Source organism: Stenotrophomonas sp. GD03930, assembly GCF_029839665.1.
Classification (GTDB): domain Bacteria; phylum Pseudomonadota; class Gammaproteobacteria; order Xanthomonadales; family Xanthomonadaceae; genus Stenotrophomonas; species Stenotrophomonas forensis.
The window spans coordinates 451,626-908,307 of sequence record NZ_JAOCAV010000002.1; the positions used below are offsets into that span (position 1 = coordinate 451,626).

Genomic DNA, 456,682 nt, shown 5'->3' on the forward strand with positions numbered 1-456,682 from the left:
AGGTTGTTCAGGTGCGTGTTGAGCTGCACGAAGCGGTTGGCCAGGGCCTTGCCGCCGTCGAGCATGTTCTGCCGGTCGGCGGTGCCGGAGGCGTTGGAGGACAGGCCGCTGACCGAGTCGAAGAAGTTCGACCAGACGCCGGCGATGTTGGTCGCGCCTTCCGAGAACAGCGAGTTGACCCGGTCGGCCATGCCGGAAAGCTGCTTCAGGCGTGCCAGCTCGCCGCTGCTGTCGAGCAGGCGCGAGATCGCCAGCTGGTCGGCGGTGCGGCGGATATCGGTGATGCGGGTGCCGTTGCCGACCGTGCCATAGCCGTAGTTCTGCGGATCAGCGGTAGCGAAGTTGACCTTCTGCCGGCTGTAACCCGGGGTATTGAGGTTGGCCACGTTGTGGCTGGTGGTCGCCAACGCACGCTGGAAGGCGAGCAGGGCACCGGTACCGGTGGAAAGTACGCTGGACATGGGGTTCCTCAACGACGAGTGATACCCAGCGCCGCGGTTGCGGTGCTGGCGAAGGTCTGGCCAAGGCGCGTGCCGGCGTCGGCCACGGCGCTGACGGCGCGCTCGATGGTCGGGCCGCCGGCGATCGCGGCGATCTTGGCGGCGTAGCGTGGGTCGGTGGCATAGCCGGCACGCTGCAGGCCACGCGCGAAGCCCTGCACGTCGGTGCCGGCCTGCAGGGCCTGCTGGTAGCGCGGGCTGGTCTTCAACAGGCGCACGTAGTCGGCGAAGCTTTCGGCCGGCGAACTGTAGGCACGGAAGCTGGCGGTCTCGTTGCGGCGCACGCCATCGACATATTCATGGGTGCCGGCCACGGCACGCTGGCCGCTCCAGCCATTGGCCTTGATGCCGAACAGGTTGTGCGAAGTGCTGCCGTCGGCATGCTTGATGTGACGCTTGCCCCAGCCGGTTTCCAGCGCTGCCTGGGCGACCAGCGCGCGGGCATCCACGCCGAGCTCCTTGGCTGCGCTCTGCGCGTGCTGCCAGATGCTGGCAACGAAGCCCTCCGGGGTATGCTCGCCGAGCTGGGCCACGGCGGTGCGGGTGGCCAGGGCATCGGCCGGACTGATCGCGGTGCCGCGATTGCTGGCGGTCGCCGCCCACTGGTCGCTGCCAGCCGCCCAGTCATCGCCCTGCAGGCTGCCGATGTAGGGATCGTCGGTGCCGAGTGAGCGGTGCATGCTGCTGCTCTCGCGGCCGGCAATCAGGTCCAGTGCCTGCTCCATCGGTGCCACCGCGGCCTGCGCGCCGGACTGTGCGCCGGCCGCCATCTGCTGCAGCAGGCGCACGGCCTGGCTGCCGTCTTCCAATGGCAGCGACGGTGCCGGCCTGGCCGGTGCGTTCAGCTGGTAGGCGCGGCTGGCCTTGGCCGGGTCCACGCGGGTATCCAGCGCCGGGCCGTCGGCGGCCTGGCCGGACAGCTGGCGGCTGATCATGCCCGACAGGCCCAGGCCCTTGCCGCGTGTCATCGCCTCGGCAATCTTCTGGTCGTACATGTCGCGGAACATCTTGTTCTCGCCGGGGAACAGCGAATCGCCGAAGCTGGCGTCACGCATGCTCTTGACCAGCATCTGCGCGAACTGGCCTTCCAGCTGGCGCGCGACCTTGTCGATCTTGGCCGGATCGTTCTGTTGCGCCGGGTGCAGATCGAATGCGGGATTGATGCGCATGTCAGATCACCTCGAGTTCGGCACTCAGTGCGCCGGCCTGCTTCAGGGCTTCCAGGATCGCGATGAGATCGCCCGGCGCCGCGCCCACGGCGTTCACCGCGTGCACGATTTCGTCAAGGGTAGTGCCGCCGCTGAACTTGAACATGCGGCTGCCGTCGTTGGTGGCGGTGATGGTCGACTGCGGGCTGGCCACGGTGCGACCGCCGGACAGGGCGTTGGGCTGGCTGACGTTGGTGTTTTCCTGGATCGTCACCGTCAGCGAACCATGCGAGATCGCGGCCGGGCCGACCCGTACCTGCTGGCCGATGACCACGGTGCCGGTGCGCGAATTGACCACCACCTTGGCCGGCGCGCTGCCCGGGGTCAGCTCCAGGTTCTCGATGCGTGCCAGCAGGCCGATGCGCGCGCCGGGATCGGTGGGTGCGGTGACCGCCACGGTTACACCATCGACGGCACGCGCCGCGCCCTCGCCGAAGGCGTTGTTGAGTGCAGCGACCATGCGCGAGACGGTGGTGAAATCGTTGTTGTGCAGGTTCAGGGTGATGTCGCCGCCATTGGCGAGCGGATCGGGCAGGGCACGTTCAACCGTGGCGCCGTTGGGAATGCGGCCGACGCTGGGCACGTTCACCGAGACGCGGGAACCGTCCTTGCCCTGCGCACCGAAGCCGCCGACGATCAGGTTGCCCTGGGCGATCGCGTAGATCTGGCCATCGGCACCGCGCAGCGGAGCCATCAGCAGCGAGCCGCCACGCAGGGACACCGCATTGCCGATCGAGGACACGGTGATGTCGATCGGCTGGCCCGGCTTGGCGAACGGCGGCAGTTCGGCATGGATCGCCACCGCCGCCACGTTCTTCAGCTGCGGGTTGACGTTCGGCGGCACATTGACGCCGAGCTCGCCGAGCAGGTTCTTCAGGCTCTGCACGGTGAACGGTGCCTGGCTGGTGCGGTCACCGCTGCCATCCAGGCCCACCACCAGGCCGTAGCCCACCAGCGCATTGCCGCGCACGCCACCGACCTGGGCCAGGTCCTTGATGCGCTCGGCGCTGGCCGGCGCAGCCATTGCCAGCAGGAGGAAGAATGATCCGTAGAGCGACGCGATGCGTCGCTGCCACGTAGAAGAGAAGAGAGCTTTCATGGCCATACTCAGAACGGCGTCAGGCCGGAGTTGAAGAAGCGGCTCAGCCAGCCCATCGCGTTGGACTGCGCGACCGGGCCGCGTCCGCCGTAGACGATGCGGGCTTCGGCCACGCGGCTGGAAGGAATGGTGTTGTCCTGGCTGATGTCACCGGGGCGCACGATGCCCTGCACCTGCACCAGTTCGTCGCCCTGGTTCAGCCGCAGGTTCTTCTGCCCCTGCACGACCAGGTTGCCGTTGGGCAGGCGCTGCACTACGGTGACCGTGACGCTGCCCTGCAGCCGGTTGCTCTGCGCGCTGTTGCCCTTGCCGGTGAAATCACGCTTGCCGGTCGCCGACGCGCTGAGGATGTCCTTGCCGCCCAGGGTGACCGGCGCACCGAGGATCGAGGGCGTCCCCAGGTTGAGGTTCGACTCCTTGTTGGTGGCGGTGTTGGAACTGGTCTGCGCAGTGGTGTTCTCCAGCAGGGTGATGGTCAGCAGGTCGCCGACATCGCGTGCGCGACGGTCCGAATACAGTTGCAGGGTCGGGCCGGCAGCGTAGATCGCACCGGCCGTCGGCGCGGCCTGCGGCGGCATGATCGGCTGGATCGGCGCCATCGCCGCGTAGGGGCGCACGTCGCCGGCGATCACGCAGCCACCGAGCAGGGCGGCCACGGCGCAGGCGAGGGCAGTGCGGGCGAAGGTGGAAATGGGCGACATGGCGGTTTCCCGGTTGGGCCGGTCAGAGCTTGTTGTTGAGATAGCCGAGCATCGAATCGGTGGTGGAGATCGCCTTGGCGTTCATTTCGTAGGCGCGCTGGGTTTCGATCATCGACACCAGCTCTTCCACCACGTTGACGTTGCTGCCTTCCAGCGCGCCCTGCACCACGGTGCCGAGGCCGTTGAGGCCAGGGTTGCCGTTCTGTGCCGGGCCGGAGGCGGTGGTCTCCAGGAACAGGTTCTCGCCGCGGGCCTGCAGGCCGGCCGGATTGACGAAGTCGGTAAGGGTCAACGCGCCCACTTCCACCGAGGCGGCGCCGTCGGCCATCTTCACGCTGATGGTGCCGTCGGTACCGATGGTCACCGACTGCGCGCCTTCGGGAATCTGGATGCCCGGCTGCACCGGATAGCCGCTGTTGGTGACCAGCTCGCTGTCCTGGTTGATCTTGAACGAGCCATCACGGGTGTAGGCCGAGCTGCCGTCGGGCATCTGCACCTCGAAGAAACCACGGCCGTTGACCATCACGTCCAGGGCGCGGCCGGTCTGCTGCTGGCCACCCTGTTCGAAGTTCTTGGCGGTGGCCACCACGCGCACGCCGGTACCCAGCTGCAGGCCGGTCGGCAGCTGCGTCTGCGCCGACGAGGAACCGCCGGGCTGGCGCACCTGCTGGTACAGCAGGTCCTCGAAGCTGGCACGGTCCTGCTTGAAGCCGGTGGTGTTGGTGTTGGCGAGGTTGTTGGAAACCACCGACATGCGCATCTGCTGCGCATCCAGTCCGGTTTTCGCGATCCACAATGCCTGGTTCATCTTCGGTGTCCTGTCTGGTGGAACCGGCCGCGCGATGCGGCCCTTGGTAGCGGGTGTGCAAGCGGTGTGCCAGCGCCGCGCTCGGGCGGCGCCGGAATTCCGTCAGCTGCCCAGGCGCAGCAGGCTGTTGGCGCTGCGCGCGTTGTCGTCGCCGTGCTTGATCACCTGCACCTGCATTTCGTACTGGCGCTGCAGCTGGATCATCTGCACCAGTGCACCGGCGGCATCGACGTTGCTGCCTTCCAGCTGGCCGCTGTGCACGGCGGTGCCCTGCGCGGGTGCGAACGGCTGTTGTGGGTCGGTGTTGCGGAACAGGCCATCGAGGCCGCGCTCGAGGCGCTCGTCCGGGGCCTGCACGACCTTGATCCGGCCGACCTGGGCCATGGTCTGCGGGCCTTCGCCCTGCGGGATGATCGAGATCGTGCCGTCGGCGCCGATCTCCATCGCCTGGTAGGGCGGAATGGCGATCGGATTGTTGTTGTCATCCAGCACCGGGCGGCCGCTGGAGGTCACCAGCTGGCCGTTCGGGGTGACCGACAATGCAGCGCCGCGCGTATAGGCTTCGCTGCCATCGCTGGACTGCACGGCCAGCCAGGTGCCGGTCTGCAGTGCAAGGTCCAGCGGCTTGCCGGTGATGTGCTGCGCGCCGGGCCGGCGGTTGAAGCCGGCGTCGACGTGCAGCGCATCCACCCGCGAGGCAAAGCCCGGGCCGCGGATCGGGAAGGCTTCGGTGTTGGCCAGCGCTTCCTTGAAGCCGGGGGTGTCCGAGTTGGCGAGGTTGTGGCTGAGCGTACCCTGCGCCTGCAGGGAGGCGCGGGCACCGGTCATCGCCACGTAAAGGGCTTTATCCATGCGGGGAGTTCCGTAGCAGGGTCAGCAGCTCATCAACGGATGTTGATGACGGTCTGGGTGATCTGGTCCTGGGTGGTGATCATCTGCGCGTTGGCCTGGAAGTTGCGCTGCGCGGTGATCATGTTGACCAGCTGCTCGGTGAGGTCGACGGTGGACGCTTCCAGCGAACCGGCCTGGATCTTGCCGAGGTTGGAGGTGTCCGGCATGCCGGTACGCGGCGTGCCCGAGCTGAAGGTATCCACCCACAGGTTGTTGCCCTTCGACTCCAGCCCTTGCGGGTTGTTGAAGGTGGTCAGCGCGACCTGGCCCAGCGGCTTGTCGGCACCGTTGGAGTAACGTGCGTAGACCACGCCGGTCTCCGACACGGTGATCTCGTTGAGCTTGCCGGCGGCATAGCCGTCCTGCTGGGTGTTGCGCAGGGCGAACTTCTCGCCGTACTGGGTCGAGCCGGTGATATCCAGCGTCATGTTCAACTGGCCGGCGCCGGTGTTGGGGGTGAAGGTGCCGAGGCTGACCTTGCCGTCCGCCGGTGCGGTCAGCTTGCCGCTGTTGTCGAAGGTGACCGGGGTCGGCGTGCCGGCCGGCTGGCCGTCCACGTAATTGCGCACGGTCCACTCATTGGGGTTGGCGCCCTTGACGAAGTACGAGACCTGGATGTGGCTCACGCCCAGCGAGTCGTACACGGTGATGCCGCCGCTGGAGTGGTTGTAGGTGTTGGAGTCGGTCGGGTCGAAGGTGGCGACGGTCGGCGGCTTGGCGTTGGCCGGCAGGGTGAAGCCGACCTTCACTTCGCTGGTCTGCTTCGGCGCGCTGTCGGTGGTCAGCAGCTGCAGGTCGACGATGCGGCCGGAATCGAAGTTGGTGCCGTCGGCATTCGGTGCGAACACCTGCAGGCGTGCGCCCTGCGGATTGACCACGAAGCCGGAGGCATCGGTCTGGAAGTTGCCGGCACGCGAATACACGCGGGTGCCGTTCATGTTCATGGTGAAGAAGCCCTCACCGGAAATGGCCATGTCCAAGCTGCGGCCGGTCTGTTCGTTTTGGCCCTGCTTGAACTGCTGGGCAACGTTGGAGACGCGCACGCCCGAACCCACTGCGTTCTTCGACAGGCCGTAGCCGGTGGCCGAGAACAGGTCGGCGAATTCGGCGCGCGACTCCTTGAAGCCGGTGGTGTTGACGTTGGCGACGTTGTTGGCGGTGACGCTCAGGTCGGAGTTGGCGGCATTGATGCCGGACAGCGAGACATTGAAGCCCATGGGATGCTCCTGGTAAGTGCGGGATGTGCGGCTCAGCTGACGCGGAGCACGTAGTCGATCGGGGCCGTGCCCAGGCCCTTGAGATTCAGGTACAGGCCGTCGGAGCCGACGGTCACGCTTTCCACCGGGGCCTGCACGTAGGTGGACAGCTTGGTGCTCTTGCCGGCGGTGTCGACGTGGTTGGCCACCACGCTGTACTTGCCGGGTTCCATGCGCTTGCCGTTGGCGTCCTTGCCGTCCCACTGGAAGGCGGTTTCGCCGGCAGCCTTGGCCTCCACGCTCAGCGAGGTGACCTTGGTGCCATTGGCATCGGTGATGTCCACGGTGATGATGCCGGCCGAGGGTGCGGCGACCGTGCCTTCAACACTGCCTTCCTTCTCCAGCACCAGCTTTTCCGACGGCACCAGCACCTGGTGGCCGACCAGCGCCGCACCACGCAGCACCTGGTCGCTGGCCATCGACTCCTGGAAGCCCTTCACCGTCTTGTTCAGATCGGTGATGCCCTGCACGGTCGACATCTGCGCCATCTGCGCGACCATCTGCGTGTTGTCCATCGGCTTCAGCGGATCCTGGTGTTGCAGCTGTTCGGTCATCAGCCGCAGGAAGTCCGCCTGGTCCAGCGTGTTCTTCTTTTTCGTGGCGTTGCTGTTCGGAGCGTTCAGGCCGAGCGCGGCGTAGACGTCCTGGTTGGTCTGGTTGTTGACGGAGGTGGTCATGGCGGTATCCGGTACTGCGGGCCTCAGCGGCCCATGGTCAGGGTGGCCAGCGCCAGTTCCTTGGCCGTGGTCAACATCTCAACGCCGGCCTGGTAATTGCGCGACGTCGAGATCAGGTTGACCATCTGCGCCACCGGATCGACATCAGGCTGGTAGATGTAGCCGTCGGCGTCGGCCAGCGGATGGCCGGGCTCGTAGCGCTTGATGGGCGCGGCCTCGCTCTGGGTGATCTCCTTCACCTTCACCGACGTGATGTTCGGATCGTTCTTGCTGGTGACGGCCTGGAAGATCGGCTCCAGCGGCTTGTACACAGCGTCGGCGGAACCGGCGACGGTGTCGGCGTTGGAGAGGTTGGAGGCGATGGTGCTCATGCGCACCGACTGCGCCTGCAGCGCGGAGCCGGCGATGTCGAAGATCGGCAGGTTGCTCATGGCTTATTGCCCCGTGATCGCGGTCAGCATGGAACGCACCTTGCTCTCGACGAAGCTGAGCGAGGCGCGGTACTCGAGCGCGGCACGGCCATAGGCGGCACGCTCGGCATCCGGGTCGACGGTGTTGCCGTCCAGGCTGGGCTGTACGCCCTCGCGCGCGATCTGGAACGGGTTCAGGCCACTACTGATCTCGTAGTGCTGTTCGTGGGTGGTGGCCATCAGGCCGTTGGCATCCTGCCCCTGGGCGTGGCGCAGGGCGGCGTCGAAGTCCAGGTCCTGGGCCTTGTAGCCGGGCGTATCGGCATTGCCGAGGTTGCTGGCGATCAGCTTCATCCGCTGTTCGCGCAACGGCATGGCCTGGGCATGGACGCCCAGGTAGTCGGTAATCAGGTTGCGCACGGTGCACTCCCACGGGAACGTTGCCCGGGAAGCTGCAAGCGGTGTGCCAAACAGGGGAGGGGAGTGCCGGCCGCTGGCCGGCTCCCCGGTGTCTCTGCGGTTGCCGGCCAGTGGCCGGCACTACCGGATCAGCAGACCGTCAGGCCGCCAGCGCGACCTTGCGCAGGCGGTCCAGCACGAAATCGGCCAACTCGTGCGGCGAGTACTTGGCGACGAAGGCGTTGGCGCCCACGCGCTCGACCATCGCATTGTTGAATACGCCCGACAGCGAGGTGTGCAGCAGCACGTACAGGCCGGCCAGGCCCGGGTGCCGCCGGATTTCCGTCGTCAGCGTGTAGCCGTCCATGGCCGGCATCTCGATGTCCGAGATCACCATCGCGTAGCGTTCGGCCGGGTTCTCGCCCGAGGCGTGGATCTGCAGCAGGTGGTCCAGCGCCTGCTTGCCATCGGACAGCAGGGTCGCCCCCACGCCCAGCTGGTCAAGCACGCTGCGGATCTGCTGGCGGGCCACGCGCGAGTCGTCCACCACCAGCACCTGCAGCTGCGGGCCATCGGCGGGCATCGCCATCGCCGGGTCGAGCACGGCTTCACCGCGGACCTGGGCAATGTCGGCCAGCACGCTTTCGACGTCGATCACCTGGATCAGCTCGCCCTGGAAGCGGGTCACGGCGGTCAGGTAGCTCGATTCAGCGCCCAGCTCCGGCGGTGGGTGGATGTCTTCCACCGCGATGTTGACGATGCGCTCCACGCCACTGACCAGGAAGCCCTGGATCGAGCGGTTGAATTCAGTGACGACCAGGTAGCCGGGCGAGGTGTCCGCATCGGGTTCACGCTCGGGGTGGCCGATCGCCAGGCCCAGGTCCAGCACCGGCACCGAGCGGCCCCGCACATCGGCCACGCCGGAGAACTGGCTGGGCAGCCCGGGCACCTGGAACAGCTCCGGGCGGCGCAGGACTTCCTGCACCTTGAAGACATTGACGCCAAAAAGCTGACGTCCGCCGAGACGGAACAGCAGCAGCGCCAGGCGGTTGTGGCCGGCCAGTCGGGTGCGCTGGTCGATCCGGTTGAGCAGGTCATGGGACATGGCTGCTGTATCGGCGCGGTCGGCGCCGAACTTGAGCGATTTCGTAGAGTCGAGCCATGCTCGGCCGAGTCTCTTGTAGAGTCGAGCCATGCTCGACTGGCTGTTCGGAGAAGAGCAGTCGAGCATGGCTCGACTCTACAGAAGGCGACCCCGTCGATCTGGCACATCCCTTGCACGCATCTGGGCCAGATCCCCTCGACAGGAGGCGCCATGCGCCGGGTCACATTTCTGTATGCCATCGCCCTGGCCCTGGCCACGCCCTGGGCGGGCGCCGCTGACTGGCAGCCCGTGGCCAGCATCCGCGCAGCAGCGCTGACGACGCTGCCGGCCGGCAGCGAAGGCGAGGCCCAGGTGGCCGACGCGCTGCGCCTGCCGAAGTGTGGTGGCGCGCTGCAGGTGCAGCCCACTGCCAACACCACGGTGGAGGTCAGCTGTCCCGATGCAGGCGGTTGGCGCCTGTTCGTGCCGGTGAAGGTACGGCGCAACCAGACCGTGCTGGTACTCAATCGTGGAATCGGCACTGGAGAAACCCTTACCGCCGCCGATATCACCACTGCCCAGCGTGATGCAGCCCGGATAGCCGGTGCGGTGCTGGCCGATCCCAACGCGGCCATCGGCCGCATCGCCCGCCGTCCGCTGCAGGCCGGGGCCCTGCTGTCGAACAACGACCTGGTGGTGCAGCGTCTCATCAGGCGAGGAGACAATGTGGCCCTGGTGTCGCGTCGCGGCTCGGTCGAGGTGCGCATTGCCGGCCGTGCGATGGGTGACGCGGGCGAGAATGAACGGGTCTCGGTGGAGAACCTGTCCTCGCGGAGGATCGTGCAGGGCACGGTCGATGCCGCAGGTGACGTAATCGTGGCGCGTTGAATTACCGCAGAATATCCCTAAAGATCACGGCCCAGCGGCCGTTATCCCTTGTGAACGGCAACTCCAGGACACCCCATGAGCCAGAAAATCGACGGCAACCTGCAGGTCCCCCAGGCACTGCGCAGCGTGACGACCCCGGCCAGCAAGCCCGGCGTCAGCAGCGATTCGCCGGCGCGCCCGGTCGAGGCCGCCGACAGCCTGCGCCTGACCGGCGAGGCCACCAATCTGCAGGCCATCGAGCGTGAGCTGACCACCGCCCCGGCGATCGACGCCCAGCGCGTGGCCGCCGTGCGCGAGTCGCTGCAGAACGGCACCTACAAGATCAATCCGGACGCGATCGCTTCGCGCATGCTCGATCTGGACCAGCAGCTGCAGGGATGACCGCAGCGATGAGCGAGCCGCTGCAGCGTCTCGCCCAGGCCCTGGACGTTGAGCGCCAGGCCCTGGTCGAGCACGACGTGCACGCCCTGATCCGTGCCACCGGCGCCAAGCTGGAAGCACTGCGTGCGCTGGAAGGCGCACCGCCGGTCGGCGAGGGCGAACAGCTGCAGGAACTGGCCGAACGCAACCGGGCCAATGGTGTGCTGCTGTCGCGCCGCCGCCGTGAGGTCAACTGGGCGCTGCGCCAGCTGGGCCGTACCGAAGACGCCTCGGCCTACGACGCCAAGGGTCAGTCGCACACGGTCACCGCCCGCCGCCCCCTCGCCGTCGCCTGACGCGACGGCGATCGCACACCCCCTCCCCGCGGGCTGAAGCCCGCCGCGCGACCGCGTATATTGGGCGCCTGTTCGAACGCCCCGAGTTGCCGTGTCCGCTGCCAACGCCCTGGTTACCGCCCCCCTTCCGCCGCAGCCGGTGCTGCAGGCGCTGCTTGAGCGCCTGCGCGAAGGCCTGCTGCTGTTCACCGAGGACGGGCAGGTGGCCCTGGCCAATCCGGCCGCGCAGAACCTGCTGGCCAACGGCGAGGACGGCGCATTGCCGCCGCCGCAGCGCCTGCGTGAACTGTTGCCGCCCGATGCGCTGGAGCAGGCGCGCCAGCATGGTCACTGGAACGGCAGCCTGCCGCTGGGCGAGGGCGTGGTCATCGCCCACCTGTACCACCACGGCCCGGTCGGCGGAGGGCACTTCCTGGCCCTGTTCCGCCACATCGAAGGGCAGGAAGACTACGAACGCGAGCTGCAGCAGCGCCACGCCGAACTGCGCCAGGCCTACCTGCGCCTCAACGGCACCCAGGAAAAGCTGCTGCAGTCGGAGAAGATGGCCTCGATCGGCCAGCTCGCCGCGGGTGTGGCGCACGAGATCAACAACCCGATCGGTTATGTGCACTCCAACCTGGGCAGCCTGCAGGAGTACCTGCGCAGCCTGTTCACCGTGATCGAGGCCTACGAGCGCGCCCTGCGTGCGCCGGACCCGAAGGCGTTGATTCCGGAGATCGACGATATCCGTGACCGCCTCGACATCGACTTCATCAGCCGCGACCTGCCGCAGCTGATGGCCGAGTCGCGCGAGGGCATCGAGCGGGTGACCCGCATCGTGCGCGACCTGAAGGACTTCTCGTATTCCGGTCGCGATGAGTCGTGGAAGCTGGTCGACCTGCACGCGGGCCTGGAATCGACCATCAACATCATCTGGAACGAGCTCAAGTACAAGGTCACCCTGGTGCGCGAGTTCGGCCAGCTGCCGCTGGTGGAGTGCCTGCCGTCGGAACTGAACCAGGTCTACATGAACCTGCTGCTCAACGCCGGCCACGCCATCGCCGAGCGCGGCACCATCACCGTGCGCACCGGCGTTGATGGCGATCATGTCTGGGTGGAGTTCGAAGACACCGGCGGCGGCATCTCGCCGGAACTGCGCCAGCGCATCTTCGATCCGTTCTTCACCACCAAGCCGGTGGGCAGCGGCACCGGGCTGGGCCTGTCGATCTCCTACAGCATCATCAACAAGCACCACGGCCGCATCGACCTGGACAGCACCCCGGGCGTCGGCTCGCGCTTCCGCGTGGTGCTGCCCGTGAAGCAGCCGCGCTGACGGCTTAGGGTAGTGCCGGCCGCTGGCCGGCAACCCCATGCAAGCAGGTACCGCGAGGTAGCCGGCCAGCGGCCGGCTCTACAACGCCGGTTACCGCTGCGGGCGATCCTCGCCACCTTCGCCGGTTTCAACCGGCGCTGGCCCGGCGTTGCTGCGGCGCTGTTCCTCGTAGGTGCGGAATGCCTGGTGGATGTGCTTGCGCAACTCGTCGTCGTTCCACGGCTTGGTCAGGAAACGGTAGATCGCGCCACGGTTGATCGCGTCGGTCACCGTGTTCAGATCGGTGTAGCCGGACAGCACCAGGCGGATCGTATCCGGGTACAGCATCTTCACCCGGCCGAGGAACTCGGTGCCGCTCATGTCGCTCATGCGCTGGTCGGACAGGATCACCTGCACGTCGTTGATCGCCAGCAGGTCGAACGCATCGCGCACGTTGCCGGCGGCGAGGATGCGGTAGCCGTCGCGGCGGAACAGCCGAACCAGCGAGCGCAGCACGTTCTCCTCGTCATCCAGCAGCAGCAGGGTGCGATCGGGACGGGTCTCGGCGAACGCCTCCGGGCGCAGGTAACGGCGGCGCAGGGTCATGCCGGCGGCATCGGCCGACATCGGTTCGCCGAACAGGTAGCCCTGGAACACATCGCAGTCGTTGCGGCGCAGGAAACCCAGCTGCGCCTGTGACTCGACGCCATTGGCGATCACGGTCATACCCAGCTGGTGGCCCATGGCGATGATCGCGCGGGCGATGGCGGCCTCGCGGTTGCCGGCCGGCGCGCTCTTGATGAAGCTGCGGTCGATCTTCAGCTTGTCCACCGGATAACGCACCAGCGCGCTCAGGCTGGAGTCACCGGTACCGAAGTTGTCCAGGCTCAGGCTGATGCCTTCATTGCGCAGGTTGGCCAGCGTCTCGTGCACGAAATTGACGTTGTTGGTCAGCGCGCTTTCGTTGATCTCCAGCGTCAGCATGTGCGCCGGAACACCGGCGGCCTGCATCAGCGACATCACCTCGGCGAAGAAGTTCGGCCGCAGCAGCTGCAGGGTGGAGACGTTCACCGCGATGGTGAAGTCATCGAAGCCCTGGTCGCGCCACATGCGCGCCTGCTTCAACGCGCCTTCCAGCACCCACGTGCCGATCTGCACGATGATCCCCAGCCGCTCGGCGGTACGCATGAAGCGCTCGGGTACCAGCATGCCCAGCGTGGGCGACTGCCAGCGCAGCAGCGCCTCCATGCCCACCACGTGGCCGTCGCGGGCGCTGACCAGCGGCTGGTAGCGCAGCTTCAGTTCGCCGTTGGGAATCGCATCGACAATCTGCCGCGCGATGATGCTCTCGCTGTGCGCGCTGGGCGGAGTATCCACCGCGTGGATGCGCACCGCGTTGCCGCCTTCGCGCGCGGCCTGGTACAGCGCGTCTTCGGCGTGGTCAAGCAGGCGCGAAGTGCTGCTGGCATGTTCGGGGCACAGGCTCACGCCCAGCTTGCCGGTCATGAACAGCGTGTACGGCAGCACCGACAGCGGCAGCTCCATCTGCTGCCGGATCTCCTCGGCGAAGTCTTCCGGCAGCGGCACGTCGGCGGTGCGCGGTACCGCGATCAGGAATTCGTCGCTGCCGTGGCGCCACAACTTGCCACGCCCGCGCAGGTAGGACTGCAGGCGCTGCGCCACCAGCACCAGGGCCTGGTCGCCCACTTCCGCGCTCATGTTCTCGTTCACCGAGGCGAAGTGGTCGATGTCCACATGCATCAGCATCAGCGCGGTACCGCCCGAAGCCGCGTCGGCGACCATCGCCTGCAGCTCGGGATTGCCGGCGCCAAGGCGGTCGGGTGCATCGTCGATGCTGACCGGGGGCAGGTTGGGATTCCACATAGGCTCAGTATTCCGGTGACTCAACGGTGGCCATGCCGGCCGCCTGGTAGGGGAGGTGGACGTCGACGAGGGTGCCTTCGCCATGCGCGGACTCGATCCGTACATGGCCACCGACACTCTGCGCGCGCTCGCGCATCACGATCAGGCCAAGCCCGCGCGGTCCATCCGGGTCGAAACCTTCGCCGTCATCGCGGATCTGCAGATGCAGCCCGCGTTGCCCGACGTCACGCAGCTGCAGCTGCACCTGGCTGGCGCGCGCATGGCGCAGCACGTTGGTCAGGCTCTCCTGCGCGATGCGGAAGCAGGCCTGTTCGATGCTGTTGTCCGGGCGATGCGGCAGCGGCTCGATCTCGGCCAGCAGTTCAACCGGCGAGGACCGGAACAGCACGCGTGCCTGCCAGCTCAGCGCGGCCTCCAGCCCCAGTGCGTCCAGCTGCGGCGGGCGCAGCAGGGTGGAGATATCGCGCAGCTTGGCCACGGTGGTGTCGGCCAGGCTGACGATCTGCGCCAGGTCCTCGGCGCGGCGCTGCGGGTCATCCTCGTCCTGCGCCGCATAGGCCGACAGCTTGATCGCGGTGATCGCCTGGCCGATGTCGTCGTGCAGGTCGCGGGAGATCGCGCGGCGCTCGTCCTCCTGCAGCGAGAACAGGCGGCCGGCCATCGCCTGCAGCTCGCGGTTGCTGGTTTCCAGTGCGCTGCGGGTGCGCTCGGAATCGCTGAGGTCGCGCACGATCAACAGCTTGCAGTCGCGGCCGCCATAGCGCACTTCACCCACCGCCAGCCCGGCATGGAAGCTGCGGCCGTCGGCGCGCTGCATCGCCACCACGCTGCTGTGCCCGGGGCCCAGGTGCGGCTGCCCGGCGCGCAGCTGGCTGCGCACCCGCGCCAGGTCACCTGCAGCGACCAGCGCTGACAGCGGCTCGCCCAGCAGGGTGTGGCTGCCATAGCCGAACAGGCTGGCAGCCCACGCATTGGCATACAGCACGTGTTCGTCGGAGAGAATCACCACGCCATCGGGCAGCACCCGCACCAGCTCGCGGAACTGTTCCTCGCGCTCGCGCAGCAGGCGCCGCGATTGTTCGCGCTCGGTCACGTCCTGCAGGGTGCCCAGCACGCGGCTGCGGCCGGACTCATCAATGCCACTGGCGGCGCGCAGGTGCACCATCAATGCACGGCCGTCCATCGACAGCAGCGGCAGCAGCACGTCCACCTGCACCGGGTCGCCGGAGCACAGCTCGGACAGCAGCTGTTCGGTCTGGGTGGCGGTGGCCGGGTCGGCCGGCACCAGCAGTTCGTCGAAACGGTGCCAGCGGCGCGCCTCGGGCGGGCGGCGGCCGAGCAGGCGATAGACCTGGTTGGAATAGCGGCCCAGGGCCGTGGATGGGTCCAGCTCCCATGCGCCGATGCGGGCCAGCTCGTGCGCCTCTTCCACCCGCGCCAGTGCCTGGTCACGGCGCAGCTGGGCCAGGTCCTCGGCGGTGCGGTCGATGGCGATCAGCAGGCGGGCATTGTGGCCGTCGTAGCTGATCGCATTGGAACGCAGTTCCATCTGCCGCAGGCTGCCGTCACGCAACTGCAGCTGCGTGCGCAGGATGCACAATTCTTCCGGCGCCTCGCGGATTGCTTCCAGCTTGGTCTGCAGGGCCTGGTCCTGGCCTGGCGGCCACAGCGCATCGATGGTCTGCTCCAGCAATTCGTCGCGTTCCCAGCCGAAGGTCGCGCAGGCGGCAGGGTTGGCATCGAGGATGGCCAGCGTATCCAGGTCGTAGACCAGGATCGGGCCGGGATTGCCCTCGAACATCTGCCGCAGCCGCAGTTCCGACGCCTGCTGCCGGGCATGGGTCTGCAGCACGTGCTCGGCCAGCGGGCGCAACAGCAGGTACAGCAGCCCGGCGCTGGCCAGGGCGAAGAATGCACCCTTCAGGCCCTGCCACAGCGCGGCCTGCTGCGGGTCGGGCACCAGTGCCTGCACCGCGCCATCGGTCGCGATCATCCAGGCCAGCGCCATCACCAGGTAGCTCAGCACCACCCGCCGCCGGTCGCGGCTCAGCGCCTGCGCCATCCGCGGGTCGGAAACAGGGGCCTTGCCGGTAGGGTCTGCGGGCATGGATGGGAGGGATGAAAGGGGCGCCGGCCATCTTACCGCGCGGGTGTGCCCTGACCACTCAATTATCCGCCGCAGGCGCCGTTAACCACTGCGTGCCCCGCTGACGGGCGTGTCATCCGGAGCAAGATCGCGTGGACCAAGGGATCATCGCCAGCCTGCTGCAGCACCCGCTTGCGTCGGCGCTGGTCATCGTCGACCGTACGGGACGCCCGTTGGCGGCCAATCCGGCTGCGCGCGAGCATGGCCTGCCGGCCACTGTGGCCGCCTATGCGCCGATGCTGGAAGATCTGCGCCTGATGGCCGCCGATGGCGGCATCGTGGCCTGTACGCTGCCCGGCGGCCCGCGCGGTCACTACGACGGCCACCTGCGCGCCGTGCACGATGGTGCCGGCAACCTGCTGGCGTTCACGCTGAGTGTTCCCGAGCCAACGCCGATCGATGGCGGCGGGCGCTGGGAGCTGGCGCTGGACAGTGCCGGCCACAGCCTGTGGGATTGGGATATTCCCAGTGACCGCGTGGCGCGAACCCCGGCGCTCGGCGATGAGACCGCCACCGAGATGTTGTCACGCGTCCACAGCGAGGACATCGGCCAGGTGCGTGCGGCACTGGACCAGCATCTGCGCGGGCAGAGCGAGCAGTACAGCGCGCAGTTCCGCTTCCGCCAGGCCGATGGCCAGTGGCGCTGGGTCCTGGATCGGGGTCGCGTGGTTGCACGTACGGCCGATGGCCAGCCGCTGCGCATGGTCGGCACGCATACCGATATCGAGCAGCAGAAGCAGCTGGAATCGCTGCTGCAGGAACAGCAGTTGCACCTGAGCGAGGCGCAGCGCATCGCCAGCATGGGCAGCTGGTCGTTTGATCCGACCACCGGTCATTTCTGGTGGTCGCCGGAACTGCGCTCGCTGCTGGCGCTGGAGCAGGGCGCCGTGCCCGGCCAGCGGCGCTGGCTCAAGCAGTTGCACCCGCGCTCGCGAGGCGCCCTGCGCGCGGCCTGGCGGCGGTTGTGGCGCGATGGTCGCGCCGCAAACCTGGAGCTGGAGCTGACCCGCGGCAACGAGCCCTCGCAGCACCTGCGGCTGTGGATGCAGCCGCTGATGGACATGGAGGGGCAGCCCAAGCGACTGCTTGGCCAGGTCCAGAACATCACCGAACAGCACCAGACCGATGCACTCATCCGTTGGCGCACCGAACTGCTGAACCGCGTTTCGGCGCTGGGCCGCATCGGCGGCTGCGAGATCGAGGTGCAGACCCGGCACATGCAGTGGACCGAGGAGTGCTATCGCATCCACGGTCTGCGCAAGGAGCCGATCACCCTCGACCAGGCGCTGGCGCTGTACACCGAGGATTCGCGCAGCGCCTTCGAAGCGGCGTTGTTGCGGATCGCCAATGGCGGGCTGCCCGAGCAGCTGGACCTGTGCTTCTACCGCCAGTCCGGCCTGCGGGTATGGGTGCAGGTGCTGGTCGAGCTGGACCGCCGTGATGGGCTGCCGCCGCGCTTCGTGGTGCTGTTCCGTGACATCACCCGCGAGCGCGAAGCCAACGAGCGCATCGAGCTGCTGGCGCATTACGACCTGCTCACCGGCCTTCCAAACCGTGTGCTGCTCGGCGAGCAGACCGCCGAAGCCATCGAGGAAGCGCGCGACCGCGGCACCTCGCTGGCAATGCTGTTCATCGACCTGGACGGCTTCAAGACCATCAACGACAGCTTCGGCCACGCCACCGGCGATGCGCTGCTGAAGGCGGCCGCAACCCGGCTGCACCAGAACCTGCGCAACAACGATCTGTTCGGTCGTTTCAGCGGCGATGAGTTCATCGTCGTACTGCGCGACCTGGCCGAGCCGGAAGACGCCGGCCACGTGGCACGCAAGCTGATCGCCTCGTTGGCCGAGCCGCTGCGCCGGGGCGAGACCACGTTGAAGGTGGGTGCCAGCGTCGGCATTGCGATGCTGGGTGATGCACAGACCGACTTCGATTCGCTGCTGCGCGCGGCCGACGCCGCGATGTACGCGGCCAAGGAAGCCGGGCGCAACACCTACCAGTACTACAGCCAGGACGCACTGGCCCGGATCCAGCGCAAGCTTGAACTGGAGCATGCGCTGCACGGCGCCATCGAGCGCGAGGAGTTCAGCCTGGCCTATCAGCCGCTGCTGCACGCGCACCAGGGCGAACCGCCGGCGATCGAGGCGCTGCTGCGCTGGCATCGTCCGGGCATCGGCTATTGCAGCCCGGCTGAATTCATTCCCATTGCCGAAAAGTGCGGCGAGATCGTGCGCATCGGCGACTGGGTGCTGAACGAAGCCTGCCGGCAGGCGACGGCCTGGGACCACGCTGGCCTGCGTTTCGATCGCATCGCAGTCAATGTATCGGCGGTGCAGCTGCGTGACCGTGGTTTCGCCGAGCGTGTGATCGAGATCTGTCACGCCCACGGCTGGCCGCCACAGCGGCTGGAGCTGGAACTGACCGAGTCGGCGCTGATCCGTGACACCGACATCCTGCGCCACTGCTTCGACGTGCTGGAACGGCATGGCGTGCCCCTGGCGGTGGACGACTTCGGCACCGGCTTCTCCAACCTCAACTACCTCAACCGTTTCCCGGTGGGGCGCCTGAAGATCGACCGAAGTTTCGTGCAGGGCATGCTGCACGATTCGGGTACAGCCGAGGTGACCCAGGCCATCGTGCATCTGGGCCACGCGCTGGGCATGAAGGTGGTGGCCGAAGGCGTGGAAACGCACCAGGAAGAAGACATGCTGCGCCGCCAGGGCTGCGATGAGATCCAGGGCTACCTGTACTCGCGCCCGCTCAGCCCGCGTGACCTGGCGCAGTGGCTGCGCCAGCAGCACCCGTCACCGATGCGCACCGACGCCAGCGGCGAAGTGGTGCTGGTGCGCTGACCGCATCTGGACCGGCTCTGGTGGGTGCCGACCTTCTCTGGTGGGTGCCGACCTTGGTCGGCACTGACGCCTGCATGCGCAATCATCCACACATCAGAATCCCGCTCTGGTGGGTGCCGACCTTGGGCGGCACGGATGCCTGCGCCCGCGAACATCCACACATCAGAATCCCGCTCTGGTGGGTGCCGACCTTGGGCGGCACGGATGCCTGCGCCCGCGAACATCCACACATCAGAATCCCGCTCTGGTGGGTGCCGACCTTGGTCGGCACGGATGCCTGCACGCGCGATCATCCACGCATCAGAATCCCGCTCTGATAGGTGCCGACCTTGGTCGGCACGGATGCCTGCGCCCGCGTTCATCCACGCATGGCGTGGATCTCTATCTCAAGGCTTCCCCATCCAGGCCCAGGTCCCACGCCAGGCCCAGCAGCTCGTTGTCCGCACGGGTCGGGGCAGGGCGCGCATCGGCCAGTTGCTGAAGCTCGCGTATCTCCTCGCGGGCGACGTCCTCCAGCTGTTGCAGCTGCTCACGCACGCTCGCGTTGCGCGGGCGCTCGGTGTCGGTGAGGGAGGGCAGGGCGCGGATCAGGGTCATGGTGCGCGTACAGGATGCATCCAACGGCGGGTCACAGGCAAAGGCCCCGGACGAACCGGGGCCTTTCGGGCTGCCGGTGGCGGCAGCGGACATCAGGATCAGAACAGCTCGACGGTACCGGCGCCCATGCTCTGCTGGGCAACCGGCTTGTGCGGCGGGCGCTCCCATTCGCTACGCAGTTCGCGCAGGCGGCTGCCAGTGCGCTGCAGGGCGGTGGCGATCTCTTCGTCGAACACGCCGCCATTGCGGTGCAGCAGCTCCTGCAGGGCCACCGCTTCGCGGTTGATCGCGGTCAGCCGGTCCAGGTGGGTGTGCACGCCGCCCAGCGCCTGGGTGGCGATGTCTTCGAACTGCAGGGCCCGCACGGCCTCGGCCACGCTGCCATCGATCGAACGGGCACACTCGGAGACTTCGCGCATGCCGTCGCCCAGCGAGGCGTTGATCTGAGCGACGTTGTCGAGCATGGCCGCCGCTTCCTGGCGCGCTTCACGGGAGCGGTCCATATCGCGCGAGGCCATGTGCGAGACCGTCTCGCGCACCTTGGCGATGGCGTCCTTGGAGCTGTGCGCCAGCTTGCGGATCTGCTCGTTGAACGTGGTTGAGCGCTCAGACAGGTTGCGCACTTCGTCGGCGACCACGGCGAAGCCACGACCGGCTTCACCGGCACGCGCGGCTTCAATGGCGGCGTTCAGGGCCAGCAGGTTGGTCTGGTCAGCAATCGACTTGACGTCTTCCAGCAGCGCGAAGATGCCATCCAGGTGCTGCGCCATCTGGTCGATGTGCTGCACGGTGGTGCTGCTCTGGCCGCTGACCTGCTCCAGCGCTTCCACCAGCTGTTCCATGCGATGGCTGGCGTGCTGGGCAAATCGGGCAACGTCGAGGCCGGCGCTGCCTTCATCACCGGCGCGGTCAACGATGCGCGACAGGGCCTGGCTCTGCTGGCGCGACTTGCGGTTCATCGCATCGAAGCTGCCGCCCAGGCTGGAAACGGCCTGGCGGATCAGGTCACGGGCACGCTCCACTTCGCCGCGCGAACCGTCGATCTCGTTGCCGACGAAGTTGCGCAGTTCGGTCAGCAGCTGGTCCTGCTCACGCAGCACACGGGCATGTTCCGGGGAACGGTGCGCCTGAGCGCGGGTGGTCCACCACGCAAAGCCGAGCCAGCTCAGCGTCATCGTGGTCAGGATCGCCCAGCGCAGGGCGGCCGGCCATTCGAAACCGATGGCGAAGGGGAGCAGCAGGGTCAGAGCCAGGGGGGCGGCCAGACGGATGAAAATGCGTGAGTACATGGACGTTCTCGGGAGGTGCACGGAGGATGTATCGGCCGTACCCCCTTTCTCTTTAACGTCGATGTGCCTTGAAGTGCATTCTGAATGCGCCGGTTTTCCGGCGCCTGGCGCGTCGTTGCGTGGCGCGCTCGCCGGGCGATGCCCGGCGAATGTGGGTGAAGGTCAGGCCAGCTGACGGTCCACGGCCTCGATCATCGCCTTGCGGCTGAACAGGAAGTCCCAGTAGCTGCCGCCCAGCTGCCGCCACAGCACCGCCGAGCGTACCGCGGCCAGCAGCAGGGCGCGGATCTCGGCGACCACGCCGGCCTGGCCCAGGTAGTGCGGGTTGCCCTGCACCATCACCCGCGGTTTCAGGTGGCTGATGGTGTCGGCATACAGGCCGCCCAGGTTGGCCAGCACGTCCGGGTGGCCGCTGTCGCCCAGTTCGGTGGCCTGGCGCTGGGCGCGTTCGATGCCCGAGGCAACCTTGTTCACGGTCGCCCCGTCCTGCACGAAGCGTCGCTCCAGCTGCAGCACCGACAGCGCCAGCTTGGGCAGGATCGGGTCCTGGCCCTGGCTGCGGAAGTAGTTGTGCAGCAGGCGCAGGCCCGCCTTCAGCGCGTCGCGGTCACCGAACACCTCCTGCGGCGAGGACGCGTCGACGCGGAACACGCTGTCCACGGCGGTGCGCACGGCGGCGGCGTCGGAATGGCCGGTATCGGCGATGCGGCGTACCTGCTGCAGGGCCTGCGCAATGCCGGCCAGGGCCAGGACGCGGTCGTCGACGGTGAAACTCATGCAGCGATTACCTCAAAAGGAGAAGGGGTGGTGCGCAGGCGCTGTTCCAGCGGTGCGTCGGTGGCGGCGATCACCGCGCCACCCAGGCACACATCACCGTCATACAGCACCAGCGACTGGCCGGGGGTGACGGCGCGTTGCGGGCGGGCGAAGCTGACCAGCACGCTGCCATCGTCCAGCACTTCGACCGTACACGGCTCGTCGGGTTGGCGGTAGCGGGTCTGTGCGGTGCATTCGAAGCGCCGCGCCGGCGGCGAGCCGGCAATCCAGTGCGCGGTCTCCGAGCGCAGGCGGTCAGACAACATCCAGCGGCTTTCGCGGTCCTGGTCCACGTACAGCACGTTGCTGGCCACGTCCTTGCCGACCACGTACCACGGCGCGGCCGGACGGCCGCGTACGCCGCCGATGTTCAGGCCTTCGCGCTGGCCCAGGGTGAAATAGAACACGCCGGGGTGTTCGGCGATCACGCTGCCGTCGGCCGGGTCGAGGATCTGGCCTGGCTTGGCCGGCAGGTAACGGCCAAGGAACTCGCGGAAGTCGCGCTCGCCGATGAAGCAGATGCCGGTGGAGTCCTTCTTGGCGTGGGTCGGCAGGCCGACGTCGCGCGCGATCCGGCGCAGGTCGCTCTTTTCAAGATCGCCGATCGGGAACAGCGTCGCCGCCAGCTGCTGCTGGCCGAGCTGGTGCAGGAAGTAGCTCTGGTCCTTGGAGCGGTCGGCGCCACGGAGCAGCAGCCACTGGCCGCCGCGCTGGGTCACCCGCGCGTAGTGGCCGGTGGCGATGCGCTCGGCACCCAGTTCGCGGGCCGCGTCCAGGAAGTGCTTGAACTTCACTTCGCGGTTGCACAGCACGTCCGGGTTCGGTGTGCGGCCGGCAGCGTACTCGGCCAGGAAGTGCTCGAACACGCCCTGCCAGTACTCGCTGGAGAAATCGCGGAAGTGGAACGGAATGCCGAGCAGGCCGCAGACCGCCACCGCATCGCGGCGGTCATCCTCGGCGCGGCAGTCGCCGCTGCCGTCGTCGGCCCAGTTCTGCATGAACAGGCCGGCTACGGCTTCGCCCTGTTGTACCAGGCGCCAGGCGGCGACCGAGGAATCGACGCCACCGGAGACGCCCACCATCACCCGCGGAGTGCTCATGCGACCTCCCTGACCAGCGAAAGGGGATGGCGCTGGCCACCCAGGAAATCAGCCACCACCTGCCAGACCAGCGGGCTGCGCAGGCGTTCGCCAGCGGACTGCAGCTCGGCCGGGGTCAGCCACAGCGCGCGGTCGATGCCGATGTCCAGCGGCTGCGCCGGGTCATGCGAGAGCGGGCGTGCCGCATAGCAGAAGCGCAGGAAGGTGGTGCCGTCGCCGGCGGTCCACTGGTAGCAGCCGATGAAGTAGGTCAGCTGCACCGCCCAGCCGGTTTCCTCGCGGGTCTCGCGCAGGGCCGCCTCGGCCAGGCTTTCGCCCGGCTCGAGGTGGCCGGCGGGCTGGTTCAGCACCTGCCGGCCCTCGATGGTCTCTTCGACCAGCAGCACGCGGCCGCCGTCGACCACGACGGTGGCGACGGTGGCGTGCGGTGCCCAGCGCGGGTCCGGCGTGGCGTTCACCTCAGAATTCGTCCTTCTTGGTCAGTTCCAGCTCCATCGCATCGGCAGTGCGGATGGCCGCATCGATCGCGTCGCTGAGCTGGTCGGCGCTGGCATCGGCGTCGATCTTCACCACGAACATGGCGGTGGTGTCCTGCTTCACCCAGCCGCCCATCTTGGCATCCTGCGAATCCTCCAGCAGGCGGTTGGCCACGGCCACCGGGAACTGCTTGGTCTTGGCGATGTAGGCCGGCGACCAGATCTCGCGGATGTTGTGGGTACCGAAATCTTCCACCGACGAACGCACATAGACCATCTGCGTGCGGTCACCCTCGACGTCGAAGACCATGCGGTAATCGCCGTCCTCGTCCACCTCATAGGTGTAACCCAGCTTGTCCAGGTGGCGGGCCACGGCCTTGTCGGCCTCGGTCGCGGCGGCGGCAGAGCCGGCGGCGGCCAGGCCGATCAGCAGGGCAGGCAGAAGGGTCCTTTTCATGAAGATCCTGTGAAGCAGATTTGAAAGAAGCTGCAATTGTGACGGTGGGCGTCCGTGCCGTCCAATCCGCGGCAGGCCGACGCAGGCCGGGCGCAACCTCTATAATGGGTGGATGCCCCATGAGTCTTCCCCCGATTCCCATCACGAGCACGGCGTTGCCGTGGAGCCCGCGCGCCCGGAAGTGGCGCCGCCGCCGTTCTACCAGGTGATGCTGCTCAACGACGACTACACCCCGATGGATTTCGTGGTGGACGTGCTGCAGCAGTTCTTCAGCATGGACCTGGACAAGGCCACGCAGGTGATGCTGCACGTGCATACCCGTGGCCGCGGCGTGTGCGGGGTGTTCACCCGCGAAGTGGCCGAGACCAAGGTCGCCCAGGTCAACGAGTACTCGCGGATGAACCAGCATCCGTTGCTGTGCACGATGGAAAAGGCCTGACCGGCTGCTGATTCTCGTCCGGGCACATTGATTCCGGACCCGTTGTGCCCACCAAGGTGGGCACCTACCAGGGCGCAGGCCTGTATCGATCCCGGACGGGGCGTGCCCACCAAGGTGGGCACCTGCCAGGGCACGGGCCTGTATCGATCCCGGATGGGGGGGCACCAGGGTGGGAACCTGCCAAGCGCGGTTCACCCTTCCGCCAGTGCCTCCAGCGCCATCCGCGCCACTGCCTCGTCCACGTCCGCGGGGTCGCCGTCATCGCGGAACCATACCGCCGACAGCCCCATGCTGGCTGCGATCCAGCGCAGCAGGCGCGCCCGTTCCAGGCCGGCCAGCGTGCTCACCTGTTCCAGCCGGGCGGCAAACCGCTCCGGGCGCGTGGCCACATGGATACCCGGGCCGCACAGGTCCGGGTTGCTGAACAGTGTCGTGTAATCAAAGGCACGGTCGCCCAACAGCCGCTTCGGGTCGATCGCCAGCCAGCCGCGCGGGCCGAAATCCAGCACGTTGTCGTGGTGCAGGTCACCGTGCAGGGGCCGGATCTCCTGTTCGTCCTGCAGCAGCTCCTCGGCCATTGACCTGCACTGTTCCAATAATGGCGGTAGCGCAGCCCTTGGCTGCAGCAGGTCGGCGAACCATGTACGCAGGCAGACCAGTTCCGCTGGCGGTGCGCTCCGTGGCCGGTGCAGCTGCTGCAGGACCTGGCACAGGATCGTGGTGCAGGCGTCATCGTTGCCGTCGATCGAGCGTTGCCGCAGCGAGTCGCCGCGTGCGCGTTCGATCAGGATCGCCGGCCCGTCGTGGGCCAGCAGGCGGGCGGCGCCGTCACCGTCCCACCAGCGCAGCAGGCGATGGCTGTTCTGCTCCTCGGTTTCGCTGCTGACCTTCAGCATCGCCGGCTCGCCGACGGCGGTCAGCACCGGCCAGAGCTGGGCATGGGGCGTCCTGATGGATGCGCCATCACGCCGCAATCGCCAGCGGCTCAGGTAGGGTTCGCTCATGCTGGGCGGGCTGTCCTGGAGTGAATGAAGATCAAGCAATCTCTACTGCTAACGCCATCTGAACGCAGCAATCCGCTAGGGTGATGGAAAACGCGTAGTCAGGCCGCATATTGTCCCCATCTGCCGCCGGAGTAATCCATGTTCAGCAAAGACCTCGAACACACCATCGGCCAGTGCTACAAGCGCGCCCGTGAGGCCCGGCATGAGTTCATGACGGTCGAACACCTGCTGTTGGCACTGCTCGACAACCCGTCCGCCCAGGCCGTTCTGAAGGCCTGTGGGGCCGACGCCGAACGCCTGCGCCAGGAACTGGAGCAGGCCATCGAGGCCTCTGTGTCGCGCCTGGCCGAAGATGACGGCCGCGACACCCAGCCGACCCTCGGCTTCCAGCGCGTGCTGCAGCGGGCCGTGTACCACGTGCAGTCCTCGGGCAAGAAGGAGGTCACCGGCGCCAACGTGCTGGTCGCCATCTTCGGCGAAAAGGACTCCCACGCCGTCTATTACCTCAACCAGCAGGACGTTACCCGGCTGGACGTGGTCAATTACCTGTCCCACGGCATCGCCAAGCTGGGTGAGGAGGGTGAGCAGCCGTCCTCGTCCTCCGAGGGCGAGGGCCGCATCGAGGGCGGGGAGGGTGAGCCGAAGGGCGACGCCCTGACCGAATTCGCCAGCAACCTCAACGAACAGGCCCGGGCCGGTCGCATCGACCCGCTGGTCGGCCGTGCCGACGAGATCGAGCGCACCATCCAGGTGCTGTGCCGCCGCCGCAAGAACAATCCGCTGTACGTAGGTGAGGCCGGCGTGGGCAAGACCGCGATTGCCGAGGGCCTGGCCCGCCGCATCGTCGAGGGCTCGGTGCCCGACGTGCTGGCCGATGCCGTGATCTACTCGCTCGACCTGGGCGCACTGGTGGCCGGCACCAAGTACCGGGGTGACTTCGAAAAGCGCCTGAAGAGCGTGCTGACCGCGTTGAAGAAGGTACCCAATGCGGTGCTGTTCATCGACGAGATCCACACCATCATCGGTGCCGGTTCGGCGTCGGGCGGCACCATGGATGCGTCCAACCTGATCAAGCCGGCGCTGGCCTCCGGCGAGCTGCGTTGCATCGGCTCGACCACCTTCCAGGAGTACCGTGGCATCTTCGAGAAGGATCGGGCGCTGGCCCGGCGCTTCCAGAAGATCGATATCGTCGAGCCGACCGTCGGCGAGACCTACGAGATCCTGCAGGGGCTGAAGTCCAAGTACGAGCTGCACCACGGCGTGACCTATTCCGACGAGGCATTGCAGGCTGCCGTGGACCTGTCGGTGAAGCACATCGGCGACCGCCTGCTGCCTGACAAGGCCATCGACGTGATCGACGAGGCCGGCGCCCGCCAGCGCCTGCTGCCGGAAGGCGAGCGCAAGGAGCTGATCGACGTCGAGGAAGTCGAGGCGATCGTCGCCAAGATGGCGCGCATCCCGACCAAGCAGGTCAGTGCCACCGACAAGGATGTGCTGCAGCACCTGGAGCGCAACCTGAAGATGGTGATCTTCGGTCAGGATCCGGCCATCGAGACGCTGTCTTCGGCGATCAAGCTGGCCCGCTCGGGCCTGGGCAACCCGGAAAAGCCGATCGGCAACTTCCTGTTCGCCGGCCCGACCGGTGTCGGCAAGACCGAGGTGACCAAGCAGCTGGCGCTGCAGCTGGGCATCGAGCTGGTCCGCTTCGACATGTCCGAGTACATGGAGCCGCATTCGATCAGCCGCCTGATCGGTGCGCCCCCGGGCTACGTCGGCTTCGACCAGGGTGGCCTGCTGACCGAAAAGATCGTCAAGACGCCGCACTGCGTGCTGCTGCTGGACGAAATCGAGAAGGCGCACCCGGACATCTTCAACATCCTGCTGCAGGTGATGGACCGCGGCGTGCTCACCGATACCAACGGTCGCGAGGCCAACTTCAAGAACGTGGTGCTGGTGATGACCACCAATGCCGGCGCGGCGCAGGCCTCGCGGCGTTCGATCGGTTTCACCAAGCAGGACCATGCCACCGACGCGATGGAGACCATTCGCCGCGCCTTCACCCCGGAATTCCGCAACCGCCTCGACGCGGTAGTGCAGTTCCAGGCACTGGGCTTCGAGCACATCCTGCGCGTGGTCGACAAGTTCCTGATCGAGCTGGAGATGTTGCTGCAGGACAAGCACGTCAGCCTGTCGGCTACCCCGACCGCGCGCGACTGGCTGGCCCACCACGGCTTCGACCCGCTGATGGGTGCCCGTCCGATGGCCCGCGTGATCCAGGACAAGATCAAGCGTCCGCTGGCCGACGAACTGCTGTTCGGCAAGCTGGTGAACGGTGGCAAGGTCAGCATCGACGTCCGCGACGACGAGCTGGTGGTCGAAACCCAGGCCGAACCGGAGCGTCTGTTGCCGGTGACGGTGGAGTAAAGCCGGCGCCGGGCGCAACCCGGCAACAAGCAGGGGCAAGGGCGGCTTCGGCCGCCCTTGTCGTGCCTGCGGTCAGCGGCTGCGACGGCGCACTTCGCGCTTGAACTGCCCGGCATCGATCGGTTCGATGCGCGACACGTCGCAGGTGGCATTGCCGGTGTCGAGCTGGCTGCGGCCTTCACCGCACAACTGATCCGCCTCCTTCCTGCCGTCGGTCCTGAAGCCGAGGCGGGTGGCCAGCACGGCCGAAGGACAGCTGCTGCGGAAGTGCACGATGTAGTGGTCGTCGCCGGTGCGCAGCAACACGTTCTTGTCTGCGCCGGCGCGCACGATCTGCTGCTCGCCGGCCAGCGGTACGCATTGGGTGGGGGTGGTGTCGGCGGCCTGGGCGGTCGGCGCCAGCAGGCCGGTCACGGCCAGGGCGAGGGCGGTGAGCAGGGAGGGCATCTTCATGGCGGTGCGAGGGGGTAGCGATCCGGACTGGACCGGATTGCAGATTGCCGTCGCCGTTGCACATGCGAATCTGCCGCAAGCGGGGCTGACCGACGTCACGGTGAGTTCGGTCACGATGACCTTCGGCAGGGCCGGATTACAGGCATGACAAAAGGCCAGCAACCAGGGCTGGCCTTGTCGGAGTGGCGCCAGGCGCCGACCGCTTACTTCATGCGGTAGGTGATACGACCCTTGGTCAGGTCGTACGGGGTCATTTCAACCTTGACCCGGTCACCGGTAAGGATGCGGATGTAGTTCTTACGCATGCGGCCGGAGATGTGGGCAATGATTTCGTGCCCATTTTCCAGACGAACGCGGAAAGTGGTGTTCGGCAGCGTCTCGCTGACGGTGCCCTCGAACTCGATGGAATCGTCTTTCGACATGTAGTCCTGTGCGGTTCAGAAAACGGCCACGCTGGGCCTAAGGCGCAGTATTTTACGCGTGACCGGACCAGCTTGCAAAGTTTGTGTTAACCCCCGGCCAAATCCCGTGCCGGCAGCCGTCCGACCGCCCTGGTCCACGGGCCTTCGCGCCCGTTGCCGCGCACGGCCTGTCGCACATGCGCCAGGAATTCGGCGCGCGGCAGGTGCTCGGCCCCCATCCGCAGCAGATGCGGATTCTCCACCTGCGCATCGATCAGCGCCCAGCCCCAGCCGCGCAGGGTAGCCGCCAGCGCCGCCAGTGCGATCTTGGAGCCGCCGCTGGCGCTGCTGAACATGCTTTCGCCGAAAAACATCGACCCGATCGCCACCCCGTAGATACCCCCGACCAGGGTCTGCCGGTCCCAGACCTCGAAGGAGTGGGCGAAACCGAGGTCGTGCAGTTGGCTGTAGGCCTCGATCATCGCCGGGCTGATCCAGGTGCCATCCTGGCCCGGGCGGGGCGCGGCGGCACAGGCCTGCATCACCCGGCTGAAGGCCGTGTCGGCGGTGACTTCCCACGTGCTGCCGCGCAGCTGGCGACGGAAGCGGCTGGACAGGTGCACACCCTCGGTGCGAAACACCATGCGCGGGTCCGGCGACCACCACAGGATCGGCTCGCCCTCGCTGAACCATGGAAAGATGCCGCCGGCATAGGCGTTCAGCAGTCGTACCGGGTGCAGGTCGCCGCCTACCGCGAGCAGGCCATCGGGCTGGCGCAGCGCGGTCTCGGCCGGCGGGAAGGGGGCGTCCGGCGCATCGGCCAGGCGCCAGGGGAGCGGGCGGGTCATGCAGGCAATTGTATTCGCGGTAGGCATGCGCGATGTCTGGCACCATCATCTTCCCGCGGCAAGGAGCCTATGCATGAGCGACCCGATCAGCGCCGTTCTCGATGTGCACGACAGCCCGCGCGCACGCAACGACAGCCTGGGCATGCTGCTGTCGCTGGCTGCTGAGCAGCCGCGCCAGCTGGGCGAGCTGATGCTGCAGGCCCTGGCGCGGCGCTCGCCGGGCTCGGCCTTCCTCGACATGGCACTGGACCTGATGCCGGATGAGGTGGTGCCCGCGGTTGCCGTCGACGCCTGGCGGCGCTATCGCGACGGCGAGCGCGGCGAACTGCTGGCCAACGTGATCGAGTTTGCCAGCTACCAAGCGCCGAGGGTGCTGCAGGACGATTGGGATGCGCTGCTGGCCTTGGCCATCGAAGATGGGGTGCAACTGGCCTCGCAGCTGTGGCGGGCGCTGCCGCCCGCGGTGGCTGCGGGCTGGGCGCAGGTCCTGGCCGAGGCCGATGATGATCGCGAAATGCCGCGGGCGCGGGCGCTGTTGTTGGCTGCGCAGCCCGCGACCTATGCCGCTGCGCGCGGCTATCTGGCCGGCTGGGGGCAGCTGGACGCCGAGGCCTGGGCACATTGGGCCGGCGTTGCCGACGGGCCGCATCCGCGGCGCCTGCATGGAGAGCGGCCGCTGCACATCCGTTTCGGCGGTACGCAGCATCGCGCCCAGCTGGCCGACGAGCCGGGCTGGCGCAAGCGCATCTGGCGCCTGCACCCCACCTGGAGCGGCGGGCAGGTTCATCACGCCGGCCATATGGGTGGGCGGCTGGAGGCGCTGTGCGGGAGCTGCCATGCACCACTGCAGCGCCTGCTGCAGACCGACGCCGCCGTGCTGCAGCCGGGCGCGGCAGGGGAGATCACACTTGCGGTCTGCCTGGACTGCTGTGGCTGGGAGGAGCCGCCGGTGCGCTTCTATCGCCATGATGGCGCAGGCCGGCCCAGCTGCCATCCCCGCCAGCACCGCGACGTGCCGAACACGCCCACCGACAGCGGCGATCTGATGCCGGCCGATGTGGGACTGGCACTCCTGGACAGCGCGCGCTGGCAGCAGCAGGACTGGGGCCAGTCCAATCATCGGCAGAATCTCTCGCGCGTGGGTGGCGCGCCCAGCTGGGTGCAGAGTGCCTGGTACCCGGCGTGCATCGATTGTGGCCAGGACATGCCGTTCGTGATGCAGCTGGATTCGACATTGCCGACCACGGGTGAGAGCACGCTGCTGTGGGGCAGCGGTGGCATGCTCTACACGTTCTGGTGCGCGAAGTGCCGGGTGAGCGGGCACTTCTGGCAGTGCACCTGAGCGCAGCATTCCCGCCAGCGCTTTGGCGGGTGGCAACCGTAGGCCTATTGATCTGGTAGGTGCCAACCTTGGTTGGCACGCTTTTCGGCATCGCCCAAGTCGAGCAAGCTCGACTCTACGGATGCGTGCGGCTGTCGCTATTGCCCTGGTGGGTGTCAACCTTGGTTGGCACGCTCGCGGAACGGCCCATGCCCCTGCAGTTCCTGCTGGTAACGCCGCACATCGCGACGCTCCTGTCGGCACCAGTCCTGCAGCGCATTGGCGAACTCCGCATCGGCCACCCAGTGCCGGCTGCGCACCCGCGTCGGCAGGAAGCCCCGCGCCAGTTTGTGCTCGCCCTGTGCGCCGGGCTCGAAACGCGCCAGCCCCTCGCGCAGGCAATACTCGATGCCTTGGTAGTAGCAGGCCTCGAAGTGCAGGCCGGGCAGGGTGGCGCCACCCCAGTAGCGGCCAAAGAGCGTGTCACCCCCGCGCAGGCACAGTGCGCCGGCAATCGGTTCGCCGTCCTGCTCGGCCAGGAACAACACCAGCCCGCGGCCAAGCGTAATGGCCAGATGGCGCAGGAAGGCTTCCGTCAGTGCCGGCGCATTTCCGTACTCCATGAAGGTCTGCAGGTAGAAGCGGTACATCGACTGCAGATCGGCGCGGCTGGCCTCGTCGCCGTGCACCACGCGGAAGGTGATGCCCTGGCGGGCGACCTTGGCGCGCTCCTGGCGGATGTTCTTGCGGTGCTTGTGGTCCATCGCGCCGAGGAACTGGTCGAATGTCGACCAGTCACCCGGGTTATGCCACTGGAACTGCACGTCTTCGCGCAGCAGCCAGTCGTCGCCGAACAATGCCTCGTCGCCAGCGCTGTGAAAGTTGATGTGGGCCGACGATACGTCCAGCGCGGGCAGTGCCTCGCGCAACGCCAACAGCAGCGCGGCGCGGCCTGAATCGTGACGGGCCAGCAACCGCGGGCCGGTGACCGGCGAATACGGCACCGCACCCAGCCACTTCGGGTAGTAGTCGCGACCATGCCGGGCATAGGCGTTGGCCCAGGCGTGGTCGAACACGAATTCACCGTGCGAGTTGGTCTTCAGGTAGCCCGGAATGGCGCCGACCAGGGTGTCGCCTTCCCACAGGGTGAAGTGCTGCGGCTGCCAGCCCCAGTCCTCGCGCAGGCAGCCGTGTTCTTCCAGTCCGGACAGGAACGCGTGGCTGACGAAGGGGTTGTGGCCATCGTGCAGGGCGTCCCAATCGGTGGCGCGAATAGCCTGCAGGGAGTCGAGGAAGCGGGTGGAGGGCATGAGGGGAAAGGATAGGCCAGACGGGGGCCGATTGCCGTAGACGGCTTTGAAGACGTTAAGAAAAAGACGAAATCACAGCAAAGGAGACCCTGTGCAGCGCCATTCGGTTTCACATGCGGATAGTGCCAGGGGCGACCCTTGGGTCGTCCAGCCATTACCGGATAGGAGAGCAACATGATTGCAACCGCGTTGACCGCAATGCTTGCGTTGACAGGCCAGGTCGAGGCCGAGCAGCCTGCGTTCCGGCGAGGTCCTGTTGATTCGGATTCCGCAATGAATGCCATCGTCACTCGCGCAAGCCAGGACGCACTTGATGCCTACCGTCTACAGAATCATGGGGAATCTCCGTTGGAAGCCGTTGCTGTGTACGACGTAGCGACCGGGCTGATCCGAATTGATCTAAGGGGAGGCGAGTTGCCTGGGGAGGGCGGCGCAGAATTGGAAGACCTGCAAGGATTCATTTCGAATGGCGCCCTTGAAGCCGCCAGACCCATTGTCCCAGCTACAGGAACGAAGTTCTTCTACAACGGTAGAGATTTCGATGAGCAGTATCCGGAGAGCTCCGCAGGCAACGGTGGCCAGGAACCCCTGCCGGAAAGGTTGGCTGGCCTATGAGAACGGAGGGGTATGAGGCGTTCGCGACGGCATGGCCTTCGCGAATGCCCTGAGTCGAGCATGGCTCGACGCTACTTGGCAGAAGCCGGGCAACTCGCTGGCCGCCTTCCGTGACTGCAAGCCGATGGTAGTCTCCCTGCGCGGCGATCTGCTGGCCCAGGAGCGCTCGGTCGGCCAGATCGACGGCTACACCACCTTCAGCACGTCGCAGCCGGGCATCGGCGTGCAGTACCGCATCCACGATAGCTTCGGCACCGCCCACGACATCAAGGGCAATGGCAAGTCGTTCGTGATCGCGATCGAGTCCAGCTACTACAGGAAGTGGAGCTCAGGAGTCGTACTCGAACACCCTTCGATGGACGTCGAGTACCGCTACATTGCACTGGCCGACCATTTGCCGGCGGTGGTGGCGCTGGAAGATCTGCCGCTGTTCGTGTACTCGACTGATGGCGGCCCGGCGGGCGAGGCTGTGTGCACCGCAAAGGTGGAGTACCTGGCGGCCGAGTAAGGGTTCAACCCTGCCTTCCGTAATGGAAAAGGCCGACGCACTGGTGTCGGCCTTTTGCCTGAGTCGAGCCTGGCTCGACGCTACAGAAGCGGGTTCGCCCCTCAGCTGGCCTTGCCCTGTGTGTCCAGGTAGCGCTCGGCATCCAGTGCGGCCATGCAGCCGAAGCCGGCCGAAGTGATTGCCTGGCGGTAGTGCTGGTCGGCCACGTCGCCGGCGGCGAACACGCCTTCCACCGAGGTCTGGGTGGCGTTGCCGCCCAGGCCCGAGCGGATTTCCAGGTAGCCGTTGTTCATCGCCAGCTGGCCGTCGAACAGGGTGGTGTTCGGGTGGTGGCCGATGGCCACGAAGAAGCCGTGGGCGTCGATGTCGCGGGTGCTGCCGTCCAGGGTGGACTTCACGCGCACGCCGGTCACGCCGGCATCGTTGCCCAGCACTTGCTCCACCTGGTGGTGCCAGACGGTCTCGATCTTGCCCTCGGCCACCTTCTTGAACAGCTTGTCCTGCATGATCTTTTCCGCCTTCAGGGTGTCGCGGCGGTGGACCAGGTAGACCTTGCGGGCGATGTTGGACAGGTACAGCGCCTCTTCCACGGCGGTATTGCCGCCGCCGACCACGACCACGTCCTGGTCGCGGTAGAAGAAACCGTCACAGGTGGCGCAGGCAGACACGCCGCGGCCCTTGAACTCGTCCTCGGTCGGGATGCCCAGGTACTTGGCGGTGGCGCCGGTGGCGATGATCAGGGCATCGCAGGTGTACTCGTGGCTGTCGCCGATCAGCTTGAACGGGCGCTGCGACACGTCGGCGGTATGGATGTGGTCGAAGATGACCTCGGTCTCGAAGCGCTCGGCATGGGCCTGCATGCGTGCCATCAGGTCCGGCCCCATCAGGCCGTGGGCGTCACCCGGCCAGTTGTCCACCTCGGTGGTGGTCATCAGCTGGCCGCCCTGCTGCAGGCCGGTGATGACGACCGGCTTCAGGTTGGCACGGGCGGCGTAGACGGCGGCGGTCCAGCCGGCCGGGCCGGAACCGAGGATGACGAGGCGCTGGTGGCGGGAGGGCAGGCTGGTGCTCATGTAGACTCGCGAAAAGGTAGATGGGACAAGGCGCTGGCGATGTTTGCGCAGCATCCGTGGCTGGTCATAGAGTGGCGGCTGGGGCAGGGCGATTCAAGCCGATGAACGGAACGCCGTCATCCGGCAGTGGTTGCGGCGCCCCGGATGCCCCGTGAAACGTCGCATAACTGAAAACTGACGCCGTCTCATTTATTATCAATCACTAACAGCGCATTCCAAAGGTATGGTCTAAGGTGGCGAAGCAGGTCCCCGAACGCTCCAAGTCCGACGACAGCAAGGCGTCACGTCGCACGGCCGCGGCGGCGACGACCGACAATCCACGCCGCCAACGCCTCTGGCGCGACCTTGGCCTGATCGCCATCGCGCCGGCGCTGCTGTACCTGGCGGCCAGTCTGTTCACCTATTCAGCGACCGATCCGGGCTGGTCGCACACCGGCAGCGTGGTCGCGCCGGTGCACAACCTCGGCGGTCGCGCCGGCGCCTGGATCGCCGACGTGCTGCTGCAGCTGTTCGGCTACGTCGCCTTCCTGCTGCCGGTGGTGCTGGGCGCACTGGCGTGGATAGCCATGTTCGGCCTCAAGCGCGAGAGCAAGGGCGAGAACGATCTGGACCCGGCGCTGCGCCTGGTCGGGCTGGTCGGCTTCCTGATCGCCGGCACCGGCTTCCTGCATGTGCGCCTGTTCAGTGGCGACGTGTCCAGCGCCGGCGGCATCCTCGGCAAGCTGGTCGGCAATTCGCTCACGGTGGGCTTCGGTGCGCTGGGTGCGAACCTGTTCGTGCTGGTGCTGCTGCTGGCCTCGATCACCCTGGCGACCGGACTGTCCTGGTTCACCGTGATGGAGAAGATCGGCCGCGGCGTGATGTCGCTGGCACCGTTGCTGGCGCGCAAGAAGGAAGAAGTCACCGAGTGGCAGCAGACCCGGGTGATGCGCGAAGAGCGCCAGGAAGTACGCAAGGCCGATGCCGAGGTGCGCGCCAAGCGCGAGCCGGTGAAGATCGAGCCGCGCCCCGAGCCGGTGATCGAGAAGAGTGACCGGGCCAAGCGCGACACGCAGATCCCGATGTTCCGTGGCGTCAATGGCGATGGCTCGGACCTGCCGCCGCTGGCCTTGCTGGACGATCCCAAGCCGCAGCCGGTGGGCTACGACAAGGAAACCCTGGACGCGCTGTCGCGGCAGATCGAGTTCAAGCTGAAGGATTTCCGCATCGACGCCCAGGTGGTCGGTGCCAACCCCGGCCCGGTCATCACCCGCTTCGAGATCGAGCCGGCGCCGGGCATCAAGGTCAGCCAGATCAGTTCGCTGGACAAGGACATCGCGCGCGGCCTGTCGGTGAAATCGGTGCGCGTGGTCGACGTGATTCCGGGCAAGTCGGTGATCGGCCTGGAAATCCCCAACGTCACCCGCGAGATGATCTACCTGTCCGAGCTGTTGCGCTCCAAGGAGTACGACAAGTCGGCCAGCGTGCTGACCCTGGCGCTGGGCAAGGACATCGCCGGCCGCTCCACCGTGGCCGACCTGGCGCGCATGCCGCACCTGCTGGTGGCCGGTACCACCGGTTCGGGCAAGTCGGTGGCGGTCAACGCGATGGTGCTGAGCCTGCTGTTCAAGGCCTCGCCGAAAGACCTGCGGATGCTGATGATCGACCCCAAGATGCTCGAACTGAGCGTCTACCAGGGCATCCCGCACCTGCTGGCGCCGGTGGTCACCGACATGAAGGAGGCCGCCAACGGCCTGCGCTGGTGCGTGGCCGAGATGGAGCGCCGCTACAAGCTGATGAGCGCGGTGGGCGTGCGCAACCTGGCCGGCTTCAACAAGAAGGTGAAGGAAGCGCAGGACGCCGGCCAGCCGTTGATGGACCCGCTGTTCAAGCCGAACCCGGAACTGGGCGAGGCGCCGCGCCCGCTGGAGACGCTGCCGTTCATCGTCATCTTCATCGACGAATTCGCCGACATGATGATGATCGTCGGCAAGAAGGTGGAAGAGCTGATCGCGCGCCTGGCACAGAAGGCGCGTGCGGCCGGCATCCACCTGATCCTGGCCACGCAGCGCCCGTCGGTGGACGTGATCACCGGCCTGATCAAGGCCAACATCCCGACCCGCATCGCCTTCCAGGTCAGCTCCAAGATCGACTCGCGCACCATCCTCGACCAGTCCGGTGCGGAGACCCTGCTGGGCCACGGCGACATGCTTTACCTGCCGCCGGGCACCGCCATGCCCGAGCGCGTGCACGGCGCGTTCGTCTCCGACGAGGAAGTGCACCGCGTGGTCGAACACCTCAAGGCGATGGGCCCGGCCGACTATGTCGACGGCGTGCTGGACGAAGTGCAGACGATGGGTGACGGCGTGGTCGTTGGCGCCACCGGCCTGCCCGAGAACAGCTCCGCCGGCGATGAGTCCGACCCGTTGTATGACGAAGCGCTGCGGGTGGTCACCGAGACCCGCCGCGCCTCGATTTCCGGCGTGCAGCGCCGGCTGAAGATCGGCTACAACCGTGCAGCACGACTGATTGAGGCCATGGAAGCGGCCGGCGTGGTCAGTGCGCCTGAACACAATGGCGACCGCACGGTGCTGGCACCGCCGCCGCCGAAGTAAGACCCGACGTATCCCCCACGACGTCCAAGGAACCGACGCATGCTTCACCCCGTACCCAGCGCGCTGGCACTGGCGCTGGCAGCCTTCCTGGCTGCCAGCCCGGCACTGGCAGACACCGCCACCTCCGCGCCCGCTACGGCGCCGCCTTCCACCAGCGGCGACACCGAAGCCAGCAACAATTTCAGCATTGTCCGTTACCGCGCCGACTACCAGGTGCGGCCCGATGCGGGCAATGTGCAGACCGAAACCTACGAAGTCCTGCTCAAGACCAAGGCCTCCGTCGAGCAGTTCAGCCAGGTGCGGCTGAGCTACAGCGAGAAGATGGAGACGCTGGAAGTGCTCGGCGCCTACACCATCACCGCCGACGGCCAGCGCCGCGACGTGCCGGCCGATCGCATCTACACCCAGGAAAGCTACTCCAGCGCCTCGGCGGCGATGTACGCCGACCGCAAGGTGCGGGTGATCGTGTTCCCGAACCTGGCCCCGGGCACGCGCCTGTACTACCAGGTGCGCCGGACCCAGACGACCCCGTACTTCCCGGGCTATTTCGGCCTGTGGGAAACCTTCAACGTGTTCACCGAATACGAGGACGCCGAAGTCACCCTCAGTGCGCCGGCCAACCTGCCGATGTTCGTCGACAGCCGTGGCGTGCAGGGCAGTGATCGCCCGACGGTGAAGAACGGCCAGGCGCAGTGGCGCTGGCGCTACCAGCGCCGCGAGGCGATGCCGGCGCAGAACTGGTCGGCGGCAGGTTGGGAGTTCGGCCCGAACATCATGGCCAGCACGTACCGTGACTGGTCGCAGATGGGGCGCGCCTACCAGCTCAAGGCGGGCCCGGCGGCGCAGGTCACCCCGGAGCTGCAGGCACTGGCCGACCAGGTGACCGCCGGCATCAGCGACCGCCGCGAGCAGGCCGATGCGCTGTACCGCTGGGTGGCGCAGAACATCCGCTATGTGGCGGTGTACCTGGGCAACGGTGGCCTGGAGCCGAACAGCGCGCAGAGCATCCTCGACAACCACTATGGCGACTGCAAGGACCACGTGACGATCCTGGAGGCGCTGCTGGCGGCAAAGGGCATCGACAGTTCGCCAGTGCTGATCGGAGCGGGCGGTGGCCCGACCCTGCCGAAGATTCCGGTACTGGGCCGCTTCAACCACGCCATCACCTACATTCCCGAGTTTGATCTGTACCTGGACTCGACCACCGCGTGGGCGCGCTTCGGCCAGCTGCCCGAAGGTGACCTTGGTGCTCCGGTGATGCGTACCCGCGATGCCACGCTGGCGCGTACCCCGGCCAACACACCGCAGCGCAATGCTACGTCGATGGAGGTGCGCTTCACCTTCGATGCCAATGGCAACCTGCGTGGCGAAACGATTCCGAAGCTGGGCGAGAACGCCGAAATCGGCATGCGTGCGCAGTTCGCCCAGCTCAACGCGCAGAACCGTGCGCGCGCTGAAGAGCAGATCATGGCCGCGTCCGGCTTCGATGGGCGAGGGCAGCTGCAGATCCAGGGCGTGCCGGTCGACCTGACCCGGCCATTCGGCTATCGCATGGCGTTCCAGGCCGAGGACTACGCCGATTTCAGCGTGGCCGGCGGCATGGCCGTGCCGGACCCGCCGGGTGGCGAATCGGTGCGCGGGCTGTACGCCACCGCATCGGCGCCGGCCAACGAGACCCCGTTCTACTGCAACGCCAGCCTGCGCGAGGAAACCTATCGCCTGCAGTTCCCGGCCAACGCACCGATCATCGCCATTCCGGCCAGCCAGCGTTTCAGCAACGCTGCGGGCGAGTACCGGGTGGACTGGAGCCGCGAGGGCCAGGACGTGGTCGTGCGGCACCGCCTGCAGCAGAACGCGGTGCGTGGCCCGGAGGCGCTGTGCCAGCCGCAGGACTACACCGCGTTCCGCGCGCTGTACCGCGAAGTGCGCCGTGGTTTCCGCGGGCAGGTGCTGTACGGCAAGCTGCCGGGGGCGGGCGGCTGAATCGCCGATGGACGTTCGGGGCGGCATAATGTCGCCCTGATCGCCCATTCATCTTTGCCCGGGCACACTGGCTACCACCTTTCCTGGCGCATGCGCCCACAGGATTCCTGCATGAACTTCCGCTTCCGTCGTTTCCTTGCCATCACCACCCTGGGCGTCGCCTGCGCCGCTGCCGGCAGCGCCTGGGCCGGTGCCCGCGATGACCTGAAGAGCTTCACCAGTGGCCTGAAGGGCCTGGATGGCCAGTTCAGCCAGCAGGTGTTCGACAGCCGCGGAAGGGTGAAGGAATCGACCAGTGGCCGTGTGGCGCTGTCGGCGCCGCGCCTGTTCCGCTGGGAGTACGTGCGCCCGCACGAACAGCTGATCGTGGCCGATGGCAAGAAGGTCTGGATGTACGAGCCGGACCTGGAACAGGCCACCGTGCGCGAGCAGGGCAAGGAAGAGCAGAACAGCCCGCTGACCGCGCTGATCAACCCGGCGCTGCTGGAGCAGCAGTACGACCTCAGTGAGGAAGCCGCGCAGCGCGACGGCCTGCAATGGTTGTCGCTGTCGCCGAAGCGCGACACCGAAGCCAGCTTCCAGTACGCCGCGCTGGGCTTCAACGCCCAGGGCCTGGCCAAGATGGAAATCACCGACGCGGTCGGCCAGCGCACCGTGATCACCTTCAGTGGCTGGAAGCGCAACCCGGGCTTCGCCGCCGGCACCTTCAGCTTCACCCCGCCGAAGGGCACCGACGTCATCGGTAACTGATCGGGGACGCCGGGCCCGGCCGGGCGCTACCTGCTCTGGTGGGTGCCAACCGTTGGTTGGCACGCTTTTGATCTGCCGGCCAGCGGCCGGCACTACCGATCATGGCCCGGCCGCCCTGGTGGGTGCCAACCTTGGTTGGCACGCTCTCGGTCGGCTCATTCGTTGTCCGGGTGAACGATCACCTGCCACGCGGTGCCATCAAATCGAATCAGATCCCAGGGCGTCAGCACCCACAACACGCCGTCGGCGGAACTGATGTCGTTAATTGCGGCATCCATCAGCTCTTCAGGAATGCCCGCCTCCAGGCGTTCAACCACTCCGGAGTTGGGACTGTAGAGATAAAGTCCATTCTCTGAGCCGATGTAGATGGCTTGCCCGTACATGCAAGCGCAGTAGAACGGGACTTCGGGGCTGATCTGATGCCGGATCGGCGTGAAACCCGTATTGATCTGCCCCATCAAGATTGTTGCCTCGGTACCGACCAGGAACAGTTCGCCCGAATCCGTTCTGGATGCATGCAGCAGTTCGGCGGAGGTGATCGGCTCCGGAACATTCCAGGTGGCCCCATCCCAGTGCGCAATCAGGCCGTCAGAACCGATCGCATAGAGATCGGTAAGGCCGGTTCCGCAGAGGTCATTCACGCTGGCCAGATCCAACTCAGCGAGTAGCTGCTTGACCACTTGATTCTTGCCGATTTGCGCCAGATCGGCGCGTGATTCTTCAAATCTTCGCCGAAGCTCTGCGTCGCGCTCTGCAGGGTCAGCGGGTAGTGGTGGCACACCGTCCAGTTCGAACAGATGGCCAACGCAGGCAAGCCAGTTGTCGAAATCAATCGACTCAAGATCGTCCTTGAGACTCCCGCGTTCGGGTGCGGGGAAGTGGGTGGGAAGCTGCTTCCAGCCAGTCTCGCTACGGTGACAGATCATCCCGTGCACGCCACAGCAGAACAGATCCTTGCCCAGTTGCCGAACTCGGGTCAGGCCCCCGCAGAAGTGATCACCTTCAGGTGGAATGAGCTCGCATTTCGTGCCTGATCGAGCGAGGTCTTCAAGGTGGCCGTAGAAGTCCAGGGCCAGTACACGGCGCTCCCGCCCGTCCTGTTGTTCAGGGATGAAGATGGCGGACTCGACCTGCCAGTCGGACAGGTCGTGATAGAACCATTTCTCATCCGTTTGATGTTGATAGAAGAACATCCGGGAGGGCGGGCCGGGATCAGGGTCATAGCATTCGTGCCCCGGGCCAATCCTTGCAGCCAGGTAGTAGATGTCCGCGTCGACGGCGCAGCCGGCAACGAACTCAAGGGCATTGGACTCGGGATCGCGCACGGGTGAGTCCTGAATGGTTGAGCTTCAAATTCTCGGTTAATGATGAGGATGCATGGGTCCCGCGAAAGCATGCTCCATGTGAATCAGCGGCTTACCGATGTATCGGTGGCACCCGCGCCGGCCCATTTCCGACAGATTGCGGGGTTGCCGGCCAGCGGCCGGCACTACCGATCATGGCCGGCCGCCGTGGTGGGTGCCAACCTTGGTTGGCACGCTCTCGCGGTACAATGGACGTGTGGCAAGACATCGTTCAACTTCCTTCCCCGGCCCCGATCTGCTGAGCGTTGATCGGGAACATCTGCGCCCGCTTGCCGAGCGCATGCGCCCGCGCACCCTGGACGAAATGGTCGGGCAGAAGCGCCTGCTGGCGCCGGACAGCGCGCTGCGCCGCGCGGTTGAATCCGGTCGCGTGCATTCGATGATCCTGTGGGGGCCGCCGGGCTGTGGCAAGACCACCCTGGCGCTGCTGCTGGCCGAGTATTCCGATGCCGAGTTCCGTGCCATCTCCGCCGTGCTGTCCGGCCTGCCGGAAGTGCGCCAGGTGCTGGCCGAGGCTGCGCAACGGTTCGCCGAAGGTCGCCGCACGGTGCTGTTCGTGGATGAGGTGCATCGCTTCAACAAGGCGCAGCAGGATGCGTTCCTACCGCACATCGAGCGGGGCACCATCCTGTTCGTTGGCGCCACCACCGAGAATCCGTCGTTCGAACTGAACTCGGCGTTGCTGTCGCGCTGCCGCGTGCATGTGCTGGAGGGCGTCTCGCCCACCGACATCGTCGAAGCGCTGGAGCGTGCGCTGGGTGACCGTGAGCGCGGCCTGGGCGACGAGGGTATCGAGGTCGCCCCCGAGCTGCTGCTGGAAATCGCCACCGCCGCTGACGGTGACGTGCGACGCGCGCTGACCCTGCTGGAAATCGCCGCCGAGCTGGCGGGCGGCGAGGGTGGCCGCATCACCCCGCAGACCCTTATCCAGGTGCTGGCAGATCGCACCCGGCGCTTCGACAAGGGCGGCGAGCAGTTCTACGACCAGATCTCGGCATTGCACAAGTCCGTGCGCAGCTCCAATCCCGATGCCGCGCTGTACTGGCTGACCCGCATGCTCGATGGCGGCTGCGATCCGTCCTACCTTGCGCGCCGGCTGACTCGCATGGCCATCGAGGACATCGGACTGGCCGATCCGCGCGCGCAGAGCATGGCGCTGGAGGCCTGGGACATCTACGAGCGTTTGGGCAGCCCGGAAGGCGAGCTTGCCTTTGCCCAGCTGGTGCTCTATCTGGCCAGCACCGCCAAGTCGAACGCCGGCTATGCGGCCTTCAATCAGGCCAAGGCCGACGTGCGCGAGAGTGGTACCGAGGAGGTGCCGCTGCACCTGCGCAACGCGCCGACCAAGCTGATGAAGGAGCTGGGCTACGGTGCGGAGTACCAGTACGACCACGACGCCGAAGGCGGCATCGCGCTGGATCAGACCGGTTTCCCGGATGCGATGGGTGAGCGCGTGTACTACAACCCGGTGCCGCGCGGCCTGGAAATCAAGCTGAAGGAAAAGCTGGATCGGCTGCGCGCCGAGCGCGAAGCGGCGCGCGCCGCAAAGGGCCGTTGATCCTGCTTGTGTAGAGTCGAGCCATGCTCGACTGCTTCGCGCGTATTGAGTCGAGCATGGCTCGACTCTACAGGGGCATGGCAGTCGGGCAGGGCACGACGCTGCATTGTCGCGTGCGCGTGCATTTGGCACACTGCGCGGCTTCTCTTTTCAAGGATCGATGCCGTGCAGGAAATGATTCTGCCGTTGAAGCGCTACGCCCAGTTCGAGGGCCGCGCCAACCGCCGCGAGTACTGGATGTACCAGCTGTTCCTGTTCCTGGTCGCAACAGCGGTGATGGTGCTGGCCGGCGTGCTGGCAATCCTCCTGCGCAACAGTGCCGATGCACTGGCCGGCATCCTGATCGGCATGGTGGTACTGCTGGGTGTGATGTGGCTGGCCACGATCGTGCCGTTGATTGCCGTGACCGTGCGCCGCCTGCATGACTGCAACCAGTCGGGCTGGCTGTTCCTGCTGGCGCTGGTGCCGGGCGGTGGCATCGTGATCATGATCTTCTCGCTGCTGCCGGGCACGCCGCAGGAGAATCCGTATGGCCCGGTGCCCACGGGGCCGTGATGCTGCACGAGTCGAGCATGGCTCGACGCTACAGAGGCAAAGAAAAGAAGCCGGCGTTTCGCCGGCTTCGTCTTTACTTGATGGTGCAATCGCCGAAGGACAGGTAGTCCGTGCCGGAGCTGAACTGCAGCGTGCAGCTGGCGCTGAAGACAGCGCCTTCTTCCAGTGCGCCCAGTTTGGCCGCCTGCTGATCATCGGAGGTGGTCAGCCGGGCCAGGACATTGCCCTGGTCATCGCCGGCCTCGATGAGCGGTTCGCCCGCCATGTTGCTGGAAACGCCCAGCGCCACGGCGGTGAAGGTCACCGTCTGGTTGAGTTCTTCCATGCTCAGCGTGGAATTGCCGGCTTCTTCAAAGGCCTGGTAGAGCGTCGGAAGATCCTGTGCGGCGTGGGCGGCCAGCGGCGCGAGCAGGCCGAGGGTGAGGGCGATCAGTGCGGTGTGCTTCAAGGGGTCTCACAATCATGGGATCCGATCCCATGGCGGTCGTGGCGCGGATGAACGCGGCCCGGACGGCGGCAGACTGTCCACCCTCCATGGCAGCGTTGGAAGCGGGGCGGTCCAATGCCCCGGTGGCCGGCAAAATAGGGGAAATTCCGCCCCCTGTGCAAGCGGGCATGCGCGCGCGTGATACACAGTGTGACGTGTGATCGATGTGATAATCATTCGCGTTTGAGGTAGACTGCGGTCCCTTGTGAACCGGCGGCCGTGGGCCGCTTCTGCCGCCGCTGATGAAGCATTTCGTCCTGCCTTTGCGCCGGGGCCCGCTGGCCCGCTGCCTGGCCGCCTTGATGATGGGTCTACTCCTGGCTACTCCGTACGCCCATGCACAGCAGCGCAACCCGCTGCAGAAAATCGGCCACACCGTGCTCGACGAGCCGGCGGCCAGCTATCGCTTCGAGCATTTCGTGGTGGACAGCCCCGACCAGCAACGCCGCTGGCGGGTGAACGTGGCGATTCCGGCAAAGGCTGGCAAGGCGCCGCTGCCGGTGTTGTACGCGCTGGACGGCAATGCCGTGGCCATGGTGCTGGACCAGCCGATTCTGGCCGAGTTGGCGGCACGCAAGGCACCACCGGTGCTGGTGCTGATCGGCTACGACAACGACCTGCGCATCGATTCGAAGGCGCGCACCCGCGACTACACCGCGTGGATCGATCGCGCGGACGACGAGAGCGGCACGACCCAGGCGGTAGGAGGAGGCGCTGCAGCGTTCCTTGATGTGATCGAGCGGCGGATCAAGCCTGAGGTCGAGCGCCGCGCACGCATCGATGCGCAGCAGCAAGCGCTGTGGGGCCACTCGCTGGGTGGCCTGTTCGTGCTCAATGCGCTGTACACCCGTCCGGCGGCGTTCCAGTCCTACCTGGCGGCCAGCCCGTCGCTGTGGTGGAGCCAGGGTGCGGCGCTGGGCGATCCGGAACAGCAGTTCGTGCAGAACGTGCACGGCCAGCGCGCAAAGCTCTGGTTGATGCTGGGCGGCGCGGAGCGCATTGGTGACCGCGGCAAGCGCGACATGAACAACCCGCGCGTGGTCGCGCACCTGCGCCGCATCGGTGGTGCCACCCCGGACGCAGCGATGCAGCTGTCCGAGCGGCTGGGCAAGGTCCCCGGACTGAGCGTGCAGTACCGCGAGTTCGACGGCCTCGGCCACGGTCCGATGCTGCCGGCCTCGTTCCACGCCGCGCTGCACGAGTTGTATGGCGTGACCGATCGCAGCGCCGGCGACGGTGCTGCCCTTGGCGGTGACAACGCCGCCGAATGAATTCCCTCGCACGCGATGCCGTGCGACCCCACTACCCAGGCGAGGCTGCCGACGTGCAGCGGCCCAGGCAACCGATGACTCCCGCGCCACGTGGCGCGGCCTACGTGTGCAAGGAGCCTTCCATGTCGTTCCGTCCGTCTTTCCGTCTCACTTCCCTGGCCGCCGGCATGCTGCTGGCGGTGACCGCCACCGCGCAGCCGGTATTCGACCAGCCGGCCAATGCCACCTTCAAGGGCCAGGTCGTCTCACGCGGTGAGAACGTGGTTCCCGGCAGCACCGCCGAGGTGGTCGGTCGCGGTTTCGTGCCGGGCCAGAAGGTCAGCCTGCTGCGCGGTGACGCTGTGCTCAACACGCAGCCGCTGGTGGTCGATGCCGATGGCAACTTCAAGACCCAGCTGAGCATTCCGGCCGATGCGGTGCCGGGCACCCACCCGGTGGTGGTGCGTGCCAGCCAGCCGGCCGCGGCCACGGTGCTGAAGCTGCGCGTCTCGCCGCAGCTGCCGCTGTCGGGCCAGGCGCAGTTCGCTACCCAGTCCAACAAGCTGGTGCCGGGCCTGTACCAGTCCGCCTACAGCGCCGCCAGCAACGCGGTGTTCGTGACCTCGGCGGTGGGCCGCCCGCCGGTGACCCAGTCGCAGCTGCTGAAGCTGGACCCGAAGACGCTGAAGGTGACCAAGGCGATCACCCCGGCGCAGGTGCCGGGCAGCACCAATGGTGCGGTGTATGCGGTCTACGGCGTCGGCGTGGATGACACCAACGGCAACGTCTGGGTCACCAATACCCGCCAGAACTCGATCGCGGTCTATCGCCAGAAGGATCTGTCACTGGTCCACCAGTTCCCGGTCGATGCGGTGCCGCACGCGCGCGACGTGGTGGTCGATGGTACCCGCGGCAAGGTGTTCGCCTCGGCTACGGGGGAGGACCACCTGTCGGTGTTCGACGCCAAGACGCTCAAGGAGCTGCCGGCGGTGACGCTGGAGTCCGGCGTCGATGACGGCAAGTTCACCCCGATGAGCCTGGTGCTGGACGAGAAGGGCGGCAAGCTGTTCACCGTCAGCATCGGTACGCCGGAAGCGGCGGTGATCGACGTTGCCAGCGGCAAGGTCGACAAGGTCATCGACCTGGGCAATTCGATCAGCGCCTCCGGCGTCGCCTTCGATGCGGCACGCAACCGCCTGTACGTGGCCTCGCAGGGCACCGACAACCTGTTGATCGTCGATGTGGCCGCCGGCAAGGTGCTGCACGACGTGCCGGTTGGTGCCGGTGCACTGAACGTCGCCTTCGACGATGCCTCCGGCCTGGCCTACGTCAGCAACCGCGGCGCCGGTACCGTCACCGTGGTCAACGGCGATGGCAAGGTGGTCGCCAACCTTGATGGCGGCACGCTGCCGAACCACGTCCGCGCCGATGGCAAGGGCAATGTGTTCGCGGTGAACAAGTCGCGCGGTGCCGAAGACCCGAAGGGTGACCGCATCACCCGCATCACCCCGAAGCAGTAAGCCACCGGGCCGGGCGATGCGCGCATCGCCCGGCCAGCAAGGAGAACCTCCATGAACATCGCGTCCCGTCTGCGCCTGTGTGCGCTTCCCCTGGCTGTCTCGCTGGCGCTGTCCGCCTGCGGTGGCGCGCCGGCCCCGTCCGAGGGCCAGAAGCCTGCCGAGGCGTCGGCCGCCACGGCGGCGGCTGAAGGTGCGTTGCCGGCAGGCTGGCAGCGCGTGGCCGGTGCCGAGATGCCGGCCGTGCACGACCAGAAGGCGGTGCTGCCGGCCAAGGTGCATTCCGATGACGGCGCTGATATCGAGGTGGCCGACACCAGCCGGATCATCGCCGGTGGCGACGATGTCATTGCGGTGATCGAGGTGCTGGGCCTTGGCAAGCAGGTCTTCGCCGCGCCGACCAACACCACCACCCAGGCGGGCCTGGCCGCGCCGCACCAGTTCCTGTTCAACCGCACCACCGGCGTAGAGGGCGTGCTGAGCCTGCAGGGCTCGCTGTTCCTGGGCAACAGCCTGCGTCGCCATACCGAGCTGGCAAAGAAGCTGCGCGAAGTGGGCGAGCCGGCGGTGGTCATCGACGATCTGCAGCCGGCACCTGACAAGGTGCGCAAGGTCGCCGCTGCACTCGGGCTGGCCGAGGCAGGGCAGGCGCTTGCCACGCAGGTGCAGCGCCAGCTGGACGAGGCTGCAGCGATTGGCAAGGGCCTGGGCCATGCACCACGGGTGATCCACGTTTCGGCAACCGGCGCCGGCGGCGCGCCGACCGTGGCTGGTGCCGACAGCGCCTCGGCGCAGCTGATCGCACTGGCCGGTGGCGTCAACATCGGTACCGAAGCGGGGGTGAAGAACTACTCGCAGCTGAGCAACGAGGGCGTGGTCGCGGCAGCACCGGAGGTGATCCTGGTGACCGAGCATGACCTGCAGCTGTTCGGCGGGGCCGAAGGCCTGTGGAAGTCCTATCCGACGCTGAAGCAGACCCCGGCCGGGCAGGCCAATCGGGTCTGGGTGATGCCGGACGTGCAGCTGAAGTACACCAGCGTCGGTTCCGGTGCCGGTGCGCTGGCGCTGGCCAAGGCCCTGGCGGCGTTGCCGAAGGCATGAGTCCGGCGGATCGGCGCCGCCGTCGCGGGCGGATGATGTTGATGGTGGCGTTGCTGGCACTGCTGGGGGCGGTGCTGGCGTCGTTTGCCGTGGGTCCGTTGCGGTTGCCGCCACTGGAAGTGCTGCAGGCGCTGGGCGTGAAGCTGGGTCTGCTTGATCCGCAGGCGGTCAGCAGTCGTGACCTGGCCGTGGTCTGGCAGCTGCGCATCCCGCGTGCGCTGCTGGGGGCGATGGTCGGCGCGTCGTTGGCGATGGCCGGGGCCAGCCTGCAGGGCCTGTTCGGCAATCCCCTGGCCGATCCGGGCATCGTTGGCGTCAGCCAGGGCGCGGCGCTGGGTGCGGTGGCCGCCATCGTGCTCGGCGCTGCCGGTGCGGCGGGTTGGCTGGTGCCGGTCGCCGCATTCGTTGGCGGCGCGCTGGCGATCGGCCTGACCTACGCGTTGGCGCGCCCGGGCAAGGGCAGTGGCAATGCCACGCTGCTGCTGGTCGGCATCGCAATGGCCGCGTTCTGCTCGGCGCTGATCGGCTTCCTGACCTACATTGCCAGCGAAAGCGAACTGCAGTCGCTGGTGTTCTGGCAGATGGGTTCGCTGGCACGCGCCAACTGGGCCGATGTGGCAGCGGTGGTGCCGTTGTTCGCGATCGGCGTGTTCGCGCTGCAACGGCTGGCCACGCCCCTCGACATGCTGGCGCTGGGCGAACGCCAGGCGCAGCACCTCGGCCTGGATGTGACCCGCACCCGTCGCCGCCTGGTCGCGTTCAGTGCGCTGCTGGTGGGCGCGGCGGTGGCCTTTGCCGGTTCGATCAGCTTCGTTGGCCTGGTGGTGCCGCACGTGGCGCGTCTGCTGGTTGGCCCCGGCCATCGCTGGCTGCTGCCGTTGTCCGGCCTGCTGGGCGCACTGCTGATTGTGGTGGCCGATACTGCGGCGCGCACGCTCGACCCGCCGGCAGAGATTCCGTTGGGCCTGTTCTCGGCCGCGCTGGGCGCGCCGTTCTTCCTCTGGCTGGTGCTGCAGCAGCGCCGCAAGGCCGCGCCATGAGCGTGCTGTTGAAACTGCACGAGGTGGTGGTGCGTCGCCAGCAGCGCGAGATCCTGCATGGCATTTCGCTGGCGTTCGAGCCGGGTACGGTGACCGCGCTGGTGGGCCCGAATGGCGCGGGAAAATCCACGTTGCTGGCGGTGGCGGCCGGTGATCTTCGCGCCGATGCGGGCGAGGTGAGCCTGCGCGGAAAACCCTTGGCAGGCTACAAGGCGGGGCCACTGGCACGCGAGCGCGCGGTGATGCCGCAGGAGCACGGCGTGCGTTTCGCCTTCAGCGTGGAAGAGGTAGTGGCGATGGGGCGCCTGCCGCACCCGCCGGATCCTGTGGCGGATGGCGCTCACGTTGAAGGTGCCATCGATGCTGCCGAACTGCAGGCGCTGCGCCTGCGCGAAGTGCAGCAGCTGTCCGGTGGCGAGTCCGCCCGCACCACGTTTGCGCGGGTACTGGCGCAGGACACGCCGCTGCTGCTGCTGGATGAGCCGACCGCCGCGCTGGACCTGCGTCACCAGGAGCGCACCCTGCGCAGCGTGCGTGCCTGTGCCGAAGCCGGGGCCTGCGTGATCGTAGTACTGCACGATCTGAATCTGGCCGCCGGCTATGCCGATCGCATCGTGCTGCTGGAGCAGGGCAGGGTGGCCGCCGACGGTACGCCGCTGCAGGTGCTGACCGAGGACAACCTGCAGCGGGTCTACCAGCAGGATGTGGTGGTGCTGCAGCATCCGCGACGTGGTGTGCCGCTGGTGGTGGTGACCTGAGACGGGGGCTACCGCGATCCCGTGAGACGCAGGTACATGCCGGCGGCAACTATTATGGCGAACGGAATCCACAGCAGGGCAAATGATGCATAAGCCCAGGCCCGGGATCTGCGTGCGGCCGCCAGGCTGAGTTCAGCCTGGCCCGCGAGATGAAGTGACGCGGCTTTGTTTGCGTAGACGATGGCAACGATTGCAGTCAGCCAGTTGCCCAGCAGAAGTGACGCCCATGCAAGCCGTGATGGGTCATTGGGGAACTTTTCTGTCGGTTTGCTCATGTGCGCCGCCTCGGGATAGGGTCGGCGCATGTTCACTTGCCGCTGTCATTGGCGGTATACAAGAAGTACGAAAATCGTACGATCAGGCGTCATCTCCATGCCGCCCGTGACGTAATTGATGGGCCTTCATCGAAAATTCGTAGAAGGTGTTGAACGTGGGCATGGTGATGGACAGGTTCTGGGGTAAGCGGCTGGCTGCGTTCTGTGTGGCTGTCGGCCTCTCATTCTCAGCCCAGGCGCAACAGGACACGTCATCGATTCTTTCCCGCTTGTTGCAGTGTCAGCTGGCTCACCGGGAGCTGGACGCTTTCACTGGCCGGATCGCAGCGGGCGACCTCGCCGATTTCACCCAGAGCGATGCGGGCGTTGGCGCGGCACTGATGCTCTGGAAAACCCGGACGTCCACGACGGCGTGGGGAGAGTCGTCGTCGCTAGTGCATGTGTCGGGTCGCCAGGAGATGCTTCTTGCCATACCGGTTCCGATCGGCGAGGAGATGGCACGGGGGATGTCCATTGCCAAGCGCATTGGAGGCATGTCGTCGCGCTGGAATGCCGAGGCCATGGAAAGAGAGCATGGCTGGAAAGGCCTCAATCTCTACAGAACGCTTCCGGACAATCGACACATACGGTTGATTGTCGATCTGTCCTATTCGCCGGGGTGGGTGACGGTAGGCTGTACCTATGGCGAGATGAGCTGATCCGGGGTTGGGATGGGGCTGTCGAGTCTCGTTGGCATATCATGGCGTGCTCGAATCCCTCAATGGACTGACCCCATGTTCCGTACCGCTCCGCGCGGCGTGCTGCTTGCCGCCCTGCTTGCTTCCGTGTGCGCCGCCAACGCGGCTGCCACCTCTCCGGTATCACTCACCGATGCAGCCGAGAACGCCTCGTTGATCGAAACGCGGCATTCAGAGGGTAAGGGTGGCGCCGTTACGTTGTTGAAGACGCAGTACTTCGCCAACGAGGAAATGTCGGTGAGCTGGGATGACCAGCAGGTCCTGGTGTTGTGCAAGGAAGCGGCCTATCTCAAGTTGCCTGCGGGCAAGGCGGATGTCGGTTCGCTGACGACCGAGCAGCGGCAGATGATTGTCTACCAGGCACTGATGTCGGGATTGGGTGCGGTGGCAGGAGTGATCGGGCCGGCAGGCGAGGTGGTGGCGGTCGCGGATGACGGCAGCGAAACCCGTGGCGTTGGCGAGAACACGTGGGCCTACGGCGTCGAACGCCATGAGGTTATGACCCAGCGCATGCCGGATGGCGCGCTGCGGGTCCGGGTGCGCAAGACCGAGACCGTGAACAACGCCAAGCCCGCGTCGCCGGACGACATGTTCAGCACCGAGGACGACCAGGCGGCGAGATTGTCCGAGCTGGTGCCGGTCGGCAGCTGGACCGAGGTGGTGATCCATGGCGGCCCGCGCCAGGCGCAGGTGGATCCGGGGATGTCGCTGAAAGGATGGGTCTCGATGGGGGATGACCGTGCAGCGACCGTGGCGGAGGCCCGCTCGCTGCATGGGTGCAAGTAAGGCGCCAGGGACCGATTGCAGCCACCCCATGGGTGGGTCTGTAGTGGTGCGCATCGTTCCATCAATGTATGCAATATTCACTTGCGCGCCAGATTGGCAGGTCTAGAATGCGCCCCATGAACCGGATGCCGCTCCTGAAGTTTTTCACCCTGACCCGCGCAAGCGCGGAACGGGCGTGTCTGCCTGGAGCCCCACGAGGCCGTTGAGACGGCCATCGCTGGACCTTCGACAGAGCGCCCTCCGGGGCGCTCTTTTCGTTTCCGCAGTTCCATTCCCCGTAACCCGATGTACCGCAAGGAGAACGTGCCATGCACCAGATCGCCGAGACCGAACGCTAGCCGCGCGCCCTGTCGCCAACCGGGGTGCGCGGCCCCCGAAGTTGGCTTTGCAGGAATCTCTTCATGAACACCCAGACCCTTTCCCGTCGCCGCAACCTCGGCATCATTGCCCACATCGACGCCGGCAAGACCACGCTGACCGAACGCCTGCTGTGGAAGAGCGGCGAGATCCATCGCGTCGGCGAAGTGCACGACGGCAATGCGACCACCGATTTCTCGGCGATCGAGCGCGAACGTGGCATCACCATCGGCGCCGCTGCCGTGCAGGCGCAATGGTCGCCGCGCGACCTGCCGTCGCATCGGCTGACCCTGATCGACACCCCCGGCCACATCGACTTCGCCATTGAAGTCGAGCGCTCGCTGCGCGTGCTCGACGGCGCCGTGGCCGTGTTCTCGGCGGTGGATGGCGTGCAGCCGCAGTCCGAGACCGTGTGGCGCCAGGCGCGACGCCACCGCGTGCCGCTGATTGCCTTCGTCAACAAGATGGATCGCGTCGGTGCTTCCTTCGAGCGCGTGCTGGAGCAGCTGCAGGACAAGCTGCGCGCGCGACCGTGGGCGCTGGGCGTGCCGCTGGGCAGCGAGAGCGACTTCAACGGCTGGGTCGATCTGGTCGATGAGCGGGTGCTGCAGTGGCACGACGGTGCTGCGGCGACGATCACCCCATGGGACGACGCAGCGCGCAGGCAGTGGCAGGCGCAACGCGATGCGCTGGTCGAGGCCGTGGCCGACCACGATGAAGCACTTGCCGATGCCTGGCTGGAAGGCCGCGTGATCGATGCGGAGCAGCTACGTGCAGCCATCCGGCGCGCAACGTTGGCCGGTGCCGGTGTGCCGGTACTGGCCGGCGCGGCGTTCAAGGACAAGGGCATCGAGACGTTGCTGGATGCGGTGGTCGATTACCTGCCATCGCCGCTGGATCGGCCTGCCGTGGTCGCTGAAAGCGAGGACGGCGAAGTGGTGCTGCCGCCGGATCCGGACGGTCCACTGGCCGGCCTGTTGTTCAAGATCACCCACCAGCAGCACGGTGCGCTGAGTTTCGTGCGGCTGTACTCGGGCACCTTGAAGGTCGGCGATGCGGTGGCCAGTTCGCAGCATCCGCAGGGACGGCGTGTGAGCCGCCTGGTGCGGGTGCAGGCCGACCAGACCCACGACATCGAACAGGCCGTGGCCGGTGACATCGTCGCGGTGCTGGGCTGGAAGGATGCGGTCAGTGGCGAAACGCTGAGCGGCCGTGCGCAGCCGTTGCGCCTGGAGAACATCCAGGCACAGGCGCCGGTGCTGGCATGGCGGTTGGAGCCGGCGCGTGCCGCCGACCTGATCCGGATGGCGCAGGGGCTGGCCAGCCTGGCCCAGGAGGACCCGTCGTTCGGCGTCGAAACCGATCGCGATACGGCCGAAACCCTGGTCTGGGGCATGGGCGAGCTGCACCTGGAGGTGATGGTCGAGCGCCTGCGCAGCGAATGGAAGGTCGAGGTGGGCGTGGGCGCGCCGCGCGTGGCCTACCAGGAGACGCCGATGCGTGCAGTGGCCGGCGTGGTCGGCCGGCTGGTCAAGCAGACCGGCGGCCAGGGGCAGTTCGCGCAGGTGGTGCTGGACGTGGCGCCGCGCGAGGACGGTGAGGTCGTGTTCAACGATCGCATCGTCGGTGGCGTGGTGCCGCGCAGCTTCATCGCGGCGGTGGAGAAGGGCGTGCGCGCTGCACTGTCGGAAGGCCCGCAGGGACATCCGGTGGTCGGCATCGAGGTCAGCCTGGTCGATGGACAGACCCATGCCAAGGATTCCTCGGAAATGGCGTTCCATCGCGCCGGCGCCGAGGCGATCAAGGCGGCACTGGCAGAAGGCGGCACGCAGCTGCTGGAGCCGGTGATGGCGGTGACGGTACATTCGCCCTCGGCGTCGGTGGGCGACGTGGTCGGCGACCTCAATCGCCGTCACGGCCGCATCGCCCGCATCGAGGACCAGGACGGTCGCGCCGAGGTCAGCGGATTCGCACCGTTGGCGCAGCTGGTGGGCTACACCACCTCGCTGCGTTCGCTCAGCCAGGGGCGGGCCAGCAGCGAGGCGCATCTGCACGGTTACGAGCCCGTACGCGCTGCATGAGGAAGGTGAAGGGAGCCCGTTCGCGGGCTCCCTTTTTTGCGTGGGCCACGGTGAGGCATCCACGCGTGGCGTGGTTCTGCTGCCGGAGGCGTGATGCATTTGCACTGCATTGCAACAAAACTGCAGAAAAAGCTGGATTAAAGTGATGCCTCACGATAAATTGCGCACCCCCCGTTGCTCGCCGCCGCCCGCACCCCGCCCATGCGTGATGACAAAGACCCCGGAACCCTGGAGCTGACCCTGCCGCGCAAGCGCGGTCGTCCGCCCAAGTTCGGGTACGCAATGAGTGATGCACAGCGGGCTGCGCGCTACCGTGCGCGCAGGGCAGGGCAGGCCAATCACGCCGATGTGCGCTCGTGCTCGGACATGGTGCTGCTGGACAAGATCCGCGCTGCGGTGAGCGCCCGTGATACCGAACTGGCCGGTTTTCTCGTCCACGTGCTGTGGCAGCGATACCCCCTGCAGCTGAAATAGGCCCTCGCCGGGGTGGCCCTTGTCATCGAGCTTGTTGATAATGCGGGATTCAGGTTGTTCCCGCTGGCGCGCCCGGGATGGCAGGCGCGCATGATCGAACGGTTCCCAAGATGACCACCACCAGCGACACCACCACCGAAGCGGCGCCGAGCGGCGCCCCCCTGTTCTACACCCGTCCGGTGCCGCTGCAGGCCGATGTGCACGCCGATCTGCGCGTCCTGCCGGGCAAGCTCGAATTCGCCGCCGGCAACAACGCCATTCCGCTGGTGCTGGGCGAATTTTCGCTGGCGCTGCACCACTTCCCGATCCTGTTCGCTGGCCCGACCGCGGTGCCGATGGCCGCCGTGGGTGTGTCGGAAGAAAACCTGTTCATCAAGGACGGCCTGTGGGAAGACGAGGCCTACATCCCGGCCTACCTGCGTCGCCATCCCTTCATCTTCATCGACACCGGTGCGGACAACGATTTCCTGCTGGGCATCGATGAAGAGAGCCCGCGCGTGGTCAAGGGCGGTGACGAAGGCCAGCCGCTGTTCGTCGACGGCAAGGCCACCGACATGGTGCAGCAGGCGCTGGAATTCTGCGGCCAGTTCACCCGTGAGCACGAGCAGACCCAGGCCTTCTCCAAGGCCCTGATCGACAACGGCCTGCTGGTCGAGCGCAACGCCACCGTGCGTACCCCGGATGGCCGCGAGTTCAACCTCAATGGTTTCCAGGTGGTCGACGTCGAAAAGTTCGTTGCGCTGCCGGAAGCGACCGTGGTCGAGTGGCACCGCAGCGGCTGGCTGGCGCTGATCCACCAGCACCTGATGTCGCTGGGTCGCTTCAATGACCTGACCCGTCGCCAGGTCCAGCGCCTGGCCGCCTGATCAGTTGGCAGGCATGGCTTCCGCAGTGCGGGAGCCATGCCAGTGCCACAGCTGCTGCAGCAGTCGCCGCGCGTCGATCCAATCCGTCGCGGCATCATGACCCAGTTCCCACAGATCGGCCGCGATGTCGGCCTGGGCAGCGGCGCCACAGATCTGAAGTGTCCCCTGCAGGCGGTGCGCATGATGGCGCATGGCCCTTGCATCGTGATCGGCCAGCGCCCGCTCGATGCCTTCCAGTTCGCCGCGGATATCGGCCAGATGGACGTGGTCCAGCACTGCCAGCGGCGTGCGGGCTGCAACGCCGGTGATGGGCGTCAGCTGCAGCGCCTGCAGCAGGTGCGCAACCTGCAGGGGTTTGGTCAGAACGGCGTCGAATCCGGCCTTGCGCGAGCGCGCCAGGTGCCTGCGCCCGGTACGGGCTGACAGCGCCACCAGCCGCAGCGGCCCACTGGCCTGGCTGCGCAGTTGCTGCGCCAGTGCGTAGCCATCCATGCCCTGCAGGCCGATATCCAGCAGTACGATCCGGCGCGGGCTGCGGCTCTGCTCGTCCAGCGCGCCTGCAGCGTCGGCAACGGCACGCACGCTCGCACCGAACCGACGCAACTGCTCGGCGATGATCTGCCGGTTCAATGCATGATCTTCAACCAGTAGAAGGTCGAGGCCGGCAAGTGGACGGCCGGCGGCAGGGTCTTCTGTGGGCGCAGCATTGTCGCTGGCGGACTGTACCGGCAGGCACAGGGTGAAGCGGCTGCCGCGTCCCACGACGCTGTGCACGGTGAGGTCGCCGCGCATGGCGCGGGCCAGTTCGCGGGCGATGGACAGGCCCAGGCCGCTGCCGCCGCGCATCTGGCCGTCCTCTCCCTGCTGGAAGGCGCGGAACAGCCGCCCGACGTGGCGGGCATCAATGCCGATGCCGCTGTCGATCACATCCAGCACCAGTGCCCGGGGCTGGACCGGCGGCATCAGTTGCACGCGCAGATCGATGCCGCCCACATCGGTGAACTTCACCGCGTTGCCAAGCAGGTTGTCGACAATCTGCCGCAGTGCTTCTGCATCGAGTGCGATCGTCGGCGCAGGGTCGGGGCTGCAGTCGAATCGAAGCTGCAATCCCTTCAGCCGGGCCTGTGGCCGGATCGCGTCCAGCGATTGCTGGCAGAGAGACGCCACATCGCAGGCGCCCACATGTGGCTTGAAGCCGCCGCCGGCCAGGCGCGAGAAATCCAGTGACCGGTTCAACAGGCTGCGCAGCGAGCGCCCGGCCGCCGTGGCGGCCGCCAGCAGTTCGCGCTGGCCGCTGGCCAGGGGAGACCGGCCCAGCAGGTCGATCGACATCAGCATCGCCTGCGCCGAATTGCGCATCTCATGGCTGACCATGCCTGCCGCGCGAGCATGGCGACGGCGTTCGCGCCTGGTGCGACGGGCCGCGACGTGCCACAGGATCGGCAGGCCGGCCAGTACTGCGATCAGGGCCAGAAGCCAGTGCGGCGGTGGCATGCGCATCTGATCGAACATGCGCTGGATCGAGGCGGGCAGTGCCTGCCGGGCCCAGAGCTGCAGCAGGCCGGCATGCTCTTCCAGCGTAATGTCCTGCAGTGCCTGGTCGATGCGCGCCAGCAGTTGGCGGTCAATGCTGCGCACCAGCAGGTACAGGTCGGTGGAGAACGCGCTTTCGAAGGGCTGCAGTTGCAGCGTGCCGCCGAAGTGTCGCCGGATCATCGGTTGCAGTGTCGATTCCAGGCCAATTGCGACATCGGCAGCGCCGGTTTCAACGGCCACCAGTGTTGCGTGCCGATCGGGCAGGTGCAGCAGGCTTAGGTGTGGATGATGCGCCTGCAGCCACTCGGCGTACGGCCCGCCATTGACGACGGCCAGTGTGCGTCCTTCCAGTTGTGCAACATCGTGCGGGAGGCGCCCTCCGTTCCGGCCGGCCAGGACGGTCCTGCCGCCGCGGAAGGGAGTGGAGGCAACAAGGTTGGCGCAGGGCTGGTGCAGTGGCCTGACCGCGCCGATGACCAGTACCAGGTCGGCATCGCCCCGGCATACCGCGACTACCGACGAGCCCGTGCTGGGGTAGGGGTGTTCGGTGAAGCGCAGCTGGGAATGGCGTGCCACAAGCGTGGCGTAGCCGTGGGCAAGGGTGGGCAGCGGCGCCGTATCAGCCAGCGCCGGTGGCAAGGGGCGCAGCGAGGGCGCGGTGGCCACGCGGACCTCGCGGCCCGCCGCCCATCGTTGCGACGGTGCATCCCCGGCCGAGACCGTCGGCAACAGGAGCAGGGCCAGCAGCAGGGCAGGGGCGAAGCGCAGGCGGTGGCGCCGGCTCACAGTGCCTCCAGCTGATGTCGCATGGCATAGATCTCTGCATCGTTGCGCAGGCCCAGCTTGCGTAACGCGGATTTCTTCTGTGTGCTGACCGTCTTGATGCTGCGATGGCGCAACTGGGCGATCTCCGAGACGGTAAGGCCGGCCAGCAGCAGGTGAAGCACTTCACGTTCGTTGCGGCTGAGATCTTCGCCGTCTGCCGGATGCCGGCAGTCGGGAGGCAGCCGGTCCAGCCCCAGCGACACGCGTACGATTGCCTCGGACAGCAGTGGCAGCGGCTCGGCCTTGCTGACCACGCCGCTGACGCCAGCGTCGATCAGGGGGCCGATGTGGATGCTGGGCGACAGGGTGGCGAAGGCCAGCAGGGGGATGGCGGGGAACGTCGCGCGCAGCAGCTCCACCAGCGCCATGCAGTCGCGGTCCCCGCGCGCCAGAGTGAGGTCGATGATGGCCACATCCACCGGCGTTGCATGCAGGTCCTGGATGAACGCGTCGCTGTGGCCGTGGCTGGCAACAATGCTGAAGCGGGCGTCCTGGGACAGGTGCAGTGCGGTACCGCGACGGACCACTTCGTGATCGTCCAATAGTGCCAGGCGCAACAGGCGCGGTGCAGGATATCCATTCATGCGCACAGAGGTGGTCAGCGCCCCGCGGGCGTGGCGATCATTCTGGCGCCGTTGTCATGCCGCACATTGAATTTGTCGGATTTTTGCGATTATTCCTAAGTTTCGATCGTCAATGAATATCGAACCAGGCAATGTTCATTGATGGTGGCGATGCATCGACGGTCAGGCCGAGGGTCCGCGCGGCCTGTGTGCGGCGGGCGCCATCAGTACGGTCAGCAGCAGGGGGTCGCCCTGCGTGCCGGCGTCGAGCGCGGTGGCCTCAAGCGCTTCGATCAATGCGTTGATGCGGGCGAGTTGCTCGTCATCGGCGCGGAAGGACAGGTGCCTGACCGCGCAGTTGCGCTGTGGCCCTTCAAAGCGGGCGGCGGCCTGGGTGGCGGCCGAGGCGAACGCGCGCAGGGTGGCGGCGACCACGCGTGTCGCCACGCGGACAAGGCTCCGCCGGCCGGATGGGGTGCGCACCGCGTCGCGGGAGGACAGCCGTGTTGAGGCCGCCGCGTAGACGGCTTCGGGGCGGCGGCCGGTGTCGCGATGTTCGGTGATGTGCACCAGGCCGTGCTTCTGCAGGTGCGCCAGGTGGTGGTAGAGCGCGGTGGCGGGGCGGCCCAGGCGCTCGGCCAGTTCGCGGATGCTGGCCGGACCCTCCGCGTCCAGGCGCTGCAGTATCGCCATCCGTGCGGGCGAGGCCATCGCGGCAAGCTGGGCGGGTGTCAGCTTGAGCGGTGCTGGGCTGGAGTGGCTTGCAGTGGCGGATTTCATAATTCAAACTATAGTTCAAATTTGAATAATAGGGGCGGGAATGCGCACGGCACGCTTTTGGATGGCCCTGGCGGGCCTGCTGCTGGTGACGATCGGCAGTGCCCGGCCCGCTGTTGCCACGGAAGGGCCGCGCGGCGATGCCGCGAGCAGGGCGAGCGCCCCACTGGATGCGGCCGCGATCCAGGGGATCGACCGCGGCGTCGGCCAGGTCATGCGCCGCTTCAGTGTTCCCGGTGCGGCGGTGATGGTGCTCCAGGACGGGCGCTTGATTCACGCCAAGGCCTATGGCCAGCGCGACCTGGCGCGGGACCTGGCGGTGCGCACCGACACGCCGTTCGAGATCGGCTCGATCACCAAGCAGTTCACCGCCGCTGCGGTCGTGCAGCTGCAGGAGGCCGGCAAACTCAGCCTGGATGATCCGCTGGCCAGGTACCTGCCGGACGCCCCGCACGCGCATGAGGTGACCCTGCGCCAGCTGCTGTCCCACACCAGCGGCCTGCACGACTATTTCGACGGGCCCGAACAGGAGGTCGATGCCCTGGTGACGCAGCCGATTGCGTTTGATCGGCTGATCGCGCGCATCCGCGATCGTCCTCTCGATTTCGCGCCGGGCAGCCGCTGGTCGTACTCCAATACCGGGTACATCCTGCTCGGCCGGGTGATCGAGGTGGTATCGGGCGAGCGTTACGTCGACTACGTGCGCCAGCATCTGCTGGAGCCGCTGGACATGCGGCACACCTTCACCCTCGCCGATACGGAGCGACTGCAGGACATGGCGGTGGGGTACCGGCACGAGGCGGGCGTCCTGCGCCGATCACCCTGTTTCCACCCGGACTGGAGTGGCGCTGCCGGCTTTCTGGTCAGTACGCTTGACGATCTCGCGCGCTGGGATCGTGGCCTGAGCGGGGGGCGGGTGGTCAGCCAGGCCGGCTACCGCGAAATGATCACGCCGGTTCACACCGCTGAGGGCGGTAGCGCCGACTATGGGCTCGGGTTGTTCGTCAATGCGGTCTACGGCCAGGCCAGGATCGGCCATACCGGCGGCTCGCAGGGGTTCACCACCGCCGACGAGTACTTCCCCGCGCTTGGGCTGCGCATCATTGCTTTCACCAATCTGGGGGACAAGACGCCGGAGGCCGGCATCACGCTGACCAATGCGGTCTTCAGTGCGCTTCATCCCGCCATCGTCGCTGCGTGGAGCCAGCCCGCGCCTGGCGAAGACGCTGCCGTGACGGCACGGGCACGGGCCACGTTTGAACAGTTGCAGGCCGGGCACGGTTATGCGGATTTCAGCGCGAACCTGCGTACAAGGCTGGAGGCGGGGCTGGGTGCCGGGTTGGCGAAGGCGGTCGGGCCCTATGGCAAGCCGGACGCCCTGGTCTTCAAGGGCACGCAGGCCAGCGAGAAGGGCACGATGTACCGCTACGTGGCGACGTTCGGCGCCGGCGTCTTCATGCCCTACATGATCCGCCCCGACGAAGAAGGCAGGGTTGCAGGGTTCGCGCTGGATTGAGTGCCGGGAGCGGCTGCCTCCTGTGGGTGCGCTGGATTGCGAGGGGCACCTTCCGGCCCCGGCGATGCAATGGCGGGGCTGCCGCTGATGGCTTGCTGCACGGCTCGCTGCAGCTTTTCGAGATGGAATGGCTTGGCAACGAACGGGGCGCCGCGATGCCTTGCCGGCACCAGCTGGTCATAGACCGCCGACACGAACAGATAGGGCACTCCGAGCGCGGCCAGGCGATCGGCGACCGGGAACACCACGCCGTCGCGCAGCTCGATATCCAGCACGGCGCCGTCGAACTGCCGGGTGTCGAGCAGGCCCAGTGCATCGAACACGCTGTAGGCATGCGTGACCTGGTCGCCCTCTTGCTGCAGCGCCTGCTCCATCAGTGTGGCCAGGTCGAACTGGTCCTCCACCAGCAGCAGGTTGCAGATGTGCGGGCGGGATTCGGGATGCATGCCGGTGGTGCCTGTTTCACATGGGGAACCGCAGTGTGCGACCTGCCGCATCAACAGCGTGGATGCGCAGTGTCAGCCTGGTGCGAAGTGCTGGGCGAGCGGCCACGCAGGGGCGTAGCAGGGGGTCATCGCACCGACTGCGGCACCCGTCGCAGCTTCCGCGTGTCATAGCCCATTGCCGCGATGCGTTGCACCGCCTGCTGGTAGTCGCTGTCCGAGACCTGTGGCGTGCGCGCCATGAACCACACATAGTCGCGCTTGCTGCGCGCCACGATGGTCTGGCGGTAGTCATCAGCCAGCCAGGCGATGATGTACTCAGCCTGGATCGGCCAGATGAACTGCATGCCCCAGACGGCGCCGTTTCCTTCCTTTTCGACCCGGCCGATGGGATGCATCGACTTCTGTGGCGCGTCAAAGCTGCCCTTGCGATAGGTGAAGGTGGTCTGGATGCGCCCATCGGGCCGCAGTGCGTAACTCTCGACCGCATCGAACGCCTCGCGCTCGGGACGCGAGGGAATGTGGGCGATCACGTACCAGTCGCCCATGAAGCGCGGCACGTCCACCGATGGCGGGCGCGGCAGGGGGCGTGTGTCATTGGAACTGCAACCGGTACCGAACAGTCCGACCGCCAGCAGCGGGAGCAACGGGAAAATGCGCATGCGACACCTCAGCGTGGACGGAACAGGTAATGGGCCACCAGCCACTGCTGGCCATCGTCGTAGCCGAACAGCTCGGCGCAGGCCATCCAGAACATGCGCCAGCGCTGCCACCAGATCCGTGCGGCCGCTTCGCCGTAGGTAGCAACCAGCACCGGCATCACGCGGTCGCAGGCCGCATCCTGGTTGGCCAGCCAATGATCGGCGGTGCGCTGGTAATGGGTGCCATCGATCAGCCAACGCTGCTCCAGCTGCAGGTCGCGCTGGAAGTGCAGCAGGGTATCGGCGGCAGGCATCAGCCCGCCGGTGAAGAAATGCCGGCCCATCCAGTTGTCGCCGCCGTCGGTCTCGAACGGATACATCAGCGTGCGGTGCGCGAAAATGTGCACGAAAAGCGCGCCGTCCGGCTTCAGCCACTGCGCGATGCGCGCGAGCAGGCGCTGGTAGTTGCGCACGTGTTCGAACATTTCCACCGAGACGCAGCGGTCGAACTGCGCGTGTGGCAGTTCCAGCTGGTTGACGTCGCGGGTGAGCACCTCGACGTTGTGCAGCCCTCGCGACGCGCACTGCGCCAGGATGTGCTGGCGCTGGCTGTTCGAGTTGGACACGGCGGTGATCCGGGCGAGCGGATAGCGCTCGGCCATCCACAGGGTCAGCGAGCCCCAGCCGCAACCCAGCTCCAGGATGTGCTGGCCATCGGCCAGCCCGGCACGTTCGCCGTACAGGGCCAGCATCGCGTCTTCGGCCTGGTCCAGCGTCTCGTTGCCGGTCGGGTAGTAGCAACTGCTGTACTTCAGCTGCCTGCCCAGGCAAGCCTGGAAGAAGGCGGCGGGCACCTCGTAGTGCTGGCGGTTGGCGGCATCGGTATGCAGCGCCAGTGGGCTGTCGGCCAATTCGGCGATGCGGCGGTTGAAGCGGGCCGACTGGCCCTCGATGCCGCCCTCGGCTTCCTCGTGCAGGCGCTGCGCGCACAGGCGCCGGATGCCGGCGCGCAAGGCTGCATCTGGAACCCAGCCGCGCTCGGCCCAGGCGATCAGCCCGCTCTCACCCGCTTCGGTGGGGTTCTGTGACGGGATCGCGTTCATGCGGAATGCTCCTTGGAAGGGCGTGGGAACCAGGGGAAGAACATCGGGGTCGTGCGCTGATACTCGCGGTAGTCGTCGCCGCGGCTGCGCAGGGCCTGCTTTTCGGTGAACGGAATACCGCTGAGGTAGCGCAGGAACACATACATCAGCAGCGGCCCAAGCCAGGCCATCCACCACAGTGGCGAACCCACGGCCAACAGCACGTAGGTGAACCAGTGCAGCCATTCGAAGAAATAGTTCGGGTGCCGCGAGTAGCGCCACAGGCCATCCCGGCAGGTGCGGCCCTTGTTGGCCGGGTTGGCGCGAAACCGGGCCAGCTGGCGGTCGGCCAGCGCTTCACCCCCCACGCTGAGCAGCCAGACCCCCGCAGCGGCCACGATCCAGATCGTCAGCCCCGGCCGTGGGTTGGCCGCGACCGCTACGAAGGGCGGGGCGAACAGGATGATCAGCAGGGCCTGGGCCATGAAGAAACCGAAGATCTTTCCCTGGTGGCCGTGCCAGTGCTCGCGCAGGTAGCGATAGCGTCCGTCCTCCGCTTCGTGACGGACCCGGTGCCACAGATGCAGGGCGAGGCGGCCGCCCCACATGCCGCCGAGCGCGCCCAGTGCCACCCGTGGCATCAGCGCGCCATCGCCGAGCAACGCAAGCAACAGTGCAGATGCACCGACGCCCTTGGCCCACAGCACATCGACTACACCGATGTTTGTGTGGCGGCGTTGCCAGGCCCAGCCCCAGCTCATTATCAGCACGGCGTACAACAGCACCCATAACAGGTCGATCATGACGGCGCTCCAGCGAGGGGTGGCTGTGGCGCGCCGCGCGATCCGAGCCGGGCACGGCTGCACAGCAGGGAAAGCGCGATGCTCCAGCCAATGCCGAGCACGAGCAGGCCGTGCCATGCCGGCGCTGCGAACCGCACTGCGTCAAAGCCGCGCGCAGCAGAGAGGTAGGCCAGTGGCGCCAGCAGCAGGCCGAACAGCATCGGCAGCGCGGCGTGCCGCTGCAGGAAGCGCATCGAAGTGGTCAGCGTCATCGCGAACGCCGCCCACAGCGCCATGATCCACGGCGGCGGCGCCCAACCGAACGCGGCGGCGGCATAGCGCACCGTGCCGCTGGCCGCTGCACTGGCGTCGACCAGCCAGGCGCAGGCCAGCGCCCATGCCAGCAGCCGGAGGTCCAGCCTCGGCTGCGGGGACGTGAGCAGCTGGCTGCCGACGTACAGCGACGCAGCCAGCAATGCGGGCCATTGCCAGCCGCGGCCAGCACCGGCCACGGCGCTCAGCCAGACCAGTTGGTTACCGAGCAGGTTGGCCCAGAAGCGACCCATCTCAGTGCCCGCCGTCCGCATCCGTGATCGGCCGATGGCCGGGGCGCGCCAGCAGCAGGTGCGAGACACCGATCGAGCGCTCGAGGAAGCCGCCCTCGCAGTACGCCAGGTAGAACTCCCACAGCCGGCAGAAGCGCGCGTCGAAGCCTTGTGCCTGCACCGCGGGCAACTGCGCCAGGAAGCGCTGGCGCCAGGCGCGCAGGGTCAGCGCATAGGAGTGCCCGAAATCCTGCTGGGCGATCAGTTGCAGGTCGCTGGCTCGGGTCTTGGCCGCCATGATCGCGTTGATCGATGGAATGAAACTACCCGGGAAGACGTAGCGTTTGATGTAGTCGACGCTGCGCCGGGCCTGCTCGTAGCGGTGATCCTCGATGGTGATCGCCTGCAGCAGGGCCACGCCGTCCGGCTTCAGCAGGCGCTGCAACGTGGCCATATAGGTGTCCAGATACTCGGCGCCGATGGCTTCGATCATCTCGATCGAGACCAGCTTGTCGAACTGGCCCTGCAGGTCGCGGTAGTCCTGCATCAGCAGGGTGACCCGGTCCTGCAAACCGGCGGCCTGCACGCGTTCTGCGGCCAGCGCATGCTGTTCGGCGGAAATGGTGGTGGTGGTGACGTGGCAGCCATAGTGCGTAGCGGCATGCACGGCGAAGCCGCCCCAGCCGGTGCCGATCTCCACCACGCGATCGCCAGGGCTGAGCCGCAGCTGCTGGCAGATGCGGTCCAGCTTGCGCCGCGAGGCCAATTCGAGCGATTCGCTTTCATCGGAGAACAGCGCCGAGGAGTACATCAGGTCCGGCGACAGGAACAGGGCGAAGAAGTCGTTGCCGAGATCGTAGTGCGCGGCGATGTTGCGGCGGCTGCCTTCACGGCTGTTGCGGCGCAGGCGGTTCCAGCCGCGCAGCAGCCAACCGCCGACGCGGGCCGGGCCGTGTTCCATGCTGTCGAGAAGATCGCGGTTGCGTACCAGCAGCCGTATCAGCGCGACCAGATCGTCGCAGCGCCATTCACCGTTGATGTAGCTCTCACCTGCGCCGACGCTGCCTTGCGCGGCGACCTTCCTGTAGAACGCCGGGTCGTCGATGGTGACGGTGACATGCAGTTCGCCCCGGGCATCGCCGAGCCAGACTTCGCCGAGCGCGTCACGCACACACAGCCGGCCCTCGCGCAGCGGGGCGAGCTGGGCCAGCAGGCGGCGGCGAAGAAAGGCATCCAGTGCGCCCGGGCGCGGCAGCGCGACCGAAGGAGTCATCGAGTTCATCGCGGTTTCCCGGCAAGGTTGGGGTGGTCGTGGACGGGGTTGCGCTTCAGCCACAGGCGCAAGGCCTGCCAGTGGATGGCGGCCACCACCTGCAGCGTCATCAGCGGATAGCAGGCAAGCACCCGGGCCAGGCCGGGGCCATCCAGTGCGCGGCGCTGCATGGCCTGGGTGGCATCGAACTGGCGGACACCGTCGCGCGAGACCTGCATGTGCACGCGCAGGTCCTCGCCGGGCACGTTGAAGCGCCAGTCATAGCGGCAGTCCATCGGCATGAAGGGCGAGACGTGGAAGCCCTTGTCGAACTGCCAGCGCAGCGAGGTACCTTCATGGGTGGCCGTGGAGACCGGCAGCACATAGGCATGCCGTTCCTTCCACGGGGTGTTGGTGATCTCGGCCACGATGCAGTCCAGGGTGCTTCCATCGGGCTGGTAGCAGTAATAGAAGCTGACCGGATTGAACACATGCCCGGCAAAGCGCAGGTGGGTAAGAAGGCGCACCGGGCCGGCAGGCCGGAAGCCGAGGGTGGCCGCGGCGTGGTCGCGGACTGCATCGGCCAGTGGCCGCGTGGAATCACCGAAGTAGTCGCTGCGGCGGAATTCGGCCAGGTTGCGCCGATTGATCGACCACAGCCAGCGGCCAGCGAACACCGTATCGAGCTCGTCCAGGTCGAGCAGCAGTTGCGCGATCGGGTAACGGAACGCATGCGGGTGCGGGTGATGCCGCCGGTGCATCACCTGCCCGAAATAGAGCGCGCTGGCGCTCATGCCGCGACCTCGCCGGCCGCCGGCAGCAGCCGGTGTGGCTCGCAGGCACGCAGCGCATCGACCACGCGCCGCGCACTGCGGATTCCATCCTCATGAAAGCCCCAGCCCCAGTACGCGCCTGCGAACCAGGTGTGGCGACGGCCCTGCAGCTCGGGCCAGCGCTGCTGGGCCCGGATGGCTGCGTGGTCGTGCACCGGGTGGGCGTAGTGCAGCGTGCGCAGGACCTTGCTCGGGTCGATCGCCTCGCTGCGGTTGAGCGTCACCACCAGCGGCGTGTCACCGGGCAGTCCCTGCAGCAGGTTCATGCAGTAACTGACCGTGCAGGGTGCAGACGGGTCACGCGGCACATGCGCGTTCCATGCGGCCCATGCCTTGCGATTGCGCGGCAGCAGCGTTGCGTCGGTGTGCAGCACCGCTTCGTTGGGCTGGTAGCGGATGGCAGCGAGCACCTCGCGCTCGACAGGGTCTGCGTCACCCAGCAGCGCCAGCGCCTGGTCGCTGTGACAGGCCAGGATCACCTCATCGAAACCCTCCACGCCGGCCGCACTATGCACGCGCGCACCCCACGGCATGCGCTCGACCGAATGCACCGGGCACTGCAGCCGCTCACGCACGCGCCAGCGGGCGCGCAAGGCATCGACATAGCGCGCCGAGCCGCCACTCACCACGCGCCAGGGCGAGCGCCCGGTCATCTGCAGCATCTGGTGGTTGGCCATGAACTGGGCCAGGTAGCGGGCCGGGAACTCCATCACCGAGCGGGTGGGGGACGACCACAGCGCCGATGCCATCGGCAGCAGGTGCTCTTCGATGAATGCCTGGCCGTAGCGCTGGGCATGCAGGTACTGGCCCAGGGTGGGGCCTTCATCCTCGCCCAGCAGCAGGGGCGCGTCCCGGTAGAACCGGCGCAGGTCGGCCAGCATGCCCCAGAACCGGGGTGACAGCAGGTTGCGGCGTTGGCAGAACAGCCCATCCAGCGAGGTGGCGTTGTACTCCACCCCGCTGCGCTCGCTGTGCAGGGAGAAGCTCATCGTCGTAGGTTGGGAGGCCACGCCCAGTTCGTCGAACAATGCCGTCAGCAGCGGGTAGTGCAACGGATTGAAGACGATGAAGCCGGTGTCCACCGCCATCTGCAGGCCATCGACCTGTACGTCGTGGGTATGGGTGTGGCCGCCCAGATAGTCGTTGGCCTCGAACAGCGTGACCTCGTGTTCGCCGTCCAGCCACCAGGCGCTGGCCAGGCCCGCAATACCGGAGCCGATGATCGCGATGCGCATGTCAGTACCTCGCCTTGGCCAGCACCCACTCGGGAATCGGCTTGAGGCCCTTTACCAGGCCGAGGGCCGCCATGACGCGCAGGCCGTACCAGGTCAGGTCCACCTCCCACCAGCGGAAGCCCTGGCGGACCGTTCCCGGGAAGAAGTGGTGGTTGTTGTGCCAGCCTTCGCCAAAGGTAAGCAGGGCCAGCCAGAGGTTGTTGCGGCTGTCATCGCGGGTCTCGAAGCGGCGGCGGCCGAATCGATGCGCCAGCGAGTTGATGGTCACGGTGGCATGGAACAGCACGACGGTGGAAATGAAGAAGCCCCAGACCAGCAACTGCGGTCCCGAGGTGTGCAGGCCCGGCGCCCAGCGCTCCAGCGCGGCGCCGAGGGCATACAGCGCCGCGGCGAGCAGTACGGGAACCGCGGTGTCGAAGCGATCCAGCCAACGCAGTTCAGGGAAGCGCGCCAGGTCGGGGATGCGCGAAAGGTCCGTGGCGAAGGCTTCGCGGGTCAGGAACCAGCCCATGTGGCTGCGCCAGAAGCCGCCTTCACGCGGCGAGTGCGGGTCCAGCGGCTGGTCGGCGTGGCGGTGATGGTGGCGATGGTGCGCGGCCCACCACAGCGGTCCGCGTTGCACGCTGGCGGCCCCGATGACAGCGAATACGAACTGCACCGCTCGCGACGCCTGGAAGGTGCGATGCGAAAAATAGCGGTGGTAGAACGCGGTGATCGCGAACATGCGCACGGCATAGAGCGCCGCCGCAACGATCACTGCGGTCCATGACACGCCCACCCAGATCACCGCCAGGCACGCCACATGCATCAAGGCGAAGGGGACCGCGCGCAGCCAGTCGATCCGCCCGGGGCGGTCGACGGCGCTGTCTGCAGCACTGCCGGTGTCGACCCAGCGCTGCACTGTGCGCAGCAGGCGCCAACGGCGACGGGGGAGGGGCGCTGCAGAGGCCATGAGGGGTCTCGAAGGGGGTCGTGTGTTCTCTATACGCACCACGATGCCCACTGGATGCGTGCTTCCGCTGTTAGTTTCGCTTCACCCGGACGTCACGCCGCAACCGGCAACGAGCGATTGCGCCCAGGCCTGCTGCCATTCGCTCGCGCTGCTCGCGCGCGCGGCAGCGGCGAATCGAACCACCACCTGCGGATAGTGGCCCCGTGCATCGCGCAGGTTGCTGGTGCCCTGGAACTCCAGCAGTCGTCGGTCGGCATCGGCATAGACCAGCTGCAGGCGCGGTGCGATGCCGCCATACCAGGTGTCGAGGCTGACCTCGATCTGCTGAGCGGCCACCCCCTGCCAGCGCAGCGGGGCAGAGCGGCGAATCTGTACAGGGAAATAGCGCTGCCGCCCCGGGACCAGGAAAGGCAGCGAGATGCGCTCGCCGCGCATCAGCGCCGGCCAATGCTGGCGCACGGCGGCGTCAAAGCCGACATCGATCACGGCATCAGCGGGCAGTTCCAGGCGGCGCTGGCGCGATGGCGCATCGGCATCCTCCTTCCAGTCGACCAGGACACTGCCGCCGGCCACCTCGATCTGCACCTTCTGGCCGCTGCGCAGGTCGTCCAGCGAGTAGCCGCGCGCCTGCGGGCGGGATGTCGCGGGCAGGTGCTTGCGGGCGAAGGGGCGCCCATCCGGGCACTGGTACAGCACCCAGCGTTCGGCGCCTTCGGTCGCGTCGCGCTGCCAGTGCACTTCGCGATAGGCGGCGGCGCCTTGCCCGGTGCTGGCAAGGCCTTCGGTCCGCAGCCAGGGGGCGGCCAGCGCGGCGTGGGGGAGGCACAACAGCAGCCAGGCGGTCCGCATGATCGTCATCCGCAGGGAGGGCCCCGGTCATACGTCAGGCGCGGCCGGATGGATGCGGTCCGTGGCCTGCATCCAATCGCCACCCACGCGCGTACAGAGGACAGACCTTCACCTGCCCGCCGCGAACGCAGATGTACCCTGACGCTGCCAGCACTCTCCTCACCTTCGATACCGCACGCATCGTGTCCAGTTCCCAGCAGCCGAGCAGCGAGCCGACGAACTGGGCCGGTGACATGGACAGGGTCGCCCGCCTGCGCGACCGCGACTGCTTCATGCGGATCTACGACCATTTCATGCCACGGCTGTGCGTCTATCTGCGCGGCCTCGGCGCACCTGACGCTGTGGCCGAAGAACTGGCGCAGGAATGCCTGCTGCGGTTGTGGCTGCGCGCGTCCGACTACGATGCCGCCCAAGGGGCGCTGAGTACCTGGCTGTACCGGATTGCCCGCAACCTGCATATTGATCGGGTGCGGCGCGAGCGCAGCTGGCTGCAGGTGCAGGCGGCGGTGGAGGACGCGGCAACCCTGGATATGGTCGAACGCAGCAGCGCCGAACAGTTCGCCGACCAGGCGCGGCTGCGCCAGCGCATCAACGAACTGCCTGCGGTGCAGGCGCGATTGGTGCGGATGTCCTATTTCGAAGCCAAGAGCCACAGCGAGATTGCCGAGGCGCTGGGCATGCCGCTGGGCACGGTCAAATCGCATCTGCGACGTGCGTTCCTGCAACTGCAGTCGAAAGTGGGAGGTGCGCTGTGAATCCGCACCACCACCTGCACGAATCCACGTTGATGAGCTATGCGGCCGGTGCGCTGCCCGCGCCGTTGAGCATCGTGGCCGGCGCCCATCTTGAACACTGCCCGCAGTGCCGCCAGCGCCTGCGCGACGCCGAGGCGATCGGGTCGGTGCTGCTGGAGCAGACGCAACCTGCGTCAGCCGAAGGTGACGCACGCCGGAGTGCGTTGCGCGAGGCGATGCTGGCGCAGCTTGCCAGCGAGTCGCCCGTCGGCCTGCCCATGGTGGCGAGCGTGCCGCAGCGGGAGCGCCCGGAGGCCGATCCTGATCACCTGCCTGTGTCGCTGCACCCGTACTTCGGTGCGTCGCTGGCAGCCCTGCGTTGGCGCTGGATGGCGCCGGGCGTGCACTGCATCCGCGCCGAACAGATGCCATCGCTGATCATGCTGAAGATCGCGCCGGGCAAGTGCCTGCCGATGCACAGCCACGGACGCAGTGAGCTGACCCAGATCCTTCGCGGTTCGTACAACGACGCGCTGGGCCTGTTCGCGCCGGGCGATGTGGCGGACCTGGATGAGGAGGTGGAGCACCAGCCCGTCACCGCACCGGGTGTGCCGTGCATCTGCGTGTCCGCGCTGGATGCGCCGCTGGTGTTCAGTGGCTGGCTGGCGCGGAAGATCCAGCGTTTCGTGAAGCTTTAGGGTGACCACAATGGCGGCTGCCGGTGCATTGCGGGTTCTGTTGACCGGCGCTACCGGGTTGGTGGGGCAGGGCGTGGCCCTGGCCTGCCAGCAGTCGAGGCAGGTGGCTGAGCTGACCGCGTTGGTCCGGCATTCGGGCAGCCTCCGCGGTGCGGGCAGCGAACTGATCGTGCCGGAGTTCCTGCACATCGAAGCGCGGCAGGATGAACTGGCAGGGTTCGATGCCTGCTTCTACTGTGCCGGTGCGCCACCGGTAGGCACCGCCGAGGCCGAGTACCGTCGCGTCACGCTGGACACCACGCTGGCCGTTGCCCGGGCGTGGGCAGCGGCCAATCCGCAGGGGTGCTTGCTGTATGTGTCCGGTGCAGGCGCAGATGCGGACAGCCGGCTGATGCCGCTGCGCATCAAGGGCGAAACCGAGCAGGCGCTGCAGGCATTGCCGGTTCGCACGGTGATGTTGCGCCCGGGTGGCGTGCGCCCGGTGGAAGGCACCGGCACCCGCCATGGCGTGCTGAAGCCGTTGTACTGGGGTGGCGCGCCGCTGATGAAACTGGCAGGCGCGATCGCGCCCTCGCTGGTGACCAGCAATCTGGCGTTGGGCCAGGCAATGATCGCGCTGGCCGGCCGGGAGCATCCGCCGGCCACGGTGGAGTGCGCGGACATCAACCGGATCGCAGCGGGAGTGCGCGATCCGGCGCCTTGACCTCAGTGCAGCGCGGCGTCCAACGCGGTGCGTACCGCCTGCGCCAGATCACTGCGGGTGAACGGCTTGGGCAGCAGCGCGGCCGCACGGCCCTGGCTGCCGACCGCATCGTGGTCACGCGGGTAGCCCGAGGTGAACAGCACCGCGACGTCCGGCCAGCGTTCGCGCACTTCGCGCACCAGTTCCCAGCCCGACATGCCAGGCATCACCACGTCGGAGAACAGCAGGTCCACCGTGGTGTCAGGGCGCTCCAGCAGGCGCAGGGCCGAAGGGCCGTCGTGTGCTTCCAGCACGCGGTAGCCCAGCATGCGCAGCGCGTCCACGGTATGGGCACGGACATCATCGTTGTCCTCGGCTACCAGGATGGTCTCTTCGCGCGGCGAATAGCCGGCCAGCCCGGTCTGCGGTGCCGTTCCCTCACAGGGCAGGGCCAGCGTCGAGCGCGGGAACATCATGGTGATGCTGGTGCCGCCGCCTTCCACCGAATCGATCAGCACATGCCCGCCGGACTGCTTGACGAAGCCGTGCACCATCGACAGGCCCAGGCCGGTTCCCCGGCCCACCTGCTTGGTGGTGAAGAAGGGCTCGAACACCCGCGCCAGCGTGGCCGCATCCATGCCGTGTCCATTGTCGCGGACCCGCAGCATCACGTACTCGCCCGGTGCTGCATCAGGGAACAGGGCAGCGTAATCGTGGTCGAGGTGGCTGTTGTCCACTTCGATGACCAGCCGACCGCCGTGCGGCATGGCATCGCGGGCATTGACGGCCAGATTGAGCACGGAGGCCTCCAGCTGGCTGACGTCGATCTCGATGCACCAGATGTCCTCGGCGACGCGGATGTCCAGCTGCACCAGTTCGCCCAGCGCACGCTGCAGCATGTCATGCATGTCCAGCAGGCGGTCGTTGAGGTTGGCGGCCTGGCTGTGCAATGGCTGGCGGCGGGCGAACGCCAGCAGGCGCTGGGTCAGGCTGGCGGCGCGGCCGACGCCCTTGAGGGCGTTGTCCAGTGCACGGCCGAGCATCGCCCCGGGCTCTCCGGCACGCTCGCTGAGCAGCATGGCGTGCTCGACGTTGCCGGAGATGACGGTGAGGATGTTGTTGAAATCGTGGGCGATGCCGCCGGTGAGCTGGCCCACCGCCTCGATCTTCTGCGCCTGCCGCAGCGCGTGCTCGGCCTGCAGCCGGGCGGTGGTTTCCACCGCCTCGGAAACCACGGCGGTGACCGCGCCCTCGGCATCCAGCAGCGGGCGGAACGAAAAATCGAAGCTGCGCCGGCCGGTCGGCAACTCCAGGTCGAGCGCATGCAGCGAACTGTGCCCCTTGGCGGCATCGACAATGGCGCGGTCAACGGCCGCGCCGACGTCATCGGTGCCGGCGAACCAGGGCGACTGACCGAAACGCAGGCCCATCACCTCGGGCTTGTCGGCCAGCACCGCAGCCAACGAGGCGATGTTGGCATCCACCACCTGGCCCGCGAGGTCCAGCAGCACCTGGTGCTGGAAACTGGATTCGAAGATCGCCTGTAGGCGTCGCTTGCTGGCCCGCAGCTCGGTGGTGCGCGCCTGCACCTGCCGTTCAAGCAGCTGGTTGTCCTCGCGCAGCGCTAGTTCGGCCTGCTTCAACCCGGAGACGTCGCTGCCCAGGCAGATGTAACCCACTACCTCGCCATCGGCGCCGCGTTCGGGCACGCAGTCCATCTGCACGAAGCGTGACTCGCCACTGCGGTGCGCCAGCTCCACCTGGAAGCTGCTGCGCTCGCCCCGCAGCACCTGTTGCAGGCTGGGCAGCGCATGCTCGAACGCGGAAATGCCGCTGACATCGCGCGCGCTACGGCCCAGCAGCTCGGTCAGGCTGATGCCGTGCCAGTCCAGGAATGCCTTGTTGGCAAAGCGGTAGCGGTGCTCCTTGTCGAGCTGGGCGATCAACGCCGGCACGGCATCGGTTACCTGCTGCAACTGGGCCTGGCTGTCGTTCAGCGCGGCCTGTGCATCGGCCAGCTGGGTGCGTTCGCGGGCCTCCTGCTGTGCCCGCCGGATGGCATCCGGCAAGCGCTGCAGCCGCTGCTTGACCACGTAGTCACGTGCGCCGCGGGTCAGCGCCTGCACTGCCAGTTCTTCGGTAAGCGTGCCGGAGACGAAGATGAAGGGGGTGTGCGGAATCCGCTCGCGTGCAAGCGCGAGGGCCGCGTCGCCATCGAAGCCTGGCAGCACGTGGTCGGCCAGGATCACGTCGAACCCGCGTTGGTCGATCGCCTCGATGAAGGTGTTGCGTGACCACACCCGCTCGACCTCGAAATCCAGGCCGGCCCGTTGCAGTTGTGCGGTGATCAGCTCCGCATCAAGCGCACTGTCCTCCAGCATGAGGATGCGCAGGCGCTCGCTGCGGCGCGATCCATCATGCATTGTGCTGCCCCGATCCATTGGGGCGATGGGGCGGCGGCTGGTTGGTGATGCCCCAGAACATGCCCAGCCCCTGGATGGCATCGAAGAATTCCTTGAAATCGACCGGCTTGACCACGAAAGCATTCACGCCCAGTTCGTAGCTGCGCACCAGATCCTGTTCCTCGCGGGAGGAAGTCAGCATCACCAGCGGGGTACTGCTCAGCTGCGGGTCGCCACGCACCTGCTCCAGAACCTCCAGGCCGTTCACCTTGGGCAGCTTCAGGTCCAGCAGCACCACCACCGGGCCACCGTGGTTGGCGCCGGCGAACTTGCCCTCGCAGCGCAGGTAGTCCAGCGCTTCGGCGCCGTCGCGTACATGGATGACATCGTTCAGCAGCTGGCAGCGCGACAGCGCGGCCAGTGTCAGCTCGGCATCCTTGGGGCTGTCCTCGACGAGGAGGATCGGCCGCAGGTCCCTCATGGGTGATCTCCTGTGGAACGGGGTAAGGTGAAGTGGATCGTGGCGCCCTTGCCGGGCTCACCCTCGGCCCAGGTCCTGCCGCCGTGGCGGCTGATGATACGGCGTACATTGGCCAGGCCGATGCCCGTGCCTTCGAATTCCTCGACGTGATGCAGGCGCTGGAACACGCCGAACAGCTTGTCGACATAGCGCATGTCGAAGCCGCAGCCGTTGTCGCGCACGAAGAAGTGATCCTCCTCGTCGCTGCGCTCATGGCCGACCTCGATCACCGCATGCTCGCGCTCGCGGGTGAACTTGACCGCGTTGGAGAGCAGGTTCTGCCAGACCAGGCGCATCATCGTCGGATCGGCCTGCACCTCCGGCAGCGGTGCCAGCGTCCATTGCACGTCGCGGTCGGCGTAGTCCAATGCCAGGCTCCTGCGCACGTCCTCGGCAAGCGCGGCCATGTCCAGCCGCACCCGGCCAAGGGTGGAACGGCCCATCTGCGAGAAGCTCAGCAGATCGTCCACCAGCGTACCGGCCGACTTGGCCGATTCCACGATGGTGTCGAGGAAGCGGCGTTCGGTATCGTTGAGGCGTTCACCGGCCGAGCTGCCCAGCAGCTCCGAATAGCCGACGATGTGGCGGAAGGGCGCGCGCAGGTCATGGCTGACCGAGTACGAGAAGGCTTCCAGCTCCTTGTTGCTGCGCATCAGCTGCTCGTTCAGCTCGGCCATTTCCTCGGCCTTGCGCAGCACGATGTCGACGATGGCGGTGCGCATCTCGTGCGCGGCATCGCGGTCGGCGTCATTCCATGGCAGGCTGCGCTGCTGCACGGTTTCCTTCCAGGCCTCGAAGGAGCTGCGCGGGGACAGCACCACGTCAGGTGCGGCGGTCTTGCGTGGGTCGCCGCCCCAGCGCACGGTGCGCACCACCTCGGGGCGGAACCACATCAGGTAGCTGTCATGCAGCTGCGAGATGGGCACCGCCAGCACGCCGCTGGCCACGTCGGCCAGGCGCACGCCAGGCGACCAGTCGCCGGCCAGATGGTCGGTGCAGTACGTTTCCTGCCCGGCCTGCTGTGCGGCCAGCCAATCGGCCAGGGCCAGCACGTCGGTCGCGGGCGGGCACACGCCCACGCGCATGCAGTCGCCCTTGTGCACGATGGCAGCGCCAGCGGCGCCGGTCAGCGACAGCAGGCTGGTTTCGTCGTGGCGCAGCGCGGCCATGAAGTCCTCGTCGCCGGCCATGCGGGCCAGCAGCTTGACCAGCACCGAGCGGCGCGCCACACGTTCTTCAATGGCCCGCGCACGTTCCTTCAGGGCAATCTGCAGCGACAGGATCTGGCCCATGAACTCGCACGCCGTGCGCACGTGGTAGGGCAGCCGGCGCGGATGCACCGTGTGGCACGACACCAGGCCCCACAGCTGGCCTTCGTGCACCAGCGACACCGACATCGATGCACCGGTGCCCATGTTGCGCATGTACTGCATGTGCACCGGCGAAACGCTGCGCAACACCGCCAGGCTGAGGTCGGTGGGCGGTGCGTCGCGATGGTCCTCGGCGCGCATCAGCGGGGCAGGGGTGTAGTTGTTGTCTGCGATCAGCCGTACCCGGTTGCGGCGATACAGTTCGCGGGCCTGGGCCGGAATGTCCGACTCGGGAAAACGCAGGTCCAGGTAGGACGGTAACAGGCCGTTGCCATCCTCGGCCACCACGATGCCGTTCCAGCCGGGGTCGAACTGATAGACTAGGGTGCGATCGAAGCCGGTGAGCCGGCGCATGTGTTCGGCGGCCAGCTGGTACAGGTCTTCCACCGTCGTGGCCGACTCGATGGCGGTCATCAGCTCGCGGATGGCCGGGTAGAGTTCCTCCAGCGAGCCCGGCTGGCCGGGAACGGGTGACTCCAGCTCGACCAGCAGGTCGGTGGCGGAGCGGTGCACCAGCAGTTGATGCCGGCCGTGGCCGTCCAGGTGCACGGCGCCGACGTGGGCGCTGCTGCCAACCGCGGCCTGCTGGAACAACGCTTCGAACGGCGCCAGCACGCCGCCCAGTACTTCGCTGACGTGCTGCATCAGCGGCTCGCCGAACTGCTGCAGCAGCCGGGGCTGGCTGATCGCGCGCTCGCGCACCCGCAGTGACTGCGGCTCCAGTACCAGAAGCACACCGTACGGCTGGATTGCGCCCGGCGTATGAATCGGTTCGCGTGCACAACGGGACAGCGCAACGTCGTGCTTGGACTCAACGGAAGGCATCAAAGGCGGCACTCATGATTCATGGATGACGGGAACATCCCAGACGGGGACAACCCAGCACTGCATCCGGTATCCGGTGATGGTGAAGCAAAAGCGTGCATTCGCATACCACTTCGTAAGCGTGAAGAGCCTTTCATTGAAAACTGAATTCTTCATTTTGCCGTGCGGCGGGCACTTTGGCGTTTCGCAGAAGGTACATGCGCGCTGCACGCTCGCTGCACACGGGGTTGCCTACCGTAGGCCAACCTCCTTGAGCCCCCACGACCGTGAACCTGCAGACCCTGCCTTCCATGCCGTATCGCATGCTGCCCGACAGCTGCCAGTTCGAACTGCTGGATGTGGACGCGCTGCAGGACCCGGCCAGCGGCCGCCTGCTGCACCTGTACTCGCTGGTCGCCCGCTGCCTGTCGTGCGAAACGGTGTTCAAGGCCGAGGAAGGGCAGGGACTGGTCAGCCACTCCGCATCGCGGGTGGTGCGTTGCCCTGCCGGCTGCGGCCAACAGGCATTCAAGCCGTCACTGTTGCGTGCCTGGAAGCCGCAGGTGGCCGCGCAGGCGTGAGGGCGTTGATGGGTGCTCACAGCACCCCGGGGTTGGCACGCCACACGGCGAAATTGAGTGCCGAGGCGAACGAGATCCAGGCAAGGTAGGGCAGTAACAGTACTGCGGCGCCACGCTGGATGCGCAGGAAGCCAAGGATCGTCGCGCACACCAGCACGATCAGGACAAGAATGTCAGCAAAGGCAAGCGCGCCCAGCTTCCAGCCGAAGAACAGCCAGCTCCACAAGGCGTTGACCGCGAGCTGCACTAGATAGAGTGTCAGCGCCGGACGCGCACCGCGCCAGCCGCGCTCCCGCCAGACCAGCCAGGCGGCAACCGCCATCATTGCGTAGAGCAGGGTCCAGACCGGCCCAAATACACCGGCAGGCGGTGCCCAGGCCGGCAGGGTGAGGCTGGCGTAGAAGCTGGCAGCGGACGTGGAGGCCCACGCGCCCAATGCGGCCGCCGCAAAGGTAGCCGCGAACCATCCCAGAAGACCCAGTGCCTGTGAACTCCGCTTCATTGCGTACAACTCCATGATGCCTATGCCCCCTCATACGAACGGAGGAGGCAAATGGATGCGGGCCGGCGTCGATCAGTCTGAAGTGCCCGCGGCGCTCCCGCCCTGGCTTGAAGGCAGCAGGGAAGGGCGCTGGTCGAACCACTCGCGCGCCTTGGCGAGGTGCCAATGGCGCTGGTCGCCATCCAGCTCGATCCCAGCACCCAGCAGCCCCCAGCGCAGATACAGGTCGCCACGCTTGCGCTGCTCCAGCAGATCCAGGCGTGCGCGCACCGAAAGGCGATCATTCTCGGCCTGCAGGCCGTCGATGATCAGGTGGCCCGGCCGCCAGCGCAGCCTGGCCTGCGCATCGACCTGCCCGGAATCCAGCAGCGACAGGGTCCAGCGCGGGTAGTCGGTGCGCGTGGCAAACACCGCCAGCAGGGGGCGGGCATCGCTCAGGGTCAGGTCGGTGGTAGCGTCCACCTGGAATGGGGATTGCGCGTCGATGCGGCCCCGCTTGAACGCAGCACGGCCTTTCCATGCTGCGCTGGACCCGGTACCGGCCACCTGCACATTGCGCAGTTCGACGGTGGTGCCGGACAGGTCGAAGTGGCGTTGGTTGAAGTCGCCGCGGCGCAGGGTTGCGTTCACGTCCACATCGCCGCCCATGTCCAGGCCTGCGACCTTGGCGCTGGCGTTGCGACCCAGCAGGCGCGCCGTGCCATGGCCAACGCGGCCATCGGTGTCGAGCGTGGCATCGCCACTGAGGCTGCCAGTGCCACGCAACAGCCGCAGCTGCGACGACCCCAGGTAGCGGTTGTAGGCGGCAAGGTCCGGTATGGTGGCTTCGCTGAAACGCAGCCGGGCGCGTACACCCTTGCGCAGTTCCTGCAGGCGGCCGTCGCCGGTCAAGTCCACGGCCAGGTCGCGACCATCGAACAGGCGCACTTCCTTGGCATCGCTGGGGCGTGCACTGAAACGGGGCAGCCGGATCGCCAGCTGTGCCTGATTGGGCGTGCCGGCCTTCAATTCGCCATGCGCGCTGGCCGTGCCGGCCAGGCGCACGCCGGCAACTTCGGCCACGGCGGCCGCTGAGGGAATGTCCACGGTGCTGCCTTCGATCAGCTCGCCATGGCGCAGGCGCAGGTCGGCCTTCAGTGTGCCGCCGCCATCCAGCTGCAGCCACGGCTTGCGCACGAACAGGGCAGGGATCCAGTTGAGCGAGGTAAAGGTCCATTCGCCGCGCACGGTGCCGGAACTGCGCTCCAGCAGCAGGGCCGGCGCCTGGAACGGGATGTCGCGCCCGGTGATGTGGATGTCCGCATCGACTTCGCTGCCCGAGCCCGGCCGAGGCGGCAGGCGCGCCTGCAGGCGCAGGTCGTTGGCCACGTTGAGCTGCAGCGCGAGCAGGCCACGATCGGGCGCGCCATCGCCCAGATAGAGCGGAACCTGCCAGAGCGCGCGATCGCCGGGCTGCAGCTGGCCGTCGATCAGGTGGGCCGCCAACTGCAGGCGGCCGGGCACCGGCGCGCTGGAAATGCGCGGCTGCTGCGCATCGGTATCCATGCGCAGGCCCTGGCTGCGTGCATCAACGTCCAGCTGGGCATGCAGGATCTTCAGCTTGGCCAGCCCGGGCGCCTGGTCGCGGTAGTGGCGTGGATAGCTGAAGCGCGCGGTCAGGTTCATGTCGCCCAGCAGCTGCACACCGTCGAAGCTGGTGTCCGCTTTACTGAACGAGACCTTCGAATCGAACAGTTCGGACGGGCCGCCGCGTAGCTGTTTGAGGAACCCGACCGTGCCCTGGCCCTTGCCGATGATCAACAACTTGCCGAACCGAGCGCTGCGGATGCTGTCGCTGTGGATGGCATCGAAGCGCAGGGTCCAGCCCTGGTCGCTGCGCGGCGGTGGCGGAATGGCGTCCTCGACCCGGCTGATCTCGGCGGAGACCCCGGTGGCCTGCAGCCGGGGCACCCGCACCTCCCGCTTGAACAGGGGAAATACCGCCAATCGGGCGCTGGCCCGCTCGGCGTGCAGCACGTAGACGGTGTGGTTCACGTGGCCGCGCATGTGCACGTTCCAGGCAATGACGTGGCCCGGCAGCAGCGTGATGGCCGGGCCGGTGGTCATCACGAACTTGTGCGGCTTGCGGTTGGTGACCTGGTCGAACAGTGGGGTGTTGAGGAAAACGTTGCCGGCCAGCAGGTAGAGCGCGTAGATGCCCAGCAGGACATAGCCCGCGACGCGCCATCGGCGAAAACGGTGCGGGATGCGCGCGGAAGTAGGGGGCATGTACTGCTCTGCAGGCCGGAATTTCGTCAACTATTGCGGAACCGATGGCGGCGGTACGTGAAGCAGCCGCGGCCGGGTGGTTGGTTTCTGCTAGTGTCCGCCTGGGCCACTACGCCGATCCGCGAGGAATCGCATGGAAATCCGAGCTGCCACCGCAGGTGACTTCGACGCCATGTGGGCCATCTTCAGGGTCGCCATTGCGACCGAGGATGCGCTACCGTTCGCCGACACCTTCGAGGCCAGCACCTTCCGGAGCCACTGGTTCGGGTCGCAGCCGGCTTATGTGGCGCTTCTGGAAGGCCGCGTAGCCGGAATGTACAAGATGGGCGCCAACTTCCCCGATCTGGGGGCGCACATGGCCAGCGCCACCTACGTGGTCGACCCGACAGTGCAGGGGCGCGGCATTGGCCGGGCGCTGGTGGAGCACAGCCTGGACCGGGCGAGGGCGGAAGGCTTCCTGGCCATGCAGTTCAATTACGTGGTCAGCACCAATGCGCCGGCCGTCGCGTTGTACCGGAAGCTGGGGTTTGCGGTGGTCGGAACGCTACCGGAGGCATTCCGGCATCGAACGCTGGGGCTGGTGGACGTGTTTGTGATGCACCGGTTTCTGTAGCGGCCTGGAGTAGAGCGAGCATGATCTTGCGAACATCCTGCGTCTTCGCACTCTGCACTTTCATGGGCGCCTGTGCCCTGCAGCCAAAGAGCATGCCACCGCAGGTCTCATCTTCGGCGTATCGGGTGAGGCGTGAAGCCTTGCTGCTGTCCCGCGATAGTTCGATCAAGGCAGGTGACGATGGTGGCAGCGCACTCGCTCTGCGCTGCATCGCGTTGCAGAAGGTGACAGCGCGGCCAGATTTCAATCGGGGCCCGAACGAATCGTGATGGGTCGTCCACTGCCCCGGCTGAAGGGCTTGGTAGAGCAGGGGGTTCATGGCGCGCGACCGGCACTGGTTCCACGTACAAACGCCGCCGCCAGCTGCACCGCATCGCTGCTGCCGCGATCGCCGCGAAGTGCATGGACCAGTCGGCCGGGCGTGACGCCGGTCCAGCGCAGCAGATCATGCGTGGCATGGGCCTGGTCGCTGTAACCATGTCGCGCGGCGGCCGAGGCGATGCTGGCCGCTTCGCCATCCAACGTGCGCAACAGCGCCTGCAGTCGGCGGACACGGGCATACTCTTTGGGTGTCATGCCCACAGCGGCCAGAAGGCGGGTCTGCAGGGTGCGCAACGAGACGCCAATCCGGCGAGCCAGTTCGGCGATGCGCAGGTCGCCATCGATGGCATCCAACGCCGCAACCGCCTGTTCAACGCGCTCATCCAGGGCAAAGCTGGCGCAGCGTTCGCGCAGGATCTGCCAGAGCGGCTCGGGCGAACCGCTTGCCGCACTGGCGCGGGCGGCCGTGCTGAACACTTCGGCAAAGGCAGCATCCAGTGTGTATAGGTCCGGCGCCTGGTCGCGAAGGCCGGGTAACCGAGGGCCTGCGACCAGCGCGCTCGCTGCCGGCTGCAGCCGCACGCCGATGCAGAGTACCGGGCCGACGGCCTGTAGACGAATCGGACCACATTGCTGAGCCGCAAAACAGAACGGCAGATCGGAACGGATCCGGCCATCGGCACCATGCAGATGCAGCGGCACGCCAAGCTCGGCAATCAGCTCGCAACGACCATCCGGGTAGATGACCTGTACGTCATTCCCGGGCGCCTCGTCCTGCAGCCACCACAGGCATTGGACATGCCGGCGCAGATCGCCGGGGGCAGGGTGCTCGAAGTATTCCATGCGGCATCGGACGCCATCCTGCGCGTTTTTACAAGCGGGCCGGGCGCCATGCCGCTAACCTGCGGCGAACTCAACCAGGAGCTGAGGGCATGTTGAGGTCGAAGATGGTGATGCTGGGCGCAGGACTGGCGCTGGCGAGCTGCGCGGCCAACGCGGCGCCGGCCGAGTTCGACTGGCTGGCCGGGCATTGGTGCGGTGGCACCGAAGAACGGCGGCTGGACGAGGTCTGGCTGCCGGAAGCTGGCGGCGCGTTGCTTGGGATGTCCCGCACGCTGAGCCGCGGCAGCATGGAGTCATTCGAGTACATGCGGTTCGTGCCGGCGGGCAAAGCGGCTGGTCTGCATGTGCAACCCAATGGCGTGGCGCCGACTACGTTCGTCATTGTCGGGCATGGCGAGAACTGGGTGGTGTTTGAGAATCCGCAGCATGATTTCCCGAATCGCATCGAGTACCGGCGTGATGGTGCTTCGTTGAAGGCAAGCATCTCGGGGCCGGGTGATGATGGGAAGGTTCTGCGGATTCCGTTTGACTATCGGCGGTGTGGGGAGTGATTGGGAGCGGTGACTGGGAGGGGTGGTTGGAAGACTTGGCTATGGGGAGGCTGTCCCTGGGCGTTAGCCACCCGGGCACGGATCCGGCGTGTAACATAATATACATTATGCGAAATGCTGTATCGGTCCGTCGTTGGCTTTGTCGGCTCCGCATGGCAATTGATTGACGTTGAACGGCCGCCCCTGACTGCCACAACGGAAACGCCCCAGATGACGAAGCAGGTAAATCTGTTACCAAGCGCCAAGTAAAAGTGTTACGTGTTCGAACACGGCGCCGTCGGAACGTGAGCCTTTGCTCATCATCCTACGATCCTATTCCGGCCTGGCATGCCGAGTGCTTCAATCCAAGATGCAGCCATGCTGCCCGCGCTTGGACGGGCTCAGGCTAAGGATTCTTTCGAAAGAACTTCAAATGCAGCCATCGCGCCCGCACTTGCACTCCGAAGCGTCAGGTACCATGGCATAGACGCTAAGGACTCCCTCAATGAACGACACTGATCGAGAGATCATGCTGGTTGCCATGGTAATCGTCGGATTTGCGGTCTCATTCGTCTGTTGGGCTGCCTGGCTAGCTCGCAGAACGCGACTTGCGCGGAGTCAGCGGACTGGCCTCCGGCGCAAATGAAGCCGGCCCTTTCTTTCGTGTGCCCTGGAAGTTGGCACCCGTGTCAGCTATTAGGAGCGCGGCACAGCGCTATTGTTTTGGGCGTCTGCGAGCCGCAGGCGGACGAACTTCTTTGGATCGCTTGAGCGCCACTTCCAGCTGAGCTGGCAAATCTCGAAGCCCTGAAAGTTGCCCCTCAAGCGCGTCACATTTGCCGCGCAGGATATCGGCAGACTGACTGGCCGTGGCGGCCGCTGATTGGGCGGCCTGGATGTCCTGACGCAGCTGCTTCTCAAGGGCCCTGTGTTGTTCGGATGCCTTGCTTTGCTGCACCTGGAGTTCCTTCACCTCCTGGCGGGCTCGATCCACATCGCTGAGCGCTCGATTCTCGACAGATCTGACGTACTCGGTCCAGTCCTCCCGCTCAGATTTCGCCGTCTCTCGGGCCTCGTGAAGCCGGACGTCGAGTTGCTGTCTCGCTGTCTCGGTTCGGTCGGCTCTTCGACGCTCGAGGTCGCGCTGCTCTGCAAGTTCAGAGATCTGTAGCTGAAGCTGGTCGACCAAGTGCTGCAGCTCTGAAGCTTGGGTCGTTGCAATTCTTTCCCCGGTGATTGCGACGTCACGCTCTGCACGCATTTGCGCCAGCTCTTCAGCCGCAAGTCGGGAACTGGCCTCCAGCGCATCACGCTCGGCAGCCAGGGCCCGCTCGGACGATGCAAGCTCTCGACGGGCGGCCTCCTGGGCATGCTTCAGCGCCAACTCCCACCATTGCCCGGCGAGTTCTACCAACACCGCTGGCGCATCTTCCAAGTCCGGACGCACTGGCTGCAGGCGCGTGCCAAGTCGGTTCCACCATGTTTCCAGCCAGCGGGTCACCGTGTTCGGCGAGCCTGTGCCCAGGTGAGCCCGGATCCGCTCTACGGTTGGGCGTTCGCCCTTGGCGACCAACTCGTCGGCGGCGGTATGGACGTCAGTTTCGGTGATGCCGCGGGCCATGCGAAGTCTCCTGTACTGGCACCCTACTCTGCTGATAACGTACTCACGATAAGTGATGATTATCGCTAGTAAGGCCCCTATTTCATAGCATACATTACATAGTATGAAGCGAAGTAACGCATTACCCACCACCTCCGCGACTGTCACCAGCTTGGTACTGCCCGAGCAATTGGCCCAGCAGGCCGCGGACGCGGTGCGGGAGCTGCTGGCCGAAGCCGCGGCCGCCAACACCACTCGCAGCTATGCCACCGCCCTGCGCTACTGGGCCGGCTGGCACCAAGGCCGTTACGGGGTCGAACTGGCATTGCCAGTCAGTGAGGCCGTGGTAATCCAGTTCCTGGTCGACCACATTCAGCGCAAGAGCAAGGCCACTCTAGTCAGCGAACTGCCACTGAGGCTGGATCAAGCCTTGGTGGCCGCTGGTCTCAAGGCCAAGGTCGGGCCGCTCAAGCTCTCGACTGTGGTCCAACGCGTGGCCGTTCTGTCCACAGCACACAAGCTCAAGCGCCTAGCCAACCCCTGTGAGCTGCCCAGTATCAGAACACTGCTCAGTCGGGCCCGGCGGGCTGCGGTCAAACGCGGCGAACGCCCCGCAAAGAAGACCGCCATCACCCGCGACGAACTGGAAGCCATGCTGGCCACCTGTGGCGACAGCCTCGAAGGCCTGCGTGACCGTGCCCTGCTCTGCTTTGGGTTCGCCAGCGGCGGACGCCGGCGCAGCGAGATCGCAGCGGCCGACATGCGCGACCTGCGCAAGGTTGGAGATGACGGCTACATCTATCGTCTGGAGTACTCGAAGACCCAGCAGGCTGGGGTGAAAGCAGATTCGACACCAGACAAGCCAATCTTGGGACGCAGTGCTGAAGCGCTGTTAGCGTGGCTCGAGGCCGCGGGGATTCGTGAGGGAGCGATCTTTCGGCGGATCTGGAAGGAGCGGGTCGGCCCTGCCCTGCTCCCGGGCTCGGTGGCCGCGATCGTGAAGCGCCGTGCCCGGTTGGCTGGGTTGGAGGGGGATTTTGGGGCGCACAGTCTCAGGTCGGGATTTGTCACCGAAGCTGGCAAGCAAGGCGTGCCTTTGCCGGCGGTGGTGGCCATGACAGAACATCGTTCTGTTGCGAGCGTGATTGGCTACTTCCAGGCCGGAGCTGCGGAAGATAACCCTGCCGCTCGCTTGCTGAAGTGATCTGATCTCGTCTGCAAACGGCCAGGCCCGAGATCAGCATTTGCATGGCCCGTCATCATCGAATGCTATAAAACGACCGAAAACTAACTTACAGGCTCAAGGCGCTAACTCGGGGCAAGGCAGCCTGCAGGGCGGCACTTCGAACTCTCAGGCGCAAAGGTCGCCGATCTCGCGTTCGACGAGCCGGAAACGCTCCTTGACCTCTTCACCCGCATAAAAAGCGAGCATGTCTTCCTTGGTGAGGGTCCCCTCGGCGAGGAACTTGATGAGGTAGCGCTGATTGAATTCGGCAAGAAGGATACCTTTCTCGATCTGCGCGAGGATCTGCTTCATATTGTCGATGTTGGCGGTGACGAGGTGCTTCACCAACGCCATGTCTCGCGCATCCTTAATCAGCCGGTTCACGATGATTTTGAGGACGTCGGTGTCGAGCTCGAGCGTCTTCGCATTGAGTGCGATGTCGCGCGCCAGCATGTAAGCGATGGCGAGATTGCGATAATCGCCCTTCTGGGAATCAATAATTGCGATCAGGCCGATACCGGGGAGGAACTTCAGGTCCTGGACGGCGGCGAGGATGCTGTTGTCGATGAGCGACGCGTCGAACACGATGATTCCGGCCTGGCCGTCGCGATTGGCCTGCGCTTCAAGCAGTTGGCTCCAGGCGGTATCCGCCTTTTTGGTGAATACGTCCTTGGTCTGGATGTCCCCCAGGCGGATGCTCTTGTCGAACTTGCACTCGATCGCGATCCGCTTGCCACTGTCGCCGGCTAGATGGCACACAATATCGCCTGTCTTGTTGCGGCGGATCGTACCGGCGCGATCGCCGGTCAGTTCGATCCTGTCGGGGATCTTCTGGCGATCGAAAAACTCCGACAGGAAGTCGGCGATATCGGCCTCAGCGAGCACGCCCTTCACCGCCGACCGATAGAAAAGTTCCTTCTTCATGTCGAAGATGAGCTTCAGGCTTTCGAGCTCGGTGCCGAGCTCGTTCGCGGTTCGCGAGAGGAAGCTCGAAAGCCGGTCCTCCATGAGCGCCAGAACGCCGATATAGAGGGCCTTGTGGAGCTGCTCATCGCGATCCGCGGCGGCGAGCTTGTTGAAGAATTCGAACAAGATTTTGTTGTCGACCTCGAATGCACCGAACTGAACGCGAATATTTTTCTGATCGAGGCTGACAAGTGGCATCTTAGACCCGGCTGTAACGATAATGACCCTTGATGGACGCCGCGAGGAACTCCCCCTTCGATACGGCCTGATCGAAGGCCTGAGCGATCTGCGGCGGAATCTCGTAATAATGATAGCGGCTGCCGTTGAGAAACTCGACCTCGAGCAGTAGCTGATCCTCTTCATAGCGGATTGCGGCGATGTTCGACGAAGTAAAGGGAGCGAATTCGTGCCAAGCCATGTGTGTCATTCCTTCTTGGGTGGAGTGTGGACCGGGTTCTGCTGGAGCCAAGTCTCGACAAAATAGCGATAGTCTGCGGGGACATGGGCCTTCAGATTCCAACCGCCCGGCGTCATCGATTCTTCGGGCGCGACCTCGTCGCAGATCAGTGGATCTTGGCTGTCGGGACGACGATCGCGGGGCGGTGCCTGGATCATGGTGCGCATCGGCAATCGAACCGCTTCACCTAAGATGATCGCCTCACCGGTGCGCAGCACTGGCAACATACTTGTCAGGCCCTCAAGATTGTCCGAGAGCGCGCTGGTCACATGCGAGCGATCGGTGGAATTGCTCAACCGCATCGCGAAGAAGGTCCCGCACTGCGACAGGATCGTCGGGTTGATCTCAGCCGGGCGTTGGCTGACGATCATCGCGCCAATCCCATATTTGCGACCTTCCTTGACGATACGCTGCGTCGCGATCGAGGCCGCGCTGCTCCCGTCGTCGCCAAGATAGCTGTGTGCTTCCTCCATCACGACCAGAAGCGGACGCTCGCGCCCACCTTCCGACAGGTTCCGGGCCCAAAAGAGGCCGTCGTAGAGAACGCGCAGGATATTGCCGATGATGTCGTTCGTCACGGTCGAGGGGATGCCCGACAGGTCGAGGATGGTGATTGGCTTGTCGCTGCCGAGCCATTGGCCGACCAGGTCGGCAAGGGTCTTGGTCGTCTTGCCGTCAAGGTCGGGATGCCAGTCACCCGCCTTCAGCAAGAAATCGTAACGGGCGACGCGGAGCCGAGCACCCAACGCCTCGAGCGGTCCCCGGATGTTGAGGACGTCCGGAAGCCAATTGATCTTCTCCGGGTCGTTCGCCACACTTTTGACCTTACGAAAACGTGGCGGAATGCCGGCCTGGGCATCGCCCACGATTTTCGCGTTGGAGGCGTCAAGCTCATAGGCCCAGTTGGATTGATCCGCTGGGCTCGCGCCACCAGCACTGAGATAGGTGCCGAATTCCCTGCAATAGAGTCCGTACCAAAGCTTGTTGAGCGAGAAGGGAACCGGGCTGTCGGCGGTGATGCTAGCAGGGTCCACGCCGGCGATGGGCTGGACTGCGAGGCTCGCGATCTTTGCCGCGAGGATCTCCTCAAGGATGATGTTGCGGGCCTTGCCATCGGGCGGGAGACTCCCAAACGTCACCCGCAACAACTCGTCGAAACTCAGCGCCCAGAAGGGAATGCACAGCCGGTGTTCGTTGGCGTAGCGGGCGTCGGGGCTGATCTTGAAAATGTTCGCGCGATCGCCGAGCGCCTTGCCATATTCGCCGTGGAGATCGAGCACGACGATCCGCGCCGACGGAAAGCGGCTTTCGTCTGACAAGACATTCAAGAGCCCCGCGACCGTCGTCGACTTGCCCGAACCGGTTGTCCCGACCACGGCGCTGTGACGGGTCACCAACTTGTTGACGTCGACCAGCGCGTCAATCGACTCGCTGCCCGCGACATGACCGACGCGGACGAGGTGGTTCTGCTTGTCCGACCGGCCATAGATCGCCTGAAGATCGGCTTCGGAGACGAGATGGACCTCGTCCTCGAAGGTTGGATATTGCGAGATACCGCGCTGAAACCGGCCCGTCCGATAGCCCTCGCCGATCAGTTGGATCGTCATCCAGCGTAGGCCATTGGGCATCGAGAGAGCCGCCTTCTCGGGGACCGCACTTGCTCCCACCTGCGAGACGATGCCGTATAGATCGACATAACCGACCGGGATTTTGACGAAACTACCGATCTGGCCGATCTTGTGTCCTTGGCCCTGGACGAAGCTCAGGCCCGAGAAGCGGTCCGACGTCAAAGTGACGCTGACCGACGTGCCGCTGACGTCCTGGACCGTGCCGATGACGGTCGCCCGGTCGGCAATGTCAGGCCGGATCATTGCTCACCCCATCACCCGAAAGGCCACGCAACAGCATGCCGAGCGCGGCGAAGTCTCCGAGCCGCAGGGTAACCTTGTCTCCATCCTTAACGAGGATGCTGGACGGCAGCGCGAGATCATCGGTCCCTTCGCCCGACCACTCACCAAGCGTACGGCCGACGATCGCCTTGTCGAACCCTAGAAGGCTCAGATTGGGCGTCGCCAGCGCGCACTGGCGTGCAAGCTTGTAATTCTCCCACTCAAGCTCACCAAACACGCAAGCGAAGACATGTGCGGTCGGATTGGCCTCGAGGCTACGGCAGATGACGTCGTTGATATGCTCGTCTGCGAACGAATAGCCGCAGATGAACAGCAGCGATGACGGCGCGAGCAAGAAGGCCTTCAGGCGATCGAGCATCGCGAGATACGGCATCTTGCGGCTCTGGTCATACTTGAGGTGCGATGGGTAGATCAGATAACTCTGTTTGTCGGTCTTCTCGTCGCTGCGCACGACATCGGTCTTGCCTTCAAGACGCCAGTTGAGCGAGCCGTGGATCTTCCAGAGTCGGGTCCAGCGCGGCGGTAGCAAGCCCTCATCCTCGACCGCGCCAAGGTCGAAGAAGGCTTTTCGCGCGCCAATGAAGCCATCGAAATAGGGTGCCGAGCTCTCCTCGAGGGCCTGCTCCATCAATAGGTCGTAGTTGGTCGTGAAGAGATGGACCGGCCGTTCGCGACGGATCGAACGACTCCAGATCGCAAGGTTATGATAGGGGCTATCCTTGGCCGGAAGCTCGCGCCGAACCTCTTTGGAGATCACGTCGCAGACATTCGTGTCGAGAGCGATGAGCTCGGCGGCGGTCAGCCCACGCACATCGCCGGCGCCGGCGACACTCGCAAACACGCGGATGCGGCTGAGCAGGAGCTCAATATTACTACCATCGCCGCCGTCATCGGTCACGATCTTGACGATCTTGTCCCAGGTCGACGGGTTGGCGACGTCCTTGCTGGACAGTTGCTCCGCGATCACCTTCGTCAACCCCGCCACGTCCCAGATCAGAGGGTCGGTTACGGTCTTTCCGCCCTCCTCCCGTTCATTGACGCGGATCGACAGCGGACACCCCGCGCCAAGGAAGAAGCCTATCGGTTTGCGGTTCTGCGACAGGGCTTGTTGAATGAAGCTGATCTGACGAGCCGGATCATGTTTATGCATCTCGCCCCCTAGTATGCATTATGAAACATCACCTTTTGTCGAGCAATATAAGACAAAACTAGTTGCATTGACACCTGACCTGACCCAACCTGATCAGGTCTTTACCGATCACGTATTAGCGAACGAGGTATTCCGTCAGCGCGTGTGGTCTGACGATCAATGCTGAGGTGCACGCATCGGGCCGGTGAGCGGTCGGGCCAGAAGAGCTACCCCGAAGGCGCCCGTCAAGGCAGCGTCCTGCCCGCGCTAGTGACCATGACCGACCATCGGGCCGTGGTCATCGTGGTGGGCTACTTCCAAGCCGGCGCTGTCACCACCAACACGGCCACACACCTGTTTGATGGCCGCGCTCCGGGCCTCGGTCCTCGATGACACTACGGCAGGGGCGCGCCATTCTCATTGGACGATCAGTTGCTCCACCGCGCGGCGGCTGCTTTCCAGGCTTGGAGATTCCTGCAAGTACAGGACCGCATTCTGTTCCCGCGCCACCTGCCGCAACAATTTGTCCATTTCCATCGATAGTCGCCTCAGTGCGGTGACTTTCTCGGGCGTGTCCAGAATGCGCCGCGAGCCATCGGGCGTCATCAGCGCTTGAGCTTCTGCGGGATGGTGATAGCACCAATCCAAGTGCCGTTGCGTCTCCGCCAGGATGCCCAGCTCCCATTGCGCACCGGCGCGCAGCGCGGTCAGGTCCGCGTGATAGAGCAAGCCGGCGATCTCAAAGCTGGATAAACCGATCACCGTGCCCTCCTCTTCTGAATCGGCTTTGACGTTCTTGCACAGCCGGATAGCTTTGCGAAGGCTGCCGAACGCAACAACGTCTCGGTCTGACACCCGCTTGATATGGAGAAATGGCAGATTATCGATCGTGACGTTGTCGAACTTGTGGTAGATCGAGACGCCGCGATCATGTTCCAGGCCACTTAGCTGGTACTGCACCGTATCCCACCAGACCGCCGGGACGACATCTACAGGACGAGCCAGCGAGCCGCCGCTGAGCTTGATGGCCTTGGCGTTGGTCGTGTCCACGTCGACCGCCGGGAAGGCGGCGCGCAAGGCTGGCTCACTCATGCGACGTAGATCGCACAGCAACACTAACGTGTCGCGCAGCGGAGGGGAGTAATCGCCGCGCTGGGCCCGCACACCGGCCGGTGCGTAATACAACGAGCCTAGCCCGATCGTCAGCAGATCCACATCGCTGACGCCCCGAATGTGAACATTCAACGGCACAGAACCCTGCAAGCGGTAGGTGGTATTGAGCCCTTCGGCCGCTAACCGCTGCCGCAGTTGGTTTTCGACACGGTTGGCGGTCTCGACGCTGATACGCGTGTAGTCGGGGTCGACCTCCTGCATGGCACCCAAGGCGTAGCGGGTGAAGGGTTTGCCCCCGGCCCGTCGCTCATAGGCCTCCCCCAACACCTGCTTGCGCAGGATCTCAATCTGCTGATCCGTGGCCACGGCGGCGGCGCGGTCAGCGCCCGATCTCCTGGCGCGTAGCTTCTGGAGCCGTTGATCGATCGTGGTCATGGCTGGCGCCTCCAGCGCATTCGACCGTAGGTCGCACGTCCCCGTCCATTGAAGTAGTCGCCTTCGGCCTGCTGCTGGTCCGCGCTCACAGTCATGTCGCAGAAGCCCACGTGGTTAGCAAGCTCAGGCTGATCGATGCGTGCATCATTGCGATAGTTGTAAAACAGCCGGTAGCCACCAGCCTCATCGTGCATCAGTGCTGCGACCACACTGTCGGACCCGGATTGCTCGGTGGTCAAGCGGATGCGTAATCGATCCCAGCTCTGGGCGATGGACACGGTACCGGTCCAGTCTCGGGCCGACGCATTGTCTGCCCCGCCATACGAAGTACCCTCGCACCGCCACTGCCCCTGCAGATCGGGGACTTTTAGCAAGCCTGCTAGCCAAGGTATGCGCCAGAGATGCCGGTCGAATAGCCAATAGAGGATCAGGTACACGGTACCCGCTCCGATGAGTGCCATCACCGAGGGCGTCAGATGCGCAGGTAGGCCGTACCTTCCAGCTAGATCGATCACCCGCAGGACTAAGTAAACAATGCCCGCTGAAATGGCCGCCGCCGCTGTCCCCAAGTAGCGGCCAATCTTCGCTCGGCTGATCCCGTCCAGCAGGACGTACTCATGACTCCTCATGCCCTCTACCCCGCTCCTTGAACCCTCAAAACACCGCGCCACATTGGGCGCGCCCCTAACGTGATTGAGCAACTGTAGCCGGGGCCAGTCGCACGGACTGAGACAGGTGCCAGGGCTGTGGGGCCGGCGTTGAACGGGTCTGGGCGAACCTGCGGACACAATTACGCTCTGGGTCGGGCGCTGCCATGCCCTACCCCCGATAAATCTTCCTAATCCACCGCCCCTCCGGCCGCCGCTACCGCCAGTAGCGGGTGTTCAACTCCGGATTGCGCCGACTTGCACAACGAGTCCGGCTTGACCAATCGCTAGACCTACATGCCATTGACGCCATTTCTCCAACTCACCTCAGCATAGTTCCAGTAACGGTACATCTCACTTTTCATTCGCTCGATTTTTTTTGAAGAGAATTCGCTGATGCGCCAAGGGTAATGGCGACGAATTTCCTCTATTCTTGAAACAATGGATTCAAAGGTGTTGTTAACTTTGTGTATTTCATCCAATTCATCGCCAGAAATTGCGAACACATCCGAAGCAACTTGTCTTTTGTAGATGGCCTCTGCCTCAGTGATCAAATCTAAAATATCTTTGAAGTGATCTGGTGATGCTAAAGAGGAAATCTTGCTCGTTGCTTCAGGTTTCAATTCATCCTCAGATAAATTGAATGTGATTTTTCTAGATGCCCCACCTGTCGCGTAGGCTTCTGTCGCGCTGATCGGCTTCCAGTACACTTTCTCGTTCTTAAGGTCGACGCAGACGATTATGGTTGGGACTGAGAATCGCTGCCAGTAGTCGATATCTGAATCATCAACGTAGACATCGTGACGCTGTGATCCTGACAACTCTTGAAAGGACTTTATTTGAAGTTTGACCACGTTTCCTGTCGCGGAGAATTGCTGGTCACAAATCTCCAATTCTGCGTCGATGCCTAAATCGACGCTTTGAAGTCGACAAGGCCACTTTAGGGTTTGTGTAAACTTGTACGCCGCGAAATGCTCGCCAGCGTCGCCACTGATTGACCTCTTTGGGTACTGCTTTGCCATGTGAGTAGACCTGACTACCTGATAGCCGGATGCTTGGGTCCGGTTATTCGATTCATCCATAGCTCACCGCATGGTGGGCCATCCCCTTAATACAGCTAGATCTTAGGGCTATCGGCCACGGCGTACAAGCCAGCGAACCAGCCAGGACAGAGATCTGCCATTACTGCAAGCTCTCCGCTCCGGTAGAGGTTCAGATGCGCGCGACGGGACGGCACGTGCCCTCCCCTGCCCCCGATAAACATCCCTAACCGCCAGCTCGATCCGACGCAAGCTTTCGGACAAAAGGGCCTCTCTCAATCCAGCCAAGTTCCCATCGAAATAGATCAATTTTCCCGCATGTGCTTGAGCTCGCGAAGTAATCTGTCTGGAATCGCCAGCTCGGGCAGATCTGCAGGCGCTCCTACAAAGCACGATAGTGTCACTACTGAGAGTACCAAGACCGTCTCGCTTCGAGTCGCCAAGTCATACACCATCAATGCTTTGTCAGAGCCATAACAATGCATGTCAGTGTCCCACCACACCCAGAGAATGCTTTTCGACGGTGGCGAAGTACCAGGAACCTAGCGTGATCTCACCATCGGCGCAATGAACTCCACCGCCTCGACCGCGAACCGACCCGCAAGCGCCTTGGCGTGGCCGTCCGGCGTGTAGCTTTTTCGAATGTCCCTCATGTCGGCTTCGTCGGCGAGCAGTAGCAGTCCTACCTGCCTGCCGGTGCTTACGTCGATCGCCTCGATCTCAAGGGAAAGCCGCCCCTTGCTCACCGGCCCTATCAGAACCGATGTGGCAATGTTCAGGCCAGCAGAGGCCTCCTTCACAGAGGTGATCCTTGCAATCAGCAACAGACCCGCTCCCGAATCTTGCGCCCCGCTCCGGCCCAGGCGCCTGTCGATCTGACGCTGCAGCTGACTGCTTACGGCAGCCTTGAGGCGCTCGCCGACACCCGGGCTCAGCGTTTCAGCGACCTCTGGCATCAGCAGGACTGGTGCTAGAGTCACCGTCTGAAAGTGCCCATGCGAGCTGCCCACTGGCACGATCTCCATCCGGCGCTCCCCGTGGATGGTAAGACCTGCATACGTCTTGGCCTGGTTTGACCTGACCACATGCACCGCGTTACACGCGGTCAGCAACATCATTAGGATGCCTGCGACGATCCTTGGGACCCACTGCCGCCAGCGGTCCACTGCGTCGGGCTTAGCCAGCGGCGCTTTTCCCAGAATGGCAGATCGATGGATACCTGACGCAGGATCTAGGCATCGGGGATTCGCAGGGTGCATTGCTTTCGGAGCTTGTGTGGAGAAGAGTTAATCGAGTTCGAGCTGGCTGTCTGCGAAGCGCGCCTCGGCCATTCCAGGATGTCGGACATGGCGAACGCCAGGTACTGGCAAGACTGCTGCAATCATCAATGCAGTACGTGCCTCGGATCGAACAGCACGCATGACGCTGCCATGATGATCACGACAAGCTTCGCGAAGTCTGTGGGAATCGCGCTTCTGAGGAATCTGATACGGATGTCGAAACGGACTGAATGCTGTCTACCTGGATTCCCGGAACTCGGTTGGCAGGCAACCTGCCCAGCGCTTGAATGCGCGCCGGAATGCACGGGCGTCGGAATATCCAACCGCTTCCGCAATCTCGGCGATGCTCAACTCAGAGTTCAGCAGGAGATCACGGGCGCGTTCATACCTCGCTTCGTCCCGAATCTCCCGATAGCTGGAATCCTGGCGGCTCAGCCGGCGGCGGAGCGTTCTTTCGCTGACATTGATCAGGCTCGCAAGTTCGCTCTGCTTGGTCGTTGATTCGATATCACATCGAAGATGGCTAGACAGGGATTCAACAATCTCATTGCGGCCCCCTCGCGTTGGAAGAAGTGAATCCAACTGCTCTCGGACAATTCTTGAATTGACCCGATCGAAACCGGGCAAGCGCGCGCTCAGCCAATGTGAGTCTATGATCAGGCGATTGATGCCAGCATCGAAGCGGACAGGGCACTGGAAGAATCGTCGATAGACTTCAGGATCAGAGGGTTTGGGGAGTGAGAAATCAACCCTGAGTGGCGCGAATGATGGCCCAATCACGTATCTGCTGACCGCAACGAATCCGGCGAACGCGTCCTCGACCAGCACCGACTCCAGTTGAATGTCGAATCGTTTGAACCTGACTTCCATTCTCACTTCCCTTCCCACCTCCTCCACCGTGTGGATCAGCATCGAGCCGATGGCCTGCTGATGGGTGAGGCCGTACGTCAGTGCATCGCCGTAGGTCTCGCACGTGAGCATTGCCAATCCGGGTACCCCCCAAGAAATGGGCGTCTGTCTGGCCCCCAGTGCCAGGCCCAGCGCAGGCTCGCCCAGCAAACGCTCAGCCCGCATGAACAACTGGCGCATCTGCCGGTAGGACAGCCTCACGTCCCTCATTGATAGATCGCGATAAGTGAAGCCGAGCCCGCGGCATAGCTCTTCCGGAGAGAACCCCCGGTCCTCGACCAGGCCGAGGATTGCCCTCGCCCCGGTGGGCACTATCTCGGCAATCTGCGATTCGCTTGCGGCGTTTGGATCTTCAGAAGCTTGGAGAGCGACAGCATCCAGCGCGGCATCCTCGCCTGCGACAGGCCAGTCCATGAACGCCGGCAGATTCTTGGGGATAGGGGCCATCACGAATTCGAAAGGTAGTGCGACGCCCACATAGTCGGGCCGCGAGGGGACCTGTTTCAACGTGGCGGACACATTCTGGCCTTTTGGGTCCCCTGCCCGTCCTCCAATGTCCCCTTGAGAGCGCCGACAGTAACAACGTCCTCATGTCGCTGACCAGATTCAGGCGGGGGCGTCTCATGCCACAAGGGATCACCAGGTGCGCCATCTGTCCCAGTTGACCTGTTTGAGCCCCTGCGTGTCCACAACTGTCCTGTTCGGGGTGCAGGTGTCCCCCTAAATTTACGCCGCCTGCAGACCCGACGGCACCGAGCCGGTCTGTGGAACCGACCACCCATACAAGGAACCGAACGTGAAGACCCATATGACTCGGTCGTTGGTGCCTCGTCTCAGCGCACTGGCCATTGCCCTGTCCGTGATGACGGGATGCTCCGACACCCCGGAAAGCGCCGCGCCCGAAGCACGTACCGCGTACGTCGCATCCGTTCGACAGGCCACTGGCGATCAGCGCGCTTACATCGGCACCGTACGTGCCACGCAGCGAGGACAGCTGTCCTTCCCGGTTTCCGGAAAGGTCTCTGCAGTACTCGTTGAACCTGGCGATGTCGTAAAGAAGGGGCAGGTGCTAGCCCGCCTGGATCCTGTCCCCTTTGCAGCGCAGGAGGCGTCCGCTGCCGGCGACGTCGCACGCGCGCAGGCCGCATTGGACGAGGTCCAGCGTCGCGTTGAGCGACTCGATGTTGCGCAGAAGGCTGATGCGCTCAGCCCGGCGGAGATGACCGCCGCGAAGGCCGAACTGGCGGCTGCGAATGCGGCCGTCCGCAATGCCCGCGCGCAGCACGAGCTCGCCGGCTGGTCACAAGGGGAAGCCACGTTGAGGGCAACGTTTGACGGAGTCGTGGCTGCCCGGACCGTTGAAGTTGGACAGTCCGTGGGCCCGGGCGCTGTTGCCATCCAGGTCGATGGTGCAGGCCGCGAGCTGTCTGTCGCGATTCCGGGCACTGCTCCCCTGGCTGTTGGGCAGGTGGTCAATCTGATCAGCGGCTCGGACACCGTGGCGAGCAAGGTGCTCCGTGTCGATGGCCGCGTTGATGCTGGCGGCGTGCGTACCGCATACATCGCAGTGCCCGAGGCGGCGACCGTGGGCTCGACCTGGTCGGTCCGGATTTCTGGAACGGATGCAGGCCCAGCCAGGCTTCAAGTGCCATTTCGTGCTGTTCTGCCGTCTGCCGTTGGCGGTAAGGGGCAGGTGCTTCGGCTGGCAAAGGATGGCAAGACGACCGAACTTGCCGAGGTAAGCCTGGGTCAGTACCACGGCGACTGGATCGAAGTGAGCGGCCAGATTTCTGCAGGTCAGCGCGTCGTCGTTGCTGGGGCCAAGGCCATCCGCCCGGGCACCCAGATCAAGCCTGTCGACATGAAGATGGGATCAGAACAATGAGCCTCTCCTCATTCTCATTGGCGCGTCCCCGCCTGACCCTGCTGGCGATTGTGGCGGTCGTCCTTACCGGCCTCATTCTCGCCTTGGACTTCCCGTCCACTGAAGAGCCCCCCATCACCATTCGCACGGCGACGGTACTCAGCTTCATGCCGGGCGCCGGCGTGGACCGGGTCGAGCAGCTGGTCGCTCGCCCGATCGAGGAGAGCATTCGTGGCATGCCAGAGGTCAAGCGGATCCGGACGACTGTCCGTCCAGGCTTTGCGTTCACCTACGTTGATCTCTATCCCACCGTGGAATCGGAGAAAATTCCCATTGTGTGGCAACGGTTGCGCTCACGCATGGGGGACATCCAGAGCCAGCTTCCCGAGGGAACAATTGGTCCCGTTGTGGACGACGAATTCGGTCGGGTTGCGGTGATGACCATGGGCCTGACCGGCGACGGCTATAACGCAGGCGAGCTTCGGGCAGAAGCCCGCCGCCTGCGCGATGAGCTGTTCCGGCTGCCCGGGGTGGAGCGTGTCTCGCTGCACGGCGTGAGGGACGAGCAGGTCCAGATCATCCTGGACGTGCCTTCCCTGGCTGCGCGTGGGCTCAACCCCAATGTGATTGCCGATGCGGTTTCCAAGCGCAATGTCATTGCGCCGGCGGGTTACGTCGAGATCGGTGGTTCGGAGATTGCGCTCAACGTGAGCGGTGACGCCGACAACCCCTCCCAGCTGAAGAGTACGCCGATTCCGCTGCCGAAGGGTGGCTCGGTGCCTCTGGGCGCCCTTGCGCGAGTGGAACGGGTGACCCAGGACCCGCCGATGACGGGTGCATTCGTCAATGGCACGCCGGCCGTGGTGATAGCGGTCTCCATGGCACCAGGACTCAACGTAGTGAGCTTCGCCGATCTGCTGCGAGGCGACGTTGAACGGCTTTCGGAAACGCTGCCGGCCGGCATGCAGCTTGTCCAGATCACGGATCAGGCCGAGGTTGTTTCCACCCAGCTGCTGCGTGTTGCCAAGGTTTTCCTGGAGACCCTCGTCATCGTCATGGCGGTCGTCGTGCTATTCCTTGGAATGAGGACCGGCCTGATCGTCAGCGCCATCGTGCCGACCACGGTACTGGGAACGATGGCGATCATGAAGATCCTGAACATCGATCTGCACATGATCTCGGTGGGTGCCATCATCATCGCCCTGGGACTGTTCGTCGATAACGCGATTGTCGTTGCTGAGGACATGGAGCGGCGGCTCTCGTTGGGTGAGTCGCCGGACCAGGCTGCCGCTCACGCCGGCAGCACGATGTTCGTGCCGCTTCTGGTTTCTTCGCTGGCGATCATCTTGGCGTTCATGCCGCTTGCCATCTCCAGCACGGAAACAGGCGAGTACCTGCGCAGTCTGGGCATCGTGATGGCTATCGCGCTGCTGTTGTCGCTGGTCATCGGTGTTACCCTGATTCCGCTGCTGTGCAAGTACTTTGCCCATCACCATGCCGAACTCAGCCGCACCGCACGCGCGGTCGAGCGGCTGACGGGCTGGTACCGCGGCAAGGTCCGCTGGATCCTGGGGCACAAGGCCATCTACATCGGCGTCATGGTTGCACTGCTGGCAACCTCCGGCTGGTTGTTCACCACCGTCCCCAACGAGCTGATGCCGCCGTCCGAGCGCCATCAGCTGCAGATGGCCATCGAGCTGTCCCCGGATTCCAGCCCGGCCAATACGATGGCGGTTGCTCAACAGATCAGCAAGGTACTGGCCGACGAGAAGCTCGTTCCGGAGATCTCCAGCCACGCCCTGTACATGGGTGATGGTGGCCCACGCTTCATCCTGGCACTGAACCCGCCTACTCCCGCAGGACACCGCGCGTATGCCGTGCTGTCCCTTGCGAAGGGCGTCAAGCACGAGGCGGCCATTGAGCGGCTGCGTTCTGTGATGGCAACACACTTCCCGGATGTGCGGGTGGAGCCCAAGCGGTTCTCGATGGGGTCTTCGGATGCCGGCGTAGCGACGTTCCGCATCTCCAGCAGCGACGGCGCACATCGGATTGCCGCCGAGAAGCTGCTGCGCACGCTGCAGGACACGCCGGGGATGGTGGATGTATCCAGCGATGCCGAACGCCAGGTCGTCCAGCTTGATGTGGACGTCGATCAGCCCAAGGCCCAGGCCGCAGGCATCAGCAGCGCGGACATCGCAAAGAGCATGGACATGCTGCTGACCGGCGCAACGATCTCCCGTTATCGTGAGGGCGACACCGTTCTCCCGGTCATCCTCCGCGGAGAGGCGGCACTGCGCACGGATATCGGCCAGCTTGAGGCACTCCCGATCCAGAAGGCGGATGGCAGCGGAAGCGTGCCTCTGGGCCAGGTGGCCAAGCTTCGGTTGGCGCCGCAGCTGTCTTCAATCCAGCGAGTGAACCAGACGCGCGCGGTCACCGTGCTTGCAAAGAGCTCCGAGCTGACGGCCCAGGGGATCGCGGACAAGGTGGAGCCACTTCTTTCCGAATTCCGCAAGCAGGGCGTGCGGGTTGAACTCGGTGGCGAGATCGAAGAAAGCAAGAGTGCCAACGAAGGCATCGAGAAGCTGCTCCCGCTCTGCCTTGCTGCCATGTTCCTGTTGTTCGTATGGCAGTTCGAGAGCATCCGCAAGAGCCTGATCGTCCTGGCGAGCATTCCGTTCGTGGTCATCGGCGCGACCTTGGCACTCAAGCTGAGTGGCACCAGCCTGACCTTCATCGGAACACTGGGGCTGCTCGCACTTGCCGGCATCATCGTCAACAACGCGATTCTGCTCATCGATGCGATCGACGAAGGTCAGCGCGATGGCTTGCCTCCTCTCCAGGCCATTGAAGAGGCTGCGGCCAAGCGCCTGCGCCCCATCGTCATGACCAAGATGGTCTGCATTCTCGGCCTTGTCCCGCTGCTGCTGTTTGGCGGCTCCATGTGGACCAGCATGTCGATCGTGATGATCGGCGGCCTCGCCCTTGGAACGCTGATCACGCTGGGCCTCATTCCAGCGCTGTATGCCGCGCTCTACCGCATTCACCCGACCGAGGAGGCATGATCATGTCTATTGGAAATCGAGTTGCCTGCCTGTCGATTGCTGTGCTTGTGGCCCTGTCTTCTGGCTGCGCCTCTGTGGCCCCCAGGACCGAGATCCCTGACGCCGCAGCCCGGCATCATGTGGGCCAGGCCCCCACGCCGGCGGCGCTGGATGCGGATGTCCTGCCCGGGACGCCCAACAGGCAATGGTGGAAGGACTTCTCCGACCCCAACCTGGATGCGCTGGTCAGCCTGGCCATGCGCGGGAATCATGACCTGAAGTCTGCCCTTGCCGCCGTGGTGGAAGCGCGCGCACTGGCAGGCGCAGCGCGCAAGGACTATCTGCCGAGCGGTGCGCTGCAGGTCAAGGCCGAAGCCATGCAGTCCGCCCAGATCGAAGCGGATCCCTATCGACAGGATCTTCCCCGCCCCCCTTCACAGAGGCTGCTGTCCGCCGGACAGATGTTTTCCTGGGAACTGGACCTGTTTGGGCGCATTGGCACCGCCGCAGCCATGGCCGATCGCAAGGCCGATGCTGCGGCGGCTGACGCGAGGTCGGCTGCCGCAGTGCTCCAGGCCGAGGTTGCGAAGAACTACTTCCTGCTCAGGATGGACCAGATCAGCCTGTCCTCTCTTGAGCGGGAGGTTGGCCTCAGCGAGGCCCGCGTGGCGCGCGTGAAGGCCCGGTATGCGGCAGGGCTGGTCGATCGCAGGGTGGCACTTGCGGTCGAATCCGAACATGCCGAGCTGGTGGCGCAGGAGGCGGCAACCGTTACCCGGCTGCAGGCGGACAGGGCCGCATTGGCGGTTCTTGCGGGCCGCTCGCCGACCGCGCAGGATGACGCCTGGGAGGCGTTGCTGGCCCCGGCTCCACTGCCGGCCCCGCCGGATCTTGCATCGCTTGCGCAGCCGACCGACCTCCTGGCGCGGCGGCCGGACGTCGCCAAGGCCGATGCACTACTGCGAGCAAGCCTTGGCAACGTCGTACTCGCCGAGCGCGCGCACCTTCCGCGCCTCACGCTGAATGTTTTCGGCGGCATCCTTGCACCGTTCGGTTCGCTGGGCGATTCCAGTGCAAAGCGCTTCTCGGCCGGCCCGGAGCTTCAGTGGGAGTGGCTGAGCTTTGGCCGGAAGAAGGCCAGGGAGGAAGCCGCTCGCGCCGGCAGTGATCAGAACTGGCATGCCTTCGAGCAGACCGTGCTGACGGCGCTGAAGGAGAGTGAGGACTCCCTGCATGCGTGGACGAGTTCCCAGGTCAGGATGCAGCAGGCGGTAAATGCCGAGGCACTCAGCAGCAGATCTTCGGCCTATGCCTCTTCCCGCGTGGACGCCGGAATCGAGCCGAAGGATGCCGGCCTGCAGCAGCAGGCGCTGCACGAAAAGGCGCGCAGAGAGCTTGCGGCGGCACAGGCCGGGCTGCTGATGGCCCACGTGCAGGTGCAGCTGGCGCTGGGGGCATGGCAGCCCGAAAAGGGGGACCCTGAGATTGAAATCGGCAGGCCCATCGCTTCCCGGAAGAGCGCCGAAAGCGAAGCAGCCACGGCGCATCACTGACTGGCTCGAACGGCAACCCGCCAGGCCGTACTGACCTGGCGGATCGTTCGTCGCCCGCTACATGAGGAAAACTCTCTTGAACGCTACCCACAGTTCGTCCGTGCGTGTGCCCGGCATACTCATCCGCGAAACGGCAGCGCTTATCGTCCGCAATGGTCGGTCTTCGGTGACCGTCAGTGAGATTCTCGAATGCTCGGGCGTCAGCCGTGGCGCGATGTTCCATCACTTCTACTGCAAGCAGGATCTCATCGACGCCACTTTCTCGTGCTGGCTGCAGAACTTCAATCATGATGTGGAACGGAGAATGCGTGCCAACGGGCTCCGCCCCGGCGCATTCACCAACGCCTACGTGGAATCGGTGGTCGAGGGCTGCAGGCGGCACGACGTTGCAATGCTCTCGGCCCTGATCATTCGCCTGGACCTGACCCAGGTATCCGCATCGCAGTGGATCGAGTGGATGAAGAAGAAGCTGGCCACCGAGCCGTCCGAGGCCGACGATCCCGCGCTGAAGTCTGCGCGTCTCGCCGCCGATGGTCTGTGGCTTGGCTCACTGTCCTGCCCTGCCCCAGCCAATGAATCGAAGATCGACATTCAAACGCCGCAGATCCCGGTGCAGCGCTGTGGCCACGGTCCGTCCCATCGCCTTGTCTAAGGACGATCAGGACGCGCGGTCGCGCGCTCATCGAACAGCAGGGATGCAACCGTGCCATGGCTAGAAGAACCAGAGAGGACGCACACGCCACGCGTGAGAGGATCCTCGATGCCGCACTGGTGTGCCTGCTGCGCCACGGGCCCGCGGGCGCCACGCTGGAGCTGATCGCCACCGAGTGCGGCTATTCGCGCGGCGCGATCTACTGGCACTTCGGGTCCCGCCAGAACCTGCTGGGTGAACTTTCCGCGCGAGGGCGGCCAGATGCACCCGAAGGACTGCGGGAAGCCGCCATCCGGCAGTGCAGTGACCCGTTCAAGCTTCTGTTTGCGGACCTGGTCAGGGTATTTGATCACACGCGCCGCACCCCACGCGTTCGCCGAACGGTTGAGCTTCTGCTGCGCTCTGGTGCATCACATGAGCTGGGCGGCATAGGCGATGTGCTCGCGGCGTGCGCGATGCCGGAGGTCCGCATGCTGGAGCTTGTATACCAGCGTGCAGGAGCACTGGGCCAGCTCCGTGAGGGCGTTGATACAGCAACTGCGGCGCGCAGCCTTCATGCGATCGCGGTCGGTGTTCTGCTGGGATCAATCCTGGAGCCCGGCATCCTCGACCTGGAGATGGGCGGGGCACGCACCGTGGAAGACCTGCTCAGCCTGCACATGGCTGTCCCTTCGCGGCCGCCGGAGTGTGGCTCAGCCCATGTGTGGGCTGAGCCGGTTCCTCATCGATCCACTTCGCCGAACACAATGTCGTAGGTGCCAATCATGGCGACGACATCCGCCAGCATGTGGCCCCTGACGATTTCATCCAGAGAAGAGAGATGAGCGAAGCCGGGAGCACGCAGGTGCACCCGGAACGGCTTGTTGGCGCCATCGGAGATCAGGTAGCAGCCGAACTCGCCCTTGGGCGCCTCGACCGCTGCGTAGGTCTCACCTGCCGGCACCTGGTAGCCTTCGCTGAAGAGCTTGAAGTGATGGATCAGCGCTTCCATGTCGGACTTCATCTCCTGCCGGGACGGCGGCGCCACCTTGAAGTTCTGGACCATCACCGGGCCGGGGTTGGCGCGAAGCCAGTCGACACATTGGCGGATGATGCGGTTGGACTGCCGCATCTCCGCGACGCGGCACAGGTAGCGGTCATAGCAGTCACCGGCGCTGCCGACCGGAATGTCGAAGTCAACGGCATCGTACTTCGCGTAGGGGCGCTTCTTCCTCAGGTCCCACGCCACGCCCGAGCCTCTCAGCATCACCCCGGTCATGCCCCAGTCCATGGCCTGCTGCGGGCTCACAACGCCAATGCCCACAGTGCGCTGCTTCCAGATTCTGTTGTCGGTGAGCAGGGTTTCGTACTCATCAATGCGGTTCGGGAACTCGCGGGTGAAATTCTCGATGAAATCGAGCAGGGACCCTTCTCTCGCGGCGTTCAATCGCCGCAGCTCCTTCCCCTTCTTCCAGCATGACTCCTTGTACTTCGGCATCTGGTCAGGCAGATCACGGTACACACCGCCGGGCCGGTAGTAGGTGGCATGCATTCGAGCGCCAGATACCGCCTCGTAGCAGTCCATCAGCTCTTCGCGTTCCCGGAATGCATAGAGCATCACGGCCATGGCACCCAGGTCCAGCGCGCCCGTTCCGATGTTCATGAGGTGATTGAGGATACGGGTGATCTCATCGAACATCGTGCGGATGTACTGTGCCCTGATGGGCGCCTCGATTCCCAGAAGGGTTTCAATCGCACGTACGTAGGCGTGTTCGTTGCACATCATGGATACGTAGTCCAGCCGATCCATGTAGCCGATGGACTGGTTGAAGGGCTTGGACTCCGCCAGCTTCTCGGTACCCCTGTGCAGCAGCCCCACATGTGGATCCGCGCGCACAACGGTCTCGCCATCCATCTCAAGCACAAGGCGCAGTACCCCATGTGCCGCAGGATGTTGGGGGCCGAGGTTCATCACGTAGTTCCGGATCTCGGTATCCCTTCGATCACCGCGCATGTGAGCGGGGCCGCCCGTCGTCGTCCTCTTGGTGTTCATCCAATTGCTTCCGTAGACCGTACGCATTCAGCGGAGGTGCTTAATGCTGTCGGCGTCGATGCTACTTCGACCCGCAAGGGGCGATATGGACCGCTTGGTCTGGAATCTGTGGACTTAGGTCCAGGGTCAGGCCATAGCACTTCGCGGTCGGCACGCGATCTGCCTCGACGATAAGGCAAGGACTGAATTCGGACCGTAGCGTAGAGCAAGCGTGGGAAATCAATTTCTCGGAGCTCCTGCCGCAGGAGTTGTACTCCGAGGTTGTTCCCGGCCAAGGGCGAACAGCCGCCCTGTCCCCATGCCAACAATCTCTTCCTGCTCAACCTCAGCTTTCGCCCCAAAAACGGCCACCACCCTATCCTCGACAACGCACCCTTATCGATGAGACAAGCAACAGATGGAGCCAGGGACGCTGCGGTCGATCATCTGTGCCATCGGGTGACGTCGGGCCATTCAGATTGGACAGTGCGCGATGTCGGCCGAGCATCCGTTGCTGCCGCGGGTTACCCTGCATGCCCTGGCCTACGACAGAGTTGAGCGCCATGTCCGAGTTTGGTGCTTCTTCCATCCTGACAGTCTCTCGACGTTGTCGTAATGCCGTGCAGAAACAGCGTCCGTCAAGGTAGCGGTTCATTATTCGGGTTATGGGTTGCGCAGCACTTTCAAAGCGGGATGTCGGGGGTAGCGGGACCGCGGCGTCGCCGTGGCTTAGCGAGCCTGGCAAGACTCCGCCGCCTGTCTTGCCCCATGGCTATGACCAGTTCGTGATCTTCCTTTTGAACGAGCCCCTTATCGCAGAGGCCAAGATCTTCCCAGTGGCCCAGACGCAGGTGTGTGGGGCAGCTCCAGGTCGCACCGGGCTGATGCAGTGCCCAGTGTGAGGAGTAACTGAAAGGGTCGCACAGCATAGGCTGTCGGTTGGAGCGATGAACCCGCGACTGTATCCGTGCAAGATTTGCCACCCATGCCTCAAAAGAGCTGATGAAACTAGCTGCCGCCGCGTGGAGGTCGGGCAGCCGCATAGGATTCTCAGAGCCTGGATACACCTTCATTACCACTGCTTGGGAGACAACTAGCAGCTCTTCGCGCCGCTGGAGCAGCCATAGTGCGTACGCCTGTCCAGCGCAGCACAAATGCGGTTTGAGTGTAACGGGAGACCAGGAGTTGATCCGGGTGCGCCCCCCACCCATAGACCTCATTGCATGAATGCGGCAGCGAGAGTGTCCCTTAAGATAGGTGCGCCTTATCTGACGTGCGACGCATCTGAGCAGGTCTTGGTAGGGCTTGATCGCCGCTTTACCGTCATTAGCTGGAAGTGCCTGCACTAGAGGGGTTGCCCGAAACGCCCTGAAGGAGGCAGGCGTCGGTGCCAGCGCGTTCCGCACTATGGACTTCGGGTGTTGAATAAGTGCGTACCAATACGTGCCAGCATGGCTATCGGCTTGATCGCCGTCCCAGCATATCGATGTGTGCCCGCTGCATGCTCGTTGGTATCTGAGGAGGGATGCATTGGCATCTTTTAGCCATTGATGCAGTTCATCGAGTGTGCGCGCATAGGAGACACTCGCGCTGGTCTTCAAGGATCCCGGTATAGGATACTTCAGCAGTGTCTCGCCACAGGCATCGCATGTGAATCCATGCACTAGAGATCCTTTTGTGTTCAGTGCCACTGAACAGTGAGGACAGCCCGTCTGCAAGCGCGCGAGATGCAGGACGCAACGCACAAATCTTTTATCCTGTTGGTACTGATAGTGGCGCCCAGATTGAACGCAGGCTGGGCAGTAACGAAGTTCTTCATCTTTCAACCATCGGCACCTTTCAGTCAGAGCTGACTGAACGGCAACAAGCTGCTCTGCCTCATCGACGAATTCACCGTCGTTTGCGTCGCGTTCTGCGAGATGTGCAATCGATCTCGCGAGCGCCACTCGCCAGTCTCGGCGCACTGGCATCCACTTCAGCTCAATGCAGTTGAACCACTCCAATGTTTGGATGATAGTCCAAGACGAACAGTAGGCATCGATCAGGCTTCGGCTCCATGCGATCATGGCGACCTCTGTGTGCGACGCCTCCCCATCGCTGTCGCGGCCAGCGCTGCAGGGGTCCTAGACCGGTAGCCGGAATCAAGGATCGCTCGCTCCCAGACTTCCTGCGGAATCGTCATCCCTTCAGTATCACTTTCCTCCCCGTCCTGGCCGACCAACATCAGTGCTTCGGCTACCCACTGCATGCTGACGCCCTCGCGATCAACCGCACCCTCAGACTGAGACCGAAATGCGTCGTACAGATCTGTAGCGCAATTGGCTAAGCGAAACCCAGCGGCATGGGCGTTTGGCCACAGGTACTGCGTATACGACCAGCCTGAACCGCGAGGGTACTCGGTCTCATCGTCACACGACTTGAGAACGACGCGCAGGTCGGCCGGATCTTGCAGGCTTCTGAACTCAACCAGCTCCGCCATGAACCTAATGGTCAGATCTGGCATCTCGGCCATGAACTGTTGGTGCATCGTGCAAAGCTGGCTTTGACCGAACAGGACAACCGTTACTTTGACCTCATGCGTGTTCAGCCAGTTGACTATACGCTTCAACCAGCCTAGATCCTTGGCGTGCAAGTTCTGCGCTTCGTCAACCACCAGGAAGAGGTGCCTTCCGGCAACTGAGAGTGCATAGAGAGCCCGCATCAGTTGGTCGCGCTTTCCTGCAAGGGAGCGAAGTACGCGGGGCTCGTAGTCGATCACGGAGAGAAGGTCTTCGATCAATGCGCCTTCCGCCGCCACGTCCTTTGAAGAGGGCTCATAGATAACGAACGCCGATCCTGGGTACTGGACAGGCGCCAGCATCTGCAGCGCGTAGATGCATGAAGACTTCCCGCACAAGGGATGCGCCCAGAACGCGATTGAGGAGCGAAATCGCTGTGCCCGGTCAAAGACCAGGCGGGCCGCCTCTTTGACTGGGGCGGTGGGAAGTACGGCCGACGCCATGAGCAATGGATGCCGGTCCCGTAAAGATGGGTAGGTCGCTTGGATTGCGGCAATGCTCTCGTGGATCTCCATTGTCGACCTCATCATTTTCCGATGATGGAAAAGTCAATGTTTCTAGACTTGCGAACACGGGATGCCAGTGTCTGCGTATCGATACGCTTCCCTGCGCTTCTAGATGACATCTCCGGCGCGTACCCCTTCCTCCCCTCCTCGGCCAAGACAGTTGCAGCGTGCGTGGTTCGTGGGGCTCTTGCGCAAGCATCCAAGGCTTTCTGAGCCAGTGCTTGAAGCTCCGAGCCAACGATGTCGCCAATGGGCTCGTCCCGAGTGCCTTCGATCTTGGATCTGAGCAGTCTTCGGATCTCCAGGGAGTGCTCATGCTGCCACCGCGAACTCACTGGTACGAGCTCACCAAGCTCCCTTCCATCGCGTGTGTATGCTTGAACGTGGGAGATGTCGTAGGGATCTGCATGGAGCGTGACCGACTGCCCGATCAGATCCCAGCGCGTGGCCAGAATCGGCGAGCCGTACTCCACGCTTGCGTAGCTAACGCGAGGGAGTCTGCCCTTCTTCTGAGACCCGCGAACGGGAGCGGGAGCCACCTCCACTCGAAGCGGAGGTGTCAGGGTGGGACGAGGGGGTCCTAGTGGAGCCAGACACCCGGAACCAGGTGAGTAGTACTCAAGTATTTGGTCAGTGGGACTGCTGCCGTAATTGGCTTCTGTAGGCGTTGAGTTCCAGCGGGCAACGGCCTTGGACGTCTCTTCCATCAGCTTTTCAAGGGTCACCTGATGCCTGACCGCTTGACGTTCCGGCTGGTTGCGCCTGGTGTCCGTCGGGCTGTTTCCCGTGGTCGATGGTGACTGATGAAAAACATTCCATGCCATCCAACCAAACACCCGCTCGACAAGCGATCGGCGTTTCGGTCGCCTAATCGCCCCGAAGGAGATTGCAGCGCCAGTCTCCGCCCTGACCCTGTCGGCTACCGTGTCTGATAGGTGCGCGAGCGCGTTGTCGACAAAGAGGCTGCCAAATCCAAGGCGCAATTCTGGAGCGTCGGCCTCTATTGAGAGAGTGGCTTCCAGTGCACGTTGCAGTTCGTTCGAGAGACACTGTCCAGCGGACGCATGATCGATGCACCTGAGGAAGTCGGAGCTAGAAATTGTCCGGCGGACAACGATGTCCCAGCCCAGAATGAAGCTGGTGAACCTATCAGCGATGACGATAAGCGTCATACGACGGCTGGGAACGTACTTGACTCCCTTTGGAGTACTCACGCCCACGGCAAAGATGATGTCGGCCGTATGCTCGTCAGCCTCTACTATCTCAAATGGGGCCAGGGCAATGGGCCCTTCGGATTTTCCGCCAGGCCTCCTTGAGCGCTGCCTGCACTCTTCGCCGTACTGCAGGGATGCAACCTTCTCGTGGTTCGCAATGAAGAATTGCTTCACGTATACCCGGATTGCCTCTCTGCCATACCGGCCGACACAGAACGGCCATTCATTCTTGCCCAGGCCGGTGCCACGACAGAGCTCAAGAAAGATCTGATGTGCCTCCTTGTAGCTGATACGCCCTCGCTTCGCCCCGCCTGGAGTGATGCCAGTGGCGAGGTATTTGTCCAAGGCGAGCTGCACATCGGGCTGCGAATCAAGCAATGCTGACAGAGCGCCCGTATATCCGCCGAATGACTGGCTTGGCATCGCGCTTACGGGCTTGAATCGCGTTGGCGCTCTCGTGCGAAATCCCTTGATGAGGCCTGCCCAACCCGCAATGCGGCCATCGCCCAAGACCGCGACGCATCGATTGAGGTACCGCAGGACCTCAGTACGCTCGATCCCGAACTGCGAGGCAATCTCGGCAGTTCGGAGGCCACCTAAGTATGCGACCAGGGCTTTCCGTCTTTGCTCAAATAGCGCCAGATCAGCTGAGTCCAACAGACTGGTTTCACAGGGCGGCCACTCATGATAGTTGGCAAGATCTGCCGGAAGTGTTCTCCGGTTGAACTTAATTTGAGCGGTCATGTTCACTCCTGAGCAACCTTGTGTGCACAGACCATGGATTTGCATCCATATCCGAGCCAATGGATCTAGCGCGCAGCGCAAGAACCGCAGCTCCTATCACCACCGCTGGGTGCACTTGGTTAAGGGCTCGTATGACCTCTCCTAAGGTCACCTTGCCGCATCGACGAACTACCGATTCAACCTCCTCTGCCAGGGAAGTAAGGTCCGAGCCGCGGCACCGGTGAAAAGCAGAGATTGCCGCTTGCCAGTTGCGGATCCTCATCTTCGCCTGACCCAATTCGCGCGTGCTGAAAGCGGAGACTGAATAGACACAATCCGCGCTCAGTGTTTCGATATCTCGCCTAGCCCTGTCCGATCCATCATCGATCATCCGCGCCTGAATAGAGCCATCCATCAGCGTAGTCAGCGCATCAAGGCAGATTGAGCCGCTGTCTAGATGTACCTGTATCAATGACTCGCGATACTCTGCGTCACGTACGCTTGCGTCGCCTTCGCAATAAAAGAAAAGCTTCATCCTCAGGTCACCACTCAGCGTCACCGGGCACTCAGCTGTAGGAGACTGCAGCGTCCAGAGGTTTGCCGAGTTGCTTGTCCGAGCTTGCCGCACACCTAGTCGGCGTTGCCTGGCCTTGGTCGTGACACTCATTCGTGCGCTCCAAATAGACCTATCCGCGCGGGCAGCGGTCTGGGCACCTGCAGAGATGCATTCGGGCTCGGTGGTGCGTTATGGTCAACATGAATCTGAGTCGCTGTCGAGAGCAGCGTCTGGGAACGTCGCTGACAGGCTCTGGACGCTACTCCCGAATGGCTGGGGGCGCAACCGATCCTCGAGCCCCGTCAGACTCCGCGCTGAACTAGTAACAGAAATACCTGTAGCCAGCGGAGAAGTAACACATATACCCTTAGGTGCCCGCCTATTCAGATTGTTAGGGATGGGAGATCTGCCCCTGTAGACTGTTGAAATGCAGAGACTTCGAGGTAACAGGAATACGTGCTCCATCACCAGATCCCACAGCTGTCCGCCCGTATTTCCCCACAAGGACGCCCGCGATTTCCAGATCTCCCCCAAAGATGCCCTTGATTCCTGGATCCGCACCTAAGACGCCCTCGATTTCTGGCTCCACATCCAGCTCGCCCTTGAGTTCCCAACTGCGCACCTGATCGGTCAGAGCTTGTCGCCTGCACTTCCCAGTTCCGCCAGTCGCGACATTGGTCGCAAGAACAATTAGACGAGATCTCGGGCCTGAACGTGCGAACAGTTCAGCGGGTTGAGCAGGACTACAACACCGCGACTTCCCTGGGTGACGCGCCACGCCCCGCTCCACCTGCTCAAGCGCGTCGCTCGCCCCCTGACCAAGCTTTGACCTTAACTGGGCGTCGGTGACTCCCTCCCGTTCTGGTCGGCATCTGGGCCTTGTAGCGGCTCAAGCGCTGAGCTATAACGCCTTAGCCAGTCGCTATAAAGCGCCGGTGTTGTGCCCGCATAGCCAATAGGCTCCGGGTGCCCGAGGTCCACCCAATGGGGGCACGGGAATCCTTCGATTCCGGAGCCATCCATGACCGCCAAACGCCGCAGATCCCTTCGCACTTCTGCCTTCTACGCCCAATCGGGCCGTTGCTTCTATTGCGGCCTGCCGATGTGGCTCACTGCACCCTCAGAGCTCGGGCTGAAGGCCAGTAAGGCCCGAGCCTTTCAATGCACCGCCGAGCACCTGGTGGCCCAACAGGACGGGGGCAGAGACGTGTCCGGGAACGTGGTGGCCGCGCATAGCCGGTGCAACCAGGGCAGGCACCAGCGGAAGGGACCAGCCCCTTCCGCTGAAGCGTTCCGGGCGCTGGTTCAGACGCGGCTGGCAATGGGGAGATGGTGGTCCCGACTGCCATCAGGGATTGCACGTGCTTCCGTATGGCCAATTGAATTGAATCTTTGCAAGGAATCGGCAGCTGCTTGCCTGATTCGCTAGTCCACACTAGTGGCGCCCGGTTGCGGTGCTAGAACGGCGAGTCTGCTGCGAAATGGTCGCGCATTGGGCCTAACAAGGTCTGCGACCCTGTCAACACGTCCGAGAATTCCACCTGTCGCCACCTTCTCGTTCCAATATCGTTCCATCCACTCGGCTTTATCCAGGATCTTACCCGGAGCGCCTAGCAGCCTCTTGGCGATGAAATGCCGGATGAGAGCGGCCTGGCTATCGAGAATCACGACGCCCGCCCTTGGATTAGAGTCATAAGCGCTGTACGAGATCAGATAGTGGACATAGTGGCGGTCTGGCTCTTCGTCATCCCACGTCAACAGGTTGCTTAACCCCGCAGCGCGAGCATCCGATCGCACCTCTTCGCTCACGAGCACCATGGGATTGCGTGCTTCCTTACATTCCATGCGATAGGCGTCCAGCATCGCCGGTCCGAAGATCATCTGAGAATCATGATGAATGCTTCCAACTGTGAGCCCTCCACGTATCAATATATCAACCACTAGCAGGTTCTCGGCCAACATTCTGATGCAGCTCAGGATGTCGGCAAGGCCAGCAGGAGAGCGGCTGCTTGATATGACGATGCAGTCGCTGAAGTAAGTGAACAAAAGTCCTGTTGCTGGGTTGCAGCACGCTGTGTTCTTTAGTCTGTCGATGGCCTCTGCTATTTCATCAAGCTTGCTCATGTCGGCTGCCGACTCTTGGACAAGTGCGGAGAACCCGAGCATGTCGATGAAGGCGACGTACTTATCTTGGTAGAGCATGAAGAACTCCTTAGATGGTCGTGCCCATGGTGCCGAGGGCGGTTCCATTTGACCAGCGGGTGCGGGGCACGTCATAGGCCATGGAGCAATGTCAGCGACCTGGCTCGCGCACTAGTCTCGCAGAGGCTTGTTACGGCGCATCTTCGCATCGGATAGAAGCGAGCGAACGAGAGAGTTGAAGTCCATCCTGGCCCTAAAAGTTTCCTTCACCCTTGGTTAAACGAATGTCCGCTTTCGGTCAGAAGCGGACCAAAGTAGCCGGTGCTCTTCGCAGCCCGTACGCGACTTGGAGTCATATCATCAATCTGTATCAGGGCTCAGACCTAAGTGCCTGATGGTCCAATTCAGCGACACTATCCAGCTTCGGCGTCATCGCACACTTCGGGATACAGCCAGCGCGATCCGCTTATGGAACCAAACCGCACTGTGCCTTACTCTTAAGGAACATTGCCAACGGCAACCTTCGGCAATTGAATTTAGAGAATCCGGGCGGTTCATCCCGCGCGGCCCGTTAATGTCTACAGCTGTGGAGTTGTGAATGGCAGAAGATCAAGGTGGTGAAGAGGTAATTAGGGAGATAGGGAAGGCGCTAGCCCTTGCGTCTGAGCTTGATCCACAAATTGTTAGATCGCTTCGCTCCGCGATTGTTCAGGCGATGTCTGATTACGAGGACGACACGAATGCACAAGCTGCAGCCGCACTTGCGGCGGTTCTCGATTTTAGACCTGTGACGACCCAAGACGCCCTCTCGCAAACCTTGGGTGAGATCGGGAAGCTGGTCCAAGGTCTCACCGGACTGGAGGACGTTCATTACACTGTTGAGACACCAGAAGGTCGCCGAGTTCGCTCAATCCGGTCACATCTACCAACTGTATCACCCCAGCGTTTGACGGATCACGAGCAGGCAGATCTTGAGGCCTATATCGCTCGATATCTGCCACCGGACGACCCTCGCGAGGAACACGCGCCACGAGGACCGCGACTGTGACGATCAGTAAGTTAGCAATCCTCAACGCTGTGAAAGCAGCCATTTCGCGTGCTAAGGCGAGCGGGTCTCCCTACGCGAAAGGAAAGGCTTACGAACTTCGGGTGCTGCTTAGGCTTCTGCGAATCATCGATAGTGCGGGCTACAAGCTCACGTGTACCCCCAAGATGGCAGGCGTCCTGACGTTTGGAGGATCTCCATGCAAAGCAAACCATCCGGATCACGATTACATCAGTGGATCTACGTCTACTGAGAAGCTCGAGATTAGGATTTCAGTGCAGGTCACCACACTAAGCCATAGCTGGAAAGGCACGACGGTGGTCAAAGCGGCTGACCGTCACGAGATTGACGTCGGTGTATATCGTCCGATTAAGACCCGTCGCTATCCCGCATTTACGGAGTTACTTCTTGGGGTCTCGTGCAAGACTGGCGGCTGGAACAAGGCGTACGTCCGCGAGGCGCTAGGTATGCGTAGGGAGCTAGGATTCCTCACATCACCTAGGACGAGCTTGACGAGCTCAGCTCCGTGGTTCATCGCAACAGTTCCCTGCGATCCTCCGGTTCCCTTTGCCTTGTACGCGACCAACGCTGGGTCCGCCGTGTATGCGTCGTTGGCAGCTTTGGGGCTCTACGTCGAGCACTACAAGGGGTAGCGGAAACAGGCTTTGGAGTACGGATCAACTCAGGTGTGTCGAGAACGATGCCCGCTTTGGGTCGAAGGCGGATGCCATCACCGGGCCGGTCGCCGCCCAATGTCCGCTTCCGGCCAGAAGCGGACATCCACCCTGCCCTCGATAAACATCCCAAATCCACGGACGACCTTGGTCTGCTTTGGCCTTCTGCCTTAGGGCCAGACCTGAACTTCGATTTCAGCCCCTAGCGTATTTGACTCCCGCGACCTAGATCTCTCCTAGATCCTTGAGCAGGGCTTGCCCCTTCTGCAGAAACCCAACTAGCAGTCGACCTCCTGCTACTTTCCGGCCCAATTGCCCATTGAGGTAGCTGACCTGGAGACGCGCATGGGCCAGCAGATCCACCTGGGCCATGCTAGGGGTCGCGGCCTGGAGCGGTTCGCCCGGCGACGCCATCTGCCCCCCGATCGGCTGGACAACGCAAGGGCGCCGGCTGTCACTCTTCGCATACGCCGTGGCCATCATCCGGCCGTTCTTCAACGACCATCCACCAAGCACCAACTCGGTCCCGAGTTGCTCGATCGGCAATCCCGCTTCGCTAACCGCTTTCTCAAAGTTCGGCCAGAGTTGGTCCACCACCAGCCCTAGCTCGGCAGATAGCTGTTCTATTGTGAAATCTGCGCGGAAGCTGGCCTGCAGTGCAAGCTCGTAGATGCGGAGGAAGGGGGAACCGCAGAATTCGGAAAAAATCGTACGCTAAGCTAACGGTGTTCTCGTGACAGCTCTTTGACTAGGCTTTCTAAGGGGTCGTCTCAGAAAACGGAAAATAAAGCACGCTAAGGCATAGCCGAACCTGCCAAGCTTGCTCCACCCTGTAGTGACGCGATCAGCGGGCAGGAAACGTTCCCCCTTCGCGCATGGCAGGCGCGCACCAACTCAGACAGCACGGCCTCCATGCGCGCCAGGTCAGCCATTTTCTCGCGCACGTCCTTGAGCTTGTGCTCGGCCAGACTGCTGGCTTCCTCGCAATGGGTGCCATCCTCCAGCCGCAGCAGCTCGGCGATCTCATCCAGGCTGAAGCCCAGCCGCTGGGCTGATTTCACGAAGCGCACCCGCGTTACATTCGCCTCGCCATAGCGGCGGATGCTGCCATAGGGCTTGTCAGGCTCCAGCAACAAGCCCTTGCGCTGATAGAAACGGATGGTCTCCACATTGACCCCGGCCGCCTTGGCGAAAACGCCAATGGTCAGGTTCTCCAAATTGTTTTCCATATCGCTTGACTCCGTACATGAGTACGGAAGTAAGGTTACGCTATCCAATTTCAATTCGAAAGGACAAGCGCATGTCTGAACCAAAAACCGGGCGCGGCGCGCTCTTCACTGGAGGGCTTGCCGCCATCCTCGCCTCGGCTTGCTGCCTCGGGCCGTTGGTTCTGATCGCCTTGGGGTTCAGCGGCGCTTGGATCGGCAACTTGGCGGTGTTGGAACCCTATCGCCCCATCTTTATCGGCGTGGCGCTGGTGGCGTTGTTCTTCGCCTGGCGGCGCATCTACCGGCAGGCAGCGGCCTGCAAACCGGGTGAGGTCTGCGCGATTCCCCAAGTGCGAGCTACTTACAAGCTCATTTTCTGGATCGTGGCCGCGCTGGTTCTGGTCGCGCTCGGATTTCCCTACGTCATGCCATTTTTCTACTGATCGGAGTTCACCATGAAGAAACTGTTTGCCTCCCTCGCCCTCGCCGCCGTTGTTGCCCCCGTCTGGGCCGCCACCCAGACCGTCACGCTGTCCGTACCGGGCATGACCTGCTCCGCCTGCCCGATCACTGTCAAGAAGGCGATTTCCAAGGTCGAAGGCGTCAGCAAAGTTGACGTGACTTTCGAGACACGCCAAGCGGTCGTCACCTTCGACGATGCCAAGACCAGCGTGCAGAAGCTGACCAAGGCAACCGCAGACGCGGGCTATCCGTCCAGCGTCAAGCAGTGAGTCACTGAAAACGGCACCGCAGCACAACGGACGTCATTGTCTGGCGCCACAAACGATAAAGGATCTGTTGCATGACCCATCTAAAAATCACCGGCATGACTTGCGACTCGTGCGCGGCGCACGTCAAGGAAGCGCTGGAAAAAGTGCCAGGCGTGCAGTCGGCGCTGGTGTCCTATCCGAAGGGCACAGCGCAACTCGCCATCGTGCCGGGCACATCGCCGGACGCGCTGACTGCCGCCGTGGCCGGACTGGGCTACAAGGCAACGCTAGCCGATGCGCCACTGGCGGACAACCGCGTCGGACTGCTCGACAAGGTGCGGGGATGGATGGCCGCCGCCGAAAAGCACAGTGGCAACGAGCCCCCGGTGCAGGTAGCGGTCATTGGCAGCGGTGGAGCCGCGATGGCGGCGGCGCTGAAGGCCGTCGAGCAAGGCGCGCAGGTCACGCTGATCGAGCGCGGCACCATCGGCGGCACCTGCGTCAATGTCGGCTGTGTGCCGTCCAAGATCATGATCCGCGCCGCCCACATCGCCCATCTGCGCCGGGAAAGCCCGTTCGATGGCGGTATTGCGGCAACTGTGCCTACGATTGACCGCAGTAAGCTGCTGGCCCAGCAGCAGGCCCGCGTCGACGAACTGCGGCACGCCAAGTACGAAGGCATCCTGGGCGGTAATCCGGCCATCACCGTTGTGCACGGTGAGGCGCGCTTCAAGGACGACCAGAGCCTTACCGTCCGTTTGAACGAGGGTGGCGAGCGCGTCGTGATGTTCGACCGCTGCCTGGTCGCCACGGGTGCCAGCCCGGCGGTCCCGCCGATTCCGGGCTTGAAAGAGTCACCCTACTGGACTTCCACCGAGGCCCTGGCGAGCGACACCATTCCCGAACGCCTTGCCGTAATCGGCTCGTCGGTGGTGGCGCTGGAGCTGGCGCAAGCCTTTGCCCGGCTGGGCAGCAAGGTCACGGTCCTGGCGCGCAATACCTTGTTCTTCCGTGAAGACCCGGCCATCGGCGAGGCGGTGACAGCCGCTTTCCGTGCCGAGGGCATCGAGGTGCTGGAGCACACGCAAGCCAGCCAGGTCGCCCATATGGACGGTGAATTCGTGCTGACCACCACGCACGGTGAATTGCGCGCCGACAAACTGCTGGTTGCCACCGGTCGGACACCGAACACGCGCAGCCTCGCGCTGGACGCAGCGGGGGTCACTGTCAATGCGCAAGGTGCCATCGTCATCGACCAAGGCATGCGCACGAGCAACCCGAACATCTACGCGGCCGGCGACTGCACCGACCAGCCGCAGTTCGTCTATGTGGCGGCAGCGGCCGGCACCCGTGCCGCGATCAACATGACCGGCGGCGATGCGGCGCTCGACCTGACCGCAATGCCGGCCGTGGTGTTCACCGATCCGCAAGTGGCGACCGTGGGCTACAGCGAGGCGGAAGCCCACCACGACGGGATCGAGACCGACAGCCGCACCTTGACCTTGGACAACGTGCCGCGTGCGCTCGCCAACTTCGACACACGCGGCTTCATCAAGTTGGTTATCGAGGAAGGCAGCCATCGGCTGATCGGCGTACAGGCGGTCGCGCCGGAAGCGGGTGAACTGATCCAGACGGCGGCTCTGGCCATTCGCAACCGCATGACGGTGCAGGAACTGGCCGACCAGTTGTTCCCCTACCTGACGATGGTCGAGGGGTTGAAGCTCGCGGCGCAGACCTTCAACAAGGATGTGAAGCAGCTTTCCTGCTGCGCCGGGTGAGAAAAAGGAGGTGTTCAATGAACGCCTACACGGTGTCCCGGCTGGCTCTTGATGCCGGGGTGAGCGTGCATATCGTGCGCGACTACCTGCTGCGCGGATTGCTGCGCCCGGTGGCGTGCACACCAGGCGGCTACGGCTTGTTCGATGACGCCGCCTTGCAACGGCTGTGCTTCGTGCGGGCGGCCTTCGAGGCGGGCATCGGCCTCGACGCGCTGGCGCGGCTGTGCCGGGCGCTGGATGCGGCGGACGGCGACGAAGCGGCCGCGCAGCTTGCCCTGCTGCGTCAGTTCGTCGAGCGTCGGCGCGAAGCGTTGGCCGATCTGGAAGTGCAGTTGGCCACCCTGCCGACCGAGCCGGCACAGCACGCGGAGAGTCTGCCATGAACAACCCCGAGCGCTTGCCGTCCGAGACGCACAAACCGATCACCGGCTACCTGTGGGGCGGACTGGCTGTGCTGACTTGCCCCTGCCACCTGCCCATCCTCGCTGTCGTGCTGGCCGGCACAACCGCCGGTGCTTTCCTCGGCGAGCATTGGGTCATCGCGGCGCTCGGTTTGACCGGCCTGTTCCTTCTGTCCCTGTCGCGGGCGTTGCGGGCATTCAGGGAAAGAGAATGAGCGCTTTCCGGCCGGATGGATGGACGACGCCGGAACTGGCCCAAGCGGTCGAGCGCGGGCAGCTTGAACTGCACTACCAGCCCGTCGTCGATCTGCGCAGTGGTGGGATTGTCGGCGCGGAAGCCCTGTTGCGCTGGCGTCATCCGACGCTTGGACTATTGCCACCGGGCCAGTTCCTGCCCGTGGTCGAATCGTCCGGCCTGATGCCTGAAATCGGCGCTTGGGTGCTGGGCGAAGCCTGCCGCCAGATGCGTGACTGGCGAATGCTGGCATGGCGACCGTTCCGGCTGGCCGTCAATGTTTCGGCGAGCCAAGTGGGACCGGACTTCGACGGGTGGGTAAAGGGCGTGCTGGCTGATGCCGAGTTGCCCGCCGAGTATCTCGAAATCGAGCTGACCGAATCGGTCGCGTTTGGTGATCCGGCGATCTTCCCCGCCCTGGACGCCTTGCGGCAGATCGGTGTGCGCTTCGCCGCCGATGACTTCGGGACGGGGTATTCCTGTCTGCAACATCTGAAGTGCTGCCCAATCAGCACGCTCAAGATCGACCAATCGTTTGTCGCCGGGCTCGCCAACGACCGCCGCGACCAAACCATCGTGCACACCGTGATTCAGCTTGCGCACGGGCTGGGCATGGATGTGGTGGCTGAAGGCGTGGAAACATCGGCGAGTCTTGATCTATTGCGACAAGCGGACTGCGACACAGGACAAGGCTTCCTGTTCGCGAAGCCAATGCCGGCGGCGGCATTCGCCGTCTTCGTCAGTCAATGGAGGGGTGCCACCATGAATGCAAGTGACTCGACCACCACCAGTTGCTGCGTGTGCTGCAAGGAAATCCCGCTCGATGCCGCCTTCACCCCGGAAGGCGCGGAATACGTCGAGCACTTCTGCGGGTTGGAGTGTTATCAACGCTTCGAAGCGCGTGCCAAGACAGGGAACGAAACCGATGCCGATCCGAACGCCTGCGACTCGCTACCGTCAGATTGAGGCATACCCTAACTGGATGTCAGGCAGGGCCGCGCCGCTTAGTCAGAATAGAGTCATCTTTCGCATTTTTTGACACATGCCTGCGAAGGTCATAGATTTCAGCCTGACAGAAACGGGGTTTGAGGCACAACGGAACAGAAGGAGCACTTAAGCCGCCTTCAACCAAGGAGACATCGTGCAGGGGCACCGCATCGGCTACGTCCGGGTCAGCAGCTTCGACCAGAACCCGGAACGCCAGCTGGAACAGACACAGGTGAGCAAGGTGTTCACCGACAAGGCATCGGGCAAGGACACCCAGCGCCCCCAGCTCGAAGCGCTGCTGAGCTTCGTCCGCGAAGGCGATACAGTGGTGGTGCACAGCATGGACCGGCTGGCCCGCAACCTCGATGACCTGCGTCGCTTGGTACAGAAGCTGACTCAACGCGGCGTGCGCATCGAGTTCCTGAAGGAGGGCCTGGTGTTCACTGGCGAGGACTCGCCGATGGCCAACCTGATGCTGTCGGTGATGGGGGCCTTCGCTGAGTTCGAGCGCGCCCTGATCCGCGAGCGGCAGCGTGAGGGCATCACCTTGGCCAAGCAGCGTGGCGCGTACCGGGGCCGCAAGAAAGCCCTGTCCGATGAGCAGGCTGCTACCCTGCGGCAGCGAGCGACGGCCGGCGAGCCCAAGGCGCAGCTTGCCCGCGAGTTCAACATCAGCCGGTGTCATTTTCAGAAGACGACTGCACCAATTGACGGGGCGTAACGCCAGATGTGCAGGCGACTCCTGACAACGCAATATCAGAAGTCATCTGCACCAATCTCGACTATGCTCAATACTCGTGTGCACCAAAGCGAGGTGTGAGCATGGCGTCAGACACATCATTGATTGCCGAGCAAGGCGTGGCCACCCTGCCCGATGCGGCTTGGGCGCAGGCCCGGCAACGGGCGGAAATCATCGGGCCGCTGGCAGCGCTTGATGTGGTCGGGCATGAAGCCGCCGATGCCGCTGCTCACGCGCTTGGCCTGTCCAGGCGGCAGGTGTATGTCCTAATCCGCCGTGCCCGGCAAGGTGCTGGGCTTGTGACGGACCTGGCTCGCAGCCGATCCGGCGGCGGAAAAGGCAAGGGACGCTTGCCGGAATCAGTTGAGCGCATCATCCGCGAGTTGCTGCAAAAGCGCTTCCTGACCAAGCAGAAGCGTAGCCTGGCAGCGTTCCACCGCGAGGTCGCGCAGGCTTGCAAAGCGCAAAAGCTGCGGGCGCCGGCGCGCAACACCGTGGCTCTGCGGATCGCCGGCCTCGATCCGCTCAAGGCCACTCGCCGCCGGGAAGGTCAGGATGCGTCCCGCAGCCTGCAAGGTGTCGGTGGTGAGCCTCCCGCCGTGACCGCGCCACTGGAACAAGTGCAGATTGATCACACGGTCATCGACCTGATCGTGGTGGACGAGCGCGACCGGCAACCGATTGGCCGTCCGTATCTGACCATCGCCATCGACGTGTTTACCCGCTGCGTGCTCGGCATGGTCGTCACGCTGGAAGCGCCGTCATCTGTTTCGGTCGGCCTGTGCCTTGTGCATGTCGCCTGCGACAAGCGTCCCTGGCTGGAGGGTCTGAACATAGAAATGGAGTGGCCGATGAGCGGCAAGCCCAGGCTGCTCTACCTGGACAACGCGGCCGAGTTCAAGAGCGAAGCGCTACGCCGAGGCTGCGAGCAGCATGGCATCCGGCTTGACTATCGCCCGCTCGGGCAGCCGCACTACGGCGGCATCGTGGAACGGATCATCGGCACGGCGATGCAGATGATCCACGACGAATTGCCAGGGACGACCTTCTCCAACCCTGACCAGCGCGGCGACTACGATTCCGAAAACAAGGCCGCCCTGACGCTGCGTGAGCTGGAGCGCTGGCTCACATTGGCGGTCGGCACCTACCACGGCTCCGTGCACAACGGCCTGCTCCAGCCGCCGGCAGCGCGCTGGGCCGAAGCTATCGCGCGGACCGGCGTGCCAACCGTCATCACTCGCACCACGGCTTTTCTGGTCGATTTTCTGCCCATCATCCGCCGCACGCTGACCCGCACCGGCTTCGTCATCGACCACATCCATTACTACGCCGATGCGCTCAAGCCGTGGATAGCTCGGCGCGACCGCTTGCCTGCGTTCCTGATCCGGCGCGACCCGCGCGACATCAGCCGCATTTGGGTGCTGGAGCCGGAGGGGCAGCACTATCTGGAAATTCCATACCGCACCTTGTCGCACCCGGCTGTCACCCTCTGGGAACAACGACAGGCGCTGGCGAAATTGCGGCAGCAAGGGCGCGAACAGGTGGATGAGTCGGCGCTGTTTCGCATGATCGGCCAGATGCGCGAAATCGTGTCCACCGCGCAGAAAGCTACGCGCAAGGCGCGGCGCGACGCGGATCGACGCCAGCATCTCAAGGCAACGGCAGTTCTTTTCAAAACCACGCCACCACCGGACGCGGACATGGCTGACCCGCAGGCAGACAACCAGCCACCTGCCAAACCGTTCGACCAGATTGAGGAGTGGTAGCCGTGGAAGAATATCCCATCATCGACTTGTCCCACCTGATGCCGGTGGCCCAGGGCTTGGCCCGTCTTCCGGCGGACGAACGCATCCATCGCCTTCGCGCTGACCGCTGGATCGGCTATCCGCGAGCAGTCGAGGCGCTGAATCGGCTGGAAGCCCTGTATGCGTGGCCGAACAAACAACGCATGCCCAACCTGCTGTTGGTCGGTCCAACCAACAACGGCAAGTCGATGATCGTCGAGAAATTCCGCCGCACCCACCCGGCCAGCTCCGACGCCGACCAGGAGCACATTCCGGTACTGGTCGTGCAGATGCCATCCGAACCGTCGGTAATCCGCTTCTACGTCGCGCTACTTGCCGCGATGGGCGCGCCATTGCGCCCGCGCCCACGGCTGCCGGAAATGGAGCAATTGGCGCTGGCACTGCTACGCAAGGTCGGCGTGCGCATGCTGGTGATCGACGAATTGCACAACGTCCTGGCCGGCAACAGCGTCAACCGCCGGGAATTCCTCAACCTGCTGCGTTTCCTCGGCAACGAGCTGCGCATCCCGCTGGTCGGGGTCGGCACACGCGATGCCTACTTGGCGATCCGCTCGGACGACCAGTTGGAAAACCGCTTCGAGCCGATGATGCTGCCGGTGTGGGAGGCCAACGACGATTGCTGCTCACTGCTGGCCAGCTTCGCGGCTTCGCTCCCGCTGCGGCGACCCTCGTCGATTGCCACGCTGGATATGGCCCGCTACCTGCTCACGCGCAGCGAGGGCACCATCGGCGAGCTGGCGCACCTGTTGATGGCGGCGGCCGTCGCTGCCGTGGAGAGCGGTGAGGAAGCGATCAACCATCGCACGCTCAGCATGGCCGATTACACCGGTCCCAGCGAGCGGCGGCGGCAATTCGAGCGGGAACTGATGTGAAGCCAGCGCCACACTGGCCACTGCATCCGGCTCCCAGGGAAGGCGAAGCCTTGTCTTCGTGGCTCAACCGCGTGGCCCTTTGCTATCACATGGAGGTGTCCGAGCTGCTGGAGCACGATCTTGGTCACGGCCAGGTTGATGACCTGGACACCGCGCCACCACTGGCGCTGCTGGCGATGCTCTCCCAGCGGAGCGGCATCGAGCCGGACCGGCTGCGTTGCATGAGTTTCGCCGGCTGGGTGCCTTGGCTACTGGACAGCCTTGATGATCAGATTCCAGATGCATTGGAAACCTATGCGTTCCAGCTCTCGGTGCTGCTGCCGAAACTCCGCCGTAGGACGCGATCCATCACGAGCTGGCGTGCCTGGCTGCCCAGCCAGCCGATACATCGCGCCTGCCCGCTCTGTCTGAACGATCCGGAGAACCAAGCCGTACTGCTCGCGTGGAAGCTGCCCCTGATGCTGAGCTGCCCACTGCATGGCTGCTGGCTGGAATCCTATTGGGGCGTGCCAGGGCGGTTTCTCGGCTGGGAGAACGCCGACGCCGAACCGCGCACTGCCAGCGACGCGATTGCGGCGATGGACCAGCGTACCTGGCAGGCACTGACGACCGGCCACGTGGAGTTGCCGCGCCGACGCATCCACGCCGGATTGTGGTTTAGGCTGCTACGCACGCTGCTCGATGAGCTGAACACCCCGCTTTCGACGTGCGGCACCTACGCGGGGTATCTCCGCCAAATCTGGGAATGCTGCGGGCATCCGCTGCGTGCTGGGCAAAGTCTGTGGCGACCGTATGAAACCCTGAACCCGGCAGTACGGTTGCAGATGCTGGAGGCGGCGGCAACGGCAATCAGCTTGATTGAGGTGAGGGATATAAGCCCGCCAGGCGAGCACGCAAAGCTATTCTGGTCCGAGCCCCAAACCGGGTTCACCAGTGGCCTGCCGGCGAAAGCGCCGAAGCCCGAACCCGTCGATCACTGGCAGCGTGCAATCCAGGCCATTGATGAGGCCATCATTGAAGCACGACACAACCCCGAGACGGCACGCTCGCTGTTCGCGTTGGCTTCCTATGGTCGGCGCGACCCCGCTTCCTTGGAACAGTTGCGCGCCACCTTCGCGAAGGAAGGCATCCCCCCGGAATTTCTGTCACATTATGAGCCTAGCCTACCCTTTGCATGCCTTAGACAGAATGACGGGTTAAGTGACAAATTTTGACGTGCAGAGCTTCCCGATGCAAACTGTCACATAATCGAACGTATATGTGACAGGTACAAGATGCTGATTGGCTACATGCGAGTATCGAAGGCGGATGGCTCCCAGGCGACGGACTTGCAGCGCGATGCGCTGGTCGCGGCCGGTGTTGATCCGGCGCATCTCTATGAAGACCAAGCGTCCGGAAAACGCGAGGATCGTCCCGGTCTGGCGAGCTGTCTGAAGGCACTACGGCCAGGCGACACGTTGGTCGTTTGGAAACTGGATCGGCTCGGGCGCGACCTGCGCCATCTGATCAATACCGTCCATGACCTGACCGGACGCGGCATCGGCCTCAAGGTGCTGACCGGGCACGGCGCGGCCATTGACACCACGACCGCCGCCGGCAAGCTGGTCTTCGGTATCTTCGCCGCGCTGGCCGAGTTCGAGCGCGAGTTGATCGCCGAGCGCACCGTGGCGGGCCTGGCCTCAGCACGGGCACGCGGCCGGAAAGGCGGCCGGCCGTTCAAGATGACCGCCGCCAAGCTGCGGCTGGCGATGGCGGCAATGGGGCAGTCAGAGACCAAGGTCGGCGACCTGTGCCAGGAACTTGGCATCACGCGGCAGACCCTGTATCGGCATATTTCACCCAAGGGCGAGCTACGTCCAGATGGCGAGAAGCTACTCAGCCGAATTTGATGCCGACATGAGGCGACGTAGCGAAAGCGTGGTTTGTCTCAATTTGACGGCGGCGAACCGCAAGCGTTCGGTTCGCCGCTCGTTTCGGTCGCAGTGCTGGCCCGCGCCTGGAAACGTTGATAACACTCCAGCCCGCAGAAGTGCTCGACGTACTCCGCGCCTTCCGGTGTGAAGGCGGCATCGAGCGGAATTTCCTTGCAGCACACGCAGCAACTGGTGGCGGTCGGATCATTTGCATTCATGGTGGCACCCCTCCATTGACTGACGAAGACGGCGAATGCCGCCGCCGGCATCGGCTTTGCGAACAGAAAGCCTTGCCCGCGCTCGAACGCTTGGGCCCTCCGCCGTAGTCCATCCATCCGGCCGGGAAGCGCTCATGATCTTTCCCTGAATGCCCGCAACGCCCGCGCCAGTGACAGAAGAAACAGGCCGGTCAAACCGAGCGCCGTGATGACCCAATACTCGACAAGGAATGCACCGGCGGTTGTGCCGGCCAGCACGGCAGCGAGGATGGACAGGTGGCAGGGGCAAGTCAGCACGGCCAGCGTGCCCCACAGGTAGCCGGTGAACGGTTTGTGCGTCTCGGCCGGCATGCGCTCGGGGCTGTTCATGGCAAACTCTCCGCATGCTGTGCCGGCGCGGTCGGCATGGCGGCCAACTGCACTTCCAGATTGGCCAACGCTTCGCGCCGGCGTTCGACGAACTGACGCAGCACAGCAAGCTGCGCGGCAGTTTCATCGCAGTTCGCCGCATCCAGCGCCCGGCACAGCCGCGCCAATGCGCCGAGGCCGATGCCCGCCTCGAAGGCGGCCCGCACGAAGCACAGTCGCTGCAAGGCGGCGTCATCGAACAGGCCGTAGCCACCCGTGGTGCAGGCGACTGGCCGCAGCAATCCGCGCAGCAGGTAGTCGCGCACGATATGCACGCTCACCCCGGCATCAAGGGCCAGCCGGGACACCGTGTAGGCGTTCATCGAACACCTCCTTTGGGTCGGTTCACGGCAATGCATATACCGTTTCGCCGAGTTCAATCCGCGCGCTGCGAATCCGATGCCGGTGCCGTAGAACATTGGGTCGATATCCGATCACGGTGTCCTAGATGACATGGTCTGCAACAGATGTCGATTAAACTCCTGGCCCAAGCCGAAAGCCTCGTGGACACTGACGATCGCCAATCCTTCCAATCCTTGATGCTTGGAGGCCCAGTCTTCCGCCGTCGGGACAGATGCAAAGAAATGTACATGGCAACAGAAGGACTGACGAACGTCGGCTGCTTCCTGCGGCAATACCAAGGACACCGCCATGCCGGCAGGTTCGACAGCCTGTATCTCGCTGGGTGAAACCGTAAGCGAAACGGGTGCTCCAGTTGCAGCGCAATGCGACGAGACGCGAGCTGTACGGCCGATTAACGCCGGGAGCATCAGGGTGTCCAGCGCGCACCAGGCATACAGCCGGCGGTTGTCAATTTCCAAGACATGCGACGTCTCGCGCAAGGTGAGGACATAGCCGATGATGTTCCCATCGTTGTCGTATTCGGTACTGGTGGCTTGTTCGAGCACAGCCGCCACTTGCTCAGCGGGCCAGCCAAGAGTCCTGGCAAGCGTAGTTCGCGAAATCGGGCGTCCCTTGGCAAGTTCACCCAGTAGCGCGACCAAGAACTCCGCAAAACCTTTGGGCCGGTTGGTCGGGGTGAGACGTTCTAAAATATATGGGGCGAGCTTCATGGTTCCATCTCCTATTTGAATTGGATAGCGTAACCTTACTTCCGTACTCATGTACGGAGTCAAGCGGTATGGAAAATAATTTGGAGAACCTGACCATTGGCGTTTTTGCCAAGGCAGCCGGCGTCAACGTGGAGACCATCCGGTTCTATCAGCGCAAGGGCTTGTTGCCCGAGCCGGACAAGCCCTATGGCAGCATTCGCCGCTATGGCGCGGCGGACGTGACACGGGTGCGATTCGTGAAATCGGCCCAGCGGTTGGGCTTCAGCCTGGATGAAATCGCCGAGTTGCTGCGGCTCGACGATGGCACCCACTGCGAGGAGGCCAGCAGCCTGGCCGAGCACAAGCTCCAAGACGTGCGCGAGAAGATGGCCGATTTGGCGCGCATGGAGGCTGTGCTGTCTGACCTGGTGTGCGCCTGCCATTCGCGGCAGGGGAATGTTTCGTGTCCGCTGATTGCGTCGTTGCAAGGTGGAACGAGCTTGGCAGGGGCTTCCACAGCTTAGCGTGCTTTATTTTCCGTTTTCTGAGGTGCCCCCTACCAGCAACGCACCGCCGAAGACCGGCAGCAGGAGCGCGAGCAATTCCAGATGGTTAACCGGGGCCTGAAAGACCAGATTCAAGACCTGCAAAACCGGCTCATCCAAGCCGAGTCAAGAGCGTCCGAGCTGATAGACACTAATGCGCAATTACAACGACAAACGCATGAGCTCGAACAGGCCAATGCGATGCACAAAAGCACCTTGGATAGGCAAGTGGCCGATATCCAGAACTTGGAGCATCAACTTAACGACGCCTCGGCAAAAAACCGGGAGCGGAAGCATGAAAGCAAACAATTGGCGGATAATATTGCCGCACTCGCAAGCCAGAAAGCAGATGCCGATAAGCAGGTGGCCGTACTATCCCAAGCATTAGAGGTCACCAAAACGGATCTGAAAGCCTCTCAGAATAGAGCGGAAGTTCTGTCCGATGAGAACAAGTTGATTCTTCAGGAAAAAGCGGTGATTCAGGGGCAGTTTAAGCAGCTTCAGGAGTCACTGTCGCGATAAAGGCTTTAGTCAAACATTCATCGAAAAAGCTATATTAATCAATATATTATATACGAAGTGGCTAATTCCAACGCTTTTACCGGCCGGACCTCAAGTAGCTGCACCGGCCGCCATTTCATTCAAAGAGGCCTCGACGACAGTCAAAACTGTTCGACGCACGTCGATCTTCCATCGCACGCGCTCGACGCATCGGTCCAGGCTTTCGCTATCGTCTGCGTCCAATGCTTTGCAAAGTCGCGCCAGTTCGTCGAGCCCAATTCCGGACTCGAAGGCTGCGCGGAGAAACCGCAGCCTTCCGAGTGTTTTGTCATCGAAAATGTTCTAGCCACTTTCGGTTCGCCGAGCAGGGTGCAACAAGCCGCGTATCATGTAGTCGCGCACGACATGCACGCTGACGCAAGCATCATCAGCCAGCTTCGATATCGAGTACGCATTCATACTGGGCTTTCCTCGCAGTCCTCTAGCAGCTTAAGCGCGACATCATGACCAAGGTCGAACGCACTCTCGACAGGCACGACCTCAATCCCTTGGTGGGTCGAAGCCCACGAATTTGCAATAGACGGAGACGCAAAGAAATGCACATGACAGCAAAACGAACAACGAATGTCGGGCGAAGTATCCGGAGTTCGCAGTGAAACCATTGCTTCTGCCGGTTCGACATGAAGCACTGCTTCTGGTGCAACGGTGAGAGTGATCGGCCTACCGGTGGCGGCGCAGCGGGAAGTGACACGGGCAATCTTGCCGGTCAAGGCGGGAAACATCAAGGTGTCCAGCGCACACCATGTGTACAAATGACGGCCATCCACCTCAAAAACGTGAGAGGTTTCACGTAGTGTCAGCCCCAGTCCAATGATATTGGCCTCGTCGTCATATTCCGTACCAGGTGCCTGCTCAAGTACCGTTGCAACTCTCGCTCCAGACCATCCGAGTGCGCCGGCGAGCTTTTCGCGTGATACAGGTCCCCCCATCGCTAGCTGTCGGAGCAGCGCGACAAAGAGCGTTGCGAACTCTTTAGGATGATTGCCAGATGAAAGGCTTTCGGCAATCTTTTTGGAATAAATAGTCTTGTCCATTTTCCACCTGTTATATCGGGCAGCGATCAACCGGGATAAACCTTACTCGGCGGTTACGTCCTGCGCTTAACAAAGACGAATTACTTTGTGCCTTGCCGGCGTTGCCATTCCTCGGCCAGCAGCTGGGCTTGCTGTAACTGTTCGGGCTTCATTTGAGCTGCATAGTCTGCAACGACTTTTGCTGCTGTCGGTTCTCCCGACGCTGCGGCCAGACTCATCCACTGGTATGCCTGCACCTGGTCGGGCGCGATGTCGGTAAGACCCTTTGCAAACAGCTGGGCCAGCCTGACTTGAGCCTGCGTGTGTCCCTGCTCGGCAGCGAGGCGGTACCACTTGAAAGCCTCTGCATCGTTGGCAGGAGCCGCACGCCCATTCTTATACATACCGTCGACTTCACTTCCGTAGAGGCGCCCGAGGTTGAACTGTGCATCGGCTTCACCCTGCTCGGCCGCCCTGCGGAACCACTGGATCGATGCCGCGTGGTTTTGCTTTACGCCCATACCGCATTTGTACGCAAGACCCATGATGTTCTGAGCCATGGCATCGCCAGCCCTGGCCTTCTTTTCCCAATCACTGACGGTCTCTGGCGACAATGTTTCAATCGCGGCGCCGAGCTTAGAAAAATCATAAGCCGCCAACGCTTGGTTTGGCATGCCTAACGTTGCGGTACTTGCCAGTACGATCGTCAAGCACGCGCGTACACGGCGTAATTTAAGTCTGATGTCACAAAACATAAAAACTCCTCTGTCCCTGTTTTGGTGCCCAAGGTTTAGCCGGCACAGCACGATAGCTGTGTCACATCCTTCGAAAAAGTCTGTGCCACCAGTTTGAGACCTTCAACCATGGTGAGGTAAGGGAAAAGCTGGTTAGCCAGATCCTGGACGGTCATGCGGGCCCGGATGGCAATCGCGGCAGTCTGGATGATTTCGCCTGCTTCCGGTGTCACAGCCTGGACTCCGAGAATGCGTCCGGACCCTGCCTCAGCAACAAGCTTGATAAAGCCGCGGGTATCGAAGTTGGCGAGTGCACGCGGCACATTGTCGAGCGTGAGCGTACGGCTTTCGGTTTGCAGACCAATGCGCTGGGCCTCTGCTTCACTGTAGCCTACCGTGGCAACTTGCGGATCGGTGAACACGACTGCCGGCATGGCGTCGAGATCGAGCTTTACGTCGCCGCCGGTCATATTAATGCCAGCCCGGGTACCAGCCGCGGCTGCAACGTAGACGTACTGAGGCTGGTCAGTGCAGTCGCCAGCTGCGTAAATGTTCGAAGCACTCGTGCGCATGCCTTGATCGATCAGGATGCGATGTTGCGAGTCAAACGTCACACCTGCGCGCTCGAGATTCAGGCTTGCGGTATTTGGCGTGCGGCCGGTGGCAACAAGCAATTGATCCACCTTTAACTCGCCCTGCGCGGTCGTCAGGATGAATTGGCGGTCGCAATAGGTCACGGCACTCGCCTGCGTCTGTGTCAGCACCGTGATGCCTTCCGCACGGAAAGCTGCAGTCACGGCCTCGCCAATGGCAGGGTCGTCACTGGCAAACAAGGTGCGCCGGGCCAGGACCGTCACCTCGCTGCCCAAGCGCGCAAACGCTTGTGCCAGTTCCAGTGCTACGACCGAGGCGCCAATTACTGCCAGCCGTTTAGGAATGGCTTCGCTAACCAGGGCTTCGGTGGACGTCCAATATGGCGTTCCTGCAAGACCAGGCAACGGCGGGATGGCAGCGCTTGCACCAGTGGCAATGAGACAGCGATCGAAGGCCACTTCGCGAGTGTCACCTTCTGCCGCTTCCACGATAAGCGTTTGGCCATCCTTGAATCGGGCGCTGCCTCGCACCAGATTGATCGACGGATTGCTTTCGAGGATGCTTTCATATTTAGCATGACGCAGCTCGTCCACACGGGCCTGCTGTTGCGCCAGCAGACGGTCACGCAGGACAACTGGGGGCGTTGCCGACAGTCCCACGTCAAAAGGACTTTCGCGTCGCAGATGAGCGATATGCGCTGCCCGAATCATGATCTTAGAAGGGACGCAGCCCACGTTGACGCAGGTGCCGCCGATAGTTCCCCGCTCGATCAGGGTGACACGGGCACCGTTTTCAGCTGCCTTCAGCGCTGCTGCCACAGCGGCGCCGCCAGTACCGATGATCGCCACATGCAGCTGACCTGCCGGTTTCTCCACCGCGCGCTCGCCGCTCAGCCACTGGGCGGCTTTGCCAAGGAGTCCTGGCTGTTCAACACTGCGCTCTTTGCTTTCAAATTCGTCTGTAGGCGTAGCACCGTAACCAAGGGCGCCCACTGCTGCTACGAGCGCGGACACGTCAAGCCTATTGCCTGTGACTTGCGCCTTGTTCGATGGATAATCGACAGCCGCTCGCGTTACGCCGGGGACCGCCAGCAGCGCGTCCTCAACGTGCCTTGTACAACTTGGGCAAGTCATTCCCGCCACGCTCAAACCAACTTCGTTTAACTCTTGCATTCCGCTCTCTCTTTTATCCGTTGTGCCCAAGCCAACTAGTACGACGCCTCGGTCACTGAATCGGTTGTGCGCTTCAGGGAACAGGCTCCGTGGGTCGTTTACAGGCTGCTCACGCGATGACGACCGGCAGAATCGCCTGAGCGGCATCTCTGCCGTGGTTCTAGCGATGCTGCCGTTATTTGTTGCCTTACTTCTTCAGCTCAGATGGGTAGCCTACATCCGTCGTCGCCTTGCTAAGCGCCTGGACGTTGGTCTTCGCATCGTCAAACGTTACGACGGCAAGCTTGGTTGAGAAGTCGACCTCGGTCTTGCTAACACCGTCGACCTTGCTCAAGGCCTTTTTAATGGTGATAGGACAAGTCGCGCAGGTCATGCCAGGAACGGCCAAGGTGACCGTCTGCGTGGCGGCCCACACCGGGGCAACAGCGGCGGCGAGGGCAAGGGAGGCAAACAGTTTCTTCATGATGAACTCCTGGTTAATAGAAAAATGGAACGACATAGGGAAATCCAAGCGCGACCAGGACCAGCACGGCCACGATCCAGAAAATCAGCTTGTAGGTGGCGCGCACCTGCGGAATCGCGCAGACCTCACCTGGCTTGCATGCCTGCACGGGCCGGTAAATCCGCTTCCAGGCGAAGAACAGCGCCACTAGCGCCGCGCCGATGAACAACGGTCGATAGGGTTCCAGCACCGTCAGGTTGCCGATCCAAGCACCGGAGAAGCCCAGGGCGACCAGTACTAGCGGCCCCAGGCAGCAGGTCGATGCAAGAATGGCGGCCAGCCCGCCGGCGAAGAGCGCACCGCGCCCGTTTTGTGGTTCAGACATACGTTGGCCCTTTTGAATTTGGATTGGATAGCGTAACCTTACTTCCGTACTCATGTACGGAGTCAAGCGATATGGAAAATAATTTGGAAAACCTGACCATTGGCGTTTTTGCCAAGGCGGCCGGGGTCAACGTGGAGACAATCCGCTTCTATCAGCGCAAGGGCCTGTTGCCGGAACCGGACAAGCCTTACGGCAGCATCCGCCGCTATGGGGAGGCGGACGTGGTTCGGGTGAAATTCGTGAAATCGGCACAGCGGCTGGGGTTCAGTCTGGACGAGATTGCCGAGCTGTTGCGGCTCGACGATGGCACCCACTGCGAGGAGGCCAGCAGCCTGGCCGAGCACAAGCTCCAAGACGTGCGCGAGAAGATGGCCGATTTGGCGCGCATGGAGGCTGTGCTGTCTGACCTGGTGTGCGCCTGCCATTCGCGGCAGGGGAATGTTTCGTGTCCGCTGATTGCGTCGTTGCAAGGTGGAACGAGCTTGGCAGGGGCTTCCACAGCTTAGCGTGCTTTATTTTCCGTTTTCTGAGACGACCACAGATCAGAAAAGACTGTGCAGCCGACTCTTGATATTCCGTGCAGTCACCTTCTGAAAATGACAGCCGGGAAACCCTCTACCAGTACCTCCGCACGGACGACTGACACATGCCGCGTCGCTTGATCCTCTCGGCCACGGAGCGGGGCACCCTGCTCGCGTTGCCAGAAAGCCAGGATGACCTGATCCGCTACTACACCTTCAACGACTCCGACCTGTCGCTGATCCGTCAGCGGCGCGGCGACGCCAACCGCCTCGGCTTCGCCGTGCAACTCTGCCTGCTGCGCTACCCCGGCTATGCGTTGGGCACTGACAGCGAGCTGCCCGAACCGGTCATCCTGTGGGTGGCCAAGCAAGTCCAGACCGATCCGGCGAGTTGGACGAAGTACGGCGAGCGCGATGTGACCCGTCGCGAGCACGCCCAGGAACTGCGCACCTACCTTCAACTGGCCCCGTTCGGCCTGTCCGACTTCCGCGCCCTGGTGCGCGAGCTGACCGAACTGGCCCAGCAGACCGACAAGGGCTTGCTGCTGGCCGGCCAGGCGCTGGAGAGCCTGCGGCAGAAGCGACGCATCCTGCCGGCGTTGAGCGTGATCGACCGGGCTTGCTCGGAGGCCATTGCACGGGCCAATCGGCGGGTCTACCGCGCCCTGGTTGAACCGCTCACGGACTCGCATCGGGCCAAGCTGGACGAGCTGTTGAAGCTCAAGGCCGGCAGCAGCATCACCTGGTTGACCTGGCTGCGCCAGGCACCGCTGAAACCCAACTCTCGGCACATGCTTGAGCACATCGAGCGGCTGAAGACATTTCAGCTGGTGGACTTGCCCGAAGTCCTGGGCCGGCACATCCACCAGAACCGCCTGCTCAAGCTGGCCCGCGAGGGTGGGCAGATGACGCCCAAAGACCTCGGCAAGTTCGAGCCGCAGCGGCGCTATGCGACCCTGGCCGCCGTGGTGCTGGAGAGCACTGCAACCGTGATTGATGAGCTGGTGGATCTGCACGACCGCATCCTAGTCAAGCTGTTCAGCGGCGCGAAGCACAAGCATCAGCAGCAGTTCCAGAAGCAGGGCAAGGCGATCAACGACAAGGTGCGCCTGTACTCCAAGATCGGCCAGGCGCTGCTGGAGGCCAAGGAAGCCGGCAGCGACCCCTATGCCGCCATCGAGGCGGTGATCCCCAGGGACGAGTTCACCGAGAGCGTCAGCGAAGCCGAGCTGCTGGCCCGGCCGGAGGGCTTCGACCACCTGCACCTGGTCGGCGAGAACTTCGCCACCCTGCGCCGCTACACGCCGGCTCTGCTGGAGGTATTGGAGCTGCGCGCCGCCCCGGCCGCGCAGGGCGTGCTGGCAGCCGTGCAGACGCTGCGCGAGATGAACGCCGACAACCTGCGCAAGGTGCCGGCCGATGCTCCCACCGCCTTCATCAAGCCGCGCTGGAAGCCACTGGTGATCACCCCGGAAGGCCTCGACCGGCGCTTCTACGAAATCTGCGCCCTGTCCGAGCTGAAGAACGCCCTGCGCTCCGGCGACATCTGGGTCAAGGGCTCGCGGCAGTTCCGCGACTTCGACGACTACCTGCTGCCGGCCGAGAAGTTCGCCGCGCTCAAGCGGGAACAGGCCCTGCCGCTGGCGATCAACCCGAACAGCGACCAGTATCTGGAAGAGCGCTTGCAGCTGCTGGACGAGCAGTTGGCCACTGTCGCCCGCCTGGCCAAGGACAACGAGCTGCCCGATGCCATCCTCACCGAGTCCGGGTTGAAGATCACCCCGCTGGATGCGGCGGTGCCGGATCGGGCGCAGGCGCTGATCGACCAGACCAGTCAGTTACTGCCGCGCATCAAGATCACCGAACTGCTGATGGACGTGGACGACTGGACGGGCTTCAGCCGCCACTTCACCCACCTGAAGGACGGGGCCGAGGCCAAAGACCGGACGTTGCTGCTGTCCGCGATCCTCGGTGATGCGATCAACCTCGGGCTGACCAAGATGGCCGAGTCGAGCCCCGGTCTGACCTACGCCAAGCTGTCCTGGCTGCAAGCCTGGCACATCCGCGACGAGACCTATTCGGCGGCCCTGGCCGAGCTGGTCAACCACCAGTACCAGCATGCCTTCGCCGCCCACTGGGGCGACGGCACCACCTCATCCTCCGATGGCCAGCGTTTCCGGGCTGGCGGCCGGGGCGAGAGCACCAGACACGTCAACCCGAAGTACGGCAGTGAGCCGGGACGGCTGTTCTACACCCATATCTCCGACCAGTACGCGCCGTTCAGCACCCGCGTGGTGAATGTCGGCGTGCGCGATTCCACCTATGTGCTCGACGGCCTGCTGTACCACGAGTCCGACCTGCGGATCGAGGAGCACTACACCGACACGGCCGGCTTCACCGATCACGTCTTCGCCCTGATGCACCTGCTGGGCTTCCGTTTCGCGCCGCGCATCCGCGACCTCGGCGAAACCAAGCTGTACGTGCCGCAGGGCGTGCAGACCTACCCGACGCTGCGGCCGCTGATCGGCGGCACCCTGAACATCAAGCACGTCCGCGCCCATTGGGACGACATCCTGCGCCTGGCCAGCTCGATCAAACAGGGCACCGTCACTGCCTCGCTGATGCTGCGCAAGCTCGGCAGCTATCCGCGCCAGAACGGCCTGGCCGTGGCCCTGCGCGAGCTGGGCCGGATCGAACGCACGCTGTTCATCCTAGACTGGCTGCAAAGTGTTGAGCTGCGCCGCCGCGTGCATGCCGGCCTGAACAAAGGTGAGGCGCGCAACTCGCTGGCCAGGGCGGTGTTCTTCAACCGCCTTGGGGAAATCAGGGATCGGAGCTTCGAGCAGCAGCGCTACCGGGCCAGCGGCCTCAACCTGGTGACGGCGGCTATCGTGCTGTGGAACACGGTGTACCTGGAGCGCGCCACCCAGGGGTTGGTCGAGGCCGGCAAGCCGGTGGACGGCGAGCTGCTGCAATTCCTGTCGCCGCTGGGCTGGGAGCACATCAACCTCACCGGCGATTACGTCTGGCGGCAGAGCCGCAGACTGGAAGACGGGAAGTTTCGGCCCCTACGGATGCCCGGAAAACCTTAGCGTACGATTTTTTCCGAATTCTGCGAGCCCCCCAGGAAGAATTGCGTAGACCCGCGCGCAGCAAGCACTACGTTGTGCTGAGGGATCAGCAGCAGCTTTGCCCCCGCGGAATACGCCCCTGTGAGAGCATCCTCTGCCAGGGTATCCGCTGCGACGACGAGGTGGTCACGAGTGAGGAGAACGTTGAGGATGCTCATTGCGGGATCGTCTAGACGTTTGCAGACTATCGCCTTCCCCTCCCCTCCTGTCCAGACTGCTATGGCCTCCGCGATCACACAAATTCTTGGTCGCCCCAATGCTTGCGAGAACGCACTTGAGATACGCCGCGGCTACCTCAAGGCGATGGAAGATGCGCTGCGGGTTTCGCTTCTGATCCACCAAGATCCAAGGCTTCTGTTCGACACGTGGGCCAGACTGCTCCCCTTGATCGCTCAAAGCCACGAGAGTGACGGCAGCCAGCCATTTGCGACCGGGATCGTCCGCTCGCGCGATCATGGATCCCGGCGGTTGGCTGGCTGAGCGTATGGTTGCAATATAGGAAGCAATCGCGCGCGGACCAGAACGCTGTTCATCGCAGACATTCTTAGGGTGCCATTGCAGAGATTTCAGCTTTTGAGGAATAAAATTTCAGTGCAAGACGGTCCATTGCAGAAAAATTTGACTTGCGACTGACGCAACGCAGAAATTGCTGATGCACGGATGATGCAATGCAGAGATTACCGGCTAACAGATGCTGCAGCCCAGCCGGCCAACTGAGGGCTTTGCCCGATGGACGAGCCGTTACTCTTGCCTGCAGATCACGATTCTAGGATGACTTGTGCCTCAATCGGCTGACCAGGATCGGGCGTCTGTGCTGGAGGGCTCCTTAGAGCTCTTGGGTGAAATTCGAGCCGCTTGGATGGAGATAGAGCATGGACGTGACCGAAGATCGACGGCGGTGGCGGCACTTTGCCAGATGTCCCTTGATCACGCCGTGGCAGTACAGTCCCTGATCGCTACTCTGCCCCAGTCAGCAATCTCGCTGGTCCGGCCCCAGTATGAGGCCCTCGTGCGTGCAACCTGGGCATGTTATGCAGCTACCGACACCGACATCGAGAAGCTTCTTGCGCCCCTGACTCTGGAGAGTCAGCAAGCGGCAAAGAGGCTCCCTGGCGTTCAGGACATGCTCGTAAAGCTTGAGTCCTCTGGGCCCCGAGGAGCATCACAGTTGTTGGGCAGAGCCAGACAATGCCTTTATGTCGGCTTGAACTCCTATCTCCATGCCGGGATTCACCCCTTGGCAAGGCAGTTAAATGGCTACCCGGGCGCGCTTCTGGCGGGGGTGGCCATGAACAGCAATGCGCTTGCCATGCTAACCCTTCTGAATCTGGCGCACCTGTGGCCAGGCGAACCAGTTCTGGCATGGATGAATGCACTGCATCATCAATTTGGGGGTGTTTTGCCAGAGTTGGAGCCATTGACCCCCCATCAGCCCTCGCCATAGAGCTGTCCCGGATCGCCTGCGCGTCTAGGGTGGGGTCTGTGGTGAGTGACTAGGCAGTTGGGCCTCGCCCCCCTCTGGGGGCACGGGGAGAACATCACGGGCGCATAAGCAGTTGCCCCGGATTTCTCGTTGGGGCAAGTCCTGGCAGTTGATCTGTGTCGGGGGCCTGTCGGGCGACTGTCATGTTTCCAAGTTCGGCACCCTCCTAATCTGGGCTCCCTACCCCTCCGGAGTTATCTTCTATGACCACCAAGACCCCGCCTCGCCTGCTTACCGCTGCTGAGGTTGGCGCCTGCATTCGCCAGTTCCGCCAGTTGCGTCATTGGTCGCAAGAACAATTGGCCGAGATCTCGGGCCTGAACGTGCGAACAGTTCAGCGGGTTGAGCAGGGTGACTCGGCCAGTTTCGACACCCGTCGCGCACTGGCGCGCGCCTTCGATTTCAATGACATCGATGCACTCAACAAGCCTTTCTCGCTGCCGACAGACGAGGAACTGCAGGCGGCGCAAGCGCAGTTTGAGCGCGACTACATCACCCTGGCGGTGTCCCCGCTTGCTGCTGGGCGCGAGCTGGCCAGCCTGATCGTTTCGTGCGACATGGATCTGTCCGAACCGGCTTTCGAGCTGTCGCGCGAGGCGGCGAGCGAGTTTGCTGCACTGGTCGACTACTACCGTGAGTATCGCGACTGCCAAGACCTGTATTCAGAAGTCGACAAGCTAGACATCTACGACGGGCTGCAGCAGCGCATTGAGGTCCTGCGGGAACTGGGAGTATCACTGTCGCACGGTCAGCGTAAGGTCGTCATTCGGATGGGCTCAGGTATGCCGATGGATGCCACGGTCCTGTACGTCGTGGCGTTTCGCCTCGGCCACGAGTGCAGTCAGATCGTAACTCCTAAGGCAGCACGCATCGGCTGAGTCAGCATTCATTAGATCGATAGTGGTGGCGATACATCTGACAGATGTCTATTGATCGCGCCGTCGCAGTACAGTCCCTGGAGGTTGCCCTGCCTTAGTCAGCGATAGCGCTGGTCCGGCCCCAGCACAAGACCCTGATTCGTGCGACAGCAAGGTTCTTAGCTTTCGAGGCAGCGAATTTTTGATGTGCCCTGAACCCTCGCGAAGATCCACTATGGAGACGCCGTCGATTTCTGGATCCAGACCTAAGAAGCCCTCGAGTTCTGGATCCACAGGCAACTCGTCCTTGAGTTCCTGACTGCGCACCTGAGTGGTCAAGCTCCGCCCGGGTGAAGGCTCTGCGCCCAGTACTCTAGGAACTCCTCTTGAGCAATCGTTTCGATTGCGCCTGGCCTGGCATGCCGCACCATGTGGATGGCATCCGATGCCCGCTTGGCCTCGCCAGACTGCAGCAAAAGCATGGCAGCGACCGTTCCCGCGCGTCCCAACCCCCCCTTGCAGTGGACCACGATCCTTTGACCGCTCAGCATGTCAGCGACGAGCTCAGCACTTAGCTGTAGCCAATCTTTGAGGAGTCTGTCGTCTGGTGCGGCTCCATCAGTGATTGGCAGTCCATGCCAAGAGATGCCCTTCCCCGCCACTATCGCCGGTAAGCTCTCGATTCGAAGGTCCTTGAGCTCCCAAGGCTCAAGCAAGGTGACTAGGTGAGTGGCACCCCAGTCCTGAATAGCCGAGACGTCCACATCTAGGTCTCTCGCCCATGCTCCAGTCATGGCGACTTCCTGGTACTTGCCTGGCGCAAATGTCACCCCTATGCCGCCTCCATGGGCTCCAACAGGCAACTCTGCAATCAGTAACGGGTGGCTAGCGCTGGTGCGCATCATTTCGGCTCTCCCAACATGCGGTAACGTTCTGCGTCGTGCGCCGGGGCGCTCCCCGCTCATTCGCTGCACGGCTAGGATATCGGATGTTCAGATATCGTTGAACTGGAGAGAACACCTAAGGGTCAATATCGGAAAGTCAGATAGACAGTCTGTGGGCAGGTTGATATCCTGACAACTGGTATCGCGATTTGAGGGCTGTGTGGCCTATGTCGTTAGCCAACCGACCCTCATCGCGCCCTGGCCAGAACTGGACAATTTCGTTCGTTCAATAGGTCCCTTTCTTGCGTGCGCGTGGTGCGCGCTAGAGCGCTCAAGAACGGCTAGTTCGCCGGTAGCTGCTGAGGGGTTGGCCTCGCAGGCACTTGACACGCTTGCGACGCTGCGCGTCCTCCATCGCGAACCAGTCGAATGTTCTCGGCTTGCCGCAAGATCTCTGTATGAGCCCCTGGCTTGGTCCTACAAATCTCCGTGGTCTCGCAGTGACTTGAACCTTGAGTCGGCATTGACCCGGTCGCTCACCCAGTGGGCGGCTGAGTGCACGCCCAGTGCGAGGCGGAATCTCGGAATTTCACTGGCATCCACCGAAGCTCGAGCGTACTTGGCAAACCTTCTGCGGAAGCATCGGTTGGACCCGAAGCTAGGCGACGGGCTTCAGTCGATTGGATCGCCTGAATGGAATGCGCTCAGCTTGGGGCGTAAGCGCTACGTGCTGTGGGCGAGCATGCGAAATTCTGCCTCGGAGTTCATACAAAGCGGTTTGGATGAGCATGCCGCGAGGCGAGCACTTGATCGCGAGATAAAACGCAGATGCATCTGGTTAGCTGGACGCGAGCAAGCTGGAACCCTCGCCCGGAAGGATTTTTGCTTCTTGCCTGGTCAGGGTTGGCGTCAGCCGTTGATCCTGGACGTTGCAATGGAGACTTTCCTGCCGCTGGGCATGGCGTACTGGCTGGAACCTAGCGGCAGTTGGCAGCTTTAGCTTCTAGTCTGAGTAGACCGACCAGCTGCCACGGGTCCATGAGATGGTTTGAGGGGGCTCAGGACTCTATCGCGGTAAACGCCCCCCCAGGTCTATATCGACGGTTCTCCAACGAAGCGCTGGACCTTGGTTGACCGGCGAGCCTGTGGCCCATTGGACGCTGGCCAAGAGATGGCCCTCTAGTACTCGTTCAGTCGCTTACGGATTGCCTCGATGGCATCGTCCAGTCCCGCGTCGTCCTCGGGGTAAGGAGAACAAAACAGTTGAACCGGGACCCAGCAATGTTCCTGTCCCGGTTGTACATAGGGGGCGTAATCATCTAGTAGCCATGCAGAGCCGATGGGCTGGGAAACGTTGGCAAGATCCTTCGTCGGCCCAGTCCAGTCTATGTATGGCAAGCGGGCAAACCAACCCGGGGCCGCTCCTTCGCAAGCCAATAGGTCGGCAATCTCGCGAAATCTAGGCTCCGGAACTGTGGTGAAGATGACTAGACCCTCAAAGAGCGACTTTGCCGACTCCAGAAATTCGTAGAGGCCCGGGCGCGGGATCTGGCTTACAGCGTTGGAAATCAGCGTTCCTTCTAAGTCCAAGGCGAGGATGGACGGGCGCATTGTGTAATGGTCCTCTTTGGCGGGGGTGAACGTCGGTACCGCTACCAAGCCCCGCCGGAGGGTGATCCGCCGGCGGGGCTTGGTAGCATCAGACATCTTCGAACTCGCTCGCTTGCTTGAGTTGGTTCTCAAGGAAATCAATGCGCTTCTGAAGATCGGCACTTAGATAGGCTTTGTCCGTAAAGTCCATTGCTGTCTCAGGGATCATCTCCAGCTCGACGCGTGTGGATGTAGCTGATGTACAGCGCCGCATTCCAGCTCGCTTCGCTCAATGGCAGTGTTGAGCGGTTGATGATGCGGGCGGTGATGACTGGCTTGGGCCCAAAGAAGCTGTTTTCCATCCGGAACTCTGGATCAACCGCACTGACCCTCTTTAGCTCGGCGATAGTAGGAAGTTGATCGTTGGCCTCCTGTCATAGCGCTTCTATCTCCTTGGGATTGCTATCCCTGATGTGCTTAACCTGCCCTCTCACCACCTGCCTTACGGAAGCGTTTGGGTAGGTCTGGTTCAGTTTTTCAAGAAGGTCGGCAGGGATTCGTGAGAAAAACAGCCGAATCGTCTCTAACACCATGATTCAACGAGGAAACACCCCTCGACGTCAGGCAGTTCGTGGATTACAGACCTAGGCTTGATTGAACCAGAAGCCGCGTGACACAGGCATTCCTGGAGTACTGCTCAGGCACGCGTGCCCTTCTTGAATATTGGATTCAAGAGTTTCCACGCTCCTGACCCAACGGAAACCTTCAAGAAGGCTCTGACCGTCGCCTGATCCATTGCAGTAGTTCCTCGTGCGGGATCGTACGTCCAGCGTCGACGTCGGCCATACCCTCGCGGGTCCGCCGTTCCTTCTCTTCCTCGGTCAATCCCGGAAGGAGTGCTAGTAGCTTATCTTCAGGGCTCATAGGCCGATGAGCTGTGCTCAAGTTGGCTTGATTCTCGTGAAAAAATATGGGCAGGATCTGGGGATCATCCAAGCCCGCCGGCAAAGGCAGCGATACGTCGTGGACCGCCAAGTCGATGATGACGTCCAAATCTGAGCATAAGGGCTGTATGGCGGTGGTCACCAGACGAGCCGCCCGCTCGGCGAAAGCCAGGTCCACCACCAGCCAGATCAACAGACCGGGAGGCTGTTCGACGCCCCCTGACGAGTGAGTTTCCAGGAGATAGGCCGACGAGACGAAGTCGGCGTGCTCAAGGCTGCCGCTGATGGCCGGAGCGAGCCAAGCCGGCGCGGCCTGGGCAGGTCTCACCGCGAACTCCGCCGGCGCCAGACGTTCCACCCTGGCCAGAAAGCCCGTATCCAACAATGTCGCAACCTCTTCCGGGTACAGGACAACGCCGCCGTAGTTGGGATTGAGCATCAACGTCGCGCCGCGAGTACCGGTTAGCAGCTCACGGCCTGAAACTCCCAGAATTCTGACAGCAGACGAGCTGGCCGCCTGCGCCTTGTCGAGCGAGGTAAAGAAAGGGATCGCATCGAAACCGTCAGGATGGCGGAACTGGACCAGCCGCAGTGTCTGCGCGTCGTCCGAGATGGGCGCATGCACGTACACGATCGCATCCATCAGTCGCTTGAAGAATGCGCGTTCCTCGGCCGCACTGTCGCGGGCCCGTTCAAAGGAAGCCTCCAGCGCTGTCTCCGCAGACGTAGTCCCTCTTCCACGCGGCCTGCTCGGTTGCTTCATGGTCAGATGCGATGAGGGCCGAGCGGGTACCCGGAGAACCAATCCGCCTCGATCTCGCTGCTCAGGTAGGGTCGTACGAAGGCCGACTGGGTCAGCGCTCGCAGCCGCTCTTCGTGCTCAGCAATCGCCTCGATGTCGCTGACGGTTGGATAGTGCCGCAGCAGTCGATATGCCTCTTGCCGCACCTCTTTAGGCACGGCTTGGCTGGCCGCTAGCTGCCTGAGGAACGCGCCCGCCTGCAGCACATTGCGGGTGCGCTCAGATGGCATCGTCATGACATCAAGAATGACTAGCACTAAGGAATGCTTAGCTTATCGCGTTTGTGGCCGGCCAGGGCACGGTGCAACTACAGACCTTGCGATTCCTGTATTAATGTAATATAATCAATAACTTAATTCGCATAAGTGAGCGTTATGTCCATGGAGTGAGGGCCAATAGGAACGAGCAGGTAGCCTGAGCCTTCCCATGATGGGAAGGTCAACAACGCGGGACGGATTACCACTCAACTTGCCTGTCGTTTGACCTTCCCACCGTGGGAAGGCTCATCGTCACGCCGTCGGCAAACCGCCGATGCTTTTGGAGGGTTGTCCATGAATCTCGTTGTTGAAGGTATGACCTGTGGTCACTGTGTCCGAACGGTCACCCAAGCCATTCAGGCCCTTGACCCCCACGCCCAGGTGGACGTCGATCTGGGCAGTGGCGTGGTCAAGATCGAGGGCCTGCTTGCCGTAGAACAGGCGGTTGAGGCTATCCAGCGGCAAGGCTATGTGATCGCTGCGGTGCTCCCTTCTGAGGCTGGTACGCCGGCCGCCCCGGCCGTCGCATCCTCCTGCTGCGGCGGATGCCACCGCTGAGTCCGCGCGAGGGCTTGATCCTGATCAATGACAGTCGGCCCCAAGAGGGCTAGACTGGCCATCATGAGAGCTCGCACGTCCCCTGCCCTGATCTGCCCAGCGTCCGCAGGCGCTGCTTCGGGCGTGCGGGAGCTGTCATGGTGAGGCTGCTGAGGCGGTGGCGGCGACCCCGTTCTCGTGCCCGACTGGCATGGCTGGGACTGTGGGCGCTGCTGCTGCAGCAACTCGCGCTGGTGGCTTACGCCTGTCCGCTGGAATCGGTGGAAGCTGGACAAGCGACCCTGATGGTCGGTTGCGAAGAGATGTCCACGCCGGATCCCGATGCTCCGGCGTTGTGCGACCAGCATTGCCAGCGCGATCACATCGCCACGGCCGATGCGAAGGCCCCTCAAGTGCCTTACCAGCCCGCGCTGGCCGCCTTCGCGCTGGTGCAGGCTCTGTTGCCACCGGTACACGCGCAGTTGTATCGGGATGTTCCGGTGTGCGTGTCCGATCCGCCTCCCCTGCAGCGCTTCTGTAGCCTGCTGATTTAAGCCCCCTCCTGGATTGACCCGTGCTCGTGCTGCATGCGTTGCAGCGCGCTCGTTGTCGTTTCCCGGAGGTCTTATGGAGATGTCTTTCTTCTTGCGTGCAAGGCGCAAGATGGCGTGTGGGTTCGTGTTTGCCCTGGCGCTCAGTGGTCCTGTGCTGGCGGCATCGCCCGCTATCCCGATCAGCTACACAGAAGCCCTACAACGGGCGCTTGCTAACGCCCCAACCCTGCACGTGCGCCGATCGCAGATCGATGCCAGTACCGAAGAAGCCGCGCGTGCTGGCGCGCTTCCCGACCCACGTTTGATCGTGGGGCTGGCGAACTGGCCCGTCAGCGGACCCGATGCCTTCAGCTTGCGGGCCGATGAGATGACCACCCAGCAAATCGGTCTGATGCAGGAGTTTCCTGCGCGTGCGAAACGACGTGCCGAGCACGCGTTGGCGCAAGCGACGCTGGCGCAAGCGCGCTCACTGTCGATGGCCGAACAGCAGATGGTGGCCCAAGCGGCCGCGCTGGCCTGGATCGAGCTGTGGAGTACGCAGCAAGCCGTAGATGCGTTGGAAGGTCTGCGCGAGCCGGCCCGTATAGCCGAGCGTGCGGCGCGTGCTCGCTTGGCAGGCGGCACGGCCGGGGCCAGTGATGTGCTTGCCGCCCAGGCCGCCCTACTGCAGTTGGACAATCGCCTGGAGCAGGTACATGCGGAGCACGCCGCCGCGCAGGCCGGCCTGGCGCGGTGGTTGGGTATTGCACCAGAGGCGATCTTGGCCAGTGGTGCGGCACCGGATTTTTCGCAGTTGCCATTGGAGCCCACCCAACTGCTGGCCAAACTGGACCAACACACGCCACTACTGGGCTGGGAGGCACGCGAGAGCTTAGCCCAGGCCCAGGTGGATGCGGCCGTGGCCGAAACCCGCCCGGATTGGAGTGTGGAGCTCACCTACGGACGTCGCGAGCGCGCACCCGACGGCATGGCGCGCAGCGACATGCTCATGGTGGAAGTGGGTGTGGGCCTGCCGCTGTTCCAGAAGAACCGCCAAGCACGAGGCATCGCGGCACGGCGGGCCGAGCTGGAGGCGGTGTCCGCAGAGCGCGATGAGGCCCGGCGCATCCAAGCCGAGTCGGTGCAACGCGCGATAGCGCGATGGCGCGGGTTAACCGGCCAGTTGGAGCGCCAGAACACGCAGAGCCTGCCTTTGGCGCGCGATCGTGCACGCACGGCGTTGGCCGCCTACGGCGCCGGTGCCGACCTGCAGCCGTGGCTGGAAGCGCGGCGCGATGAGATCGAATTGCACCTGGAGAACGCCCGTCTGCTGGGCGAACAGGGCCGTGCCTGGGCGGCACTGGCCTATCTGCTACCCCATGAGGAGAACACGCCATGAGCCCGACCAAGACGCGTCTCACACAGCTCGCCGTGGCCCTCGGGTTGCTGGCGCTCGGCTTTGCCGGCGGCTACGCCTGGATGACTCGAACCTCTGATACCACCCCGCCCCCCGGCACGAGCGTCGCAGATCAAGCACGCAAGGTGCTGTACTGGTACGACCCCATGGCGCCGGAGCAGCGATTCGACAAGCCGGGCAAATCTCCGTTCATGGATATGGAGTTGCTGCCCAAATACGCAGATGAGGCCATAGGGGGCGGAACGCAGATCGATCCGCGCCTGCAGCAGAACGTGGGCATACGCACTCAGGAAGTGACGGTAGAGTTACTAGGGACTGCCGTACGCGTGCCGGGCACACTGACGTGGGATCTGACCCAGGAAAGCGTGATCAGTGCGCGCATGGAAGGCTTGATCACCCACGTGCAGGTAAAGGCGCCGTTTACCGAGGTTCGTCGTGGTCAAACGCTGGCCACCGTGCAGGCCCCGGCATGGAACGCGGCCATCGCCGAAGCACATGCCCTGAGCCAAGCTCAGTCCGCGGGCGCGCGTGAGCTGCAGGGTGCGGCGCAACAACGGTTGCGTTCGTTGGGTGTTCCTTCTGGCGCCTCGGCCAGAAGTGGCGTCGTGCTTAGCGCAGACCACAGTGGTGTCGTGACCGAGATCCTGGCACGCGAGGGACAGACGGTGATGCCCGGTACGCCACTGTTCAAGATCAATGGGCTGGACACGTTGTGGCTGGAGGCCTCGGTACCCCAGGCAGCGCTGGGCACCTTGCGGCCGGGGACCTCAGTGCAGGCCACGGTCAGTGCCTGGCCGGCAGAGCGCTTTGCCGGACAGATCCAGGCGTTGCTTCCCCAGGTCGACATGGCTAGTCGCACGCAGCGGGCGCGAATTGTGCTGCGCAACCCGCAGCGTCGGCTGGTGCCGGGCATGTTCGCCGAGGTTCTGGTGCAGCCCGACGCCGAGCAGGCCCTGCCAGTCGTTCCCACGGAGGCGCTGATCGCCACCGGGCGGGACAGCCGGGTCATCGTGCAGGATCCGGACGGGAGCTTCCGGCCAGTGCGGGTGAGTGTGGGACGTAGCGTGCAAGGGCGCACGCAGATCGTGGCAGGCTTGGCCGGTGGTGAACGCGTGGTCGTCTCGGGTCAGTTCTTGCTCGACTCCGAAGCCAGTCTCTCCGGTGCGTTGGAGCGCCTGGGTGCTGCACAACCGACACGCCCTGCCAGCGCATCAGGTGTGCACGAGCGCCATGACGCCGGGCACGAACCACGCACTGTCGTGCCGTCACCGTCCAGACAGCCGGCGCCTGTCGCGCCAGACACCTCCACCTCTACGCCGCCGCGCTGCCCGGTGCAGTACTGGTATGACCCGATGGTGCCGGAGAAGCATTTCGACAAGCCGGGCAAGTCACCGTTCATGGATATGCAGTTGGTACCCAAGTTCGGCCCCGCCGCAGCCGCTGATTGCCAGGCAAGCGAGGTCATGTCCGAAGCGATGGAGGGCACACCATGATCGCGCGCCTGATCCATGCTTGCATCGCCAATCGCGTGCTGGTGCTGGTTGCCGCCGCGCTGCTGGCGGTGGTCGGTATCTGGTCGGTAAAGAACACGCCGCTGGATGCGCTGCCGGACCTGTCCGATACCCAGGTCATCATCCGCACGCAATGGGCGGGGCAAACCCCGCGCATCATCGAAGACCAGGTCACCTACCCGTTGGCCACCACGATGTTGTCCGTGCCGGGCGTGAAGGCGGTACGCGGCTTCTCCTTCTTCGGTGATTCATTCGTCTACATCCTGTTTGACGATGCCACTGATCTTTACTGGGCGCGCTCTCGAGTGCTCGAGTACTTGAGCCAGGTACGCGATCGACTTCCGCCGAATGTGAATCCGGCGCTGGGTCCTGATGCGACAGGACTGGGCTGGATCTACCAGTACGCCTTGGTGGATCGGACAGGTCAACGTGATGTGGGGCAGCTGCGTGCGTTGCAGGACTGGTTTCTTCGTTATGAGCTAAAAACCGTGCCGGACGTGGCTGAAGTAGCCAGTGTGGGCGGTGCGGTGCGCGCCTGGCAGATCCAGCCCGATCCGCAGGCGTTGGCGGCCCGTGGACTGACGGTGGCCGAGCTCATCGAGGCGGTGGATGCGGCCAACGGCGCTACCGGGGGCTCGGTGATCGAACAAGGCGAAGCCGAACTGATGGTGCGCAGCGAAGGCTACCTGCGCACACAGGAGGCGTTCGAACAGGTGCCGGTAACCGGCAACGACGGCATCCCCGTCCTGCTCGGCGAGGTGGCCACGATCAGTCGCGGGCCGGTCTTCCGTCGTGGTATCGCAGAGTTGGATGGTCAAGGTGAGGTGGCCGGCGGCGTGATCGTCCTGCGGACCGGCAAGGATGCCTTGGGGGCCATTCGGAACGTCAAAGCGCGACTGCAGGCGTTGCAATCCAGCTTGCCCGAGGGCGTGGAAGTGGTGCCGGTGTACGACCGCTCCGAGCTGATCCAGGATGCGGTACGCAACCTCACCCACAAGCTTGGCGAAGAGTTTCTGGTCGTAGCGCTGGTATGCCTGCTGTTCCTGTGGCACCTACGCTCGGCGTTGGTGGCCGTCATCACCCTGCCTTTGGGTATCCTGGCGGCCTTCATCGTGATGCACGCCCAGGGGATCTCCGCCAACTTGCTGTCATTAGGCGGCATCGCCATCGCCATTGGTGCGATGGTCGATGCAGCGGTGGTGATGATCGAAAATGCACACAAGCATCTGGAGCACTGGCGGGAGGCGCACGGCCGGGAACCTCAGGGTGAGGAGCGCTGGCAGCTGATGGCCCGCTCGGCGGCCGAGGTCGGACCGGCCCTGTTCGCCAGCTTGCTGGTCATCACCCTGTCTTTCGTGCCGGTTTTTGCCCTGCAGGCGCAGGAAGGGCGATTGTTCTCGCCTCTGGCCTACACCAAGACCTACGCGATGGCCGCCGCAGCAGGGTTGTCGGTGACCTTGATCCCCGTTTTGATGGGCTACCTGATCCGCGGCCGCATCCGCCCGGAACAGCAGAACCCCATCAATCGCATCCTGATCGCTGGCTATCGGCCCATCCTGCTGTGGGTCCTCAAACATCCCGGTGTCACCTTGCTGCTCAGCGGCCTGCTGCTAGTGCTCACCTTGATCCCCTTTAGCCGGTTGGGCAGTGAGTTCATGCCGCCCTTGGAAGAAGGCAGCCTGTTGTACATGCCCACGGCCCTGCCCGGCCTGTCCGCCGACAAGGCCCGTCAGTTGCTCCAGCTCTCGGGCCGGATGATCAAGACCGTACCGGAGGTTGAGCACGTGTTCGGCAAGGCGGGCCGTGCCGAAAGTGCGACCGATCCGGCACCGATCGAAATGTTTGAGACCACCGTGACCTTCAAGCCGCGGGATCAATGGCGCCCGGGCATGACCCCCCAGAAGCTACGCCAGGAGTTGGACGCAGCGGTCAAGATTCCCGGTCTGACCAACCTATGGGTCCCGCCCATTCGCAATCGCATCGATATGTTGGCCACCGGCATCAAGAGCCCGATTGGGATCAAGGTCTCCGGACCCGATGTGGAGCAGATCGAGCGCCTGAGCCAGCAGATCGAGCAGGTGGCCAAGACTGTGCCCGGCGTGAGTTCGGCACTGGCCGAACGCGTCACGGGTGGGCGCTATGTCGATGTACAGGTGCGCCCGGAAATCGCTGCACGTTACGGATTCACTCAAGGCCAACTCCAGCAACTGATTGCCACGGTCGTTGGCGGTGATCCAATCGGGGAAACGATCGAGGGGCGCGAACGCTATCCCATCGTCTTGCGCTACCCCCGTGGCCAGCGTGACTCGTTGCAGGCCTTGCAGGATCTGCCGCTGATCGCGCCAGGCGGTGTGCAACTGACCTTGAGCCAGGTGGCGGAGCTGTCAATCAGCCCAGGCCCGCCGATGCTCAAGAGCGATAACGGCCGGTTGGTGGGCTACATCTACGTGGATGTGGCCGATCGCGACTTGGGATCGGTGGTCCAGGACCTGCAAGCCGCGGTGCAGACCCAGGTGAGTTTGCCTGCCGGCTATGGTCTGGCGTGGTCGGGGCAGTACGAGTATCTGCAACGGGCTTTGGCACGCCTGCAATGGGTGGTGCCCGCGGCGTTGGCGATCATCTTCCTGGTCATCTGGATGGTGTTTCGCCGGCTTAGCGATGTATCCATCATCCTGCTCAGCTTGCCCTTGGCGTTGGTGGGCGGTTTCTGGTTGATCTGGGGGCTGGGCCATGCGATTTCGGTGGCCAGCATGATCGGATTCATCGCCCTGGGCGGCGTTGCGGCTGAGTTCGGCGTCATCATGCTGCTGTACCTGCGTCATGCCTGGGAGCAGCGCTTGGCCAGCGGTGCGCCGGAAGATGTGTCTACCCTGCAAGAGGCTATCTACGAAGGCGCCGTGCAACGGGTGCGCCCGAAGGCGATGACGGTAGCCGTCATCCTGGCCGGGTTGTTTCCGCTTTTCGTCGGTGCCGGTGCCGGCTCGGAGGTCATGCAACGTATCGCCGCGCCGATGCTGGGTGGCATGCTCACCGCACCGGTGCTCTCTATGGTGGTGATTCCCGCAGCGTTCTATCTAGTGCGGCGACGTGGATTGCGCGCGGCGCGGGGCGACCAATGAGAGACAGACTGAGCACTTGAGGTAAGTCCCCACAAAAAGACGCCAGTCATGGAAGAAGTCATGACTGGCGTCAAAGGGGAGAGTACCGCCTACATGCTTACTTATCAGTGCCCGGCGTGCGGGGAAATCTCAAAGCTCAGCGACGCCCGATCCGACACAAAATCCAAACCCTTTTGTGTAGAGGGCACAATGTGATTGGTGTGGATGTACCAGGTCTTGGCGGTGGTCACCTGGAAACTGGCTTGGCCTTGGGCATCGGTGCGCAGGAGCGTAGCGCTACCGTGCCCACCCTTGACCGGTGCGTCAGCACGATGACCGACGTACACGCGTAGGTTGGGCACTGGCGTGCCCTGCTGCAGCACCTGGAACGACAGCTGTTCGCCGACCTTCACGCTTCCAGGATTGCGGGCCAAGCGGATCTCCAGCGGATAGCCCAGCGAGGCAGCGAAATCGTCGGTCAGTTTTGTGCCCACCTGTCCAATGGTACGAGCATGCTTGGTATAGCTATAGGTGACCCCTTTGGGAAACTTGCTCGCATCATAGGTGGCCAGGGTATCGGGCAAGTCTTCCAACTCCAGGTACTTGCCGAACTCGCTGGCCGTACGCGTGCTGGTGGAGGCCATCGTCGAGACCCCCAGCAGATAGGTGCCCTCGCCCGCCGGATGCACGGTGAGCTGGCTCTGCTTGCCGACCTCTTTCCAACTGGCCAAGTCCGGTGCAGCCTTAGCGCCGCCCTGACTCAGCGAAACGTCCTGTAGACGCGCTCGGGTGACTGCACCTGCACTTTCATCGAAGGTGCCATTGTTCACCAACGCTGTGTTCGCCTCGCCCGCTGCGGTGCCAGGCTTGGAGAAAGCGACAAACAGGTCGTGCGCACCGGCACTGCCGGCCACAGCGAACAGCAGTAGTGTGGCGGATAGTTGCGTGTTTCTCATGATGTGTAGCTCCTCGTGATCGTGGCTTACCAGTGGTAACCAAAGCGGACATTCCAGCGACGACCCAGCAAGTCGTACGTCATGGTGTCGGTGTCGGTGTCGGTGTTGGGGTTGTTCTTCACGAACGGCGCCTTCTTATCGAGCACTTTTTCAACGCCGGCGGAGATATCCCACTTCTTCTTGATGCCGTAGCTCAGTTGCAGGCTGTGGTACACCACGCTGGACACATGCGAGCCGATCGTGTCGGGCACGGCGATGATGTCGTCCGCGCTGCCGATGTACTGCGCCGAATAGACGCCGGTCCAACGGTTCTTGCCCATACGCAGTGAGCCCAAGCCACGCCACTGGGTGTAGCTACCCAAGCCGCTGGTGATCTTGCCGGCGTACTCAATGGTGGTGGCCCCGGGCGTGAGCGCCCCCAACCCACGCGGGGTGAGTCTGGAGGTCCTGGAAGCCCTGCTGGATCTGGTCATGGCCTCGGGCAAGGTACGTGTGGTCGACGTGGCGGAACTGTGTCCGCCCCTGGATCCGGATCAAGCCACCGCACGTGTGGCCGCGCGTTTGATCCACCGAATGGTCAGTGCGCAGGCTCAGTGAAGTGATATCGGCTGGCAAAAGGCAGTGAGCTAATGGGAACGCTCAGCCAGCAACTGCTTCATTTGCGCGATCTCCTGTGTCTGCGAGGTAATAATGTCCTGGCAGAGCTTCACCAACTCAGGATCCTTCAGACGATTCTCCTCACACATCAGGATGGCGCCAGCGTGGTGGGGAATCATCGAACGGATGAACTGTTTGTCAGTGACCGCTGCTTGAGTGCGAATGCCCCACCAGCAGAACAGCATGAACGCCACCGTCAGACCAGCCAGAATCAGATTGCGTCGGCGATCGGGGTACATGCTGGACATTAGCCACAGCTCGATCAGCAGCATGGGAGCGGCCATCAGGCCCGCCATGTAGAACTGGTTCACGTTGTTATAGACGTTAGCCCACTGATCGACCATTGCGTACATCAATGCGTACATGGCCACGAAAGACAGGCCCATCATCAACAACAGGCGGCCGTAATGGCCTTGATGCCCTTGTTGTGCCTGGTGGGCAGGTTGGTGTGAGGCGTGCGGTTTTGCGTGCTGGGACTGCGGGTCTTGCGCGTTTTCGTGCGTACCGTGCGAAGAGGACATAACAATCTCCGTGGGAATGGCAGAACGGCGGAAGAACCCGCGAACTGTTGGAACAGCTCCCGGGCTGAGAACACTTACATACCCTTGCCGGCAGCGAATTCCTGCGGGCTCAGCTTGCCATCTTTGTTGCTATCGAGCATGCCAAAGTGCGGCGCCAGCTTGTGCTTGGCCAGTTCTTCCTTGGACAGCGAGCCGTCCTTGTTGGCATCGAGCTTGGTGAAATCGGCATCGGCCGCCGCCGGCTTGTGCTGACCGTGGTCGGTGGTGGGCGTGGTGGTCTGGCCGCCGGCGAAGGCCGCGCCCGCCATCAGGAACAAGGCCATCATCGAGAGGGAGGCATAACGCTTCATTGCAGTACTCCTTGTGGGATATGAGCCATCAGTGACAGGAATGGCCGCGCGCAGGCTCATCGGCGCGGTCAGGGTGGGGGGTGGCAACAACGGTGGAGCCGGACAAACGCAGGGCATTGGTGACCACCGAAACCGAGCTCAGGCTCATGGCCAGGGCCGCCATCATCGGACTGAGCAAAAGGCCGAAGCTGGGATACAGCAAGCCGGCGGCGATAGGCACGCCGATGGCGTTGTAGACGAAGGCGAAGCCCAGGTTCTGCTTCATATTGGCCACCGTCAAAGACGAGATGGCACGGGCTTGCACGATGCGCCTCAAATCACCCTTGACCAGGGTGAGCTGGGCGCTGGACATGGCCACATCCGTGCCCGTCCCCATCGCGATGCCCACATCGGCTGCCGCCAGGGCCGGCGCATCGTTGATGCCATCGCCAGCCATGGCCACGCGACGACCCTGGGCTTTGAGTTGCTGGACCAGGTCGGCCTTGTCCTGCGGCTTGACGCCACCACGCACATCCTCGATGCCCAGCGTGCGCCCCACGGCCTCGGCCGTCGCCTGTGCGTCACCGGAGGCCATCACCACGTGCAGGCCATCGGCACGTAGCAGGTTCAAGGCAGGCAAGGTCGTGGCTTTGATGGGATCAGCCACCGCAATGGCGCCGGCCAACCGACCATTGACCGCCAGGAACATCACGCTAGCGCCTTCTTTCCGAAGACGCTCGGCGCTGCTTTGCAAAGGTGCTACATCGGCGCCAACCGACGCCATCAGGCTTTGGTTGCCGAGCACGACATCCTGATCGGACACGCGCCCGCGGACGCCTTGGCCGGTGAGCGAATCAAAATCTTGGGCGGCCACCAGGTTCAAGCCACGTCGCTGGGCTTCAGCCACGATGGCCTCGGCCAAGGGGTGCTCACTGCCCTGCTCCAAGCTGCCGGCCAAACAAAGGATCTGATCGGCGTCGAAGCCGGCGTTGGAGAGCGTGTCGCGAAAGGCTGGACGCCCCTCGGTCAACGTACCGGTCTTGTCCACGATCAACGTGTCGATCAGACGTAGCTGCTCGATCGCCTGAGCATCGCGGAACAGGACCCCGACCTGCGCAGCGCGGCCAGTGGCGACCATGATCGACATGGGGGTAGCCAAACCCAAGGCACACGGGCAAGCAATGATCAGAACCGATACGGCATTGAGGACGGCAAAGGTCCAGGACGGTTCGGGTCCAAACAGACCCCATCCGAAGAACGTGAGCACCGCCGTGGCCAGCACGGCCAGGACAAACCAGTACGCCACCTTGTCCGCCATACGCTGCATCGGCGCGCGGGAGCGCTGGGCTTGGGCTACCAACTGCACAATCTGCGCCAGTACCGTCCCGGATCCGACTTTGTCCGCCCGGATGACTAAGGCGCCCGTCCCGTTGAGCGTGGCGCCTATAACGTGATCACCGACAGCCTTCTCCACCGGAATGGGTTCACCGGTCAGCATCGACTCATCGACACTGGCGCGGCCTTCGATGACTTCCCCATCGACCGGCACCTTCTCGCCCGGTCGTACGCGAAGCAGATCACCCACGTGCACGTGATCCAGCGCAACGTCCTCTTCGCCCCCATCGGGTTTGACGCGGCGAGCCGTCTTGGGCGCCAATCCCAGCAGGGACTTGATGGCCGCCGAGGTTTTGGAACGCGCCCGCAGTTCCAGCAGCTGTCCGAGCAGGGTGAGCGAGACGATGACCGCTGCCGCCTCGAAGTAGACCCCTACCCGTCCATGCTCGCGGAAAGAGTCCGGAAACAGGTCCGGTGCCACGGTGGCCACCACGCTGTAGCCAAACGCGGCGGCCACGCCGATGCCGATCAGCGTCCACATGTTGGGGCTGCGATTGCCGATGGACTGTAGGCAGCGCTCAAAGAAAGGCCACCCCGCCCAGAGCACCACCGGGGCGCTCAGCACGAGCTCAATCCAGGTGCGCGCCTGCGTGGACAAGCCGGGCAGACGGTGTCCCAGCATGGCCAAGACCAGGACGATCAACGTCAAAGGCAACGTCCACCAGAACCTTCGGGTGAAATCGCGTAACTCTGGATTGTCGTCCTCCTCCAGCGAGGGCATCTCCGGCTCCAGCGCCATGCCGCAGATCGGACAGGTGCCGGGACCTGGCTGACGAATCTGCGGATGCATCGGGCAGGTGTAGACCGTGGCGTGGGTACCGCTGGGTTGGGCCACCGCTGCTGGGGCGGTCACTTCAACTTGCTGGGGAGCATCGTCCGTATAGCGGACGGGATTGGTGATGACCCGTCCATCCGCAGCCTCGACAGGGGCTGCGCCTGCAGAATGGTGATGGTCATGGGACGACGGTGAGTTCATGCCGATGCTCGCTTTAGTGGGGATGGACTGCCAAGGCAGTGTGCCATTGCGGGTTACACAGCTATTCGGGGCTGAGCGTCCCGAGCACTGAAACAACAATCAGGATCAAGATGGCCAGCGCGGCCTCAGCCGTAACACTCTGCCGCAAAGCCCGCACCTCCTGCGCGGGATCTCCGCTGGTCAGCGCTCGTTCCAAGCGCGGCACCAGCGTCCATCGGTGCAGCGCTCCCAAACCCAGCATTCCAGCGAACAGGGCCAGTTTGAAAAGCAGCAACTTCCCGTAGGTGCTCTGGAACAGGGCCGAAAACGACCACGCGGTGAGATCCCCGTAGTGCGCGATGCCGGACACGATGAGCGCACCAACGAAGATCGTTCCCAGCGTCGAAAAACCATGCAGAAAGTCATGCGTTGATCGCAGACGCCCGCTGCCGTTCGTCTCTTTGCCGCGCAGCAGCATGGCAAGGAACATCAGGACCGCTGCGATCCAGCCGCCTGCCGCGAGAAGATGGACGATGCCTGCAGCAAGCCGGACCGCGCCTGCCAAGCCCTCGCCAGCGGCGGCGTGGCCGTTCCATGCCAGCGAAGCGAGTGCGCCGCCCGCCAGCATCGCCCCCAGCGGGAAGGCGGTCTCCACCTTCCCGCGGCGACGATGCCATCCGAGCACGAACATCAGGGCGACCAGCAGCGCGCCTCTCGCCATGGCTGCCCGGCCCGCGGACGTCTCGAGCAGATACCAGCCAAGCGATGCGCGATCAACCTCGGCAAGCGGCATTCCCATGATGCCCGCGGTCTTGAAGACGACATCGAGCCCGGTGAGCACGAGACCGGCTACGGCACCCGCCAATAGAACGCCCATGAGTGACCACCCGGCCAAGGCGTCGGCGAGTGCCGATCGACGCGACCCGTACCAACCGAAGAGTGGAACCCCGAAAAGAACCATGATGACAAGGTATTCCAAGAATCTCAGTGCATAAGCCGACAGGTCGAACATTCGCGACTCCTCAGCGCACCGTGAAGCTGAAGCTGCCCGGCATGGGGTGGTTGTCACCACCGACGGCGCGGTATTCCACGGTATAGACGCCCGGAGCCAGCGGTCCAGGCAACTTGGCACGCAGGGTCTTGCCGTTGTTGACGATCTCGGTCGTGAAATTCTCGATCGGCATGGTGGAACTGCCGTGCTTCATGAGCAACTTGAGACGCGACGCCCGCGGAATCAATGTCTCGTTGAACACGAGATCGATCTGGCCTGGCGAGGCCACCACCGCATTTGCCGCCGGTGTGGACTGCTGCAGCGCGGCGTGGGCGTGCGCGACCTGCAGCGAAAACTGCCCGGCCGCGATTGCGAGGACGAGCGCGAAGGAGCGAATGACGTTGGACGACTTCATATGGATAAATCCTCATTGGAATGTGATGCAAAGCCCGTTCGGGAGGGGCCGCGCTGTGTTCGATGCGACAAGCGTTAGATGTCGGACTGTCACTGAAACCACGATTTGTCGGATTTTCTTGATACTTCCGCTTTCGCGAGACGAGGATCCCACCGGCTCAGGCGGGATCCTCGACGCATTACGCTGCCATGGCGCTGCAGCTTTCCGCGCAGCGGCGACAAACTTCGGCGCAGCGCGTCATCTCAGGGTCGTTCATGGCGTCGCATGCATCGGCGCACTGGCGGCAGATCTCCGCGCAGGCACCGCAAACCACGTCGTGAACGCTGGCACCGCGCAGCATCGCGTCGGCACTGGTTGCGCAGGTATCGGCACACGTCGCCAACAGCGCGATGTGCTCCGGGGCCGCGTGAACACCTCCTTTGGTCAGGCAGTAGTTGATGGTCTCCAGGCAGATCGCATGGCATTGCGTGCAGTTGTCGATGCACTCGTTCATGGCCTGGGGCCGGTGTGCTGCGGAATGGTGAGTCATGTAGTTCTCCTTCTTCCTCGCGGGCGAGAATCGGCGCGCCCGCAACACCGTCCCCTGTTGCTGCGACGGATCAGTGCTGTGCGAACGGTTCAGTGGTTCCGTCGCGATGTATCAGCTCGACCGTGAACGGCTGCTGGCGTCCCTCCGGGACCTCCATGCCCGGAGAACCAAGCGGCATCCCTGGGAGGACCAGGCCGCGTGCGTTCGGCTTTTCTTCGAGGAGACGCTTGATGTCCGCGGCCGGAACGTGGCCTTCGATGACGTATCCGCCGATCTCGGCCGTGTGGCAGGAGCCCTTTGCATAGGGGACACCCAACCGCTCCTTGACCAGACCCAGGTCATCCATGTCGTGCACATCCACGGTGAATCCCGCCTTCTGCACGTGGTCGATCCAGACACCGCAGCACCCGCAGGTCGGGGTCTTGTGGACGGTCATGCGTGGCAGGGCTGCTGGAGTCGCGTCGGCTGATTGGACGACAACCTGTGCGGAGGGCGAGGTTGTGGGTTGCGCGGATGAAGCATCCTGGGTGCAAGCACCCAGACCAGCCACGGCAAGGACCACAAAAGTCAGACGGTGCAATGTGAGCGTAGTCATTTCAATCTCTCGACTCAGCGCTTGGTCCGCGAGGACCAGTGGATGTGGACGATCCGCCAGCCGTCCGCGGTCTCCTTCAGCACCATCGTCTCGTCGCTCTGGACGGTCAGTGGCTGGCCGTCCTTCTGGGCATGCAACTCGCTTTCGGTTCCGACCCACGCGAACTCGCCAGCGGCTCGTGCGCGCTGACGGAGCAGCTGGCGATGGGCGCCCTTGAGGAACGCCGCATCGCTGACTGCGTGATGGCCCATGTATTCCTCGCGGCTGCGTTCGGCGCCCCCGGACTCGAGGATGAGAACGTCGGCAGCGAGCAGGGCTTCGACCGTGGCCAGATCGCCGCTAGACAGGGCCCTGTTGAAACGCTCCGCTACGGCGACCGCGGCCTCTGCAGTGACTGGGACGTCGACGTCCGCAGATGCCGCGGCAGCGGGGTGATGTGCGTGCGGCTGTGTCGCCTGCGCCATTGCGGGGGACACGACGGCCAGTGCCAGTGCGAGGGTGAACGAGATTGCTGTTGCGTTCATTGCGTGGGCTCCAAGAAGATCAATGGGGGTGCGCATGGCCGTCATCGGCCACGGGCGTGTGTGGTGCAGGGTGCGACTCCACCTTGCCGTCGGGATGGCCGTGGCTCACCAACCCGACTTCCGTGTCGCTGGGTGTCGGGCCGTGGTGATCGTCGTCCACGCCCGGCGGGTGCGCATGCGGCATGGAGTTGTTGCCCGGCTCGAATAAGGCAGGGTGATCCTCGGCCTTTTCGTCGTCATGGTGGCCTTGCGTCTCGCCGCCGCCATGCGAATGGCCCTCGCTGCTGTCGACAAGTTCCTTGTACGCAGTCGCGTCCAGCGTGGGCAACTTCTGCAGGAAGGCCGACATGTTCCATATGAACTCATCGTCCATGCTGCCGCCCCAAGCGGGCATGCCGCTGGCCTTGATGCCGTGCTTGATCACCCAGAACGCCTCAGCTGGAGCGACCGGCTGTTTGCTTAGGTTCGGTGGCGCGGGGTACAGGCCCTTGCTCATCTCGGTGGCCGCCGCGTCTGGTGAAAGATGGCAGGTCACGCACATGGCGTTGTAGTTGCCCGCACCCTGGCGGATACGCTCAGGATCATCAAGGTTCGTGGGTAGCTGAAGCTTGGCGGCGCGCACCTCAATGGAACGCTCGCGCGCCGTTTCAAGTAGCGCATACACCGGGCGACTATGCGGATCGTCGGCGGCCACGTTGTACACGCCCAGAGAGAGCGTGGCGGTTGCGACCACCGCAACCAATGCCACGCCGGCACCGAGCCATACCCACATCTTTTTGTTGGATTTCATTGTCAGTTCCCCTTAGAACCAGGTACGAAGGCCGATGACCAAGCGCGTGTCTTCAAAGGACTCGCCATGCTCGCGTCGCATGTCTGCGGTATTGCCAAACGCGCGCTCGTACACCACGCCGATGTAGGGAGCGAACTTTCGGGTGAACTCATAGCGAAGTCGTAGCCCCGCCTCAGCGGCACTCAGACCCGAACCTATCCCGCGCAATGGATCGTTCTTGCCATAGGCGGTGACTTCCACCAGCGGCTGCAAGATCAGCCGGTTGGTTAGCAGCAATTCGTACTCGGCCTCGACATTGGCGGCAGTCTGGCCCCCTTCGCCGAGATAGGCTGTGGCGGACACTTCGAACTTCATCGGCGCCAAGCCCTGTACACCGATAGCGGCGAAGTTCTGCGATGCCCCAGGCTTGAAGTCATGACGCACACCGGCCACCACATCCCACCACGTGGAGATACTGCGGCCGTAAAGCACTTCCAGATCAGCCGACTCGGTCTGACCATCCGTGCGTTCGCCTTCACTGCGGAGCCAGACGCGATTGAGGTCCGTACCGATCCAGCCCTGGCCCTCCCAGCCCAGCCCGGTGCCCGGATCGGCATCCCAGGTTTCCAGGCGATTGAGCAGCACGTAGCTCTTGATCGAGTTGTCATGCACCGGATGCGCGTGTTCCGGCGCGATGGCCGCCTTGCGATCCGCGTCCGTCACCGCGGGAATCGGGGTGCGCGGCTGCGTTGGCGCTGCAGGCCCGTGTCCCATCTGACTGTGGTCCATGCCCTCCATCGATTGCATTCCCGCTTCTGGTGTAGCGGGCGCGGGCGAATCATGGCCCATCTGCGAATGGTCCATCCCCTGCATCGCAGGCGTGGCCGTGCCGGAGGTGTCGGCTGCAGCGGGCTGTGCCATCTGACTGTGATCCATGCCCTGCATCGACTGCGCCTGCGCTGTGGGCGCCGCAGGTGTGCTCGCGGGCGAGCCGTGCCCCATCTGCGAATGGTCCATGCCCTGCATGGCAGGCTCGGCTGCGTTAGCCTGCGGCTCGGCGTGGCCCATCGCCGCATGATCGATCGTCGCTTCGCTCGTCTTGGCCGGTGTTGCAGGCTTTTGGGCTGGCGCAGGTTTTGATGTCGGTGCCTGATGTGCAGAGTGATCCTGAGTCTGGGTCTGCGCGCCCTGCTCCATCTGCATGGAGCCGTGCTGCATAGATTGGGCGCTGGCCGCATTGGCCAGGGCCAGCGAGATAGCCGTCAGCGCAGTCAGGGTGGTATCGCGTCTATTGATGTTCATTCGTCGACCCTCACCGTGCGCATCATTCCGGCTTCCATGTGATAAAGCAGGTGGCAATGGAACGCCCAGCTGCCCAACGCATCGGCACGCACGCGATACGTGCGTCGGCTACCTGGCGGCATATCCACCGTGTGCTTGCGCACCATGAAGTTGCCGTTGTCGTCCTCCACGTCACTCCACATGCCGTGCAAATGGATGGGATGGGTCATCATCGTGTCGTTAACCAATACGATGCGCATACGCTCGCCGTAGTTCAGCCGCAGCGGCTCGACATCGGAAAACTTCTGACCGTTGAAGCCCCAGGAGAATTTCTCCATGTGTCCGGTCAGATGCAGCTCGATCTCGCGACCGGGGTCGCGTCCGTCAGGGTCTTCAAAGGTGCTCTTGAGCATGGAATACGTCAGCACATGACGGCCGTTATCGCGCAGGCCATTGCCCGGATCATCCAAGCGCGAACTCACGCTCATGGCTTGGTTGTCCAACAGGGGATTGTTGGTCTCGCTAGCAGGGTGTGATTGCATGCCCCCGTGCTGCATGCCTGCCATGGCACCATCGCCGGCGGCGGGCATCGCATGGCCTGCATGGGCCGAGGTCGCGTTACCGCTGACAGGTGGGGTCATGCCAGGCATGCCCATGGCCGCACCACAGCCGCCTTCCATGCCCTTGCTGCCGCCAGACATATCCATCGACCCATGATCCATGCCCATGTCTGCCATCGTCAGCAGCGGCCGGGGATCCACAGACGGAACGGGCGCGCGTAATCCTTCGCGCACAGCGAGCGTGCCGCTGATGTAGCCGGTGCGACCGGAGTCTTGGGCAAAGATGGTGAATGCGTCCTGCCCGGAGGGCTCCACGATCACATCGAAGGTTTCTGCTACCGCGATGCGGAACTCGTCGACGGAAACCGGATGGACATACAAGCCATCTGCCGCCACCACGGTCATCTTCAGCCCCGGAATACGCACATCGAAGTACGTCATGGCAGAGCCATTGATGAAACGCAGGCGCACCTTCTCGCCACTGCGGAACAAACCGGTCCAGTTGCCCAGTGAGGTCGTGCCGTTCATCAGGTAGGTGTAGGTGTTGGCGTTGACGTCGGACAGGTCCGTGGGCGTCATCCGCATCACGCCCCACATCTTGCGATCTTCCAACGTGGCCGACAGGCCGTTGCGCTTCACATCGCGCGCAAAATCGCCGACCGTGCGCTTGTAGTAATTGTCATGGCCCGGCATCTTCTTCAAACGATCGAACAGGGCCGTCGGGTCCAGGTCTGTCCAATCGCTCAGCATCACGACGTAGTCGCGATCGAAACTGAAGGGCTCCGGCTCCAATGGGTCGATGACGATCGGGCCATAGAGCCCGGCTTGTTCCTGGAACCCTGAGTGGCTGTGGTACCAGTAGGTTCCGCCCTGATGCAGGGTGAACCGGTAGTGGTAGGTCTCACCACGTCCGATACCGTCAAAGCTCAGACCCGGCACGCCGTCCATGTTGGCCGGCAAAATGATGCCGTGCCAATGGATGGAGGTGTCCGCGCCATGGATGGAGTTAGCGGGCAATGCATTAGAGACGCGCAAGTTGACCGTGGTGCCTTCCCGCCACCGCAGCAACGGCGCCGGAACGGACCCGTTGACCGTGATCGCGGTGCGGGTCTTGCCGGTGAAGTTCATCGGCGTCTCGCCAATGGTCAGGTCAAACTCAGTGCCCGATAGTACGTTGGGTTGTCCCGGCCCCTTGAGCGCCCAACTGGCTTTGGGCCAGAAACCTAATCCTGCGACTGCGCCTCCCAAGGCCAAGCCTTGGACAAATCGCCGCCGCGAAGGCAGCAGCGGTCCACCGCGTGGACCACGAAAATCATCATGCGACATGAAAATGCTCCAAGCGTCGTGTTGCCACCGGCGGGCGGTGGTACAGAGCGGGCGGCTGGCCTAAACAGGCATGCAAGCCACACCAACGGCGCCATTGCGGCGCCTAGGGACGCTTAGCCGATCGGTGGTCGGATCAGATGAGGCAAGGCAGGTGCCGCATGCCCTAGGGGCAGCGGCATGACATCCAGGCCCAAGGCCAGTTGCACCGAAACATGCAGGCGCGCAGGAAGTGCGCTCGCGCAAGCGTGTACGCAGGCGCACCGGCACGCAGAAGACTTGCAACAGTCGGGACCGGCATGGTCGCCATGCCCAGTGCCAGCCTTTTCAATCGATGTGGCATCGGGATGATGCTCAGCACTGTGATGGGCGAAGCAGTCTTCGTCGACTTGCACCGCGGCAGCCACTTCGCTGGCCTGCTCTTCCATGACCGGGTTCATACTGACGGACGCAAACGCCGACCACGCGCCGTTAAGCACGAGCATGGCGATCAGGAACAGTCGCAGTAGAAGTGAGGAGGCTGACACGGGCGACATGGTATATCACTTTAGACAAGGCGCGTGTGTATCGGTCGTGAACAAAATCTCAAGTAAGCCTGAGATGTCGCGACTTGTCAGTCGCACTAGCCGCGGACACTGCAGCTCCCTCCAGAAGCGCCCAAAGGGCGGGTTGAGGCGAAGAGTTGCCCATAGGGCGAGCGCTTGTTCGGTTTACTTCTCGGGCGTGGCCTCGATCAGCTTCACCAACTCGCGCTTCTGCTGCTTGCTTAGCGAGCCCCAGCGCAGGAGCAACTTGGCCAGCAGATCATCGTCGGTGTAAAGGAAGGCGGCGGGGATCCCCAACGCTTGGGCCAACCGCTCAGCAATCTCCAGCATGGGCTCGTGCTTGCCACGCTCGTACTGGTTGATTCGGGGGCTGGCCACGTGAGGATCCAGACCGGCCCGGATGCCCAACTCCTTCTGCGACAAACCCGTGTGCAGGCGGGCTTGTTTGAGGCGTCGAGCGAAGGTCGGTGTTGAGTCGACGGACAAAGTCACGCGCGCACCCCATGGAGACCCCATAAGGATGGCGGATGTACCCAGCCTTGCATACTAAGATATTCTTAGCTTTGAGGCAACCGGCGACACCGGTAGCGCCGCCCCCCCCCCAGGAGCCACGCCGCTCCCTCATCCCCGGAAACCGCATGCCCGGAACCTCGTCAATGACGCCATCTGGGGTCGCCAGCATCGAGGAGTTGGGCCTTCGTGGCACCCTTTTCCTAGCCGCACTGTTAGCCGCGCAGCTACGACGCCTACCGGTGGCGCCCACACGCCGCTCCACCTTGCTGGTGCTGGACACGCTGCGAGACTTGGCCTTGATCCAAGTTCCCTGGCCAGCGGATCGATGGCAGATCCGCCCCGATGCCGAGGTCACGCCCATCGAAGATCCGCAATGTGCTTTCGCCTGGTCTACCCACGAGCGCAGGCACCTGCTCCCGGTGCTGGAAGACCAACTCGGCGATATGGCACACGATGTAGACTTGGCGGACGCGAAACTGGAGCTGTGGGATGAACTTGCACTCTGGGAGACCGAGCAGTTTCTGGAGCAGCAATTGCTCAAACATCACTTCGACCCAGGCTGGGCACGTGATGTGGGGTTCGTCTTTCAATCCGGACCGCGGGGCTTGCCGATCGCGCGGTGGCGTTACTGCTGCTGGGCGGCGGTACGCCAAGGTGCCTCGGTGGCGATGCGTCTTGGCGTGCACGACAGCGCCCATGTGCGGGAAGCCATCTTTCAGGAGGTCCAGAAGCGCCTGCGCTACCTGATGACCAGTTCGCCCGAGCAAGGCATGTTCAAGCCCTATCATTTGGCACCGGAGTCCTCAGTAGCCAAACTGTTTGTAGATTGGGTCGTCCCTATGGAATGGGCGTACTGGACAGGTGAGCGCCACCCCAGCCGCTAGCAGACAAACGAGCAGCCTCGTCAGTCGGCTCCCCCATCTTGCGCATGGCCGCGCCGAGTTTTCTTCACCGCATTTTGTGCTGGCGTCAGTTGATTCAGTAGAGGCTCTAGCGCTTCAAGACGTGCATTGGCACGCAACGCATCGGCTTCAGCGCTCTCGCGGCGCTCACGCTCCCGCGCAAGGGTGTCTTGAACTTGAGCTAGCTCGTTGCGCATGGTATCCAAGGTCTTGGCGTCAGTCTTCCAGCGCTCCTGCAGTGCCAAATAGTCCGTCGCGGTCTGGCGCAACGCCACGACCTCGCTGTGTTGGCCTTCGTGGGCCTGTCGTAGCTGGGCAAGCTCACGCTCAATCCGCCCGTGGCGCTCCAGCCATTGACCATTGTCGCGGTTCAGCACCAACAGCTCCTGATTCTTCGCGCCCAAGGCTTCATTGGCCTGACGTAAGGCTACTTGCAGCTCTTGGACCTGATGCTCGTGACGGCGAAGCTCTTGCTCACGCTGCTCTTTGGTTGAAGTGCGGTAGTGCTCAAGCGCTTCCCGGGCATGGGCATGCTTGTCCTCCAGAGAACGCGTATGCGCCTCATGATCAGCCAGCCGCACCGTCATGCCAGCGATGCGCTCGTTCAACTGGGCGATTTCCGCGATCCTGTCACCTAGATTCTGTTGAAGGAGGGCGTGAGCAGCTTGCTCTTGGTGCAGGCTTGCTTCGGTGCGCTGCAGCCGACTGCTCAAGGCGGCAGCCTCCTCTTGGGCACCGGAAAGCGCCTGTTGCCGACTGTGGAGCTCAGCCTGATGGCGCTCACGCTCCTGGGTGAGGATGGCCTCTGCTTCCTCCTGGAGCCGCGAGGCCAAGCGCGCAACCAAGTCCTGCAAAGCATCACTAACGGCTACCGTCCTCGCCGGACCGCCGCCTTCCTCTCCTTCCAGTTCACGCAAGTAGCGGTGGATCGTGGTCTTGGAGCCCGCGTTGCCCAAGGCCACTCGCACCGCGTCGACTGACGGCTTCTTGCGTTGGGCCAGCAGCGCGTCGCGCGCCTTCTGGACGTCACTCTTATAGAGTCCTGCGCGCGCCATCGTGCCACCTCACTTTATTTCGTAATGTATTACATACCATGTAATTACATACTATTAAAGCAGGTAGACGACCGCTCGTCGGCGAAAATAGTTATACGGGATAATATTGAATTATCCCGCGTAAGGCGGATTCTGACCCTTCCCGGCGTCCCAAGCAGTACGAAACCGCCCAGGGCCGGCGATCGCTGGGTAGTATGGCCCAGAGCGGAAAGGAGGCCAGCCAGGGTGCAGGCAGGCTCCGCCACCGAGCCCGTTGGCCATCATAGGACTGTGCATGCCGATCGAACGTATCGTCATCGACAACTTCAAGTCGTTTCGCCATCTGGACCTGCCCCTCAATGCCCACATGAACCTGGTGGTGGGCGACAACGAGGTCGGTAAATCCACCCTGCTGGAGGCCATCCACGCGGTGGTCACCGGCCAGCTGCATGGGCGCAATCTTGCCTACGAGCTCACGCCCTACCTGTTCCACCAGCCCACGGTGCAGGAGTACTTGGGAGCGCTTGCCACGGGCACGCCGGCCTCGCCGCCACGGATCTCCATCGAAGCCTATCTGGGCGCCGACGCCGCGCTGGCGTCGTTACGCGGCACCAACAACTCCCTGCGTCTGGATACCGCCGGCATCCGGCTGCTGGTCGAGCTCAACGACGACTACCGCGAGGAGTTCAACGCCTACCTGCAGCAGCACCAGGGCGCGGTCAGCCTGCCGGTGGAGTACTACACGGTGCGCTGGTACTCCTTCGCCAACAATGGCGTCACCGCCCGTAGTATTCCGTTCGACTCGACCATCATCGACACGCACGGCATCAAGACCTTGTCCGGTGCCGATCGCTATATCGCCGGCATCATCGAGCAGGCACTGACGCCTGCGCAGCGCGTCTCGCTGTCGCTGAGCTTCCGCCGCATGCGGCAGAGCTTTTCCGAAGAAGCGGATGTGGCAGCGATCAATGCCTACTTGACCGAGCACACCGGGGACATCAGCCACAGGGCATTGACGGTAGGCGTGGACACATCGCCGCGCTCAACGTGGGAAACCAGCCTGTCACCCTACCTGGATGAGCTCCCGTTCACCCAGGCCGGCAAGGGCGAGCAAAGCGCGGTGAAGATGAAGCTGGCGATGCACGCGGCCGGCGCGGCTCACGTGCTGCTGATCGAGGAGCCGGAGAACCATCTGTCCTATTCAAGCATGACCCAGCTGATCGACAAGATTGCGGCCCTCTCCACCGCCCAGCAGGTGATCATCGCCACCCACAGCAGCTTCGTGTTGAACAAGCTGGGCGTGGACAACGTGATCCTGTTCAGCGCGCAAGGCCAGATGAAGCTGGACCAGCTGCCCAGCGATACCCACGACTATTTCATGAAGCTGCCGGGCCACGACACGCTGCGGTTGATCCTGGCCAAGCAGGCGATCCTGGTGGAAGGCCCTTCCGACGAACTGATCGTGCAGCGTGCCTACAGTGACCATCACGGCGTGGCGCCGATGGCTCACGGCGTAGACATCATTTCGGTCAAGTCGTTGGCATTCAAACGCTTCTTGCAGATTGCCGATCGACTGAGGATTCAGGCCAAGGTGATCACCGACAACGACGGTGATATCGCAGTTGTGCAAGAGCGCTATGCCGAGCACATCAACGCGATCTATTACGATTCCGACGAGAGCGCCCCTTCGCTGGAAGAGCAGCTGATCAAAGCCAACTCGCTGGCCGAACTCAATACCGTGCTGGGCAAGGCCTTTGCCGATGAGGTGGCGCTGCTCAAGTACATGAAGGGCCATAAGACCGATACGGCCTTGGCGATTTTCAATAGCCCGCACTCGATCAGGTTCCCGGACTATGTCCAGCGTGCCATCACCTAACCGGGTCCTGCTCTCGGCAGCCGGCTCGGGCAAGACCACGTTGCTGGTCCGGCAGGCCTTGGAGCGACCTGAGCGCCGCATCGCGATTGTCACCTACACGCTGGAAAACCTGGAAGAGATCCGGCGCTCGTTTGAGGCCCACGCAGGCGCGGTCCCCGCGCATGTCACCTTGCACAGCTGGTATGGCTTTCTGCTGCGCCAGTGCATTCGCCCGTACCAGGCTGCGCTTTGCCCTGAGCCTCGCATCGAGACCATCCTGTTCGTAGAAGGTGTCACCAACAACCGCGCCCCACGCACCCAGGTGGCGCGCCACTACCTGGCGGGCAACCGGATGTATTCGGACCGAGCGGCCGATTTCGCTGTGCGCTGCGATGAGCTGACCCAAGGCCAGGTCGTGGCGCGATTGGCGGCGATGTACGACGAGCTCTACATCGACGAAGTCCAGGATCTGGCCGGCTTTGATCTGGATCTGGTCGAACGGCTGTTGAAGAGCGAGATTGCCATCACGTTGGTAGGCGATACGCGCCAAGCCACGTATGCGACCAACTATGCGCAAAGGTACAGCCAATACCGTGGTCCGAATCTGGCAGCGCTGTTTCAGATTTGGGAGGCCGACGGCTTATGCCGGCTGGATCACCGCCTCACCAGTCTGCGCTGCGTCCAGGCCCTGTGCGATATGGCTGACACGCTCTATCCGCAGATGCCGCGGACCCAATCAGGCAATGGCGAGGTCACCGGACACGATGGCATCTACCTCGTCGCTCCAGGGGATGTGGCCGCGTACATGCAGGAGTTCGCCCCCACCGTGCTCCGGCATGACCGGCGGCAGGCGTGCGACGGACTGCCGGCGGTGAACTTTGGGCAGTGCAAGGGCCGCACCTACAGTCGGGTCCTCATCTTTCCGAACGGGCCGTTGACGCAGTACCTGCGCACGGCCGATGCAGCGCGTATCACCGCGCCGCCGAAATACTACGTGGCCTTCACCCGGGCGCGGCAAAGCGTGGCCTTTGTGTATGCCGGCGCGTGCGCGTTGCCGGGTCATCAGCTCTATGCGCCTGCCAGCGCAGACGCATAGAGCCAGGGGCTGCGATCACATCTTCTTTAACGGCGCCGCGGTGGGCGGCGGCGGTACCGGGCCCGGGTCGTTGAAACACAGCATGATCTGATCGATGCCGAATTGATCGGCCAGGACCTGGGCAATCACAGCATGCACCAGGTCCAGGTCGACCGAGGGCGCCGCGACCGTGATGGTGGCCGCGATCGCACGGCCATGCTCACCGGCGACCAGGCGCAGGTCGTCCACCACTTTCACGCCCGGGTCGGTAAACATCGCCGCACGGACCTGTTCCAGGTTGAGCTCGTTCATGGGGACTCCAAAGCAGTGCTACCGGCGCGGGGAGCTCGGTCGCGATGCAGCCAACGATAGAGCACCGGCAGCACCAACAAGGTCAATGCGGTGGATGAGACGATGCCGCCGATGACGACAGTGGCCAGCGGCCGCTGCACTTCCGAGCCAGCACCGACATTCAAGGCCATGGGTAGGAAGCCCAGCGAGGCTACCAGGGCGGTCATCAACACCGGTCGCAGGCGTCCAAGGGCGCCGTCGCGCACAGCGTCGTCTAGCGGATCGCCCTGTTCGCGCAGACGGCGGATGAAGGCGATCATGACCAGCCCGTTGAGTACGGCCACGCCCGACAGCGCGATGAAGCCCACGCCGGCAGAGATCGACAACGGAATCCCGCGCAGAGCCAGTGCCAGCACACCGCCGGTCAGCGCCAGCGGCACGCCACTGAACACAATGGCCGCATCCTTGGCCGAGCCGAAGGCCATGAATAGCAGAGCGAAGATCAACGCCAGTGTCACCGGAACGACCACGCCCAGGCGTTGGGTGGCCGAGATCAGCTGCTCGAAGGTGCCGCCGTAATCGATCCAGTAGCCCTCTGGAAGCGCGACATCCTGGCCGATGCGTGTGCGCAACTCGCCGACGAACCCGCCCAGATCGCGCTCGCGCACGTTGGCGGTGATCACCACGCGGCGCTTGCCGTTCTCGCGGTTGATCTGATTGGGCCCGCGCTCTACCTGGATCTTCGCCACTTCCCGCAGCGGCACCGTGCGAGGCCCCCCATTGGCGCCGGCGGCCAGACGGCTGGACTCATCGACACTGGTGCTTGCCGGCAGCGGAATGGGCAGATCTGCCAGCACAGCGGGGTCTTGGCGCTGCGCTTCGGGCAGGCGCACGACCAGGTCGAAGCGGCGGTCGCCCTCGATCAACTGGCCGGCAACACTGCCCCCAATGGCGGTGGCCACCGTTTCCTGCACATCGCCCGGGTTCAGGCCATACCGTGCCAATGCCGCCGGATCTGGCGTGATGGTCAGCAGCGGCAGGCCGGAGACCTGCTCGGCCTTGACGTCTTCGGCGCCGGGGACGCTACGCATGACCCGCTCGACCCGGCTGGCCAGGCGCGTCAACTGGTCAAGGTTGTCGCCGTAGACCTTGACCGCCACGTCCGAACGGACGCCGGAGATCAACTCGTTGGTGCGCATCTGGATGGGCTGGGTGAACTCGTAGTTGCTGCCCGGGATTTCCTTGGCCGCCGCCTCCAGCTCTTCCACCAGCTCGGCCTTGGGCTTGCGCGGGTCGGGCCACTGGTCGCGGGGCTTGAGCATCAGGAAGGTGTCGGCCATCGACGGCGGCATAGGATCGGTGGCCACCTCGGCGGTGCCGATCTTTGAGAAGATGTTGGCCACCTCCGGGAACTGGGCCAGGCGCTTCTCCAGCGTTTCCTGCATGGCCACCGACTGCTCCAAGCTGGTGCCGGGAATACGCATGGGCTGCAAGGTGATGTCGCCCTCATCCAGGCTCGGCACGAACTCCGAACCCAAGCGGGTGGCCAGCACGCCACAGCCCACCACCAGCACGGCCGCGCCGGCCAGCACCACCACGCGCCGACGCAGGGCCCAATCCAGCAGCGGCGTATAACGGGCACGCGACCAGCGCATCAGGCGGTTGTCGTGCTCAGCCACACGGCCGCGCAGGAAGCTGGCGATCGCCGCCGGCACGAAGGTCAGCGACAACACCATGGCGCCGGTCAGGGCCAGCACCACCGTGATCGCCATCGGGTGGAACATTTTTCCTTCTACCCCGGACAGCGAGAAGATCGGCAGGTAGACCGCGGCGATGATGCCCAGGCCAAACAGGCTGGGACGGATCACCTCGGCGGTGGCCGAGGCGGTCAGGTCATAGCGCTCTTCATCGTTGAGCTGGCGGCCTAGCGCGTGCTGCGCCTCGCCGAATCGGCGCAGACAGTTCTCGATGATGATCACCGCCCCGTCCACGATCAGGCCGAAGTCCAGCGCGCCCAGGCTCATCAGGTTGCCCGACACGCCGCCACGCACCATGCCGATGATGGTGAACAGCATCGCCAACGGGATCACCGCCGCGGTGATCAACGAGGCGCGCACATTGCCCAGCAGCAGGAACAGCACCACCACCACCAGCAGCGCGCCCTCGATCAGGTTCTTGGACACCGTGCCGATGGTGCGATCCACCAGCGCGGTGCGGTCATAGACGGCCTTGGCATGGACGCCGGCAGGCAGGCTGGCGTTGGCGGCATCCAGCTTGGCCGCGGCCGCCTGGGAGACTTCCCGGCTGTTGGCGCCGAACAACATGAAGGCGGTACCGACCACGACCTCGTGGCCATTCTGGGTGGCCGCGCCCGTGCGCAGCTCCTTGCCTTCGCCCACGCTAGCGACGTCGCGCACCCGAATGGGCACGCCATCGCGCCGGTCCAGCACGATGTTGCCGATTGCCTCCAGATTGGCTAGCTGGCCCGGCACGCGCACCAGGAACTGCTGTCCGTTGCGCTCGATGTAGCCGGCGCCGATGTTCTGGTTGTTGCGCATGACCGCGGCGACCACGTCGTTCAACGTGAAGCCCAGCGCCACCAACTGAGCTGGATCGGGAGTGATGTGGATCTGCCGCTCGAAGCCGCCGATGGTGTTGACCTCGGTGACGCCGGGCGTGGTGCGCAGCTGCGGCCGGATCACCCAGTCCTGCAGGGTGCGCAGGTCCGTGGCCGTGTACGGGGTGCCGTCGGGCTTGCGAGCGTTGGGCTCGGCCTCCACGGTGTACATGAAGATCTCGCCCAACCCGGTGGAGATCGGCCCCATTTCCGGGTCCAACCCTTCGGGAAGCTGGGAGGCGATCTGCTGCAGGCGCTCGGCGACCTGCTGGCGGGCAAAGTACAGGTCGGTGCCGTCCTTGAAGACGACGGTGACCTGCGAAAGCCCGTAGCGCGACAGCGAGCGGCTGTAGTCCAGCTTGGGCAGACCGGCCATGGCCGTTTCGATGGCAAAGGTGACCCGTTGTTCGGCCTCCAGCGGCGAGTAACCCGGGGCCTGGGTGTTGATCTGGACCTGGACGTTGGTGATGTCGGGTGTGGCGTCAATGGAAAGGTGACGGTAGCTCCACACGCCCAGCGCAACCAGCGCAGCGGTGAGCACTAGCGTCAGCCAGCGATGGCGGATGGACAGCCCAATGAGGCGTTCGAGCATGGCGGGCCTCATTCTTCTTCCACGGTGGACTTTTCGATGTCGGCCTTGATCAGGAAGCTTTGGGCCACCACCACCTGTTCACCGGCCTTGAGGCCTTCCAGCACTTCGGCGCGTTCGGCGTCGCGGCGCCCCAGCTTCACCGGCCGGGTGTGGTAGGTTTCGCCCTGCTGCACGTAGACCACGTCCTGGTCTTCTGCGGTCTGCAGCGCCGTGATCGGCACCACCAACGCTGCCGATTGGCGATCCACGGTGACCCGCGCCTTGACCGCCGACCCCGGCCGCCACAGGCCATCGGTGTTGGCCACCGTGCCGCGCGCAATGGTGCTTTGGCTGGCGGTGGCGGTGCCGGGCAGGACGCGCTCCAAGGTGGTCTGTGCGGTGACGCCATCGCTCAAGCGGGTAACCGTCACCGGCACGCCAGCACCGATGTGCTGGGCGTCGGCGCCGAAGATGTGCAGGTCCACCCACAGCGTGGACAGGTCGGCGACCTCAAACAGCGGCGCGCCCTCAGCGGCGGCCATGCCTACGGCGGCCGTGCGCGCCATGACCACGCCACTGATCGGCGCGGTGACGGTATAGGTGGTCAGGCTCAGGTTGCTCTCTACCGTGGCCAGTGCCTGGCCGGCCCGTACCTGATCACCCACGCCCGCACGCACGGAGCGGACCGGTCCGGGGAAGCGTGCCGTGACCTGCGCGATGCGACCGTCAATCGGGGTCAACAGCCCTTGCACCTCATGCTCGTCAGCAATCTCACCGGGGCCTGCCGGTGCGACCTGGATACCCGCTGCCTGCGCAGCTTTGGCGGCAATCTTGGTTTCCAGCGGCGCTTCCTCGTACTCGCCGTGCTCTTCGCCCTCAGCGGCGGCGCCGCCTTCGGACGCTTCGTTGGGGGCCGACGCGTTGCAGGCGGCCAGCATCATCAGGGCCATGCCCAGTGCGGTCCAAGAAAAGCGATTCATGGGGTCTCTCCGGTGGAAGCAGCCGCCGGCGGCGCGACAAGCGCTTGGCCGGTCAGGCGTTGAATTTCGATCAGGGCGCGCTGCGCATCGAGCGCCACGTCCAGCTGCTGCTGGGCCATGGCCGTGCGTTCGGACTGCAGCTGTGCCCATTCCAGGTAGCTGATCGCGCCGGCGCGATAGGCGCGCTCGGCGGCCTTCTCAGCCCGGGCCAACTTCGGCAGCACCTCGCCTTGCAGCCGTGCCACCTCGGCCTGCGCCACGGTGTAGCGACCATGGGCTTCGACCAGCGTGGAATACAGCGACAGGCCCTTGGCCTCGCGCTCGATCGTCAGAACCTCCAGCTCGGCTTCGCCGGCGCGGATCTCCGGCTGCGCGCGGCTGCGGCTGCCCAGTGGCATGGACAGGCTGGCCACCAGCGCGGTGTCGTCAGTCTCCTGCAGGCGGCGCACGCCCAGCTGCCACGACAAGTCCGGCGAGGCCGCCGAACGCGCCAGCTGCAGTCGTGCCTGCGCGATCCGGCGGGCATCGGCAAACTGCGCCAACTCGGGAGTGCGCTCCAATTCCTCGGCCAGCGACTGCATGGACGCGATCGCCGGCAGGGTCATGGGATCCGCCGCGGCCACCTCGAAGCTCGGAGCACGTTCGCCCCAGAGGGCAGCAAGGTGCTGCCGGGCGGCAATGCGCTGCTGCTCGGCCCGATCACGGGTCAACTCTGCTCTCGCCAGTGCTGCTTGTGCGGTGAGCATCACCGATTCGGGAGACGCGCCAGCCTGCAGGCGCTGCCGGGCAGCGGCGACGGTCCGCTGGCGCTGGCCGACATCCATGTTCGTCAGGCTGCGTTGCCGGTCGGCACCGACAACGGCCAAATAGCGCTGCGCCGTCTCGGCGAGCAGGTCCAGCCGCCTGGTCTCGCGCTGCACGGCCAGTGCATCAATCCGGCTTTGGGCCAAGGTGCGGCGGGCGTCGAGCTTGCCGCCGCGCTCCAGGACCGAGCTCAGGCTCAAGGTCAACTCCGCGCTGTCCAGGCCACGGGCCGCGCCCGTGCCCAGCGCATTTTCAACCTCCGCCCCCAACGTCCACGGTGGCCGCTGCACGGCCTGGTCGCGCTCGGCAGCGAGCACCGTGGCTCGCGCATCGACCAGGCGCAGCTCGGGGTGGGTTTGGGCCACGCGTGCAAACGCGTCGTCCAAGGTCATCAGCTCTTCTGCTGTCGCCGGCGTTGCCGCCGCGCTCAACAGTAGCCACGCGGCCAGGGCCGCCAATCGCACATGCATGAAGTACTCCAGAATTTTCGATAGCCAACAGGGATCCGGCGCACGCCGGCGCGCATCACCCTGCGATCGGCGGCCGGAACGGCGCGAGCAGGTGCTCATGCCGATATCTGTCCGCATGGGCTGTCGCCGACGGCCAATGCCGGCCGATATGAGCAATGGCCAACACTATTTCTGGAGCCGGCGCGGCCTGGCTACAGCACAGCACCAGCTGCTGTAGCCGGTGCAGCGCGGCGTCTACGCCACGCTCGGAAGCTGGTGATGCCACTGCCGGGTCATGGTCGGCCGCGGCCAGATGGGTTTGAGCATGGAGCTCGCCAACCACTGCCAGCACCGGCTGCGTCACAAGGCCCACGGCCAAGTGCGCCAGCAGCAGCCAGCGCAGGCCACAGCTCAGCCGGCCAAGCGCTGTCATGCAGGCGTTTTGCGCGCGTCGGCACGCGCCCGGCGAGCATCACCCAAGATCTCGAAAGCCTCCTTGATCACATACAGGCCGATCAGGGCGCCGATCACGAAATCCGGGTAGGGGCTGGCCAGCCACCACACCAACAGGCCGGCCAGAATCACCCCAACGTTGGCCACCACATCGGCGCGGGTAAACAGCCAGGTCGCTCGCAGATGCACTTCGCCAGACTTCAAGGGGGCGAGCATACGGAGCACCTTCAGGTTCACGGCCAGCGAGACCAGAGCGGTACCGATCATCCAACCGCTGACCGGCTCGGCGCCGTACATCACCCGGCGGCCGACTTCGACCAGCACGCCTACGCCCAGCACCAGCAGCACGCTGCCACTGACCCACGCGGCGTTGGCCTTGAAGCGCGCCGTGCGCCCGATAGCGACCAGGCCAATGGCATAGGCGGTGGCGTCAGACAGCATGTCCAGCGCGTCAGCCAGCAGCCCGGTGGAATGGGCAATCCAGCCGGCAATGCCGCCGATCACGGCCATCGCTGCATTCAGGACCAAGGCGATCCAGAGGATGCGTCGCTCCTCCTTGTTCTTGGCTTCGTGGTGGCACCCGCAATCACTCATGTCTTGGTCCTCTGCTGTGTTGTTTCATTGCTTGTTTGCGCCTGGCTGTCTACGCACACCGGAACGGGCATTGGCGAGGAACCCCACGATGGCGGCGGTGCCTACCAATACCTGCGCCAGCAGCGACTGCCAGGTGGGATACAGGCCGATCCACTCGATGCGCGGCAACGCGAGCGGTGTTTGAGAGATCCAGCCCGCTTCCTGCAACGCGGCCACGCCTTTACCGATCAGGATGACCGCCATCACCGCGATGAGAATCGAGCTGATCGAAAAGAACCGGCCAATCGGCAGCCGCCTGCTCATGCGCAGCATCCAGTACGCCACCGCAGCCAACACCGCGATTCCCGCCGCCAGGCCTGCGAGGATGGCGGTGGACGCCTGATCGCTCCACATCGCGATGTAGAACAAGATCGTCTCAAACACCTCGCGGTACACCGCGACAAAGGCCAGCATGAACAGGAAAACAGCCGAGCGCCGTGTCAGCGCAGTCGTCAGCTTGGCGTGCAGGTACTCCTGCCACCGCCCTGCAAGGCTCTTTTGGTGCATCCAGATGCCTACGCTGAGCAGGACAGCGGCAGCGAACAAGGCCGAGACGCCCTCAGTGACTTCCCGGTTCGCACCGCTGATATCAACAAAGTAAGTGGCCACCGCCCAGGTAGCTGCGCCTGCCAACAACGCGCAGATCCAACCCGCATGCACATACGGCAACACATCAGACCGCTCGGCTTTACGCAAGAACGCCACGATACCAATCACGATCAGCAGCGCTTCCAGTCCTTCGCGTACCAAGATGGTAAAGCTGCCTAGAAACGCGGTGCTGGCGCCTATTCGGGTGTCCTGCAGCGCCACGTCCGCGCGATCAAACAGCTGGGCAATTTGCGCTGCCTGCCCGGCAACGTCAGCCGCGGGCGCATGCTGATCCAGCTGCGCGCGGTAGCCTGCCATGGCCGTCTCGATCTCTCGCAGCAATGACGGATTGCGCGTGGCCAGCGTGGGTTCAAGCGGCTCTACACCATCCAGATAGGACGAGAGCGCAAGCTTTTTGGCTTGAGCCAGGTCCTCATCAGCGTAAGCGCGCTGGCTGGCGGCCAGTCGCTGCCGCGCCACCGCAAAGCGATCGGCTCCTGGTACCGCTTCGTTTACTACCTGTGGCTGCGAACGCAGGTAGGCGATGATCGCGTTTGCCTGATCGGCGGGCATCGTGGTGGCAAGATCGGCCTCTCGCGTGCGTGTCAGCGCTTCGAGCGAGGGAATGTGCGTATGGGCCTCGGCACTGGTGCGCCATAACGCCTCACCTTGAGCCTTGGCTTGCGAGGAGTACCCCAAGCTGCCCACATAGAATGCCAACGCCCAGCGATCACTTTCTGACAGCCCAGAGAAGCTGACCATGCCGGTACCCGGCACACCCTGGGAAATGACCTCGTACAACGACAGCGGCGTTCGCTGCGCGGCGCGAGTGGCATCGGTGAACGCGATCGGCGGCGGACTTAACGCTTGCGCGGCGGGGCCATCACCGTGACCTGTGGGGCCGTGACAGGCCGCGCACTGCTGGCTGTAGATGGACGCGGCCTGGGAGGTCTTCGGCGCGCTCGCCGGAACAGCGCCGATCGGGTAGCGGGCCAACAGCGTCGTGCCGAGCCCGCGCGCCAACGTTGCCACTTGCGCCGGGTCGGCCTTCTCTGCCACCGCCTGGACCAGGCGGTCGGCCTGGGCCGTCAGCTCCTGCTGGTTCTGGCCACTGGGCAATGCTGCCAGCTGACTGCGCACGGCGCCGGCAAACTCGCTCATTTCGGCGTATTCGTTGGGGGCAATTACGCGACCGGCCTGGACCGCGCCGGGGTAGTCGACCGCGATGTAATCGAGCATCTGCCAGGTTTGGCGCAGGTCTGCTGCGGCAGGCTCCGCCTGAGCAGAAGCGGGCAGAACCCAGCCGATCAGCAAGGCAATCAGGCAGTAGCGAATCAAGGCGATGGGCAGTGGCATGGTCGTCACATGCAGCGCCGCGGCCGGAGTGGCGGCGGATACGGGTTCAGCGTAAAGTCCGTAGCTACTACGGAGTCAAGCGTACTACGAATGAAAATCAGTGAGGCTGCCGACGCCAGCGGATGCCACTTGGAGACGATTCGCTATTACGAGCGGATCGGGTTGCTGCCGCGCCCGGGGCGCACGGGCAACGGCTACCGGGTCTATGGCCCGGCCGACATCGAGCGGCTGCGCTTCATTGCGCGTGGCCGGGACCTGGGCTTCAGCCTGGAGGAGGTCCGCAGCCTGCTGCAGCTGGCCGGCGATGAGGAGCTTTCGTGCGGGGACGTGGACCGGTTGGCCCGCAGCCATCTGGCCGACGTGCGCGCCCGCATGGCCGACCTGCAGCGCATGGCCAGCGAGCTGGAACGGGTGATTGCCAGTTGCCATGGCGGGCAGCGGGCGGAATGCACCATCCTGTCGACGCTGCGCCAGACGACCTCGGTGGAGGCCACGCGCCAGTGACCGAACTGGACCGCTACCTCGATGCGGCCACGCGCCAGAACACGGTGCGCAGCTATGCGTCGGCGCTGCGGCACTTCGAGGTTGAATGGCAAGGCCACCTCCCAGCGACACCTGACAGCGTGGCCCGGTACCTGGCCGCTTATGCGCAGACCTTGGCGACCAGCACCCTCCGCCAACGTCTGGCGGCCATCGCCTCTTGGCACCGCGACCACGGCTTTGTCGACCCGACCCGATCGCCGCTGGTGCGCAAGGTGCTCAAAGGCATCCAGACCCTGCACCCGGGCCAGGTCAAGCAAGCCGCGCCGCTCCAGATTCGGCGGCTGGTCGAGCTCGATGACTGGCTGGCCGCGGCGATCGCTGCGGCACATGCCCGGGGCGATGGGCCGGCGGCGCTGCGCCATCAACGAGACCGAGCGCTGGTGCTGCTCGGGTTCTGGCGGGGATTCCGTGGCGATGAACTGCTGCGTCTGGACGTGGCCCATCTCACGCTGGTGCCGGGACAGGGGATGACCTGCTTCTTGCCACGCAGCAAGGGTGATCGCCAAGCAGCCGGCGTCACCTACAAGGTGCCGGCGCTGTCGCGGTTATGTCCGGTGGAGGCGACCCAGGCGTGGCTGCAGGCGGCCGACCTGCAAGAAGGGCCGGTGTTTCGGGCAGTCAACCAATGGGGCCAGGTGAGCGCCGAAGGCCTGCATCCCAACAGCTTGGTGCGCCTGCTGCGCGAGTTGCTGACCAGTGCAGGCTTTGCCGATGCGGGGCTCCACAGCAGCCATTCGTTGCGCCGCGGCTTTGCCAGCTGGGCCAACGACCAAGGCTGGGACATGAAGGCCTTGATGGAGTACGTGGGCTGGCGCGATGTGCAGTCGGCCATGCGTTACCTGGACGGGCGTGACCCGTTTGCCCGGGACCGCATTGAAGCAAGCCTGCCCAGTCCAACCGTGCCGGTACCGGCGATGGCACTGCCGGCGCCGGAGGGCAAATCGGCCCTGCAGCTGCGCCTGCGCATGGTGCTGACCCCGTTTGCCCGCACGGGCCGCGGCGCGGCCAAGGCCCGAGGCCGAATTGAAGAGATCTGCTTGGCCCCGTTCCAGGCTGTGCGCCTGAACACCGCCAGCAGCGAGTACCAGTTGACTGCTCCCACCGATCCCGAAAGGGATCTGGATGAAATCCTGGCCACGTTGCTCGATGACATGCACCGCATGGCCGATACGCACCAGTGCTTCCTGGAAGCGTCGCTCAGTACAGACGACGGCCGGCACTGGGACTGATCCCCCTCACACCCTCCGGATCCAATGGCTACCCTTCACGAGACCGCCTACCCGCGACTGAAGCCTGATCCCACCGCCAAGGAACTGGAGGAGATCTATACCCCGACCGCCGCTGAGATTGCATTCGCCAAGCAGCTGACCACCCAGCCGGGTCCGCAGCTGGCGGTACTGATTCATCTCAAGCTCTTCCAACGCTTGGGCTACTTCACGCTGTTGGCCGACGTACCCGAGCGGATCCGGAAGCACATCGCCAAGGCCGCCCGACTCGGGCGCGTATTGGACACCGACCAGCTCGAACGCTACGACGCTTCCGGCAGCCAGCGCCGGCATATGCCGCAGCTTCGGCAATTCATCGGGGTACGTCCCCTGGATAAATCGGGCTTGGCTTGGCTGGACACAGTGGCCACCGGAGCAGCCCAGACCAAGCACACCATCCCGGACATCGTGAACGTCCTGCTCGAAGAGCTGGTGCACCATCGCTACGAACTGCCCGGTTTCCGCACTCTGGAGCTGGCCGCCATCGGCGCCCGTGAGCGGGTCAATCTGGGCTACTACCGCAGCATCAGCCACGCGCTGACGCCTGCCACGCGCACGCTCATCGACGAACTGCTGCGCGCACCGGAAGGGTCCAGGTTCACCGGCTGGCAATCACTCAAGCGCGAGCCCGGCCGGCCCACCAACAAGGAAGTTCGGTTCTACCTGCAGCACATCCGCATGCTGCAGCAGTTGGCCGACCAGCTGCCTCCCATCGATGTGCCGGTGCCCAAGCTCAAGCAGTTCCGTGCAATGGCTCGGGCCTATGACGCCAGCGAGCTGGCCGAACTGGCTCCGGACAAGCGCTATGCGCTGGCCACCATCTTCATTCGCGCCCAGCATGCCAAGACACTGGATGATGCAGCCGAGTTGTTCATCAAGCAGGTGCGCGGGCTGGAGAACACGGCCCAGCAGAAATTGCTGGCCTACCAGCTCGAACATGCCAAACGGGCCGACTTCCTCATCGGCCAGCTCAAGGAAATCCTGCAGGCCTATCAGCTAGACGGCAGCGATAGTCAGCGCGTGGATGCCATCGACAACAGCCTGGAAGCGGAAGTGTCGACCTTGCTGGCCGAATGCGAAGAACATATGGCCTACGCCGGGAAGAACTACCTGCCTTTCATGCTGCAGCCCTATGGCGCGGTCAGGCCGCTGCTGTTCAATGGGCTGGAGCTGATGAAACTTCGGGCGACCAGCCACGACGCCGGCATGGAGCCGCTGATCGCAGCGGTGCTCTCGCTGCGCAACCAGCGCCGTGAGCTGATCGAGGTCGCCTCCCTCGGTTTGGACCCGGAAAAGGACTTTGACTGGATGTCCAAGCTCTGGTGTCAGCACGTGTTCGGCAAGCGGGCCAGTGCAGCCGGCGCCGGCTGGATGCACCGTAAGTACTTCGAGCTGGCCGTGCTGGTGCAGGTCAAGGACGAACTGAAGTCCGGAGATCTCTTCATTCCCAGCAGCGAACGGTTTGATGACTACCGTGAGCAGCTGGTCGATGAAGCCACCTTGGCCCAGGAACTGGAAGCCTACGGCCAGGTGTCAGGCCTGCCCACCGACGCCGAGTCTTTCGTGGCGGGATTACGTGCACAACTGACCTCCCTGGCCGATGAGGTCGACGCGCGTTTCCCGGAGAACGTACATGCGGACATCCTGGATGGGCGCCTGGTGCTGCGGAAGGGGCAACGCGCCGAAGTCTCCAGCGCGATTACCACGGTGGATCGCCTCATCGCCGAACGGCTTCCAGAATCCAGCATCGTCGATGTCCTGATCGATGCCAGCCAATGGCTGGATCTGCACCGTTTCTTCCGCCCGATCGCCGGCACCGAGAGCCAGGTCGAAGATCTGCCCCGACGTGTGATCACCACGCTATTCTGCTATGGCTGCAACCTGGGGCCGACGCAGACGGCGCGGTCGATCAAGGGCTTCAGCCGGCGCCAAGTCGCTTGGCTCAACCTGAAATACGTGACCGAGGATGTGCTTGAGAAGGCCATCGTGGAGGTCATCAATACCTACAACAGATTCGACCTGCCTGGCTATTGGGGCAGCGGCAAGAGCGCATCAGCTGATGGCACGAAGTGGAGCGTCTACGAGGACAACCTGCTGTCGGAGTATCACATCCGCTACGGCGGCTACGGTGGCATCGGCTACTGCCACGTGTCCGACAAATACGTAGCGCCGTTCAGCCACTTCATTCCCTGTGGCGTGCACGAGGGCATCTACATCCTCGACGGTCTGTTGGCCAACACTTCCGACATCCAGCCTGAGATCGTCCATGGCGACACGCAGGCCCAAAGCTATCCGGTCTTCGGCCTGGCCCACATGCTGGGCATCCAGCTGATGCCCCGGATCCGGAACATCAAGGACCTGACATTCTTTCGGCCCGAACCGGGTAGGGCTTATAAGAACATCCAGGCACTGTTCGGGGACAGCATCGACTGGCAACTGATCGCCACCCATCTCCACGACATGCTGCGGGTGGTGATCTCAATCCGATTGGGCAAGATCACCGCGTCCTCGATCCTGCGCCGGCTGGGCACCTACAGCCGGAAGAACAAGCTGTACTTCGCCTTCCGGGAACTTGGCAAGGCCGTTCGAACGCTGTTCTTGCTGCGCTACATTGATGACAATGAGATCCGCAAAACGATCCATGCTGCCACCAACAAGAGCGAGGAATACAACGGCTTCGTGAAATGGGTGTTCTTTGGCAGCCAGGGGATCATTGCTGAGAACGTCCAACACGAGCAGCGCAAGATCATCAAGTACAGCCAGCTGGTGGCCAACATGATCATCCTCCACAACGTGGAAGGCATGAGCCGGACCTTGGCCGAGATGAGGAAGGAGGGGATTGAACTGACGCCCGAGATCCTGGCCGGCCTGTCGCCTTATCGGACCAGCCACATCAATCGCTTCGGCGACTACCACCTGGATCTTGAAAGGGAAGTGGCGCCGCTGAGCTACACAGCCAAGGTGCTTGAACAGACCCCATAGATGGGGAGAACCTGATCGAGAGACGAGCAATCAACTTTGAAATTCAGTCGCTTAGGCAGCTTTTGGCCCTGTACGTAATGATTCCCTGCCGACCCTCTTCAAGGTTCATCCCAGCGACTGCCCAGTTGAAGGCCGCTCTTTCGTGGGCATTGAGTTCCGCGTCGATAGCGTCAATTGACTGCCGGTATTGCTGCTGGGTTCCATTCGTAACCATCTTCTTGTCTGTCGGACCGCTGCAGGCAGCTAGCAGTGCTGATGCTGCCAGGATCAGTGTTGCTCTGCTTCTGGCCGCGGTGATGAAGCGGTATGGCTGTTCGCTCATGCGTCCCCCTGTCAATGAAGAAGACAGAATATCTGGTTTTTAGATATCGGAGAACTGGATATAGCTTTCTAGGCCGCTCAGCCAAGGCGCGGTCGTGTCGAAGTCCATCCATCGAAAAGAGTACGCTGCCCTCATTGAGGCTGTTCGCGAGGCGCGGCTAGCTGCCGGTCTGACCCAGGCCCAGGTGTCCAGCATGCTGGGCCGCAGCCAGTCATTCATCAGCGACGTCGAAACAGGCAAGAGAAGGGTTGATGTGGTGGAGCTGAGAGATATCGCCCGCCTGACAGGCCTTTCGCTGGGCAAGTTGATCACAAACTTTGAGAAGCGAATCAAAGACTAAAGCCCCTTAGGGTGTAGCGGTAGGTTCGCGCTTCTTGCCGGCCGGTCGGGACCAGGCGCACACGCCAGTGACAGACGGCCAACCGGATGGAAGGGGCACGCCCTGCCGGAAATCCGTGACGTAGATCGGCCTCGGCGTGCCGGGTCGAAACTTTAGGCTGTTTTGTGGAACCGTGGGGTCTGAACCCTCGTGTAGATCCGGGTGAAGCGACGTCTTTACAGTTGTTGATGTGAAGACATTTCTCCGGCCCACTCCACAGCAGCTCCACAGGTCGCTAAAGCGAACCCCTAAATGCCTCCGATGGGCTTGTCGCGGGGCCTATACCCTTTCGGCGCGACTGTCTGACGTGGAGGATTGCGCCCTACACAAGCTTCGAGACGCAAAGGCTATCGCTTGGCGGCGGCAGCGCAAGATGCGCAGCTGGGCCGCGAAGCATCCCCGGTTCCTACTGTTAGCCTTTCCGCTTTGGGGTGATCCCCGGTCATTCGCTGAGTTACCGGAACAGAAGCTTTGGCCGCGCATTCTTGGCGTTTTCGCGCTTGTTAGCCCCCATCATCGATGCGCTACAAGCCGATCCAGGAAGTGGCCAGTCACTAGTTCAATGGGCAGAAGTTGCTGGCGTATCCTCTCGGACTCCTGCAAGACGCTGGGTTGCCGCTACTGGCCTGGGATGTTGTGAGTGGCGCCAGAGGCTGAAGCTTGCTGCGTCCCTCCCTCTCCTCCAGAGCGACTGCAAAGTTGGTGATGTTGCCAAGCGGCTGGGCTATAGCGGCCCCTCCCCTTTTATTGCAATGTTTCGCCGACTAACCGGCATGTGCCCAACTCAGCTGAAGAGCGCTGTCTAGATGCAACTTCACCTTGAGGAGAGGGCCCTTTGAACCTGGCTAGCCGAAGAAGCGTTCCCCGAACAAGGAGAACGGGCCTCAAGCGGCCCGTTTTCATTTGAACTGCAGCTATGCAATTGTCTTTCAGCGCTTGGTCGAGGTGTCATCCACGACCATGACCTCGTCAGGCTTCTTGCGAGCTGCGTACTCCGCCAGTACCACACCAAATACTGCCATCAAACCGCCACCCACGACCCAGGTGCTCAGAGACTCTTTGAGGACCACCACCGCAAGCAATGCAGTGACGATCGGGACGAGATTGAAGAACCCGGCCACGCGAGCAGAGCCCAGCCGATGCAGGCCGGTCATCCATGCCAACGGTGCCATGATCGAAGCGCCGATTGCTGCGAATGCAATGCAGCCGATGGCTGCGCCACCCTGGACGCCAGTGCCTGCGACAAGGAAAAGAGGTAGCAGCAGGATCGTTGCAGACATGGCTTGAAGAAACAGGGATTCGATCAGCGTTACGGGAATGCGCCACTTGTGCATCAGCAAATTGTAGGTGGCAAAAGCCAAAGCGCCCAGCAGCATCAGGGCGTCACCTTTGTTGATTCCATGGGAAACCAAGGCTTCAAAGTCACCATGGGACACTACCGCTATCACCCCAACCAAGGAGATGATCGAACCAATCACTGCGCCACCGCGGACTGCGTGACCCATGAAGATGCGCGACAAGGCAAGAGCGATCAACGGGATGAGTGCCTGGATAACGCCCATGTTGGTCGCAGAAGTGAAATGTGCGGCGTAGTACGCCAGGCATTGGAACATGACACCGCCCAAAGCACCGAGCACGAGGAAGCGTGCCCAATTGGCTTTCAGGACCGCTAGGTTCGACTTCAGGCGCGGCAGGGCGAATGGGAGCAAGATGATGGCCGCAGCAAGCCATCGCCAGAAGCTAATATCGACCGGGCCGACGGTCCCTGCAGCGAGCTTTGTAACGATGGTGTTGGCGCCCCAGAGAAGGCAGGCCAGGAGGGGGAGCAGGTAGTACATGGCATCCTCAGATACTGGATATCAACAGCCAGTAGCGTAGACTTGGCGGAATTTCGTTACATCCATAATTTGCGCCAATCTTCATCTTGAATGCGACATGGCAATGGACCCCGTCCCCTCGTTCAGCTCCATCCCTGGAGACATCTACGTTCGGCAAGGGACTTTGCCTCCCTCCGACTGGGATGCTCGTGTGCATCCGTGGGGGCAGTTCAACTATGTTGCGCAGGGTGTCATGGAGTTACAGGTAGGCGAGGACTGGATGGTGTCCCCTACCCACTATGCGATATGGATTCCGCCTGGTGTTCACCACTCATCCCGAAACCGTGGTGCGGTTGCTTATCGATCCGCATACCTTTCGGTCGGCGCGTCGGCGCAGATGCCCAGCATTCCGACTGCGTTAGCGGTTAGCTCGTTGCTTAGGGAGATCTTGGACGAACTGGCCCGTCGTGACATCGGCGAGGCCGTTAAGCCAGAAGACCGGCGACTCTCCGCGGTCGCCCTTGACCTGATTCTGGCCGCGCCGGTGATGTCGAGCTTCCTGCCGCTGGCCAGCGGTGACGTGCTAAAGCGGATTCTGAGCTATGCCGAGACCTCCCTTCAGGACTCTCCGTCGGCACTTGAGGTCGCAGAGCGCCACCACATTAGTGTTCGATCACTTGAGCGCTTGGCAAAGCGCGAGCTAGGGATGGGGTTCGGAGAGTGGCGCAGTCGGCTTCGTTTTCTGAGGGCAATTGATGCCTTGGGTTCAGACCGATCAATTACGCAGATTGCAGACGATCTGGGCTATGCAAACTCAACGTCTTTCAGTGAGATGTTCAAGCGACACTCTGGCCGGACCCCAGACCAGTATAGAAGGGGCCTCAGTCCGCTCCAGCGAGAGGTGGAGCCCTCCTCCCGCTGAATCGAGGCAGGCCTCGAAGCTGTTGGGTCAACCATTTAGCTGGCCCAGACAGTGGCCATTCGGATCGATGGATCATCCAGAGGGTGTCAACCACCGGAGATCCACAGTCAACCACCTCAATTGCGTCTTGCCGAGCGAAGGATTCACGGGCGTGTCGCGGAATGACAGTGAATCCCAGCCCGAGCGATACCGGCTCAAGGATGAGCGCAACCTGATTGGTGAAGCCGTGTATAGGAAGCGCGCGTACGCCTGGATTTCCTGGGAACTTGCGGGCGAGAAGGCGGGTGGCCATAGCCTGGCCATCTGGATGATCAACGAAACCCAACTTTTGAAGATCCGCCCAGCTGTCCGCGCAGGCACCTCTCGGAACTACCAGCTCAAGCGCCTCCTCGGTGAAGGGCTCAGCCCGCAGCCGAGGGTCATCCGGCCGAAGTGCAAGTAGACCCACCTCGTACTTCTTCTCCAGTACCGCCGATAGGATTTCTGGGTCCGGCGAGAAGCGATGACGAATGATCAAGCCGGGATGGGTGCGCTGGAAGTCCAGCAACACCGGGTAAAGAGCAAGGCCAACACTCCCGGGGGTTATCAGCGCAAACTCCCCCTGATCGCTGTCCGCGCTCGCGAGCTTGGCTTGAAGCCGGCGATCGGCCGAATCCATCTCTTGGCAGTACTGCAATAGAGCCATTCCCGCCGGCGTCAGCTCAATAAATCGTGGTCTGCGCAGAAACAGGGCACCCAGCTGTTGCTCAAGATGACGTACATGCTGACTGACCGCAGCCTGGGTGAGCTGCAGCTGGCCTGCGGCCCTGGTAAAGCTCCCGACCTCTGCGATAGCCCGAAAGGATCGGAGCCAATGCTCATTCAGCATAAGAATATTTTATCAATCTGATAAAAATGGATCAGATCATGGTTGAGTTGCAGGGTCTAATCTTGCGGCTACCCCTCTCTTCAGTGGTGTGCCGTGCCTGCCCTACCCCCTCCCTACCCTCGCGCCTTCTCCCACATCGGCCTGTCTGTTACCGATCTCGATGCCGCGGTTTCCTTCTATACAGAAGTCTTGGGCTGGTACCTCGTCATGCCGCCGACCAGGATTGCTGAAGACGAAAGCGCAATTGGCGTGATGTGCACGGATGTGTTTGGGCCTGGATGGGGCAGCTTCCGCATTGCACATCTATCCACTGGTGACCGGGTTGGAGTCGAAATCTTCCAGTTCAATAACGCCGAGCGTCCCGCGAACAACTTCGAGTACTGGAAGTCGGGCGTCTTCCACTTCTGTATTCAGGATCCGGACGTTGAAGGCCTGGCCGCTCGGATTGTGGCAGCTGGTGGAAAGCAGCGAATGCCGGTTCGAGAGTACTTCCCAGGGGAGAAGCCCTATCGGATGGTTTACATGGAGGATCCGCTGGGCAACATCCTGGAGATCTACAGCCACAGCTACGAGCTTACGTATTCAGCTGGCGCGTACGTCTAGCTCCACGCACACCCTCAGCCAGCTTTCGACTGCCAGGCAGTCCTCGCCAAACTGAGACACGACGGTACGGAGCAAGTGTCTCGGCTGTAGAAGTCAGAGGTCTGCAAGTTAGAAGCTGGCGAACGTAATTTTAACGATTCATCGGCGAGCCGCGCCGCTAGCCCTAAGGAGCATATGATGAAAATGAACGGCATTCGTTGGCCGGAAGGCTACCTTCCTGGTTACACCGAAAACTTTGTCTCGAATGAGCTGATCGTCCTCGGCCTTGCCGCAGCTGATGTTTGGCCGTTGCTTGAAGAGCCACGTCTGTGGCCGACCTACTACGGAAATTCAGCCAATGTGCGCTTCCACGATGGCGCCGGCCCTCTGTTGCGAAACGGGGATCGATTCTACTTTGAAACCTTTGGCTTCCCCGTGGAGGCTCAATGCGTCGAGCATGAGGCTCCTACCTCCGAGGGTCCGGGCCGGATCGCTTGGCATGGCTGGGCCGGTGAGCCCGGGTCTGCCGATCGACTTGACGTTCATCATGCGTGGATTGTCGAAGACCTTGATGGTGGCCGAGTGCGGATCCTCACGCAGGAGACGCAGAAGGGACAGCCTGCAGAAGCCCTGCGTCTGGCCAAGCCGAATCCAATGATCAATGGTCACCAGGATTGGCTGGACGGCCTGGTGGAAGCAGCTCGAGCCGCCAAGTCAACGTCCTAAGCCGGAGTAAATCCCCGTGCTTGCTCCTCTTGCTCTCCCCAAAGCCCCGTTTATGTCTGCCCTGTTTAGCCCATTCGAGCTCAAAGGTGTCACTCTTAAGAATCGTATCGCGGTGCCGCCCATGTGCCAGTACAGTGCGGAGGACGGCCGTATCAACGATTGGCATCTCAGCCACTATGCCGCGCTTGCGCGCGGAGGCGCTGGGCTCGTGATTGTCGAGGCTACCGCCGTGTCTCCGGAAGGACGCATCACCCCGGGATGTGCTGGCCTGTGGGGTGATGAGCAAATTCCAGGAATGGCAGCCATCGCTTCTGCCATCAAGCAAGGCGGTGCCGTAGCTGGCATCCAGATCGGCCACGCAGGGCGCAAGGCTAGTGCAAATCGGCCATGGCAAGGCGATGACCACATCGCAGCCGATGATCCCGCAGGATGGGCGATCCTTGGTCCCTCGCCGATCGCCTTTGGCGGCTCGCTCGATAGAGTTCCCAACGAGATGACGGTTGAGGACATTCATCGCGTTCAAGCGGATTTCGTCGCTGCAGCCAAGCGTGCGCTTGCTGCAGGATTTGAATGGCTGGAGCTTCACTTCGCTCATGGCTATCTGGCGCAGAGCTTCTTCAGCCCCGACAGCAACAAGCGGGAGGATCGCTACGGTGGCAGTGCGGAGAACAGAGCACGCTTCCTGCTGGAGACATTGGCGGCCGTCCGTAAGGTTTGGCCCGAGCATCTGCCGCTGACCGCGCGCTTTGGAGTTGTGGAGTACAACTCGCGCGATGGCCAAGCACTGGTCGACTCCATTGAGATTGGCAAAGAAATGCGAGAGTTGGGGCTTGATCTGCTCAACGTGAGCATTGGCTTCAGTGCTCTTGGTGGCCGCGTCCCATGGGGTACACAGGCGTTCCTGGCACCCCTTGCTGAGCGATTTGCTAATGAAACTGGGCTTCCGGTGGCCACAGGTTGGTGCATCGATGATCCACAGACTGCCGAGCGCGTTGTAGCGGACTGTTAGGTTGACCTAGTGATGATCGGGCGGGCCCACCTATCCAATCCGCACTATCCGTACCAAATGGCCATTGCGCTTGGCCAGGAGCTCCCAGCCAGCGTGCTACCCACGCCTTACAGCTATTGGCTGAGCAGATACAAAGGCCCGGGCAAGGCGTCGGCTCAATAGGAGCGAGCCAGCCCCCTCCTCCATCGAGCAATAGGGGCAAATGATCTGGCTCCCATCGAGAATCCCTAACGCCATTGCAAGCTGCTACCCCGCCTCAACACAGGCGGGGACAGGCACCATTAAAGTTGCTCCGCCTTGTCCGCCAGGGGTCACCGAAGCGGCTGCGTGAGCGAGACGGGATGGGAGGTCTGACTAGGCGCCGAAGAAGACTCGAGCTAGCGAGAGGCACTTGGCCGACGCTGCCTTGCCGGCATGCTCAAGCGCGAGCGCTCCGCCGCCGACAAGATGACCATCAGCACAAAGGGGTTGGCTACCTGAATCATGACTACGGACGTCTCTGAGATTGCACCTTGCAGCAGGAGAATCATCGGAATAGTGAGTAGGGCATGGAACAACACTCCCGCACCAACCAAAAGGGCTAGTGCTCGATAGCTCATACGACCCGCGCCAAAGGATGTGTAGATCATCCAAGCGCAGAGGGGGATGAAGATGATGATCGCAGTTAGCGTTCCCGCGCCGTAGCCGACCCCGAGAATCAGCGGGATCACGTGGAAGACAACGTTGATCATGATGATGCTGTAGATCGCATAGCCCCTTGAGCCAGGGCAAGGCTGGAAAGATTGAAGGCGGCGATCGCCTGCCCTGGGTGAAGACGCGTGGTGAGGACAACTACGCGATCTCAGAGCAAATCGGCTGGCAGGTCCATGTCTATGGACGAGCCAGTACTGAACTAAAGGGCTGGTGCGACAGCCGCGGCATGGCTCTTCGCGAGTTTACCTGGCACGAAGAACATGGCCGCGCTGGACGTCAGCAGGACGCTGTCTACGTTCTGCGGCCTGACACTTGGGTGGGATTGGCACAGCCAACGCAGTCCCTAGACGAGCTGCAGCGCTATTGGGATTCCCGCATGGGCAAGAGATTGAGCACGTGAGCGAGATGCAACCTAAGTGGAGTCGTCGCAAGGAGGCGCGGCCGCTCGAGATTGTAGACGCTGCGGTAGATGTTTTCCTTGAGAACGGCTTTGCTGCCGCAAAGCTCTCTGATATCGCGAAGCGCGCACGAGTCGCGAAGGGCACGATCTACCTCTACTTTGAAACCAAGGAAGAGCTGTTTCGAGCCGCAGCGCGCCAGTTGATCTCCACAAATCTGGAAGGCCTTGAGACGGCACAGGCGACCTTCGACGGGTCGATTGAGGAGCTAATCCCGACGCTCCTCCAGCGAGCGGTCTCATCAGGTGGCGATGCCCGCTTGTCTGCAGCATTGCGAATGGTGCTATCGGAGAGCCGAATGTTTCCTGAGCTTGCGAGGATCTGGCATGACGAAGTTGCATCTCGCATGATCCGGCTGGTGGCAAGCGCTGTCGAGCGGGCGCAGGCCAAGGGGACCGTCCGCGCCGGCGACTCAAATCTCATGGCCTTTTCAATCATGGCTCCGATCGTAATGGGTGTGCTGTTCCACGAGCTGTTCGGGATCTCGAGTCCGCATGCACCTGCGCTGGACAAACTTGCGTCCCAGCATGCTTCAATGATCCTTCATGGCATCACTGTGGATGCGATGTAAGCCGCCCTCACGGAGTTGTTAAGGGTTAGGCCACATCTATCCCTCCATGATTGAGATCAGTTGTCCTAGCCCTGCGACTTCGAGGGTGATCGTCTGCCGGCCAGAAGCAGATTCAGCGCGGCACAATCCTAGCCAGCGCATGCGCCCAAGGCATTGCTACTTGAAGGATGGGCAGCCATTGGCAAGCCACCAGCAGGCTACCGTCCTTCGTCGCCCCATGCGCACCGTCACGCAGTTCGAGCAGGGCATCCGGCCCGGGTTAGTCGTCCATCCCGCTGCAGACGATCAGGTCGAAACGACCCGTCGGCCACTCCTGCAGTTTCTGGGCGCAGGCCGCCGGAAGCGATAGAACGTTGAGTGTCGGTCCGAGGGCTGGCGCACCTCGTAGCCGCTGCCTCGATATCCCCCCCGAGAACCGCTGGCCGAACGCAAGCGTCAGCGCCTCCACGCTCAGCACCACGTTCCAGATCCTTCGTGGCCCCACTTGCCGCTTCGCTTCCTGCGTTACGACGGCCAGCGCAACGGCCCCGATGACCGCGGACTGGTACCGGAGTTCAGGCACCACTCGCCGAGCTCCCGCGCGCCTGCGATCAGACGAAGACCTCATCGAGCAGGTCCCGCAGCGCGCCGTTCAGCCTCGGGTCGCCCTGTCCCTGCAAGGACAGGTACAGCGACAACGGGTCCACGACGGTGCCCGCGCCACCCAGGCGGGTGGAGTACGCCCAATGCTGCACGTCTGCATAGCCCTCGCCGGCCACGGGAAACCATTCCGGCTCCGGATGCCGACGGAAGCAGTCTCGTCCGATCGCAGCGATCGGACGCGATGGCGCCGCCAGTTCGGTGAGAACGGACAGGCCGGTTTCTCCCGCAGCACGACAATGATCGGCCAGCAGCATGTCCAAGCCACTTTTGCCGATGCAAGTGGTGCGCAGCACCGGCGAGCGCAGCCGCGGCAGCGCGACCGCCCACAAGGAGCGGCGCGCTTTCAAGAACCGTAGCTTCGTCTCCCGCCCCTCGCGCTGGGCGCTGACGAGGTTAGCCGCCACCAGTTCACGGGCGACCCGCGAGGCAGTCATGCGTGAGTAGCCTGCCTCGCGCGCCAGGTCGAGCGGCACCCACGGGACGCTGCCAGGGATGCCGCGCTCCTCCAAGTCGGGCCGCAACAGGGCCGCGATCAGAACCGCTTGTGCCGGATGGCTCAACCGCTCCCCAGCGGATGTGAGCACCCTTGGAGACGAATCGCGCTCGCGTAAGCTCATCAGGAAGCTCGGAGCGAACAGTTGGCTACCAGGCACAACGAAATCCACCCGAGACTCGATGAGCTTGGAGCGAATGTAGGGCGAAACGCCGGAGAGCACGAGAATGACCCTCAAGCCGGCCTTTTCCGCCAATCGATGCACCTGCGCGATCAGCCGCAAAGGTGGCAACGGTTCCGTCTGCGCCGGGACGGTGGCCAGCAGCACCCTGTGGCCGAGCAGGTCAAGCTCGGCCAGGCCGAATAGGGTGGCGAGGAAGTGGGGTAAGCCGCGCGTCTTGGAGCTGGGCCAGGGCTCGAGCTCACCGACCATGTCGGGTAGTAGACCCTGAAGATAGCGGGCTGCGGCGTCGAGGTCGTTCATAGCAGCGAATGTAACGGAGGTTCTTTACCGTAACAAGGCGCGGTGACAGTGAAACTGCTCTGTTACAGTCCAGTGCACCAGGCCCCTGCTACATCGCCAGGCGAGTTCCCCCGTTCAGACGCCAGCTACTCCCTCCGACTCCGCACGATTTGCCGGATAGCCCTCGGCAGTGGATTACTAGAGAGAGGTTTGTGACTATTACCGCGTAGTTGTAACGAACAGCATTTGCATGGGCTATTCATTAGGCAGCACGATTGTGTCGTAGTTGAAGTCTCGAGGCCGCTGACCGGTTGCCTTGATTGCTTCTTCGACGGCTCTATCGAGCATGAGCAGGTACTTTTTAACGATCTCGCTCCCCCGCCCCTTTTTCATCTCTTCTTTTCTCAGAAAGAGTTCCTGGATCTCCTTAAGTGCACTCACAGCCGTTGCTGATTGCTGCAGCGCAATCGCCAAGGATCGGTTCGGCACGTCAACATAGTTGACTGAATCGAAAGCCTTATGAAGCTGGGTCAGATGCGCCAAGATCAGCCGGGGGCCGCCGAATCCTCCCTCGAACTGCGCCAGCATCAGTGTCGCTGGAAATCGCGCATAGGAAATCAGCTCTATGAGGGACTGTGTGACCTCCCGTCTCCTGACTCTGGCGTGCCAAAGGGGGATCAGTCCCGCGGCGATGATGGCTGCGATGCTGCCGATCGCTTGCACCCACGCCGGCCAGTCAAGCGCTAACGTGGCGGATTTGGGACTCGGCTTGCTCATGAGTGCCCAAGTCAAGACGGCTCCTGCGGCAAAGGTCATCACAGCGACCACCGCCCAATCTCTGTCAGTTCTTCCCTGCTTCATGGCGTTCCTCCTCCGGCGTGCTGGTTTCTACCGTTCGTACGGGGCCTGTCGCGCCGTGCTCTCGGGCGCGGTCGAGGATGAACTTTGGGGGGGGCGTGTACGTCCTCCAAGTCTTTCGGGGAAAGAAGCCTTGATCGAATGGATGGCCTCAAGTCTTAGATTTCCTGCTATTGGGTTCTTGTGTCGGCTCGCCCACTCTTCTGGGCGCGGTGCGGCGTGGCTTGCTTTGCCTGCTTGGCGTTGCCGTGTTCGCTCTCCCTTGTCGGAGTGCCTCGGTAACTTGCCGAGTGGTTTCCTTCAGTGACGTCAGCTGCGCCTCCAAGCCATCAGCCCGCGCGTTCACGCCTTCCAGTCGGCGCAATGCCTGTTGCTCGCGGTTGGCAGCAGCAATGGCTTGTTGCTCGCTCTCTCGCAATGAGGTGGCCAAGGCCATGCGCTCCCGCCCCCACTCCTGCTCGGCTGACCGCAACGCCTGGCGATGCCGGTCAACCTCCGTATGGGCACGATCCTCCACTGCCCTGACGTGCGCCTGGAGCGCCCTCCTCTCTTCTTCGTGAGCGGCCGCGGCCTCGCCCAGACTGCGGCGTACGGCATCCAGTTCCTGCTCGAGTCGCTCCGCCCGTCCATAGGCTCCATCGCGTTGGCGCAGCAGGTCTTGTACTTGTGCCGTCATCTGGGAGACCTGTGCCGCCAACTGCTCCGCGGTGGTGGCGGCGGCCTGAGTCTGGACCTGAGCCTCCCTTTCGCGCTTCTGGCTGGCCTCAATCGCCAGCGTCAGGGCCACCCGGTCCTCCTCCAGCAGGCGCTCGCGTTCCTCCAGTGCGTGCCTGGTCGACTCCAGCTGGGTCTGAGCGAGCTCGCCGGCATCCTGCAGCGCGGCCTGCCACAAACGCTGGCTCAGGTGAGCTACCCGCTCTGGGATGCCTGGAACCGCCGCCTCAATGGCGCGCTGGCGCAGGCGAAAGCCTACGGTCTGCCACCAGGTCTCCAGCCAACGCGTGACGGTGTTGGGCGAGCCGGTGCCCAAGTGGGCTCGGATTCGCTCGACGGTGGGACGTTCGCCGGCGGCGATGATGTCGTCCGCTGCCTGGTGCACATCCAGTTCGCTGATGCCCTTGGCCATTGGGTGTCCTTCTGCGGAACGGTGAGAATTGGCAGGCCATGTCTGATAAGGCATATTTATCAGATGTAGCTCAACCTAATCATAGTGCACAATACATAGTACATATGAATAATATCACTGCTGCGTCAGGGGAACTCGTTTCGGGGCTGGTTCCGGAGCGGCTGGCCACTTCCGCCGCAGAAGCGGTGCGAGACATCCTGCAGGAGGCCGAAGCGCCTAACACCATTCGCAGCTACGCCGGCGCCCTGCGCTATTGGGCGGGCTGGTTCGAAGGGCGCTATGGCAGGCCCATCGCCCTACCCGTCCCCCCGGCGGCAGTGGTTCAGTTCATCGTGGATCACATGGGGCGCTCAGGCGATTTGGGGCTTCGTTGGGATCTGCCTGCAGACTTGGATAGTGCCTTGGTGCATGCGGGCCTGAAGAAGAAGCCTGGGCCGCTGGCGTTCTCCAGCCTGGTCCACCGGGTGGCGGTCTTGTCGGCGGCCCACAAGCAGGCCCGCCAAGACAACCCTTGCGAGAATCGCGCCGTGAGGACCCTACTGTCCAAGGGGCGCAGGGCTTCTCACAAACGAGGCGAGCGCCCGGCCAAGAAGACCGCGCTGTCAGCCGCAGATCTGCGCGCAATGGCGGCCACCTGCGACACCTCGCTCAAGGGGAAGCGCGATCGCGCCCTGCTCTACTTTGCCTTTGCTAGCGGCGGGCGCCGCCGCAGCGAAGTCGCCGAGGCGACGGTGAATCACCTCACCCGACTGCCCGAAGGCGGCTACACCTATCGCTTGGATCACGGAAAAACCTTGCAGTCCGGGCCAGTGGTTGGCAGCAGCCCCGACAAGCCCATCCTGGGAGAGGCAGCCACCGCACTGCAGGACTGGCTGGACGTGGCCGAGATTACCGACGGCCCCCTGTTCCGGCGCGTCTGGCCACGGTCATTGGGCGGCGCGCTCAGCGGCAAGGCGGTCGCCGCCATCGTTAAGGACCGGGCGCGGTTGGCCGGTCTGGACGGGGACTTTGCCGGCCACAGCCTGCGCTCGGGCTTTGTTACCGAAGGTGCGCGGCGTGGGGTGGCCCTGCCGGCGCTGATGGCGATGACCGATCACCGCTCCGTGGCCAGCGTGATCGGATATTTCCAGCAGGGCGGCGTCGGCAGCAACCCCGCCGCGCGCCTGATGGATGAGGACTGAGCCTCCGGCCCGAGCGGCCAGCAGTGCGCGTTGAATGTGCCCCGCTCGGGCCCTATCCTGCACAAGACGCGCACCATCCACGGCAGGAATCAGGGGGCAGCATGAAGCTAGTCAAGGCACGGATCCGAAACTTCCGTTCTGCAGAGGATTCCGGAACGTTCGATGTCGGAGAGCTGACCTGCTTGGTCGGTAAGAACGAGGCGGGCAAGACTGCAATTCTGACGGCGTTGTTTGGTACCCGTCCCATCGCCGACCAGTTTGCTTACGACACGGTGCGCGATTACCCCCGCCGCTTCCTCACGCGGTATGAGGAACGCCACGACGACGAACCCGCACCGGTTGCCACCCTGACCTGGGAGCTCAGCCACGAAGACCAAAAGGCGGTCGCCGACGTCCTGGGTGCCGGCGCGTTAAGTAGTACGACCGTTGACGTAACGACAGATTACAGTGGCCACAGCACTTGGAGCATTCACGTCGATCCCAACGTGGTGCGCGCGTTTCTGCTCGACCAGCACGGTGTGGCAGGCGAAGAGCGGGAGAAGTTTTCCAAGATATTGCTGGATCGACTCGTGGTCGAGATAGATGCGCACCCCGAGCCGTCTGACCAATTGCAGGCGGTCAAGCGGTCCATCAGCGGCTTCCGCAAGGGGAAACCAGTGCTGGCGGCCATCGATATCCTGCAGAAAAGGATGCCGGCGTTCTTCTATACCTCTCACTTTGATCGCATGTCCGGGGAGATATCGCTGGACAAGCTGTCTCGTGACACCCAAAGCGGCGCGACGATCTCCCCGGGTGACCAGATTTTCCTCGACTTCCTCGAGTACGCCGGGACGTCGGTCAGCGAATTGCAGTCCAGCACACGCCTGGAAGAGCTCAACGCACGTTGCCAAGCCGCCTCCAATGAAATTACCGATGAGATCTTCGAGTTTTGGAGTCAGAACGACGCGCTCAGTGTAGAGATAGCGCTTGCCCAAGGCCTCTCCGAGGATCCCGCCCCCTTCAATAGCGGGACTGTTGCCAAAATCCGCATTCGGAATGACAACCACAAGGTTTCGGTGCCCCTGTCTGAGCGCAGCGCCGGATTCGTCTGGTTCTTCTCCTTCCTGTCGCAGTTCAAGCAGATGCGAAAGAGGAACCCCGGTGCGATCATCCTTCTGGATGAGCCTGGATTGACGCTACATGGAAAGGCGCAAGCTGATCTGCTCCGCTACATCATTGAGCGTCTACTCCCCGACCACCAGGTCATCTACAGCACCCACTCGCCCTTTATGGTGCCGGCCGATCGTCTTGCGGACGTTCGCGTCGTCGAGGACGTTGTCACCTACGACCAGCGTCGCCGCCCCACCGTTAAGGGCACACAGGTCTCCGCGGACGTCCTGAGCGTCGATCAGGACACGCTGTTCCCCCTTCAGGCCCATCTCGGTTACGAGGTTACCCAAAGCCTGTTTGTGGGAGCGCATACCCTGTTGGTCGAAGGACCTTCGGATGTGCTCTATCTTCAGGCGGCATCGCACGCGCTCAAGCAACGCAAGCGCCAAGGCTTGGACAGCCGGTGGGTGATCTGCCCCACAGGCGGCATAGACAAAGTGCAATCGTTCGCCTCGCTCTTCTCTGGCAAGGGCATCCACATGGTCGCCTTGTGTGACTACGGCAATGGCGATAAAGGCAAGGTGCAGCGGCTGAGGGAGTCTCAGATCATGAAGACTTCCGGCGTCTTGGTAGCCACGGATTTCACCGGAAAGGCGGAGAGCGACATTGAGGACTTCTTCGCACCCGCCGTCTTCGCCGACATCCTCAACGGTGCCTACGGTCTGAAGGGAAAAGGGCAAATTTCCGCCCGGCAGTTCAGCCAAGACGGTGCCCTGACGCGCCAGGTCAAACAGGCCGAAGCACTGTTTAATGTCATGGGGGCTTCCGTTCCGCCCCTGGATCATTTCACTCCCGCCAACTGGCTCATCCAGAATCAGCACGTGCTGGCCGCGGAAACTACGGCCATCAATGAAACGCTGGAGCGCTTTGAGAAGGCCTTCGCTGAGATCAATGCGGCGCTAGGGGCCGGTGCGTAGATGAACCTCTGCCAGAGCTCCGCAATGGCAGCGGGTTCCTCTCCCGGCGCGCACTCATCGGAGGGCAGGACTCGGCTGCCTGACTCCCGCGCCATGAAATCGGCCTCTAACAGTGCGCCCTTTCCCTGCCATGCTGGCCCTGCGAATGCCGGGTCCGCAGAGGGCGCTTTAGACGCGCCAAGCCCAGTCTGATCCGTGAATGCGGCGACCACCCTGCCGGTTCCAGCGGAACGCCTCCCACATCAGAGTCGGCGGCGTTCCACCGTACTTCAACTCATCAGCCAACCGGATGAACACCTCATCGGTAATCCAGGTTGACGGGGCAAGGTCCAGGTCCGTGAGCTTGGCCGCATGATTGGCCGCGCGTCCAACCCAGACGATGTCGTTGCCGCCTCGAATACCCGTGCGAGCAGCTCGGATTGGGCTGCTGTCGATTCCGACGACATGCCTCACGGTACCTGTCCAGTCGGGGTACTGCTTTTTCAACGCTGGCATGACGATCATCTTGACCGCATAGTTGATTTTCAACCCGGCCTTAGCCGCCGGCGTGGCTTGCCGGTCACCCACCCAGATGCCCATGACACGATCTCCGTCGTAGGAGGTGATCTTGCCGCCCTCTTTCCTGATGATCGTCGCTGCACAGTGCAGGAACGCTTTGTAGATCTCTGCACTCAACTGCCAGGCTTCGGTGTCGACCATATTCGTTGAGCCGTTCAGGTCCGCGTACAAAACAGTGGCACGATCAAACTCCACTGCGTCATTGCCCAATCGCAGATCTTCTGGATCGGGTACAACTTGACCTCTCCGTGTAGACCATCGGGTTTGTGCTATCGCCTGCACGGCGGCCGTCATCTCTTCCAGCAGTGCCACCGTCAGTCCCTCGGCCCAGCTTCGAGAATGCGGGAGCGAATTTGTTCGCATGCCGGTGCAATCAAAGCCCGGGCGTCCGGGCCAGGGGTGTATCGGTAGGGGACGGTCGTGAGCCCCGTGAGATCACTGGGAAGCTTCAGCTTGTCTTCGCGCGGCTCCATCAAGAAGGCGCGCCGACGCCCCAGGAATCCAATGAACATACCCAGTTCAAAGACGACGTTGTCGCGCATGACAGGCCACTCGTCACCGCGGCTGATGACCATGTCATCCGCGTGGGCCACGGCAATGGCAAAGTCTGCCTGTTCCAGCTGGCGCTCGAGCTCGTCAAGTGTGTAGTTGGCGGCGCGGAACACCCCGTGGTCCCATACCACCGTCAGGAACGGGTCGTGCTCGAAGTGCTGTACCAGCAACCGCGTGACAGGGAGCGCCTCCACCGACGACATCACAAAGACCCGGACCTGTCCGCGAGGTTGGGTAATCATGTGATTGCGCTCTTTTAGACGGCGCGAAAGGGTCGCGGCCAGCCGCCGCCAGATGACGGGGTGTGAATCCGCAATCCTGCTGAAATCGATTTCCGGCACCTTTAGCACTACGGTCGGCTCGCGTGCAGTAACAGTTGCCGCCCGCAGTTGCGCCGGTTCGATGGCTGCCATTTCGCCGACGTGGTCCCCAGCCCTTCGGGTATTAACCACTTTGCCGTTGACCAGCACGTCCACGGAGCCGGAGACAATGAAGAAAACGTCGGTCTCTGGGGCGCCCTGAGTGATAAAGGCCTGCCCTGTCCCCACGTCGAGCAATTCCCCGGCCTGTGCCAGCTGGGCTGCGGCCGCGTCCAAGCCGGCCAGCAGGCGGAACTCAGCCAAGGCGGCGATCAGTCGCCTGCCATCATCCGCCGCGAGGCGCTCGACGATCCCAGTCCCCATACTGCCCCCTTGAAAGTGTGAACTGGGTCCCAATATACGCCCAAAGGAGCTGGAATGAATCCGGCTGCCAGCCACGCCGTAGGCGACGCGACCCGCCCGGCCTGGCCTCCTCTTGGGCGCAGGGAGTAGCACGATGGGACACAGCTGGAAAAAAGATCGCACCAAGAAGCGCATTGCCACCCGTTACGCCGAAGTCCGCGACGTGGACATCCGCGATTACAAGCGGGAAACCTCGCTGGTGGATATTCCAGTCAATCGCGCCTATCGCGTCCAAGGGGCGCATGTCTACATCGACATCGTCAATCTGGCGGACATGCTTAGCTGCACTGACATCGAAGGCGAAACCTGCCACAAGCGGGCCCTTCGATTCCTGAATCAGCACTACCGCGCCGTCCATCGCATCCTCGTTGAAAGTGATGCCATCCGTGTGGACTTTCACAACCAGCGGCTGCATGCGGTTGTGACCAAGCCGTACGGCGATGCCAACGAACGCGCCCGGATCGAGCGCGCGGTTGCGATCGCCCAGCTCGCCATCGATGTGCTGGCTGAAACGGGCGACTCGGACGCGCACATCCCCAATGCCCAGGTTCGTGTCGGCATTGACAGCGGGATGGCGTTGGCCGTCAACAATGGTCGTCGCGCCAGCCGAGAACCTCTTTTCTTAGGCTCCCCAGCCAATCAGGCGGCCAAGTGTGCCGGGCATGGAGGGGCTGAAGGCATCTACCTGACGCACGGCGCACGTGCCGTGCTTGAACTGCCTACCTTGACCGGCAACAAGGACCGCACCACTTCGCTGACCGATGCTCAGATTTCCGCATGCGTCGAGGCCGCTGCACTCGGCATTTCCAAGTCGCGCATCATCGAACTCTGGAAAGATGAACAGGCCGAGCTCCCTATCGGCGAATTCAAGTTCAGTCGACCGACGCCTCCGCTTTCTGATCTGGACTTCTCCCTGCTCAGCGCGGCGAACTCAAGGCGATTTGATGGCGTTTCGATCTATGCCGACATTGACGGATTCACCGACTTCGTGGACAAGCACTTAGAGGAGGATCCCGAACATCTGGTTCGAACACTGCACGTATTGCGCTCTGAGCTGGATGCGGTCGTACACGAGGATTTTGGAGGGCGTCGTGTCCGTTTTATTGGCGACTGCCTTCATGGGGTGCTGCTGGAGGGCACGTCACAGACGACAGATGCGCAGGACACGGTCAGCACCGCTGCCCAGTGCGCGGGTGCATTGCGCAGCAGTTTCTCCACTGCCCTGGAGCAACTGAGCGCCGAAGGCGCGGAAGTGGCAGAGCTGGGATTGGCCATTGGCTTCGAACTTGGCCCCCTTGCCATTTCCCGCCTGGGCATGAAGGGGAGCCTTCCGCGGTGTGCCACGGGGCGAGCGGTGTTGGAATCTGAAGCCCAACAACGACTCTGCGACGGTGTGGAGACGGCCATTGGTGAAAATGCCTACAAGGCCGCCAGCGCCGCGATACGGACCGTCTTTACCGACAAGCGAAAGGCGGCGAACCTAGACTATGCCGCAGCGGTGGAGGAACTCGCCGCATCCGGGGACCGCGTGGCGAAGGCAACACTGGAGGCACACTACGCTGAAGTGGCACCCGCAGTGGCTCCTGCGCTCGCGCAGCCGATCCGTCCTCATGTGGCCGCGACGTGACGCCAAGGCCTTTGGAGCTGCTGCAGCGCGTGGCACCGGACTACGGTGCCACGTTGATCGTAGACCCTGTCGGGGGGCTGGTTGGGATCACAGTGGTTCGGGCCGGCGGAGCCGAGTACGCATTTAGATTGCTCGTCTCCGTTGCAGGCGAGCACGTCTCAGTGCGCGAGATCGCCGACCCCGGCATGCTGCCGGGGTTCTGTCCCGATCGGCATATCAACGGTGACCGTAGCTTCTGCCTCGGCTGGGGAGAAGACAATCCGAGCCGGATCCAAGACGAAGCAGCAGCGAGGCATTGGTGGGCCACGGTCTACCAGTACCTGACCTACCAGATCGGCGCGAACGCCCGCCGGGTCTTTCCTGGAGCGGAGAACGGCCGCGCGCACGGTCGTGCTGCGCAGCATCAGGCCAATGCTGAGCAGGCAGCCGAACGACTGGGTCCGGCATTCAAGGCAGATGTGCTCGCGGGGCAGTTCATGGTCCGCAAGGATTCGCGCCCTCAGAAGCGGAGGCTCGAGCTCTGGCACGGCAAACTACTCCTTGCTCGGGTGTCGACGCGCACTGAAACCTTGGTCGGGAGACCCCCAGTCTGCCCATGTGGCCGCGATCCTGACGGTGCGATCACTGCATGTGGCGACCACGCTGCGGCCCTGGTCACTTTCATCTTGGAACAGCACCGATGTGCGCTGGCCGACACAGCTTTCCTTGAGGATTGTGCGGCTGCAGGAGCGCGCTGCTGCGGAACGCTGGACATCTGCGGTCTTCGATCTGCCATCAAACGAACACAAACCGTATCCCTCAAGACAGAGAACTCACCCCGTGCAAGAACCTCAAAATTCTGGCGGCCACCCGCCAAATCAAAGCGACCGCGTTAGTGCCGCTTGGCAGCAGCTGAATTTGGTCTTGGGCTTCTTCTCCCGTGTAGACACAAAACTCTCGGTCGGCCTGGGTATCAACCTGGGCATGCTTGCCATGATCGCGACGCGGCTGCCGAAACTTGATGAACTAACGGCCCTGATCTCGGTTGTGGGCGTTTTGTTCCTTACACCGCTTACTGTTAGCTTCTGGCACCTGTGGTACGGATATTTTCCGGAACTGCGAGGCGGGTCAAATTCGCTCATCTTCTTTGAACGGGTGTCGAGCATGGCCGAGCACGAGTTCTTGCAGAAGTGCGCGGAGCGTACGCTGATGGAGTTCGAGGAAGACCTCCTGGGTCAATGTTGGCGCAATTCCAAGATTCTCTCGTCAAAATTCAGCTGTTTGAAGTACGCGTACATTGCCACTGTTCTGGCAATCGCCCCATGGATGGCACTCATCGTTGTGCTGCCTCCGCCGGCAAAGTGACACACAAGTGGCTTCTGCTCATCCAGTTGTTGAGCCGGAGCCCCGGGCAGCGCTGACAGGGCCGGGCCTTCCGGCCCAAGTCGGCCCAAGGTGAGAAACGGTGCTGGCCATTGCCGGAGTTTGGCCATCGGCTATCACACGCACGTCGCAGTTAGCTCCCTTTCGGAAGGGGATGCCAGCCTAGACGTGCAGCAAACTCACGACGATAGACGGTGTCAATCTGGGGCGGGGCTCGCCGGACGTACTCTTCTGCGAGCGTCGCAGTTTGCCCTGAGAGGCTTGCGAGGTAGGCAACTGCTTCTTCCACTGATGGGACGCGTTGATTTTCCCCGTTGAACTTCGGTGGCAGCGCCGTCCATAGCACAGTGGTAATCCCGCGAGCAGCGGCCCAGTCAGCGAGCCCAGGAATACTCGCCGGTGCTGGACAGCCATGTGTCCAGACCCCCAAGTGTCGCTCCATGTTCTTTGAGGGAATGGCTTCCCGCTCACGCAAGGCTCGCTTGGCGTCGCCCTCGTCGTCGGTACCAGCCTCAACCCAGAAGGAGGTGACAGCAGACGCGGCCGCATGCATGACCAACGTAAGCCGTCCATTGCCGGATTGCCTTAAAAACTCTACGCAAACCGTTGGCCCGTCTGCCAGCCACTGTCCACGAACCGGTAGACCGTCGGGTTGCCATACCAGCGACCCCCAACCAAGATAGGCAATCATCTTGAGCCTCTACTCGACTGCGACAGCCGTGCCGCCCACCACAAGCGGCTCATTTCGTAATCGGTCGAGCCTTTAGTCTCTGCGCTCACCATCCTGGATGCCTCCTCGTCTCAACAAGACTCTGTATTGATAGCGCTACCGCGCCATCTGCCGCGATGTTGCGCTGCAGGGTCCGACGCCGGGCGAGAAGAAGCGCAAAGACGGAGCATGCTGCTGATTGCGGACTACCCGCAAGAGCGGGTGACGCATGCCTGGGAGATAGTCGAACCCGCTGTCTTCAAGCTCAAGTACGAGGCGGGAGAGAACCTCATGCTGCAGGAGCAAGCGGCGTCGCGACGATGCAATCCGAACACCCCGGCACCCTGTGAAAGGAAGCACGAAATGGCTGAAGTACCAGAACAGCTCTTCGGCAATAAGCTGGATGGGACTATCCTGCCCCACCAGTAGCAGGCAATCGTGCAGTGCACGCCCCAAGGCAAAGCAGTCATGCCGTCTGCCCTGCTCATGGGCGACCCTCAACATCACCACTAGTGCCGCCAGGCTATCCAGAGTGCCCAGCCCGCACAAGCCCTCGGTGATCTCTCGTAACCGACGGTCTCGGCGGACAAACATGCCGGCTCGCAAGCTCGCTCCGCTGAACACTTCCAGTTGCACAGGTGCACTGAGCGACATGAGTATTGATTCTCCACAACCGCCAAGTGCCTCGTGGACATTCAGAGCGGCCCAGACCGGTGAACATAGAACCATGCGGGAGCCGGGATAGCGCGCCTCGGCTGCTGCCTGCGTCGCCTGGGACGGGACGTGTTCCGCATGGGCATATTTCACCCACACATTGGAGTGGCAGCCGGGACGCTCCGGGGATATCGACTGTCCGAGCGCGTATGCGCTGGATAGGCCCATTCGGCTTCGCAAGCATTCAAACCACAATCCGACACTGAGTGATCGCAGGCAGTACGGCACGGCTCGGTTGGCGGGAAGTATGCTCGTGCTTGCACGCATGCGGGCAAGTCGCGCCTCGCCGTAAAAGGGTATCTCTTTGAGCGCCATGGCCGTGCCCCTCCCCATTCACCTTTGATGGGTAACGAAACGCGAGTTTGTTACTCCTTCCACCATCCGTATTAGAGGGGCAGAATCAGGAGGACACAAGCGACGGGGTGTGACCACGCCATGACGGAGCGGACCAACGAATCAATCCTGGCCCCGGAACGCCGTGAGATCGAAAGAGAATTGACCTTTCATTTCGGGCCTCTCATCGGCTATGAAAACTTGCCGCGAGCTCTTGGCTATCGCTCCAGCCACGCGCTCCGCCAAGCAGAGGCACGCGGAACCTTGCCCGTGAAGATATTCAAAGTGCCCGGCCGCCGCGGCAAATTTGCCTTTGCGATGGACATCGCCGACTGGATGGTTGGGCTGAGGGCCGCAATCAGTCCGCCGGCAGTATCTGGCACCCCGCAAGATGAAGCGGCTGCTCTGAAGCCCAACCAGGAATGACGCCCCACAACCCAAACTCAAGGGGCCGGGCTTGTAGCGTTTCAAGAACAGACTCAAGACGTCCCCGAAGATGCGCTCGCCGAGCGCCGAGGAGAGTACCAAGAGCCGGAAACTAACATCTCCGAACCCTGGAAATGACTTGCCCCCGTTGGCGCGGGGGCAAGTGACATCTGTTGGAGCAGATGGTGGTGAAACTCAGCCTGTACCCTGAGGCTCACCCTTTTCCTTGACAAAGTCAAGCGACTTCCCGTTCGCGCGGAGGGGTGCGCCCATTTCCTCCCCATCTCATATGGCGGAGGCGAACCTGAATGGGCACCTTGTTCCAATCTCGAGACCGGGCAGACGTTCGCAAGCCGACGGCTGAGGAGCAGGATGATGACCGCAGGAAAAAGCGCGACCGCCAAACCGACGGACGAAGACCGCCGTGAGGGGCATCTGCCCCATTCCCCTCTCGAGCTAGCACGCGGCAAGCGCGACCGCCGCGAAATCTTTGTATTTCAGTCCCCGAAGAATGGGCGGACCGTAACGGTGGCCGACCTGGTCAACTTTTGCCAGGCGCTGATGCTCGAATTTGACCCCCAGGTGGAGATGTATGTTGAGAGGCCGCGTCGAATCACGGTAGGCGAGAAGCGCGACCTTGAGTTGAGCTTCTGGGTCGGGCGGAGGGATGGCACCCAGCACTACCAGTTTGTAATCCCTACAAAACGGGTGGCTTCACTGAGCGTTGGCTTAGTCAAGCTTCCCGCAGATGACGAGCTCATCCACATGGCCTTGAATCAAGGGCTCGTATTGCGACTTGTCCACGAAAACTCTCTGGCATCTCGCGCCAGCGAGGTCGCTGTTGCCTACGAACTACTTCCGCTTGTCTGGGCCAATGCAAAGATCGCGGGGGCCAGGCAGTTGGAAGTGAGGATTGAGGACATGCTCCAGAACGTTGAGCGCCTCACCATGAGCGCATTACAACTGCAGACGGGCCAGGCCCGGTTCGCAGTGGCTTGCGCAGTGGCAAGCCTCGTCTACACCGGCCGCGTACAACTCGTGGACTATCGCCCAGGGGATCCGGATGCCCTCGTGGAGGTGCGTCATGGCTAGGTACGAAATCTATGATCAGGCGACACTCGACGAGTGGTACTCCCCACATCCGGTTGATATTGCACCAGATCATCTCTCCAAGTTCCGCGTGGCCAAGGAAGCACTCACCGCCTTGCTTCTGGGCCGTTCCACCATCACCGCTATATCCCGGAGATATGGAATCTGCCACAAACGCCTGAAGCGCATGGCAATGAAAGCGCCCACGATAGCCCACGATGGCATGCCGCACGGATTTCGCGTATGCATTCCATGGGGCAGTTACTCGACTGAGCTTTCCTTCGAACCCGCGGAATTGCCGCTGGTTCCAGGAAGATTTGCGTGGCACAAAGTCTCCGAAGCTGTGCCGAGTGTTAAAGCCTTGATCGATGGCTTTGCAACCCATCTGCCGCCGGGCCGCCCTCCAAGCGCGTTCGTAAAATTGCACCAACGAGTCCTTGCGGAGCTGAAGCAGCACAACCTGGAGGACAAATTCCCCCTGAACGATCCTGGCAAGGGGAAGCGCTCGCTGCTTGCTTTGCTCAAGCGGCGGCAGTCGGCAGTAGCCGACGTGGACCTTTATGAACCTCAATCGGCATCGAACGCTCCTGTCGCTTTGGAGCAAGCAGTACGGATGGGCCTGTTCGCCAGAACGGAGTTTGACGCGCACCAAATCGATGTTGAATGCAAGATCTCCATCGATATGCCCAATGGCGCGCGTGTTACGCGCAAAGTGTCACGGCTATGGCTTCTCATCGAAATAGAGACTGAATCCAGGGCGGTAACGGGATGGCTTCTCTGTGTCGGCCAGAGCTATGACAATCTTGATGTAGCGCTCTGCTTGTCCAAGTCAATGGAACCCTGGGCTCCCAGGGACCTGACGATCCCGGACCTCTTCTACGCACCTGGCGCTGGAATGCCCGTCTATCAGGCAGCAACGCCGATAGTCACGCGCTCGGCCGCTGTCGCACTGGACAACTTCCTTGCGCACTCGGCCCATGCACTCGAAGCAGCATTCTGCAGGGCTCGGGGAGGTGTGATGATCTTCGGAAAGTCGCACACACCGCGCTCACGACCCATTGTAGAGCAATTCTTCTCGCGCTTGGAACGTGGTGCGCTGCGTAAGATCCCCGGCGGTTTTGAGCCCGCCAAACGGCTGGGGGAAAACAAGATCAGGATCAGCAACTTCTCTCCGGATGCCCATCCCATCCAGATGCACCTTCTCGAGGAGCTCCTGGACGTCATCATAGCCAACTACAACGCGACGCCTCACTCCGCACTCGGACAGATGACGCCGCTAGCGTATCTCACGAATCGCAAAGAGTCAGCGTTTGCGTTTGCGCCGGAAACCTGTGGCCTGGATGCTGCAGATATGGCTTCGACAATCGTAAGCCTGCCCGTAAAAGGCAACAAGGATAATGGGGAGTTGCCCCATGTCACCTACTTGTATGCGGACTACCGATCCCCTTCCCTTAACGATAAATGGGGACTGATTGGCACCAGGATTCTTGCGCGCGTGAATAGGCGCGATCTTCGTTCAATCGTGCTACTTCAAAGTGCCACCGTGCCATTCGGAGTGGCTACCGCGCGAGCGCCTTGGTCGCGCGCGCCGCATGACGAGAGGACGCGAAGGATCATCTGTCGTTGGTCCAAACAGCGCAGTGATTTCTCAATCGCTGGCGTGGAGTGTGCAATTGAAGCCTTCATAGCGCATCTTCGATCTACTGCAGACACGTCCCAACCCGCAGTCGACCAACTTGCGCGCTTGCAGCAGTTGCACTTCGGCCGTCTGCCCGACATTCGGTCCCAGCCAGCTCACATCCCGGTAAGAGTCCCCCGGGGAGGCAAGGTGAATCTTGATGACTAGATCGGACCTTGCGGAGGCCATCATGGCCGTCCGTCGCCTTGACCCCGACCATCCACTTTTCATTGAGTCTGGCTACCGTATCAACACGAAGCCTGTCGAACGCATGGCGGATTTCGTTCTGTACAACATTCAGCAGGGTCATCATGGGTGCTCTCTTTACTCAGAGAGCGGGGTTGGCAAATCCACGGCGCAAGACTATCTAGTCGAAACCGACTGGCGCTGGCTCGTGGAGGACGGACGCCGCGCAGGTGTGGCCAGGGCAATCGTCGCAACCTCAGATGCATGCAGGAGCCCGCTGAGCTTCTGGCACGCGCTTTCACATCAACTGGGAATGCCGCGCTGGTCATCGGCCAGGCCTCACGAGCTGAGGGCACGAATACACAATCACATGCGCGCCGCGTGTGGGCACGCCGACGTACGCAGGTACGTATTGTTCATCGACAGTGCTCAACGGCTCACCAATCTTGAGTTTCAGTGCTTAGAAGATCTTGATAACTTGATGAGCAAGGACAGGCTTACTCTCTTTTTGGTCTTTGTGTACCAAAGTGACCAGCAGGGCATCGAGCTTGGCGACATGTGGCAGCACCATCCGTCACATGTTGTTCGCCGGTGGTTTCTGGACTCAGCCCCATTTCTTCCTCTTGCGGCGCGAGATGAGGTCAGGCATGCCCTGTCGCGCTACGACGGCGCAGCATGGTGGCCGACAGAGGACATGCCATTTTCTAGATACTTCGCCACCGACGCATTTGATCGCGGATGGCGGCTGGAATCTGAAACGGAGATGATTTGCGATGCTGTGTCCGCCCTCCGGAGGGAGGTGGGACTTCCCGAACATAGTGGCTGGCCGATGTGCTCCTTCACATCGACCGTGCGGAATCTGCTAACGAACGCTTGGTTTCAGCAGAGTTTCGAACGCTTCACTCCATCTGACGTCCGTGCTGCGCTTGTGCATGTCGGGTACCTGCGAACCGAGTTCATTCGCATGCGCGAGAAGATGTCCGACAAGGCAATCGCCATCATTGAGAAGATACAGAATACGGCAAACCAGGTAGGGGGAAGCAATGAATAGCTCTCGCGCCGTAAATCCTTCTACGCCTCGGATTGTCGGCGCAGAGCATGAGTTCTATCCATACATATCGGGCTACGGCGTGCTGCAGCGGATCGTTGCACTGGGCATGCCAACAAGTGAGCAACTCATGATCATGGGGGTGAGGCGTAAGACTGGGCGCTCCATGCTCCGCCCTTTGCTTCTGCCGGGCCGGGTGCAGGATACTTTTGCGTCAGCCATCGAAGTCCGTGACGTCACAACGAAGAATCTATGGAATCCGGCCGCGTGGCTTCCAGTTCAATCACTTCGACTTCTCGCGGGTAGTGAGCTTCCATATATGCGGTGCCCCGCATGCGCACTTCACGGCTACCATTGTTCACTATTTCTCCTTCCTTCCATCTCTGCGTGCCCTTGGCATGGCGAGAAGCTCATCAGCCACTGCGAGGCATGCGGAAGGACGCTGGGCACCAGTTTTGACCACTCCGGTGGTCTCGGGACTTGTACTTGTGGATTTCAGCCAATCGACGCCCACACAGCGCTACTGGACGTCAGGCAATTTCCCGCTCGTGAAGTGTCGCAGTGGGTGGATGACTACCTTCATTGGGCATCACGCCAGCGGGCAGGCCGAGTGATTCACTTCCCCAGTGATGCGCAAAGCTGGCCTTCAGCTCTGGCGCGCCTGATTGATAGAACGACTCCTATGCCGCCCGTCCACCAGGACGATGGCAATGCTCACGTAAGGTATGAGGCTTTCCAGCCATCCGCTGACGATCCGGAGCCAGGGGCGTTCTGGGGCTGGGCAATGATTGGCGGCAACTCGGGCCTCATGTGCGCTCCGCTCCCATTGATGGCCTACGATGCTTTGACGCGGGCCACTGCAGCGGCATGCGCCAGGGTCGGACTTGAAGGCCTATCTGTCCTGAGCTTCCGCTCAACGCACTACGACACCCAAGGACCCACTGAGGTAGAGCGGCACGAGTCGTTCCTAGCTCCCTATGGTGTTTCTGCCAGCGGCGCGACTTGGCTCAATCTCTCGGTTGTCGACCCGATGGTAACGTTAGCGTGCGGCACAGCGCTGGAGCTGGCCGCTGCGGCCTTTGGTATCGCGAACGACAAGCCGGATAGGTCCCCTTCCGTAATCGTCGCTTCGGTATTGGACAGCATTAAGGGAAGATCCGCCTTGGTCGACGCGCTTGTGTGGGTTCTGGCAACCGCTTATGAGGAAGGCTTGGCGTTGACGCTTGCAAGGGTGTTCAAGCTGAATCCGAAGGATGTACTGCCTTCAGGTGGGTATCCGGTCATCGAGCTTCAGGGTTCCGCCCGTTCCTTGAGAGAAGTCCGGGTCGCCTGGGTGACACCTCGAAAAACAGCTAGAATCCAGCAGAAATCCTAAGGCAGGCAGTTCTTAGCAATTTTTGCCATCATTGGGGCAACGGCACTGTCTCGTGCCGGACTGCGAACGGCAGTAGCCTTCATGCGAGTACGCAACACAAGGGGAGGCTTTGCCGCCGCGTGGGCTAATTGGCAATTCTAATGAACCCCCGGCAGTCGTGGGCGTGTTTTATGGGCTTCCGGAACTGTTGGGCGTTATTTATGTACTTCTGGAAATGCCGGGCGTCTTTGGTGAACTTCCGGGAATATCGGGCATCTTTGGTGGACTTCCGGAAATATCGGGCATCTTTGGTGGACGGAAGCTGCCAGGAAGAGGCTAAGCTCACCCCATCCATATCTTCTAAAATCAATGCGTTAGAGGCCGGGCGTTTTCGGTGCGGCAGACAGCCCCCGCTGCAGCAGACATTCGCCCCGATTGCTACGAAAGTTCGCCCCCAATTACTGGCTTGCCCAAAGAGACGCCCCCGAGACTTCTGCGCGAACAAGAATTCGCCCCTTGCTCCGCTGGAAATTGTGGTATCCGCGCCTTCTGCTTCACCAATTCGGTAGCTTCGACACGCCCGGCGACGGTCTGCCTCAAATCTGACGGCCTCAACTGCCGAGTTCTCGACAGATTTCAAGGCTGCCTCCCCGTAGCATTGATGGGCCTGCTGCTGCATGCATTGCATTCTAAGGACATGACCGTAGTCATGATTCCACAATTGCTCCATGCACCAAAACACGATCAGGGTGAGGAACCTGGCGCCTAGTGCTGACGTCCTTCGCATGCAGCCATACTGCCCGCAACTGGCCTTTGCCACGACCAGAAATTTGCGAAATAGCGATGAATGCAGCTGCCGTGTCCGCACTCAACCTGGGCTGCGTCAGATACCATGTGATCTGCACCAGGTGCAGCTGCGGAGTACTCCCCAATGAACGAAACTGATCGGTCGATCATGGTCATCGCCTTGGTCATCGCCGTCTGGGCCTGTTCGTTTACAGGCTGGGCGATCTGGCTGGCAAATAGAGCGCGTCGTAGAAAGCTCCTTCGAAGTGAATGAGCTCAGGAGGCGTCGCGCCGCGATCGCTGGTTGGCGCGACCCCCAGAGGTGATCATCCCGGGCCGTGCCTGTACTGCGGTCACTTGCTTCGTGCATCGACCCTAGAGTAGTGTTGGGACAACAAAGCTTTCTGAATCAATAAGTTACTTCGCATAACGTATCTTATGTTTGTCAGGACGATGTAAATGTCGATATGGCTTCAGTTTTTGCCGGATGCTGCCGATCTTTCGTCGAGGTGCGGCTTTCCCTGATAGACACTCAGGATTTCCTCTGACAGATTCGCTTGGCCAATCCAGGCGCAGCTAGGGGAACTTGCATGGCAGCTCGATATGTTCTGAGTCGTTCGGGAACGCAGTACCGCTTTGTCCTTAAGGCCGGCAATAACGAGATCATCCTCACCAGTGAATTGTATGCCTCCAAGCAGGGGGCACTGACTGGAATTGCTTCAGTCAAGGTGAACTCTCCTGACGATTCGCGCTATGAGCGCAAGAACGCGGCAAACGGCCAGCCTATGTTCAACCTCAAGGCCGCTAACGGCGAGCGCATTGGTACCAGTGAGACCTACTCTTCCACCCAAGCCCGCGAGGCAGGAATTCAGGCTGTTAAGAACAACGGGCCAACTGCGCCAGTTGACGACCTGGCTTGAATTCCAAATGGGGAGCATGCCGCTCCCCATTCTCGGCTGCCCCGCCCTGCCCTCGGTGCCTGCCACACCCACTGGCCAAAGATACAGATCCGCGGGCGTGCCCTATTTGCGAGGCTTCGGACGTTTTCCCCACAGATCGCCCACAATCTTCCGACTTGCTAGACTCGTCTCCTGTGTGGTCTCCATAGTGCGAGGTGGCTGAATGCACTTCGACACCCTTACGCCCGCTCAACGGATCCTCCGAGATGCGGCGCACGACCCGCTAGAGCAACCGGCTCACGAGCCGATGCCCCATCAGTTCTTGTCGAGTCTGTCTGTGCGATCTGTGAAGAGCAGCGATTGAAGCTCCTCTAGATCCAGTACCTCAACGGGCCCATTATGGCCAAGGTATGGCGCCACTCAATTGGCGCCCCTGCCTCGCTAGCGAGCATCCGGACATAGAGTTCGCAGTTCCCGGTAGCGAGTGCAGCAGGCCTATGTCCTGCTCGCAGCGCGCCTCTCCCCTCGCCCGGCCTTACCGTCCCGAGAAGGACATGGGTGGCTGATTTTCGGCCTTGACCATCGATACGTACGCGACCCTGAATTCGTTTCACAGTCGTGTGTCCGATATAGCACCCGATCCCTGAAAATGTGCAGGTCTGTCACGATCGCAAAGCGCTATCGCTAGATAGTTTGGCCCGTGCTCCCACTCAAGCAGCCCGCCTAAGAGTTCAGACGCGGACATAGGTCCAAGACTTGAGGCCCAGGCGCTTAGCCCAGGTCTTGGCCGTCGCCTTGTCACCAGCGCCGAGTAGACGCGTACGATCCAAACGATCGATGAGCTGCCACTTGCCCTCGCAGCCCTGTTCTGCCGGCTCATCGAAGCAATAGAACTGCATCACGTCCTGAGTCGTGGCTAGGTAGTAATCGGCGGTGATTGCCTTCGGTTTCCCATCTGCCCTGAGGCTTGTGTTGTACGAAATGGTTGGCTGACGCGGCATCGCTCGTTCCTCGCGGATGTGACTTTGCTAACAACGATACCGAGAGGAGACTCCCGCCACCAGATACCGAGCCTGGGCGTGGCATTGCCCTACCGGGCAACTGCGTCCCATCAGAACTTTCCAGACAGGCGCCTTCGGCGGCTGTGGCGTTTGAACGCACCATGGCATTGATCCCTACTTGCCGGTATTGGCACCACTGCGCGTGTGGCGAAGCCTAGCCTGCCCGTTGTGCCCACTGCCGGGCCGCCCCGCCCCGATAAATTCTCCCAATCCCCTGCCCGGCCGAGGTTCCCCCTTCCCCCGGCTAGAGCCTATCGTCCTAAAGGCGCGTAATGAAGAGGTGATGCGGAGCAATGGCCAGGTGCCCGTGCCATTCGCCATCAGCGAGCGTAGTCTGTCACGTAGTCCTGTTTTTTATCGTTCCACTCAAAGCTGATACTGGTGACCGCAGACGATTCATCCGCAAATACGCTGAAGATGCATATGAGGTCTTCGATCAAGAATTCGTAGGCCCACTTATTCCGCATGTAGTCGGAGAAGACGAGCATGCTCTTGAACGCAGTGCCGTCTGACCATGTCTGCATCCAATAGTAGTGAATAAGCTGGTTGCAAACATCAAGAATGCTCAGATCAACAGCCTCAGGATTTGCAATGTCAAATCGATGTTCTGGAAATCCTGCGCCTACAAATGTGAGTGGCTTGGCGCCGATCTTCTTGTAGCGAATTGCCGGTAGTCGAACGCTTCGAGCACGATCATTGACCTTGGGGCGCTCAAGCAGGGAGCGGACTTGGAAGGCTACTAGCATTAGACGGCGCTCATACAAAACCAGCTGCTTTTCGGACCATCTTCGATACTTGCGATGCCGCTTGAGCCATAGGACTTCTGCGCGCAGCTCTTGCCGCCAATAAGTTGACTCGATCATCAGTTTGAGACCCGAGGTAGCTGCAACGTAGATTGTCACCCATTGAAGAATTCATCAACGGGCAATGCCATCAGTCAGCTGGGTCGTCAGCCAAATGCGATCTTAAGCCTTGACTCCTGCTCATTTCCCGTGCCAGCACAGTCGGCTTGAAACAAAGAAAGGACGTCTTCCATACCGTTGATAAATCTTCCTAATCCCCTATCCGACTTTAGCCTTGGATTCAACCGATAGACGCGACAGTTTGGCCTTTGGCAAGTCATGTTGTTGTGTATCCAGATGCAATAGAGCTTCTTGATCGAGTTGGCGCGACTGGCTGAAGCAGTCGAGCTGTATTCTCTGCTGCCAGAACCCCGCCGTATCGCGGACACGTTGGATCATCTTTCAGCCTGAACGCGTGGATGGCCGGACTGTTGGCCAGGCCTCGTCCAGCGCCCGAAATCGGCGTGCGCCTGGCAGACGTAAAGCGGGTATGAGTGTGCCAAAGCACCGCCTGCGGCTCCCTGTAGCCACAATCGCCGTCGTCAATGCCGGCGAGCATCCCCCCGTGCTCCGGATGATGGCTGGTCCGCCTACGACCCACCAGTCCACTGTGACGGGTGGAAACCTCAGACTCGACAAAACAACCTGCGTTAAGCAACCGGCTTGAAGGTTCCGTCAGCAGTGGTGATCACCGGTCTGCAGAAAATGATGAAAACCGTCAAATCGCTACCATTTTTGTCGTAGACGACTCGCTTGACGTATCCACGCCTGAGTGCCTCTTTTGCCTCACTTACCACCTTTCCCTTCTCCGATTGCGAGGCGCATGGAACCTCTATAGCATCCTCACGGAACGACGAAGTGCCAAAACCTCTGATAGACGCTATCGCCCGCGCAGGTGTTTCGATGGTATAAGTGAGAGGTGCTTCGTTATCTTTCATATCATATGTCCTTATGGATGCAGCTAAGAAAGAATTGAATTAGCATGCAATTGGAACAACAAATGCAATGACCTGCCGCTTTCTACTCAGCGCATGTGGTTAATGCAGTGCCGTAGGCAGCGACCTGGGTCGCGATTGATACCGCCAAGCGCTACCGCGCAGTACTCATTGAGGGCCCTGACAGCACCCAACAGCAGCGCTTCCGCATGGCCAGTTCTAGGTAGGCCGTCAACGAACCGCAAACCTCCAATTTAGCTAGACATTGAAATACGGGGGGTCGACAGAAGCGCAAGCGTGCCCCCGGTCAACGCCCTCGGATCAAAGTCAAGGTCTCCCGTGCCAACAGGTTAGGAGAAGGCAGTCGCGCTACCCTTAATTGCCAGTTCGAATCCCTATCGTCGACATTCGCGTGAAATTGCTAGTAGGGCTCCCCCCAAGTTGCCCTCGGATCAGAAGTCGGATCTACATCCTTTTGCACGTAGAGGCCGGGTTCGATGCGTTCTATCCACTTATCCTTCAAGGCAAGATCTACTCTGCCAAGCAGCCTGAAATTTTCTGTGTGATCGGAGCCGCATGCACAGTCTTCCTCGTGCAAAACCCGTTCCCAGCTACCTCCGGGGCCGATTCGATAGTGCAATCCATAGAATCGCCCAATTCCCATGATACGCAGACCAGGATGATCAACGCCATACTCAAAGACGCAGACGATGTCTCCAGATATTTTTACGATTCCCACACCCTTCCCATAGCGAGTGTCCATTCCATGGTAGACCAAGCCATCAATCTCGATGGAGATCTCATCGTAGCTTTCAAGCAGCTTATTTAGCTCCGGGAGGATATGGCGGGGCTTGCTGACTCCATGGTACAGAGCGCTGCCACATAGGATTTGGACCATCTGTAGAAGGGTCGAGGTTTGACAATCTGGAGGAGGTGGGAGATCCCTCGTCCAAAACGGTCGATACATGGCGCTTCGGGGCGGCATGTGCTTCTGGAGATGGTATGAATACTCTGGAAGCTCCAGCGATCGCCAAAATGCTTCGATACCATCGTCCGGGACATGCCGCATCTTCTCCCAGGGCATCGCAAGTAGCTCAGCATAAATCGGGTCATCCGATGGCTCGGGAAACAGCCATTCAGTATTCAAATCCCGGGCGAAGTCGCGCAACACGTGGGGTGGCGCCGTTATGTGTGCAAGGATGCAGTCGCCAGGCAAGCCGTCCTGAATTAACGGGCCGACCATATAGGCATCCTGTCGAACATATCTCGGGGCGCCCTCATTAGTAGCTATTTCCGAAAGGTGAACTGCCTGAATTCCGCATTTCCGAAGCGCCTTCTGGCTTATTAGGTAAAGATGCCCCGCGTTTTCCGAGGGCACAAACTTAGCGTTGAGTGTGCGTAGCCACACAGGGTCCTCGAAGCAGTCTTCAACCATGTTTGCTGCAATTTCCGACTCGAACCTATGACTTGCGAACCAAGCGCCAACTTGCGGGTTACCAGAAGCATCAAGAAAGAATGAGCGAAATCCGTAGTGTTGAAGAATCGCTTGATTTGTGGCTGCGTCGCCATTCTCCTCCCAGCCTCGCACGAGATGCTGCAGTGCCCTGTTCGCGTAATAGGTCCATTTGATCATCAGGTCGGGTATGCAACCCTGGCGCTGGAATGACGTGGATAACGAAGGCTGGCCGTCTATGTCAGGGTAGTGCTGGGCTTGCCCTCTATACAGAACGCCCGGCCCATACCGTCTTATAGTCAACTCCAGTTCTTCGATGGTGTCGCAGCGCCACTTATCCATAAGTTCTCTTTTCCTCAGTAGTTCGGCTTTCGGGCCAGCACACTGGCGTCGTCTAGCGCAAGACTAAGTGCTGCTTGTGAGCATCCAAGCTTGCAAGAGTAGTTTTCCATCCGCCTTCGTCGCGCACCTCGACCTCCCCTGCCTCTACAAATTATTCCAATCGCATACTGCGATCCGTGAAAGCAAAAAATGCTCACTACCATTCTCGGCATCGATTTGATTCAAGTGGTTAACTTGAGCGAGCAAACTGCACCTTTGCAGCAAGGCATTATCACTCCCCCAAGTTGCCCGCCACTTTGGGCGTCATAATGTACCGCGGGCTGACCGAGCGGTCGCATATTTGTACCCACGACGTTCCAACCCGCAGCTTGGTAGTGGGCGATCAACGTCGGGTGACCATGCGTATTTTGATCACCTACGGAGCAGTAGGCGTGGCAATTTACCATCCCATCAGGAATAGGTAGACATGAGGGCGGAACGGCGTCCAAGAAGCCTCCATGGTGCGAGACAACAAGAGTTTTAAGCGTCTTACCTTGCATGGGTTGAGGTAGGTGCATATATGCCGCATCGCCCGGCAGTAGAGAAAGCCTACCCTCCTCTAGTTCCGCAAGCAGAACAAGGCCAGTGTCGTTCCAGCCCGACCCATTGGCCTGGCCGAGAGTGAATATACCGTGTTGAATAAATGAAGTATTTGGCGGCCAATGCATAACCTTGCCACCCGCTGCCATGATTCTTGCAGCTAGCTTCTTTGCAAGTGGCCCAGGCGCCGCCGAAGGGACGAGCCAGGTTGCTTCAAGCGGGCCTTTAACATTCGCCGCGCCGCCGTACGTAGCGCCCGCCCAGTGATCCCAGTGCCAATGAGAAAGAAGAATGTTCGGATCTTGGGTAAAACACCACTTCACTCCCCCCGCAGGACAGGTTTTCGCGTTTTGCCACACGCCCCCCCCCAATATCTAAGTAGAGCAAGGGGGCAATGCAGTATCCTGCATAATTTCTATATATAAATGCCGCGGATCCCTGCCCTACATCCAAGATAGCAATCTTGTTCCCACTCAATGTAGGCACGCACTCAAAGAAAAGACGGATATCAGCATCTGATGCGAGAACACCCGTTGGCGAGGAGTGTGCAGACACAACATTATGAGGAGTTGAGTTGACTGCTAGAATACTGTGCATCGCACCTTCAGGATCAGAGAGCGATGTGAGAATGGAGAGGTTGGTGCCTCCTGAACCACCTCGAGTAAGCTGAAAGGTTCGCCATTGCCCTTCAATGCGCCTAGTTTCATCAGATCCAAACAGTTCAAGGACCGTTTCAGTTGATGCGGAAAGAATAGCTGGACTTACATGCTCATTGTCGCAGGACAAAAGCTCCAACTTCAGCAAAAATCCCGCTTCGGTTCGATCAGTCTCTGCAACAAACGCATGAACTTCGAACGGTTCACTTTGATTCCATCGTGCCTTTCCAAAAATCTTCTCAAACTCTTCCGTGTCGGACATTCTTCCACCCCCTCCAATAGTTCAAGATCAATTGCGCTACTGTCTGCAAGCTATTGTGCAAGAACCCGAGCGCCAGTCCTAGATGTTAATTTGGCTTCTAGGCATCCGCCCCTTACCCCCGATAAACATTCCTTATCCATGACTGACCTTGGGCCTACTGTGATCCTATGGAGATGAGAGATAAGGTGCGGGCGCGCTTTGGCGTTAGCCCGATTGACGCCAACGACCTATATCTCTCCAAGATCCTTGATCAAGGCCTGCCCCTTCTCCAGGAAACCAGCCAACAGCCGTCCTCCAGCGACCTGTCGCCCTACGCGTTCATTGAGCCAGGTAGCCTGGACCTTGCCAGCCGCAAGAACGTCGGCTGGAGCGAAGCTATCCGGCCTGCCGGCCAGCGGTTCCCCAGGTGAAGCCAAGCCCCCATCGAGGGGCTGCACTATCGTTGACCTGGAGCTGTCGCTCTTCGCATACGCTGTGGCCACCATCCGGCCTCTCTTCGGCGACCAGCCACCCAGCACCAGCTCGGTCCCAAGCTTTTCGATCGGCAAGCGAGCCTCGGCTGCCGCCCTCACGTAATTCGGCCATAGTTGATCCACTACCAGGCCCAACTCGGCGGAGAGCTGCTCCATCGTGAAATCAGCACGGAAGCTCGCCTGCAGAGCCAGCTCGTAGATGCGAAGGAAGAACTGCGTGGACCCGCGCGCAGCCAGCACAAGGTTGTGCTGCGGAATCAGGAGCAGTTTTGCACCAGATGAGTGGGCGCCGGTCTGGGCATCCTCCGCCAAGGTGTCAACGGCAACAAGGAGCTGGTCAGCACGCAGCAAAACGTTGAGGATGCTCATTGTGTACGCCCAGTGGCCCACACGGACTATCCGTCCTATTCATGCGCAAGTCGAGCCCACTATGACACTCACCCTAGAGCAAATTGCTGAACGACTGCGCTCGTGCGAGGTCGATCTGGAAGCCCATCGGGCCTACCTCAAGGCGATGGAATACGCGCTTGGCGCTGCCATCGCCACCCACAACGATCGGCGATCACTGGCCCGCGTGTGGGAACTTATGCTGGTAGAAGCGGCGGACGTTCATGCCGGCACCGACGGCCCGGTTTTCACCGCTGCGCTTCAGCAGTCTCTTCGCATGCTCACCGAGCAGATTTCCTCGATCGACCCAAGGGCTACCAATCAGCGCCCAGTAGACCAGTAAGGATTCGCTCAAGCTCGGCGGCGGCCTCCTGCTGGGAGCCCACTTTGATTGAAAGGCCGATTTGTGACGGACCGGGCCTGACCTCAAACCGCGTAATGGTGCCGCCCCCCCGCCCATCCACCTGAACCCTGGCCGTTATGGTTCTTCCCCTGGCGCTGAATATCCAATCTTGAAACTCGTGCATCTGTACTTCTCGGTGTGGGCCTCACAGGATAACTGCCGCCACGTGATGCGAGAATCATCCAAGGTGACACCCGCACTCTAGGTGTTGACCCGAGATTTCGCCCGCCATGCTCCTGTCTCAACGTCCCTGCGAAGCGCCCACGTCTTTGCGGGTATCTTCGCGCCACGAGCCGTGAGGTACTCCGGCATTGAAAGGAGAACCTCTTCCCCCCTCACAGAGCAACTGGTCGAGAGGACGACGCCATCACTCAACTCCACCAAGCACGTGGTCTCACCGTCAGTTGCCGGGAGGCTGCCAGAGAGATCGGCGGTAGCCCCGGGATAGATGTGGGTATGCGTGAACTCAAAGCGCATCGATCTGTTCCCTACTGCCCTTGATCGCTTATACACCCGAGGACGGCACAAGGTGCTATCTCCGGGGGAGCCGCAGCAATTCAGGCTGCCGCCGACTCGCGGCATTGCGCAACCAGATCGGCGAGTTGCTCCATGCCCGTAACGGGATCAAAACGGCCTTTCAGGCGCTGGGAGAAATTGGTCCAGTCGGCGCGGACCAAGGACTTAAGCTGAGAGGGGGTCACCCGCATGAATAGCAACGGCTGTTCCGGGAAGCGGAGCTGCTGAACAGTCCCTCGAGCGAGCTGCACAAGCTCTGAGTGGATGGCCAATGACTCGATGTAGACCAAAGTCGCAGCTACCGAACTAGCGGTTCCCTCGAGGTAGGTAAAGAAGCGGCGTCCATCGAAGCACACAACCGCTCGCGACCCGCACGCATCGTTGAACCTAGCCCCAGCAGCCATTAGGTCGGCAAGCCGGCTTTCAGCCACTTCTTCGACAGCGGAGCTTACAAACACAACCGAACACTTAAGCATGCGGCACAACCTCGAATTCAGCGGTGATCGTATGCACAGCCATGTGCTCAGCGCGTGCAGGAAGCAAGGCAACAAGCGGTGCACAGTCGCGGGACTTTCACGCTCGCAGAACTACGCTCCGTACACCACTCAAGACTGAGCGGCCGTGAGCAGCATCAGCAGCCGCGCGCACCTCGCAGGAAGCGACCAGCCCACACACCATCGCCCCTGAATGATCAAGAGCAATCCCCTGCACGCGCCCGCCTTCGAACCCAACTCCCCTCAGTTTGCCTGGAAGACCAGGTTCAAGGACAAGTGTGTCTATACCGGTTGCGGAGTCGGCCTGCCTGGGCGGGTTGAGAGTGACAAAACTGCCGAAATCCGAGCAACCAAGCAGGCACTTGCTGCGCAGCTTGCGCACGTTAGGCTTTCGCAGTGCCACGAGGTGTTCGTCCGAAACACCACAGCGGCACTGATCACCGTCCACCATTTCCTTTCTCAGGCAGCTGAGAAGGATGCAGTCTTCTTCCTCTGCGCAGATGCGGAGGTTGCTGGGCAGATCATCGCCACACTCAACATACAGGACATGCCATCCTGAGCAGCCTCCTACGTCTTTCTGCAGAGCTATGACAGTGGTCCTAGGGGGGGGCGGAGTGTCCGCCAACTTCCACTAAAGCATGTCGGGGGCTGCAGGATGGCCTGATCGAAGGGTGGATGGCCGCCAGTCCAGACGAATGCCGCGCAGATAAGCTATTCATATTGAACCATCCAGCAAGCGGAGTCGATCACTCCAGTTGTGTGACCAAATGCCGATAAAAGCGGGACAAGCAATGCGACTCTGACTCTGAGTTAGGTGCAAATCCGTTTCAGGGGGAACTGATTGACCGTCTCTGGCAACCGCGTGCGATTTCTGTCGACGATTCTGGGTTCTGCAGCGCTGTCCATGCTGGCGATGCTGATAGTTGCTCAAGCCGTCTTGTATGTTGAGGATAGTGAGTCCACAGAGACCATCGCTGAAGCGGTGGTAGCTCGAGCAGAGACTGTCTCTCGAGCCCGACGCGTCGCTTCAGATGCAGCGCTGAAGTCTGCTGTCATTGCCTGCTCCGACGAAGACGTTCGAGCACTCAAGGAAATCGCGTTCAACTCGAGCTATATGAGCGACGTGGGACGCATCCAGGAGGGTCACCTGCTGTGCAGCGCGCTCTGGGGAAGGATCGTTCCGTTCAAGCTTCCTGCGCCGCACTATTCATCGGGCGAGACCAAGCTATGGAATACGTCCGATCTCGTTGGCTCGCCTTACGGAGGCACCAACCTGATCGCCCAGGGCCAGACATTCACGGTGTCATCGCCCTCGTCCTTCGATGGCTTGGACCCCGCGAGAACCAGCACATTCACTGTCGAAACGCGTGATCGCTCCTATGTATTCCGGAGTGTGGAACCTGCAACGGACGCCAGTGAAGCCGCATCATCCCGCATACGGCTGAGCCGATGCAGCAACAAGGCAAACGTCTGTGCATTCGTATCACGGCCCCGGCGGGGCATCTGGGACCTTGCCCCATCTCTGCTCTACACCATCATCGGCATAGGTGCCGCGCTTGGCATTACCTTCTCGTACCTCCTAATTCGCCGAAACAGGACCGCAAGGCAGACGCTCCAGCAGCGCTTCAGCCTTGCCATGCGCCGAAACGAGATCGAGTTGGTGTATCAGCCTCTATACACCGTTGTGGATAGGCGCCTTGTCGGGTTCGAAGTGCTAAGCCGCTGGAGCCCAGCTGGCGAAGGCGAAATATCTCCTGGCATCTTCGTACCAATGGCCCGCCAACTTGGCCTGAGTTCAGATCTTTTCCGGTACGTACTGTCGAAGGCGCTGAGACAGATGGCACCGGCCCTCGCAGGCGAGAATGCACCATACCTGAGCATAAACGCTGAGCCCGTTGACATGGCTTCGGAGGATACTGTTCGTTTCGTCGTAAGCGTCACGCAGCAGGCCGGTGTTCTACCGGATCAGGTCAGGATCGAGATCACCGAACGTGAGGAACTGGTCCGCCCTGGCGTAACCGCACACATGGCAGCGTTGGCAGCATTGGGATTCCGATTCCTCATTGATGACTTCGGAACTGGCAGCTCCAACTTCTCACACTTTGCCCAGTCTCCCTTCATCGGTATCAAGATTGACCGCATGTTCGTATCGGCCATCACCGAGGAATCACCCTTGCGCCCGGTGTTGCCGGGCATGTACCAGATCGCCCGCCAGCTCGGCCTGGAGGTGATCGTGGAGGGAGTGGAGACTGCGGAACAGGATGCATTGCTGCAGCAGATCGCGCCTTCTGCTGTAGGCCAAGGATGGCTCTACGGCACTCCTGTGCAAGCTGATGCCGCCGCTGTCCTGGCCAAATCACACAATGGCGACGAGCCATTCACTGATCCGTGAATGGCACCTATTCCACTATGTACTCGCGCCGAGGAATGGCGTAGCAAGACGAAAGACGACTGTTACACGCACGAGCCTTCCCCACTCAGTGCAACCGAACGGTTGATGGTGTTCACACCCATCGCTGCTGACGCCCCGAAAGGGCATCGTCGTGATCGGATCTGAGTCGAAGCTATGCAGCTTGCACGTAGGGCGCTACAGCTGCGGCCAGCACATCAATTCCCCATGCCGATCCAGCAATTTCCTCAGGCTCACTCTTCTTGAAGCGCGACCAATCGGCCCTTGCCAGCTTGCCCACGAGCAGCTGATCGGCCGGAAGTCGATGCATTGACCAATAGGGGAACTGCCTCGTAGATATGCGGCCTCTCGCCAGTTCTACGACGCCCGTGTGGCTCGTCGATTGCAGCACGCGCTCATAGACGCTGGCGACTCCATCTTCCGGGCCTTCAAAGTACTGCACGAATCTTGCTCCGTCGTACAGCAAAACTCCCGTTACGCCTGCCATCTTGTTGAACCTGGCAGCATCCGCCACAAGTGCCTCTAGCTGCTCAATCGAAAGATCTTGGACTGCTTCGCTTGCGTATACAACGGCCCGGATGGGCATGTCTTTGCCTTGGAAGAGGGCCACGTCGGCACCTATTCACACTCTATCACTCGGCATGTAAGTGGGGCCGTGCTGTCCTGCCGCGCCTACGGTAAGCGCCAAGCAATTAGCAACGCCCGCCTGATTGGCTGTCCATCAAATATCCGTCATCCTCGAAACTGAACGAGACGTGGTTCACATTTCCCATCGCCTAGCGCGACAATCGTGTAGGGGCCTGTCGGCCCCGCCACGGGGAGTGGAGCCATGTTCAAGCGAGGGGAAGACGCGTTCTTGGTGCTGGAGCTGCGTGTAAGGGAGTGCGAGCGCCGTATTGCAAAGTCCGATGGCCGAACCAGGGCATTGGAATGCGCCATGCGGGCGATTGTCGCCAGTGCTTCTAATCCCTCGGCCTTGCGCGCCGCGTGGGCGCAATTGATTCCGATGGTCGTGGAGAGCCATGCCGACGAGCGTGGAGAAGCGGCCAATGACTACCTCGATGGTCTACGCCAAGGCCTCAAGTTCGTCACTGAGCAGATAGAAGCGGCCGCAGAACGGTCCTGCCCTCCTCGGAGGTAGTTCCGAAGGCCGATCTAATACTCGGCTTCTTGATGCCCTGCCCTAGGGAGAATTCCCTTCGATGGCCCAGACACTGTCCTTGTGGCCGACCTTTGCGCGCTTCCTGGATTGCCTCGCCAGTTGCCAGAAAATGGCAGCAGCGACAATTGCGGTCGCGTCCACGGCCACCCCGGCACTTGAATGGTTCCAGGTGCCGGGGACGCCAGCCAACGCCGCAAGGCTGCCGACCGGGATCAGTGCCGTCACTACTGCGCCAACGTACAGCAGCTCATAAGCGGAGCGCGCGGCCCCACGCAGGAATGCCCAGGCCACTGCCAGCAGGAAGGCCGCATAGTAGATGCCTTCGTGCCATGCCGGGACATTGGCAACCAGCCCAGGCAGCCACTTGGTAGCTGCCAGTGTTGCCGATATGCCGATGACACAGCCCAGGGACACCCCGATGGTCAGCGATCCCAGTACACGGGTGGATCGCTTCTGCTCGGGAAGGTTGGCATCGCGCTGCTTCTTGCGTCGTGACTCGATCCACAGCAGGTTGCCGGTGTAGAACACGATCGCACCGCCAAGCCCCAGGAGCAGGTACATCCAGCGCACGGGGTTCCCGCCAAAGCTGCCGAAGTGCAGCATGAAGAAGGCATTGACCGCCGTATCCCAGCCGCCCATGTGTTCTGGCAGGTCATGTGTGTCCACTACGCCAGTGTACGGATTGAGGTGGGTACTCATGTAGGTGCGGGCACGGGTCCCGTAACGGATATCCAGGCCGGTGACACGCCCCTCGACCACACTGCCCTTCTGCTGGAAACCCAGGCTGTAGACCTCAAAACCTGGCAGCTGTGCCTTTACCTTTTCCAGTAGTGCAGGAGCAGACAGAGGCTGGGCGTCCGGAGCGGGCTCGGTATCGTGCTCTTCGCCCCATTGGATGCCGTTGGGATAAACCACCTTGTCCTGGATGTCGTAGATCTGATCGTGGAACGCGAATACCACGCAGGTTACGGCCATGATCAGGTGGAACGGCAGGCTGACAATGCCCAGCGCGTTGTGCACATCCAGCCACATGCGCTTGATGTTCTTGCCTACCCTCACGGCGAAGAAGTCTTTCACCAACGTCGGCAACAGCACGATGACGCCGGAGATCAGTGCCACGGCATACATCAGCGCAATGATGCCCATGATGGGGCGTGAAATCGCATCGGGGAACGGCAGGCCGACGAACTGATGCAAGGTGTCGACAAGCTGCGCCACCGGTGCCTTTCGCAGCTGCTCCACCTGGAGGTGGCCCTTCTCGTCAAAGCTTGCGCCAAACTCCGTGAACTGCCGTGGCTTGTCGCCACGTACTCGCCAGATCACGCGGGCAGGCGCTTCAGGCGACGTCTGCACCATCACGCTGTAGTTCTTCGCCGCCTCGGGATGCGCCTTGAGCACCGCGGCCAGCAGTTCAGGTGCACGTTCCATTGGGACCGGCGCAGACAGCGCAGACGGGGGTGTTGCCCATCGCTCCAACGGCTTCTCGAACATGGTGATCGAGCCGGCATAGAAGGCAACGAACAGCATCAGGCCAGCAAAGATGCCGACCCAGATGTGCACGTCCTTGTAGACCTTGATGATGTCGTTGCGGATCTTCATGTGAGGTCCAGTCAGCCCAGATGGCTGCGCGCCAGCCAGAGCGCGCCAAAGGCGACCACGTTGGCAGCACCGAGCCACAGCCAGGCGCTTGCGCTGCTACGAAAAAGGAAAACAAATGACAGGATCGGCGCCCACAGCAGCGCGACCAGCCACATATTGAACTGGGCCTTGCCGCCCCCGCCATCAATGCCGCCGGGTCCGAACCACGCGAACACGCCGGACAGGGCCAGGGAGAGCCCAAAGCCCAGCAGTACACCGGCACATGTCTTCCCAAACCAGTGTCGGCTCTGCAGCTTGTCAGGGCCGGCCATGGGCACCTCCACGCTGTCGAGCGCGCCAGACGCCCAGGAAGGGCGCGGCCGACCAGACCAGCATCAGAATCGTCAGCCAGGTGAAGAAGGCCGCACCGCTTCCCATCAAGGACAGGAACATGGCCAGCGAGACCAGCGACAAGGTGCTGCCGGGAATCCATTTCCCACGGACAGGCCAGGGTCCGGCGCGCCGCCACTGCTGCTTCGGTGACGCCAGATAGAACAGCCACGCCCCGACCACACCCGCGGCTGAAGCCAGCACTGCTATCACGACCGACATTCTGGAAGTCTCATTTGGAGGCCCCGTGACCTGGCTGGCCGGTCACGGGGCAGAAGGGTTACCAGGTGAACCGGGCGGTGGCCGTGACGGTGCGTCCTGTGCCGAAGAAGCATGAGGAGACACCGCTGCACGTGGTCACGAATCGCTTGTCGGTCAGGTTGCTGACGTTCAGTGCGAACTGCGTGCCCACACTCCCGATCGCACCGACGTCATAACGGATAGCTGCATCCCACATCGTGTAGGACGGAATCAGGTAGACGTTGGCGCTGTCACCGTAGCTTTCGCCGTTGTAGCGGACGCCTGCGGCAAGGCTCAGACCTGCGAGTGCCCCGCCCTGGAAGGTGTAGTCACCCCACAGCGCAGCGGTCCAGTCCGGAACCATCGCCAGCTGCTTGCCCTGATAGCCGTTGTTGCTCCTAGTGACTTCCGAGTCCATCCACGATGCGGCGCCGATCACGCTGAAGCCATCGAGCGGGGTGATGCGGCCTTCCAGCTCTACGCCGCGCACGCGGCCTTCGCCGTCCTGCACCTGGCACTGGCTGGAGCCGGTCGTGCCGCAGGTGTTGTGGCTGGGATCAGGGTCGTTGGTCAGGATGTTCTGCTGGCGCAGATCGTAGGCCGAAAGCGTGATCAGGCCATCGAATCCAGATGGCTGATACTTCACGCCCACTTCCCACTGCTTGCCGGTGATCGGGTCGAACGGGGTCCGGTCGAAAGACTGTGTAGCTGTGCTGCCTGCCGGCTGGAACGACTCGGCATAGCTCAGATACGGCGTCAGGCCATTGTCAGCCACGAACAGGATGCCCGCGTTGCCGCTGAAGGCCTCGTTCTTGACGCGGCTCGGCGCGCGTGCTCCGTAGCGATCCGTGGCCACGGTGTACGACTGCGTCCAGGTGTCGTCCTTGGTCCAGTCGTAACGGCCACCCACGGTGAATCGCCACTTGTCCAGCGCGATCTGATCCTGCAGGTAGGCACCGGTCTGGCGGTTGACGCCTCCCGAGTAGCTGATGCTGTTGGTGACCGGGACATAGCCGGTGTAGACCGGATTGAAGATGTCGATCGGCGCCGGATCACGCATCGCCCCGCGTGCCGCATCCCAATCGGCCTTCTGCCAGTCCACGCCCACCAGCAGCGTATGTTCAGCCGAGCCGGTCTGGAACTTGCCGGTAACGCGGGTGTCGATGGTGTCGCCCTGAGAGTCTCCCTCGCCCCAGGTGGCACGTCGCTTCTGCGTGCGGCCATCCGGGTTCAGGCCACCGTTGGTCACCACGGTGCGGAAGGTCGATTCCACGTTGGTGCGGCGGGCACCCTGGCTCAGGGTCCAGTTCTCGTTGAAGGCATGTTCGAACAGCCAGCCGGCCGTCCAGATCGTGCGGTCGTAAGTGTTCCAGTTCGGTTCGCCAATGAAGGTCGTGTTCTTCATGCGTCCATAGGGGGTGGCCCTGAGCGTGCCGTCCATCGGCAGGAACTGGTAGGTCGAGCCGCCGTCATCGCGCTGATAGAGGCCCAGTACCGTCAGTCGCGTGCGCTCGGCCATCTGGAAGGTATAGCTGGGGGCCAGGAACCAATGCTGCTGCTGGGTGTGCTTGATCTGGGTGTCACCGTCGCGATACAGGCCTACCAGGCGCCCGAGGTGACGCTTGTCGTCCGATGCCGCGCCCAGGTCGAACGCGCTGCTGTACTGACCGTTTCCATCCAGACCCAATTGCAGCACCTGTTGCTGATCGGGTGTTGGGGTCTTGCTGACCTGGTTGACCATGCCACCCGGAGCCACCTGTCCATACATGACGGCCGAGGGGCCTTTCAAAACCTCGACCCGGTCCAGGTTCCAGCTGTCCACCATGGTGCGGTTCCACTGACCGCCCTGTGGCGCACGCATGCCATCGATGGTGACATTGTTGCTCCAGCTGCCGGCATCGAAGCCACGGATACGGAAGTCGTCCACACGGTTGTCGATGCCGCCGCTCTCCAGGACAACACCAGCTACGTAGCGCATCGCCTCGTTGAGGTTCTGCACACCGCGGGCATCAAGCTCCTCGCGGGCAATGACCGAGACCGACTTGGCCATCTCCGCAACCGGCGTGTCGGTCTTGGTTGCGCCGGAAGTGTGGGTAGTTGTGCGATAAGCGTTGACCCGCACCGCATCGAGTGTGGTGGCGCTGCCATCGGGGACTTCTGGCGAGGGTGGTGCTTCAGCGTGACCGGCCAGCGGGACGGCCAGCATCAGGGCCATGGACACGGACAACAGAGAGCGCTTCGGAGCGCGGGAAGTAGTGGCGATCTTGTTCATTTGTGGGCCTACGGTAGGAAGTGCGCCCTAGGCGGCAGCTGCGGCGGCGTTAATTTCGCGTTAAATAATAGCAAATGCAAATCGTTCGCACTAGCAACCGCAGGCGCCTTTTCCTTTGGGAGCGCCCTCGCGCCGTCCGCAGCACCGCCACCAGCAACCCCACCAGGGCAATCCCCGCCGCCAGACTCAGCCCACACCTTCCCAACACTGCCCCAACAGTGGGCTGCTGAAGACGCCGACTGCAACGGCAACCAACAACACGAACCCCAGCAGTGAACTTGCCAAGACCGAAAGGGACGTCCTTACACCCACCAGCAGGGCACGGTCACACGGTGTATAGAGAGTCATTTGCGATTGGAGCTTTGCTTCACTGCGCAATCCTCCGACGAAGTTTGGTTTCGATCACCGGCAAGGTCGATGACCTGATCGGCTGCGGTCACAACGCTCCATCGATGGGTGATGGCCAGCACAGTCACCTCCTTGGCCAATTCGCGAATGTAAGCAATGATCTCGCGCTCCGTCGCCTCGTCCAGCGCCGAACTGGCTTCATCCAGAAGCAGGATCGCAGGCTCGCCATAGAGCGCACGCGCGATGGCGATGCGCTGCCGTTCGCCGCCGGAGAGTTTCAGCCCGCGCTCGCCCACCGTGGTTTCAAAGCCCTCGGGCAGCGCGTCGATCAACGCCAGGATCGATGCCCTGTGGGTGGCGAGGCGCAACCGGGCATCGTCGCGGGGGCGCCCCAGCAGAATATTGTCAGCCAAGCTCTCGTTGAGGAGGATGACATCCTGGGGAACCACCGCGACGGCGGCATGCCAGGCGGCACGTTCGATCTGGGCCAAGTCGGTGCCATCTATCAAGATCCGGCCGGCCTGGGGCTCGATCGACTTCAGTGCGAGCTTGAACAGCGTCGACTTCCCTGCCCCGGTCTCACCCATCAGGAAGTTGATGCCGCCGCGCCCGGCGTGGAAGGACGCATCATGGACGCCGCGGCCATTGCCGTAGTGATGGCTGACATGCTGGAACTCGATCCGGCCGCATTCTCCGTGGAATCGGCCGACGTTCTCGGCCTGCCGTTCTTCGGCTGCCGCCCACAGCGCCGACAACGGCGTCAGCAGGGTCCAGGAACGGGCGACGTCATCGATCGAGCGCGCGATCATTTCAAAGGGCATGTTGAGCTGCAGCAAGAGCAGGTTGAACAGCACGATATCGCCGACGCTCAGGTGGCTGCTCTGGTAGCGCGGGAGCAGCAGTGCGAAGGTGACGATGAACTCGACCGCCAAGCAGATGCCCAGCAGCGCGATGAAGCCGATCCGCTGCAGCACGTAAGCGCGCCAGCTGTCGCGGACCTCCTGGGCCTTCTGCTCGAAGCGCTGGATCATCCAAGTGCTGCCGCCGAACTGCCGCAGCGTCTCCATTGCGTTCATCGCATTGCCTAGGAAGCGCGCATTCTGCTGGCCTGCCTCGAGCGCCGATTCACGATGGATCCGCGCGCGGCGGGTGGCGATGGCCGAAAGCGTGATGGCAACAGAACCATAGCCCAGCACGATGACCACCACCTGCAGGTTGATCAGCGCTCCCAATGTGACCAAGGTCAGCAGGATCTGCAGTGCACTGGGAATGAACACCACCAGGCCGAGCTGCACCACGATCTTCAGGGCATTGCGCCCTTTTTCGCCGGCCACCTGCAGTTCGGCTGCGTTGTAATCCAGGAAGAAGCTGTGGGTCTTCTTCAGCAGGCGCGCGAAATAGCGGGTGCTGGTGATGAAACCCAGGTTCTCGCCACTGAGGAACGACAGGTACTGCACGGTGTTCTGCAGGATGCTGGCGGCACCGAGCATCACCGCGTAGAGCAGGAACCATGCCGCCAGTTCACGCAGGTCTTCCGCGCTGATGCGGTCGATCAGGCGCGAGAACAGATACGGCGCTGCCACCGTGGCCAAGCTGGAAAGCACGACGGTAGCGGCGATCAACAGTAGCAGCCTGCGGTCAGCCTTCCAGTACGCGGCAAGGATCTCGGTGACCGGCGGTGGCAGCGCGAACGTTCTCATCAGCGTCGGTCAGGCATTGGTGCAGTAACTCCCGTGTGGCGGTGCGCCTGCCCTCGCCTCTCGCCACCGCAAGAAGCGTCGCGCACCCTGAATGATATGATATAACATCGCCATTGAGGGCGCGATGGCTCGTGCCGCAGACCAACATCCGATGAGATCGATGGACCGGGGCATGAACAACGCATCCACCGCCAGGCCGGCGGCGCTGGTGGTCGCCAGCTTGGCCGCCGCACTCCAGCTCAACGCTCCGGCAATGGCGCAGGACGCCGGCGCTCCCGCCAGCCATGCCCAGGTCGACCGGCGATCCGAAACCGCCACGCTGGACAAGGTGATGGTCATTGGCAGCAACATCCGCGACGCCATTGGCGGCGGTGCCTCCCCGGTCATCGTGATCGACCGGGAGGCCATTGATCGAAGCGGGGTGCCCTCGTTGCAGCAGCTCTTCGAGAAGCTGCCGCAGAACTTCGGTGGCGGCGCCAACGGCGCCAATGTCGGCAACCTCGGCGTCGACCGCGACACCGGCAACAACTTCGGCCAGGGCACTGCCATCAACCTGCGCGGCCTCGGAACGGGCACCACGCTGACGCTGATCAACGGCCACCGTGTGACCTCCTCGAACCGCTATCAGTACGTCGACATCTCGCTGATTCCGCTGAGTGCCATCGAGCGCGTGGAGATCCTTACCGATGGTGCCTCTGCCATCTACGGCACCGACGCCGTCGGCGGTGTGGTCAACATCGTTCTGCGCCGGGATTTCACCGGCTATGAGACCTCGCTCCGATATGGCAGCGTCACCCGCGGCAACATGGACGAGTACCAGGCATCACAGTCCGCCGGCTGGTCCTGGGAGGGGGGCCATCTGATGGCCAGCTACGAGTTCCTGAAGCAGGCCCACCTCGCTGCGGTAGACAAGGACTTTTCCCGGAACGTTACAGTCAGGCCTTACGACATCTATCCCGGATCGAAGCGGCACAGCCTGTACCTGGATGGCGAGCAGGAACTCAGCGATGTGCTGACGCTCAACCTGACCGGCTCCTTTGCCAGGCGCGAGATGGACACCACCATTTCCGGAACCGCCGACGAAACCCGCCTGTTCCCGCATACGCGGCAGTTCGATGTGTTCGCCGGCCTTACCCTTGAGCTTCCGCGCCAGTGGCAGGCACGCCTGAATTCCGGATTCGGCAGGAGCGACGTCTCCTACGAGAGAACCACCATCTCGGGCAGTTCGGTCAGCACCGCACCGCCGACGGATACGAATTCCGAATCGCGCTATCTGGAAGTGATTGCCGACGGCGAGCTGTTCAATCTCCCGGCCGGCGGAGTGCGCGCGGCATTCGGTGCGGGCTACCGCCGAGATGGCTATGAACTGCTCGACCACCGCGGCCTTGAGAAGCCGGTGGATCTGCAGCGCACGATCCGCTCCGCCTTTGCTGAGCTCAATGTTCCGCTGCTCGCAGACACGCCTGGCGTTCGTCGCTTGTCACTGACTGCGGCCGCACGCTACGACAACTACAGCGATTTCGGCTCCACCCTCAATCCCAAGCTGGGCCTGCTGTGGGAGGCGACGGAAGGACTTTCATTCCGCACCAGCTACGGCCGCTCCTATCGTGCGCCGGTCTACCAGGACATGCAGCTGAACAACACCGTGGTGGTGGCCAAGGTACCCAACCCGAGCGCGGCCAGCGGAAGCACGGTGCTGATGATGCTCTCCAACGGCAACCCGGATCTGGGGCCTGAACGTGCCAAGACCTGGACGGGAGGCTTCTCGTTCGCGCCCCCGTCACTGCCGGGCTTCAAGGTTGACGCGAACTACTATCACATCGAGTATGCCGACCGGATCGGCAGCGGCTTCGGTGGCAGCTTCCCGTCGCTGTTCCTGCAGTCCACCGCGCCTTATGCGGACCTGCTGACCGTCAATCCGACGCCGCAGCAGATCCAGCAGGCGCGCCAGCTCGGCGCCTCCGGCCTAGGCCTGTTCGTATCGCGGGCAGGCCCTTATGCCCTGGCGCCAGGTGCCGATGAAACCAGCAGCGAGGTCATCCTCGACAACCGCTTCCGCAACAACGCGTTCACTTCCCAACGCGGCGTCGATTTCAATGCCTCCTACGACTTCGACGCCGGCCAGACCCGCGTTGCGTTGAACCTTGCCGGCCAGTACATCATCGATTCCAAGCGCCGCGTGACCGCCACCTCGCCCGAGGTCGACGCGGTGAACACGGTGTACTTCCCGGTCGACCTGAAGGTGCGCGGTGGCCTCGCCATGAGCCACCGGCAGGTCGCCGGTGGGCTGTTCGTGAACTACGTGGACAGCTATCGCGATCCCGCCAACCGGGCCGACCCCCACGTCAGCTCGTGGACAACGGTCGACCTCAATCTCAGGTATGACTTCAGCGACTCTGCCGGCGCCGGACAGGGCACCTCGCTGGCCTTCAACGTGCAGAACCTGTTCGACAGGAACCCGCCGTTCATCGTCAACAGCATCAACACCGGTTTCGACCCGACCAATGCAACGGCGCTTGGCCGCTTCCTGTCCATGACGTTGACCCATCGCTGGTAGGACCCCGCCATGAGCGATGCCTCCCCCGCCTTCTCCAGATCCGCATCGGCCCTGCGCCAGACCCTGACCGTTGCCACGACCCAGCTGAAGCTGATGTGGCGCGAGCGGCGCCTGTTGTGGCTCGCGCTGACCCTGCTGCTGCTTGCGGGGGCGTCGGTTACCACGGGGGCAGCACGGCTGGCCCAGCAGGCCCAGGAGCGCCAGATCGTAGCGGAGCAGGAGGCAGGGCTGTGGGACAGCCAGGGCATGATCGATCCGCATGCCGCCGCGCACGTCGGCCGCGCCATTCCCGCGCCTGTGCGGCCGCTGGCGGCGCTTGACCCGGGCATCTCGGATTTCGTTGGCACGTCGGTATTCATTGAAGGCCATGCGCAGAACCCGGCCCGGCACCGCCCCATCGACGCCGGCGCCGCGCTCAGCCGCTTCGATGGCTTTTCCGCAGCATGGACGCTGCAGGTCGTGGCGCCCCTGCTGATCATCCTTGCCGGATTCGGCAGCCTCTCCGGCGATGTTGCCCGCGAAACCCTCCGCCAGGAGCTCGGCAGTGGCGCATCGGCCCATGTGCTGATCGGTGGCCGGCTGATCGCGTTGGCGACGGCGTCGCTGCTGCTGGTCCTTGCCCTGCTGGCGGTCAGCCTTCCGGGAATGGGCGGACACATCCTCGGCACGGCCGACATCATCGCGCTCGTTGCGATGGTCGCGGCGTACGCGCTTTATCTCCTGGTGTTCTGCGCCATCACCATCGGCGTCTCGGCGCGCTTCAGCGCAGCACGCACGTCCCTGGTGGTGCTGCTCGGCTTCTGGGTGGTGGCCACCCTGCTCGCGCCACGGGTGGCCCCCGCACTGGCCGAATCGCTGGATCCCACGCCTACTGCACCCGCGTTCCGGGCGGCGGTCACCGAGGACGCGGAGAACGGCGCCGATGGCCACGACCCAGCGGACAAGCGGCTGGACGCGCTCAGAGCAGAGATGCTTGCACGCTACCAAGTGAGCGACGTGGACGATCTCCCGGTCAATTTCCGCGGTGTGGCGCTGGAGTTCGCTGAAGCGAATTCCAGCGAGACTTACAATCGCCACTTCGAACGCATCTACACCGCCTACCAGCGGCAGGAAAACACGCAACGCGCCTTCGCGGGGTTGTCCCCCACCCTCGCGCTGCAGGCCGCGTCACGGGCACTGGCCCGCACCGATTTCCCTGCACATCTGGCCTTCCTGCGGGGCGTCGAAGACTATCGCTACCGGCTGATCCAGGCACTCAACCTGGAAGTGAAACAGCACAAGGCAGTGAACGGCAGCAAGCATCTAGCCGATATTGCGACCCTTACCCGCTCCGTGGTGTACAGCCCACGGCAGCCGTCGCTGGGCCAGATCGCCGCGGCACAGTTGGTGAACGTCGCCATTCTGCTGACCTGGGTGCTGCTGGCGCTGGGGCTGGTGCTTACGTCAGCGCGGCATCTCGGGAGTGCCCCATGAGCAGCCTGTCGATCGCAGGGCATGAGATCCGTCGTCTGCTGCGTGACCGGGCCTTGCCAGTGCTGCTTGGCCTGCTGGTGGTGCTGGCGGCCTATGCAGCCTGGAATGGCAGTGCATGGGTGGGGCAGCGCGAGGCTGCCATCGGCTTGATCCACGCGGAAGAACAGGATGCCAGGGAGCGCAGCCGGGGGTTCGTTGGCAAGGCGCCGTCGGTACTGCCCCGGGTCCAGCCGGTGCTCCCTCCCGCCCCGATGGCGGCATTGTCGATTGGACAGGCCGAAGCCTACCCCTATACCGCCGACGTGGTTGCGCTGGGTGACCGTACCCAGTTGCTCAGGCATGTTTGGTCCGACATCGGCAATCCCGCCGTGCAGGCCGCTGGCCGATTCGACCTGGCCTTCGTCGTTGTGTTCCTGCTGCCCTTGGTCATCCTGGCGGCCACCTTCGACCTCTGGTCGCGCGAACGCGAACGCGGCATCACAGCGTTGGTGTTGTCACAGCCCATCGCGGCAGGGCGACTGATCGCGGTGAAGGCATCGGCCCGCGGCGCTATCGTGCTGCTGCCTGCACTGGCCATCATCGTTGCCGTTACCGCTGGGTCGGGTGCAACAAGCCCTTCCGGCCTGGTCGTGCTTGCCCTGATCGTGCTCGCCTACGGCAGCTTCTGGCTGGCGCTGGCAGTGCTTATCGGCTGTTTCGCCCGGCGCACCACCGAGGCCGCCATCGCCGCCGGCGCACTGTGGCTGCTGATCGTGGTCATGGCCCCGTCGCTGGTGCTGGCAGCGGTGAACCTGATGGTTCCGCCGCCCTCACAGATGCAGCTGGCAACCGCGCTGAAGGCGCAGCTGGCCGACACTGCCCGCCAGCAGCAGCTGCGCCACGCGGCAGAGCCGCCCGCCACGCGTTCGCCAGCGCCGCGCATTGCCGATGCCGCACGCGTGGCCTATACCGATCTTGTCCAGGCCGATCAGGTCATCGCCCCCTTGATCGCCGCGCATGCAGAGGCAGAGGATGCGCGGCGCCAGTCACTGGACCGGGTGCGCCTGCTGCTGCCGTCGGTAGCAGTGCAGGATGCACTGGATCGCCTCGCCGGGTCGGACGCCGACCGGGCGCTGGCGTTCCAGCAGCAGGTTCTCGCCTACTGGCAGGCACGTCGGCAACTGCACAAGGACTATCTGGACCGTGACATGCCACAGACGCTGGCCGAGTATGACGCCCTGCCCCGTTTCGAATTCCAGGAAACAGCGGCTGCCCTGCAACGCGGTGTACTGATCGACCTGGCCGCGCTGGCCGTGGCCACCCTGCTACTGCTGATCGCGGCCGGGTTGCTGCGGCGTCGGCTGGGCACTCCCTGAGGTACATCACACATGCTGACTGCAACGCATCTGGTCAAGGAACACGGCACGCATCGGGCGCTGGATGATGTGAGCTTCACGGTGCGCCCCGGCGAGATCTTCTGCCTGCTGGGCGCAAACGGGGCCGGCAAGTCGACAACGATCAAGCTGTTCCTGGGCTTCCTTGAACCTACCTCCGGATCCGCCGAGGTTGATGGGCTCAGTGCCTGGCAGCGGCCACAGCAGGTGCGCCGGCGCCTGTTGTACATCCCGGAGAACGTGGCGCTGTATGACGAACTGACCGGCTATGAAAACCTGGATTACTTCGCGCGGCTGGCTGCGGTGGAGCAACGTTCGCCCGCACGGCTGAAGGACGCGCTCAGGTCCGCCGGGCTGGCGCCGGAGGCATTCGGGCGGCGCGTCGGGTTCTACTCCAAGGGCATGCGCCAGAAGGTGGGCATCGCGCTGGCCATCATCAAGGAAGCCGGGGCGTTGCTCCTTGATGAACCGACGTCCGGCCTGGACCCGACCGCTTCGGCCGAGTTCCATGAGTTGATCGTGCGCCAGCGTGACCGCGGCACGGCGATCCTGATGGCCACCCACGATCTGTTCCGTGCCCGCGAAGTGGCGACGACCATCGGATTGATGCAGGCCGGCAGGCTGCGCAGGACGCTGGATGCCAGCACGATCACCGCCAATGATCTTGAGAGCCTATACCTTGAGGAAATGAGCCGGAGCGCCTAGGCCACGCCGACCGCAGGCACGCCGGGTCGGCCCATCCAACGCCTGAGCCAGGCTTCGATGTTGACCTGGGGGCCGAAGATACCCAGCACCTGGGATGAGTGATCCGGGCTGACCCTGCGGATACCCGCGTCGGCCGATGCGCTGTCGATGTAGCCGCGCCGCGCCAGCAGGCCGTCCACCAGCAGGCCCCTGATGAACTGCTGATGCCGCTGGGTGACGGCGACCGAGTGATCGTCCAGGTAGCACTTCACCTTGCGCGAGAGCAGGGCCTGCGGCAGCAGGCCCTGCAGTGCACGACGCGCGATCGTCCTGTCCTCCGCGCCGGCCATCAGCAGGTGCAGCGGCAGACGGGCAAAGAGTTCGACCACAGGCTGTGCGCTGAGCGGTGACACCCCGTGCCAGCGCCCTGCGCCCTCGAACGGATCGAGCACACTGGTCGGGAAGATCATGCGCCCGATGTGAGCCAGCTTGTGCGGGGAGAGCCTGTGCCCCTGTGCACGTGCATGCCGCAACCAGGCAGGCGGCGTGCCATCCTGTTCAGAAGCATCCACTTTCACCCATTCGCACGGGTTGCCCCAGCGGCCATTGATGCTGCCTGGCCTCTTCAGCACGCCATGGACGAAGGCATCCTTGAATACCCCGAACAGCGAATCGCCCGACTGCGCGGTTTCGAACGCAACACGGAAGAAGTCGCGGTCGATCCCCCGTCGCCACGCGTAATCGATGGCAGCGGCATTGCCCTTGAAGCGCAGGAAGACCGCATCGCCGCCGACACCGGTGAACTGCACCGTATCTGCGTCGAAATCCACGTCGCGCCGATGCAGCAGGTAGCCCGAGCAATGTGCAGGACGAGCGGTTCGCGGGAAGTCCATGATCTCTTCCAGCGAGCAGTGGGGCTGCCGCTCGTACTCGACGAACTCGCAGCTTCGTCCCGAGGACTCACGGGCACCGGCAATGGCCATGCGCGCGAACATGCGCTCATCGGCACCAATGCCGGCATCGTAGTGATGGACGCACTTCACTTCCGGTGCGGAGGGCGCATGCAGCAGGCCGGCGAGGACAATGGAGGAGTCCAGCCCGCCGGACAGCTGAAGCTGGATGCATCGATGCTGGCTCGCCAGCGCACCGATGCAGCCCAGCAACGTTGCACGTGCCAGCTGCACGGCCTCCTCCAGATCTTCGATGGGCGCTTCACTGGCCTGCCGCACCACGTCCCATTGATAGTGCCGGCCAACCGGCTGGCCATCGCGGATAGTCACCGCCTCGCCCGCCTCCAGGGCGACGACCTCCTCGAATCCTGTCTGAAGGCCATCACGGAACGGGAACAGCAGCGAATAGGACAGGAACGACCAGTCGACGTTGAAGTCACCCAATCCCAGAAGCAGGCAGTCTTCCATGTTCGAAAAGACCACCGTCAGCTGATCGACCGTGGTCATGTAGCACGGAATCTCCGCCGTCGGGTCGCGCAGCACGAACCAGCTGGCGGTATCCGGCTGGTAGCCCAAGGCCACGTAGCGCCCCCAGTACTGCTCCACCAGGCTCCTGCCCTGCGTACTGCAGGCGGTCGTGCCCGCCGCAGCATCGGGAACTGCCTGGGCGGGAACGGTATCGGCGCCGAACACCTTGTGGAACAGCTTGCCGAGTACTACCAGCGGGCCGGACCGGCTGTACTCGAAGTAGCCAGGATTGTCAGTCTGGGCATAGATGGCACCGCCACTGCCCTTCATCACGCATGCGATTCCGGGGCGGCCCACCTCGATCCGTTCCATGGCCTGCAGCGCCTGCGCACGGGCAGATTCGGAATGATCGTTCCAGAACACAGCGACATATCGGTACATGGATCAGGCCGGCTGCAGCACCAGGATGGGCGTCATCCGGCGCAGGTTGAAAGGGATGTCGGTCAGGACACGGTCGCCGTGCTGCAACCAGCAATGCGCCGCAAACGGCTGGGTCCGCACCGCGAACACCCACGCGGGAACGATGCCGTACGACCCCAGAAACTCGCGCATGGCCAGGCAGTACAGGAAGCACTCATCGGTCTTCCTGAAGGCGATCGGTCGCAGCCAATCGAATACCCGAACCAGGAGGGCCAACTGCTGCAGGTCCACCTCGCCCGGCGTGGATGCCTGACCACGCCGGCGCGCTGCCGAAACCGTGTAGCTGAAAGGCAGGAACATCCTGCTGCATGCCGCACGCGTGACCGAGGCTAGGAAGCGGCGCACATCGCGGGCAGTGATCGGTGGACATCCCCGGGACTCGCCCTCGCGCACCCAGTGCCGGGGCAACGCGATTGCGGCGCTTGCTGCGGATTTTCCGCGCAGCGGATCCTGGGTGATCAGGCGCCGATCAATCAGCGACTGGAGCATCCTCGGCCTGGGCACTCCGTCGGAGGCCAGGGGCCAGTCCTGCACCAGGCCGCCAAGCCCCGCCGCCCAGCGCCGATCGATGGAGAGATAGCTGCCGGAGGCCTGGTCAAGAATGACCATCGCGTCACCGGTCACACAGACATGCGCGTGCTTCGAAAGGAAGTATGGAGCTTCAGGCTGGTCCATCGCGAGCGTGATCTCATGCTGCTGCAGGCATCAGAGCGGTGCATGCGGGGGCATGCACCGCAGGTCATGCATGGTGCGATGGATCAGGGCGAGGTGGTCGGGAAGACGCCATCCCACAACGTGCCGTGGTTGTGCGCCTTCGTTTCGGAAACCACCGAGCCCAGCTCGATCAGTTCACCCTGGTCTTCGTGATTCTGCTCTCCAGCCACTACGCCCAGCTCAATCAGTTCGTTCATGAACATCTCCTCTAGTTAGTGGGTGCACCCACGCAATGCAGTGGATGCACAGCAGCCAAGCCGGCGTCACCCTGCGTTGTTCAGCACGATTGCCGCCAAGGCACGCAAATGTTACGATATAACATATTATTTTGGTGTGACGGCCAGCCGGATCGGACGTCGCTGCAGCGACTCCCACGAGAGCGAGATGGATGCCCACCGACATCAATGACGATGGCCTTGATCCCACCCTTCTGCTGAAGGGCCTGTTTCCGCTGCCGAAATTCATCCGCTTCGTCAGGGAGCGTTGCCCGCCAGGACGCTTTGATGAAGCGACGCTGGTGGAGGAATGGCGGAACGCCCGCGCCCTGGTGCGTCGTCTTCATCAGGACGAAGCAGACGCCGCCGATGCCATGGACGCCCTTGCCCTGCCCGAAGAGATGCAGCCATTGGCGGAGCAGGCCCTCCGTCAGCCCTCGATGCACCGCATGACGAGCGTGGTGTCCCGCTGCTGGCAGATGGTGGAGATCGATCGGCTGGTGGTCTTCCAGGAGTGCATCAACCTGCGCCACATCGATCAGCTGGCGGCGGCCACGGCCGCGTCACCCGATGCACGGGAGATCATGGAGCTGGTGGCGCGAAGTGGACGCCATGCACATCCGGATGTGCGCTTTACCCAGTCCGATGGCAGCTACACATTCGCCTCTGCGTCCAACGACCTGAGGTTTCTGGACGTGGCGGCGATCGACCCTCGCTGCATCGCCGATTACGAGCCGTTCGGCGCGGCCAGCCACGCCCTTGTCATCTATCTCGGTTTCAGCGACAACCTCATCAGCGCAACGCGCATTGGCCGCCGGATCATTCTGACCAATGGCTCGCACCGGCTGTACCTGCTGCGCAGGCTCGGCTTCCGCTATGCCCCCTGCCTGGTGACCGATGCGTCCGACAGCGATCTGTCCGACGTACTGTTGCCAGCAGCGGTCAAGCAGGATCGGCAGTTCTACCTGGGCGCTTCGCGACCGCCGATGTTTAAGGATTACCTGGATCCGAGCCTGACCTGCACTGTGCCGGTCACACGCAAGCACTATGCGCTCAGGGCCAAGCTGGATTTGCAGAGGATCACGGTTCCCTCTCTCTAGCGATTACCGCTTCAGATCAAAGAAACCATGCTGTTAGAAGCGGGGTTGATGCCCCTGCCAAGATGGGCGTCAACCAATGGATGGTCCCCGTCACCAGCCTCAGTCTCGAGAGGATGGCGGCTATCCGCGCTCCCACGATAACGCACGCTTATCGACAGGTTGAAGGTGGCCGCCCGCACGCCCAGAATGCGCATCCGCCCTGGCATCGTGGAACACCCGCGGCTATGAAGTCCCCTCTTCTAGGCAAACAAAGTTGGATCAACGCTGCACTTGTTCGGTCAGGTGGGCATGGATGATAGGGCGGGGTCGCTGGTACCGGGCGGGATTAGGAGGAAGTCTCATCAGGCAATGGCCAATATTCAAGCCTTCTTGAGCTGCGAGCTGCATCCTAGAATCCGGGGCTTGGGGTGTCGTGCTCGTCGTCAGTCTCTTGTGCCGACGTTCCCTGCTCATTGGCGTAGGTGGTGGCGTCTCGTTCCAGCAATGCGTCGAGCGAAGGCGCAGCAAGAAGCTGGAACTGTCCATCAACTGCGGACACTGTTAGCCAGGTCGCCGCGTGGCCTCCGCTCCCATCACTGTCGCCTACTCGGAAGGTTCGGATGTGTTCCAAGTAGGTGAGCAGAACCTGTGGCGGCACTCCCCACGAGGGCCCTTTGTCGGGTGAAATTTCCCGGGTTAAAAGCTTGATCAGATCAGACGCTGAGAATGAATCCGCCTTACCGTCAAGCTCGAATGCGCTGAGATACTGTGCGAAATACAGGTTAACTCGTGTAGCCGCATGCTCACCAAAGCAGATGAAGTGGCCTAGTAGCGACGTATTCCGCCAATCGGAGATATCCATCAGTGCCTCTGGGAAGCCAGACTTCCACTTCTTCCGCTCACCGCGTATGTCTGCCTGTCGGCGCTTGAACTCAATGGCCATACATCGCTGAGCACCAAGCACAACGTCACCGAGACTTCTATCCAGCGGAGTCTGCTGGAACAGATTGACCGGCAGGGTCCGCCCCTTCCGCCCGCCTTCATACCCGAGCGCATAGATGAACGCGCCTAAGAGTTGATTTTCGTAAGCGATGGAAGCCATGTCCCTGGTACTTGCTTGGTACATCAAGGAATAGCGGCCGCGCCATCCCCATCTGTAGTCACAAATGGGCGGTGCAGCGATCGCCTATGCCAGGAGCGCGGCGAGCGGTAGATGCGCCAGGCGCCGGGAACCCGATTCCTATGAGGCGTCCCGCTCCGATCGGACACGCTCGATCACCTTTTTCTGTCGACCAACGAATCGGTCGGGAACACCTCAAATTCCGATATACCCTTCGAGCTAAGGCGGCATTGGAGATGCTGATCAACAACTCGCTCGGCATGGGTCACACGCCTGCGTACGTAGTGCTGTACTAGAGGTAGACAAGCTCCGGCTCCCCGGCTTCGACTCAACCACGATTCATGTCGATCTGACGGTCGAATTCACCTTCGGAGCTCGATTGAACCTGCAACGAGCATAGGAACCCCGGTTTGCAGTTCACGCTACTGACTGCCAAAGGGGCGGGCTGCAGGGTGCAGCCCTTCCTTCTTGATCAGGACTGTCTGTGATCGCAGCGGCTTGCCGCAGCCAGCAGGTCGAGCCTTCTCGATGACGGTGTGAGGCCTCCACTGCGCTGCGATCTGCATATCTATCCAACCGCGCAAAGCTCAATCAATGAATCCATTGAGCTGCGCAGGTGATTTGATTCGGCAGGCCATGCAATAACTTTGATCCCAACCACCTTGATACCCTTTGAATAAGGGGCAAATGTTCTGCTGAATCAAAGTCTTGCGAACACTCTGGCAGGTCGCTAGAGTCGTGGAGCTGTCGTGGTTCTGGAAGTGCCCGTGACTTCAGCTGATTGCTTGGAGATCATCCATCTCCGCGCCTGCGTTGCGCTCCTGGCGATACCACGGACGCGACCAGCATTGGGCGCAGCAGCCCACGCGAAGCTTGACCAGGTGCGGCCATGCAGCGTCGCTGTACATCGTCAGGGCCTTATCAAGAACACCGCAGGAATCGCTGCCTGAATGAACGGGGCACGCCTATCGCGTTCGACGTGACGGTTCGTACCCCCTTCTTCAGACCCTGCCCCGCTTCTTACTTGAGACGTTAGCGCATGACCGAGTAGCCAATACTCTCCGACCTTTAGAAATGGAAATGCCCCCGTTCGAGCGGGGGCATTTGCCTCTCGTCGGAGCGGGAGGGCGTGAAGCATAGAACTCATGCGAGGCCTAGGCTCCCCCATTTCTCCAATCAAGTCAAGCAGCCTGTCTGACGGGCCGGACTCGTATTGCCATTCCCAGGCGCCATTCGCGTGCGCCGAGGGGGGATGCTGCCCGCGATCCGGCTACCGCCCTACAGGCAGCGCGCCTGTTCGCCTTGTTCGGAGATCCCATGCCTGCTGGAGCCACCTACCGTGGTGACGACTCACACACGAGCCATCACGTTGACCCCGCCCTGCCCTACGCCCCCCGACCGCTTTCACGAGGAAAGCGAGATCGACGCGAGGTGTTTGTCTACTACTCCCCACGTAATCAACGCGTGGTGACCGTCGCCGACGCCGTAACGTTTGCCGCAGCGCTTCAGCTGGAATTCGATTCGACAATCGCCCTCTACATCGAACGCCCACGCCGGCTGCAGGTTTCTGAGAAGTTCGTGATCGATGTTTCCTTCCTGGCGATTACTCGCTCAGGGGAGCAGCGCTTCATTCTGGTATTGCCCAATGAGCGAAAAACGAGAAGCACCGGTAGTGCTGCTGGCCTTCCGGATGCGCTTGAGCTTGATGAGATCGCCAAGCGAAACGGCATCTATCTGAGCTATGTAACTGAAGATCATCTCTTGTCACAGCTGCCCGCATTGGGTGAGGCCTTTGACCTTCTACCGCTGGTATGGTCCAGCGAGAGGCTCGCAAATCGCGCCAGCCTTGCCCAGCAAATACTGAACATCCTCGGGCGCGTTGAGCGATTCAGGTTATCCGATCTGATCGGTGCCTCTTCAGCCACTACGCACGAGGTCCGGGCAACAGTGGCATGGCTGATTCATAGCGGCAAGCTTCGTCTCATTGACTATGCGCAAGGCGCACCGGATGCCATTCTGGAGCGGTGCCATGCATGATCATCACTCGATCTACGATCGTGAAACCTTGCTTCAGTGGTACCGCCCTGACGAATGCGACCTGAAGGAAGAGGTACGTTTCCGTTTCCGGCAAGCCTGCGCGGCATTGACTGAAGTGCTGACTGGCGAGCTGCAGATCACCAAGGCGGCCAAAGCTTACGGGCTCTGTAGGAAGCGCCTGCGCCGAATGATTCTTACTGCGCCCATGATGGCCAGTGATGGGCGTCCCCACGGCTTCAGGGTCTGCGTTCCCAACGGGGTCTACATCCGAAGCGAAACAGCCTCTATTGATGTGGAGGTTCCTCGCTCGGGGCGCCCAAGCGCAATGGGTCAGCTTCTACAGGCCATTCCTCAGATCAAGCTCTGGGTGGACGAGTTCAATCGCCCGCTCCCCCCAGGTCGCGCGCCGAAGGCGTTCAATCGGCTGCATGGTCGAATCTGCGCCGAGCTGCGCAGACGCGACCTCGCTGACCACTATCCGCTAAACACCACGGATAAGGGGCGCCGAGCGTTGCTCGACTACATGAGGCGCAGGCGGATCCAAGAGAGCGGGAATGGGACGTGGGAGTTTGATGTCGATGCGCCGGAGGGCATCGAGCAGGTCCTTAGGCAGCATCTTTACGGGCGCACCGAATTTGATGCCCATCAGATCGATATCGAGGCAACCTTGGCAGTCGACGTGCCGGGAGGTGGGAAGGTCAATCGACGCATCACTACAATCTGGCTTCTGATAGAAATTGAGGTGCGTTCACGTGCGATCGTGTCCTGGTCGTTGAGGGTTGGACGTGCCTACACGAACTTAGATGTCGCCCTGTGTCTGGCTGTGGGACTGCGCCCCTGGGAGCGGCGTGAGCTGACAATTCCCGGGCTGTCCTATGCCCCGGGTGCGGGGATGCCAACAGGCCTTGCGGGTGACTTGGGGGCCCGGCGCTCAAGATCCATCGCCCTGGACAATGCACTGGCGCACTCTGCCCATGACCTCGAAGCAGCGTTCTGTCGCTCGCGAGGTGGCGTGCTGATCTTTGGCAAGGCACGCCAGCCTCGTTCCAGGCCTGTGGTAGAGCAGCTCTTCTCACGGCTGGAGCGCGGAGCGCTTCGCCAGATCCCCGGAGGATTTGAGCCGGCTGTCAAGCTGGGCGAGAAAAGGATTCGTATCAGTAACTTCTCGCCGGATGACCACCCCATCCAGATGCAGCTCTTTGAGGAGCTACTGGACGTGATCATTGCTAACTACAACGCGACGTCACATGTGGCACTGGGTGATCTTTCGCCGCTGCAGTTCCTCCGGGCAAAGGGAAGTGGAGCGTTTGATTTCAGTCCCGATTCGGCGCGTGAGGATGCAGATGACATGTGCACGATCGTCGTTCTGCTAACCGTCCATGGGGACCGCGCAAAAGGCGTTGTTCCGCACGTCAACTATATGTACGTCAAGTATCGAGCCCCCAGCCTGGACGGTCGCTGGGAGATGATCGGCACGAAGGTCATGGCAAGAATCAATCGCAACGATCTGCGAACCATCCTGCTGATGAGGTCTGCCACAACCCCATTGGGTGCTGCCCGCGCGGCCGCCCCGTGGAATCTTAGGGCACACGATGAAACCACCCGCAAGCTCATCATGCGGTGGATCAAGAATCGAACTGAATTCAGCATTCTGGGCGCCGACTGCGCCATTGAGGCCTATGTTGCCTTCCTCAAGACTCAGGCAGCCAGTGACCAATCCGCGGTAGATCAGCTGGCGAGAATGGGTCACGTAGGCCACGACAAGGCTCCGCCTGCCGTAGGCGACATCTACAAGCAGCCTCTCCGCATTGCGCCAGATGGATGGATCAGCTTGGATGAATGACTTCTACGACCACTACAGGCACCGCTGCAGCCTCTGCACACCCACGTGGGATCACCATGAACGCTACTGATCACCCGATCTTCATTCCTGACGGTTACCAGATCAACACTCACCCCACTGAAGAGCTGGCCAACTTCATTCGCATGAGTATCAGCGAGGGAAGGCACGGCTGTTCGGCGTATGGCGGTGGAGGTGTTGGCAAGACCTCCGCCTTGAAGTACCTGTCAGATAACAGTTCCAAATGGCTCAAGGACTCTCGGGGACAACCCATGGGCGTAGCCATGCGGATGGTGATGGCTAGCGGCATTCGCCGCAGTGATGGTGCGTTCTGGTCTGCGATCAACAACCGGATCGGCATATCCAACGCAAAGGTGATCAAGGCCAGCGTCGGAATGGACCGGGTACTCAACCTGATTCGTAGCCGTTGTGGTCAAGCCAAGGTCCGACGCCTGGTGCTGTTCATTGACAATGCCCAGCGCATCACTGAAAGCGAGTACGAGTATCTTGAGGATCTCGACAGCCAGGTGCTCGATGACAACCTAAGTCTTTACTTGGTTCTGATGCGTCAAAGCGACGCTGAAGGCGTCGATGTCGGCGACGATTGGTCAGATCGAGCCTCGCACACGGTACGCAGGTGGTTCATCGACACGATGCGCTACCGTCCCATCACCGGAGCGGCCGAGGTCACCCATGCGCTTTCGCGCTTTGATTCTCAGGCTTCATGGCCAACACCGGAGATGCCCTTTAGCCGATTCTTCGCAGCGTCTGCCTTTGATGCGGGTTGGCGGCTGGCAGACCAAGCGCCGATGATCCTGCAGGAGCTGGCCGCACTTCGTAAGGCCGGAAAGCTTCCCGAGAGCGAAGCATGGCCGATGGCCACCTTCACTCTCACAGTTCGGCACTTGCTCACGGAGATCGCCTGGAAGCATGAGGGCTTTCGAGAGTTCAGTCGTGAACAGGTTCGAGACGCTCTGCTGAGGAGTGGCTATCTGCGCTTGGAGTACGTTCGAGCCAAGATGCGGCTTCCTGACTATGGTCAGGGCGCGGCGTAGGAGCTGAGCGTTCATGCCTTGGTCTGACTACCTGCCCGCCCCGGCCTCGACTGCGCCCATGATTGGGGCAGAGCTCACCTGCTACCCCTACATTTCCGGATTCGGTTTGGCGCAACGGATCGTTACCCTTGCCCTGCCTTCTCCGTCGGACATGGTTCGTCTCGGTTTCAGAAACCGGGCAAGCATGGATGTGCTTCTGGCAACTCAATCGAGAAGCAAGACACGATTTTCTCTCCTTTGGGAACTAGGGCTTGGCCATACGACTATCGCTGACTTCTGGAGCCCGAGTGCATGGAGCCCGGTTCAGTGCGGGCGTCTGTTCGAGCGGCATGTGCGGCCGGTTAGGCAATGCCCAGAGTGTGTACGCCATGGCTATCACAATGCCGCATTTCAGTTGCCCTCGCTTGATGCCTGTCCCTGGCACCGCGAGCGGCTCCGCAGTACCTGCGAGCACTGCGGGCGGATTGTATTTGCCCAATTCCAGGATGGTGATCGTCTTGGAGTTTGCTCGTGCGGTATCAGCTTCATCGACCCTCGGCTAGCACTCACAGAGATGCATTCGTTTCCAACGGGCGAGGCATCTGCATGGCTGGAGGAGTTCAGGGAATGGAGTTGCGCACAACGGGCGATGCGGTGGATCCAGGTGCCTGAGCAAGCAACTGACTGGGATGCGGCGTTCTGCGCTATCGCCGGGGTGGCACAATCAGGGATGGGTGCCGGGGAAGGAAGTGGGGCCAGTGGGCCGGCACCCATGCAGGTCTTCGACGGTGCAACTGAGGATCCCCCTGAGGGGGCGCTATGGGGATGGTGTCACCTAGGCGGTAGCCAGACGCTAAGATGCGCGCCCTTGCCAGCTTCGGTCTTTGTACTCCTGCAGGCAGTCACGCGGGCTGTTGTCCAAAAGGTGTCCGTGGACGGAATTTCATGTCTTGAGCCGTGGGTCCACGACGGCCTCACGCCGGGTCCTGCTGAGCTCGGAGGCGCCACCAATGGAGGAAGCGGACAGGGTTGGCTTGCGCCCTATGGCCGATCGGCAGCAGGTCAGGTCTGGCTGAACCTCTCCGTGGTCGACCGTCAAGTCACTGCTGCCTGTGGCGCACTTCTAGAATTGGTGGCATGCGAGCTGGCGGACCTGCCCCTCGTTAGTGATGTCTCTCCTCAGCAGGCCATCTCATGTGCCCTGGACCAAGTTCAAGGGCGCAGCCTGCTCATCGCAGCATTGCTTGCGTGCTTGGAACGTGCGTTCAGCCAAGGCCTGACATCTGTTCTGAGGGGCTTCTGGGGCAATGGGCAGCCGCGATCATGTATTGAGGCGCCCTGCTTTGGGATTGTCGGTGCACCAGGGCACTTGCAGAGTATGCAGCTCGTCTGGGTACCCATCGCTCTCTTGCCCCCGACGGGACCGAAGTCGGGGGCTTCAGATGATAAGGCCGTACGGCCGGCCAAGGCATCGGTAAAGAGGAAGTTGGAAGCCGTGAAAAGGCGCGGGATCAAGGCGCCGCGCATACTGAAGTGATCATCAAGAGCCATGCAACGGCCAGTGAATTCAGCCGGCGAGCTGTGCGGCTTCCCTGTCGGCTTGACTCTTAGAGCAGCGACCACTCCAAGCTCTGCGATCCATCAGCATACTTCTTCGAGGCTTGGTCAATACACCATCTGCAGACTGAATGGTGCGGTTCTCACATACGGCGTGACGCTGATTCCCAAGGCGATTGACAATATCTAATCTCCATGGCGCCTAACCTCAGTCGCCATCCTCAAGTTCATCCCCGGCTGACCCGATGATCTCTACGAGCGCCTTTCTGGTCCGGCTATTGGCGGTCACCCTGTAAGCCGTCCCTGCGTCGCCTCCTTGCGAAACGACATGCTTGATCAAACCGATCATACGATTCTCAGTCAGTGTGAGAATTGCGCCTTCGGCGTCATACTCGCCCGCATCCAGATGCAAGAAGGCCTTACTGGGCACGCCTGCGTAGAGGTTGGTCAGCGAGCTCTTGCTAACCGTGTTCACCCAGCTAACGTCTCCGGAGCTAGAGACGCTAATCTCCCGGTAGTTGACCAGCGGCCCACTGCTGGTTCCTACGCGACTCTGCGCCTCGCTCAGGCGCGCAGCATTGATCGGCCAACCTCGAATTGCAAAGATGCCGCGATCGACTTGACGCAACAGCGGTGAATAAGCCAAGGCGACAGAGAATGAGACAGTGTTGATCCCAAGGCCTGTAACAAGGACCTCATGCAGCTCACTGCGAGAGGCCAATCCACCTCGAAGCTTGAGTTCCTCAACGATTGAGTGTGCAACTCCCTTCTTGCCTTCCTGAGCTGCGTCAGGGCTGGCCAACCGGAAATCATCCCCTTGCTGACAAATCAAGGCAGGCGTCTTGGCTAGAACCCACTGCACGACCTCCATCGGCGGCCAGATGCCGGCATCCTCTGCGACGTCCGAAGAGGCGATACGGGAGTGTCGTGTCACTCCGCTGTAGATGACCTCAATGTCCAGCGCACCCTTGGCATTGGACAGAATGTCGATGGCTCGGTTCACGACTCGGTTCGCACTTCCGTCGATACCGAACCAGTACCAAGCTTGATCTTCATCGATCCACTCGAACCCTGGAGCATGAGCGATAATAGAACGGAACTCTTCAGGCGCGATCCAGTCACCGTGCTGGCGCATGGTCAAAGCCCAGACGAGATTGACCTGGGCAGCCCCGCAGTGCCTGATCGCCGCCTTGGACTGGCTAATTCCGTCCATGAACCAATCCGGCAGCTGCCCAGCAAGCACGACAGGTTCTCCCTTCTTTACACGGATGATCTGTACTGGAAGAGATCGCCCAAGCACTTCACGTCCATAGTCAATCGCACCCTGCAGGCTCAGTGTTCCGCCCAAGAGACTGCGCAGTCGCTCCTCGGCTTCGGGAACTGCAGCTCCCCCTAGACCCTGACAGGAGTCAACCAGCGCATCAAACTGCGCTGTCAGTACCGCGGTTGTTGGAAGGAAGGACAGCTGTTTGTCCACAATCTGGCGAATTCGCTCGCGGGTGATCCCATGAATCTCCCCGATGGCCTGCAGCGTGCTCTCGGCATCTCCTTGCCCGCCGTAGCGAGCCCTGAAAACCAATGCATTTCGCTCCGCATGGGAAGGGACATGCGCGCGCCGGCTCAGTAGGCGACCATTAAACAGAATCTCCTCGTACAGATCCGTCGGAGTACCCATCGACGCAATGACCTCGGCCTCAATAGCCCGCCCCTGACGCACGTCGAAATCTGGGCCGGGTGGCTCGACGCCACATGCCTCGGCGATCGCACAGATATCCTTGTACTTGGGGATTCTGCTGATTGCGACGTTCTCCCACGCTGCCACCGACATGTGGGACCTTCCTATCCGTTCGGCAAGCTCCATCTGCGTAAGACGACCTCTAGGATTGTCTCGACGTGCAGAGCGAAGCCAGAGCTTCAACGCATTGCGCGAAGCCCGGGGAGGCGCAACCGATCCTTCTGGTGCATTGATGTCCAAGACGGCAGGGGAAAGATATTCAGCGGCCCGTACTACAAGATCGTGGGCCGGGTAGCCGGTAGCAGCGGAGATCCTACTGATCTCCTCTGGTAGAGGAGTCTCTTGGCAATGCGAGCTGAAGAGCTTGACGAGGCGCTTCCTCTGGATTCCCGTCTTCGCATGAATATCCGAGATCCCTTCGGATCGTTGCAGCGAGAGCGACATCCAGTTCTTGATGATCTCTACAGCGGACTCGCCTGAGAGCTCTTCAACTTCGGTACCGATCCATCCGTCGAGCACAGCCCCTCCCTCGCCGCCCATGCCTGCGCCACACCCTGGCGCCCCGCAGATGACTATGGCGCGCCGTCTGCGGACTGTCCACCTCTGCGCCTAGATGCGAGCACTTAGGCGCCTATGGTGGCCTCGAGCGCAATGAAGCGCGCTAATCACCCCCCCCTTCTGTCGGTTGGCCGTTGCCAGGCGCAGTTCAGCCCTTGGAGCCAGAGCGCGATTGTGGGTCGCCCCAGTAGTTGAGTTGGATATGCGCCACTGAATTTGGGGCATCCTGTCCTTGAGTCGGACAGAAACGGGGGAGGACTATCCGCAGCTCATCGACGATGGGGCACCTTGTCCGGCTTACGCGGAACTCGGGGAGCATTGTCCGTAGTTCGAGCGACGGACATTTCGCCCGATTCGCGCCACCAACTACGGATATTCAATGGCTTGCGAGTGAGGCGAATGTTCCCCGTCAATCAGCAATGGCTGAAGCTCTGGCTTGGCTCTTGCCTCCCTGCTGGCTCCCCCCGACAAGGATGAGCTTGCAGCATGATCGAGATCGATCCGCATGACCGAACTGACCTAACCGGCCCTTGGGCCGGTTTCGGCTTCCAAGCTGGGCACATGTTCACCCCAGAAGGCCACCAGCTGGAACCCTGTGATATGACCTGGTGGTCTCTGACCTGCAACATTGCGCGGGAATGGCGGCTGATGATGGCCGAGGCTCGCACGGGAATGGCCAAGCGCCCAATACCGGCCGTCGAGACATCCGCCACAGCGAAATCCAGCGTGATCTATCTTGCTGAGGTGCTCAGAATTCGCCGAGGGCGGCGGTTCGGCAATGGTGATCCCGGCTCCGGCGCCGAAACCTCCAATGTGGTCTACATGAGCCGTGGGCCGAGGCCCCGCCAGCGCGTGTGAGGCGCTTCCGTAGGGGCGCTGCCCCTACACCCGCTACTTCAGCGACTCCATGAACAGTCGGAGTCCGGCATCTGTCAGGGTAACTACTCGAACTGATCGGCCTGACTGATCGGTCCCGCTCTGCCGTCTAGCCAACCCCAACTCTTCAAGCTGTCCTGCGACGTACCAAACTGCGGGCTCACCTATGCTCAGCCGATCAGAAAGCGTGCCAATGGGGGTGTTGCTGCCATATCGGCCAAGTGAATCCAGCATTTGCCACTGCGACTTACTGAGGGGGATTTTCCTTACATCATTGGCCTCGGGATCGTCTTCCGATGAAGGGACGTCGGGGACCAATGAGTCCACAGATGCAGCCGTCTCCGCATGCCTAACGGCCGCAAGCTCCTGCGCGAGCGCATCCCTTTCATCGACTAGCTGCTTCAACTGATTCTTCAAGCTGTCAACAGAATTACTGAGGCGCACCGATTCCGTCATGTGTTGCGCCTCAATCTCCAAGAATCTACTGCGAAGAGCCCGAGACTCTTCTTGGGTGAGCACCGTCTGATCTTCAATGCTTCTCTTCAGGCTCAACGCGTCCTTTCTTCTGCGAAGCGAGAAGCTGTAGACCCAATTTGACGGGTAAGGAAACACCAGAATGTAGAAGGCGGCTGTGAATAATGGACCTGCCACCAAATGGAGCCACGAGTACCCAGTGTCCTGATAGACAAGATGAATTAGATGGATCTTTCGGATAGCAGATTCACCGGAGAAGACAATCAACAATGCCTTGTAGTTCCAGGCGCACCAAGAAACCGCCAGCGAAGCTCCGAGCGGACTCATGAATCGGTCGCTGATGTACTCCCTGATACCCTTGATCAAGTCATCGAACATTCCCCGCTCCTTCCTGTGGTTGCCCTACTCGTTAGGCGCGGAGATTAGCCCTAAGCGTGGTCCTGTGCCAATCGCGGCCCGCGTGATGCATCACGTTAATCAGAGGCTCGGCGGGTAGGGTTTCGATTCCGGGAACGTGCCCGGGCGCTCACCTACCCTACGCGCACGATGGCGCCCCCGCTACTTGCCGCCATGACCGCGCCCGCGCCGCGGCCGCTCAGATGGCGGCCAAGCCTAACGCTGCGGTGAAATAATCTGCCCTGCATATGCCGTGGACCATGACCACGACCATGCGCGCGTAGAGCGCTGATCGCAATGGCGCCGCCCCGGGTTCCATCTACAGGCGGTGGCGTGCTGCGCGGCGCTGAGCTGCCTCATGCAGTCTGGCCTTCCGTGTGTAGTGGGACTCAAGGAGCTCCACTGTGAAATCAAGGAGGTCATTGGCGTCAGCGTGGGATAGTGTTCCCCTATGGGCACCGTCGTTCCCATCATCCTTAATGCAAGTGGATAGCTCATGCAGCTCTGCGGAAAGTCGCTTCTGATCGTGGAGCCACTGTAGGAGTAGCCCCAGAGATCGCCTCGCCCTCGGATCTGGTTGATTATGGGGTTCGGCGTCGCGAAGATCAGTGGCGACGTAATCCACGCACAGTCGAAACATGGTGCCCGCAGCGTTGAAGCAGTTTACCGCTAGGCATGTAGCACCTTCTCGGAAGTGGCTTCGACTTGCTCAGGGAGATGCTCTGGAGGTGCGACCACCGCCTCATCCTTGGAGCTAATGTGCCCGTCAAATTTCATTATGTCATTGAGGCAGACTGCGATTTGTCCTGCAATAGTCTTTTGCTCATCCCGGCTGTCAATAGTCTTACTTTTGATCACGAGGATGCTCATGCGTTTACAGTGACGGCAGACCGCAGATGCCTCATACACTGTCATTCAGCGATAGAGCTGACCAACTGCGTGGATGGAGTGGACGTCGAATGTGATTTGGCGCGCTGAACAGCGCGGGCAGTCATAGACCGCCTCAACCCGATTTAGCATTTTGACCCTCCTCTAAGGAGCGAACGGATGCGGCAGCATTGAGGGGGGGGCGCACGGGAGCGTGTCCGCTCCACCCCTTCATCTGCCCTATCCTTAGCCTGCAGTCTTCAGGCGGCTGCGCCAGGGTTCTGTGCATCAGGCCGACTATTTTCGTCATCGATAAATAGAGTGGTGAAGTGAAATGAATCGAAAAGACAAAAACCTATCGCATATCCGCTGGCGTGGCGATTCACTTCATCTGCATAATTGAAAATATCATAGTAAAAGATGGTCTTGTGCGGCCCCTTCGCATCTTCCCGAATCAGCGCTGTGGCATAACGCTCGCGATCTTGCTTTTCAATTTCGGTTGCATCACAGGCTAGGAAGCTGTGTGGAAAATGAATCACTCGCCCTTTCCAAACATATCCCGTCTCATGAAAGAGCAGTGCTCGCGCAATGCTATTCATGAATTTCCGCAACCGATCCAGATCGAAGGCGAAGGATGTTGTCAAAGGATGCCCTCCCGCTTCCGCTGGGAGCTGCTCTTCACGCAAATCCATGTTCATCAGGCCCGCCAGGCCTGTGCGTAGCAGTTTCTTCTTTTCCAGCGCCTGGATCACCTTCCCCGCACCCAATGGATCCGTTTGAAACTGTTCGTAGATATCCCGGATTGCGATCCGGTCATCTTCATCATGAATCTGGTTGGCCGCGCGCTCAATCGCGCGCACAAGTGCTCGTTGATGCGCCTGGCGTTGCGACATGATGTCAGGATTTCCATCGACCAGAATGGAGCTCAGAAAGACGCCTCTAAAGTACTCATCGTCTTTGGATTTCTTTGAATTGTGCTCGTCGCATGAGCGCACTGTAATCAATCCATCCCGACGATCGTCTGGAAAGAAGCATTGCGGCGGAACATGCTCGTCGCTCACATCTGGCTTTCCACAAAAGTAACAGCCCACGGCTCTTTCTTCATTGAGGTCCGCTGCAGATAGTGACATGCAATGCGCCGCCCCGCAGATCCCAGTGCGAATTAACGTGACGCATCACGACTTGGCTGCAAGTCCCCATTGCCCCCCCCCCGGTATAGCTCCAATCCTTAGCTGACCAATCCTGCACTTCTCGCCCCCACTGCCTGGTAGCATCGCCCGCTTCTAGGTCATCTGCCTCGTAGAAATGACACAGCTGCTCGTCTCCTGCCTGTATGTCGAGTGGCTGATGGCACTGCCCCAGCCCGCCGGCCGCGAACGGGCTCGCCCCTCCCCTTTTGCTGGCAGCAATGTCGCATCCGCCTCGCATATGACCCCGCAGGGCGGATGCCGACAGTCCGGGCGCATCCAGAGCCAGAATCGCCGATAGCCTTGCAGTGCAAGGATCCGGCTCCGTTGCGCCATATGCAACGATTCTGAAAATGTTGAATGTGGTGACGGGATCGGCCTTACTGCATTGGCATCGCGCACAACCGGGCGTATTTCTCTTCATGCCACCGAGCACCGGTGGTCGGGCTTCGAAACCCCGGTTCTACGCTGAAGTAAACGCTTGCCAGCCGGCATCACCCGTCAGGTGGTGCCGGCTGGCAATCCGTCGGCCGGCTATGGCGGGCGGTGCGTGGAGGCCTCGTGCCTGCCGGTTTAGCGTAGACCGGGTTTCGAACCTCGCACCGTCCGCCACCTTTATCGGTGGCGGCTTCTACCTGCCCGCAAGGAGCCCTGCCATGACCAAGCGCTACTCCCCTGCCCCGCAACCGATCCGGGAAGAGCCCGCGAACGGCCCAGCACTGGACCGGAACACCCTCATTGCCCTGCTGCACAGCATCGGTTCGGGCGCTACGTCCGATGGCCAGCCCTGGCCAGAGCGCCACCTGATGCCGGGCCGACGCATCGCCCTTGCCGACACCGACTGCTCGCTGGCGGGCCTTCGCGTGGTGATGGAGATCCTGCTGGCCGCGCAGCGCGCCCGAGAGAACGGCGAGCTGGAACAGGATGTCGGCCCGCGGATCATGGAGGGGCTGATCATGGCCGGGCTGGGACTCACCGCGCACGCCAGCACGCGGGTGCGCCCGGAGGGTTGAGTGGCCTGGTGCAGCTGGGCGGCCACGGCCCTATGCGCTGGGGTCGTGATTGCCGCAGAGACGCAGTGGTTTGAGCCACCCGCCGCCACGCCTATCGCGTTCCAGCGCATCTCCAACGAACGATTTTCACAGCTGCGCCGGCAAGCGATGCAGTTCGTGGAGGTTCGGCGTGGGCACGGCTTCCAGTTCGTGGAACGGCCCGAAGGCGCCTCTTTCGAGATTCACTGCAAGGGCGTGCCCGTGTTGTGGCTGGAGAAGTGGCCGCAGCATGTGCTGTTGCAGGCCTCACTGGATGCGAATCAGCGGGCGCCCGCTGTCGTGCAGCTGCGGGCGCTGCTTCAATGGCAGTTGCAACCCGTGGACTATCTGGAGCAGGTGCTGGCGGGCGTGCCGGAGCCTGTTCTGATGGATCGGGTGATGCAGATGCTGGCTGGCGAGGTGCCTGGTGCGGTGCGATGTGGCATGCCGTAGTCGAGCATGGCTCGACTCTACAAGGGCGCTGGCTGCGGGGGCTCGGGTTCGTGGATGGAGCCTTCGAGCAGGGCGACGTAAGTATCCAGGCGGGTACGCAGGCCGATCAGCATCCATCCCGCAAGGTAGAGCAACACCAGTGCGTAGATGAGGAAGGCACCCAGCGCCCCGACATCAAAGGCGCTGGCCCAATCACCCCATTGCCATCCACGGAACTGCAGGTAGAGGGCAATCAGCAGCGGAAACGGCCCGAGACGTTGCAGCCCGCCGTACATCAGGCCCATGCGCTCGATCATGCTTGTGCGCAGGTGGCTGACGTACTTGAGGCGACGCTCACGCTCGACCCTGGGAAATCCTCGGAGTTCAGCGATTACCGCTTGCCACTGGGAAAACTCGCCATCCATCTCCTGCGCATGCGAGAGCCGTGGCTGGACGAATTGGCGGATTCCGCGACGGGCGGCGAGAACGCCGCCTATGGCGAATCCTCCGATCTCCACCGCCAGGCACACCCTGACCAGAAGCAGCGCGGCCGTAAGCGGAAGCCATCGGTCAGGCAGCTGGCTGCCAAGAATGCCGATCGCGGCCGACAGGGCGCCCACACGAAACGCCCACCTTTCCACCCTGCCCGCCTTCGGGTAGATGCTGTGCTCAACCAGCCCCTGCACCCGCTGGTAGAGCCAGTGGAAGGTCAGTTCCTGCGAATCGGCCTTTACCGGCGAATCGAGCCCGCCCCCTGCCTGCATGTCCATTGCGTCCCCTGCCCCCGGCTACGATGCCGACCGTGGCATCGTAGCCGACGCGCGGCAGCTTTCAGAAATAGAACCCGATATTGAGGTTCAATCGCGAATGCCAGCGCGATGGTCCGCCGTTGTTGATGCCGATGCCATCGCCGCCGGCAAACCACATGTTGCGGCCGGCAATCCAGTCGACATAGGTGAGCATCACGCCCTTCTGCAGGCTGCAGCCGGTGACGTTCTGCCAGGAGTCGCGCACCCCGCTGCTGTGCCCCACCGGGCGCGTCATGCTGAGGTTGTTGTAGCAGGTCACATCGTCCAGCCAGCCGCGTTGGCCAAAGGAATAGGCGACGTTGGCGCTGGGCACATCGGCCTCGGCCACGATTTCAAACGGGGCCTGGAACGCCGACAGTGCGATGCGTTCGCCGGGCACGCTGTAGCGGTACCGTGCCCATTGCAGCTGGGTGGTCCAGCCATCGCGTTTCCACTGGGCATGCACGGCCGCGGCCTGGTGGTCGTGATGGCGACGACTGCGTGTGTTCTGCACCTTGCCCGCGAAGGCCGATGCGCCGAGCAGCAGTTCGCCACCTGCCCAGTCGCGCGATTGCTCGACGCGCACATTGAACCGCTGCCGTTCGCGATACGGCAACGCATCGGTCTGTGCCACATCGAAGGAATAGCGGTCGTAGCGGGCCCCGGTTCCGTACTCGTCACCCGAGAACCAGCCGAGGTGCCAGGTGGTCTTGCCGGCCTGGTGGACCACCACAACGCCCGGGTCGTAGTCGTCCTCGATGCCCAGGTAGTACCCGGACCCGAACCAGAAACTCTGCGAGACCGTGGGCAGCAGCCCGAAAGGTACCTGCTGGATGCCGGCCTTCAGCTGCGTGGCGTCGGTGAACTGCAAGCCCGCGTAGGCGTGATGGATGGCATCGAAGCCGTCGTACCAGCGGTACTGCGCGGAGAAGGAGAAAGGCCCGCTGCCGGCATCGATGTCGGCGCGAAGCAGCTCCAGCTGCAGGCGGCTGGTGGGCCCGTAATCGAGCCAGCCATAGTTGAATCGGACTGCGCCACCGAGATCGAAATGAGGCGCTGTGTTGCGGTCTTCGCTGGCCGCGCGCGCATCAAGCGAGGGTGCGGCCAGTGCTGCTGCGATGATGATGGGAACTGCCTTCACGGTCGCGTCCTGCCTCCTGTTCTGCGAGTGAAAGCACTCGATTCCAGCCTCGGCGCGCGTCATGCCTCAACGTGAGGCATGACGTGCTGTGGCGTGCAGGTTACGCAATGGAGGGTGAAGCGAACGTTGGCCAGCCCTGCTCACATGCCCAGGTCAGACAGCCCCGGGTGATCATCCGGGCGACGCCCCAGCGGCCAATGGAACTTGCGCTCGCTCTCCTTGATCGGCAGGTCGTTGATGCTCGAGAACCGATGCTCCATCAACCCATCGGCTCCGAATTCCCAGTTCTCGTTTCCATAGGAACGGAACCAGTTGCCGGAGTCGTCATGCCATTCATAGGCGTAGCGCACGGCAATACGGTTGCCACTGAAGGCCCACAGTTCCTTGATCAAGCGGTAGTCGAGTTCCTTCTTCCATTTGCGGGCCAGGAACTGCCGCGCTTCCTCGCGGCCGTGGGTGAACTCGGCGCGGTTGCGCCAGCGGGTGTCGAGCGAATAGGCCAATGCGACCTTGTCGGCATCGCGGGAGTTCCAGCCATCCTCGGCAAGGCGAACCTTCTCGATGGCCGATTCAAGGGTGAACGGCGGCAGCGGCGGACGGGGTGCTTCAGTGGACACGGTGGGACCTCCAATCAAGTGGATGAACGGGGTGCTTCGACGGTTTTTGATGACTCAGGCGTCAGCGCCTGGCCTGCTCCAGCAACACCTTTGCAACATCCCTGGCGGTGTCTGCGGCGTTGTAGTCGCCCATCACGCGCGAGACGGTGATGGCGCCTTCCATGAGAACCAGCAGCTGCCGCGCCAGTGCGTCCGGCTGCTCGATATCCAGCTGCGTGGTGAGTTCCAGCGTGTAATCCAGCAGCTTCTGCTTGTGGTGTTTTGCGATGTGGCGAATCGGATCGTCGGGGTCGCCCACCTCGCCCGCGGTATTGATGAAGGCGCAGCCGCGATAGCCGTCGGACTCGAACCAGCCCTTGAGCACGGTGAATATGCCGAGGATGCGTGCTTCCGGGCTGTCGGCCTTGTCGCACGCCTGCTGGAACCAGGCCAGCCAGCGCACATCGCGCGCGTTCAGTGCCGTAGCGGCCACCTGGTCCTTGTTTTCAAAGTGCCGGTAGATGCTTTTGCGTGCCACGCCGGAGGTCTTCACCAGCAGGTCCATGCCGGTGGCGTGGATTCCGTTCTGGTAGATCAGCGCCTCGGCGGTGGCCAGGATCTTCTGCGCGGTGTCGGTGCCGGTCTTGTGCATGGCCGCAAGGTAGAACGAACGTTCTACCGTGTCAACACGCGATTGACAGCGTCTCGGGCGCGCACATCCATGCAAGACGATCTATCAAGAAATCCGGACAGTTCATCACCCAGGCGCCTGATTGCAGGCGCAAAGTACGCCTCACCACCCACCCATGAGAGTTCCCGCATGAACACCTTCGCCCGCACCCTGGCCGTTGCCACCCTCGCCCTCTCGGTCCAGGCCGGCCTGTCCGCGCAGGCCGCCGAACCGGCCAAGCCCGCGCCGATCACCAGCGTCGCGCGTACCGCCAGTTACATCACCACCGCCGATGGCGTGCAGCTCTACTACAAGGACTGGGGCCCGAAGGACGGCCCGGTGGTGACCTTCAGCCACGGCTGGCCGCTGAACTCGGACAGCTGGGAATCGCAGATGATCTTCCTGGCCAACCACGGCTACCGCGTCATCGCGCACGACCGTCGTGGCCACGGCCGTTCCAGCCAGCCGTGGGAAGGCAACGACATGGATCACTACGCCGATGACCTGGCCACGGTGATCAACACGCTCGACCTGCATGACGTGACCTTGGTGGGCTTCTCAACCGGCGGCGGCGAAGTGGCGCGCTACATCGGCCGCCATGGCACCGGCCGGGTGAAGAAGGCGGTGCTGATCAGCTCGGTGCCGCCGTTCATGCTGAAGACCGCCGACAACCCCAACGGTCTGCCGATTGAAGTGTTCGACGGCATCCGCAAGGCGCAGATGGAAAACCGCGCGCAGCTGTACAAGGACATCCCGTCGGGCCCGTTCTACGGCTTCAACCGCCCGGGCGCGAAGGTGTCCCAGGGCTTGATCGATGCGTGGTGGGCGCAGGGCATGCAGGGCGGCCACAAGAACACCTACGATTCGATCGCTGCGTTCTCGGCCACCGATTTCCGCGCCGACCTGAAGAAGTTCGATGTGCCGACGCTGGTCATCCACGGCGATGACGACCAGATCGTGCCGATCGACATCTCCGGCCGCCAGTCGGCAAAGCTGATCAAGAACGCCCGGCTGATCGTGTACCCGGGCGCGCCGCATGGCCTGACCGACACGCACAAGGATCGCGTCAACCAGGACCTGCTGACGTTCCTGCAGGAAAAGTAAGCCTCTTGGGGCTCTGGCGTCTCGCCGGAGCCCCTTGCCTCACCTCACGCTTTCGCAGCCGCGCGCCATGCGGGCCATGCTTCGCGGATGACGCCCACCGCGGACTTCAGGAACAGCAGCGCGATGACCACACCCACCACGATATCCGGCCAGCCACGACCGGTGAGCGCGACGCCACCGGCAGCCACCAGTACGCCGATATTGGCGGCGACGTCGTTGCGCGAGCACGCAAAGGTGCTTTTCATGTTGATGTTGAGCGTGCGGAACCGCCATAGCAACGCCAGGCACACCAGATTGGCCGCCAGCGCGATGGCGCCGAAGCCGAGCATCACGCCGCTGGAAGGGGGCACGCCGTTTGCCAGCTTGGCGATGACCTCCAGCACGATGAACACAAAGAAGCCCAGGATCAGCGCCCCCTTGGCCAGGGCTGCACCGGCTTCCCAGCGCGCCCCCCGGTTCACCGCCCACAGGCTCAGGCCGTACACGATGGCGTCGCCCAGCATGTCGACAGCGTCGGCCTGCAGCGCGCTGGAGCGCGCCACGATGCCTGCGCCGAATTCGATCAGGAACATCGCCAGGTTGATGATCAGTACCGCCACCAGCACGCGCCGTTGCGCACTGTGGAGTGCCAGCGCTTCCAGTTCCTGGCGCTTGTGGCCACAGCAGTGATCCATGGGTATCTCCGGCCAGGCCTGGCCTGGGCTTGAAAAGAGGTGAGGCAGCCGTTATCAACCCTGTAGTCCCTACAAGGTCAAGCCCATGCCCGCTCACCTCACCATAGGCCAGTTGGCCCGCCAGACCGGCACCAAGGCCGAGACCATCCGCTATTACGAAAAGATCGGCCTGCTCCAGCCGCCGCTGCGGTCGGACGGCAATTACCGTTACTACAGCGCACAGGACCAGCGGCGGCTGTCATTCGTGCGCCGGGCCCGTGAGCTGGGCTTTTCCATCGAGCAGATCCGCGAGCTGATCGCCTTGGGTGAACAGCGCGAACACGAATGCAGCTCGGTGGACGACGTGGTGAAGGCGCATATCGCCGACATCGCGCGCCGGATCCGCGACCTGCAGGCGCTGCAGGGCGAACTGCAGCGGATGATCGGCAATTGCCCGGGCGGGCGCGTAGCCGATTGCAGGGTGCTGGAAGCACTTCAGTCGCGGCCATGACCCTGCTGCCCCATCCACATCAGAACGAAACCTGCGCTCGCATGCCCACGGTATTTCCGGAGTCAGGCCCCTGGGCGTTGCCAACCTTGTTGTCGGTCTTCCAGTGAACGTAGTTCAGCATCAGGCGCGACCAGTTGTTGAGGTACCAGTTCACCCCGAGCGTCCATGCAGTGCCCTCGCCGCCCCGGGCCGCATCGAGAAAGTTGTAGCGGTCATAGCGCGCGGCCAGCTCGAAGGCGCCAACGCCGCCCTCCTGCACCGGACGCAATACCCGCGTGGTACCCCAGACCCCAGAGCGGCTGCTGAAGCCGGGGCGCTCGCCGGTGATCAGCCAGCCTGCGTAGACCGATGTCGCCCGCTGGTCGACCGAGTCGACCGTGCGTGATTCGACGGTGCGGGTGGTGTGCTCGGCGAAGGCCCACACCGGGCCGTACACTGCGCCCATCTCAAGCCCCCAGGCGCGGTTGTCGGTGACGTTGGCGATGGAGCTGGCCGACACGCGCACGTTGCCGTTCCAGCCCAGCGCGATCGGAGAGGTCTTGTTGATGCTGCCGACATCCTGGCCGAGATCCTCGTACCAGTACCAGCCTCCCAGATGCACGAAGCCTGCCTGGCCACGCAATGGGTTCCAGTGTGCGCGCAGCAGATACGCAATGGTGTCGCTGGCCGTGCTGTCATTGCCGATATCGTCACCGGTCACCGCCACGCTGGCGTGCCAGCCATCACCGATCACCTTGGTGGTGACGCCCAGCCCGTAGTACCCGCTCTGCTGGGCACCGACCGACGCCACCGCATTGCGCTGCATGAAAGGTGTATTGACGCCGCTGGTGCCACCATCGATCCCACGGTCCTTGAGCTTGTTGCCCACGTAGATTTCCGTTGGCAGGCCACCCAGCCGCGTGTCCCAGGACAGATAGGTGTCCTTCAGCGAGACATCGTTGCCCGCAAAGTCCGCATCGATCTTGTAACCCAGTGGTCCCATCCGACCTTCGGCACCGAGGCGGCCGCTGGCCAGGTCGGTGCCGGTGATGTTGCGTGCGTCGAATGCGGAACCGTGGGTACTGCTGAAATCGACCATCACCCGGCCGCGGGGGTGGAAGGTGAACTGGCCATCACTGCTGCGGAACTCAGGTCCACCCTTGCGCCAGCGCACATTGCCGTCACCGCCTCCCCCGGTTGCGGCGAGCTGTGCCACCTGCGCCTGCAGAATGGCCATGTCGTCCTGGCGGGTGTCAGCGATGGCCGCAGCCACCTGTGCATCGAGGCCCGCACCGCTGCCGGGTGCCACGCCGGTACTTTGAGAGGCCCCCTCCAGTGCAGCCAGGCGCGCGCTCAGCTGCTCCAGCAGGGATGCCTGATCGCGCAGTTGCTTTGCCTGCTGCTGCACCTGCGCGCGCAATCCGGCTTCGGTATCGCCAGCCGCGGCCAGCACAGAGGGGGAAGCCAGCAACAGGCAGCCGCCGGCAGCCGCGCCAAGCGCGGCACGCTTCAGTGAATTCATGCAGTTCTCCCGAATGAAATACAGTGTGCGGCTCAGTCGCCCGCACCATCATCGTCCAGCGAGCGAGGTGGCTGAGCAGCAGCGGCGGGTATCGCGCTGGCATCGTGCGGCGGCAGCCGCGCAGGCGGCGGCCCGAGGTAGCCGTGGCTGCGTGCCCAGTTGGCGAAAAGCCGCGGCCACTGCGCCACCAATGTCCCGGGCTTGCCCAACCCCCAGCTGTGGCCTCCGGCTTCGAACAGATGCAGCTCCACCGGAATGCCTGCCGCATGCGTGGCCTGGTACATCGCCACGCTGTGGCCGACATCCACGGTGCGATCGTCCACGGCCTGGGCCAGGAACACCGGCGGCATGTCCTTGCGGACGTGCTGTTCGACCGAATAGGCCTGCTGTGCGTCGTCCTGGCTGGCCAGTTCCCGCTTCGACCGGGTGCGGTCCAGCGGCGGGCGCATTGAAACGACCGGATAGATCATTCCAAGGAAGTCCGGGCGCGCTGACAGCTGGTCGGCTGCATCCACCGGCGGATACAACGGGGCATCGAAGCGCGTGGCGACGATACCGGCCAGATTGCCGCCGGCGGAAAAGCCCAATGCGCCGATGCGCTCCGGATCGACCCCCAGGCTTGCGGCCTGCGCGCGCAGCAGCCGCATGGCGCGCTGGCCATCCTGGAAGGGCGAAACCGGCGCCCACCCATCGGCAGGCAGCCGGTAGTACACCACGGCGGCCGTGACGCCCAGCGATTGCAGCCACTGCGCCGTCGGCCTGGCGGCGCTACCGATCTGGATGCGGAAGTAGCCGCCACCGCCGAAAATCACCACGGCTGTTCCGTTCGGTTTCAGCGGTCGGTAGATCTCCATGCGCGCGTTACTGATTCCCGAGACCGCGCCCTTCGCGCTGCCTTCGGCGCCGATCCGTTCCGGGCCACGCGCGCGTTGCTGCCAGTGGTCCTGCGGCCACAGCGGAATCACCTCGGGTGCCGATGCAGGCGGCGCTGCCGGCACCGCACCGGCAAGCAAGGGATTCAGCAGGAACAGAAGCAGCGCCAAGCCGCGCAGTTTCCCCACATGCAGACTCATATCGCGCCCTCCCGTCGGCCTTTACGGGGCGAAGTGTGCGTCGAGTCGCGCTGGCCTCCTATAGCCGGATGGGACTAGCTGGGCCGTGCTCTTCTGTGTGCGCTGCAGCATCAAAGTGGATGCTGCTGGCTGGAGCGTCACCAGAGGATTCGCCATTACACGCTTCACCAGGCGTTCTTGTTTTCCCGCCCCTCCCCCGCTCCAGCAACCGGCTTTGCTGCAGGAGGCGCTGCTTCCATGGGAAGCGACTGGCTCGAGGGTCAGCCGAGCATGGCTCGGCTCTACAGGGAAGCCAACTCCTTCGCAAGGAACGGTGCCGTCCTGCTGGCTTTGGCCCGCGCCACCTGCTGCGGTGTTCCCTTCGCCACGATGGTGCCCCCTGCCCCGCCAGCGCCGGGGCCCACGTCAATGACCCAGTCCGCCTGCGCGACCGCGCGCATGTCGTGCTCGATCATCACCACGGTATTGCCGGCGTCCACCAGCCGCTGCAGCTGCACCAGCAGCCGGTCCGCATCGGATGCATGCAGGCCGGTGGTGGGTTCATCCAGCACGTACAGCGTGCGCCCGCGCTGGCTGCGCTGCAGCTCGGTGGCCAGCTTGATGCGCTGGGCCTCGCCACCTGAAAGCTCGGTGGCCGGCTGGCCCAGCCTGAGGTAACCCAGGCCGATTTCCTGCAGCAGCTGCAGCGGGCGGGCAATGGCATCCTCTTCGCTGAAGAACGCACGCGCCTGGTCCACCGTCATCTGCAGCACTTCGGCGATAGTGCGGTCATTCCACCGCACCTTCAGCGTGGCCTCGTTGTAGCGCGCGCCATGGCAGGTCGGGCACGGCGCATATACGCTGGGCATGAACAGCAGTTCGACGCTGACAAACCCTTCGCCTTCGCAGGTTTCGCATCGGCCCTTGGCCACGTTGAACGAGAAACGGCCGGCGTCGAAACGACGGCGGTGCGCAGCCGGTGTTGCGGCGAACAGCTTGCGCACGTGATCGAACAGGCCGGTATAGGTAGCCAGATTGGAGCGTGGCGTGCGCCCGATCGGCTTCTGGTCGACCTGCACGACGCGTTGAATGGCATCTACATCGCCGGCCAGGCGGCCTCGCGTTGCTTCGATCACGCTCGGCCCGCCGGTGGGTTCGCTGTCCGCGCTCTCGTCCACCGGCTCGTGCCCCAGGTGCAGCAGCATCAACTCCGGCAGCGCCTGCGCCATCAGGCTGGACTTGCCCGAGCCGGAAATGCCGGTGACTGCGGTCAGCAACCCCAGTGGCACTTGTGCGTCCACACCCTGCAGGTTGTGCCGATGGATGCCTTGCAGCTCCAGCCAGTTGCCGGCGCCGCGCTTACGGCTGGCGGGCGCCGGCACCTGGTCGAAAAGATACCGCGCCGTGCGCGAGTCCTGGACGTGGCGCAGGCCATCGGGCTCGCCGCTGTAGAGAACCCGCCCGCCGTGCTCGCCCGCCTCCGGGCCCACATCCACCAGCCACTGCGCGCGGCGCATCAGGTCCAGATCGTGTTCAACCACGAACACCGAGTTGCCGCCATCGCGCAGCCGGTCCAGCGCGTCGTACAGCGCCTGGCTGTCGGCAGGATGCAGGCCCGCCGAGGGCTCATCAAGCACGTACAGCACGCCGAACAGCAGCGAGCTGAGCTGTGTGGCCAACCGCAGGCGCTGCAGTTCGCCGGCTGACAGCGTGGGTGTGGCGCGATCCAGCGAGAGATAGCCCAGGCCCAGTTCACGCAGCTGGCGTACCCGCGCCATCACCCCGCCTGCCAGCCGCTGGGCAGCCAGGCGCTTCTCTTCGGACAGGGCCGAGGTCAGCCGCACGTCGGGGGCGCCCTCGTGGGTCGCTTGGCCACTCGCGGCCCGACGCGCGCGATCGCGGGGTGTCGCACTCCTGCGGGTGCGAGCGCCCTTGCTGTGCGCGCTGAAATCACCTTGTGCCACCGGCTCCAGCAGCTCCGCCAGCTGGTCCAGTGGCAGGCGCATGAACTCACCGATATCCACGCCGGCAAAGGTGACCGACAGCGCCTCCGGCTTCAGGCGCTTTCCGTGGCAGGCCGGGCACAGCTTGCCTTCCATGTAGCGCGACACGCGCTTGCGCATCAGCGCGCTCTGGGTGTTGGCAAAGGTGTGCAGCACGTAGCGGCGCGCGCCGGTGTAGGTGCCCATGTAGCTGGGTTCGAGCTTGCGCTTGAGCGCGGTGCGGGTCTCGGCAGGGGTGAACCCGGCGTAGACCGGCACGCTGGGCGTTTCCTCGGTGAACAGGATCCAGTCGCGGTCCTTCTTCGGCAGCTTTTTCCACGGCACGTCGATGTCGTAGCCGAGCGTGACCAGGATGTCGCGCAGGTTCTGGCCATGCCAGGCCGGCGGCCAGGACGCGATGGCGCGCTCACGGATGGTCAGCGACGGGTCCGGCACCATCAGCGCTTCGGTCACTTCGTAGACATGCCCCAGGCCGTGGCAGGTGCTGCAGGCGCCCTGCGGCATGTTCGGCGAGAAGTCCTCCGCGTACAGCATGGGCTGATGGGCCGGGTAGGCCCCGGCGCGGGAGTACATCATGCGCACCAGGCTGGACAGCGTGGTCACGCTGCCCACCGATGAGCGCGCATTGCTGGCCCCGCGCTGCTGCTGCAGGGCCACTGCCGGCGGCAGGCCGTCGATGGCATCCACATCGGGCACGCCCACCTGGTCGATCAGGCGCCGTGCATACGGCGCCACCGACTCGAAGTAGCGCCGCTGCGCTTCGGCGAACACGGTGCCGAAGGCCAGCGACGACTTGCCCGAACCCGAGACCCCGGAGAACACCACCAGTGCATTGCGCGGAATGGAGACATCGACATTCTTGAGGTTGTGCTCGCGCGCACCGCGCACCTCGACGCAGCCGCTGGCGGCGGCAGCGCATGACGACTCGCCAAAGGGGATGTTGGACATCGTTACGATCCTGCAGGCAGTGAGCGGCGCGCACCAGGGCGCGCCCAGGGATGCATTTTCGCTGCTGCGGGGTGAATGTGGTGAGGGTGAGCGCGGTATCGATCTAAACCCGCAATGCCTCCAGCACCAGGCTGAACGCCGGGGAAGGCTGCCGTCGGCTGGGGTAGTACAGGTGATAGCCGGGGAACAGTGGGCACCAGTCTTCCAGCACCCGCACCAACCGACCGCTTTCAAGGTGAGCCGCAAGCTCATCGACAGGCAGATGCACCAGTCCCAGGCCGTCAAGCGCGGCATCGACCATGTGCGGTGACGTACTGAACACCAGCGGGCCATCCACGCGCACATTGATCTCGCGACCCTTCTTCTCGTACTCCCACACGTACAGTCCACCGCTGGTGGGCAGGCGGATGTTGATGCATCGGTGGCCGGTCAGATCACCTGGCATCTTCGGGATTCCGTGTGCAGCGAAGTAGCCCGGCGTCCCTGCGGTGGCCATGCGCAGGCGTGGGCCGATGGGCAGGGCAACCATGTCCTTGTCGATGGATTCGCCAAGTCGAACACCGGCGTCGAAGCGGTCGGCAACGATGTCACGCAATGCATAGCTGACGTCGAACTCGATGCGGATGTCCGGATAGCGATGCAGCAGCGGCATCAGCTTGGGGAGCAGAACGGTGCGCAGCACGTGGTCGCCGCTGGTGATCCTGACCTGCCCGGCTGGCGTGTCTCTCAGCGCAGTAAGGGCTTCGAGCTCCATTTCGATGTCGTCGAAGTGGTTGCCGATCGACTGCAGCAGGCGCTCGCCGGCGGTGGTCGGCGAAACGCTGCGCGTCGTGCGGGTCAGCAGCCGGATTCCCAAGCTCTCTTCCAGGGTCTTGATTGCCTGGCTCAGTGCAGACTGGGTAACTCCGAGCACACCCGCCGCGCGGGTGAAGCTGCCCTCCCGCGCTACGGTCACGAAAGCCAGGAGGTCATTGAAGTTGCGTCGTGCCATGGGCGTAGTGTGTCACAGGTATTAATTAGCGCAACTAATTGACCTATTCGCAATTGATTATCTAATCAAGTGTCCATGCGTGGTCCAGACTGGCCCCCTCCCCCAACCACGGGAGCTCCGGCAGCCGGAGCCTTCCGCCGTCATCGCCCTTCTGGGCCTGGAAACCTTCATGAGTTCACTCAATCCTCCCCCGGCCGGGGCGGGCATGGCCGCGCCTGCCCGCTCGGCAACCCCCAGGGAATGGGGTGCCGTGCTGGCCCTGTCACTCGGCGCCTTTGCCTTGGTTGCCTCCGAGTTCATGCCGGTCAGCCTGCTGACACCCATCGCCACCGACCTGCGGGTCAGTGAAGGCCAAGCCGGACAGGCCATTGCGGTGTCCGGCGCGTTCGCCCTTGTTACCAGCCTGCTGGTCTCGCCACTGGCCGGGCAGCTGGACCGCAAATGGCTGCTGCTGGGCCTCACCACCGCGATGATCCTCTCGGGCACGCTGGCGGCCCTGGCGCCCAGCTTCCCGGTGTTCATGCTGGGCCGTGCACTGATCGGCGTGGCCATCGGTGGCTTCTGGGCCATGTCGGCGGCCACCGCCATGCGCCTGGTTCCCTCCCACCAGGTGCCCCGCGCACTGGCGATCGTCAACGGCGGCAACGCGCTTGCCACGGTCATTGCTGCACCGATGGGCAGTTACTTCGGCGCCATCATCGGCTGGCGCGGCGCATTCTTCTCGCTGGTGCCGGTGGCCGTAGTGGCCCTGTTGTGGAAAATCGCCGCGTTGCCACCGATGAAGGCGACCGCCGGGCGCGCTTCGTGGAATGTGTTCGCGCTGTTGAAGCGCCCGCCGGTGGCGTGGGGCATGGTGGGCGTGAGCCTGTTCTTCATGGGCCAGTTCTCGCTGTTCACCTACCTGCGGCCGTTCGTGGAAGCCACGCTGCACGTATCGCCTTCAACGTTGTCGCTGTTGCTGCTGTTGATGGGCGCTGCGGGCCTGGCCGGCACGGTGTTGATCGAGCCCTTCGTGCACAAGGCAATGTTCCGCACGCTGGTGCTGCTGCCAGCGCTGATGGCCCTGGTGGCTGCGTGCATGATCCTCATCGGCAACACGCTGCCGAGGGTGGCGGTGTTGTTCGCGCTGTGGGGCCTGCTTGGCACGTCGGCGCCCGTGGCCTGGTGGTCGTGGCTGGCCCGCACCCTGCCCGATGACGGAGAGGCCGGCGGCGGCCTGATGGTGGCCGTGGTGCAGATGGCCATCGCCATTGGTGCCACCGTGGGCGGCCTGCTGCTGGACCACCAGGGCTACCGCGCCACGTTCTGGTTCAGCGCCCTCCTGCTGCTGGGCTCGATGGTCACGTCGTACATCGCGGCGCGCTCGGCGCAGCGGCAACGCGTGCCTGTTCATTCCTGAAGGAGTTCCCCGTGCACTATTCCTCTCTGGGCCGCTCGGGCCTGAAGATCAGCCGGCTGGGCCTTGGCACCATGAACTTCGGCGAGCTTGCCGATGAGGCGACCAGCTTTGCCATCATGGATGCTGCCGTGGACGCCGGCATCAACCTGTTCGACAGCGCCGATGTCTACGGCGGAGCACAGTCACCGGACATGGCGCAGGGCTTCGGCCTCTCGGAAGAGATCATCGGGCGCTGGCTGAAGCGCAGTGGCAAGCGTGACGGCCTGGTACTGGCGACCAAGGTGTACCAGCCGATGGGGCCGGGCCCGAATGATCGTCGTCTGTCGGCGTACCACATCCGCCGCGCCTGCGAGGCCAGCCTGCGCCGGTTGCAGACCGACCATATCGACCTGTACCAGATGCACCACGTGGACCGGGCCACGCCCTGGGAAGAGATCTGGCAGGCCATGGAACAGCTGATCCGCGAAGGCAAGATCACCTACGTGGGTAGCAGCAACTTCGCCGGCTGGGACATCGCCACCGCACAGGGCGTGGCCTCGGCGCGGCACAGCTTTGGCCTGGTCGCCGAGCAGAGCCTGTACAACCTGACCCAGCGCACCGTGGAACTGGAAGTGATCCCGGCACTGCGCTACCACGGGCTGGGCCTGATTCCCTGGAGCCCGATCGGCATGGGGTTGCTGGGCGGCGTGCTGAAGAAGGTGGCCACCGGACGTCGCGCCACCCCGCAGCTCCTGCACCGCATTGAACGCCTGCGACCCCAGCTCGAAGCGTATGAGGCGTTCTGCGATCAACTGGGCGAAGCACCTGCCGATGTGGCCCTGGCCTGGCTGCTGCACAACCCGGTGGTGACCACCGTGCTGAGCGGGCCGCGCACGGTGGACCAGCTTTTGCAGAACCTGAAGGCCCCTCGCCTGAAGCTCTCAGGCGAGTCATTGGCTCGGCTGGATGCGATCTGGCCCGGCCCTGGCGGCGAGGCGCCCAATGCCTACGCCTGGTAATCCCCCAACTCCTGGAGCACTCCCCATGTCCATGCTTCTCGGCACCTTGATGTCCATGGCCGCGCCTGCGGCTGGCGGCGGCTCGACCAGCGCCGGCCTGAACGTAACGCCTGCGGGCAGCGCCTCGTCCGTTGCAGGTTCCGCTGACTACTTCACCGGCAACGTGCGCATCGATGGCGGCTTCCAACGCCCTGCGCCGGCACGCGTAGGCGGTGCAACGGTTACCTTTGAGCCCGGCGCACGCACGGCCTGGCACACCCACCCGCTGGGCCAGACCCTCATCGTGACGGCAGGCGTGGGCTGGGTGCAGCAGTGGGGACAGCCGCGCCAGCAGATCCGTCCGGGTGACACCGTGTGGATCGCCCCGGGCGTGAAGCACTGGCATGGCGCGAGTGCCGCGGTAGCGATGACCCACATTGCGATTGCCGAGGCGGTGGATGGCAGCCCGGTGACGTGGCTGGAGAAGGTAAGCGACGAGCAGTATTCGGAGATGAGCGAATGAAGACGCTGCTGCTGTCTCTGGCTCTCGCCACCATCCCCTTCATTGCAGTTGGACAGGACATGACCCACGGCGCGGACAATTTCTATCGAAGCACCCAGCTCATCACTGAAAAGGTGCACTTCAGCAACCAGTACCACATGCAGATCGTCGGCAATCTGTACGTACCGAAGAATGGAAAGCCCGGGCACGCCCTGCCTGCCATCATCGTGGGCCACCCGATGGGCGCGGTGAAGGAGCAGAGCGCGGATCTCTACGCGCAGAAGCTTGCCGAACAGGGCTTCGTGACGTTGGCCATCGATCAGTCGTTCTGGGGCGAAAGTGCGGGTGAGCCGCGTAATGCGGTTGCGCCGGACATCTATGCCGAAGCCTTCAGCGCCGCCGTCGACTACCTGGGCATGCAGCCACAGGTGGATCGCGAACGGATCGGCGTGCTTGGCATTTGTGGCAGTGGCAGTTTCGTGATCAGTGCGGCCAAGATCGACCCGCGCATGAAAGCCATTGCCACTGTCAGCATGTATGACATGGGTGCTGCGAACCGCAGTGCCCTCAACCGCTCGCAGAGTGTAGAGCAGCGCAAGGCCGTGATTGCTGCCGCCGCACGCCAGCGCTGGGTTGAAGCCGAGGGCGGCGCCACGCAGTACACCTCCGGCACCGTGCATAGGCTTGAGGCCGACACTCATCCGATCCAGCGCGAGTTCTACGACTTCTACCGTACTTCGCGCGGCGAGTTTACCCCGGCCGGCTCATCACCGGAGCTCACCACGCACCCGACGCTGACCAGCAATGTGAAGTTCATGAACTTCTATCCGTTCAACGACATCGAGACCATTTCGCCGCGTCCGATGCTGTTCATCGCGGGTGATCAGGCGCATTCAAGGGAATTCAGCGAGGAAGCCTACCGGCTGGCGGGACAACCGAAGAGGCTGCTGTGGGTGAAGGGTGCAGGCCATGTGGATCTGTATGACCGGACCGATCTAATTCCCTTTGCAGAGCTGGGGGCGTTCTTCCGGAAGAGCCTGGATGGAAGCATGTGATAGGCCGACACCCCCCCTACCCTCACCCCGGCCGCAGCATCGCCACCAACCCTCCCATCAGGGCGCTCCCTGCCGCCACGACCAGCCACGCCTTCCCTACACTACGGGTACTGAAGATGCCCACGGCGACCGCGATCAACAGCACGAACCCCAGCAGCGAACTGGTCAGGACCGAAACGGACGTGCGTACATTCACCAGCGAGGGCAGCAACAGCGCCAGTGCCGTGGCGGTGATCGCGGTGAACACGTAGGCCCCCACCGAAGCAGCCAGCACCCGGCTCGCGACCTGCCAGCGATGGGCCGCGCCCTGCCCGGGTGCGGGCTTGGCACTGCGCGCGGCCTCGTGCGTCTGTGGCCAGCGGCGCTGCAGCATCAGGGCCATTCTTGCCAGCATCAACCCGAAGGCCAGTGCGACCAGCTCCACGCCGGCCTGCTGCCATGCGCCCCGCTGCAGGTACATCAGCAGTCCCTGCCCGGTGGTTGCCAGATTCACCAGCGGCAGTGCCAGGCACAGCGCGGCGGCCAGCCACAACTGCTCGATCCAGGCTGCGCGCGGTGGGCGGCACAGTGCGTGCAGCACCGAGGCCGCGCAGGTTAGAAGGAAAATGCGTATCTCCCACGCGCTGCGATCGCTCATTTCCAGTGGCAGCAACCGATTGCCGTGCAGGTAGACGATGCTTGCCAGTGCCACCCCGGCCAGCGATGCCACGTTGAAGGCTTCCACGCAACGGTAGATGCCTGCCGTGGCGGCGCCGAACTCGTGCTCGCTGCGCTTGCGCCGCTTGAGCGAGAACAGCAGCGTGCCGATGGCGATCATTGCCGTGCCCAGCAGGCCGCTGATGAAGTACAGCCACTTCATCGGCCAGCCACCGAAATCGGCCTTGTGCAGGGCTTCGATGGTTTCGTGTACCTGCACGGCACCCAGTTGCGGCGGATGCGCTGCATGCTGTTGCAGGAGCCTGCCACTGGCCGCATCGAAGGTCACCCGGCTGGCCTCGCTCAACAGGTGCTTGCCGGTGTTCCCCGCTGTCTTGCGGCCCTCCACTTCCACCACGCTGTGCACGGTGCCGGGCGCCGGGATCATCACCAGTGCCGGCGGCTGACCGCTGATGGCCTGCGCCCGCGCAAGCAGGTCCGGCAGGTTCGGCAGCTGCGCGCCCGCAACCAGAATGCCGGCCGGGACAGGTCGCGCAGGCGCCAGTTCGGCTTCATAGCGCGCATAGGCGTCATCGGCATCGCCATAGGCTGCCTGTACGGGCCACGGCAGATAGCTGCTGTAGAAGAATGTCAGCCCGGTGTAGCCGATCATGAACAGGAACGGCAGGGTCAGCACGGCACTCAGGTTGTGCGCGTCCAGCCAGCTGCGCTGCCCCTTGCCCGGGCGGAAGGTGAAGAAGTCCTTGAAGATGCGCTTGTGCACCACCACGCCGGACACCAGCGCCAGCAGCATGCAGGCCGTAATCCAGCCGACCAGCCAGTAGCCGGCCATGCCGCCGTGCAGGGTGTAATGGAATGACATGAAGTGGCGCCCGCCTTCGGTTTCCCGAAGACGAGGTGGTGGTTGTGGCATGCCGGTGCCGGCCTCTACCCAGCGTTCGTGCGCGGTGCCGCCGTCATCCTCCCATGAGAGCTGCAGCGGCCAGCCGTGCTGGGCAGGCCAACGGATCTGCCATGCCCGGGCATCGGCGGCGTTTGCAGCCAACCACTGCTGCGCTCGCGCTGCCTGCGCACCTGCATCCATTTCCTGCGGGGAGGCCGGCACCGGGCCGGCCTCCATCCATCGCGTGATCGGCTCGCGGAACACGCTGAGCGTGCCGGTGAGGAAGATCGCGCACAACAGCCAGCCGCAGGTGAGGCCGCACCAGGTGTGCAGCCACGACATGCTCTGCCGGAAGCCCGCCTTCATGCCATCCCCGTGGCGGGCATGCCCTCGTCCCGCCGGTTGCGGAGGATCACAGCGCGCCGCGCAGCGTCAGCATCACGTTGCGGGGTTCGCCAAAGAAGTTGCCGCGGCGGATCTGGCTGATCATCGCGTAATAGCGCGTGTCGAACAGGTTGGCCACGTTGACGCCCACGCTCCAGCGCGGATTGATCCGGTAGCCGGCACGCAGGTCCCACACCGCGCGTCCCGCCGCACCCATGCGCCAGTCCGGGTCGTCGTAGGCCGGATAGGAATAGCTGCTCTGTGCAGAGACGCCACCGCCCACGGAGAACGCATTCCACCGGCCGGGCAGCTGGTAGGACGTTGACAGGCGCAGCAGATGGCGCGGCGTTTCGGCGCTGATGGTGGCGCCCTCATCGTCGCGGCTGGTGACGTGGGTATAGCCCGCCATCATCTGCCAGCCGGGTGCCAGTTCGCCGCTGGCTTCGAGTTCAAAGCCCTTGCTGCGCAGCTTTCCACCATTGCGGTAGCAATCGGACGAGGCCAGCGAGCCGGGGCAGCTGCCCGGGTCGGAGGCGTCCACCACGGCGTTGCCGGTCTTGCGGATGGAAAACACCGCAGCGGAGACGTTCAGGCGCCCATCGTTCAGTTCGCCCTTCACGCCCAGCTCGTAGTTGGCGCCGATGGCGGGATCGAGCACCGCACCGGATGATGTGACGTAGGAGCTCTGCGGCTGGAAGGTATCGGCGTAGCTGGCGTAGACCGACCACTGCGGGCCCAGGTCGTAGACGAGGCCGGCGTACGGGGTGAATTCGTGCTTCTGTTCGTAGTCGCGGCTCTTGGCGCCGGTGAAGCCATCGTTGGACTGGTACTTCACCCAGCTCAGCCGGCCACCCAGCGTGAGGTGCAGCGGTTCTGCCAGCTGCAGGCGCAGGTTGCTGTACAGGCCGCTTTGTTGCGCACGCGCGTTTTCCGACCAGTCCCACGCGGGTTGCAGTGGCTGTGCAATGGCGCTGTGGTCCGGTGCGTAGACATCGATCGGCACGTCGATGGCCAGGTCCGCCGAGCTCTGGCGGGTACGCTGGCGCGACCACATCGCCCCCAGCAGCAGCTGGTGGGTGCGGCCGAAGGCGTCGAAACTGCCGGTGGTGTGCAGGTCGATGCCATCGCTGCGCACGCGCGATCGGTTGAAGTAGATGTCATAGAAGCGCGAGCCGATGCCGGTGGCCCGGTCCACCCCGCCCACCGGAACCGCAACGCGCTGGTCCAGGTCCGATTCGGTGCGGTTCACCGACAGGCGCGCCTTCCAGCGCTCGTTGAAGCGGTGCTCCGCTTCGGCGAAGGCTTCGTCAACGGAGCCTTCCTGGCGGTTCCAGTCCTGGATGAGCGAGGTGGAACGCTTGATGTCCAGCGCACCGCCATCGGTATAGCGCGGCAGGCCGAACAGCCAGTAGCCGTCGGTGTCACTGGCCTGATGACGCAGGCCGAAGGTGAGCGTGGTGTCCTGGCCCAGGTCGGCATCGATCACGCCGTAGGCCACCGGCGTCTTCGATGAGGTGCCGCGCTGGAAGTAGTCGCGGTCCTGGTAGGCGGCGACGACTCGGCCACGTACCGTGCCAGCGGCATTGAGCGGGCCGCCACCGTCGACCTCGAGGCGATAGTTGTCCCACGAGCCCAGCGTGGCTGCCAGATCGAGATGGGCCTGGTCGCGCGGGCGCTTGCGCACCATGTTGATCGCCCCGCTGGGGTCGGCCGCGCCGAGCATCATGCCGCCGGCACCGCGCAGCACTTCAACCCGCTCCAGCACGGCGGTGTCGATCGGCAGCCAGCCCACCGGGGCATAGACGATGCCGGCCACGCCATCGACCAGATAGTTGCTGTCGTCCACGGTGAAGCTGCGGATCGAGAACTTGTGGTTGCCGAAGTTGCGCGCGGTCTTGGTCACGCCCGTGGTCTGTGCCAGTGCCTCGTCCAGCGTGGTGAGGTTGCGGTCATCCAGCTGCTGGCGGGTGATCACGCTGACCGATTGCGGGGTCTGGCGGATGCTCTGCCCCAGCTTGCCCAGGCTCAGCTCACGTGTCGTGTAGGAGCCATCGCCTTGGCCATTGGCGGTCACATTCACCGTCTGCAGGGTGGTCTGGGCATCCTTGCTGCGCGCAGGTGATGCTGCGTCCTGCGCCAGCGTGAACACGCCGGGGCGGGTGGCGTTGACACGCACCCCACTGCCCTCCAGCAGGCGCGCCAGTGCTTCCTGCGGCGTGTAGCTGCCTGTCACGGCCGGCGCGCGACGGCCGGCCACTGCCGATTCACTGAACAACACCTGCTGCCGTGACTGCTCGGAGAATCGGCGCAGTGCCGCATCCAGCGGTTGGGCTGGAATATTGAACGGCATGCGCTGTGCCGGCTGCGCCTGCGCGATGGCCGGCGCAGCCAGTGCGCTGGAAATGCACACGGCCAGCAGCGGCAGCCGCGTGGCCTGTACCCCGGTAGAGAACGCGCGGGCGACAAGTGCGCGCTTGATCTTCATGTACCCCATTACCGCTCCATCATGCTTGGCCACCACTGGCCTCACTGGGGTAAACGGAAAACAGCGATGGGGTGGGAACCCGTGCTGGAACAGTTTCTTCCTGCCGCGTCAGTGCGTGACAGGCCGCTCGTCGATGCGATAGCCGCCCTGCGCCATGCGGGTGACCCGTACAGGCAACAGATCCGGCAGCGCCTCCACGAAGCTGGCCGGGGCGTCGGTGGCGGCGTAGCCGGAAACGGGCAGGAATTTCAGCCCCGGCTGGCCCAGCGTGACCGGGTGGCCCAGATACTGCGCCACTTCCTGCGCCACTTCGTCCAGCGGGGTGCGCCGGAACACCAGGCGCCCGTTGCGCCAACCGCCGATGCTGTCTGCACTGGCAGAAATGGGACGATACGTGGCTGTGGCAGTGGTCACGGCCAGGCCCTGTTCGGCGTACAGGCTGACCGGCGTAGTGCCTTCGGTGCGATCCGGCTGTACCCGCACGTGCCCATGCAGCACCTTGACCAGCACTTCGCCCGGCCCGTTACGCACGTTGAAGGCGGTGCCGACCACGGTCACCCGGCTGCGCTGGGCATCGACGGTGAAGGGCCGCTCGGCCGCCGGGGCGACCTCGAAGAACGCCTCGCCCTGGCTGAGCACTACTTCGCGGCGAGAGCGATAGAAATGCACGGCCAGCGTGCTGCGCGCGTTGAGCGAAATCCGTGAGCCGTCGGGCAGTTGCAGATCACGGATCTCGCCAGCGGCGGTGCTCACGTCCTGTACGTAGCTGGGCGCGGTGTACCACCCGTAGCCGACCCAACCTAGGGCCAGGAGCGCCACCGCCGCAGCGGTCGCCACCCGAGGAAGGCGTCGCGACCGCGCGCGACGCGTCATGCCGTCCCGTCGCAGGGCGGCAGGCGCCGCTGGCGCAGGCGCGGCCTGAGTGTCCGAGGCCAATGCGGGGCGTGGCAGCTGGCCGAGGTCGTGCCAGGTCTGGGCCACGTCGGTGAAGGCCTGCTGGTGCGCTTCGCTTTCGGCGAGCCAGTGCTGCAGGGCCGCCTCGTCCTCCGGGCGCCAGTCCACATCCTGTCGTCGCAGCAGCCACGTGGCCGCCGCCTCGTGCAGGGCAAACGGGTCAGAACCTGCGGCAGAAGGGAGATCGGTCATCGGCAGGGAAGATCGGCGTCAATGGCAGGCGCCAACCCCTCGCCTGCCGCGCTGGACCGATGCAGTTCCTGCATCTGTTCCAGCGACGCATAGCGTACCCGCACTTGGCAGTAGGCAACCGCGCGCGACAGGTGCTTGACCACCATGCGCCGGGAGATCTGCATGCGGGCGGCCACCTCTTCCTGGGTCAGGCCATCGAAACGGCAGAGCACGAAGGCTTCGCGTTGGCGCTCGGGCAGTTCGGCCATCGCGTCTGCCAGGCGCTGCAGGCGCTGGCGCTGTGCGGTGAGTTGCAGCGGGCACTGTGATTCATCGCTGGCCATCGGATGGCCGGCATCCTCCGCATCTGCCAGCGGCACGGTCTGCACGCGGCGGCCTGCGCTGCGCTCGCGGTATTCGTCGGCCACGGTGTTCATTACCGTCCGGCGAAGGTAGGCGCCCTGCTGGTCGCTGGACGCCAGCGAAGGATTTGCCGCAATCCATTTGACTGCACCGTCGTGCAGGGCGTCCTCAGCGTCCCTTCCTCTGACACGCGCAAGGCCACGCAGGATGGGCGCCCGCCAACGGGCATAGGCTTTGGCCAGCAGGTTCCCGCCCGTGGATGAGCCGCTCTCGGCCAGGCCGGCCTCTGCTGATGCGCTGTGGTTCGCAGCCCCGCCCGTGCCCCGGCCTAGCGCGGACACGGCGCCCTCAGGACATATGCCTGCGGTCTGCACAGGTAGGGCGGGACATTCACTTGGATAGCCGGCGGATGGGCCGCACTGGGCGACAGAGGGGTGGAGACCTGCAAGTGTAGTGAGAGTCATTTGCAATTGGAACTCCCCCGCCCTGCCCGCCCCCCCTCGCGAAAGGCGCGCCGGTGCTACGTCACTCGCGCGACGGGCCAGCACCTTCGGCAACCCTGACGAAGACGGGGTTGGAATAGAACCACAGATCCGCCCACGGATCCTCGCCGGGCGCGTCCGCCAGTGCATCCACCGCACCGGTGCTGTTGCCCCGCACCCGCACGAAGCCACCGCGCGGCGGCACCGGCACTGACCAGCGCGCCACGATCCAGTCGCCGTCACGCTGCCAGGTTGCCGCGTCGAATCCGCGCCGCTGCATCTGCAGCGCACCGCCCTCATCCCTCCCGCCCACGATCAGCTCGATGCGCTCCAGCGCCGGGTGCTGTCCGTTCGCGTTGGCGCGCGCCGGCCGCCGTGCCCGCACCTCCAGCTGCATCGTCTGCACTGCCGGCAGCACCAGCGTGCCGCCCATCCCGGCGCTGGAGTCGCCTGCGGCTACCCGCAGCTCCAAGGCGTCGATCAGGTCGCCGGTGACGGTGAACATGCGGCCGTTGCGCAGGGCATCCAGGATGTCTTCGGCCTCCGGCCGCGCCCAAGCGTACGTCTTGCTGTACTCGCCCGGGTCGTAATCGCGTCCGCCATCGCGCAGGTTCACATGCGAGTCGGAGTTGGCGGTGATCCAGAAGCGGATGCCATCGGCCAGCATCTGGTCCCAGATGCCGCCGACCTGCGCGGTCATCTGGTCGTAGCCGCCCAGTGTCGGCGCGGCCGCGTTACGGTACAGCCCGCGTTCGCTGCGGATGGCCTGGTGCCCGGGGGCGCCCTCCATGCCCACCAGCACCTGGGGGGCGGCTGCATGCCAGCCGCGCAGTTCGTCCGGCGTTACCTCGCCCCACTCACCGATGCCGGTCGCGGTACGCGAAGGATGGTTGATGAACATCAGCGGCGCAGGGACCAGCCCGCGCAGGTAGGCCAGCGCTGCCTGCATCTGCTGTTCGCTATCGCGGCTGCCGTGCAGTGGCTCGCTGCGGCTGAAGTCCCGCTCGGCGATGACCAGCTGCTCGCGTTCCTGCGGGCCGGGCGCGATGATCAGCGAGGCGTGCTCGCCGGCCGGCACATCGAATTCCATGCCGTTGAACTGGATCACCTCCGGGACATCGGTGCGCGCCTGCAGCAGCGCGGGATAAGCGTGGTCGCGGGTGACCGCGGAGTGGCCGGGGCCACCGTGGTCGGTGTGGACCATCCAGCGCAGGCCGAAGGCCCTGGCCTGTGCCGCGTTGTGGCTGCGGCTGTAGGGAGAGTCGCCACCACGCACGGGCATGGGCGGCGTGGTTCGGCGGTCCCAGTCCACGCTCCATTCGCTGTGCACATGGTGGTCGCCGGCCAGCCATTGGCGGCCAGCGTCGTCTGCCGGCGTTGCCGCCGCCGGGGCCGAGAATGCCGGGGCCGCCGCTGCGAGCAGCGCCAGCATTACAAAATTCTTCATGGATTCACCTCTGAAAAGCGCACGGACGACGCACGGACCCTCGCGGGTCCGCACGCTGCCGGTGCGTGGATGCCTGCTTAGAAGTCCGCGCGCAGGCCCAGGCTGATGCGACGGCCCGAGGTCTCATCCATGGTCGGGAAGGACGGGTCCATGGTGTAACCGCTGGTCCGCTCGTTGGTGAGATTGATGCCCTTCAGGCTGATCTTGATGCTGTCGGTGATGCGGTAGCCGATCGACACATCCATCTGGCCGTAGGCATCGCGCCAGATCGGGTACAGGTTGTAGCCGATCGATTCGACGTAGGCGCCCTTGTGGTTGTAGGACACGCGCGCGTCGAAACGCGAATTCTCGTAGTAGGCGGTGAGGTTCCAGGTCTTCTCCGACAGCCCCGGCATCGGGGTGCGGATGCCCAGGCTGGATTCGCCGGCCAGCGAGCTGTCCAGCATGGTGTAGTTGGCATTGATGCCAAACCCGTCCAGCCACGGCGTGAACATGTTCAGCGGCAGCTGTGCCACCAGTTCAACGCCATCGACCTGGTAGGAACCCTTGGCATTCACAGGCTGGTAGACGTCGAAATCGTAGATGCCATTGAGGCTGCCGTTGGCGTTGTATACCGCCACATTCTGAACCACGCCGGTCAGCGAGTTGATCACCACGCCATCGATGTTCTTGCGGAAGTAGCTGGCGGCGAACAGCGCGCCGTTGTCCAGGTACTTCTCCAGGCCGATCTCCCACTGCTTGGCATAGGTGGGCTTCAGCTCAGGATTGCCGTCGGTGAAACGGTAGGAGCCCCAGCTGGCGGTGCGCTTGTAGGCGATGTCGGTCAGCGCCGGGCGCATCATCACCTTGGACGCCGCCGCGCGCAGCAGCAGACCGTGCGACAACTCGGCGGTCATGTTGAAGCTGGGCAGCAGGTCGTCGTAGCTGCCGTCCTTCGACACCGGAGTGTCGGTGTAGCCGGTGCTGCCGTTGGGCAGCTGGATCGGGTGATAGCCGAACGAATCGACCTTGGTATCCACGTAGCGCGCACCCGCATTGACGGTGAACGGCACGCTGCCGATATCGAAGGCGAAGTCGGCCATCGCGTAGAAGCTCATCACCTTCTCGTCCACCTGGTAGAACTGGCCAGGATCGAACGGGGTCTGGAAGCCCGCGTAGCGGAACGCGCTGCGTGCGTAGTCGTTGGAGATCTGCTGCCAGGCCAGCCCCTTGTTGGAATAGCTGCCACCGGGAACGATGTCGTCGATGTACTGCAGCGGGCTTTCGGCCATCGTGCGGGTGTTGACCCACGCGCTGCTGCCCGCGCTCGGCCCGGTGATCTTCAGCTCGCCGTACTGGCGCTCCTTGGAGCGATCGGTGTAGCGCGCACCGAACCGGACCGTGTGCAGCGCGGGCAGGAAGGCCATGTCCAGCAGGCGCGTGACATTGACCTGGGCGGCGTACTTGTCGTCCTTCACTTTCTCCAGCGTGGTCTCGTAGGCCTCGAACAGGTACCGGCTCGGGTCGTTGTACATGTCGAAGCTGCCGGCGGCGGCGGTCGGGATGGTCTCACCGCTGCTGCCGGTCCAGCGGGTGCGCGACGGCGCATAGGCCACGTGCTTGAGGTTGGAGAAATCCGAGGTCTTCTCCGCGCCGGAGTAGCCCACCAGCGCATCCACGTACCAGCGGTCGCCCTTCCAGTCCATCGCCATGCTGTACTGGCTGTAGTCAGTCTTGTTGATCCGCTCCTTGCTCAGCATCTCGTGCTGGGTGGCGGTGTAGGACACATCACGCAGCACCACCATGCCGTACTCGGACAGCGTAGTGGCATCGTAGGCATGGATGGTGTCGAACGTACTGCGGCTGGAGGCCGAATAGGCGGCCGCATCGTACTCGTCCTCGGTGCTGTCATAGCCGCCGACCATCGCGTCGAAGGTCAGGCTGAAGTTGTTGCTGGGCTTGTACTGCAATGACCCGGTGGCGCCCCACTTGTCCTGCTCGTTGAGGTAGACGCGGTCGCCCACCTTGTCCTGGAACACGACCCGGTTGGTCTGCTCGGCATCGTTGCGATTGGTGATGTTGACGCCCGCATCGCGCAGCAGCACGGCCTGCGCCTGGGTGCCGCGGGTGCCCGAGGCAGTGAGGAAGCGCGAGGACGGCCGGAAGTTGATGCCCGAGGTGGAGTCGGTGCGGTTGGTGCGCTTGGACTGCGAGTACGAGACCAGCGCGCCCCAGTCACCCCAGGTATCGGCGGCGAGGAAGGCAAAGCGCGGGTCCACCTCCTCCGAGATGCTGTTGTGCGCACCTTCGGCGGAGAACACCAGCTTGCGTTCGTTGTAGTCGAACGGGCGTGCGGTGGAGATCTTCACCGAGCCGGCAATGCCGCCCTCTTCGTCGGCGGCGGTGGGCGACTTCTGCACGGTCACCTGCTGGATGATCTCCGAGGCGAACATGTCGAATTCCACGTCGCGACCACCACTGCCTGAGGCGGTTGCCAGATCGTTGATCGAAACGTGGGTGTACTCCGAAGGCAGGCCGCGCACATTGACCTTGGTGCCCAGGCCCTTGTTGCGCTCGATGGTCACGCCGGGCATGCGCTGCAGGGCTTCAGCGAGATTCTGTTCGGGAAAATCGGCCACGTCGGTCGCAACGATCGAATCTGAAAAGCCCACCGTGGCGCGCTTGATGTCTACGGCCTTCTCCAGGCTGCGGCTGTAGCTGCCGGTGACCTGGATGGTTTCCAGGTTGGCCGCCTGCGCACCGGAACTCGCAGTGCCGGCCGATGCCGATGCCGCAACTGCGCCCACTGCCGCCTCGGGTGCTGCCAGCGCGGAGGTGGCGGCCGGTGCGCTGGCGTCCTGTGCTTCGATGGTGACCGTGGTGGCATTGAGATAGCGGTATCGCAGGCCGGTGCCGGCCAACAGGCGGGCCAGCGCTGCGTCCGCGCTCAGGCCGGCCGGCACGCCCGGCGTGCGCGGATTGCCCGCATTCTGCGCGTTGTAGACGAACTGCAGGCCGGTCTGGCGCGACAGCGCGTTGAGCGCCCCATCCAGCGGCTGCGAGGCGATCGCCTCGCTGGCGACGCGTGCCGGTTCTGCGGCGTTGGCGCCGGCCGTGGCGGTGATCTGCAGTGCAAGGGCGATGGAAAGGAACAGGGTGCGGCGCATCGTAGGGTCCAGTAGGGAATGGCGGTGGTCGCGGAACAGGTGTGTTCCTGCATTCCCCATCTACGAGGGCGCAGCGCGCCGATCGGGCACCACTTGTTCGATGAATTTTTTCTTACAGCGCCTGCGGCGCTCCAGCGCGCAACCGCACATGGATTCCGTCCGGCGCCACCTGCGTAACCAGTGTTGGTTGCTGGTCGAGGAACGCGCGCAGCGACGCCACGTCATCCGCGCGCAGGTTGCCGGTCAGGCGCAGCGCACCGGCGTCATCACTCACGTGCAGGCGCAGCGTGTTGCGCCGGTTGAAGCGGTCGGCCACGTCGCGCAGCGCCTCGTCGCGGAACAGCACCCGCCCGGTCCACCATGCCGTCATGCTGGCGGCATCTTCCTCACGGATCCGCACGCGCTGGTCACGGTAGTCGACCTGTGCCGCCTGCCCGGCGCCGAGGTCGGCCAGCATACGGCCGCGGCCACCATCGCCGCGCACGTCCACGCGCCCCTCGCTGACTCCGATGCGGGCCTGCTCGCGCAGCAACGAAACATCGAACGTGGTGCCGATGTCCGTCACCTGCAGGCCAGCAGCATGTACTGCGAACGGGCGCCGGTCCTTGGCCACGACGAAGCTGGCTTGGCCACGTTCAAGCTCGACGCGCCGCCCCAGCAGGGTCATGCGCACCGAAATTTCGCTTTCAGCGTCCAGGCGCACGACGGTGCTGTCTGGCAGCGTTACCTCTCGCGGCATGCCATGTGCAGCTGCGTAGTGCCCGGTGCGCGGCCAGGCGATGGTGGCGCCTACGCCTACAGCCAGCATCAGCGCCGCTGCGGCCGCGATGCGCGGCAAGCCGGGTACGGGCCGTGCCCGGCGCTGGTTCGATGCGGCGGCCGGGCGTGGCGACAACCGCACGACGTTGTGATCATTGCGCGTCGGCGCGGGAGCCTTCAACAGTGCGTCGACGTCATCCGGCATGCCGCGCAGCGCATCGCCCAACGCACCGGCCACCTCGCTGATGGCCATGTACTCGCGCAGGTGTTCGGGGGAGACCAGCAGCCACTGCATGAAGGCGTGCCGCTGCGAAGGGCTGAGGTCGCCTTCGCGCTGCAGCGCGTGCCACTGCGCGGCGGCCAGGGTCAGCGCCGATGGATGTTCAGTGGCCACGCTCACGACCTCCCTGCCGGTTCGGCCAGCGCCCGGCGGCACACCGAAAGCCCGCGCACCACATGCTTCTTCACCATATGCGCTGAGACGCCCATGCGTTCGGCGATCTGCTTGTAGCTCAATCCATCGCGGTACTGCATGACCAGCACCGCCCGGGTGTGTTCGGGCAGGGTCTCCAGCAACGTCTGCAGCCGTTGGCGGCGCTGCTCCCGTTCGGCGGCGTCTTCCACGCATTCCCCGCTGGCCAGGTTTTGGCCCGGGCCTTCGATCTCTTCGATGGACAGGGTCGACCAGGGCCGGCGCGCGGCCTGCTCGCGCGCCAGATTCTGCGCGACGGTGAACAGGTACGCTTCGGGGTTGGCGATCGGCTCGCCCTTGCCTTCATGCGCACGCAGCAGGCGCAGATAGGTTTCCTGCACCAGGTCTTCGGCGTCCTGCCGCGCACCGCGTCGCACGAAGAAGCCTCGCAATAGTGGCGCGTGCTCTTCGAACATGCGCGCCAGGCGCCGTCTTGCCTGTTCGGCCACCTGCGTCGCCCCTGCCCCCTGAAGTGCGCCGCAAGGTACGGGCGCGGTGTGACGCCTTCATGACGGCTTCACGTTGGCCATGGAGATGTTCCTTCTCCCACCCGGCTACGTATCGGCGGCATCCAGGCTGGCCCCTGTACGCCGCGACTGGCCTCCTACGGCCCGGTAATCACTTCGAAACCGGCCGCTTTCCATTCGGGAAAGCCATCCTCCAGGCGCCGCACGGTGAAGCCCAGCGCCCTCAGTTTTTCCACGACCTCGAAGGACATCACGCAATACGGGCCTCGGCAGTAGGCCACGATCTCCCTGTCCCTGGGCAGGTTGATCAATGCCGCTTCCAGTTCCGAGGCGGGAACGTTCAAGGCACCGGGAAGATGGCCCAGGGCGTATTCCGACGAAGGCCGAACATCCAGAAGGGTCACTCCATCCGTCGCCAGGCGCTCCAGCAGCGCTTCGCGCGATACGGGTTCAAGGGCGTCGCGCTGTTCGAAGAAATCCCGCATGACACCCTGCACTTCGGCAACATTGCGCTCGCCGAAGCAGCCCAGCGCCCGCAGCAGCGCAACGACCTCGGCCTCGCCGGACAGGCTGTAATAGATACGCTTGCCTTGGCGATCGGGCTCCACCAGCCGGGCCCGCCGCAGCAACTGCAGGTGCCGCGAGGTATTGGCCACGCTCAACCCGGTCGCCTCCGCCAGCGCCTCGACGCTGCGCGGCCCCTGCGAAATCGCCTCCAGCAGCTCCAGCCGGTGGACATGGCCGATCGCCTGGGCGACGTCAGCCAGGGCGTGATAGATCGCCTGCCTGGGCTGGGGGATTGACTTTGCCTTATCCATACTCAAACATTCTGCATATTGATTGAATGTTAGTCCAGTCACTGGCTGAACCCGCGTCACGGCACCCATCCTATCCAAGAAGCGTCCCCATGCCCGGCAACCCCATGCATCGGCAGGTGTTCCTGCTGGCCAGCGCCCAGGCGCTGTTCCAGATTGTCTCGGTGATCGTCATGACCGTCGGCGGGCTGGCGGGTGCTCACCTCGCCCCTGCCCCGCAATGGGCCACCCTCCCCATCGCGACCATGTTCCTGGGAACGGCATTGACCACCTTCCCCGCCGCCATGTGGATGGCCAGGGCCGGGCGGCGGGTCGGATTCATCTGCGGCTCGCTGCTGGGCCTGGCCGGCGGCGGCATTGCCGCACTGGGAATAGCCCGCCATTCGATGGCCTTGCTGGCTGCCGGCACGCTGCTGGTGGGGGCATACCAGGCCTTCGCGCAGTTCTATCGTTTCGCCGCCAGCGAGGTGGCAGACGAAGCGTTCCGCCCCCGGGCGATTTCGCTGGTGATGGCCGGCGGCATCATTGCGGCGCTGGTCGGGCCATCGCTGGCCCGCCTGGGCGGCCCGTTGTTGCAGGTGGAGTATCAAGGCTCCTTCATCATCCTCGCCGTGGTCTCGCTGGTGGCGACCGGGGTGCTGGCGGGATTGCGAATGCCGGCCACCTCGAAAACCGAGCCGGGTGAGCCCGCTGGGCGCCCATGGCAGCAGATCGTGTTCCAGCCCGCGTACCTGGTGGCGCTGTTCGGCGCTGCGACCGGCTATGGAATCATGATCCTGGCGATGACGGCGACGCCCATTGCCATGGTCCACCACCATCACGCCCTTGGAAGTGCCGCGACGGTGATCCAGCTCCATGTGCTGGGCATGTTCCTGCCCTCGTTCTTTACCGGATCGCTGATCGCTCGTTTTGGCGCTGTCCGCATCATGCTGGCCGGTGCGGTGATCTTCGTCGGGCATGTGTTGATGACGACCACCGGCACTGGATTCGGCTCCTTTGCGACGGCGCTGGTCATGCTCGGCGTGGGCTGGAACTTCATGTACGTGGGAGGCACGGCACTGCTGACCACAACCTACACGCAGGCCGAGCGCGCCCGGGCACAGGCGATCAACGATATGACCATCTTCGTTGTCGGTCTGGGCTGTTCGTTTGGTGCCGGAGGCCTGTTGGATGCGCTTGGCTGGCAGCGCATGAACCTGATGCTGGTTCCGTGGCTGCTGGCCGCGGCAGCGGCACTGGCCTGGCTTGGGCGTAAAGGGCGGCGCGCCGCCCTGGCATCGGGTGTGTAGACGAGGTGTTGCGCTGCTCGAGGGTCATTACTGTGACGCGTCACGCTCGAGCGGAAATCAGCCCGCGATCCCCAGCCCCTTGCCCGCCGCGTCCAGCCGCAACGAGGCCAGGTAGCGGCAGTACTTGCCGATGAACAGGCCGGTGAACCCACCCGACAGCAGCAGGTACGCCGCGCTGGCGCCGGCATGGGTGGTCAATGCCGGCGACACCGCAAAGGCGACTTCGAAGCCGTACTTCACCAGGAACGTGACCAGCAGCAGCGGCAACACGCTGTAGTCCGCATTGCGCCAGAGCTTCCCGGTGGCGCGGTCGAACGTCAGTTTCACGTGGCCCAGCAGCAGCCACCCCAGCGCCGCGCCCGAGCCGATGCCAGCCAGCCACTCACCCCAGGCACTCAGGGACATCCCATAGCGGTGGCTGATCGACCAGGCGCCCCAGACGGTGAACAGCACGGGCACGACGGCCAGCTTCTGCAGGGAGGTTTCGCCCGGCTTCATGGCGGCAATACCGCGCGTGATCAGGAAGGCCAGAAGCAGCCAGACCCAGGTCGGCGTCTGCGAGGCAAGGTGCTGGAGCATGTTCATGGGTCGTCCCTCTGCTGAGTGGTGGCGGAGCGTCTCCGTCTTGGCGCTCACTATTCGCTTCCAGCCGGGTTGCGGCCAGTGACAGCTGTCAGCCATCGCGGATTACGCTGCGACGCGCACCAACTCAGCCCCCTGCGGCCACATGCCGTTAACGGCCCGCCCCTATGCTGAGGCTTCATTGGAAGCCTACGAGGCACGATTCATGACCAAGCTGCACACCCTGCTGCTGACCGGCGGCCTGCTCGCCTTGAGCCCGCTGGCCGCGGCCGAGACCGTGAACCTGACCAACAGCGCGGACGGCGCCAACCGCGAAGCCGGCATCACGGCGGTGAAGAAGAAACTGCAGGATGCGTGTACCGCCCGCAAGGGCTCGCCCGATGCCGCCTCGTTCGAAGTGGTGTTCGAGAAGACCAGCGAGAACCCCAACGTGCCGAAGCCCTACTATGTGGACGGCCGGATGAAGTGCGACCTGCCGGGCTGAAGGGCCAGGCCCTACTCCTGTTCCAGCTCCTTCAATACGGCGCGCAGGCGCGCATCATTGGGCGCCAGCGCCGCCGCCGTGCGGTAGCTGTTGATCGCCTGCTTGCGCTGGCCATTGGCCCGGTAGGCTTCGCCCAGGCTGTCATGCACATTCGCCGATTGCGGGTGCGCGCGCGCATTCCACTGGAACACGGCCACTGATTCCGGCACGCGCTTCATCCTCAACAGCCGATAGCCCAGTGAGTTCAGCGCCTGCTCGGAGGTGTCGTACTGGCTGGCCGCAGGCCCCAGTGCCTCATAGGCGCGGGTCATGCCCGGCACACCCGATGACAGTGCGGCCGGCACCAACAGGGTGCCCAGATTCTTCCGGGCCAGGGTAACCGGCATGCCGTGCAGCACGCCCATCAGTTGCTTGCCGAGGCTCGCTGCGGTTTCGCCCTGCCAATAGTTGTCCAGCACGATCACCACCGACTGGTCCTGCCCGGCGCGGAGCCAGTAGGTCTGGTAGCCCGGAACGCTGCCTGTATGCGATTCCACCGGGTAGCTGCCACCTGCAGGCAAGGGCCAGTTCTCCACTTCCCAGCCGTAGCCATAGCCCGAGCGATGGTTGGTCCACATGGCCTGCCGCGAAGGCGCGCTCAGCAGCGAATCATCCTGCAGGGCCTGGTCCAGCCGCAGCAGATCGTCAACGGTGGAGTACAGGCCGGCGGCCGAGAACGAGACGCTCGGATCGATGGGCATCGGGCGCGCCAGGCTGAAGTCCGGCCGGGTCTGGTAGCCGGTCGCCAGGCGCGGAATGAGTGCGCTGGCGCGGTACAGCCCGCTGTTGGTCATGCCGGCCTTGTCCAGGATCCGGCGCTGCAGGTTGGCTTCGTAGCTGGCGCCCGTCGCCTTCTCGATGATCAGGCCGAGCAGGAAGTAGCCATTGTTGTTGTAGCGCCACTCGGCCCCCGGCGCGCTCTGCAGCGTGCCAGGAATCCACGCTTTGGCGAAGTCATCGGGCGCCAGGGAGAGCCGGGCCTGCGTCTGCCACCACGGGTCTTCGTAACTGCGCGGCAGGTCGGCAATGCCGGACGTGTGATTCAACAGCTGTGCCACCGTGACCGCAGCTGCGGGCGTGCCGGCATAGAGCGCGGGCAGGTACTCGCCCAGTGTGCCGTCCAGCCGCAATGTGCCTTCCTGCACCAGCTGCATCACCAGGATGGCGGTGATCGGCTTGCTCAACGAGCCGATGCGGAAAACTCCATCCTCGACGTTCGGCACCTGCCATTCGCGGTTGGCCAGTCCATGGGCGCCCCGATACAGGATGCGCCCGTGCTGGGCGACAAGCACGACGCCGTTGAAATCACGATTCGCTGCATAGCTGTCCACCAGCTGCGCGATCTCGGCCGGGCCAGCGGCCGCCCTCGCCTGCCCGGCGATGCCGGCCAGCAACACCAGCGAACCCGCCGCTGCGGAAACCGCCCTCAGCACTGACCGCTTCCACTCCATGGAGAACTGCAGGATGGCGCTGGGCATCTACCTACCTCACGAGTCGATGCCGCAGTGTAGCGGTGCCGGGCTGCCGCGAACGCGGCCCGGCCGCCATGACTGATGGCCTATGAGGGGCTGGACGCCGGTGCGTGCCGTCGGTAGCGCTCGATCCACGCCAGCGATGCTGCGATGCCGCCAAACGGGAAGAAGTGCGGACTGACCGCGCCATGGGCGTCGGTCAGCCCCCGCACGAGACGGTCGACAAACACCTCAGGCCCGGCCGTTCCCAGCAAGCGACCGATCGAGATGCCGTAGCGCGCCAGCATCGAAGCACTGGCTCCCACGCCACACATCGCGGCGTAGCGCGCCAGCCGCGTGATGCTGGCCGGCCCAGGCACGCCGACCAGCACCGGAACGCGGATGCCGTGCGAACGCAGTGCGTCCAGCCAGGCCAGAACGATGTCGGCATCAAAGGCGAACTGGGTGATGATCAGCGGCGCCATGCGCCGTGCTTCGATGGCCTGGCACTTGCGTTCAAGCACCTGCCAGCGTTCGCCACTGCCCATCACATGATGGCCTTCCGGGTGCCCACCAATGGCGACCACCTTGATGCCGGAGCCTTCGAGAATGCCGGTGTCGATGATCGCGGTACTGTCGGCGAACGGCCCGGCCGGCGCCGCCAGATCGCCGGCGATCAACAGGCATCGTTCCACCCCGGCCTCGCTCGCGGCACGCTGCATGAAACGCTCAAGCGCAGCCCGCGACTCGATGCGGCGCGCCGACAGATGTGGCATCGGCTCGAAACCCAGCTGGCGCACGATGCGTGCCGCTGCCAGCCGCGCGTTGTCGTCTTCGCTTGCCAGGTACGGAATGGAAATGGTCGTGCCCGGCGGGATGCGATCTGCTTCGGCGCGCAACGCAGGCAGGGCCTTCGCGCCGACCTCCAGCGAATACCTGTTGATGAAAGCCGCTGCCTGGGCAGGCGCACGTGCGGACATCACCCGCCCCCGCGCACGTTGCTGGCGATGGGCGTGCTGTTGCGGGCCAGTTCGACGAAGGCCTGCAGGTAGTCGATGGTGGTGTCCGCCTCGCGTGCCCCCAGGTAGATCTGCTTGGGTATGCCCTTCGCACCCAGGCGCACCGGCACCACGTCCATGCGTGCGGCGTACTCTTCCACCAGCCAGCGCGGCATGGCGGCGACGCCGCGCCCGCTGGCCACCATCTGCATCATGATGTCGGTGGTTTCAATGGTCTTGTGGCGACGCGGCGTGATGCCGGCCGGCAGCAGGAACTGGTTGTAGATGTCCAGCCGCTCGAACGGCACCGGGTAGCTGATCAGCACCTCCTGGCCGAGCTGGCGCGGCTTTACGTGGTCGACCCTGGCCAGGGCATGGCTGCTGGCCACCACCAGCACCTGCTCGTAGTCGAACACGGGCACGAACTTCAGGCCGGGCTTGAGCAGCGGATCGGGCGTGACCAGCAGGTCGATCTCGTAGCCGAACAGCGCGCCGATGCCGCCGAACTGGAACTTCTGCTTGACGTCCACGTCCACGTCCGGCCACGCGGCCAGGTAGGGCGAGACGATCTTCAGCAGCCACTGGTAGCAGGGGTGGCATTCCATGCCGATGCGCAGCGCGCCGCGCTCGCCCTGTGCGAACTGGCCCAATCGCTCCTCGGCCAGGTCCAGCTGCGGCAGCACGCGATTGGCCACCGCCAGCAGGTACTGCCCGGCCTGGGTCAGGCGCAGGCTGCGGCCTTCGCGCAACCAGACATCGGTACCGAGCTGCTGCTCCAGCTTCTTCATGCTGTGGCTGAGCGCCGACTGGGTCAGGTTGAGGACGCCGGCAGCGGCGGTCAACGAGCCCTGCTGCTCGACCTGCTGCACGATGCTGAGGTGGATCCGCTCCAGCATGATGATGAATCCCGCTCATGGATTGGTGAAGTAATACCATTTTACGTCATGGAAGGGCATGGCTAGCATCGGCTCATGCCTTCGGTTGCCTGTACGCCCGGCCACCCCGCCGGCCTGCAGGACTGCGTCCGCGCAGACCACCCGAAGCAGCCCCTCCCCAGCTGAAAGCAATCCGATGACCCGCCCCCTCCGTATCGTCGCCGTTTCCGGCGGACTGCAGCGCCCCTCGCGGGCTGCAACCCTGGCCGAGCACCTGCTGGACCTGATCGGCGAAGACATTGCCTGCGAACCGCACCTGATCGAGCTGGGCGAGCTGGCGCCGCAGCTCGCCGGTGCGCTGTGGCGCTCGCAGCTGCCCGAGGCGGTGGAGCGGCAGCTGGCCGCGGTCGAGCAGGCCGACGTGCTGGTGGTGGCCACGCCGGTCTACCGCGGCTCCTACACGGGGCTGTTCAAGCACTTTTTCGACTTCATCCACCAGGACGCGCTGGTCGATACCCCCATCCTGCTGGCCGCCACTGGCGGCAGCGAACGCCACGCGCTGGTGATCGACCACCAGCTGCGGCCGCTCTTCAGCTTCTTCCAGGCCCGCACCCTGCCGCTGGGCGTCTATGCCACCGACCGCGATTTCGCCGATGGCCGCGTGCACAACGAGGCGCTGATGCAGCGGGCACGGCTGGCGGTACAGCGGGCGCTGCCCCTGCTTGCCCTGTCCCATCGCGTCGCGCCGGCCACCGCCGAGATTGCAGCAGCCCTTTGAATGCCGAATGCCGCAGAGCGGCATTCGGATGTGACCCCGCAACCCGGAACGCCCCCCATGACGACCGACGACTTTACCTTCAGCATCACGCGCATCCCCTTCAACGAGGACTACCAGCCCGCTGATGGCACGCGCATCACCACCAATTTCGCCAACCTGGCCCGTGGTGCCTCGCGGCAGGAAAACTTGCGCAACACGATCAGCATGATCAACAACCGCTTCAACGACCTGGCCCATTGGGACAACCCCAATGCCGACCGTTACGCGGTCGAGCTGGACATCATCTCGGTGGAGATGCACATCGACGGCGGCGATGGCAGTAATCCGTTCCCGCTGATCGAAGTGCTGCGGCCGACCATCGTTGACACGCAGACCGGCACGCGCACCGAAGGCATCGTCGGCAACAACTTCTCGTCCTACGTGCGCGATTACGACTTCAGCGTGGTGCTGCCGGCCAGCAACGAGGGCAAGGCCACCTTCGGCATTCCGGACGGCTTCGGCGACCTGCACGGCAAGCTGTTCAGGCACTTCCTGGCGTCGGACGCCTACCGTGCCAACTTCAGCAAGGCGCCGGTGATCTGCATCAGCGTGTCCAGCAGCAAGACCTATCACCGCACCGAGAACCATCACCCGATCCTGGGCGTGGAGTACCGGCAGGGCGAGTTCTCCCCCACCGACCAGTACTTCGACAAGATGGGCCTGCAGGTGCGCTACTTCATGCCGCCGGGCAGCGTCGCGCCGCTGGCGTTCTACTTCCGCGGCGACCTGCTGGGCGACTACTCGAACCTGGAGCTGATCGGCACCATCAGCACCATGGAAGCGTTCCAGAAGATCTACCGCCCGGAGATCTACAACGCCAACTCGGTGGCCGGCAAGGTCTACCAGCCCAGCCTGAAGCACCAGGACTATTCCTCCACCCGCATCGTCTACGACCGCGAAGAGCGCAGCCAGCTGGCGGTCAAGCAGGGCCGGTTCACCGAAGAGCACTTCATCAAGCCGTACCGCGCCGTGCTTGAGCAGTGGGCTGCCCGCTGATCCATCGATTTCCATTCGCCCCCAGGAAACAACACGCAATGTCGACGAAGAAACTGCTCCCCACCTCCACCGCCGGCAGCCTGCCCAAGCCCTCCTGGCTGGCCGAGCCCGAAAAGCTCTGGTCGCCCTGGAAGCTGCAGGACGACGCCTTGACCGAAGGCAAGCAGGACGCGCTGCGCCTGTCCCTGCAGGAACAGCAGCATGCCGGTATCGATATCGTCAGCGACGGTGAGCAGACCCGGCAGCACTTCGTGACCACGTTCATCGAGCACCTCAGCGGCGTCGATTTCGAGAAGCGCGAGACCGTGCGCATCCGCAACCGCTACGATGCCAGCGTGCCCACCGTGGTCGGCGCGGTCAGCCGCCCGAAGCCGGTGTTCGTGGAGGATGCGAAGTTCCTCCGGCGGCAGACCTCGCAGCCGATCAAGTGGGCCCTGCCCGGCCCGATGACCATGATCGACACCTTGTACGACGCGCACTACAAGAGCCGCGAGAAGCTGGCGTGGGAGTTCGCGAAGCTCCTCAACGAGGAAGCCAGGGAGCTGGAGGCGGCCGGCGTCGACATCATCCAGTTCGACGAGCCGGCCTTCAATGTGTTCTTCGACGAAGTGAACGACTGGGGCGTGGCCGCGCTGGAACGGGCGGTTGAAGGACTGAAGTGCGAAACCGCCGTGCACATCTGCTACGGCTACGGCATCAAGGCCAACACCGACTGGAAGCAGACGCTGGGCTCGGAGTGGCGCCAGTACGAGGAATCGTTCCCGAAGCTGCAGACGTCCAGCCTGGACATCATCTCGCTGGAATGCCACAACTCGCACGTACCGATCGACCTGATCGAACTGGTGCGCGGCAAGAAGGTGATGGTCGGCGCCATCGATGTGGCCTCCAGCACTGTGGAAACGGCCGAGGAAGTGGCCAGCACCCTGCGCAGGGCGCTGCAGTTCGTCGATGCCGACAAGCTGTACCCGAGCACCAACTGTGGCATGGCGCCGCTGGCCCGCGATGTCGCCCGGGGCAAGCTGCGCGCGCTCAGCGAAGGCGCGAGGATCGTGCGCGAGGAACTCTCGGCCTGATCCCGGCCCGGGCGTGGTTGCCCGCTGCAACACGGTTCGCAGGGTATGATGCCGCCTCCCTCCGAACTGCTGTGGGTGCAGCGGGCGCGCTGCTGTTGGTAGCGTGCCGGCGCAGCCGAGATCCCCCGCCCGATGCCCGCTTCCAACTCACCCTTGCTGATCTGGGCGGCTGTGGCCGTGGCCACGGTCGGCCTGCTGTTCCGTCCGTTCCGCATTCCGGAATACGTGTGGGCGCTGGGGGCTGCCGCATTGCTGCCGCTGCTGGGTGCGGTATCGCTGGACATGACCTGGGGTGCGGTGGCCGAGGGTCGTGACGTCTATCTGTTCCTGGTCGGCATGATGGTGCTGGCCGAGCTTGCCCGTCGCGAAGGCCTGTTCGACTGGCTGGCGCTGTATGCGGTGCGGCATGCGCGCGGCTCGGGGCGGCGCCTGTTCGATCTGGTGTTCCTGGTCGGCACGCTGGTGACGGTGTTTCTGTCCAACGATGCCACGGCCGTGGTGCTGACCCCCGCGGTCTACGCCGCCTGCCGGGCGGCGCGTGCCAACCCGCTGCCCTACCTGTTCGTCTGCGCGTTCATCGCCAATGCGGCCAGCTTCGTGCTGCCCATTTCCAATCCGGCCAATCTGGTGGTGTACGGCCAGCACATGCCGCCGCTGCTGCAGTGGCTGGCGCAGTTCGCACTGCCCTCGCTGGCCGCGATCGGCGCCACCTACCTGGTGCTGCGCTGGGTCCATCGGCACGAGATCGCCCAGCCGCTGGTGGCGGCACCGGAGCATCGGCCGCTGACCGACGGCGGCCGGCTGAGCGCGCTGGGCGTCCTGTTCACCGGCAGCGTGCTGCTGGTGACCTCCGCGCTGAACGGCCCGCTGGGCCTGGCCACGTTCTGTGCAGGGGCGCTCAGCGTCGCCGTGGTGGCGATCCGGCAGCGCCGCAGCCCGCTGCCGATGCTGCGCCACGTGTCGTGGGGCGTGCTGCCGCTGGTGGCTGGCCTGTTCGTGCTGGTGGAAGCCGTGGCACAGACCGGTGCCATCCAGAGCACGGCCAGTGCATTGCAGGCCCTGGTACAGGCATCGCCCGGGCAGGCCAGCTGGCTGGCCGGGGGCGCTGCCGCGCTGCTGAGCAACGTGGCCAACAATCTTCCAGTGGGGTTGGCAGCCGGATCGCTGGGCCAGATGGCCGAGCTGCCGGCCCAGACCCGGGCCGCGCTGCTGGTGGGCGTGGACCTGGGCCCCAACCTGTCGGTGACCGGCTCGTTGGCCACGATGCTGTGGCTGGTAGCGCTGCGCCGCGAAGGCGAGCATGTCAGCGCGCTCGACTTCCTGCGCGTTGGCGCGCTGGTGATGCCGCCCGCACTGATCGGCGCCCTGTTGCTGCTGTAGCCGTGCGCTGCCTTACCCTGCCCGAGGCGCTAACGCTTCGCGTGCGACCACTTTTCCGACCAGCGTATCGATCGCCGCTTCCATGGCACGCGCGGTCTGGTCGCCGCTCTGGTTGGTGATGACGAAGATGCCCAGGTCGTGCTTCGGCATGATGTAGATGTAGCACTGCGATCGGGGGACGCCGCCATGGTGGGCGTAGTAGACGCCCTTCTGGCGATCGCCAGCGACGATGTTCCAGAAGTAGCCGACGCTGAACTCATCGTCGAACCGGGCCAAAGCGCGATGTGATTCCTTTACCACCGGCCCATTGGCCAGCTGGAACTGAAGGTACTTCACCATCTCGGGGACAGTAGCCTTCACACCGCCCGAGGCACCCCATGGCAACGGCGGCATCGGCGTGGTCGGTACCGGATTGTCACTGTGGTAGCCGACCGCCAGCCGCGAAGCATCGGCATCGTCCAGCCTGATCCTGAGGCCGGTCATCGCGGCGGCGTCGCTGAAGAAGCCACGCAGCAGTGACTGGTAGTCTCGCTGGTGGATCACCTCCAGGATGTGCGCGGTCAGTTCGGTCCCGGCGCTGGAGTATGCGTACTCCTTGCCGGGCGCGCGCGGGATCCGTACGGCGTGCAGATCCCTCAGGAACTCCGGCTTGCCGTAGTGCGCGTACAGCGCGTTGAGCTCAGCGGGCGTGCGGTGATCGGTGAAGTCTTCCAGCACCGTGTTTGCGCGCTCGGGCAGCATGTTCGGCAGCCCACTGGTGTGCGACAGCAGGTGGCGGACCCGGATGGGCTCCCCCTGATATTGCAGGTTCGGGTAGTTGCCCTGCAGGAACGTGCGGACGTCGTCATCCAGGCTGAGCCGGCCGTCCAGCACCGCGTCGGCCATCAGCGTGCCTGCCAGCGTCTTGCTCAGCGAGCCGATCTCGTAGATCGTTGCATCGGTCGGTGCGCCTGGGCTGCCTTCCACCATCTGGCCGCGATGACCGATGAAACTCCTGCCCCGGTGTACCACCGCGATGGAGGCCGAGTGCAGCAGGGGCTGCTCGGCCAGGGTCTGCGCCACTTCATCGATATCTGCTTGAAGATCCGCCGAGGGCTTCTGCCCTCCGCACCCGGCCAGCAGGAGCGCGCTGGACATCAGCAAGACCGGCAGCCGGGGCCTGTACCGCATCGTCTTCAAGGGAGCTTCCATGCGTTGGCGTTTCAGGGGTGCGGAAAGAGCGCACAACATAGCGGATTGGCGCGCACGCATGCACCCGCCGGGCGCCTGCACGGCTTTGGCCGGATTGATGAATCACCTGGCGGAACTGTCGAATGACCCCGTTCCGGCAGCCGAATACGCTTGTCATCCTCCACCACAGAGGATGCCCTCATGAGCGACACCACCGCGGCCGTCGCCACCCCACGTGCTGACCCGCCGATCGTCCACGTCCTGATGGGCTTCATCTGCGTCTGGCACAGGCGCGAACCGGAGCAGGCACGTGACGAGGCCTGAACGCTACTACAGGGCCGGCCCGACGCGCACCGGGCGGGTAACGAAGTGACGATTTCGCTTGCAGGGCAGGACGAGGTCGGTCCCGACTACCCCGATCGGATTGACCTGCCGGTAATGGTGCTTGGGCTGGAACCCATTCCCGATGCCTGGGAAATGCCTTTCCATGAACACCGGAAGGCACAGGTCATGGTCGCCACGCGTGGGTTGATCACACTGGAAACCCATGCCGGCCTCTGGGTGGTTCCACCGCAGGGGGCGGTGTGGATTCCGGGCGGGCTGACCCATCGGGCCAGCAGCAGCGGAAAGCCGCATGGATTCGTCGTGTTCGTTGAACCCGGAGCGGTACCGGGTTTGCCCGCGCAGTGCTGCACGATGGCGATCACCCCGTTCATGCACGCCCTGCTCGAACGCGTGGCAGATCACCCCCAACAGTACGAGCACGGCAGCGCACAAGCGCGGCTGATGGCGGTGCTCCTAGACGAACTCATTGCCGCGCCACCGGAGTGGATCCACCTGCCGATGCCGTGCGAGCCGAGGCTGCGCCGGTTGGCCAGTGCGATGTTGGCCGCGCCCGCCGAGCGGGCAACGCTGGGCGTCTGGGCCGGCCGGATCGGCATGAGCGAGCGCAACATGTCCCGGTTGTTCTCCGGTGAAACCGGCCTGAGCGTCAGGCGCTGGCGCCGGCAGATGCACGTGGTGGTCGCGTTGCCGATGCTGGCCGGCGGCAAGACCGTCCAGGCTATTGCGGATGAGCTGGGCTACGACAGCGCGGGCGCATTCGTGACCATGTTCCGCAAGACCGTGGGTGCCCCGCCCAAGCGCTTCCTGGCGGAGCGGAGCACCCGACTGCGCGGGCCCAGTCTCAGCGCTGGTAATCCTTCAGGAACAGCCAGGTAATCAACGTGGCGTCCGGGCCCTTCGGATCGGTGAACGGCAAGCCGGACTGGCTGCCACTCCAGGCATGCCCCATGCCCTGCACCACGTAGTGCTGCGCCAGCGTGCGCCCGCCATAGGTGTAGGTGTCGACCGTGTACGCGCGCCCGCCCGGTACCTGGCCGTGATGGGTGCTGGTCGGCACATACTTCACCGAGTCATTGTCCTGGCCGTCATCGGCCAGATCGTTGGTCTGCAGGAACTGGCGCACGGCCTGCTGGCCGTTCACCGGGTTGACGGTGAGATCGGCGCTGCCATGGAACACCAGTACCGGCAGCGGTCGCGGCGACGGCGATCCGGAACACTGCCAGGCCAGCCGGCCGTTGCTGTCGGGCGAGTAGATGCTGCCTGCCAGCAGTGCATAGGCGCTGCCGGAAATCGTGGTCGCGCCCTTGAACATGCCGCCGGAATGGATGGCACCGGCGGCAAACACGTCCGAGTAGCAGGCCAGCATGATCGAGGTCATCGCACCGCCGGCGGAAATGCCGGTGACGTAGACGCGGTGCGGATCAACGCTGTAGCCCGCCTTCACCTTGTCCACGATGCCGGCCAGGATCGCCGCTTCGCCGCTGTCGCGCGCCTGGTTGATCGGCAGCTGCCAGTTCCAGCAACGTGCCGGGTTGGCGGTGACGTTCTGTCGTGGGTACACCACGATGAAGCCCTCGGTATCGGCCACATCGTTGAAGCCCGAGGCCTCGCCCATCAGGTTCGGCCCGGTCACGCAGCCGTGCAGCACCAGCAGCAGCGGAAGCGGCTGGGCGTCGTCGTAGCCGGCAGGTACCCAGACCTGGTACTCGCGGGCGCCGAACAGATTGCCGTACAGGCCGATGTCCCAATGTCCGGCCGGGCCTGCAGCGGAAGCGCTGCCCGCTGCCAGGCAGAGGCACAGCATCAGCAGCACCCGCTTGATCGAATCGATTGTGGAGTTCATGACCAGATCCTCCTGCGTGGGTCGTGGATGAAGGCGTACCGGGGAGCGTTCCCGGCTGGGGGCGCCCCCAGTATCCGCATCCCATGGCCACTGCCGACTGGACCTAGGTCCACTCGCTGGCGGCGGATGACACCGCTAGCCTTGGCTGCAGGGATGGCTAGCGGCCATCAATACGGACATGCCTGGGGGAGGAGTGGATGAAGCGGAACGGTTTGAGTCTCATGATCGGCGCATGGCTGGCCGCAGGGCCGGTACTGGCACAGGAAGCGCCGCCGGCCGGCCGGTCCGCCTCGCCGACCAACCTGGACAGCATCAAGGTCACCGCCCGCAAGCGCGAGGAAACCCTGCAGGAAGTGCCGGTGGCGGTCACCGCCTTTACTTCCGAAGCGCTGGACAGGATGAATGTCCAGGACATCAGCGACCTGGATGCGCAGGTGCCCAACCTCACCATCTACGCCGCGCGCGGCGCCAGCAGCACGGTCACCGCCTATATCCGCGGCATCGGCCAGTCCGACCCGACCTGGGGCGCCGACCCGGGCGTGGGCATCTATCTGGATGACGTCTACATCGCGCGCCCGCAGGGCGCCCTGCTGGACGTATTCGATGTCTCGCGCATCGAGGTGCTGCGCGGCCCGCAGGGCACGCTGTACGGCAAGAACACCATCGGCGGCGCGATCAAGTACATCTCGCGCGGCCTGCCCACCCAGACCGAGGGCTTCGCCCAGATCACCGTGGGCAACTACAGCCAGCTCGATGCCAAGGCGGCCATCGGCGGCCCGATCGGCGGCGCCGACAGCGGCCTGCGCGCGCGCGTGGCGGTGGCCAGCATGAATCACGATGGCTTTGGCGAAAACACCATCAATGGCCAACCGGTCAGCGACAAGCAGGTCAACGCGGCACGCCTGAATCTTGGCGCCTATGCGGGCGACGACTTCGACGTGCAGTTCGCACTGGACTGGATCGACGACCAGTCCGGCATGCGTGGCTCGAAGATGCTGGCGCCGAACCCGTTCCTGCGCCTCTACCCGCCGATGGACAGCCGCTACGACATCCGCTCAGGCATGCGCAACCTCAACAACGTGGAGACCAAGGGCGCGTCGGCCACGGTGAACTGGCGGCCGAACGAGGACATCGCAGTGAAGTACGTGGTGGCCAAGCGCGAATCGGACAGCGAGGCCAACATCGACTTCGACACCACGCCGGTCAAGCTGGCCGACGTCAGCGGCACCTACAACGACAACCAGGTCAGCAACGAAGTGCAGCTGAACTACGATGCGGGCGGCCGCGTGCGCGGCGTGGTTGGCCTGTATCAGTTCAGTGGCGAGGCCGGCGGCCAGATCCAGAACAACTACTTCAGCGCGCAGTTCGCCGACAACCAGGGCAAGGTGCTGACAGACAGCATCGCGCTGTATGCGGACTGGACCTTCGACCTGACCAGCAGGCTCAAGCTGGACGTCGGCGCCCGCTACACCGACGAGGACAAGCGCGCGATCGTGCTCAACCGCCTCTATGCCGACCCGGGCTTCAGCCGGCCGGTGGCGGTCACCGCGGATTTCGACAAGAAGACCAACTTCAAGAATGTCTCGCCCAAGGTCTCGCTGGACTACCAGATCACCCCGGACATCATGGTCTACGGCCTGGCCACGCGCGGCTTCAAGTCCGGTGGCTACAACATCCGCGCCAACGCGGTGGCGGTGCCGCGCTCGGCCGAGCCGTTCGACGACGAGACCGTGGACAGCTACGAGGTCGGCAGCAAGATCGCCTTCCTCGACCAGCGCCTGTTCCTGAACCTGTCGGCCTTCTACAACAAGTACAAGGACATCCAGCTGTCGGTGTTCACCGGCCTGGATACCAATGGCGATGGCATCGATGATTCCTTCTTCGGCGACTTCACAAATGCCGGCGCCGGCACCGTCAAGGGCCTCGAGGTCGAATACCAGTACCTGCCCACCCAGCACTGGCTGATCTCCGGCAACCTGGCCTGGCTGGACACCAAGTACGACGAGTACCTGGACCGTGGCGTCAACGTGGCCCGGCAGATGAAGTTCACCAATGCGCCGGAATTCTCCGGTGCGTTGAACGTGGAATACCGCACCGAGCTGGCCAACGGCAGCAACCTGTCGGCACGGGTGAGCTACAGCTACCAGAGCGAAGTGTGGCCGACCACCGACCTGAGCCCGGTGATCCGCCAGGACGGCTACGGGCTGGTCAATGCCGGCGTGATCTGGCGTCTGGATGATGCCTGGACCTTCTCGCTGCAGGGCACCAACCTGACCGACAAGGAGTACCGCACCACCGGCTACAACATCCCGGCGGTCGGCACGCTGATTGGCTTCTACGGCCCGCCACGCCAATATAGCCTCAGCGTCCGTTACGATTTCTAGAGCATCCGATACGATTTCCAGGAAGCCCCGTGCATGATGCAGTCTTACGTAGATCTGTACTGGAACAGCGACGATGGCCTGCGCCTGCACGCGCGTGACCATGCACCGGATACCGGGCAGGCGGCCCGCGGCACGGTGGTCTGCATCCCCGGCCTGACCCGCAATGGCGCCGATTTCGATGCGCTCGCCGGCATCCTCACTGCCGTGGGCTGGCGCGTGATCGCCGTCGACCTGCGTGGCCGCGCCGGATCAGAACGTGCGCATGATCCGTCCAGCTACAACCCGCGCACCTATGCAGATGACATGGTGGCGCTGCTGCGCGCGCAGAACATCGACAAGGCGGTGTTCGTCGGTACCTCGCTGGGCGTGCTGGTTACCATCACCCTCGCCTCGCGCGCACCGCAGCTGATTTCCGCCGCGGTGCTGAACGACGCCGGCCCGAAAGTGCCGCGCGAAGCGCTGGCGCGGATCGGCAAGTACGCCGGCAAGCCGGTGCCGCCGATGGACCTGGAGCAGGCCACGGCCTATGTGGCGTCGATCGGCAAGGCCGCCTTCCCGCGCTTCAGCACCGATGACTGGCGGGCGATGGCGGTGCGTACCTTCCGCCCGCGCAGCGATGGGCTGCTGGAACTGGACTACGACCCGGCGGTGATCCGCACCACCCGCCCCTGGCTGTTGTGGCTGCTGCGCCCCGTGCTGTGGCGCGCAGTACGCGGGCTGACCGCACGGGTGCCGGTGCTGGTGGTGCGCGGTGCGCTGTCCGATATCCTGCCGGCCGATGTTGCCCGGCAGATGGCGGCGACATCGGAGCGTGCCCGCCTGGTCGAAGTGCCCGACGTCGGCCATGCGCCGATGTTGTCCGAGCCTGAAGCACGCGATGCGATCCTGGCCCTGCTGGAGCGTGTGCGATGAGCAGCGGCCCTGTAGCGGACGCGCTGCCCAGTGCGCTGCAGGCCCTGCAGCGGTGGGCCGCGGAGGAACGCGTGGGTACCGGCATGCACATCACGCAGGCAACGATCGACGCCTTCGCCGACGCCACTGGCGACCACAACTGGATCCACGTCGATCCGCGGCGCGCGCAGGCGGAGCTGCCCGGTGGGCGCACCATCGCGCACGGTTTCCTGCTGCTCTCGCTCACCGTGCAGGACGACGTGGCGGCCCTGGCCAGATTCCCCGGTATCGCCCAGGTACTCAATTACGGCCTGAACAAGGTCCGCTTCCTGGCGCCGGTACCCAGCGGCACCGAGGTACGGGCGCGCTCGCAGCTGGTGTCGTTGGATGCGCGCCAGCCGGGGCAGTGGCTGCTCACCCAGCGCAAGGCCGTCGAACGCGTTGACGATGGCGAGCTGGCACTGGTTGCTGAGCAGCTGTCATTGATCGTGCTTGCCCCGTAGCACCCGCCTGCCCGGCTCCCTGCCTACACTGGAGCGATGTTGACGCCTACTGTCGTCCTGTTCGCCTGTATTGCGTGGACCGTACTGCTGTTTGGCGTGGCCCTGTGGGGCGAGCGCCAGGGGCACCGGCTGGCGCGCGCGTGGCCGGCCATCTATGCGCTGTCGCTGGCGGTGCACTGCACCGCATGGACCTACTACGGCGCCGCTTCGCAGGGCCTGCAATGGGGCTTTCCGATTCCACCGACCCTGGCCGGGATGGCGCTGATCTTCGCCTTCGGCCTGCCCTTCCTGGTGCGGCTGGGGCGCCTGGCCAAGCAGCACAACAGCGCCACCATCGCCGACCTGGTGGTGGCCCGGCTGCGAGCAGATCGCGGCCTCGGATTCACCATCACCCTGGTTGCACTGTTCGGCATCATTCCCTACATCGCACTGCAGCTGAAAGCCGTCAGCCAGGGACTGGGGGCATTGCTTGGCGATCGCTTCGCACCGGCCGGCGCGCACCTGGACATGTCGTTCTGGTTCGCGTTGACGATGGCGGCCTTCACCCTGCTGTTCGGCGCGCGCAAGGCGTCGGCCACCGAACCGAACCGTGGCATCGTGGTTGCACTGGGCCTGGAATCACTGTTGAAGCTGGCCGCGCTGCTGGCCATTGGCCTGTATGCGGCATTGTCGGTGCACCGGTCCGGCATGCCGCTGCTGGACAGGATGGCGCAGCTGCCGCCACCGGCCATCGTCCCGGACTACCTCACCATGGTCGCGTTGGGCGCGATCTCTGCCTTTACCCTGCCCCACCAGTTCCATGTCGGGGTGGTGGAACTGCGCCAGAGCTCGGACCTGAAAACCGCACGCTGGATGTTTCCGGTCTACCTGCTGCTGATCGGGCTGCCGTCGGTGCCGATGGCATTGTCCGGATCCGCGCAGCTGCCGGCGTCGGTGACGCCCGACCTGTACGTGCTGGCCTTGCCGCAGGCCGGTGGCCACCACCTGTTGGCGCTGCTGGCCTACCTGGGCAGCCTGAGCGCGGCAACCGGCATGATGATCCTGTCCGGGCTGACCCTGTCGATCATGCTCGGCAACCACGGCTTCGGTTCGCGCCTGATCAGTGGCTTCGAGGGCGGCGTGGCGCATGCCGACCTGCGTCCGCGCGTGCTGGCGTTCCGCCGTGCCGGCATCCTTGCCGTGTTCCTGATGTCGTGGCTGTACAGCCGCGCAATGAGCGATACCGAGGCGCTCAGTGATTTCGGCCTGATGTCCTTCACCGCGCTCTCGCAGCTGGCGCCGGCGGTGGTGCTGGCGGTGTACCGCCCACGCACGCCCTCCCCGGCCATCGTCGCGGGCATCGTGCTGGGTTCGCTGGCCTGGTTGTGGCTGGTACTGCTGCCGATGGTGCTTCCTGCGCCGGCCGCCAGCGCCGAGGGCCTGCACTGGCTGACGGTGGTTTCGCTGCGGATGCAGCCCGGCCACATCGCCATCAGCATGGGCGCAAGCCTGGCGGTCAACCTGCTCACCGTTGCCCTGGTATCGCGGGCCGTGCGCCCTTCGCTGCCACGTCGGCGCGACGCGGTGGCGGCGGCCACGCTGCGGAAGACCGCCGGCCGCTTCCTCGGCCAGGAGCGTGCGCGCCAGTTGCTGGCGGGAGATGCGGGGCAGTTGCTGGATGACGACCGGGTCACTGCCGTCGAACGTGAGCTGACCGCCGTGGTCGGCGCCGGCATGGCGCGCCTGCTGGTTGAGGCCGCACGCGACGGGGGCGCCGCGCCGCTGGACGCGGTGACCCGTGCCGTGGGCGAAGCGACCCAGGTGCTGCGCTTCAACCAGCGCCTGCTGGAAGCGGCGCTGGAAAACATGAGCCAGGGCATCAGCGTGGTTGACGCGCAGCTGCAGCTGGTGGCCTGGAACACCCGTTACGCTGCGCTGTTCCGGTTTCCTCCGGAACTGCTGCAGGTCGGGCAGCCGGTGGTCAACCTCACCGCCTGGGCACTGGCGCAGCTGAAGATCGGCGAGGGCCCCGCTGACTCTCCGCAGCAGGCCCTGCAGCGTCGCGTCGCGCACATGCAACGCGGCACCCCGCATCTCTCCGAGCGGGTCTTCCCGGACAACACCATCGTCGAGATCCGCGGAAACCCGATGCCCGGTGGCGGCTACGTAGCCACCTTCACCGATGTCACCGCGTTCCGTCGCGCCGAGGATGCACTGAAGCGCAGCAACGAAACCCTGGAGCGGCGCGTGCAGGACCGTACCGCCCGGCTGCAGCAGGCGGTACAGGACGCCGAGCGCGCGAACGCGGCCAAAACCCGGTTCCTGACGGCCGTCGGCCACGATCTGATGCAACCCCTGCACGCCGCACAGCTGCTGACCGATGCCATGTCGCAGCACATCGAATCCGTCTTTCTGGACAGTTTCCTGCGCCAGATCCGAGGTGCGCTGGATTCCACCGATGACCTGCTGTCCGGCCTGCTGGACATCTCCCGACTGGAAGCCGGCGGGCTGGTGGCCGATCCGCGCCCGTTCGCACTTTCAACCGTGCTGGACCCGCTGGCGCAGGAATTTGCGGTACTGGCAGCGGCGCGCGGCCTGCAGTTCCGGTACCTGCGCACCCACGCCTGGGTGCATAGCGATCCGCTGCTGCTGCGCCGCGTGCTGCAGAACTTCCTGGCCAATGCCATCCGCTACACCCGCCACGGCGGCGTTCTGCTGGGCGTGCGTCGCCACGGCCAATGCCTGTCCATCGGTGTGCACGACACCGGGCCCGGCATCGCAGCCGAGCAGCAGGCGGTGGTATTCGAGGAATTCCATCGGGTGGACCGCAGCAATGGCCAGGGCCTGGGGTTGGGGCTGACCATCGCGCAACGCATCGCGGCCCTGCTGCACGCACCGTTGCAGTTGCGCAGCGTAGTCAATCGCGGTTCGGTGTTCTCGGTCAGCGTGGCGCGCAGTGCAGCACCGGTGGCACCGCGGATCGAACCGCCGGCCAACGCCGGCAGCACCCTCAGGGGCACCCGTGTGCTGGTGGTCGACAACGATGCCGACGCCTTGGCGGCAATACAGCAGCTGCTGCTGTCCTGGGGCTGCGATGTCATCGCCCTGCACGGCGCCGAAGGCATCGATGCGTCGGCGCACGATGCGGCACTGTGGCTGTTCGACTACCACCTCGATGACGGCGATACCGGCGTGGCACTGTTCACGCGCCTGGCTACAGCGCACGGGCCACGGCCCACGGTGATCCTCAGTGCCGACACCGGCGCCGAGACCCGTGAGGCGGTGCGCGGCGCGGGGCTGTCATTGCTGAGCAAGCCCTTCAAGCCACTGGCGCTGCGCTGGGCGATCAACCACCTGCTGGCCTCTGCCGCAGCGACAGCGCCCTGAGCGGTCAGCGCTCTGCTGCGTCTTCAATCTGCCGGGAGGGGTCGGCCAGGCCCATTTCATGCAGCACGCGGATCGCCTGCGCCCGATTGCGGACTCCCAGCCGCTCCATGATGCGTGTCATGTGGGCCTTCACCGTGCGCAACTGCACCCCGAGCCGGTCGGCAATCTGCTTGTTGAGCAGGCCTTCGGCCACCAGGCTCAGCACCCGGTACTGATGCGCCGACAGGCTCGCCAGGCGCGCGGCCAGGTCGGCATCCTTGCTGAACGCCGCTACCCGGGCCACCGGTTCGCGCAGCAGTGAAGGTATCCAGCGTTCTCCTTCCAGCACGGACTGCAGCGCAGACTGCAGTTCGTTCAGGCCTGAACTCTTGGGCAGATAGCCGGCGGCGCCGAGGTCGATGGCACGGCGGATTACCTGCGGCTCTTCATTGGCCGAAACGATGATGATCGCCAGCCCCGGCTGCAACGCGCGCAGCGTGGCCAGTCCGGCCAGGCCGTGGTTGCCTGGCATGTGCAGGTCCAGCAGCATCAGGTCGATCGGCTGGCGCTCGAGCACGTCAAGCACGCCGTCCAGTGAATCGGCTTCACTGATCTGCAGGTCGGCCACCGCCTCTTCGGCCGCACGATGCAGGGCCGCGCGGAACAAGGGGTGATCGTCGGCGATGAGCAGGGTTGGCATGTGCAGGCGAGAGTAGCAAATCGCCCCGCCGCGGGGAGGCGTACCTAGGTACGCTGGCGCCGCGTGGGCGCGCGGCTAGTGTGGCGGTATGAAGGGCGGCCACCGATACGTCGTCCACGAGGACACCCCATGTCATTCCCCGCTGCTGCCGGCGCCTCCACCTGTCCGCTGCTGATCAAGCAGCTGCTGCACACGCCACTGGCGGTGAACCCAGGCCAGGAGATCGTCTATGGCGATTCGGTCCGCTTCGACTACCGGACGCTGCAGGCGCGCATCGGCCGGCTGGCCGGGTTGTTGACCTCGCTCGGGGTCAGGCACGGCGATACCGTGGCGGTGATGGACTGGGACAGCAACCGCTACCTGGAGGCCTACTTCGCCGTGCCGATGATCGGCGCGGTGCTGATGATGGTGAACGTGCGCCTGGCCCCCGAACAGATCGCCTACACGCTCAACCACAGCGGCGCGCGGGTACTCCTCGCCCATCGCGAGTTCCTGCCGATACTGGACGGCATTGACGAGCAGCTGCCGGATCTGCGCACGCGCATCCTGCTGGAGGATGTCGTCGGCCCATTGCCGGAGGGTTTCGTGACCGAATACGAGGCTGGCCTGCGCGCCGCCCCTGCAGTCACGCAGTTCCCGGACTTCGATGAGAACACCCGTGCCACGATGTTCTACACCACCGGGACCACCGGCCTGCCCAAGGGCGTCCATTTCAGCCACCGGCAACTGGTCCTGCATTCGCTGACCGGCATGGCCGCGCTGGGCAGTGCAGCCACCCAGGGGCGCCTGCATCGCGGTGATGTCTACATGCCGATTACTCCCATGTTCCATGTGCATGCCTGGGGCCTGCCCTATGTGGCCACACTGCTGGGCATCAAGCAGGTGTACCCGGGGCGCTACCTGCCTGCCAACCTGCTGGCACTGATCGCGCGCGAGAAGGTGACCTTCTCGCACTGCGTACCGACCATCCTGCACATGCTGCTGGAGCATCCCGCTGCAGCGGACACCGATCTGGCCCACTGGAAGGTGATCATCGGTGGGGCGGCCCTGCCGCGTGCACTGGCGCAACGGGCACTGGCACGCGGCATCGACATCTTCGGTGGTTATGGCATGTCGGAGACCTGCCCGCTGCTGACCGTCGCCCAGATCGATGCCGAGGCCGTGACCGATGCGGATGAGGTTCTCTCGCTGCGCACCAAGGCCGGCATACCGGTGCCGCTGGTCGAGCTGCGCATCGTCGACCCCGACATGAACGAGGTTGCCCACGACGGCATTGCCACCGGCGAGGTGGTGGTACGCGCGCCCTGGCTGACCGAAGGCTACCTGCACGATCCGGCGGCGTCCGAGGCGCTGTGGGCGGGCGGCTACCTGCATACCGGGGACATCGGCAACATCGACGGAGGCGGCTACCTGCGCGTGACCGACCGCATCAAGGACGTGATCAAGACCGGCGGCGAGTGGATCTCGTCGCTGGCACTGGAAGACATCATCGCGCTGCATCCGGCGGTCAGCGAAGTGGCGGTTATCGGAATCGCAGATACGAAATGGGGCGAGCGGCCGCTGCCGCTGGTGGTCAGGCAGCCGGGCAGTGACGTGACCGAGGCCGAGATCATCGAACTGATCGCCGCCCGCAGCCGCGCAGGCGACATCTCACGCTATGCGATTCCGGAACGCGTCAGTTTCGTGGATTCCATCGAGCGCACCAGCGTGGGCAAGATCAACAAGAAGAAGCTGCGCGGGATGCATGACCGCGGTGCAGAAGCCAACGCGGGCTGACACCATGAACCGCCGGGATCAGAATGGATCTGCTGCCTCGACGCGATCATGCGAAACAACTGAGGTGAGGTGCTGTATCCCGGCGAGGAACACCTCTGTGAAGCCGGCAGCGTGCAGTGACGGGTCCGTGAATGCCATGCCATCCACGGCCATCGCCTTGAAGCTCGCCGCAAGGTCCCGGTGCATCTCGGCGTGACGCGGCAGATAGGGCACGTAGTGCTTGCGGAGCACTGTCAGCGGTGCGTTCGGGAGCACAATGACTGAAAGTTCGCGATGGGCCATCACTTCCAACAGGAACGTGGGAGTGCCTGCGCTGCCATAGCGCGCGTACTGCTTGGCAAGGTCGGAATCCGTGGAAAACCACATGCCGTGCGCGATCTCGGACAGTGGCGTGCCGGGCGCGAATGCACCGCCATGGAAAAGTGGCAGCGACGATGGCAGTGTCGTCTTCGGGAACGCGGACAACAGCGTCACCAGGTCGTTGGGGGACGCCGGGATGTTCATCGGGATTGTACCTTCTTCATGCGGGAGTCTTCGGCCAGCGCCGCGGGGATCTGTCCAGGCGCCGGCGCGTCCTGTCATTCTGCAACGCCTTGATCCTTGCCTGCTGCCCTCGTGTCCAGGTACTCCTGTCGACCGCTGTCACCCGGCCCGCCATCTTCCCGCTCGACCAGTGTCCGAGCCGCCGGAGCGTGCCAGGGATCTGTCACCACCCTTGCGTGCGTGAAACCATGGTCAATCAGCGCATACAGGCGATGTCTGCCGTCCATCACACGGATCCGCCCCTCCCGGAAGATCAACCAGGGGGTATAGATTTCCTCTCCGGCCGCCAGCGTAGAAACGGCCCGTTCGTACTTCCAGGGTTTGAATGTTTCGTCGTCTCGATGCGCCTTCGTATCAGCCCAAAGGGAATCCCCGCGCAGGGCCTCCCGCAGCCGCGCGAGGCTGACCAGCAGGTACACCGGGCTTTCGCCAGATGCCGGGTCATCCCTGTAGCACTGATACTCCTTGCGATCAGCCTGGATATCGCACTCAAACTGGAACTCGCTCAGCTTCATGATCTTCAAGGACATCCTTCTCCAGTGAATGCACCACTATCGGCCGCAGTGCGGTGATCTTGAGGCTGCGCGGTAGGGGGATCCGGCCTCGCGCTGTACCCGCAAGGCCGTCCGTCATCCGTCAATGAGTGAAACCGTCGCGCGCGGCCGCATCGCCCAGTATCCATGCCTCAAGTGAAGCGGTATCGCGCATGTCACCTTCATAGCGGCGATCCGGTGCGTGAGGCTCGTTCGAACCGCGCACCCGCCCACGGAACACCTTCATCGGTACCGAGATCCGGGCCAGCCCGCTGGGCAGCATGTCCGGCCTCACATCCATGTACAGGCTGTCGGCCGAGGTCTCGACACCCACCTGCACCGCACCCAGGCGCTTCCACAGATCCAGCGCATCCAGGCAGGCGGAACCACAGGCGGCATCGGCCACGATCACCACCCTGCCCGCGCGCACGGGTACGACGGGCGCGGACGCCGGCGCCGCACTCGCCTTGGGCTCCGGCGGCTCACGCCACAGGGCTTCCCCCCGCTCGCGTGCCTGTGCCATTCCCTGCGTCACGGTTTCCAGCATGCGCAGCAGCTCCGGCGATGCATCGGGCGCCTGTTCCAGCTTCTGCAGGAAGCCGCGCAGCTGCGCGATGTTGGCATCCGACGTCCGCCATTCCACCCAGCTGTGGTCCGGCAACGCATCCACGGCAGCACGCCCCCATATCAATCGCGCCAGTTCGATGCTCCACTGCGACGCGCCACCGGTGTTGCCGCGAACATCCAGCACCACCAGCGGCGCCTGTTGCAGCGGTTCGGGCAGCCGCGCAAGCGCCTCAAGCAGCGCTGTCAGTTCCTTGAAATTCTGCGCAGCCGGATCGGCATTGAAGCTGCTGGTGGTGATCCAGTAGCCGCCCCCGGGCAGGGCGTGCCAACCGTTGGCCGGCCGGAAACTGCGGCGGGCGTCGGCCAGCCGCTGCGTGCGCTGCGCTGGATCGAGCGGCGCCCATTGCAGCGCATACGCCGTCTCACGCCCATCGGCGCGGAACACGCAGCGGCGCGGCGTGGGCAGGAAGGGGTTACCCTGCTCCAGCAGTACTTCGCCACCACCCTGGATGCGGCTGGACTGCAGGTTCCAGCGCCCACTGAAGTCGCCCACCCGGCGCGCGGCCAGCATCGCCGCATCGACGCCGTCACAGGACAACAGCTGTGCACCCAACGGCGGATGGCCTGGGCCATCGTCCACGCTCATCACCACCTGCACGTCGCCGTCGAAGCCGGTCAAGAAGCCCGGCCACCGCGTCGGCAGCTCCGGCGCAGCGGCACGCGCATTGAGGCTGACATGGCCATCATTGAACGAGGCCGCGTAACCCTTCATGGCCCACCAGTAGCCGGCGAAGCTGTCGACTGTGTCCGCACGTGACCGCGCAGCGGCCAGCGCGTCCCGCAACTGGATCACGAATCCCGGGTTCTGCCGGTCAACCGAGCCGGGATGACTGCCGCGCATCGCCGCGTCGGCAGCCTCCAGGTCGGTCAACAGCATGCCCCGCCAATCCGTCGCTGCGCCTGCCACGCCTGGCGCAACAAGCCCCGCTGCCAGCAGCAGCCACGCGATGGTCATGGGTCCATCCCTGTCCAGGCCAGTTTCAATGCAGCGGCACCTTCAGTACCGAGGGCATGCCGGCCGGCGAGCTGAAGGTCACCGTCCCACCCAGCTGGCTGATGCCGGCGTAGCGCAGGTCCACGGTGTCGACCACCAGGGTCAGACGGCTGCCTGCAGGCAGGTTCCAGCTGCTCGCTTCCAGGCGCAGGTCGAGTGTCTTCGGTTGCCCTGGCGTGGCGCCACGCAGCGTGTACGGCTTGTGGCTGATCAGCTGGCCGTTGCCCAGCACATCCTCGGCGTACAGGTAGGCATACAGCGTGGTGTTGGCACGGCTGGGGGTGACGGTCAGGCGCACTTCCGGCGCGCCATCCAGGCGTCGCGCGCTCCACTGCACCGGCCCCTGCCAGACCCCGGCAGCACTCCGCCCGACAAACGGCACGTAGGCACCCGGCGGCAGGTTGATCATCTGCAGCGCGCCGGAGGCCATCGCCACGCCGGAATTGGCCGCGGTCAGCAGGCCGCTGCCGATGCGGTAGTTCCAGCCGGTCGTGCCGCCCTTCTCGGCCAGGCCACCGGTCGGCAGCAGCAGGCCTGAGGGTGCGGTCAGCCCGTAGCTGACGGCACCGTCGATGGTCGCCTTCCAGTCCGGATAGCGGCTCCAGCTGCCCTTCTGTGACTTCAGCTGCACTGCCGGTTGGCGATCGATGCCATTGGCCACCGCCTTCAGGTAGTGATCGAACCAGTCGCCCACCTGGTCGTAGACCTCGTTGGGAATGCCCAGTGCCCCGAACGCTTCGTTGAGCGCATGGTCGCCGTGGCGCAGCTGCAGCTGCTTGGGCCCCTTCAGCCGGTTGAAGAAGTCCACCAGCTGGCCCGGTGGGAACAGGCTGTCGTTGAACGCATTGGCCAGGAACACCGCCGGCTGGTTGGCGTTGATCTCGTCGATGCTGGCCGCAGGACTGCGCTGGGCCGCCACCGGCAGCAGCGAGTCCACTGCGCCCTGGTAATTGCCAACCAGCACATTGCGGTTGATGGTGGCCAGCTCCGTGCCGGGCCGCCCGGTCGCCAATCCGGCCGCCACCAGCAGGGCGATCCCCTGCGCGCTGGGGGTGTCGTTGCTGTACAGCGAGGCCTGCAGATCGGCCCAGCCGCTGAGCGCGGCCACCGCCTTGATGCGCGGATCGCGTGCCGCCGCCAGCAGGCTGGTGCCGGCGCCGTAGGAGATGCCCGAAACGCCGATGCGGGCCGGATCGGCGCGGGTGTTGTCCAGCGCCCAGTCGATCAGCGCGCTGACATCCTCGACCGTGGCCGGCCCGGCGATGTCGATGCTGCCGCCGGATTCCCAGAAGCCACGCGAGCTGTAGCTGATGACCACATAGCCACGCCGTGCCAGCGCCTGCGCCACGCCCACGTACTCGACGCTGGGCACGGCCCAGCTGCTGGGCATCACCAGCAGCGGATACCGGCCGCTACCCGCATCCTGGGGTTCGATGACAAAGGCCCCGAGAGGCGTTCCATCCCAGCTGGGAATGGTCCGGTGGGTGGTCTTGACCGTAGCGGCCCAGGCGCTGGGGGCCAACCCGGTCAGCAGGAGCAACAGCAGCAGAACCTTGCGCATCGTCGTCTCTCCCCGTCGGTGGTGGTGCAACGGCTCGGACCGTACCAGTGCGAATGGTGGCTGGCACCTTGCGTCGCAGCATGACGTTTGCTGCTTCGCCTGCCGCTCGGAGCACTGATCGCGCCGGGTCCCAAGCACGGATCGACGTCATGAGGCGGCACCTCTTCTGCCTTGCGGCACGGGCGCCATCTGCCCCACATACCGTGATGGCAGGCAACGCGACGCCCTAGCACGCCCGCGTTTCAGCTACGTCCTCCTCCATCTGACGCATCGCCAGTGCTTGCGCGCTGTCACAGCTTCGTCGTTTCGTCATTGACCGAAAGACGCCAGCTTGTGACGCTTACGACACCGCACGGCCTCCGCGGCCCTGTCATCGCGGTCACGTCTCACCGCAGTCCGCAGCACCCCTCTCCGCAACCGATTCCCCGACCTCGCACCGGCCTGGTCGTGGCGGACGGCTGCGCCCTGAATCTTCTGCTGGAGCACCGCAATGCGCCTTGCAAGCTTCTTCCTCGCGTTCGTCCTCAGCGCCTTCGCCGGCGCCGCCCAGGCCCAGGTCGTCACCCTCAACAAGGGCGGCTTCGTGCTGACCTACGACTGCAGCATCCACAGTGCCACCCGCTACGAATACACGCTCACCGCCGATACCGGCTCGGCCGCGCGTCCGTCCAGCTTCTACAAGGACCCGGACCTGCCGGCCGGCTGCCTCGGCCAGACCAGCACCGCCTCGTATGCCAGCATCCGGTCCGGCTATGACCGCGGCCACCTGGTGACCTCCAACCACATGGATTACGACGCGACCTACATCCGCCGCGCCAACTACATGACCAACATCGTGCCGCAGGTGTCCAGCTTCAACCAGGGCATCTGGGTAAAGGCCGAGAACGTGGCCGAGTGCTACCGCGACATCGCGCCGGTTGATGTCTACGGCGGTGTGGTCTACGGCGACGCCTCCAACGACTACTTCCTGTCCAGCCACGGCATCCCGACGCCGGAATTCTTCTGGAAGACGATCATCACCCGCGACCCGAACACCGGCACCGCCAAGGCGATCAGCTGGATCATCCCCAATGAAGCCAACCTGGGCAGCCTGGACAGCTACCTGGTCACCATCGCCGACCTGGAAGATCTGCTGGGTGCCAGCTACGTGGCCATCAATGCGCCGGCCTCGCTGAAGAACATGCTGCCGGCCACCACCTGGCCGCAGCCGGCGGGCTGCGACCTGAGCTGATCGGCCCGCCGCGTCGACGCACCCTGTGATCGTCGGGTGCCTCGTCCTCGCCGCTATGGGAAAATGGCGGATACCCGCGCCCAACCGCCTGCCCCAGGAGCTGTAGATGTCCCGTTTTCCCTTCGATGCCGTGCTGTTCGACTGTGACGGCGTGCTGGTCGATTCCGAGCCGCTGGTGGCCCGCGTGCTCTCCGAAATGCTGACCGAGCGTGGCTGGCCGCTGACCCCGGCACAGGCGGGTGAAGTCTTCCTCGGCCAGTCGGTGGCCCATCTGGCCGGCCTGATCGAGGAACGCACCGGCAAGCCGTTCACCGAGGAATGGCTGGAGGAATTCCGCCTGCAGCGCAACATCGCGCTGGAGCGTGACCTGCAGGCCATCCAGGGTGCGCCGGAGGCGGTGCGCGCGATCGCGGCTGCTACCGGCGGCCGGATCGCCTGTGCCTCCGGTGCCGACCTGCACAAGGTGCAGCTGCAGCTGGGCAAGGTCGGCATCCTCGATGCCTTCGGTGACCACGTCTACAGCGGCCAGGACATGCCGAACACCAAGCCGCACCCGGATGTCTACCTGGCGGCCGCCGCTGCACTGGGCGTGGACCCGAAGCGTTGCGCGGTGATTGAAGACACCGTGACCGGCGCCACCGCGGGTGTGGCAGCGGGCGCCACCGTGTTCGGCTTCAGCGAAGGTGGTCCGCACCACAGCACGCCGGAGGCGCTGCGCGCGGCCGGTGCCCAGGTCATCTTCCAGCGCATGGAAGACCTGCCGGCCCTGCTTGCCGGCTACGCGGTCGACGCGGTCGCCTGATCCACGCTCAGCCCGCAGCGCCCAGCGCGGCGCTGCGGTGCTTTGCTGCGTAATGCAGCGCGAACAGGTACAGGCCGGTGAACAGTTGCAGGAACAACGGGGGCAGCGGTGAGTAGGTGATCCACGCCGCAGGCTCACCCTGCCCCATCGCGCGCGCCACGAAGTTGGCGATCACCGCCAGGGTGAACACGATCGAGGTCCAGCGGTGCACCGGCCGCGCCCAACCACCGCGACTCATTGACGACGCCTCGCTTCGGAGCGGGCTTCAATCATCTTCCAGCCATTCCCGGACGGATCACGGAATCCGGCGTCGATGGCGCCGAAGCGCTCGACCGGCGCCTGGGTGAACTCCACGCCCTTTGCCTGCCATTGCGCATAGCGTGCCTGGCAGTCGTCCACCGCCAGCACCAGCGGCGGCATCGCCCCCTTGGCTACCAGCTGCTGCAGCGCCTTCGCCGTAGCGGCGTCATGGGTCGGCGGACCCGGAACGAACAGGCCAAGCTGGAGACCGTCCTGGTTGGGGCTGCGTACCGTCAACCAGCGGTAGCTGCCATTGCGCACGTCGGTGTGCACCTCGAAACCGAGCGTGCCGACGTAGAACTCGAGTGCTTCATCCTGGTCGCGTACGTACAGGCCGACCGTGTTCACGGTATTCGTCATGGGACCTCCCTCAGGTGCGGTCCACGTTAGCAACGGCCTGGCGGCGGCGCTTCTCCAAAACTGCCATGTTGAGGTCTGGCCGCTGCGCCGCACGGGCATGGCACTCGGGTACGACCCCCGCCACGGCGTGCCCAGCGCGCTCGCGGTCACGCACATTGCCCGGGCTGTCGCCGGTGATGTCGCGGAAGATCCGGCCGAAGGTCCCCAGGCTGGTCCAGCCCGTCTGCGCCGCGATCTCGGTGATCGCCAGCTCGGTGTCGCGCAGCAGCGCCACCGCCCGTTCGATGCGTCGGCTGAGCAGGTAACGGTGCGGTGGCAGGCCGAAGGCCTGCTTGAACGAGCGCGCGAAGTGGGCGGGGGAAACCGCGCTGACCTCGGCCAGGCGGGCAACCGGCCAGTCTTCATGGCTGGCCCGGTCCATCCGGTCCTTGGCACGCAGCAGGCGGCGCAGCAGTTCGGGGCTCTGGTTCATTCGCGCAGGGCAAGGGCGGCGGTCGTTGGCCGCAGACTGGGGGGGACGGGCGGCGGCGTCAACCCGGCTCAGCGCTGTGCCGGCAGCTCCAGCCGGTGCTTGCGGCAAAGCCGGTACACCGTCACCCGCGAGATCTGCATCTGCCGGGCGCACTCAGACACGTTGTAGCCGGTGTGGCGCAGCGTCTGCAGCAGTACATCGCGTTCGGCCTGGCCGCGTGCGTCGTGCAGCATCGCGCTGGGCAGCGCCTCTGCCGGCTCACCCAGTTCAAGGTCACGCTCGCTGATCAGTTCGCCCTCGGCCATGATCGCCGCCCGCTGCACGCGGTTGAGCAGTTCACGCACATTGCCGGGCCAGCCAAAGCGCCGCATCGCCTGGCTTGCTGTGGGCGAGAAGCCGCGTGCGCGCACCGTGTGGCGCCGCCGGAAGCAACGCAGGAAGTGCTCGGCCAGCAGCAGCACGTCGGCGCCGCGCTCGCGAAGCGGCGGCATCAGCAGGCGCAGCACGTTGAGCCGGTAATAGAGATCGCTGCGGAACCGCCCCTGCGCCACGGCCTGTTCCAGTTCCACGTGGGTCGCGGCCAGCACGCGGACATCGGCACGCAGCGACTGGCTGCTGCCGACACGCTCGAACGTCCCCTCCTGCAATACCCGGAGCAGGCTGGTCTGGGCCTCGGCGGGCAGATCGCCCACCTCATCCAGGAACACGGTGCCGCCCTGCGCGGATTCGAATACGCCAATCTGGCGCTTGTCGGCGCCGGTAAAGGAACCGCGCTCGTGACCGAACAGCTCCGACTGCACCAGGTTGGCCGGAATCGCACCGCAGTTCACTGCGATGAAGGGCTTGCCGGCACGCCCGGACAGCGCATGCAGCGCATGCGCGGCCAGCTCCTTGCCGGTGCCGGTTTCGCCTGTGACCAGCACCGGCAGCTCCACCGGTGCGAACTTGTGCAGCACCGTGCGCACCGCATGCAGCGCCGGGCTTTCGCCGATCAATGCGCGCGGCCCCTGCCCTGCGCAGGCCTCGTCGGTAGGTGGATCATCCGCCTCGAACTGGCTGCGCATCGCGCAGACCAGGTCCTGCAGGCCGAATGGCAGGGTGAACCGCGCAGGGCAGTGCTGCAGCACGGGCAACCATGCCGCCGGTGTGGCGCCTGCGCCTGGCGGCAGCACCGCCAGCCAGGGCAGATGCCGGTGCTGTTCGATCCATGGCGCGAGCAGCTGCAACGCCGTTGCGTCCAGGTGGCGAAGATCGAGCACGGCCAGCAATCGATCACGGCCACGCAGCCCGATCGCCATGCCAGGGTCGGGTTGAATGCTGCGCACATACCATCCTGCGGCCGCGAGCGCACTGCGCTCGTTCGGCAGCGGCTGGCCAAACCACAGCACACAGCGCGAGCTTGAAGCTTCCGGGACCGCCGCCATGCTTCCCCCAGCATCCGGACACCGTCGGCGGGCTGTCAGTCGATCGCCGGCGTGCCGCCCTCCGCCGGGACTTCCACGGCCACCTCGGCGGCCTTTGTTGGGCGGATCCTAGCGCCACGCTAAACGGCCGCGCAATGAGCAGCGCGTCAAGAAATCACCGGCTGAAGCGGCACCGTTGCAGTCCGCGACGGCACCTGTAACAACAATGCGACAGTCGGCCGTCCCCTTGCCCTGTGGCGCCTGCGGGTTGCGCAATCCCAACAATTTCCCGACGCCGCTGTAACAGCCGGGCAGCACCCCACCCCGCCGTACCGCCGGCATCGGCTGCTGCACCAGCCTTTGGCAGTTGGCACGGTTGATGCGTGGTTCCGCCGCACCCATCGCGGGAGATCGGCATGGACGGCACCACCCTGATTCGTGGCCTGGCTGCATCGCTGGCCCTTGCCCTGCTGGCCGTCGCCACAGGTGCAGGCGCGTCCGGCGCCCGCCAGGGGGTGAAGGCACAACCGGGCGAAATAGTCCTGTTGCGCGATGTCGCGGCCCGGCCGGCCTACCGCATGGCACCGCCGGGCATCGCGCTGATCGCCGATCCGAAGCCGCAGCGTGAGGTCGCCGCGGCGCTCGGAAGCGGTGACCCGGCCTCCGGAATGGATGAGCTCAGCGATGCCGACTACGCGGGAATGGGTGCAGGCCATATCACTCCCACGACCGCGCCGGGCGGCACCACCGTTGAACGCGTTACCCAGCAGGCCCTGGGCGGCACGCTGGGCCGCAACGGCGACGGCATGGTCGGCAGCAGTCTTGGCGGCACGATGAGTGGCCCGCTGGGCGCGGTCGGCAACAGCACCCGTGGCATCGCCGATACGGTGCGCGGCGCGCTGGGCCAGTTCCCGCTGCAGGGCACCGCCCCGGCAGGTGGCAAGTGAAGGCCCTGGCGTGGCCGCTGCTGGCGGTGATCGCCGCGCCGCTGTCCGCATCGGCCGACGACTACAGCGGCATGCTCGCTTATCTGGACCTGGCCCGCATCGAGGGCCGCGCACTGGCAGGTGCCAGCGGCGCCATCGCGGTGAACCAGGCGGCAGGCGATTTCAACCTGCAGGCCAATCTGCGCGGCATCGCCCGCGCTGAACGCGCCGATGTGGCCATCAGCGCGCAACAGCTGCAGAACGGCAACCGGGTGCTGTCCGCACCCCTGCATGCCGCCGCGCACATCGGCGGTGAGGCACTGGCAGGCGCCAGCGGCATTGCTTCGATCAACCAGGCCAGCGGCAGCGCCAACACGACGCTCAACGTCGTCAGCGCGACGCTGGCCCGACAGGGCATACGCGAAACCGACGACACGGCCCTGGCCGCCGAAGGTTCCGCGTTGGCAGGGGGGCGGGACGGCGTCGATCACGGCGCTGCGACGGGAACCCGCAGCGCCGGTGTAGCCAGCACCGCACTGCGGGGATTCGACGGGGTCCTGCAACTCAATCAGATCGCGGGCAGCGGCAACGACACGGCCAACGTACTCGGCCTGGTCGTGCAGGACCGCCCGTGACAACCACCCACCGATGCACCATCCGATGAGAGAGAGGGCACCATGAAAGCGACCGTCAACCGGACCATGCTCGCCATGGCGATTGCCACTGCCTCGACCGCCGCTGCGGCCAATGGCTGGGACAACCAGAACGCCAACGCGAACATCAACCACAACCACACCGTCAGCGAAACCCGCAACGACACCCACAATCACACCGACAACGACGTACGCAACCGCACCGTCAACGTCAATGTGCAGAAGCACAGCAACATCCAGGCCGACGAGCGCAAGGAAAAGAACAATCACGGCGTCGACGTGAACCTGGAAAAGGACCTGCGCCTGAGCACCGACGTCAATTTCTCCGGTGATCCGACCATCACCGGTGACATCGACCTCGATTCGGCGGCCATCGCGGTGATCGACAACCGCCAGTCGATCAGCAACAACGCCACCAGCAACAGCCTGGTCACCAACCGTGCCTCGATCGGCGACAGCGTAGGCGCAGGCGCGTCTGGCAATCTCGGCTTCAACGTGGTGTCCGGCGACAACAACGCGCAGGACAACGCCGCATCGCTGTCGGCGGCGGATGCGTCCTTCAGCTTCGGCATGGCCGACGCCGAAGTGTTCGTCAACCAGGCCGGGTTCGGCAACGTCACCCAGAACGCTGGCGTCACCAATGCGGCCACGCTTGGCGGCAATGCCTTCGGCGGTGCCTCGGGCAACATCGGCGTGAACATCGCGTCGGGCAACAACAACGAGCAGAAGAACGCGCTGGCCGCCTCGGTGGCGACCACGGCCGTTGCCCAATCCAGCATCAGCTCCAACCAGGTCTCCACCGGCAACACCGTCAGCAACGCCGGCTTCGTGCAGTCCTACACCGACACCGTACAGGTGGGCATGCGCGGCAGCGTCAGTGGCCTGACCCTGGGCTACGGCGCCGGCACCTATCGCGGCACCGGCAATGCCTACCAGATGGCCAATTACTACCTGGATACGTGGAACGGCGCACTGCCGCATCCGGGTGGCAACAGCACCGGCCACATCGACCTGGACAACGAGATCCAGAACGCCACGATGAACCCCAACCGGCCGGGGGTGGGCGGCCTGGGCTTCGACACGCGTGAGAGCGGCACCAGCCAGTTCGTCGAGCTGGGCGTGGCCGATCTGTACGCCAGCCTCAGCGGCACGGTCAGCACCACGCGCTGGGTGAACGTCGATGCCACCAACACCTCGGCGTTGTCGGGCAGTGCCTTCTCCGGCGCCTCCGGCAACATCGGCGTGAACGTGGCATCGGGTACCGGCAACCTGCAGGCCAACAGCCTCGCCCTGGCAGTCGCCCAGCCCAGCACCGGCGGTGGTGGTGGCAGCGGCGAGTAAGCGCAACACCCCGGCCATCCGCCAATGACCGGGTTCCGGGAGCCCCTGTTCCTCCTCCCCCTTGGAACAGGGGCTCCCCCCTGCTGCCGGAGAACGCGATGTTCTGCTGCCGACCTTCAACCTGGCTGCTGGCGTGCCTGTTGCTGCTGGGCATCAACCCTGCGTGGGCGGGCGAGGTGCGCTTCAGCGGGGTACTGCCCAATGGCGCCTTGCTGCAGCAGAAAGTGGAGAGCATGCAGGAGCGGCGCTACCGCCACGTGGTGCGCCAGCACACCGATTACAGCTGTGGCGCGGCGGCACTGGCCACCATCCTGCGCCATGCCTACCACCTGGACACCGACGAGACGACGGTGATCCAGGGAATGATGGGGGTTTCAGACCCGGCACTGGTGGCCGAGCGCGGCTTCTCGCTGCTGGACATCAAGCGCTATGTGGAATCACTGGGCATGCGCGGGCGCGGCTACCGCATCGACGAAGCGCGCCTGCGTACCCTGCGCGTGCCCGGGCTGGTGCTGATGGACGTGCGCGGTTTCCGCCATTTCGTGGTGCTCAAGCAGGTGCGCGAAGGCATCGTCGAAGTGGCCGATCCGATCCTCGGAAACCGCAGCCTGGCACTGCCGGACTTCCTCGCCGCGTGGCCGTCACGCGCCGTGTTCGTGGTTATCGGCAGTGATTTCGACCGCAACACGGTGCTGCTGCAACCCAGCGAACGGCCCAGTGCCCGCGCGCTCTACGCGCGGCAGGGGCCGATCACCGATGCCGAGCTGGTCGACTTCGGCTTCAGCCATGCCGACCTGTTCTGAAGGAGGCTTCGCCATGATCCGTCTTCCCCTGTTGATGACCCTGCTGCTGATGCTTCCCGCGCTGACGGTGCGGGCGGCGGACTCCGCGCCGGGTCGCGGCCTGAAGGAAATTCCCGACCCCGAACTGAACCTGATGCGCGGCCGCTACACGGTGGGCGGCAACAGCGTTGCCTGGTTCGGGGTGACGATGGTTTCGCAGTGGCAGGCCAGCAATGGCACGGCCCTGCAGGGCACGTTGACCCTGGGCATGGATTTCCGAGCCGGTGGTGCGCCGAAGCTCAGCTTCCAACCCAGCGTGCATGTCACCGCCGCCGACGCGCCGCTGCCTGTCACAGCGGGCCGCAGCGTCGACAGCAGCGGCCTTGCCAACGTCAGTGGGCTGGTGCAGAGCGTGCAGGTCGCCGGCGATGGCAACGCCGCGCGCAACACCACCACGCTGCTGGTGCGTGACGGCGACGTTCCCGCGATGCAGTCCGATGGCGCGCGCTCGGCCAGCGCGCAGCAGGCCGGGGTCAGCGCCAGCGCCGTGCTCGGTGGCAATCAGGCACGCCTGCAGCTGCAGGTGGATGGCCAGGGCCTGGTACAGCAATGGATACGCAATGGCAGCGTCGGCCAGGGCATTGCCCTGGCCGGTGACGGCCAGGCAGCCAGCAACCAGCTGCGGCTGGAGCTGGTACGCAACACCGCGGGCGGCAACCTGCCGTTGAGCCAGAACGTGGCCCAGGCGATTGCGTTGAACCGCGGCATGGGGCCGGGCCAGTAGTACGGCGCGGCATTGGGGGAGGCGTTCCACAACGCAGGACACGAACATGCATACCCTTCTGAGGATCACCCCGTTGGCGCTGGCGGCGCTGGCGGGCACCGCCCTCGCCGCGCCGCCGACGGCCGACGACAACGCCGACGTGCAAGCCCTGGCCAACCAGCTGGAGCAGCTGAAGAGCAACTACGCGCAGGAAGTCCGACGCCTGCGCGAGCTCGACATGCAGGTGCAGGCGATGCAGGCGCGATTGAGTGGGCGCACGGGGCCTGCCGGGCCGGCAACAGCGGCGGCAGCCGGCACGGGCATGGAAGTCGAGCATGGCTCGACTCTACAGGCAGCGCCGGGACAGACAGCGCCCGGCGGCGAAGGCTACGCGAGCACTGCGGCCGAAGCGCAGCAGGCCAGGCAGGAGTCGCGGCGCAGCGTGGATGATGTGAAGCAGCAGCAATCGGCCCTGTTCTCGCGCCGCTTCACCATCGAGAACAGCCTCACCTACGCCCGCTATGACCGCAAGCAGCTCACCCTCAACGGCTTCCTGGCACTGGATGCGATCTTCCTCGGCAACATCGCCATCGAGAACGTCGAATCCGATTCGCTCACCTACAACCTGGCCGCACGCTGGGGCGTCAGCCCGAACCTGACGCTCAACCTGGATATGCCGTACCTCGCACGGCGCACGGTGTACCAGAAAGGCGGTGCCGGGGGTGCGGCCGCCGCCATCGCCCAGGAACAGACCAATGGCAATGGCCTGGGCGATATTGGCCTGAGCGCGAACTACCGCCTGTTCGGTGAGCGCGGCTGGCGGCCTGAAACCGTGCTTACCGCCGGGGTGACCGCACCCACCGGGCGCGCGCCCTACGGCCTGGACTGGAAGGTGATCGAGCGCGACGACGATGACTACATCCGCTTCGCCGTGCCCAAAGAACAGCCCACTGGCAATGGCGTCTGGCAGGCCAATGTAGGCCTGTCGATGGTCAAGACCGCCGACCCGGCCATCCTGTTCGCCAATCTGGGCTACGTGCATTCGTTCCCGCGCGGCTTCAACGACATCGACAGCAATCCAGACACCGTCAATCCTGGCGATGTGAAGCTCGGCGGCTCGGTGTACTTCGGCGCCGGCGTGGCGTTCGCGTTCAACGAACGCACCAGCCTCAGCCTGTCCTTCAGCGACCGCATCAGCGCCCGCGCCTCGACCCGCTTCCAGGGCGGGCAGTGGATGAAGGTGATCGGCAGCGATGCCAATGCGGCGTCGCTGAACCTAGGCGTGACCTACGCGCTGAACCAGCACACCACCCTGGTGACCCTGCTCGGCATCGGCCTGACCCCGGATGCCCCGGACTTCACCCTGGCCTTCAAGATCCCGTACATGCTCTAGCCCCCGTGGCCCGGCGACGGCGTGGCTGTGGCCCGCCGTCGTCGATTCCGCCGCATCGGTGCCGATCCACGCAACGGCACCGCATTGCGCGTCGATTTCGCCGATTCCCGCAGTCTCCCCGTTTCTAGCATGCCCCTGAGCCGGCCATTCCCGGTCGCGCACTCATGCAGGGGCATTCGCATGGCAAACATCGCAGAAGACGGCCAGCTTGGCTGGATCGTCAGCAAGCGCCCGACCGTCCAGGGCATCGACATCGGCAAGGGCGGCGAGGCGCTGCCCGACAACACGTATGGCATCGAGATCGAGTTCTGCACGCACGACAGCGTGATCTTCGCGTTCACCCACGTGGTCGCAGCTTGCTTCGACATCGCTGGCACCGAGCCATGGAAGCTCGAATCCGATTCCGGCAACGTCTTCGAACTCGTCACGCCGCCGCTGCGCTTCGGCGCCATTGATCAAGCCTACGCCTTCAAGGAACAGCTTGTGGCGATGCTGCAGGCGTCCATCCAGAAAGCCGAGACGCAGGGCGTCAACGCCATCACGCTCGGCGACTGGGCGGGACAGTTCGCACCCAAGCTGGTCGAACTGCTCAACACCCACATCAACACGGGCCAGCTGAAGCTGGAGCTGGTGGCACTGAAGGCCATCGACTATGCCAGCTGGAAGGAGGTGGGCGAAGGGCTGAACGTCGGCAATGTGGACGATGGCATCAACATTCCCGCCGGGCTGCTGCGCCACAAGCTGCGCAAGCTCGACTGGGAAAGCTATACCCCGGGCATCATCCTCGCCCGCTGCAGCAAATTCTGGTCCGAAGGCTACGCCTCGCAGATGAACCTGCCGATGACGCTCAGCGGCTACTTCCTGTACATGATGTACAAGACCCACGACAAGCACTACTCGCAAGCGGTTCGTGCACAGCAGGAGCTGAGTGGCGAAAAGGCCGGGCAGAAGCTGACGGCCTGGTACTGGCGGCATGTCCTGCTGCAGGCGTGGTGCCGATACCAGCGTGCACTCGGCGTGGAACCGGAGGCGAGGAAGCTGTTCGCGCCCGAGGCGATTGGCCGCTCCGCCCTGCTCTACCTGGTGGTTGGAAAACTGCTGACCGGCGCCCTGGCCGAACTCGGGGAAGCGCCGCAGCTGGAGCTGCAGCAGAAGGCCTGGGATGCCGGGTCCACCCGCGCGATCGATGCCGACGAGCCGGAGGTGATCCTGGGTGACTGGGCCCCGTACCACAGTGCGCTGAAAGACCTCACCGGCATCTGGCTGAAGGCCTCGCTGATGGATGTGATGCGCACCCAGAACCTGCAGACCTATACCTGGGCCGTCACCGAGCTGCCGCGGGTGCTGGCCAGGACCGACGTGTGGGAGAACGCGCTTCTGAACTGGAAAGGGATGGAGCGGATCAAGGCGATGGGATCGACCATCGAATGGACCGACCTGGAAGAGTTCGCCGAGCCTGAGCGGCGACAGGTGCTCTACGACAAGGTGGTCGAGGTGGCCGGAAGCCTGGCCGAGCATCTGAAACACCTCTCCCCGGACAAGCCCGGGCCACCGGATCTCCCTGACGAGAAGGATCGGCCGTTCCTCGATCGGCGCAACACCCCGGCGTGGGAGGCCCGCTACGACACCCTCCTCCCGCCCACTGCACCGCGTGAGAACACGCGGAACGAATTCACCTACCTGATCGAGCATCGCAACCACTGACCCATCGCCCTGATCCGCGCTGCCGCCCTTCCATGCACTGCGGCAGGCACGACGCTGTTTCAACCGGAGAAACGAAATGACACAGGTCTACGCAACACTTCGCTCGGACGATCAGTACCTGATTGCACGCAAGCAGATCACCAATGCCTGGTGGAGCGGCTATGCCGCGCCCGTGCTGGTGGCCGAGGCGGCGTCCGCCCTGACCACGGTGGTGAACGTTGCCGCAGGCAGCGCCATCAATGCCGGCGCGGTCGCCGCCATCAACGCGTCGCTGGCCAATGCCGTGCTTGCAGCGACGTCTGCGTGGCCGGCGGGGGCTGCCGCCAATGGCGTCGCCACGCGGGATGCCATCAATCAAGCGGCCGTTGCGGTCAACAACGCCGGCCAGGTCCTGGCGCAGCTGCAGGCAGCATTGCCGACGGTACTGGCCGCCGTGGACCGGGCCGCCGCCATGGGGGCGGCCGATTGGGTCGCGGGTGGAGGGGCCGTGCCGGCCTGGGTCCAACTTCAAAATGTAGGCATCCCCGCATGGCCGGACCCGAACCTGCAGGCGACCGTCAACGCCGCACAGCGGCGCATTTCGGGCTGGGCCGGCTCGCAATCGCCGCGCCTGGTCAACCAGGCCGGGCAGTGGGCACTGCCCGGGGGACGCATGTCGGATGCGGAAACCGCCGAGCAGGCGGCCAGGCGGGAATTCCAGGAAGAAACCGGGGTCGAGCTGGACGCAGGTTATGTGATGGCCTACCACACGCTGTTCCAGACCGCGCCGGGAGGTGCCGATTTCTACCTGGTCTGCTTTGACCTGCCCGGCGGCCAGGACATCGCCGACCTGGTGACACGGATCAACGCGAACCTGATGGCCCAGACCGGCTGGCTCAATCGGCCGACCGCCGGATCGGTAGTCGACTGGGAACTGGATGCGGTCTGCACCGTGGCGCAGGACGAGCTGAGCAGCTCTCTGGGGACATTCCAGCCCGTCTCGATTCCCGACACGCTGCGGCCGGTGCCCGTGCCGATGCCCGCCGGAGGGCTAGCCCTTGCGGCGTGGGAGCGCAGGCAGCGACGCTTTGCCGAGTCCCAGTCCATCGACTGGTACCTGCGCATGGCCCGCTACATTGAGCAGCAGTAGGCGGCCGACGCGGATGCGGAGAAATCGATGATGCGGCGACGGCATCACCCGCATCACCGCAGCCGTCTTCACACCATTTCCCCCGCATTCTCCGTCGATTCCACCAATCCAGCAGCAGCGCTTGTTTCTACTCTGCATCCACGGTGAAGCACACGCAGTTACGCACCACGCACCGTGAAACTGGATACCACGCACTTCCACCTTTTCGCAGGAGCAGGACATGGCATTTCCAACCGCGGTAAACGACCAGATCACCGATTCGGTCACCCAGGCCAACACCAAGGTGCTGGGCGATGCGCCCGCCGTGGCGGTGGGCAATCTGTACCAGGCCACCGCACAGGCGCTGGCCAATGCGGCGCACAACGCGACCAACGCCCAGCAGCAGTCGTATGTGACCGCGCAGTCGGCCACCACCATGGGCGTGGCCACGCTGTACTCGATCGACACCGCCACCACGGCCGTGGCCAGCAAGGAAATCCTCAGCACCCGCGTCCGCGGCCTCGGTTCCTGATCCGTCGTTCCGTAGCTGATCCGCCAACCTCAAGGAGCTCGACATGGCATTCCCGACCGCTGTAAACGACCAGATCACCGATTCGGTCACCCAGGCCAACACCAAGGTGCTGGGCGACGCGCCCGCCGTCGCCATGGGCAACCTGTACCAGGCCACCGCGCAGGCCCTGGCCAACGCCGCCCACAACGCCACCAACGCCCAGCAGCAGTCCTACGTGACCGCGCAGGCGGCCACCACCATGGGCGTGGCCACGCTGTACTCGATCGATACCGCCACCACCGGTGTGGCCACCAAGCAGATCCTCGGCGCGTGATGCGCCGGCAGGCAAGGAGCTGAGCCATGGCATTTCCCACGGCCGTCAACGACCAGATCACCGATTCGGTCAGCCAGGCCAACCTGCAGGTGCTGGGCGTGGCCCCCGCCACGGCGATGGGCACGCTGTACCAGGCCACGGCACAGGCCCTGGCGAATGCAGCCCACAACGCGACGCTCGCCCAGCAGCAGATGTACGTCACGGCGCAGGCCGCGACCACGATGGGCGTTGCACTGCTCTACGCCGTCGATACCGGCGCCACCGGCGCCGCCACCCGGAAGATTCTCGGCTGATTCCACTAAGTGCCGGCAGTCTCCGTTCCTGTAGTGCTGTCCACCCAAGGAGTTTCCACCATGGCATTTCCCACCGCCGTCAACAGCCAGATCACCGATTCGGTTTCGCAGGTCAACACCAAGGTCCTTGGTGATGCGCCGGCCATCGCAATGGGTAATCTGTTCGTGGCCACCAGCCAGGCACTGTCCAACGCCGCGCACAACGCCACCAACAACCAGCAGCAGTCCTACGTGACCATGCAGGCCTCGACCACCCAGGGCGTGTCCACGCTGTATGCCATCGACACTGCCTCCAACGGCGTAGCCACCCGCGAAATCCTGGGTCTGCGCTGACGTGTCGGCCCGGCGTGACGCCCCCCTCAGCGCCCCCGCCCGGGTGGCGTCACGCCGGGCCCCTGTCTGATGGCCGCATCGCCTGCCACCGGCTACCTGCTGGACGCTGCCAGCGCCGGCTCGGGCCTGGCGATCGCCCTCGCCCCGTCGTTCGCGATGTCCGCCACTTGCCTGGCGATGGCCGACAGCCTTGGCCTGGCCATGCAGAACGCCGTGGCCAACCAGCAACGCGGCCAGGTCACCGCCGGCGCCAGCCTGGCCCAGGTCCTGGCCCTGATCATCCAGAAGGGAGCCGTTCCATCATGAGCAGTGAGAACACCGTCAACAGCCAGATCGTCGACAGCGTCAGTGCCGCCTCGACCCTGCTGGTGGCCCAGGGGCCGGCGCAGTCCTTCAGCATGCTCGACATGGTGATGCTGGAGACGCTGGGCACGGCCATGCACAACGCGGTTGCCCGCCAACAGGGCGCAGGCATGGTCAGCAACGCCGCGGTCACCGCCGCCTGCGCGAAGATGATCAATGCCCCCTGGCCGGTGCCACCGCCGCCGCCGCTTCCCCCGCCGCCGCCACCGCCGCAGGTCATCCCCCTGCCAGCGCCGGTGCCGGCGCCACCTTCGCCTGCGGCGGTGATCGCCGCGGCTACCGCAGAAGGAAAGACCGCCATCAGCGTCCTGCAGGCACAGACCCACGGTGCCACTGCCGACGCTGCGGCCGCCACCGCCAGCCTGCACACGCTCGAACAGCTTGCAGGCGACGGCGCGGCGCCCACGCCCGGCCCTGCGCCCGACTCCACGCCCGGTCCGGAACCGGCAGCGGGTCCCGCCCACGACCCCGCGCCAGACTCCCCCTCCACCGCGGCCGCCGGCAGCCCCGACGCCACGCCGTGACCGTGCTGCGGCTGCATTCCGGCCGCCCCCGCCCATCAAGGAGCCCGTATGGACCCGAGCAACGTCAACGCCCAGGTCATCGATGTGATCAACCAGGTGCAGACGGCCACCATGGCTACGACCGTGGTGAAGACCAGTGGCGCCGGCAAGGCCTACCAGTCGGTGGCCCAGTCCGCGGCGATTGCCGTGCAGGACGCCGCCGACGCGCTGCGCAACGTTTCCACCATCGCAACCACCGCCGCCGGCGTGGCCATGGCCCAGTACCTGGCGACGGGAGACGAAAAATATGCGAGGGTGCTCACGCAGGCGCAGACCATGATGCAGGGGGCCACCGACGACTTCACCCGCGTCGGCAGCGCCGCTGCGACCGTCCTCAAGGATTTTCCGGCCCAGTGAGGCCGCAAGGAGAGCCACGCATGAGCGTTTTCATCGACGGTCGCCCCGTTCCCCATCCCGGCCAGCTCAGTTCGCGAACCAAGCGCGTGCTGCCGTTCGTCGATGGCGGCCACTATTGGCTGCAGTGGGCCATCGATTCACACGAGCATCGATACGCCTTTGCAGACGAAGGCGCGATGCTCGAAGGCGTGCAGCAGGGCCTGCATGGTTCACGCATGGCCTGGCTTCCCAATGCCGGCCTGCAGGTGAGCCCGGTCAAGCTGCTCAGCCTTCACACCGACGAACTTGAAGCCTTGCGCCAGCTGGAATCGAGCCCGCCCAGCAACCTGCTGTCGAATGAAGTGCAGAGCGTGCTGGTCCGGCACGGCCTGCTGAGCAACAAGGAACTGGGCGCATACCGGCCCTTCCTCGCGGCCGTTGGCGCCGGCGACGCGCCGCTGCTGCTGCAGCTCGACTTCCGTGAATCGCTGGCGCTGTACCAGCTGGCCCTGGAGCAGGGCGGTCATAGCCCGCCCAGCGAGGCCCAGGCCGAAGCGGCCCGTTTCGCCTTGCAGCACGCACGCAGGCCGATCGAATTCGCCGACTATTTCCGCTTCTACCTGCGTGCTTCTCGGCCGGGAGGCAACAGCGACCTGCGCCTGGAACGCGCCACGCACGCATTGCAGACCCTGCTGCCGATGCTGTTCGGCTACCTGGATGGGCCCCAGCTTTCGCATCTTCCATCACCCGAGCAGGTGCGCGCCGCCATTGCCGAAACACTGGCGGCAAACCGCCACATCGGCTACGCCCGCATTTCGCTGGCCGCGCAGCAGGTCGCGATGTTCCTGGGCGATGGCGATGGGCTGCAGCTGGATGGCGAACGATGGCGCGAGGCCGCGCGTCGGCAACTGCGCAGCGCACAGGCGTTCCTCGACAACCATCCGGTCTCGCGCGGCCAGCTCGGCCAGGACGGTGCCAGCGTGCTGTTCGCCATCGATGGCTCCAAGGAACAGGCGCGCATCCAGGTGGAGGACAACGTCATCACCCTGCAGGACTACCGCCGAACGCGTCGTTTTGCCGAGGATGAGGCCGAGATCGGCTACCAGGCAGACGAAGTGTGAGCCCGCCCTCACCCGCCCCCGGGCCTGATGGCGTGCCGGCAGCCACCGCCGCGCTGGCGTCGGCCGCCGGCGTGGCCGTGGCTGCCGGCCGTCAGGCCGCGCGGCAGCAGGCACAGAAGATCCTGGCCGATGCCCAGGCGGCATTGCGCCACATCCTGGGGGAGCGCAACGACGGCTCCTCCTCCCCAGCCCCAGAAGGAGTTCCTGCGATGACCTTCCCGATCCCACCCTCTCCATTCCCCACGCCGGACCGTCCCGGCGGCAAAACCCCCATGCAGATTGCGCAGGAACTGGCCGACGCCGCGATGGCGGCAAGCGAGGAAGGCATCCGCCAGGCGATGATGGTCTCGCAGCAGGCCGTCGAAGCCGCCGCCGAAGCCGCCCGGCGCGCCGATGAGGCCGCCGAGGAAGCCGTACGCAGGGCCGCCGAAGCGAACGCCAGGTAGCGTCCGCTGCGGTGATGCGCACACCCCGGGCAGGCCTGAACCTGCGCCGGGGTTTTTCATTGTTCCGGTATGCGCCGGTAGCTGCGCGGGCTGACCCCGACCAGGCGCCGGAAGCTCTTCTCGAAGTGGCTGAGGTCGCCGAAGCCGACCTGCAATGCGACATCGGTGATGCGCAGGCGCTGCCCGCCCCGCAGCAGCTGCTTGGCGTGTTCGATGCGCTGCTGCTGCAGCAGCAGCTTGAAGGTGGTGCCCAGTTCGCTGCGGAACAGGAAGCCCAGGTGCGACTGGCTCACATGCGCCTGGCGCGCCAGATCGCCCAGCGTGACCGGCTCGGCGGCGTGATCCTTCAGGTAGGCAAGCGCACGCTTGAGGCCATCGTGCAGGCCGTCGTGCGACGGCGCAGGCGCCGTCGAAGCCGCGGCCTGCGCTGCGGCCCCGACCGCCTGCAGCGTCTCCCCCTCGGGCAACGGACGTTCCGCGTCCACCGCCGCTTCGCCCAGCATCAGGCCAGGCGCATGCCGCAGCAGGTCCTCACGACGGATGCTGCGCCCGCCGGTCATCACCGCCAGGCGCACCACCACCCGTTCCATCTCCAGCAGGTTGCCGGGCCAGTCATGGCTACGCAGCGCGTCCAGCACGTCCTCGCTGATGACCTGCGGGTTGAACCCATGCATCTGCAGCGAGCGCGCCACCAGTGCGTCGATGTCGTCGCTGCGCTCGCGCAACGGGGGAATGTCCACGGTGAGGAACTCCAGCCCGGCCAGCAGCGCCCGCGAGAACTGCCGCTCGCGCACACGCTGCTCAAGGTCGGCACTGGTGGAGGCGATCACCCGGATCGCGCGGGCCTGGCCGGGCTGGACCGTGGCGGTCTCCAGCTCGCGGATGCAATGCGAGAGCTGCGCCTGCAAGGGAACCGGAAGCTCATCCACCTCGTGGAAGTACAGGCTGCCGCCACGGGCGCGCGCGAACCAGTCCGCAGGCGCTTCCTGTGGGTGGGCGCAGTTGACCTCGACGAACGGCCCCCGCCGCCGCGGACCGCAGCTGTGCAGGGCCGCGGCCAGTTCCATCTTCTCGGTGCCGAATTCGCCGCGCAGCAGCACCGGCAACTGGCTGGCGGCAGCGCGCTCGACGAACTCCTCCATCCGCTTCAACGCGTCGCAGGCGCCGACCAGCAGCAACGGGCGGCTCAGTGCCTGTTCGGCCCAGGCTTGCGCTTCGTAGCGCTTGATCAGATGTGCGCATCGATGCGCGAACGCTTCGCCCAGCGCCAGCGCACTGCTGTCCAGTCCACCCGCCTCGCCTTCCAGCTGCAGCTCGCCGAGTACCTCGCCGCCGTAGCGGATCGGCAGGCGCTGGCTGGCCTGCGCCGAATGGCTGCGCGTGGCGAGCGAAGCGTCCTGGCCAAGGGCGGCGTCTGGTCCATGCAGATGGACACGGCCCCCACGCAGGGCATGGTGTTGCGAAAACTCCTTGATGAACGCGCCCAGCAGGTCGGGCAAGGACCGGTACGGTCGATAGGCGCGCTGCAACATCTGACTGACTTGCGTGTGCATTGAAACTCCCCTTGCGAATGGCGCCCCGGTGCTGCTGCACCGGGCGATCGCGCAATGCCTAGCGTCTGGCTTCATTGCGTGATGCTGCGATGCCTACGCCGCGCCTCGCGCCAGCCGCTGCACACGCAGATCAACGCGCACGCTGTCCGCCCCCATGCCCCCAGGGGGTTGCCGTCGGTGGGTCGACGATGCGGACGTCGGACGGATCCGGATTCCCCAACGCCTTCACGGCGCCGGCATTTCCGATTATCGAATGGGAGTTTCAAGAGAAACGTGATGATAATCACGTGAATATCCAGATCGCCGCGCCAAATCCACGGGTCGGCGGGCCCCTGCACCACCAGGAAATCGTGCTTTCCGCGGGCCGTGGCGCGGCGCCAGCGATATCTGGACAGCGTGCAGCACCGGACCCGTATCCCGGCGCCGCCAGCGGGCGGCATAATCCGCGCCCAACCAAGGAGATTCAACGTATGGAACACACTAGCCCGGCAGCCCCCAAAAACTATCTGATGTGGGCGATCCTGAGTATCTTCGGTGGCTTCTGGCCCTTCGGCATTGTCGCCACCGTCTACGCCAACCGCACGTCATCGCTGCTCGCCGCCGGCCAGATCGGCCCGGCCACGGTGGCATCGCGCAAGGCGCTGCGCTGGATGATCGCTTCATTCGTCACGCTGCCGCTGTGTGTCCTGCTGCTGGTGGGGTATGCACTGATCCTGCGCGCAGCTGGCTGAGCCACGCAGCGCCGGTCTGCGGCATGATGGGCGTCCTGTCCTGCTCTGGAGCCAGCCATGCCTTTGGGATTCATCGGCCTGGGCGTCATGGGAACCCCCATGGCCAGCCATCTGGCGCGGGCGGGCCATGCCGTGCTGGGCTGGTCCCGCTCCGGCCGCAACCACGCCGCCGCGCGTGCCGCAGGCGTCGAGGTCCGTGAGCAGCTGCACGACGTATTCGCAGCCTGCGAAACCCTCATCCTGATGCTGGCCAACGACGACGCCATCGACAGCGTGCTCGATCGACAGGGCAGCGCGTTCGGCGAACGCGTGCGCGGCCGCCTGCTTATCAACATGGGCACCAGTTCGGCGGCGTATTCGCAGGCGCTGGGCGAACAGATCCGTGCCGCGGGTGGCCGTTACGTGGAAGCGCCGGTCTCCGGCTCCCGTGTGCAGGCCGAAGCGGCGCAACTGGTCATCCTGCTGGCCGGCACCGATGCCGATCTCGCTGTGGCGGCACCGCTGCTGGCACCGATGGGCCGGCAGACGGTGTGCTGTGGCAGTGTGCCGTCCGCACTGCGCATGAAGCTGGCGGTGAACCTGTACCTGATCACGCTGGTCACCGGCCTGGCCGAAGCCGTGCACTTCGCCGAAGCCCACGGCATCGAGCTGGAACGCTTCGCGCAGGTGCTCAATGCCGGGCCGATGGCCAGTGAGGTGTCACGGATCAAGCTGGACAAGATGGCCCGTGGTGATTTTGCCGTGCAGGCATCGATCACCGATGTACACAAGAACAGCGCGCTGGTGGCCGCCGCTGCACGCGAGGCAGGCATGCATGCACCGCTGATCGAGGCCAGCGATGCCTTGTTCGCACAGGCAGAGCACGCAGGTCTGGGCGCGTTGGACATGGCCGCCGTGCTGGAGGTGGTCCGCGCCGGGCCGGGCGCTGCCGGCCGGCGCTGACCCGGATTCATCTTCCGGCACTCCTGCCGTCCCCAGCCGCTGCTATATTCAGCCACGCTCGGCAGGCACGGTGCCTGCCCTCGAATCACAGGGAGTTGGACATGGGTCTGGTACAGGCGGTGAAGGGTGCGGTTGGCGGTGTGCTGGCCGACCAGTGGAAGGACTTCTACACCGTGCCCACGGGCCTGCCGTCCACGGCGGCCCTGTTCGCAGCGGTGCCGCGCGGCACCAATGCCGGCCGCGGCTCCAACACCAGCGGCTCGTCCAACATCATCAGCAACGGTTCGAAGATCGTTGTGCCGGAAGGCTACGGCCTGCTGCTGTTCCAGGATGGCGCGATCACCGCGTTCGTCGCCGAGGCGGGCGGCTACGAGTGGCGCTCGGACGATCTGAACTCGCAGTCGATCTTTGCCGGCGACGGCCTGGTCAGCACCTTCATCAAGCAGAGCTGGGAACGCTTCAAGTTCGGCGGCCAGCCGGGCTCGCAGCAGGCCGCCTACTTCGTGTCGCTGAAGGAACTGCCGGACAACCGGTTCGGTACCCAGTCGGAGATCTACTGGGACGACGGCTTCCTCAACACCCAGGTCGGCGCGGTCACCCGTGGCTCGTACACGCTGAAGATCGTCGACCCGATCCTGTTCGTGAAGAACTTCGTGCCGGCCAGCTACCTGCAGCCGGGCCAGGTGTTCGATTTCACCGACCTGGACAACGCCGCCGCCAGCCAGCTGTTCAATGAAGTGGTCGGTTCGCTGGCCCCGGCCTTCAGCCTGTACACGAACGATCCGGGCAAGGGCAACCGCATCACCAAGCTGCAGCAGGATTCGATCGGCTTCGCGCAGAGCCTGTCGGCCGCGGTCGAGCAGGCATATCAGTGGCAGAGCGATCGTGGCCTGGCCATCGTCAAGACCGCCATCGTTTCCATCGAGTACGACGCCAACACCCGTGAACTGCTGAAGACCGTGCAGCGCGCCGATGCGCTGTCCGGCTCGCGCGGCAACTCCAACCTGCAGGCCAGCGTCGCCCAGGGCATCCAGTCGGCCGGCGAGAACGGCGGTGCGGCAGGCCTGGTCGGTGTCGGCATGGCCTCGGGCATGTTCGGTGTCGGCGGCATGCAGCAGCCGGTGACGCCGGCCACGGACGATCCGGTGGCCAAGCTGAAGAAGGCCAAGGAAATGCTCGACCTGGGCCTGATCACCCAGAGCGACTACGACGCCCTGAAGGCCAAGGCACTGGGCCTGTAACGGCAGGACGCACAACGAACATGTCCGATCCCCGAAACGGCCCCCCGCCGCTGCCCGGATCCGCGCCCGCGACGCCGCCGCCCTTGCCGGCGTCGTCGTTGAATGGACCGGGTTCGCCGCAGGACGTCCCTCCCCTGCCCGGCAGCTTCCCGCTGGACACCTCGACGCTGCCACAGGCCATCCGCGATGAAGTGGAAGCGCCGGACCCGGTCGCCATCGACACCTCGGCCAGCGAGCTGAAGGACGGCCTCAACCGCTGCCCGAAGTGCGGCGCCACCGACATCCGGCCCAAGGCCGGCACCGACATCCTGGTCTGCCTGTACTGCCGTCACGAATGGCATGGCGCGCGTGTCGAAGAGGAATTCGGGCTGGGCGAAGCCATCGACCAGCTGCGTGGCACCGTCATCGCCTCCGGCGCGCGTGACATCGACGCCGACACCTCGGCGCTGATGACCTTCAAGTGCACCGGCTGTGGCGCCGAGGTCACGGTCAATACCGAAAGCACGATGACGGCGCGCTGCCACTGGTGCCGCCATGTGTTCGGCGTCAACGAACAGATCAGCAACGGCGCGGTGCCCGATGCCGTCCTTCCCTTCCATATCAGGAAGGACGATGCCGTCGCGCGCATCCGCCAGTTCGTCGACAAGCGCCGGATGTTCGCGCTGAAGGCGTTCAAGCAGGAGTTCACCCCGGAAAACGTGGTGGGCGTGTTCCTGCCCTACATGATCGTCGACGGCAACGTCAGCGCGGCCGTGGCCGGCAAGGGCGAGATCCAGACCCGCCAGTACACGGTGGGCAGCGAGAAGAACAAGCGCACCGTCTATGACGCCGACATCTATCAGATCGAGCGCCAGGTCGACTTCACCGTTGACGATCTGCCGCTGGAATCCTCCGCCGAGCGCGGCAACCTGGATGTCCGCACCAACACCAACAACATCATCAACACCATCCTGCCGTTCGACACCAAGAACGCGGTGAAGTGGAATGCCTCGTATCTGGCGGGCTTCACCTCCGAAAAGCGCAACCTGGACGTGGAGAAGCTGCGGCCACGACTGGAAGACCAGCTGCTGTCCATTGCGCGCTCGCAGGTGGAATCTTCGGTGCGCGGCTACAACCGTGGCGTGCGCTGGGAGCAGGAACAGCTGGAAGTACATGGCACCCGCTGGGTATCGATGTACCTGCCGGTCTGGCTGTACTCGTACCACCAGCCCGGCAAGAACGGCGGCATGCTGCACTACATCGCAGTGAACGGCCGTACCGGCGAAACCATGGGCAGCGTGCCCGTGCAGCAATGGAAGATGCTGCTGGCCGCGTTGACCGCCGGCACGGTCATCGAAGCACTGGCAATCCTCATCCTGATGGCAACCTCATGAGCGACGATAGCGGCCTCTGGCTGTTGGCGGCAGGTCCGGCCGGCGCAACTGCGCTGTACTGGGCGCTGTACCGCTACTACCGCAACAGCGACAAATCGCATTCCTTCGAGCACGAGACCGAGGTCAAGGCACAACCGGTCACCGGCTCCAACCAGAAGGTGGGCCAGGTGCGTGGCACCGAGGCCACGCGCATCGAAGGCGACAACGTGTACCAGTACCGGATACGGGTTGCACGGGTAAAGCCCGATCGGTAGAGCCAGGCCATGCCTGGCTGCGGGGCGTGCCGGCCGCTGGCCGGCACCTGCAATGACCCGGGCACCGCAGGATTGCCGGCCAGCGGCCGGCACTACCCTGCCTCTGCACCGTGCCGTTTGCCTGCCCACCGTTTGAACGGTAGTGCCGGCCGCTGGCCGGCAGCTTCACTGGCAGGCCGTCACACTGCTGGCTTCTCCCGCAGAGCCCGCCCCTGCCGTGCTGGATGGATTGCCCCCGCACTGGAAGATTCTCCCCCGCCGCTTCTACCAGCGCCCGTCCACCGAGGTTGCGCCGGAGCTGCTCAACAAGCTGCTGGTGCGCGACGATGGACGCGCGGCCCGCATCGTCGAGGTCGAAGCCTACGCCGGCAGCGTGGACCCGGCCGCGCATTCCTACCGCGGGCCGACCCCGCGCACCGCCAGCATGTTCGGCGAAGCCGGGCACCTGTACGTCTACTTCACCTACGGCATGCACTGGGGCAGCAATGTGGTGTGTGGCGGGATCGGCGAAGGGGTGGCCGTGCTGCTGCGTGCCGCCGAGCCGCTGGCCGGGCTGGACTACATGCGCGAACTGCGCCCGGCTGCCAGGCGCGACCACGATCTGGCCAGCGGCCCGGGCAAACTCTCCCAGGCGTTCGGGCTGGACCGCCGCTTCGACGGTGCCGATCTGGTCACCGGCAACCAGGGCATCGTCATCGCCAGCGATGGCACCGCGCCCCCGCTCGACCCGGTGGTCGGCCCGCGTATCGGCATCACGCGCGCCGTGGAGTTTCCGTGGCGCTGGCACGTTCGCGACAACCGTCACGTTTCAGTGCGCCCCGCCCGCTCGCCCCGCAAGCGCTGACACCGCTGCCTCACGTTGGCATCACCCGGTCGTGGCGATACATAACGCGGTACGCACTAGCGTAGTGCCTGACAGCCGCCGAAGCCGCCCTCGCCACCCAGCCCTGAAAAGCGCCATGGACGAAGCCGAACGACTGCTTGAACTTGACCGGCTGCACCTGCTGGACACCCCGCCGGAACCCGTGTTTGACGCCATCGTGGCCGCCGCTCGTGCCGCCACCGGCATGACCATGGCGCTGATCTCGGTGGTGGCCGACGAGCGCCAGTGGTTCAAGGCCAACATCGGGCTGGACGGGGTCAGCGAGACCGCACGCGAAATCTCGTTCTGCACGCACACCATCCAGCAGGATGCGCTGTTCGAGATTCCAGACGCCCGCCAGGACCCGCGCTTTGCCAGCAATCCGCTGGTCACCGGCGGCCCTCGCATCCGCCACTACGCCGGCATCTCGCTGGGCTCGGCGCACGGTGCGCGCATCGGCACGCTGTGCCTGCTCGACCCGATGCCCGGCGTGCTGTCGCCGTCGCAGCGCGAACTGATGGTGCACCTGGCCCGGGTCACCACCCAGGTGCTGGAACAGCGCAGCACGCTGATGGCGCAGGTCGGCCAGGCCAAGGCCCTGCACCGCGAGCTGAAGCGCAGCGAGGATTTCCTGGAACGCACCAACCGCGCCGCGCGGGTGGGCGGCTGGGAACTGGACCTGGCCAGCAACGAGGTACGCTGGACCCGCGAGACCAAGCTGATCCACGGCGTGCGCAGCACCTTCGAGCCCACCCTGGAAACCGCACTGTCGTTCTATCGCGAAGACAGCCGCAACATCATCCGCACCGCCGTGCAGCGCTGCATCGACGAAGGCACCTCCTGGGAAGTGCAGCTACCGATGACCACCGCCGACGGCCGCGACATCTGGACGCGCGTCGTCGGCGGCCGGCAGCAGGTCGATGGGCGCCCGCGGCTGGTCGGCGCCATCCAGGACATCACCGAAGAACGCGCCGCACTGGATGCGCTGGAAGCCAGCGAAACCCGCTATCGGCGTTTGTTCCACTACAGCCTCGGGCTGATCTGCACACACACACTGGAAGGCGTGCTGACCTCGGTGAATCCGGCCGCCGTGCAATCGCTGGGCTTCGATGAGAGCTACATGATCGGGCGCAGCCTGTGCGACCTGATGCCACCGGAGAAGCACGCTGCGTTCAAGGCGTACCTAGCACGCATCGCGGTCAACCACACCGATGCCGGCGTGATCGAGCTGATCGCCGCCGATGGCACCCGCCACTTCTGGGCCTATCACAACGTGCTCGACAGCGAGGCCAGCCCGCCCTATGTGCTGGGCCACGCGCAGGACGTCACCGCGCTGCGCATGCAGGAACAACAGCTGCGCGAGATGTCCTTCAAGGACCCGCTCACCCAGAGCTACAACCGCCGCTTCCTGCCACGGCTGGACGAGCTGGCCGACCAGCCGTGGGCCTGCCTGATGTTCGACCTCGATCACTTCAAGCAGATCAACGACACCCAGGGCCATGCGCGCGGCGATACCGTGCTGGTGGAGTTCGCCGCCTTCCTGCGCTCGCCGCTGGGTGCGGCGGAGAACGTGGTGCGGATGGGCGGCGACGAGTTCATGGTGGTGTTGATCACCCCGGACACGGGGCGGCTGGCGGTGCTGGAACAGTGGTATCTGCAACATGCGGCACAGTCGCCGACGCCGTTCTCACTCGGTGCGACGCACCACACGCCTGGCGAATCAGTGGGCGATACCCTGCAGCGTGCCGACAGCCGGTTGTATCGCGAACGCGCACGTGTGCGCAGGCATCCTCGACCGGCTTCCTGACGCGCCACACACGCTACGCTGCATCGCACGCAATGTCGTGATTGGCACGCCTCGATCATTCGCTGCGCGGGTGCATCTAAATTCCAATAATTTCGAACTTTCCAACTATTCTCATTGGCAGCCAAGGCGCTGCATGCAAATCATATCCAGCCACCGACAACGGGTGGCACGGGCTTGCAATCCCGTTTGACTAATGTTGTTTACGCTTGCCTGTCGGCGTCGTCCATTCCCTCTGGATGGCGCCGGCAGGCAATCTGTCCGCGCATCTATGGCGGGCGGTACGTGGGGGCCTCGTGCCCGCCGGAGCTTTGGCAACGTTAGTCGCCGGTATTGCAACCACGCACCGTCCGCCACCCTTGCTGTCAAGCAGGGTGGCTCCTTCGCGTAACGCATAAGGAAACCGCCATGAGCGCCGACCGCTACCCGTACCTGTTCGCCACCCTCGGTGATGTCGCCAGCCAGTTGCCCGACACCCTCGCCGAGCCGCTGGAAACCACCCTCGCCGCCAATCCCGCCGCCAACGGCATCACCCTGCTGGACTGCCTGCAACGCATCCGCGACGTGGAAGCGGCCGACGGCCAGCCCTTGCAGCGCAAGGGGCGCGCACCGGGGCAATGCGTGGCGCTGGCGCGCATCAACCGCGCCAACGCCGGGCTCACCGTGCTGCTGGAGCTGCTGCATGCCAGCGAGCGCGTGCGCGTGGACGGCGAAGAGGCGCAACAGGTGGGCAACGACGTACGCGAGGGCCTGCTGCTGGCCTGCAGGGGCCTGTCGGAATATGTGGACACACAGGTCTACGCGGCCTGAGCGATGGCGCCGGGCACGGCCCGGCGCTACCCACCGTCGCACATGGCGTCATTCCGCCGCCAGCGCCTGGATCGGGTCCAGCTGCGCCGCACTGCGTGCCGGGAAGTAGCCGAAGCCGAGCCCGATCGCCGACGAGCACGCCAGGGCGGTCAGCACCGGCCCCGCAGTGAACAGGAACGGCACGCCCAGCGACAGCAGGCTGGACAGCGCCCCCACCGCGAACGCGAACAACACGCCCAGCACGCCACCGAACAGGCAGATCAGCACCGCCTCGATCAGGAACTGGCGCAGGATGTCGCCCTGGCGTGCGCCCACCGCCAGCCGCACGCCGATCTCGCGCACGCGCTCCTTCACCGACACCAGCATGATGTTCATCACCCCCACCCCACCCACCACCAGCGCCACCGCCGCGATGGCGGAGACCAGCGCGGCCATGGTCTGGCTGGACTTCATCACCGCCTTGCGGATCTGGTCGGCGTTGTAGATGAAGAAATCGCGGCGCCCATGCAGGCGTTGCAGCTCGGCCGCCAGCGAGGCCTCGGCGGCGTTGGTCGGCACGTTGTCGCGCACGCGCACGGTGATGCTCTCCAGGCGCTGGCTGCCCAGCAGCCGCGAGGCGGCCGAGGTGTACGGCACGTAGACCGTGGGCGTTGCGCCGCCGGCAAAGGCATTCGCACCCACCACACCGATCACCTCCACCGGCATGCCGCCCAGCAGCACCGTGCTGCCGATCGGGTTACCGGCGAACAATGCCTTCGCAGCCTTCTGGTCGACCACGCCCACGGCGCGATGCGCGTCCACTTCGTCAGTGGTGAAGAAGCGCCCGGCCTTCAGCCGCAGCCCGCGCACGCGCGGCAGATCCGCGCCTACGCCCAGCACCTGGGTATTGGCGCGACGGCTGCCCTGCAACGCCGCCACCGATCCGCTCAGGTTGGGGCTGACACTGTCCACGTAACTCAAGGCGGCCAGGTGGTCGGCGTCGCCCACCACCAGTGTTTCGATTTCCGCCGAGCGCGGGTCGCCGAAATCGGCGCCGGGGTAGATCTCCAGCGTGCTGGCGCCCAGCTCGTTGATCTGCGACTCGACCTGCGCCTGCGCCCCCTTGCCCAGCGCCACCACGGTCACCACCGCAGCAACGCCGATGATGATGCCTAGCATGGTCAGCAACGTGCGCAGGCGATGGGCCAGCATTGAACGCACGGCCATCCGCGCCGCTTCGCGCACTGCGTCCACCCGTGCGCGGCGTTCGGCACGCGGCGCAGTTTCGTGTTCGGATACACCTGCGGAATCCGCGGCCTGCGTCCTGCGTTCGCCCCGGTCGGCCACCACCCGGCCATCGGCGATCTCGATCACCCGCGCGGCGTTGGCCGCAATCGCGGCGTCGTGCGTCACCAGGATCACCGTATGGCCCTGCGCGTGTAGGCGCTTCAGCTCGGCCATCACCTGCTGGCCACTGGCATGGTCCAGCGCGCCGGTCGGCTCATCGGCCAGCACGATGGCGCCGCCATTCATCAGCGAACGCGCGATGGACACGCGCTGCTGCTGGCCGCCGGACAGCTGGCTTGGCCGGTTCGCGGTGCGCTCGCCCAGGCCCAGTGTTTCCAGCAGCGAGCGTGCACGGGCAGTGCGCGTATCTGCATCCACGCCGGCATACACCGCCGGCAGCGCCACGTTCTCGGTGGCGCTCAGGTTCTCCATCAGGTTGTAGCGCTGGAAGATGAAACCGAAATGCTCGCGGCGCAGCCGCGCCAGCGCATCCGGCGCCATCTGCTCGGTGGCCTCGCCGTTCACCCGGTAGCTGCCCTCGGTCGGCCGGTCGAGGCAGCCGAGAATGTTCATCAGCGTCGATTTTCCCGATCCCGACGGGCCGATGATGGCGATGAACTCACCGGCATCGATGCGCAGCGAGACGTCCTTCAGCACCACCACCTCACCGGCGGCGGAGCGATAGGCGCGCGACACCCCGCGCAGTTCCAGCAGTGCGTCGGCCATGTTCACATTCCCAGCAGGCTGGTCGGCTCGGCGTCGGCGCCGCTGGGCGCCTGGCCGACCACCACGTTTTCGCCCTCGCGCAGGCCGGTCAGGATCTGCACGGTGGTGGCGGTGCGCAGGCCGGTGGTCACTGCACGTTCGCGCACGCGCCCCTTGGCATCAACCACCTGCACGGTGGCGCGCTGGCCCCGTGTGTCGTCCGACTCGGTCAGCGCCGTCAGCGGCACCTGCAACGCATTGGCCACCCGCGCCAGCTGCAGGGTCACCTTCACCGTCATCGATGGCTTCAACGCCAGGCCCGGGTTGGCCACATCGAACAGGCCGGCGTAGTACACCGCCTTCGGCGTCTGTGCAGCGCCGCCCGCACTGCCGGTGGCCGCCTCGGCAATCGAGGACGGCGCGGGTTCAAGCTGCTGCAGGTGGGATTCATAGCGGCGTCCGCTCGGCCCCAGTGTCGAGAACCACAACGGCTGCCCTGGCGCCACCAGTTCCACATCGGCCTCGGCGATCTCGGCGCGCACCGTCATCGTGTCCATCTGCGCCAGCATCACGATGGTCGGCGTGGTCTGCATCGAATTCAGCGTCTGCCCGGCCTTGGTGACAATCGCCACGATGTACCCATCAGTGGGCGAAACGATGCGGGTGTAGCCCAGGTTGATCCGCGCGGTTTCCACCTGGGTCAGCGCCTGGTCGATCTGTGCCTGCAACGCGGCCACGTCGGCACGGGCAGCATCGCGGGCCACCCGTGCGGTTTCAAACCCTTCCTGCGACACCAGCCGCGACGCCACCAGCTGCGACTGCCGCTCGAACACACGGCTGGCCTGCACGTAGCGGGCCTGGCTGGCGGTGTGCTGGGCACGCAGCGTGCTGGTGGCGGCCTCGGCGCTGCGCAGCGCGATGCGCTGTGGTTGTGAATCGACCTCGGCAATCAGGTCGCCGGCCTGCACGCGCTGGCCCAGCACCACATGCAGGCGCTTGACCTGCCCGGACACCTGCGCGCCTACCGCCACCAGCTCCTTGGGATTGACCCGGCCCACCGCCTGCACGGTCTTTTCCAGATCGGCCACCCGGGCCGGCGCGGTGATCAGCGCGGCCTCGTCGCCCTCGGCGAGTACCCACGCGGCGGCGCCGGCAGCCAACGTGGCCGCGGCGGCAACAATGATCCAGATCCTGCGCTTGCTCATCGAAAGGCCCAGCTGCACGCAGTCGCCCGGTGCGACCGCTGAGCCCCCAGTCTGCTGGCCACGTGTGGACGTCTTCTGCAGCCAGCATGGAGATTGCGTGGAGAGGGCGCCGCCGTTCAGGCAGGCGGCCCGCAGCTGAACGGCGCCGCGCGTGTCCATGAAATCTCGACACAATCTCGACCGAGTCTCCATCAACGGCCGCTAGCCTCGTCGGCCTCGCCGACTGGCCGCCACCGCACGCTGCGCATCACGCAATGAAACACGCCCTCCGTACCCGCCAGCCACCGCTGGTGCTGATTGCCGAGGATGAAGGCGAAATCGCCGACATCCTGGGTGCCTACCTCGACCGTTCCGGCCTGCGCAGCACCCGTGCCGCCGACGGCGAGGCCGCCCTCGCCGCACACCGCCAGCTGCGCCCGGACCTGGTGCTGCTGGACGTGCAGATGCCGCGGCTGGATGGCTGGCAGGTGCTGAGCGAACTGCGCCGGCGGGGCAACACCCCGGTGATCATGCTCACTGCACTCGACCAGGACGTGGACAAGCTGACCGGCCTGCGCGTAGGCGCCGACGACTACGTGGCCAAGCCGTTCAATCCGGCCGAGATCGTGGCACGCATCCAGGCCGTGCTGCGCCGCAGTGCCAGGACGGTGACCGAAGAACCCAATGGGCTGATCCGGCAGGGGCCGTTCGAGATCGACCTGCGCAGCCACGAGGTGACCGTGCGCAGCGGCGAGCAGCAGCATGCACTGACCTTCACCCTCACCGAGTTCCGCCTGCTGGTGCACATGGCCCGCGCGCCCCAGCAGGTGCATGCGCGGGTGGACCTGCTGCATGCCTGCCTGCCCGAGGGCGATACCCAGGAACGCACCGTCGACAGTCATGTCAGCAAACTGCGGCGCAAGCTGGAGGACGTGGGCGTGATCGGCATTCCCGCCACCATCCGCGGCGTCGGCTACCGCTTCCTGGACTGAATGATGAACCCCAAAGGCAAGAGCATCGGACGCCAGATCACGCTGTCCATCACGGTCGCCTCGCTGTGTTCGACGGTGCTGTCGATCAGTGGTTTCTACCTGTTCTACTACCTGATGGAGGTGTTCTATCCGCGCTGGTATGACCAGCCGGAAACCATCATGCCGTCCGGCCTGGAATGGCTGTGGATCGGCCTGACCGCCAGCGTGGTCGTCATCTTCGCCACGCTGGTCGCCTCGCGTCTGACCCGGCGCATCATCACCCCGTTGAATTCGGTGGCCGAGAGCCTGCGCCGGGTGGCCAGCGGTGATCTGGACGCGCGTGCGCGCGGCGGTGGCACCACGATGGCCGAAGCGGCCACGCTGGTCAGCGATTTCAACTCGATGGCCGAGCGCCTCAGTCGCATGTCCGAGAACCGGGTGTTCTGGAACGCGGCGATCGCGCACGAACTGCGTACGCCGATGACCATCCTGCGCGGCCGCCTGCAGGGCATCGCCGAAGGCGTGTTCGAACCAGGGCCGGAACAGTTCAACAGCATGCTCACCCAGCTGGAGGGCCTGACCCGCATCATCGAGGACCTGCGCGTGGTCAGCCTGGCCGAGAGCGGCCACCTGGACCTGCGGCTGCAACGCAGCGATGTCAGCGTGCAGGTGGCGGCGGTGGTCGAAGCCATGTCCGAGGCACTCACCGAAAGTGGCTTCTCGGTCACGCTGGAGGCGCGCCCGGCGCTGGCCGACTGTGACCCGGCGCGCATCCGCCAGGCGGTGCTGGCATTGCTGGAAAACGCACGCCGCCATGCCATTCCCTGCCCGCTGCGGGTGCGCGTCATGCTGGCCGAAGGGCATTGCACCGTGGCCGTGGAAGACGGCGGCCCCGGTGTGCCCGACGAACTGCGCGACAGCATCTTCGAAGCGTTCCAGCGCACCGACGTCTCACGTTCACGGCAGAGCGGTGGCTCTGGGCTGGGCTTGGCGGTGGTGCGCGCGATTGCCGTGGCCCATCACGGAACAGCGCGCTGCCGCGCCACCGAGCGTGGCGGTAGTTCATTCGAACTGCGCTGGCCGGTGCACGCACGGCGTTGAAGCTCTGGTAGCGGCCCAGCCTGGCGGGAGCCACGCCAGCCGCTGAACACCGCGGTTTTCTCCACGCGATCTCCATCGTCCCTCCATGCCCGCTCCAAACGGCTGCCGATACTGGGCATGACCGGGGAGATGGCAGGCATCCATCCCCTGCCCTGTCTCCGTCCCCTCCAGGCATCCCGATGAAACACCCCCACGATCCGGCGGCCGCCGCCGGCAGCATCGGCCAGCAGAATGCGGCCGCCACCCTGAAAGCGATACTTCGTACCTACCCCTGGCAGCTCACCGGCACGTTCTCGTTGGTCGCGCTTGAGAACGCGTTGCTGCTGGCCTACCCGCTGTTCGCCGGTTTCGCGGTGGACGCGATCATCCGCGGCGACATCGGCCACGCCATGTCCTATGCCGGCGTGGTGCTGCTGTTCTGGCTGGTCGGTGCCGCCCGCCGTGCGGTGGATACGCGAACCTTCACCCGCATCTATGCCGACCTGGCAGTGAATGTGGTGCAGGCGCAGCGGCGCCTCGGCCAGGCGACCTCCACCTCTGCCGCACGCGTGGTGCTGGCGCGCGAATTCGTCGACTTCTTCGAGAAGCACGTGCCGATCATCGCCACCGCGCTGGTGTCGATGTTCGGCGCCGCCGCGATGCTGCTGGCGATCGAGCCCCTGGTCGGCGCCGCCAGCCTGGTCGCGCTGCTGGGTGCGCTGTTGCTGCTGCCATCGTTCGCGCGCCGCAACGAGCAGCTGCATGGGCGCCTGAACAACCGGCTGGAGCATGAGATCCGATTGGTCGACCGGGTCAGCCCGTCGGTGCTGCGCCGCCACTACACCACGCTGTCGCGGCTGCGCATCCTGTTGTCCGACCGCGAAGCCGGTGCCTTCGTGGTGGTCGGCGCAGCGGCCGCGGTGCTGTTCGCGCTGACCATCGGCCGCCTCGCCACCACCGACGGGGTGACCCCGGGCCATGTGTATGCGGTGATGACCTACCTGTGGACGTTCGTCGGCAGCCTGGATGATGCGCCGTCGATGGTGGACCAGCTGGCGCGATTGAAGGACATCGGCCGTCGGGTCAGCCCGGGCATGGATGATGTGGAGCACGACCGGTAGCTGCCCATCCTGGTTGGCATCGATGCGTCCCAGCGCCAACCAAGGTTGGCGACTACCGCTGTTCCGGTAGCTGCCCACCTTGGTGCGCACCGATGCATTCCGGCGCCAACCGGCCGCCACGCGTCAATCGCCCACGCTCCAGGAGGCCATTGCGGCCAACGCTTCAGGCTGCAGCAGATGCACCTCGCGCTGCTGCAACCGGATCAGGCCCTCATCGCTCAGCCTGCGCAATGCGCGGCTGGCGGTGGCCGGTGCCATGCGCAGATGGTTGGCGATCTCCGAGCGCGCCATCGGCAGCCGGAAGCGGACCGGCGACAGGCCCCGGCGCCGGTAGCGCGCGGACATGTCGAGCAGGAACAGCGCCAGTCGCTCCTCAACCCGGCAGTTGGCCGCCAGCAGCGCGGCCTTGCCGATCTCCCGGCTCAGCAGGGAAAACAGGCGCAGCTGCAGGCGCGGGAAACGCCTCGCCACGTCGGCAAGCGCTGAAAAAGGCATCCGGCACAGATGGACCGTCTCCAGTGCCACTGCGCTGCTGGGATGGCGTGCCCCCTGCGCACCGTTCAAGCCAAGCAACTCGCCCGGCAGCGTGAAGCCCAGAATCTGCTCGCCGCCGTCACGATCATCGACCACCGTCTTCACCGCGCCGGAGCGCACCTCGCAGACGCCCTGGATGGGCTCGCCCATGCGGTGGATGTACTCACCGGCGTGGAACGGGCCCACATGCTCGATCATGCCGCGCAGTTCGGTAATCAGTACCGGGTCGGGCGCCGCGTCCGGATCCGCATCGATGAACGCGCACGGCCGATGCAGGCAGCAGGCCGGTTGCAGCGCGCTCAGCGAGTAAGCGGCCCCGGCAACCATCGACGCCGACGCACCACCCAGTCCGATACCCATGCACACCACCTGCCCACTGCCCGACTACGCTCGACAGTGTCATGGGCAGTGGTACCGCGTTCCATCGTACCCTTACGAGTTGCAGCGCCGCCGGGCGCGAGCCTGTCGCTACAGGAATGCAGCCATGCGCTGCAGCTCGTCGTCCAGCGCGCCACGAAACACCTTGTCGCGGGCCAGCGACCTGCCGGCATAGCCCACGCTCGATGCCAACTCCCCGTCGCGCACGCTGAGATTGGCCCAGCCCACCACCCGGTCGTGCCAGAGTACCGGCAGTGCGTAGTAGCCGTACTGGCGCTTCGGCGCAGGCGTGTAGGCTTCGAACTTGTAGACCCAACCCCACAGCAGCTCGAAGCGACGGCGGTCCCACACCACCGGGTCGAACGGCGCCAGCAGGCGCACCTGTTCGTCCGGCGCATGGCGGCGCGAACGCGGATTCTCATCCGCCGGCCAGTACCAGGTGGTGCCTTCCAGCGTGCAGCTGGCCAGCTGCTGCCTGGCCAGCGCCAGTGCCTTGCGGGTCTGCTCGGCCAGATGTGGTGCACCATAGCCCAGCAGGCGCACCAGGTAGGTCAGGCTGGCCGAGGGCAGCGGCGCGTACTTGCGTACCACCAGGTCGATCAGGGCAGCGGCGCGTTCAATCTGCGCCTGTTCACTGGCATCGGCTTCGGCGTGGTCGGCCACCGCATAGATGCGCGTGCCGCTGTCACGCCGCTGCACGCGCAGCAGGCCGCGGTAGTGCATGCCATCCAGCAGATGGGTGCTGGCATTGCTGGTGCCGCCCCAGTAGTTGGTCACCCGGCCGTGCGCGAAGGCCTGATCGACCTCACGCGGGTGCACGCTGCCACGCTCGCGCACGAAGGCCAGCACGTCCGCCGCGCGGCGCTGGGTTTCGGCGTCCCACGCGCGCCTGGACACGCGCGGATGCATCAGCGCCAGGTGCTCGCGCGGCAGGAAGCCATAGTTCACCAGGCAATCCTCCTCCACCGGCAGGCGCGCATAGCGCCGCTCCAGATCCCCTGCGCGATAGTCCTTCACCCGATGGCGCAGGGTCAGATCCTGCGCGCGTGCCGGCGCACGGATCGGGTCGGCCTGCACGAAGCCGAGGCGGCGGATCGCAGCCAGCAGCGTGGTGGGTTTGAACAGCGTGCGCGCCACCGCGTAGCGGCGCAGATCATCGAGGGTGGGGGTGGCAGGCATGGTCGCATTGTAGATCCACGTCATGCGTGGATGGGGCCGTGGCGAACCGTGTAACTGCATCCACGCGTGGCGTTGATCTAGCGAAGCTGCAGCACCTCCAGCGAGCCGATCACCAGCGCACGCATGCCCTGCCTGAACTCGGTGATCACCTGCCCCTCTTCGTCATCGGCAATCGCGTAGATCGTGTCTGCACCGGCAATGCAGTAGAACGCAATCGTGGCCAGCAGCCAGCGCGCCTTGTCCAGCGGCAGGCCGAACACTTCGGCCACATGCGCCTGGTGCGAGGCGATCTTGTCCAGCATCGGCGCGGTCGCCACCGCGCGTCGCAGCAGGTACGGCGGCAGCCCGGGGTGGGCCTTCACCACCTGGCACAGCGATGCCACGAAACCCATCAGATAGGCCTCCAGCCCACCCGGCGCGTCGGCCGAGGCGCGCGGGATCTGCCAGCGCTGGAACACGGTATCGGCCACCAGCCGCTTCAGCGCCTCCAGGTTGGCCACGCGTTTGTAGAGCGCGGCCTGGCTCACCGCCAGTTCGGCGGCCACGTTGGCCATGGTCAGGTTCGGCAGGCCCAGCTTGATGCCGATGTCGGCCAGGCGATCGGGGGTGATGGTGGGCGGGCGGCCACGGGCCGGCGCCGGGATCTCGGTGTGCATGTTCATACCGTAGTGAGCGTGCCAGCAAATGGACCCTCTTGTCCGCACCCTGCAATTTAGTTTAATTTACTCAACTAATTCGGAATGCGTCTGGTTCGCAACCACGATGCACACCGGAATCGAGCCCGTCGCTCACTTCCCGCCAGGTTCCCACCCAGCCGACAACCCTGCGCTGCGCCCTCTCCCCGTGCTTGCCGATGGCAGCGCGCCAGGCGCGTTCGCACCTGCGATTCACAGGAATCTGGCATGACCGTGCAGTTCGTTCGCTCTTCGATCCTTCGTCCGGCCGGGGGTGGTTCCCGCGTGCCGATGCATCCGCCGGGCGCTGCCCGGCGCTACCGCGTGTCGGCGCTGGCGCTGGGCCTGCTGGCCTCGTTCGCTGCGCTGGCCGACTCGGCGCCGTCCACCCTGCCCTCGGTGCAGGTGCAGGAACAGCGCCGGGTGACCGGCGACTATGCCGGCGGCCAGGTAGCCTCCGGCAACCGCGTCGGCCTGCTCGGCGACAAGGACTTCATGGACACACCGTTCAGCACCGTCAGCTATACCGAGGCCTTCATCCGCGACCGCCAGGCCCGGGACCTGACCGACGTCATCGCGGCGACCGACCCCACGGTATTCAGCAACGGCGTGACCGGTTCGTGGAGCGAGAACTATTCGATCCGTGGTTTTGCCTCCAGCACCAGCGACACCACCTTCAACGGGCTCAGCGGCATGGCGCCGTACTACCGCACCTCGCCGGAAATGTTCGAGCGCATCGAGGTGCTGAAGGGCCCGTCCGCACTGCTGAACGGCATGCCGCCGGGCGGCTCGGTCGGTGGCAGCGTCAACCTGGTGCCCAAGCGCGCGGGCGAGCAGCCGCTGCTGCGGGTCAGCGCCAACTTCGCCTCCGATGCGCAGTTCGGCACCCATGTGGATCTCGGCCGCCGGCTGGGCGCCGACAAGCAGTTCGGCATCCGCTTCAACGGTGCCTACCGTGATGGCGACGGTGCCGTGGGCAAGCAGAGCAAGAAGGTGCAGCTGGGCGCGCTGGCACTGGACTGGCGCGGCGCGCGCGCGCGCATCTCCGCCGATCTGTACAGCGCCGACGACCGCGTCGATGGCCCGGCACGTGGCGTTGGCCTGGCGCCGGGCGTGGCCATTCCGCGGCCACCGCGTGGCGATACCCTGATCAACCCGGATTGGGCCTACGTCGACAGCCGCGACAAGGGCGCGATGCTGCGCGGCGAACTGGACATCAACGACAACCTGATGGCCTACCTGGCCTATGGCACCAGCAAGACCGACTACCGCTACAACGGTTCGATCAGCGCGCAGGTGCTGAACCCGGCCGGCGACTTCACCACGGTGATCGGCCAGCTCGCCTTCGACATCAGGAAGCAGTCCGGTGATGCCGGCCTGCGTGGCCGCTTCCACACTGGCAGCGTTGGCCACCAGTGGGCCGCCAACGTGACCCACTACCAGCACACCCAGAACGACTACGGCCGCCGCAGCGTGCCCGGCTGGGACTGGACCACCAACCTGTACCACCCGGTGTGGGGCCCGGCGGCGCCGTTCGTGGCACCGCACATCTCGCACACCGAGCTGAAGCTGGACAGCATCGGCTTCGCCGATACGCTGTCCTTCGCCGATGGCCGCGTGCAGCTGACCGTGGGCGTGCGCCGCCAGCAGGTGCTGAGCGAAACCTTCAGCGTGGCCACTGGCGCGCGCACCTCGCGCTACGACGAGAGTGCCACCACCCCGGCCTTCGCCCTGCTGGTGAAGGCCACGGACAAGGTTTCGCTCTACACCAACTACATCGAGGGCCTCAGCCAGGGTGCCACCGCGCCGATGACCGCCGCCAATGCCGGTGATGTGTTCGCCCCATTCCGTACCAAGCAGAAAGAGCTGGGCCTGAAGCTGGACCTGGGCCGCTTCGCGCACACCTTCGCCGTGTATGAGATCAAGCGGCCGAGCAGCTACACCGACCCGGTCACGAATATCTTCTCGTTCGGCGGCGAGCAGCGGAACCGGGGCGTGGAATGGGGCTTCTTCGGCGCACCGCTGGATGGCCTGCGCCTGATGGGTGGCGTGGCCTACGTTCAACCCAAGTTGACCCGCACCGCAGGCGGCATGAATGAAGGCCGCATTGCGACTGCGGTGGCACAGCGCCAGGCCAAGCTGGGCGTGGAATGGGATGTGCCGGTGCTGGAGGGCTTGACCCTGACCGGCAATGCCACTGCGATGTCGAAGCAGTACATCAGTGCCGACAACCGCCTGTCGGTGCCGGGGCGTACGTTGTTCGACGTGGGTGCGCGCTACAGCACCGCGCTGGCCGGCCGGCCGCTGGCGTTGCGGGCCAGCGTGAACAACGTGACCAACAAGGCGTACTGGGGCATGCCGTTGTTGTCGAGCCTGGCGTTGGGCGCGCCGAGGACCGTGTTGCTATCTGCGACGATGGACTTCTGATAAGCATCCACGCATGGCGTGGATCTACGGTGGAGCCGAGCCGAGCATGGCTCGGCTCTCTACTCAGAACTGATACTGCAGGCCCAGCGTGGCCGACCCCAGGCTGAGTTCGCCGCGAACCGGCCCGGCGTGGTAACTGCCCTGCGACAAACTGTCGACATCCAGGCGGACTGCCATGGCATTGGTGATGCGGTAGCGCGCACCCAGCCCCAGGCCCAGATGCATGTGATTCATCCTGACCGTGTACGGCTTCCGCACGCCCTCGCTCCACCGGTTGCGCTCGATACCGGCCGACAGCTTGCCAAACAGTTCGAACGAATCGCCCAGCGGCACGATGCCCAGTACCGAACCCTGGGTGCCATAGCTGCGCACGCCCCCCAGGCTGCCGAGGTTCACCTTTCCCAGCGTGGTGTGCGCGTTGGCCTCTACCGCCACGTGGCGGCTCCAGCGGTAGCCGATGCCAGCGCGCAGGCTGGGTGCGGTGCCATTGCGCTCTACACGCGCACCGGCCGCGGAAGCCTCGGCCTCGACGGTCGCCACCCCGAGGCTGCCGAAGCGATACAACCCTTGATGATCGGATGCGCTGACGATGGCCGGCATACCGGTTGCGGCCAGGAGGACAAGGGTGGAAATCAGCGGGTTCGCCTTGCTCATCAGATGCGGCACTCTCTTGGGAAAGTGCCACTTTCGGCGGTGCTCAGGGTCTTGGCTGTAGGATGAAGACGAATTCTGGGACGAGCAGCACCGTCCACGCATGATCCATCAGAATCTGTCGGTTCGGTGCCGTCAGGCCCTTCCCCGTCAACGCAGTTCGCGCCGCTCGGCATGCAGTGCGCCATCATCATCCACCCAGCTGTAGCGGATGGCGGTAGCCGGGCCGGAGAACCCGGCCGGGAACGCAAGGTGCTTTGTCTCACCGGGTGCGACGTAGAAGCTGTCCAGCGCACGCTCGCCAGCCGTCGATTCCAGCGTGGCTTCGCCTACGTTGAAGTAGTGCGGCGCTGCATTGCTTATGTCCAGCCCTGCCGCGCTGACGCGCACACTCACCTGCGCGTCCGGATTCGAGGGGGCGCCCACGCCTTCAGGGCGATACAGCAGTTTCAAGCGGAAGCGCACTGCCACCTGGATGACATTGTCGCCCACGCCCGACTCCCGCGGCGGCACATCCACCACGTTCAACCAGTACAGATGCTCTTTCGCGTCCACCGGCGCCCCGGTCGCGATTCCGCGCACCCGCAGGCTGTGTGATGTGCCCGGGTCCAGGCGGAACATCGGCCGGTCCACCACGAAGGGCGCCTTCGACGCCTCCGGCGGCTGGTCAGCACCTCCATCGGACACCCACGCCTGTACCAGCGATACGCGTTGCCCCTCGTTCTTCAGGGTGACGCTGATCTCGCGCGCGCCTGCCGGGAACACCGCCCGCGTGCCCACCACCGTCACTTCCGCCTGCGCCACCGGGCAGCACAACAGCAACACGGCGAACAACGCCGGCAGAAAAGTGCGCATCATCGCGAGAGATTCTCCTGCTGAGGCCTGTGACGGGTTCATGGAAAGGTGAGGCTGAACATCAGGCCGGCGTTGGCCGGCCCGGGGGTGATGGTGGGCAGGGTCTGCTGGAAGCGCACGCCGAAGGTCTTGGTCAGCACCTGCTCTGTTGCCCCGCCATGGCCGAACAGATCAGTGGCATAGAAGCGCAGGGGCGAGCCATCTGCATTGAGGAATTGATACGCCACGCCGGCCACCCCGCCACTGGCTTCAGCCAGGCCCAGTTCGCTGTTGATCACCGCCGTGGTAGGCACCACCTGATAGTCCACCTGGCCGACACCGGCTTCGCAGTCCAGCACCAGATCGTAGCTGCGTTGCCCGGCGTGGCTGCCGACGCCGCTGAACGACGCGGGCGAGAGGGTGCCCATGTTCACTTCCTGGGTCCGCATCCTGCAACTGGGTGGGTCGGAGACCCTCAGCGTTGAGCCCATCAGGTGCAGGTCCACTCGAAGCGGCTCGGCATCTCCCGCTTCATACAAGCGGGACTGGATTGGCATGACCATCCTGGTGCTGTGACTGCCGTTGGAAATGTTTCCCGTGCGGATGAACTTGACCAGAATCCGCATCCCCAATTCGGTGCCGCTCTGCCCGGCGAACAGTTCGACCTCGTCATAGACCAGAGCAAACGGTCTGCCTCTTGGCGCTTTTGGAGACTCCATGTTGAAGACCACGCCCACGCCCTGCACGCCAGTGGGATACACCATGTAGGATGCTCCACCTTCAACATAGCGCTCGGCAATGAAGCCTCCGTGGCTGATGCCGCGATAACTGACGTGCACGCTGGCGGCACAGCGGAAGTCAGCAACCACTCCCCCCGTACTGGCGTTGACCGGGATCCAGGGGGTCAATGCAGCATTATTGGCCACGCCCTTTGTCGAGAACTCAATCGAGGCAGGCGCGGCAAAAACGGCCGTCCCTGTTCCTGCGCTGCAACTGGCAGCCCGCGCGGATGGCGCAAGTACCATCAGCACGCACAGCATGACCGGCCAGGCGGCCGCACACGGTCCGCTCCTGAGCATCGGCAAACGTATTCTCCGAACGCTGGCCAACATAACGCCTCACGGGCAGGGGCTGCCCGAGATATACCCCGCCCCAGTACAACGCGCAAGGCATCCTTGCCATAGTCACTGCAAGGACACCGCGGGGCACGCGGCGCTGCCTGCGCGATTCATGGGAAGGCAAGGCTGAACATCAGCCCGGCGTTTGCCGGCCCGGGCGTGATGGTAGGCAGGGTCTGCTGGAAACGCACGCCGAAGGTCCTGGTGAGCACTACCTCGCTTGCTCCCCCCATGGCCGAACAGGTCGGTGGCATAGAAGCGCATGGGCGAGCCATCTGCATTGAGGAATTGATACGCCACGCCGCCCACCCCGCCGATGGCTTCAGCCAGGCCCAGCTCGCTGTTGATCACCACCGTGGTGGGCACCGCCTGATAGTCCACCTGGCCGACACCGGCTTCGCAGTCCAGCACCAGATCGTAGCTGCGGCGCCCGGCGTGGCTGCCGACGCCGCTGAACGACGCGGGCGAGAGGGTGCCCATGTTCACTTCCTGGGTCCGCATCCTGCAACTGGGCGGATCTGCAATCTTCAATGTGGTGAGTGCGAGCCAGAAGTCCGCCCGCATCGGCTCGGTGAACGGGTCTTCATACAGGCGCGTCTGGATGACCATGGTCAGATCGGTGGGAAAGGTTCCTCGGGGCACATCACCAATGCGGATGAACTTCACCATGATGCGCACCCAAGTTTCGGCGCCGCTCTGCCCGGTATGCAGTACCACTACCCGGCCCGGGCCGGGCACGCAAGGCGCCCCCCAGCGGGCCCGGATCACAAACCGGTGCACAGCTCCGACGAGCAGCTCACATTGGCCTGCAGGGACTGACCCTCCCCCTTGTCATCCAGCCAGAGCACCTTCACCACAGCCCCCTTCCTTGCAGCCGGTTCCGGAATCCCGACCGTCCATTCGGAAAAAGGTGCAATTACCGCACTGTCCGGGTCCAGCTCAATCTCCGCATCGCCCACGCTCAGCTCGCGCAGATTGATGTGGTAGGGCGTGTCATTCTGGGCGCGAAGCTGCACCACACCCGCCTCGCCCTTCTGCATCCTCCAGGCCAGCTGCGCCGGCGCAGCCTCCGCCGCCCCGGCCAGGCCGGCAGGCCGATGGAACAGCTTCACCCGCCAACGCACCGCATAACTGATGTTCATGGCGTCGGCCGTCTTCTTTGATGCGGGAAGATCCAGAATATTCAGCCAGTACAACGACTCGCGATCGCGCGGAAGTGAGGCCGCGTCCACCAGCCGTACGCTGATGTCACGGTTGCGGCCAGGCTCCAGCTGGAACAGCGGTGGCGTAACGAAGAAGGGCAAGCGATCGGCCTGGGGTGAGTCGTTGCCTTGGCCGGTGTCGATCCATGACTGGATCATCGAGGCCACCTCACCCTGGTTCCAGATGCGTTGCACCACCATCCGCTCGCTGCCTTGATGAACAAGCCGCGTGGCCTGGATGGCAATATCGGCCCGGCTGATGAATGACAGTGCCAGCAGACCCATTGCAAAGACAATTCTATACAGCAGCATCACGCTTGCTCCTTCTTCATTCCGGCAGCTGCGCAGGCAACTGCCGGAATCAGTACACGTCCAGATTGATTTTCAGGCTGCCGTTGGCTACTCCTGGCTTCAATTCCGCCCCGGTGATGGGTACGTAACGTACGTCCAGGTATTCCGTCCCGCTCGTTCCCCGACTCGAGACCTTGTTGAACTCCACCGGCCTCTTGGTAGAACCGGAGCTGATGGCGCGCCGCACCTCAAGCTCGACACCCTCGGCTGCGCCAACGCCTGCTTCAATGGACATCCGCCCTGACTTTGGGTCTGTGGTACTGGTACCGGGCGTGTAGGTTATGTTCGCTCCCGATGCGGTGGAGTTGCAGTTGAAGCTCCAGGTGAACGCCTGCTCCGGCCCGCTACCTGTCCGCTCCAGCATGCCGACCGTGGTAAGGGGCAATGCAACACTGGCCGGAGGACTTCGTACGAACCAACACGACGGTGGCGGTGGCGGCACATACAGCTTGATGTCGTCCGCAGCCGTTCCCTTGCCGAAACTCAAGCTCCCATCGCTGAAATTGGTGATGGACCAGGTGAACGGGTTCATTTGCAGCGACGTTGCAGAACTGACATCAACAATGGCGATGTAGCGATACCATAATCTGAATCGAACACGACCGCTGGCGAGCGCCTCCACGTTGAGATTCGAGCCGGTGCTACCCACGCTTCTCGCGCTGCCAAAGCCGGAAGTACCTTCGACAATCCTGAACTGCACACCCACATTGCCTGCCACCTGGAATACGGCAGCGCCATCGACCTCGTATCCCACGTAGGCCAGCTGAGGGGATACGTTGAGCGAGTATGTGCTACCTGCCGTACAGCGGTCATAGAAGCCCGCTGCCGGATCCACATAGCTGCCCCACAACTCCTGCCACTCGGTCAGCGGCCGGCGAACCCCGGAATAGGTGAAATCATTCCCCGACGTTATAGGGCGCATTTCATCGTAATTTGCAGTGCACGCCTGCGCGGCCCAAGCGCCCATCAACAACACTATGGCCAAGGCGCCCTTTCCTGTCCTGATTGCTAGTTTCATGGTGAATTCTGCCTGTCTCGAGTTGAAGGATGCCGAAAGGCGCACCTTAGTTCGGCGCACCACGGGTGGACGGTGCCGGACCGGCTGCGTCCGCGATGCCATGCGCAACACAGCGGCTGAGGTGCAGTTCATCGCTGGCCGAATCGGCCAGGTTGTACGCGATGGTGCAGCGCTGCCCACCTTCGTTACCCGCATTGACGTAGAGCTGGCCCGACTCGTTGATGCCGCGCACCCACAGCCGGCTGCCCTGCCCGACTACGCCCACCACTTCACCGGTTTCGTCGTAGACATCCAGGCCGAACGGCAGTGCCAGGCCCCGTTCGTCCATGGCTTCGATCAATGCACTTCGGCCGCTTGCGGTGGGGATGACCAGCTTGACCACGGCACCTGCGGTCGGTGCCGTGCTGGCAGAGCCGGCCTTCAGCTCAACGTCCATCGGCAGGCCCTTGGGATCTACGGAGACTTCATTCAATCGATACGGGCTCAGGTACGGCACGACAGCGAATCCGTTCTTGTTGGTCTTCACTCCACGATGGTGGCCCACAGCGGCGTTGGCCGCGCCCGGCACGTGCAACAGTGCGACGGTGTCGCCCAGGCGCTGCGAGAAGGCGACACCCTGGCCGTGCGCCAGCACGCTGCCGCTGGCTGACACGCCGAACTGCTGGCCTGCGCTCGAGCGCGTCCACGACGCCCCCAGGGTTGCCTTGGGGGCCTGGTAGCCCACGCCAACACCGATGTCATGGCCGTTGCCATTGCTACCCAGCGCGACGTTGTAGTTGCCCTGGCGATCGCTGCCGAACTGACCGTCCAGGCTGCCGCTGTAGCCGGTGCCATAGCGGTCGTTGTTGACCGTGACGCCCAGGCGCGGTGCCGCCGGGGCGCGACCCAGCGGCATGTGCACGCTCAGGTAGCCGCCCGTGCTGGCGGTCTTGAAGCCGCCAGACAGCGACGATTCCATGCTGCGACGGGCGCTGATGCTGTACGACGCAGGGCCCAGCCGGCCGTTGTAGCCCAGGCTGAAGTTGGTGGAGCGGCGATTGTCGCTCCAGTAGTCCGTGGTGCTGCCCTGCAGGTACAGCGAACCCTTGGGCAGACGATGGTTGACCGTCAGGTCCAGGCGGCTGCGCTGGCGCGAGATCGTCGGGCGCGAAACGCCCGCTTCGAGCTCGGCCTGCATGCGCGCGGCGTCGCTGAAATCCAGATAGCCGTCGGTGGAGTAGCGATAGGCCGCCAGGGTGAAGCTGGTGGCCTTGGTAAAGGTGCGGCTATAGGCCAGGCGATACGACTGCCCCTGCATGCGGCGGCCGAAGCCCTCCACCGAAGCCGGCAAGCGCGCATCGGAGAAGGTTACGTCGCCGGAGAAGGCGCCGATGCGGGTGTTTACCGCACCGCCCAGTACGATGGCGCGGTAGTCTTCGGCGGCCAGCAGACCACCGTAGCCCGTGAAGGCGCTGCCCAGGCCGTGGCGCACAGTGGCCTGAACGAATCGCGGTGCGGTGGCGCCATTGGTGCGCAGTTCGCCCACGGTGACGCTGCTGCGCTGTTGACCCTGACGCAGCAGGCTGGGCACCGACGCGTACGGAACCACGAAGGTTTCCACACGGCCATCGGCCTCGGTCACTTCCACTTCCAGATCACCGCCGACCGACATGTTGCGCAGATCGTCGATCTCGAACGGACCCGGGCTGACCGTGGTTTCCAGGATCACCTGATTGCGCTGGCGGATGGTCACCCGCGCATTGGTCTGCGCCACGCCACGCACCACCGGCGCATAGCTGGTGGCCGTTTCCGGCAGCATGCGCGGATCGGTGCTTACATTGATGCCGCGGTAGCCCACCGACTTGAACAGGTCACCATCGGTAGACGATTCGCCCAGCGTCAGCTGCGCGTTCCAACGACGGACCTCGCGCTGCGCGTAGGTGTTGCCGGCGGCATAGTTGAAAGCGCTTTCGCTGCTATGCGAGAAGTAGCCGTTGTGGCGCACGCGCCAGGCACCCAGATTCAAGCCAGCATCGATGCTGGCGCTGGTATGGTCGCTGCTGCGGCCGTTGGATTCGAAGCGCGTGTGGCTGAAGCTGTAGTTCACGAAGGCGGCATTGATGCCCTGGTCCCAACGGTCCGGGCCAACCCAGCCATGCAGGTTCGAACGCATGTAAGCCTGCGGAATGCTGACCTCCAGAACCTGTTCGCCCATATTGAGGTTGAGCGTGGCAGCAGGAATGAAGCGCGCGATATCCTCGCAGCTTGGCGCATCGGGGAACGGCAGCAGATCGGCATGCTCGCCGCTGGTGCGTGCGGCGTCCAGCTTGGCCTCATCGAAGCCCATCATGGCCAGCAGCTCAGGGGTCAGGCAGACCGTGGAGCGTCCATCGATATCGCGCACGTTCACATCGCGGCGGCCCACCAGGGCACCGTTCACGCTGATGTCGGCGCTGTAGATGCCCGGGGAAAGGTCATCACGCTCGAAGCGGCTGAGGTCGATGCCACTGCCGTACAGCAGGTCTGAGTTGAACTCCACCGCCGGGGCCGCCATCGCCGCTGCCGGTAGCAGCGCGACAAGCACGGCGGCGGCAAGGCGATGCTGGCGCGGCGAAGCTGTCGGATGTCGGTTCATGGCGAAGTCCTGCGAGTAGGCAAAGGGAGTCCTGCGACCCCCTGCGGGGCCCGGAGGCAGAAGAGCAATGGGCGTCGGAAAAGCTGGAATCAGGACCGGGTGAGCGGTGCTGTCACTTCCTTCACCGCGCCATGGTCGTTGACGACTTCAAAGGTGACCGTCTTGCCCAAGGCGCTGTACTGCGCCTGGCTCAGCCGATAGCGGGTGGTGGCGAAGGGCGTTGCCAGACCCGCCGGGATCCGTTCGCTGCTGATCACTGCATTGATGTTCACGTGATAAGCACTTGGGTTGTTGGCCTGCAGCACCCAGCCCTGCGCATCGCGGGACACCGACCAGGCCAGCTGCGAGGCGACCTTGGACGCACCCACAGCGGGCAGGCCCTTGGGCCGATAGAACAGCTTCAGGCGCGAGCGCACGATCAACTTCATGTGCGCCTGCCCTTCAGCCGCGGGCGCTGCTGCAGGCACGTCCAGCACGTTCAGGTAGTACAGGCTTTCGCGATCGGCCGGCATGGGTTGCCCGGTATGCAGGATGCGCAGTACCTGGCCAGCACCGGCATTCATGCGGAACACGGGCGGACGGATCACGAACGGAACCCCCGCCGACTGCTCCGGCGTGGCGCGCGGATCACCGTCGTCAATCCACGCTTGAACCAATGACGGAGTCTGCGAGGTGTTGGACAGACGGAGCGTGACCTCACGCTCCTGTTCCGGGAAGATCACCCGCGTTCCAGCGATCACCACGCCGGCTTCTGCAGTCTGTGCAACCAGCGTCAGTGCGGCTATGGCTCCAGCCAGCACAAGATTCCTGTTGATGAAGGACATGACGTCTACTCCGGATCGAGGGGTGTCCAGGGCCTTGCGGCCCTGGAAGGCGGGGGCGCTTCGTCAGTACGAGACGAAGATCTCCATTGCAGTGGCGAAATCACCGTCCTGGGCCGTGGCGCCAGACGCCTGCTCGTAGCGCGCAACCATCGGAATATTGGTAAAACCGGTGCTACCACTGATGACCTTGGTCACGTCGCCGGTGGCCAGGTTCAGCGGCATGCCGTCCGCGTCGATGGCGAGTTCAACACCCTTGGCTTCATCGCCGCTGGACACCGTATTGTTCAGTCGGCCATCAGCGTTGACGTTGGCACCCTTGAAGGTGAAGGTGTAGGTGCCATCGGCACACTTGGTGGTGCCGTCGCCCAGCTGCAGGTTGAACGCCTTTTCGCGGGGGGCACCATTGTTGATGGAGGACGCCGAAATCGTCGGCATGTCCACGCTGAGGGTCGAGCTGCCACCGATGGTGAACTTGCAGGTCAGTGCTTCGATCTTGCCGGTGAAGTTGACGGTGGCGTCGGCGGCGTTGGCCGAGGCGATAGCGCCCAGGGAGAGCGCGGCGGACAGTGCGATTGCAATCTTGTTCATGGGAATGAATTCCTGTTGTGAGTGGTTTCTGGTGTTCAAGCCGCGCTGTGCTGGGGCTTGAGCGAAGGACCCTGCCTTCGAGATCAAATGCTACGGATGCGACGGATCGGCAGGCATAGGACGACGACTAAATTCGCTTTTGGACCGCCATGCCGGCCTTTCTGCGCTCTAGTTCTGAACGTGCCAAAGCTCGTCAATGGCGCTGTAGCGCATGCGCAGCTCCTGGCCCTTCGGCAGGCCCCGGGACGCCGGCATCGAAGTGTGCGTTGCTGCGACGCGATGCTCGTCAAGACCGGCTTCGTCCAGGAATACGTAGACGTCACCATGCACTGCATGCTTCGGCAGGGTCATCTGCGAGGCCGGATCAATCGCCGCATTGATTTCCACGCGCATCACGCCGCTTACCGGGAACGGCAGCTCCGCCACCGGGCGCACGCTGCTGCTGCGATCCGCGGCATGCCAGCCGCCCTTTCTGGTGTCATACGCGAAAACACAGTCCGTGCGGGAGCCGCAGGTCCGCCAACGCGGATTGTGGTCATTGCCGAGATTGATGCGGGTGGACCAGGTGGCCCGATTGGCCACGGTCAGCACCGCATTGTTCGGCGCCTGCAGCGGCAGGTGCAGCTCGCCAGCATGCTCTCCGTCCGCCATGGTGTACTGGGTGATCAGGTGCTGCGATGAGGCGATGCGATCCACTGCTTTGTTGGGCCCCAGCAGAGCGCGGGCGATCTGGCCGTTCTGCACATCCCATCGACCTGCGTCAGCGTTCCAGACCAGATCCAGCAGGTCCCACGGGCTGACGACCACGCCGCGTGCCGACTCAAATGCCGTGCCGGCCAGGTCCAGGCGCGCAGCCCAGCGTGCTTCGGAGTACAGGCTCACCCGGTCGTTCTGGGTCGGCGTTGTCGGCAACCTGATGACCGGCGCCCAATCACCGTTCTCCATCAGGAAGTTCAGCTGGCTGTAGCCAGAGGGCAGATGCCCGGTGCCGCCATTGGTGTTGGGCGAAAGGTTCGCCTCCGCAGCCCACAGGCTCGCAGCGGGTGCGCAGCAGGCCAGCAGCAGGCTCGCTGCCAGCAGGTTCGATGTCTTCTTCATTTCGGTGCTCGTTGATGGGGAGGCCGGGGCGTCCACTCAACGGCACACCCTTCGGCACCGCATACGATGCCTTCCAGGGTCAGCGCCAGCTGTCTGACTAGTTCGAATTTTTCACATCATCATCACATTCATTGAACTGCTGCGCCTGCCAGCGCAGACGCAGGCGCCGGCGTTGTGCCGGGGACGCGTACAGGTAAGCATTGAGCAATTCGGTGAATCGCCGCTGCGCGAGGGGCGTAAGTTGCGAGAAACGGCACATCAAGGCTGCGATGCGTGCATCGAGCGAGCTTGGCACGGCGACTCCTGGGTGTGGATCAATAGGCCCTTTCACCGTATCTGTCGTGCCACACCAATCCATCGGACGATGTCTGATTGCCGCTGGATCAGTCGCCGTCATCGTGATCGACCCGACGCGCACGCATTGCCTGCGAGGCTGACACCATGCCGGTCTGCACGGCGTACTCGAAGATCTCCGCCGGGCGCTGCATGCCCAGCTTGCGCATGGCGGAGTGCTTCTGCGTGCTGATGGTCTGCCGGCTGCGCTGCAGTTGCGCGGCAATCTCGGTCTGGCTGAGGCCCTCGGCGATCAAGCGCAGCACCTCGGCTTCGCGTTTGGTCAGACGCGCCTCGCCAGACGCCGGCTGGGAGGCCAGCTGACGCTCGACATCGGCCGATAGATAGCCTTCGCCATTGCGCGCGGCACGGATGGCGCTGGCCAGTTCGCTGATCGGGTCAGCCTTGGCGACAATGCAGGCAACACCGGCCTTGCGGATGCTGGCCAGTACCTGGATACCGCCGACGCCGGTCAGCACCACCAGTGGGATTCCGGAGAAGCGGCGGCGCAGGAAGCCGAGCAAGGCGGCGCCGTCGCCATACTTGCCGCCGGGCATCGAAAAGTCGGTCACCGCGACGTCCACCGGCAACTTGCTCATAGCGTCAACCAATGACGTAGAATCCTCGGCGCCAGCGACCACCGTGATGCCTGGCTCGCTGCCGAGCGCTTCGCGCACGCCGGCCAGAATGACGGGATGGTCATCGGCGATGACGATGCGGATGTTCATGCTGCTTTCTCCTGGAAATGGTTCGCACCCTTGATGACGACCGGACGCCCGACCCCATGACCCAGCTGTCCATCCGCGTTGCGGTTGCCGACGATCACCCGGTGATACGGCTGGGCGTGCAGAGCGTGCTGGATGAGGCGCCGGCGCTGCACTGCATCGGTGCGGCGCAGGATTCGACCGAACTGCTGGCGCTGCTGCAGCGTGAACCCTGCGATGTACTGGTCACCGACTATGCGATGCCGGGCGGTACGCATGGTGACGGGCTGGCGCTGCTGGACTTCCTGGCCGCGCACTTCCCGCAGCTGCGTATCGTTGTGATGACCGGGCTGGACCAGCCCTCGCTGCTCAACCGGCTGGATGCGCACGGCGTGCATGGCATCGTCAGCAAGGGCGACGACCTGCAGCATGTGCAGTCGGCGGTAATGGCGGCCTACGCCAACCGCCGCTTTCTCTCGCCCAGCGTGGCCGAGATGCTGGATCGTCGCGAGCAGCGCCGCGTCACCGCCTTGTCGCCGCGCGAGCAGGAGGTGGTTGAACTGTTCATTGCCGGCCTGAGCGTGGCCGAGATCGCCAGGAAGCTTGACCGCAAGAAGCAGACCGTCAGCACGCAGAAGAACAACGCCATGCGCAAGCTGGGCATCGAGCGTGACGCCGAGCTGCTGACCTTCGCTGCCGACCTGGGGCTGAAGCCGCAGGGGTGAAGGCCGTGGCCGTATAGCCCACGCACTCACGACGGCTGCTCCAGATCACGCCGGTAGTCATCCAGCCGTGCCTGCAGCGCTGCCTGCAGCGCGTCGAGTGCTTCTTCGTCCACGGGCATCGCATCGCGCAGGTCGCGCTCGATGGCGCCGCACTGCTCGGCCAGGGAGTGCTCACCCAGCATCTGCAATGCCCCCTTGAAGGCGTGGATGCGCTCCAGCAGGTAGCTGGCATTGCCCTGCGCGCGGGCGTCGGCGATGGATTGCAGATCCTTGTCGCCGGTGTCGACGAAGATCCTGCGGATCGCTGCCGAAACCGTACGCGGAACCGGCTGCGTGGGCGGCTTGCGTTCAACCTTGCCGGATGACGATTCCCAGCGCGCCAACCCTGCCTCCAGGCGTTCCAGGTTGAGCGGCTTCAGCAGCAGATCATCGATGCCGGCTGCCAGGCAACGCTCGCGCTCACTGGCCAGTGCGGTAGCGGTGATCGCCACGATGGGCAGCGACTGGCCACGCTGGCGCAGTTCGCGCGCCAGCGCATAGCCATCCATCACCGGCATGTTGATGTCGGTCAGCACCGCGCGATAGCGTCCGTCCTGCCACTGGACCAGGGCTTCCTCGCCGTTCTCGGCGGTGTCCACCGCAAAGCCGATCTCTTCCAGCTGCTGCTGGATCAGCTCGCGGTTCACCGCGTTGTCTTCCACCAGCAGCACGCGCCCGCGGGCCTCGCTGGCCGCCGGCACTGGCGCGGGCGTGGCGGCAGGCGGGCGGCCGTCCACGCTTTCGCCGGGCCCCAGTGCCTCAAGCACGGCCTCGCTGGCATAGCTGCTGACCTCGATGCGGTCGCCACGTGCTTCCGCGCTGAGCGGGCCCTGCGCATGGGCGTGCACGGTGCGCGCGTAGCCCTGCATCAGCTGCAGCTCTTCCTCATTGCTCCACGCGCGGTGGTCGCCCACGATCAGCAGCGCGTCGCCGCCCTCGTCGCCGTTCTTCGGCCGGTCGAGCAGTGTGGTATTCGCCCCCCACGCCACCAGCAGGCGCTCCATCTCGGCACGCCATTCCGGTGTGCTGGACAGCACGGTCACCCGTCGGCCCAGCAGCGGCTGCATGGGCGGTGGCTGCAACGCCTGTACCTGCATCGGCAGCAGCAGGGTGAAGCTGCTGCCAACCCCTTCCGTGCTTTCCACCGACACCTGGCCGCCCATGGCCTGCGCGATCTGCTGGCACAGCGCCAGGCCAAGCCCACTGCCGCCGTAGCGGCGCGAAACGCTGGCGTCGGCCTGCTGGAATGGCTGGAACAGTTGCGCGGCCTGCTCAGGGCTCATGCCGATGCCGGAGTCGATGACCTGCACGCGCAGCTGAGTATCCCGGCCTGCCCCGCCCTGCATTTCTGCCCGCAGCAGGATGCGCCCGGACTCGGTGAACTTGACCGCGTTGCCCACCAGGTTGGTGAGGATCTGGCGGATGCGATGGGCATCGCCTACGCAGAGCTGGTCCACCGCCGCGTCCACGGTGAAGTACAGGCGAACGCCCTTGCGCAGCGCGTCGGGCGCGAACAGCAGCGCCACGCCTTCGATCAGGGGACGCAACGCGAAGGGCACGGGCTCCACGTCCAGCTGGCCGGCCTCGATCTTGGAGAAATCCAGCACGTCACTGATGATGCGCATCAGCGCGTCGGCCGAGAAGCGGATGCGGTCCAGGCGCTCGCGCTGCCCTGGCTGCAGCGGCGAACGGGCCAGCAGTTCCAGATGGCCCAGCACGCCGTTGAGCGGCGTGCGGATCTCATGGCTCATTGTGGCCACGAAGGCGGACTTGGCCCGGTTGGCCGCCTCGGCGGACTGGCGTGCGGCTTCGGAATCCTCGCGTGCGCGGCGCAGATTGTCTTCCAGCTCCACCTGCGCGGTGACGTCGCGCAGTGCGCACACCCACACCGGCTGTTCGTAATAGGTGGCCTGCGCCATGCTGATCTGCAGCTGGGTGGCGGTACCCGATTCGGCGGGAGACCACTGCAGTTCCAGCACTTCATCGATGCTGGCATTGCGGCCCAGTTCGGCAAGGCGCGCATACAGCGGCGGCAGCGTGGTGTCCTCGCCGGCTTCATGCACGGTCTCGACCAGCTGGCGTGCCGCGTCGTTCTGCAGCAGCGGTTCGCCGTTGCTCCGCGACAACAGCGCCAGGCCGATCGGCGCGGTGCCGATGATGACCCGGCTCAGCGCTTCACTCTCGTACACCCGGGACGCATCGGCCAGCGCCGGAGTGAAGACACGCCGGTCGATGCGTTGCAGCAGCCACCACAGCAGGCCGATGATCAGCAATGCGCTGAGCGCGCGCGCCAGCAGGTAAGGCCCCTGGCTGCGCCAGACATCAGACCAGTCGTAGACGTGGCCGAGCGTCCAGTCAACGCCCGGAAGCCTGCACGCCACCACGAACCGCCCGTGGCTGTAGCGACGCAGCGGCTGTGCGCCCGCGCGCCCCGCGTTGCCTGAGGGCAGTGTCATCAGCAGGTTCTGTTCCCGGCTGGTCAAGCCACCGGTACTGAGCACGACCTGCCGGTCTGCGGTGGTGACCAGGTAGCGGCCCTGCTCACGCGCTTCCAGCTGGGCCTTGATGGTGCCGATCGATTCAAACACCACGCGGCGGAAGTACGGGCTCGTGCCCTCGGCAAGGGTAACCATGCCGACCAGCGATGGCTGGCCGGTGAACGGGTTGATGTCATAGCGCGACAGCAGGCGCCCCTCGCGTGCGGCCTCGCGGATCGGGCCGGGCCGCGGCGGTACCTGGCGGACCTGCGCTTCTTCGTGCAGCAGCCGTGCAAAGGCCTGCTGCCGGGTGGCCACGCCCAGGGTCTGCAGCAGCTGGGATTCGTCACGGATGTTGGACACCGCCAGCAGCCGCCCCTGCGGCTCGTAGGCATAGACCAGCAGTGGCCCGGCGGCATTCTGCGAGGTGATCGAATCGGCGGTGTAGGCCGAGTAGATGTCGACCATGCCCAGGTAGGCGGCCAGCTCCTGTTCCGGCAACGGATTGTTCTTCAGCCCCAACACTAGCCACGGCACCGCAGTGCGTCCTTCGGCGCGCACCAGCACTTCTTCGCCCTGCGCGTGGAAACGCCCGGCCAGTGCAGCGCCGGTGGCAACCAGCCCCGGGCGCTGGTCGCGCCACAGCACGTCATTGCCGTTGATGGAGGTGGCGTAGGCACGATCACGCTGCAGCAGGTAGTACTCGACCGCAGCGCGTGCCTCGTTGAACGAGTGCCGTTCGCGGGCATGGAACTCCTCGACATCGGCGATGGAACTGACGATGGCGGTCAGCAGCACCAGCACGGTGATCAGCGCACCACCCCCGAACAGCAGCCGGCGGCGCAGCTGGCGCAGGTCGTCCAGGCGCGTGGCGGCCGCGCGCCTGTTGGGGCCATGCACTGCGTCTGAGCCTGCCATGACCGTGATCCTGAGGTGAGTGCCCATGCAATTTATCCGATTGCAGTACGGGCTGTCAGGCTGGGCGCTGGCGTCGGCAGGACCCGCTGCACGGCCTGGTACAGCGCATTGCTGGCATAGCAGGACACCATGGCGGTCTGCCCGTCCCAGCGTGCTCGCACCGGGCCATCGCGGCTGACCAGCACGCGCGGAATGCCGCGCTCGGCAAGGCGCAGCAGCTGGTCCGGCGCCGGTTCGAACAGCACGATGGCGGCCAGGCCGGCAACAGGCGGGGCGCCGTGCTCCAACGGGCTGAGGTACTGTACCTGCGCGCCCCAGTCCTGCAGCCGCCGCCCCAGCTCGTCACGCCAGGGCCCGGCCGAGGCCAGCAGGCCGATCGAGTGACCCTGGAGGGGCACCGACGGACGGACACTGGGGGTGCCCAGCAGCGGCGCCTCGGCGATGAAGCGACTGCCGACTCCCTGCGTGCTTTCCACCCAGATTCGCCCGCCCATGCACTCGCACAGCTGCTGGCACAGGGCCAGGCCCAACCCGGACCCGCCGAAACGCTGCAGGATGCTGGCATCGGCCTGCACGAAGGGTTGGAACAGGCGCGCGCATTCGTCAGCGCTGAGGCCAATGCCGGAGTCGGTTACTTCCAGGCGCAGATGGCTGCCGCCCTCGCCGCGCAGGCAGGACACGCGCAGCTGCACCCGCCCCGAAGCTGTGAACTTCAATGCATTGCTGGCCAGATTGCGCAGCACCCGCTCGATCGTGCCCATCGGGGCGACCACCGCGGTCGGTACACCCGGGTCCACCACGCAATCCAGCTGCAGGCCCTTGGCCTGCGCCACCGGGGCATACAGCAGGGCCACGCGTTCCAGCATCGCCACTGGCGAGAAGCGCTCGGGGTGCAGCGCCCACTGCCCGGACTCGATGCGCGACAGGTCCAGCACGTCGGTGATGACGTCCATGAGCGCATCGGCCGACTGGCGCAGGCGCAGCACCCGTTCACTGGCCTCGGCCGGCAGCGGTGCACGGCCCAGCAATTCCAGATGGCCAATGATGCCGTGCAGGGGCGTGCGCAGTTCGTGGCTCATGGCCGCCACGAAATTCGATTTGGCATGGCTGCCCGCCTCGGCCTCGGCCCAGCGCACCTGCTCGTGCTGTATCGCACGTACGTGGTCGCTGATGTCCTCCACGATCAGCAGTACGCTGCCCGGCCAGCTTCCATTGCCACAGTACAGGCGCGTGCGGTGGAACAGGCGCTGCCCATGATCGAGCACCTGCGGCAGGTCCTCGCTGACGGTGACCGGGCCGTTGCTGAGGTCGGTCGTCGTCACCGCAGCCCGCAGCCGCCGGATCAACCGCGATCCGGTGGCCCGGTCCATGTCCTGCAACGGGCCATTCCAGTCCTGGATGTCGCCGGTGGCCGCATCCATCAATGCCACGCCGACCGGAACGTGTTCCAGCAACAGGCGCAGGCGCCGATCACGGGCATAGATCGCCTTCACCTGGCGAAGCGCCGGCGAGTACATGCGCCGATGCAGCCACAGCAGCAACCCCCACAGCAGCACCAGTCCCGCCAGCAGCATCGCCGCACTGCTCAGCAGCATCGGGGTGATGCCACGCAGGATGTCTGCCCAGCAGTAGGTTTCCACCAGCGTCCACGGCGTCCCTTCCACCGCCAGTGCAAGGGTGAAGCGGCCATTGTGGTAGCGCGCACGGGTGGCATCGCCGAGCAGCACCCAGTCGCGATCAACGCCAGGGCCGTGGCGTGCCGCTGCCGGCTGGTTGGCGCACAACAGGCGCAGGCCGCCACGATCAAGCAGCGACAGGTAGCCCTGGCTGTTGCGGGCCAGCAGGGCCTGCAGGCCGGCAACCGGTTCATAGGCGACGAATGTGGCGAACGGCCGCCCTCCTTCGCTGGCCTGGAACACCGACACCAGCGACGCTTCGCCACTGATGGGGTGGCGCCCGAAGGTTCGCCGCGGCTGATTGCTGCTGGCGACACTTTCCAGCAACGGCATCTGATCGACGCTTGACGCGGGTGCCAGAAGATGCGCCGGCGCCCGCAGGTGCTCGAACACCTCGGCACGCGACGTGACCGCCAGTGCCTCGCGCAGGCTGCGCTCGGTCAGGCCCTTGTCCAGCGAGAGATACTGGCCACTAGGATCGAAGAAATAGGACACACTGGCGGGTTCGCCGTCGTTCGGCGTGCTGGTCAGCCGCTGGATCAGCGAGACGGCCGCGCTCAGCTCCAGGTAACGCTCCAGCGTTCGCGGCGCCCACGTGGTGGTGGCCAGGCCCAGTGCCATCTGCGGCTTGCTGGCGTCGTCGGCCACCACCACCAGGCGCTGGTCGCCCTGCAGGTAGGCCGTGCGCAGCGCCTCCGGGCTGTCCTGGCCAAGCTGGATGTTCCGGCCCCACGCGTACTCGGCCATGTTGGCCAGCCGTGCATAACTGGCGTCCTGCCGGCCCAGCTGGATCTGCAATGCGTTGTGGGCACGGCGGAATTCGGCGATGCGGCGTGCTTCGTAGCTGTTCACCTGCACCACGATGAGGGTGACCAGCACGCTGATCGACAACAGGCTGAGCACTGCGCCGCAGGCCAGCATCAGGCGCCGTGGGTAGCGCTTGAGCGCCGTCAGCTCGCCCGCAGCCGCCGCGCCCGCCTTGGTACGGGTACGCAGGCGGCGCAGGGTATCTGCAATGGAAGGGGCGACGGACGTCATGGCGGTCGTGTTCCGAAGCGCCTGATGAAGGCTGGGTCATCAGCATGGAAGCTGCCGCCCGGCGCAGATGTAGGACGATGTCCAAAAACGGGTCCATGAATGACGCATTCATCCGCCATCGAGATTTCGAACTTGTCCGCTGTGTCGCGGCCTCCCAGCCCGCCATCCTGCCCCAGAACCAGAGCGGGAGTGCGGCCATGCAGGGAAGGAGGATGCGAGAGCGCCTATGGGCGCTGAAGCTGATGCTGGGCTACGCCTGCCGGCGCGCCGGTTTGCGGCTTGGCGTGCTGGCATCACGCCTGTTGCCCGGCTGGCTGTATCCCTGGCTTGCCGAACAGGCCTTCACCTGGCTGGGCCCGATGCTGGTGGCGCGCCGGTTCACCCTCCTGCGCGCACGCGTGCGCGCCTCAGGGTGTACACAGGCGGAGGCTACCCGATGGACAGCGCGTGCTCTTGCCCGCGCCTGGCTGCGAAGGGTGCGCCGGCACCGACTGCTATCGCTTCCGCACGGCGAACTGCAACGCCACCTGCGAACGATGGCCTGGCACGACCCGCATGGTCTATGGCCCGCTGCCGGCGGCCGCCGCGGCGTGGTCTGCCTGCTGCCGAGCGGCGACGCCGAACTTGGGCTGGCCGCGGCATTGGATCGTCCAGGCGCCCCGGCGCACTACTTCGTGCACTGCCCCCATCACGAGCAGTCACGCGCATACCGCACGCTACTGGCCTTGCAGCGCGTGGGGCACCGGTTGGACGTGGATTGCGCTGGAACGCGCGGCATGGCGTGGCGCCAGCTGCGGCGCGGGGCCAGGGTCTTTACGCTGCTGACCATGAATGACGTGGCCTCCAGTGATGCAGTGCCGGCGCCGCTCCGACTTGCACGCCTGGCCGGCGTGCCGGTGCTGCTGCTGGGGCACCGTTGCAACGGGGCCGGTGCCGGCACGCTGCATGTAGTGGGCGAATATGCGGGCGCGGCGCTGGATGCCGGGTCCCCACGGCTGCTGGAATCCGCTCGCCGCTTCCTTCGCGCATCGCCCCATGACTGCCACGCCGCGGTTGCCTGAAAGCCGACGGCCATCCTGCGATCAGGTGCGACACCTGCGTACCGGCTGCCACGGCGGGAGGTATGCTGGCAGGCCCTGCTTGTGAGACACCCGTCATGCGCATCCTGTACCCGGCCATCGAGCCCTACCGCGAGTTCACCCTGGCGGTGAGCGATCTGCACACCCTGCACATCGAGGAGTGCGGCACGCCGGACGGAATACCGGTGGTGTACCTGCATGGCGGCCCGGGCGCCGGCATTTCACCGACCCATCGCCGCTTCTTCGACCCGGCGCGCTACCGCATCGTGCTGATCGACCAGCGCGGCAGCGGGCGCTCCACGCCGTTCGGCGAGCTGCGCGACAACACCACGCAGGCGCTGGTGGCCGACATCGAGAAGGTGCGTGAGCATCTGGGCATCGAACGCTGGCTGGTCTACGGCGGCTCGTGGGGCTCGACGCTGTCGCTGGCCTATGCGCAGGCCCATCCCGCGCGTGCGACCGGCCTGATCGTGCGCGGCGTGTTCCTCGGCCGCGAGATCGAGAACCGCTGGTTCGCAGAGGCCAGCGGCGGTGCGCGCTGGATCTTCCCCGAACGCTGGGACCGCTACGAGGCCTATATTCCAGAAGGCGAGCGCGCCGACATGATCGCCGCCTACTGGACGCGCCTGGACAGCGCCGATGAAGCCACCCGCATCGAAGCGGCACAGGCGTGGCTGGGCTGGGAGGACAACGCCGCCACCCTGCAGCACGATGTGGACGCCGTATCCACCGATGACCCGCTGGACACGCTGGCGAAGGCGCGCATCGAGGCGCACTACTTCCGTAACGGCATCTTCCTTGAAGCCAACCAGCTGCTGCGCGATATCGACCGCATCCGCCATCTGCCCGGCGTGATCGTACAGGGCCGCTACGACATCATCTGCCCACCGCGCAGCGCCTGGGACCTGGCCAAGGCATGGCCGGAAGCACGCCTGGAAATGGTGACCTCGGGCCACAGTGCGAACGAGCCGGCCACGGTCGACGCGCTGGTGCGGGCCACCGATGCGTTTGCCGACCAGTACGGCCAGCGCAGCTGAGCCACAGCCTCAGCACATCACCGTGAACCCCACCGTGGTCAGCCCATTGCGGCTGGCCACGAACACGTCGCCGCCATGCAGCATGGCGATGGCCTTGACGATCGACAGGCCGAGGCCGTGGTGGCGTTCGCCCCGGTACTCACGGGCCTGGTCCACGCGATAGAAGCGCTCGAACAGCAGGGGCAGGTGCTCGGCAGCGATGCCTGCCCCCTCGTTCATCACCGCGATGCGCGCGCCCTCGCCTTCGGCCTGCAGCTGCACGCGCACCTCGCTTCCGGGCCGTGCATGCTGCACGGCGTTGTGCAGCAGGTTGGTCAATGCCCGCCGGAACAGCGACGGGTCGATGCGTGCGGTGGCGTCGCCTTCGATGTGCAGGGTCAACCCGGCATCCTCGAACAACAGCTCGAGGAAATCACCCGCGGCCGCCACTTCCTCGGCCAGCGCAACCTGACGGGTCTCCATGGCGATGTCACCCTGCCCGGCACGCGACAGGAACAACATGTCGTTGACGATGGCACGCAGCCGTTCCAGTTCTTCCAGGTTGGACTGCATCACCTCCTGCAGCTCAGCGTTGTCGCGCGGCCGCGACAGCGCCACCTGCGTCTGGCCCATCAGGTTGGCCAGCGGCGTGCGCAGTTCGTGGGCGACGTCGGCGTTGAAGCCGTCCAGGCGGGTGTAGGCCGCTTCCAGCCGGTCCAGCGCGCCGTTGAACGCGCCGGTCAGGTGGCCCAGTTCTGCCGGCAGGCCGTCGGCCGCCAGGCGCTGCGACAGCCGCTGTGGACTGAGCGAGCGCGCCTCGTTCGAAAGCGCGCGCAGCGGTGCCAGCCCCAGGCGCGCGATCCAGTAGCCGAGCCCGGCCACCAGCAGTACGCCCAGCACCCCCGCGACCCACAGCGCCACCACGAAACGCTGCAATGCATGCGTGTACGGAGCGGAATCGATGCCGATCCACACATCCACCGCCGGGCGCACGCCCTTGCCTGGCACGTGCTCGTAGAGGGTGCGCAATGGGTGCTCGCCTATCCGCTGCAACGTCCCCATCCCCGCATCGCCCTTGGCCGGTGGCCGCACCTGCGGACGCGCGGTGCCGATCCGGAAGGTCGGATCATCGCTCCACGCCCAGACCAGCGTGTCGCGATCACCGGAAATCAGATTGCCGACCTTCTCACGGACCTTGGTCCAGCGCTCGCGGGTATCACACATGGCCACGCTGCCGCTGACCGCATGCAGCTTGGTCTGCAACTCGGCATACTGATATCGCTCCACCTGGCGCTCCAGCACGCCGTACACGCCGATGCCCAGCAGGGTGAACACCAGCAGCGCAGCCAGCGCGAACATCGCCGACAGGCGCTGCGCAATCGACATCCTCATCGACCGTCACCCTCATCGTCGCGCACTTCCAGCACGTAGCCCATGCCGCGCACGGTGTGCAGCAGCTTGCTCGGGTACGGGCCATCGAGCTTGCTGCGCAGCCGCTTGATCGCCACTTCCACCACGTTGGTATTGCTGTCGAAGTTGATGTCCCAGACCTGGGCCGCAATCACCGTCTTGGACAGGATCTGGCCGCGTCGCTGCGCCAGCAACGCCAGAAGCGCGAATTCCTTGCCGGTCAGGTCCAGTCGCGCGCCGTCACGATAGGCGCGTCGTGCCAGCAGGTTCACCTGCAGGTCGCCCACCTGCAGCTCGGTCGGCTCCTGCTGGCGCCCACGCCGCACCAGCGCCTGAAGGCGCGCCAGCAGTTCGATGAACGAGAACGGCTTGACCAGGTAGTCGTCGGCGCCCTGCCCCAGCCCGTGCACGCGATCATCCACGCGGTCACGCGCGGTCAGCATGATCACCGGGGTCTGCTTGCTGCGACGCAGTTCGCGCAGCACGTTGAAGCCGTCCATGCCCGGCAGCATCACGTCCAGCACGATCACGTCGTAGTCGAACTCGCGCGCGAGGTGCAGGCCGGTCACGCCGTCGGCGGCCAGATCCACCGCCCAGCCCTGCTCGCCCAACCCGGTGCGCAGGTAATGAGCGGTCTTGCTCTCATCCTCGACGATCAGCAGTTTCATCCGGGCTCCGTCAGCGCGGCGCCTGCCGCTGCCCTGCGCTCACGTCGGCGCTGCAGGAACAGCCGGTCCAGGGCCAGGTAGATCACCGGGGTACTGTACAGGGTCAGCACCTGGCTGATCAGCAGCCCACCCACCACCGCCACGCCCAGCGGCTGGCGCAGCTCCGAGCCGGTACCGAAGCCGATCATCAGCGGAATGGCGCCGAGCAGTGCCGCCAGCGTGGTCATCATGATCGGGCGGAAGCGGGTCAGGCAGGCCTCATGGATCGCCTGCATGGGTGTCAATCCACGATTGCGTTGCGCATCGAGGGCGAAGTCGACCATCAGGATGCCGTTTTTCTTGACGATGCCGATCAGCAGCACGATGCCGATCAGCGCCATGATCGAGAAGTCCAGGCCCCACAGCCACAGCATCAGCACCGCACCGATACCTGCCGAAGGCAGCGTTGACAGGATGGTGAGCGGGTGCACGAAGCTCTCGTAAAGCACGCCGAGGATGATGTAGACCGCCAGCAATGCGGCCAGGATCAGCATCGGCTGGCTGGCCAGCGACTCCTGGAACGCCTGCGCGGTACCCTGGAAACGGCCGCTGATGCTGGCAGGCATGCCGATCTGCGCCTGTGCCTGCTCGACCAGCGTGACCGCCTCGCCCAGCGAGACGCCCGGCGCCAGGTTGAACGACAGGTTCACCGCCGGCAGCATGCCATTGTGGCTGATCGACAGCGGACCGTTGCCCGGCGGCTGCACCTGCGCCACGGCCGACAACGGCACCATCTGCCCGGTCAGCGGCGAGCGCAGGTGGAAGTAGGACAGCGCGTCGACCTGGCCGAGCAGGCCCGGTGCGATCTCCAGGATCACCCGGTACTGGTTGGTATCGGTCTGGAACTCGTTGATCTGGCGCTGGCCGAAGGCGTCGTAGAGCACCTGGTCGATATCGTTGGCGGTGAGGCCGAAGCGCGCTGCGGCGGTGCGGTCGATCTGCAGCCGGGTGACACTGGCGCCCACCTGCTGGTCGTTGGACACGTCGCGCAGCTGCGGCAGGCCGCGCAGGCGCGTGGTCAGCTGTTCGGCCCAGCGCGACAGTTCGCGGCTGTCCTGCCCGCGCAGGGCGTACTGGTACTGGGTGCGCGACGGACCGGCACCGAGGTTGATGTCCTGCGCGGCGCGCATGTACACGGTGATGCCGGGCACGCTGGCCATCTTCGCGCGCAGGCGGTCGATGAAGGCGTGCACGTCCACGTCGCGGTCGCCGCGGTCCTTGAGGATGAACCAGAAGCGCCCGTTGGACAGGGTCTGGCTGCCACCGGTCGCGCCCACCGCATGGTTGTAGGCCAGCAACGCCGGATCTTCGGCGGCGATCTTCGCCAGCTGCTGGTGCTTGGCCGCCATGTCCTCGAAGCCGATGTCCTGAGCCGCTTCGGTGGTGGCAATGACGAACGCGGTGTCCTGCAACGGGAAGAAGCCCTTGGGAATCATCACGTACGACGCCACGGCCACCGCCACGGTGGCGCCGAAGCCGAGCAGTATCAGCCGTGGATGGCCCAGCGCCCATTGCAGGCTGCGGTCGTAGCCGGCCAGCAGGCGCCCGGCCAGCGTGTCCTGGCCGTCGCGGTGGGCCGGCATGCGCTTCATCAGGTGCGCGGCCATCATCGGCGCCAGGGTCAGCGAGGCCACGATGGAAATCAGGATGGCCGCGGTGATGGTCAGCGCGAACTCGGCGAACAGGCGCCCGACCACGCCGCCCATGAACAGCAGCGGGATGAACGCCGCGATCAATGACAGGCTGATCGAGACCACGGTGAAACCAATCTCCTCGGCCCCCTTCAGCGCGGCCTCGATCGGCCCCAACCCGGCCTCCCGATGACGATGGATGTTCTCCACCACCACGATGGCATCGTCCACCACGAAGCCGACCGCCACCACCAGTGCCACCAGGGTGAGATTGTTGAGGCTGAAGCCGGCTACATACATGGCAGCGAAGGTGGCCACCAGTGCCACCACCAGCACCGCGCCGACGATGAGCGTGGCCGACAGCTGGCGCAGGAACAGGCCCATCACCAGCACCACCAGCACGATGGTCAGCACCAGGGTCACTTCCACTTCGTGCAGCGAGGCGCGGATGGTGCGCGTGCGGTCGTTGAGCACCTCCACGTCGACGCTGGCCGGCAGGTTGGCACGCAGCTCCGGCAGTGCGGCCAGCACGGCGTCGGTGGTGCGCACGATGTTGGCGCCCGGCTGCCGGCTGATGATCAGGCCCACGCCCGGCTGCCCGTTCGGCCACGCCTGCACGTAGGCGTTCTCGGCACCGTCGACCACCTGCGCGACGTCGCCCAGCGTCACCGGCGAGCCCGCGCGGTAGGCCACCACCAGCTGCCGGTAGTCCTGCGCATCGAACAACTGGTCGTTGGCTTCAAAGGTGGATGTACGCTGCTCGCCCATCAGCGCACCTTTGGCCTGGTTGAGGCTGGCGTTCTGGGCCACCCCGCGCAGGTCGGACAGGGTCATGCCCATCGCCGCCAGCCGCTCCGGCTGGGCCTGGATGCGGATGGCCGGGCGCTGCTGGCCGACGATGTTGACCTCGGACACGCCACTGATCTGGCTGATCGAGCGCGCCAGCCGGCTTTCGGCCAGATCGCTCAGCTCGGTCATCGACATCTGCGCCGACACCACGCTGAGCACCAGGATCGGGCTGTCGGCCGGATTGACCTTGCGCCAGGTCGGCAGGTTCGGCAGGTCGCTGGGCAGGCGCCCGGCGGCGGCATTGATCGCCGCCTGCACTTCCTGCGCGGCGGTATCGATGTCCTTTTCCAGATCGAACTGCAGCGTGATCGAGGTGCTGCCCAGTGCGCTGGTGGAGGTCATCTCGATGATGCCCGGCACACCGGTCAGCTGCGTTTCCAGCGGCGTGGCAACCGCCGACGCCATGGTGTCGGCGCTGGCCCCGGGCAGGCTGGCATTGACCCGGATGGTGGGGAATTCGGCCTCCGGCAGCGGCGCCACCGGCAGCCGTGGCAGTGCAGCCACGCCGAGCAGCACCACAGCCAGGGTGAGCAGCGTGGTCGCCACCGGGTGCCTGACGAACCAGCTGGACAGCGAGACACGCGCACTCATGGGGCGGCCCCGCCCTTGGCAGCCAGTACGGCCGGTGCGGCGGCTTCAGCGACGATCACACCCGGGCGCAGGCGCGACTGGCCATCGCGCACGATCACATCGCCCACGCGCAGTTCTCCCTGGACCGCCACCTGCCCGTTCTCGGCCTCGCCGACGCTGACCGGCAGGACTTCCACGCTGCCGTCGCCGAGCACGCGATAGACGAAGCTGCCGTCCACACCGCGCTGGATGGCCGCCGCCGGCACCACCAGGGCGCCGGTGCTCTGGCCGGTGCGCACGCGCACGCTGACCAGCTGCCCGGGCCACAACCGATCATCGGCATTGGCAAAGCGCGCACGCAGGCGCACGGTGCCGGAGGTTTCCTCCACCTGGTTGTCGATCACCTGCAGGCGGCCTTCGGCCAACAGCTGGCCACCGTCGCGGTCGAGCGCCTGCACCGCCACTTCACCGGAAGCCAATGCCTGCCGCAGCTGCGGCAATGCGTCCTGCGGCAGTGCGAACACCACCGAGATCGGGTCGGTCTGCTGCACGGTGACCAGCCCCTGGGTATCGGTGGCCCGCACCAGATTGCCTGGATCGACCTGGCGCAGGCCGATGCGGCCGTCCATCGGCGCCAGGATGCGGGTGTACGACAGCTGCACCTGGGCGGCGTCCACCGCCGCTTGGTTGCCGTGCCCGGTCGCCTGCAGCTGCTGTACCGTCGCCGCCTGTTGTTCCAGCATCTGCCGGGAGACCAGCTGGTCGCTGGACAGGTGCTGCAGGCGGGCGAGGTCCGAGCGTGCGGCATCCAGCGTAGCGCGGTCACGCACCACTGCGGCCTGCGCGCCGCCCAGATCAGCGCGGATCGCGCGATCATCGATGCGGGCCAGCAGCTGTCCCTTGCGCACCTTCTGGCCTTCCTCGAACAGCACCTCGGTGAGCACGCCATCGACCTGGGGCCGCAGCACCGCGCTCTGCAATGACTGCACCGTGCCTACGCCGCTGCGCCAGTGCGCCACATCGCGCTGCTCCACGCGACCGGTGACCACCGGCACCGGTGGCGGGGTGCTGGCGGGCTGCGCGTCACCCCGCGACACGCCATGGAACAGCATCACCAGCGACAGCACCACCAGCAACAGCGCACCCAGTGCGAGGTGGCGGCGACGCATTCGTGCGGACAGGAAAGGAATTCGCATGCGGGGAGTCCATACCGGTGCCGGCGCGGGGGCTGCGCGGGCCTGGTGCCATCCTTACCGGTAGCCTCCGGCGCCTGGCTGTCGCCTGCCTGACAATTCCGTCAGCTGGACGTCCTTAGGGCGTCCCGTGAACGATGGCCCACCCACGTGCGCGACCACCGGCCTTCTTCGCGCCTCCCTTACGGAGCGGTGCCGATGATCCGGCCATGGGCGCCACGCTGGCGATCCCACACCCTCCCAGGAGTACGCCATGACCGGTTTCCGCTTCGTCCCTGCTGCCCTCGTGATTGCCACCGCCCTGCTGCTGGGTGCGTGCTCCAGGCCACAGGAGGCCAGCAAGGCCACTGCGGCCGAAGACGTCACCGAAGTGAAGCTGCTCCCCGCCTATGAATCCCTCGACAAGGACAAGGACGGCATCGTCACCCTGGCCGAAGTGGATGCAGTCGCACCGGACTGGGCCGAGCGCCTGCACACCTGCGATACCGACCGTGACCAGAAACTGAGCCGCGGCGAATACGACGTCTGCAAGCAGACCGCGCCTGCGGCCGCGCATTGATTCCCGGCGCCGGCGCGCCTGTGCGCGCGCCTGGCCGTGTTGGCCGCGCACGCTCCCCCGCCCACGGCTATACCAAGGTATAGCCGGGCTAACCCACGAGCCTCTAGGACTGCCCCATTCAGGGGCGGACAATAGCGCCACTGGCCAGGGCAACCCTGGCCGGCACCCTCCCCTCATGGAGACGCAGATGGACCCCGACCCTGCCGGGCGCGACGCGCCCCGGATGCCTGTTGCCTGTTCCTGGCGCCTGCCCGCTGGTCCCTGCCTGCCTGAGTGACGGGGGATCGCCAGGTGCCGCCTGCCTGGAGATCGCCCCCATGTCCTACAAGATCCTCTACATCACCCTGCGCCGCCTGATCGGTGAGCGCGATGTTGCCGCCCTGCGCAACCAGCTGCTGCAGCACGGCCCGGTCATGTTCGCCCGTTCGTTGTCGCTCGGCTCGCCACGCGTGGTGGCCGACGCGCTGTCGCTGCTGCCGATCAGCGAGCGCATCAACGTGCTGCGCCACCTGCCCTACCCCCTGCGCGATGCGATGAAGCCGCTGTGCATCGGCGGCAGCCAGCGCCTGCACATGCAGCCGTGGTCGCCGGCGGTGCTGGCGATGCGCCACGCCTGACCTGTTCCATCCGTTCCGTTCGTGTTCCGGCCCCGGCCGGCTCTGACATTCGAGGAGAGTCCCATGAGCCTGCTCAACGCCTGGTTCAACGCCTTCCTGCGCAGCCGTCGCGCAGGCAACCTGTTCCGCCGCCGTGCGATGCCCGAAGCTGGCTTCGGCCCGGGCAGCGCCGAAGCGGCGCCGTTCGCGCTTACCACCGGCCTGGTCACCCTGGCCCAGCAGCCGGAAGCCGAGCTGCTGGCCACGCTGGATTCGCATGCCGATGGCCTCAGCCCGCACGAAGCCGGGGAGCGACTGGCCACGCTCGGCCCCAACGAGGTTGATCACGAAAAGCCACTGCCGTGGTGGCGCCACCTGTGGCAGTGCTACCGCAACCCGTTCAACCTGCTGCTGACCGTGCTGGCGGCGGTGTCCTGGCTGACCGAAGACCTCAAGGCGACGATCGTGATCGGCGCGATGGTGCTGCTGTCCACGCTGATCCGCTTCGTGCAGGAGGGCCGCTCCAACCGCGCGGCCGAACGCCTGAAGGCCCTGGTCGGCAACACGGCGCGGGTGCTGCGCCGCAATCCAGGTACCGAGGCCGCCGACGTGGCCGACCAGTACTTCGGTGCACACCTGCACAGCCGCCGCCCGGCGCGCCTGCTGGACCTGCCGATCCGCGAACTGGTGCCCGGTGACCACATCGTGCTGTCGGCCGGCGACATGATTCCGGCCGACTGCCGAGTGCTGACCGCCAAGGACCTGTTCGTGGCGCAGGCGGCGATGACCGGTGAATCGCTGCCGGTGGAGAAGTTCGCGCACCCGGGCGATGGCCTGGCCGGCCTGCTGGAGCAGCACAACCTGCTGTTCATGGGCACCAACGTGGTGTCCGGCACCGCCACCGCCATCGTTCTGGCGACCGGCAACCGCACCTACTTCGGCACCCTGGCCCAGCGCAGCACCGCCACCGACCGTGCACCCACCGCATTCCAGGCCGGCGTCAACAGCGTCAGCTGGCTGCTGATCCGCTTCGCGCTGGTGATGGTGCCGTTCGTGCTGCTGATCAACGGCTGGACCAAGGGCGACTGGACCGAGGCGTTCCTGTTCGCACTGTCGGTGGCAGTGGGGCTGACCCCGGAAATGCTGCCGATGATCGTCACCTCCACCCTGGCCAAGGGTGCGGTGCTGCTGTCGCGGCGCAAGGTGATCGTCAAGCGCCTGGACGCGATCCAGAACTTCGGCGCGATGGAAGTGCTGTGCACCGACAAGACCGGCACCCTCACCCAGGACAAGATCGCGCTGGAACGCCATACCGACGTGTTCGGTCACGATTCGGAGGACGTGCTGGCGTTTGCCTACCTCAACAGCCACTTCCAGACCGGGCTGATCAACCTGCTCGACCGCGCGGTGCTGGAGCACGTGGAGCTGCAGAGCTCGCTGCGGCTGTCGCAGGACTACCACAAGGTGGACGAAATCCCGTTCGACTTCGAGCGCCGCCGCATGTCGGTGGTGGTGTCCGAGCGCGAGGATCATCACGAGCTGATCTGCAAGGGCGCAGTGGAGGAGATGCTGGCGGTATGCAGCACCGTGCGCGAGAACGGCCAGGACATGCCGCTGGATGACGCGCGCTTGGCGCGCGTGCGGCAGACCACCGAGGAACTGAACGAACAGGGCCTGCGCGTGGTGGCGGTGGCGATGAAGGAAACCGCGGCCAGCCGGACCGCCTACTCGCAGGCCGACGAGTGCGACCTGACCCTGGTCGGCTACGTGGCCTTCCTAGACCCGCCGAAGGAGTCCGCCGCGCAGGCACTGCAGGCGTTGGCCGCGCATGGCGTGGAGGTGAAGGTATTCACCGGCGACAACGAACTGGTCACCGCCCGCGTCTGCGCCCAGGTCGGGCTGGACGCGGACACGATCCTGACCGGCCCGCAGATCGAGCGCATGGATGATGGCGCACTGTCGCGGGCGCTGCATCACCATCGCGTGTTCGCCCGGCTGACGCCGCTGCACAAGGAGCGCCTGGTGCGCGAGCTGCGCGCACAGGGCAAGGTGGTCGGCTTCCTTGGCGACGGCATCAATGATGCGCCCGCGCTGCGTGCGGCCGACATCGGCATCAGCGTGGACAGCGCGGTGGACATCGCCAAGGAGGCCGCCGACATCATCCTGCTGGAGAAGAACCTGATGGTGCTGGAGGAAGGCGTCATCCAGGGCCGGCGCACCTTCAACAACATGCTCAAGTACATCCGCATGACCGCCAGTTCCAACTTTGGCAACGTGTTTTCGGTGCTGGTGGCGTCGGCCTTCCTGCCGTTCCTGCCGATGCTGCCATTGCAGCTGCTGGTGCAGAACCTGCTGTACGACATCTCGCAGATTGCCATTCCGTTCGACAACGTGGACGAGGAACTGGTACGCAAGCCGCTGAAGTGGAACCCGGGCGACATCGGCCGCTTCATGGTGTTCTTCGGGCCGATCAGCTCGATCTTCGACCTGACCTGCTTCGCCTTGATGTGGTACGTGTTCGATGCACGCACGCCTGCCGACCAGGGCCTGTTCCAGTCCGGCTGGTTCGTGGTCGGCCTGCTGACCCAGACCCTGATCGTGCACATGATCCGTACGCCGAAGGTGCCGTTCCTGCAGAGCATCGCCGCGCCTCCGCTGCTGCTGATGACCGGCCTGATCATGGCCATCGGCGTGGCCCTGCCGATGAGCCCGCTGGCCGGCTACTTCAAGCTGCAGGCCCTGCCGGCCGGCTACTGGCCGTTCCTGGTGGCGATCCTGTTCGGCTATGCGGTGCTGACCACCGCGCTGAAGAAGTTCTACATCCGTCGCTACGGCTGGCAGTAAGCGCCGGCCGCCTTGTCCAGGGAGAAATGGATGCTCGACATCAATCCGAACCTGCCGGCGTTCAACGCCGGCGCCACCCTGAGCTCGCTGATCAGCCTGACGGTGGCCTTCGTGCTGGGCACCGCGATCGGCCTGGAACGGCAACTGCGCCAGCGCACCGCCGGGCTGCGCACCAACACGCTGGTGGCGGTAGGCGCGGCGGTGTTCGTCGACCTGGCCGTGCGCTTCCATGACCTGTACGGCGGGCCGCCGTCGCCGCTGCATGTGGTGGCCTATGTGATTTCCGGCGTCGGCTTTCTCGGTGCCGGCGCGATCATGAAGGACGGCGCGCAGGTGTCCGGCCTGAACACCGCCGCCACCCTGTGGGGCTCGGCGGCGGTGGGTGCGTGCGCCGGCATCAAGCTGCTGCCGGAAGCGGTGATGGCCGCGATCTTCGTGCTGGCCGCCAACACGCTGTTGCGACCGGTGGTGAACCGCATCCAGCGGCAGCCGCTGCCGGAAGCCTTCAGCGAGGCGACCTATGCGATCAACGTGGTCTGCCAGCGCGAGCAGCAGGCCGAGGTGCTTGACCAGCTGTTGCTGCTGCTTGAGCAGGCGCAGTACCCGGTACGCGCGGTGGACCAGCGGCCGTTTGGCGAACGCGATGTGGAGATTGAAGCAGTGCTGTACGCCACCACGGTCGATGCCGGCGAACTGGATGCCGTGCTGGCAACGCTGGCGACCACGCCTGGCGTACTGCAGGGATTCTGGAACGCCAGCCTGGAGGAGTAGCTCGGCGGGCTACTCGGGGTCGTGCCGACCAACGGTCGGCACCCACCCGCAGCCAGCACATCCTGCCTTCGCACCCTGCTTCGGTAGGTGCCGACCGTTGGTCGGCACAAACCATCAGATGCCATGCCCGCCGCTGCGGTAGTGCCGGCCGCTGGCCGACAACCTCATGATCTCCAGAGGCACCATGCAGATGCCGGCCAGCGGCCGGCACTACCGGTCGGCAACCGACCCATGCCCGCTTTGCTATCCTCTCCGCCAACGCCAGGGAGCTGTCCCGATGCCATCGCTGTCGCCCCATCGCCCGCTGGTGCTGCTGGCCCTGATCGTCGTGATGGCGGCGATCTTCCTGATCGACACCGTCACCGACTACGCCGTTGCAGCGGCGTGTTTCTACGCGGCGGTCATCCTGGCCGCCTCGCGCGTGCTGGCCGCCCGTGGGCTGATCACGCTGGCCCTTGCCTGCATCGCGCTGACCGCTCTGAGCTTCTTCCTGACCCGCTTCGGCACCTACCGTATCGGCCTGGTCAATTCGGTGATCGGCATGCTGGTGATCGGCATCACCACCTATCTGGCCCTGAACATGGAAGCGGCCAAGGCGGCGGTGCAGGAGGCCCAGGGACGATTGCTGCGGGTCGCGCGCGCGTCAACCGTAGGCGAGCTGACCACCTCCATCGCGCACGAGGTGAACCAGCCGCTGGCGGCCATCGCCAGCAGTGCCGAGGCCTGCCAGCGCTGGCTGGCGCAGGACCCGCCGAACGTGGACAAGGCACGGCAGACCGTGGCCCGCATCCTGGCCGATGCGCACCGCGCCGGCGACGTGATCGCGCGCATCCGCGGCCTGACCCAGGGTGCCGCGCCGGAGCGTCGCGCCTTCGATCTGAACCAGGCAGTGGAAGAAATGCTGGCACTGTCACGCAGCGAGCTGGATCGGCATGGCGTGGCGGTGGCGTTGCTGCTGGATGCCGACCTGCCACCGGTGCAGGCCGACCGCGTACAGGTACAGCAGGTGATCGGCAACCTGATCCTCAATGCGGTGGACGCGATGGAAGCGGTGCCTGCCGCTGACAGGCGCCTGTCCCTGCTGACCCAGCGCGATGGCGCGCGGATCAGCCTCAGTGTGCGCGATCGCGGTGTCGGCCTCCCCGCCGACCATCCCGAGCGTGTGTTCGATGCGTTCTGGACCACCAAGTCACACGGTCTTGGCCTCGGCCTCAGCCTCAGCCGTTCGATCATCGAAGCCAACGACGGCCAGATCCGCGCCGAGCGCCCGAGCGGCGGTGGGGCCTGCTTCGTCTTCGACCTGCCCATCGCCACGGATGTCCCTCATGCGTAAGCCCACTGCCCCTGCTGCCGATCCGGCACCGATCGTCTACGTGATCGACGACGACCCCTCGGTGCGCGCGGCGCTTGAAGATCTGTTGGCGTCGATGGGACTGCAGGTAAGGGCCTTCGCCTCTACCCAGGCGTTCCTGGACCACGAACTGGAAGATGCACCGGCCTGCCTGGTGCTGGATGTTCGCATGCCCGGCCAGAGCGGGCTGGAGTTCCATCGCAGCATGGGCACCCATGGCCTGCAGCTGCCGGTGGTATTCATCACCGGCCACGGCGATATCGCGATGGGCGTGAACGCGATCAAGGACGGCGCCATCGAATTCCTGACCAAGCCGTTCCGTGACCAGGAACTGCTGGATGCGATCCACAAGGGCATCGAGATCGATCGCCAGCGCCGCCGCGACGGCGAGGCACTCGATGCCCTGCAGCAGCGCTGGAACACGCTCAATGCCGGCGAGCGCGAGGTGGTCGATGGCGTGGTGCGCGGGCGTCTCAACAAGCAGATCGCCGGCGACCTCGCGGTCAGCGAGATCACGGTGAAGGTGCGCCGTGCACAGGTGATGCGCAAGATGGGCGCGCGCACCCTGGTCGACCTGGTGCGGATGTACGACCGCTTGCAGGCGGGCTCGCCCTGACCAGGCAGCACGGCAGAGCGGATCGGCAGCGTCGAACAGCATTCCGCTTGCGCTATTTCCGGGTGGCCAGCACGACCACCAGCACGACGCTGACCTTGTCGACCACCGCGACCTTGGCCAGTTCGCCACTCTGCAGCGCGCGGAAGTAGAACAGCCATGAGGCGCCGGTTGCCAGGGCGGAGAGCACCAGGAACAGCTGGGTGCGCCCCGGCAGCAGCAGCGGGTTGGACCGCTTGCCGGTGACCACCACCAGCGGCAGGATCACCGCCGCCACGATCAGGGTGCGGATGGCCAGGTCCGAGTCCACACCCTTCGTGCCGTACCCGGTGTGGATCAGGTGCGCTGCAGGCGATGCTTCATGCGTGTATCCATCAGCCCCACCGCCAGCAGGACCGCGCTGGTCAGCCAGCCGGCAGCCAGCAGAGGGGTCTGCGGCAACAGTACGCCCAGTACGCCCAACGCCACGGCACCGAACAGGTGCGAGCGCGGCGCGTGTCCATAGACCACGCGCTTGTACAGGGCGCTGCCCAGCAGATAGATCAACGGCCCGGCCACCATCACGGTGGCGTACACCGTGCTGACGGCTGCACCCGGATGGTCCATCACCAGGTCGTTGCCCACCGCCGTGGCGATGATGCCGGCGATCAGCAAGGCATGCACGTAATGGAAGTTGGCGCCCATCCGCCCGGGGTCTTCGGCATGGGTGATGGCCTCGGTGGCATCGCGGCTGGAGATGCCGAAGTACAGCCACCACATGGCGATCGTGCCGGCGAACGTGGCCAGCACGGCCGAGACCACTTCCCCGCTCCAGTGCTCGACTTCACTGAGCACGCCGCCGGTGGCCAGCAGGGTTTCGCCCAACGCCACGATGACGAACAGCTGGCAGCGCTCGGCCAGATGCCCGCCCTCGATGGTCCAGTCACGAGTGTGCGAACGGCCCATGCCCGGGAACGCGAAGCCGAACATCGGCGAGATGTACTCGCAGGCCACCGCCACCGCCCACAACGCCAACCGCAGAGAGCCATCGGCTGCGGCACCGGCCAGCCAGAAGCACGCCGAAACGCTGACCCAGGCCAGCATGCGGCGGAAGTTGGGCGCCAGCGGATGGTTACGACCGACCTCGAACAGGACGAAAGCCGTGCGCCCCACCTGCATCGTGGCGTAGGCCCCCGCGAACATCCAGGCCCGGTCGGCAAAGGCCTCGGGAATGGACGAGGACATCAGTAGCGCCAGCAGCATGGTGGCAAACAGCAGGCCGCGGATGCGCGGCGCCTGCGGGTCGAACCAGTTGCTGACCCAGCAGGCGTACTGCCAGCCCAGCCAGACCGCGAACCAGAGCACCAGGGTCTGCAGCACGCCGGCCAGATCAAGGTGGTGCAGCAGGTGGTGGCTGAGCTGGGTGACCGCAAACACGTAGACCAGGTCGAAGAACAGTTCTTCGTAGGTCACGCGGGCATGGTGGCCATCGCGATGGCGCAGCGCGGGCAGGCGCAGTCGGGTGCTCATGGCGGGTCTTCAGCGTGCCAGGCGCCAGTACAGCAGGCCCGCCAGCAGTGCCGGCACGGCGAACACCAGCAGCAGGATCGGCAGTTCCTCGCGCACGCTGTAGCCGGCCTCGCTGACCCCTATCCACATGTTGGCCACCGAGACCAGCAGCCAGGTGGCGATGAACGCGATCAGCGCGGCAGGCAGCTGCGAGCTGCCCACGCTCCAGAGCCGGCCGAACAGCAGGAACACGCCCAGCAGCAGGACGCCAGCGGTGATCACCAGAAGCACATGCATGTAACGATCTCCTTGAGCCTGCTGGCAGGCTAGCCCGGGCCGATTCTGCGCTCCAGCCGATGATCGTGGTTTCACCTTCCAGCCGCTGCGAACAATCAATGGCTGCCGGGACATGGCAAACGCGAACGGTTCCCATTAGTATTGCGTCATCGTGCAGGGATGCCCTCCCTGCAGCCGCCCCTCGCCCCTGTTGCCGGTCCGGATGTCCCAGCTGCCCTCGCCTCACCCACCTGCACTGCCGCTGGTGTCTTCGCTGGCGCGCCACTACGAGGAACTGGTGGACTACCTGCGCCGCCGCTTCCGCTCGCCCGGACTGGCCCGCGAGGTGGTGCACGACGTCTGCGTGCGCCTGCTGGAGCGCCCGCCGCTGCACGATGCACGGCAGCCGATCGCGCTGCTGCGCCGGATCGCGCATGACGCGGCGGTTGATCGCTGCCGCGCCGAGGATCTGCGCCGGCACTGGGTGGAAGCACGCGCCGAGCTGCCGGACGATGCCTGCCCCCGGCCCGGGCCCGAGCAGCAGGCCCAGGGCCTGCAGGCGCTTCAGCAATTGAGCGCGACCATCGAGCGCATGCCGTGCCGGCGCCAGCAGGTGTTCATCCTGCACAAGATCCACGCACTGCCCCAGGCCGAGGTCGCGCTGCGGATGGGTATCGGCCTGAAGGCGGTGGAACGCCACCTGCGCCTGGCCATGGCCGACTGCCGCCAGCAGGCCGGGCAGCGATGAGGCGTACACCTGGGCCTCCCACGCGGCCGCAGCCGTCGCAGCCTCCCAGCACCGATGAACTGCTCGACCAGCATCGCGATGCGCTGAAGGAACGCTTTCCGCTGCCGGACCCGAAAACGCTGCAGCGTCGTCGCGGCGGCCGTGCCGCCAAGGTCGTGCTGCCCGCACTGGCGCTGATGGCCGGCGCGCTGTTGCTGGTCGATCCGGCCTGGCAGGTGCAGGACCATCGCACGGCGGCAGGCGAACGCCGCGCACTCGATCTGGCCGACGGCAGCCACCTGCTGCTCGATGCCGGCACCCACTTGCAGGTGCGTCGCCACCTGCGTTCACGGCAGGTGGTGTTGATCCAGGGGCGCGCCCGCTTCCAGGTACAGCATTCGGCATGGCGACGCTTCGAGGTCGATGCCGGACCGGTACGCGTGCGCAACTACGGCACGGTGTTCGATGTGGATCGCCAGGGCGATCTGAGCGAAGTGACCCTGTGGCGCGGCGAGGTGGGGGTACGCGCCGAGGGCAGCGATGCCGAGCAGCGCCTGGAGCCCGGCCAGCGCCTGCTGGCGCAGCCGGGGTCGATCTCTCCGCCCGAGGCGATCGACACCGACCCGGCCGACTGGACCACCGGGCGGCTGCAGTTCGATCGGCTGCCGCTGGCGGAGGTGCTGCGTATCCTGCAGCGCTATCACGATCGTCCGATCGTGCTGGATGACCCCACGCTGGGCCCGCTGCAGGTGTCCGGCGTGTTCGACGCCGACCGCGCCGACACCGCCGTGGCACTGCTGCCGGAGATCCTGCCGGTACAGGTGCACGCCGCCGCCGATGGCAGCCTGCACCTGCGCAGGCGCGATTGATCGCCATTGATCGCCTTCGCAAGGGTGGGTTGTGCGCCGTCCCATCCGGCAGGTGCGTGAACCCCTCCGAAGGACCCCCGAATGACCCGCCCTGTTTCGCCCGCCGCACTGCGTCGGCTGGCTCCCTCCCTGCTCGCCGCCTGCCTCTGCGCTGCCCTGCCCGCCGCCGCGCAGGCCGCCGCGCCTGCGCCGATGGAGCTGCATCTGCCCGCCGGCCCACTGCAGGCCTCGCTCAACACGCTGGCGCGGCAGAGTGGCATCCAGCTGCTGTTCGCCGCCGACAGCGTGAGCGGCCGCACGGCCCCGGCGCTGGATGGCCGCTACACCCCGCGCGACGCCCTGCAGCGGCTGTTGGCGGGACAGGGCCTGGCCCTGCAGGAACGTTCGCCGGGCGTCTTCGTGGTCAGCGCCGCGGCAGCGCCAGCGCCGGCAAAGGCCAATGCCCCGGCGCGCGCGCCTGCGGCTGCGACACCGACCTCACTGGCCCGCGTCACGGTATCGGCCTCGACCGCGCGCATGCCGCAGGGCGAGACCGCCATGCCCAACACCATCACCGTGCTGACCCGCGAAGACATCGCGCAGCAGCTGGCGCTGGGTTCGGACGTCTCGCGCGTGCTGTCCTCGCAGATTCCGGCCTTTGCGCCGGCGCGCGAGAAGATGTCCAACTACGGCGAAACGATGCGTGGCCGCGGCATCCTGTACATGGTCGATGGCGTACCGCAGTCGACGCCGCTGCGCGATGGCTCGCGTGACTCGCACACCATCGACCCGGCGATGATCGAACGCATCGAGGTCATCCATGGTGCCAACGCGCTGCAGGGCATCGGTGGCACCGGCGGCATCGTCAACATCATCACCCGCAGCGCGCCCAGCGAGCCCGGTGCGTTCCTGCTCGACACCAACATCAACTACAGCAGCGCCCTGCCCAGCCGCCGCGATGACAGTGGCCAGCGCGGTTCTGCGCTGGTCGGTGTGCGCGGCGAGCAGTTCGACCTGGTCGCCGGCCTGGCCTATGAGAAGCAGGGCCTGTTCCATGATGGCGAGGGCCATTCGATCGGCACCAATGCGCAGGGCGAGCTGATGGATTCGACCTCGTCGAACGTGTTCGCCAAGCTGGGCTGGACCATTGCCGAGGGCCATCGCCTGCAGCTGATGGCCAACCGCTACGAACTGCGCGGGCTGGACAACTACCTGGCGATCAACGGTGATTACCGCACCGGCCGGCCGACGATTTCGGTGCGCGGTGACACGCCGCTGGAGCCGCCGATGAACCGCTCGCGCTCGCTGACCCTGGACTACAGCGCTGCCGACCTGCTCGGTGGCCGCTTCCAGGCGCAGGCCTTCGCGGTCGATTTCGAAGGCCGCTATGGCGCCAGCCAGTGGGACCCGTGGGGCAACACTGGCGCCAACGCTGCCTGGGACCAGACCCAGAACGAATCGGACAAGCGCGGCTTCAAGCTGACCCAGAGCTGGACCCGCATCGCCGACACCACGCTGGACGTGACCCTGGGCCTGGACGGCCTGCGTGACCGCACCCACCAGGTGCTGCTGGCCAGTGGCATGAACTGGGTACCGCAGACCACCTACCAGAGCCTGTCGCCGCTGCTGCAGCTGCATTGGTGGCCGACCGACCACCTGATGCTGTCCGGTGGCCTGCGCTACGAAAAGGGCGAGCTGGAAGTGGGCGACTACACCACCCTGCCGCGTTACGGCGCACGCAGGGTGGCCGGCGGCAAGCCGACCATGAGCGAGACCCTGCCCAACTTCGGCGCGGTCTGGTACATCAATGATCGCCTCAATGCGTACGCCTCTTACTCGGAGGGTTACACGGTGGCCGACGTCGGCCGCGTGCTGCGCGCGATCAACCGTGACGGCCAGCGCGTGGACAGCCTGATCGATCTGTCCCCGGTGGTGTCGGACAACCGCGAAATCGGGCTGGAGTACGACGATGGCCGCTTCAGCGGCGACGTCGCCTACTACACCTCCGAATCCAAACTCGGCTCGGTGCTGGTCTACGACCCGGGCATCGATGCCTACGCCGTGCAGCGCCAGGCCACCCGGGTGGAAGGCTTCGAGACCAACCTGCGCCTGCGCCTGGGCGACAGCCGCCTCGGCCTGGGCTACGCACGCGCCAACGGTCGCTACGACGCCAACCTCGATGGCCGCCTCGACAGCGATCTGGCCGGCGTCAACATCGCGCCGAACCGGCTGACCGCGTTCTGGGAGCAGAACTGGACGCCGCAGCTGAGCACGCGCCTGCAGGCCAGCCGCGCATTCGACCGCGACTTCGACCTGCAGGGCGCGCGGGTAGCCGAGTTCAAGGGCTACACCACCATGGACCTGGTTGCGCGCTATGCGCTGGACAAGCATAGCTTCACGCTTGGCGTGCAGAACCTCGCCAACAGGCAGTACATCAGCTACTACTCGCAGACCACGCCGTCGAACCCGAGTTACTTCTCCGGCCGTGGGCGGGTGCTGACGCTGGGCTGGCAGTACCGCTACTGATCCATGGCGCCCTTATGGGAGCCATGAAAACTATGCGGAACGCGATGAAGGAGGCCCGTGCTAGTTTCTGGGCCTCCTTCAAGCGGACCTGGACCATGCGCTCTTCCCTGCTCGCCCTCACCCTCGCTGCTGCACTGCCGGCTGCCTACGCGGTGGCCGCCGAAACACCGCTGCCACAGCTGCGGGCATACACCGTGGATGCGTCCTGGCTGCAGCCGATGGCGCCGCTGCAGATTGCCGACCACACCTGGCAGATCGGCACCGAGAGCCTGACCGCGCTGCTGGTACAGACCAGCGAAGGTGCGGTGCTGCTGGACGGCGGCATGCCACAGATGGCCGGCCACCTGCTGGACAACCTGAAGGCACGCGGCGTGGCAGCGCAGGACCTGCGGCTGATCCTGCTCAGCCATGCACATGCCGACCACGCCGGCCCGGTGGCGGAACTGAAGCGCCGTACCGGAGCGCGCGTGGTGGCCAACGCAGAATCGGCAGTCCTGCTGGCACGCGGCGGCAGTGATGACCTGCACTTCGGTGATGACATCACCTATCCGCCGGCCAGCACCGACCGCATCGTCATGGATGGCGAGGTGGTCACCGTGGGCGGCATCGCCTTCACCGCACACTTCATGCCCGGGCACACCCCGGGCAGCACGGCCTGGACCTGGACCGACACGCGCGACGGCAAGCCGGTGCGCATCGCCTACGCCGACAGCCTGAGCGCGCCGGGCTACCAGCTGCGTGGCAACGCCCGCTATCCGCGCCTGATCGAGGACTACACGCGCAGCTTCGCCACCGTGCGCGGGCTGCCCTGCGACCTGCTGCTGACGCCACACCCGGGCGCCAGCCACTGGGACTATGCCGCCGGCAGCAAGGCAGGTGCCAACGCACTGACCTGCAAGGCCTACGCGGATGACGCCGAGGCGAAGTTCAACGCGCAGCTGGCCAAGGAAACAGCCCGCGCCCGTTGATTCCGTAGAGTCGAGCTTGCTCGACTGAAGCGAAGAACAGTCGAGCACAGCTCGACTCTACAAAGAGCAAGCCGAGCGTGGACTCGGCTCTACACAGGTCGCGTGGAATGGTGCCGGTCAGACCGACCGGCACCGCCACTGACTGTCAGCCGCCCTGCCCATGCTCGGCGAACGCCTCGATGCTGCCATCGGTGCGCACCAGCTCGACGGTATACGGCTGTACGTAGCCATCCGGCATTTCCATACCCGGCGAACCGGCCGGCATGCCCGGCAGCACCAGACCGCGCGCCGCCGGGCGCTCGGCCAGCAGGCGCTTGATGTCCTCGGCGGGCACGTGCCCTTCGACCACGTAGCCGCCGATCTCGGCGGTATGGCAGGAGCCCTTGCCCACCGGCACACCCAGCCGGACCTTGATCGGGTTCATGTCATCGGTATCGCGCACCTCCACCTGGAAGCCTTCGGCCTTCAGGTGGTCGACCCAGATGCCGCAGCATCCGCAGCTGGCGGTCTTGTGCACGACAGCGATGGGCAGTGCGGGATCGATCGTGGCCGGGCCGGCCTTGATGGGCGCCGCCGGGGCCTGCCCTGCAGGCGACGCAGCGCTGGCGTCTTCAGCAGCGCGTGCGCAGGCGGCGGTGGCAAGCACAGTGCCCAGCAGCAGGCCGAGGGAGAGAGAACGGTTCATGGGTTGATTCCTTTGCAGATGCGGGCAGTACAGCCCGCCACCGGCGCATCAATGGCGCAGGCAGGGTCGTAAGTAGAATGAGCAGCCATGGCAGGCGCTTGCGCGCCTGCAGGAATCAACCGATGGGTGGCCGCAACGGGTCCGGCAAAGGCGGCGGCGCATGTTGCCGTGCGCTGGCGGGGGGAGGCGCCTCGCGCCAGGGCGACGCGGGCGTTCCATTCAACGTGGCCAGCATGCCCAGGCAGGCCGGTGGGCATTCGCACTCACCGCTTGCGCAGAGCGTTGATGCCGCTTCGTCGCAGCATCCGTCCATGGCAGTGGAATGCGGGGCGACGCAATGCCCTGCTGTAGGCACCGATGCATCCGGCAACGACGCAAGCGCCAGCGCCGGTGCATTCAGCGCCAGGGCAACAAGCAGCATCCATCGCAGCAGCAGGCCAGGCAGGTTCACGCGTCGATGATAGCCGATGCGCGCATCAGGCCGTCGCCGCCGCCATCGCACGCATCCTTACCGGAATCGACTTGGCCGCCGGGGTGCCGCTGATGCGGTCGTAGTAGTCCAGCGGCAACAGTGGATTCAGTTCGGGGTAGTAGCCGGCCAGCGCGCCGCGCGGCATCGGGTAGTCCAGTACGGTCAGGCCATCGATGCGCCGGCTCACGCCATCGCGGCTGATCGTCTCCAGGCTGACCTGCGCCTCCTTCTGCAGCCCACGCGCCAGCCGGTCCTCGATGTTCATGAACAGCACCATGCGATCGTTGTACACGCCGCGGTAGCGGTCGTTGTAGCTGTAGATGGTGGTGTTGTACTGGTCGTGCGAGCGCACCGTGGCCAGCCGCAGCATCTCGGGGTCATCCACCGGCTCGTCCACGTCCAGGCCGGGCATCACCAGGATGTTGGCCTTGCCATTGGGGGTGGGCCACACCCGGCGGCGCGGCGGAATATCCAGATGGAAGCCGTGCGGCTGCTGGATGCGCTGGTTGAAGCCGGTGTAGATCTCCGGGTACACCGCTGCGATCAGGTCGCGGATGGGGGTGTAGTCGTGCATGCACGCGGCCCAGTCGACCTTGCTGCCAGGCAGCGTTGCCATCGCCATGCGGCAGACGATCTCGACCTCGGGCAGCACCTCGGTACTGACCGGTTCCAGCACACCGCGTGATGCGGTCACGTTCGACATCGCATCCTCGATGGTGACGAACTGCTCGCCGGCCGGTGTCACGATACGTTCCGAGCGCGCCACCACCGGCAGGATCAACGCATCGCGGCCATGCACCAGATGCCCGCGATTGAGTTTGGTGGCGATGCCGACGGTCAGCTCCAGGCCGCGCATCGCCTCATAGGCACGCGGCGTGTCGGGCACGGCATGGATGAAATTGCCACCCAGGCCGATGAACACCTTGGCGCTGCCATCCAGCATCGCTTCGATCGACTCGACCACATGGTGGCCGTGCTCACGCGGCGGGTCGAAGCCGAACACCTGCTGCACGCGGTCCAGGTAGGCCGGCTTGGGCTTCTCGTCGATGCCGACGGTGCGGTCACCCTGCACGTTGGAGTGGCCGCGGATCGGCCCGATGCCGGCACCGGGCTTGCCGAAGTTGCCGCGCAGCATCAGCAGGTTGGCCACCTGCTGCAGCAGGCGCGAGCCGTACTGGTGCTGGGTCAGGCCCATGCCGTAACAGATCACGGTGGCGTTGGAGCGGATGTAGATCTCCGCACAGCGGCGGATCTGCGCTTCGGAGATGCCGGAAACGCGAACGAGATCGTCCCAGTCCTGCGCCATCACATCGTCGCGCAGCGCATCCAGGCCCACGGTGTGTTCGGCCAGGAAGTCGTGGTCGAGCACACGCTCGCCCTGCGCCTCACGTTCAAACATCACCCTCATCATGCCCTTGATCAGCGCCAGGTCGCCGCCGATGCGGATGTGCACGAACTCGCTGCTGATCTCGGTCGAACCCAGCGTGGCCATCTGCACCACGTCCTGCGGCTCGGCGAAGCGGATCAGCCCGCGCTCGGGCATCGGATTGACCGCCACGATCGGGATGCCACGTTTGCGCGCCTCGACCAGGTTGCTCATCATCCGCGGCGAATTGGTGCCGGTGTTCTGGCCGATCACGAAGATCGCCTCGGCGTGCTCGAAGTCCTGCAGCACGATGGTGCCCTTGCCCACGCCGATGGCCGGCGGCAGGCCTCGGCTGGTCGGCTCGTGGCACATGTTCGAGCAGTCCGGGAAATTGTTGGTGCCGAACTCGCGCACGAAGATCGAGTACAGGAACGCCGCTTCGTTGGGCGTGCGGCCGGAGGTATAGAACTCGGCCTGGTGCGGGCTGTCCAGCGCCTGCAGGTGGCGGCCGATCAGCGCGAAGGCATCGTCCCAGCTGCACGGCACATAGTGATCGGTGGCCGCGTCGTAGCGCATCGGCTCGGTCAGCCGGCCCTGCATCTCCAGCCAGTAGTCGGTCTGCGCCATCAGCTCGGTGACGGTGTGCTGCGCAAACAGCTCACGACCGGCACGGAACTGGGTGGCTTCCCAGGCCAGCGCCTTGGCGCCGTTCTCGCAGAATTCCAGCTTCCTGCGCTCGTCGGCATCGGGAAACGCACAGCTCGGGCACTTGAAGCCGCCCGGCTGGTTCATCGCCAGCAGCGCCTTCGAGCCCTTGCCGATCACGCTCTGCTGCAGCAGCACCTTGGCGGTGGCGCCGGCGGCACCCCAGCCACCGGCCGGCTGGTTGTAGGGCTTGTAGCGCGGCGGCTTCTGCTCGGACATGTTCGGGAACCTGGCGGGAGGAACGCAACAACAGAACGGCGCGGAGTGCGGGCGTGCTGCCTTTCGGCCGCTCGCCAAGCCCTACAGTCAAACACGGTCCATGCGGCTGCGCCAGAGGCTGGAACCGATTGCAGCGAAGCGTTTCATGACAACGGTTACCGCCGCGTCAGCGCTCGGCCACTGCGCTATTCTCGATGCCGTGGGTGGTCCACCACCTGCGTTTCTCCCTTGCCCGGATGCGCTGCATGCCTGACTCGACCCCGCCGCACACCCCGCCTGCCGGCACGGCCCAGCGCCCGATGCAGCGCTGGCGCAGCGAGGGGCAACAGCAGCAGGTCGACGTGGTGGCCGAGGAAGTGCCGGTCGCGCTGCGCTACAACGGCGCCGCCTTCGCGGTAATGATGGCCACCCCGTGTGACCTGGAGGACTTCGCGCTGGGCTTCTCGCTCAGCGAAGGGTTGATCACCGCGCCTTCGCAGCTGTTGACCATCGATGTGCGGCCCCAGCTGGAGGGCATCGAGCTGCAGATGACGGTGACCGACGACGCACCCGGCTCCGATCTGGACCCGGCCAACGGGCGCCTGCTGCCCGGCCGTGGCGGCTGTGGCCTGTGCGGCACCCGCCAGCTGGAGGACGTACTGCGTCCGCTGCCGCAGATCCACGGACGCCGCACCTATCCGCATGCCGCGCTGCAACGGGCATTGGCCACCCTGTCGCAGCACCAGCCGATGAACGAAGTCAGTGGTTCCACCCATGCTGCGGCCTGGGCCGACGCCAGCGGCCGGATTGGTTGGGTGCGCGAGGATGTCGGGCGGCACAATGCGCTGGACAAGCTGATCGGCGCGCTGCACCACAACGAACACGTCATCGACGGCGGCCTGCTGGTGATCTCCAGCCGCGCCAGCTACGAGATGGTCAGCAAGGCGGTGCGCGCCGGCGCCAGCGTACTGGCCGCGGTGTCGGCGCCGACCGCGCTGGCGATCGACCTGGCCCGCAGCGCCGGGCTGTGCCTGGTCGGGTTCGCGCGCGAGAACGGGTTCAATGTGTACACCCATCCGGAGCGGCTGCAGGCCGACGAACCAGCTCGGTAGAGTCGACCGCTGGTCGACTAACGCGCGCAGCGCGGGCTTTTCGCCAACTGAACGAAACGCAGTCGACCAGCGGTCGACCCTACCGAAGGGCCGGACGTCACCTCAGCGCAGCGCCACCTTCGGGAAATCCACCGGCACGTCGAACGCTACGTTGACGTAGTTGGTGAACAGGTTGAGTGCCACATGGGCGAGGATTTCAACGATCAGCTCATCGTCGAAACCCGCCGCGCGCAGCGCCTGCACATCGCCATCGGTGATCTGTGCGCGCTGCTCGACCACTTTCAGTGCGAAGTCCAGTGCGGCGGCCGTGGCCGGATCGCTGGACTGGCCGATCTGTGCGGCGGCCATCTGTTCGCCACTGGCGCCGGCCTTGCGACCCAGCGCGGTGTGTGCGGCCAGGCAGTACTCGCAGGCATTGCGGTTGGCGATGGCCACGGCGATCTGCTCGCCCAGCAAAGGTGACAGGCGGCCAGCGCCCAGCGCGCCGAACGCCCCCCACATGCTCTGCAGCGCGGCCGGAGAATTGGCCACGGCACGGAACATCGCCGGAGTGGCACCGAAGGCGGCATGCACCTGGCCCAGCAGGGCCTGGCGGTCGGCGGTGGTGGCGGATGCATCGATCAGGGGGACACGGGACATGGTGGATCTCCTTGGGAAAGCGCCCGGGATTGGACGACCCGGCCATCCTAGGTAGACTCCATGGACATATCAGGCCATATCGGCCGCTTGTATTGTCCATTCGTCCATGAACGCTTCTACAACCCAGACGGATACCTCCGCGCCTGACCGCCTGTCCTCGCTGCTTGAACGTTTCCGCGTACAGGCCGCGCTGTTCCACAGCGGCCCGCTGTGTGGGCGGCACGTGTTCGCGCCGCAGCCCGGGCGCGCGTTCCTGCACATCCTTCGCCAGGGCGAGATGGAGGTCCGCCATCCCGATGGCGATACCGCACTGCCACGACTGAAGATCGACAGCCCCAGCCTGCTGCTGTACCCGCAGCCGCTGCACCACGTGTTCCACAACGCGCCGCTGGAGGGACCGGATTTCACCTGCGCCACGCTGGATTTCGATGGTGGTGCGCGCAATCCGATCGTGCAGTCACTGCCGCCGGTGATGGTGGTGCCGCTGGCTGCGATCAGCGAACTGGACGACACCCTGCACCTGCTGTTTGCCGAGGCTGATCGCCAACGCTGTGGTTCACGGCTGCTGACCAACCGCCTGTTCGAAGTGGCGTTGATCCAGATCCTGCGCTGGGTGGTCGATCACCCGGATGCGGCGGGTGTCAGCCATGGGCTGATGCGCGGCCTGTCCGATGCAAGGCTGGCGCGCACGCTGGTCGCAATGCACCAGGCGCCACAGCACGAATGGACGCTGCCGCGAATGGCGGCCACCGCCGGCATGTCGCGCAGCGCCTTCGCGGCAGTGTTCAAGGAGGTGATGCAGGCGACACCCGCGAGCTACCTGCTGGACTGGCGGCTGAGCCTGGCCTGCGCGCAGCTGCGTGCGGGTGTGGCGGTCAAGCAGGTCGCCATCGAGGTGGGGTTTGCCGATACCGCGTCGTTGTCGAAGGCCTTCCGCAAGCGGCTGGGGGCGTCGCCACGGGCGTGGTTGGCCGCGAGCGCGGCGCAGGCTGGGTAAATGGGTAAGGGGTAGAGTCGACCGCTGGTCGACTATCGCGCGAAGCGCGGGGGTTTCGTGGCCTGGCCGAAGAGCAGCCGACCAGCGGTCGGCTCTACCACGGGTGATGTCGGCGCGTTCGTGGCCTGGCCGAAGGGCAGCCGACCAGCGGTCGGCTCTACCAAGAGCAATGCTCGCGCGATGGCCGATGGCCTAGCTGGCCGCCCCATCGGACTTCGCCAGCAACCCGGCGATGCGTTCGGCCACCTGGGCACGCACGCTTTCATCCAGCTGCCCTTCGTACATCGCTTCGTAGATCCACAGGCCATCGGCCGCCAGCCGCGCCACGAAATTGTCCAGCGCGGCCGGGTCGTCCTGCCCGGGTGAAGGCGGCAACGGCGCCCAGCGTCGTACCGCCGGGCCCCACGGGCGCTCATCGGCATCCGGGTCGGCCGATTCGAGCATGAACATCAGCTCGGCACGGGTGGCGCTCTGCGCCGACACCCGCACGAAGGTCTGGTGGCGCTCCAGCGCGGTGGCCTCATCCGCGCGCTTGCCCAGCAGCGCTTCCATCGACGCTTCCCATGCCTGCACCAGATGCTCGTCGATGCCGCGCAGCAGCGCCTCGCGCGAGGGGAAGTGGTACAGCAGGCCACCGCGGGTCAGCTGGGCCTCGGCCGCCACCGACTCGAAGGTCACCGCACGCACGCCGTCACGATTGATCACGTTGACGGCGGCGTCGAGGATGCGGTCGCGCTTGCTGGTTCTCATCGCATCATTTTACGCGATCGGCCGCGCCCTCGCGGCTGCCGACTCGGCCGCGCAGCAGGCGCGCGATGATCGTCGCACCGACCGCCAGCATCACCGTGATCACCAGCAGCACGATCTGGTAGCCGCGGTCGTACGCAGCCGTGGCCAGCGTGAACCACTCGCTCTGCCCGCTCTCGCGTGCCACATGCAGGGCCTGGGTGAAGCCCTCGCGTGCCAGCGCCGGCATGTCGGCCGAGGCCGGCAGGAAGGCGCTGTACATCGCCGCGCTCAGGCTGCCCAGCATCGCCACCGCCAGCAGGCCACCGAATTCGTAGGAGACTTCCTCCACCGACGAGGCCATGCCCGCACGGTGCGCCGGCACATTATTGAGGATGGCGGTGGACGCCACCGAGATGGCCGAGCCCATGCCAAAGCCGGTGATGGCCATGCCGGCCACCACCCAGCCCAGGCCGTGCGGGAAGCCGAACGCAACCACGCCGACACCCACCGCGCCTGCGGCCAGGCCACCGCAGATCAGCGGACGCAGGCCGACCCGGTGCAGGATGCTGCCGCCCAGCAACGCGCTGGGCAGGCTGCCCAGCGCCGCCACCGAGACCAGCAGGCCCGCCTGCAACGGGGTGAAGCCCGCCACCAGCTGGAAGCGCTGGGTGGTGACCAGCTGCAGGCCGGCCATCGCGAACAGGGTGAACACCGCCGACAGCGTGCCGGCCAGGAACGCGGGATTGCGGAAGATCGCGAAGTCCAGCAGCGGGTACGGCAGCTGCTGCTGGCGCCGCGCGAACGCCGCACCGCTGATGACCGCCAGCAGCAGCGCGCCGGCACCGAGCGCGTACGACGGCGGCGTGGCGATCAGCGACTTGATCGCCAGCACCAACCCGGACAGCGCAGCCAGCGCCAGCACCGACGACACCAGATCCCATGGGCGCGAGGTATCGCGCTGGCCTTCCGGCGCCAGCAGCAGCGTGGCCACGAAGGCGACCACCACCACCGGCACGTTGATCAGGAACACCGAGCCCCACCAGAAATGCTGCAGCAGCCAGCCACCGATGATCGGGCCGAGCGCGGCGCCGACGATCGCCACCGAGCCCCAGATCGCGATGGCGATGTTGCGCTCGCGCTCTTCGTGGAAGCTCAGGCCGATCAGCGCCAGCGTGGCCGGCATCATCGCCGCCGCACCGACCGCCAGGAACGCGCGCGCAGCGATCAGCTGCGCGGCACTATCCGCGAATGCCGCAGCCAGCGAAGCAACGCCGAACACCACCAGGCCGATCAGGAACATGCGGCGGTGGCCGATGCGATCGCCGAGCGTGCCGGCGCCGAGCAGCAGGCCGGCCATCACCAGCGGATAGGCATTGATGATCCACAGTGCCTGGCCGGCACTGGCCGACAGTTCTTCAGTAAGTGTGGGCAGCGCGGTGTAGAGCACGGAGTTGTCCAGCGTGACCAGCAGCAGGCCGGCGGCAACGGTGAACAACAGCGCCCAGCGACGGGCGCGCGACAGGGCCGGAGCACCGGCCAAGGGCTGGGACAGAGCCATGGGAGAACCTGGTGGGGATGAAATACCGGCATAACTATACCGGATATCCGGTATAGTTATGAGCTTCGAAATCGACCGGTTCAGCTTCTGTAGCGGCTAGCCTGTTCGACCGGACGCCCCAGCCAGGCATGGCCTGGCTCTACGGGTAAACACTCACCGGCAGTCTTCCGGCAATGCGGCAATCGCGGACACCACGGCCGCCTGCATGCCCTGCCCCACGGCCATGTCCAGCTCGCCACCGATGCCGCCGTGCTGGCGGCGCAGTTCGTCCTCGCACAGGCCGCGCACCCGCCCGCGTGCATTGGCGCGCAGGCTGCTGCAACGCCAGTCGGTGCCGCCCAGCGGCAGCACCGAATACACCACGCTGTTGCAGGCATTGCCGGCGCGCTGCTGCAACGACAGGCCAGCGAAGTCACGTGGTTCACTGCTGCGCTGCGGATCGAAGTAACTGTCGGGGAAGGTGCGCGCGTACTGCTCGATGTCCACGTCCATGCTGCGGCCCGCCGCCAGCGGCATCTGCAACGGCTGGCCACAGCGCAGGGCATCGGCGCGATGCTGGATGTACTGGTAGATCGGCCGGTCGAGCGTGGGATCCTGCTGGGTCACCGCGCTGACCGCCGCCAGCACCGGCAGCGACGCACGATTGGCCATGCGCGCCAGCAGCCCCGCCTGTGCTGGCTGGCAGCGATCACGCAGCGTGGCCGCCAACAGGAACAGCACGTCGTTGCGAAAGGCCGGTTCTTCGATCAGGCGCTGTTCGATGCGCTGGCGCGCATCCGCCGCGGGCGCCGGGAACGCGATCGCCGGCGGCTCGGAGACCGCGGCGCGCCGATGCCACCACACGGCCAACACCACGCCGCACACCAGCATGCTCGCAACGATGACCCAGCGCGCGCGCATCAATTGTGGATCGCCGTCAGCGTTGCCGCTGCGGCGTCGTAGGACGCGCTGGCGATATCCGCATCGAAGCGCTTCACCTGCAGGCGGCCGGCCAGCCGGTACGGGTCCCACAGGTCGCCGAGCGCGATCGGCGTGGCCAGGGTCACATGGATGATCTGGTTCGGCGGTGGTGGCGGCACATGGATGCAGGCGCCGTAGAACGGCACGAACAGCAGTTCGTCGACCAGGCCGGCGTCGTTGGTACCCAGCGGCACCACGTAGCCGTCCAGATCCACGGCGCGGCCATCGGCGGCATCGACCACCTGCGACGAGCCGAACTGCCTGGCGCGGTCGGGGCTGGAATGGTCGATCTCCTGCCCCGGCGGCGTGCCGGAACCGGTGTCGTCGATCAAACCGCCCACGCCGTCCATGCCATTGCGTGACAGGCCGATCTGCGGCGGCGGCCGCTGATAGGTCACTTCATCGGGCCGCAGCGCATCCCAGCGGTTGATGGGAGCATCGGCCACCGTTGGCTGCGCGGAATGCGCGGTCTGCGCGGGGCTGACAGGTGCGGCGGTCGGCACCGGCTGCGTACAGCCAGCCAGGCACAGGCAGCCCACCAGCATGCCAACGTGCTCACGGTTCATAGGGCCTCAGATGCGCATCGCGCATGGTGTAGGCAGAACCGGCCAGGTCGTCGTCCAGCCGCTCTGCGCTCAGGGTGCCGGCCAGGAAGTACGGCGAGTACATGTCCGGCATTTCGATCGGGCGTGGCAGCAGCACGTGCACGATCTGGTTGGGCGGTGGCGGCGGCACGTGGATGCAGGCGCCGTAATACGGCACGAACAGGAACTCGGTCAGGCGCCCATCCTGCGCGTTGGCCAGCGGCACCACGTAGCCCGGCAGGCGCACCGGTCGTTCCAGTACCGCGTCCACGGTGCGGAAGGTGCCGAACTGCGGCATGCGCCGGTTGCCGTTGTGTTCGACCTCGGGGCCCTCGCCCCGCTCCAGCGCGGCCAGCTCATCGCCGGGCATCATCTGCAGCCAGTCCAGCTCCTGTTCTTCAGCCGTGCCCGCCGTCACGGCACCACTGCGGTCGATCACCGGCGACGGCGGCAGCGCCTGCACGCCGCTATCCACCGGCCGCTCGCAGGCAGTCAGGAGCAGCAGCATCGGCAGCATCCACAAGCAGCGCATGCTCAGCCTCCCGGCGACAGGCCATCGGCCAGCGTGCGCCGATAGGCCAGCAGCGCCGGCACCAGCCCGGCCACCGCGCTGATCACCAGCACGCCGACGATCCACGCCAGCTCGCGAGCGTCCGGCCAGACATGGGTGATCGACAGTCCGAAGCTGGCCAGCGCCCACGCGCGGCCCGCCAGGCTGGCCACGGCCAGCGCCGCCAGCGCGAGCACGCAGGCCAACGCGCTGGTCGCCACCGCTTCAACCACCAGCAGGGCGGCGATGTAACCCGGCCGCGCACCGATCGCACGCAGCACGGCCATCTCACGCCGCCGTTCCTGCAGGGTCGAAACCAGCAGCGCCACCAGCGACACCATGCCCAGCAGCACCACCATCGCGCTGATCAGCTGCAGGGCACGTTCGGCCGTGCCCAGCGACTGCCACAACTGCTGCAGGGTCACGCCCGGCAGGATCGCCAGCATCGCCTCGTCCGGGTACTCGTTGATCCTGCGCTGCACCGCGAAGGTGGCAATGCGCGAGTTCAGGCCGAGCATGAACGCGGTGATGCTGGTCGGGGTCAGATCCAGGTGACGCGCCTGCTCGGCGCTGACGCTCTGGCTGCGCAGCTGCACACCCGAGCGCCAGTCCACATGGATCGCCTCGATGGCCGGCAGCGAGACCAGTACCGATGAATCCACCGGCGTGCCGGTGCGCTGCAGGATGCCGGCCACGCGGAACGGCTTGTCGGCATGGGTGGCCAGCGTAACCGCGCCGGTGCCGTGGGCCAGCACGATCTCATCGCCGAGGCCGACCCGCTGCGCAGCGGCCACTTCGGCCCCGATCACCGCATCGTACAGATCGTCGAACGGCCGGCCCTGCGCGAAGGCCAGCGCGTGACCGGCGCCGTAACGGTAGTGATCGAAGTAGCCGCCACTGGTGCCGACCACGCGGTAGCCACGCCAGGAGTCACCCAGTGACAACGGCACCGCCCACTTCACCTGCGGCAGCGCCGACAGCTCCTGGTAGGACTGCCAGGACACATTGTTGGTCGGGTCACCGATATGGAACACCGAATACAGCAGCAGGTTCACCGGCCCCGAACGCGCACCGACGATCAGATCGGTACCCGACACCGTGCTGGCAAAACCTTCATGCGCCTGCGTGCGCACGCGTTCAACGCCCAGCAGCAGCACCACGCTGAGGGTGATCACCAGTACGGTGAGGCCAACACTCAACGCGCGGCTGCGCAGGCTGGCCCAGGCAAGCTCAAGCATGGGGTTCACCTGCGCGATTGATCTCCGCCAGCGCAATGGTGCGGTCGAACAGCGGCTGCAGGCCATCGTCGTGGCTGACCACCACCACCGTGGTACCGGCCGCCTCGCATTGTGCGGACATCAACTGCAGGAAGGCTGTGGCGGCATCCCGGTCCAGCGCCGAGGTCGGTTCATCGGCCAGCAGCACCGCCGGCCGGCCAATCAGCGCACGAGCGGCCGCCACGCGCTGCTGCTGGCCGACACTCAGGGTGCCCGCGCGCCGCTGCATCAGCGCCGGGTCCAGTTGCAGGGCGCCCAGCAGTCGCGCGATCTCGGCGTCCAGCGGCCCGCTGATGCGCTCGCTGCGCAGGCGCGAGAAGCGCAGGCCCAACGCAACGTTGTCGCGCACGCTGAGGAACGGCAGCAGGTTGAACTGCTGGAAGATCACGCCCAGGTGGTCGGCGCGGAAGCGGTCGCGGCGGGCGCCGCGCATGGCCTGCAACGCCTGCCCGGCCACCTCGACGCGGCCCTTGCCGGGCAGCAGCACCCCGGCCAGCAGTCCCAGCAGCGTGCTCTTGCCGCCACCACTGATGCCGCGCAGCAGCACGCTGCTGCCCTGCTCGATCCACAGCTGCGGAATGTCCAGCACCAGGCGCAGCCCATAGCCGAACTGCACCTCATCCAGCCTGATCAGCGCAGCGCCGCTCACGGTGCCAGTACCACGCGCAGCTGGGTGGCGGTCAGCACACTGCGGCCCTGGCCATGTTGGGTTGCGGTGTTGACGATGACCTCGTGCAGGCCGGGGAATACCGCCGGCAGCCGCATCACCAGCGCGCGCAATGCCGCTGGATTGGCACAGCGGTACTGCAGGTTGGCGCTGAAGCCGGCGTGGCGGTGTTGCCCGGCTGCCGGTGCCGCAGTGGTTGCATCGAAACCCTCGGCGCTGGCATCGCTGCTGGCCAGCCGGCAATGCGCCGCCGTCGGCAGCGTTACCCAGCTGCCACTCTTCAGCACCGCGGTGGCGCGTGCCAGCGATGCCCGCTCAGCGGCGTTGGCTGGCGGACGCTCGAAATCGAGGATGCCGATACCCGGCGCCTGCAGGGCCAGTTCCAGCACGCCCTGATCGAGCGCGAGATCAATGGTGGCCTGGCCGTGCACGTGCGCACCGAGCTGGCGGACGTCATGGGCCTGCGCGGCGCTGGCAGCCAGCAGCAGGAAAAGAGCAGCAGGAAGCTTCATGGGAGAGACTCCAATTGTTACTATGTAACATTATGGACCACATCCCCTCGATGCCCGCAAGGGCCCTGGCCCAGCCGCCAGCTTCGGCACGCTGGCATCCCCGCCTCGATCTCGCAGGTGCCTGGCTGTCGCTGGCCTGTGCCGCCCATTGCATCGCCCTGCCGTTGCTGCTGGCGTTCGTGCCGGCCGCGATGATGGCGCTGCGCTCGTTCCAGCACCCCGGCCATGGCGCGATGACGCTGCTGCTGGTGATGTCGCGCTGGGAGTGGCTGTTCGCGCTGGCGGCCTCGGCGCTGGCGCTGGCCAGCACCACGGCAGGGCTGCGCCGGCATGGCCGCAGGTGGCCGCTGCGGCTGGCCTGCGTGGGCGCCGGCCTGCTGCTGTCGGCGTCGTTGTATCTGCCGCTGAAGGAATCATTGCTGTGGCACGGCGTGGCAACGGCCTGCGGTGGCGTGCTGCTGGCCTGTGCGCATATCGGCAACCGGCGCGCTCTGCACAGCCACCGGTAGCGCTGCGAAGATGCCGGCCAGCGGCCGGCACTACCTGTCGTTGGAAGCGCGGGCCGTCCGCGCCGCACCACCACCGGTAGCGCCGGCCGCTGGCCGGCGTGCCCGCCTCGTCAGAAGCGATAGCCCACTTCCGCGCCGAAGATGCGCGGGCTGTCGACCGGACCGTAGTAATTACCGTCGCGGCCGAACGCCAGGTTGTCGAAGATCAGGCCGTTGATGCGGCGCTTGTTGGTAAGGTTCTGTACGAACACGCGTGTGCTCCACGGCCCGCGCTCATAGCCCAGCTGCACGCCCAGCACCGCGACGGCCGGCTGGAACGCGCGGTTGCGCTCGTCCAGCGCGCTGGAACCGGTGAACTGCGACTCCAGCCGCGCGTAAAGGCCAGACTCGAACTGGTAGCGCGCCGCCAGATAGCCGGTGTAATGCGGGGTCAGCTTGACCCGCTTGCCGTCCAGGTTCTGGTCGACGCTGACCCACAGCCTGGTGTACTTGGCATCGACATAGCCCACATTGGCCATCAGGGTGAAGCCGGGCATCACCTCGAACACGCCTTCAAGTTCCGCGCCGCGCGAACGGATCGACGCATCCGAGCCCACGTAGTCCGACGAGATCGGGCGGCCGTTGGCATCGGTGGCCACCTGGATCTCCTGCCAGTTGTCCGAGGTGATGTGGAACAGCGCACCGCCGATGTGGCCACGGCCGCCGGCCAGGTTCATCTTGAAGCCCAGCTCATGGCTCCACATGCGCTCGGACTCATAGCGCAGCACCTTGTCGTTGACCACATCGCTCTGCGCTGCGGCCAGGTTGAAGCCGCCCGGAATGTAGCCCTTGGCCGAGGCCGCATAGAACGACAGGTCGTCGGTGGCGTCGTAACGCAGCGACACCCGCGGCAGCGTCGCCGAGAAGGTATGCGCCAGCGCGGCATCGCGGTACAGCACGCGGCCGCCGGCACCCAGATCCAGCGCACCGGCACGCTGCTCGGTGGAACGCCGCGCCTGCTCATGGCGCAGGCCCGCACTTGCGGTCAGTTGCGGAAGCGACGGGAAGGTGTAGCTGGCGGTGGCGAACACACTGTAGTCCTCCCCCTTCGAGGTCTGCCGCGGCGCCAGGTTGTAGCTGTCCAGCCCGCGCAGCGCAGGGCCGACGAACGTACCCAGGATCGAATCCTTGCTGTTGCGGTAGGTAGACACACCGGCCATCCAGGTCAGCGCCTGGTCACTGGGCGAACTGAAGCGCGCCTCGGCCGTCCATTCGTTCTTCCGGTCGTAGATGCGGCCTGCCAGTGCCGCGCTCTGGGTCATGTCGAAGTCGTAGCCGGCCGAGGTCACTTCCTCGTTCCGCCAGGAGGCGGCCACGTCCAGCGTGCCGGCCTGCAGCTGCCATTGCGCACTCAGGCCCGCCACCGACTCATCTTTCGCGGTGCGCTTGGGCGCGTCATTGATGTAGGTGAAATCACCGGCGCGACGGCCGCCGTTGAGCGAGGTGCCGTAGGTGCGGTTGTACAGGCCGGTATCCAGTGGCAGGTACTCGTACTCGAACATGCCCGGCGCGCGGGTGCGCAGATGGTAGGCCAGTGCATTCACCGAAACATAGTCGCTCGGCCGCCAGCGCAGCTTGCCCTGCAGGTAGCCCTCGCCCACCCTGCCGCGCGCCCCGGAGGGCGTGAGGTTCTTCAGGTAGGCATCCTCGTCCGAGCCCATGAACGCCACCGAGCCGGACAGGCGGCCATCGTGGCTCAACGGGCCGGCCAGGAAGCCGTCCAGTGCCGTGCCGTTGCCATTGCCGAACCAGGTACTGCGCACATTGAGTTCGCCTTCGCGCGCATCGGCCGGACCGCGCGTGCGCACCAGCACCAGGCCGGACTCGCTGTTGGCCCCGTACAGCGTGCCCTGCGGCCCGCGCAGCACCTCCACCGACTCGACCTGGTTGAGCACGGCATTGCTCAGTTCACGGAACGGAATGCCATCGATGTAGACCGATGCTCGGTTGACCAGGAACGGATTGGACTCGATGCCGCGGATCGAGATGAACATGTTGCTCAGTTGGCCCATCGCATTGAACTTCACGTTCGGTGCGAGCTTGTCGAGGTCACGGAACTCGGTGACACCGGCCTCTTTCAGCGCCTGCCGATCAAGCACGGTGACCGACAGGTCGCTCTTCAGGTACGGGGTATCGCGCTTGGAGCCGGTGACACGGACACCGTCAAGCGTGGCCGGGTCGGCCTGCTGGGCAAGCGCGGGCATGGCAGGAATGAGCAGGGATGCCGCAACAAGGGCGGCAGCAGGCGTGGACGACTTCAACGGACAGACCTCAACGGATGGAAAGGCGGACGCGCGGGCGGCGGCAGCGCGGGTCAATAGTGTTATTCTGTAACATTCGCGCCATCCCGCCACTCCATTCGCGGCAGCGCCGCTCCATTTCCGGATCCGTGATGCCCGCCCTCGCCGACCAGCTGCTGCGCGAAACCGGCCCCCAGCCTGCGGCCGCCCACGTCAGCCCGGACGGGGCGGTGCTCCTGCTGCGCCACCGCTTCGAGGCCAGCGAAGGCGAGATGGGCCATCCGCGGCAACTGCGCCTGGGCATGGCCATGGCCGGCGGAGGGTGGTTGCAGCAGCGCACGCTCACCGGCGTGCTGCAGGCCCCGTGGCGACCGGGCCAGTTCAACCTGGTCCTGCCTGGCGACAGCGGCACCTACGCCAGCCCCGCCGTCGACGTGCTCGGCATTGCCATCGACACCCACGCGTACCCACATGACGCGCCCACGCTGCAGCACCTGCAACCGCTGGCGGCGCGGCTTCACCACGACCCGGTGGTGGCCTCGGTGCTACAGGCGCTGTGGTGCAGCGCGCAGGCCGGTGCGTGCCTGCCCGGTTTTCTCGAACACGGCGCGCAGGTGCTGCTGCATCGCCTGGGCCAGCTTGCCGGCCAACGGCGCGAGGTGGGCGGCACCGCCACACCCCTGTCGGCACAACGGCTGCTGCAGCTGAAGGACTACATCGATGCACAGCAGGGCCAGCCGCTGGGCGTCACCCAGTTGGCTGCCGCCGTGCAGATGCAGCCGTCCAGCTTCAGCCGCGCGCTGCGCGCCGCTACCGGTCTGCCACCGTATGCGTTCCTGACCCGGCACCGCATGCAGCGGGCCGGCGCCGCGCTGGCGCAGGGCCGCAACGTCACCGAGGTCGCCCTGGCCAGCGGATACGCCAACCCCAGCAAGTTCAGCGCGGCGTTCCGTCGCGTGCTTGGCTGTTCGCCCTCGGCCTGGATCGGGCAGGCGCGGTAATGACGGCCGCTGGCCGGCAACCCGGGCCTGCACGATGCAATGCGGACGCCGGCCAGCGGCCGGCACTACCCCGCCCGATCGAACAGCGCCGCCACCCAGTCGATGAACACCCGCAACCGCGGCGAGGGCGTGCGGTTGCGCGGGTAGACCAGGTTCAGCGGGCTCGGCGTTGGCGGCATCTGCGGCAGCAGTTCGACCAACTCGCCCCGCGCAATGTACGGATCCATGCGGTAACGCGGTGCCTGGATGATGCCCAGCCCTGCCAGCGCAGCGCCGAGGAACGCATCCGCACCGGACACCAGCACCCGCGCCGGCAACGGCACGTACCGGACCTGCCCGTCCTGCTGGAACTCCAGGGGAATCAGCTGGCCAGTGGCGCTGGAGCGATAGCCGACCATGTCGTGGCCGTTCTTCAGCGAGTCGATATCCACGGGCAGGCCCCGGGCCTGCACATAGCCCGGCGAGGCCACGGTGACCTCGCGCAGCAGCGTCAACCGTCGCGCCGCCAGGTCGCTGTCGGCCAGCGTGCCGACCCGGATCGCCGCATCCACGCCTTCGCGCAGCAGGTCGACATAACGGTCTCCCTCACTGACGTCCAGCTCGATGTCCGGGTAGCGCTGCAGGAAGTCCGGCAGGTGCGGAAACAGCAGATGCCGGCCCAGCGTGCCATGCACCTCGATGCGCAGCGGGCCACGCGGTGGCACGTCACGGAATGCGGCCTCGGCGTCGTCCATGTCGGCGATCAGTCGCAGGCAACGACCGTAGAAGACTTCACCCTCCAGGGTCGGTGCCACCAGTCGCGTGGTCCGGTTCAACAGGCGCACGCCCAAGCGCTGCTCCAGCGCCTTGATCGCGTCGGTCACCGTGGCCCGTGGCAGGCCAAGATCCTCGGAGGCGCGGGTGAAACTGCGGCGCTCGACGATACGGACGAAGGCGCGCATGGCCGTAAAGCGGTCCATTGTTCGGCTATCCGGATGGTGTCGGCTGATTATGCACGATTGTCCGCCGTGGGCCGGTGCTGCATGCCAACCAAGGTTGGCATCTACCAGATCACGGCACGCTGTTCGTCGCCCGCTGGGTGGCCGCCTTGGCGCATGCCAACCAAGGTTGGCATCTACCAGAGCACGGCACGCTGTTCGTCGCCCGCTGGGTGGCCGCCTTGGCGCATGCCAACCAAGGTTGGCATCTACCAGATCACGGCACGCTGTTCGTCGCCCGCTGGGTGGCCGCCTTGGCGCATGCCAACCAAGGTTGGCATCTACCAGGGCACGGCACACCGGTAGTCGCCCACCTTGGTGGGCGTTCCGCGCGTGCCGACCAAGGTGGGCATCTACCGCGCCTCGCGGCGGCGGTGCACCCAGTAGTACAGCGTGGGCAGCACCAGCAGGGTCAGCAGCATCGCCGACAGCAGGCCGCCGATCACCACCACCGCCAAAGGCTTCTGGGTCTCGGCACCGATCGCGTGCGAGGTCGCCATCGGCAGCAGGCCGAACATCGCCAGCAGCGCGGTCATCAGCACCGTGCGCAGGCGCTGCAGCGAACCCTGCACCACCGACTGCAGCAGGTCCATGCCCTGTTCGCGCAGCTGGGCGAAGCGACTGAGCATCACCACCCCGTTCAACACGGCTTGCCCGAACAATGCAATGAAGCCGATCGCCGCCGACACCGACAACGGAATGCCGGTCAGCCACAGCGCCAGGATGCCGCCGATCATCGCCAGTGGCACGTTGGCCAGGATCAGCGCCGCACTGCTGATGTCCTTGAAGGCATCGAACAGCAGCACGAAGATCAGCAGCACCGACAGCGGAATCACCCAGCCCAGCCGCTTCATCGCGCGCTGCTGGTTCTCGAACTCGCCGGACCACTCCAGCCGGTAGCCCTCCGGCAGCTGCACGCTGGCGTCCACGCGCTTGCGCATGTCGGCCACCACGCTGCCCATGTCGCGCCCGGCGATGAAGATGCTGACCGCCTTCACCCGCTGCGCGTTCTCGCGCGAGATGTTGATCGCGCCGCTGGCCATGCGGAACTCGGCCAGATCGGACAGCGTCACCGCGTGGCCGTCACCGATGCCCACCGGCACCGTGCGCAGCCGCTGCAGGTCACGATCGGCATCGTCCAGGCGCAGCGTGATCGGGAACCTGCGATCCCCCTCCCACAGTTCGCCGACCTGGCGCCCGCCCAGTGCGGTCTCGATCACTTCGTCGATGTCGCGCACATTCAGCCCATAGCGCGCGGCGCGGTCACGGTCGATCTCGATCTGCAGTTGCGGCAACGCGCCGTCGCGGTCGATGAAGGCACTCTCCACGCCGTCCACGCCGCGCACCTGGCCGAGAATCGCCTGGGCCTGCCGGTTCAGCACGTCGAGGTCCGAGCCGCTGACCTTGATCACCACCTGCCCCTTGATCTGCGAAATGCTCTCCAGGATGTTGTCGCGCACCGGCTGCGAGATCGAGAATTCCGGCCCCGGTATGCGCTGCTCCAGCGTGCGCTGCAGGTCGCTCACCAGCTGCCGCTTGTCCACGCCCTTCGGCCATTCCTTCTCCGGCTTCAATGCCACCAACGCCTCGATCTGGTTGGCGCCCTTGGCATCGGAACCATCTTCCGGGCGGCCCAGCTTGGCCACCACCGTCGATACCTGCGGGAACGTGCCGACCAGTTCGCGGATGCGCCGCGACTGCTGCTGCGCCTCGGCCAGGCTGGTGCTGGGGTCGAGCGTGGCGGTCAACCAGATCGAACCCTCGTCCAGCTCGGGCAGGAACTCCGAGCCGAGCCGCGTGCCCAGCGCCAGTGTGCCGACCAGCAACGCCGCCGCGGTCAGCACCACCGCACGCGGGCGGGCCAGCGCACGCTCCAGCACCGGCTTGTACCACCCGGTCAGGCGGTCCATCAGCGGATTGCCGTCGCGCATGCGGTCGCGCCGTAGCCACCAGTAGCAGAACAGCGGCACCACGGTCAGCGCCAGGATCAACGCACCGATCAACGCCGAGGTCACCGAATAGGCCATCGGCGCGAACATGCGGCCTTCCTGGCGCTGCAGGGTGAAGATCGGGATATGCGCGGCGATGATGATCATCATCGAGAAGAACGTCGGCCGCCCCACTTCCGATGCCGCTGAAAGGATGGTCGAGAAGCGCGTCTTCCTGTCTGCCGTGGGGGGCAGCTTCGACAGCCGCGAGACGATGTGCTCGGTGACGATCACCGCACCGTCGATGATGATGCCGAAGTCCATCGCCCCCAACGACAGCAGGTTGGCCGGCACGCCCCACAGGTGCAGGCCGAGGAAGGTCGACAGCAGGGCCAGCGGCATCATCGCCGCCACGATCAGCGCCGCGCGGGCGTTGTACAGGAACAGCCACAGCACCAGGAACACCAGCACGGCGCCTTCCAGCAGGTTGCGGAACACCGTCTTCAGCGTAGTGGAGACCAGCCAGGAGCGGTCGTAGAACGGCTCGATGCTGACCCCGGCCGGCAACTGGTTCGCCTCGATCTCGGCGATGCGCGCATGCAAGGCGTCGAGCACGTCGGACGGATTCTCGCCCTTGCGCATCAGCACCATGCCGAACACCGCATCGTCGTTGTCATCCTGCCCGACCAGGCCCTGCCGCGGCAGCCCGGTGTCAGCAATGCTGGCCAGGTCGCGTACCAGGATCGGCGTACCACCGCGCTGCCCGACCACCACGTTGCCGATGTCGGCCGGCGAGCGCATCAGGCCCACGCCGCGGATCAGGAACTGCTGCTGGCCACGCTCCACGTAACCGCCGCCGGCATTCGAACTGCCTTTCTCCAGTGCCTCGGCGAACTCACCGAGGCTGATGCCGCGGTCGCGCAGCTTGTCCAGGTCCGGCTTGACCTGAAAGGTGCGCGCGAAGCCACCGAAGCTGATCACGTCGGCCACGCCCGGCACGGTGCGCAGGCTGCGCTCCATCGTCCATTCCTGCACGGTGCGCAGCTGGGTCGAGGTCAGGTGCGGACCTTTCAGTACGTAGCGGTAGATCTCGCCCACCGCCGAGCTCATCGCCTCCAGCTCCGGCGTCACTCCTTCCGGCAGCTCCACGCCCTGCAGGCGTTCCAGCACCTGCTGGCGCGCGAAGTAGTCATCGGCCTTGTCATCGAAGGTCAGGATGATCATCGACAGGCCGAACTGGGTATGCGAGAACACCCGCACCGAATGCGGGATGCCGGACAGCGCCACCTCCAGCGGCATCGTCACCTCGCGCTCCACCTCTTCGGCAGCGCGGCCCGGGTGCAGCGAGACCACCGTCACCTGGGTATCGGACACGTCAGGGAAGGCTTCCACCGGCAGCACGCGGAACGCGGCGATACCCGCGCCGATGAACAACAGCAGCGCCAGCATCACCATCAGCGGCTGGCGCAGGCAGTAGGCAATCAGGCGATCGATCATGGGGCGGCGTGCCCCGTGCCGCTGCTGGCCGCCGTCGGCGCACTGTCGACCAGCTGCTGCAGCAGCAGGCCACCTTCGACCACCACCCTGCTGCCTGCCGCCAGGCCCTCACGCACCCACAGGCGGCCATCGCCCAGTTCTTCGGCATGCACGGCGTGGCGCACGAAGCGGCCCTTGCCCTCCTCCACGAACACCACCTGCGTGCCGTTGATCAACAGCACCGCCGCATCCGGCAGCGAGACGCCGCCCTCGGCCGGCAGCGCCACCTGTGCGCGCACATACTGCCCGGCCTTGAATCCACGCGAGCGGTTGTCCAGCTCGGCGCGGGCCTGGACCACGCGACGCTCGCTGTCGACGAAGTCATCCACATGCTGCAGCGTGGCCTGCAGGGGTTTGCCATCGGCGCCGGGCACGCTCACCGGCATGCCGGCCTTCAATCGCCCGGCCAGGCTTTCGGGAATGTCCAGCAGCAGCCACAGGCGATCTGGATCGCCGATCACCGCCAGCGGCTGTTCGCTGTCGGGGCTGACCGACATGCCCGGGCTCATCCGCCGTTCCACCAGCACGCCCTCGATGGGCGCGCGCAGCGGCAGGCGCTGGTCGACGTGCTGGCCGTTGCCATAGGCCTTGGCGAAGGCGGTTGCGCGCGCATGATCGGCCTGGCTGCCAGCAAAGTTGGCCTCGGCCTCGTCCAGCTCGCGCCCGGACGCCACGCCAGCGGCGTGCAGCTCGCGGGTGCGCTGCAGCTCCTTGCGCGCCTGCTGCAGCTCGGCGCGGCCCCGTGCGCCCTCCGCCTGGGCCTGGCCGAACTCCGGCGAAGTGATCCAGGCGATGACCTGGCCCGCCTTTACCCGCTGGCCCGGCTGCGCCTCGATGCGCGCGACCTGCCCCGGCAGCGGCGTGCGCAATGCGCTGGAGCGGGTCTCATCCCAGACCACACGGCCCGGCAGCTGCAGGCTGGCACTGGCACCGGCGGTGACCGCCTCGCTGCGCAGCACGTCCAGCTGGCGGCTGTCGGCCGGGAACTGGATCTGGCCGGCACTGACCTGCGGCGCATCTTCGGTATACGACGCCGGCTCGCGGCCACAGCCACTGAGCAGGGCCAGTGCCAGCAACACCGGCAGCAGCGCATGGCGCGCGCGCGGGCGATGGGCAACGGTGGACTTCATCGGGACTCTCCTTCGGCAGCGGATGTGGCGGCTTCCCAGCGCGCCAGGGCAATGGCATGGTCGGCACGCGCCTCGATCAGCGCGGCCTCGAAGTCGCGCCAGCTGCGGCGCGCATCCAGCAGGTCGGTCAGGCTGGCGGCACCGCGGCGGTAGGCCAGCTCGATGCCCTGCACCGCCTTGCGCGCGGCATTGGACTGCAGCCCTTCGTAGTCGCTGCGGCGCTGCGCGGCGAACTGCGCGCTGGCCTGCAGCTGGTCCAGTTCGGCGCGCGCTTCGCGCTGCAGCACCTGCAGTTCCAGTGCGGCACTGTCCCGATCCGCTTCGGCGCGCTGGATGGCACCGCGTGCGCGCGACGGTCCACCCAGAGGAATGGTCAACGACACCCCCCAGGTGACACCGCTGATGTCGGTCGGCTCGCGCTCGGCCTCCACCCCCAGCTGGATGTCGCGGTGGCGCTCGCTGCGCGCCAGCGCCACACCGGCATCGGCGGCGGCCAACCGCGAGTGCGCCGCACGCAGATCGGCACGCTGCTGCGGATCGAACGCACGCGTGGCGGCCACACTGCGTGTGTCGGGCCACGGGTCGTCGGCACTGAGACTGCTGCTGTCATCACTGCCGAGCAGCAGCGCCAGCGCGTGCCGGGCGTCACGCAGATCCAGCGCCGCCTCGCGCGCGGCATCGGCCACGGCAAGATCGTCCACCGCCAACCGCGCACGATCGACCGGCGCCATCGCCCCGGTTGCGACCTGCTTGTCCGCTGCGGCCATCTGTTCGGTCGAACTCTGGCGGTTGGCCTCGGCAATCTGCGCCCGCTCCTGCGCGCTCTTCAGGCCGAAATAGGCCTCGTGCAGCGCCACCTGCTGGCGGCGCCGGGTATCGAGCATTTCCAGCCCGGCCACCTGCAGCAACGCGTCCGCCTGGCGGATGCGCAGCGCTCGCTTGCCACCACGCTCCCAGGTCCAACCCACACCCAACGTGCTGTCCACCCGCTTGTCCTGCCAGCGGCCGGGGCCGATGCCATGCTTGGGGCTGATCTTGCTGCTGCCGATCGACAACTCGGCTGCGGGCCGCAGGGCAGCGGTCTGCGCATCCCCCTGCACGCCACGCAGCTCCAGTGCCGCCGCACGCAGGTCCGGGTTGTGCGCCTCCATGGCGCGCTGCGCGTCCGCCAGGGACAGCGCCGAAGCTGCGGGCGCGCACACGAGGGCGGCCAGCACAGCCGCAAGTCGAGAGGAGAAATTCATGCGCGTCACGGTAAGGTGACGCACTTGCGCCAAACTTGCCCCAACCTTGCACGAAGCTTGCAATGCGAATCCTGCTGATTGAAGACGACGCCGCCCTGGCCGATGGACTGATCCGTGCCCTGCAGGGCGCCGGGCATCTGTGCGATCACCTTTCGCGCGGGCTGCATGCGCCGGCCGCGCTGGCCAGCGCGCCGTATGACGTGATGGTGCTCGACCTGTCGCTGCCCGATGTCGATGGCCTCGACCTGCTGTCGCGGTTGCGCAACGACGGTGTCACCCTGCCGGTATTGATCCTGACCGCGCGCGATGGCATCGACGATCGCATTCTTGGCCTCGACCGCGGTGGCGATGACTACCTTGCCAAGCCTTTCGCACTGGGCGAACTGGAAGCGCGGCTGCGTGCGCTGTCACGCCGCCGCAGCGATGCACCGGCGCAGAAGCGGCTGGGCCGGCTGTGCTTCGACAGCATCCGCAACGAGGCGCAGGTCGATGGCCAGCGTGTCGAGCTGACCGCGCGTGAGCTGGCGCTGGTCGAGGCGCTGATGCAGCATCCCGGCCGCACCGTCACCAAGCAGCGCCTGTTCGATGCGCTGTACAGCTGGGACCACGAGGCCAACCTGTCGGTGATTGAAGTGCATGTCAGCCGCCTGCGCCGCAAGCTGGAACAGGCGCGTGCCGGCGTTGGCATCCGCATGCTGCGCGGGCTCGGCTACCGGCTGGAGGCCGGCGGTGACTGAGCGCGTGCACAGCCTGCGCGGCCTGCTGCTGCGGCGCCTGTGGTTGCCGCTGCTGGTGTTGATGCTGTGCAGCGCGGTGGGTTCATTCGCACTCGCGCGCTTCTACGCTGGCCAGGTCTACGACCGCTGGCTGCTGGACTCGGCGATGTCGCTGTCCGAACTGGTAGAGGTGCAGGATGGACGCGCCTCGATCGAGATCACGCCGGCGGTGTCACGCATGTTCACGTGGGACACCACCGACGAAGTGCATGGCGAAGTGGTCGATGCCGGGGGCGGACGCCTGTACGGTGACCTGCCCGAAGCATTGCCCCGCCCTGCCGTTGCCGCTGGAGGTGATGGCGAGGCCGTCTACTACGACGCACGACTGCGTGGGCAGCCGGTGCGCATGGTCGAAGTAGTGGTCAGCGCCGGGCCCGGCCACGAGATCCGGCTACGCGTGGCCGAAACACTGCGCAAGCGCCACCGGCTGGAGCGCAAGCTGCTGATGACCAGCATCCCGTTCCAGGCTGCGATTCTCGCGCTGGCGGCGTGGCTGGCGTGGTCGGGTACCGGCGCCGCCGCGCGCCATGCCAACCAGGTGGCACGCCGCTTGGCCAGCCCTCGCCCGGACCCGCTGGCGCCATTGGAGCCTGCACAGGAGGCGCCGCGCGAACTGTGGCCGGCGGTAGAGGCCTACAACGCGCTGCTGCAGCGCCTGGACGCGATGCAGGCCGCGCAACGGCGTTTCGTCAGCAATGCCGCGCATCAGCTGCGCACGCCGTTGGCGGCAATGCAGGTGGAACTGGAGAGTTCATTGCGCCAGCATGATCCGCAGGCGCAGCAGCTGGCGTTGTCCGGCACGCTGGCCGGGCTGGCGCGGCTGCAGCACCTGGTCAACCAGCTGCTGATGCTCAGCCGTTCCGAAGATCCGCAGGGCAGCGCGTTGCCGCTGCAGCCGGTGGATCTGGCGGTGCTGGCGCGCGGCGTGGTGGAGCGCTATGCGGACAGGGCGTTGGCCGCAGGCGTAGACCTGGGTTACGACGGGCCCGACGAGGGCGTGGCGATCCAGGGTGATCCGCAGCTCCTGCGCGAAGCGCTTGGCAATCTGCTGGACAATGCGCTGCGCTATGGCAGCGTGCGCGGGGTGATCACGCTTGGCCTGCAGCAGGACGCCGAAGGCCTGCAGGTCTGGGTGGACGACGACGGCGCCGGCATCGCCGAGGCCGAGCGCGGGCGTGTCACGGAACGCTTCTACCGGGCCAGCAGCGAGGGCGACGGCTGCGGTCTGGGGCTGGCGATCGTGGCAGAGATCGCACAGCGGCATGGTGCGGCATTGGTGATCGATACCGCCCCGATCGGCGGCGCGCGGGTCGGATTGCGGTTTCGCTCCCGGTAGATGCCCACCTTGGTGGGCATCCGCTGCGACCGTAGCGGGACATATCGGTGGACGCCAATCTTGGTTGGCGCTGCCCATCGGCAGCCCTTGATTACGAAGCGACCAGCCGTACCCGGCTGCACCTGGCGCGATGCCTGAGCCGTGGAGCCGCCACGCGCCTTGCGGCAGCGTTGTTACGCTGATTCAGTCCATCCAGAACTGATCGGTGCTTCTCATGCCGCCTCTTCGACCCGTCCTTCTGAAATCCCTTGTGCCAACAGCACTTCTGCTGACGGCGTGCCAAGGTTCGACCGTCAAAACGCCCCAGAAGCACTCACCTGAGCTCACAGCGCGCATCGAAGCACTGTCGCAAAAGACCAAAAAAGACCTTGTGGAGGTGGAAGGCGGCACCTTCATCATGGGTGATTTCGGCCCCATCGATCCGCGTGCAAAGATGCCTTACAGCGGTGAGCGCGACGACGACGTACTGCGTGAGGTAACACTGAGCAGCTACGCGATCGGTGCGAAGAAGATCACCTACGCCGACTTCGATGTGTACACCGATGCGACGGGGCAACCTCGTACCGCACAGTATCCGATGGATCTGGAGTACCGGAACCTACCGGACGACCTGCCCGTCGGCGTGAGCTGGGAGGCCGCGCAGCAGTACTGTGGATGGGTGGGAGAACTGATCGGACGCAAGATGGAACTTCCGACGGAGGCCCAGTGGGAGTACGCAGCACGTAACCGAGGCCAGTTCGTGATCTGGCCCACCGATGATGGCAGCGTCGACAATGGGCGGAATGTTGGGGATTACAAAACCATAAACCGCTACGGATCCCAGCACGGCTTCACAAATGGGCCGGCACCTCTGGGCCGGTACCCGCCCACGCCACTGGGCTTGTATGACATGATCGATCATGGCTTCGAGTGGGTCTATGACTGGTACCAGGATGCGTACGATATCTCTGACGTCAATGATCCACGCGGACCGATGCACGGCGAGCAGAAGGTGCAACGGAGTCACAGTGATCGTGGTGGAGATTCGCTTTTCATCGTGTCGATGACGTTTACGCGATTCCAAGCGCCGCCTGATCCTGGCCCCGATCTGTACCTTCCGGAAGATGCAAGGCATGAGTTCAACCCCAATCGGGCAAACAAATTCCGCTGCGCAGCAGACGCGTCTCCGCGTCCTTCGGGAAGCACCGCTTCACGCCCCTCATCCCTGTCACTAGTGCCCCCTGTATCCAGGCATTGCTACGCTGATTCAGTCCATCCAGAACTGATCGGTGATTCTCATGCCGCCTCTTCGACCCGTCCTTCTGAAATCACTTGTGCCAACAGCACTTCTGCTGACGGCGTGCCAAAGTTCGACCGTCAAAACGCCCCAGAAGCACTCTCCTGAGCTCACAGCGCGCATCGAAGCACTGTCGCAAAAGACCAAGAAGGGCCTTGTGGAGGTGGAAGGCGGCACCTTCATCATGGGTGATTTCGGCCCCATCGATCCGCGCGCGAAGATGCCTTACAGCGGCAGGCGCAACGACGACGTGCTGCGCGAGGTGACATTGAGCAGCTACGCAATCGGTGCGAAGAAGATCACCTACGCCGACTTCGACGTCTACACCGATGCAACGGGACAACCTCGTACCGCACAGTATCCGATGGATCTGGAGTACCGGAACCTACCGGACGATCTACCCGTCGGCGTGAGCTGGGAGGCCGCGCAGCACTACTGCGGATGGGTGGGAGAACTGATCGGACGCAAGATGGAGCTTCCGACGGAGGCGCAGTGGGAGTACGCAGCACGTAACCGGGGCCAGTTCGTGATCTGGCCCACCGATGATGGCAGCGTCGACAACGGTCGGAATGTTGGGGATTACAAGACGATCACCCGCTACGCGTCGCAGCATGGCTACATGTCTGGACCCACACCATTAGGTCAGTACCCACCTACCCCGCTGGGTCTATACGACATGATCGATCATGGATTTGAATGGGTCTTTGACTGGTACCAGGATCCGTACGCCATGTCTGACACCAATGATCCACGCGGACCGACGAGCGGCGAGGAGAAAGTGCAACGAAGTCACAGTGATCGCGGTGGGGATTCGCTTTTCATCGTGTCGATGACGTTCACGAGATTCAAGCGACACCCTGATCCCGGGCCAAATCCATTGCTATCCGAAGAGGGAAAGCTGAAGTTCAATCCAAACAGCGCAAACAGATTTCGCTGTGCGGCTACTGCCCCTTCCGCCCCAGGTGGTGGGTAGCGTCAGCTGCGACTGACCTTCGCCACTGCTTCGTCTCCTAAGCAGCAACGACAGCGAGCTAGGAGGCGGTTGCTGACGGAATGGGGCGACCGGATGCGGCAACAGACCGCTGTTCATGATCCCGGGGTCTGAGGTAGTCACCATCGATACTCGCGAATGTAGCCGCCTCCCGCCCTTCAAGCGCCAGCAACGCATCTACATCCATCGTCTGCAACTGGGTCACTTCGTACCCCTTCGGAAAGCGCCCCAACAGCCTCCTGCGATGGGCAATGAACTGCTCAAGGTAGCTGCTTCCCAGCCCCTCTGATGGCACATCGGCATCCGCATTGATTGGATCGATAACTTTTGATCTGAGATCATCGGCCAACGAGCGCCCATAGTTCAGGAACTTCATAACATCACCTTCAAGCTTGCCCACCTCTTCACCGCTGGGCTCGCCGTCGGCAGTCATGTGCTGGAACATGGCCTGCCACTCACTAACGAGGCTGATGCCCTTTATCACCCGAATAACAGCTCTCTTGTGATCGGGAAGGTAGTGCAATTGCGGGTCAAGCACCCCCTCGAATTCTGCTGGATTCTTCATGTGCGTCATCCAGTCGTGGCGGGTGATGGCATAGAGAATCATGCCCCTGGTGATTGGCGTCGCATACACAAGCCATGGGCCGGATCCAGCCTGACCTTCGGTCGGCGCAGAGTTGATGCGCCGCACAAGCTTGGCTCGACTCTCGGCAGTGGCAAGCCGCCTAATCGTGGCCTTCGCCGTATCCTGCGCCGTTTCAAGCCTGGAGAGCAGATACTGACTTATGGGCCTATCACTTGAAATCCGTAGGAGCTCCAACCTGGCCAGGTAGCCAAGAACGTTGTCTGCAAAGAACAACAACTCCCTAAACCCAGCGTGCGCCAACTGGTAGTACACCCACTTGGCAAACTCCAGCATCCCCTCCACCCCCACCACGAAATCCAGCGCCCCTCTGCAGCCGATGCCCAAGCACAGCCGCGCACTGACCTTGATCCGGAAACGCCCCTTCGCGTAGTACACATACAGCTGCGCCTTGGCGCCCACGCCTGCAGAACCCGCCGTATCCAAACTCAACTTCGCAAGCGTTACCGGTGTTCCCTGCTGGGGCGGCAGCCATTGCAGTTCACCCGCAGGCGTCAAACCCGCCTCAACACCTACGAAGGCTTCCGCATTCACCTGCATGCCATTCAAGGTCTCCGGCGGCTTCTCGCCCACCGCAGCCATCACCACGCGTCTCGACGGCCGACCCTCTTCGTCCGGTGGATCGCCCATGTCGGCTCGCGGCATGCCGCGCACGATATCGAAGCTGGGTACAAAACTGTCGTCACGATCGCGCGGCTGCGCCTCGACCTTGGCAGCACCACGGTCAATGCTCACGCCGGCAGCGCCCATCAACGCCCGCTTCACGCCGGCAAAGCCGTGCAGTTCCAGCGACATCTGGAATACGATCGCGCCCAGGTCGATATCGCCGTAGCGCTGCATCCACCCGGTACGCGAGGGAATCGACCACGTATGCACGGCTTTTGCTTCAAACAGCGCCAGTTTGTAATGTGCACCCGCATCGACCTTGGCGCTGGCCTTGCGGTGCAGGGGATCCCACTCCGCCTGGGCACTGGCCCCGGCACCCGCCACAAACCGCAGCCACTGCGCGGAGGTCTCCACCGAGTAGGTCTCCGACGCGCGCACCAGCTCGGAGAACTGGTTCCCACCCAGCTCGATAAGGTCGAACTGGATGTTCGGCGCCTTCACGCTTCGGCCGATCTGCGCCTTGATCGTCATCAGCGACTGCATGAACTTGCGTGAATCAAAGTTCTGGAAGGCCGGCCCCTTCTGCCGGGCCGCGCTACCCACGGACATCGCGCTGTCGCCCGCGCGTGTCGACATGCCCACATCCACGTGGGTAGGCACGCCCATCACCCGACGGCCTTTGAATTCATCGTATTTGAACCGCGGCAGGTAGTTGCGGCGAAGGCCCACCTCCTGCTGTGGCTGGCCGTCGCTTTTGCGGCTGTAGCTTTCAAAGGTGATCACTTCAACCAGGTCTGTCTTTCGGGCGAAGTTCCCGTTGAGCATGGCCGCTGCACGGTCCTCGGCCATGCCCAGGTTCTTCTCGGCCTGGGCCACCGCTTCCAGGCTGCGGCCGGCCAGCGCCTCCTCCAGTTGCCAGCGGGCGCGCGGCACGGCTGAGAGGCTGCCTTCAATGGATCGCGCAACCTCGCGGAACTCCTCCCAGACCTCGGGCGTCAGCAGCAGGAGTTCTTCGTCGGCCACATTCAGCAGCGCCGGTGCACTGATCTTCCCGGCCAGCTCCAGCGTGGCGCCTTCGCCGGGGCCGCTCACCACCGCATGCATCTTCACCGGCACCACCGGCACCAGGCGCGGTTGCCCGACCACCCGTGGCTCGGACAGCGCGCTGCGCAGTTCGCTGCGGCTGCCCGGCAGGGTGAACACCAGCCGCAGATCCTGTTCGCAGAACAGGCGCGGGGTCATCCCCTGCATATCCGTTACGCCACGGACCGGCCGCCCGTGCACGTCGAGGGCAACCACCTCAGTTCCATCGCGGTCGCGGCGGTAGCCCACAAAGCCGGCCTCCGCCACCGGTGTTGGCGGGCTCTGCCGCTGCAACTGCAGCTGGTGAAACGGCCGCAACCGCAGCCGCCGTACCTGCAACGCAGGCCGCAGCGACGCGTCGGCCCGTGGATCTTCGCTCCAGGGGCCCAGCTGCGCGGGCTCATGGCAGTCCGGATGCAACAGCGGATCGGTCCACTCGCCGCTGGCGTCATCGCGGACCTGCAGCTGGTATCGATGCTCACTCTGCGGCAGGCGGGCGCCCTGCCCGGCCCCGGCGGCTGCGTCCGGCACGTTGCGCCGCGGCCAGGGCAGCTTCAGGCCGGCCGGCCCGGCGCCGAGGTTCGGCCAGCCTCTGCGCCAGCTGGGGAGGGCCGGCGGTGCCGGGGTCTGCGTACGCTCCGGCAGCGTCACAGGATCGGTGTCGCCGTGGCTGTCGGTCGTGCCGGATGCCACGACGGCGAAGCCATGCAGTACATCGCGGACACGATAGGTGACGTCCGCGCAGGGCACCACGTTGCCATGACCATCATGGCGGAACAGCGTGAACTTTCCAGAACTCATGTACCAGATTCCTTTCTTCTGACCCGCTCAGCTGTTGCCTGCGTCGCGCAGGTAGCCTTCGTGCCGTTCGTCATCCACGAACAGGCCCACCTTCTCCGGGCCATCGGTGACGACCTCCTCGGTGAGTCCGTCGCCGTCGGTGTTTCCACTCAGCCAGCGGCCATCCGGCAGCTGCATCGAATAGGCAGCGCCCGCCAGCGGGGCACCGGCGTGATCGCGCACAAGGAAGCGGGCGCGGCAGGGTGCGACGCCCAGCGTGTGCAGCGGATAGGCCAGGGACGCCGGACCGATGAAGCTGTGTTGGCCCGCGTGCACCGTCAGGGTTCCCGGGCAGTTGAACTGGATGTTGCCGCCTTCGATCGTCAGACTGGCGCCGCCTTCCACCTGCACCACCAGCGCACGTCCTGCGGCCAGTTCAATTGCTGCATGCGTACTGGCCAGGTGCTGTGATTGCCGAGACTGCAGCTTTACCGCGTCGCTCTGCGCCTGGATGTCGACCGGCTGCTCGCCGGCAGCGATGGTCATGCCGGACGGACACCGCGATGCACAAGCAGAGGCCGAAGCCAGCACGCCGACAGACTGCGACGCGTGAAGCCGCGCGTGGCCTTTCACCACGGCCTGCCCGGCAGCGCCTGCTCCCAGGAGCAGGCTTTGCCCGGCCTGCCAGAACACACCCTGCCCCGCCACCAGCGCCTTGCGTGGCGCCACCATGCCCAGCAGGGGTGCCGTGCAATGCGGGACACCTCCGGCTGCAACTGTGTTGCCGGCAGCATCACGCGCGCGGCCGAAGTCATCTGCCGCAACCACGCCTGTTGCCGCGTCGCGCAGGGGTGTCAACGCAGTCGACGCATGTAGCCCGGCAGTACCGTGCAGGCGAGCGCTTTGGCCGAACGCAGCGGCCAGCGTCCCACACTGGGCCAGCAACGCGCCGGCCTGCACCGCCGTACCTGCGGGCTGGGCAGCCCCTGCCGAATACGCACCAAGCCACAGGCCGCGCTCGCTGCGCACCACGCCCGCCGCATCGCTGCGCAGCTCGAAGCCCTGCCCACGCAGGCTGCCACGATAATTGCCGCGCTGATGGATGACGTGGCCCAGGTTCAACTGGGTGGTCGCCTGTGTCGTGGCCAATTGCAGGCGGAGCTGGTCGTCGGTGTCGTCGAACTGGAGCGTGGAGCCTCCGTTACCGCCCCATTCGCGGGAGCTGATGCCCCACAGCGCACCGGGATGGCGATGCGCCTGCTCGCCTTCGCCCGCCGCATGCCAGGCCGGTGCATTGCCACCGGCAAGGTTGCCGGTGCCGCCGACGCGCGTATCGCAGGCCTGCGCATGCAGCGCTGGGTCGTTCTCGCCGCGCCCGTTGTACAGGGCGCCCAGTACAATTGGGCGTTGCACGTCCCCCTGCAGAAAGCCCACCAGCACCTCCTGGCCCACGCGCGGCAGGAACTGGCTGCCCACCCCCGGGCCGGCAAACCGCTGCGCCACGCGCAACCATGCGCTGTGCGCTGGCCTGCCGGTCGCATCCATCAGTGGAAAGCGCACGCGGATCCGCCCGAGCGCGTCAGCGTGCACCTGATCGCCTTCGGCTACCCCGGTGCGATCGTCAGGACCGATCACGATGGCCGTCCGCCGGCCCACCACCTGGGCTTCGCCCTCCTGCTCCGGTGCGCGCGGCCGCCACGGGCGCTGGCGGTCAACGGCATGAAATGCAGCCGCATAGCCCAGCTGCTGGGCTATGCGCTGCAGCGCGTCGGGCAGGACCCCATCCCGCTGCAGGGCGTGCTCCGGACGATGCTGGCGCAGCCGCGCGGGCAAGGTATTGACCCCGGCATGCTCCACCGAGGTGAGCAGCAGCTCGGGCACCTGCTGCGGCGACCATTGGCTGATGCTGGACCACGTGCCGGCGCCTAGGCAACGCACCGTGGCAATGCCCTGCCATCTCTGCCGCTCCGCTTCATGGCGTTGAGCCAGAAGCGCGGCACGCCGCTCGGCCTCGGCATGCGACTCAAAGGCCTGGGCACCGCACGCCAGATACTGCTCGACAGGCGAATGACCGCCGCCGTCCATCGGCAACTGGACGGCCAAGGTACGGTCCTGCCGAAAGTCATCGCTGACCATGCTCAACCTGCGCGGGCCAAGCCGCGCATGCCGGGCCAGCTGTACTACGCTGTCTTCCTGCTCGGCCGCATGGCCGCGGTGGAAGCGCAGGGCGCCGTCGCGTGCCGACAGCGGATCCTGTGGCAAGGCCACGTTGTCGAAGAACAGGACGATGCGATGCAGCGCGGGCGCCTCCGCATCCGCCTCGACACGCCAGCCGATGCCTTCCTCGGCCAACAGGCAGGCCACGAAATCCATATCCGACTGGCGGTACTGAGCGCAGTAGTGACGCGGCGGCAGGGCGTCCAGGCGGGCCCGTGCATCATCGCTCCAGTGCCAGCAGGCACGTGCCTGATGCTCGGCGAACACGGCATCCACGATCTGCCTGACGGCTGCGTCACGGAAGACGCGGCTGTTGCGCTGCTGGCCCAGCCACCAGGTCCATGCCGCCAGGCGTATACGGTAGCGGGTGAATTCCCGATCACCGTCCAGCCGACGTACCTCGCGCACCAGCCCTGCCCGTGGAATGTCGCGCCTCTGCGCATCACGCGTGTGCAGCGTTGCAGGCCGGCCCAGCCACTCTTCGCAGGCACGGTCCGCGTGCGTCGCAAGTACATCGATGTGGTAATCCAGACCTTCCGAAAGCGCCTCGCGTCCGTGCCAGCGCTCCACCACCAGAGCACCTGCAGCGGGCAGTTCAAACCGGTGCAGCAGCGCTGCATCCTCATGCGCATGCAACGTGTGCATATGACCTACACCCCGTGCACCACCCTGGCGCACTTCTGTGCGCAGGACCCTAGCAACGGGATGAGCGGGGTGAAATCAGAATGCTATGAATGTGGCCTGGAACGGCCCGGCGGCGACGCTGCGTCACCGATTCCGGGGTGAATCCTTCCGTTGAATCCTGATCCGCACTCGACAAATCATGCAGATCGCGACAGGCATCCGGGCGATGCATCGCGGATACCCACGGCCCGCAGCGATCGGATTCCGGTAGAGGCCAACCCTGGTTGGCGATGTTGACCTCCCGTGTGCCAACCAAGGTTGGCACCTACCAGAAGCGGGAATCATCCCATGCCGCCCCAGTGCGCATCACCGGCATCTGGGCGATGCATCGCGGATACCCACGGCCCGCAGCGGTGGGGTTCCGGTAGAGGCCAACCCTGGTTGGCGATGTTGACCTCCCGCGTGCCAACCAAGGTTGGCACCTACCAGAAGCGGGAATTACCCCATGCCGCCCCAGTACGCATCACCGGCATCTGGGCGATGCATCGCGGACATCCGCGGCCCGCAGCGGTCGGGTTCCGGTAGAGGCCAACGTTGGTTGGCGATGTTGACCTCCCGCGTGCCAACCAAGGTTGGCACCTACAAGAAGCGGAAATCACCCCATGTCGCCCCAGTGCGCATCACCGGCTCATCGAATACGGCGCCTGCGCGCCCTGCCCCGGCCAGTCCATGTTCGGCTCGGCCTGCATGCTGAAGCGCAGTTCGCCACCGGCCAGGATCTCGTCGTGGCGCAGGAACGTGCGCTGCAATGGCGTGCCGTTGAGGCTCACGCTGCCCACGTAGGTGTGCTTGTCGTCCAGCCCATCGGCCACGATGGTGAAGGTCTTGCCGTTCGGCAGGCGCATCGCGGTCTTCGGCAGGAACGGGCGGCCCAGGATGTACTCGCCCGAGCCCGGCGCCACCGGATAGAAGCCCAGCGCGGTGAACACGTACCACGCCGACATCTGGCCGACGTCATCGTTACCGGCCAACCCGTCGGGGCGATCGGCGTACTGGGTGTCCATGATCTGCTTCAGGCGCGCCTGCGTGCGCCACGGCTGGCCAGCGTACGAATACAGGTAGGCCACGTGGTGGCTGGGCTCGTTGCCATGTGCGTACCAGCCGATCAACCCGGTAATGTCTTCCATGTGCTCGAAGATCGACGGATCGACCTTGGCGTTGAACACCTCATCCAGCCGCGCCAGCAGTTTGTCGCTGCCCCCATGTGCAGCGGCCAGGCCGGCCACGTCCTGCGGCACATACCAGGAATACTGCCAGGCATTGCCTTCGGTGTAGTCGGTGCCGTAGCCGCTGGCACTGGGGTCGAACGGCGCGCGGAAGCTGCCATCGCGCTTGCGTGCGCGCATGAAACCGGTGTCCTTGTCGAAGGCGTTGCGCCAGTTGCCTGCACGCTTGTCGAAGGTGGCCGCAACATCGGCCTTGCCCATCGCCTGCGCCATGCGCGCGATGGTCCAATCGTCGAAGGCGTACTCCAGCGTCTTGCTGGCCGCTTCGCCTTCCTCGTCGATCGGCACATAGCCCAGCTCGCGGTACTGCGCGATGCCGTCATACGGGCCGTAGTTGGCGGTCTCGACCATTGCCTTCAGTGCCTTGTCGGCGTCGAAGCCGCGGATGCCCTTTACGTACGCATCGGCAATGACCGGCACCGCGTGATAGCCGATCATGCACCAGTCTTCCAGGCCGTGGAACGACCACACCGGCAACATGCCGTACGGGCTGTGCTCATGGTGGGCGAGCATGGAATTGACGAAGTCGCTGTTGCGCTTCTCCGGCTGGACCAGGGTAAGCAACGGATGCAGTGCACGGTAGGTGTCCCACAGCGAAAACGTGGAGTAATTCGTGTAGCCCTCCGCCTTGTGCACGGCGTTGTCCGAGCCGCGGTACTGGCCGTCGGCATCCATGAACAGCGTCGGCCCCAGCATGGTGTGGTACAGCGCGGTGTAGGCACTGCGGCGTGCATGTTCCGGTGCATCGATATCGAGCACCGACAACGCCTGCGTCCATTCCTGTTTGGCCTGCGCACGCACCCGGTCGAAATCGAAATCCGCCACTTCGGCATCCAGGTTGGCGATGGCGCCGGCCTCGCTGACCGGCGAAATGGCAACCTTCACCACCAGCGGTGCGTCCAGCTTGCCGAACGCGAACGTGCCGACCAGCTGCCGGCCCTCGATCTGCGCACGCTGCGCTGGGTCCTTCTCGCCCGGCGGCGGGAAGCCCTTGTAAACGATATCCTGCTCGGTGTTGTGCAGTTCATGCCCGGCCAGCGGGCGCGAGAAGCGCATCGCGAAGTACAGCTGGCGGCCCGGTGCCCAGCCGCGGGTTTCGCGGAAGCCGGTCACCGTGCCATCGGCGCGCACCCGCACCCGCGACCACAGCACCTTGCCCGGGTAGTCGTACATGCTGGTGCGCATGTCCAGCAGCACCTTGGCCTCGGTGCCCTTCGGGAACGCATAGCGATGCACGCCCACCCGCGCACTGGTGGTCAGCTCGGCGCGCACCTTGTAGTCGTCCAGGGTGACCGCGTAGTAGCCCGGCTCGGCCCTCTCATCGTCGTGGCGGAAGCGCGAGGCATAACCGCTGCGCGGCTTTTCCGGATCGCCGCGCTCCAGGCCCGGCGTGCCGGTGAACGGCATCAGCAGGATGTCGCCCAGATCGGAATGGCCGGTGCCGGAAAAATGCGTGTGCGAGAAACCGACGATGCTGCTGTCGTCGTAGCGGTAGCCGGCCGCCCAGCCATAGGCCTTCTCGCGCGGCTGGATGCGCGTGTCCGGGCTGAGCTGGACCATGCCGAACGGCACCGTGGCACCGGGATAGGTGTGGCCTTCACCGCCGGTACCGATGAACGGGTCGACCGCCGCGTAGGCGCGCTCGGCAGCGGATTTCGGCGTGGCGGCCAGGGCGGCACCGGAAGCCAGCATGGCAGTGGCGGCGACGGCGATCAGGAAACGACGGTCCAGCGTGGGCATCGGCATTTGGATCGATTCAGGCGATGGCCGATGCTAGCACCGGCATTCAGGCATCGCATGTTGCGCTGCGGCTGAATGAATCCAAAGGCGACAGAAGTTGTCCGATTTCCTATGCAACTAATTGCATGGTTCGGGTCGTTGAGGCTCACCAGACTGGTGTCAAGCCCCAAAAGCGGCGCGAGAAGGTGCCCTGCGACATTCCCGGTCGCAACGCGACAGCTATCACACTTTTCGCCAGCGGGGCCGGAAAGCGCACCGAAATCACTTTGTCTTCACGCAATCACAGCGTTTCATTCACGCCGACGAAGTGAATGCGGTTCCTTTCCTGAAGTTTGATATCCACAGGAGTTCCGTAATGAAGATTGCAGTTCGTCGTTTGCTTGCGCTGGCCATCGCCGCCGGCATCGCTCTCGCCTCCACTGTGCAGGCCGGAACCCTCGGGCCGGGTCAGTCGGCTACCGTCAATCCCGGCGACCCGCCGGAAGGCTGGACGCTCAACAATGCTTCCCTTGTGGTGGCAACCGGTGGTGCCACGCAGGCTGTCGATGCCTCAAACGAATCGACGCTGACATTCAATGGCGCGACCCTCAATGCGTCCGGCGCCAATGGCGTCCGCCTTGGCAACAGCGCGTTGACGATGAACGGCTCTACGGTGGTCAATTCGAGCGGCCGTGCGCTGGCGCTGACAGGACAAATCGGCAGCTCGCTCCCCGGTTCCTCTGCCACCATTACGGGCAGCACGCTTTCGGGAGCTGGCATCGGAGCCAGCGTCCAGCTGGGTGGAAACCTCACGCTCGACGCATCGCGCTTGGAGGGGCATGCACAGGGAGCCACTGGAGTAAGCAGCGGCACCGGGCTGTTCCTGGTGGGCAGTGGCCAGATCACCGCCCGCAATGGAAGCACCATCATCGGCGAGGGCAACGGCATCTGGGCCCAATATGACTTCACCCCGGTTGCCGGTGATGCGGTCACCGTGGACATCGACGCCTCACGGGTGGAGGGCCGTGCGGGGTCGGGCATCTATATCGAGGAGAAATTCGATCCTGCCGACGCGGCAGTCGTTGCCCGTTTCAACTTCCGCAATGGTGCCGAACTGGTCGGTGGCGATGGCAATCTGCTGCGTGTTGACGCTACCGATGCGAACATCGCCTTGAATGTCGACAACTCACGGATGACCGGCAACGTCGTCAACGCCGGCGGAAGCACGGTGAATGTCGCCCTCTCCAATGGCGCCGTGCTGAATGGTGCGATGACCAACGTCACCAGCGCCACGCTGGATTCGGCCACCTGGAACATGACCGGCAATTCCACAGTCGGCACCCTCAACCTCGGCAACGGCACTGTCTCCCTCGGCGACGGCTCGGCCTTCCACACCCTCAACGTGGCCGGCAACTTCACCGGCAACGGCGGCACCCTCGCCTTCAACACCGTACTGGCCGGCGATGACGCGGCCACCGACAAGCTGATCATCGGCGGCGACACCAGCGGCACCGCCAACGTGCGCGTCAACAACGTGGGCGGTGCCGGTGCGCAGACCAACCAGGGCATCCAATTGATCCAGGTCGGCGGCGTGTCCAATGGCCAGTTCAACCTGGCCGGCCGTGCCGTCGGTGGCCAGTACGAGTACTTCCTGTTCAAGGGCACCGGTGCTGATGGCAACTGGTACCTGCGCTCGCAGCTGCCGACCCAGCCGGACCCGTGTGAGGTGGACCCGACCCTGCCCGAGTGCAACCCGGAAATCCCAGACCCGGTGCTGCGCCCGGAACCAGGGGCCTACCTGGCCAACCTGCAGGCCGCGCAGAACATGTTCCGCCTTGGCTACCACGACCGTCATGCCGGCCAGAACAGCGGCCGCGCCTGGGCGCGCGTGGATGGCTCGCGTAACGGTTTCGATGCCATCAGCCGCCAGCTCGACATTCACGGCAACAGCCAGGCGCTGACCGTTGGCGCCGATCTGTGGCGTCACGAATCGGGCAGCAGCGCGGGCGTGATGCTGTCCAGCGGCAACGCCACCAGCACCTCCACCAATGAACTGACCGGCTACTACGCCCGCGGCAAGGTGAAGGGCGAAGCGCTGGGTATCTATGGCACCTGGCGCGGCGGCAATGGCGCCGACCCGTATGCGGGCTTCTATGTGGATGGCTCGCTGCAGCGTGCGCAGTTCCGCAACCGCGTGGAAGGCATTGGCTTGGCTGCCGAGCGCTACGACAGTCGCGCCTGGCAGGGCGCGGTGGAAACCGGCTACGCGTTCCGTGTGGGCGGCGCCAGCAACGGCGGCATCTATCTGGAGCCGCAGCTGCAGGTGGGCTACAGCCGCTGGGACAGCAACCGCCACACCGAAGCCAATGGCACGGTGGTGGGCGCCGAGAATGCCGACGGCCTGTTCGGGCGCGTGGGCCTGCGCCTGTCTGGCGTGACCCGCTGGGGCAATGGCGCGGCCGAAGTACAGCCCTACCTCGCCGCCAACTGGCTGCATACTCGCGCCGAATCGCAGATCCGCATGGATGACGAGCTGGTGGATGCACGCATCCCGCGTAGTCGTGGCGAGTTCAGCGGCGGCGCCTCGGTGAAGTTCAGCAACGGCATCGGCGCCTGGGGCGGCCTGTCGCTGCAGCGAGCCAGTGGCTACCACCAGACCAGTGCGCAGGTGGGTGTCAGTTACAGCTGGTAAAGAGACGTCTTCGGCCCGCAGCCAGTTCGATCGAGGGCTGACAACGGGGCGAGAGGTGTGGCCGTTGAACAGGAGTTCTCGGCCGCTGCATGGAAGGCGCGACAGGGACGGTCGCGCCTGACATGTTTTGTAGGAACCTGATGTGGTGAATGACGTGATCTTTCAATCCTGCCGGTTTGGCAGAGACAATCAATGGGCGTTCGCACCGTGATGTGTGCAGGATGGCGCCGCAGCGGACACACCGCTGCCGGGATTGGAACCCCCGAAAAGAAAGAGGGACAGACATCGCTCGTCGTAAATGCGACGGGCACTGCCCGCCACCCTCGCGGTGGCCATCACACCCAGGGAGTTCCCGCATGATCCACGAACGTCCGCTCAGCCCGGCCATGGAGTCGCTGCTCCATCGCATCGAACAGGCCTTCAACAGTGCCGAGGGCATGGCCATCCTCATCGGCGAGCAGTATGGCCCCGAGCCGAAGCCGCCCGCGCCGATGGGCTACAACCCGAAGCAGATCGCCACGGCGATGATCATGCTGAGCCAGCACGGGCGATGCCTGCTGCAGGCGCTGCGTGAGGAGGCGGAGAAGGTGACGCTTCACTGATCCAGAAGGAGGACTCAGGCACTTACCCGCCGCGCTGCCGATGGTCCGCCACCTCCACCCATCACAATGCAGGCATCGCGCATGGAAACCCTGCAGGTGCTCGCCCACCGGAAATGCTGTGGACTGACGCCTAGGAGTTGTCGTTCAAGGGCGATGCGGCCACCGGCACCGAGCTGATCGAGCAGCTGCACTCAGTGCGGCAGTGCCGCCTGCAGAGTTGTCAGGTCGGCACTGTCCAATGGCCGCACCACCCGTGCCACCTCGTGGCCGTCATGCAGCAGCACGGCGGTCGGCCACAGCTTCACCTTGAACGCGCGGCCCAGCGGCTTGCCCTTGCCATCCTCGATTTTCCAATGCACCAGATCGTTGGCATCGACGAAGGCCTGCAACGCTGCCTGTGCGGCCTGGCAGTGGCCGCACCACGGTGCGCCGAACTCCAGCAGTTGCCAGCCCGGCTGTGCTTCCACATCCGCATGGGCCGGCTCTGCCGAGAGGTGATCACGCATGAACGGCATGCGCGTTACGCCGCCAGCGCCTTCTGGATATCGGCCAACGGTGCGTTGGTCAGATCCTTGGCGATATCACCCAGCAGGCGCGACTGAACTTCCTTGTGCAGCAGCGGACGGATGCGCCCCAGCGTGGTCGGGTCGGCCACCAGCACCAGATACGCATAGCGGTTGTTCAAGGCATCGTCGTTGAGCTGCTCAGCGACCTGCTTGGCGAAGGTGGCTTCATTGAGCTGCGAGATCGACATGTCCTTCGGCACCGCGCCGGCCGGCCCCTGCCCCGAGATGCCTTGCTCGCTGATGTCCTGCAGGCGCAGCTCACCTTCCTGCTTCAAGGTCAGTTGATGCTCGTTGCCAACGTTGGTGAACACGCGGGCAGAGCCGCCATCGGCGACGATGATGAGGGTGCCTTCGGGAATGCGACGGGTCATGCGGTGTTCCTTGTGGAGTGCGTTCACCTGCACCGTAGCCAGCCGTGCGTGAGCGGCGCGACCACAGTTCGTTCAACGCATGTCATCACACACGCGCTGCGGATGAACAGGCGCGATGGAACACAGCGTGCAGATCAGGCGGCTTCGCTGCATGCTCACGCCGATGCCGTTATGATGAACGGATGATCGACACGACCCACTACGTGACGGGCGCACCTGTTACGTGGGAAGCACTGCCGACCGGCGCTTCGCTTGCCACGCATGTTCCCGCCCAGCATTTCCATCGCCTCGCGCTGGATCCTGGCGGCTGACGCCCGCAGGCCCTTCTGCCTGCACTCCCCACGCTGATGTGACACCCGGCCGCTGACTGCGCTGCCGCGGTGATCCCGTTTCCGTGTTTCCGCCCCTGCGGCGGTGCCGTGCCGTGCGCGTGGCATCGCGCCCGCGCCTGTTCCCGGAACACACCCCATCGCTCATTCCCCCACCTGACAGGGAGCCTCCATGCAGGACACCCCCGATTCACATGCCCATTTCGGCTGGTTCAAACGCCGCCGCCATCTGAAGGTCGATGAGATCACCGTTGTCGACAAGCCCATGCTCAAGCGCGCCGTCGGCGCCGCTGCACTGGGCAATGCCATGGAGTGGTTCGACTTCGGTGTGTACGGCTATCTGGCGGTCACCATCGGCCAGGTGTTCTTCCCCTCCAGCAATCCCACCGCACAGGTGATCGCGGCCTTCGCCACCTTCACCGTGGCATTCCTGGTGCGGCCGCTGGGCGGCCTGGTGTTCGGCCCGCTGGGCGATCGTTACGGCCGCCAGAAAGTGCTGGCGTTCACCATGATCCTGATGGCGCTGGGTACCTTTGCCATCGGCCTGATTCCCTCCTACGAGCGCATCGGCATCTGGGCGCCGGTGCTGTTGCTGCTGGCGCGCGTGGTGCAGGGCTTTTCCACCGGCGGCGAGTATGGCGGTGCAGCCACCTTCATCGCCGAGTACTCCACCGATCGCAACCGCGGCCTGATGGGCAGTTGGCTGGAGTTCGGCACGCTGGGCGGCTACATCGCCGGCGCCGGCACCGTCACCGCGCTGCACATGCTGTTGAGCAGCGAGCAGATGCTGGACTGGGGCTGGCGCATTCCGTTCCTGGTGGCCGGCCCGCTGGGCCTGCTCGGCCTGTACATGCGCATGAAACTGGAAGAAACCCCGGCATTCCGCGCCTTCGCCGAAGAAGCAGAGAAGCGCGAACATGACCGCCCCGGGCTGGGCGCGCTGTTCCAGGTGCATGGCCGCCAGCTGCTGGTGTGCATGGGCCTGGTGCTGGTGTTCAACGTCACCGACTACATGCTGCTGACCTACATGCCCAGCTACCTCAGCGTCACCATGGGCTATGCCGAGAGCAAGGGCCTGCTGCTGATCATCATCGTGATGCTGGTGATGATGCCGCTGAACATCGTCGGCGGGCTGTTCAGTGACAAGCTGGGCCGTCGCCCGATGATCATCGGTGCGTGCATCGCGCTGCTGGTGCTGGCGGTGCCGTGCCTGCTGCTGGTCGGCAGCGGCAACGACTGGATGATCTTCCTGGGCCTGATGCTGCTGGGCCTGGCGCTGGTGTGCTTCACCAGTTCGATGCCATCCACGCTGCCGGCGCTGTTCTATACCCCGGTGCGCTACAGCGCGCTGTCGATCGCATTCAACGTGTCGGTGTCGCTGTTCGGTGGCACCACGCCGCTGGTGACCGCGTGGCTGGTGGAGCGTACCGGTGATCCGCTGGTGCCGGCCTACTACCTGATGGGCGCGGCGGTGATCGGCCTGGTGACCATGCTGTTCGTGAAGGAAACCGCCGGCCTGCCGCTGCGCGGTTCACCGCCGGCCGTGGGCAGTGACAAGGAAGCCGCCGCGTTGTTGAAGAGCGACGTGCCGGTGACGGTGGACCCGAGCTTGCCGCCGTTGCCCGACGTTGCAGAGCCCGAGCAGGTGAAGCCGGCCTGAGGCCCGGCGCGAAACCGCATCCACGCATGGCGTGGATCTACTGAGGCTCCGCCGGTGCCGAATGGCGTGGATCTATGGTGTGGTGTTCAATTCCATCGCGCGCATCACGATCGGCTTGGCCCAATCCGGGGTGTGCAGCAGTTCGGCCACCGACACCGGGTATTGCAGCTGGCCCTGCGCCATCGCCAGCACCGGCAGCGGTTCGACACAGCCCTCGGCATCGGCCGGGGCGCTGTTGTCGTAGACATGCAGTTCGGCCAGGTGCGGCAGCAGGTCCAGCAGGTTCTCGCGCGCGGAATCGAAGCGCGCGTGGATCTTCTCGACCGGAATGTCGTGGCCACCGGCTGCCACCCGCGCCGCTACGCGGGCGATGTGCAGTTCGACGTTGGCCAGGCCGCAGAACCAGATCGCGACGTGGTGCCGTTCGCAGGCCTCGCGCAGCAGGCGCGGAATGGTGTTGCCGCCCAGCGTGGTCTCGAAAGCGAAGTCGGTGCCGTCGGCCATCGCCTGGCGCAGGCGACGGGTGCCTTCCTGCCACGCTTCGGCGTTGGCCTCGGGCAGCGGCCAGCCAGCCTCCACCAGGCGCCGGGTGAACGAATCCGGGTTGAACCAGCTCAGCCCTTCGGCCTCCAGCCAGGTACCCAGCAGCGAACTCTTGCCAGCGCCATTGACGCCGGCCAGCACCAGGATCCGCCCCATCGGTCAGAGCGGACGACCGAGGGTGACCTTGCGGCCGCGACGGATCGGCTGGCCCAGCACCTTGCCCAGCCCCTCGCCACGCTGCAGGCCGGCCAGGGTCTGGTCGAACTCGCTGCGCAGGCGCATCAGCTCCTCGCTGCGCTCCCCGGCGTCACTACCGGCGGCCTTGGCCAGCAGTTCCTGGTAGGTGCGGATGTCCACGATCACCGCTTCGGGGTGGTTGTGGTTGGTGATGACCAGCGCCTGCTTCTCGCGCACGGTGCGCATCAGGCTCGGCCAACCGCGGGTCTTCACCGACGAGGCCGGGGCCTTTTCAAGGCCGGGCAGATCCAGCGGCAGGGTCATGGCACAGCTCCGGGCAGAGGTGGACTATGGCCACTATACCCAATTTGGCCAAATTGGGGATAAACCGGGTTTCACCGGCCTGGCCCGACCTGCGGCGCATCGGTCTGCAGCAGGCTGTCGCGCTCGCGCAGCGGGAACCGGATCCAGGCGTCCAGCCCCTGCGGGCTGAAGCGCAGTTCGCCAGTGCCGGCCAGTTCATACGGCACGCGCTGCTCGATCAGGGTGCGGCCCAGGCCGCGCTGCTGGGGCAGCGCCCAGCCCTCCACCTCGGCATGGCGTTCGCACCAGTGCAGGCCCAGCCAGGGCTGTTCGTCCTGTACCTGCAGTTGCCAGGACACCTCGACGCGGCCGCTGGCATGGCTCAGCGCACCGTGACGGAGTGCATTGGTGGCCAGCTCATGGATGGCCAGCGACAGCACTTCGGCCGCCTTGGGCGGCAGCAGCACATCCTCGCCCTGCAGGCAGTAGGCGGCCATCGACGGCGTCTCCGCCGCGATTTCCTCGTTGAGCATGCCGCGCAGGCAGACCCCGGCGTTGGCGCCGCGGGTCAGCAGGCTCTGGGTGCGCGCCAGCGACATCAGGCGCCCGCACAGCCGTTCGGCATATTCATCCACGCTGCCGACCGACGCGCGGGTGCGCCAGGCAAGGGCATGGATGGTCGACATGATGTTGCGCACCCGGTGCTGCAGTTCGGCCAGCAGCACCGACTGGCGCTCGGTGGCGCGCTTGAGGTCGTCGATGTCCACGGCAATGGCGAACACGCCGCTGACCTCGCCATCGGCATCGCGCAGCGGCGCGGCAGCAACCCGCGTCCAGCGCGCGCGGCCATCGTCGTGCAGGTACTGGAACTCCAGACCGGGCACCACGGTTTCACCGCGCATCGCCCTGGCAATGGCGAAATCATTGGGCCCGATCGCGCTGCCGTCGGCGTGCCAGCCCCGCCAGCGGTGCTGGTTGTCTGCATCGGCCGAGGGCACCTTGCCGGTGGGCAGATAGGCGCGCATCTGGTCGTTGGACAACAGCATGCGACCGTCCAGATCGACAATGCACAGACCTACCGGCAGCATCCTGAAGGCCAGCTCGAGGCGACGCTCGCTCTCGCGCCGACGCAGTTCTTCGCGCTCGCGCGCGGCCCGTGCCAGATGCGCGGCGGTGGTCTCGAACATCGTCACCAGCACGTCGTTGATGCGCCCTTCCTCGCCGCGGATCGGGCTGTAGGTGATGGTGAACCAGACATCCTCCAGGCGGCCGTGCCTGGCCAACGGATACAGCTTGTCCTCGAAGGTGAGGGTTTCGCCCTGCCAGACCCGGGTATAGAGCGGCCCATTGATGTGCCAGACCTCGGGCCAGCACTCGCGGGTCGGCTGGCCGAGCCCGGCCGGATGCCTGTCGGCGAGGATTTCGGCATAGCCGTCGTTGTAGAGCTGCACCAGTTGCTCACCCCACAGCACGATCATCGGGAAGCCGTGGGCCAGCATCAGGTCCACGGTGGCGCGCAGGTGCGGCGGCCAGCGGTCGATCCCGCCCAGCGCGGTCGACGCCCAGTCATGCCGGGCAATGCGCGCGGCCATCCCGTCGTGGCGGGCGTGCAGCCGCAGCGCCGGCGGCATGCCGGCCTGCCGGTCGGCGGCGTGGAAGCCTTCGATACGGCGCCCCATACGGCCCGGTCAGGTGATGCCCGCAGACGCCTGCGGTGCAGCGACAAGCCCGGCCAGCTGCTGGACCAGCGCCTCGATGTGATAGGGCTTGGTGCAGCGCGGGGCGGCGGCGAAACGGCTCGGCAGGTTGTCGTCGTAACCGGAGGTGAGCAGGAACGGCGTCCCTGCCTCCGCCAGGCGATCGGCCAACGGATAGACCTGTTCGCCGCCGAGGTTGATGTCGAGCAATGCGACGTCGATCGGATGGGTATCGACCAGCTGCCCCAATGCCTGCAGGTCACCGGCGGGGCCGATCACCTGTGCGCCCTTCAGCTCCAGGTAGTCGACCAGGAACATCGCGATGGCGAATTCATCTTCCGCCACCAGCACGCGCAGCCCTTTCAGGCCCTCTGGTTTGTTACCGGCTTCCAGCACGCCCTGCACTCCTCGATGCACGCGACCCGCCTGCGGTCGCAACGAGGGCAGGATGCGCGATCCGGCCTACAAGAGCGCGTGACGATCGACGAAGACCGGGTACTGCCGGCCCCTACCTCAGAACGCGCGCTCCCACTTCAGGCTGAGCAGGCTGCGGTCATGGCTGTACAGCCAGCCGACATTGCTGTCGATGCGGGCGTAACGCAGGCTCAGGCTGGGCACCAGCCCGGCGACCGCCAGCCGTTCGCTGCGCACGATGGCGATGAGGTTCTGTTCGCTGTCCTCGCGCCGCGCCTCCAGCAACGGGCTCCAGGCATCGTAGTCACGCTCGCGCAATGAAACGAACACCGTGGCGGTGGTACCCGTCCACTGGCGCGCGGCCCCCAGGCGCAGGCCACGCTGGCGGTAGCCGTTGGCCGGATTGGCGGCACGGCTGTCACTCAGGTCCAGTCCGGCAAAGAGGGTCCAGCGCGGGTTGAGCGCACGGAACCAGGTGGCATACACCGCAGCCAACTCACCGTCGTAATTGCTGGCCAGGCCGCGCTGGCGATAGCGCTGGCGCTTCCAGTCGGCCTCCAGCTTGAGCAGGCTGCGCGCATCCAGCGCATATTGCCATTCGCCGTGCAGCCCGCTGCCGCCCTGCAGGGCCCGATTGCCCACGCCCTGGTAGTCATAGCTCGGCGCGATCTGCAGGGTATGCCGTGCGCTGCGCCAGCTGTAGCCGGCCTGCACGCTGGCATTGAGTTCGTTGTAGGCACTGTGCCCGCGCCAGGCCTGGCCGAACGCAAGCCCGCGCACATAGACGCCATGATGACCGGCCAGCGCCCAGCGACGTTCCAGGTTGCCGTCGTAGTCCAGGCCCATCGCGCGTTGGGCATCGGGAAGATTGCGCTGGATGATGCAGGTCTCGCCGACGCCGAACAGGCAGGTGCGGCTGGCCGAGCTGCGGTTGATGTTGTCGCTCCATGCCGGGCCGGCGGCCAGCGCTCCTTTCCAGCGCTGGCGCGCCTGCAGCGCGGCCAGGTAGGCGTCCACCCGTCCGCGCACACCTGCGGTGGCGGGGTCGTCGGCATTGATGCCACCGGCGATGGCCGTGAACAACGCCACGGCATCGCGGTCGCGCTGGTCTTCGGCATAGACACGCGCCAGTTCAAGGCGGGCCGGCAGGAAATCCGGTTGGGCCGCCAGCAGCGCCTCGTATTCGTTGGCCGCGCGGCGGTGGTTGCCGGCTACCCGCGCCAGGCCGCCCTGCGCGTAGTGGCGCAGCAACGGGTCGTGGCCGGGCAGTTCGATGTATTCGTCCAGGAAGCGTTGCGCGGCGCCCCATTGCTGATGCTGCAGCGACAGGTACAGCGCCTGGCCCAGATCGTCGACGGTGCGCTCCACGCGCAGGGTCTGGCCGTCGATGGTGATGGTCGGCCGCTCCGACTCGGCCTGCCGCAGGCGCTGCTGGTCCTGCTGCTGGTGGCGCAGTTCGCTGCCCTGCTCAAGCACGCGACGCAGATCATCCTGCTGGGCGCGCACATCGGCAGCGGCCAGCAACAGGATCACAAGGAAGATGGGATGGCGCATGGTCGATCCGTGGTGATGCATGCAGCGGGCCGAAGCAGGGACTGGCGGATCGCGGCTTGTCCCTGCCCTGCCCCGTCAGGGGCGTGGCAATCAGTTCTTGCTGCCGCCGAAGGCGGTGTCGTACTGGCTGTTGCCGGCGAAGGTGGCGATGCCGGCCAGGGTGGCGGCGTTGGCGCCGAAGAACTGGCCCTGGGTGGTGCCGTTGACGCTGCCATTGACGTTGGCCGAACCGGCGAACGATGCGTCGGCACTGTTGATGTTGGCAACGATGGCCAGGTTCAGGCCATTGCCGGACAGTGCACCATCCAGGGTGCCGGCACCGAAGTCGGCGTCGAAGGTGCCGCTCAGCAGGTTGCTGCCGTTGAACTTGTTCAGGCCAGCCACGGTGTAGGACGCCACGCCGGCGGGCAGCGTGGTGCCGGCGCGGTCACCAACGAAGTAGACCTGGCGGTTGTTGAAGCCACCGGCGGCGCCATCCTTGGACCATTCACCGAACCAGACATCGCCACTGCCGACCTTGACGAAGTTGAAGTGGCCCATGCCGGCGTGGCTGCCCGGTGCGCCGGTGATCGGCATGGCCAGGGTACGTACCGTCACGCCATTGACGGTGGTGGGTGCCGAGTAGGCGCTCAGGCCCTGGAAGTCCACCGGCTTGGCCTGGGACACGGTGCCGACACCGATACCGGCCTTGCCAGCGCGGTGCGGGCCGCCATTGACCTGCGATTCGCCCACCGCCACGTACAGCTCGGCATCGGTCTTGGCACTGGCGGCACCGACGATATCGGCAGCATGCGCGGCACCGACCAGAGCCAGCGAGGCGGCAACGGCGAGAACCGAACGGGAGATCATTTTCATGGTATTGCTCCTTGATTGAGGGAACTACGGGTACAACGCTTGAAAGTGGGAGATCAGAAGCGCGCGGTGACGCCGAGCTTCAGGGTGCGACCCGGCGCCGGCAGCGTGGAGCGCGTGGCCGGATCGACGTAGTAGCGGTTGCCGAGGTTGCTGCCGACCAGTTCGACGCTGGCATGCTCGTTGAAGCGCCAGCGCGCGTAGGCATCGACGGTGGTGATGTTTCCCCAGGTGAACGGCACGTTCTGCCAGAGCAGGCCGCTGCCGCCGCTCAGCAGGCGGTCACGGTAGGCCTGCAGATCAGGGTTCTCGTGGCGCTGGTAGTGCACGATGCGGCTGCCCAGTTCCAGGCGCTCATCGAACAGGCGCGTGCCCAGCGACCAGTTGATCGACAGCTTGGGAATGGCCTGGGTCAGCAGGTAGCCACCGACGAAGCCGTCCTGCACGCAGTTCGGCACCAGGCCGCGGTTCGCGTCCAGCAGCACCGCCGTGCTCTCGTCACACACTTCGTTTTCCAGCGTGCGGGTGATACCCAGATCGGTGAAGAAGCGCCGGTTGTCGAAGCGCGCCTGCAGCTCGATGCCGCGGATGGTCTGCTTGTCGATGTTGTCGAACAGGAAGTTGCCGTCGCGCTCGATCACGTCCCGGGTCTTGTGCACGTAGTAGGCCAGCTTGACGTCGGCATCGGCGGTGTTGCCGAACAGGGCCGACAGGTTGTGCACGTAGCCAATCTCGTAGTTGTAGGCGTGCTCGGGCTTGAGCGCGTACAGCGGATTGAGGCTGCCGGAGAAGGCGATGGTGCTTTCGAACATGCTCGGGAACCGCACTGCTTCGCTGTAACGCACGTAGGCACGCGCGGCCGGAGACAGATGAGCCGTGGCCGAGAAGGTCGGCAGCCAGGCATGGTCGCGCCGGCGGCTGTTGCGCCCATCCACCGGCCGCGACTGCACGCTGTTGCCGATGTTGCAGACCTGGTCGCTGCCGGCAAACACCGGCTGCACGCCGGGAATGGCCGCCACTTCGCCATTGAGGCAGGGGTTGCCTGCGCGCGTGTAGTTGCCATCGGCATCGGGCAGCCAGGGCCGGGTATGTTGCACCGGGCGCGGGGTCTCGTACGGCGCCAGCAGGTTGCGGATGCTCTGGTCGATGAACCAGCCCATGCCCCGCTTTTCCCAGACGGCGCGGCGCGCTTCCAGTGCATCGATGCGTGACTGCAGGTCTGCTGGACGGGGCAGCAACTCGTTCACGGTGTACTGCGCTTCCTTGCCCCCTACTCCCTTGGTCAGCAGCTCGGGGTGCGCCTCGAGGAAATCATCGAAGGCCCAGTAGCGGCTGTAGCGAACACCTGCATTGAGGGTGAGGAAGTCGACCGGGCGCCACTCCAGAGTGAGGTAGCCTTCACCCTCCTGGCGGCGCCCGGCACGCGGGAACATGCGCCAGCCATCGGTGGTACCGAAGTACGGATCGCCGGACCCCAGCTTCTCGTACTGCCAGTTGCCGCCCACGGTCAGGTCCAGGGTCGAATGCAGTGCGAAACGGTTGCTCAGGATCAGGCCGGTGCGGTCGTTGCGCGCGTTGGCCAGCGCGGTGTTGCGCAGGATCGGGCTGGCGTCCGGGTTCCATGCCGGGTTGCCCACCGCGAAGTTGGGAAAGCCACCGGCGGTGTAGGTGTCGCTTTCCGTTTCCGTGCGCCACAGGTTGGCGTACAGGTCCAGCCAACGACTGCCGGCTGGCTGGAAACGGTACTCCAGGTTCCAGGCATCGGAGTCGACGCGGCTGAGCGGCCACTGGATGCGCCCATAGTCCGGCGCGGACAGGATGCGCGAGGGCATGATCTCGCCGTAGTGCGACAGCGTGCGCCGCCAGGTGGCCTTCAGCTGCTGGTCGTCGTTGATCTGCCAGGTTCCCTTGACCAGCCACGATTCCTGCTCGCTGGAGGTGTTGGGCACTTCATCGCCCGGCTTGAAGTAGCGCGCCAGCGTGGTGATGTAGTCGATGCCCTGGTATTCGTACTTCTCGCGCGGGTCCTGGTCGTAGTAGCCGCTGCCCTTGCTGCCGGAGAAGTAGTTGCCGCGCTTGCGCCAGGCGTAGGCGGCCATCAGGTCGACGTTGTCGCCACGCACGCCCAGCGCCAGGCGCCAGGCCTGGTCCTCGCCATCGAAGGGGTTGCTGCCACTGCGCGACTTCACCGGCACCACCAGGGTGCGGTCGTCATAGGGCGAGTTCGGCGAGCCCTGCGGGAAGCCGGGTACCGTGCGGTAGTCCTCGCCGGTATGCAGCCGCGGCAGGCGCGGCGCCACCGCATTGCTGCTGCCTTCGATCTTCAGCTCCCCGCCGAAGCGCTCGCCGGCCGCAACAATGTCGTCAACGTCGATGGTCTTGATCACCAGCGCGCCACCGATCCCGCTGTGCACATCGCGCACCAGCCCTGGCCCCTTGATGACCTGGATGCCACCAATCAGGTTGGGATCGATGTAGTTGCGGTTGCTGACGCCGTTGTAGCCGCGCCAGACGGTCAACGCCTGTTCGCCCCCGTCGATGCTGACCGGCACCCGCCCCGGCCCCTGGATGCCGCGGATGTTGATGTCCAGTGCGCCACTGTTGCGCGCATCGCCACTGAACACGCCGACCAGATCCTTGACCACGTCGGCCGGGTTGGAGCCGCGATAGCGTTCCACCCGGTCGCGCCCCGAATACGCCGTGGTCAGGTCCAGCGCGAACACATCATCGTAGCCGCGCCGATCGCGGGCCTCGCCCCCTTCCGACTGCAGGCGACCGGCCACGTCCAGTGTCTCGGTCACCCGCACCCCTTCCCCTTCACCCGCCTCCGCTGCGGCACGCAGGCTCCAGGTGCCGTCCATGCCGCGTTGTGCGCGCACGCCGCTGCCGCGCAGCAGCTGCTGCAGGGCCTGCATCTGGCTGTACTCGCCGCTCACCGCACTGGAACGACGGCCTTCCACCAGATCACTGCGGAACACCACCTGGGCATCGGCCTGACGGCCGAACGCACGCACGGCATCGGCCAGCGGCTGCTCGGGAATGGCGTACTGGCGCAGCGGCGCGACGACCGCCGGTTGCGCCTGCGCGGTCGGCACCCCGGCCAACGGCAGCAGTACGGTGGAGATGGCCAGGGCCAGGACGGTGGCGCGACGGTGACAGGCGGATGCCGTGGACGGCATGGACAGGAACTCCTCAAGCGGGGCGGAACCGCCGGCACATCCGGTGCCGGTGGCATGTCTGGCTTGAGGAAAATCGGTGTTTCGCTCTGGCTATACCTCTATAGACAGCCGCATGCGGCAACTGCCCACGGTTTTTTCATGTTTTTTTCATGCGGCCGATCCAGCGCTGCGCCAACCGGGCTTCACCAGACCACCAGCGCCCCGCCGGGCAGGCGCTGCACGCGCAACCCGGCCTGTGCAGCCACCGCATCGATGCCGGTTTCCGGGTGCTGCAGGTGAAACAGGCCGCTGACCCGCACGCGGGCACTCTGGCCGCCCAGCACCCAGACCGGTGCACGGCGGTAGCGCGCCAGATCGGCAATGGCCTGTGCGGCCGGCAGATCGTCGATCGCCACTTCACCGCGCCGCCACGGTGCTACGCCATCGGGCCCTACCTGCTGCAGCGGTTGCAGCCAGCGCCCGTCACGGAACGCGCGCGCCTGGCCGGCCTGCAGGCGCTGCACGCTGCCATCGCCCGGGCGCACATCGACCACGCCCTCGCTGACCTGGGTGGTGACCGTGCTGTCCTGCATCGACACGCTGAACGCGGTGCCGATGTCATGCACCTGGCCACCCGCCGCCTCGACCTGGAACGGGCGGGCCTCATGTGCCACCTGGAACCAGGCCTGGCCGCGCAGCAGGCGCAGGTGCCGTTGCTGGCCATTGAACTCGATGGCCAGCGCGGTACCGGCATCCAGCACAGCGGTACTGCCATCTTCCAGCTGCACCACGCGCGGTGCATCGCTGCTGCGCAGGTCGCTGCGTGCTAGCAGCACTGCCTGCGGTGCGGCCGCGACCATCAACACCACGGCAGCAGCCGAGGCCAGCAGCCACGGCAGGCGGCGGCGCGGCGCCAGCGGCCGCAGCCCTTCGCGATCGGCGGTCAGCCCGGGCAGCGCGGCCAGCACCTCGGGCCCGGCGGCATCCAGCCCCTGCCAGAAGGCCTGCTGCTGGCGCCAGGCCAGCGCATGGCGGGGATCGGCCTGCAGCCAGCGCTGCAGGGTTCGTTGCTGGCGTTCGGGCAGTGGGCCTGCACTGCACCGGATCACCCAGCGCAACGCCTGCCTGGCCTGACGCGGCGAGGGTTCGGACGTGGTCATGGTTGTGGCCTGCCGCACCGCGAACGGGTGCGCTTTCCTGTTGTGACAACGGCGGGCGCGATCTGCCCACGGCAATCGCCGCTCATCGCCGCACTCCCTGCTGGTGCTGCTGGATCAGCAGCGCCGCGCGCAGTACGTGCTTGCCGACCAGGCTCTTGGAGATTCCCAGGCGCGTGGCGATCTCGCGCTCGCTCAGGCCCAGGTAGCGGTTGAGCACGAAGCACTCGCGCACCTGCCCGGGCAGCGCAAGGATGGTCTGGGTGATCTCACGCAGCTGTGCCTGGTCCAGCGCCTGCGCCTCGCCATCGTGGCCGGCCCCGGCCATGTCGGCGGCGTACTCGGCCATCGCGCGCCGTTCGCGGGCATCGGCCTGGCTGCGGTTGAGCGCGTGGTGATAGGCCATCCGGTACAGATAGCCACGCGGCTCCAGGATGGGCGGATCGCCGGGCACGCTGCTGGCCTTCAGGTACAGGTTCTGCAGGGTGTCCTCGGTACTGGCCGGGTCGAGATAGCGCGCGATGAAGCGAGACAACGCACGGCGCTCGCGGATCAGCAGCTCGACCAGCGCCAGGGCATTGGGAGACATAGGTGCCAAGGCCGGACCGGGGAATGATGGGCGTGATGGCGACGGTCCGGAGGTGAATTGTGGGCTGCGTGGCCACGGGCGGCAAGCACAGTCGAGTCGACACATTCAGTAGATTCACGCCATGCGTGGATGCTGGGGCTATGGCTCGTCCAACGCCTCGAAGCGCTCGGCCAGGAAATCGAGCAGCGCCCGCACGGCCGGCAGCAGTCCGCGCCGCGACGGGAACACGGCGTGCACGATGCCGTGCTTCGGCACCCACTCGGGCAACACCGGCACCAGCGCACCACGGGCCAGCTCCTCGCTGATCATCATCCGCGGCAGCATCAACACCCCCACCCCGGCAACCGCGGCGGCGCGCAGCGCGATCATGTCATCGCTGACCAGGCGCGGGCGATGGTGCACGCTGGCCTGCACGCCGCCGGGCCCGGTGTACTCCCAGACGTGCTGCTGGCTGGGCGATGCCAGATCGACGCTCGGCATCGTCGCCAGGTCGGCCGGCACCTGCGGCGTGCCGAGCTGATCCAGCAGCGCCGGGCTGGCACTGGTGCACCAGGCGCGGCGCGCCAGCACGCGCACCACCAGGTCGCTGTCCTCCAGCGGCGGCGGCCGCACCCGTATCGCCACGTCCACGCCCTCGCCCACCACGTCCACGCGGCGGTTGGTGGCCTCCAGCTGCACCGTCACCTGCGGGTGCAGGGCCAGGAAGTCGGCCAGCATCGGGCCGATGCGCGCGTGCAGGATCGCGATCGGACACGCCAGGCGTACCGTGCCGCGCGGCTCGGCACGGGACAGTGCGATCGCCTCTTCAGCGGCCTCGGCCTCGACCAGCATCGCCTTGCAATGGCGATAGTAGTCCTGCCCGACTTCGGTGACCGAGAAGCGCCGCGTCGAGCGCTGGATCAGGCGCACCCCCAGCCGTTCCTCCAGCAGCGCGATGCGCCGGCTCAGTTTCGACTTGGGCATGGCCAGCGCACGGCCGGCCTGCGAGAAGCCGCCGTGCTCCACCACCATGGCGAAGTAGAACAGGTCGTTGAGGTCGCAGCGGCGGATATCGGCAATGAACACGGGGCGAACTCCTGCGGCGCAAGGTCTGGGCCAATTGTTCACCAGATAGGACTATGACGGCAAATAATGGCGTCTACCGAGCTAATTGTTGCAGCGATATCGTCTCCGCAACGAAGAGCAACGGCCGGCAGCCCCGGCCAGGAGATCGCCATGAAGCGTGTCACCGGTACCTACAGCGCCCCCCGCCCGCATTGGGTCGGCGACGGATTCCCCGCCCGCTCGCTGTTTTCGTACAACACCCACGGCCAGCACCTGAGCCCGTTCCTGCTGCTGGACTACGCTGGCCCGTACAGCTTTGCGCCCAGCGACACCCCGCGTGGGGTCGGCCAGCACCCGCATCGTGGTTTCGAGACGGTCACCATCGTCTATGAGGGCGAAGTCGCCCATCGCGATTCAACCGGGGCCGGCGGCACCATCGGCCCGGGCGACGTGCAGTGGATGACCGCTGCCTCGGGCATCCTCCACGAGGAATTCCATACGCCGGAATTCAGCCGGCGCGGCGGCACGCTGGACATGGTCCAGTTGTGGGTGAACCTGCCGGCGCGGAACAAGATGGGTGCGCCGGGCTACCAGACCCTGCTCGATGCAGACATTCCCTCGGTGGATCTGCCTGGGGGCGCTGGCCGCGTGCGGGTCATCGCCGGTCGCTTCGACGGCCGTGCCGGCCCGGCCCGCACCCACACGCCGATGGATGTCTGGGACATCCGCCTGCAGCAGGGACACCACGCCGAACTGCCGGTGGCCGATGGCCGCACGCTGGCGCTGGTGGTGCTGAAGGGTTCTGTGCGGATCAACGGCGGCCCGCCGGTCGGCGAGGCACAGCTGGTCACCTTCGACCGCGCTGGCACGGACGTGTTCGTCGACGCCGACAGCGACGCCACCGTGTTGCTGCTCAGCGGTGAGCCGATCGACGAGCCGGTGGTGGGCTATGGCCCGTTCGTGATGAACAGCCAGGCCGAGATCGCGCAGGCGGTCAACGACTTCAACAGCGGCCGCTTCGGCCAGATCGCGCACTGAGCGCTTCAACGCGGCGGGCCCCGGCCCGCCGCCGCCATCGGGCCACCCCCGGCCCTTCCCCCAAAGGAGACTGACCATGAGTACCCCCGCCAACTTCAACGGCGCACGCCCGGTGATCGATCCGGACAATGCCACGTTGCTGCTGATCGACCACCAGAGCGGCCTGTTCCAGACCATCGCAGACATGCCGTTCAGCACGGTGCGCGCCCACGCCACTGCACTGGCGAAGATGGCCACGCTGGCCCGGATGCCGGTGATCACCACCGCCTCGGTGCCGCAGGGCCCGAATGGCCCGCTGATCCCGGAGATCCACGAAGCTGCCCCGCATGCGCAGTACGTGGCGCGCAAGGGTGAGATCAACGCCTGGGACAATCCCGAATTCGTTGCCGCAGTGAAGGCCACTGGCCGCAAACAGCTGATCATCGCCGGCACCATCACCAGCGTGTGCATGGCGTTCCCGTCGATCGCCGCCGTCGCCGACGGCTACCAGGTGTTCGCGGTGATCGATGCCTCGGGCACCTATTCGAAGATGGCCGAGGAGATCACCCTGGCGCGCGTGGTGCAGGCCGGCGTGGTGCCGATGGACACCGCCGCGGTGGCCTCGGAGATCCAGCGCAGCTGGAACCGCGACGATGCACAGCAGTGGGCGGAGGTCTACACCAGGATCTTCCCGAACTACCAGCTGCTGATCGAGAGTTACCTGAAGGCGCAGGACGTGCAGAAAAGCCACGAGCCGCTGGATTCGCAGCGCAGCTGAGCGCGCAAGACGGTAGAGTCCAACGCGTCGGGCATGGCCCGACGCTACAGAGGAGATCCGCATGGCCTACGCACGCATTGTTTCGACCGGCGACAACTACCTGCACCACATCAGCAATGGCAGCTTCGATGTGGATGCGGACGAGCCCGCAACGCTTGGCGGCCAGGGCAAGGGCTTCGCCCCGTTCGACCTGTACCTGGCCTCGCTGGCGGCCTGCACCGCCATCACCCTGCGCATGTACGCGCAGCGCAAGGGCTGGGAACTGGGTGAGTTCCATGCCGAACTACGCTCCGAGCGTGACGGGGATGGACGCTTCCACGTGCACCGCGTCCTGCATGCCAGCGCGGAGCTGAGCGATGCACAGTGGCAGCGCTTGCTGGAGGTAGTGGAGAAGACCCCGGTGACCCTGGTGATGCGCGAGGGTGCACGCATCACCAGTGAGCGCGGGGCTGCGGCTTAACCCCATCCGCGCATGGCGTGGATCTACTGTAGAGCCGAGCATGGCCCGGCTCCACCGACAGCTCAGCGCCGTGAATGCAGCACGGTGCGCTGGCGCATGGCGTTGAACTCCTGCTCCACCTGCTGGATGTCCTCGGCCTGGAAACCGGCCGCATCCAGCAGCTGGTCGGCAGCCGCCGCCGCCAGCGGATCGTCATCGCGCTGGCGCCAGCAGCGCGCCGGCAGGAAGTAGCCCACTTCGCTGCGCCCGCGCATGATCACCACCGGCCGGCCGGCATACAGCAGGAACTCCGCCAGATGCTGGCGCAGCCCTTCCACCGATACATAGGCAGGCCCGATGCCCAGCAACTGGCTGGACGGTTCAGGACTTTCAAACAGCTTGCGACGGCTCATCCACTCCTCCTTTCGTGCAACGCGTGGTCTCCTTTCCTTAGACGGGCGCATCGCTGCGCCCCCGCCACGCCCGCCGTGATCTGCATCACGCGATCCGGCTAGAAGCCGGTATTGAACTCCAGCTGGAACACGTCGATCGACAGCGGCGCACCGGACACTTCCTTGGCCGCCATCCACTTGCCGCTGATCCAGCTGCGCGCATCCAGCGCGTAGGCACCGCCCACGTAGTAGCCGCGGGCATTGGTGCCGCCCAGGTGGAAGTTGGGGTCGTTGTAGGCATCCGGCAGCGCATCGGCCTCGATGTGCTTGTAGCCCAGCAGTGCCTGCCACTGGCCCTTCTCCCTCAGCTCGGTGGCACCGAAGCTGGCCTGCACCATCCACGCGGTATCGCCGCTGCGGAAGGTGTTGATGCTGGCGGTGCCGCCCGCGTCGTAGTTGTTGACGATGCCATTGTTGGCACGGCTGAACATCGCCTGCTTGTCGTAGGCCAGGTTGCGGATGTAGTCACCGTCCAGGCGCAGGCCGATGCCCTGCGCCAGCTGCGTATCCCAGCGCAGGTTCAGCGTGGCCAGGCGGAACGCCGAGGCCAGGCCGACGTACTGCGGCGTGGGCGTGTTGGCCGGGTCCAGCGGATTGCGCGCGATGTCGCGGATCAGCATCAGGGTGTTGCCCTTCTGCATGAAGGCCGGGCGCGACCAGTCGGTATCGCAGCCCACCGCACCTGCATACAGTGCGCACGGCGAAGACAGGCGGCCACTGATGTTCTTGAAGTCGTAGTAGCCCAGCGCCGCGCGCAGCGCGTTGTCATCGTTGAAGCGCCAGTTCATGCCCACCTGCGCACCGGACAGCCACTTGTTCTCGTTCGGGGTCTTGACCCGGCTCTGGCTGGGCGAGCTGTCGGAGGTGTACTCCAGCGGCACCACCGCCAGGTTGCCGAACAGGTCGAGGTCACCGCCGTCGAAGTCGTACTTCAGGTTGGCGGCCAGGCCGTCGAAGTTCAGGTCGTTGGAGAACAGCGTATCGCTGGTCCAGAACGGATTGCCGAAGCGGCCACCGCGCACCGTCACCCAGTCCGCCGGGCTGTAGGCCAGCCAGGCCTGGTCCAGCCACACATCCTTCTTGCTCAGGCCGCCGCCCAGCTGTTCGGTGGTCGACACCGGGCCATTACTGCTGCCGCTGGCCAGGCGCACGCCGGCGGTGGTGTGCTGGCCGATGGTCGCTTCGATGCCCAGGCGGGCACGGATGCGCCACAGGTTGCGGCGGTCCTGGCGGCTGTTCAACAGCGGCGGCAGCTGCAGGTTGGTGTTGGTGTTGGTATCGAAGCCATTGCCGGAATTGATCGCCGGCCAGTTGCTCACGATGTCGCTGTTGCGCTCAGAATAGAAGCGCGATTCGCTGCGCACGCGCATGTCACCGGTGACCTTGATGCGCTTGGTCCATTCGGCCACTTCGTTCGGCGCCGCCCAGCCTTCCGATTTCGCTTGCGCCATCACATCCTGGCGCACTTCGTCACGGATGCCGTCGCGCACGCTCTGCGGCACGTAAGGCACGCGCACGTCGCCGGCTTCCAGGGCCACGCCGCCGCTGGCAGCCGAACTACCGCTGGCGGCGGTGCGTTGGGCGGCGGCCGCTTCGGCTTCGGCCTGCACCAGCAGCGCCTGGCCGTCTTCGGGTTTCAGCGCGCCGCTGGCGATCAGGCCCTTGATCAGCTTGACCATGGTGGTTTCTGCGGCCATCGCACCGGCCGGGGCCGCCAGGCTGAGCAGCACGGCGCAGCACAGCAGCGCCCGTCGGGCCGGCCGCGGGCGGCGGGAGTCGGTTCGTGCGCGGACGTGGTCGTTCATCACGGTTCTCATCGGAAGAGTGGAAATCACGGAAGTCGGGAATCAGGCCCCGGGCCGGCGGCCCTGGATCAGGACGCGGGCGGGGAAATCGAGCGACGGCGGCGGTGCCTGGTCGACCTTGCCGATGCGACGCAGCGCATCGACTACGGCCGCATCGGCCTCCTCGTTGCCACTGCCGCGCACCAGCTCGACCTTCTCCAGGCGGCCATCGGCGGCCAGCCACACATTCACCTGCAGCTGGAACGCCAGGCGCTTGACCTTGTCGTCGCGCGCGATCGCCTGCTGCATCAGATAGCCGAGGTAGCGCCCATAGGTGGCGTTGCCGGCACCGCCGCGGCCGACGCCGGAGGTGCCGCCGCCTGTGCCGGACTGGATACCGAAGTTGTCACCGCCGGCCTGTGCGTCGGCATTCATCGTTACCGGGTCGGCGTTGTCCGGGGTCGGCGTCGGTTCTTCCGCCGGGGTCGGCTGATCCAGCGGCTCCGGCTCGGGTACCGTCTCTTCCGGCGTTTCCGGCTCAGGCGGCTTTTCCGGCGGTGGCGGGGGCGGTGGCGGAGGCGGCGGCAGCGCCAGCATCGGCGGCTGCACCACCGGCCTGCGGGTACTGGCGGTGTCCTTGAACAGCAACCACCGCACCGCGATGCCGAGCACCAACAGCGCGGCCAGCACCAGCGCGACGGTCACCAGCAACGAGCGGCCGCGCATGCCGGGCTCCGGTCGAGGGGGTTGATGGGCCGTCATGCCTCAGCCCTGTGCCTTGCCGGTGACCAGCCCGACCTGGGCCAGCTCCAGCCGCCGCAGCAGGTCCAGCACCTCTACCACGCGCGCGTACTGCACCTGCGCATCGCCGCGCACGATCACCGGGAAGTCCGGCGTGGTCGCGCGCTCGGTGCGCAGGCGGTCTTCCAGTTCAGCCATCGTCACCGGGTAGGCATCGAGGAACACCTGGCCACTGGGGTCGATGGTGATTGCCTTGGTTTTCGGCTTCTCCAGCGCCACGCTGTTGCTGGCCTTCGGCAGGTTGACCTCGATGCCGGGGATGGAGGCGTTGCTGGTCAGGATGAAGATCACCAGCACCACCAGCAGCACGTCGACGAAGGGCGTCACGTTGATGCCCTTCTCGCGCTTCTTGATGCCGAACTTCGCCTTCTGGCCCATGGCGCGCCCCTCAGCCCTGGACCGCGGCCGGGCCGCGCCCGTCCTGCTCTTCGGCCAGGCGCGCGGCGAACTCGTCGATGAACACCGCCATGTCCGCGCCGATCGCCTCGGCGCGTGCACCCAGGTAGTTGTAGCCGAACAGGGCCGGGATCGCGACGCCGAGACCAGCGGCCGTACACAACAGCGCGGCGGCCATGCCCGGCGCCACCGAGTTGATGTCCACCGCGCCGGCCATCGCCGCCACCACGAACACCAGCATGATGCCGATCACGGTGCCGAACAGGCCCACATAGGGCGCGCCTTCAATGGTGGTGGACAGCCAGTTCATGCGCCGCGCCATGCCTTCCTGCTCGCGCACCATCACCGCATCCATCGAGGCGCGGATGGCGGCGATGGTGGCCGCGCTGAGGTAGCCGCTGTTGCCATCACGCTGGTGGCGCTGCTGCATTTCATCGATGGCGACCTGGTAGATGCGCCACAGCGAACCCTCGTGCATCGCGGTCGGCGCCTTGCCCTGGCGGTCCATGTCGGACAGGGTGCGCAGCGGCACGCCGGACAGCTTGCCGAAGCTCTCGGTGAACACGGCATTGGCCTTGCTGGTGCGGCCAAAGTGGCGGCTCTTGGCGATCATGATCGCCCACGACAGCAGCATCATCAGGCCAAGGATGGCCACCACCACCCAGGCGTCGAACGGCATCGCCTTGAGGATGAAACCGAAGTGGCTCTGCCCGGCCGACTGCTCGTCGGCACCGTAGCTGATCAGGCGCGAATCGGCGCCCTGCGCGGTGGCATCGGCCAGCAGCAGCGCCGCCGGGCGCGCCACCCGCGAGATGCGCAGCTCATCCAGCGCACCTTCGAAGTTGGCCAGCGGCTGCGCCGCACCCGCAGCATCGGCGCCCACCACGGCGGCGGTGTTCAGGGCCGGCAGATCGCCACTGAGCTGGGCGACCACGCGCCCATTGAGATACAGCTGCAGCGCCCCCTTCTCTGCGGTCAGCGCGACATGCGCCCACTGCCCTTCCGGAATCGGCTGCGCAGGCGTGCTGCGCTGGCCGTTGAGCTGCACGAACGGCACGCGATTCTCGATGCCGAGCACCAGCTCGGCCGCACCGTCGCGACGGGCATAGATCGCCTGCGCGGCACTGTTGCTGCCCGGCTTGATCCACGCGGAAACGGTCAATGGCGCGCCCGCCTGCTGCGCCAGCGAGGCGCTGGCCGGCAGCGGCAGCGGACCGCCGCCGAGCTGCACGCCACGGCCGATCACCGAGCCTTCCGACGTCGGCACCACGGCCCCGGCATTGTTGCCATAGGCGGTGGTGTCGCGGGCCGGGGCATTGGCTTCGGCGAAGTGGTAGACCAGCGTGTAGTCCGGGTCGAACACCTGCTGGCCATTGCCGCTGGCCGGGGCCTTGTCGTTGCCGTAGTACATCCAGATCGTCTGCGGCGCGGCGGCACTCACCGCCGGCACGTCGACCCAGACCAGTGCCAGGCCGAGCTTGGGATCGAACTGTTCGATCTGGTGGGCCAGCACGGTGCGGCCATCGCCCGAGACGAAACGCAGGTCGCTGCCCGCATCCTGGGTGCCATCGAAGCCGAAGTTGCCGGTATGCAGGCGCAGCAGCAGCGGTGTGCGGCCCGGGTCACCGGCCAGGCCCGCGCCCTGCGGGCCGGCGTCGACGGTGATCGGCTTGCGGTACTTCCATTCGGCCTGCCACCAATTGGCATCGGCCGCAGCGGCAGGCAGCGCAACCAGCGCGGCCAGCAGCAACAACACTCGGGAAAGCAAACGGTCCATGCGAAGGGTCTCCGGAGAACGCATGTTCAAGGGAAGGGTCAGTAACTGGTGCTGATGTTGAAATGCAGGCGCGGGTCGTCCTTGCGCGTGACCGGGCCGTCGGCGTAGGGCCAGGCGTAGTCCAGGCGCAGCTGCAGGTGTTCGCCCAGGCGCAGCTGCGCGCCCAGGCCGACCGAGGCCAGGTTGTACTTGTCACGCTGATCGGGCAGCGGCTGGCGCAGGCGCAGGTAGGCCGCGTCGGCGAAGCTGTAGACGCGCAGGTCGGTGCCGCTCCACAGCGACCACGCCGGCGTGCGCCATTCCAGGCTGGCCAGGCCGCCGTAGTCGCCGATCGCTTCGGCCGACAGATAGCCACGCACGGTGTACATGCCGCCGGCGGCGAACTGCTCGGCCGACACCAGCGGCGCGTCGGTCACCTGCAGCGAGCCGCGCGCATACCACTGCCAGTCGCTGCCGAAGGTATGGGTGTTGGCCACGTCGGCCTTGAAGGCCACGAAACTCGGATCGGCCCAGAATCGCTTCTGCCCGAATGCAGTGGCATCGCTGCCGTAGCCCAGCAGGCGGCGGGTGCCGGCCACCAGCTGGGTATTGATGCTCAACTGGTCCTGCTCGCCCTGGCGCACGCCCACGAACGCGAGGGTGATCGGCGCATACTTCAACGGCGTCTTCAGGCTGCCCTTTTCCATCTGCGTGTCTTCCTCGGTGTCCTTGAAGTCCACACCGAGGCTGAGCTGGCGCCACCACTGGCGGCTGCCGGCCAGGCGATAGTTGAGCTTGAGCCCGATCGAATGGCCATTGCCGATCACGTTGGTGCCTGACCCGGTGCCGACCTGCGCGCCGGCATTGAGCACCCGGCTGTCGGACTTGTAGCCGGAGGCTTCCAGGCTCCAGGGCGTGCCTTCGAACGGCATCATGTACGACGCCGAGAACACCTTGGCCTGCTGGGTGTCCTGCGGCGCCAGGTACACGCCGACGTTGACGCTGTGCCCGCGCTGCCACAGGTTGTCGTAGGCCAGCGAGGTGCTCAGGCGCAGCTTCTCGGTATCGGCGCTGCGATCGTTGTTCAGTGCCGCGCTGACGCGCCACGGCGACTTCTCTTCAACCTGCAGGTCCACGTCCATGGTGCCGGGCACCTGGCCTTCGCGCACAAGTGGCATCACCTGCCGGCGCCCGCCTTCGTTGAGCGCGGTCAGTTCCTTCTGCGCCTGCTCGAAATCGGGCACCTTGCCTTCGGCCAGCGCCGGCACGCGCTCGCGGATGCGTTCGGGCGACTCGTGCTTCGTGCCGACCACGCGCAGCTGGCCGATCGGCGTCTGCTCCACCTTCAGCAGTACCACGCCGCCACTGACCTGCTGTTCCGGCAGTTCAACGTAGACCGACTGGTAACCGGCCTGCTGGTACAGCGCATTGACCGCATCACGCGCCTTCTCGACATCGGCCAGGGTCTTGCCCGGGCCGAGGAACGGCTCCACCGCACGTTCGATCTGGCGCGGATCGAGCACGGTGTTGCCGCGCACGATGTATTCGTTGATGTTCACGCTGGGCGCGGGCGCCTGCTGCGCGAACAGCGGCATCGGCATCATGGCCAGCGCCAGCACCAACGGATGCAGGCGCAGCGGAAGGCGGACGGCTCGGGACGGAACAGGAGTCATCGAAGGCATCGCGTCGTATCGAAGGGAATGGCCATGGAGCGGCGCGTGGATCTACCAACAGGACGTGCACGTCGCGTCAAAGCCGCCAACAGTTTTGTGACAGCCCTGTCATCTTTTGACAGCGCCGCAACCCTCGCGGGCGGACACTGCGTTCGCCATACGTCTTCGCTGAAGAACACCGGTTGCCGCAGGAGATTCGAGATGAGCAGTTCATTGAAGACGGGCCTGCACCCTGCCCTCGCCCTGGCACTGCTGCTGGTGGTGCCAGCGCTCCATGCCGGGGAAGCGAAGCAGCAGGACGATGCCGCACCATGCATCGAAGTGCAGGTCAACGGCGAGCGCATCCCTGCCTGGGACTGCCTGCAACGCAAGCTGGCACCGGCGCCGAAACCGGCGAAGTCACCGACGCTGCCCGAAGCCGAGCGCCTGATGCGGCAGCCTGGCAACCAGCTGATGCAGTACAACCTGGAAGGCACGCGGCAGCGCATGGGCGATGCCTTTGGTCGTTCGGTGGTGCCGCAGCGTCCGGCGCGCTGAACCCGTGCATCTGCAGCCAAGCGTGAGCTCGGCGCTACGGGGCGCCACGCTGCGCAGCGGCCGGCACGATGCCATCCGTCGGCACCGGTGGCAGCTCCGGCACCGGCAGGCTGCGCGACTGCCCGGCCTGGTTCAGTTCCACCGTGCTGGCACTGATGCTGGCCAGTACCGTGCAGGGTCCCAGCCGCTGGCCCGGTGCGTACGCTTCTGCAGGACGGCCATCGACCGAGAGCAAGGCCAGCGGCGAATGCTCGCCGGCCATCACCCCCAGCACCACCACTTCGGTCTGGACGGCGCCGGGCGAAAGCAGCCGCACCAGCGGCAGGCTGGCCGCCGCCGCGAACACCGGCCGCACAGCGGCCTCGGCAGGCGCTTCGCTGGCCACCGCCGCGGGCGCCACCGCAGACAGGGTCACCGTCCAGTAGGCCACTACCGCCAGCAGCAGCGTCGCTGCCAGCACGGTCAACAGCCGATTGCGATCCCAGCGCCTGTCCATGTCCTGCACCATCGCCACGTTCGTGTACGCCTACGCTAGCAGCTACCGCTGACGCTTTTGTTTCATCATCCGCGCATACGCTGGCAGGCATCGGCAAGGACCGGAGGCAATGTCGATGCTGCACATTCCGCGTGGTTTCACCCTGCTGGAACTGATGGTGGTGCTGGTGATCATCGGCATCTGCACGGCCGGCATCGGCCTGGGCCTGGGCAGCCTGCTCGACCCCGCGCGGCAGCTGCGGCAGGAGGCCGAGCGGCTGGCACAACGCCTGCAGGTTGCGCGCGACGAGGCCCGCATCGATGGAAACACCGTGCGCTGGCAGGCCGACGCCGACGGTTACCATTTCAGCCGCCGCGAAGGCAGCCGCTGGGTGGACATGGAGCGCGACGACCTGCTGCGGCCCCAGACGTGGCAGGCCGCCGGCATTTCGGTGCAGCCGGCCACCGCCATCGAACTGAGCCCGGAATGGATCGGCGTTGCCTGGGAAGTGCGGCTGTCGCTGGACGGTCGCCAGCTGCGTCTTCGTGATGATGGCAGCGGACAGTTGCAGGTCGTGCAGTGAAACGGAACCCGCGCGGATTCACCCTGATCGAAGTGCTGATCGCACTGGCGATCGTGTCGATTGCCCTGGCCGCGGTGATGCGATCGGTCGCGGTCGCCACCGATGATCAGTCGCGCCTGCGCGACCGTCGGCTGGCCCTGATGTGTGCGCAGGATCGCTGGCAGGAACTGCGCCTGGCCGGACAGGTACCGCAGGAGGCACGCCAGCGCTGCCTGCAGGGGCGCAGCCGGTTCCTGGTGCTGCAGCATCTGGGCACCGGGGCGGATGGGCAGCCGCAGCTGGAACTGAGCGTGGTGGCCGAACAGTCGCCGCGGCAGTCGCTGGCACGGATGCAGCTGCCCTGGACAGCCACGCCGTGAAGCGCCCGGTGCACGGCTTCACCCTGATTGAAGTGATGATCGCGATCACCATCATGGGCGTGCTGGCACTGATCTGCTGGCGGGCCATCGACAGTGTGGCCAGCAGCGGCCAGCGCCTGCGCCAGGCCGATGCGGAGACCACCCATGCATTGCGCGCGCTGCAGCAGTTCCAACGCGATGTCGAGATGCGTGCCGATGATGCGCTGATGAATGGCGCGGTGCGTCCGGCGGATCAGCCGCAGCGGTTGCTGCCGCCCTCGCTGACCAGTGAGCGCCATCCGGACGGGAGTTTCGCGCTGGAAGTCACCCGCAGCGTGGGCAGCGACGGGCTGCGCTGGCAGCGCGTGCGCTGGTGGCGGCAGGGGGATACGTTGTGGCGGGCCAGTGGCGCTGCCACTGATCGTTACCCGCTGCCTGCCCCCGAGCCGTCGAAGGGCATTGTGGTCGCACGCGCCGTGCAGCGCTTCGAACTGCGCGCGTGGCAGCCCGGAGCGGGCTGGGCGTTGTTGCCGGGCGAAGGCGATGTGCTGCCGGCCACCGGCCTGGAGCTGCGGCTGGAGCTGCGCGACGGGCGCGGTGCGTTGAGCTATCGGCGGGTGGTGGGGTTCTAGTGCGCCTTGGGAGGAAAGTCATCCACGCATGGCGTGGATCTACTGGCGAACAGGGCGAGGCATCCACGCATGGCGTGGATCTACTGGCGGGCAACGATGCGCTGCCCTTCTGCCGCCGGGCACGCTCCTGCACCCGGCGGCGCCGTGTCGGTGGTCCTCACCGCTGATGGCCGCTCCCTGCCCTCCGTGCCGTCCTGGCTGGGGCCGCCACCGTTCCGTGGCGGCTGGCCCGATGCTGCCGTCTGCAGCGCCGTTCGATGCTCAGCGGCGCTGCTTGCCTTCATCGCGCCTGGCCTGCGGGAACTGGAAGGCGCTGTTGTCGTCGTAGCCACCGCTGGCGGTGTTGCCATGCGCCGGCGGCTGGATGCTGCTGATGCCACTGCCGAAGCCGAGGATCTGCACGCTGATCACCGACGGCTGGTTGCGCCGCGCGTCGTCCTGGCTCTTGCGCATCACGTCCTGTGCGGCCTGGCTGGCACTGTTTGCCGCCGCACTGGCTGCTGCCAGCGCGTTGACGTTCACCGTGGCCAGTACCGGCAGGCCCTTGCTCTCTCCCTGCACCTGGATGTTGGCGGCGTTGAGCACCTGCAGCGCAGCCAGGTTGATGTTGCCGGAGACGCGGATGCCCGCCTCGCCCGCGTCGATGGTGCCCAGCGGCGCGATCAGGTCGACGTCGCCGGCCGGCACTTCCGGAATCGGATTCAGCGTGGCAAAGCCGGCGCCGGTCGCAGGCGCCAGCGGTGACAGCACGACGTTGCCCCAGCGGTCGTAGACGCGGCGCGGCGGGGTGTACAGCAGCGTGGTGCGCGAGCCGCGCCCGGCGTTGATGTTGCCCTGCTCCGACCAGCCCAGGATGTCACCGCCGAAGGTAGTCATCACCCGCGACAGCCCCAGCAGCACGCTGTCCTGGCTGAACAGCCGGATATCCCCTCGGCCCTGGGTGATCAGGCCCGAACTGGCTGGCGGAACCTCGCCCGCCACGCCCAGTACGATCTGGCCGCCCGGTGCCAGCAGCTCGATGTTGCCACCGGCTTCGGTACGCACGCCGGAGCCACCGAACATCACGATGTCGCCGGTCCGGTCGAGGGTCGCACCGTTCGCATCCCTGTCCGGCATCAGGGTGGCGATGGCTTCGCGCCCGCGCAGGTAGGAGCCGAAGCGCGGCCCCTCGGCATCGTTGTACTCGCGGCCACCCTCGCGCAGTTCGGCATAGAAGACCTGGCGCAGGAAGATGTGCTGCTGCTCCTTCGGCAGCGCATCGAAGGCGGCCACCGCGGAGCCGTCGTCGACGCTCATGCCGAATCGCTGCGACAGCCACTGCTTCAGTTCCGCGTCGTAGATCTTGGCCACCTTCCCCGGCTGCGATGCCAGCGGCTGCGCAGGGTCGGCAAGATTGGCAGCCCCCAGGTAGCGCGCGCGCACTGCATCGAAGGCGATGTGCTGGTCGCCGGCAGTCAAGGAAACGCTGGCACCCGGCCGGGTATCGCCCTGGATCAGGCCGCCAGTGGTGGTCACGCTGCCCGCGTCCTCGAAGCGGAGCTGGCGGCCTGCGCTGACATCAACGTTGCCCGGTCCGGCCACGTGCACGGTGCTGCGCACCACATCGCGCCCGGCCTGCACCACGGTGATGTCGGTGGCAGTGGTGTTCATCGCGCCGATGCTGGACACCAGGATGTCGCCGCCGGCGCGCACCTGCACCGGGGCGGAAAGATCGCTCCAGTTGAGCAGGCTGCGCGTGCCCATGGCGTTATCCAGCGTCCACTGCCCACCGGTCCTCAGGCCGACGATGTCACCCTGCACTGCATAGAATCGATTCGGCGCGTTTGTGCCTTCGCGCAGTTCCCGCGCCAGCGGCGCATTCGGGCCGAACGCGAACAGCGGCAGCGAGGCGCGCGGATTGCCTGCCACGCCATCCACCGAAGCGTTGCCGATCACCGTAGCGCCCACCTCGGCGGTGAAGGCCGGTGCGAACGGCGACGGCAAGCGCACATCGGCGCCGGAGCTGCTGATGTCGGCACCGCGCATCGGCACCAGGATCGAGTCCATCGCCAGCACTTCCAGCGAACCGCGCGCCGAGGGCGCGGTCAGCAGCACATCGCGCGCATCACCGCCCGTGGTCGAAGTTTCCGCAAGGCGGATGCTGCCGCTGGCGGCCAGCATCCGCAGCTGCGAGGGATACAGCCAGTAGCGAAGATCGGCACCGCCACGTTGCTTCACTGCCTCGGCGAACAGTTCGCCGGACTCGGCGGTGGCCATCACGGTTCCCCTCTGCTGGCCGGGCGCGAGGTCGCCACCGGCCGAGATCAGGTCCACCGCGGTATTTGCGGTCCACAGCGAGAACCAGCTGCTGGAAGCGGCGGTGCGACCATCGCCCAGCGCCAGTGCGTTGTAGCTGGGCACCGGCACCCGGCCGGCATCGGCCACGCCGGCCAGCACCAGGTCGCCGCGCGACTGCAGGGTTGCCACCGCGTCGCCCAGCACCAGCACCGGCCCGCCCATGGCATCGCCCAGCTGTGCGCGGAACGGATCTTCCTGCCTCAGGCCGCTGTACGGCGCCACGTAGTGCGCCACATTGGTGACCATGCCACCGATGCGTGCCGCGTCCAGCTGCATGCGCCCGCGCAGGTTGACCAGCGCACCACTGAGCGGCAGGTTGGGCTGGTTCAACGATGGATCGCTGGTTGCGAGTGCAAGGTTCGGATTCAGCGCGCCACCCAGGCGCACCGCCAGGTCGCCGCCACCGGTCAGGTGCAGCGTACCGTCGGCCTCGACGCGCCCGGTCGAGCCCACCGCTGCCACCACGCCGGACGAATGGCGTGCCAGTGAATTGACCACGGTTCCGCTGGCCACGCCCGCGTCACGGCCGGCCTCGAGGGTGAGGTTGCCGCCACCCAGCGTGCCGAAGCCCATGAAGCCCACCATGCGCGCACCGGTAAGCGTCGGCAGGCTGGTGTAGCTGCCGAAGTTCACCCACCAGCTGGTTGCTGTGGACGGTGCCCCGGCCACGCCGAGGCTTCCCTGGCGCCACAGCCAGTTGCCCACCGCGCTGGG

The 456,682-nt window shown here is 64.7% G+C and carries 410 protein-coding genes and 7 pseudogenes (2 of these 417 only partly in view); 186 read left to right on the top strand and 231 right to left on the bottom strand.

Annotation, left to right across the window (positions count from 1 at the left end; all coding sequences use genetic code 11):
• From flgK to N5C18_RS12755, 11 genes are all read right to left on the bottom strand, one after another.
• Window positions 1–461: the 5' end (the start) of a flagellar hook-associated protein FlgK gene (gene flgK, locus N5C18_RS12705; RefSeq protein ID WP_006443844.1), read on the bottom strand. 1,420 nt of this gene lie to the left of the window's left edge; only the first 461 of its 1,881 coding nucleotides appear in the window; it begins with the start codon at window positions 459–461; its stop codon lies off the left edge, out of view.
• An 8-nt stretch (window positions 462–469) separates the two neighbouring features.
• Complete coding sequence (flgJ, locus tag N5C18_RS12710; protein WP_053511837.1) at window positions 470–1,669, bottom strand: flagellar assembly peptidoglycan hydrolase FlgJ; 1,200 nt, start codon at window positions 1,667–1,669, stop codon at window positions 470–472.
• Between the two features lies 1 nt (window position 1,670).
• Window positions 1,671–2,813 (bottom strand): flagellar basal body P-ring protein FlgI, encoded by a 1,143-nt coding sequence (locus N5C18_RS12715; RefSeq protein WP_006443848.1) that lies wholly within the window; start codon window positions 2,811–2,813, stop codon window positions 1,671–1,673.
• Between the two features lie 2 nt (window positions 2,814–2,815).
• Window positions 2,816–3,508, bottom strand: coding sequence for a flagellar basal body L-ring protein FlgH (flgH, locus tag N5C18_RS12720; RefSeq protein ID WP_279944747.1), 693 nt, complete (start codon window positions 3,506–3,508; stop codon window positions 2,816–2,818).
• A 22-nt stretch (window positions 3,509–3,530) separates the two neighbouring features.
• Complete coding sequence (gene flgG / locus N5C18_RS12725) at window positions 3,531–4,316, bottom strand: flagellar basal-body rod protein FlgG (protein WP_005409571.1); 786 nt, start codon at window positions 4,314–4,316, stop codon at window positions 3,531–3,533.
• 102 nt (window positions 4,317–4,418) lie between these two features.
• Window positions 4,419–5,168 (bottom strand): flagellar basal body rod protein FlgF, encoded by a 750-nt coding sequence (locus N5C18_RS12730; protein ID WP_006443951.1) that lies wholly within the window; start codon window positions 5,166–5,168, stop codon window positions 4,419–4,421.
• Window positions 5,169–5,200: 32 nt separating this feature from the next.
• Window positions 5,201–6,424 carry a flagellar hook protein FlgE gene (flgE, locus tag N5C18_RS12735; protein WP_279944749.1) on the bottom strand — a complete coding sequence of 408 codons (1,224 nt, stop codon included), beginning with the start codon at window positions 6,422–6,424 and terminating at the stop codon, window positions 5,201–5,203.
• A gap of 32 nt (window positions 6,425–6,456) precedes the next feature.
• Window positions 6,457–7,140 carry a flagellar hook capping FlgD N-terminal domain-containing protein gene (locus N5C18_RS12740; RefSeq protein WP_049457671.1) on the bottom strand — a complete coding sequence of 228 codons (684 nt, stop codon included), beginning with the start codon at window positions 7,138–7,140 and terminating at the stop codon, window positions 6,457–6,459.
• 23 nt (window positions 7,141–7,163) lie between these two features.
• Window positions 7,164–7,571 carry a flagellar basal body rod protein FlgC gene (gene flgC / locus N5C18_RS12745; RefSeq protein WP_005416461.1) on the bottom strand — a complete coding sequence of 136 codons (408 nt, stop codon included), beginning with the start codon at window positions 7,569–7,571 and terminating at the stop codon, window positions 7,164–7,166.
• 3 nt (window positions 7,572–7,574) lie between these two features.
• A complete protein-coding gene (flgB, locus tag N5C18_RS12750) occupies window positions 7,575–7,970 on the bottom strand; it encodes a flagellar basal body rod protein FlgB (RefSeq protein WP_005409576.1) in 396 nt (131 codons plus the stop codon).
• A 139-nt stretch (window positions 7,971–8,109) separates the two neighbouring features.
• Window positions 8,110–9,054: a chemotaxis protein gene (locus N5C18_RS12755; protein WP_053449684.1), complete on the bottom strand. Its 945-nt coding sequence runs from the start codon at window positions 9,052–9,054 to the stop codon at window positions 8,110–8,112.
• 210 nt (window positions 9,055–9,264) lie between these two features.
• On the opposite strand from N5C18_RS12755, the gene flgA reads away from it, so the two are divergent.
• The 4 genes from flgA (at window position 9,265) to N5C18_RS12775 (ending at window position 11,949) form a co-directional block, all read left to right on the top strand.
• Window positions 9,265–9,921, top strand: coding sequence for a flagellar basal body P-ring formation chaperone FlgA (gene flgA / locus N5C18_RS12760; RefSeq protein WP_053511944.1), 657 nt, complete (start codon window positions 9,265–9,267; stop codon window positions 9,919–9,921).
• 75 nt (window positions 9,922–9,996) lie between these two features.
• Window positions 9,997–10,302: a flagellar biosynthesis anti-sigma factor FlgM gene (gene flgM, locus N5C18_RS12765; protein WP_006444133.1), complete on the top strand. Its 306-nt coding sequence runs from the start codon at window positions 9,997–9,999 to the stop codon at window positions 10,300–10,302.
• Window positions 10,299–10,637 carry a flagellar protein FlgN gene (locus N5C18_RS12770; protein ID WP_006366325.1) on the top strand — a complete coding sequence of 113 codons (339 nt, stop codon included), beginning with the start codon at window positions 10,299–10,301 and terminating at the stop codon, window positions 10,635–10,637. Before flgM ends, N5C18_RS12770 begins: the two co-directional genes overlap by 4 nt.
• A gap of 91 nt (window positions 10,638–10,728) precedes the next feature.
• The gene (locus N5C18_RS12775; protein ID WP_053511945.1) at window positions 10,729–11,949 is read left to right on the top strand and encodes an ATP-binding protein; all 1,221 of its coding nucleotides are present in this window, start codon (window positions 10,729–10,731) and stop codon (window positions 11,947–11,949) included.
• A 90-nt stretch (window positions 11,950–12,039) separates the two neighbouring features.
• Here N5C18_RS12775 and N5C18_RS12780 read toward each other — a convergent pair whose 3' ends face one another.
• Together N5C18_RS12780 and N5C18_RS12785 are read right to left on the bottom strand one after the other, a co-directional pair.
• Window positions 12,040–13,812, bottom strand: a complete 1,773-nt coding sequence (locus tag N5C18_RS12780; RefSeq protein ID WP_008265945.1) for an EAL domain-containing protein — start codon at window positions 13,810–13,812, stop codon at window positions 12,040–12,042.
• 4 nt (window positions 13,813–13,816) lie between these two features.
• Complete coding sequence (locus N5C18_RS12785; protein ID WP_279944751.1) at window positions 13,817–15,919, bottom strand: PAS domain-containing sensor histidine kinase; 2,103 nt, start codon at window positions 15,917–15,919, stop codon at window positions 13,817–13,819.
• A 131-nt stretch (window positions 15,920–16,050) separates the two neighbouring features.
• Here N5C18_RS12785 and N5C18_RS12790 point away from each other — a divergent pair, with 131 nt between their 5' ends.
• A complete protein-coding gene (locus N5C18_RS12790; protein ID WP_279944752.1) occupies window positions 16,051–18,810 on the top strand; it encodes an EAL domain-containing protein in 2,760 nt (919 codons plus the stop codon).
• A gap of 381 nt (window positions 18,811–19,191) precedes the next feature.
• Here N5C18_RS12790 and N5C18_RS12795 read toward each other — a convergent pair whose 3' ends face one another.
• The 6 genes from N5C18_RS12795 to N5C18_RS12820 all read right to left on the bottom strand — a co-directional run bounded on the left by N5C18_RS12795 (window position 19,192) and on the right by N5C18_RS12820 (window position 23,545).
• Window positions 19,192–19,407 carry a hypothetical protein gene (locus tag N5C18_RS12795; RefSeq protein ID WP_053449690.1) on the bottom strand — a complete coding sequence of 72 codons (216 nt, stop codon included), beginning with the start codon at window positions 19,405–19,407 and terminating at the stop codon, window positions 19,192–19,194.
• Window positions 19,408–19,505: 98 nt separating this feature from the next.
• Window positions 19,506–20,696 (bottom strand): methyl-accepting chemotaxis protein, encoded by a 1,191-nt coding sequence (locus N5C18_RS12800; RefSeq protein ID WP_049446363.1) that lies wholly within the window; start codon window positions 20,694–20,696, stop codon window positions 19,506–19,508.
• Window positions 20,697–20,858: 162 nt separating this feature from the next.
• On the bottom strand, window positions 20,859–21,473 hold the full coding sequence (hflD, locus tag N5C18_RS12805) for a high frequency lysogenization protein HflD (protein ID WP_008267693.1): 615 nt from the start codon (window positions 21,471–21,473) through the stop codon (window positions 20,859–20,861).
• Window positions 21,470–22,612 (bottom strand): tRNA 2-thiouridine(34) synthase MnmA, encoded by a 1,143-nt coding sequence (mnmA, locus tag N5C18_RS12810; RefSeq protein ID WP_053512109.1) that lies wholly within the window; start codon window positions 22,610–22,612, stop codon window positions 21,470–21,472. Before mnmA ends, hflD begins: the two co-directional genes overlap by 4 nt.
• Window positions 22,609–23,070, bottom strand: coding sequence for an NUDIX hydrolase (locus N5C18_RS12815; RefSeq protein ID WP_279944753.1), 462 nt, complete (start codon window positions 23,068–23,070; stop codon window positions 22,609–22,611). Before N5C18_RS12815 ends, mnmA begins: the two co-directional genes overlap by 4 nt.
• A gap of 1 nt (window position 23,071) precedes the next feature.
• Window positions 23,072–23,545, bottom strand: a complete 474-nt coding sequence (locus N5C18_RS12820) for a hypothetical protein (protein WP_040007777.1) — start codon at window positions 23,543–23,545, stop codon at window positions 23,072–23,074.
• 112 nt (window positions 23,546–23,657) lie between these two features.
• Between N5C18_RS12820 and clpS the strand changes: the two genes are divergently transcribed.
• Window positions 23,658–23,984: an ATP-dependent Clp protease adapter ClpS gene (gene clpS / locus N5C18_RS12825; protein WP_006444529.1), complete on the top strand. Its 327-nt coding sequence runs from the start codon at window positions 23,658–23,660 to the stop codon at window positions 23,982–23,984.
• Between the two features lie 191 nt (window positions 23,985–24,175).
• Here the strand turns inward: clpS and N5C18_RS12830 are convergent, their stop codons facing one another.
• Window positions 24,176–24,988: an APH(6) family putative aminoglycoside O-phosphotransferase gene (locus N5C18_RS12830; protein WP_279944754.1), complete on the bottom strand. Its 813-nt coding sequence runs from the start codon at window positions 24,986–24,988 to the stop codon at window positions 24,176–24,178.
• Window positions 24,989–25,126: 138 nt separating this feature from the next.
• Here N5C18_RS12830 and clpA point away from each other — a divergent pair, with 138 nt between their 5' ends.
• Window positions 25,127–27,412, top strand: a complete 2,286-nt coding sequence (gene clpA / locus N5C18_RS12835; protein ID WP_279944755.1) for an ATP-dependent Clp protease ATP-binding subunit ClpA — start codon at window positions 25,127–25,129, stop codon at window positions 27,410–27,412.
• Between the two features lie 72 nt (window positions 27,413–27,484).
• Here the strand turns inward: clpA and N5C18_RS12840 are convergent, their stop codons facing one another.
• From N5C18_RS12840 to aat, 3 genes are all read right to left on the bottom strand, one after another.
• Window positions 27,485–27,865: a hypothetical protein gene (locus N5C18_RS12840; protein ID WP_053511871.1), complete on the bottom strand. Its 381-nt coding sequence runs from the start codon at window positions 27,863–27,865 to the stop codon at window positions 27,485–27,487.
• A gap of 203 nt (window positions 27,866–28,068) precedes the next feature.
• The gene (gene infA, locus N5C18_RS12845) at window positions 28,069–28,287 is read right to left on the bottom strand and encodes a translation initiation factor IF-1 (protein ID WP_005409596.1); all 219 of its coding nucleotides are present in this window, start codon (window positions 28,285–28,287) and stop codon (window positions 28,069–28,071) included.
• Between the two features lie 86 nt (window positions 28,288–28,373).
• Complete coding sequence (gene aat, locus N5C18_RS12850) at window positions 28,374–29,114, bottom strand: leucyl/phenylalanyl-tRNA--protein transferase (protein WP_279944756.1); 741 nt, start codon at window positions 29,112–29,114, stop codon at window positions 28,374–28,376.
• A 73-nt stretch (window positions 29,115–29,187) separates the two neighbouring features.
• On the opposite strand from aat, the gene N5C18_RS12855 reads away from it, so the two are divergent.
• Window positions 29,188–30,456 (top strand): hypothetical protein, encoded by a 1,269-nt coding sequence (locus tag N5C18_RS12855; RefSeq protein WP_279944757.1) that lies wholly within the window; start codon window positions 29,188–29,190, stop codon window positions 30,454–30,456.
• A 155-nt stretch (window positions 30,457–30,611) separates the two neighbouring features.
• Here N5C18_RS12855 and N5C18_RS12860 read toward each other — a convergent pair whose 3' ends face one another.
• The gene (locus N5C18_RS12860; RefSeq protein ID WP_279944758.1) at window positions 30,612–31,745 is read right to left on the bottom strand and encodes a GNAT family N-acetyltransferase; all 1,134 of its coding nucleotides are present in this window, start codon (window positions 31,743–31,745) and stop codon (window positions 30,612–30,614) included.
• Between the two features lie 174 nt (window positions 31,746–31,919).
• Between N5C18_RS12860 and N5C18_RS12865 the strand changes: the two genes are divergently transcribed.
• Both N5C18_RS12865 and N5C18_RS12870 read left to right on the top strand, forming a co-directional pair.
• On the top strand, window positions 31,920–32,360 hold the full coding sequence (locus N5C18_RS12865) for a hypothetical protein (RefSeq protein WP_279944761.1): 441 nt from the start codon (window positions 31,920–31,922) through the stop codon (window positions 32,358–32,360).
• Between the two features lie 31 nt (window positions 32,361–32,391).
• Window positions 32,392–32,868 carry a hypothetical protein gene (locus N5C18_RS12870; RefSeq protein WP_279944762.1) on the top strand — a complete coding sequence of 159 codons (477 nt, stop codon included), beginning with the start codon at window positions 32,392–32,394 and terminating at the stop codon, window positions 32,866–32,868.
• Window positions 32,869–32,969: 101 nt separating this feature from the next.
• Here N5C18_RS12870 and trxB read toward each other — a convergent pair whose 3' ends face one another.
• On the bottom strand, window positions 32,970–33,941 hold the full coding sequence (trxB, locus tag N5C18_RS12875) for a thioredoxin-disulfide reductase (protein ID WP_279944763.1): 972 nt from the start codon (window positions 33,939–33,941) through the stop codon (window positions 32,970–32,972).
• Between the two features lie 233 nt (window positions 33,942–34,174).
• Here trxB and N5C18_RS12880 point away from each other — a divergent pair, with 233 nt between their 5' ends.
• The 3 genes from N5C18_RS12880 to lolA all read left to right on the top strand — a co-directional run bounded on the left by N5C18_RS12880 (window position 34,175) and on the right by lolA (window position 39,268).
• Complete coding sequence (locus tag N5C18_RS12880; protein WP_053449701.1) at window positions 34,175–36,535, top strand: DNA translocase FtsK; 2,361 nt, start codon at window positions 34,175–34,177, stop codon at window positions 36,533–36,535.
• Window positions 36,536–36,574: 39 nt separating this feature from the next.
• Window positions 36,575–38,518 (top strand): DUF3857 domain-containing protein, encoded by a 1,944-nt coding sequence (locus N5C18_RS12885; RefSeq protein ID WP_164240881.1) that lies wholly within the window; start codon window positions 36,575–36,577, stop codon window positions 38,516–38,518.
• A gap of 111 nt (window positions 38,519–38,629) precedes the next feature.
• Complete coding sequence (gene lolA, locus N5C18_RS12890; protein WP_164240880.1) at window positions 38,630–39,268, top strand: outer membrane lipoprotein chaperone LolA; 639 nt, start codon at window positions 38,630–38,632, stop codon at window positions 39,266–39,268.
• A 155-nt stretch (window positions 39,269–39,423) separates the two neighbouring features.
• Here lolA and N5C18_RS12895 read toward each other — a convergent pair whose 3' ends face one another.
• Entirely contained in the window at window positions 39,424–40,593 is a 1,170-nt protein-coding gene (locus tag N5C18_RS12895; RefSeq protein WP_164240879.1) for a hypothetical protein, read from the bottom strand.
• Window positions 40,594–40,912: 319 nt separating this feature from the next.
• On the opposite strand from N5C18_RS12895, the gene N5C18_RS12900 reads away from it, so the two are divergent.
• Window positions 40,913–42,190, top strand: a complete 1,278-nt coding sequence (locus tag N5C18_RS12900) for a replication-associated recombination protein A (protein WP_239544143.1) — start codon at window positions 40,913–40,915, stop codon at window positions 42,188–42,190.
• 165 nt (window positions 42,191–42,355) lie between these two features.
• Complete coding sequence (locus N5C18_RS12905; RefSeq protein ID WP_164240877.1) at window positions 42,356–42,745, top strand: DUF805 domain-containing protein; 390 nt, start codon at window positions 42,356–42,358, stop codon at window positions 42,743–42,745.
• 73 nt (window positions 42,746–42,818) lie between these two features.
• On the opposite strand, the gene N5C18_RS12910 is transcribed toward N5C18_RS12905, so the two are convergent.
• Entirely contained in the window at window positions 42,819–43,193 is a 375-nt protein-coding gene (locus tag N5C18_RS12910) for a hypothetical protein (RefSeq protein WP_279944765.1), read from the bottom strand.
• Window positions 43,194–43,474: 281 nt separating this feature from the next.
• Between N5C18_RS12910 and N5C18_RS12915 the strand changes: the two genes are divergently transcribed.
• The 5 genes from N5C18_RS12915 to N5C18_RS12935 all read left to right on the top strand — a co-directional run bounded on the left by N5C18_RS12915 (window position 43,475) and on the right by N5C18_RS12935 (window position 48,898).
• A complete protein-coding gene (locus N5C18_RS12915) occupies window positions 43,475–44,503 on the top strand; it encodes an alpha/beta hydrolase-fold protein (protein ID WP_164240875.1) in 1,029 nt (342 codons plus the stop codon).
• 122 nt (window positions 44,504–44,625) lie between these two features.
• Entirely contained in the window at window positions 44,626–46,002 is a 1,377-nt protein-coding gene (locus N5C18_RS12920) for a YncE family protein (protein WP_279944766.1), read from the top strand.
• Window positions 46,003–46,053: 51 nt separating this feature from the next.
• Window positions 46,054–47,100: an ABC transporter substrate-binding protein gene (locus tag N5C18_RS12925; RefSeq protein WP_279944767.1), complete on the top strand. Its 1,047-nt coding sequence runs from the start codon at window positions 46,054–46,056 to the stop codon at window positions 47,098–47,100.
• A complete protein-coding gene (locus N5C18_RS12930) occupies window positions 47,097–48,140 on the top strand; it encodes an iron ABC transporter permease (protein WP_164085806.1) in 1,044 nt (347 codons plus the stop codon). The genes N5C18_RS12925 and N5C18_RS12930 overlap by 4 nt, the downstream gene beginning before the upstream one ends.
• The gene (locus N5C18_RS12935; protein ID WP_053509017.1) at window positions 48,137–48,898 is read left to right on the top strand and encodes a heme ABC transporter ATP-binding protein; all 762 of its coding nucleotides are present in this window, start codon (window positions 48,137–48,139) and stop codon (window positions 48,896–48,898) included. Before N5C18_RS12930 ends, N5C18_RS12935 begins: the two co-directional genes overlap by 4 nt.
• Before the next feature lie 8 nt (window positions 48,899–48,906).
• Here the strand turns inward: N5C18_RS12935 and N5C18_RS12940 are convergent, their stop codons facing one another.
• Entirely contained in the window at window positions 48,907–49,203 is a 297-nt protein-coding gene (locus N5C18_RS12940; protein WP_154582872.1) for a CD225/dispanin family protein, read from the bottom strand.
• A 125-nt stretch (window positions 49,204–49,328) separates the two neighbouring features.
• Here N5C18_RS12940 and N5C18_RS12945 point away from each other — a divergent pair, with 125 nt between their 5' ends.
• The 5 genes from N5C18_RS12945 to N5C18_RS12965 all read left to right on the top strand — a co-directional run bounded on the left by N5C18_RS12945 (window position 49,329) and on the right by N5C18_RS12965 (window position 54,474).
• Window positions 49,329–49,871 carry a hypothetical protein gene (locus N5C18_RS12945; RefSeq protein ID WP_164240870.1) on the top strand — a complete coding sequence of 181 codons (543 nt, stop codon included), beginning with the start codon at window positions 49,329–49,331 and terminating at the stop codon, window positions 49,869–49,871.
• Window positions 49,872–49,946: 75 nt separating this feature from the next.
• The gene (locus N5C18_RS12950; protein WP_164240869.1) at window positions 49,947–50,696 is read left to right on the top strand and encodes a hypothetical protein; all 750 of its coding nucleotides are present in this window, start codon (window positions 49,947–49,949) and stop codon (window positions 50,694–50,696) included.
• Between the two features lie 401 nt (window positions 50,697–51,097).
• The gene (fusA, locus tag N5C18_RS12955) at window positions 51,098–53,134 is read left to right on the top strand and encodes an elongation factor G (protein WP_164240868.1); all 2,037 of its coding nucleotides are present in this window, start codon (window positions 51,098–51,100) and stop codon (window positions 53,132–53,134) included.
• Window positions 53,135–53,335: 201 nt separating this feature from the next.
• A complete protein-coding gene (locus N5C18_RS12960) occupies window positions 53,336–53,608 on the top strand; it encodes a hypothetical protein (protein WP_005409616.1) in 273 nt (90 codons plus the stop codon).
• Window positions 53,609–53,718: 110 nt separating this feature from the next.
• Window positions 53,719–54,474 carry a SapC family protein gene (locus tag N5C18_RS12965; RefSeq protein ID WP_053509026.1) on the top strand — a complete coding sequence of 252 codons (756 nt, stop codon included), beginning with the start codon at window positions 53,719–53,721 and terminating at the stop codon, window positions 54,472–54,474.
• Here the strand turns inward: N5C18_RS12965 and N5C18_RS12970 are convergent, their stop codons facing one another.
• The 3 genes from N5C18_RS12970 to N5C18_RS12980 form a co-directional block, all read right to left on the bottom strand.
• Window positions 54,475–56,796 carry an ATP-binding protein gene (locus N5C18_RS12970; protein WP_279944770.1) on the bottom strand — a complete coding sequence of 774 codons (2,322 nt, stop codon included), beginning with the start codon at window positions 56,794–56,796 and terminating at the stop codon, window positions 54,475–54,477.
• Window positions 56,793–57,419, bottom strand: coding sequence for a response regulator transcription factor (locus N5C18_RS12975; RefSeq protein ID WP_053451300.1), 627 nt, complete (start codon window positions 57,417–57,419; stop codon window positions 56,793–56,795). Before N5C18_RS12975 ends, N5C18_RS12970 begins: the two co-directional genes overlap by 4 nt.
• 162 nt (window positions 57,420–57,581) lie before the next feature.
• Entirely contained in the window at window positions 57,582–58,178 is a 597-nt protein-coding gene (locus N5C18_RS12980) for a helix-turn-helix domain-containing protein (protein ID WP_164240866.1), read from the bottom strand.
• A gap of 40 nt (window positions 58,179–58,218) precedes the next feature.
• On the opposite strand from N5C18_RS12980, the gene N5C18_RS12985 reads away from it, so the two are divergent.
• The gene (locus N5C18_RS12985; RefSeq protein WP_164240865.1) at window positions 58,219–59,691 is read left to right on the top strand and encodes a serine hydrolase domain-containing protein; all 1,473 of its coding nucleotides are present in this window, start codon (window positions 58,219–58,221) and stop codon (window positions 59,689–59,691) included.
• Between the two features lie 92 nt (window positions 59,692–59,783).
• Here the strand turns inward: N5C18_RS12985 and N5C18_RS12990 are convergent.
• From N5C18_RS12990 to N5C18_RS13035, 10 genes and pseudogenes are all read right to left on the bottom strand, one after another.
• Window positions 59,784–60,137: pseudogene (locus tag N5C18_RS12990) on the bottom strand (response regulator); the annotation flags it as partial.
• Between the two features lie 125 nt (window positions 60,138–60,262).
• Window positions 60,263–60,796 carry a lipocalin family protein gene (locus N5C18_RS12995; protein ID WP_164240864.1) on the bottom strand — a complete coding sequence of 178 codons (534 nt, stop codon included), beginning with the start codon at window positions 60,794–60,796 and terminating at the stop codon, window positions 60,263–60,265.
• A gap of 8 nt (window positions 60,797–60,804) precedes the next feature.
• Window positions 60,805–61,878 carry a cyclopropane-fatty-acyl-phospholipid synthase gene (locus N5C18_RS13000; RefSeq protein WP_279944771.1) on the bottom strand — a complete coding sequence of 358 codons (1,074 nt, stop codon included), beginning with the start codon at window positions 61,876–61,878 and terminating at the stop codon, window positions 60,805–60,807.
• Window positions 61,875–62,660, bottom strand: a complete 786-nt coding sequence (locus N5C18_RS13005) for a DUF1295 domain-containing protein (RefSeq protein ID WP_164240863.1) — start codon at window positions 62,658–62,660, stop codon at window positions 61,875–61,877. Before N5C18_RS13005 ends, N5C18_RS13000 begins: the two co-directional genes overlap by 4 nt.
• Window positions 62,657–63,205 carry a DUF2878 domain-containing protein gene (locus N5C18_RS13010; RefSeq protein ID WP_164240862.1) on the bottom strand — a complete coding sequence of 183 codons (549 nt, stop codon included), beginning with the start codon at window positions 63,203–63,205 and terminating at the stop codon, window positions 62,657–62,659. Before N5C18_RS13010 ends, N5C18_RS13005 begins: the two co-directional genes overlap by 4 nt.
• A gap of 1 nt (window position 63,206) precedes the next feature.
• A complete protein-coding gene (locus N5C18_RS13015) occupies window positions 63,207–64,466 on the bottom strand; it encodes a cyclopropane-fatty-acyl-phospholipid synthase family protein (protein WP_164240861.1) in 1,260 nt (419 codons plus the stop codon).
• Complete coding sequence (locus tag N5C18_RS13020) at window positions 64,463–65,230, bottom strand: DUF1365 domain-containing protein (RefSeq protein ID WP_164240860.1); 768 nt, start codon at window positions 65,228–65,230, stop codon at window positions 64,463–64,465. Before N5C18_RS13020 ends, N5C18_RS13015 begins: the two co-directional genes overlap by 4 nt.
• On the bottom strand, window positions 65,227–66,504 hold the full coding sequence (locus tag N5C18_RS13025) for an FAD-dependent oxidoreductase (protein WP_279935446.1): 1,278 nt from the start codon (window positions 66,502–66,504) through the stop codon (window positions 65,227–65,229). The genes N5C18_RS13020 and N5C18_RS13025 overlap by 4 nt, the downstream gene beginning before the upstream one ends.
• 1 nt (window position 66,505) lies before the next feature.
• Window positions 66,506–67,456 (bottom strand): acyl-CoA desaturase, encoded by a 951-nt coding sequence (locus tag N5C18_RS13030; RefSeq protein ID WP_164240858.1) that lies wholly within the window; start codon window positions 67,454–67,456, stop codon window positions 66,506–66,508.
• An 81-nt stretch (window positions 67,457–67,537) separates the two neighbouring features.
• Window positions 67,538–68,305 carry a hypothetical protein gene (locus N5C18_RS13035; protein ID WP_164240857.1) on the bottom strand — a complete coding sequence of 256 codons (768 nt, stop codon included), beginning with the start codon at window positions 68,303–68,305 and terminating at the stop codon, window positions 67,538–67,540.
• 131 nt (window positions 68,306–68,436) lie between these two features.
• Between N5C18_RS13035 and N5C18_RS13040 the strand changes: the two genes are divergently transcribed.
• From N5C18_RS13040 to N5C18_RS13050, 3 genes are read left to right on the top strand one after another with little or no spacing between them, the layout of a single operon-like run.
• Window positions 68,437–69,060 (top strand): sigma-70 family RNA polymerase sigma factor, encoded by a 624-nt coding sequence (locus N5C18_RS13040; RefSeq protein WP_279944772.1) that lies wholly within the window; start codon window positions 68,437–68,439, stop codon window positions 69,058–69,060.
• Window positions 69,057–69,737 (top strand): ChrR family anti-sigma-E factor, encoded by a 681-nt coding sequence (locus tag N5C18_RS13045; protein WP_279944773.1) that lies wholly within the window; start codon window positions 69,057–69,059, stop codon window positions 69,735–69,737. The genes N5C18_RS13040 and N5C18_RS13045 overlap by 4 nt, the downstream gene beginning before the upstream one ends.
• A 10-nt stretch (window positions 69,738–69,747) precedes the next feature.
• Window positions 69,748–70,440 (top strand): oxidoreductase, encoded by a 693-nt coding sequence (locus N5C18_RS13050; protein ID WP_279944774.1) that lies wholly within the window; start codon window positions 69,748–69,750, stop codon window positions 70,438–70,440.
• A 2-nt stretch (window positions 70,441–70,442) separates the two neighbouring features.
• On the opposite strand, the gene N5C18_RS13055 is transcribed toward N5C18_RS13050, so the two are convergent.
• Genes N5C18_RS13055 through N5C18_RS13065 form a run of 3 tightly spaced genes read right to left on the bottom strand, consistent with a single transcriptional unit; the run spans window position 70,443 to window position 75,536 of the window.
• Entirely contained in the window at window positions 70,443–72,842 is a 2,400-nt protein-coding gene (locus N5C18_RS13055; protein WP_279944775.1) for a hybrid sensor histidine kinase/response regulator, read from the bottom strand.
• Window positions 72,835–73,302 carry a response regulator gene (locus N5C18_RS13060; RefSeq protein ID WP_053509056.1) on the bottom strand — a complete coding sequence of 156 codons (468 nt, stop codon included), beginning with the start codon at window positions 73,300–73,302 and terminating at the stop codon, window positions 72,835–72,837. Before N5C18_RS13060 ends, N5C18_RS13055 begins: the two co-directional genes overlap by 8 nt.
• The gene (locus N5C18_RS13065; protein WP_279944777.1) at window positions 73,299–75,536 is read right to left on the bottom strand and encodes an ATP-binding protein; all 2,238 of its coding nucleotides are present in this window, start codon (window positions 75,534–75,536) and stop codon (window positions 73,299–73,301) included. Before N5C18_RS13065 ends, N5C18_RS13060 begins: the two co-directional genes overlap by 4 nt.
• Window positions 75,537–75,802: 266 nt before the next feature.
• On the opposite strand from N5C18_RS13065, the gene N5C18_RS13070 reads away from it, so the two are divergent.
• Window positions 75,803–76,096: a hypothetical protein gene (locus N5C18_RS13070; protein ID WP_053509060.1), complete on the top strand. Its 294-nt coding sequence runs from the start codon at window positions 75,803–75,805 to the stop codon at window positions 76,094–76,096.
• A gap of 16 nt (window positions 76,097–76,112) precedes the next feature.
• Here the strand turns inward: N5C18_RS13070 and N5C18_RS13075 are convergent, their stop codons facing one another.
• Together N5C18_RS13075 and N5C18_RS13080 are read right to left on the bottom strand one after the other, a co-directional pair.
• A complete protein-coding gene (locus tag N5C18_RS13075; protein ID WP_053509062.1) occupies window positions 76,113–76,598 on the bottom strand; it encodes a TspO/MBR family protein in 486 nt (161 codons plus the stop codon).
• A 72-nt stretch (window positions 76,599–76,670) separates the two neighbouring features.
• Window positions 76,671–78,866: a hypothetical protein gene (locus tag N5C18_RS13080; protein ID WP_279944778.1), complete on the bottom strand. Its 2,196-nt coding sequence runs from the start codon at window positions 78,864–78,866 to the stop codon at window positions 76,671–76,673.
• Window positions 78,867–78,999: 133 nt separating this feature from the next.
• Between N5C18_RS13080 and N5C18_RS13085 the strand changes: the two genes are divergently transcribed.
• On the top strand, window positions 79,000–79,479 hold the full coding sequence (locus N5C18_RS13085; protein ID WP_279944779.1) for a GNAT family N-acetyltransferase: 480 nt from the start codon (window positions 79,000–79,002) through the stop codon (window positions 79,477–79,479).
• Window positions 79,480–79,794: 315 nt separating this feature from the next.
• On the opposite strand, the gene N5C18_RS13090 is transcribed toward N5C18_RS13085, so the two are convergent.
• Window positions 79,795–80,277 (bottom strand): AraC family transcriptional regulator, encoded by a 483-nt coding sequence (locus N5C18_RS13090; RefSeq protein WP_279944780.1) that lies wholly within the window; start codon window positions 80,275–80,277, stop codon window positions 79,795–79,797.
• Between the two features lie 99 nt (window positions 80,278–80,376).
• Window positions 80,377–80,643 (bottom strand): annotated as a pseudogene (locus N5C18_RS22785) (DUF6597 domain-containing transcriptional factor); the annotation flags it as partial.
• Between the two features lie 89 nt (window positions 80,644–80,732).
• Here N5C18_RS22785 and N5C18_RS13100 point away from each other — a divergent pair.
• Complete coding sequence (locus tag N5C18_RS13100) at window positions 80,733–81,194, top strand: DUF6265 family protein (RefSeq protein WP_279944782.1); 462 nt, start codon at window positions 80,733–80,735, stop codon at window positions 81,192–81,194.
• 694 nt (window positions 81,195–81,888) lie between these two features.
• Here N5C18_RS13100 and N5C18_RS13105 read toward each other — a convergent pair.
• Window positions 81,889–82,794, bottom strand: a complete 906-nt coding sequence (locus tag N5C18_RS13105; protein ID WP_033835817.1) for a DNA-binding protein — start codon at window positions 82,792–82,794, stop codon at window positions 81,889–81,891.
• Between the two features lie 103 nt (window positions 82,795–82,897).
• Here N5C18_RS13105 and N5C18_RS13110 point away from each other — a divergent pair, with 103 nt between their 5' ends.
• Window positions 82,898–83,977: a site-specific integrase gene (locus N5C18_RS13110; RefSeq protein ID WP_033835818.1), complete on the top strand. Its 1,080-nt coding sequence runs from the start codon at window positions 82,898–82,900 to the stop codon at window positions 83,975–83,977.
• Window positions 83,978–84,124: 147 nt separating this feature from the next.
• On the opposite strand, the gene N5C18_RS13115 is transcribed toward N5C18_RS13110, so the two are convergent.
• The 9 genes from N5C18_RS13115 to N5C18_RS13155 form a co-directional block, all read right to left on the bottom strand.
• The gene (locus tag N5C18_RS13115; protein WP_279943951.1) at window positions 84,125–85,162 is read right to left on the bottom strand and encodes a hypothetical protein; all 1,038 of its coding nucleotides are present in this window, start codon (window positions 85,160–85,162) and stop codon (window positions 84,125–84,127) included.
• Window position 85,163: 1 nt separating this feature from the next.
• The gene (locus N5C18_RS13120; RefSeq protein ID WP_279943952.1) at window positions 85,164–85,382 is read right to left on the bottom strand and encodes a KTSC domain-containing protein; all 219 of its coding nucleotides are present in this window, start codon (window positions 85,380–85,382) and stop codon (window positions 85,164–85,166) included.
• A gap of 5 nt (window positions 85,383–85,387) precedes the next feature.
• Window positions 85,388–87,292, bottom strand: a complete 1,905-nt coding sequence (locus N5C18_RS13125) for an ATP-binding protein (protein ID WP_279943953.1) — start codon at window positions 87,290–87,292, stop codon at window positions 85,388–85,390.
• Window positions 87,279–88,481, bottom strand: coding sequence for an SIR2 family protein (locus tag N5C18_RS13130; RefSeq protein WP_279943954.1), 1,203 nt, complete (start codon window positions 88,479–88,481; stop codon window positions 87,279–87,281). The genes N5C18_RS13125 and N5C18_RS13130 overlap by 14 nt, the downstream gene beginning before the upstream one ends.
• Window positions 88,482–88,877: 396 nt before the next feature.
• Window positions 88,878–90,008, bottom strand: coding sequence for a hypothetical protein (locus tag N5C18_RS13135; RefSeq protein ID WP_279943955.1), 1,131 nt, complete (start codon window positions 90,006–90,008; stop codon window positions 88,878–88,880).
• The gene (locus N5C18_RS13140; RefSeq protein ID WP_279943956.1) at window positions 90,005–90,637 is read right to left on the bottom strand and encodes a hypothetical protein; all 633 of its coding nucleotides are present in this window, start codon (window positions 90,635–90,637) and stop codon (window positions 90,005–90,007) included. The genes N5C18_RS13135 and N5C18_RS13140 overlap by 4 nt, the downstream gene beginning before the upstream one ends.
• A gap of 311 nt (window positions 90,638–90,948) precedes the next feature.
• Entirely contained in the window at window positions 90,949–91,677 is a 729-nt protein-coding gene (locus N5C18_RS13145; protein WP_279943957.1) for a DUF4365 domain-containing protein, read from the bottom strand.
• Window positions 91,678–92,237: 560 nt separating this feature from the next.
• Window positions 92,238–92,813 carry a DUF3313 family protein gene (locus N5C18_RS13150; RefSeq protein WP_279943958.1) on the bottom strand — a complete coding sequence of 192 codons (576 nt, stop codon included), beginning with the start codon at window positions 92,811–92,813 and terminating at the stop codon, window positions 92,238–92,240.
• Window positions 92,814–93,212: 399 nt separating this feature from the next.
• Complete coding sequence (locus N5C18_RS13155) at window positions 93,213–94,391, bottom strand: AraC family transcriptional regulator (protein ID WP_279943960.1); 1,179 nt, start codon at window positions 94,389–94,391, stop codon at window positions 93,213–93,215.
• Window positions 94,392–94,680: 289 nt separating this feature from the next.
• Between N5C18_RS13155 and N5C18_RS13160 the strand changes: the two genes are divergently transcribed.
• The 5 genes from N5C18_RS13160 to N5C18_RS13180 all read left to right on the top strand — a co-directional run bounded on the left by N5C18_RS13160 (window position 94,681) and on the right by N5C18_RS13180 (window position 101,752).
• Window positions 94,681–95,769, top strand: a complete 1,089-nt coding sequence (locus tag N5C18_RS13160; RefSeq protein WP_279943961.1) for an efflux RND transporter periplasmic adaptor subunit — start codon at window positions 94,681–94,683, stop codon at window positions 95,767–95,769.
• A complete protein-coding gene (locus tag N5C18_RS13165) occupies window positions 95,766–98,813 on the top strand; it encodes an efflux RND transporter permease subunit (RefSeq protein WP_033835671.1) in 3,048 nt (1,015 codons plus the stop codon). Before N5C18_RS13160 ends, N5C18_RS13165 begins: the two co-directional genes overlap by 4 nt.
• The gene (locus N5C18_RS13170) at window positions 98,810–100,345 is read left to right on the top strand and encodes a TolC family protein (protein ID WP_229295539.1); all 1,536 of its coding nucleotides are present in this window, start codon (window positions 98,810–98,812) and stop codon (window positions 100,343–100,345) included. The genes N5C18_RS13165 and N5C18_RS13170 overlap by 4 nt, the downstream gene beginning before the upstream one ends.
• Before the next feature lie 76 nt (window positions 100,346–100,421).
• Window positions 100,422–100,997: a TetR/AcrR family transcriptional regulator gene (locus N5C18_RS13175; protein WP_229295540.1), complete on the top strand. Its 576-nt coding sequence runs from the start codon at window positions 100,422–100,424 to the stop codon at window positions 100,995–100,997.
• A gap of 119 nt (window positions 100,998–101,116) precedes the next feature.
• A complete protein-coding gene (locus N5C18_RS13180) occupies window positions 101,117–101,752 on the top strand; it encodes a TetR/AcrR family transcriptional regulator (RefSeq protein ID WP_229295541.1) in 636 nt (211 codons plus the stop codon).
• Here N5C18_RS13180 and N5C18_RS13185 read toward each other — a convergent pair.
• From N5C18_RS13185 to N5C18_RS13195, 3 genes are all read right to left on the bottom strand, one after another.
• Entirely contained in the window at window positions 101,719–102,990 is a 1,272-nt protein-coding gene (locus tag N5C18_RS13185; RefSeq protein WP_033835674.1) for an NADH-quinone oxidoreductase subunit D, read from the bottom strand. The two genes, N5C18_RS13180 and N5C18_RS13185, sit on opposite strands and share 34 nt — an antisense overlap.
• 2,080 nt (window positions 102,991–105,070) lie before the next feature.
• Window positions 105,071–106,081, bottom strand: a complete 1,011-nt coding sequence (locus N5C18_RS13190) for an ATP-binding protein (RefSeq protein WP_195743626.1) — start codon at window positions 106,079–106,081, stop codon at window positions 105,071–105,073.
• Between the two features lie 11 nt (window positions 106,082–106,092).
• The gene (locus tag N5C18_RS13195) at window positions 106,093–108,030 is read right to left on the bottom strand and encodes a Mu transposase C-terminal domain-containing protein (protein WP_033835132.1); all 1,938 of its coding nucleotides are present in this window, start codon (window positions 108,028–108,030) and stop codon (window positions 106,093–106,095) included.
• Window positions 108,031–109,231: 1,201 nt separating this feature from the next.
• Between N5C18_RS13195 and N5C18_RS22790 the strand changes: the two are divergent.
• Window positions 109,232–109,414: pseudogene (locus N5C18_RS22790) on the top strand (hypothetical protein); the annotation flags it as partial.
• 253 nt (window positions 109,415–109,667) lie between these two features.
• Window positions 109,668–109,994, top strand: a complete 327-nt coding sequence (locus tag N5C18_RS22795; protein WP_323162603.1) for an HNH endonuclease — start codon at window positions 109,668–109,670, stop codon at window positions 109,992–109,994.
• On the opposite strand, the gene N5C18_RS13200 is transcribed toward N5C18_RS22795, so the two are convergent.
• Both N5C18_RS13200 and merR read right to left on the bottom strand, forming a co-directional pair.
• Window positions 109,991–110,767 carry a hypothetical protein gene (locus N5C18_RS13200; protein ID WP_032966761.1) on the bottom strand — a complete coding sequence of 259 codons (777 nt, stop codon included), beginning with the start codon at window positions 110,765–110,767 and terminating at the stop codon, window positions 109,991–109,993. The two genes, N5C18_RS22795 and N5C18_RS13200, sit on opposite strands and share 4 nt — an antisense overlap.
• A gap of 2,453 nt (window positions 110,768–113,220) precedes the next feature.
• Window positions 113,221–113,655 (bottom strand): Hg(II)-responsive transcriptional regulator, encoded by a 435-nt coding sequence (merR, locus tag N5C18_RS13205; protein ID WP_005413387.1) that lies wholly within the window; start codon window positions 113,653–113,655, stop codon window positions 113,221–113,223.
• Window positions 113,656–113,726: 71 nt separating this feature from the next.
• On the opposite strand from merR, the gene merT reads away from it, so the two are divergent.
• The 11 genes from merT to N5C18_RS13265 all read left to right on the top strand — a co-directional run bounded on the left by merT (window position 113,727) and on the right by N5C18_RS13265 (window position 123,050).
• The gene (merT, locus tag N5C18_RS13210) at window positions 113,727–114,077 is read left to right on the top strand and encodes a mercuric ion transporter MerT (RefSeq protein ID WP_003131974.1); all 351 of its coding nucleotides are present in this window, start codon (window positions 113,727–113,729) and stop codon (window positions 114,075–114,077) included.
• 12 nt (window positions 114,078–114,089) lie between these two features.
• Window positions 114,090–114,365, top strand: coding sequence for a mercury resistance system periplasmic binding protein MerP (gene merP, locus N5C18_RS13215; protein ID WP_003131987.1), 276 nt, complete (start codon window positions 114,090–114,092; stop codon window positions 114,363–114,365).
• Window positions 114,366–114,436: 71 nt separating this feature from the next.
• The gene (merA, locus tag N5C18_RS13220) at window positions 114,437–116,122 is read left to right on the top strand and encodes a mercury(II) reductase (protein WP_003156770.1); all 1,686 of its coding nucleotides are present in this window, start codon (window positions 114,437–114,439) and stop codon (window positions 116,120–116,122) included.
• A 17-nt stretch (window positions 116,123–116,139) separates the two neighbouring features.
• Window positions 116,140–116,505: a mercury resistance co-regulator MerD gene (gene merD / locus N5C18_RS13225; protein WP_000995360.1), complete on the top strand. Its 366-nt coding sequence runs from the start codon at window positions 116,140–116,142 to the stop codon at window positions 116,503–116,505.
• Complete coding sequence (merE, locus tag N5C18_RS13230) at window positions 116,502–116,738, top strand: broad-spectrum mercury transporter MerE (RefSeq protein ID WP_003132004.1); 237 nt, start codon at window positions 116,502–116,504, stop codon at window positions 116,736–116,738. The genes merD (N5C18_RS13225) and merE (N5C18_RS13230) overlap by 4 nt, the downstream gene beginning before the upstream one ends.
• Complete coding sequence (locus tag N5C18_RS13235) at window positions 116,735–117,724, top strand: DUF3330 domain-containing protein (protein ID WP_003132006.1); 990 nt, start codon at window positions 116,735–116,737, stop codon at window positions 117,722–117,724. Before merE (N5C18_RS13230) ends, N5C18_RS13235 begins: the two co-directional genes overlap by 4 nt.
• Before the next feature lie 175 nt (window positions 117,725–117,899).
• The gene (locus tag N5C18_RS13245; protein ID WP_071227358.1) at window positions 117,900–118,466 is read left to right on the top strand and encodes a recombinase family protein; all 567 of its coding nucleotides are present in this window, start codon (window positions 117,900–117,902) and stop codon (window positions 118,464–118,466) included.
• 101 nt (window positions 118,467–118,567) lie between these two features.
• The gene (locus N5C18_RS13250; RefSeq protein WP_010791757.1) at window positions 118,568–120,250 is read left to right on the top strand and encodes a DDE-type integrase/transposase/recombinase; all 1,683 of its coding nucleotides are present in this window, start codon (window positions 118,568–118,570) and stop codon (window positions 120,248–120,250) included.
• A 2-nt stretch (window positions 120,251–120,252) separates the two neighbouring features.
• Complete coding sequence (locus N5C18_RS13255) at window positions 120,253–121,161, top strand: TniB family NTP-binding protein (RefSeq protein WP_000393453.1); 909 nt, start codon at window positions 120,253–120,255, stop codon at window positions 121,159–121,161.
• Window positions 121,158–122,375 carry a TniQ family protein gene (locus N5C18_RS13260; RefSeq protein WP_011405615.1) on the top strand — a complete coding sequence of 406 codons (1,218 nt, stop codon included), beginning with the start codon at window positions 121,158–121,160 and terminating at the stop codon, window positions 122,373–122,375. The genes N5C18_RS13255 and N5C18_RS13260 overlap by 4 nt, the downstream gene beginning before the upstream one ends.
• 60 nt (window positions 122,376–122,435) lie before the next feature.
• Complete coding sequence (locus N5C18_RS13265; protein ID WP_010981357.1) at window positions 122,436–123,050, top strand: recombinase family protein; 615 nt, start codon at window positions 122,436–122,438, stop codon at window positions 123,048–123,050.
• A gap of 38 nt (window positions 123,051–123,088) precedes the next feature.
• Here N5C18_RS13265 and N5C18_RS13270 read toward each other — a convergent pair.
• From N5C18_RS13270 to merB (N5C18_RS13285), 4 genes and pseudogenes are all read right to left on the bottom strand, one after another.
• Window positions 123,089–123,370 (bottom strand): annotated as a pseudogene (locus N5C18_RS13270) (DUF3330 domain-containing protein); the annotation flags it as partial.
• A gap of 54 nt (window positions 123,371–123,424) precedes the next feature.
• The gene (merE, locus tag N5C18_RS13275) at window positions 123,425–123,661 is read right to left on the bottom strand and encodes a broad-spectrum mercury transporter MerE (RefSeq protein ID WP_005413392.1); all 237 of its coding nucleotides are present in this window, start codon (window positions 123,659–123,661) and stop codon (window positions 123,425–123,427) included.
• Window positions 123,658–124,023: a mercury resistance co-regulator MerD gene (merD, locus tag N5C18_RS13280; protein ID WP_000995361.1), complete on the bottom strand. Its 366-nt coding sequence runs from the start codon at window positions 124,021–124,023 to the stop codon at window positions 123,658–123,660. The genes merE (N5C18_RS13275) and merD (N5C18_RS13280) overlap by 4 nt, the downstream gene beginning before the upstream one ends.
• 111 nt (window positions 124,024–124,134) lie before the next feature.
• Window positions 124,135–124,773: an organomercurial lyase MerB gene (merB, locus tag N5C18_RS13285; RefSeq protein WP_011405612.1), complete on the bottom strand. Its 639-nt coding sequence runs from the start codon at window positions 124,771–124,773 to the stop codon at window positions 124,135–124,137.
• A 68-nt stretch (window positions 124,774–124,841) separates the two neighbouring features.
• Here merB (N5C18_RS13285) and N5C18_RS13290 point away from each other — a divergent pair, with 68 nt between their 5' ends.
• Together N5C18_RS13290 and N5C18_RS13295 are read left to right on the top strand one after the other, a co-directional pair.
• Window positions 124,842–125,276: a mercury resistance transcriptional regulator MerR gene (locus tag N5C18_RS13290; protein WP_010981353.1), complete on the top strand. Its 435-nt coding sequence runs from the start codon at window positions 124,842–124,844 to the stop codon at window positions 125,274–125,276.
• Window positions 125,277–125,360: 84 nt separating this feature from the next.
• A complete protein-coding gene (locus tag N5C18_RS13295; protein ID WP_011405611.1) occupies window positions 125,361–125,819 on the top strand; it encodes a hypothetical protein in 459 nt (152 codons plus the stop codon).
• Between the two features lie 90 nt (window positions 125,820–125,909).
• On the opposite strand, the pseudogene merD (N5C18_RS13300) reads toward N5C18_RS13295, so the two are convergent.
• The 6 genes and pseudogenes from merD (N5C18_RS13300) to N5C18_RS13325 all read right to left on the bottom strand — a co-directional run bounded on the left by merD (N5C18_RS13300) (window position 125,910) and on the right by N5C18_RS13325 (window position 130,198).
• Window positions 125,910–126,257, bottom strand: a pseudogene (merD, locus tag N5C18_RS13300) (mercuric resistance transcriptional repressor MerD).
• The gene (merB, locus tag N5C18_RS13305) at window positions 126,254–126,892 is read right to left on the bottom strand and encodes an organomercurial lyase MerB (RefSeq protein WP_011405610.1); all 639 of its coding nucleotides are present in this window, start codon (window positions 126,890–126,892) and stop codon (window positions 126,254–126,256) included. Before merB (N5C18_RS13305) ends, merD (N5C18_RS13300) begins: the two are co-directional and overlap by 4 nt.
• Before the next feature lie 80 nt (window positions 126,893–126,972).
• Window positions 126,973–127,626 (bottom strand): phenylmercury resistance protein MerG, encoded by a 654-nt coding sequence (gene merG, locus N5C18_RS13310; protein ID WP_011405609.1) that lies wholly within the window; start codon window positions 127,624–127,626, stop codon window positions 126,973–126,975.
• Between the two features lie 35 nt (window positions 127,627–127,661).
• Window positions 127,662–129,371: a mercury(II) reductase gene (merA, locus tag N5C18_RS13315; protein ID WP_011405608.1), complete on the bottom strand. Its 1,710-nt coding sequence runs from the start codon at window positions 129,369–129,371 to the stop codon at window positions 127,662–127,664.
• 187 nt (window positions 129,372–129,558) lie between these two features.
• Window positions 129,559–129,834: a mercury resistance system periplasmic binding protein MerP gene (gene merP / locus N5C18_RS13320; RefSeq protein ID WP_011405607.1), complete on the bottom strand. Its 276-nt coding sequence runs from the start codon at window positions 129,832–129,834 to the stop codon at window positions 129,559–129,561.
• Window positions 129,835–129,847: 13 nt separating this feature from the next.
• A complete protein-coding gene (locus tag N5C18_RS13325; RefSeq protein WP_001294663.1) occupies window positions 129,848–130,198 on the bottom strand; it encodes a mercuric transport protein MerT in 351 nt (116 codons plus the stop codon).
• Window positions 130,199–130,269: 71 nt separating this feature from the next.
• On the opposite strand from N5C18_RS13325, the gene N5C18_RS13330 reads away from it, so the two are divergent.
• Both N5C18_RS13330 and N5C18_RS13335 read left to right on the top strand, forming a co-directional pair.
• Window positions 130,270–130,704 carry a mercury resistance transcriptional regulator MerR gene (locus N5C18_RS13330; RefSeq protein ID WP_032490487.1) on the top strand — a complete coding sequence of 145 codons (435 nt, stop codon included), beginning with the start codon at window positions 130,270–130,272 and terminating at the stop codon, window positions 130,702–130,704.
• Window positions 130,705–130,844: 140 nt separating this feature from the next.
• On the top strand, window positions 130,845–133,811 hold the full coding sequence (locus N5C18_RS13335) for a Tn3-like element TnAs1 family transposase (protein ID WP_279944784.1): 2,967 nt from the start codon (window positions 130,845–130,847) through the stop codon (window positions 133,809–133,811).
• Here the strand turns inward: N5C18_RS13335 and N5C18_RS13340 are convergent.
• Window positions 133,808–134,008, bottom strand: coding sequence for a hypothetical protein (locus tag N5C18_RS13340; RefSeq protein WP_032966765.1), 201 nt, complete (start codon window positions 134,006–134,008; stop codon window positions 133,808–133,810). The genes N5C18_RS13335 and N5C18_RS13340 overlap by 4 nt on opposite strands.
• Window positions 134,009–134,069: 61 nt before the next feature.
• On the opposite strand from N5C18_RS13340, the gene N5C18_RS13345 reads away from it, so the two are divergent.
• Both N5C18_RS13345 and N5C18_RS13350 read left to right on the top strand, forming a co-directional pair.
• Entirely contained in the window at window positions 134,070–134,330 is a 261-nt protein-coding gene (locus N5C18_RS13345) for a hypothetical protein (RefSeq protein WP_049401600.1), read from the top strand.
• Between the two features lie 1,206 nt (window positions 134,331–135,536).
• Window positions 135,537–136,211, top strand: coding sequence for a helix-turn-helix transcriptional regulator (locus tag N5C18_RS13350; protein WP_005413401.1), 675 nt, complete (start codon window positions 135,537–135,539; stop codon window positions 136,209–136,211).
• A 314-nt stretch (window positions 136,212–136,525) separates the two neighbouring features.
• On the opposite strand, the gene N5C18_RS13355 is transcribed toward N5C18_RS13350, so the two are convergent.
• The 5 genes from N5C18_RS13355 to N5C18_RS13375 form a co-directional block, all read right to left on the bottom strand.
• Window positions 136,526–137,155 carry a cyclin-dependent kinase inhibitor 3 family protein gene (locus N5C18_RS13355; RefSeq protein WP_306341171.1) on the bottom strand — a complete coding sequence of 210 codons (630 nt, stop codon included), beginning with the start codon at window positions 137,153–137,155 and terminating at the stop codon, window positions 136,526–136,528.
• Window positions 137,156–138,253: 1,098 nt separating this feature from the next.
• Window positions 138,254–138,781, bottom strand: a complete 528-nt coding sequence (locus N5C18_RS13360) for an NIF family HAD-type phosphatase (protein WP_021201831.1) — start codon at window positions 138,779–138,781, stop codon at window positions 138,254–138,256.
• Between the two features lie 101 nt (window positions 138,782–138,882).
• Window positions 138,883–139,026, bottom strand: a complete 144-nt coding sequence (locus N5C18_RS13365; protein ID WP_153855340.1) for a hypothetical protein — start codon at window positions 139,024–139,026, stop codon at window positions 138,883–138,885.
• A 403-nt stretch (window positions 139,027–139,429) separates the two neighbouring features.
• Window positions 139,430–140,371: an SseB family protein gene (locus tag N5C18_RS13370; protein WP_049401588.1), complete on the bottom strand. Its 942-nt coding sequence runs from the start codon at window positions 140,369–140,371 to the stop codon at window positions 139,430–139,432.
• A 2-nt stretch (window positions 140,372–140,373) separates the two neighbouring features.
• The gene (locus N5C18_RS13375) at window positions 140,374–140,667 is read right to left on the bottom strand and encodes a BPSL0761 family protein (RefSeq protein ID WP_223224794.1); all 294 of its coding nucleotides are present in this window, start codon (window positions 140,665–140,667) and stop codon (window positions 140,374–140,376) included.
• Window positions 140,668–140,982: 315 nt separating this feature from the next.
• Here N5C18_RS13375 and N5C18_RS13380 point away from each other — a divergent pair, with 315 nt between their 5' ends.
• From N5C18_RS13380 to N5C18_RS13400, 5 genes are all read left to right on the top strand, one after another.
• On the top strand, window positions 140,983–141,225 hold the full coding sequence (locus tag N5C18_RS13380) for a cation transporter (RefSeq protein ID WP_224482004.1): 243 nt from the start codon (window positions 140,983–140,985) through the stop codon (window positions 141,223–141,225).
• A gap of 137 nt (window positions 141,226–141,362) precedes the next feature.
• Window positions 141,363–141,758 (top strand): hypothetical protein, encoded by a 396-nt coding sequence (locus tag N5C18_RS13385; RefSeq protein ID WP_005413404.1) that lies wholly within the window; start codon window positions 141,363–141,365, stop codon window positions 141,756–141,758.
• A 73-nt stretch (window positions 141,759–141,831) separates the two neighbouring features.
• Window positions 141,832–143,136: a TolC family protein gene (locus N5C18_RS13390; RefSeq protein ID WP_153855341.1), complete on the top strand. Its 1,305-nt coding sequence runs from the start codon at window positions 141,832–141,834 to the stop codon at window positions 143,134–143,136.
• Window positions 143,133–144,647, top strand: coding sequence for an efflux RND transporter periplasmic adaptor subunit (locus N5C18_RS13395; RefSeq protein ID WP_005413406.1), 1,515 nt, complete (start codon window positions 143,133–143,135; stop codon window positions 144,645–144,647). Before N5C18_RS13390 ends, N5C18_RS13395 begins: the two co-directional genes overlap by 4 nt.
• Window positions 144,644–147,784: a CusA/CzcA family heavy metal efflux RND transporter gene (locus tag N5C18_RS13400; RefSeq protein WP_005413407.1), complete on the top strand. Its 3,141-nt coding sequence runs from the start codon at window positions 144,644–144,646 to the stop codon at window positions 147,782–147,784. Before N5C18_RS13395 ends, N5C18_RS13400 begins: the two co-directional genes overlap by 4 nt.
• Before the next feature lie 104 nt (window positions 147,785–147,888).
• Here the strand turns inward: N5C18_RS13400 and N5C18_RS13405 are convergent, their stop codons facing one another.
• On the bottom strand, window positions 147,889–148,719 hold the full coding sequence (locus N5C18_RS13405; protein WP_005413408.1) for a DUF4198 domain-containing protein: 831 nt from the start codon (window positions 148,717–148,719) through the stop codon (window positions 147,889–147,891).
• A gap of 26 nt (window positions 148,720–148,745) precedes the next feature.
• Window positions 148,746–149,039, bottom strand: a complete 294-nt coding sequence (locus N5C18_RS13410) for a TonB-dependent receptor (protein WP_239510410.1) — start codon at window positions 149,037–149,039, stop codon at window positions 148,746–148,748.
• 88 nt (window positions 149,040–149,127) lie between these two features.
• Between N5C18_RS13410 and N5C18_RS13415 the strand changes: the two genes are divergently transcribed.
• Window positions 149,128–149,316 carry an arginase family protein gene (locus N5C18_RS13415; protein ID WP_187756563.1) on the top strand — a complete coding sequence of 63 codons (189 nt, stop codon included), beginning with the start codon at window positions 149,128–149,130 and terminating at the stop codon, window positions 149,314–149,316.
• A 29-nt stretch (window positions 149,317–149,345) separates the two neighbouring features.
• Here N5C18_RS13415 and N5C18_RS13420 read toward each other — a convergent pair whose 3' ends face one another.
• From N5C18_RS13420 to N5C18_RS13480, 13 genes are all read right to left on the bottom strand, one after another.
• Complete coding sequence (locus N5C18_RS13420; RefSeq protein WP_031269107.1) at window positions 149,346–149,897, bottom strand: DUF305 domain-containing protein; 552 nt, start codon at window positions 149,895–149,897, stop codon at window positions 149,346–149,348.
• A 74-nt stretch (window positions 149,898–149,971) separates the two neighbouring features.
• The gene (locus tag N5C18_RS13425) at window positions 149,972–150,247 is read right to left on the bottom strand and encodes a hypothetical protein (protein ID WP_005413412.1); all 276 of its coding nucleotides are present in this window, start codon (window positions 150,245–150,247) and stop codon (window positions 149,972–149,974) included.
• A gap of 28 nt (window positions 150,248–150,275) precedes the next feature.
• The gene (locus N5C18_RS13430) at window positions 150,276–152,597 is read right to left on the bottom strand and encodes a copper-translocating P-type ATPase (protein WP_219625521.1); all 2,322 of its coding nucleotides are present in this window, start codon (window positions 152,595–152,597) and stop codon (window positions 150,276–150,278) included.
• Window positions 152,598–152,658: 61 nt separating this feature from the next.
• On the bottom strand, window positions 152,659–153,588 hold the full coding sequence (gene copD, locus N5C18_RS13435; protein WP_017354978.1) for a copper homeostasis membrane protein CopD: 930 nt from the start codon (window positions 153,586–153,588) through the stop codon (window positions 152,659–152,661).
• Between the two features lie 10 nt (window positions 153,589–153,598).
• A complete protein-coding gene (gene copC / locus N5C18_RS13440) occupies window positions 153,599–153,982 on the bottom strand; it encodes a copper homeostasis periplasmic binding protein CopC (protein ID WP_005413416.1) in 384 nt (127 codons plus the stop codon).
• Between the two features lie 178 nt (window positions 153,983–154,160).
• Window positions 154,161–154,511, bottom strand: a complete 351-nt coding sequence (locus N5C18_RS13445) for a four-helix bundle copper-binding protein (protein ID WP_012480213.1) — start codon at window positions 154,509–154,511, stop codon at window positions 154,161–154,163.
• Between the two features lie 70 nt (window positions 154,512–154,581).
• Window positions 154,582–154,947 (bottom strand): DUF411 domain-containing protein, encoded by a 366-nt coding sequence (locus tag N5C18_RS13450; protein WP_019184727.1) that lies wholly within the window; start codon window positions 154,945–154,947, stop codon window positions 154,582–154,584.
• Between the two features lie 173 nt (window positions 154,948–155,120).
• The gene (locus N5C18_RS13455; RefSeq protein WP_223224792.1) at window positions 155,121–155,666 is read right to left on the bottom strand and encodes a nuclear transport factor 2 family protein; all 546 of its coding nucleotides are present in this window, start codon (window positions 155,664–155,666) and stop codon (window positions 155,121–155,123) included.
• The gene (locus tag N5C18_RS13460; protein WP_005413420.1) at window positions 155,650–156,420 is read right to left on the bottom strand and encodes a cytochrome c; all 771 of its coding nucleotides are present in this window, start codon (window positions 156,418–156,420) and stop codon (window positions 155,650–155,652) included. Before N5C18_RS13460 ends, N5C18_RS13455 begins: the two co-directional genes overlap by 17 nt.
• A 12-nt stretch (window positions 156,421–156,432) precedes the next feature.
• Window positions 156,433–157,701 carry a copper-binding protein CopB gene (locus N5C18_RS13465; protein ID WP_005413421.1) on the bottom strand — a complete coding sequence of 423 codons (1,269 nt, stop codon included), beginning with the start codon at window positions 157,699–157,701 and terminating at the stop codon, window positions 156,433–156,435.
• A complete protein-coding gene (locus N5C18_RS13470; protein WP_012480217.1) occupies window positions 157,698–159,566 on the bottom strand; it encodes a copper resistance system multicopper oxidase in 1,869 nt (622 codons plus the stop codon). The genes N5C18_RS13465 and N5C18_RS13470 overlap by 4 nt, the downstream gene beginning before the upstream one ends.
• 113 nt (window positions 159,567–159,679) lie before the next feature.
• The gene (copL, locus tag N5C18_RS13475) at window positions 159,680–160,099 is read right to left on the bottom strand and encodes a transcriptional regulator CopL (RefSeq protein ID WP_012480218.1); all 420 of its coding nucleotides are present in this window, start codon (window positions 160,097–160,099) and stop codon (window positions 159,680–159,682) included.
• A gap of 174 nt (window positions 160,100–160,273) precedes the next feature.
• Entirely contained in the window at window positions 160,274–160,624 is a 351-nt protein-coding gene (locus N5C18_RS13480) for a helix-turn-helix transcriptional regulator (RefSeq protein WP_043033515.1), read from the bottom strand.
• Between the two features lie 122 nt (window positions 160,625–160,746).
• On the opposite strand from N5C18_RS13480, the gene N5C18_RS13485 reads away from it, so the two are divergent.
• A complete protein-coding gene (locus N5C18_RS13485; RefSeq protein WP_231298593.1) occupies window positions 160,747–161,505 on the top strand; it encodes a hypothetical protein in 759 nt (252 codons plus the stop codon).
• 20 nt (window positions 161,506–161,525) lie between these two features.
• Here N5C18_RS13485 and N5C18_RS13490 read toward each other — a convergent pair whose 3' ends face one another.
• Complete coding sequence (locus N5C18_RS13490) at window positions 161,526–162,578, bottom strand: DNA-binding protein (RefSeq protein ID WP_279944786.1); 1,053 nt, start codon at window positions 162,576–162,578, stop codon at window positions 161,526–161,528.
• Window positions 162,579–162,852: 274 nt separating this feature from the next.
• On the opposite strand from N5C18_RS13490, the gene N5C18_RS13495 reads away from it, so the two are divergent.
• Both N5C18_RS13495 and N5C18_RS13500 read left to right on the top strand, forming a co-directional pair.
• Window positions 162,853–164,433 (top strand): AAA family ATPase, encoded by a 1,581-nt coding sequence (locus N5C18_RS13495; RefSeq protein ID WP_026070029.1) that lies wholly within the window; start codon window positions 162,853–162,855, stop codon window positions 164,431–164,433.
• Window positions 164,411–165,508: a UvrD-helicase domain-containing protein gene (locus tag N5C18_RS13500; protein WP_043033512.1), complete on the top strand. Its 1,098-nt coding sequence runs from the start codon at window positions 164,411–164,413 to the stop codon at window positions 165,506–165,508. The genes N5C18_RS13495 and N5C18_RS13500 overlap by 23 nt, the downstream gene beginning before the upstream one ends.
• A gap of 15 nt (window positions 165,509–165,523) precedes the next feature.
• On the opposite strand, the gene N5C18_RS13505 is transcribed toward N5C18_RS13500, so the two are convergent.
• The 7 genes from N5C18_RS13505 to N5C18_RS13535 are packed head-to-tail and all read right to left on the bottom strand — an operon-like array spanning window position 165,524 to window position 174,229.
• Window positions 165,524–165,799, bottom strand: coding sequence for a hypothetical protein (locus tag N5C18_RS13505; RefSeq protein WP_279944788.1), 276 nt, complete (start codon window positions 165,797–165,799; stop codon window positions 165,524–165,526).
• A complete protein-coding gene (locus N5C18_RS13510) occupies window positions 165,796–168,987 on the bottom strand; it encodes a CusA/CzcA family heavy metal efflux RND transporter (RefSeq protein ID WP_049402758.1) in 3,192 nt (1,063 codons plus the stop codon). Before N5C18_RS13510 ends, N5C18_RS13505 begins: the two co-directional genes overlap by 4 nt.
• An 8-nt stretch (window positions 168,988–168,995) precedes the next feature.
• On the bottom strand, window positions 168,996–169,946 hold the full coding sequence (locus tag N5C18_RS13515) for an efflux RND transporter periplasmic adaptor subunit (RefSeq protein WP_279944789.1): 951 nt from the start codon (window positions 169,944–169,946) through the stop codon (window positions 168,996–168,998).
• Window positions 169,943–171,220, bottom strand: a complete 1,278-nt coding sequence (locus N5C18_RS13520) for a TolC family protein (protein WP_043033510.1) — start codon at window positions 171,218–171,220, stop codon at window positions 169,943–169,945. The genes N5C18_RS13515 and N5C18_RS13520 overlap by 4 nt, the downstream gene beginning before the upstream one ends.
• 55 nt (window positions 171,221–171,275) lie before the next feature.
• Window positions 171,276–171,632, bottom strand: a complete 357-nt coding sequence (locus tag N5C18_RS13525; protein ID WP_012480228.1) for a hypothetical protein — start codon at window positions 171,630–171,632, stop codon at window positions 171,276–171,278.
• Complete coding sequence (locus N5C18_RS13530) at window positions 171,629–172,246, bottom strand: cation transporter (RefSeq protein WP_005413376.1); 618 nt, start codon at window positions 172,244–172,246, stop codon at window positions 171,629–171,631. Before N5C18_RS13530 ends, N5C18_RS13525 begins: the two co-directional genes overlap by 4 nt.
• A 24-nt stretch (window positions 172,247–172,270) precedes the next feature.
• Complete coding sequence (locus tag N5C18_RS13535) at window positions 172,271–174,229, bottom strand: cytochrome c/FTR1 family iron permease (RefSeq protein WP_043033508.1); 1,959 nt, start codon at window positions 174,227–174,229, stop codon at window positions 172,271–172,273.
• Window positions 174,230–174,319: 90 nt separating this feature from the next.
• On the opposite strand from N5C18_RS13535, the gene N5C18_RS13540 reads away from it, so the two are divergent.
• The 3 genes from N5C18_RS13540 to N5C18_RS13550 are packed head-to-tail and all read left to right on the top strand — an operon-like array spanning window position 174,320 to window position 179,019.
• The gene (locus tag N5C18_RS13540; protein ID WP_012480230.1) at window positions 174,320–174,733 is read left to right on the top strand and encodes a helix-turn-helix domain-containing protein; all 414 of its coding nucleotides are present in this window, start codon (window positions 174,320–174,322) and stop codon (window positions 174,731–174,733) included.
• Window positions 174,730–176,001, top strand: a complete 1,272-nt coding sequence (locus N5C18_RS13545) for a site-specific integrase (protein ID WP_005413373.1) — start codon at window positions 174,730–174,732, stop codon at window positions 175,999–176,001. Before N5C18_RS13540 ends, N5C18_RS13545 begins: the two co-directional genes overlap by 4 nt.
• 24 nt (window positions 176,002–176,025) lie before the next feature.
• Window positions 176,026–179,019 carry a Tn3 family transposase gene (locus N5C18_RS13550; RefSeq protein ID WP_043033507.1) on the top strand — a complete coding sequence of 998 codons (2,994 nt, stop codon included), beginning with the start codon at window positions 176,026–176,028 and terminating at the stop codon, window positions 179,017–179,019.
• A gap of 43 nt (window positions 179,020–179,062) precedes the next feature.
• Here the strand turns inward: N5C18_RS13550 and N5C18_RS13555 are convergent, their stop codons facing one another.
• Window positions 179,063–179,341 carry a hypothetical protein gene (locus N5C18_RS13555; RefSeq protein ID WP_033835997.1) on the bottom strand — a complete coding sequence of 93 codons (279 nt, stop codon included), beginning with the start codon at window positions 179,339–179,341 and terminating at the stop codon, window positions 179,063–179,065.
• Between the two features lie 94 nt (window positions 179,342–179,435).
• Between N5C18_RS13555 and N5C18_RS13560 the strand changes: the two genes are divergently transcribed.
• On the top strand, window positions 179,436–179,681 hold the full coding sequence (locus N5C18_RS13560; protein ID WP_043033505.1) for a helix-turn-helix transcriptional regulator: 246 nt from the start codon (window positions 179,436–179,438) through the stop codon (window positions 179,679–179,681).
• 968 nt (window positions 179,682–180,649) lie between these two features.
• On the opposite strand, the gene N5C18_RS13565 is transcribed toward N5C18_RS13560, so the two are convergent.
• Window positions 180,650–181,558 (bottom strand): DMT family transporter, encoded by a 909-nt coding sequence (locus N5C18_RS13565; protein WP_043033504.1) that lies wholly within the window; start codon window positions 181,556–181,558, stop codon window positions 180,650–180,652.
• 97 nt (window positions 181,559–181,655) lie between these two features.
• Between N5C18_RS13565 and N5C18_RS13570 the strand changes: the two genes are divergently transcribed.
• From N5C18_RS13570 to N5C18_RS13590, 5 genes are all read left to right on the top strand, one after another.
• Window positions 181,656–182,459: a helix-turn-helix transcriptional regulator gene (locus N5C18_RS13570; protein WP_043033503.1), complete on the top strand. Its 804-nt coding sequence runs from the start codon at window positions 181,656–181,658 to the stop codon at window positions 182,457–182,459.
• A gap of 151 nt (window positions 182,460–182,610) precedes the next feature.
• Window positions 182,611–182,901: a hypothetical protein gene (locus tag N5C18_RS13575; protein ID WP_049402761.1), complete on the top strand. Its 291-nt coding sequence runs from the start codon at window positions 182,611–182,613 to the stop codon at window positions 182,899–182,901.
• A gap of 519 nt (window positions 182,902–183,420) precedes the next feature.
• A complete protein-coding gene (locus tag N5C18_RS13580; RefSeq protein WP_033836000.1) occupies window positions 183,421–183,930 on the top strand; it encodes a lactoylglutathione lyase family protein in 510 nt (169 codons plus the stop codon).
• A gap of 177 nt (window positions 183,931–184,107) precedes the next feature.
• Complete coding sequence (locus tag N5C18_RS13585) at window positions 184,108–184,635, top strand: SRPBCC domain-containing protein (protein ID WP_223224789.1); 528 nt, start codon at window positions 184,108–184,110, stop codon at window positions 184,633–184,635.
• A gap of 52 nt (window positions 184,636–184,687) precedes the next feature.
• Window positions 184,688–185,644, top strand: coding sequence for an NADH:flavin oxidoreductase/NADH oxidase (locus N5C18_RS13590; RefSeq protein WP_269213927.1), 957 nt, complete (start codon window positions 184,688–184,690; stop codon window positions 185,642–185,644).
• A 377-nt stretch (window positions 185,645–186,021) separates the two neighbouring features.
• Here N5C18_RS13590 and N5C18_RS13595 read toward each other — a convergent pair whose 3' ends face one another.
• Window positions 186,022–186,375: a hypothetical protein gene (locus N5C18_RS13595; protein ID WP_043033501.1), complete on the bottom strand. Its 354-nt coding sequence runs from the start codon at window positions 186,373–186,375 to the stop codon at window positions 186,022–186,024.
• Between the two features lie 26 nt (window positions 186,376–186,401).
• On the opposite strand from N5C18_RS13595, the gene N5C18_RS13600 reads away from it, so the two are divergent.
• Window positions 186,402–186,737, top strand: coding sequence for a hypothetical protein (locus N5C18_RS13600; RefSeq protein WP_043033500.1), 336 nt, complete (start codon window positions 186,402–186,404; stop codon window positions 186,735–186,737).
• Between the two features lie 5 nt (window positions 186,738–186,742).
• A complete protein-coding gene (locus tag N5C18_RS13605; RefSeq protein ID WP_279945040.1) occupies window positions 186,743–187,366 on the top strand; it encodes a TetR/AcrR family transcriptional regulator in 624 nt (207 codons plus the stop codon).
• Between the two features lie 590 nt (window positions 187,367–187,956).
• Here the strand turns inward: N5C18_RS13605 and N5C18_RS13610 are convergent.
• From N5C18_RS13610 to N5C18_RS13620, 3 genes are all read right to left on the bottom strand, one after another.
• A complete protein-coding gene (locus N5C18_RS13610; RefSeq protein ID WP_049402763.1) occupies window positions 187,957–188,985 on the bottom strand; it encodes a hypothetical protein in 1,029 nt (342 codons plus the stop codon).
• A gap of 234 nt (window positions 188,986–189,219) precedes the next feature.
• Entirely contained in the window at window positions 189,220–189,825 is a 606-nt protein-coding gene (locus tag N5C18_RS13615) for a hypothetical protein (RefSeq protein ID WP_033836002.1), read from the bottom strand.
• 148 nt (window positions 189,826–189,973) lie between these two features.
• A complete protein-coding gene (locus tag N5C18_RS13620) occupies window positions 189,974–190,948 on the bottom strand; it encodes a DNA-binding protein (RefSeq protein ID WP_049402764.1) in 975 nt (324 codons plus the stop codon).
• A 104-nt stretch (window positions 190,949–191,052) separates the two neighbouring features.
• Here N5C18_RS13620 and N5C18_RS13625 point away from each other — a divergent pair, with 104 nt between their 5' ends.
• Together N5C18_RS13625 and N5C18_RS13630 are read left to right on the top strand one after the other, a co-directional pair.
• Complete coding sequence (locus N5C18_RS13625; RefSeq protein WP_043033496.1) at window positions 191,053–192,129, top strand: site-specific integrase; 1,077 nt, start codon at window positions 191,053–191,055, stop codon at window positions 192,127–192,129.
• A 101-nt stretch (window positions 192,130–192,230) separates the two neighbouring features.
• Entirely contained in the window at window positions 192,231–194,195 is a 1,965-nt protein-coding gene (locus tag N5C18_RS13630; RefSeq protein ID WP_024956865.1) for an AAA family ATPase, read from the top strand.
• A gap of 168 nt (window positions 194,196–194,363) precedes the next feature.
• Here N5C18_RS13630 and N5C18_RS13635 read toward each other — a convergent pair whose 3' ends face one another.
• Window positions 194,364–195,065: an adenylate/guanylate cyclase domain-containing protein gene (locus N5C18_RS13635; RefSeq protein ID WP_197621874.1), complete on the bottom strand. Its 702-nt coding sequence runs from the start codon at window positions 195,063–195,065 to the stop codon at window positions 194,364–194,366.
• A 2-nt stretch (window positions 195,066–195,067) separates the two neighbouring features.
• Window positions 195,068–195,988: a TIR domain-containing protein gene (locus N5C18_RS13640; RefSeq protein WP_088428977.1), complete on the bottom strand. Its 921-nt coding sequence runs from the start codon at window positions 195,986–195,988 to the stop codon at window positions 195,068–195,070.
• A 133-nt stretch (window positions 195,989–196,121) separates the two neighbouring features.
• On the opposite strand from N5C18_RS13640, the gene N5C18_RS13645 reads away from it, so the two are divergent.
• The 9 genes from N5C18_RS13645 to N5C18_RS13685 all read left to right on the top strand — a co-directional run bounded on the left by N5C18_RS13645 (window position 196,122) and on the right by N5C18_RS13685 (window position 208,259).
• Window positions 196,122–197,654 carry an adenylate/guanylate cyclase domain-containing protein gene (locus N5C18_RS13645; RefSeq protein WP_071227354.1) on the top strand — a complete coding sequence of 511 codons (1,533 nt, stop codon included), beginning with the start codon at window positions 196,122–196,124 and terminating at the stop codon, window positions 197,652–197,654.
• A 597-nt stretch (window positions 197,655–198,251) separates the two neighbouring features.
• On the top strand, window positions 198,252–198,998 hold the full coding sequence (locus N5C18_RS13650) for a Pycsar system effector family protein (RefSeq protein WP_128990601.1): 747 nt from the start codon (window positions 198,252–198,254) through the stop codon (window positions 198,996–198,998).
• A gap of 916 nt (window positions 198,999–199,914) precedes the next feature.
• Window positions 199,915–200,154, top strand: a complete 240-nt coding sequence (locus N5C18_RS13655; RefSeq protein ID WP_126412177.1) for a hypothetical protein — start codon at window positions 199,915–199,917, stop codon at window positions 200,152–200,154.
• 720 nt (window positions 200,155–200,874) lie between these two features.
• The gene (locus tag N5C18_RS13660; protein ID WP_024956858.1) at window positions 200,875–201,198 is read left to right on the top strand and encodes a hypothetical protein; all 324 of its coding nucleotides are present in this window, start codon (window positions 200,875–200,877) and stop codon (window positions 201,196–201,198) included.
• 375 nt (window positions 201,199–201,573) lie between these two features.
• Complete coding sequence (locus N5C18_RS13665) at window positions 201,574–202,290, top strand: hypothetical protein (protein WP_049401583.1); 717 nt, start codon at window positions 201,574–201,576, stop codon at window positions 202,288–202,290.
• Complete coding sequence (locus tag N5C18_RS13670) at window positions 202,283–204,133, top strand: hypothetical protein (RefSeq protein WP_024956856.1); 1,851 nt, start codon at window positions 202,283–202,285, stop codon at window positions 204,131–204,133. The genes N5C18_RS13665 and N5C18_RS13670 overlap by 8 nt, the downstream gene beginning before the upstream one ends.
• Window positions 204,134–204,155: 22 nt before the next feature.
• Complete coding sequence (locus N5C18_RS13675) at window positions 204,156–205,202, top strand: ATP-binding protein (RefSeq protein ID WP_072167141.1); 1,047 nt, start codon at window positions 204,156–204,158, stop codon at window positions 205,200–205,202.
• Between the two features lie 826 nt (window positions 205,203–206,028).
• A complete protein-coding gene (locus N5C18_RS13680) occupies window positions 206,029–206,574 on the top strand; it encodes a hypothetical protein (protein WP_126412179.1) in 546 nt (181 codons plus the stop codon).
• A 1,355-nt stretch (window positions 206,575–207,929) separates the two neighbouring features.
• Window positions 207,930–208,259, top strand: a complete 330-nt coding sequence (locus N5C18_RS13685) for a YegP family protein (RefSeq protein ID WP_279944790.1) — start codon at window positions 207,930–207,932, stop codon at window positions 208,257–208,259.
• A 710-nt stretch (window positions 208,260–208,969) separates the two neighbouring features.
• On the opposite strand, the gene N5C18_RS13690 is transcribed toward N5C18_RS13685, so the two are convergent.
• From N5C18_RS13690 to N5C18_RS13720, 7 genes are all read right to left on the bottom strand, one after another.
• Window positions 208,970–209,239 carry a hypothetical protein gene (locus tag N5C18_RS13690; protein WP_279944791.1) on the bottom strand — a complete coding sequence of 90 codons (270 nt, stop codon included), beginning with the start codon at window positions 209,237–209,239 and terminating at the stop codon, window positions 208,970–208,972.
• Window positions 209,240–209,619: 380 nt separating this feature from the next.
• On the bottom strand, window positions 209,620–210,201 hold the full coding sequence (locus tag N5C18_RS13695) for a hypothetical protein (protein ID WP_279944792.1): 582 nt from the start codon (window positions 210,199–210,201) through the stop codon (window positions 209,620–209,622).
• A gap of 159 nt (window positions 210,202–210,360) precedes the next feature.
• A complete protein-coding gene (locus N5C18_RS13700) occupies window positions 210,361–210,540 on the bottom strand; it encodes a hypothetical protein (RefSeq protein WP_279944794.1) in 180 nt (59 codons plus the stop codon).
• A gap of 251 nt (window positions 210,541–210,791) precedes the next feature.
• Complete coding sequence (locus tag N5C18_RS13705; protein WP_279944795.1) at window positions 210,792–211,079, bottom strand: hypothetical protein; 288 nt, start codon at window positions 211,077–211,079, stop codon at window positions 210,792–210,794.
• A gap of 418 nt (window positions 211,080–211,497) precedes the next feature.
• A complete protein-coding gene (locus tag N5C18_RS13710) occupies window positions 211,498–212,871 on the bottom strand; it encodes an FRG domain-containing protein (RefSeq protein WP_279944796.1) in 1,374 nt (457 codons plus the stop codon).
• Between the two features lie 804 nt (window positions 212,872–213,675).
• On the bottom strand, window positions 213,676–214,368 hold the full coding sequence (locus N5C18_RS13715) for a hypothetical protein (RefSeq protein ID WP_279944797.1): 693 nt from the start codon (window positions 214,366–214,368) through the stop codon (window positions 213,676–213,678).
• 227 nt (window positions 214,369–214,595) lie between these two features.
• Window positions 214,596–215,210, bottom strand: coding sequence for a hypothetical protein (locus N5C18_RS13720; RefSeq protein WP_133934665.1), 615 nt, complete (start codon window positions 215,208–215,210; stop codon window positions 214,596–214,598).
• Between the two features lie 61 nt (window positions 215,211–215,271).
• Between N5C18_RS13720 and N5C18_RS13725 the strand changes: the two genes are divergently transcribed.
• On the top strand, window positions 215,272–215,571 hold the full coding sequence (locus N5C18_RS13725) for a hypothetical protein (protein ID WP_049458482.1): 300 nt from the start codon (window positions 215,272–215,274) through the stop codon (window positions 215,569–215,571).
• 794 nt (window positions 215,572–216,365) lie between these two features.
• Here the strand turns inward: N5C18_RS13725 and N5C18_RS13730 are convergent.
• Window positions 216,366–216,623 (bottom strand): annotated as a pseudogene (locus N5C18_RS13730) (BLUF domain-containing protein); the annotation flags it as partial.
• Window positions 216,624–216,834: 211 nt separating this feature from the next.
• Here N5C18_RS13730 and N5C18_RS13735 point away from each other — a divergent pair.
• On the top strand, window positions 216,835–217,200 hold the full coding sequence (locus N5C18_RS13735) for a hypothetical protein (RefSeq protein WP_133934666.1): 366 nt from the start codon (window positions 216,835–216,837) through the stop codon (window positions 217,198–217,200).
• Window positions 217,201–217,545: 345 nt separating this feature from the next.
• Entirely contained in the window at window positions 217,546–219,033 is a 1,488-nt protein-coding gene (locus N5C18_RS13740) for an EAL domain-containing protein (RefSeq protein WP_279944799.1), read from the top strand.
• A gap of 172 nt (window positions 219,034–219,205) precedes the next feature.
• Here the strand turns inward: N5C18_RS13740 and N5C18_RS13745 are convergent, their stop codons facing one another.
• A complete protein-coding gene (locus N5C18_RS13745) occupies window positions 219,206–219,637 on the bottom strand; it encodes a BLUF domain-containing protein (RefSeq protein ID WP_279945042.1) in 432 nt (143 codons plus the stop codon).
• A 243-nt stretch (window positions 219,638–219,880) separates the two neighbouring features.
• Between N5C18_RS13745 and N5C18_RS13750 the strand changes: the two genes are divergently transcribed.
• Complete coding sequence (locus N5C18_RS13750; RefSeq protein WP_133934667.1) at window positions 219,881–220,192, top strand: hypothetical protein; 312 nt, start codon at window positions 219,881–219,883, stop codon at window positions 220,190–220,192.
• 42 nt (window positions 220,193–220,234) lie between these two features.
• On the opposite strand, the gene N5C18_RS13755 is transcribed toward N5C18_RS13750, so the two are convergent.
• The 5 genes from N5C18_RS13755 to N5C18_RS13775 all read right to left on the bottom strand — a co-directional run bounded on the left by N5C18_RS13755 (window position 220,235) and on the right by N5C18_RS13775 (window position 226,663).
• Window positions 220,235–221,812, bottom strand: coding sequence for a PepSY-associated TM helix domain-containing protein (locus N5C18_RS13755; RefSeq protein WP_279944800.1), 1,578 nt, complete (start codon window positions 221,810–221,812; stop codon window positions 220,235–220,237).
• 11 nt (window positions 221,813–221,823) lie between these two features.
• Window positions 221,824–222,123, bottom strand: a complete 300-nt coding sequence (locus N5C18_RS13760) for a hypothetical protein (RefSeq protein ID WP_133934669.1) — start codon at window positions 222,121–222,123, stop codon at window positions 221,824–221,826.
• The gene (locus N5C18_RS13765; RefSeq protein WP_279944801.1) at window positions 222,110–222,403 is read right to left on the bottom strand and encodes a hypothetical protein; all 294 of its coding nucleotides are present in this window, start codon (window positions 222,401–222,403) and stop codon (window positions 222,110–222,112) included. The genes N5C18_RS13760 and N5C18_RS13765 overlap by 14 nt, the downstream gene beginning before the upstream one ends.
• Window positions 222,404–222,461: 58 nt before the next feature.
• Window positions 222,462–224,642 (bottom strand): TonB-dependent siderophore receptor, encoded by a 2,181-nt coding sequence (locus tag N5C18_RS13770; protein WP_279945044.1) that lies wholly within the window; start codon window positions 224,640–224,642, stop codon window positions 222,462–222,464.
• A 395-nt stretch (window positions 224,643–225,037) separates the two neighbouring features.
• The gene (locus tag N5C18_RS13775; protein WP_279944802.1) at window positions 225,038–226,663 is read right to left on the bottom strand and encodes an ABC transporter ATP-binding protein; all 1,626 of its coding nucleotides are present in this window, start codon (window positions 226,661–226,663) and stop codon (window positions 225,038–225,040) included.
• Window positions 226,664–226,913: 250 nt separating this feature from the next.
• Here N5C18_RS13775 and N5C18_RS13780 point away from each other — a divergent pair, with 250 nt between their 5' ends.
• The 4 genes from N5C18_RS13780 to N5C18_RS13795 are packed head-to-tail and all read left to right on the top strand — an operon-like array spanning window position 226,914 to window position 232,849.
• On the top strand, window positions 226,914–229,298 hold the full coding sequence (locus tag N5C18_RS13780) for a TonB-dependent receptor (RefSeq protein WP_279944803.1): 2,385 nt from the start codon (window positions 226,914–226,916) through the stop codon (window positions 229,296–229,298).
• Between the two features lie 9 nt (window positions 229,299–229,307).
• Window positions 229,308–230,771: a DUF3526 domain-containing protein gene (locus N5C18_RS13785; protein ID WP_279944805.1), complete on the top strand. Its 1,464-nt coding sequence runs from the start codon at window positions 229,308–229,310 to the stop codon at window positions 230,769–230,771.
• The gene (locus N5C18_RS13790) at window positions 230,768–232,126 is read left to right on the top strand and encodes an ABC transporter permease subunit (RefSeq protein ID WP_279944806.1); all 1,359 of its coding nucleotides are present in this window, start codon (window positions 230,768–230,770) and stop codon (window positions 232,124–232,126) included. Before N5C18_RS13785 ends, N5C18_RS13790 begins: the two co-directional genes overlap by 4 nt.
• A gap of 12 nt (window positions 232,127–232,138) precedes the next feature.
• Window positions 232,139–232,849, top strand: coding sequence for an ATP-binding cassette domain-containing protein (locus N5C18_RS13795; RefSeq protein WP_053449737.1), 711 nt, complete (start codon window positions 232,139–232,141; stop codon window positions 232,847–232,849).
• On the opposite strand, the gene N5C18_RS13800 is transcribed toward N5C18_RS13795, so the two are convergent.
• The 3 genes from N5C18_RS13800 to N5C18_RS13810 all read right to left on the bottom strand — a co-directional run bounded on the left by N5C18_RS13800 (window position 232,846) and on the right by N5C18_RS13810 (window position 235,637).
• Window positions 232,846–234,687, bottom strand: a complete 1,842-nt coding sequence (locus N5C18_RS13800; protein WP_279944807.1) for an asparagine synthase-related protein — start codon at window positions 234,685–234,687, stop codon at window positions 232,846–232,848. The two genes, N5C18_RS13795 and N5C18_RS13800, sit on opposite strands and share 4 nt — an antisense overlap.
• 3 nt (window positions 234,688–234,690) lie before the next feature.
• On the bottom strand, window positions 234,691–235,335 hold the full coding sequence (locus tag N5C18_RS13805) for a lasso peptide biosynthesis B2 protein (RefSeq protein ID WP_279944808.1): 645 nt from the start codon (window positions 235,333–235,335) through the stop codon (window positions 234,691–234,693).
• A 149-nt stretch (window positions 235,336–235,484) separates the two neighbouring features.
• Window positions 235,485–235,637 (bottom strand): hypothetical protein, encoded by a 153-nt coding sequence (locus tag N5C18_RS13810; RefSeq protein WP_162292569.1) that lies wholly within the window; start codon window positions 235,635–235,637, stop codon window positions 235,485–235,487.
• Between the two features lie 191 nt (window positions 235,638–235,828).
• Between N5C18_RS13810 and N5C18_RS13815 the strand changes: the two genes are divergently transcribed.
• Window positions 235,829–236,755, top strand: a complete 927-nt coding sequence (locus N5C18_RS13815; protein ID WP_133934678.1) for a hypothetical protein — start codon at window positions 235,829–235,831, stop codon at window positions 236,753–236,755.
• 388 nt (window positions 236,756–237,143) lie between these two features.
• On the opposite strand, the gene N5C18_RS13820 is transcribed toward N5C18_RS13815, so the two are convergent.
• On the bottom strand, window positions 237,144–237,836 hold the full coding sequence (locus N5C18_RS13820; protein ID WP_279944809.1) for a hypothetical protein: 693 nt from the start codon (window positions 237,834–237,836) through the stop codon (window positions 237,144–237,146).
• Between the two features lie 1,485 nt (window positions 237,837–239,321).
• Here N5C18_RS13820 and N5C18_RS13825 point away from each other — a divergent pair.
• Genes N5C18_RS13825 through N5C18_RS13835 form a run of 3 tightly spaced genes read left to right on the top strand, consistent with a single transcriptional unit; the run spans window position 239,322 to window position 242,786 of the window.
• A complete protein-coding gene (locus tag N5C18_RS13825; RefSeq protein ID WP_279944810.1) occupies window positions 239,322–239,891 on the top strand; it encodes a hypothetical protein in 570 nt (189 codons plus the stop codon).
• Complete coding sequence (locus N5C18_RS13830; protein WP_279944811.1) at window positions 239,884–241,734, top strand: hypothetical protein; 1,851 nt, start codon at window positions 239,884–239,886, stop codon at window positions 241,732–241,734. Before N5C18_RS13825 ends, N5C18_RS13830 begins: the two co-directional genes overlap by 8 nt.
• Window positions 241,735–241,790: 56 nt before the next feature.
• Window positions 241,791–242,786 (top strand): Type II secretory pathway, component ExeA, encoded by a 996-nt coding sequence (locus N5C18_RS13835; RefSeq protein ID WP_053495960.1) that lies wholly within the window; start codon window positions 241,791–241,793, stop codon window positions 242,784–242,786.
• 1,744 nt (window positions 242,787–244,530) lie between these two features.
• On the opposite strand, the gene N5C18_RS13840 is transcribed toward N5C18_RS13835, so the two are convergent.
• Window positions 244,531–246,576, bottom strand: a complete 2,046-nt coding sequence (locus N5C18_RS13840) for a sigma factor-like helix-turn-helix DNA-binding protein (protein ID WP_279944812.1) — start codon at window positions 246,574–246,576, stop codon at window positions 244,531–244,533.
• 525 nt (window positions 246,577–247,101) lie between these two features.
• Between N5C18_RS13840 and N5C18_RS13845 the strand changes: the two genes are divergently transcribed.
• Window positions 247,102–247,473 carry a DUF3653 domain-containing protein gene (locus N5C18_RS13845; protein ID WP_053509092.1) on the top strand — a complete coding sequence of 124 codons (372 nt, stop codon included), beginning with the start codon at window positions 247,102–247,104 and terminating at the stop codon, window positions 247,471–247,473.
• 33 nt (window positions 247,474–247,506) lie between these two features.
• Here the strand turns inward: N5C18_RS13845 and N5C18_RS13850 are convergent, their stop codons facing one another.
• From N5C18_RS13850 to N5C18_RS13860, 3 genes are all read right to left on the bottom strand, one after another.
• Window positions 247,507–248,343 carry a hypothetical protein gene (locus tag N5C18_RS13850; RefSeq protein WP_053509094.1) on the bottom strand — a complete coding sequence of 279 codons (837 nt, stop codon included), beginning with the start codon at window positions 248,341–248,343 and terminating at the stop codon, window positions 247,507–247,509.
• Between the two features lie 687 nt (window positions 248,344–249,030).
• Entirely contained in the window at window positions 249,031–249,231 is a 201-nt protein-coding gene (locus N5C18_RS13855; protein WP_053508429.1) for a hypothetical protein, read from the bottom strand.
• A 257-nt stretch (window positions 249,232–249,488) separates the two neighbouring features.
• Window positions 249,489–250,289: a hypothetical protein gene (locus tag N5C18_RS13860; RefSeq protein ID WP_080375921.1), complete on the bottom strand. Its 801-nt coding sequence runs from the start codon at window positions 250,287–250,289 to the stop codon at window positions 249,489–249,491.
• A gap of 782 nt (window positions 250,290–251,071) precedes the next feature.
• Between N5C18_RS13860 and N5C18_RS13865 the strand changes: the two genes are divergently transcribed.
• Complete coding sequence (locus N5C18_RS13865; protein WP_053508432.1) at window positions 251,072–251,428, top strand: hypothetical protein; 357 nt, start codon at window positions 251,072–251,074, stop codon at window positions 251,426–251,428.
• A gap of 45 nt (window positions 251,429–251,473) precedes the next feature.
• Window positions 251,474–251,899: a hypothetical protein gene (locus tag N5C18_RS13870; RefSeq protein ID WP_279944813.1), complete on the top strand. Its 426-nt coding sequence runs from the start codon at window positions 251,474–251,476 to the stop codon at window positions 251,897–251,899.
• Window positions 251,900–251,916: 17 nt separating this feature from the next.
• Here the strand turns inward: N5C18_RS13870 and N5C18_RS13875 are convergent, their stop codons facing one another.
• From N5C18_RS13875 to N5C18_RS13890, 4 genes are all read right to left on the bottom strand, one after another.
• The gene (locus N5C18_RS13875) at window positions 251,917–252,648 is read right to left on the bottom strand and encodes a hypothetical protein (RefSeq protein ID WP_053508436.1); all 732 of its coding nucleotides are present in this window, start codon (window positions 252,646–252,648) and stop codon (window positions 251,917–251,919) included.
• Window positions 252,649–252,709: 61 nt separating this feature from the next.
• Window positions 252,710–253,807 carry a hypothetical protein gene (locus tag N5C18_RS13880; RefSeq protein WP_279944814.1) on the bottom strand — a complete coding sequence of 366 codons (1,098 nt, stop codon included), beginning with the start codon at window positions 253,805–253,807 and terminating at the stop codon, window positions 252,710–252,712.
• A gap of 140 nt (window positions 253,808–253,947) precedes the next feature.
• Entirely contained in the window at window positions 253,948–254,424 is a 477-nt protein-coding gene (locus tag N5C18_RS13885) for a nuclear transport factor 2 family protein (RefSeq protein WP_053508440.1), read from the bottom strand.
• A 61-nt stretch (window positions 254,425–254,485) separates the two neighbouring features.
• Window positions 254,486–255,055, bottom strand: coding sequence for a TetR family transcriptional regulator (locus N5C18_RS13890; protein WP_053508442.1), 570 nt, complete (start codon window positions 255,053–255,055; stop codon window positions 254,486–254,488).
• A 168-nt stretch (window positions 255,056–255,223) separates the two neighbouring features.
• Between N5C18_RS13890 and N5C18_RS13895 the strand changes: the two genes are divergently transcribed.
• The gene (locus tag N5C18_RS13895) at window positions 255,224–256,177 is read left to right on the top strand and encodes an alpha/beta hydrolase (protein ID WP_053508444.1); all 954 of its coding nucleotides are present in this window, start codon (window positions 255,224–255,226) and stop codon (window positions 256,175–256,177) included.
• Window positions 256,178–256,221: 44 nt separating this feature from the next.
• Here N5C18_RS13895 and N5C18_RS13900 read toward each other — a convergent pair whose 3' ends face one another.
• On the bottom strand, window positions 256,222–256,851 hold the full coding sequence (locus tag N5C18_RS13900) for a cation diffusion facilitator family transporter (protein ID WP_053508447.1): 630 nt from the start codon (window positions 256,849–256,851) through the stop codon (window positions 256,222–256,224).
• Between the two features lie 85 nt (window positions 256,852–256,936).
• Here N5C18_RS13900 and N5C18_RS13905 point away from each other — a divergent pair, with 85 nt between their 5' ends.
• Entirely contained in the window at window positions 256,937–257,341 is a 405-nt protein-coding gene (locus N5C18_RS13905; RefSeq protein WP_053508449.1) for a helix-turn-helix domain-containing protein, read from the top strand.
• 19 nt (window positions 257,342–257,360) lie between these two features.
• Here the strand turns inward: N5C18_RS13905 and N5C18_RS13910 are convergent, their stop codons facing one another.
• The 4 genes from N5C18_RS13910 to N5C18_RS13925 form a co-directional block, all read right to left on the bottom strand.
• Window positions 257,361–258,842 (bottom strand): porin, encoded by a 1,482-nt coding sequence (locus N5C18_RS13910; RefSeq protein ID WP_053508451.1) that lies wholly within the window; start codon window positions 258,840–258,842, stop codon window positions 257,361–257,363.
• A 32-nt stretch (window positions 258,843–258,874) separates the two neighbouring features.
• Complete coding sequence (locus N5C18_RS13915) at window positions 258,875–259,915, bottom strand: alpha/beta hydrolase (RefSeq protein ID WP_053508453.1); 1,041 nt, start codon at window positions 259,913–259,915, stop codon at window positions 258,875–258,877.
• Window positions 259,916–260,196: 281 nt separating this feature from the next.
• The gene (locus tag N5C18_RS13920; RefSeq protein WP_053508455.1) at window positions 260,197–262,845 is read right to left on the bottom strand and encodes an excinuclease ABC subunit UvrA; all 2,649 of its coding nucleotides are present in this window, start codon (window positions 262,843–262,845) and stop codon (window positions 260,197–260,199) included.
• A 103-nt stretch (window positions 262,846–262,948) separates the two neighbouring features.
• Window positions 262,949–263,836, bottom strand: a complete 888-nt coding sequence (locus N5C18_RS13925) for a LysR family transcriptional regulator (protein WP_053508457.1) — start codon at window positions 263,834–263,836, stop codon at window positions 262,949–262,951.
• Between the two features lie 169 nt (window positions 263,837–264,005).
• On the opposite strand from N5C18_RS13925, the gene N5C18_RS13930 reads away from it, so the two are divergent.
• From N5C18_RS13930 to N5C18_RS13945, 4 genes are read left to right on the top strand one after another with little or no spacing between them, the layout of a single operon-like run.
• Window positions 264,006–265,235, top strand: a complete 1,230-nt coding sequence (locus N5C18_RS13930; RefSeq protein WP_279944815.1) for an MFS transporter — start codon at window positions 264,006–264,008, stop codon at window positions 265,233–265,235.
• Window positions 265,236–265,246: 11 nt separating this feature from the next.
• Complete coding sequence (locus tag N5C18_RS13935; protein WP_053508461.1) at window positions 265,247–266,233, top strand: aldo/keto reductase; 987 nt, start codon at window positions 265,247–265,249, stop codon at window positions 266,231–266,233.
• A gap of 55 nt (window positions 266,234–266,288) precedes the next feature.
• Window positions 266,289–266,735, top strand: a complete 447-nt coding sequence (locus tag N5C18_RS13940) for a cupin domain-containing protein (RefSeq protein WP_154582861.1) — start codon at window positions 266,289–266,291, stop codon at window positions 266,733–266,735.
• Window positions 266,732–267,769: an alpha/beta hydrolase gene (locus N5C18_RS13945; protein ID WP_053508465.1), complete on the top strand. Its 1,038-nt coding sequence runs from the start codon at window positions 266,732–266,734 to the stop codon at window positions 267,767–267,769. Before N5C18_RS13940 ends, N5C18_RS13945 begins: the two co-directional genes overlap by 4 nt.
• A 22-nt stretch (window positions 267,770–267,791) precedes the next feature.
• Here N5C18_RS13945 and N5C18_RS13950 read toward each other — a convergent pair whose 3' ends face one another.
• From N5C18_RS13950 to N5C18_RS13990, 9 genes are all read right to left on the bottom strand, one after another.
• Window positions 267,792–269,675: a PepSY-associated TM helix domain-containing protein gene (locus tag N5C18_RS13950; RefSeq protein WP_053508467.1), complete on the bottom strand. Its 1,884-nt coding sequence runs from the start codon at window positions 269,673–269,675 to the stop codon at window positions 267,792–267,794.
• Between the two features lie 46 nt (window positions 269,676–269,721).
• Complete coding sequence (locus N5C18_RS13955) at window positions 269,722–272,178, bottom strand: TonB-dependent receptor (protein WP_230078885.1); 2,457 nt, start codon at window positions 272,176–272,178, stop codon at window positions 269,722–269,724.
• Window positions 272,179–272,286: 108 nt separating this feature from the next.
• Window positions 272,287–273,324: a FecR domain-containing protein gene (locus N5C18_RS13960; RefSeq protein WP_053508471.1), complete on the bottom strand. Its 1,038-nt coding sequence runs from the start codon at window positions 273,322–273,324 to the stop codon at window positions 272,287–272,289.
• On the bottom strand, window positions 273,321–274,298 hold the full coding sequence (locus N5C18_RS13965) for a sigma-70 family RNA polymerase sigma factor (protein ID WP_326582342.1): 978 nt from the start codon (window positions 274,296–274,298) through the stop codon (window positions 273,321–273,323). The genes N5C18_RS13960 and N5C18_RS13965 overlap by 4 nt, the downstream gene beginning before the upstream one ends.
• Window positions 274,192–275,595: a hypothetical protein gene (locus N5C18_RS13970; protein ID WP_053508475.1), complete on the bottom strand. Its 1,404-nt coding sequence runs from the start codon at window positions 275,593–275,595 to the stop codon at window positions 274,192–274,194. Before N5C18_RS13970 ends, N5C18_RS13965 begins: the two co-directional genes overlap by 107 nt.
• A gap of 77 nt (window positions 275,596–275,672) precedes the next feature.
• Complete coding sequence (locus N5C18_RS13975; RefSeq protein WP_053508476.1) at window positions 275,673–278,741, bottom strand: TonB-dependent receptor; 3,069 nt, start codon at window positions 278,739–278,741, stop codon at window positions 275,673–275,675.
• 112 nt (window positions 278,742–278,853) lie between these two features.
• Window positions 278,854–279,894 (bottom strand): FecR domain-containing protein, encoded by a 1,041-nt coding sequence (locus N5C18_RS13980; RefSeq protein ID WP_053508558.1) that lies wholly within the window; start codon window positions 279,892–279,894, stop codon window positions 278,854–278,856.
• A gap of 2 nt (window positions 279,895–279,896) precedes the next feature.
• Window positions 279,897–280,421: a sigma-70 family RNA polymerase sigma factor gene (locus N5C18_RS13985; RefSeq protein ID WP_053508479.1), complete on the bottom strand. Its 525-nt coding sequence runs from the start codon at window positions 280,419–280,421 to the stop codon at window positions 279,897–279,899.
• Between the two features lie 155 nt (window positions 280,422–280,576).
• Window positions 280,577–281,257, bottom strand: a complete 681-nt coding sequence (locus N5C18_RS13990; RefSeq protein WP_053508480.1) for a metalloregulator ArsR/SmtB family transcription factor — start codon at window positions 281,255–281,257, stop codon at window positions 280,577–280,579.
• 89 nt (window positions 281,258–281,346) lie between these two features.
• Between N5C18_RS13990 and N5C18_RS13995 the strand changes: the two genes are divergently transcribed.
• A complete protein-coding gene (locus N5C18_RS13995) occupies window positions 281,347–282,543 on the top strand; it encodes an MFS transporter (RefSeq protein ID WP_279944817.1) in 1,197 nt (398 codons plus the stop codon).
• Between the two features lie 57 nt (window positions 282,544–282,600).
• Here the strand turns inward: N5C18_RS13995 and N5C18_RS14000 are convergent, their stop codons facing one another.
• Window positions 282,601–283,128, bottom strand: a complete 528-nt coding sequence (locus N5C18_RS14000; RefSeq protein ID WP_049458576.1) for a DUF6622 family protein — start codon at window positions 283,126–283,128, stop codon at window positions 282,601–282,603.
• 202 nt (window positions 283,129–283,330) lie between these two features.
• Between N5C18_RS14000 and N5C18_RS14005 the strand changes: the two genes are divergently transcribed.
• Window positions 283,331–283,609: a hypothetical protein gene (locus N5C18_RS14005; RefSeq protein ID WP_053508560.1), complete on the top strand. Its 279-nt coding sequence runs from the start codon at window positions 283,331–283,333 to the stop codon at window positions 283,607–283,609.
• An 11-nt stretch (window positions 283,610–283,620) separates the two neighbouring features.
• Here the strand turns inward: N5C18_RS14005 and N5C18_RS14010 are convergent, their stop codons facing one another.
• From N5C18_RS14010 to N5C18_RS14020, 3 genes are all read right to left on the bottom strand, one after another.
• Window positions 283,621–285,126 carry a serine hydrolase gene (locus N5C18_RS14010; protein WP_053508492.1) on the bottom strand — a complete coding sequence of 502 codons (1,506 nt, stop codon included), beginning with the start codon at window positions 285,124–285,126 and terminating at the stop codon, window positions 283,621–283,623.
• Between the two features lie 80 nt (window positions 285,127–285,206).
• Window positions 285,207–286,079: a methylenetetrahydrofolate reductase gene (locus N5C18_RS14015; protein WP_279944818.1), complete on the bottom strand. Its 873-nt coding sequence runs from the start codon at window positions 286,077–286,079 to the stop codon at window positions 285,207–285,209.
• Complete coding sequence (locus N5C18_RS14020) at window positions 286,079–286,993, bottom strand: LysR family transcriptional regulator (protein ID WP_053449798.1); 915 nt, start codon at window positions 286,991–286,993, stop codon at window positions 286,079–286,081. The genes N5C18_RS14015 and N5C18_RS14020 overlap by 1 nt, the downstream gene beginning before the upstream one ends.
• Window positions 286,994–287,168: 175 nt before the next feature.
• Between N5C18_RS14020 and msuE the strand changes: the two genes are divergently transcribed.
• The 4 genes from msuE to N5C18_RS14040 all read left to right on the top strand — a co-directional run bounded on the left by msuE (window position 287,169) and on the right by N5C18_RS14040 (window position 291,238).
• A complete protein-coding gene (gene msuE / locus N5C18_RS14025) occupies window positions 287,169–287,750 on the top strand; it encodes an FMN reductase (protein WP_164241253.1) in 582 nt (193 codons plus the stop codon).
• Between the two features lie 57 nt (window positions 287,751–287,807).
• On the top strand, window positions 287,808–288,785 hold the full coding sequence (locus N5C18_RS14030; RefSeq protein WP_279944819.1) for a DUF1852 domain-containing protein: 978 nt from the start codon (window positions 287,808–287,810) through the stop codon (window positions 288,783–288,785).
• A 38-nt stretch (window positions 288,786–288,823) separates the two neighbouring features.
• A complete protein-coding gene (locus N5C18_RS14035) occupies window positions 288,824–289,858 on the top strand; it encodes a methionine synthase (protein WP_006446276.1) in 1,035 nt (344 codons plus the stop codon).
• Window positions 289,859–289,990: 132 nt separating this feature from the next.
• A complete protein-coding gene (locus tag N5C18_RS14040; protein WP_279944821.1) occupies window positions 289,991–291,238 on the top strand; it encodes an arsenic transporter in 1,248 nt (415 codons plus the stop codon).
• A gap of 12 nt (window positions 291,239–291,250) precedes the next feature.
• Here N5C18_RS14040 and N5C18_RS14045 read toward each other — a convergent pair whose 3' ends face one another.
• A complete protein-coding gene (locus tag N5C18_RS14045) occupies window positions 291,251–292,489 on the bottom strand; it encodes a serine hydrolase (RefSeq protein WP_279944822.1) in 1,239 nt (412 codons plus the stop codon).
• A 120-nt stretch (window positions 292,490–292,609) separates the two neighbouring features.
• On the opposite strand from N5C18_RS14045, the gene N5C18_RS14050 reads away from it, so the two are divergent.
• Complete coding sequence (locus N5C18_RS14050) at window positions 292,610–292,732, top strand: hypothetical protein (protein ID WP_258010859.1); 123 nt, start codon at window positions 292,610–292,612, stop codon at window positions 292,730–292,732.
• 45 nt (window positions 292,733–292,777) lie between these two features.
• A complete protein-coding gene (locus tag N5C18_RS14055) occupies window positions 292,778–293,629 on the top strand; it encodes a helix-turn-helix transcriptional regulator (RefSeq protein WP_279944823.1) in 852 nt (283 codons plus the stop codon).
• Here N5C18_RS14055 and N5C18_RS14060 read toward each other — a convergent pair.
• A complete protein-coding gene (locus N5C18_RS14060; protein WP_279944824.1) occupies window positions 293,595–294,596 on the bottom strand; it encodes a PHB depolymerase family esterase in 1,002 nt (333 codons plus the stop codon). The genes N5C18_RS14055 and N5C18_RS14060 overlap by 35 nt on opposite strands.
• 221 nt (window positions 294,597–294,817) lie before the next feature.
• On the opposite strand from N5C18_RS14060, the gene N5C18_RS14065 reads away from it, so the two are divergent.
• The 4 genes from N5C18_RS14065 to N5C18_RS14080 are packed head-to-tail and all read left to right on the top strand — an operon-like array spanning window position 294,818 to window position 301,740.
• Window positions 294,818–296,980 (top strand): TonB-dependent receptor, encoded by a 2,163-nt coding sequence (locus N5C18_RS14065; RefSeq protein WP_279944825.1) that lies wholly within the window; start codon window positions 294,818–294,820, stop codon window positions 296,978–296,980.
• Between the two features lie 33 nt (window positions 296,981–297,013).
• On the top strand, window positions 297,014–297,892 hold the full coding sequence (locus N5C18_RS14070) for an alpha/beta hydrolase (protein ID WP_279944826.1): 879 nt from the start codon (window positions 297,014–297,016) through the stop codon (window positions 297,890–297,892).
• Window positions 297,889–298,374 carry a MaoC family dehydratase gene (locus N5C18_RS14075; RefSeq protein ID WP_279944827.1) on the top strand — a complete coding sequence of 162 codons (486 nt, stop codon included), beginning with the start codon at window positions 297,889–297,891 and terminating at the stop codon, window positions 298,372–298,374. Before N5C18_RS14070 ends, N5C18_RS14075 begins: the two co-directional genes overlap by 4 nt.
• A gap of 36 nt (window positions 298,375–298,410) precedes the next feature.
• The gene (locus N5C18_RS14080; protein ID WP_279944828.1) at window positions 298,411–301,740 is read left to right on the top strand and encodes a PAS-domain containing protein; all 3,330 of its coding nucleotides are present in this window, start codon (window positions 298,411–298,413) and stop codon (window positions 301,738–301,740) included.
• A gap of 4 nt (window positions 301,741–301,744) precedes the next feature.
• Here the strand turns inward: N5C18_RS14080 and N5C18_RS14085 are convergent, their stop codons facing one another.
• A complete protein-coding gene (locus tag N5C18_RS14085; RefSeq protein ID WP_053508519.1) occupies window positions 301,745–302,419 on the bottom strand; it encodes a response regulator transcription factor in 675 nt (224 codons plus the stop codon).
• A gap of 129 nt (window positions 302,420–302,548) precedes the next feature.
• Between N5C18_RS14085 and N5C18_RS14090 the strand changes: the two genes are divergently transcribed.
• Window positions 302,549–304,195 carry a fatty acid--CoA ligase gene (locus N5C18_RS14090; RefSeq protein ID WP_053508521.1) on the top strand — a complete coding sequence of 549 codons (1,647 nt, stop codon included), beginning with the start codon at window positions 302,549–302,551 and terminating at the stop codon, window positions 304,193–304,195.
• A gap of 18 nt (window positions 304,196–304,213) precedes the next feature.
• Here the strand turns inward: N5C18_RS14090 and N5C18_RS14095 are convergent, their stop codons facing one another.
• The 4 genes from N5C18_RS14095 to N5C18_RS14110 form a co-directional block, all read right to left on the bottom strand.
• Window positions 304,214–304,699, bottom strand: a complete 486-nt coding sequence (locus tag N5C18_RS14095; RefSeq protein WP_053508523.1) for a hypothetical protein — start codon at window positions 304,697–304,699, stop codon at window positions 304,214–304,216.
• Between the two features lie 74 nt (window positions 304,700–304,773).
• Window positions 304,774–305,268, bottom strand: a complete 495-nt coding sequence (locus N5C18_RS14100) for a hypothetical protein (RefSeq protein ID WP_279944831.1) — start codon at window positions 305,266–305,268, stop codon at window positions 304,774–304,776.
• Window positions 305,269–305,374: 106 nt separating this feature from the next.
• Entirely contained in the window at window positions 305,375–306,853 is a 1,479-nt protein-coding gene (locus tag N5C18_RS14105; protein WP_279944832.1) for a hypothetical protein, read from the bottom strand.
• Window positions 306,854–306,878: 25 nt separating this feature from the next.
• Window positions 306,879–308,453 carry an alpha/beta fold hydrolase gene (locus tag N5C18_RS14110; RefSeq protein WP_279935195.1) on the bottom strand — a complete coding sequence of 525 codons (1,575 nt, stop codon included), beginning with the start codon at window positions 308,451–308,453 and terminating at the stop codon, window positions 306,879–306,881.
• 490 nt (window positions 308,454–308,943) lie between these two features.
• On the opposite strand from N5C18_RS14110, the gene N5C18_RS14115 reads away from it, so the two are divergent.
• Window positions 308,944–309,684 carry a DNA/RNA non-specific endonuclease gene (locus N5C18_RS14115; protein ID WP_279944833.1) on the top strand — a complete coding sequence of 247 codons (741 nt, stop codon included), beginning with the start codon at window positions 308,944–308,946 and terminating at the stop codon, window positions 309,682–309,684.
• A 106-nt stretch (window positions 309,685–309,790) separates the two neighbouring features.
• Window positions 309,791–310,486 carry an HAD family phosphatase gene (locus tag N5C18_RS14120; protein WP_053508532.1) on the top strand — a complete coding sequence of 232 codons (696 nt, stop codon included), beginning with the start codon at window positions 309,791–309,793 and terminating at the stop codon, window positions 310,484–310,486.
• 7 nt (window positions 310,487–310,493) lie between these two features.
• Here the strand turns inward: N5C18_RS14120 and N5C18_RS14125 are convergent, their stop codons facing one another.
• The 4 genes from N5C18_RS14125 to N5C18_RS14140 all read right to left on the bottom strand — a co-directional run bounded on the left by N5C18_RS14125 (window position 310,494) and on the right by N5C18_RS14140 (window position 313,042).
• Window positions 310,494–310,724: a hypothetical protein gene (locus tag N5C18_RS14125; protein WP_053508534.1), complete on the bottom strand. Its 231-nt coding sequence runs from the start codon at window positions 310,722–310,724 to the stop codon at window positions 310,494–310,496.
• On the bottom strand, window positions 310,721–311,146 hold the full coding sequence (locus N5C18_RS14130) for a VOC family protein (RefSeq protein WP_053508536.1): 426 nt from the start codon (window positions 311,144–311,146) through the stop codon (window positions 310,721–310,723). The genes N5C18_RS14125 and N5C18_RS14130 overlap by 4 nt, the downstream gene beginning before the upstream one ends.
• 10 nt (window positions 311,147–311,156) lie before the next feature.
• Complete coding sequence (locus tag N5C18_RS14135; protein ID WP_053508538.1) at window positions 311,157–311,618, bottom strand: helix-turn-helix transcriptional regulator; 462 nt, start codon at window positions 311,616–311,618, stop codon at window positions 311,157–311,159.
• A 68-nt stretch (window positions 311,619–311,686) separates the two neighbouring features.
• The gene (locus N5C18_RS14140; protein WP_164241236.1) at window positions 311,687–313,042 is read right to left on the bottom strand and encodes a sigma-54 dependent transcriptional regulator; all 1,356 of its coding nucleotides are present in this window, start codon (window positions 313,040–313,042) and stop codon (window positions 311,687–311,689) included.
• A gap of 395 nt (window positions 313,043–313,437) precedes the next feature.
• Here N5C18_RS14140 and N5C18_RS14145 point away from each other — a divergent pair, with 395 nt between their 5' ends.
• From N5C18_RS14145 to N5C18_RS14225, 17 genes are all read left to right on the top strand, one after another.
• Entirely contained in the window at window positions 313,438–313,968 is a 531-nt protein-coding gene (locus tag N5C18_RS14145) for a hypothetical protein (protein WP_053449819.1), read from the top strand.
• Window positions 313,965–314,582, top strand: a complete 618-nt coding sequence (locus N5C18_RS14150) for a hypothetical protein (RefSeq protein WP_164241235.1) — start codon at window positions 313,965–313,967, stop codon at window positions 314,580–314,582. Before N5C18_RS14145 ends, N5C18_RS14150 begins: the two co-directional genes overlap by 4 nt.
• Window positions 314,583–314,624: 42 nt before the next feature.
• The gene (locus N5C18_RS14155) at window positions 314,625–315,941 is read left to right on the top strand and encodes an adhesin (RefSeq protein ID WP_279944834.1); all 1,317 of its coding nucleotides are present in this window, start codon (window positions 314,625–314,627) and stop codon (window positions 315,939–315,941) included.
• A 98-nt stretch (window positions 315,942–316,039) separates the two neighbouring features.
• A complete protein-coding gene (locus N5C18_RS14160; RefSeq protein ID WP_279944835.1) occupies window positions 316,040–316,744 on the top strand; it encodes a C39 family peptidase in 705 nt (234 codons plus the stop codon).
• A gap of 13 nt (window positions 316,745–316,757) precedes the next feature.
• Window positions 316,758–317,507 carry a hypothetical protein gene (locus N5C18_RS14165; protein ID WP_279944836.1) on the top strand — a complete coding sequence of 250 codons (750 nt, stop codon included), beginning with the start codon at window positions 316,758–316,760 and terminating at the stop codon, window positions 317,505–317,507.
• Between the two features lie 46 nt (window positions 317,508–317,553).
• Window positions 317,554–318,879, top strand: coding sequence for a transporter (locus N5C18_RS14170; RefSeq protein WP_279944837.1), 1,326 nt, complete (start codon window positions 317,554–317,556; stop codon window positions 318,877–318,879).
• An 84-nt stretch (window positions 318,880–318,963) separates the two neighbouring features.
• Window positions 318,964–320,583: a hypothetical protein gene (locus tag N5C18_RS14175; protein ID WP_279944838.1), complete on the top strand. Its 1,620-nt coding sequence runs from the start codon at window positions 318,964–318,966 to the stop codon at window positions 320,581–320,583.
• A gap of 76 nt (window positions 320,584–320,659) precedes the next feature.
• Entirely contained in the window at window positions 320,660–321,712 is a 1,053-nt protein-coding gene (locus N5C18_RS14180) for an NUDIX domain-containing protein (RefSeq protein WP_279944839.1), read from the top strand.
• 220 nt (window positions 321,713–321,932) lie between these two features.
• The gene (locus tag N5C18_RS14185) at window positions 321,933–322,223 is read left to right on the top strand and encodes a RebB family R body protein (RefSeq protein WP_005416648.1); all 291 of its coding nucleotides are present in this window, start codon (window positions 321,933–321,935) and stop codon (window positions 322,221–322,223) included.
• Window positions 322,224–322,266: 43 nt separating this feature from the next.
• Window positions 322,267–322,536, top strand: a complete 270-nt coding sequence (locus tag N5C18_RS14190; RefSeq protein WP_005416649.1) for a RebB family R body protein — start codon at window positions 322,267–322,269, stop codon at window positions 322,534–322,536.
• A gap of 26 nt (window positions 322,537–322,562) precedes the next feature.
• Window positions 322,563–322,829: a RebB family R body protein gene (locus tag N5C18_RS14195; protein ID WP_006446865.1), complete on the top strand. Its 267-nt coding sequence runs from the start codon at window positions 322,563–322,565 to the stop codon at window positions 322,827–322,829.
• Window positions 322,830–322,889: 60 nt separating this feature from the next.
• The gene (locus N5C18_RS14200; RefSeq protein ID WP_005416651.1) at window positions 322,890–323,162 is read left to right on the top strand and encodes a RebB family R body protein; all 273 of its coding nucleotides are present in this window, start codon (window positions 322,890–322,892) and stop codon (window positions 323,160–323,162) included.
• Window positions 323,163–323,231: 69 nt separating this feature from the next.
• Window positions 323,232–323,468: a RebB family R body protein gene (locus tag N5C18_RS14205; RefSeq protein WP_279944841.1), complete on the top strand. Its 237-nt coding sequence runs from the start codon at window positions 323,232–323,234 to the stop codon at window positions 323,466–323,468.
• Window positions 323,465–324,049 carry a RebB family R body protein gene (locus N5C18_RS14210; RefSeq protein ID WP_053511974.1) on the top strand — a complete coding sequence of 195 codons (585 nt, stop codon included), beginning with the start codon at window positions 323,465–323,467 and terminating at the stop codon, window positions 324,047–324,049. The genes N5C18_RS14205 and N5C18_RS14210 overlap by 4 nt, the downstream gene beginning before the upstream one ends.
• A gap of 48 nt (window positions 324,050–324,097) precedes the next feature.
• Window positions 324,098–324,445 carry a hypothetical protein gene (locus tag N5C18_RS14215; protein ID WP_006479484.1) on the top strand — a complete coding sequence of 116 codons (348 nt, stop codon included), beginning with the start codon at window positions 324,098–324,100 and terminating at the stop codon, window positions 324,443–324,445.
• A gap of 20 nt (window positions 324,446–324,465) precedes the next feature.
• On the top strand, window positions 324,466–325,545 hold the full coding sequence (locus N5C18_RS14220; protein ID WP_164242886.1) for a hypothetical protein: 1,080 nt from the start codon (window positions 324,466–324,468) through the stop codon (window positions 325,543–325,545).
• Window positions 325,542–325,991: a hypothetical protein gene (locus tag N5C18_RS14225; RefSeq protein WP_279944842.1), complete on the top strand. Its 450-nt coding sequence runs from the start codon at window positions 325,542–325,544 to the stop codon at window positions 325,989–325,991. Before N5C18_RS14220 ends, N5C18_RS14225 begins: the two co-directional genes overlap by 4 nt.
• A 56-nt stretch (window positions 325,992–326,047) precedes the next feature.
• On the opposite strand, the gene N5C18_RS14230 is transcribed toward N5C18_RS14225, so the two are convergent.
• On the bottom strand, window positions 326,048–327,544 hold the full coding sequence (locus N5C18_RS14230) for a helix-turn-helix domain-containing protein (RefSeq protein WP_279944844.1): 1,497 nt from the start codon (window positions 327,542–327,544) through the stop codon (window positions 326,048–326,050).
• A gap of 188 nt (window positions 327,545–327,732) precedes the next feature.
• On the opposite strand from N5C18_RS14230, the gene N5C18_RS14235 reads away from it, so the two are divergent.
• The 8 genes from N5C18_RS14235 (at window position 327,733) to N5C18_RS14270 (ending at window position 335,561) form a co-directional block, all read left to right on the top strand.
• Entirely contained in the window at window positions 327,733–328,275 is a 543-nt protein-coding gene (locus N5C18_RS14235) for a CD225/dispanin family protein (protein WP_279944845.1), read from the top strand.
• A 57-nt stretch (window positions 328,276–328,332) separates the two neighbouring features.
• Window positions 328,333–329,217 (top strand): NAD(P)-dependent oxidoreductase, encoded by an 885-nt coding sequence (locus tag N5C18_RS14240; protein WP_279944846.1) that lies wholly within the window; start codon window positions 328,333–328,335, stop codon window positions 329,215–329,217.
• A gap of 101 nt (window positions 329,218–329,318) precedes the next feature.
• Window positions 329,319–330,458 (top strand): SPFH domain-containing protein, encoded by a 1,140-nt coding sequence (locus tag N5C18_RS14245; protein WP_053511971.1) that lies wholly within the window; start codon window positions 329,319–329,321, stop codon window positions 330,456–330,458.
• Window positions 330,459–330,478: 20 nt separating this feature from the next.
• Window positions 330,479–331,831 carry a TFIIB-type zinc ribbon-containing protein gene (locus tag N5C18_RS14250; RefSeq protein WP_279944849.1) on the top strand — a complete coding sequence of 451 codons (1,353 nt, stop codon included), beginning with the start codon at window positions 330,479–330,481 and terminating at the stop codon, window positions 331,829–331,831.
• A complete protein-coding gene (locus N5C18_RS14255; RefSeq protein ID WP_053449832.1) occupies window positions 331,828–332,085 on the top strand; it encodes a hypothetical protein in 258 nt (85 codons plus the stop codon). The genes N5C18_RS14250 and N5C18_RS14255 overlap by 4 nt, the downstream gene beginning before the upstream one ends.
• Window positions 332,086–332,305: 220 nt before the next feature.
• On the top strand, window positions 332,306–332,929 hold the full coding sequence (locus tag N5C18_RS14260; RefSeq protein WP_279945047.1) for a DNA-3-methyladenine glycosylase: 624 nt from the start codon (window positions 332,306–332,308) through the stop codon (window positions 332,927–332,929).
• A 115-nt stretch (window positions 332,930–333,044) separates the two neighbouring features.
• A complete protein-coding gene (locus N5C18_RS14265; protein WP_345782063.1) occupies window positions 333,045–334,754 on the top strand; it encodes a diguanylate cyclase in 1,710 nt (569 codons plus the stop codon).
• Between the two features lie 405 nt (window positions 334,755–335,159).
• Window positions 335,160–335,561 carry a hypothetical protein gene (locus N5C18_RS14270; RefSeq protein WP_053449839.1) on the top strand — a complete coding sequence of 134 codons (402 nt, stop codon included), beginning with the start codon at window positions 335,160–335,162 and terminating at the stop codon, window positions 335,559–335,561.
• Window positions 335,562–335,609: 48 nt separating this feature from the next.
• Here N5C18_RS14270 and N5C18_RS14275 read toward each other — a convergent pair whose 3' ends face one another.
• Window positions 335,610–337,553, bottom strand: a complete 1,944-nt coding sequence (locus tag N5C18_RS14275) for a MacB family efflux pump subunit (protein ID WP_279944852.1) — start codon at window positions 337,551–337,553, stop codon at window positions 335,610–335,612.
• Between the two features lie 2 nt (window positions 337,554–337,555).
• On the bottom strand, window positions 337,556–338,737 hold the full coding sequence (locus N5C18_RS14280; RefSeq protein WP_164241031.1) for an efflux RND transporter periplasmic adaptor subunit: 1,182 nt from the start codon (window positions 338,735–338,737) through the stop codon (window positions 337,556–337,558).
• 254 nt (window positions 338,738–338,991) lie between these two features.
• On the opposite strand from N5C18_RS14280, the gene N5C18_RS14285 reads away from it, so the two are divergent.
• From N5C18_RS14285 to N5C18_RS14295, 3 genes are all read left to right on the top strand, one after another.
• A complete protein-coding gene (locus N5C18_RS14285; protein ID WP_279944853.1) occupies window positions 338,992–339,708 on the top strand; it encodes a response regulator in 717 nt (238 codons plus the stop codon).
• A 3-nt stretch (window positions 339,709–339,711) separates the two neighbouring features.
• Window positions 339,712–340,788: an ATP-binding protein gene (locus N5C18_RS14290; protein WP_053511938.1), complete on the top strand. Its 1,077-nt coding sequence runs from the start codon at window positions 339,712–339,714 to the stop codon at window positions 340,786–340,788.
• 179 nt (window positions 340,789–340,967) lie between these two features.
• The gene (locus N5C18_RS14295) at window positions 340,968–341,888 is read left to right on the top strand and encodes an ABC transporter six-transmembrane domain-containing protein (RefSeq protein ID WP_279944854.1); all 921 of its coding nucleotides are present in this window, start codon (window positions 340,968–340,970) and stop codon (window positions 341,886–341,888) included.
• Window positions 341,889–342,011: 123 nt separating this feature from the next.
• Here N5C18_RS14295 and N5C18_RS14300 read toward each other — a convergent pair whose 3' ends face one another.
• The 3 genes from N5C18_RS14300 to N5C18_RS14310 all read right to left on the bottom strand — a co-directional run bounded on the left by N5C18_RS14300 (window position 342,012) and on the right by N5C18_RS14310 (window position 344,641).
• Window positions 342,012–342,782 (bottom strand): helix-turn-helix domain-containing protein, encoded by a 771-nt coding sequence (locus N5C18_RS14300; RefSeq protein ID WP_164241028.1) that lies wholly within the window; start codon window positions 342,780–342,782, stop codon window positions 342,012–342,014.
• 108 nt (window positions 342,783–342,890) lie between these two features.
• Window positions 342,891–344,003: a crosslink repair DNA glycosylase YcaQ family protein gene (locus tag N5C18_RS14305; RefSeq protein WP_279944855.1), complete on the bottom strand. Its 1,113-nt coding sequence runs from the start codon at window positions 344,001–344,003 to the stop codon at window positions 342,891–342,893.
• A 53-nt stretch (window positions 344,004–344,056) separates the two neighbouring features.
• Window positions 344,057–344,641 (bottom strand): TetR/AcrR family transcriptional regulator, encoded by a 585-nt coding sequence (locus tag N5C18_RS14310; protein ID WP_053512063.1) that lies wholly within the window; start codon window positions 344,639–344,641, stop codon window positions 344,057–344,059.
• A 303-nt stretch (window positions 344,642–344,944) separates the two neighbouring features.
• Between N5C18_RS14310 and N5C18_RS14315 the strand changes: the two genes are divergently transcribed.
• Window positions 344,945–347,080 carry a TonB-dependent siderophore receptor gene (locus N5C18_RS14315; RefSeq protein WP_279945048.1) on the top strand — a complete coding sequence of 712 codons (2,136 nt, stop codon included), beginning with the start codon at window positions 344,945–344,947 and terminating at the stop codon, window positions 347,078–347,080.
• Window positions 347,081–347,143: 63 nt separating this feature from the next.
• On the opposite strand, the gene N5C18_RS14320 is transcribed toward N5C18_RS14315, so the two are convergent.
• The 12 genes from N5C18_RS14320 to N5C18_RS14375 all read right to left on the bottom strand — a co-directional run bounded on the left by N5C18_RS14320 (window position 347,144) and on the right by N5C18_RS14375 (window position 358,439).
• On the bottom strand, window positions 347,144–347,734 hold the full coding sequence (locus N5C18_RS14320; protein ID WP_080376047.1) for an outer membrane beta-barrel protein: 591 nt from the start codon (window positions 347,732–347,734) through the stop codon (window positions 347,144–347,146).
• Between the two features lie 147 nt (window positions 347,735–347,881).
• The gene (locus N5C18_RS14325; protein ID WP_230079006.1) at window positions 347,882–348,589 is read right to left on the bottom strand and encodes a molecular chaperone; all 708 of its coding nucleotides are present in this window, start codon (window positions 348,587–348,589) and stop codon (window positions 347,882–347,884) included.
• Window positions 348,590–348,624: 35 nt separating this feature from the next.
• Window positions 348,625–349,605 (bottom strand): fimbrial protein, encoded by a 981-nt coding sequence (locus tag N5C18_RS14330; RefSeq protein ID WP_279944857.1) that lies wholly within the window; start codon window positions 349,603–349,605, stop codon window positions 348,625–348,627.
• A 144-nt stretch (window positions 349,606–349,749) separates the two neighbouring features.
• A complete protein-coding gene (locus N5C18_RS14335) occupies window positions 349,750–350,352 on the bottom strand; it encodes a hypothetical protein (protein ID WP_279944859.1) in 603 nt (200 codons plus the stop codon).
• Between the two features lie 95 nt (window positions 350,353–350,447).
• Window positions 350,448–351,197: a molecular chaperone gene (locus N5C18_RS14340; protein WP_279945050.1), complete on the bottom strand. Its 750-nt coding sequence runs from the start codon at window positions 351,195–351,197 to the stop codon at window positions 350,448–350,450.
• Window positions 351,198–351,246: 49 nt separating this feature from the next.
• Entirely contained in the window at window positions 351,247–352,254 is a 1,008-nt protein-coding gene (locus N5C18_RS14345) for a hypothetical protein (RefSeq protein WP_279944860.1), read from the bottom strand.
• A 46-nt stretch (window positions 352,255–352,300) separates the two neighbouring features.
• Window positions 352,301–354,868: a fimbrial biogenesis outer membrane usher protein gene (locus tag N5C18_RS14350; RefSeq protein ID WP_279944861.1), complete on the bottom strand. Its 2,568-nt coding sequence runs from the start codon at window positions 354,866–354,868 to the stop codon at window positions 352,301–352,303.
• An 89-nt stretch (window positions 354,869–354,957) separates the two neighbouring features.
• Window positions 354,958–355,692, bottom strand: coding sequence for a molecular chaperone (locus N5C18_RS14355; RefSeq protein ID WP_053509164.1), 735 nt, complete (start codon window positions 355,690–355,692; stop codon window positions 354,958–354,960).
• Between the two features lie 63 nt (window positions 355,693–355,755).
• On the bottom strand, window positions 355,756–356,280 hold the full coding sequence (locus tag N5C18_RS14360) for a fimbrial protein (protein ID WP_053509166.1): 525 nt from the start codon (window positions 356,278–356,280) through the stop codon (window positions 355,756–355,758).
• 168 nt (window positions 356,281–356,448) lie between these two features.
• Window positions 356,449–357,378: a hypothetical protein gene (locus tag N5C18_RS14365; RefSeq protein ID WP_279944862.1), complete on the bottom strand. Its 930-nt coding sequence runs from the start codon at window positions 357,376–357,378 to the stop codon at window positions 356,449–356,451.
• A gap of 97 nt (window positions 357,379–357,475) precedes the next feature.
• Window positions 357,476–357,673, bottom strand: a complete 198-nt coding sequence (locus N5C18_RS14370; RefSeq protein ID WP_279944863.1) for a hypothetical protein — start codon at window positions 357,671–357,673, stop codon at window positions 357,476–357,478.
• 88 nt (window positions 357,674–357,761) lie between these two features.
• The gene (locus N5C18_RS14375; protein ID WP_053509170.1) at window positions 357,762–358,439 is read right to left on the bottom strand and encodes a response regulator; all 678 of its coding nucleotides are present in this window, start codon (window positions 358,437–358,439) and stop codon (window positions 357,762–357,764) included.
• Between the two features lie 56 nt (window positions 358,440–358,495).
• Here N5C18_RS14375 and N5C18_RS14380 point away from each other — a divergent pair, with 56 nt between their 5' ends.
• A complete protein-coding gene (locus N5C18_RS14380; RefSeq protein WP_279944864.1) occupies window positions 358,496–359,140 on the top strand; it encodes a response regulator transcription factor in 645 nt (214 codons plus the stop codon).
• A 26-nt stretch (window positions 359,141–359,166) separates the two neighbouring features.
• Here N5C18_RS14380 and N5C18_RS14385 read toward each other — a convergent pair whose 3' ends face one another.
• Both N5C18_RS14385 and N5C18_RS14390 read right to left on the bottom strand, forming a co-directional pair.
• Window positions 359,167–362,574, bottom strand: a complete 3,408-nt coding sequence (locus N5C18_RS14385; protein WP_279944865.1) for an ATP-binding protein — start codon at window positions 362,572–362,574, stop codon at window positions 359,167–359,169.
• A gap of 32 nt (window positions 362,575–362,606) precedes the next feature.
• Window positions 362,607–365,288: an ATP-binding protein gene (locus N5C18_RS14390; protein ID WP_279944866.1), complete on the bottom strand. Its 2,682-nt coding sequence runs from the start codon at window positions 365,286–365,288 to the stop codon at window positions 362,607–362,609.
• 44 nt (window positions 365,289–365,332) lie between these two features.
• Between N5C18_RS14390 and N5C18_RS14395 the strand changes: the two genes are divergently transcribed.
• On the top strand, window positions 365,333–366,349 hold the full coding sequence (locus N5C18_RS14395) for a hypothetical protein (RefSeq protein WP_279944867.1): 1,017 nt from the start codon (window positions 365,333–365,335) through the stop codon (window positions 366,347–366,349).
• A 95-nt stretch (window positions 366,350–366,444) separates the two neighbouring features.
• Window positions 366,445–367,404, top strand: a complete 960-nt coding sequence (pip, locus tag N5C18_RS14400) for a prolyl aminopeptidase (protein ID WP_053509178.1) — start codon at window positions 366,445–366,447, stop codon at window positions 367,402–367,404.
• Window positions 367,405–367,413: 9 nt separating this feature from the next.
• On the opposite strand, the gene N5C18_RS14405 is transcribed toward pip, so the two are convergent.
• The 4 genes from N5C18_RS14405 to N5C18_RS14420 are packed head-to-tail and all read right to left on the bottom strand — an operon-like array spanning window position 367,414 to window position 373,746.
• Window positions 367,414–368,775 (bottom strand): heavy metal sensor histidine kinase, encoded by a 1,362-nt coding sequence (locus N5C18_RS14405; RefSeq protein ID WP_279944868.1) that lies wholly within the window; start codon window positions 368,773–368,775, stop codon window positions 367,414–367,416.
• Complete coding sequence (locus tag N5C18_RS14410) at window positions 368,772–369,461, bottom strand: heavy metal response regulator transcription factor (protein ID WP_005413570.1); 690 nt, start codon at window positions 369,459–369,461, stop codon at window positions 368,772–368,774. The genes N5C18_RS14405 and N5C18_RS14410 overlap by 4 nt, the downstream gene beginning before the upstream one ends.
• Window positions 369,458–372,571, bottom strand: a complete 3,114-nt coding sequence (locus N5C18_RS14415; RefSeq protein WP_279944869.1) for a multidrug efflux RND transporter permease subunit — start codon at window positions 372,569–372,571, stop codon at window positions 369,458–369,460. Before N5C18_RS14415 ends, N5C18_RS14410 begins: the two co-directional genes overlap by 4 nt.
• Entirely contained in the window at window positions 372,568–373,746 is a 1,179-nt protein-coding gene (locus tag N5C18_RS14420) for an efflux RND transporter periplasmic adaptor subunit (RefSeq protein ID WP_279944870.1), read from the bottom strand. The genes N5C18_RS14415 and N5C18_RS14420 overlap by 4 nt, the downstream gene beginning before the upstream one ends.
• A gap of 250 nt (window positions 373,747–373,996) precedes the next feature.
• On the opposite strand from N5C18_RS14420, the gene N5C18_RS14425 reads away from it, so the two are divergent.
• The 6 genes from N5C18_RS14425 to N5C18_RS14450 all read left to right on the top strand — a co-directional run bounded on the left by N5C18_RS14425 (window position 373,997) and on the right by N5C18_RS14450 (window position 380,480).
• Window positions 373,997–374,302, top strand: coding sequence for a hypothetical protein (locus N5C18_RS14425; RefSeq protein ID WP_053509188.1), 306 nt, complete (start codon window positions 373,997–373,999; stop codon window positions 374,300–374,302).
• A 317-nt stretch (window positions 374,303–374,619) separates the two neighbouring features.
• Complete coding sequence (locus N5C18_RS14430; RefSeq protein WP_279944871.1) at window positions 374,620–374,919, top strand: hypothetical protein; 300 nt, start codon at window positions 374,620–374,622, stop codon at window positions 374,917–374,919.
• Between the two features lie 63 nt (window positions 374,920–374,982).
• Window positions 374,983–377,742, top strand: a complete 2,760-nt coding sequence (gene mgtA, locus N5C18_RS14435) for a magnesium-translocating P-type ATPase (RefSeq protein WP_279944872.1) — start codon at window positions 374,983–374,985, stop codon at window positions 377,740–377,742.
• A 30-nt stretch (window positions 377,743–377,772) separates the two neighbouring features.
• Complete coding sequence (locus N5C18_RS14440) at window positions 377,773–378,513, top strand: MgtC/SapB family protein (protein ID WP_164086398.1); 741 nt, start codon at window positions 377,773–377,775, stop codon at window positions 378,511–378,513.
• A gap of 277 nt (window positions 378,514–378,790) precedes the next feature.
• A complete protein-coding gene (locus tag N5C18_RS14445) occupies window positions 378,791–379,846 on the top strand; it encodes an ATP-binding protein (protein ID WP_279944873.1) in 1,056 nt (351 codons plus the stop codon).
• On the top strand, window positions 379,839–380,480 hold the full coding sequence (locus N5C18_RS14450; RefSeq protein WP_279944874.1) for a response regulator: 642 nt from the start codon (window positions 379,839–379,841) through the stop codon (window positions 380,478–380,480). Before N5C18_RS14445 ends, N5C18_RS14450 begins: the two co-directional genes overlap by 8 nt.
• Before the next feature lie 64 nt (window positions 380,481–380,544).
• On the opposite strand, the pseudogene N5C18_RS14455 reads toward N5C18_RS14450, so the two are convergent.
• The 3 genes and pseudogenes from N5C18_RS14455 to N5C18_RS14465 all read right to left on the bottom strand — a co-directional run.
• Window positions 380,545–380,793 (bottom strand): annotated as a pseudogene (locus N5C18_RS14455) (EamA family transporter); the annotation flags it as partial.
• A 20-nt stretch (window positions 380,794–380,813) separates the two neighbouring features.
• The gene (locus N5C18_RS14460) at window positions 380,814–381,986 is read right to left on the bottom strand and encodes a low temperature requirement protein A (RefSeq protein WP_279944875.1); all 1,173 of its coding nucleotides are present in this window, start codon (window positions 381,984–381,986) and stop codon (window positions 380,814–380,816) included.
• Between the two features lie 9 nt (window positions 381,987–381,995).
• Window positions 381,996–382,262, bottom strand: coding sequence for a hypothetical protein (locus N5C18_RS14465; protein WP_279944876.1), 267 nt, complete (start codon window positions 382,260–382,262; stop codon window positions 381,996–381,998).
• 202 nt (window positions 382,263–382,464) lie between these two features.
• On the opposite strand from N5C18_RS14465, the gene N5C18_RS14470 reads away from it, so the two are divergent.
• The 4 genes from N5C18_RS14470 (at window position 382,465) to blaL1 (ending at window position 387,310) form a co-directional block, all read left to right on the top strand.
• Window positions 382,465–382,989, top strand: coding sequence for an RNA polymerase sigma factor (locus N5C18_RS14470; RefSeq protein WP_164241017.1), 525 nt, complete (start codon window positions 382,465–382,467; stop codon window positions 382,987–382,989).
• A complete protein-coding gene (locus tag N5C18_RS14475) occupies window positions 382,986–383,837 on the top strand; it encodes a FecR domain-containing protein (protein WP_279944877.1) in 852 nt (283 codons plus the stop codon). Before N5C18_RS14470 ends, N5C18_RS14475 begins: the two co-directional genes overlap by 4 nt.
• Window positions 383,838–383,918: 81 nt before the next feature.
• Window positions 383,919–386,342 (top strand): TonB-dependent receptor, encoded by a 2,424-nt coding sequence (locus tag N5C18_RS14480; RefSeq protein WP_279944878.1) that lies wholly within the window; start codon window positions 383,919–383,921, stop codon window positions 386,340–386,342.
• Between the two features lie 95 nt (window positions 386,343–386,437).
• Window positions 386,438–387,310: a L1 family subclass B3 metallo-beta-lactamase gene (gene blaL1 / locus N5C18_RS14485; RefSeq protein WP_279944879.1), complete on the top strand. Its 873-nt coding sequence runs from the start codon at window positions 386,438–386,440 to the stop codon at window positions 387,308–387,310.
• Between the two features lie 145 nt (window positions 387,311–387,455).
• Here the strand turns inward: blaL1 and N5C18_RS14490 are convergent, their stop codons facing one another.
• Both N5C18_RS14490 and N5C18_RS14495 read right to left on the bottom strand, forming a co-directional pair.
• Entirely contained in the window at window positions 387,456–387,995 is a 540-nt protein-coding gene (locus N5C18_RS14490; protein WP_279944880.1) for a DUF411 domain-containing protein, read from the bottom strand.
• Window positions 387,996–388,471: 476 nt separating this feature from the next.
• The gene (locus N5C18_RS14495; protein ID WP_279944881.1) at window positions 388,472–390,757 is read right to left on the bottom strand and encodes an FdhF/YdeP family oxidoreductase; all 2,286 of its coding nucleotides are present in this window, start codon (window positions 390,755–390,757) and stop codon (window positions 388,472–388,474) included.
• A gap of 245 nt (window positions 390,758–391,002) precedes the next feature.
• On the opposite strand from N5C18_RS14495, the gene fdhD reads away from it, so the two are divergent.
• The gene (gene fdhD, locus N5C18_RS14500; protein ID WP_279944882.1) at window positions 391,003–391,848 is read left to right on the top strand and encodes a formate dehydrogenase accessory sulfurtransferase FdhD; all 846 of its coding nucleotides are present in this window, start codon (window positions 391,003–391,005) and stop codon (window positions 391,846–391,848) included.
• A gap of 102 nt (window positions 391,849–391,950) precedes the next feature.
• Here fdhD and N5C18_RS14505 read toward each other — a convergent pair whose 3' ends face one another.
• Window positions 391,951–392,487 (bottom strand): carboxymuconolactone decarboxylase family protein, encoded by a 537-nt coding sequence (locus N5C18_RS14505; RefSeq protein WP_006448228.1) that lies wholly within the window; start codon window positions 392,485–392,487, stop codon window positions 391,951–391,953.
• A 106-nt stretch (window positions 392,488–392,593) separates the two neighbouring features.
• Between N5C18_RS14505 and N5C18_RS14510 the strand changes: the two genes are divergently transcribed.
• The gene (locus N5C18_RS14510) at window positions 392,594–393,484 is read left to right on the top strand and encodes an AraC family transcriptional regulator (protein WP_164241008.1); all 891 of its coding nucleotides are present in this window, start codon (window positions 392,594–392,596) and stop codon (window positions 393,482–393,484) included.
• Window positions 393,485–393,676: 192 nt separating this feature from the next.
• On the opposite strand, the gene N5C18_RS14515 is transcribed toward N5C18_RS14510, so the two are convergent.
• The 8 genes from N5C18_RS14515 to N5C18_RS14550 form a co-directional block, all read right to left on the bottom strand.
• Complete coding sequence (locus tag N5C18_RS14515; protein WP_279944883.1) at window positions 393,677–394,234, bottom strand: TetR/AcrR family transcriptional regulator; 558 nt, start codon at window positions 394,232–394,234, stop codon at window positions 393,677–393,679.
• A 4-nt stretch (window positions 394,235–394,238) separates the two neighbouring features.
• Window positions 394,239–395,771 carry an MFS transporter gene (locus tag N5C18_RS14520; RefSeq protein WP_164241006.1) on the bottom strand — a complete coding sequence of 511 codons (1,533 nt, stop codon included), beginning with the start codon at window positions 395,769–395,771 and terminating at the stop codon, window positions 394,239–394,241.
• 153 nt (window positions 395,772–395,924) lie between these two features.
• Window positions 395,925–396,671, bottom strand: coding sequence for a hypothetical protein (locus N5C18_RS14525; RefSeq protein ID WP_279944884.1), 747 nt, complete (start codon window positions 396,669–396,671; stop codon window positions 395,925–395,927).
• On the bottom strand, window positions 396,671–397,297 hold the full coding sequence (locus tag N5C18_RS14530; protein ID WP_053509222.1) for a DUF3299 domain-containing protein: 627 nt from the start codon (window positions 397,295–397,297) through the stop codon (window positions 396,671–396,673). The genes N5C18_RS14525 and N5C18_RS14530 overlap by 1 nt, the downstream gene beginning before the upstream one ends.
• A complete protein-coding gene (locus N5C18_RS14535; RefSeq protein ID WP_279944885.1) occupies window positions 397,287–397,847 on the bottom strand; it encodes a DUF3299 domain-containing protein in 561 nt (186 codons plus the stop codon). The genes N5C18_RS14530 and N5C18_RS14535 overlap by 11 nt, the downstream gene beginning before the upstream one ends.
• Window positions 397,848–397,849: 2 nt before the next feature.
• The gene (locus N5C18_RS14540) at window positions 397,850–399,103 is read right to left on the bottom strand and encodes an ABC transporter permease (protein WP_279944886.1); all 1,254 of its coding nucleotides are present in this window, start codon (window positions 399,101–399,103) and stop codon (window positions 397,850–397,852) included.
• On the bottom strand, window positions 399,096–399,791 hold the full coding sequence (locus N5C18_RS14545; RefSeq protein WP_279944887.1) for an ATP-binding cassette domain-containing protein: 696 nt from the start codon (window positions 399,789–399,791) through the stop codon (window positions 399,096–399,098). The genes N5C18_RS14540 and N5C18_RS14545 overlap by 8 nt, the downstream gene beginning before the upstream one ends.
• Window positions 399,788–400,321, bottom strand: a complete 534-nt coding sequence (locus N5C18_RS14550; protein WP_279944888.1) for a DUF2796 domain-containing protein — start codon at window positions 400,319–400,321, stop codon at window positions 399,788–399,790. The genes N5C18_RS14545 and N5C18_RS14550 overlap by 4 nt, the downstream gene beginning before the upstream one ends.
• A 32-nt stretch (window positions 400,322–400,353) precedes the next feature.
• Here N5C18_RS14550 and N5C18_RS14555 point away from each other — a divergent pair, with 32 nt between their 5' ends.
• Window positions 400,354–400,830 carry a MerC domain-containing protein gene (locus tag N5C18_RS14555; protein WP_279944889.1) on the top strand — a complete coding sequence of 159 codons (477 nt, stop codon included), beginning with the start codon at window positions 400,354–400,356 and terminating at the stop codon, window positions 400,828–400,830.
• Between the two features lie 110 nt (window positions 400,831–400,940).
• Here the strand turns inward: N5C18_RS14555 and N5C18_RS14560 are convergent, their stop codons facing one another.
• On the bottom strand, window positions 400,941–403,073 hold the full coding sequence (locus tag N5C18_RS14560) for a TonB-dependent receptor (protein ID WP_279944890.1): 2,133 nt from the start codon (window positions 403,071–403,073) through the stop codon (window positions 400,941–400,943).
• 188 nt (window positions 403,074–403,261) lie between these two features.
• Between N5C18_RS14560 and N5C18_RS14565 the strand changes: the two genes are divergently transcribed.
• A complete protein-coding gene (locus N5C18_RS14565; RefSeq protein WP_279944891.1) occupies window positions 403,262–404,110 on the top strand; it encodes a helix-turn-helix transcriptional regulator in 849 nt (282 codons plus the stop codon).
• A gap of 65 nt (window positions 404,111–404,175) precedes the next feature.
• Here N5C18_RS14565 and N5C18_RS14570 read toward each other — a convergent pair whose 3' ends face one another.
• The 4 genes from N5C18_RS14570 to N5C18_RS14585 all read right to left on the bottom strand — a co-directional run bounded on the left by N5C18_RS14570 (window position 404,176) and on the right by N5C18_RS14585 (window position 410,925).
• Window positions 404,176–405,069, bottom strand: coding sequence for a LysR family transcriptional regulator (locus tag N5C18_RS14570; protein ID WP_279944892.1), 894 nt, complete (start codon window positions 405,067–405,069; stop codon window positions 404,176–404,178).
• Between the two features lie 371 nt (window positions 405,070–405,440).
• Window positions 405,441–408,512 carry a CusA/CzcA family heavy metal efflux RND transporter gene (locus tag N5C18_RS14575; protein ID WP_279944893.1) on the bottom strand — a complete coding sequence of 1,024 codons (3,072 nt, stop codon included), beginning with the start codon at window positions 408,510–408,512 and terminating at the stop codon, window positions 405,441–405,443.
• On the bottom strand, window positions 408,509–409,681 hold the full coding sequence (locus N5C18_RS14580) for an efflux RND transporter periplasmic adaptor subunit (RefSeq protein WP_279944894.1): 1,173 nt from the start codon (window positions 409,679–409,681) through the stop codon (window positions 408,509–408,511). Before N5C18_RS14580 ends, N5C18_RS14575 begins: the two co-directional genes overlap by 4 nt.
• Window positions 409,678–410,925, bottom strand: coding sequence for a TolC family protein (locus N5C18_RS14585; RefSeq protein ID WP_279944896.1), 1,248 nt, complete (start codon window positions 410,923–410,925; stop codon window positions 409,678–409,680). The genes N5C18_RS14580 and N5C18_RS14585 overlap by 4 nt, the downstream gene beginning before the upstream one ends.
• A 62-nt stretch (window positions 410,926–410,987) precedes the next feature.
• Here N5C18_RS14585 and N5C18_RS14590 point away from each other — a divergent pair, with 62 nt between their 5' ends.
• The 4 genes from N5C18_RS14590 to N5C18_RS14605 all read left to right on the top strand — a co-directional run bounded on the left by N5C18_RS14590 (window position 410,988) and on the right by N5C18_RS14605 (window position 415,286).
• Entirely contained in the window at window positions 410,988–411,662 is a 675-nt protein-coding gene (locus N5C18_RS14590) for a response regulator (protein WP_053511655.1), read from the top strand.
• The gene (locus tag N5C18_RS14595) at window positions 411,655–413,037 is read left to right on the top strand and encodes a sensor histidine kinase (protein WP_279944897.1); all 1,383 of its coding nucleotides are present in this window, start codon (window positions 411,655–411,657) and stop codon (window positions 413,035–413,037) included. Before N5C18_RS14590 ends, N5C18_RS14595 begins: the two co-directional genes overlap by 8 nt.
• Before the next feature lie 250 nt (window positions 413,038–413,287).
• Entirely contained in the window at window positions 413,288–414,421 is a 1,134-nt protein-coding gene (locus tag N5C18_RS14600) for an SUMF1/EgtB/PvdO family nonheme iron enzyme (protein WP_279944898.1), read from the top strand.
• A gap of 49 nt (window positions 414,422–414,470) precedes the next feature.
• Entirely contained in the window at window positions 414,471–415,286 is an 816-nt protein-coding gene (locus N5C18_RS14605; protein WP_279944899.1) for an SUMF1/EgtB/PvdO family nonheme iron enzyme, read from the top strand.
• A gap of 58 nt (window positions 415,287–415,344) precedes the next feature.
• Here the strand turns inward: N5C18_RS14605 and N5C18_RS14610 are convergent, their stop codons facing one another.
• The 3 genes from N5C18_RS14610 to N5C18_RS14620 form a co-directional block, all read right to left on the bottom strand.
• Window positions 415,345–418,437 (bottom strand): DNA repair protein, encoded by a 3,093-nt coding sequence (locus N5C18_RS14610; RefSeq protein WP_279944900.1) that lies wholly within the window; start codon window positions 418,435–418,437, stop codon window positions 415,345–415,347.
• Window positions 418,438–418,464: 27 nt separating this feature from the next.
• Window positions 418,465–421,278 (bottom strand): type VI secretion system Vgr family protein, encoded by a 2,814-nt coding sequence (locus N5C18_RS14615; protein WP_279944901.1) that lies wholly within the window; start codon window positions 421,276–421,278, stop codon window positions 418,465–418,467.
• 659 nt (window positions 421,279–421,937) lie between these two features.
• Entirely contained in the window at window positions 421,938–424,289 is a 2,352-nt protein-coding gene (locus tag N5C18_RS14620; RefSeq protein WP_279944902.1) for a GH92 family glycosyl hydrolase, read from the bottom strand.
• A gap of 17 nt (window positions 424,290–424,306) precedes the next feature.
• Here N5C18_RS14620 and N5C18_RS14625 point away from each other — a divergent pair, with 17 nt between their 5' ends.
• The 3 genes from N5C18_RS14625 to N5C18_RS14635 all read left to right on the top strand — a co-directional run bounded on the left by N5C18_RS14625 (window position 424,307) and on the right by N5C18_RS14635 (window position 427,556).
• On the top strand, window positions 424,307–424,594 hold the full coding sequence (locus tag N5C18_RS14625) for a hypothetical protein (RefSeq protein WP_279944903.1): 288 nt from the start codon (window positions 424,307–424,309) through the stop codon (window positions 424,592–424,594).
• A 44-nt stretch (window positions 424,595–424,638) separates the two neighbouring features.
• Window positions 424,639–426,954, top strand: a complete 2,316-nt coding sequence (locus N5C18_RS14630; RefSeq protein WP_279944904.1) for an autotransporter outer membrane beta-barrel domain-containing protein — start codon at window positions 424,639–424,641, stop codon at window positions 426,952–426,954.
• Window positions 426,955–427,310: 356 nt separating this feature from the next.
• Window positions 427,311–427,556, top strand: a complete 246-nt coding sequence (locus N5C18_RS14635; RefSeq protein ID WP_008267939.1) for a hypothetical protein — start codon at window positions 427,311–427,313, stop codon at window positions 427,554–427,556.
• 191 nt (window positions 427,557–427,747) lie between these two features.
• Here the strand turns inward: N5C18_RS14635 and N5C18_RS14640 are convergent, their stop codons facing one another.
• Together N5C18_RS14640 and N5C18_RS14645 are read right to left on the bottom strand one after the other, a co-directional pair.
• Window positions 427,748–428,071 carry a thioredoxin family protein gene (locus N5C18_RS14640; RefSeq protein ID WP_279944905.1) on the bottom strand — a complete coding sequence of 108 codons (324 nt, stop codon included), beginning with the start codon at window positions 428,069–428,071 and terminating at the stop codon, window positions 427,748–427,750.
• Window positions 428,072–428,076: 5 nt separating this feature from the next.
• Window positions 428,077–428,493: a host attachment family protein gene (locus N5C18_RS14645; protein WP_279944907.1), complete on the bottom strand. Its 417-nt coding sequence runs from the start codon at window positions 428,491–428,493 to the stop codon at window positions 428,077–428,079.
• Window positions 428,494–428,675: 182 nt separating this feature from the next.
• Between N5C18_RS14645 and N5C18_RS14650 the strand changes: the two genes are divergently transcribed.
• On the top strand, window positions 428,676–428,804 hold the full coding sequence (locus N5C18_RS14650; RefSeq protein ID WP_258010884.1) for a hypothetical protein: 129 nt from the start codon (window positions 428,676–428,678) through the stop codon (window positions 428,802–428,804).
• Window positions 428,805–428,994: 190 nt separating this feature from the next.
• Window positions 428,995–430,482, top strand: a complete 1,488-nt coding sequence (proP, locus tag N5C18_RS14655; protein WP_053449897.1) for a glycine betaine/L-proline transporter ProP — start codon at window positions 428,995–428,997, stop codon at window positions 430,480–430,482.
• A gap of 72 nt (window positions 430,483–430,554) precedes the next feature.
• Here proP and N5C18_RS14660 read toward each other — a convergent pair whose 3' ends face one another.
• The 10 genes from N5C18_RS14660 to N5C18_RS14705 form a co-directional block, all read right to left on the bottom strand.
• Entirely contained in the window at window positions 430,555–431,181 is a 627-nt protein-coding gene (locus N5C18_RS14660) for an AAA family ATPase (RefSeq protein WP_279944908.1), read from the bottom strand.
• A 3-nt stretch (window positions 431,182–431,184) separates the two neighbouring features.
• Window positions 431,185–431,526 (bottom strand): type II toxin-antitoxin system prevent-host-death family antitoxin, encoded by a 342-nt coding sequence (locus N5C18_RS14665; RefSeq protein WP_164240985.1) that lies wholly within the window; start codon window positions 431,524–431,526, stop codon window positions 431,185–431,187.
• 71 nt (window positions 431,527–431,597) lie between these two features.
• Entirely contained in the window at window positions 431,598–433,184 is a 1,587-nt protein-coding gene (locus N5C18_RS14670; protein WP_279944909.1) for a PAS domain-containing protein, read from the bottom strand.
• A 9-nt stretch (window positions 433,185–433,193) separates the two neighbouring features.
• Window positions 433,194–433,598, bottom strand: coding sequence for a response regulator (locus N5C18_RS14675; RefSeq protein ID WP_279945052.1), 405 nt, complete (start codon window positions 433,596–433,598; stop codon window positions 433,194–433,196).
• 117 nt (window positions 433,599–433,715) lie between these two features.
• The gene (locus N5C18_RS14680; RefSeq protein ID WP_279944910.1) at window positions 433,716–435,170 is read right to left on the bottom strand and encodes a porin family protein; all 1,455 of its coding nucleotides are present in this window, start codon (window positions 435,168–435,170) and stop codon (window positions 433,716–433,718) included.
• Between the two features lie 90 nt (window positions 435,171–435,260).
• Complete coding sequence (locus tag N5C18_RS14685; RefSeq protein ID WP_053449902.1) at window positions 435,261–436,025, bottom strand: Slam-dependent surface lipoprotein; 765 nt, start codon at window positions 436,023–436,025, stop codon at window positions 435,261–435,263.
• 53 nt (window positions 436,026–436,078) lie between these two features.
• On the bottom strand, window positions 436,079–439,201 hold the full coding sequence (locus N5C18_RS14690) for a TonB-dependent receptor (protein ID WP_279944911.1): 3,123 nt from the start codon (window positions 439,199–439,201) through the stop codon (window positions 436,079–436,081).
• 182 nt (window positions 439,202–439,383) lie between these two features.
• Window positions 439,384–440,340: a FecR domain-containing protein gene (locus tag N5C18_RS14695; RefSeq protein WP_279944912.1), complete on the bottom strand. Its 957-nt coding sequence runs from the start codon at window positions 440,338–440,340 to the stop codon at window positions 439,384–439,386.
• Between the two features lie 82 nt (window positions 440,341–440,422).
• On the bottom strand, window positions 440,423–440,926 hold the full coding sequence (locus tag N5C18_RS14700; RefSeq protein ID WP_008266486.1) for an RNA polymerase sigma factor: 504 nt from the start codon (window positions 440,924–440,926) through the stop codon (window positions 440,423–440,425).
• Window positions 440,927–441,064: 138 nt separating this feature from the next.
• Entirely contained in the window at window positions 441,065–441,991 is a 927-nt protein-coding gene (locus tag N5C18_RS14705; protein WP_279944913.1) for a LysR family transcriptional regulator, read from the bottom strand.
• A 150-nt stretch (window positions 441,992–442,141) separates the two neighbouring features.
• On the opposite strand from N5C18_RS14705, the gene N5C18_RS14710 reads away from it, so the two are divergent.
• The 3 genes from N5C18_RS14710 (at window position 442,142) to N5C18_RS14720 (ending at window position 444,225) form a co-directional block, all read left to right on the top strand.
• Window positions 442,142–443,008, top strand: a complete 867-nt coding sequence (locus N5C18_RS14710) for a pirin family protein (protein ID WP_053449906.1) — start codon at window positions 442,142–442,144, stop codon at window positions 443,006–443,008.
• A gap of 76 nt (window positions 443,009–443,084) precedes the next feature.
• Entirely contained in the window at window positions 443,085–443,765 is a 681-nt protein-coding gene (locus N5C18_RS14715) for a hydrolase (RefSeq protein WP_279944915.1), read from the top strand.
• Between the two features lie 61 nt (window positions 443,766–443,826).
• Window positions 443,827–444,225 (top strand): OsmC family protein, encoded by a 399-nt coding sequence (locus tag N5C18_RS14720; protein ID WP_279944916.1) that lies wholly within the window; start codon window positions 443,827–443,829, stop codon window positions 444,223–444,225.
• Between the two features lie 62 nt (window positions 444,226–444,287).
• On the opposite strand, the gene N5C18_RS14725 is transcribed toward N5C18_RS14720, so the two are convergent.
• The 6 genes from N5C18_RS14725 to N5C18_RS14750 form a co-directional block, all read right to left on the bottom strand.
• On the bottom strand, window positions 444,288–444,617 hold the full coding sequence (locus tag N5C18_RS14725) for a hypothetical protein (RefSeq protein WP_164086353.1): 330 nt from the start codon (window positions 444,615–444,617) through the stop codon (window positions 444,288–444,290).
• Window positions 444,618–444,715: 98 nt separating this feature from the next.
• A complete protein-coding gene (locus tag N5C18_RS14730) occupies window positions 444,716–446,461 on the bottom strand; it encodes a putative porin (protein WP_164242988.1) in 1,746 nt (581 codons plus the stop codon).
• Window positions 446,462–446,503: 42 nt separating this feature from the next.
• Entirely contained in the window at window positions 446,504–447,166 is a 663-nt protein-coding gene (locus N5C18_RS14735) for a cell envelope integrity protein TolA (protein WP_279935271.1), read from the bottom strand.
• Between the two features lie 39 nt (window positions 447,167–447,205).
• Complete coding sequence (locus tag N5C18_RS14740; protein ID WP_005409874.1) at window positions 447,206–447,619, bottom strand: biopolymer transporter ExbD; 414 nt, start codon at window positions 447,617–447,619, stop codon at window positions 447,206–447,208.
• A gap of 10 nt (window positions 447,620–447,629) precedes the next feature.
• Window positions 447,630–449,414 (bottom strand): MotA/TolQ/ExbB proton channel family protein, encoded by a 1,785-nt coding sequence (locus N5C18_RS14745; RefSeq protein ID WP_164241154.1) that lies wholly within the window; start codon window positions 449,412–449,414, stop codon window positions 447,630–447,632.
• Window positions 449,415–449,452: 38 nt separating this feature from the next.
• A complete protein-coding gene (locus tag N5C18_RS14750) occupies window positions 449,453–451,066 on the bottom strand; it encodes a ShlB/FhaC/HecB family hemolysin secretion/activation protein (RefSeq protein ID WP_164241155.1) in 1,614 nt (537 codons plus the stop codon).
• A gap of 201 nt (window positions 451,067–451,267) precedes the next feature.
• Between N5C18_RS14750 and N5C18_RS14755 the strand changes: the two genes are divergently transcribed.
• Window positions 451,268–451,603 carry a hypothetical protein gene (locus tag N5C18_RS14755; RefSeq protein ID WP_053508841.1) on the top strand — a complete coding sequence of 112 codons (336 nt, stop codon included), beginning with the start codon at window positions 451,268–451,270 and terminating at the stop codon, window positions 451,601–451,603.
• A gap of 34 nt (window positions 451,604–451,637) precedes the next feature.
• On the opposite strand, the gene N5C18_RS14760 is transcribed toward N5C18_RS14755, so the two are convergent.
• Window positions 451,638–452,099: a general secretion pathway protein gene (locus tag N5C18_RS14760; protein ID WP_053451321.1), complete on the bottom strand. Its 462-nt coding sequence runs from the start codon at window positions 452,097–452,099 to the stop codon at window positions 451,638–451,640.
• Window positions 452,100–452,214: 115 nt separating this feature from the next.
• Here N5C18_RS14760 and gspH point away from each other — a divergent pair, with 115 nt between their 5' ends.
• Genes gspH through N5C18_RS14775 form a run of 3 tightly spaced genes read left to right on the top strand, consistent with a single transcriptional unit; the run spans window position 452,215 to window position 453,631 of the window.
• Window positions 452,215–452,661, top strand: coding sequence for a type II secretion system minor pseudopilin GspH (gspH, locus tag N5C18_RS14765; protein WP_164241196.1), 447 nt, complete (start codon window positions 452,215–452,217; stop codon window positions 452,659–452,661).
• Complete coding sequence (gene gspI, locus N5C18_RS14770) at window positions 452,658–453,020, top strand: type II secretion system minor pseudopilin GspI (protein ID WP_279944917.1); 363 nt, start codon at window positions 452,658–452,660, stop codon at window positions 453,018–453,020. The genes gspH and gspI overlap by 4 nt, the downstream gene beginning before the upstream one ends.
• Window positions 453,017–453,631, top strand: coding sequence for a prepilin-type N-terminal cleavage/methylation domain-containing protein (locus tag N5C18_RS14775; RefSeq protein ID WP_279944918.1), 615 nt, complete (start codon window positions 453,017–453,019; stop codon window positions 453,629–453,631). Before gspI ends, N5C18_RS14775 begins: the two co-directional genes overlap by 4 nt.
• Before the next feature lie 261 nt (window positions 453,632–453,892).
• Here N5C18_RS14775 and N5C18_RS14780 read toward each other — a convergent pair whose 3' ends face one another.
• Window positions 453,893–456,682 carry the 3' end of a filamentous haemagglutinin family protein gene (locus tag N5C18_RS14780; protein WP_279944919.1) on the bottom strand. 9,606 nt of this gene lie beyond the right edge of the window, so the window shows 2,790 of its 12,396 coding nt (coding positions 9,607–12,396); its start codon lies beyond the right edge, outside the window; its stop codon occupies window positions 453,893–453,895.

Excerpts from the sequence above, each read along its gene's own strand:
- N5C18_RS14205 (WP_279944841.1), top strand. The coding sequence starts at position 323,232 with ATGGCCGCATCGCCTGCCACCGGCTACCTGCTGGACGCTGCCAGCGCC.
- N5C18_RS13370 (WP_049401588.1), bottom strand. The coding sequence starts at position 140,371 with ATGAAGCAACCGAGCAGGCCGCGTGGAAGAGGGACTACGTCTGCGGAG.
- msuE (WP_164241253.1), top strand. The coding sequence starts at position 287,169 with ATGACCCGCCCCCTCCGTATCGTCGCCGTTTCCGGCGGACTGCAGCGC.
- N5C18_RS13010 (WP_164240862.1), bottom strand. The coding sequence starts at position 63,205 with ATGGGTCGCTTCTGGGCCAACCTGCTCGGTAACCAACTGGTCTGGCTG.
- N5C18_RS13700 (WP_279944794.1), bottom strand. The coding sequence starts at position 210,540 with ATGATCCAACGTGTCCGCGATACGGCGGGGTTCTGGCAGCAGAGAATA.
- N5C18_RS14245 (WP_053511971.1), top strand. The coding sequence starts at position 329,319 with ATGGGTCTGGTACAGGCGGTGAAGGGTGCGGTTGGCGGTGTGCTGGCC.
- N5C18_RS14445 (WP_279944873.1), top strand. The coding sequence starts at position 378,791 with ATGCCATCGCTGTCGCCCCATCGCCCGCTGGTGCTGCTGGCCCTGATC.
- N5C18_RS14535 (WP_279944885.1), bottom strand. The coding sequence starts at position 397,847 with ATGCGCTGCTTGTGGATGCTGCCGATGCTGCTGCTCCTGACTGCCTGC.
- copL (WP_012480218.1), bottom strand. The coding sequence starts at position 160,099 with ATGTCGCCCGTGTCAGCCTCCTCACTTCTACTGCGACTGTTCCTGATC.
- N5C18_RS12975 (WP_053451300.1), bottom strand. The coding sequence starts at position 57,419 with ATGAATGGATATCCTGCACCGCGCCTGTTGCGCCTGGCACTATTGGAC.
- N5C18_RS13520 (WP_043033510.1), bottom strand. The coding sequence starts at position 171,220 with ATGCATGTGCGATTGGCGGCCCTGGCCGCGTGGCTACTGTTGAGCGCG.
- N5C18_RS12865 (WP_279944761.1), top strand. The coding sequence starts at position 31,920 with ATGATTGCAACCGCGTTGACCGCAATGCTTGCGTTGACAGGCCAGGTC.
- N5C18_RS13385 (WP_005413404.1), top strand. The coding sequence starts at position 141,363 with ATGGTGAGGCTGCTGAGGCGGTGGCGGCGACCCCGTTCTCGTGCCCGA.
- N5C18_RS12780 (WP_008265945.1), bottom strand. The coding sequence starts at position 13,812 with ATGTGGAATCCCAACCTGCCCCCGGTCAGCATCGACGATGCACCCGAC.
- merE (WP_003132004.1), top strand. The coding sequence starts at position 116,502 with ATGAACAACCCCGAGCGCTTGCCGTCCGAGACGCACAAACCGATCACC.
- N5C18_RS12870 (WP_279944762.1), top strand. The coding sequence starts at position 32,392 with ATGGCCTTCGCGAATGCCCTGAGTCGAGCATGGCTCGACGCTACTTGG.
- N5C18_RS13360 (WP_021201831.1), bottom strand. The coding sequence starts at position 138,781 with ATGTCTGATGCTACCAAGCCCCGCCGGCGGATCACCCTCCGGCGGGGC.
- N5C18_RS13805 (WP_279944808.1), bottom strand. The coding sequence starts at position 235,335 with ATGGTCATTCTTGACCAGGCCTCCGGCAGCTATCTCTCCATCGATCGG.
- N5C18_RS13745 (WP_279945042.1), bottom strand. The coding sequence starts at position 219,637 with ATGCCCATCCGGGCCGTTGTATACGCAAGCGAAGCAGTCCAAGATCTT.
- N5C18_RS13850 (WP_053509094.1), bottom strand. The coding sequence starts at position 248,343 with ATGTTCGATGACTTGATCAAGGGTATCAGGGAGTACATCAGCGACCGA.
- N5C18_RS14050 (WP_258010859.1), top strand. The coding sequence starts at position 292,610 with ATGAGCGACACCACCGCGGCCGTCGCCACCCCACGTGCTGACCCGCCG.
- N5C18_RS14460 (WP_279944875.1), bottom strand. The coding sequence starts at position 381,986 with ATGAGCACCCGACTGCGCCTGCCCGCGCTGCGCCATCGCGATGGCCAC.
- N5C18_RS14640 (WP_279944905.1), bottom strand. The coding sequence starts at position 428,071 with ATGCCGTTCATGCGTGATCACCTCTCGGCAGAGCCGGCCCATGCGGAT.
- N5C18_RS13905 (WP_053508449.1), top strand. The coding sequence starts at position 256,937 with ATGCCCGCTCACCTCACCATAGGCCAGTTGGCCCGCCAGACCGGCACC.
- N5C18_RS14105 (WP_279944832.1), bottom strand. The coding sequence starts at position 306,853 with ATGACCATCGCGTGGCTGCTGCTGGCAGCGGGGCTTGTTGCGCCAGGC.
- N5C18_RS13100 (WP_279944782.1), top strand. The coding sequence starts at position 80,733 with ATGTTGAGGTCGAAGATGGTGATGCTGGGCGCAGGACTGGCGCTGGCG.
- flgG (WP_005409571.1), bottom strand. The coding sequence starts at position 4,316 with ATGAACCAGGCATTGTGGATCGCGAAAACCGGACTGGATGCGCAGCAG.
- N5C18_RS14525 (WP_279944884.1), bottom strand. The coding sequence starts at position 396,671 with ATGCGCGCGCGCTGGGTCATCGTTGCGAGCATGCTGGTGTGCGGCGTG.
- N5C18_RS14720 (WP_279944916.1), top strand. The coding sequence starts at position 443,827 with ATGGCCTACGCACGCATTGTTTCGACCGGCGACAACTACCTGCACCAC.
- N5C18_RS13725 (WP_049458482.1), top strand. The coding sequence starts at position 215,272 with ATGACACTCACCCTAGAGCAAATTGCTGAACGACTGCGCTCGTGCGAG.
- gspH (WP_164241196.1), top strand. The coding sequence starts at position 452,215 with ATGCTGCACATTCCGCGTGGTTTCACCCTGCTGGAACTGATGGTGGTG.
- N5C18_RS12885 (WP_164240881.1), top strand. The coding sequence starts at position 36,575 with ATGCTTCACCCCGTACCCAGCGCGCTGGCACTGGCGCTGGCAGCCTTC.
- N5C18_RS12715 (WP_006443848.1), bottom strand. The coding sequence starts at position 2,813 with ATGGCCATGAAAGCTCTCTTCTCTTCTACGTGGCAGCGACGCATCGCG.
- N5C18_RS13690 (WP_279944791.1), bottom strand. The coding sequence starts at position 209,239 with ATGCCGCGTCAGCCAACCATTTCGTACAACACAAGCCTCAGGGCAGAT.
- flgA (WP_053511944.1), top strand. The coding sequence starts at position 9,265 with ATGCGCCGGGTCACATTTCTGTATGCCATCGCCCTGGCCCTGGCCACG.
- N5C18_RS14135 (WP_053508538.1), bottom strand. The coding sequence starts at position 311,618 with ATGAACCAGAGCCCCGAACTGCTGCGCCGCCTGCTGCGTGCCAAGGAC.
- N5C18_RS13565 (WP_043033504.1), bottom strand. The coding sequence starts at position 181,558 with ATGTACTACCTGCTCCCCCTCCTGGCCTGCCTTCTCTGGGGCGCCAAC.
- N5C18_RS13680 (WP_126412179.1), top strand. The coding sequence starts at position 206,029 with ATGGCCTACGATGCTTTGACGCGGGCCACTGCAGCGGCATGCGCCAGG.
- N5C18_RS12920 (WP_279944766.1), top strand. The coding sequence starts at position 44,626 with ATGTCGTTCCGTCCGTCTTTCCGTCTCACTTCCCTGGCCGCCGGCATG.
- N5C18_RS14330 (WP_279944857.1), bottom strand. The coding sequence starts at position 349,605 with ATGCTGTGCGTGCTGATGGTACTTGCGCCATCCGCGCGGGCTGCCAGT.
- N5C18_RS13900 (WP_053508447.1), bottom strand. The coding sequence starts at position 256,851 with ATGGATCACTGCTGTGGCCACAAGCGCCAGGAACTGGAAGCGCTGGCA.
- N5C18_RS14615 (WP_279944901.1), bottom strand. The coding sequence starts at position 421,278 with ATGCACACGTTGCATGCGCATGAGGATGCAGCGCTGCTGCACCGGTTT.
- N5C18_RS12960 (WP_005409616.1), top strand. The coding sequence starts at position 53,336 with ATGCGTGATGACAAAGACCCCGGAACCCTGGAGCTGACCCTGCCGCGC.
- N5C18_RS13960 (WP_053508471.1), bottom strand. The coding sequence starts at position 273,324 with ATGACCGATCTCCCTTCTGCCGCAGGTTCTGACCCGTTTGCCCTGCAC.
- N5C18_RS13750 (WP_133934667.1), top strand. The coding sequence starts at position 219,881 with ATGTTCAAGCGAGGGGAAGACGCGTTCTTGGTGCTGGAGCTGCGTGTA.
- N5C18_RS14635 (WP_008267939.1), top strand. The coding sequence starts at position 427,311 with ATGATCCACGAACGTCCGCTCAGCCCGGCCATGGAGTCGCTGCTCCAT.
- N5C18_RS13620 (WP_049402764.1), bottom strand. The coding sequence starts at position 190,948 with ATGGCCAAGGGCATCAGCGAACTGGATGTGCACCAGGCAGCGGACGAC.
- N5C18_RS13945 (WP_053508465.1), top strand. The coding sequence starts at position 266,732 with ATGAAGACGCTGCTGCTGTCTCTGGCTCTCGCCACCATCCCCTTCATT.
- N5C18_RS13410 (WP_239510410.1), bottom strand. The coding sequence starts at position 149,039 with ATGGGCAAGAACCGTTGGACCGGCGTCTATTCGGCGCAGTACATCGGC.
- N5C18_RS14375 (WP_053509170.1), bottom strand. The coding sequence starts at position 358,439 with ATGAACATCCGCATCGTCATCGCCGATGACCATCCCGTCATTCTGGCC.
- N5C18_RS12980 (WP_164240866.1), bottom strand. The coding sequence starts at position 58,178 with ATGAAATCCGCCACTGCAAGCCACTCCAGCCCAGCACCGCTCAAGCTG.
- N5C18_RS13510 (WP_049402758.1), bottom strand. The coding sequence starts at position 168,987 with ATGCTCGAACGCCTCATTGGGCTGTCCATCCGCCATCGCTGGCTGACG.
- merA (WP_003156770.1), top strand. The coding sequence starts at position 114,437 with ATGACCCATCTAAAAATCACCGGCATGACTTGCGACTCGTGCGCGGCG.
- N5C18_RS14060 (WP_279944824.1), bottom strand. The coding sequence starts at position 294,596 with ATGAACTCCACAATCGATTCGATCAAGCGGGTGCTGCTGATGCTGTGC.
- N5C18_RS13080 (WP_279944778.1), bottom strand. The coding sequence starts at position 78,866 with ATGCCCCCTACTTCCGCGCGCATCCCGCACCGTTTTCGCCGATGGCGC.
- N5C18_RS13015 (WP_164240861.1), bottom strand. The coding sequence starts at position 64,466 with ATGAACTCGATGACTCCTTCGGTCGCGCTGCCGCGCCCGGGCGCACTG.
- N5C18_RS14210 (WP_053511974.1), top strand. The coding sequence starts at position 323,465 with ATGAGCAGTGAGAACACCGTCAACAGCCAGATCGTCGACAGCGTCAGT.
- N5C18_RS14325 (WP_230079006.1), bottom strand. The coding sequence starts at position 348,589 with ATGATGCGCACTTTTCTGCCGGCGTTGTTCGCCGTGTTGCTGTTGTGC.
- merD (WP_000995360.1), top strand. The coding sequence starts at position 116,140 with ATGAACGCCTACACGGTGTCCCGGCTGGCTCTTGATGCCGGGGTGAGC.
- N5C18_RS13570 (WP_043033503.1), top strand. The coding sequence starts at position 181,656 with ATGGCAATGGACCCCGTCCCCTCGTTCAGCTCCATCCCTGGAGACATC.
- N5C18_RS14470 (WP_164241017.1), top strand. The coding sequence starts at position 382,465 with ATGTCCCAGCTGCCCTCGCCTCACCCACCTGCACTGCCGCTGGTGTCT.
- N5C18_RS13910 (WP_053508451.1), bottom strand. The coding sequence starts at position 258,842 with ATGAATTCACTGAAGCGTGCCGCGCTTGGCGCGGCTGCCGGCGGCTGC.
- N5C18_RS13515 (WP_279944789.1), bottom strand. The coding sequence starts at position 169,946 with ATGAATCGCTTTTCTTGGACCGCACTGGGCATGGCCCTGATGATGCTG.
- N5C18_RS14620 (WP_279944902.1), bottom strand. The coding sequence starts at position 424,289 with ATGCCGATGCCCACGCTGGACCGTCGTTTCCTGATCGCCGTCGCCGCC.
- N5C18_RS14005 (WP_053508560.1), top strand. The coding sequence starts at position 283,331 with ATGACCAAGCTGCACACCCTGCTGCTGACCGGCGGCCTGCTCGCCTTG.
- N5C18_RS12950 (WP_164240869.1), top strand. The coding sequence starts at position 49,947 with ATGTTCCGTACCGCTCCGCGCGGCGTGCTGCTTGCCGCCCTGCTTGCT.
- N5C18_RS13990 (WP_053508480.1), bottom strand. The coding sequence starts at position 281,257 with ATGGATAAGGCAAAGTCAATCCCCCAGCCCAGGCAGGCGATCTATCAC.
- N5C18_RS13890 (WP_053508442.1), bottom strand. The coding sequence starts at position 255,055 with ATGCACAAGACCGGCACCGACACCGCGCAGAAGATCCTGGCCACCGCC.
- N5C18_RS13675 (WP_072167141.1), top strand. The coding sequence starts at position 204,156 with ATGGCCGTCCGTCGCCTTGACCCCGACCATCCACTTTTCATTGAGTCT.
- N5C18_RS14335 (WP_279944859.1), bottom strand. The coding sequence starts at position 350,352 with ATGGTGAAGTTCATCCGCATTGGTGATGTGCCCCGAGGAACCTTTCCC.
- N5C18_RS13490 (WP_279944786.1), bottom strand. The coding sequence starts at position 162,578 with ATGGCGCGCGCAGGACTCTATAAGAGTGACGTCCAGAAGGCGCGCGAC.
- N5C18_RS13290 (WP_010981353.1), top strand. The coding sequence starts at position 124,842 with ATGGAAAATAATTTGGAGAACCTGACCATTGGCGTTTTTGCCAAGGCA.
- N5C18_RS13835 (WP_053495960.1), top strand. The coding sequence starts at position 241,791 with ATGAACGCTACTGATCACCCGATCTTCATTCCTGACGGTTACCAGATC.
- N5C18_RS14155 (WP_279944834.1), top strand. The coding sequence starts at position 314,625 with ATGAAAGCGACCGTCAACCGGACCATGCTCGCCATGGCGATTGCCACT.
- N5C18_RS14090 (WP_053508521.1), top strand. The coding sequence starts at position 302,549 with ATGTCATTCCCCGCTGCTGCCGGCGCCTCCACCTGTCCGCTGCTGATC.
- clpA (WP_279944755.1), top strand. The coding sequence starts at position 25,127 with ATGTTCAGCAAAGACCTCGAACACACCATCGGCCAGTGCTACAAGCGC.
- N5C18_RS12930 (WP_164085806.1), top strand. The coding sequence starts at position 47,097 with ATGAGTCCGGCGGATCGGCGCCGCCGTCGCGGGCGGATGATGTTGATG.
- N5C18_RS14295 (WP_279944854.1), top strand. The coding sequence starts at position 340,968 with ATGAAACACCCCCACGATCCGGCGGCCGCCGCCGGCAGCATCGGCCAG.
- N5C18_RS14385 (WP_279944865.1), bottom strand. The coding sequence starts at position 362,574 with ATGGCAGGCTCAGACGCAGTGCATGGCCCCAACAGGCGCGCGGCCGCC.
- N5C18_RS14520 (WP_164241006.1), bottom strand. The coding sequence starts at position 395,771 with ATGGCTCTGTCCCAGCCCTTGGCCGGTGCTCCGGCCCTGTCGCGCGCC.
- N5C18_RS13665 (WP_049401583.1), top strand. The coding sequence starts at position 201,574 with ATGACCGCAGGAAAAAGCGCGACCGCCAAACCGACGGACGAAGACCGC.
- N5C18_RS13755 (WP_279944800.1), bottom strand. The coding sequence starts at position 221,812 with ATGAAGATCCGCAACGACATCATCAAGGTCTACAAGGACGTGCACATC.
- N5C18_RS22795 (WP_323162603.1), top strand. The coding sequence starts at position 109,668 with ATGTGGCTCACTGCACCCTCAGAGCTCGGGCTGAAGGCCAGTAAGGCC.
- N5C18_RS14710 (WP_053449906.1), top strand. The coding sequence starts at position 442,142 with ATGAAGCGTGTCACCGGTACCTACAGCGCCCCCCGCCCGCATTGGGTC.
- N5C18_RS14490 (WP_279944880.1), bottom strand. The coding sequence starts at position 387,995 with ATGAACCGTTCTCTCTCCCTCGGCCTGCTGCTGGGCACTGTGCTTGCC.
- N5C18_RS13535 (WP_043033508.1), bottom strand. The coding sequence starts at position 174,229 with ATGCCACTGCCCATCGCCTTGATTCGCTACTGCCTGATTGCCTTGCTG.
- N5C18_RS12840 (WP_053511871.1), bottom strand. The coding sequence starts at position 27,865 with ATGAAGATGCCCTCCCTGCTCACCGCCCTCGCCCTGGCCGTGACCGGC.
- N5C18_RS14230 (WP_279944844.1), bottom strand. The coding sequence starts at position 327,544 with ATGCACACGCAAGTCAGTCAGATGTTGCAGCGCGCCTATCGACCGTAC.
- N5C18_RS14630 (WP_279944904.1), top strand. The coding sequence starts at position 424,639 with ATGAAGATTGCAGTTCGTCGTTTGCTTGCGCTGGCCATCGCCGCCGGC.
- merP (WP_011405607.1), bottom strand. The coding sequence starts at position 129,834 with ATGAAGAAACTGTTTGCCTCCCTTGCCCTCGCCGCCGCTGTTGCCCCG.
- N5C18_RS14250 (WP_279944849.1), top strand. The coding sequence starts at position 330,479 with ATGTCCGATCCCCGAAACGGCCCCCCGCCGCTGCCCGGATCCGCGCCC.
- N5C18_RS13685 (WP_279944790.1), top strand. The coding sequence starts at position 207,930 with ATGGCAGCTCGATATGTTCTGAGTCGTTCGGGAACGCAGTACCGCTTT.
- N5C18_RS13105 (WP_033835817.1), bottom strand. The coding sequence starts at position 82,794 with ATGGCCCGCGGCATCACCGAAACTGACGTCCATACCGCCGCCGACGAG.
- N5C18_RS13875 (WP_053508436.1), bottom strand. The coding sequence starts at position 252,648 with ATGGACATGCAGGCAGGGGGCGGGCTCGATTCGCCGGTAAAGGCCGAT.
- N5C18_RS13820 (WP_279944809.1), bottom strand. The coding sequence starts at position 237,836 with ATGGCTTCCATCGCTTACGAAAATCAACTCTTAGGCGCGTTCATCTAT.
- N5C18_RS14745 (WP_164241154.1), bottom strand. The coding sequence starts at position 449,414 with ATGGACCGTTTGCTTTCCCGAGTGTTGTTGCTGCTGGCCGCGCTGGTT.
- N5C18_RS13495 (WP_026070029.1), top strand. The coding sequence starts at position 162,853 with ATGCCGATCGAACGTATCGTCATCGACAACTTCAAGTCGTTTCGCCAT.
- flgH (WP_279944747.1), bottom strand. The coding sequence starts at position 3,508 with ATGTCGCCCATTTCCACCTTCGCCCGCACTGCCCTCGCCTGCGCCGTG.
- N5C18_RS14170 (WP_279944837.1), top strand. The coding sequence starts at position 317,554 with ATGCATACCCTTCTGAGGATCACCCCGTTGGCGCTGGCGGCGCTGGCG.
- N5C18_RS14095 (WP_053508523.1), bottom strand. The coding sequence starts at position 304,699 with ATGAACATCCCGGCGTCCCCCAACGACCTGGTGACGCTGTTGTCCGCG.
- N5C18_RS14350 (WP_279944861.1), bottom strand. The coding sequence starts at position 354,868 with ATGAACCGACATCCGACAGCTTCGCCGCGCCAGCATCGCCTTGCCGCC.
- N5C18_RS14580 (WP_279944894.1), bottom strand. The coding sequence starts at position 409,681 with ATGAAGTCCACCGTTGCCCATCGCCCGCGCGCGCGCCATGCGCTGCTG.
- N5C18_RS14355 (WP_053509164.1), bottom strand. The coding sequence starts at position 355,692 with ATGTCCTTCATCAACAGGAATCTTGTGCTGGCTGGAGCCATAGCCGCA.
- N5C18_RS14570 (WP_279944892.1), bottom strand. The coding sequence starts at position 405,069 with ATGGACCGCTTTACGGCCATGCGCGCCTTCGTCCGTATCGTCGAGCGC.
- N5C18_RS13185 (WP_033835674.1), bottom strand. The coding sequence starts at position 102,990 with ATGCGCGGTGATCGAAGGGATACCGAGATCCGGAACTACGTGATGAAC.
- N5C18_RS14085 (WP_053508519.1), bottom strand. The coding sequence starts at position 302,419 with ATGCCAACCCTGCTCATCGCCGACGATCACCCCTTGTTCCGCGCGGCC.
- N5C18_RS14465 (WP_279944876.1), bottom strand. The coding sequence starts at position 382,262 with ATGCATGTGCTTCTGGTGATCACCGCTGGCGTCCTGCTGCTGGGCGTG.
- N5C18_RS13295 (WP_011405611.1), top strand. The coding sequence starts at position 125,361 with ATGGTTAACCGGGGCCTGAAAGACCAGATTCAAGACCTGCAAAACCGG.
- merD (WP_000995361.1), bottom strand. The coding sequence starts at position 124,023 with ATGAACGCCTACACGGTGTCCCGGCTGGCCCTTGATGCCGGGGTGAGC.
- N5C18_RS13965 (WP_326582342.1), bottom strand. The coding sequence starts at position 274,298 with ATGCACTGGCGGACGCGCCCGGCGAGGATCCGTGGGCGGATCTGTGGT.
- N5C18_RS12915 (WP_164240875.1), top strand. The coding sequence starts at position 43,475 with ATGAAGCATTTCGTCCTGCCTTTGCGCCGGGGCCCGCTGGCCCGCTGC.
- N5C18_RS13720 (WP_133934665.1), bottom strand. The coding sequence starts at position 215,210 with ATGAGCATCCTCAACGTTTTGCTGCGTGCTGACCAGCTCCTTGTTGCC.
- merR (WP_005413387.1), bottom strand. The coding sequence starts at position 113,655 with ATGGAAAACAATTTGGAGAACCTGACCATTGGCGTTTTCGCCAAGGCG.
- N5C18_RS14565 (WP_279944891.1), top strand. The coding sequence starts at position 403,262 with ATGCCCGCCCTCGCCGACCAGCTGCTGCGCGAAACCGGCCCCCAGCCT.
- pip (WP_053509178.1), top strand. The coding sequence starts at position 366,445 with ATGCGCATCCTGTACCCGGCCATCGAGCCCTACCGCGAGTTCACCCTG.
- flgE (WP_279944749.1), bottom strand. The coding sequence starts at position 6,424 with ATGGGCTTCAATGTCTCGCTGTCCGGCATCAATGCCGCCAACTCCGAC.
- N5C18_RS13975 (WP_053508476.1), bottom strand. The coding sequence starts at position 278,741 with ATGCGCCGCACCCTGTTCCTTTCCATCGCCCTTGCACTGCAGATCACC.
- N5C18_RS14475 (WP_279944877.1), top strand. The coding sequence starts at position 382,986 with ATGAGGCGTACACCTGGGCCTCCCACGCGGCCGCAGCCGTCGCAGCCT.
- N5C18_RS14415 (WP_279944869.1), bottom strand. The coding sequence starts at position 372,571 with ATGAGTGCGCGTGTCTCGCTGTCCAGCTGGTTCGTCAGGCACCCGGTG.
- N5C18_RS14125 (WP_053508534.1), bottom strand. The coding sequence starts at position 310,724 with ATGAGTCGCGGTGGTTGGGCGCGGCCGGTGCACCGCTGGACCTCGATC.
- N5C18_RS13030 (WP_164240858.1), bottom strand. The coding sequence starts at position 67,456 with ATGGCCTCTGCAGCGCCCCTCCCCCGTCGCCGTTGGCGCCTGCTGCGC.
- N5C18_RS14755 (WP_053508841.1), top strand. The coding sequence starts at position 451,268 with ATGAGCAGTTCATTGAAGACGGGCCTGCACCCTGCCCTCGCCCTGGCA.
- N5C18_RS14345 (WP_279944860.1), bottom strand. The coding sequence starts at position 352,254 with ATGAAACTAGCAATCAGGACAGGAAAGGGCGCCTTGGCCATAGTGTTG.
- N5C18_RS13590 (WP_269213927.1), top strand. The coding sequence starts at position 184,688 with ATGTCTGCCCTGTTTAGCCCATTCGAGCTCAAAGGTGTCACTCTTAAG.
- N5C18_RS14480 (WP_279944878.1), top strand. The coding sequence starts at position 383,919 with ATGACCCGCCCTGTTTCGCCCGCCGCACTGCGTCGGCTGGCTCCCTCC.
- N5C18_RS12770 (WP_006366325.1), top strand. The coding sequence starts at position 10,299 with ATGACCGCAGCGATGAGCGAGCCGCTGCAGCGTCTCGCCCAGGCCCTG.
- N5C18_RS13340 (WP_032966765.1), bottom strand. The coding sequence starts at position 134,008 with ATGAGCATCCTCAACGTTCTCCTCACTCGTGACCACCTCGTCGTCGCA.
- N5C18_RS13025 (WP_279935446.1), bottom strand. The coding sequence starts at position 66,504 with ATGCGCATCGCGATCATCGGCTCCGGTATTGCGGGCCTGGCCAGCGCC.
- N5C18_RS14145 (WP_053449819.1), top strand. The coding sequence starts at position 313,438 with ATGGACGGCACCACCCTGATTCGTGGCCTGGCTGCATCGCTGGCCCTT.
- N5C18_RS14200 (WP_005416651.1), top strand. The coding sequence starts at position 322,890 with ATGGCATTTCCCACCGCCGTCAACAGCCAGATCACCGATTCGGTTTCG.
- N5C18_RS13075 (WP_053509062.1), bottom strand. The coding sequence starts at position 76,598 with ATGAAGCGGAGTTCACAGGCACTGGGTCTTCTGGGATGGTTCGCGGCT.
- N5C18_RS14285 (WP_279944853.1), top strand. The coding sequence starts at position 338,992 with ATGAAACACGCCCTCCGTACCCGCCAGCCACCGCTGGTGCTGATTGCC.
- N5C18_RS13950 (WP_053508467.1), bottom strand. The coding sequence starts at position 269,675 with ATGAAGGCGGGCTTCCGGCAGAGCATGTCGTGGCTGCACACCTGGTGC.
- copC (WP_005413416.1), bottom strand. The coding sequence starts at position 153,982 with ATGAAGTCGTCCAACGTCATTCGCTCCTTCGCGCTCGTCCTCGCAATC.
- N5C18_RS13710 (WP_279944796.1), bottom strand. The coding sequence starts at position 212,871 with ATGGATAAGTGGCGCTGCGACACCATCGAAGAACTGGAGTTGACTATA.
- N5C18_RS12965 (WP_053509026.1), top strand. The coding sequence starts at position 53,719 with ATGACCACCACCAGCGACACCACCACCGAAGCGGCGCCGAGCGGCGCC.
- N5C18_RS13645 (WP_071227354.1), top strand. The coding sequence starts at position 196,122 with ATGGGACACAGCTGGAAAAAAGATCGCACCAAGAAGCGCATTGCCACC.
- N5C18_RS14650 (WP_258010884.1), top strand. The coding sequence starts at position 428,676 with ATGATCGACACGACCCACTACGTGACGGGCGCACCTGTTACGTGGGAA.
- N5C18_RS14730 (WP_164242988.1), bottom strand. The coding sequence starts at position 446,461 with ATGAACGACCACGTCCGCGCACGAACCGACTCCCGCCGCCCGCGGCCG.
- clpS (WP_006444529.1), top strand. The coding sequence starts at position 23,658 with ATGCCCCATGAGTCTTCCCCCGATTCCCATCACGAGCACGGCGTTGCC.
- N5C18_RS14540 (WP_279944886.1), bottom strand. The coding sequence starts at position 399,103 with ATGCTTGAGCTTGCCTGGGCCAGCCTGCGCAGCCGCGCGTTGAGTGTT.
- N5C18_RS14165 (WP_279944836.1), top strand. The coding sequence starts at position 316,758 with ATGATCCGTCTTCCCCTGTTGATGACCCTGCTGCTGATGCTTCCCGCG.
- N5C18_RS13390 (WP_153855341.1), top strand. The coding sequence starts at position 141,832 with ATGGAGATGTCTTTCTTCTTGCGTGCAAGGCGCAAGATGGCGTGTGGG.
- N5C18_RS13470 (WP_012480217.1), bottom strand. The coding sequence starts at position 159,566 with ATGTCGCATGATGATTTTCGTGGTCCACGCGGTGGACCGCTGCTGCCT.
- N5C18_RS14700 (WP_008266486.1), bottom strand. The coding sequence starts at position 440,926 with ATGTCTCCCAATGCCCTGGCGCTGGTCGAGCTGCTGATCCGCGAGCGC.
- N5C18_RS13555 (WP_033835997.1), bottom strand. The coding sequence starts at position 179,341 with ATGAGCGAACAGCCATACCGCTTCATCACCGCGGCCAGAAGCAGAGCA.
- N5C18_RS13790 (WP_279944806.1), top strand. The coding sequence starts at position 230,768 with ATGAGCAGCCTGTCGATCGCAGGGCATGAGATCCGTCGTCTGCTGCGT.
- N5C18_RS13325 (WP_001294663.1), bottom strand. The coding sequence starts at position 130,198 with ATGTCTGAACCACAAAACGGGCGCGGTGCGCTCTTCGCCGGCGGGCTG.
- N5C18_RS14610 (WP_279944900.1), bottom strand. The coding sequence starts at position 418,437 with ATGAGTTCTGGAAAGTTCACGCTGTTCCGCCATGATGGTCATGGCAAC.
- N5C18_RS13795 (WP_053449737.1), top strand. The coding sequence starts at position 232,139 with ATGCTGACTGCAACGCATCTGGTCAAGGAACACGGCACGCATCGGGCG.
- N5C18_RS14315 (WP_279945048.1), top strand. The coding sequence starts at position 344,945 with ATGCATCCGCCGGGCGCTGCCCGGCGCTACCGCGTGTCGGCGCTGGCG.
- N5C18_RS13200 (WP_032966761.1), bottom strand. The coding sequence starts at position 110,767 with ATGCTCTACCAAGATAAGTACGTCGCCTTCATCGACATGCTCGGGTTC.
- N5C18_RS12800 (WP_049446363.1), bottom strand. The coding sequence starts at position 20,696 with ATGTACTCACGCATTTTCATCCGTCTGGCCGCCCCCCTGGCTCTGACC.
- N5C18_RS12755 (WP_053449684.1), bottom strand. The coding sequence starts at position 9,054 with ATGTCCCATGACCTGCTCAACCGGATCGACCAGCGCACCCGACTGGCC.
- N5C18_RS13705 (WP_279944795.1), bottom strand. The coding sequence starts at position 211,079 with ATGAAAGATAACGAAGCACCTCTCACTTATACCATCGAAACACCTGCG.
- N5C18_RS14185 (WP_005416648.1), top strand. The coding sequence starts at position 321,933 with ATGGCATTTCCAACCGCGGTAAACGACCAGATCACCGATTCGGTCACC.
- N5C18_RS13085 (WP_279944779.1), top strand. The coding sequence starts at position 79,000 with ATGGAAATCCGAGCTGCCACCGCAGGTGACTTCGACGCCATGTGGGCC.
- N5C18_RS14440 (WP_164086398.1), top strand. The coding sequence starts at position 377,773 with ATGCTCGACATCAATCCGAACCTGCCGGCGTTCAACGCCGGCGCCACC.
- N5C18_RS13915 (WP_053508453.1), bottom strand. The coding sequence starts at position 259,915 with ATGAGTCTGCATGTGGGGAAACTGCGCGGCTTGGCGCTGCTTCTGTTC.
- N5C18_RS14035 (WP_006446276.1), top strand. The coding sequence starts at position 288,824 with ATGTCGACGAAGAAACTGCTCCCCACCTCCACCGCCGGCAGCCTGCCC.
- N5C18_RS14645 (WP_279944907.1), bottom strand. The coding sequence starts at position 428,493 with ATGACCCGTCGCATTCCCGAAGGCACCCTCATCATCGTCGCCGATGGC.
- N5C18_RS13460 (WP_005413420.1), bottom strand. The coding sequence starts at position 156,420 with ATGAAATCCAACAAAAAGATGTGGGTATGGCTCGGTGCCGGCGTGGCA.
- N5C18_RS14010 (WP_053508492.1), bottom strand. The coding sequence starts at position 285,126 with ATGCCCAGCGCCATCCTGCAGTTCTCCATGGAGTGGAAGCGGTCAGTG.
- N5C18_RS13020 (WP_164240860.1), bottom strand. The coding sequence starts at position 65,230 with ATGAGCGCCAGCGCGCTCTATTTCGGGCAGGTGATGCACCGGCGGCAT.
- N5C18_RS14065 (WP_279944825.1), top strand. The coding sequence starts at position 294,818 with ATGATCGGCGCATGGCTGGCCGCAGGGCCGGTACTGGCACAGGAAGCG.
- N5C18_RS14450 (WP_279944874.1), top strand. The coding sequence starts at position 379,839 with ATGCGTAAGCCCACTGCCCCTGCTGCCGATCCGGCACCGATCGTCTAC.
- N5C18_RS14750 (WP_164241155.1), bottom strand. The coding sequence starts at position 451,066 with ATGACTCCTGTTCCGTCCCGAGCCGTCCGCCTTCCGCTGCGCCTGCAT.
- N5C18_RS14660 (WP_279944908.1), bottom strand. The coding sequence starts at position 431,181 with ATGGGGCGGATCCTGGTGCTGGCCGGCGTCAATGGCGCTGGCAAGAGT.
- N5C18_RS14305 (WP_279944855.1), bottom strand. The coding sequence starts at position 344,003 with ATGACGTGGATCTACAATGCGACCATGCCTGCCACCCCCACCCTCGAT.
- N5C18_RS13365 (WP_153855340.1), bottom strand. The coding sequence starts at position 139,026 with ATGGAAAACAGCTTCTTTGGGCCCAAGCCAGTCATCACCGCCCGCATC.
- N5C18_RS14405 (WP_279944868.1), bottom strand. The coding sequence starts at position 368,775 with ATGAGGATGTCGATTGCGCAGCGCCTGTCGGCGATGTTCGCGCTGGCT.
- N5C18_RS13425 (WP_005413412.1), bottom strand. The coding sequence starts at position 150,247 with ATGAAGCGTTATGCCTCCCTCTCGATGATGGCCTTGTTCCTGATGGCG.
- N5C18_RS13920 (WP_053508455.1), bottom strand. The coding sequence starts at position 262,845 with ATGTCCAACATCCCCTTTGGCGAGTCGTCATGCGCTGCCGCCGCCAGC.
- N5C18_RS14030 (WP_279944819.1), top strand. The coding sequence starts at position 287,808 with ATGACGACCGACGACTTTACCTTCAGCATCACGCGCATCCCCTTCAAC.
- N5C18_RS13380 (WP_224482004.1), top strand. The coding sequence starts at position 140,983 with ATGACCTGTGGTCACTGTGTCCGAACGGTCACCCAAGCCATTCAGGCC.
- N5C18_RS13400 (WP_005413407.1), top strand. The coding sequence starts at position 144,644 with ATGATCGCGCGCCTGATCCATGCTTGCATCGCCAATCGCGTGCTGGTG.
- N5C18_RS12935 (WP_053509017.1), top strand. The coding sequence starts at position 48,137 with ATGAGCGTGCTGTTGAAACTGCACGAGGTGGTGGTGCGTCGCCAGCAG.
- N5C18_RS14390 (WP_279944866.1), bottom strand. The coding sequence starts at position 365,288 with ATGACGTCCGTCGCCCCTTCCATTGCAGATACCCTGCGCCGCCTGCGT.
- N5C18_RS14380 (WP_279944864.1), top strand. The coding sequence starts at position 358,496 with ATGACCCAGCTGTCCATCCGCGTTGCGGTTGCCGACGATCACCCGGTG.
- N5C18_RS13135 (WP_279943955.1), bottom strand. The coding sequence starts at position 90,008 with ATGACCACGATCGATCAACGGCTCCAGAAGCTACGCGCCAGGAGATCG.
- N5C18_RS13625 (WP_043033496.1), top strand. The coding sequence starts at position 191,053 with ATGAATAATATCACTGCTGCGTCAGGGGAACTCGTTTCGGGGCTGGTT.
- infA (WP_005409596.1), bottom strand. The coding sequence starts at position 28,287 with ATGTCGAAAGACGATTCCATCGAGTTCGAGGGCACCGTCAGCGAGACG.
- N5C18_RS13405 (WP_005413408.1), bottom strand. The coding sequence starts at position 148,719 with ATGAGAAACACGCAACTATCCGCCACACTACTGCTGTTCGCTGTGGCC.
- N5C18_RS13040 (WP_279944772.1), top strand. The coding sequence starts at position 68,437 with ATGTACCCTGACGCTGCCAGCACTCTCCTCACCTTCGATACCGCACGC.
- N5C18_RS13810 (WP_162292569.1), bottom strand. The coding sequence starts at position 235,637 with ATGAACGAACTGATTGAGCTGGGCGTAGTGGCTGGAGAGCAGAATCAC.
- N5C18_RS13800 (WP_279944807.1), bottom strand. The coding sequence starts at position 234,687 with ATGTACCGATATGTCGCTGTGTTCTGGAACGATCATTCCGAATCTGCC.
- N5C18_RS13550 (WP_043033507.1), top strand. The coding sequence starts at position 176,026 with ATGGCTACCCTTCACGAGACCGCCTACCCGCGACTGAAGCCTGATCCC.
- N5C18_RS14360 (WP_053509166.1), bottom strand. The coding sequence starts at position 356,280 with ATGAACAAGATTGCAATCGCACTGTCCGCCGCGCTCTCCCTGGGCGCT.
- N5C18_RS14000 (WP_049458576.1), bottom strand. The coding sequence starts at position 283,128 with ATGAACATGCTCCAGCACCTTGCCTCGCAGACGCCGACCTGGGTCTGG.
- N5C18_RS13140 (WP_279943956.1), bottom strand. The coding sequence starts at position 90,637 with ATGAGGAGTCATGAGTACGTCCTGCTGGACGGGATCAGCCGAGCGAAG.
- N5C18_RS14240 (WP_279944846.1), top strand. The coding sequence starts at position 328,333 with ATGCCTTTGGGATTCATCGGCCTGGGCGTCATGGGAACCCCCATGGCC.
- N5C18_RS14045 (WP_279944822.1), bottom strand. The coding sequence starts at position 292,489 with ATGCGTGCGCGCCAATCCGCTATGTTGTGCGCTCTTTCCGCACCCCTG.
- N5C18_RS13655 (WP_126412177.1), top strand. The coding sequence starts at position 199,915 with ATGCTGCTGATTGCGGACTACCCGCAAGAGCGGGTGACGCATGCCTGG.
- N5C18_RS13670 (WP_024956856.1), top strand. The coding sequence starts at position 202,283 with ATGGCTAGGTACGAAATCTATGATCAGGCGACACTCGACGAGTGGTAC.
- N5C18_RS13955 (WP_230078885.1), bottom strand. The coding sequence starts at position 272,178 with ATGAAGATCAAGCGCGCACTTGTCGCCCGCGCGTTCTCTACCGGGGTA.
- N5C18_RS13065 (WP_279944777.1), bottom strand. The coding sequence starts at position 75,536 with ATGCCTTCCGTTGAGTCCAAGCACGACGTTGCGCTGTCCCGTTGTGCA.
- blaL1 (WP_279944879.1), top strand. The coding sequence starts at position 386,438 with ATGCGCTCTTCCCTGCTCGCCCTCACCCTCGCTGCTGCACTGCCGGCT.
- N5C18_RS13765 (WP_279944801.1), bottom strand. The coding sequence starts at position 222,403 with ATGTCGGTCGTGATAGCAGTGCTGGCTTCAGCCGCGGGTGTGGTCGGG.
- N5C18_RS12855 (WP_279944757.1), top strand. The coding sequence starts at position 29,188 with ATGAGCGACCCGATCAGCGCCGTTCTCGATGTGCACGACAGCCCGCGC.
- N5C18_RS14725 (WP_164086353.1), bottom strand. The coding sequence starts at position 444,617 with ATGAGCCGTCGCAAGCTGTTTGAAAGTCCTGAACCGTCCAGCCAGTTG.
- N5C18_RS13130 (WP_279943954.1), bottom strand. The coding sequence starts at position 88,481 with ATGCATAAACATGATCCGGCTCGTCAGATCAGCTTCATTCAACAAGCC.
- N5C18_RS13530 (WP_005413376.1), bottom strand. The coding sequence starts at position 172,246 with ATGAGTGATTGCGGGTGCCACCACGAAGCCAAGAACAAGGAGGAGCGA.
- N5C18_RS13525 (WP_012480228.1), bottom strand. The coding sequence starts at position 171,632 with ATGACAGCGCTTGGCCGGCTGAGCTGTGGCCTGCGCTGGCTGCTGCTG.
- lolA (WP_164240880.1), top strand. The coding sequence starts at position 38,630 with ATGAACTTCCGCTTCCGTCGTTTCCTTGCCATCACCACCCTGGGCGTC.
- merA (WP_011405608.1), bottom strand. The coding sequence starts at position 129,371 with ATGCAAGAGTTAAACGAAGTTGGTTTGAGCGTGGCGGGAATGACTTGC.
- N5C18_RS13170 (WP_229295539.1), top strand. The coding sequence starts at position 98,810 with ATGATCATGTCTATTGGAAATCGAGTTGCCTGCCTGTCGATTGCTGTG.
- N5C18_RS14220 (WP_164242886.1), top strand. The coding sequence starts at position 324,466 with ATGAGCGTTTTCATCGACGGTCGCCCCGTTCCCCATCCCGGCCAGCTC.
- N5C18_RS14080 (WP_279944828.1), top strand. The coding sequence starts at position 298,411 with ATGTTGACGCCTACTGTCGTCCTGTTCGCCTGTATTGCGTGGACCGTA.
- N5C18_RS13995 (WP_279944817.1), top strand. The coding sequence starts at position 281,347 with ATGCCCGGCAACCCCATGCATCGGCAGGTGTTCCTGCTGGCCAGCGCC.
- N5C18_RS13035 (WP_164240857.1), bottom strand. The coding sequence starts at position 68,305 with ATGCGGACCGCCTGGCTGCTGTTGTGCCTCCCCCACGCCGCGCTGGCC.
- N5C18_RS14140 (WP_164241236.1), bottom strand. The coding sequence starts at position 313,042 with ATGGCGGCGGTCCCGGAAGCTTCAAGCTCGCGCTGTGTGCTGTGGTTT.
- N5C18_RS12740 (WP_049457671.1), bottom strand. The coding sequence starts at position 7,140 with ATGACCACCTCCGTCAACAACCAGACCAACCAGGACGTCTACGCCGCG.
- N5C18_RS14505 (WP_006448228.1), bottom strand. The coding sequence starts at position 392,487 with ATGTCCCGTGTCCCCCTGATCGATGCATCCGCCACCACCGCCGACCGC.
- N5C18_RS13115 (WP_279943951.1), bottom strand. The coding sequence starts at position 85,162 with ATGCCACTTGTCAGCCTCGATCAGAAAAATATTCGCGTTCAGTTCGGT.
- N5C18_RS13345 (WP_049401600.1), top strand. The coding sequence starts at position 134,070 with ATGGCCTCCGCGATCACACAAATTCTTGGTCGCCCCAATGCTTGCGAG.
- N5C18_RS14040 (WP_279944821.1), top strand. The coding sequence starts at position 289,991 with ATGCCCGCTTCCAACTCACCCTTGCTGATCTGGGCGGCTGTGGCCGTG.
- N5C18_RS14410 (WP_005413570.1), bottom strand. The coding sequence starts at position 369,461 with ATGAAACTGCTGATCGTCGAGGATGAGAGCAAGACCGCTCATTACCTG.
- N5C18_RS14190 (WP_005416649.1), top strand. The coding sequence starts at position 322,267 with ATGGCATTCCCGACCGCTGTAAACGACCAGATCACCGATTCGGTCACC.
- N5C18_RS14270 (WP_053449839.1), top strand. The coding sequence starts at position 335,160 with ATGAGCGCCGACCGCTACCCGTACCTGTTCGCCACCCTCGGTGATGTC.
- N5C18_RS13855 (WP_053508429.1), bottom strand. The coding sequence starts at position 249,231 with ATGAGCATCCTCGTGATCAAAAGTAAGACTATTGACAGCCGGGATGAG.
- N5C18_RS13865 (WP_053508432.1), top strand. The coding sequence starts at position 251,072 with ATGACCAAGCGCTACTCCCCTGCCCCGCAACCGATCCGGGAAGAGCCC.
- N5C18_RS14070 (WP_279944826.1), top strand. The coding sequence starts at position 297,014 with ATGATGCAGTCTTACGTAGATCTGTACTGGAACAGCGACGATGGCCTG.
- N5C18_RS14110 (WP_279935195.1), bottom strand. The coding sequence starts at position 308,453 with ATGCGCAAGGTTCTGCTGCTGTTGCTCCTGCTGACCGGGTTGGCCCCC.
- N5C18_RS14530 (WP_053509222.1), bottom strand. The coding sequence starts at position 397,297 with ATGAACCGTGAGCACGTTGGCATGCTGGTGGGCTGCCTGTGCCTGGCT.
- N5C18_RS13830 (WP_279944811.1), top strand. The coding sequence starts at position 239,884 with ATGCATGATCATCACTCGATCTACGATCGTGAAACCTTGCTTCAGTGG.
- N5C18_RS13335 (WP_279944784.1), top strand. The coding sequence starts at position 130,845 with ATGCCGCGTCGCTTGATCCTCTCGGCCACGGAGCGGGGCACCCTGCTC.
- N5C18_RS14670 (WP_279944909.1), bottom strand. The coding sequence starts at position 433,184 with ATGGGGCGCCGTATCGAAGGCTTCCACGCCGCCGACCGGCAGGCCGGC.
- N5C18_RS14420 (WP_279944870.1), bottom strand. The coding sequence starts at position 373,746 with ATGCGAATTCCTTTCCTGTCCGCACGAATGCGTCGCCGCCACCTCGCA.
- merG (WP_011405609.1), bottom strand. The coding sequence starts at position 127,626 with ATGTTTTGTGACATCAGACTTAAATTACGCCGTGTACGCGCGTGCTTG.
- N5C18_RS13190 (WP_195743626.1), bottom strand. The coding sequence starts at position 106,081 with ATGGAGATCCACGAGAGCATTGCCGCAATCCAAGCGACCTACCCATCT.
- N5C18_RS14665 (WP_164240985.1), bottom strand. The coding sequence starts at position 431,526 with ATGACCCTGCCGCTGGATCTGCCCGGCCTTGAAAAGGCCCCGGCCTCG.
- N5C18_RS14395 (WP_279944867.1), top strand. The coding sequence starts at position 365,333 with ATGGAAGCTGCCGCCCGGCGCAGATGTAGGACGATGTCCAAAAACGGG.
- N5C18_RS12995 (WP_164240864.1), bottom strand. The coding sequence starts at position 60,796 with ATGCGCATTTTCCCGTTGCTCCCGCTGCTGGCGGTCGGACTGTTCGGT.
- N5C18_RS13785 (WP_279944805.1), top strand. The coding sequence starts at position 229,308 with ATGAGCGATGCCTCCCCCGCCTTCTCCAGATCCGCATCGGCCCTGCGC.
- N5C18_RS13445 (WP_012480213.1), bottom strand. The coding sequence starts at position 154,511 with ATGACTCACCATTCCGCAGCACACCGGCCCCAGGCCATGAACGAGTGC.
- merP (WP_003131987.1), top strand. The coding sequence starts at position 114,090 with ATGAAGAAACTGTTTGCCTCCCTCGCCCTCGCCGCCGTTGTTGCCCCC.
- N5C18_RS14585 (WP_279944896.1), bottom strand. The coding sequence starts at position 410,925 with ATGAATTTCTCCTCTCGACTTGCGGCTGTGCTGGCCGCCCTCGTGTGC.
- N5C18_RS14715 (WP_279944915.1), top strand. The coding sequence starts at position 443,085 with ATGAGTACCCCCGCCAACTTCAACGGCGCACGCCCGGTGATCGATCCG.
- N5C18_RS14550 (WP_279944888.1), bottom strand. The coding sequence starts at position 400,321 with ATGAAGCTTCCTGCTGCTCTTTTCCTGCTGCTGGCTGCCAGCGCCGCG.
- N5C18_RS14740 (WP_005409874.1), bottom strand. The coding sequence starts at position 447,619 with ATGGGCCAGAAGGCGAAGTTCGGCATCAAGAAGCGCGAGAAGGGCATC.
- fdhD (WP_279944882.1), top strand. The coding sequence starts at position 391,003 with ATGCCTGACTCGACCCCGCCGCACACCCCGCCTGCCGGCACGGCCCAG.
- hflD (WP_008267693.1), bottom strand. The coding sequence starts at position 21,473 with ATGAGTTTCACCGTCGACGACCGCGTCCTGGCCCTGGCCGGCATTGCG.
- N5C18_RS14015 (WP_279944818.1), bottom strand. The coding sequence starts at position 286,079 with ATGTCCGCACGTGCGCCTGCCCAGGCAGCGGCTTTCATCAACAGGTAT.
- N5C18_RS13540 (WP_012480230.1), top strand. The coding sequence starts at position 174,320 with ATGAAAATCAGTGAGGCTGCCGACGCCAGCGGATGCCACTTGGAGACG.
- N5C18_RS13265 (WP_010981357.1), top strand. The coding sequence starts at position 122,436 with ATGCTGATTGGCTACATGCGAGTATCGAAGGCGGATGGCTCCCAGGCG.
- N5C18_RS13430 (WP_219625521.1), bottom strand. The coding sequence starts at position 152,597 with ATGAACTCACCGTCGTCCCATGACCATCACCATTCTGCAGGCGCAGCC.
- proP (WP_053449897.1), top strand. The coding sequence starts at position 428,995 with ATGCAGGACACCCCCGATTCACATGCCCATTTCGGCTGGTTCAAACGC.
- N5C18_RS14680 (WP_279944910.1), bottom strand. The coding sequence starts at position 435,170 with ATGCGCCATCCCATCTTCCTTGTGATCCTGTTGCTGGCCGCTGCCGAT.
- N5C18_RS13735 (WP_133934666.1), top strand. The coding sequence starts at position 216,835 with ATGATCAAGAGCAATCCCCTGCACGCGCCCGCCTTCGAACCCAACTCC.
- N5C18_RS13235 (WP_003132006.1), top strand. The coding sequence starts at position 116,735 with ATGAGCGCTTTCCGGCCGGATGGATGGACGACGCCGGAACTGGCCCAA.
- N5C18_RS13005 (WP_164240863.1), bottom strand. The coding sequence starts at position 62,660 with ATGATCGACCTGTTATGGGTGCTGTTGTACGCCGTGCTGATAATGAGC.
- N5C18_RS14130 (WP_053508536.1), bottom strand. The coding sequence starts at position 311,146 with ATGACGAATACCGTGAACACGGTCGGCCTGTACGTACGCGACCAGGAT.
- N5C18_RS13585 (WP_223224789.1), top strand. The coding sequence starts at position 184,108 with ATGAAAATGAACGGCATTCGTTGGCCGGAAGGCTACCTTCCTGGTTAC.
- N5C18_RS13420 (WP_031269107.1), bottom strand. The coding sequence starts at position 149,897 with ATGTCCTCTTCGCACGGTACGCACGAAAACGCGCAAGACCCGCAGTCC.
- N5C18_RS13355 (WP_306341171.1), bottom strand. The coding sequence starts at position 137,155 with ATGAGCGGGGAGCGCCCCGGCGCACGACGCAGAACGTTACCGCATGTT.
- aat (WP_279944756.1), bottom strand. The coding sequence starts at position 29,114 with ATGACCCGCCCGCTCCCCTGGCGCCTGGCCGATGCGCCGGACGCCCCC.
- N5C18_RS13660 (WP_024956858.1), top strand. The coding sequence starts at position 200,875 with ATGACGGAGCGGACCAACGAATCAATCCTGGCCCCGGAACGCCGTGAG.
- N5C18_RS14280 (WP_164241031.1), bottom strand. The coding sequence starts at position 338,737 with ATGAGCAAGCGCAGGATCTGGATCATTGTTGCCGCCGCGGCCACGTTG.
- N5C18_RS13060 (WP_053509056.1), bottom strand. The coding sequence starts at position 73,302 with ATGAGGGACCTGCGGCCGATCCTCCTCGTCGAGGACAGCCCCAAGGAT.
- N5C18_RS13630 (WP_024956865.1), top strand. The coding sequence starts at position 192,231 with ATGAAGCTAGTCAAGGCACGGATCCGAAACTTCCGTTCTGCAGAGGAT.
- N5C18_RS14320 (WP_080376047.1), bottom strand. The coding sequence starts at position 347,734 with ATGAGCAAGGCGAACCCGCTGATTTCCACCCTTGTCCTCCTGGCCGCA.
- N5C18_RS12795 (WP_053449690.1), bottom strand. The coding sequence starts at position 19,407 with ATGACCCTGATCCGCGCCCTGCCCTCCCTCACCGACACCGAGCGCCCG.
- N5C18_RS12730 (WP_006443951.1), bottom strand. The coding sequence starts at position 5,168 with ATGGATAAAGCCCTTTACGTGGCGATGACCGGTGCCCGCGCCTCCCTG.
- N5C18_RS13740 (WP_279944799.1), top strand. The coding sequence starts at position 217,546 with ATGCTGGCGATGCTGATAGTTGCTCAAGCCGTCTTGTATGTTGAGGAT.
- N5C18_RS14365 (WP_279944862.1), bottom strand. The coding sequence starts at position 357,378 with ATGAAGAAGACATCGAACCTGCTGGCAGCGAGCCTGCTGCTGGCCTGC.
- flgJ (WP_053511837.1), bottom strand. The coding sequence starts at position 1,669 with ATGCGCATCAATCCCGCATTCGATCTGCACCCGGCGCAACAGAACGAT.
- N5C18_RS14020 (WP_053449798.1), bottom strand. The coding sequence starts at position 286,993 with ATGCTGGAGCGGATCCACCTCAGCATCGTGCAGCAGGTCGAGCAGCAG.
- N5C18_RS14160 (WP_279944835.1), top strand. The coding sequence starts at position 316,040 with ATGTTCTGCTGCCGACCTTCAACCTGGCTGCTGGCGTGCCTGTTGCTG.
- copD (WP_017354978.1), bottom strand. The coding sequence starts at position 153,588 with ATGTTCGACCTGTCGGCTTATGCACTGAGATTCTTGGAATACCTTGTC.
- N5C18_RS14075 (WP_279944827.1), top strand. The coding sequence starts at position 297,889 with ATGAGCAGCGGCCCTGTAGCGGACGCGCTGCCCAGTGCGCTGCAGGCC.
- merE (WP_005413392.1), bottom strand. The coding sequence starts at position 123,661 with ATGAACAGCCCCGAGCGCATGCCGGCCGAGACGCACAAACCGTTCACC.
- N5C18_RS13350 (WP_005413401.1), top strand. The coding sequence starts at position 135,537 with ATGACCACCAAGACCCCGCCTCGCCTGCTTACCGCTGCTGAGGTTGGC.
- N5C18_RS13715 (WP_279944797.1), bottom strand. The coding sequence starts at position 214,368 with ATGTCCGACACGGAAGAGTTTGAGAAGATTTTTGGAAAGGCACGATGG.
- N5C18_RS13050 (WP_279944774.1), top strand. The coding sequence starts at position 69,748 with ATGGCGGCTGCCGGTGCATTGCGGGTTCTGTTGACCGGCGCTACCGGG.
- N5C18_RS12900 (WP_239544143.1), top strand. The coding sequence starts at position 40,913 with ATGCGCCCGCGCACCCTGGACGAAATGGTCGGGCAGAAGCGCCTGCTG.
- N5C18_RS13465 (WP_005413421.1), bottom strand. The coding sequence starts at position 157,701 with ATGAACATCAATAGACGCGATACCACCCTGACTGCGCTGACGGCTATC.
- N5C18_RS14695 (WP_279944912.1), bottom strand. The coding sequence starts at position 440,340 with ATGACCACGTCCGAACCCTCGCCGCGTCAGGCCAGGCAGGCGTTGCGC.
- N5C18_RS13120 (WP_279943952.1), bottom strand. The coding sequence starts at position 85,382 with ATGGCTTGGCACGAATTCGCTCCCTTTACTTCGTCGAACATCGCCGCA.
- N5C18_RS14195 (WP_006446865.1), top strand. The coding sequence starts at position 322,563 with ATGGCATTTCCCACGGCCGTCAACGACCAGATCACCGATTCGGTCAGC.
- N5C18_RS12820 (WP_040007777.1), bottom strand. The coding sequence starts at position 23,545 with ATGAAAAGGACCCTTCTGCCTGCCCTGCTGATCGGCCTGGCCGCCGCC.
- N5C18_RS13165 (WP_033835671.1), top strand. The coding sequence starts at position 95,766 with ATGAGCCTCTCCTCATTCTCATTGGCGCGTCCCCGCCTGACCCTGCTG.
- N5C18_RS14555 (WP_279944889.1), top strand. The coding sequence starts at position 400,354 with ATGGACCACATCCCCTCGATGCCCGCAAGGGCCCTGGCCCAGCCGCCA.
- N5C18_RS13595 (WP_043033501.1), bottom strand. The coding sequence starts at position 186,375 with ATGATCAACGTTGTCTTCCACGTGATCCCGCTGATTCTCGGGGTCGGC.
- N5C18_RS14340 (WP_279945050.1), bottom strand. The coding sequence starts at position 351,197 with ATGCTGCTGTATAGAATTGTCTTTGCAATGGGTCTGCTGGCACTGTCA.
- N5C18_RS13780 (WP_279944803.1), top strand. The coding sequence starts at position 226,914 with ATGAACAACGCATCCACCGCCAGGCCGGCGGCGCTGGTGGTCGCCAGC.
- flgC (WP_005416461.1), bottom strand. The coding sequence starts at position 7,571 with ATGAGCAACCTGCCGATCTTCGACATCGCCGGCTCCGCGCTGCAGGCG.
- N5C18_RS14495 (WP_279944881.1), bottom strand. The coding sequence starts at position 390,757 with ATGTCCGAGCAGAAGCCGCCGCGCTACAAGCCCTACAACCAGCCGGCC.
- N5C18_RS12940 (WP_154582872.1), bottom strand. The coding sequence starts at position 49,203 with ATGCGCCGACCCTATCCCGAGGCGGCGCACATGAGCAAACCGACAGAA.
- N5C18_RS13925 (WP_053508457.1), bottom strand. The coding sequence starts at position 263,836 with ATGGCACGACGCAACTTCAATGACCTCCTGGCTTTCGTGACCGTAGCG.
- N5C18_RS14235 (WP_279944845.1), top strand. The coding sequence starts at position 327,733 with ATGCGGACGTCGGACGGATCCGGATTCCCCAACGCCTTCACGGCGCCG.
- N5C18_RS13250 (WP_010791757.1), top strand. The coding sequence starts at position 118,568 with ATGGCGTCAGACACATCATTGATTGCCGAGCAAGGCGTGGCCACCCTG.
- N5C18_RS14735 (WP_279935271.1), bottom strand. The coding sequence starts at position 447,166 with ATGCGCGGCCGCTCGTTGCTGGTGACCGTCGCGCTGGTGCTGGCCGCG.
- N5C18_RS13485 (WP_231298593.1), top strand. The coding sequence starts at position 160,747 with ATGCCCGGAACCTCGTCAATGACGCCATCTGGGGTCGCCAGCATCGAG.
- N5C18_RS14425 (WP_053509188.1), top strand. The coding sequence starts at position 373,997 with ATGACCGGTTTCCGCTTCGTCCCTGCTGCCCTCGTGATTGCCACCGCC.
- N5C18_RS14310 (WP_053512063.1), bottom strand. The coding sequence starts at position 344,641 with ATGAACATGCACACCGAGATCCCGGCGCCGGCCCGTGGCCGCCCGCCC.
- N5C18_RS14115 (WP_279944833.1), top strand. The coding sequence starts at position 308,944 with ATGCGCCTTGCAAGCTTCTTCCTCGCGTTCGTCCTCAGCGCCTTCGCC.
- N5C18_RS13615 (WP_033836002.1), bottom strand. The coding sequence starts at position 189,825 with ATGAAGCAGGGAAGAACTGACAGAGATTGGGCGGTGGTCGCTGTGATG.
- N5C18_RS14255 (WP_053449832.1), top strand. The coding sequence starts at position 331,828 with ATGAGCGACGATAGCGGCCTCTGGCTGTTGGCGGCAGGTCCGGCCGGC.
- N5C18_RS14100 (WP_279944831.1), bottom strand. The coding sequence starts at position 305,268 with ATGTCCTTGAAGATCATGAAGCTGAGCGAGTTCCAGTTTGAGTGCGAT.
- N5C18_RS13150 (WP_279943958.1), bottom strand. The coding sequence starts at position 92,813 with ATGATGTTGCTGACCGCGTGTAACGCGGTGCATGTGGTCAGGTCAAAC.
- flgM (WP_006444133.1), top strand. The coding sequence starts at position 9,997 with ATGAGCCAGAAAATCGACGGCAACCTGCAGGTCCCCCAGGCACTGCGC.
- N5C18_RS13505 (WP_279944788.1), bottom strand. The coding sequence starts at position 165,799 with ATGAACGAGCTCAACCTGGAACAGGTCCGTGCGGCGATGTTTACCGAC.
- mnmA (WP_053512109.1), bottom strand. The coding sequence starts at position 22,612 with ATGAGCACTCCGCGGGTGATGGTGGGCGTCTCCGGTGGCGTCGATTCC.
- N5C18_RS13450 (WP_019184727.1), bottom strand. The coding sequence starts at position 154,947 with ATGACCGTCCACAAGACCCCGACCTGCGGGTGCTGCGGTGTCTGGATC.
- N5C18_RS14300 (WP_164241028.1), bottom strand. The coding sequence starts at position 342,782 with ATGGGTATCGGACTGGGTGGTGCGTCGGCGTCGATGGTTGCCGGGGCC.
- N5C18_RS14575 (WP_279944893.1), bottom strand. The coding sequence starts at position 408,512 with ATGATCGATCGCCTGATTGCCTACTGCCTGCGCCAGCCGCTGATGGTG.
- N5C18_RS13940 (WP_154582861.1), top strand. The coding sequence starts at position 266,289 with ATGGCCGCGCCTGCGGCTGGCGGCGGCTCGACCAGCGCCGGCCTGAAC.
- N5C18_RS14625 (WP_279944903.1), top strand. The coding sequence starts at position 424,307 with ATGGCCGATGCTAGCACCGGCATTCAGGCATCGCATGTTGCGCTGCGG.
- N5C18_RS13110 (WP_033835818.1), top strand. The coding sequence starts at position 82,898 with ATGAAGCGAAGTAACGCATTACCCACCACCTCCGCGACTGTCACCAGC.
- N5C18_RS13480 (WP_043033515.1), bottom strand. The coding sequence starts at position 160,624 with ATGGGGTCTCCATGGGGTGCGCGCGTGACTTTGTCCGTCGACTCAACA.
- N5C18_RS12785 (WP_279944751.1), bottom strand. The coding sequence starts at position 15,919 with ATGCCCGCAGACCCTACCGGCAAGGCCCCTGTTTCCGACCCGCGGATG.
- N5C18_RS14590 (WP_053511655.1), top strand. The coding sequence starts at position 410,988 with ATGCGAATCCTGCTGATTGAAGACGACGCCGCCCTGGCCGATGGACTG.
- N5C18_RS13970 (WP_053508475.1), bottom strand. The coding sequence starts at position 275,595 with ATGAAGAATTTTGTAATGCTGGCGCTGCTCGCAGCGGCGGCCCCGGCA.
- N5C18_RS13500 (WP_043033512.1), top strand. The coding sequence starts at position 164,411 with ATGTCCAGCGTGCCATCACCTAACCGGGTCCTGCTCTCGGCAGCCGGC.
- N5C18_RS13455 (WP_223224792.1), bottom strand. The coding sequence starts at position 155,666 with ATGCGCACCCCCATTGATCTTCTTGGAGCCCACGCAATGAACGCAACA.
- fusA (WP_164240868.1), top strand. The coding sequence starts at position 51,098 with ATGAACACCCAGACCCTTTCCCGTCGCCGCAACCTCGGCATCATTGCC.
- N5C18_RS13330 (WP_032490487.1), top strand. The coding sequence starts at position 130,270 with ATGGAAAATAATTTGGAAAACCTGACCATTGGCGTTTTTGCCAAGGCG.
- N5C18_RS14690 (WP_279944911.1), bottom strand. The coding sequence starts at position 439,201 with ATGCCGTCCACGGCATCCGCCTGTCACCGTCGCGCCACCGTCCTGGCC.
- mgtA (WP_279944872.1), top strand. The coding sequence starts at position 374,983 with ATGAGCCTGCTCAACGCCTGGTTCAACGCCTTCCTGCGCAGCCGTCGC.
- N5C18_RS13395 (WP_005413406.1), top strand. The coding sequence starts at position 143,133 with ATGAGCCCGACCAAGACGCGTCTCACACAGCTCGCCGTGGCCCTCGGG.
- trxB (WP_279944763.1), bottom strand. The coding sequence starts at position 33,941 with ATGAGCACCAGCCTGCCCTCCCGCCACCAGCGCCTCGTCATCCTCGGT.
- N5C18_RS14510 (WP_164241008.1), top strand. The coding sequence starts at position 392,594 with ATGAACGCTTCTACAACCCAGACGGATACCTCCGCGCCTGACCGCCTG.
- N5C18_RS13145 (WP_279943957.1), bottom strand. The coding sequence starts at position 91,677 with ATGGCAAAGCAGTACCCAAAGAGGTCAATCAGTGGCGACGCTGGCGAG.
- merB (WP_011405610.1), bottom strand. The coding sequence starts at position 126,892 with ATGGACAAGACTATTTATTCCAAAAAGATTGCCGAAAGCCTTTCATCT.
- N5C18_RS13055 (WP_279944775.1), bottom strand. The coding sequence starts at position 72,842 with ATGCATGATGGATCGCGCCGCAGCGAGCGCCTGCGCATCCTCATGCTG.
- N5C18_RS14760 (WP_053451321.1), bottom strand. The coding sequence starts at position 452,099 with ATGGACAGGCGCTGGGATCGCAATCGGCTGTTGACCGTGCTGGCAGCG.
- N5C18_RS13125 (WP_279943953.1), bottom strand. The coding sequence starts at position 87,292 with ATGATCCGGCCTGACATTGCCGACCGGGCGACCGTCATCGGCACGGTC.
- N5C18_RS14120 (WP_053508532.1), top strand. The coding sequence starts at position 309,791 with ATGTCCCGTTTTCCCTTCGATGCCGTGCTGTTCGACTGTGACGGCGTG.
- N5C18_RS12830 (WP_279944754.1), bottom strand. The coding sequence starts at position 24,988 with ATGAGCGAACCCTACCTGAGCCGCTGGCGATTGCGGCGTGATGGCGCA.
- N5C18_RS12860 (WP_279944758.1), bottom strand. The coding sequence starts at position 31,745 with ATGCCCTCCACCCGCTTCCTCGACTCCCTGCAGGCTATTCGCGCCACC.
- N5C18_RS12985 (WP_164240865.1), top strand. The coding sequence starts at position 58,219 with ATGCGCACGGCACGCTTTTGGATGGCCCTGGCGGGCCTGCTGCTGGTG.
- N5C18_RS14685 (WP_053449902.1), bottom strand. The coding sequence starts at position 436,025 with ATGAAAATGATCTCCCGTTCGGTTCTCGCCGTTGCCGCCTCGCTGGCT.
- N5C18_RS13815 (WP_133934678.1), top strand. The coding sequence starts at position 235,829 with ATGCCCACCGACATCAATGACGATGGCCTTGATCCCACCCTTCTGCTG.
- N5C18_RS14265 (WP_345782063.1), top strand. The coding sequence starts at position 333,045 with ATGGACGAAGCCGAACGACTGCTTGAACTTGACCGGCTGCACCTGCTG.
- N5C18_RS13195 (WP_033835132.1), bottom strand. The coding sequence starts at position 108,030 with ATGACCGCTCAAATTAAGTTCAACCGGAGAACACTTCCGGCAGATCTT.
- N5C18_RS14180 (WP_279944839.1), top strand. The coding sequence starts at position 320,660 with ATGACACAGGTCTACGCAACACTTCGCTCGGACGATCAGTACCTGATT.
- N5C18_RS13895 (WP_053508444.1), top strand. The coding sequence starts at position 255,224 with ATGAACACCTTCGCCCGCACCCTGGCCGTTGCCACCCTCGCCCTCTCG.
- N5C18_RS14290 (WP_053511938.1), top strand. The coding sequence starts at position 339,712 with ATGAACCCCAAAGGCAAGAGCATCGGACGCCAGATCACGCTGTCCATC.
- N5C18_RS14430 (WP_279944871.1), top strand. The coding sequence starts at position 374,620 with ATGTCCTACAAGATCCTCTACATCACCCTGCGCCGCCTGATCGGTGAG.
- N5C18_RS14215 (WP_006479484.1), top strand. The coding sequence starts at position 324,098 with ATGGACCCGAGCAACGTCAACGCCCAGGTCATCGATGTGATCAACCAG.
- N5C18_RS13000 (WP_279944771.1), bottom strand. The coding sequence starts at position 61,878 with ATGAACGCGATCCCGTCACAGAACCCCACCGAAGCGGGTGAGAGCGGG.
- merB (WP_011405612.1), bottom strand. The coding sequence starts at position 124,773 with ATGAAGCTCGCCCCATATATTTTAGAACGTCTCACCCCGACCAACCGG.
- N5C18_RS13760 (WP_133934669.1), bottom strand. The coding sequence starts at position 222,123 with ATGGCCGGCCCTGACAAGCTGCAGAGCCGACACTGGTTTGGGAAGACA.
- merT (WP_003131974.1), top strand. The coding sequence starts at position 113,727 with ATGTCTGAACCAAAAACCGGGCGCGGCGCGCTCTTCACTGGAGGGCTT.
- N5C18_RS13640 (WP_088428977.1), bottom strand. The coding sequence starts at position 195,988 with ATGGGGACTGGGATCGTCGAGCGCCTCGCGGCGGATGATGGCAGGCGA.
- N5C18_RS14275 (WP_279944852.1), bottom strand. The coding sequence starts at position 337,553 with ATGGCCGACGCACTGCTGGAACTGCGCGGGGTGTCGCGCGCCTATCGC.
- N5C18_RS13610 (WP_049402763.1), bottom strand. The coding sequence starts at position 188,985 with ATGAACGACCTCGACGCCGCAGCCCGCTATCTTCAGGGTCTACTACCC.
- N5C18_RS14515 (WP_279944883.1), bottom strand. The coding sequence starts at position 394,234 with ATGAGAACCAGCAAGCGCGACCGCATCCTCGACGCCGCCGTCAACGTG.
- N5C18_RS13605 (WP_279945040.1), top strand. The coding sequence starts at position 186,743 with ATGCAACCTAAGTGGAGTCGTCGCAAGGAGGCGCGGCCGCTCGAGATT.
- N5C18_RS12925 (WP_279944767.1), top strand. The coding sequence starts at position 46,054 with ATGAACATCGCGTCCCGTCTGCGCCTGTGTGCGCTTCCCCTGGCTGTC.
- N5C18_RS13845 (WP_053509092.1), top strand. The coding sequence starts at position 247,102 with ATGATCGAGATCGATCCGCATGACCGAACTGACCTAACCGGCCCTTGG.
- N5C18_RS14560 (WP_279944890.1), bottom strand. The coding sequence starts at position 403,073 with ATGCCCGCGCTTGCCCAGCAGGCCGACCCGGCCACGCTTGACGGTGTC.
- N5C18_RS13930 (WP_279944815.1), top strand. The coding sequence starts at position 264,006 with ATGAGTTCACTCAATCCTCCCCCGGCCGGGGCGGGCATGGCCGCGCCT.